Annotated in this window: 422 protein-coding genes and 14 pseudogenes (2 of these 436 only partly in view); 212 read left to right on the top strand and 224 right to left on the bottom strand. The window is 65.7% G+C overall.

Annotated elements, in window-relative coordinates; genetic code table 11:
* Window positions 1–332, bottom strand: the 5' portion of a protein-coding gene (locus ACQPZ2_RS28220; RefSeq protein WP_433521228.1) for an LmeA family phospholipid-binding protein. The gene continues 319 nt to the left of window position 1, outside the view; 332 of the gene's 651 nt are visible here — the first part of the coding sequence; it begins with the start codon at window positions 330–332; its stop codon lies off the left edge, out of view.
* Window positions 333–615: 283 nt separating this feature from the next.
* Here ACQPZ2_RS28220 and ACQPZ2_RS28215 point away from each other — a divergent pair, with 283 nt between their 5' ends.
* The 7 genes from ACQPZ2_RS28215 to ACQPZ2_RS28185 all read left to right on the top strand — a co-directional run bounded on the left by ACQPZ2_RS28215 (window position 616) and on the right by ACQPZ2_RS28185 (window position 5,553).
* Window positions 616–2,151, top strand: a complete 1,536-nt coding sequence (locus ACQPZ2_RS28215) for an MFS transporter (RefSeq protein WP_433521227.1) — start codon at window positions 616–618, stop codon at window positions 2,149–2,151.
* Between the two features lie 28 nt (window positions 2,152–2,179).
* Complete coding sequence (locus ACQPZ2_RS28210; RefSeq protein ID WP_433521226.1) at window positions 2,180–3,136, top strand: hypothetical protein; 957 nt, start codon at window positions 2,180–2,182, stop codon at window positions 3,134–3,136.
* Between the two features lie 14 nt (window positions 3,137–3,150).
* Window positions 3,151–3,354 carry a hypothetical protein gene (locus tag ACQPZ2_RS28205; protein ID WP_433521225.1) on the top strand — a complete coding sequence of 68 codons (204 nt, stop codon included), beginning with the start codon at window positions 3,151–3,153 and terminating at the stop codon, window positions 3,352–3,354.
* A 62-nt stretch (window positions 3,355–3,416) separates the two neighbouring features.
* Complete coding sequence (locus ACQPZ2_RS28200; RefSeq protein ID WP_433521224.1) at window positions 3,417–4,607, top strand: anion permease; 1,191 nt, start codon at window positions 3,417–3,419, stop codon at window positions 4,605–4,607.
* Between the two features lie 13 nt (window positions 4,608–4,620).
* Window positions 4,621–4,911 (top strand): hypothetical protein, encoded by a 291-nt coding sequence (locus ACQPZ2_RS28195; RefSeq protein ID WP_433521223.1) that lies wholly within the window; start codon window positions 4,621–4,623, stop codon window positions 4,909–4,911.
* Window positions 4,912–4,915: 4 nt separating this feature from the next.
* Window positions 4,916–5,224, top strand: coding sequence for a DUF3349 domain-containing protein (locus ACQPZ2_RS28190; protein ID WP_040700866.1), 309 nt, complete (start codon window positions 4,916–4,918; stop codon window positions 5,222–5,224).
* Window positions 5,225–5,232: 8 nt separating this feature from the next.
* On the top strand, window positions 5,233–5,553 hold the full coding sequence (locus ACQPZ2_RS28185; RefSeq protein WP_433521222.1) for a DUF3349 domain-containing protein: 321 nt from the start codon (window positions 5,233–5,235) through the stop codon (window positions 5,551–5,553).
* Between the two features lie 25 nt (window positions 5,554–5,578).
* Here ACQPZ2_RS28185 and ACQPZ2_RS28180 read toward each other — a convergent pair whose 3' ends face one another.
* On the bottom strand, window positions 5,579–7,219 hold the full coding sequence (locus ACQPZ2_RS28180) for a GMC oxidoreductase (RefSeq protein WP_433521221.1): 1,641 nt from the start codon (window positions 7,217–7,219) through the stop codon (window positions 5,579–5,581).
* Window positions 7,220–7,449: 230 nt separating this feature from the next.
* On the bottom strand, window positions 7,450–7,926 hold the full coding sequence (locus ACQPZ2_RS28175) for an N-acetyltransferase family protein (protein ID WP_433521220.1): 477 nt from the start codon (window positions 7,924–7,926) through the stop codon (window positions 7,450–7,452).
* A gap of 274 nt (window positions 7,927–8,200) precedes the next feature.
* Here ACQPZ2_RS28175 and ACQPZ2_RS28170 point away from each other — a divergent pair, with 274 nt between their 5' ends.
* Together ACQPZ2_RS28170 and ACQPZ2_RS28165 are read left to right on the top strand one after the other, a co-directional pair.
* Window positions 8,201–9,583: a lipase family protein gene (locus tag ACQPZ2_RS28170; protein WP_433521219.1), complete on the top strand. Its 1,383-nt coding sequence runs from the start codon at window positions 8,201–8,203 to the stop codon at window positions 9,581–9,583.
* Between the two features lie 94 nt (window positions 9,584–9,677).
* Window positions 9,678–11,216 carry an FAD-dependent monooxygenase gene (locus ACQPZ2_RS28165; protein WP_433521218.1) on the top strand — a complete coding sequence of 513 codons (1,539 nt, stop codon included), beginning with the start codon at window positions 9,678–9,680 and terminating at the stop codon, window positions 11,214–11,216.
* Between the two features lie 27 nt (window positions 11,217–11,243).
* On the opposite strand, the gene ACQPZ2_RS28160 is transcribed toward ACQPZ2_RS28165, so the two are convergent.
* Window positions 11,244–12,386, bottom strand: a complete 1,143-nt coding sequence (locus tag ACQPZ2_RS28160; protein WP_433521217.1) for an LLM class flavin-dependent oxidoreductase — start codon at window positions 12,384–12,386, stop codon at window positions 11,244–11,246.
* A gap of 179 nt (window positions 12,387–12,565) precedes the next feature.
* Here ACQPZ2_RS28160 and ACQPZ2_RS28155 point away from each other — a divergent pair, with 179 nt between their 5' ends.
* Together ACQPZ2_RS28155 and ACQPZ2_RS28150 are read left to right on the top strand one after the other, a co-directional pair.
* Entirely contained in the window at window positions 12,566–13,789 is a 1,224-nt protein-coding gene (locus tag ACQPZ2_RS28155; RefSeq protein WP_433521216.1) for an acyl-CoA dehydrogenase family protein, read from the top strand.
* Entirely contained in the window at window positions 13,786–15,216 is a 1,431-nt protein-coding gene (locus ACQPZ2_RS28150; protein ID WP_433521215.1) for an LLM class flavin-dependent oxidoreductase, read from the top strand. The genes ACQPZ2_RS28155 and ACQPZ2_RS28150 overlap by 4 nt, the downstream gene beginning before the upstream one ends.
* On the opposite strand, the gene ACQPZ2_RS28145 is transcribed toward ACQPZ2_RS28150, so the two are convergent.
* Entirely contained in the window at window positions 15,213–15,698 is a 486-nt protein-coding gene (locus ACQPZ2_RS28145; RefSeq protein WP_433521214.1) for a GAF domain-containing protein, read from the bottom strand. The two genes, ACQPZ2_RS28150 and ACQPZ2_RS28145, sit on opposite strands and share 4 nt — an antisense overlap.
* 124 nt (window positions 15,699–15,822) lie before the next feature.
* On the opposite strand from ACQPZ2_RS28145, the pseudogene ACQPZ2_RS28140 reads away from it, so the two are divergent.
* From ACQPZ2_RS28140 to ACQPZ2_RS28120, 5 genes and pseudogenes are all read left to right on the top strand, one after another.
* Window positions 15,823–17,195, top strand: a pseudogene (locus ACQPZ2_RS28140) (styrene monooxygenase/indole monooxygenase family protein).
* A gap of 128 nt (window positions 17,196–17,323) precedes the next feature.
* Window positions 17,324–18,439, top strand: a complete 1,116-nt coding sequence (sfnG, locus tag ACQPZ2_RS28135; protein WP_433521213.1) for a dimethylsulfone monooxygenase SfnG — start codon at window positions 17,324–17,326, stop codon at window positions 18,437–18,439.
* A complete protein-coding gene (locus tag ACQPZ2_RS28130) occupies window positions 18,439–19,647 on the top strand; it encodes an SfnB family sulfur acquisition oxidoreductase (RefSeq protein ID WP_433521212.1) in 1,209 nt (402 codons plus the stop codon). Before sfnG ends, ACQPZ2_RS28130 begins: the two co-directional genes overlap by 1 nt.
* A gap of 23 nt (window positions 19,648–19,670) precedes the next feature.
* Window positions 19,671–20,180 (top strand): NADPH-dependent FMN reductase, encoded by a 510-nt coding sequence (locus ACQPZ2_RS28125; RefSeq protein ID WP_433521211.1) that lies wholly within the window; start codon window positions 19,671–19,673, stop codon window positions 20,178–20,180.
* A complete protein-coding gene (locus tag ACQPZ2_RS28120) occupies window positions 20,173–20,694 on the top strand; it encodes a flavin reductase family protein (RefSeq protein WP_433521210.1) in 522 nt (173 codons plus the stop codon). The genes ACQPZ2_RS28125 and ACQPZ2_RS28120 overlap by 8 nt, the downstream gene beginning before the upstream one ends.
* A gap of 18 nt (window positions 20,695–20,712) precedes the next feature.
* Here the strand turns inward: ACQPZ2_RS28120 and ACQPZ2_RS28115 are convergent, their stop codons facing one another.
* The 3 genes from ACQPZ2_RS28115 to ACQPZ2_RS28105 all read right to left on the bottom strand — a co-directional run bounded on the left by ACQPZ2_RS28115 (window position 20,713) and on the right by ACQPZ2_RS28105 (window position 24,537).
* A complete protein-coding gene (locus ACQPZ2_RS28115; protein ID WP_433521209.1) occupies window positions 20,713–22,893 on the bottom strand; it encodes a hypothetical protein in 2,181 nt (726 codons plus the stop codon).
* 132 nt (window positions 22,894–23,025) lie between these two features.
* On the bottom strand, window positions 23,026–23,913 hold the full coding sequence (locus ACQPZ2_RS28110; protein WP_433521208.1) for an aromatic prenyltransferase: 888 nt from the start codon (window positions 23,911–23,913) through the stop codon (window positions 23,026–23,028).
* Between the two features lie 63 nt (window positions 23,914–23,976).
* Window positions 23,977–24,537: a hypothetical protein gene (locus ACQPZ2_RS28105; protein WP_433521207.1), complete on the bottom strand. Its 561-nt coding sequence runs from the start codon at window positions 24,535–24,537 to the stop codon at window positions 23,977–23,979.
* A gap of 618 nt (window positions 24,538–25,155) precedes the next feature.
* On the opposite strand from ACQPZ2_RS28105, the gene ACQPZ2_RS28100 reads away from it, so the two are divergent.
* The gene (locus tag ACQPZ2_RS28100; protein WP_433521206.1) at window positions 25,156–25,509 is read left to right on the top strand and encodes a DUF4870 domain-containing protein; all 354 of its coding nucleotides are present in this window, start codon (window positions 25,156–25,158) and stop codon (window positions 25,507–25,509) included.
* 228 nt (window positions 25,510–25,737) lie between these two features.
* On the opposite strand, the pseudogene ACQPZ2_RS28095 reads toward ACQPZ2_RS28100, so the two are convergent.
* A pseudogene (locus tag ACQPZ2_RS28095) lies at window positions 25,738–26,284 on the bottom strand (hypothetical protein).
* 577 nt (window positions 26,285–26,861) lie between these two features.
* Window positions 26,862–27,290 carry an organic hydroperoxide resistance protein gene (locus ACQPZ2_RS28090; RefSeq protein WP_433527541.1) on the bottom strand — a complete coding sequence of 143 codons (429 nt, stop codon included), beginning with the start codon at window positions 27,288–27,290 and terminating at the stop codon, window positions 26,862–26,864.
* Window positions 27,291–27,394: 104 nt separating this feature from the next.
* Here ACQPZ2_RS28090 and ACQPZ2_RS28085 point away from each other — a divergent pair, with 104 nt between their 5' ends.
* Window positions 27,395–28,090, top strand: a complete 696-nt coding sequence (locus tag ACQPZ2_RS28085; RefSeq protein WP_433521205.1) for a winged helix-turn-helix transcriptional regulator — start codon at window positions 27,395–27,397, stop codon at window positions 28,088–28,090.
* A gap of 118 nt (window positions 28,091–28,208) precedes the next feature.
* On the opposite strand, the gene ACQPZ2_RS28080 is transcribed toward ACQPZ2_RS28085, so the two are convergent.
* From ACQPZ2_RS28080 to ACQPZ2_RS28065, 4 genes are read right to left on the bottom strand one after another with little or no spacing between them, the layout of a single operon-like run.
* Complete coding sequence (locus ACQPZ2_RS28080; protein ID WP_433521204.1) at window positions 28,209–28,466, bottom strand: HPr family phosphocarrier protein; 258 nt, start codon at window positions 28,464–28,466, stop codon at window positions 28,209–28,211.
* A gap of 30 nt (window positions 28,467–28,496) precedes the next feature.
* Window positions 28,497–30,848, bottom strand: coding sequence for a fructose-specific PTS transporter subunit EIIC (locus tag ACQPZ2_RS28075; RefSeq protein WP_433521203.1), 2,352 nt, complete (start codon window positions 30,846–30,848; stop codon window positions 28,497–28,499).
* Window positions 30,849–30,859: 11 nt separating this feature from the next.
* A complete protein-coding gene (locus ACQPZ2_RS28070) occupies window positions 30,860–31,810 on the bottom strand; it encodes a 1-phosphofructokinase family hexose kinase (protein ID WP_433521202.1) in 951 nt (316 codons plus the stop codon).
* Window positions 31,807–32,574 carry a DeoR/GlpR family DNA-binding transcription regulator gene (locus ACQPZ2_RS28065; RefSeq protein WP_433521201.1) on the bottom strand — a complete coding sequence of 256 codons (768 nt, stop codon included), beginning with the start codon at window positions 32,572–32,574 and terminating at the stop codon, window positions 31,807–31,809. Before ACQPZ2_RS28065 ends, ACQPZ2_RS28070 begins: the two co-directional genes overlap by 4 nt.
* Before the next feature lie 146 nt (window positions 32,575–32,720).
* On the opposite strand from ACQPZ2_RS28065, the gene ACQPZ2_RS28060 reads away from it, so the two are divergent.
* Both ACQPZ2_RS28060 and ACQPZ2_RS28055 read left to right on the top strand, forming a co-directional pair.
* Window positions 32,721–34,433 carry a putative PEP-binding protein gene (locus ACQPZ2_RS28060; protein ID WP_433521200.1) on the top strand — a complete coding sequence of 571 codons (1,713 nt, stop codon included), beginning with the start codon at window positions 32,721–32,723 and terminating at the stop codon, window positions 34,431–34,433.
* An 11-nt stretch (window positions 34,434–34,444) separates the two neighbouring features.
* Complete coding sequence (locus ACQPZ2_RS28055; RefSeq protein WP_433521199.1) at window positions 34,445–34,729, top strand: hypothetical protein; 285 nt, start codon at window positions 34,445–34,447, stop codon at window positions 34,727–34,729.
* A gap of 34 nt (window positions 34,730–34,763) precedes the next feature.
* On the opposite strand, the gene ACQPZ2_RS28050 is transcribed toward ACQPZ2_RS28055, so the two are convergent.
* The 3 genes from ACQPZ2_RS28050 to ACQPZ2_RS28040 form a co-directional block, all read right to left on the bottom strand.
* A complete protein-coding gene (locus tag ACQPZ2_RS28050) occupies window positions 34,764–35,306 on the bottom strand; it encodes a DUF779 domain-containing protein (RefSeq protein WP_433521198.1) in 543 nt (180 codons plus the stop codon).
* On the bottom strand, window positions 35,306–36,829 hold the full coding sequence (adh, locus tag ACQPZ2_RS28045; protein ID WP_433521197.1) for an aldehyde dehydrogenase: 1,524 nt from the start codon (window positions 36,827–36,829) through the stop codon (window positions 35,306–35,308). Before adh ends, ACQPZ2_RS28050 begins: the two co-directional genes overlap by 1 nt.
* 90 nt (window positions 36,830–36,919) lie before the next feature.
* Window positions 36,920–38,212, bottom strand: a complete 1,293-nt coding sequence (locus ACQPZ2_RS28040; protein ID WP_433521196.1) for a transcriptional regulator — start codon at window positions 38,210–38,212, stop codon at window positions 36,920–36,922.
* Between the two features lie 190 nt (window positions 38,213–38,402).
* On the opposite strand from ACQPZ2_RS28040, the gene ACQPZ2_RS28035 reads away from it, so the two are divergent.
* A complete protein-coding gene (locus ACQPZ2_RS28035; protein ID WP_433521195.1) occupies window positions 38,403–39,662 on the top strand; it encodes a cytochrome P450 in 1,260 nt (419 codons plus the stop codon).
* 204 nt (window positions 39,663–39,866) lie between these two features.
* Complete coding sequence (locus ACQPZ2_RS28030; RefSeq protein WP_433521194.1) at window positions 39,867–41,288, top strand: amidase; 1,422 nt, start codon at window positions 39,867–39,869, stop codon at window positions 41,286–41,288.
* Window positions 41,289–41,297: 9 nt separating this feature from the next.
* On the opposite strand, the gene ACQPZ2_RS28025 is transcribed toward ACQPZ2_RS28030, so the two are convergent.
* Window positions 41,298–42,362 carry a cobalamin-independent methionine synthase II family protein gene (locus ACQPZ2_RS28025; RefSeq protein WP_433521193.1) on the bottom strand — a complete coding sequence of 355 codons (1,065 nt, stop codon included), beginning with the start codon at window positions 42,360–42,362 and terminating at the stop codon, window positions 41,298–41,300.
* Between the two features lie 110 nt (window positions 42,363–42,472).
* On the opposite strand from ACQPZ2_RS28025, the gene ACQPZ2_RS28020 reads away from it, so the two are divergent.
* Both ACQPZ2_RS28020 and ACQPZ2_RS28015 read left to right on the top strand, forming a co-directional pair.
* Window positions 42,473–42,925 (top strand): SRPBCC family protein, encoded by a 453-nt coding sequence (locus ACQPZ2_RS28020; RefSeq protein ID WP_433521192.1) that lies wholly within the window; start codon window positions 42,473–42,475, stop codon window positions 42,923–42,925.
* Window positions 42,926–43,271: 346 nt separating this feature from the next.
* Entirely contained in the window at window positions 43,272–46,742 is a 3,471-nt protein-coding gene (locus ACQPZ2_RS28015) for a protein kinase domain-containing protein (protein WP_433521191.1), read from the top strand.
* A gap of 5 nt (window positions 46,743–46,747) precedes the next feature.
* On the opposite strand, the gene ACQPZ2_RS28010 is transcribed toward ACQPZ2_RS28015, so the two are convergent.
* Window positions 46,748–48,388, bottom strand: a complete 1,641-nt coding sequence (locus ACQPZ2_RS28010; RefSeq protein ID WP_433521190.1) for a putative bifunctional diguanylate cyclase/phosphodiesterase — start codon at window positions 48,386–48,388, stop codon at window positions 46,748–46,750.
* Window positions 48,389–48,685: 297 nt separating this feature from the next.
* Between ACQPZ2_RS28010 and ACQPZ2_RS28005 the strand changes: the two genes are divergently transcribed.
* Window positions 48,686–49,492, top strand: a complete 807-nt coding sequence (locus ACQPZ2_RS28005) for an SAM-dependent methyltransferase (RefSeq protein WP_433521189.1) — start codon at window positions 48,686–48,688, stop codon at window positions 49,490–49,492.
* A gap of 48 nt (window positions 49,493–49,540) precedes the next feature.
* Here the strand turns inward: ACQPZ2_RS28005 and ACQPZ2_RS28000 are convergent, their stop codons facing one another.
* Window positions 49,541–50,299: an alpha/beta hydrolase family protein gene (locus ACQPZ2_RS28000; RefSeq protein WP_433521188.1), complete on the bottom strand. Its 759-nt coding sequence runs from the start codon at window positions 50,297–50,299 to the stop codon at window positions 49,541–49,543.
* A 2-nt stretch (window positions 50,300–50,301) separates the two neighbouring features.
* Window positions 50,302–50,583 (bottom strand): YggT family protein, encoded by a 282-nt coding sequence (locus ACQPZ2_RS27995; RefSeq protein ID WP_433521187.1) that lies wholly within the window; start codon window positions 50,581–50,583, stop codon window positions 50,302–50,304.
* 106 nt (window positions 50,584–50,689) lie between these two features.
* Between ACQPZ2_RS27995 and ACQPZ2_RS27990 the strand changes: the two genes are divergently transcribed.
* Complete coding sequence (locus tag ACQPZ2_RS27990; RefSeq protein WP_433521186.1) at window positions 50,690–51,472, top strand: transporter substrate-binding domain-containing protein; 783 nt, start codon at window positions 50,690–50,692, stop codon at window positions 51,470–51,472.
* 6 nt (window positions 51,473–51,478) lie between these two features.
* Window positions 51,479–52,186, top strand: a complete 708-nt coding sequence (locus ACQPZ2_RS27985) for a 2'-5' RNA ligase family protein (RefSeq protein WP_433521185.1) — start codon at window positions 51,479–51,481, stop codon at window positions 52,184–52,186.
* Here ACQPZ2_RS27985 and ACQPZ2_RS27980 read toward each other — a convergent pair.
* Window positions 52,183–53,424: a hypothetical protein gene (locus ACQPZ2_RS27980; protein ID WP_433521184.1), complete on the bottom strand. Its 1,242-nt coding sequence runs from the start codon at window positions 53,422–53,424 to the stop codon at window positions 52,183–52,185. The genes ACQPZ2_RS27985 and ACQPZ2_RS27980 overlap by 4 nt on opposite strands.
* Window positions 53,425–54,117: 693 nt before the next feature.
* Here ACQPZ2_RS27980 and ACQPZ2_RS27975 point away from each other — a divergent pair.
* On the top strand, window positions 54,118–54,429 hold the full coding sequence (locus ACQPZ2_RS27975) for a hypothetical protein (protein ID WP_433521183.1): 312 nt from the start codon (window positions 54,118–54,120) through the stop codon (window positions 54,427–54,429).
* Between the two features lie 10 nt (window positions 54,430–54,439).
* A complete protein-coding gene (locus ACQPZ2_RS27970) occupies window positions 54,440–54,742 on the top strand; it encodes a hypothetical protein (RefSeq protein ID WP_433521182.1) in 303 nt (100 codons plus the stop codon).
* A gap of 42 nt (window positions 54,743–54,784) precedes the next feature.
* Here ACQPZ2_RS27970 and ACQPZ2_RS27965 read toward each other — a convergent pair whose 3' ends face one another.
* The 7 genes and pseudogenes from ACQPZ2_RS27965 to ACQPZ2_RS27935 all read right to left on the bottom strand — a co-directional run.
* Window positions 54,785–55,219, bottom strand: a complete 435-nt coding sequence (locus ACQPZ2_RS27965) for a GlcG/HbpS family heme-binding protein (RefSeq protein ID WP_433521181.1) — start codon at window positions 55,217–55,219, stop codon at window positions 54,785–54,787.
* 98 nt (window positions 55,220–55,317) lie between these two features.
* Window positions 55,318–56,103, bottom strand: a complete 786-nt coding sequence (locus ACQPZ2_RS27960; RefSeq protein WP_433521180.1) for an alpha/beta fold hydrolase — start codon at window positions 56,101–56,103, stop codon at window positions 55,318–55,320.
* A gap of 320 nt (window positions 56,104–56,423) precedes the next feature.
* Window positions 56,424–56,792 (bottom strand): hypothetical protein, encoded by a 369-nt coding sequence (locus ACQPZ2_RS27955; protein ID WP_433521179.1) that lies wholly within the window; start codon window positions 56,790–56,792, stop codon window positions 56,424–56,426.
* A gap of 26 nt (window positions 56,793–56,818) precedes the next feature.
* The gene (locus tag ACQPZ2_RS27950; protein ID WP_433521178.1) at window positions 56,819–58,102 is read right to left on the bottom strand and encodes a hypothetical protein; all 1,284 of its coding nucleotides are present in this window, start codon (window positions 58,100–58,102) and stop codon (window positions 56,819–56,821) included.
* A 6-nt stretch (window positions 58,103–58,108) separates the two neighbouring features.
* A complete protein-coding gene (locus ACQPZ2_RS27945) occupies window positions 58,109–58,414 on the bottom strand; it encodes a WXG100 family type VII secretion target (RefSeq protein ID WP_433521177.1) in 306 nt (101 codons plus the stop codon).
* Window positions 58,414–58,758: a WXG100 family type VII secretion target gene (locus ACQPZ2_RS27940; protein WP_433521176.1), complete on the bottom strand. Its 345-nt coding sequence runs from the start codon at window positions 58,756–58,758 to the stop codon at window positions 58,414–58,416. The genes ACQPZ2_RS27945 and ACQPZ2_RS27940 overlap by 1 nt, the downstream gene beginning before the upstream one ends.
* Window positions 58,759–58,947: 189 nt before the next feature.
* A pseudogene (locus ACQPZ2_RS27935) lies at window positions 58,948–59,073 on the bottom strand (DUF3556 domain-containing protein); the annotation flags it as partial.
* A 232-nt stretch (window positions 59,074–59,305) separates the two neighbouring features.
* Between ACQPZ2_RS27935 and ACQPZ2_RS27930 the strand changes: the two are divergent.
* Window positions 59,306–60,514, top strand: coding sequence for an RNA-guided endonuclease InsQ/TnpB family protein (locus ACQPZ2_RS27930; protein ID WP_433521175.1), 1,209 nt, complete (start codon window positions 59,306–59,308; stop codon window positions 60,512–60,514).
* Between the two features lie 37 nt (window positions 60,515–60,551).
* Here ACQPZ2_RS27930 and ACQPZ2_RS27925 read toward each other — a convergent pair.
* A pseudogene (locus ACQPZ2_RS27925) lies at window positions 60,552–60,773 on the bottom strand (DUF3556 domain-containing protein); the annotation flags it as partial.
* A 237-nt stretch (window positions 60,774–61,010) separates the two neighbouring features.
* The gene (locus ACQPZ2_RS27920) at window positions 61,011–61,358 is read right to left on the bottom strand and encodes a hypothetical protein (RefSeq protein ID WP_433521174.1); all 348 of its coding nucleotides are present in this window, start codon (window positions 61,356–61,358) and stop codon (window positions 61,011–61,013) included.
* A 51-nt stretch (window positions 61,359–61,409) separates the two neighbouring features.
* Here ACQPZ2_RS27920 and ACQPZ2_RS27915 point away from each other — a divergent pair, with 51 nt between their 5' ends.
* Window positions 61,410–62,030: a DUF6636 domain-containing protein gene (locus ACQPZ2_RS27915; RefSeq protein ID WP_433521173.1), complete on the top strand. Its 621-nt coding sequence runs from the start codon at window positions 61,410–61,412 to the stop codon at window positions 62,028–62,030.
* A gap of 74 nt (window positions 62,031–62,104) precedes the next feature.
* On the opposite strand, the gene ACQPZ2_RS27910 is transcribed toward ACQPZ2_RS27915, so the two are convergent.
* Window positions 62,105–62,608 (bottom strand): MarR family winged helix-turn-helix transcriptional regulator, encoded by a 504-nt coding sequence (locus ACQPZ2_RS27910; RefSeq protein ID WP_433521172.1) that lies wholly within the window; start codon window positions 62,606–62,608, stop codon window positions 62,105–62,107.
* Window positions 62,609–62,779: 171 nt separating this feature from the next.
* On the opposite strand from ACQPZ2_RS27910, the gene ACQPZ2_RS27905 reads away from it, so the two are divergent.
* Both ACQPZ2_RS27905 and ACQPZ2_RS27900 read left to right on the top strand, forming a co-directional pair.
* Window positions 62,780–63,337, top strand: a complete 558-nt coding sequence (locus tag ACQPZ2_RS27905) for a hypothetical protein (protein WP_433521171.1) — start codon at window positions 62,780–62,782, stop codon at window positions 63,335–63,337.
* 82 nt (window positions 63,338–63,419) lie between these two features.
* Window positions 63,420–63,845, top strand: a complete 426-nt coding sequence (locus tag ACQPZ2_RS27900; RefSeq protein ID WP_433521170.1) for a hypothetical protein — start codon at window positions 63,420–63,422, stop codon at window positions 63,843–63,845.
* Here ACQPZ2_RS27900 and ACQPZ2_RS27895 read toward each other — a convergent pair whose 3' ends face one another.
* The 3 genes from ACQPZ2_RS27895 to msrB are packed head-to-tail and all read right to left on the bottom strand — an operon-like array spanning window position 63,846 to window position 64,971.
* Window positions 63,846–64,001: a hypothetical protein gene (locus ACQPZ2_RS27895; RefSeq protein ID WP_433521169.1), complete on the bottom strand. Its 156-nt coding sequence runs from the start codon at window positions 63,999–64,001 to the stop codon at window positions 63,846–63,848.
* Window positions 64,002–64,006: 5 nt separating this feature from the next.
* Complete coding sequence (gene msrA / locus ACQPZ2_RS27890; protein WP_433521168.1) at window positions 64,007–64,519, bottom strand: peptide-methionine (S)-S-oxide reductase MsrA; 513 nt, start codon at window positions 64,517–64,519, stop codon at window positions 64,007–64,009.
* The gene (gene msrB, locus ACQPZ2_RS27885) at window positions 64,516–64,971 is read right to left on the bottom strand and encodes a peptide-methionine (R)-S-oxide reductase MsrB (protein WP_433521167.1); all 456 of its coding nucleotides are present in this window, start codon (window positions 64,969–64,971) and stop codon (window positions 64,516–64,518) included. The genes msrA and msrB overlap by 4 nt, the downstream gene beginning before the upstream one ends.
* 227 nt (window positions 64,972–65,198) lie before the next feature.
* Here msrB and ACQPZ2_RS27880 point away from each other — a divergent pair, with 227 nt between their 5' ends.
* Complete coding sequence (locus ACQPZ2_RS27880) at window positions 65,199–66,386, top strand: RNA-guided endonuclease InsQ/TnpB family protein (RefSeq protein WP_433521166.1); 1,188 nt, start codon at window positions 65,199–65,201, stop codon at window positions 66,384–66,386.
* Window positions 66,387–66,538: 152 nt separating this feature from the next.
* Here ACQPZ2_RS27880 and ACQPZ2_RS27875 read toward each other — a convergent pair whose 3' ends face one another.
* Window positions 66,539–68,104: a bifunctional phosphatase PAP2/diacylglycerol kinase family protein gene (locus ACQPZ2_RS27875; RefSeq protein ID WP_433521165.1), complete on the bottom strand. Its 1,566-nt coding sequence runs from the start codon at window positions 68,102–68,104 to the stop codon at window positions 66,539–66,541.
* A 117-nt stretch (window positions 68,105–68,221) separates the two neighbouring features.
* On the opposite strand from ACQPZ2_RS27875, the gene ACQPZ2_RS27870 reads away from it, so the two are divergent.
* Window positions 68,222–70,246, top strand: a complete 2,025-nt coding sequence (locus tag ACQPZ2_RS27870) for a M3 family metallopeptidase (RefSeq protein ID WP_433521164.1) — start codon at window positions 68,222–68,224, stop codon at window positions 70,244–70,246.
* A 50-nt stretch (window positions 70,247–70,296) separates the two neighbouring features.
* On the opposite strand, the gene ACQPZ2_RS27865 is transcribed toward ACQPZ2_RS27870, so the two are convergent.
* Entirely contained in the window at window positions 70,297–71,628 is a 1,332-nt protein-coding gene (locus ACQPZ2_RS27865; RefSeq protein WP_433527540.1) for an AIM24 family protein, read from the bottom strand.
* Window positions 71,629–71,724: 96 nt separating this feature from the next.
* A complete protein-coding gene (locus ACQPZ2_RS27860; protein ID WP_063038075.1) occupies window positions 71,725–72,051 on the bottom strand; it encodes a hypothetical protein in 327 nt (108 codons plus the stop codon).
* Between the two features lie 137 nt (window positions 72,052–72,188).
* Here ACQPZ2_RS27860 and ACQPZ2_RS27855 point away from each other — a divergent pair, with 137 nt between their 5' ends.
* A complete protein-coding gene (locus ACQPZ2_RS27855; RefSeq protein ID WP_433521163.1) occupies window positions 72,189–73,673 on the top strand; it encodes an alpha/beta fold hydrolase in 1,485 nt (494 codons plus the stop codon).
* A gap of 3 nt (window positions 73,674–73,676) precedes the next feature.
* On the opposite strand, the gene ACQPZ2_RS27850 is transcribed toward ACQPZ2_RS27855, so the two are convergent.
* Entirely contained in the window at window positions 73,677–75,191 is a 1,515-nt protein-coding gene (locus ACQPZ2_RS27850) for a putative glycoside hydrolase (RefSeq protein WP_433521162.1), read from the bottom strand.
* Window positions 75,192–75,510: 319 nt separating this feature from the next.
* Between ACQPZ2_RS27850 and ACQPZ2_RS27845 the strand changes: the two genes are divergently transcribed.
* The 3 genes from ACQPZ2_RS27845 (at window position 75,511) to ACQPZ2_RS27835 (ending at window position 81,997) form a co-directional block, all read left to right on the top strand.
* On the top strand, window positions 75,511–76,395 hold the full coding sequence (locus ACQPZ2_RS27845; RefSeq protein ID WP_433521161.1) for a polysaccharide deacetylase family protein: 885 nt from the start codon (window positions 75,511–75,513) through the stop codon (window positions 76,393–76,395).
* A 101-nt stretch (window positions 76,396–76,496) separates the two neighbouring features.
* Complete coding sequence (locus ACQPZ2_RS27840; RefSeq protein WP_433521160.1) at window positions 76,497–79,244, top strand: hypothetical protein; 2,748 nt, start codon at window positions 76,497–76,499, stop codon at window positions 79,242–79,244.
* Window positions 79,245–79,444: 200 nt separating this feature from the next.
* Window positions 79,445–81,997 (top strand): DHA2 family efflux MFS transporter permease subunit, encoded by a 2,553-nt coding sequence (locus tag ACQPZ2_RS27835; RefSeq protein ID WP_433521159.1) that lies wholly within the window; start codon window positions 79,445–79,447, stop codon window positions 81,995–81,997.
* A gap of 63 nt (window positions 81,998–82,060) precedes the next feature.
* On the opposite strand, the gene ACQPZ2_RS27830 is transcribed toward ACQPZ2_RS27835, so the two are convergent.
* The gene (locus ACQPZ2_RS27830; protein WP_433521158.1) at window positions 82,061–82,534 is read right to left on the bottom strand and encodes a DM13 domain-containing protein; all 474 of its coding nucleotides are present in this window, start codon (window positions 82,532–82,534) and stop codon (window positions 82,061–82,063) included.
* Between the two features lie 84 nt (window positions 82,535–82,618).
* Window positions 82,619–83,539, bottom strand: coding sequence for an LLM class flavin-dependent oxidoreductase (locus tag ACQPZ2_RS27825; protein ID WP_433521157.1), 921 nt, complete (start codon window positions 83,537–83,539; stop codon window positions 82,619–82,621).
* Between the two features lie 158 nt (window positions 83,540–83,697).
* Between ACQPZ2_RS27825 and ACQPZ2_RS27820 the strand changes: the two genes are divergently transcribed.
* Window positions 83,698–84,171: a hypothetical protein gene (locus tag ACQPZ2_RS27820; RefSeq protein ID WP_433521156.1), complete on the top strand. Its 474-nt coding sequence runs from the start codon at window positions 83,698–83,700 to the stop codon at window positions 84,169–84,171.
* 67 nt (window positions 84,172–84,238) lie between these two features.
* Here ACQPZ2_RS27820 and ACQPZ2_RS27815 read toward each other — a convergent pair whose 3' ends face one another.
* The 5 genes from ACQPZ2_RS27815 to ACQPZ2_RS27795 all read right to left on the bottom strand — a co-directional run bounded on the left by ACQPZ2_RS27815 (window position 84,239) and on the right by ACQPZ2_RS27795 (window position 88,561).
* Window positions 84,239–84,463 carry a hypothetical protein gene (locus tag ACQPZ2_RS27815; protein WP_063038062.1) on the bottom strand — a complete coding sequence of 75 codons (225 nt, stop codon included), beginning with the start codon at window positions 84,461–84,463 and terminating at the stop codon, window positions 84,239–84,241.
* A 46-nt stretch (window positions 84,464–84,509) separates the two neighbouring features.
* Window positions 84,510–85,736, bottom strand: coding sequence for a cytochrome P450 (locus tag ACQPZ2_RS27810; RefSeq protein ID WP_433521155.1), 1,227 nt, complete (start codon window positions 85,734–85,736; stop codon window positions 84,510–84,512).
* Window positions 85,737–85,811: 75 nt separating this feature from the next.
* A complete protein-coding gene (locus ACQPZ2_RS27805) occupies window positions 85,812–86,231 on the bottom strand; it encodes a MarR family winged helix-turn-helix transcriptional regulator (RefSeq protein ID WP_063038061.1) in 420 nt (139 codons plus the stop codon).
* Window positions 86,221–87,597, bottom strand: coding sequence for an MFS transporter (locus tag ACQPZ2_RS27800; protein WP_433521154.1), 1,377 nt, complete (start codon window positions 87,595–87,597; stop codon window positions 86,221–86,223). The genes ACQPZ2_RS27805 and ACQPZ2_RS27800 overlap by 11 nt, the downstream gene beginning before the upstream one ends.
* A 79-nt stretch (window positions 87,598–87,676) precedes the next feature.
* Complete coding sequence (locus ACQPZ2_RS27795) at window positions 87,677–88,561, bottom strand: LysR family transcriptional regulator (protein WP_433521153.1); 885 nt, start codon at window positions 88,559–88,561, stop codon at window positions 87,677–87,679.
* An 80-nt stretch (window positions 88,562–88,641) separates the two neighbouring features.
* Here ACQPZ2_RS27795 and ACQPZ2_RS27790 point away from each other — a divergent pair, with 80 nt between their 5' ends.
* The gene (locus ACQPZ2_RS27790) at window positions 88,642–89,553 is read left to right on the top strand and encodes an EamA family transporter (RefSeq protein WP_433521152.1); all 912 of its coding nucleotides are present in this window, start codon (window positions 88,642–88,644) and stop codon (window positions 89,551–89,553) included.
* Between the two features lie 150 nt (window positions 89,554–89,703).
* Here the strand turns inward: ACQPZ2_RS27790 and ACQPZ2_RS27785 are convergent, their stop codons facing one another.
* The gene (locus ACQPZ2_RS27785; RefSeq protein WP_433521151.1) at window positions 89,704–89,997 is read right to left on the bottom strand and encodes a hypothetical protein; all 294 of its coding nucleotides are present in this window, start codon (window positions 89,995–89,997) and stop codon (window positions 89,704–89,706) included.
* 166 nt (window positions 89,998–90,163) lie between these two features.
* On the opposite strand from ACQPZ2_RS27785, the gene ACQPZ2_RS27780 reads away from it, so the two are divergent.
* Complete coding sequence (locus ACQPZ2_RS27780; protein ID WP_433521150.1) at window positions 90,164–90,658, top strand: hypothetical protein; 495 nt, start codon at window positions 90,164–90,166, stop codon at window positions 90,656–90,658.
* Window positions 90,659–90,732: 74 nt separating this feature from the next.
* Here ACQPZ2_RS27780 and ACQPZ2_RS27775 read toward each other — a convergent pair whose 3' ends face one another.
* From ACQPZ2_RS27775 to ACQPZ2_RS27765, 3 genes are all read right to left on the bottom strand, one after another.
* Entirely contained in the window at window positions 90,733–91,488 is a 756-nt protein-coding gene (locus ACQPZ2_RS27775; RefSeq protein ID WP_433521149.1) for an alpha/beta hydrolase, read from the bottom strand.
* Window positions 91,489–91,753: 265 nt separating this feature from the next.
* Window positions 91,754–92,701, bottom strand: coding sequence for an alpha/beta fold hydrolase (locus ACQPZ2_RS27770; RefSeq protein ID WP_433521148.1), 948 nt, complete (start codon window positions 92,699–92,701; stop codon window positions 91,754–91,756).
* Window positions 92,702–92,819: 118 nt separating this feature from the next.
* Complete coding sequence (locus ACQPZ2_RS27765) at window positions 92,820–94,190, bottom strand: ABC1 kinase family protein (RefSeq protein WP_433527539.1); 1,371 nt, start codon at window positions 94,188–94,190, stop codon at window positions 92,820–92,822.
* A gap of 146 nt (window positions 94,191–94,336) precedes the next feature.
* Between ACQPZ2_RS27765 and ACQPZ2_RS27760 the strand changes: the two genes are divergently transcribed.
* Together ACQPZ2_RS27760 and ACQPZ2_RS27755 are read left to right on the top strand one after the other, a co-directional pair.
* Window positions 94,337–94,966, top strand: a complete 630-nt coding sequence (locus ACQPZ2_RS27760; protein ID WP_433521147.1) for a TetR/AcrR family transcriptional regulator — start codon at window positions 94,337–94,339, stop codon at window positions 94,964–94,966.
* 196 nt (window positions 94,967–95,162) lie between these two features.
* A complete protein-coding gene (locus ACQPZ2_RS27755; RefSeq protein WP_433521146.1) occupies window positions 95,163–96,410 on the top strand; it encodes a PucR family transcriptional regulator in 1,248 nt (415 codons plus the stop codon).
* Window positions 96,411–96,554: 144 nt separating this feature from the next.
* On the opposite strand, the gene ACQPZ2_RS27750 is transcribed toward ACQPZ2_RS27755, so the two are convergent.
* Complete coding sequence (locus ACQPZ2_RS27750) at window positions 96,555–98,114, bottom strand: MFS transporter (protein WP_433521145.1); 1,560 nt, start codon at window positions 98,112–98,114, stop codon at window positions 96,555–96,557.
* 75 nt (window positions 98,115–98,189) lie between these two features.
* Here ACQPZ2_RS27750 and ACQPZ2_RS27745 point away from each other — a divergent pair, with 75 nt between their 5' ends.
* The 3 genes from ACQPZ2_RS27745 (at window position 98,190) to ACQPZ2_RS27735 (ending at window position 100,700) form a co-directional block, all read left to right on the top strand.
* The gene (locus ACQPZ2_RS27745) at window positions 98,190–99,110 is read left to right on the top strand and encodes a LysR family transcriptional regulator (RefSeq protein WP_433521144.1); all 921 of its coding nucleotides are present in this window, start codon (window positions 98,190–98,192) and stop codon (window positions 99,108–99,110) included.
* Between the two features lie 82 nt (window positions 99,111–99,192).
* Entirely contained in the window at window positions 99,193–99,669 is a 477-nt protein-coding gene (locus ACQPZ2_RS27740) for an iron chaperone (RefSeq protein ID WP_433521143.1), read from the top strand.
* Window positions 99,670–99,728: 59 nt separating this feature from the next.
* The gene (locus tag ACQPZ2_RS27735; protein ID WP_433521142.1) at window positions 99,729–100,700 is read left to right on the top strand and encodes an alpha/beta hydrolase; all 972 of its coding nucleotides are present in this window, start codon (window positions 99,729–99,731) and stop codon (window positions 100,698–100,700) included.
* A gap of 3 nt (window positions 100,701–100,703) precedes the next feature.
* Here ACQPZ2_RS27735 and ACQPZ2_RS27730 read toward each other — a convergent pair whose 3' ends face one another.
* The 3 genes from ACQPZ2_RS27730 to ACQPZ2_RS27720 form a co-directional block, all read right to left on the bottom strand.
* On the bottom strand, window positions 100,704–101,165 hold the full coding sequence (locus tag ACQPZ2_RS27730) for a hypothetical protein (RefSeq protein WP_433521141.1): 462 nt from the start codon (window positions 101,163–101,165) through the stop codon (window positions 100,704–100,706).
* A gap of 175 nt (window positions 101,166–101,340) precedes the next feature.
* Window positions 101,341–102,009: a hypothetical protein gene (locus ACQPZ2_RS27725; RefSeq protein WP_433521140.1), complete on the bottom strand. Its 669-nt coding sequence runs from the start codon at window positions 102,007–102,009 to the stop codon at window positions 101,341–101,343.
* Window positions 101,978–102,646: a hypothetical protein gene (locus tag ACQPZ2_RS27720; RefSeq protein ID WP_433521139.1), complete on the bottom strand. Its 669-nt coding sequence runs from the start codon at window positions 102,644–102,646 to the stop codon at window positions 101,978–101,980. Before ACQPZ2_RS27720 ends, ACQPZ2_RS27725 begins: the two co-directional genes overlap by 32 nt.
* 378 nt (window positions 102,647–103,024) lie before the next feature.
* Between ACQPZ2_RS27720 and ACQPZ2_RS27715 the strand changes: the two genes are divergently transcribed.
* Window positions 103,025–103,630, top strand: a complete 606-nt coding sequence (locus tag ACQPZ2_RS27715; RefSeq protein ID WP_433521138.1) for a chloramphenicol phosphotransferase CPT family protein — start codon at window positions 103,025–103,027, stop codon at window positions 103,628–103,630.
* Between the two features lie 162 nt (window positions 103,631–103,792).
* Here the strand turns inward: ACQPZ2_RS27715 and ACQPZ2_RS27710 are convergent, their stop codons facing one another.
* Window positions 103,793–104,434, bottom strand: coding sequence for a LysE family translocator (locus ACQPZ2_RS27710; protein ID WP_433521137.1), 642 nt, complete (start codon window positions 104,432–104,434; stop codon window positions 103,793–103,795).
* A 110-nt stretch (window positions 104,435–104,544) separates the two neighbouring features.
* Between ACQPZ2_RS27710 and ACQPZ2_RS27705 the strand changes: the two genes are divergently transcribed.
* Window positions 104,545–104,997 (top strand): Lrp/AsnC family transcriptional regulator, encoded by a 453-nt coding sequence (locus ACQPZ2_RS27705; RefSeq protein WP_433521136.1) that lies wholly within the window; start codon window positions 104,545–104,547, stop codon window positions 104,995–104,997.
* Window positions 104,998–105,000: 3 nt separating this feature from the next.
* On the opposite strand, the gene ACQPZ2_RS27700 is transcribed toward ACQPZ2_RS27705, so the two are convergent.
* Window positions 105,001–105,585 (bottom strand): YdcF family protein, encoded by a 585-nt coding sequence (locus ACQPZ2_RS27700; RefSeq protein WP_433521135.1) that lies wholly within the window; start codon window positions 105,583–105,585, stop codon window positions 105,001–105,003.
* Window positions 105,586–106,130: 545 nt separating this feature from the next.
* Window positions 106,131–106,532 carry a peptidase inhibitor family I36 protein gene (locus ACQPZ2_RS27695; protein WP_433521134.1) on the bottom strand — a complete coding sequence of 134 codons (402 nt, stop codon included), beginning with the start codon at window positions 106,530–106,532 and terminating at the stop codon, window positions 106,131–106,133.
* Window positions 106,533–106,813: 281 nt separating this feature from the next.
* Here ACQPZ2_RS27695 and ACQPZ2_RS27690 point away from each other — a divergent pair, with 281 nt between their 5' ends.
* The gene (locus ACQPZ2_RS27690) at window positions 106,814–107,632 is read left to right on the top strand and encodes a patatin-like phospholipase family protein (protein WP_433521133.1); all 819 of its coding nucleotides are present in this window, start codon (window positions 106,814–106,816) and stop codon (window positions 107,630–107,632) included.
* Window positions 107,633–107,715: 83 nt separating this feature from the next.
* Here ACQPZ2_RS27690 and ACQPZ2_RS27685 read toward each other — a convergent pair whose 3' ends face one another.
* Window positions 107,716–108,189: a nuclear transport factor 2 family protein gene (locus tag ACQPZ2_RS27685; RefSeq protein WP_433521132.1), complete on the bottom strand. Its 474-nt coding sequence runs from the start codon at window positions 108,187–108,189 to the stop codon at window positions 107,716–107,718.
* Between the two features lie 121 nt (window positions 108,190–108,310).
* Between ACQPZ2_RS27685 and ACQPZ2_RS27680 the strand changes: the two genes are divergently transcribed.
* Together ACQPZ2_RS27680 and helR are read left to right on the top strand one after the other, a co-directional pair.
* Window positions 108,311–108,877, top strand: a complete 567-nt coding sequence (locus ACQPZ2_RS27680) for a hypothetical protein (RefSeq protein WP_433521131.1) — start codon at window positions 108,311–108,313, stop codon at window positions 108,875–108,877.
* Window positions 108,878–109,175: 298 nt separating this feature from the next.
* The gene (gene helR / locus ACQPZ2_RS27675; RefSeq protein ID WP_433521130.1) at window positions 109,176–111,386 is read left to right on the top strand and encodes an RNA polymerase recycling motor ATPase HelR; all 2,211 of its coding nucleotides are present in this window, start codon (window positions 109,176–109,178) and stop codon (window positions 111,384–111,386) included.
* Window positions 111,387–111,420: 34 nt separating this feature from the next.
* On the opposite strand, the pseudogene ACQPZ2_RS27670 reads toward helR, so the two are convergent.
* Window positions 111,421–111,519 (bottom strand): annotated as a pseudogene (locus ACQPZ2_RS27670) (TetR family transcriptional regulator); the annotation flags it as partial.
* A 34-nt stretch (window positions 111,520–111,553) separates the two neighbouring features.
* Window positions 111,554–112,084 (bottom strand): anthrone oxygenase family protein, encoded by a 531-nt coding sequence (locus ACQPZ2_RS27665; RefSeq protein WP_433521129.1) that lies wholly within the window; start codon window positions 112,082–112,084, stop codon window positions 111,554–111,556.
* 85 nt (window positions 112,085–112,169) lie between these two features.
* Between ACQPZ2_RS27665 and ACQPZ2_RS27660 the strand changes: the two genes are divergently transcribed.
* Window positions 112,170–112,739, top strand: a complete 570-nt coding sequence (locus tag ACQPZ2_RS27660) for a TetR/AcrR family transcriptional regulator (RefSeq protein ID WP_433521128.1) — start codon at window positions 112,170–112,172, stop codon at window positions 112,737–112,739.
* 22 nt (window positions 112,740–112,761) lie between these two features.
* Here the strand turns inward: ACQPZ2_RS27660 and ACQPZ2_RS27655 are convergent, their stop codons facing one another.
* Entirely contained in the window at window positions 112,762–113,244 is a 483-nt protein-coding gene (locus ACQPZ2_RS27655) for a hypothetical protein (protein WP_433521127.1), read from the bottom strand.
* 51 nt (window positions 113,245–113,295) lie between these two features.
* Window positions 113,296–113,853 carry a hypothetical protein gene (locus tag ACQPZ2_RS27650; protein ID WP_433521126.1) on the bottom strand — a complete coding sequence of 186 codons (558 nt, stop codon included), beginning with the start codon at window positions 113,851–113,853 and terminating at the stop codon, window positions 113,296–113,298.
* 222 nt (window positions 113,854–114,075) lie between these two features.
* On the opposite strand from ACQPZ2_RS27650, the gene ACQPZ2_RS27645 reads away from it, so the two are divergent.
* Window positions 114,076–114,924 carry a helix-turn-helix domain-containing protein gene (locus tag ACQPZ2_RS27645; RefSeq protein ID WP_433521125.1) on the top strand — a complete coding sequence of 283 codons (849 nt, stop codon included), beginning with the start codon at window positions 114,076–114,078 and terminating at the stop codon, window positions 114,922–114,924.
* Between the two features lie 265 nt (window positions 114,925–115,189).
* On the opposite strand, the gene ACQPZ2_RS27640 is transcribed toward ACQPZ2_RS27645, so the two are convergent.
* Window positions 115,190–115,906 carry an MBL fold metallo-hydrolase gene (locus ACQPZ2_RS27640; RefSeq protein WP_433521124.1) on the bottom strand — a complete coding sequence of 239 codons (717 nt, stop codon included), beginning with the start codon at window positions 115,904–115,906 and terminating at the stop codon, window positions 115,190–115,192.
* A 348-nt stretch (window positions 115,907–116,254) separates the two neighbouring features.
* Here ACQPZ2_RS27640 and ACQPZ2_RS27635 point away from each other — a divergent pair, with 348 nt between their 5' ends.
* From ACQPZ2_RS27635 to ACQPZ2_RS27620, 4 genes are all read left to right on the top strand, one after another.
* On the top strand, window positions 116,255–116,737 hold the full coding sequence (locus ACQPZ2_RS27635) for a GNAT family N-acetyltransferase (protein ID WP_433521123.1): 483 nt from the start codon (window positions 116,255–116,257) through the stop codon (window positions 116,735–116,737).
* A 323-nt stretch (window positions 116,738–117,060) separates the two neighbouring features.
* Complete coding sequence (locus tag ACQPZ2_RS27630; protein WP_433527538.1) at window positions 117,061–117,561, top strand: GtrA family protein; 501 nt, start codon at window positions 117,061–117,063, stop codon at window positions 117,559–117,561.
* 142 nt (window positions 117,562–117,703) lie between these two features.
* A complete protein-coding gene (locus ACQPZ2_RS27625; RefSeq protein WP_433521122.1) occupies window positions 117,704–118,534 on the top strand; it encodes an alpha/beta fold hydrolase in 831 nt (276 codons plus the stop codon).
* Window positions 118,535–118,564: 30 nt separating this feature from the next.
* Complete coding sequence (locus tag ACQPZ2_RS27620; protein WP_433521121.1) at window positions 118,565–119,302, top strand: MerR family transcriptional regulator; 738 nt, start codon at window positions 118,565–118,567, stop codon at window positions 119,300–119,302.
* Window positions 119,303–119,322: 20 nt separating this feature from the next.
* Here ACQPZ2_RS27620 and ACQPZ2_RS27615 read toward each other — a convergent pair whose 3' ends face one another.
* Window positions 119,323–119,931, bottom strand: coding sequence for a TetR/AcrR family transcriptional regulator (locus ACQPZ2_RS27615; RefSeq protein ID WP_433521120.1), 609 nt, complete (start codon window positions 119,929–119,931; stop codon window positions 119,323–119,325).
* A gap of 70 nt (window positions 119,932–120,001) precedes the next feature.
* Here ACQPZ2_RS27615 and ACQPZ2_RS27610 point away from each other — a divergent pair, with 70 nt between their 5' ends.
* Complete coding sequence (locus ACQPZ2_RS27610) at window positions 120,002–120,583, top strand: TIGR03086 family metal-binding protein (protein ID WP_433521119.1); 582 nt, start codon at window positions 120,002–120,004, stop codon at window positions 120,581–120,583.
* A 243-nt stretch (window positions 120,584–120,826) separates the two neighbouring features.
* Complete coding sequence (locus tag ACQPZ2_RS27605) at window positions 120,827–122,029, top strand: glycoside hydrolase family 76 protein (RefSeq protein ID WP_433521118.1); 1,203 nt, start codon at window positions 120,827–120,829, stop codon at window positions 122,027–122,029.
* Between the two features lie 347 nt (window positions 122,030–122,376).
* Here ACQPZ2_RS27605 and ACQPZ2_RS27600 read toward each other — a convergent pair whose 3' ends face one another.
* Window positions 122,377–123,000 carry a TetR/AcrR family transcriptional regulator gene (locus ACQPZ2_RS27600; protein ID WP_433521117.1) on the bottom strand — a complete coding sequence of 208 codons (624 nt, stop codon included), beginning with the start codon at window positions 122,998–123,000 and terminating at the stop codon, window positions 122,377–122,379.
* A gap of 66 nt (window positions 123,001–123,066) precedes the next feature.
* On the opposite strand from ACQPZ2_RS27600, the gene ACQPZ2_RS27595 reads away from it, so the two are divergent.
* Entirely contained in the window at window positions 123,067–123,474 is a 408-nt protein-coding gene (locus tag ACQPZ2_RS27595; RefSeq protein WP_433521116.1) for a PaaI family thioesterase, read from the top strand.
* Window positions 123,475–123,507: 33 nt separating this feature from the next.
* Here ACQPZ2_RS27595 and ACQPZ2_RS27590 read toward each other — a convergent pair whose 3' ends face one another.
* Entirely contained in the window at window positions 123,508–124,122 is a 615-nt protein-coding gene (locus tag ACQPZ2_RS27590; protein ID WP_433521115.1) for a class I SAM-dependent methyltransferase, read from the bottom strand.
* A 370-nt stretch (window positions 124,123–124,492) separates the two neighbouring features.
* Here ACQPZ2_RS27590 and ACQPZ2_RS27585 point away from each other — a divergent pair, with 370 nt between their 5' ends.
* The 6 genes from ACQPZ2_RS27585 (at window position 124,493) to ACQPZ2_RS27560 (ending at window position 130,263) form a co-directional block, all read left to right on the top strand.
* Window positions 124,493–125,557: a fatty acid desaturase family protein gene (locus ACQPZ2_RS27585; protein WP_433521114.1), complete on the top strand. Its 1,065-nt coding sequence runs from the start codon at window positions 124,493–124,495 to the stop codon at window positions 125,555–125,557.
* A 214-nt stretch (window positions 125,558–125,771) separates the two neighbouring features.
* Window positions 125,772–126,437, top strand: coding sequence for an epimerase (locus ACQPZ2_RS27580; RefSeq protein ID WP_433521113.1), 666 nt, complete (start codon window positions 125,772–125,774; stop codon window positions 126,435–126,437).
* 226 nt (window positions 126,438–126,663) lie between these two features.
* Window positions 126,664–127,137 carry an inositol monophosphatase family protein gene (locus ACQPZ2_RS27575; RefSeq protein ID WP_433521112.1) on the top strand — a complete coding sequence of 158 codons (474 nt, stop codon included), beginning with the start codon at window positions 126,664–126,666 and terminating at the stop codon, window positions 127,135–127,137.
* A 10-nt stretch (window positions 127,138–127,147) separates the two neighbouring features.
* Complete coding sequence (locus ACQPZ2_RS27570) at window positions 127,148–127,477, top strand: inositol monophosphatase family protein (RefSeq protein ID WP_433521111.1); 330 nt, start codon at window positions 127,148–127,150, stop codon at window positions 127,475–127,477.
* A 219-nt stretch (window positions 127,478–127,696) separates the two neighbouring features.
* The gene (locus ACQPZ2_RS27565; RefSeq protein WP_433521110.1) at window positions 127,697–129,169 is read left to right on the top strand and encodes a serine hydrolase domain-containing protein; all 1,473 of its coding nucleotides are present in this window, start codon (window positions 127,697–127,699) and stop codon (window positions 129,167–129,169) included.
* A gap of 143 nt (window positions 129,170–129,312) precedes the next feature.
* Window positions 129,313–130,263 carry a squalene/phytoene synthase family protein gene (locus ACQPZ2_RS27560; RefSeq protein WP_433521109.1) on the top strand — a complete coding sequence of 317 codons (951 nt, stop codon included), beginning with the start codon at window positions 129,313–129,315 and terminating at the stop codon, window positions 130,261–130,263.
* Window positions 130,264–130,719: 456 nt separating this feature from the next.
* On the opposite strand, the gene ACQPZ2_RS27555 is transcribed toward ACQPZ2_RS27560, so the two are convergent.
* The 3 genes from ACQPZ2_RS27555 to ACQPZ2_RS27545 form a co-directional block, all read right to left on the bottom strand.
* Entirely contained in the window at window positions 130,720–130,935 is a 216-nt protein-coding gene (locus ACQPZ2_RS27555) for an NUDIX domain-containing protein (RefSeq protein ID WP_433521108.1), read from the bottom strand.
* Window positions 130,936–130,983: 48 nt separating this feature from the next.
* Window positions 130,984–131,571, bottom strand: a complete 588-nt coding sequence (locus ACQPZ2_RS27550) for a GNAT family N-acetyltransferase (protein ID WP_433521107.1) — start codon at window positions 131,569–131,571, stop codon at window positions 130,984–130,986.
* Between the two features lie 144 nt (window positions 131,572–131,715).
* Window positions 131,716–132,216: an N-acetyltransferase family protein gene (locus ACQPZ2_RS27545; protein ID WP_433521106.1), complete on the bottom strand. Its 501-nt coding sequence runs from the start codon at window positions 132,214–132,216 to the stop codon at window positions 131,716–131,718.
* A 60-nt stretch (window positions 132,217–132,276) separates the two neighbouring features.
* On the opposite strand from ACQPZ2_RS27545, the gene ACQPZ2_RS27540 reads away from it, so the two are divergent.
* A complete protein-coding gene (locus ACQPZ2_RS27540; protein ID WP_433521105.1) occupies window positions 132,277–133,005 on the top strand; it encodes a class I SAM-dependent methyltransferase in 729 nt (242 codons plus the stop codon).
* Window positions 133,002–133,394 (top strand): hemophore-related protein, encoded by a 393-nt coding sequence (locus ACQPZ2_RS27535; RefSeq protein ID WP_051182880.1) that lies wholly within the window; start codon window positions 133,002–133,004, stop codon window positions 133,392–133,394. The genes ACQPZ2_RS27540 and ACQPZ2_RS27535 overlap by 4 nt, the downstream gene beginning before the upstream one ends.
* Window positions 133,395–133,411: 17 nt before the next feature.
* Here ACQPZ2_RS27535 and ACQPZ2_RS27530 read toward each other — a convergent pair whose 3' ends face one another.
* The 5 genes and pseudogenes from ACQPZ2_RS27530 to ACQPZ2_RS27510 form a co-directional block, all read right to left on the bottom strand.
* Window positions 133,412–134,596 carry a sensor histidine kinase gene (locus tag ACQPZ2_RS27530; protein WP_433521104.1) on the bottom strand — a complete coding sequence of 395 codons (1,185 nt, stop codon included), beginning with the start codon at window positions 134,594–134,596 and terminating at the stop codon, window positions 133,412–133,414.
* Window positions 134,593–135,249, bottom strand: a complete 657-nt coding sequence (locus ACQPZ2_RS27525; protein ID WP_387287789.1) for a response regulator transcription factor — start codon at window positions 135,247–135,249, stop codon at window positions 134,593–134,595. Before ACQPZ2_RS27525 ends, ACQPZ2_RS27530 begins: the two co-directional genes overlap by 4 nt.
* A 94-nt stretch (window positions 135,250–135,343) precedes the next feature.
* Entirely contained in the window at window positions 135,344–135,637 is a 294-nt protein-coding gene (locus tag ACQPZ2_RS27520) for a zinc ribbon domain-containing protein (RefSeq protein WP_433527537.1), read from the bottom strand.
* Window positions 135,606–136,163 (bottom strand): RNA-guided endonuclease InsQ/TnpB family protein, encoded by a 558-nt coding sequence (locus tag ACQPZ2_RS27515; protein ID WP_433527536.1) that lies wholly within the window; start codon window positions 136,161–136,163, stop codon window positions 135,606–135,608. Before ACQPZ2_RS27515 ends, ACQPZ2_RS27520 begins: the two co-directional genes overlap by 32 nt.
* Window positions 136,164–136,372: 209 nt before the next feature.
* A pseudogene (locus tag ACQPZ2_RS27510) lies at window positions 136,373–136,492 on the bottom strand (helix-turn-helix domain-containing protein); the annotation flags it as partial.
* 186 nt (window positions 136,493–136,678) lie between these two features.
* Here ACQPZ2_RS27510 and cqsA point away from each other — a divergent pair.
* Window positions 136,679–137,911 carry an alpha-hydroxyketone-type quorum-sensing autoinducer synthase gene (cqsA, locus tag ACQPZ2_RS27505; RefSeq protein ID WP_433521103.1) on the top strand — a complete coding sequence of 411 codons (1,233 nt, stop codon included), beginning with the start codon at window positions 136,679–136,681 and terminating at the stop codon, window positions 137,909–137,911.
* A gap of 4 nt (window positions 137,912–137,915) precedes the next feature.
* On the opposite strand, the gene ACQPZ2_RS27500 is transcribed toward cqsA, so the two are convergent.
* The 6 genes from ACQPZ2_RS27500 to ACQPZ2_RS27475 all read right to left on the bottom strand — a co-directional run bounded on the left by ACQPZ2_RS27500 (window position 137,916) and on the right by ACQPZ2_RS27475 (window position 143,975).
* On the bottom strand, window positions 137,916–139,409 hold the full coding sequence (locus ACQPZ2_RS27500) for a sensor histidine kinase (protein WP_433521102.1): 1,494 nt from the start codon (window positions 139,407–139,409) through the stop codon (window positions 137,916–137,918).
* Window positions 139,406–140,122, bottom strand: coding sequence for a response regulator transcription factor (locus ACQPZ2_RS27495; RefSeq protein ID WP_063037967.1), 717 nt, complete (start codon window positions 140,120–140,122; stop codon window positions 139,406–139,408). Before ACQPZ2_RS27495 ends, ACQPZ2_RS27500 begins: the two co-directional genes overlap by 4 nt.
* A gap of 70 nt (window positions 140,123–140,192) precedes the next feature.
* Window positions 140,193–141,821: an NTF2-like N-terminal transpeptidase domain-containing protein gene (locus tag ACQPZ2_RS27490; RefSeq protein WP_433521101.1), complete on the bottom strand. Its 1,629-nt coding sequence runs from the start codon at window positions 141,819–141,821 to the stop codon at window positions 140,193–140,195.
* A 225-nt stretch (window positions 141,822–142,046) separates the two neighbouring features.
* Window positions 142,047–142,424 (bottom strand): VOC family protein, encoded by a 378-nt coding sequence (locus ACQPZ2_RS27485; RefSeq protein ID WP_433521100.1) that lies wholly within the window; start codon window positions 142,422–142,424, stop codon window positions 142,047–142,049.
* 97 nt (window positions 142,425–142,521) lie between these two features.
* The gene (locus tag ACQPZ2_RS27480; RefSeq protein ID WP_433521099.1) at window positions 142,522–143,220 is read right to left on the bottom strand and encodes a helix-turn-helix transcriptional regulator; all 699 of its coding nucleotides are present in this window, start codon (window positions 143,218–143,220) and stop codon (window positions 142,522–142,524) included.
* Between the two features lie 149 nt (window positions 143,221–143,369).
* On the bottom strand, window positions 143,370–143,975 hold the full coding sequence (locus tag ACQPZ2_RS27475) for a hypothetical protein (RefSeq protein WP_433521098.1): 606 nt from the start codon (window positions 143,973–143,975) through the stop codon (window positions 143,370–143,372).
* Between the two features lie 289 nt (window positions 143,976–144,264).
* Here ACQPZ2_RS27475 and ACQPZ2_RS27470 point away from each other — a divergent pair, with 289 nt between their 5' ends.
* The 3 genes and pseudogenes from ACQPZ2_RS27470 (at window position 144,265) to ACQPZ2_RS27460 (ending at window position 146,862) form a co-directional block, all read left to right on the top strand.
* The gene (locus ACQPZ2_RS27470; protein WP_433521097.1) at window positions 144,265–144,843 is read left to right on the top strand and encodes a TetR family transcriptional regulator; all 579 of its coding nucleotides are present in this window, start codon (window positions 144,265–144,267) and stop codon (window positions 144,841–144,843) included.
* The gene (locus ACQPZ2_RS27465; protein ID WP_433521096.1) at window positions 144,840–146,060 is read left to right on the top strand and encodes an NADH:flavin oxidoreductase; all 1,221 of its coding nucleotides are present in this window, start codon (window positions 144,840–144,842) and stop codon (window positions 146,058–146,060) included. The genes ACQPZ2_RS27470 and ACQPZ2_RS27465 overlap by 4 nt, the downstream gene beginning before the upstream one ends.
* Window positions 146,061–146,113: 53 nt before the next feature.
* Window positions 146,114–146,862, top strand: a pseudogene (locus ACQPZ2_RS27460) (SDR family oxidoreductase).
* 40 nt (window positions 146,863–146,902) lie between these two features.
* Here the strand turns inward: ACQPZ2_RS27460 and ACQPZ2_RS27455 are convergent.
* Window positions 146,903–147,727 (bottom strand): alpha/beta fold hydrolase, encoded by an 825-nt coding sequence (locus tag ACQPZ2_RS27455; RefSeq protein ID WP_433521095.1) that lies wholly within the window; start codon window positions 147,725–147,727, stop codon window positions 146,903–146,905.
* Window positions 147,728–147,735: 8 nt separating this feature from the next.
* On the bottom strand, window positions 147,736–149,205 hold the full coding sequence (locus ACQPZ2_RS27450) for a PucR family transcriptional regulator (protein ID WP_433521094.1): 1,470 nt from the start codon (window positions 149,203–149,205) through the stop codon (window positions 147,736–147,738).
* 194 nt (window positions 149,206–149,399) lie between these two features.
* On the opposite strand from ACQPZ2_RS27450, the gene uraD reads away from it, so the two are divergent.
* The 18 genes from uraD to ACQPZ2_RS27360 all read left to right on the top strand — a co-directional run bounded on the left by uraD (window position 149,400) and on the right by ACQPZ2_RS27360 (window position 168,917).
* Window positions 149,400–149,912, top strand: a complete 513-nt coding sequence (gene uraD / locus ACQPZ2_RS27445) for a 2-oxo-4-hydroxy-4-carboxy-5-ureidoimidazoline decarboxylase (RefSeq protein ID WP_433521093.1) — start codon at window positions 149,400–149,402, stop codon at window positions 149,910–149,912.
* Window positions 149,909–150,208: a hydroxyisourate hydrolase gene (gene uraH / locus ACQPZ2_RS27440; RefSeq protein ID WP_063037951.1), complete on the top strand. Its 300-nt coding sequence runs from the start codon at window positions 149,909–149,911 to the stop codon at window positions 150,206–150,208. Before uraD ends, uraH begins: the two co-directional genes overlap by 4 nt.
* 3 nt (window positions 150,209–150,211) lie before the next feature.
* Complete coding sequence (gene pucL, locus ACQPZ2_RS27435; RefSeq protein ID WP_433521092.1) at window positions 150,212–151,087, top strand: factor-independent urate hydroxylase; 876 nt, start codon at window positions 150,212–150,214, stop codon at window positions 151,085–151,087.
* A 2-nt stretch (window positions 151,088–151,089) separates the two neighbouring features.
* Window positions 151,090–151,965 carry an FAD binding domain-containing protein gene (locus tag ACQPZ2_RS27430; protein WP_433521091.1) on the top strand — a complete coding sequence of 292 codons (876 nt, stop codon included), beginning with the start codon at window positions 151,090–151,092 and terminating at the stop codon, window positions 151,963–151,965.
* Complete coding sequence (locus tag ACQPZ2_RS27425; protein WP_433521090.1) at window positions 151,965–152,435, top strand: (2Fe-2S)-binding protein; 471 nt, start codon at window positions 151,965–151,967, stop codon at window positions 152,433–152,435. Before ACQPZ2_RS27430 ends, ACQPZ2_RS27425 begins: the two co-directional genes overlap by 1 nt.
* A 95-nt stretch (window positions 152,436–152,530) precedes the next feature.
* Window positions 152,531–153,886 carry an 8-oxoguanine deaminase gene (locus ACQPZ2_RS27420; RefSeq protein ID WP_433521089.1) on the top strand — a complete coding sequence of 452 codons (1,356 nt, stop codon included), beginning with the start codon at window positions 152,531–152,533 and terminating at the stop codon, window positions 153,884–153,886.
* Window positions 153,883–156,216 (top strand): xanthine dehydrogenase family protein molybdopterin-binding subunit, encoded by a 2,334-nt coding sequence (locus ACQPZ2_RS27415; protein WP_433521088.1) that lies wholly within the window; start codon window positions 153,883–153,885, stop codon window positions 156,214–156,216. Before ACQPZ2_RS27420 ends, ACQPZ2_RS27415 begins: the two co-directional genes overlap by 4 nt.
* A 132-nt stretch (window positions 156,217–156,348) precedes the next feature.
* The gene (locus ACQPZ2_RS27410) at window positions 156,349–157,791 is read left to right on the top strand and encodes an NCS2 family permease (protein ID WP_433521087.1); all 1,443 of its coding nucleotides are present in this window, start codon (window positions 156,349–156,351) and stop codon (window positions 157,789–157,791) included.
* A 4-nt stretch (window positions 157,792–157,795) separates the two neighbouring features.
* The gene (locus ACQPZ2_RS27405; RefSeq protein WP_433521086.1) at window positions 157,796–158,863 is read left to right on the top strand and encodes an XdhC family protein; all 1,068 of its coding nucleotides are present in this window, start codon (window positions 157,796–157,798) and stop codon (window positions 158,861–158,863) included.
* Between the two features lie 188 nt (window positions 158,864–159,051).
* The gene (locus ACQPZ2_RS27400) at window positions 159,052–159,432 is read left to right on the top strand and encodes an allophanate hydrolase-related protein (RefSeq protein WP_040699294.1); all 381 of its coding nucleotides are present in this window, start codon (window positions 159,052–159,054) and stop codon (window positions 159,430–159,432) included.
* Window positions 159,429–160,247 carry a hydroxypyruvate isomerase family protein gene (locus ACQPZ2_RS27395; RefSeq protein WP_433521085.1) on the top strand — a complete coding sequence of 273 codons (819 nt, stop codon included), beginning with the start codon at window positions 159,429–159,431 and terminating at the stop codon, window positions 160,245–160,247. Before ACQPZ2_RS27400 ends, ACQPZ2_RS27395 begins: the two co-directional genes overlap by 4 nt.
* Window positions 160,228–161,154 carry an NAD(P)-dependent oxidoreductase gene (locus ACQPZ2_RS27390; RefSeq protein ID WP_433521084.1) on the top strand — a complete coding sequence of 309 codons (927 nt, stop codon included), beginning with the start codon at window positions 160,228–160,230 and terminating at the stop codon, window positions 161,152–161,154. Before ACQPZ2_RS27395 ends, ACQPZ2_RS27390 begins: the two co-directional genes overlap by 20 nt.
* Before the next feature lie 2 nt (window positions 161,155–161,156).
* Window positions 161,157–162,932: a glyoxylate carboligase gene (gcl, locus tag ACQPZ2_RS27385; RefSeq protein WP_433521083.1), complete on the top strand. Its 1,776-nt coding sequence runs from the start codon at window positions 161,157–161,159 to the stop codon at window positions 162,930–162,932.
* Window positions 162,933–162,938: 6 nt separating this feature from the next.
* Complete coding sequence (locus tag ACQPZ2_RS27380; RefSeq protein WP_433521082.1) at window positions 162,939–164,501, top strand: glycerate kinase; 1,563 nt, start codon at window positions 162,939–162,941, stop codon at window positions 164,499–164,501.
* A gap of 19 nt (window positions 164,502–164,520) precedes the next feature.
* Window positions 164,521–165,900 carry an allantoinase AllB gene (allB, locus tag ACQPZ2_RS27375; protein ID WP_433521081.1) on the top strand — a complete coding sequence of 460 codons (1,380 nt, stop codon included), beginning with the start codon at window positions 164,521–164,523 and terminating at the stop codon, window positions 165,898–165,900.
* A complete protein-coding gene (gene alc / locus ACQPZ2_RS27370) occupies window positions 165,897–167,063 on the top strand; it encodes an allantoicase (RefSeq protein WP_433521080.1) in 1,167 nt (388 codons plus the stop codon). The genes allB and alc overlap by 4 nt, the downstream gene beginning before the upstream one ends.
* 108 nt (window positions 167,064–167,171) lie before the next feature.
* Complete coding sequence (locus ACQPZ2_RS27365; RefSeq protein ID WP_433521079.1) at window positions 167,172–168,098, top strand: DMT family transporter; 927 nt, start codon at window positions 167,172–167,174, stop codon at window positions 168,096–168,098.
* A gap of 216 nt (window positions 168,099–168,314) precedes the next feature.
* Window positions 168,315–168,917, top strand: coding sequence for a TIGR03086 family metal-binding protein (locus ACQPZ2_RS27360; protein ID WP_433521078.1), 603 nt, complete (start codon window positions 168,315–168,317; stop codon window positions 168,915–168,917).
* A gap of 128 nt (window positions 168,918–169,045) precedes the next feature.
* Here ACQPZ2_RS27360 and ACQPZ2_RS27355 read toward each other — a convergent pair whose 3' ends face one another.
* Complete coding sequence (locus ACQPZ2_RS27355; RefSeq protein WP_433521077.1) at window positions 169,046–170,218, bottom strand: cytochrome P450; 1,173 nt, start codon at window positions 170,216–170,218, stop codon at window positions 169,046–169,048.
* Between the two features lie 98 nt (window positions 170,219–170,316).
* Here ACQPZ2_RS27355 and ACQPZ2_RS27350 point away from each other — a divergent pair, with 98 nt between their 5' ends.
* Complete coding sequence (locus ACQPZ2_RS27350; protein WP_433521076.1) at window positions 170,317–171,852, top strand: DHA2 family efflux MFS transporter permease subunit; 1,536 nt, start codon at window positions 170,317–170,319, stop codon at window positions 171,850–171,852.
* Between the two features lie 41 nt (window positions 171,853–171,893).
* On the opposite strand, the gene ACQPZ2_RS27345 is transcribed toward ACQPZ2_RS27350, so the two are convergent.
* Both ACQPZ2_RS27345 and ACQPZ2_RS27340 read right to left on the bottom strand, forming a co-directional pair.
* A complete protein-coding gene (locus tag ACQPZ2_RS27345) occupies window positions 171,894–172,676 on the bottom strand; it encodes an alpha/beta fold hydrolase (protein ID WP_433521075.1) in 783 nt (260 codons plus the stop codon).
* A gap of 13 nt (window positions 172,677–172,689) precedes the next feature.
* A complete protein-coding gene (locus ACQPZ2_RS27340; RefSeq protein WP_433521074.1) occupies window positions 172,690–173,121 on the bottom strand; it encodes a type II toxin-antitoxin system Rv0910 family toxin in 432 nt (143 codons plus the stop codon).
* A gap of 355 nt (window positions 173,122–173,476) precedes the next feature.
* Between ACQPZ2_RS27340 and ACQPZ2_RS27335 the strand changes: the two genes are divergently transcribed.
* The 6 genes from ACQPZ2_RS27335 to ACQPZ2_RS27310 are packed head-to-tail and all read left to right on the top strand — an operon-like array spanning window position 173,477 to window position 178,746.
* Entirely contained in the window at window positions 173,477–174,907 is a 1,431-nt protein-coding gene (locus tag ACQPZ2_RS27335; protein WP_433521073.1) for an ATP-binding protein, read from the top strand.
* Window positions 174,907–175,335 (top strand): roadblock/LC7 domain-containing protein, encoded by a 429-nt coding sequence (locus ACQPZ2_RS27330; RefSeq protein ID WP_063037919.1) that lies wholly within the window; start codon window positions 174,907–174,909, stop codon window positions 175,333–175,335. Before ACQPZ2_RS27335 ends, ACQPZ2_RS27330 begins: the two co-directional genes overlap by 1 nt.
* Window positions 175,332–175,682, top strand: coding sequence for a DUF742 domain-containing protein (locus ACQPZ2_RS27325; RefSeq protein WP_063037917.1), 351 nt, complete (start codon window positions 175,332–175,334; stop codon window positions 175,680–175,682). The genes ACQPZ2_RS27330 and ACQPZ2_RS27325 overlap by 4 nt, the downstream gene beginning before the upstream one ends.
* On the top strand, window positions 175,657–176,262 hold the full coding sequence (locus tag ACQPZ2_RS27320; protein WP_327097921.1) for a GTP-binding protein: 606 nt from the start codon (window positions 175,657–175,659) through the stop codon (window positions 176,260–176,262). Before ACQPZ2_RS27325 ends, ACQPZ2_RS27320 begins: the two co-directional genes overlap by 26 nt.
* Window positions 176,263–176,306: 44 nt before the next feature.
* Entirely contained in the window at window positions 176,307–177,515 is a 1,209-nt protein-coding gene (locus ACQPZ2_RS27315; protein ID WP_433521072.1) for a cytochrome P450, read from the top strand.
* Between the two features lie 13 nt (window positions 177,516–177,528).
* The gene (locus ACQPZ2_RS27310; RefSeq protein ID WP_433521071.1) at window positions 177,529–178,746 is read left to right on the top strand and encodes a cytochrome P450 family protein; all 1,218 of its coding nucleotides are present in this window, start codon (window positions 177,529–177,531) and stop codon (window positions 178,744–178,746) included.
* A gap of 62 nt (window positions 178,747–178,808) precedes the next feature.
* Here the strand turns inward: ACQPZ2_RS27310 and ACQPZ2_RS27305 are convergent, their stop codons facing one another.
* Window positions 178,809–179,753 (bottom strand): hypothetical protein, encoded by a 945-nt coding sequence (locus ACQPZ2_RS27305; protein WP_433521070.1) that lies wholly within the window; start codon window positions 179,751–179,753, stop codon window positions 178,809–178,811.
* A 157-nt stretch (window positions 179,754–179,910) separates the two neighbouring features.
* Here ACQPZ2_RS27305 and ACQPZ2_RS27300 point away from each other — a divergent pair, with 157 nt between their 5' ends.
* Window positions 179,911–180,150, top strand: a complete 240-nt coding sequence (locus ACQPZ2_RS27300) for a hypothetical protein (RefSeq protein WP_433521069.1) — start codon at window positions 179,911–179,913, stop codon at window positions 180,148–180,150.
* An 11-nt stretch (window positions 180,151–180,161) separates the two neighbouring features.
* On the opposite strand, the gene ACQPZ2_RS27295 is transcribed toward ACQPZ2_RS27300, so the two are convergent.
* Together ACQPZ2_RS27295 and ACQPZ2_RS27290 are read right to left on the bottom strand one after the other, a co-directional pair.
* A complete protein-coding gene (locus ACQPZ2_RS27295) occupies window positions 180,162–180,767 on the bottom strand; it encodes a hypothetical protein (RefSeq protein WP_433521068.1) in 606 nt (201 codons plus the stop codon).
* Window positions 180,768–180,840: 73 nt separating this feature from the next.
* The gene (locus ACQPZ2_RS27290; protein ID WP_433521067.1) at window positions 180,841–181,443 is read right to left on the bottom strand and encodes a TetR/AcrR family transcriptional regulator; all 603 of its coding nucleotides are present in this window, start codon (window positions 181,441–181,443) and stop codon (window positions 180,841–180,843) included.
* A 122-nt stretch (window positions 181,444–181,565) separates the two neighbouring features.
* Here ACQPZ2_RS27290 and ACQPZ2_RS27285 point away from each other — a divergent pair, with 122 nt between their 5' ends.
* A complete protein-coding gene (locus tag ACQPZ2_RS27285) occupies window positions 181,566–182,381 on the top strand; it encodes a class I SAM-dependent methyltransferase (protein ID WP_433521066.1) in 816 nt (271 codons plus the stop codon).
* A 15-nt stretch (window positions 182,382–182,396) separates the two neighbouring features.
* On the opposite strand, the gene ACQPZ2_RS27280 is transcribed toward ACQPZ2_RS27285, so the two are convergent.
* Window positions 182,397–182,729, bottom strand: a complete 333-nt coding sequence (locus ACQPZ2_RS27280; RefSeq protein WP_433521065.1) for an ArsR/SmtB family transcription factor — start codon at window positions 182,727–182,729, stop codon at window positions 182,397–182,399.
* 96 nt (window positions 182,730–182,825) lie between these two features.
* Between ACQPZ2_RS27280 and ACQPZ2_RS27275 the strand changes: the two genes are divergently transcribed.
* Window positions 182,826–183,554 (top strand): SDR family oxidoreductase, encoded by a 729-nt coding sequence (locus ACQPZ2_RS27275; protein WP_433521064.1) that lies wholly within the window; start codon window positions 182,826–182,828, stop codon window positions 183,552–183,554.
* 185 nt (window positions 183,555–183,739) lie between these two features.
* Here ACQPZ2_RS27275 and ACQPZ2_RS27270 read toward each other — a convergent pair whose 3' ends face one another.
* On the bottom strand, window positions 183,740–184,492 hold the full coding sequence (locus ACQPZ2_RS27270) for a TetR family transcriptional regulator (protein WP_433521063.1): 753 nt from the start codon (window positions 184,490–184,492) through the stop codon (window positions 183,740–183,742).
* A gap of 95 nt (window positions 184,493–184,587) precedes the next feature.
* Here ACQPZ2_RS27270 and ACQPZ2_RS27265 point away from each other — a divergent pair, with 95 nt between their 5' ends.
* A complete protein-coding gene (locus tag ACQPZ2_RS27265; RefSeq protein ID WP_433521062.1) occupies window positions 184,588–185,799 on the top strand; it encodes an FAD-dependent monooxygenase in 1,212 nt (403 codons plus the stop codon).
* Window positions 185,800–185,809: 10 nt separating this feature from the next.
* Window positions 185,810–186,220, top strand: coding sequence for a VOC family protein (locus tag ACQPZ2_RS27260; protein ID WP_433521061.1), 411 nt, complete (start codon window positions 185,810–185,812; stop codon window positions 186,218–186,220).
* A gap of 2 nt (window positions 186,221–186,222) precedes the next feature.
* Here ACQPZ2_RS27260 and ACQPZ2_RS27255 read toward each other — a convergent pair whose 3' ends face one another.
* Entirely contained in the window at window positions 186,223–187,074 is an 852-nt protein-coding gene (locus ACQPZ2_RS27255; RefSeq protein WP_433521060.1) for an alpha/beta fold hydrolase, read from the bottom strand.
* Between the two features lie 174 nt (window positions 187,075–187,248).
* Here ACQPZ2_RS27255 and ACQPZ2_RS27250 point away from each other — a divergent pair, with 174 nt between their 5' ends.
* Window positions 187,249–187,647, top strand: a complete 399-nt coding sequence (locus ACQPZ2_RS27250; protein ID WP_433521059.1) for a hypothetical protein — start codon at window positions 187,249–187,251, stop codon at window positions 187,645–187,647.
* Between the two features lie 2 nt (window positions 187,648–187,649).
* On the opposite strand, the gene ACQPZ2_RS27245 is transcribed toward ACQPZ2_RS27250, so the two are convergent.
* Genes ACQPZ2_RS27245 through ACQPZ2_RS27235 form a run of 3 tightly spaced genes read right to left on the bottom strand, consistent with a single transcriptional unit; the run spans window position 187,650 to window position 190,678 of the window.
* Entirely contained in the window at window positions 187,650–188,864 is a 1,215-nt protein-coding gene (locus ACQPZ2_RS27245) for a sugar ABC transporter permease (RefSeq protein ID WP_433521058.1), read from the bottom strand.
* A 6-nt stretch (window positions 188,865–188,870) separates the two neighbouring features.
* Window positions 188,871–189,605, bottom strand: coding sequence for an ATP-binding cassette domain-containing protein (locus ACQPZ2_RS27240; RefSeq protein ID WP_433521057.1), 735 nt, complete (start codon window positions 189,603–189,605; stop codon window positions 188,871–188,873).
* Complete coding sequence (locus ACQPZ2_RS27235) at window positions 189,602–190,678, bottom strand: sugar ABC transporter substrate-binding protein (RefSeq protein WP_433521056.1); 1,077 nt, start codon at window positions 190,676–190,678, stop codon at window positions 189,602–189,604. Before ACQPZ2_RS27235 ends, ACQPZ2_RS27240 begins: the two co-directional genes overlap by 4 nt.
* A gap of 108 nt (window positions 190,679–190,786) precedes the next feature.
* Here ACQPZ2_RS27235 and ACQPZ2_RS27230 point away from each other — a divergent pair, with 108 nt between their 5' ends.
* Complete coding sequence (locus tag ACQPZ2_RS27230) at window positions 190,787–191,950, top strand: ROK family transcriptional regulator (protein WP_433521055.1); 1,164 nt, start codon at window positions 190,787–190,789, stop codon at window positions 191,948–191,950.
* A 26-nt stretch (window positions 191,951–191,976) separates the two neighbouring features.
* Here the strand turns inward: ACQPZ2_RS27230 and ACQPZ2_RS27225 are convergent, their stop codons facing one another.
* Window positions 191,977–192,168, bottom strand: a complete 192-nt coding sequence (locus ACQPZ2_RS27225) for a hypothetical protein (RefSeq protein WP_433521054.1) — start codon at window positions 192,166–192,168, stop codon at window positions 191,977–191,979.
* A gap of 81 nt (window positions 192,169–192,249) precedes the next feature.
* The gene (locus ACQPZ2_RS27220) at window positions 192,250–193,074 is read right to left on the bottom strand and encodes a class I SAM-dependent methyltransferase (RefSeq protein WP_433521053.1); all 825 of its coding nucleotides are present in this window, start codon (window positions 193,072–193,074) and stop codon (window positions 192,250–192,252) included.
* A 168-nt stretch (window positions 193,075–193,242) separates the two neighbouring features.
* Here ACQPZ2_RS27220 and ACQPZ2_RS27215 point away from each other — a divergent pair, with 168 nt between their 5' ends.
* Complete coding sequence (locus tag ACQPZ2_RS27215) at window positions 193,243–193,983, top strand: PP2C family protein-serine/threonine phosphatase (protein ID WP_433521052.1); 741 nt, start codon at window positions 193,243–193,245, stop codon at window positions 193,981–193,983.
* Between the two features lie 53 nt (window positions 193,984–194,036).
* The gene (locus ACQPZ2_RS27210; protein WP_433521051.1) at window positions 194,037–195,014 is read left to right on the top strand and encodes a quinone oxidoreductase family protein; all 978 of its coding nucleotides are present in this window, start codon (window positions 194,037–194,039) and stop codon (window positions 195,012–195,014) included.
* Between the two features lie 2 nt (window positions 195,015–195,016).
* Here the strand turns inward: ACQPZ2_RS27210 and ACQPZ2_RS27205 are convergent.
* Window positions 195,017–195,850 (bottom strand): annotated as a pseudogene (locus tag ACQPZ2_RS27205) (carotenoid oxygenase family protein); the annotation flags it as partial.
* Window positions 195,851–196,078: 228 nt separating this feature from the next.
* Here ACQPZ2_RS27205 and ACQPZ2_RS27200 point away from each other — a divergent pair.
* Together ACQPZ2_RS27200 and ald are read left to right on the top strand one after the other, a co-directional pair.
* Window positions 196,079–197,362: an RNA-guided endonuclease InsQ/TnpB family protein gene (locus ACQPZ2_RS27200; RefSeq protein WP_433521050.1), complete on the top strand. Its 1,284-nt coding sequence runs from the start codon at window positions 196,079–196,081 to the stop codon at window positions 197,360–197,362.
* Between the two features lie 337 nt (window positions 197,363–197,699).
* The gene (gene ald, locus ACQPZ2_RS27195; protein WP_433521049.1) at window positions 197,700–198,806 is read left to right on the top strand and encodes an alanine dehydrogenase; all 1,107 of its coding nucleotides are present in this window, start codon (window positions 197,700–197,702) and stop codon (window positions 198,804–198,806) included.
* Between the two features lie 28 nt (window positions 198,807–198,834).
* Here ald and ACQPZ2_RS27190 read toward each other — a convergent pair whose 3' ends face one another.
* The gene (locus tag ACQPZ2_RS27190; RefSeq protein WP_063038211.1) at window positions 198,835–199,338 is read right to left on the bottom strand and encodes an Lrp/AsnC family transcriptional regulator; all 504 of its coding nucleotides are present in this window, start codon (window positions 199,336–199,338) and stop codon (window positions 198,835–198,837) included.
* A gap of 239 nt (window positions 199,339–199,577) precedes the next feature.
* Here ACQPZ2_RS27190 and ACQPZ2_RS27185 point away from each other — a divergent pair, with 239 nt between their 5' ends.
* Window positions 199,578–200,498: an EamA family transporter gene (locus ACQPZ2_RS27185; RefSeq protein ID WP_433521048.1), complete on the top strand. Its 921-nt coding sequence runs from the start codon at window positions 199,578–199,580 to the stop codon at window positions 200,496–200,498.
* An 18-nt stretch (window positions 200,499–200,516) separates the two neighbouring features.
* Here ACQPZ2_RS27185 and ACQPZ2_RS27180 read toward each other — a convergent pair whose 3' ends face one another.
* From ACQPZ2_RS27180 to ACQPZ2_RS27145, 8 genes are all read right to left on the bottom strand, one after another.
* Window positions 200,517–200,969, bottom strand: coding sequence for an SRPBCC family protein (locus ACQPZ2_RS27180; RefSeq protein ID WP_433521047.1), 453 nt, complete (start codon window positions 200,967–200,969; stop codon window positions 200,517–200,519).
* A gap of 64 nt (window positions 200,970–201,033) precedes the next feature.
* Window positions 201,034–201,603 (bottom strand): DJ-1/PfpI family protein, encoded by a 570-nt coding sequence (locus tag ACQPZ2_RS27175; RefSeq protein ID WP_433521046.1) that lies wholly within the window; start codon window positions 201,601–201,603, stop codon window positions 201,034–201,036.
* A 60-nt stretch (window positions 201,604–201,663) separates the two neighbouring features.
* Window positions 201,664–203,052 (bottom strand): amidase, encoded by a 1,389-nt coding sequence (locus ACQPZ2_RS27170; RefSeq protein WP_433521045.1) that lies wholly within the window; start codon window positions 203,050–203,052, stop codon window positions 201,664–201,666.
* A gap of 188 nt (window positions 203,053–203,240) precedes the next feature.
* On the bottom strand, window positions 203,241–203,630 hold the full coding sequence (gene rbsD, locus ACQPZ2_RS27165) for a D-ribose pyranase (protein WP_433521044.1): 390 nt from the start codon (window positions 203,628–203,630) through the stop codon (window positions 203,241–203,243).
* A 24-nt stretch (window positions 203,631–203,654) separates the two neighbouring features.
* Complete coding sequence (locus ACQPZ2_RS27160) at window positions 203,655–204,599, bottom strand: ribokinase (protein ID WP_433521043.1); 945 nt, start codon at window positions 204,597–204,599, stop codon at window positions 203,655–203,657.
* Complete coding sequence (locus ACQPZ2_RS27155; RefSeq protein WP_433521042.1) at window positions 204,596–205,366, bottom strand: ATP-binding cassette domain-containing protein; 771 nt, start codon at window positions 205,364–205,366, stop codon at window positions 204,596–204,598. The genes ACQPZ2_RS27160 and ACQPZ2_RS27155 overlap by 4 nt, the downstream gene beginning before the upstream one ends.
* Window positions 205,367–205,375: 9 nt before the next feature.
* Window positions 205,376–206,344, bottom strand: a complete 969-nt coding sequence (locus tag ACQPZ2_RS27150; RefSeq protein ID WP_040689581.1) for an ABC transporter permease — start codon at window positions 206,342–206,344, stop codon at window positions 205,376–205,378.
* Window positions 206,341–207,336 (bottom strand): sugar ABC transporter substrate-binding protein, encoded by a 996-nt coding sequence (locus ACQPZ2_RS27145; RefSeq protein WP_245720800.1) that lies wholly within the window; start codon window positions 207,334–207,336, stop codon window positions 206,341–206,343. The genes ACQPZ2_RS27150 and ACQPZ2_RS27145 overlap by 4 nt, the downstream gene beginning before the upstream one ends.
* 165 nt (window positions 207,337–207,501) lie before the next feature.
* Here ACQPZ2_RS27145 and ACQPZ2_RS27140 point away from each other — a divergent pair, with 165 nt between their 5' ends.
* Window positions 207,502–208,506: a LacI family DNA-binding transcriptional regulator gene (locus ACQPZ2_RS27140; protein ID WP_433521041.1), complete on the top strand. Its 1,005-nt coding sequence runs from the start codon at window positions 207,502–207,504 to the stop codon at window positions 208,504–208,506.
* Window positions 208,507–208,709: 203 nt separating this feature from the next.
* On the top strand, window positions 208,710–208,988 hold the full coding sequence (locus tag ACQPZ2_RS27135; protein ID WP_433521040.1) for a hypothetical protein: 279 nt from the start codon (window positions 208,710–208,712) through the stop codon (window positions 208,986–208,988).
* 49 nt (window positions 208,989–209,037) lie between these two features.
* On the opposite strand, the gene ACQPZ2_RS27130 is transcribed toward ACQPZ2_RS27135, so the two are convergent.
* The gene (locus tag ACQPZ2_RS27130) at window positions 209,038–209,853 is read right to left on the bottom strand and encodes a COG4705 family protein (protein ID WP_433521039.1); all 816 of its coding nucleotides are present in this window, start codon (window positions 209,851–209,853) and stop codon (window positions 209,038–209,040) included.
* A 123-nt stretch (window positions 209,854–209,976) separates the two neighbouring features.
* Between ACQPZ2_RS27130 and ACQPZ2_RS27125 the strand changes: the two genes are divergently transcribed.
* Window positions 209,977–211,395: a HAMP domain-containing sensor histidine kinase gene (locus tag ACQPZ2_RS27125; RefSeq protein ID WP_433521038.1), complete on the top strand. Its 1,419-nt coding sequence runs from the start codon at window positions 209,977–209,979 to the stop codon at window positions 211,393–211,395.
* On the opposite strand, the gene ACQPZ2_RS27120 is transcribed toward ACQPZ2_RS27125, so the two are convergent.
* The gene (locus ACQPZ2_RS27120; RefSeq protein ID WP_433527535.1) at window positions 211,318–212,031 is read right to left on the bottom strand and encodes a response regulator transcription factor; all 714 of its coding nucleotides are present in this window, start codon (window positions 212,029–212,031) and stop codon (window positions 211,318–211,320) included. The two genes, ACQPZ2_RS27125 and ACQPZ2_RS27120, sit on opposite strands and share 78 nt — an antisense overlap.
* A 90-nt stretch (window positions 212,032–212,121) precedes the next feature.
* On the opposite strand from ACQPZ2_RS27120, the gene ACQPZ2_RS27115 reads away from it, so the two are divergent.
* On the top strand, window positions 212,122–212,853 hold the full coding sequence (locus tag ACQPZ2_RS27115; RefSeq protein WP_433521037.1) for a phosphatase PAP2 family protein: 732 nt from the start codon (window positions 212,122–212,124) through the stop codon (window positions 212,851–212,853).
* A 62-nt stretch (window positions 212,854–212,915) separates the two neighbouring features.
* Here the strand turns inward: ACQPZ2_RS27115 and ACQPZ2_RS27110 are convergent, their stop codons facing one another.
* From ACQPZ2_RS27110 to ACQPZ2_RS27075, 8 genes are read right to left on the bottom strand one after another with little or no spacing between them, the layout of a single operon-like run.
* On the bottom strand, window positions 212,916–213,587 hold the full coding sequence (locus tag ACQPZ2_RS27110; RefSeq protein WP_433521036.1) for a 4-carboxy-4-hydroxy-2-oxoadipate aldolase/oxaloacetate decarboxylase: 672 nt from the start codon (window positions 213,585–213,587) through the stop codon (window positions 212,916–212,918).
* A 29-nt stretch (window positions 213,588–213,616) separates the two neighbouring features.
* On the bottom strand, window positions 213,617–214,825 hold the full coding sequence (locus ACQPZ2_RS27105) for an aspartate transaminase (RefSeq protein ID WP_433521035.1): 1,209 nt from the start codon (window positions 214,823–214,825) through the stop codon (window positions 213,617–213,619).
* 26 nt (window positions 214,826–214,851) lie between these two features.
* Complete coding sequence (locus tag ACQPZ2_RS27100) at window positions 214,852–215,898, bottom strand: L-idonate 5-dehydrogenase (RefSeq protein ID WP_433521034.1); 1,047 nt, start codon at window positions 215,896–215,898, stop codon at window positions 214,852–214,854.
* A gap of 8 nt (window positions 215,899–215,906) precedes the next feature.
* Window positions 215,907–216,662 carry an SDR family oxidoreductase gene (locus ACQPZ2_RS27095; protein ID WP_433521033.1) on the bottom strand — a complete coding sequence of 252 codons (756 nt, stop codon included), beginning with the start codon at window positions 216,660–216,662 and terminating at the stop codon, window positions 215,907–215,909.
* Between the two features lie 38 nt (window positions 216,663–216,700).
* Window positions 216,701–218,059 carry an MFS transporter gene (locus ACQPZ2_RS27090; protein WP_433521032.1) on the bottom strand — a complete coding sequence of 453 codons (1,359 nt, stop codon included), beginning with the start codon at window positions 218,057–218,059 and terminating at the stop codon, window positions 216,701–216,703.
* Window positions 218,056–219,066: a biotin-dependent carboxyltransferase family protein gene (locus ACQPZ2_RS27085; RefSeq protein WP_433521031.1), complete on the bottom strand. Its 1,011-nt coding sequence runs from the start codon at window positions 219,064–219,066 to the stop codon at window positions 218,056–218,058. The genes ACQPZ2_RS27090 and ACQPZ2_RS27085 overlap by 4 nt, the downstream gene beginning before the upstream one ends.
* Window positions 219,059–219,769, bottom strand: coding sequence for a 5-oxoprolinase subunit B family protein (locus tag ACQPZ2_RS27080; protein WP_433521030.1), 711 nt, complete (start codon window positions 219,767–219,769; stop codon window positions 219,059–219,061). The genes ACQPZ2_RS27085 and ACQPZ2_RS27080 overlap by 8 nt, the downstream gene beginning before the upstream one ends.
* On the bottom strand, window positions 219,757–220,563 hold the full coding sequence (locus tag ACQPZ2_RS27075; protein ID WP_433521029.1) for a LamB/YcsF family protein: 807 nt from the start codon (window positions 220,561–220,563) through the stop codon (window positions 219,757–219,759). Before ACQPZ2_RS27075 ends, ACQPZ2_RS27080 begins: the two co-directional genes overlap by 13 nt.
* A 275-nt stretch (window positions 220,564–220,838) precedes the next feature.
* Between ACQPZ2_RS27075 and nac the strand changes: the two genes are divergently transcribed.
* Window positions 220,839–221,750, top strand: coding sequence for a nitrogen assimilation transcriptional regulator NAC (gene nac / locus ACQPZ2_RS27070; protein WP_433527534.1), 912 nt, complete (start codon window positions 220,839–220,841; stop codon window positions 221,748–221,750).
* On the opposite strand, the gene ACQPZ2_RS27065 is transcribed toward nac, so the two are convergent.
* Genes ACQPZ2_RS27065 through ACQPZ2_RS27055 form a run of 3 tightly spaced genes read right to left on the bottom strand, consistent with a single transcriptional unit; the run spans window position 221,744 to window position 223,948 of the window.
* Window positions 221,744–222,670 (bottom strand): D-isomer specific 2-hydroxyacid dehydrogenase family protein, encoded by a 927-nt coding sequence (locus ACQPZ2_RS27065; RefSeq protein ID WP_433521028.1) that lies wholly within the window; start codon window positions 222,668–222,670, stop codon window positions 221,744–221,746. The two genes, nac and ACQPZ2_RS27065, sit on opposite strands and share 7 nt — an antisense overlap.
* Window positions 222,671–222,695: 25 nt before the next feature.
* Window positions 222,696–223,469: an SDR family oxidoreductase gene (locus ACQPZ2_RS27060; protein ID WP_433521027.1), complete on the bottom strand. Its 774-nt coding sequence runs from the start codon at window positions 223,467–223,469 to the stop codon at window positions 222,696–222,698.
* The gene (locus ACQPZ2_RS27055; protein WP_433521026.1) at window positions 223,466–223,948 is read right to left on the bottom strand and encodes a gluconokinase; all 483 of its coding nucleotides are present in this window, start codon (window positions 223,946–223,948) and stop codon (window positions 223,466–223,468) included. Before ACQPZ2_RS27055 ends, ACQPZ2_RS27060 begins: the two co-directional genes overlap by 4 nt.
* Window positions 223,949–224,098: 150 nt before the next feature.
* On the opposite strand from ACQPZ2_RS27055, the gene ACQPZ2_RS27050 reads away from it, so the two are divergent.
* Window positions 224,099–224,548 (top strand): NUDIX hydrolase, encoded by a 450-nt coding sequence (locus tag ACQPZ2_RS27050; protein WP_433521025.1) that lies wholly within the window; start codon window positions 224,099–224,101, stop codon window positions 224,546–224,548.
* Window positions 224,549–224,640: 92 nt separating this feature from the next.
* Here ACQPZ2_RS27050 and ACQPZ2_RS27045 read toward each other — a convergent pair whose 3' ends face one another.
* From ACQPZ2_RS27045 to ACQPZ2_RS27030, 4 genes are all read right to left on the bottom strand, one after another.
* Entirely contained in the window at window positions 224,641–224,982 is a 342-nt protein-coding gene (locus ACQPZ2_RS27045) for a helix-turn-helix domain-containing protein (RefSeq protein ID WP_387287686.1), read from the bottom strand.
* Window positions 224,979–225,281, bottom strand: a complete 303-nt coding sequence (locus tag ACQPZ2_RS27040; RefSeq protein ID WP_433527533.1) for a type II toxin-antitoxin system RelE/ParE family toxin — start codon at window positions 225,279–225,281, stop codon at window positions 224,979–224,981. Before ACQPZ2_RS27040 ends, ACQPZ2_RS27045 begins: the two co-directional genes overlap by 4 nt.
* Before the next feature lie 215 nt (window positions 225,282–225,496).
* Entirely contained in the window at window positions 225,497–225,901 is a 405-nt protein-coding gene (locus ACQPZ2_RS27035) for a hypothetical protein (RefSeq protein ID WP_433521024.1), read from the bottom strand.
* A gap of 210 nt (window positions 225,902–226,111) precedes the next feature.
* Window positions 226,112–227,557 (bottom strand): MFS transporter, encoded by a 1,446-nt coding sequence (locus ACQPZ2_RS27030; protein WP_433521023.1) that lies wholly within the window; start codon window positions 227,555–227,557, stop codon window positions 226,112–226,114.
* Between the two features lie 187 nt (window positions 227,558–227,744).
* Between ACQPZ2_RS27030 and ACQPZ2_RS27025 the strand changes: the two genes are divergently transcribed.
* A complete protein-coding gene (locus tag ACQPZ2_RS27025; RefSeq protein WP_063038203.1) occupies window positions 227,745–228,191 on the top strand; it encodes a winged helix-turn-helix transcriptional regulator in 447 nt (148 codons plus the stop codon).
* 3 nt (window positions 228,192–228,194) lie between these two features.
* Here the strand turns inward: ACQPZ2_RS27025 and ACQPZ2_RS27020 are convergent, their stop codons facing one another.
* Complete coding sequence (locus ACQPZ2_RS27020) at window positions 228,195–229,790, bottom strand: GMC oxidoreductase (protein WP_433521022.1); 1,596 nt, start codon at window positions 229,788–229,790, stop codon at window positions 228,195–228,197.
* Between the two features lie 92 nt (window positions 229,791–229,882).
* On the opposite strand from ACQPZ2_RS27020, the gene ACQPZ2_RS27015 reads away from it, so the two are divergent.
* A complete protein-coding gene (locus ACQPZ2_RS27015) occupies window positions 229,883–230,440 on the top strand; it encodes a TetR family transcriptional regulator (protein WP_433521021.1) in 558 nt (185 codons plus the stop codon).
* 21 nt (window positions 230,441–230,461) lie between these two features.
* Window positions 230,462–231,130: a cyclase family protein gene (locus ACQPZ2_RS27010; RefSeq protein WP_433521020.1), complete on the top strand. Its 669-nt coding sequence runs from the start codon at window positions 230,462–230,464 to the stop codon at window positions 231,128–231,130.
* Here the strand turns inward: ACQPZ2_RS27010 and ACQPZ2_RS27005 are convergent.
* The 10 genes from ACQPZ2_RS27005 to pruA form a co-directional block, all read right to left on the bottom strand.
* Window positions 231,116–232,393 (bottom strand): glucarate dehydratase family protein, encoded by a 1,278-nt coding sequence (locus ACQPZ2_RS27005; protein ID WP_433521019.1) that lies wholly within the window; start codon window positions 232,391–232,393, stop codon window positions 231,116–231,118. The genes ACQPZ2_RS27010 and ACQPZ2_RS27005 overlap by 15 nt on opposite strands.
* 1 nt (window position 232,394) lies before the next feature.
* Complete coding sequence (locus tag ACQPZ2_RS27000) at window positions 232,395–233,837, bottom strand: aldehyde dehydrogenase (NADP(+)) (RefSeq protein ID WP_433521018.1); 1,443 nt, start codon at window positions 233,835–233,837, stop codon at window positions 232,395–232,397.
* Between the two features lie 26 nt (window positions 233,838–233,863).
* A complete protein-coding gene (kdgD, locus tag ACQPZ2_RS26995) occupies window positions 233,864–234,778 on the bottom strand; it encodes a 5-dehydro-4-deoxyglucarate dehydratase (protein WP_433521017.1) in 915 nt (304 codons plus the stop codon).
* 10 nt (window positions 234,779–234,788) lie between these two features.
* Window positions 234,789–235,679: a LysR family transcriptional regulator gene (locus tag ACQPZ2_RS26990; RefSeq protein ID WP_433521016.1), complete on the bottom strand. Its 891-nt coding sequence runs from the start codon at window positions 235,677–235,679 to the stop codon at window positions 234,789–234,791.
* A gap of 124 nt (window positions 235,680–235,803) precedes the next feature.
* Window positions 235,804–236,808 carry a lactonase family protein gene (locus ACQPZ2_RS26985; protein ID WP_433521015.1) on the bottom strand — a complete coding sequence of 335 codons (1,005 nt, stop codon included), beginning with the start codon at window positions 236,806–236,808 and terminating at the stop codon, window positions 235,804–235,806.
* On the bottom strand, window positions 236,805–238,181 hold the full coding sequence (locus ACQPZ2_RS26980) for a sugar porter family MFS transporter (RefSeq protein WP_433521014.1): 1,377 nt from the start codon (window positions 238,179–238,181) through the stop codon (window positions 236,805–236,807). The genes ACQPZ2_RS26985 and ACQPZ2_RS26980 overlap by 4 nt, the downstream gene beginning before the upstream one ends.
* Window positions 238,182–238,312: 131 nt before the next feature.
* On the bottom strand, window positions 238,313–239,113 hold the full coding sequence (locus ACQPZ2_RS26975) for an NAD-dependent epimerase/dehydratase family protein (RefSeq protein ID WP_433521013.1): 801 nt from the start codon (window positions 239,111–239,113) through the stop codon (window positions 238,313–238,315).
* A 238-nt stretch (window positions 239,114–239,351) separates the two neighbouring features.
* The gene (locus ACQPZ2_RS26970) at window positions 239,352–240,785 is read right to left on the bottom strand and encodes an amino acid permease (protein WP_433521012.1); all 1,434 of its coding nucleotides are present in this window, start codon (window positions 240,783–240,785) and stop codon (window positions 239,352–239,354) included.
* 165 nt (window positions 240,786–240,950) lie between these two features.
* Window positions 240,951–241,910: a proline dehydrogenase family protein gene (locus ACQPZ2_RS26965; protein ID WP_433521011.1), complete on the bottom strand. Its 960-nt coding sequence runs from the start codon at window positions 241,908–241,910 to the stop codon at window positions 240,951–240,953.
* On the bottom strand, window positions 241,910–243,556 hold the full coding sequence (gene pruA / locus ACQPZ2_RS26960; protein WP_433521010.1) for an L-glutamate gamma-semialdehyde dehydrogenase: 1,647 nt from the start codon (window positions 243,554–243,556) through the stop codon (window positions 241,910–241,912). Before pruA ends, ACQPZ2_RS26965 begins: the two co-directional genes overlap by 1 nt.
* A gap of 180 nt (window positions 243,557–243,736) precedes the next feature.
* Here pruA and ACQPZ2_RS26955 point away from each other — a divergent pair.
* Window positions 243,737–244,933 (top strand): annotated as a pseudogene (locus ACQPZ2_RS26955) (PucR family transcriptional regulator); the annotation flags it as partial.
* An 83-nt stretch (window positions 244,934–245,016) separates the two neighbouring features.
* Window positions 245,017–245,631 carry a dihydrofolate reductase family protein gene (locus ACQPZ2_RS26950; RefSeq protein WP_433521009.1) on the top strand — a complete coding sequence of 205 codons (615 nt, stop codon included), beginning with the start codon at window positions 245,017–245,019 and terminating at the stop codon, window positions 245,629–245,631.
* An 81-nt stretch (window positions 245,632–245,712) separates the two neighbouring features.
* Here the strand turns inward: ACQPZ2_RS26950 and ACQPZ2_RS26945 are convergent, their stop codons facing one another.
* The 3 genes from ACQPZ2_RS26945 to ACQPZ2_RS26935 form a co-directional block, all read right to left on the bottom strand.
* The gene (locus tag ACQPZ2_RS26945) at window positions 245,713–246,873 is read right to left on the bottom strand and encodes a glycoside hydrolase family 19 protein (RefSeq protein WP_433521008.1); all 1,161 of its coding nucleotides are present in this window, start codon (window positions 246,871–246,873) and stop codon (window positions 245,713–245,715) included.
* An 85-nt stretch (window positions 246,874–246,958) separates the two neighbouring features.
* Complete coding sequence (locus ACQPZ2_RS26940; RefSeq protein WP_433521007.1) at window positions 246,959–249,343, bottom strand: response regulator; 2,385 nt, start codon at window positions 249,341–249,343, stop codon at window positions 246,959–246,961.
* Window positions 249,344–249,386: 43 nt separating this feature from the next.
* Complete coding sequence (locus tag ACQPZ2_RS26935; RefSeq protein WP_433521006.1) at window positions 249,387–250,937, bottom strand: amino acid permease; 1,551 nt, start codon at window positions 250,935–250,937, stop codon at window positions 249,387–249,389.
* A 171-nt stretch (window positions 250,938–251,108) separates the two neighbouring features.
* Between ACQPZ2_RS26935 and ACQPZ2_RS26930 the strand changes: the two genes are divergently transcribed.
* From ACQPZ2_RS26930 to ACQPZ2_RS26910, 5 genes are all read left to right on the top strand, one after another.
* Window positions 251,109–252,638 carry a phytoene desaturase family protein gene (locus tag ACQPZ2_RS26930; protein WP_433521005.1) on the top strand — a complete coding sequence of 510 codons (1,530 nt, stop codon included), beginning with the start codon at window positions 251,109–251,111 and terminating at the stop codon, window positions 252,636–252,638.
* 359 nt (window positions 252,639–252,997) lie between these two features.
* On the top strand, window positions 252,998–253,702 hold the full coding sequence (locus ACQPZ2_RS26925) for a hypothetical protein (RefSeq protein ID WP_433521004.1): 705 nt from the start codon (window positions 252,998–253,000) through the stop codon (window positions 253,700–253,702).
* 116 nt (window positions 253,703–253,818) lie between these two features.
* Window positions 253,819–254,712: a LysR substrate-binding domain-containing protein gene (locus ACQPZ2_RS26920; protein ID WP_433521003.1), complete on the top strand. Its 894-nt coding sequence runs from the start codon at window positions 253,819–253,821 to the stop codon at window positions 254,710–254,712.
* A gap of 138 nt (window positions 254,713–254,850) precedes the next feature.
* Complete coding sequence (gene dmpI, locus ACQPZ2_RS26915; protein WP_040689632.1) at window positions 254,851–255,036, top strand: 4-oxalocrotonate tautomerase DmpI; 186 nt, start codon at window positions 254,851–254,853, stop codon at window positions 255,034–255,036.
* A 42-nt stretch (window positions 255,037–255,078) separates the two neighbouring features.
* The gene (locus tag ACQPZ2_RS26910; RefSeq protein ID WP_433521002.1) at window positions 255,079–255,750 is read left to right on the top strand and encodes a DUF1275 family protein; all 672 of its coding nucleotides are present in this window, start codon (window positions 255,079–255,081) and stop codon (window positions 255,748–255,750) included.
* A 106-nt stretch (window positions 255,751–255,856) separates the two neighbouring features.
* Here ACQPZ2_RS26910 and ACQPZ2_RS26905 read toward each other — a convergent pair whose 3' ends face one another.
* Window positions 255,857–257,179, bottom strand: coding sequence for a family 1 glycosylhydrolase (locus ACQPZ2_RS26905; RefSeq protein WP_433521001.1), 1,323 nt, complete (start codon window positions 257,177–257,179; stop codon window positions 255,857–255,859).
* A gap of 175 nt (window positions 257,180–257,354) precedes the next feature.
* Window positions 257,355–258,137: an IclR family transcriptional regulator gene (locus ACQPZ2_RS26900; protein ID WP_433521000.1), complete on the bottom strand. Its 783-nt coding sequence runs from the start codon at window positions 258,135–258,137 to the stop codon at window positions 257,355–257,357.
* A gap of 86 nt (window positions 258,138–258,223) precedes the next feature.
* Between ACQPZ2_RS26900 and hutH the strand changes: the two genes are divergently transcribed.
* The 5 genes from hutH to hutI all read left to right on the top strand — a co-directional run bounded on the left by hutH (window position 258,224) and on the right by hutI (window position 265,361).
* Complete coding sequence (gene hutH / locus ACQPZ2_RS26895) at window positions 258,224–259,780, top strand: histidine ammonia-lyase (RefSeq protein WP_433520999.1); 1,557 nt, start codon at window positions 258,224–258,226, stop codon at window positions 259,778–259,780.
* Window positions 259,781–259,920: 140 nt separating this feature from the next.
* Entirely contained in the window at window positions 259,921–261,573 is a 1,653-nt protein-coding gene (gene hutU / locus ACQPZ2_RS26890; protein ID WP_433520998.1) for a urocanate hydratase, read from the top strand.
* Window positions 261,570–262,769: an allantoate amidohydrolase gene (locus ACQPZ2_RS26885; protein WP_433520997.1), complete on the top strand. Its 1,200-nt coding sequence runs from the start codon at window positions 261,570–261,572 to the stop codon at window positions 262,767–262,769. Before hutU ends, ACQPZ2_RS26885 begins: the two co-directional genes overlap by 4 nt.
* A 73-nt stretch (window positions 262,770–262,842) precedes the next feature.
* Complete coding sequence (locus ACQPZ2_RS26880) at window positions 262,843–264,147, top strand: formimidoylglutamate deiminase (RefSeq protein ID WP_433520996.1); 1,305 nt, start codon at window positions 262,843–262,845, stop codon at window positions 264,145–264,147.
* 44 nt (window positions 264,148–264,191) lie between these two features.
* The gene (hutI, locus tag ACQPZ2_RS26875) at window positions 264,192–265,361 is read left to right on the top strand and encodes an imidazolonepropionase (protein WP_433520995.1); all 1,170 of its coding nucleotides are present in this window, start codon (window positions 264,192–264,194) and stop codon (window positions 265,359–265,361) included.
* Window positions 265,362–265,372: 11 nt separating this feature from the next.
* On the opposite strand, the gene ACQPZ2_RS26870 is transcribed toward hutI, so the two are convergent.
* On the bottom strand, window positions 265,373–266,023 hold the full coding sequence (locus ACQPZ2_RS26870; RefSeq protein ID WP_433520994.1) for a TetR/AcrR family transcriptional regulator: 651 nt from the start codon (window positions 266,021–266,023) through the stop codon (window positions 265,373–265,375).
* Window positions 266,024–266,169: 146 nt separating this feature from the next.
* Between ACQPZ2_RS26870 and ACQPZ2_RS26865 the strand changes: the two genes are divergently transcribed.
* Window positions 266,170–266,859 (top strand): hemerythrin domain-containing protein, encoded by a 690-nt coding sequence (locus ACQPZ2_RS26865; RefSeq protein ID WP_433520993.1) that lies wholly within the window; start codon window positions 266,170–266,172, stop codon window positions 266,857–266,859.
* 6 nt (window positions 266,860–266,865) lie between these two features.
* On the opposite strand, the gene ACQPZ2_RS26860 is transcribed toward ACQPZ2_RS26865, so the two are convergent.
* Entirely contained in the window at window positions 266,866–267,948 is a 1,083-nt protein-coding gene (locus tag ACQPZ2_RS26860; protein WP_433520992.1) for a PQQ-dependent sugar dehydrogenase, read from the bottom strand.
* Between the two features lie 127 nt (window positions 267,949–268,075).
* Between ACQPZ2_RS26860 and ACQPZ2_RS26855 the strand changes: the two genes are divergently transcribed.
* The gene (locus ACQPZ2_RS26855; protein WP_433520991.1) at window positions 268,076–268,831 is read left to right on the top strand and encodes a DJ-1/PfpI family protein; all 756 of its coding nucleotides are present in this window, start codon (window positions 268,076–268,078) and stop codon (window positions 268,829–268,831) included.
* Here ACQPZ2_RS26855 and ACQPZ2_RS26850 read toward each other — a convergent pair.
* The 3 genes from ACQPZ2_RS26850 to ACQPZ2_RS26840 form a co-directional block, all read right to left on the bottom strand.
* Complete coding sequence (locus tag ACQPZ2_RS26850; RefSeq protein WP_433520990.1) at window positions 268,828–269,196, bottom strand: DUF1304 domain-containing protein; 369 nt, start codon at window positions 269,194–269,196, stop codon at window positions 268,828–268,830. The two genes, ACQPZ2_RS26855 and ACQPZ2_RS26850, sit on opposite strands and share 4 nt — an antisense overlap.
* 99 nt (window positions 269,197–269,295) lie before the next feature.
* Window positions 269,296–271,017 carry a serine/threonine-protein kinase gene (locus ACQPZ2_RS26845; RefSeq protein WP_433520989.1) on the bottom strand — a complete coding sequence of 574 codons (1,722 nt, stop codon included), beginning with the start codon at window positions 271,015–271,017 and terminating at the stop codon, window positions 269,296–269,298.
* Window positions 271,018–271,083: 66 nt separating this feature from the next.
* On the bottom strand, window positions 271,084–271,974 hold the full coding sequence (locus ACQPZ2_RS26840; RefSeq protein WP_433520988.1) for a bile acid:sodium symporter family protein: 891 nt from the start codon (window positions 271,972–271,974) through the stop codon (window positions 271,084–271,086).
* 555 nt (window positions 271,975–272,529) lie between these two features.
* On the opposite strand from ACQPZ2_RS26840, the gene ACQPZ2_RS26835 reads away from it, so the two are divergent.
* Window positions 272,530–273,750 (top strand): RNA-guided endonuclease InsQ/TnpB family protein, encoded by a 1,221-nt coding sequence (locus tag ACQPZ2_RS26835; protein WP_433520987.1) that lies wholly within the window; start codon window positions 272,530–272,532, stop codon window positions 273,748–273,750.
* A gap of 38 nt (window positions 273,751–273,788) precedes the next feature.
* Window positions 273,789–274,337: an LppP/LprE family lipoprotein gene (locus tag ACQPZ2_RS26830; RefSeq protein WP_433520986.1), complete on the top strand. Its 549-nt coding sequence runs from the start codon at window positions 273,789–273,791 to the stop codon at window positions 274,335–274,337.
* Between the two features lie 2 nt (window positions 274,338–274,339).
* Here ACQPZ2_RS26830 and ACQPZ2_RS26825 read toward each other — a convergent pair whose 3' ends face one another.
* On the bottom strand, window positions 274,340–275,848 hold the full coding sequence (locus tag ACQPZ2_RS26825) for an FAD-dependent monooxygenase (RefSeq protein WP_433520985.1): 1,509 nt from the start codon (window positions 275,846–275,848) through the stop codon (window positions 274,340–274,342).
* Window positions 275,849–275,894: 46 nt separating this feature from the next.
* On the opposite strand from ACQPZ2_RS26825, the gene ACQPZ2_RS26820 reads away from it, so the two are divergent.
* From ACQPZ2_RS26820 to ACQPZ2_RS26810, 3 genes are all read left to right on the top strand, one after another.
* Window positions 275,895–276,626 (top strand): TetR/AcrR family transcriptional regulator, encoded by a 732-nt coding sequence (locus ACQPZ2_RS26820; protein WP_433520984.1) that lies wholly within the window; start codon window positions 275,895–275,897, stop codon window positions 276,624–276,626.
* A 281-nt stretch (window positions 276,627–276,907) separates the two neighbouring features.
* A complete protein-coding gene (locus ACQPZ2_RS26815; RefSeq protein ID WP_433520983.1) occupies window positions 276,908–278,932 on the top strand; it encodes a CocE/NonD family hydrolase in 2,025 nt (674 codons plus the stop codon).
* Window positions 278,933–279,249: 317 nt separating this feature from the next.
* Window positions 279,250–282,696: a DNA-directed RNA polymerase subunit beta gene (locus tag ACQPZ2_RS26810; RefSeq protein WP_433520982.1), complete on the top strand. Its 3,447-nt coding sequence runs from the start codon at window positions 279,250–279,252 to the stop codon at window positions 282,694–282,696.
* Here ACQPZ2_RS26810 and ACQPZ2_RS26805 read toward each other — a convergent pair.
* A complete protein-coding gene (locus ACQPZ2_RS26805; RefSeq protein ID WP_433520981.1) occupies window positions 282,685–283,605 on the bottom strand; it encodes an LLM class F420-dependent oxidoreductase in 921 nt (306 codons plus the stop codon). The two genes, ACQPZ2_RS26810 and ACQPZ2_RS26805, sit on opposite strands and share 12 nt — an antisense overlap.
* Before the next feature lie 146 nt (window positions 283,606–283,751).
* Between ACQPZ2_RS26805 and ACQPZ2_RS26800 the strand changes: the two are divergent.
* Together ACQPZ2_RS26800 and ACQPZ2_RS26795 are read left to right on the top strand one after the other, a co-directional pair.
* Window positions 283,752–284,114: pseudogene (locus ACQPZ2_RS26800) on the top strand (RDD family protein); the annotation flags it as partial.
* Window positions 284,115–284,234: 120 nt separating this feature from the next.
* Window positions 284,235–284,738: a gluconokinase gene (locus tag ACQPZ2_RS26795; protein ID WP_433527532.1), complete on the top strand. Its 504-nt coding sequence runs from the start codon at window positions 284,235–284,237 to the stop codon at window positions 284,736–284,738.
* 1 nt (window position 284,739) lies between these two features.
* Here the strand turns inward: ACQPZ2_RS26795 and ACQPZ2_RS26790 are convergent, their stop codons facing one another.
* The gene (locus ACQPZ2_RS26790) at window positions 284,740–284,961 is read right to left on the bottom strand and encodes a hypothetical protein (RefSeq protein ID WP_433520980.1); all 222 of its coding nucleotides are present in this window, start codon (window positions 284,959–284,961) and stop codon (window positions 284,740–284,742) included.
* 142 nt (window positions 284,962–285,103) lie between these two features.
* Between ACQPZ2_RS26790 and ACQPZ2_RS26785 the strand changes: the two are divergent.
* Window positions 285,104–285,643: pseudogene (locus tag ACQPZ2_RS26785) on the top strand (phosphatase PAP2 family protein); the annotation flags it as partial.
* Window positions 285,644–285,666: 23 nt separating this feature from the next.
* Here the strand turns inward: ACQPZ2_RS26785 and ACQPZ2_RS26780 are convergent.
* From ACQPZ2_RS26780 to ACQPZ2_RS26770, 3 genes are all read right to left on the bottom strand, one after another.
* The gene (locus tag ACQPZ2_RS26780; RefSeq protein WP_433520979.1) at window positions 285,667–286,467 is read right to left on the bottom strand and encodes a M50 family metallopeptidase; all 801 of its coding nucleotides are present in this window, start codon (window positions 286,465–286,467) and stop codon (window positions 285,667–285,669) included.
* Window positions 286,468–286,518: 51 nt separating this feature from the next.
* On the bottom strand, window positions 286,519–287,565 hold the full coding sequence (locus ACQPZ2_RS26775) for a Gfo/Idh/MocA family oxidoreductase (RefSeq protein ID WP_433520978.1): 1,047 nt from the start codon (window positions 287,563–287,565) through the stop codon (window positions 286,519–286,521).
* A 93-nt stretch (window positions 287,566–287,658) separates the two neighbouring features.
* Window positions 287,659–288,243 (bottom strand): hypothetical protein, encoded by a 585-nt coding sequence (locus ACQPZ2_RS26770; protein ID WP_433520977.1) that lies wholly within the window; start codon window positions 288,241–288,243, stop codon window positions 287,659–287,661.
* 222 nt (window positions 288,244–288,465) lie between these two features.
* Between ACQPZ2_RS26770 and ACQPZ2_RS26765 the strand changes: the two genes are divergently transcribed.
* Window positions 288,466–288,900, top strand: a complete 435-nt coding sequence (locus ACQPZ2_RS26765) for an SRPBCC family protein (protein WP_433520976.1) — start codon at window positions 288,466–288,468, stop codon at window positions 288,898–288,900.
* Window positions 288,893–289,330, top strand: a complete 438-nt coding sequence (locus ACQPZ2_RS26760; protein WP_433520975.1) for a MarR family winged helix-turn-helix transcriptional regulator — start codon at window positions 288,893–288,895, stop codon at window positions 289,328–289,330. The genes ACQPZ2_RS26765 and ACQPZ2_RS26760 overlap by 8 nt, the downstream gene beginning before the upstream one ends.
* Window positions 289,331–289,488: 158 nt before the next feature.
* Here the strand turns inward: ACQPZ2_RS26760 and ACQPZ2_RS26755 are convergent.
* A pseudogene (locus tag ACQPZ2_RS26755) lies at window positions 289,489–289,756 on the bottom strand (hypothetical protein); the annotation flags it as partial.
* Window positions 289,757–289,927: 171 nt separating this feature from the next.
* On the opposite strand from ACQPZ2_RS26755, the gene ACQPZ2_RS26750 reads away from it, so the two are divergent.
* Entirely contained in the window at window positions 289,928–290,869 is a 942-nt protein-coding gene (locus ACQPZ2_RS26750) for a tellurite resistance/C4-dicarboxylate transporter family protein (RefSeq protein WP_433520974.1), read from the top strand.
* 6 nt (window positions 290,870–290,875) lie between these two features.
* Here the strand turns inward: ACQPZ2_RS26750 and ACQPZ2_RS26745 are convergent, their stop codons facing one another.
* Both ACQPZ2_RS26745 and ACQPZ2_RS26740 read right to left on the bottom strand, forming a co-directional pair.
* Window positions 290,876–291,586, bottom strand: coding sequence for a class I SAM-dependent methyltransferase (locus ACQPZ2_RS26745; protein ID WP_433520973.1), 711 nt, complete (start codon window positions 291,584–291,586; stop codon window positions 290,876–290,878).
* A gap of 161 nt (window positions 291,587–291,747) precedes the next feature.
* The gene (locus ACQPZ2_RS26740) at window positions 291,748–292,518 is read right to left on the bottom strand and encodes a phosphotransferase (RefSeq protein WP_433520972.1); all 771 of its coding nucleotides are present in this window, start codon (window positions 292,516–292,518) and stop codon (window positions 291,748–291,750) included.
* Between the two features lie 447 nt (window positions 292,519–292,965).
* On the opposite strand from ACQPZ2_RS26740, the gene ACQPZ2_RS26735 reads away from it, so the two are divergent.
* Entirely contained in the window at window positions 292,966–293,601 is a 636-nt protein-coding gene (locus ACQPZ2_RS26735) for a LysE family translocator (RefSeq protein ID WP_433520971.1), read from the top strand.
* Window positions 293,602–293,604: 3 nt separating this feature from the next.
* Here ACQPZ2_RS26735 and ACQPZ2_RS26730 read toward each other — a convergent pair whose 3' ends face one another.
* The 3 genes from ACQPZ2_RS26730 to ACQPZ2_RS26720 form a co-directional block, all read right to left on the bottom strand.
* Window positions 293,605–294,144, bottom strand: coding sequence for a hypothetical protein (locus ACQPZ2_RS26730; protein ID WP_433520970.1), 540 nt, complete (start codon window positions 294,142–294,144; stop codon window positions 293,605–293,607).
* Window positions 294,145–294,268: 124 nt separating this feature from the next.
* Window positions 294,269–294,943 (bottom strand): response regulator, encoded by a 675-nt coding sequence (locus ACQPZ2_RS26725; protein WP_433520969.1) that lies wholly within the window; start codon window positions 294,941–294,943, stop codon window positions 294,269–294,271.
* A complete protein-coding gene (locus tag ACQPZ2_RS26720; RefSeq protein ID WP_433520968.1) occupies window positions 294,925–296,625 on the bottom strand; it encodes an ATP-binding protein in 1,701 nt (566 codons plus the stop codon). Before ACQPZ2_RS26720 ends, ACQPZ2_RS26725 begins: the two co-directional genes overlap by 19 nt.
* Before the next feature lie 146 nt (window positions 296,626–296,771).
* On the opposite strand from ACQPZ2_RS26720, the gene ACQPZ2_RS26715 reads away from it, so the two are divergent.
* From ACQPZ2_RS26715 to ACQPZ2_RS26705, 3 genes are read left to right on the top strand one after another with little or no spacing between them, the layout of a single operon-like run.
* Window positions 296,772–297,578: an ABC transporter ATP-binding protein gene (locus ACQPZ2_RS26715; RefSeq protein ID WP_433520967.1), complete on the top strand. Its 807-nt coding sequence runs from the start codon at window positions 296,772–296,774 to the stop codon at window positions 297,576–297,578.
* A complete protein-coding gene (locus ACQPZ2_RS26710) occupies window positions 297,568–298,455 on the top strand; it encodes an ABC transporter permease (RefSeq protein ID WP_433520966.1) in 888 nt (295 codons plus the stop codon). The genes ACQPZ2_RS26715 and ACQPZ2_RS26710 overlap by 11 nt, the downstream gene beginning before the upstream one ends.
* Window positions 298,416–299,510: an ABC transporter substrate-binding protein gene (locus ACQPZ2_RS26705; RefSeq protein ID WP_433520965.1), complete on the top strand. Its 1,095-nt coding sequence runs from the start codon at window positions 298,416–298,418 to the stop codon at window positions 299,508–299,510. Before ACQPZ2_RS26710 ends, ACQPZ2_RS26705 begins: the two co-directional genes overlap by 40 nt.
* Before the next feature lie 60 nt (window positions 299,511–299,570).
* Here the strand turns inward: ACQPZ2_RS26705 and ACQPZ2_RS26700 are convergent, their stop codons facing one another.
* Entirely contained in the window at window positions 299,571–300,335 is a 765-nt protein-coding gene (locus ACQPZ2_RS26700) for a siderophore-interacting protein (protein WP_433520964.1), read from the bottom strand.
* 111 nt (window positions 300,336–300,446) lie between these two features.
* On the opposite strand from ACQPZ2_RS26700, the gene ACQPZ2_RS26695 reads away from it, so the two are divergent.
* The 4 genes from ACQPZ2_RS26695 to ACQPZ2_RS26680 all read left to right on the top strand — a co-directional run bounded on the left by ACQPZ2_RS26695 (window position 300,447) and on the right by ACQPZ2_RS26680 (window position 304,565).
* Window positions 300,447–301,274, top strand: coding sequence for an NADPH-dependent oxidoreductase (locus tag ACQPZ2_RS26695; RefSeq protein WP_433520963.1), 828 nt, complete (start codon window positions 300,447–300,449; stop codon window positions 301,272–301,274).
* Between the two features lie 97 nt (window positions 301,275–301,371).
* Window positions 301,372–302,802, top strand: a complete 1,431-nt coding sequence (locus ACQPZ2_RS26690) for an amino acid permease (protein WP_433520962.1) — start codon at window positions 301,372–301,374, stop codon at window positions 302,800–302,802.
* A gap of 55 nt (window positions 302,803–302,857) precedes the next feature.
* Window positions 302,858–303,880: an FAD-dependent oxidoreductase gene (locus ACQPZ2_RS26685; protein ID WP_433520961.1), complete on the top strand. Its 1,023-nt coding sequence runs from the start codon at window positions 302,858–302,860 to the stop codon at window positions 303,878–303,880.
* 25 nt (window positions 303,881–303,905) lie between these two features.
* On the top strand, window positions 303,906–304,565 hold the full coding sequence (locus ACQPZ2_RS26680; RefSeq protein ID WP_433520960.1) for a class I SAM-dependent methyltransferase: 660 nt from the start codon (window positions 303,906–303,908) through the stop codon (window positions 304,563–304,565).
* Window positions 304,566–304,579: 14 nt separating this feature from the next.
* On the opposite strand, the gene ACQPZ2_RS26675 is transcribed toward ACQPZ2_RS26680, so the two are convergent.
* On the bottom strand, window positions 304,580–305,965 hold the full coding sequence (locus ACQPZ2_RS26675) for a flavin monoamine oxidase family protein (RefSeq protein WP_433520959.1): 1,386 nt from the start codon (window positions 305,963–305,965) through the stop codon (window positions 304,580–304,582).
* A gap of 162 nt (window positions 305,966–306,127) precedes the next feature.
* Between ACQPZ2_RS26675 and ACQPZ2_RS26670 the strand changes: the two genes are divergently transcribed.
* Both ACQPZ2_RS26670 and ACQPZ2_RS26665 read left to right on the top strand, forming a co-directional pair.
* Window positions 306,128–306,337 carry a hypothetical protein gene (locus ACQPZ2_RS26670; RefSeq protein WP_433520958.1) on the top strand — a complete coding sequence of 70 codons (210 nt, stop codon included), beginning with the start codon at window positions 306,128–306,130 and terminating at the stop codon, window positions 306,335–306,337.
* Window positions 306,334–307,092: a hypothetical protein gene (locus ACQPZ2_RS26665; RefSeq protein ID WP_433520957.1), complete on the top strand. Its 759-nt coding sequence runs from the start codon at window positions 306,334–306,336 to the stop codon at window positions 307,090–307,092. Before ACQPZ2_RS26670 ends, ACQPZ2_RS26665 begins: the two co-directional genes overlap by 4 nt.
* On the opposite strand, the gene ACQPZ2_RS26660 is transcribed toward ACQPZ2_RS26665, so the two are convergent.
* On the bottom strand, window positions 307,089–308,501 hold the full coding sequence (locus ACQPZ2_RS26660; protein WP_433520956.1) for an MDR family MFS transporter: 1,413 nt from the start codon (window positions 308,499–308,501) through the stop codon (window positions 307,089–307,091). The genes ACQPZ2_RS26665 and ACQPZ2_RS26660 overlap by 4 nt on opposite strands.
* A gap of 323 nt (window positions 308,502–308,824) precedes the next feature.
* Here ACQPZ2_RS26660 and ACQPZ2_RS26655 point away from each other — a divergent pair, with 323 nt between their 5' ends.
* The 3 genes from ACQPZ2_RS26655 to ACQPZ2_RS26645 all read left to right on the top strand — a co-directional run bounded on the left by ACQPZ2_RS26655 (window position 308,825) and on the right by ACQPZ2_RS26645 (window position 310,796).
* The gene (locus tag ACQPZ2_RS26655) at window positions 308,825–309,220 is read left to right on the top strand and encodes a hypothetical protein (protein WP_433520955.1); all 396 of its coding nucleotides are present in this window, start codon (window positions 308,825–308,827) and stop codon (window positions 309,218–309,220) included.
* The gene (locus ACQPZ2_RS26650) at window positions 309,220–309,738 is read left to right on the top strand and encodes a hypothetical protein (RefSeq protein ID WP_433520954.1); all 519 of its coding nucleotides are present in this window, start codon (window positions 309,220–309,222) and stop codon (window positions 309,736–309,738) included. The genes ACQPZ2_RS26655 and ACQPZ2_RS26650 overlap by 1 nt, the downstream gene beginning before the upstream one ends.
* Before the next feature lie 176 nt (window positions 309,739–309,914).
* A complete protein-coding gene (locus ACQPZ2_RS26645) occupies window positions 309,915–310,796 on the top strand; it encodes an SDR family oxidoreductase (RefSeq protein ID WP_433520953.1) in 882 nt (293 codons plus the stop codon).
* Window positions 310,797–310,808: 12 nt separating this feature from the next.
* Here the strand turns inward: ACQPZ2_RS26645 and ACQPZ2_RS26640 are convergent, their stop codons facing one another.
* Window positions 310,809–311,558 carry an LGFP repeat-containing protein gene (locus tag ACQPZ2_RS26640; RefSeq protein WP_433520952.1) on the bottom strand — a complete coding sequence of 250 codons (750 nt, stop codon included), beginning with the start codon at window positions 311,556–311,558 and terminating at the stop codon, window positions 310,809–310,811.
* A gap of 158 nt (window positions 311,559–311,716) precedes the next feature.
* On the opposite strand from ACQPZ2_RS26640, the gene ACQPZ2_RS26635 reads away from it, so the two are divergent.
* Entirely contained in the window at window positions 311,717–312,733 is a 1,017-nt protein-coding gene (locus ACQPZ2_RS26635) for an NADP-dependent oxidoreductase (RefSeq protein ID WP_433520951.1), read from the top strand.
* Between the two features lie 15 nt (window positions 312,734–312,748).
* Here ACQPZ2_RS26635 and ACQPZ2_RS26630 read toward each other — a convergent pair whose 3' ends face one another.
* From ACQPZ2_RS26630 to ACQPZ2_RS26610, 5 genes are all read right to left on the bottom strand, one after another.
* Entirely contained in the window at window positions 312,749–313,735 is a 987-nt protein-coding gene (locus ACQPZ2_RS26630; RefSeq protein WP_433520950.1) for a zinc-binding dehydrogenase, read from the bottom strand.
* A gap of 15 nt (window positions 313,736–313,750) precedes the next feature.
* On the bottom strand, window positions 313,751–314,173 hold the full coding sequence (locus ACQPZ2_RS26625) for an organic hydroperoxide resistance protein (RefSeq protein ID WP_433520949.1): 423 nt from the start codon (window positions 314,171–314,173) through the stop codon (window positions 313,751–313,753).
* Between the two features lie 17 nt (window positions 314,174–314,190).
* Window positions 314,191–314,625, bottom strand: a complete 435-nt coding sequence (locus ACQPZ2_RS26620; protein ID WP_433520948.1) for a MarR family winged helix-turn-helix transcriptional regulator — start codon at window positions 314,623–314,625, stop codon at window positions 314,191–314,193.
* A gap of 81 nt (window positions 314,626–314,706) precedes the next feature.
* Window positions 314,707–315,066: a hypothetical protein gene (locus ACQPZ2_RS26615; RefSeq protein ID WP_433520947.1), complete on the bottom strand. Its 360-nt coding sequence runs from the start codon at window positions 315,064–315,066 to the stop codon at window positions 314,707–314,709.
* Window positions 315,067–315,114: 48 nt separating this feature from the next.
* Entirely contained in the window at window positions 315,115–315,963 is an 849-nt protein-coding gene (locus tag ACQPZ2_RS26610; protein ID WP_433520946.1) for an SAM-dependent methyltransferase, read from the bottom strand.
* A gap of 280 nt (window positions 315,964–316,243) precedes the next feature.
* Here ACQPZ2_RS26610 and ACQPZ2_RS26605 point away from each other — a divergent pair, with 280 nt between their 5' ends.
* The 4 genes from ACQPZ2_RS26605 to ACQPZ2_RS26590 all read left to right on the top strand — a co-directional run bounded on the left by ACQPZ2_RS26605 (window position 316,244) and on the right by ACQPZ2_RS26590 (window position 319,300).
* Complete coding sequence (locus tag ACQPZ2_RS26605; RefSeq protein WP_040696032.1) at window positions 316,244–316,519, top strand: hypothetical protein; 276 nt, start codon at window positions 316,244–316,246, stop codon at window positions 316,517–316,519.
* A gap of 85 nt (window positions 316,520–316,604) precedes the next feature.
* Window positions 316,605–317,600 carry a pyridoxal phosphate-dependent aminotransferase gene (locus ACQPZ2_RS26600; RefSeq protein ID WP_433520945.1) on the top strand — a complete coding sequence of 332 codons (996 nt, stop codon included), beginning with the start codon at window positions 316,605–316,607 and terminating at the stop codon, window positions 317,598–317,600.
* Window positions 317,601–318,125: 525 nt separating this feature from the next.
* Complete coding sequence (locus tag ACQPZ2_RS26595; protein WP_433520944.1) at window positions 318,126–318,590, top strand: hypothetical protein; 465 nt, start codon at window positions 318,126–318,128, stop codon at window positions 318,588–318,590.
* Between the two features lie 368 nt (window positions 318,591–318,958).
* A complete protein-coding gene (locus ACQPZ2_RS26590) occupies window positions 318,959–319,300 on the top strand; it encodes a hypothetical protein (protein WP_433520943.1) in 342 nt (113 codons plus the stop codon).
* A 45-nt stretch (window positions 319,301–319,345) separates the two neighbouring features.
* Here ACQPZ2_RS26590 and ACQPZ2_RS26585 read toward each other — a convergent pair whose 3' ends face one another.
* Window positions 319,346–319,675, bottom strand: coding sequence for a helix-turn-helix transcriptional regulator (locus ACQPZ2_RS26585; RefSeq protein WP_433520942.1), 330 nt, complete (start codon window positions 319,673–319,675; stop codon window positions 319,346–319,348).
* Between the two features lie 21 nt (window positions 319,676–319,696).
* Here ACQPZ2_RS26585 and ACQPZ2_RS26580 point away from each other — a divergent pair.
* The 3 genes and pseudogenes from ACQPZ2_RS26580 to ACQPZ2_RS26570 all read left to right on the top strand — a co-directional run.
* A pseudogene (locus tag ACQPZ2_RS26580) lies at window positions 319,697–319,852 on the top strand (AMP-binding enzyme); the annotation flags it as partial.
* A gap of 48 nt (window positions 319,853–319,900) precedes the next feature.
* Window positions 319,901–320,437, top strand: a pseudogene (locus ACQPZ2_RS26575) (flavin-containing monooxygenase); the annotation flags it as partial.
* Between the two features lie 2 nt (window positions 320,438–320,439).
* On the top strand, window positions 320,440–320,643 hold the full coding sequence (locus tag ACQPZ2_RS26570; protein WP_433520941.1) for a hypothetical protein: 204 nt from the start codon (window positions 320,440–320,442) through the stop codon (window positions 320,641–320,643).
* A gap of 79 nt (window positions 320,644–320,722) precedes the next feature.
* Here ACQPZ2_RS26570 and ACQPZ2_RS26565 read toward each other — a convergent pair whose 3' ends face one another.
* Genes ACQPZ2_RS26565 through ACQPZ2_RS26530 form a run of 8 tightly spaced genes read right to left on the bottom strand, consistent with a single transcriptional unit; the run spans window position 320,723 to window position 329,770 of the window.
* Window positions 320,723–321,214 carry an SRPBCC family protein gene (locus ACQPZ2_RS26565; protein WP_433520940.1) on the bottom strand — a complete coding sequence of 164 codons (492 nt, stop codon included), beginning with the start codon at window positions 321,212–321,214 and terminating at the stop codon, window positions 320,723–320,725.
* Entirely contained in the window at window positions 321,211–323,022 is a 1,812-nt protein-coding gene (fadD11, locus tag ACQPZ2_RS26560; RefSeq protein WP_433520939.1) for a fatty acid--CoA ligase FadD11, read from the bottom strand. Before fadD11 ends, ACQPZ2_RS26565 begins: the two co-directional genes overlap by 4 nt.
* 13 nt (window positions 323,023–323,035) lie before the next feature.
* A complete protein-coding gene (locus tag ACQPZ2_RS26555) occupies window positions 323,036–324,010 on the bottom strand; it encodes an alpha/beta hydrolase (RefSeq protein WP_433520938.1) in 975 nt (324 codons plus the stop codon).
* Complete coding sequence (locus ACQPZ2_RS26550) at window positions 324,007–324,870, bottom strand: short-chain dehydrogenase/reductase (protein ID WP_433520937.1); 864 nt, start codon at window positions 324,868–324,870, stop codon at window positions 324,007–324,009. Before ACQPZ2_RS26550 ends, ACQPZ2_RS26555 begins: the two co-directional genes overlap by 4 nt.
* Window positions 324,867–326,324 (bottom strand): flavin-containing monooxygenase, encoded by a 1,458-nt coding sequence (locus ACQPZ2_RS26545; protein WP_433520936.1) that lies wholly within the window; start codon window positions 326,322–326,324, stop codon window positions 324,867–324,869. The genes ACQPZ2_RS26550 and ACQPZ2_RS26545 overlap by 4 nt, the downstream gene beginning before the upstream one ends.
* Window positions 326,325–327,818 (bottom strand): aldehyde dehydrogenase family protein, encoded by a 1,494-nt coding sequence (locus ACQPZ2_RS26540; RefSeq protein WP_433520935.1) that lies wholly within the window; start codon window positions 327,816–327,818, stop codon window positions 326,325–326,327.
* Window positions 327,819–327,836: 18 nt separating this feature from the next.
* Window positions 327,837–328,877, bottom strand: a complete 1,041-nt coding sequence (locus ACQPZ2_RS26535; RefSeq protein WP_433520934.1) for a PDR/VanB family oxidoreductase — start codon at window positions 328,875–328,877, stop codon at window positions 327,837–327,839.
* A complete protein-coding gene (locus ACQPZ2_RS26530) occupies window positions 328,877–329,770 on the bottom strand; it encodes a metal-dependent hydrolase (RefSeq protein WP_433520933.1) in 894 nt (297 codons plus the stop codon). The genes ACQPZ2_RS26535 and ACQPZ2_RS26530 overlap by 1 nt, the downstream gene beginning before the upstream one ends.
* 99 nt (window positions 329,771–329,869) lie before the next feature.
* On the opposite strand from ACQPZ2_RS26530, the gene ACQPZ2_RS26525 reads away from it, so the two are divergent.
* On the top strand, window positions 329,870–330,481 hold the full coding sequence (locus ACQPZ2_RS26525) for a TetR/AcrR family transcriptional regulator (RefSeq protein ID WP_433520932.1): 612 nt from the start codon (window positions 329,870–329,872) through the stop codon (window positions 330,479–330,481).
* A gap of 175 nt (window positions 330,482–330,656) precedes the next feature.
* On the opposite strand, the gene ACQPZ2_RS26520 is transcribed toward ACQPZ2_RS26525, so the two are convergent.
* A complete protein-coding gene (locus ACQPZ2_RS26520; RefSeq protein ID WP_433520931.1) occupies window positions 330,657–331,259 on the bottom strand; it encodes a DUF3558 family protein in 603 nt (200 codons plus the stop codon).
* A 280-nt stretch (window positions 331,260–331,539) separates the two neighbouring features.
* A complete protein-coding gene (locus ACQPZ2_RS26515) occupies window positions 331,540–332,124 on the bottom strand; it encodes a TetR/AcrR family transcriptional regulator (protein WP_433520930.1) in 585 nt (194 codons plus the stop codon).
* Between the two features lie 96 nt (window positions 332,125–332,220).
* Here ACQPZ2_RS26515 and ACQPZ2_RS26510 point away from each other — a divergent pair, with 96 nt between their 5' ends.
* The 10 genes from ACQPZ2_RS26510 (at window position 332,221) to ACQPZ2_RS26465 (ending at window position 367,060) form a co-directional block, all read left to right on the top strand.
* Entirely contained in the window at window positions 332,221–333,360 is a 1,140-nt protein-coding gene (locus tag ACQPZ2_RS26510; RefSeq protein ID WP_433520929.1) for an acyl-CoA dehydrogenase family protein, read from the top strand.
* A 373-nt stretch (window positions 333,361–333,733) separates the two neighbouring features.
* Window positions 333,734–335,005, top strand: coding sequence for a glycosyltransferase family 87 protein (locus tag ACQPZ2_RS26505; protein WP_433520928.1), 1,272 nt, complete (start codon window positions 333,734–333,736; stop codon window positions 335,003–335,005).
* 261 nt (window positions 335,006–335,266) lie between these two features.
* Complete coding sequence (locus ACQPZ2_RS26500) at window positions 335,267–335,599, top strand: hypothetical protein (protein WP_433520927.1); 333 nt, start codon at window positions 335,267–335,269, stop codon at window positions 335,597–335,599.
* A gap of 66 nt (window positions 335,600–335,665) precedes the next feature.
* On the top strand, window positions 335,666–336,601 hold the full coding sequence (gene ppk2, locus ACQPZ2_RS26495) for a polyphosphate kinase 2 (RefSeq protein WP_433520926.1): 936 nt from the start codon (window positions 335,666–335,668) through the stop codon (window positions 336,599–336,601).
* Between the two features lie 181 nt (window positions 336,602–336,782).
* Entirely contained in the window at window positions 336,783–337,436 is a 654-nt protein-coding gene (locus tag ACQPZ2_RS26490) for a hypothetical protein (RefSeq protein WP_433520925.1), read from the top strand.
* Window positions 337,437–337,440: 4 nt separating this feature from the next.
* Window positions 337,441–337,842 (top strand): hypothetical protein, encoded by a 402-nt coding sequence (locus ACQPZ2_RS26485; protein ID WP_433520924.1) that lies wholly within the window; start codon window positions 337,441–337,443, stop codon window positions 337,840–337,842.
* 126 nt (window positions 337,843–337,968) lie between these two features.
* The gene (locus tag ACQPZ2_RS26480) at window positions 337,969–338,508 is read left to right on the top strand and encodes a MarR family winged helix-turn-helix transcriptional regulator (RefSeq protein WP_433520923.1); all 540 of its coding nucleotides are present in this window, start codon (window positions 337,969–337,971) and stop codon (window positions 338,506–338,508) included.
* Between the two features lie 242 nt (window positions 338,509–338,750).
* Window positions 338,751–340,160 (top strand): hypothetical protein, encoded by a 1,410-nt coding sequence (locus ACQPZ2_RS26475; protein ID WP_433520922.1) that lies wholly within the window; start codon window positions 338,751–338,753, stop codon window positions 340,158–340,160.
* A complete protein-coding gene (locus ACQPZ2_RS26470; RefSeq protein WP_433520921.1) occupies window positions 340,157–341,713 on the top strand; it encodes a hypothetical protein in 1,557 nt (518 codons plus the stop codon). The genes ACQPZ2_RS26475 and ACQPZ2_RS26470 overlap by 4 nt, the downstream gene beginning before the upstream one ends.
* 9 nt (window positions 341,714–341,722) lie before the next feature.
* Window positions 341,723–367,060, top strand: a complete 25,338-nt coding sequence (locus ACQPZ2_RS26465; protein ID WP_433520920.1) for a helix-turn-helix domain-containing protein — start codon at window positions 341,723–341,725, stop codon at window positions 367,058–367,060.
* Between the two features lie 104 nt (window positions 367,061–367,164).
* On the opposite strand, the gene ACQPZ2_RS26460 is transcribed toward ACQPZ2_RS26465, so the two are convergent.
* Window positions 367,165–367,659, bottom strand: coding sequence for a phosphoribosyltransferase (locus ACQPZ2_RS26460; protein WP_433520919.1), 495 nt, complete (start codon window positions 367,657–367,659; stop codon window positions 367,165–367,167).
* Between the two features lie 97 nt (window positions 367,660–367,756).
* Between ACQPZ2_RS26460 and ACQPZ2_RS26455 the strand changes: the two genes are divergently transcribed.
* From ACQPZ2_RS26455 to ACQPZ2_RS26445, 3 genes are all read left to right on the top strand, one after another.
* Window positions 367,757–368,341, top strand: a complete 585-nt coding sequence (locus ACQPZ2_RS26455) for an NAD-dependent epimerase/dehydratase family protein (RefSeq protein ID WP_433520918.1) — start codon at window positions 367,757–367,759, stop codon at window positions 368,339–368,341.
* A 115-nt stretch (window positions 368,342–368,456) separates the two neighbouring features.
* The gene (locus ACQPZ2_RS26450) at window positions 368,457–368,822 is read left to right on the top strand and encodes a hypothetical protein (RefSeq protein WP_433520917.1); all 366 of its coding nucleotides are present in this window, start codon (window positions 368,457–368,459) and stop codon (window positions 368,820–368,822) included.
* Between the two features lie 132 nt (window positions 368,823–368,954).
* On the top strand, window positions 368,955–369,482 hold the full coding sequence (locus ACQPZ2_RS26445) for a DUF6924 domain-containing protein (RefSeq protein WP_433520916.1): 528 nt from the start codon (window positions 368,955–368,957) through the stop codon (window positions 369,480–369,482).
* A 21-nt stretch (window positions 369,483–369,503) separates the two neighbouring features.
* On the opposite strand, the gene ACQPZ2_RS26440 is transcribed toward ACQPZ2_RS26445, so the two are convergent.
* Genes ACQPZ2_RS26440 through ACQPZ2_RS26415 form a run of 6 tightly spaced genes read right to left on the bottom strand, consistent with a single transcriptional unit; the run spans window position 369,504 to window position 376,271 of the window.
* Window positions 369,504–372,185: a fumarate reductase/succinate dehydrogenase flavoprotein subunit gene (locus tag ACQPZ2_RS26440; protein ID WP_433520915.1), complete on the bottom strand. Its 2,682-nt coding sequence runs from the start codon at window positions 372,183–372,185 to the stop codon at window positions 369,504–369,506.
* Complete coding sequence (locus tag ACQPZ2_RS26435) at window positions 372,182–372,928, bottom strand: ABC transporter ATP-binding protein (RefSeq protein WP_433520914.1); 747 nt, start codon at window positions 372,926–372,928, stop codon at window positions 372,182–372,184. The genes ACQPZ2_RS26440 and ACQPZ2_RS26435 overlap by 4 nt, the downstream gene beginning before the upstream one ends.
* Window positions 372,925–373,818, bottom strand: coding sequence for an ABC transporter permease (locus ACQPZ2_RS26430; protein WP_433520913.1), 894 nt, complete (start codon window positions 373,816–373,818; stop codon window positions 372,925–372,927). The genes ACQPZ2_RS26435 and ACQPZ2_RS26430 overlap by 4 nt, the downstream gene beginning before the upstream one ends.
* A complete protein-coding gene (locus tag ACQPZ2_RS26425) occupies window positions 373,815–375,242 on the bottom strand; it encodes an ABC transporter substrate-binding protein (RefSeq protein ID WP_433520912.1) in 1,428 nt (475 codons plus the stop codon). Before ACQPZ2_RS26425 ends, ACQPZ2_RS26430 begins: the two co-directional genes overlap by 4 nt.
* Before the next feature lie 16 nt (window positions 375,243–375,258).
* Window positions 375,259–375,486: a 4Fe-4S dicluster domain-containing protein gene (locus ACQPZ2_RS26420; protein WP_040689749.1), complete on the bottom strand. Its 228-nt coding sequence runs from the start codon at window positions 375,484–375,486 to the stop codon at window positions 375,259–375,261.
* On the bottom strand, window positions 375,486–376,271 hold the full coding sequence (locus tag ACQPZ2_RS26415; protein ID WP_433520911.1) for a GntR family transcriptional regulator: 786 nt from the start codon (window positions 376,269–376,271) through the stop codon (window positions 375,486–375,488). The genes ACQPZ2_RS26420 and ACQPZ2_RS26415 overlap by 1 nt, the downstream gene beginning before the upstream one ends.
* Before the next feature lie 402 nt (window positions 376,272–376,673).
* Between ACQPZ2_RS26415 and ACQPZ2_RS26410 the strand changes: the two genes are divergently transcribed.
* The 4 genes from ACQPZ2_RS26410 to ACQPZ2_RS26395 are packed head-to-tail and all read left to right on the top strand — an operon-like array spanning window position 376,674 to window position 380,371.
* Complete coding sequence (locus ACQPZ2_RS26410; RefSeq protein ID WP_433520910.1) at window positions 376,674–378,266, top strand: hypothetical protein; 1,593 nt, start codon at window positions 376,674–376,676, stop codon at window positions 378,264–378,266.
* Entirely contained in the window at window positions 378,263–378,676 is a 414-nt protein-coding gene (locus ACQPZ2_RS26405) for a FixH family protein (RefSeq protein ID WP_433520909.1), read from the top strand. Before ACQPZ2_RS26410 ends, ACQPZ2_RS26405 begins: the two co-directional genes overlap by 4 nt.
* 31 nt (window positions 378,677–378,707) lie before the next feature.
* The gene (locus tag ACQPZ2_RS26400; RefSeq protein WP_433520908.1) at window positions 378,708–379,826 is read left to right on the top strand and encodes a hypothetical protein; all 1,119 of its coding nucleotides are present in this window, start codon (window positions 378,708–378,710) and stop codon (window positions 379,824–379,826) included.
* Window positions 379,826–380,371: a hypothetical protein gene (locus ACQPZ2_RS26395; protein ID WP_433520907.1), complete on the top strand. Its 546-nt coding sequence runs from the start codon at window positions 379,826–379,828 to the stop codon at window positions 380,369–380,371. The genes ACQPZ2_RS26400 and ACQPZ2_RS26395 overlap by 1 nt, the downstream gene beginning before the upstream one ends.
* 4 nt (window positions 380,372–380,375) lie before the next feature.
* Here ACQPZ2_RS26395 and ACQPZ2_RS26390 read toward each other — a convergent pair whose 3' ends face one another.
* Window positions 380,376–382,172, bottom strand: a complete 1,797-nt coding sequence (locus ACQPZ2_RS26390) for an acyl-CoA dehydrogenase (protein WP_433520906.1) — start codon at window positions 382,170–382,172, stop codon at window positions 380,376–380,378.
* Window positions 382,173–382,282: 110 nt separating this feature from the next.
* Here ACQPZ2_RS26390 and ACQPZ2_RS26385 point away from each other — a divergent pair, with 110 nt between their 5' ends.
* The gene (locus ACQPZ2_RS26385) at window positions 382,283–382,891 is read left to right on the top strand and encodes a QsdR family transcriptional regulator (RefSeq protein WP_433520905.1); all 609 of its coding nucleotides are present in this window, start codon (window positions 382,283–382,285) and stop codon (window positions 382,889–382,891) included.
* Here the strand turns inward: ACQPZ2_RS26385 and ACQPZ2_RS26380 are convergent.
* The 3 genes from ACQPZ2_RS26380 to ACQPZ2_RS26370 are packed head-to-tail and all read right to left on the bottom strand — an operon-like array spanning window position 382,876 to window position 386,043.
* Window positions 382,876–383,868 carry a 1-aminocyclopropane-1-carboxylate deaminase/D-cysteine desulfhydrase gene (locus ACQPZ2_RS26380; RefSeq protein WP_433520904.1) on the bottom strand — a complete coding sequence of 331 codons (993 nt, stop codon included), beginning with the start codon at window positions 383,866–383,868 and terminating at the stop codon, window positions 382,876–382,878. The two genes, ACQPZ2_RS26385 and ACQPZ2_RS26380, sit on opposite strands and share 16 nt — an antisense overlap.
* Window positions 383,869–383,888: 20 nt before the next feature.
* Entirely contained in the window at window positions 383,889–384,923 is a 1,035-nt protein-coding gene (locus tag ACQPZ2_RS26375) for a phosphotransferase family protein (RefSeq protein ID WP_433520903.1), read from the bottom strand.
* A gap of 4 nt (window positions 384,924–384,927) precedes the next feature.
* Complete coding sequence (locus tag ACQPZ2_RS26370) at window positions 384,928–386,043, bottom strand: hypothetical protein (RefSeq protein WP_433520902.1); 1,116 nt, start codon at window positions 386,041–386,043, stop codon at window positions 384,928–384,930.
* A gap of 92 nt (window positions 386,044–386,135) precedes the next feature.
* Here ACQPZ2_RS26370 and ACQPZ2_RS26365 point away from each other — a divergent pair, with 92 nt between their 5' ends.
* Complete coding sequence (locus tag ACQPZ2_RS26365) at window positions 386,136–386,735, top strand: TetR/AcrR family transcriptional regulator (RefSeq protein ID WP_433520901.1); 600 nt, start codon at window positions 386,136–386,138, stop codon at window positions 386,733–386,735.
* Window positions 386,736–386,742: 7 nt separating this feature from the next.
* Here ACQPZ2_RS26365 and ACQPZ2_RS26360 read toward each other — a convergent pair whose 3' ends face one another.
* Window positions 386,743–389,547 carry an ATP-binding protein gene (locus tag ACQPZ2_RS26360; RefSeq protein ID WP_433520900.1) on the bottom strand — a complete coding sequence of 935 codons (2,805 nt, stop codon included), beginning with the start codon at window positions 389,545–389,547 and terminating at the stop codon, window positions 386,743–386,745.
* A 112-nt stretch (window positions 389,548–389,659) separates the two neighbouring features.
* On the opposite strand from ACQPZ2_RS26360, the gene ACQPZ2_RS26355 reads away from it, so the two are divergent.
* Together ACQPZ2_RS26355 and ACQPZ2_RS26350 are read left to right on the top strand one after the other, a co-directional pair.
* Window positions 389,660–390,817: an epoxide hydrolase family protein gene (locus tag ACQPZ2_RS26355; RefSeq protein WP_433520899.1), complete on the top strand. Its 1,158-nt coding sequence runs from the start codon at window positions 389,660–389,662 to the stop codon at window positions 390,815–390,817.
* Between the two features lie 68 nt (window positions 390,818–390,885).
* Window positions 390,886–391,830 (top strand): MerR family transcriptional regulator, encoded by a 945-nt coding sequence (locus ACQPZ2_RS26350; protein WP_433520898.1) that lies wholly within the window; start codon window positions 390,886–390,888, stop codon window positions 391,828–391,830.
* A gap of 74 nt (window positions 391,831–391,904) precedes the next feature.
* On the opposite strand, the gene cysC is transcribed toward ACQPZ2_RS26350, so the two are convergent.
* From cysC to ACQPZ2_RS26335, 3 genes are read right to left on the bottom strand one after another with little or no spacing between them, the layout of a single operon-like run.
* A complete protein-coding gene (cysC, locus tag ACQPZ2_RS26345; protein WP_433520897.1) occupies window positions 391,905–393,743 on the bottom strand; it encodes an adenylyl-sulfate kinase in 1,839 nt (612 codons plus the stop codon).
* A complete protein-coding gene (gene cysD / locus ACQPZ2_RS26340; RefSeq protein WP_433520896.1) occupies window positions 393,743–394,675 on the bottom strand; it encodes a sulfate adenylyltransferase subunit CysD in 933 nt (310 codons plus the stop codon). The genes cysC and cysD overlap by 1 nt, the downstream gene beginning before the upstream one ends.
* A 32-nt stretch (window positions 394,676–394,707) precedes the next feature.
* Entirely contained in the window at window positions 394,708–395,595 is an 888-nt protein-coding gene (locus ACQPZ2_RS26335) for a helix-turn-helix domain-containing protein (protein WP_433520895.1), read from the bottom strand.
* 89 nt (window positions 395,596–395,684) lie between these two features.
* Between ACQPZ2_RS26335 and ACQPZ2_RS26330 the strand changes: the two genes are divergently transcribed.
* Genes ACQPZ2_RS26330 through ACQPZ2_RS26320 form a run of 3 tightly spaced genes read left to right on the top strand, consistent with a single transcriptional unit; the run spans window position 395,685 to window position 398,797 of the window.
* Window positions 395,685–396,848: a hypothetical protein gene (locus ACQPZ2_RS26330; protein ID WP_433520894.1), complete on the top strand. Its 1,164-nt coding sequence runs from the start codon at window positions 395,685–395,687 to the stop codon at window positions 396,846–396,848.
* Window positions 396,848–397,624, top strand: a complete 777-nt coding sequence (locus ACQPZ2_RS26325) for an SDR family oxidoreductase (protein ID WP_433520893.1) — start codon at window positions 396,848–396,850, stop codon at window positions 397,622–397,624. Before ACQPZ2_RS26330 ends, ACQPZ2_RS26325 begins: the two co-directional genes overlap by 1 nt.
* A 9-nt stretch (window positions 397,625–397,633) precedes the next feature.
* Window positions 397,634–398,797: a sulfotransferase family protein gene (locus ACQPZ2_RS26320; protein ID WP_433520892.1), complete on the top strand. Its 1,164-nt coding sequence runs from the start codon at window positions 397,634–397,636 to the stop codon at window positions 398,795–398,797.
* A gap of 38 nt (window positions 398,798–398,835) precedes the next feature.
* Here the strand turns inward: ACQPZ2_RS26320 and ACQPZ2_RS26315 are convergent, their stop codons facing one another.
* Window positions 398,836–399,507: a PaaI family thioesterase gene (locus ACQPZ2_RS26315; RefSeq protein ID WP_433520891.1), complete on the bottom strand. Its 672-nt coding sequence runs from the start codon at window positions 399,505–399,507 to the stop codon at window positions 398,836–398,838.
* Between the two features lie 244 nt (window positions 399,508–399,751).
* Between ACQPZ2_RS26315 and ACQPZ2_RS26310 the strand changes: the two genes are divergently transcribed.
* Complete coding sequence (locus ACQPZ2_RS26310; protein ID WP_433520890.1) at window positions 399,752–400,405, top strand: HAD family hydrolase; 654 nt, start codon at window positions 399,752–399,754, stop codon at window positions 400,403–400,405.
* Window positions 400,406–400,435: 30 nt separating this feature from the next.
* On the opposite strand, the gene ACQPZ2_RS26305 is transcribed toward ACQPZ2_RS26310, so the two are convergent.
* Window positions 400,436–401,029, bottom strand: a complete 594-nt coding sequence (locus ACQPZ2_RS26305; RefSeq protein WP_433520889.1) for a TetR/AcrR family transcriptional regulator — start codon at window positions 401,027–401,029, stop codon at window positions 400,436–400,438.
* A gap of 21 nt (window positions 401,030–401,050) precedes the next feature.
* Here ACQPZ2_RS26305 and ACQPZ2_RS26300 point away from each other — a divergent pair, with 21 nt between their 5' ends.
* A complete protein-coding gene (locus ACQPZ2_RS26300) occupies window positions 401,051–401,419 on the top strand; it encodes a hypothetical protein (protein ID WP_433520888.1) in 369 nt (122 codons plus the stop codon).
* Window positions 401,416–401,904, top strand: a complete 489-nt coding sequence (locus tag ACQPZ2_RS26295; protein WP_433520887.1) for a hypothetical protein — start codon at window positions 401,416–401,418, stop codon at window positions 401,902–401,904. The genes ACQPZ2_RS26300 and ACQPZ2_RS26295 overlap by 4 nt, the downstream gene beginning before the upstream one ends.
* Before the next feature lie 60 nt (window positions 401,905–401,964).
* On the opposite strand, the gene ACQPZ2_RS26290 is transcribed toward ACQPZ2_RS26295, so the two are convergent.
* The 4 genes from ACQPZ2_RS26290 to ACQPZ2_RS26275 all read right to left on the bottom strand — a co-directional run bounded on the left by ACQPZ2_RS26290 (window position 401,965) and on the right by ACQPZ2_RS26275 (window position 405,184).
* Complete coding sequence (locus ACQPZ2_RS26290; protein WP_433520886.1) at window positions 401,965–403,221, bottom strand: RNA polymerase sigma factor; 1,257 nt, start codon at window positions 403,219–403,221, stop codon at window positions 401,965–401,967.
* An 8-nt stretch (window positions 403,222–403,229) separates the two neighbouring features.
* Entirely contained in the window at window positions 403,230–403,577 is a 348-nt protein-coding gene (locus tag ACQPZ2_RS26285) for a YciI family protein (protein ID WP_063037711.1), read from the bottom strand.
* A 111-nt stretch (window positions 403,578–403,688) separates the two neighbouring features.
* Window positions 403,689–404,513 (bottom strand): ABC transporter ATP-binding protein, encoded by an 825-nt coding sequence (locus ACQPZ2_RS26280; protein ID WP_433520885.1) that lies wholly within the window; start codon window positions 404,511–404,513, stop codon window positions 403,689–403,691.
* Window positions 404,513–405,184 carry a FadR/GntR family transcriptional regulator gene (locus ACQPZ2_RS26275; protein WP_433520884.1) on the bottom strand — a complete coding sequence of 224 codons (672 nt, stop codon included), beginning with the start codon at window positions 405,182–405,184 and terminating at the stop codon, window positions 404,513–404,515. The genes ACQPZ2_RS26280 and ACQPZ2_RS26275 overlap by 1 nt, the downstream gene beginning before the upstream one ends.
* Before the next feature lie 241 nt (window positions 405,185–405,425).
* Between ACQPZ2_RS26275 and ACQPZ2_RS26270 the strand changes: the two genes are divergently transcribed.
* Together ACQPZ2_RS26270 and ACQPZ2_RS26265 are read left to right on the top strand one after the other, a co-directional pair.
* Window positions 405,426–407,093, top strand: coding sequence for a 2-isopropylmalate synthase (locus ACQPZ2_RS26270; protein ID WP_433527531.1), 1,668 nt, complete (start codon window positions 405,426–405,428; stop codon window positions 407,091–407,093).
* A gap of 79 nt (window positions 407,094–407,172) precedes the next feature.
* Entirely contained in the window at window positions 407,173–409,446 is a 2,274-nt protein-coding gene (locus tag ACQPZ2_RS26265; protein ID WP_433520883.1) for a LuxR C-terminal-related transcriptional regulator, read from the top strand.
* A 4-nt stretch (window positions 409,447–409,450) separates the two neighbouring features.
* On the opposite strand, the gene ACQPZ2_RS26260 is transcribed toward ACQPZ2_RS26265, so the two are convergent.
* From ACQPZ2_RS26260 to ACQPZ2_RS26245, 4 genes are all read right to left on the bottom strand, one after another.
* Window positions 409,451–409,966, bottom strand: a complete 516-nt coding sequence (locus ACQPZ2_RS26260) for a DinB family protein (protein ID WP_433520882.1) — start codon at window positions 409,964–409,966, stop codon at window positions 409,451–409,453.
* A gap of 94 nt (window positions 409,967–410,060) precedes the next feature.
* Window positions 410,061–410,909, bottom strand: coding sequence for an alpha/beta fold hydrolase (locus ACQPZ2_RS26255; protein WP_433520881.1), 849 nt, complete (start codon window positions 410,907–410,909; stop codon window positions 410,061–410,063).
* Window positions 410,909–412,075 carry a 3-hydroxy-9,10-secoandrosta-1,3,5(10)-triene-9,17-dione monooxygenase oxygenase subunit gene (hsaA, locus tag ACQPZ2_RS26250; protein WP_433520880.1) on the bottom strand — a complete coding sequence of 389 codons (1,167 nt, stop codon included), beginning with the start codon at window positions 412,073–412,075 and terminating at the stop codon, window positions 410,909–410,911. The genes ACQPZ2_RS26255 and hsaA overlap by 1 nt, the downstream gene beginning before the upstream one ends.
* 123 nt (window positions 412,076–412,198) lie before the next feature.
* Window positions 412,199–412,903 carry a response regulator transcription factor gene (locus tag ACQPZ2_RS26245; protein WP_433520879.1) on the bottom strand — a complete coding sequence of 235 codons (705 nt, stop codon included), beginning with the start codon at window positions 412,901–412,903 and terminating at the stop codon, window positions 412,199–412,201.
* A gap of 283 nt (window positions 412,904–413,186) precedes the next feature.
* Between ACQPZ2_RS26245 and ACQPZ2_RS26240 the strand changes: the two genes are divergently transcribed.
* Window positions 413,187–413,828, top strand: a complete 642-nt coding sequence (locus ACQPZ2_RS26240) for a maleylpyruvate isomerase family mycothiol-dependent enzyme (protein ID WP_433520878.1) — start codon at window positions 413,187–413,189, stop codon at window positions 413,826–413,828.
* A 19-nt stretch (window positions 413,829–413,847) separates the two neighbouring features.
* Here the strand turns inward: ACQPZ2_RS26240 and ACQPZ2_RS26235 are convergent, their stop codons facing one another.
* Entirely contained in the window at window positions 413,848–414,780 is a 933-nt protein-coding gene (locus ACQPZ2_RS26235; RefSeq protein WP_433520877.1) for a tyrosine-protein phosphatase, read from the bottom strand.
* 48 nt (window positions 414,781–414,828) lie between these two features.
* Window positions 414,829–417,246 (bottom strand): PEP-utilizing enzyme, encoded by a 2,418-nt coding sequence (locus ACQPZ2_RS26230; RefSeq protein ID WP_433520876.1) that lies wholly within the window; start codon window positions 417,244–417,246, stop codon window positions 414,829–414,831.
* A gap of 169 nt (window positions 417,247–417,415) precedes the next feature.
* On the opposite strand from ACQPZ2_RS26230, the gene ACQPZ2_RS26225 reads away from it, so the two are divergent.
* A complete protein-coding gene (locus ACQPZ2_RS26225; protein ID WP_433527530.1) occupies window positions 417,416–418,891 on the top strand; it encodes an FAD-dependent oxidoreductase in 1,476 nt (491 codons plus the stop codon).
* 132 nt (window positions 418,892–419,023) lie between these two features.
* Entirely contained in the window at window positions 419,024–419,422 is a 399-nt protein-coding gene (locus ACQPZ2_RS26220) for a hypothetical protein (RefSeq protein WP_433520875.1), read from the top strand.
* Window position 419,423: 1 nt separating this feature from the next.
* On the opposite strand, the gene ACQPZ2_RS26215 is transcribed toward ACQPZ2_RS26220, so the two are convergent.
* From ACQPZ2_RS26215 to ACQPZ2_RS26200, 4 genes are all read right to left on the bottom strand, one after another.
* Window positions 419,424–421,151, bottom strand: a complete 1,728-nt coding sequence (locus tag ACQPZ2_RS26215; protein WP_433527529.1) for an N-acyl-D-amino-acid deacylase family protein — start codon at window positions 421,149–421,151, stop codon at window positions 419,424–419,426.
* An 89-nt stretch (window positions 421,152–421,240) separates the two neighbouring features.
* Entirely contained in the window at window positions 421,241–422,875 is a 1,635-nt protein-coding gene (locus ACQPZ2_RS26210) for a hypothetical protein (RefSeq protein ID WP_433520874.1), read from the bottom strand.
* A 72-nt stretch (window positions 422,876–422,947) separates the two neighbouring features.
* Entirely contained in the window at window positions 422,948–424,357 is a 1,410-nt protein-coding gene (gene xylB / locus ACQPZ2_RS26205; RefSeq protein WP_433520873.1) for a xylulokinase, read from the bottom strand.
* Window positions 424,357–425,355, bottom strand: coding sequence for a zinc-dependent alcohol dehydrogenase family protein (locus tag ACQPZ2_RS26200; protein WP_433520872.1), 999 nt, complete (start codon window positions 425,353–425,355; stop codon window positions 424,357–424,359). Before ACQPZ2_RS26200 ends, xylB begins: the two co-directional genes overlap by 1 nt.
* A gap of 68 nt (window positions 425,356–425,423) precedes the next feature.
* On the opposite strand from ACQPZ2_RS26200, the gene ACQPZ2_RS26195 reads away from it, so the two are divergent.
* A complete protein-coding gene (locus tag ACQPZ2_RS26195) occupies window positions 425,424–425,939 on the top strand; it encodes a hypothetical protein (RefSeq protein WP_433520871.1) in 516 nt (171 codons plus the stop codon).
* On the opposite strand, the gene ACQPZ2_RS26190 is transcribed toward ACQPZ2_RS26195, so the two are convergent.
* From ACQPZ2_RS26190 to ACQPZ2_RS26170, 5 genes are all read right to left on the bottom strand, one after another.
* The gene (locus ACQPZ2_RS26190) at window positions 425,925–426,944 is read right to left on the bottom strand and encodes a glycoside hydrolase family 172 protein (RefSeq protein ID WP_433520870.1); all 1,020 of its coding nucleotides are present in this window, start codon (window positions 426,942–426,944) and stop codon (window positions 425,925–425,927) included. The genes ACQPZ2_RS26195 and ACQPZ2_RS26190 overlap by 15 nt on opposite strands.
* Window positions 426,941–427,396 carry a thioredoxin family protein gene (locus ACQPZ2_RS26185; protein WP_433520869.1) on the bottom strand — a complete coding sequence of 152 codons (456 nt, stop codon included), beginning with the start codon at window positions 427,394–427,396 and terminating at the stop codon, window positions 426,941–426,943. The genes ACQPZ2_RS26190 and ACQPZ2_RS26185 overlap by 4 nt, the downstream gene beginning before the upstream one ends.
* Window positions 427,397–427,464: 68 nt before the next feature.
* Window positions 427,465–428,949, bottom strand: coding sequence for an FGGY-family carbohydrate kinase (locus tag ACQPZ2_RS26180; protein WP_433520868.1), 1,485 nt, complete (start codon window positions 428,947–428,949; stop codon window positions 427,465–427,467).
* Entirely contained in the window at window positions 428,946–430,358 is a 1,413-nt protein-coding gene (locus tag ACQPZ2_RS26175) for an L-fucose/L-arabinose isomerase family protein (protein WP_433520867.1), read from the bottom strand. Before ACQPZ2_RS26175 ends, ACQPZ2_RS26180 begins: the two co-directional genes overlap by 4 nt.
* A gap of 94 nt (window positions 430,359–430,452) precedes the next feature.
* Window positions 430,453–431,295 (bottom strand): SDR family NAD(P)-dependent oxidoreductase, encoded by an 843-nt coding sequence (locus tag ACQPZ2_RS26170; protein ID WP_433520866.1) that lies wholly within the window; start codon window positions 431,293–431,295, stop codon window positions 430,453–430,455.
* Window positions 431,296–431,402: 107 nt separating this feature from the next.
* On the opposite strand from ACQPZ2_RS26170, the gene ACQPZ2_RS26165 reads away from it, so the two are divergent.
* Complete coding sequence (locus ACQPZ2_RS26165) at window positions 431,403–431,993, top strand: TetR family transcriptional regulator (protein ID WP_433520865.1); 591 nt, start codon at window positions 431,403–431,405, stop codon at window positions 431,991–431,993.
* Here the strand turns inward: ACQPZ2_RS26165 and ACQPZ2_RS26160 are convergent.
* The 5 genes from ACQPZ2_RS26160 to ACQPZ2_RS26140 all read right to left on the bottom strand — a co-directional run bounded on the left by ACQPZ2_RS26160 (window position 431,971) and on the right by ACQPZ2_RS26140 (window position 438,174).
* Entirely contained in the window at window positions 431,971–432,852 is an 882-nt protein-coding gene (locus ACQPZ2_RS26160) for a glycosyl hydrolase family 32 (RefSeq protein WP_433520864.1), read from the bottom strand. The two genes, ACQPZ2_RS26165 and ACQPZ2_RS26160, sit on opposite strands and share 23 nt — an antisense overlap.
* 332 nt (window positions 432,853–433,184) lie before the next feature.
* The gene (locus tag ACQPZ2_RS26155; protein ID WP_433520863.1) at window positions 433,185–433,940 is read right to left on the bottom strand and encodes a hypothetical protein; all 756 of its coding nucleotides are present in this window, start codon (window positions 433,938–433,940) and stop codon (window positions 433,185–433,187) included.
* Window positions 433,941–434,000: 60 nt separating this feature from the next.
* On the bottom strand, window positions 434,001–434,771 hold the full coding sequence (locus tag ACQPZ2_RS26150; protein ID WP_433520862.1) for a tyrosine-protein phosphatase: 771 nt from the start codon (window positions 434,769–434,771) through the stop codon (window positions 434,001–434,003).
* A 4-nt stretch (window positions 434,772–434,775) separates the two neighbouring features.
* On the bottom strand, window positions 434,776–436,980 hold the full coding sequence (locus tag ACQPZ2_RS26145; protein WP_433520861.1) for a pyruvate, phosphate dikinase: 2,205 nt from the start codon (window positions 436,978–436,980) through the stop codon (window positions 434,776–434,778).
* Between the two features lie 216 nt (window positions 436,981–437,196).
* Complete coding sequence (locus ACQPZ2_RS26140; protein WP_433520860.1) at window positions 437,197–438,174, bottom strand: zinc-binding dehydrogenase; 978 nt, start codon at window positions 438,172–438,174, stop codon at window positions 437,197–437,199.
* 216 nt (window positions 438,175–438,390) lie between these two features.
* Between ACQPZ2_RS26140 and ACQPZ2_RS26135 the strand changes: the two genes are divergently transcribed.
* The 3 genes from ACQPZ2_RS26135 to ACQPZ2_RS26125 all read left to right on the top strand — a co-directional run bounded on the left by ACQPZ2_RS26135 (window position 438,391) and on the right by ACQPZ2_RS26125 (window position 440,388).
* Window positions 438,391–439,089: an AraC family transcriptional regulator gene (locus ACQPZ2_RS26135; protein WP_433520859.1), complete on the top strand. Its 699-nt coding sequence runs from the start codon at window positions 438,391–438,393 to the stop codon at window positions 439,087–439,089.
* Between the two features lie 108 nt (window positions 439,090–439,197).
* Entirely contained in the window at window positions 439,198–439,914 is a 717-nt protein-coding gene (locus ACQPZ2_RS26130; protein WP_433520858.1) for a maleylpyruvate isomerase family mycothiol-dependent enzyme, read from the top strand.
* Window positions 439,915–440,046: 132 nt separating this feature from the next.
* A complete protein-coding gene (locus ACQPZ2_RS26125) occupies window positions 440,047–440,388 on the top strand; it encodes a WYL domain-containing protein (protein ID WP_433527528.1) in 342 nt (113 codons plus the stop codon).
* Window positions 440,389–440,412: 24 nt separating this feature from the next.
* Here ACQPZ2_RS26125 and ACQPZ2_RS26120 read toward each other — a convergent pair whose 3' ends face one another.
* The 5 genes from ACQPZ2_RS26120 to ACQPZ2_RS26100 all read right to left on the bottom strand — a co-directional run bounded on the left by ACQPZ2_RS26120 (window position 440,413) and on the right by ACQPZ2_RS26100 (window position 444,830).
* A complete protein-coding gene (locus ACQPZ2_RS26120; protein ID WP_433520857.1) occupies window positions 440,413–440,571 on the bottom strand; it encodes a hypothetical protein in 159 nt (52 codons plus the stop codon).
* 275 nt (window positions 440,572–440,846) lie between these two features.
* On the bottom strand, window positions 440,847–441,662 hold the full coding sequence (locus tag ACQPZ2_RS26115; RefSeq protein WP_433520856.1) for an SDR family NAD(P)-dependent oxidoreductase: 816 nt from the start codon (window positions 441,660–441,662) through the stop codon (window positions 440,847–440,849).
* A gap of 15 nt (window positions 441,663–441,677) precedes the next feature.
* Complete coding sequence (locus tag ACQPZ2_RS26110) at window positions 441,678–442,409, bottom strand: glucose 1-dehydrogenase (protein WP_433520855.1); 732 nt, start codon at window positions 442,407–442,409, stop codon at window positions 441,678–441,680.
* Between the two features lies 1 nt (window position 442,410).
* On the bottom strand, window positions 442,411–444,078 hold the full coding sequence (gene kstD / locus ACQPZ2_RS26105) for a 3-oxosteroid 1-dehydrogenase (protein ID WP_433520854.1): 1,668 nt from the start codon (window positions 444,076–444,078) through the stop codon (window positions 442,411–442,413).
* A 14-nt stretch (window positions 444,079–444,092) separates the two neighbouring features.
* Window positions 444,093–444,830, bottom strand: a complete 738-nt coding sequence (locus ACQPZ2_RS26100) for a glucose 1-dehydrogenase (protein ID WP_433520853.1) — start codon at window positions 444,828–444,830, stop codon at window positions 444,093–444,095.
* Between the two features lie 171 nt (window positions 444,831–445,001).
* On the opposite strand from ACQPZ2_RS26100, the gene ACQPZ2_RS26095 reads away from it, so the two are divergent.
* The 6 genes from ACQPZ2_RS26095 to ACQPZ2_RS26070 all read left to right on the top strand — a co-directional run bounded on the left by ACQPZ2_RS26095 (window position 445,002) and on the right by ACQPZ2_RS26070 (window position 449,388).
* Entirely contained in the window at window positions 445,002–446,198 is a 1,197-nt protein-coding gene (locus ACQPZ2_RS26095) for an LLM class flavin-dependent oxidoreductase (RefSeq protein ID WP_433520852.1), read from the top strand.
* A gap of 1 nt (window position 446,199) precedes the next feature.
* Window positions 446,200–446,985: a glucose 1-dehydrogenase gene (locus ACQPZ2_RS26090; RefSeq protein ID WP_433520851.1), complete on the top strand. Its 786-nt coding sequence runs from the start codon at window positions 446,200–446,202 to the stop codon at window positions 446,983–446,985.
* Window positions 446,986–446,987: 2 nt separating this feature from the next.
* Window positions 446,988–447,935 carry an alpha/beta hydrolase gene (locus tag ACQPZ2_RS26085; protein ID WP_433520850.1) on the top strand — a complete coding sequence of 316 codons (948 nt, stop codon included), beginning with the start codon at window positions 446,988–446,990 and terminating at the stop codon, window positions 447,933–447,935.
* The gene (locus tag ACQPZ2_RS26080; protein WP_433520849.1) at window positions 447,932–448,279 is read left to right on the top strand and encodes a hypothetical protein; all 348 of its coding nucleotides are present in this window, start codon (window positions 447,932–447,934) and stop codon (window positions 448,277–448,279) included. Before ACQPZ2_RS26085 ends, ACQPZ2_RS26080 begins: the two co-directional genes overlap by 4 nt.
* A 93-nt stretch (window positions 448,280–448,372) precedes the next feature.
* Window positions 448,373–448,891 (top strand): hypothetical protein, encoded by a 519-nt coding sequence (locus ACQPZ2_RS26075; protein ID WP_433520848.1) that lies wholly within the window; start codon window positions 448,373–448,375, stop codon window positions 448,889–448,891.
* An 80-nt stretch (window positions 448,892–448,971) separates the two neighbouring features.
* Window positions 448,972–449,388, top strand: a complete 417-nt coding sequence (locus tag ACQPZ2_RS26070; RefSeq protein ID WP_433520847.1) for a nuclear transport factor 2 family protein — start codon at window positions 448,972–448,974, stop codon at window positions 449,386–449,388.
* Here the strand turns inward: ACQPZ2_RS26070 and ACQPZ2_RS26065 are convergent.
* Window positions 449,385–449,708, bottom strand: coding sequence for a helix-turn-helix domain-containing protein (locus ACQPZ2_RS26065; protein ID WP_433520846.1), 324 nt, complete (start codon window positions 449,706–449,708; stop codon window positions 449,385–449,387). The two genes, ACQPZ2_RS26070 and ACQPZ2_RS26065, sit on opposite strands and share 4 nt — an antisense overlap.
* A gap of 136 nt (window positions 449,709–449,844) precedes the next feature.
* Between ACQPZ2_RS26065 and ACQPZ2_RS26060 the strand changes: the two genes are divergently transcribed.
* Together ACQPZ2_RS26060 and ACQPZ2_RS26055 are read left to right on the top strand one after the other, a co-directional pair.
* On the top strand, window positions 449,845–451,908 hold the full coding sequence (locus ACQPZ2_RS26060) for a TRAP transporter permease (protein WP_433520845.1): 2,064 nt from the start codon (window positions 449,845–449,847) through the stop codon (window positions 451,906–451,908).
* A complete protein-coding gene (locus ACQPZ2_RS26055; protein ID WP_063037557.1) occupies window positions 451,905–452,900 on the top strand; it encodes a TAXI family TRAP transporter solute-binding subunit in 996 nt (331 codons plus the stop codon). Before ACQPZ2_RS26060 ends, ACQPZ2_RS26055 begins: the two co-directional genes overlap by 4 nt.
* Window position 452,901: 1 nt before the next feature.
* Here the strand turns inward: ACQPZ2_RS26055 and ACQPZ2_RS26050 are convergent, their stop codons facing one another.
* Complete coding sequence (locus ACQPZ2_RS26050) at window positions 452,902–453,768, bottom strand: helix-turn-helix domain-containing protein (protein WP_433520844.1); 867 nt, start codon at window positions 453,766–453,768, stop codon at window positions 452,902–452,904.
* A gap of 90 nt (window positions 453,769–453,858) precedes the next feature.
* On the opposite strand from ACQPZ2_RS26050, the gene ACQPZ2_RS26045 reads away from it, so the two are divergent.
* Window positions 453,859–454,439 carry the 5' portion of an SDR family oxidoreductase gene (locus tag ACQPZ2_RS26045; RefSeq protein ID WP_433520843.1) on the top strand. It continues 214 nt past the right edge of the window, so 581 of the gene's 795 nt are visible here — the first part of the coding sequence; the start codon lies at window positions 453,859–453,861; its stop codon lies beyond the right edge, outside the window.

Raw genomic sequence — 454,439 nt, 5'->3', positions numbered from 1 at the left:
ATGCCGTCGTTGCTCCAGGTGGCATCGGCGGTGCTGTTGCCGACGGTGGCGCTGCGGGCGCCGTCGCTGAGTTCGATGTCGTTCAGTCGTGCGTGCACCCGCATGTCGACGGCGGGGCCGAAGCGGGCGTCGTCGCTGTCGACGATGACGTAGCGGATCCGGTTGTCTAAACGGGTGATCAGCAGTGGTTTCGGACCGAAATGCACGGTGCCGTCGGAGCCCAGGTCGTTTTCCACCTGTGCGGCGACGCAGCGTTGCGTTTCGTGCCGGTAGTAGATCTCGGCCGGCCCGACGCCTGCCGCGGTGAGCGCGGTGACGACGCCGAGGCTCACGAGGACGGTTCGTAGCTTCCGCGAGCGTGGCGCGGTCGGCCGATCGGATTCGGTGATTTCTGTCGATCGTCGACGGAACATTCGGGACTCCAGTGTGGTGACGGTCATTGATGACGTTTTCGTCATCAACCTTGACTGATAGTGTGCTCATGACTGACGATATCGTCAATAGACGTGGTGCGGCACACCTTAAAGCGGTAACCGCGGCACTGCGCCAACGCGGAGTCAAAGCTTCGACCGACCTCGATTACCGGCCCGAAAGGTCGGTTTACCAGGAGTAACGATGAGTGGATCAGCATTGGACAGCGAATCGGCCGCCGTCGCGGCCGGGCGCGCCGGAACCGGTGGGATTCTCGTGGCGATGTGCACGTGCCTGGTGCTCGTGGTCGCGTCGGTCTCGGCGGTCAACCTGGCGATGCCGGATTTGGCGGTGGACCTGTCGGCCTCGACGACCGCGCTGACGTGGATCGCCGACGCCTACACCGTCGCGCTGGCCGCGTTGGTGCTGCCGATCGGTGCGCTCGGCGATCGGCTCGGCCGCCGCAATGTCCTGATCGCAGGCGCCGTTGTCTTCGCCCTCGGCTCGGCTGCCGCGGCATTCACCGATACGACCAGCACGCTCATCGCCTGGCGCATCGTCATGGGCATAGGCGCGGCGATGATCATGCCCGGCACGCTGTCGACGATCACCGCGGCTTTTCCGCCCACCCAGCGCGACCGTGGGGTTGCGGTGTGGTCCGGTTTCGCCGCCGCCGGTGCCATTATCGGGCTCCTCGCGGCCGGTGGACTGCTCGAAATATGGAGTTGGCGTTCGATTTTCGTCGCCAGCGCTGCTGTCGCGGTGATCGGCGGTCTGCTGGCAATCGCGTTGGCGCCGAACACGCGTGACGAAGAACGCCGCCCACTCGACCATCCGGGTGCGTGGACCAGTGCGGTCGCGATCGGCGCGCTGGTATACGGGATCATCGAGGGCAGCGAGGCCGGTTGGACCAGCGGCAAGGTGATCGGCAGCTTCGTCGTTTCCGCCGTCGCCTTGGCCATCTACGCATTCCTCGGATTCCGCAACCACCATGCGCTGCTGGACCCGCGACTGTTCGGTATCCGCGGCTTCCGTGCCGGTGCGGTCACCATCCTGGTCCAGTTCATGGCGGTCTTCGGGTTCTTCTTCGTCGGCTTGCAATACCTGCAGTTGATCCTCGGTTACAACGCTCTGAAGAGTGCGGTGGCGCTGATCCCGATCGCCGTTGTGGTCATGCCGGTCAGTGCTCTCACGCCGCGGCTGACCAAGAGCGTCGGCGTCAAGGCCGTGCTGAGCGTCGGGCTCTTGCTGCTCGCGGGCGGGCTTTTCGCACTGTCGTTCCTGCACACCGACTCCGGGTACTTGCCCTTCCTCGGCGGCCTCGTCGTCGCGGGTTTGGGCATCGGTTCGACGAGTGCGGCGGGCACCGCGGTCATCGTCGGGTCGTTGCGCGCGGACCAGCAGGGAGTCGCCTCGGCGATGAACGACGCCACGCGCGAAGTCGGTGCAGCGGTCGGGATCGCCTTGATGGGTTCGGTGTTCAGCAGCCACTACAAATCGTCGCTGCCACCGCTCGACCAGGTTCCGCCCGAGGCCGCGCATGCGGTCGAATCGTCCGCGGCCGCGGGGTTGCAGGTGGCGACCCGTCTCGGTCCGCAGGGGGAGGCGCTGGCGGGGGCGGTTCGGTCGGCGTTCATCGACGGTCTGTCCGCCTCGCTGATCGCGGTCGCGGTCATCGTTGCCGTCGCTGCCCTCGGCGCCTTACTGCACGCGCCACACAACCGGACACCCGCGCAGTAACCCCACCACACAAAGGAGCCGTATCCCTATGCAACCGTTCAGTATTCGCCGTGCATTCGCGATTCCCGCATCTGTCGCCCTGATCGCCACCGGCGCATTTCTGGTCGCCGGATGTGACAGCGGATCCGGGGATGACAACGCATCGCCGGTGTCGACGCAGCCGTCCGTTGGCGGTGCCGCGGGGATGACCGTCGCCGCTGACCAGGCGGGGCACCCATGGGCGTCGGCCACGTCGGCCGCGATCAAGCCCGGGGTGCAGACCTACACGCAGGGCTCCGGGCAGTGCACCGCGAACTACGTATTCGTCGACGATTCCGGCAATGTCTATCTCGGCCAGGCCGCGCATTGCGCGAGTACCCGGGAAAGCAACGAGACAAACGGCTGCAGCGCCGCCAGCCTGCCGCTGGGCACACCGGTGACCATCAACCGTGCCGGGACACCGATGTCCAAGGGGGAGGTGATCGCCACCGGTGAACTCGTCTACAGCAGTTGGCTGACGATGCGGGCGGAAGGCGAAAAGGACCGAAATACCTGCGCCTACAACGACTTCGCGTTGGTGAAGCTCGCTCCCGGGGATGTGGCCGAGGTCAACCCGAGCCTGCCGTACTGGGGTGGCCCCGTCGATATCAACACCACCGGCGCGAACACCGGGGACCGCGTCTACAGCTACGGCAACTCGAGCCTGCGTGGCGGACTGGCCGGACTGTCCCCGCAGACCGGCATCAGCCGGGCCGCCGATCCGGCCGACGGTGGCTGGAGCCACGCACTGAATTCCCCGACTCCCGGGATTCCCGGCGACAGCGGCAGTGCCTTCCTCGATCGTGCGGGCCGCGCCCTCGGCACCCTGTCGACGCTGGGCTTCGCGTTGCCCATCGTCAACAACATCGGCGATATCAACCACGAACTCACTTACGCCCGAACACATTCCGGCATTGCCGGACTCGTGCTCGTGCTCGGTACCGAACCATTCGACCCGAACCGCTGAGGGAGCTCGTAGTCATGATCAAGACACACCTGTGGTGCACGGTCGCCCACCGCTGCCAGCAGATGACCCTGACCAGCTCGGTGGTGGGCAAACAGCTCACCAACACCACGGTGACCATCGAAACCCTGCCGCTGCCAGGTGGACCCGTCGTCGTGATCGCGCACCCGCCGACGGCCCGATCGGTGGTGGCACCTGTCCGGCTTCTTGTGGTCGGCTAAATAATGGGTGAACAGATCGCCCCGCTGTAGCAGACGGGCTGCGCGCGCATGAAAATGGCTGGGTGAGCGCTGAACTGATCGTGCTTCTGATCGTGATAGTGACCGCGTTGGCCTTCGATTTCACCAACGGGTTTCACGATACCGCCAATGCTATGGCGACTTCGATCGCTACCGGTGCGCTCAGCCCGCGGGTAGCGGTTGGTATGTCGGCCGTACTCAACCTGGTCGGAGCCTTCCTGTCGGTCGAGGTTGCCAAGACGGTGTCGGGTGGGCTGCTGAATATCGGCAATGTGCACCACATGGAGTTGCTGCACATTGTGTTCGCCGGCCTCGTCGGTGGGATTCTCTGGAATCTGTTCACCTGGCTGTTCGGTATTCCGTCGAGTTCCTCGCATGCGCTGTTCGGCGGTCTCATCGGTGCGGCGGTGGCTGCACTCGGCACCAGCGGCGTGATCTGGACCGGGAATGAGAAGACGGGTCTGATCAGCAAGATCCTGGTGCCCGCGCTGTTGGCGCCGTTCGTTGCCGCACTCGTGGCCGGGCTCGGCACATTCCTGGTCTATCGGCTGACGCGTCGATCGGTCGAGAAGAAGGTCGACGACGGGTTCCGTTGGGGGCAGATCGGATCCGCCGCGCTCGTCTCGCTCGCGCACGGTACGAATGATGCGCAGAAGACGATGGGGGTCATCTTCATGGCGCTCGTCGCGCACGGCACGTTCACCAATAGCGACTCGATTCCACTGTGGGTCAAGATCTGTTGTGCGGTGGCGATCGCCGCGGGCACCTACCTCGGCGGCTGGCGCATTATCCGCACCCTCGGCAAGGGGTTGGTCGAGCTGGATCCGCCGCAGGGGTTCGCGGCCGAATCATCCTCGGCCGCAATTATTCTCACGTCCGCGCAGTTCGGACTCCCGCTCTCGACGACGCAGACCGCGACCGGTTCGATCCTCGGCACCGGGCTCGGCAAGCCGGGCGCGGAGGTGCGCTGGGGTGTAATGGGCCGGATGGTTGTCGCGTGGCTGTTCACGCTCCCGCTCGCGGGCCTGGTCGGCGCGGTGTGCTGGTGGATCGCCGATCTGGTCGGCGGCCTGGGCGGTGTGCTCATCGACTTCGCGATTCTGATCGCGATGTCGGCCTATATGTACCTGCGGTCGCGGCGCGATCCGGTCGACACCAGCAATGTCAATGACGAATGGGAAGGTGGGCTCACGCCTGCGTCCAACGTCGAGACCAAGGCCGGCGCGTCGGTCTGAGGAGGTTGGATTCATGGATACGTTCACCGCTATCGCCAAGTCGCTGGGCGAGGTGACTCTGATCGCCGTTCTGCTGGGGACCGGATTGCCGGTGATCTTCGCGACCGGGATTCGGCTCTGGTCGATGGAGCCCGCCACCGCTGGTGGCGCCGGTGCGCGCAACCAAGTCGCGCAAGTCGTCGCGTATCTCTGCTTCGCGATTGTCATCGTCGCGGTGGTCCTCGGAATCCTGTATATCGCACGGGATTTCATCAGCCACACCTTCGACATCCAGCTGTTCGGCGCCAAACCTCCCAAGAAATGAACTCATGACATCCAAAGCATCCATCCTCGGATCGGTTCTGAACTGGCTGCGTGCCGGGTATCCGCACGGTGTCCCACCCGAGGACTACGTCGCATTGTTCGCCGTGCTGCACCGCAAGCTGACCGAGGACGAGGTCGGTGAGGTTGTCGAACAGTTGATCGCGGCGGATACCGATGGCGTGATCGACCGCGGGCAGGTCCAGGACGCCATCGGCAAACTCGCGCACGAGAAGCCGGGCGAGGATGATGTGAATCGGGTCGCGGCCCGGCTCGCCGCCGTGGGGTGGCCGCTGGCACACCCCTCCGACGCCTGATACCTCCTATGGCTCTCTCCGATCTCCTCACCAGAATCGTCGCGTGGCTGCGTGCCGGATATCCGCACGGCGTACCGGATCCGGACTATGTGCCGTTGCTGGCCCTGCTCTCGCGGCGACTGCCCGAAGCGGATGTGCGGCAGGTCGCGGACGCGCTGATCGAGCAGGGCGCCATACCGGCCGATCGGGTCGATGTCGGCGTGCTCATCACCAAACTGACCAATGAGATGCCACTCGAATCCGATATCGCCCGCGTCCGAGCGCATTTGCAGGCCGCGGGCTGGCCCATCGATGACGCATGGCCCGATCCGCACGGGGAAGAAGGCTGACGACCCCGCACGAACCGGTCGAGTGTCATGCCAGGTCGGTGGCGATGATCTTTTCGATATTGCGTTCCGCGAGGCCGGTAATCGTCAGGAAGGGATTGACGCCGGTGTTGCCCGGAATCAGCGATCCGTCGATGACGTAGAGCCCGGAGTATCCGTTCAGGCGGCCGTAGTTGTCGGTGGCCTGTCCCAGCACGCAGCCGCCGAGGGGGTGGTAGACGAAGTCGTCGCCCCAGACCTTGTAGACGCCGAACAGATCGGTCCGGTAAATCGTGCCCGCCTTGGAATTGATGGCATCGAAGACGCGTTTCGCCGCATCGATCGAGGGTTGGGTGTACGACGCCTGCCAGGATAGATCCACCCCGCCGGTGGACGAGTTGTAGGTGAACTCGGCGCGGTTGGGGTTCTTGGTGATCGCCAGATAGAGGTTCACGCCGTTCTCGGTACTCGTTGGGAACGGGGCGATTTCGGCGAATACCGGACCATTCGCATCGGCCCAGTTGTCGATGCCCATGCAGGGAATCGCGGATTGGAGCGCGCCGGTCAAATCCAGTCCGGCCCGGCCGACCATCACATTGCCGTTATTGCCCCAGCCCGCACCGACCGAATCGGCCAGGTTGGGCAGCTTGCCCAGCGCCTTCATGGTGACGAGCAGCTTGCTCGTGCCGACGCTGCCCGCCGCGAAGAAGACCTTGTCCGCGGTAACCGTCTTGGTCGCCACCGTATTGCCGAGCACGTCGATCTGCGTGATGACCACCGTGTAGCCGCTCGCGGCCGGTGTCACGCTGGTGACCTTGTGCAGTGGCGAGATGCTCAGGTTGCCGGTTGCGGCGGCCACCGCCAGATAGGTCTTGTCGAGTGAGCGCTTTCCGTAGTTGTTGCCATAGATCACCTCACCGCCCAACGCCGAGCGAGTGACGGTATTCGCCTGCTCCTTCTGCATATAGCTGAAGTCGTAGACATTGGGCACGAATGTCGTTGTGTAGCCTGCGTTATTGGCCGTTGTGCGACTGACCCGCGCGTATTTGTAGCATTCCGCGGATTCGAACCAGGCCGAGTCGACATTGTTGACCCCGAGCGCGGCCTGCGCCCTGGGAAAGTAGGTGGAGTACATCGTCGTCGCGTCGACCGATGGCAGAATCTGTTGGAAGTAGTCCTGTTTCGGCAGTGGAGCCATACCGCCGTTGACCAGCGAGCCGCCGCCCACCCCGCGGCCCTGGTACACCCGCGTCGCCGCGAAATGCTCCGAATCGAGCACGCCGGCGTCGCTCGGGCTGATGTCTCGGTTGATATCCGCTCCGACGAAATGGTTGACCGGCTGCTCGGTCCTGGTCCGGAACCAATACGAGCGCTCGTCCGGATCGAGCATGGTGCAGAAGACTTTTCCGTCCGAACCGGGTGTGGTCCAGTTCTGGCCCATCTCGATCATCGCGACCTGCTTGCCCGCCTGACACAAGCGCAGCGCGGCGACCGCGCCGCCGTAGCCGCTGCCGATGATCAGATTCGGCACGTGATCCCCGTTGCCGATGGGTGCGGCCGACGCCTTGGCGGTCCACGCGGCCGGGCTGAGCGCCATCGCCCCGGCCGCAATTGCAGTGCCCGCCAAGAATTTCCGGCGATTCATCCCTTGGCGAACGCCGGTGTTGGCCGAGGGGCGTCGGTCGTACATGAGCGAAAACCTTCCGATGTGAGGCGTAGGAGAGTGCCTCGAGTCGGCAGACTGTAACAGGTTCTAGTTGAGATTTGAGCAAATTCCGATGTTGATGTGTCAAACCTGGACGGAGTGCTTCCGCCGAAGTATTGATGGCTCAATGGCATTGGGGTGCAATGAAGTTCGAGCACGGCATCGATGGCATCGGAAGTGCCGCCGAACAATGGCTCGACAGCTGATTCCGCGGCTCAGGAGTCCAGGTGTCGGCTCCGCAATCGGTACTCGAATATGCCTCGTGGTTCACCCGGCCCGAAATACTGGTCGTCATGTTCGACGAATTCGAACCCGGCCTGCTTGAACAAGGCCGCTGCGGGCTGGTTGTCGGGGCGTACCGTCAGATAGACCACGTCGGCCCCATCCGCCCGGCACTGCTGCAGCATGTGGTCGAGCAGGGCGCGACCGTAGCCTTTGCCCTGGTGTTGCCGGAGCACCGCGAACGTGAACAGGAGGGCCCGGCCCGCTTTGTGCAGTGTCAGCGCGTAGCCGATCACCCTGCCGTCCAGCTCGGCGACCAGCCAGTCGGATCCGTGCAGGTCGTACAGCTGTCGCAGCATCAGATACAGATATGGCTCGGCGAATACCTCGGCCTCGATGGCCGCGATATCTTCGATATCGGCGAAGCGTGCCTGCCGGTATTGCGGCTGCGGCGCTCTTACGATGTCCATGAGCTTCCTAGTGCCGGGGCATAGGTCATCGCGGACCACTGCACCAAGAACGATACGCGGCTGACCCGCGTCTGTGAGAACGGCCGGGGCCGGATGCGGCGGCACGGCCGTTGTTCGTTCGAGGTTGCTTGTGCACCAATGATTTTCGGAAATTTGGGTGTCGCCAGCGTGTCGGGCGGGCGCAGTCGTGACAAGTCCGAACAGATCCGAGGTGTTGTTCCGCCGCGACATAGTCTGGCCTTCGTCTGGCGGTGTCGAATTCGGGAGGTGGCAGATGTCGAGTCTCCGAGCTGTCGTCATCGCCAGCATGGTGGGTTGCTCGCTGCTCATGGGGCCGGTGCCCGCGCATGCCGATCCGACCGAAACCCCGGTCGCGCCGGTGTCGCCCGGCCCGTCCGACCTGCAGCGGTGGATCGATGCCCATATCCCCGCGCCATCGTTCCCGCCCGCCGCGTCACCGCCGTCGGGTGTGCTGCCCGCGGACTTGGCGGCGCTGTGGCAAGCGGTACGGTCCGCGCCGTCGGGGGATCGGATGTTCGACGAGTGGCCGGATGGGCTCGATCGTCTCGCTCCCGGCGATATCGTCGAGGCGCGAGATGTGACTGCGACCTCTGCGCTGCTGGCGATCGTGCCGATTCAGCGTGCGATCCTGCTGAAGTTCCGCACCACGGACGCCTCCGGCGTGCCATCCTTCGGCACCGCGACCTTGGTGATTCCCGCCGCCGCATGGACGGGTCCGGGGGATCGGCCGGTGTTGGTGAACGCGGTGCCGATCAATTCGCTCGGGCTCAGCTGCACGCCGAGCTACGCGATGGCGCACGGATTGCACAGCAAGTTCAATGCGGGGGATCTGTTTCCGCCGAACACAGCCTGGGGCCTCAGCCGCGGCTATGCGGTGCTGATTCCCGATCACGAGGGGCCATGGATGGCCTACGCCGAACCGAAGGTCGCCGGGCACCTGGTGCTGGATTCCATTCGCGCGGTGCGCAATGTGGTGCCGACAGAGTTCACGGGCAGCCGTTTCGCGATCACCGGGTATTCCGGTGGCGCGATCGCATCGTATGGGGCCGCGATGCTGCTCGACGAGTACGCCCCGGAACTGTCCGGTGCGGTGGTCGGGGCGGCCATGGGTGGACTCGTGACCGACTATCGCATGGTCGCCGGCCGCTTCAACGGCAACTCCGCATCCGGCATTCTGCTGATAGTCGCGCTGGCGATGGGCCGGGAGCATCCGGCGATTCTCGGCTATATGAATCATCTGGCGCAGTGGTTGGCGACCTCACCCATCAAGGACACCTGCGGCGACAGCAATGGCCCGCTCGGCGTGGTCGGCGTTCCCATCGATGCCGCTGCCAATATCAGCAATCCGCTGACCAGCGATATCGCTGATCGGATCTTCGGGCGGCTCAGCCTGTCCGACCGTAGGTCGGGCGCGCCGCTCTACATCTATCACGCCGCCGCCGACATCTGGATCCCGCAGCAAAACGGCGACGATCTCTACCGCGCCCAATGCGCGCGCGGCGTCCCGGCGGTGCACCGCACCGAACCCGGCGAGCACGTCATCGCCCTGGTCACCGGCTTTCCCGGGGAGATCGGCTGGATCGATGGACGTTTGCGCGGCGAGCCCGCCCCGAGCGAATGCCCTGCGCGCCGGTGAGTTCGGATCAGTGCTGAGACGCCGCTGAAATTCCGGTGAGATGACCATCTCGCAGACTTGTGCGGAGAATCCAGCCCCACAGGAGGAACTCGATATGTCCGCAGCAGACGTCGAGGTGGAGGTATTGATCGTCGGAGGTGGGCCGGTCGGACTCACCGCGCGGGCGCTACTGGACCGCTGGGGCGTACGGGTCATGGTGGTCGAGAAGTACGGCGAGCTGTCACCGTTTCCGCGTTCTCGGCTGGTCAATGTGCGCTCGATGGAGATCTTTCGTCAGCTCGGGCTTGCCGACACGATCACCGCTCGCGCGTTCGCGGCCGACTACGGTCGCATCCGCTTCCGCGACACCCTGCAGGATCGCGACTTCGCCACCGCGGCGATGATCGGAATCAATGCGCCGATACCCGAAAGTCCCGCCATCGGCGCGATCACCTCGCAGGATCGGTTGGAACCCACGCTGCTGGCCGCGTCGGACGCGCCGGTTCGGTTCGGAGTAGAGCTGATCGACTTGGTCGAGGAGCCCGAAAGCGTCGTGGCAGTACTCGTCGACCACGGTGTCGAGACCCGCGTCCGCGCCCGCTATGTGCTCGCCGCCGACGGCGCGAACTCCACCGTCCGGCGGCGGCTGGGCATCGACACCGCCGGGCCCGGCGCATTGGGTGCTGTCACCACGGTCGTATTCGATGCCGACCTCGACCGCTGGTGCGCCGACCAGCCCGCCGGGGTCTACTTCACCGCACACGGATCATTCGTCCCGCTCTATCCAGAGGGTGGCTGGGCCTGGTTCGGGCCGACACCCGAAGACCCCGAGCGCACCGACTGGTCCGACCTCGTTTCGCGCACAATCGGCTCCGACCGCGCCGTGCCCACCGAGGTCTTGCGCGTTCAGCACTGGGTGATGAACGCATTCGTTGCCGAACGCTTCGGCCGCGGCCGGATCCTGCTGGCCGGTGACGCCGTGCACGCGATCCCCATCCTCGGCGGACTCGGCATGAATACGGGCATCGCGGACGTGCACAACCTGTGCTGGAAACTCGCGGGTGTGCTCCGCGGGTGGGCAGCCGCGAACCTGCTGGAAACCTATGAGGCGGAACGACTTCCGGTCGCTCAGCTGACTCTCCAGCAAGCGGTGACCAACGCCCGAATCGCGGGGCAGGCCCAGAACCGACGCCGTTCGCAGCGCCGAAACGGCGCACCCGAGTCCGATGTGGACCTGCCCTGGTCGGACCAATTCTTCGCCCAACTGGGCCTCGTCCTGGGCGTTGCCTACCGCTCCGCCGCGGTAATCACCGACGGCAGCACGCCACCGAACACCGGCACGGATTACGTCCCTGTCCCGAAAGCGGGACACCGGCTCCCGCACCTCTGGCTGACCCCCACCCGCTCCACCCTCGACACTCTCGGCGAATGGTTCACCCTCCTCACGCCCGACCCAGCCTCCTGGGCACAACCCGTCCCATGGCCCGTCCACGTCGAACCTCTTCCCGGCGACCAGCTCTACGACCTCGGCCCGAACGGAGCCCTACTCGTACGCCCCGACGGCTACATCGCCGCCCACTGGTCCGACCGCCCACGCAACGCGGCCCTGCAAGAAGCCCTCACCACAATTACCCGCGCGACCTTTCCCGAATAGTCCAGGGACGCATCGCGAAATGGGAGACTAGTGCGTCGCGGTCGCGAAAGGCGTTGCTACTGGGGCGGATTCGGTGCGGTGGGGGTGCGTCCACCGGCCGCGACGTTCCAGGATGGGCAGGACACCCTCGCCGAACCAGTAGGCCTCTTCGATATGTGGGTAGCCGGAGAGGATGAAATGGGTGATGCCGAGGTCGGCGTACTCGATCAGGCGGTCGGCGACCTCTTCGTGTGAGCCGACCAGTGCGGTGCCCGCCCCGCCGCGGACCAGACCGACGCCCGCCCACAGGTTCGGCGCAATCTCCAGACGATCGGTGCGGCCGCCGTGCAGATCCAGCATTCGGCGCTGGCCTTCGGATTCGCTGCGCGCGAGACTGGTTTGCACGCGGGCGATTTCGGCCGGGTCGAGGCCGGACAGCAGTCGATCGGCGACGGACCAGGCCTCTTCGGAGGTGTCTCGGCTGATGACATGAATGCGCAGGCCGTAGCTGAGTTCTCGGCCTTCGGCGGCGGCGAGTGCGCGGATCCAGTCGAGTTTCTTGCCCACCGCGGCGGGTGGTTCGCCCCAGGTGAGGTAGGTGTCGGCATAGCGGGCCGCGACCGGTCCGGCTGGTCCGGAGGAGCCGCCGAAGAAGATCGGTGGGATCGGGTCCGGATGGTTGTTGAGCAGAGCATCGCGGATCTGAATGTGGGTGCCCTCGAAGCTGATCGGCTCGCGGGACTCCCACAGTGCGCGCACCACGTGCAGGAATTCGGCGGTGCGGGCGTAGCGCTGTTCCTTATCGAGGAAATCGCCGTAGGCCTGTTGTTCGTGCGGTTCGCCGCCGGTCACCACATTCAGCAGCAGGCGGCCGCGGGAGTGACGCTGGTAGGTCCCGGCCATCTGCGCGGCCAGCGTCGGGCTGACCAATCCGGGGCGAAACGCCACCAGGAACTTCAGCGTTTCGGTGGTTTCGACGAGCATGGCGGTGGTCAGCCAGGCATCCTCGCACCACGCGCCGGTCGGGGTGAGGACCGCCTCGAAACCGTTGTCCTCGGCTGCCGCGCCGATTTGGTTGAGGTAGCGCAGCGAGGCCGGCCGGTCACCGGACATCGAAGTGCCGTGACCACCGGCGATCAGGCCACGCGAATCGCCGTAGGTGGGCAGAAACCAATGGAACGACAGTGACATCGACAACTGCTCCTCGCCGGTTCGGATGCCGTTTTCAGGTACGGACAACCGCGATGCTGCCAGCGTCGCCGAGTGGAGTCACCGGTTGAAATCTGCGTGGTTCTTACCCCTACCAGCGTGTTTCGATCGCAGTGCGGATAACTGGTGAGCTGACATCGGGTCCGCGCGATCGTGGGGTGATGACATCCATCGACGCGAAATCCACCACAGACTCCGACCTGGATGCGATCTTCGGACCGATCTTCGACCGCATCGCGCAGGGCGCGGTCGAGCGCGAGATCGATCGTCGGCTGCCCTTCGAGGAGGTGGGCTGGCTGCGCGAGGCCAAATTCGGTGCGCTGCGGGTCCCGGTCGAATTCGGCGGCTACGGCGTCACGGTGCGACAGCTGTTCCGGTTGCTCATCGAATTGGCCGCCGCCGAATCGAATCTGCCGCAGGCGTTGCGGGTGCACTTCTCCTTCGTCGAGGACCAGTTGCTCGCCGAACCGGGGGAGCACCGTGCGCATTGGCTGCGCGCCGCGGCCGGGGGCACGCTCGTCGGCAATGCGATCACCGAACCGGGCGTCGGCGCGGTCGACCACTACCGCACGCGGCTGACCAAGGACGGTGATCGGTGGCTGCTCAACGGCACCAAGTACTACAGCACCGGCTCGCTCTACGCGGACTACATCCTCGCGGCGGCCGATCGTGACGGTGAGCGGGTCGGCATACTCGTCGACGCGAATGCCGACGGCGTCCGCCAGCACGACGACTGGGACGGCTTCGGCCAGCGGCTGACCGCAAGCGGTACAACGGAATTCGCTGATGTCGCGGTCGATCCGGAGCGCATTCTCGGACCCGGCTACGGCGCGCCGGGACCGACTTACGCGACCTCTTACCTACAGCTGGTCCAGCTGTCGGTGCTTGCCGGAATCGCGAAGCGAGCCGAGCGCGATGCCCGCGAATGGGTGGCGGCACGCACCCGCGGCTACACCCATTCGGCCGCCGATCTGCCACGCCAGGATCCATTGGTGCAGCAGGTGATCGGACGACTCTCCGCCGCCGCATTTGCCGCCGAAGCCAACGTGCTCGCCGTCGCCGATGTGCTCGACAAGGTGCTCGCGGGCGGTGCGCAGGACGAAGAGTCCATCGTGGCAGCGGAACTCGCCGCCGCACAGGCACAGCTAGCTGTCATCGATCTCGTATTGCCTGCCACCACACTGCTGTTCGAGGTAGGTGGCGCATCGGTCGTCTCCGAGCAGCTACGCCTGGACCGGCACTGGCGCAATGCCCGCACCATCTCGGTGCACAATCCGGCCATCCAAAAGGCGAGGGCGATCGGCGATTATCTGCTGAACGGCACCCAGCTGCCGTTCGCGTGGAGCGCGGGTGAGCGCAAACCCGCGACGGGAGAGCAGCAGTGACGCGCCGCATTCGCTTCAACGCATTCGATATGAACTGCGTCGCCCACCAATCACCCGGTCTGTGGCGACATCCCGACGATCAATCGCATCGGTACAAGGAACTGAGCTACTGGACCGAGTTGGCAAAGCTGTTGGAGCAGGGGCGTTTCGACGGCATCTTCATCGCCGACGTGCTCGGCACCTATGACGTATACGGCGGCAACGATATTGCCGCGCTGCGTCAGGGCGCCCAGATTCCGGTGGGCGATCCGCTGCTGCTGGTCTCGGCAATGGCGGCGGTGACCGAACATCTCGGGTTCGGTATCACCACCGGAACCGGCTTCGAGCACCCCTATCCGTTCGCGCGTCGGCTCTCCACCCTCGATCACCTCACCGACGGGCGCATCGGCTGGAATGTGGTGACCGGCTATTTGCCGTCGGCCGCACGAAATTTCGGGGCCGACGACCAGCTGGACCACGATGAGCGCTACAACCAGGCCGACGAATACCTGGAGGTCCTGTACAAGCTGTGGGAGGGCTCCTGGGAGGACGACGCGGTGGTTCGCGATGCCGCGCAAGGCATCTACGTCGACCCGGCGAAGGTGCATCACATCGGCCATCGGGGTACGCACTATCAGGTGCCGGGCATCCATCTCTCGGAGCCGTCGCCGCAGCGGACGCCGGTGATCTACCAGGCCGGCGCATCACCGCGCGGTGTGCGCTTCGCCGCCGAGAACGCGGAGGCGATATTCGTCGCGGGGCCTTCGAAACGGATTCTGGCACAGACTGTTTCCCGCATTCGTGATGCACTCGAGGCGGCGGGCCGGGATCGGTATTCGGCCCGCATCTACGCACTGGCCACGATCATCACCGACACCACCGACGAGGCGGCGCACGCCAAACGCGAGGAATACCTGTCCTACGCCAGCGTCGAGGGCGGGCTGGTCTTCATGTCCGGCTGGATGGGCATCGATCTGTCGAGCTACGAGCTGGACGATCCCATCGGCCAAGTGCAGAGCAATGCCATTCAGTCCGCTGTGGCCGCCTTCCAGGAATTCGACGACGACGGCCGGGAATGGACCGTCCGCGATATCGGCCGCTGGGCCGGGATCGGCGGTATGGGACCGGTTTTCGTCGGCTCGGGTGTCACGGTTGCCGACCAACTGCAGGACTGGGTCGCCGGAACCGACCTGGACGGCTTCAACCTGGCCTACGCCATCACCCCGGGCAGTTTCGAAGATATTGTGCACCATGTGGTTCCGGTGCTCACCGAACGCGGCGCCTACGCCGCGGAATACACACCGGGCACTCTGCGAAACGCCTTGTTCGACAGAGGAGATCGGTTGCCGCAAGAGCACCGCGGTGCGCGGTATCGCGTCGGCGGGTCATTGTCGACCGCGCTGCCCGATGCTGTATCGCGGCCGGGTGCCACCGTCACGGTCACTTAATCGAGCGAATTCAGGAAGGCCTGGGCGATGGATTCCAGGCCTTTCCTGTCTGTATCGTCGAAGCGGTTGAGTTGCGGACTGTCGAGATCGAAGACGCCGACGAGGATATCGTCACGCACCAGCGGAACCACGATTTCCGAGCGGGTGTCGGCATCGCAGGCGATATGGCCTGGGAATGCGTGCACGTCGGGCACCAGTTGCGTTTCCCGGGTCTCGGCGGCGGTACCGCAGACACCCTTGCCGATGGCGATGCGCACGCAGGCCGGTTTGCCCTGGAACGGTCCCACGACCAATTCCTGTCCGTCGTAGAAATAGAATCCGACCCAATTCACCCCGGTGAGCGCATGGAAGACGAGCGCGGCGAGATTCGCGGCATTCGCGATCCGGTCGGTCTCGCCCGCGACCAGCGCCTCGGCCTGCGCCTCGAGTTGACGGTACTGTTCGGACCGGTCACCGGACAGTTCGGAAACAGTGAACGACATGGCTGAATCCTAGAACGGCCACGACTGGTGGCGCGCACCGCGATCGCGAATTCCAGGTCACCCCATTGATTCTCGATGATCGCAACACTGCAATCTACGCGGCCCTGGACGGACCATGATTGGCATGACATCGCAGAATTCCCGCTCCACACGTTCGGCCGCGGTAATCGGTGCCGGTCAAACCGGCGTCACTGCGGCACTAGGATTACTCGACGCCGGATTCGACGTCACGCTCTACAGCGACCGCGATCAGCGTTCGTTGCGCGACGATGTACCGGCCACCGGTACCGCACTCGAATTCGGGGAGACCAACAAGCCGAATCCGCACTCGGTCTGGATACCTACACCGGCCGCGCACCCCGGCATACCGGGCTCAGTGTCCGCATCGCCGGACCCGAGCGCGAGGAATTGATCCAATTCGACGGTCATTTCGACGGATACGTCGGGGTTGCGGTCGATACCCGTTTGAAGGCCGACGAACGGCTGACCGCATTCCTGGAACGCGGCGGACGTTTCGTCGTCGAGCAGGTAACCCCGGACAAACTCGACGCCATTGCCGCGATCGCCGATCTCACGCTGGTCGCCACCGGACGCGGCGGCCTGTCCGACCTTTTCGCGATCGACCAGACACGCACACCGTACGACGCACCGCAACGGTCGCTGCTCACCGTCACCGTGACCGGAATCGGCCACGACGAAAGCGTTTTCGCGCACCGCAGCCGAGCCGGTGGCGCGCACAGCGGCTTCTCCATCTTCGCCGAGCAAGGCGAGGGCTGGTGGGGGCCGTATCTACACAAGGACGTGGGCCCGAGTTGGGCGTTCCTCGGCTGGGCGCGGCCGGGCAGCGAATGGGAAAGTCGGTTCGCCGCAGCGGATTCAGCCGAATCGGCGCATCGGATCGTGCAGGAACTGTACCGCGATTTCATCGATTGGGATCTGCCCGAGGTGCTCGAAACCCGGGTGATCACAGAGGATCCGCATTCCTGGCTCAAAGGTGCGGTCCGGCCGGTGGTCCGGTCCGGAGTCGGGCGCACTGCCGGTGGCCATGTGGTGGCCTCGCTCGGCGACACCTCGGCTGCCTACGACCCGATCGCGGGGCAGGGTGCGCAGAGCGGGCTGATCCAGGCGCAGCGACTGGCCGCGGCGGCCGCCGTGCACGAGGGTCCGTTCGACGAGGACTGGATCAGCGCGCAATACGCGGCATTCCTGGCCGCGCGCGGAGATGCGGCGAATAAGGTCACCCGATTATTCCTCGGCGATCCGGTATTGGCGGATATCGGCAATCAGCTCTTCGCCGCGGCCGCGGTCGAACCGCGCTTCGCGAGTGCGCTCGTCGGGCTGCTGCACCGCCCGCAGCCGTTGCTCGGTGTCGATTCGCTCGACGCGGCCGCCGAATTCATCACTCGGGTCACCGGCGAGGATGCGGCCGCACTGCTCGGACGGTTCACTCCGGCCGGTCAGTTCAGTCGATCCGGATACAGCCTCGCCAACGCCTGATCGCTACACCCATCCGATCGCACAGATTCAAACCCTCCTGCCGGTGGGCTTGCGGTGCTGGAGTGGAAGGGGCGCATGGTGCGCCCCTTCCTGGCGATAGACGGTTCCCCGACACCAATGGAGTAAGCATGACCACAGAGCACATCGCCGATCAGATCCGGTTCGCCTACTGGGTGCCGAATGTCAGCGGGGGGCTGGTCACCAGCGATATCGAACAGCGCACCAGCTGGGACTTCGAATACAACAAGAAGTTGGCGCAAACCGCGGAGCACAACGGTTTCGATTACGCGCTGTCCCAGGTCCGCTACACCGCCTCCTACGGTGCGGAATACCAGCACGAATCGACTTCGTTCAGCCTCGCGCTGCTCGGTGCCACCGAGCGGCTGAAGGTCATCGCCGCGATCCATCCCGGACTCTGGCATCCGGCCGTGCTGGCCAAATTCGGCGCCACCGCCGATCACCTCTCCAATGGCCGCTTCGCCATCAACGTCGTATCCGGTTGGTTCGCAGGGGAATTCACCGCACTCGGCGAGCCGTGGCTCGAGCACGACGAACGGTACCGGCGCAGCGCCGAATTCCTCGAGGTGATCCGCAAGATCTGGACAGAGGATGATGTCAACTACGGCGGCGATTTCTACCGCATCCGCGATTTCACGCTGAAGCCGAAGCCGCTGAACACCCCCGAACGTCCGAACCCCGAACTGTTCCAGGGTGGGAACTCGACAGCGGCGCGCCGCAATGGTGGTCGCCACGCCGACTGGTACTTCTCCAACGGCAAGGATTTCGACGGTGTCACCGAACAATTGGATGAACTGCGCACCATCGCCCGAGCGAACCAGCGCGAGGTGAAATTCGGTCTGAACGGCTTCATCATCGCCCGCGACACCGAGAAGGAAGCGCGCGATACCCTGCGCGAAATCATCGAGAAGGCGAACAAGCCCGCGGTGGAAGGCTTCCGGGACGCGGTGCAGCAGGCCGGTGCGTCCACGAAGGACCGCAAGGGGATGTGGGCGGATTCGACGTTCGAAGATCTCGTGCAGTACAACGACGGATTCCGCACGAAGCTGATCGGCACGCCCGAACAGGTCGCCGAGCGCATCGTCGCCTACAAGGAACTCGGTGTCGACCTGGTTCTGGCCGGTTTCCTGCACTTCCAGGAGGAGGTCGAGTACTTCGGCGCGAAGGTGCTCCCGCTGGTCCGTGAACTGGAGGCCGCACGCACACCCGCCGCTGTGGGGCACTGATGACCGCCGTCGCCGCCGACCGGATCGAGTCCGCAGCACACGCGTATTCGGTTGCGGCACAGCTTGCTTCGGAGTTCGCCGTCGGCGCGGCGGCCCGTGATCTCGGCCGCGAGCTGCCCTTCGCCGAGGTGGATCGACTCGCGGCGAGTGGGTTGCTCGCGATCACCGTGCCCGCGGACTTCGGGGGCGCGGATCTGGCGCCGAGTGCGGTGGCGGAGGTGGTGCGGATTCTGGCGGCCGCCGATCCGAATATCGCGCAGATTCCACACAGCCACTTCGTATACCTGAATTTGTTGCGGCTGGCGGGTGCCGCTGATCAGCAGACGCGCTACTTCGGGCGGGTGCTGGCGGGTGCTCGGATTGCCAATGCGCAGTCCGAACGTGGCACCGCGACTGTCGCCGATATCGCGACGACGGTGCGGCCGGAGGGCGATCGATTCCGCATCGATGGCGTCAAGTTCTACTGTACGGGTTCACTTTTCGCGGATCTGCTCGCGGTGCTCACCCGGTTGGACGATCCGCAGGGGCACAGCGGACTGCCTGCGGGGGAGTACATCGCGTATCTACCGGCTGATACTCCGGGCGTGCGAATCATCGACGACTGGAACGGCATCGGCCAGCGCACCACCGGCAGCGGGACTATCGAATTCGCTGAGGCGCTCGTCGAACGAGATCAATTGATCGCTCGCTCGGCGGCGGTGCACGTGCCCACCGGATACGGTGCCTATGCCCAACTGCTGCATGCCGCGATCGACACCGGCATCGCCCGTGGTGCACTCGGTGCCGCAACGGAATTCGTGCGCACCTCGAGTCGGCCGTGGTTCGAATCCGGTGCCGAAAGGGCTATCGATGACCCGCTGCTGATCCAGCGTTTCGGTGAGCTGTCGGTAGCCGTGACTTCCGCCGAGGCCACGCTCACCGCTGCCGGTGTGGCCGTCGACGCCGCGATTCGTGACGTCGAATCCGTCGCTCCCGCATCGCTTGCCGTGGCAACGGCCAAGGTGGCCGCCGATCGCGCGGCCAACGAGGTATCGGCGGCCTTGTTCGAGGTCGGTGGAACGCGCAGTGCCGCAGCTGATCTGAACCTGCATCACTTCTGGCGCAATGCCCGAACCCACACGTTGCACGACCCGGTCCGGTGGAAATATCAGCACATCGGCCGGGCGTTACTGCACGACACCGCGCCACCGTTGCACGGCGTGATCTGATCGAGCGAGAAGAGGATACGGAAGTGACAGTGACGGTCGTCGTCGGGAATCCGAAGCCCGCCTCTCGTACTCTGACCGCGGCGACGCTGGTCGCCGCGGGGTTACGTCCGGACGTAGAACCGGAGGTGATCGATCTGGTCTCCTTCGGTGCGAGCCTGCTGTCCTGGGGTGATCCCGAGGTCGCGGCCGCCGTTCGCACAGTGGCTGATTCGGAGCTGGTGGTCTTCGCAAGTCCCACCTTCAAGGCCACCTACACCGGTCTGTTGAAGCTGTTCCTCGAACAGTTCGACGGCGGCACCGGACTGGCCGATGTAGTGGCGGTCCCGCTCATGCTCGGCGCGGGCCCGGCGCACGCACTCGCCCCGGATCTGCTGCTCAAGCCGGTGCTGGTCGAACTCGGCGCGACGGCGGCGCTGCCCGGCCTCTACCTGTCGGACAGCACATTTTCCGAAGACGGCGCCATCGAGCGCTACACCGAACGCTGGCGCCCGGTCGCGGCGGCTCTCGCCTCGAAAGTGGCCGATCATGCATGATCTCTTCGAATTTCCGTCCGACGGCTCCGGCCTACGTCGTGTCTTCGCCAGCTTTCCCAGCGGTGTCGTCGCGGTATGCGCCGAAATCGAAGGTACGCCATACGGTTTGGCGGTGAGCACCTTCGTTCCGGTCTCGCTGGACCCGCCGCTGGTGTCGTTCTGTGTGCAGAACAGCTCGGCGACCTGGCCGAAGCTGGATACCGCCACGCACCTCGGCCTGAGCCTGCTCGGCACCGACCAGGAGCACGCGGCTCGGGCACTGAGCAACCGCAACGGCAACCGCTTCCACAATGTGGATGTGCACCGCGGCGCGGCTGATGCGATCTTCATCGACGGTGCGACGGCGTGGATCGAGGGCGCAGTCGAAGCCCGCATCCCCGCGGGTGACCATATGGTGGTCATCCTGCGGATCAACCGCCTCGCCGCCCGCGCCGACGCCGAACCACTGATCTTCCACGGCAGCAAGTTCCGCAGCCTGCACCCGCACCGGGAGATCACCGAGATCGCGAGTTGAGGGCTGCGACCGACAACCTCACACGCTGGCCGTGACCAGTTGCCGGTCTTCCGCTGCGGACCGGTCGGTCGTGGTGATCGCGTCGCGGCGGCGCAGGCGCTGATGGGTCAACTGGAGCAGACCGATTCCGGCGAGGCCGCCCGCCGTGGTCGCGGTGCTGATTTCCCAACCCGGCGGGCGCCAGCTGACGGTGAGGTCGGCGGCTATGGTGCCCGCTGGGATGTCGGCGGCAAGGAAGCTGCCCGCGACCTCGCGCGTCGGTATTTCGCTGCCGTTCAGCGTGATTCGATAACCGGGCCAGGCGAGGCGGGCGAAGACGACTCGGCCGCCCGCGACCGAGGTGACCCGGATATGGTTTGTCAGATCGTCGCTCGTTGCGGACGAGGCGAACACGCCCCTGGCGTCGGCGACCACGCCGTTGCGCGTGGACAGCAGACCGTTTTCCCGCTCGAGCACCCAGATGAAGCGTTCGTGGCCCGGGTAGTCGACCCACTTCCAGCCGGGCGGTGCGGGCCGGTCGCGCTCGTCGGGATACTGAGCGCGTTGCAGCACAACCCGATCCACCTTCATCAGGTCGACAATCGTTCTGCCCGTTGACGGTTCGGTGGCGAAGGCGCGTCGGTAGGCGTCCGGGCAGGTGCTGCCGTCCCAGGCGAGGCACAGCAGCGCGCTGAACGCGGCGTGGCCGATGGGGGTGTAGCCGGTGACGTAGTCGAGGCCGACATTCTTGGCGTAGCTGCCGATGGCCAGCGATCCGTACGCGCCGGACAGACTCCGGTCATCCGGGTGCACCAGCACCCGATCGGCGAGTTGCAGTGTGACGCCATCGAAGTCGGGGAAGGCGGCGGCCATCGCCGAACGCCGCTCCGGGAATTCGTAGGACATGGGAGTCGGAGGGGCGCCACGCACCTGGGCGTAAGCGATCGGGAACATCGCCGCGATGGACAGCCCGCAGGCGAGCGCGGTGCGCCTGGTGTAGGCGAGCCACACCACCACCGCGCCGATCGCGGCGACTACTACGACGGCGAGCAGATGGCGCACCACCAGCGCGGGCGCGGCCGAGACGGACCGCGCGAACAGCAGCCCGAGCAAGACGGCGGCGGCGGTGCCGCGGCGCTGCCATGACGCGAAACTGCCATAGCGACTGAGCAATACACAGACCAGTACGAGCAGCGCGATGGCGAGCATCGGCAGCACTCTGGCGGGCCAGCGCAGCGGGCCGATCGCGCCGGGTCCCGCGGTCCACATCAGCACCGCGGTCGCGAACAACGCGACGCCGCTGAGTTCGCGTGCCGCCTGCGCGGCCGCCTTCCAGTCGATGAAGGCCAGCGCCGGGATCAGGAACCATGCGATGTAAACCATCGGCAACGGCTGGACGTGTCCCCACCACGCGGTGAATGCCGGTGTGGTGCTTGGCAGGCTGGCGTTCAACGACTCCGACCACGGGACCGTCAGGAACGGATCATTGTGGATGTGTGCGCTGCCACGCCAGGTCGCCTGCGAGGACAGAATTCCGGGCAGGTTGGCCGCCGCGGCGGCGAGCACGGCACAACCGGCCGCCAGTGCGAGTCGCGCCGAGGGCGCCCAGCGTCGTTGATAGATGATCTCGCCGATCGCGACCATCGCGATCATCAATCCGGATTCGACTGCGGGAAAGGCATATTGGATGGTGAGTGCCAGGTACAGGAAAACGAACACCGGTATCGGTCCGCTGCGGCCGCGCGCGTAGTGCACTGCCGATGCCCACGCGTGCACCAGCCATGCGGTGCCGGTGTGCGAGGTCATCCAGCTGGCTTGGTCGAAGAACAGGAACCAACCGCTCAATGGAAACGCGACACCGGCGACCGCCGCCCACTGCGACCGCGCGCCGTAGGCCCGACAGATCCGGAATACGCCGAGGGCCGCGATTATCGAGAAGACCAGCTTGACCGCCGTTGCGTACACCGCGAGGTTGTCCATCGATGGGGCGAGCAGATAGATCAGCAACTGGGGCGGGTTGTACAGCCCGGCCTCTTCGAGGGAGTAGTTGCCCGACATCCATTCCGTCGGCACGAGCGCGGGAAAACGTCCCTCCCGCAGCCGCGTGCCGAGCTCGACCCACATGGGCGCGTACTGCGCTTCGGTGTCGTCGGTGTAGTAATGCCTGGCGTTCGCCAGCAATACCGCCAGATATCCGGCGATCACCCCGATCGCGGTCACCGCCCCCCAAATAAATCTGTCTCTTCGTGAATCGGTTACCGCGCTTGCTCCCACGAGCGCGGGACCGTAGCGGAATCGGGTTAACAGAGCAAGACGGGCTGCCGTCCGACCGGTCCGCCCGCCTCGGATTCGTCAGGTCGGGTGGGGTGCGGTTCCGCCTGGGAAGGTGGCGACGCGGACGCCCGCGTATTCGGCCTGGACTTTGTAGTAGCGGTTGGTGGGGCCGTAGGCGGCGTAGAAGACGAAGCCGCGGGTTTCGGGGTCGGCGAAGGGTGCTTCGGCGACGAAACGGGCCAGGACCGGGTCGAGATGGGTTGGGAAGCTCGATGGTTCGCAGCGCACCGGGAAGCAGATGCGCTCCATGTGCGATGAGGTCCAGGAGAAGGTGCGGTAGAGGTTGAAGGTGCGGGCGAGTAGGGCGAGTTCGGTGTCGGTCGGTGCGGTGAAGTCGAGTTCGGCCAGGATCCCGGTGATATCCGCGGGCGCGAGATGGCCGGGCTCGAAGACGTTCGAGTAGAGGTTCATCGTGCGGGCGTCGAAATCTACTGCGAGAATCCCGATTCGGCCGCCATATCGGGACAGGTGGTCGGCGTGCGCAGGTGCCGACTCCGGAATTCCGGCGAAGCCGAGAACCCGCTCCACGCTGAGCAATTCGGGAAAGACCAACCAGATCTTCTGCACCCCACCGGCCAGGGCTAGATCGACACCCGAATGGACCGGCACCTCGGCCGCGATCTCGGCGAGCAACTGCTCCATCGGATGTCCGGTATAGGTGAGAAGTCCTGCGGCACAGAGCTTCTCGATGATCTCGGTCGGCCCGCCCCGGTGCATCACCCGGGCGTTGACCTCGCGCTCACGCACCGGATGCGTGGTGGTGCGCACGCCGACGACGGAGCTGGTCCACAGCTCAGCGAGGGTTTCCAGCACCGGATCCGCGGTCGCGGGGTCGTAGCGAACCTCGGCCAGGCGCGCATACTCTCGCAGATCCTTCCGGAGTCGATCGAGTGTCCTTGCGCTCATGACGTTCATCGTCCCGGAAACGCCCGCCCGACCGCAGCACTTCGCATGATCTCGCGGCCGGATTCATGGAGTGGACAGCCTGTCCCATTGCATGCGCGGGTCTTCATTGGGGAAGTCGTTGCGGATGGTGACATAGGACGTGCCTGCGGCATAGGGAACGCTCAGTTTACGGTCATCGAACTGTGCCTTGTAGATCTCGGTGCCGGTGTGGTCCGGAAAGAGGACGTATTCGACGGTGAAGTTTTGTTTGTAGTTCTGTTGATCGCAGATACCGAGGAAGGCTAAACCCCAACCACCCGAGGCATTTTCGATGCACCGATGTTGGCCTCTCGAGTTCACCTCGTAGGTGCTGAAGGCGACCGTGTCCGACCCGGTGGTCGCGCGCAGCCACCACTGGCGCCGATCATTGGCGTCGCAGGGGGCGAACCGGGCGGTGCCGGTGATTCCGTTGGCGGGGTCGTCCTGGGTCGTCGCGCACATGCCGGTGCCCCGGTTGTACATCAGCCAGTAGGCGAACTCCGCGTGCGCGGTCCCAGCGGCGCCGACCAGGCTGGTGACTGCCGATGCGGCCAAGGCCACTGCGGCCATCCTGACCGCGGAAACCGTTGTGCTGGAACGTTTCATCTGTGTCTCCTGATCTATGCGTTACCGGCGGCGGCAGAGAGAATCCTTTCCCTCGGGCGTTTCACGACGATTTCAATGGCGTCTCACCGGAGCTTGGCGGTCACGCGACCCTGATGCGCGCCCTCTGCTGCGGTAGGTCCGCCTGTGGCTTTGAACTGGAAACTGGTAATCGACACCACAAACGGCCCCGCTCTCGCCGACTTCGGGCCGCAGCCCTGGACTACGAGGTGGAAGACCCGAGCACCCTCGTCGAGCGACTACTGGCCGCCGAGCAACTCCCCGCGGGCGCGGTCGTCGAGCATCCTGGCCGCAAAACCTGCCGCGGCTGCGCCGCCATCGGCCACCTCGACGACCCTTCGACCCGACCAGCGGAGTCGGCCAAGGTCGCAGACTCTGCGGCTTTTTCGGTGTTCGATTGTGTAATGAGTCATCACCCAGTTGTTTCGGGGTCGTTGGCAGTTATCTCGTCGAGAGGACCACGTCCGGGATTCCGGTCGTCGGCTGGCCCGCAATCTGTGGGTTCGTTCTGAAACCTGGGATCGGTAGGTGGCGGGCGCGGCGTCTACTTACCCCATGACATCTTCTCAATCTCCCGCGAACCAACCGCAGCCTGCTGGCTTGGACAAAAAGACCAGCGCGATCCTGTCCTACGCACTGGGGTGGCTCACCGGGATCATCTTCCTCTTCGTGGGAAAGAATGATCCCGATGTGAAATTCCATGCCTCGCAATCGATCGTCTTCTTCGGGGCGGTCTCGGTGGTCAATATTGTGCTGAGCATCGTCGGGGCGTTCCTGGGAGTCCTGGGGGTCATCTTCAGCCTCGCCGGACTCGCAGTCGCGGTCTTCGCGGTCGTCGTCTGGATCATGGCCATGGTCCAGGCGAACAACACCGGCGGTGTCCGCGCAGAGCTTCCCCTTGTCGGAAAATTCACTGCACCGTATGCCGATCAGTTGGCCAACTCGGTCAAGTAGCGGCATAGTCGAAGTCCTCAACCAGATTTCGTCATCGCCGATGCTGTCGGCACACCTACCGGCGGGCAGCTGCGACAGTCCGAAGATCAACGGCCCGAGGCTATCTCGGGCCGTTGGCGTCCGCGCGGAACGTCCTGCGCCGATGAGCGTGCTCACCTTGCCCAGTGGAAGATGTGACGCGGCAGCGGTATCGGCGGCCCGCCGAATCGGCCGCCGATACCAGTCGAGTCAGGCCGGTGATGTGACGGCGGGGCCGAGGTGGCGGGCAAGGAAACGGGCCGAGGTCGCGCCCACGAACTCGGGTACTTGGTTATCGCGACCCGGATGGACCTGCAAGGTTTTTTCCTTTGAGGCGCAGGCGTCGAACAAGTCGAGACCGGGTTGACGGTCGATTCCCTCATCGTCCCGCGGAAGCAGGAAGTTCACCGGAATGGTGATTTGTTCGGCTGCCTCGACCAGGGCGTCGTACACGAAAACCCCTCCGAAGGAGGCGGCGGCGATCCGGGGCTCGACCGCCGCCAACATCAGCCCGATCGCCACGCCTAATGTCGAACCGCCGTAGCCGATCGGCGCGTCGGTGCCGATTTGTCACGAGGTGGAGTGCATTGGCCACCAACCCCGGTGCTTTCTTGTGCAGGCCGCCAGTGTGACCACTCGAGACCAGGGGTGCGCCATCGGAGCCGGATGCGGGCGACCAGAGCACGCCGGTGACCTTATCCAGAGTGAAGCTGCGTTCGACGACACCGCTCGAAGATGTTTCGGAAGTGAAGCGCATGATGTTGCCTTTCGGAATTGCCTTGATACTCAGGCGCTCCCGGCGACACCTATGTCAATCGCCGACCATGACGAGCCGAGGGAGCACCCACAGAGATACAGCGTTCATGGGTCTCACCTCCTCGCATGGTGTCACGGTCGCGAGCGAAGATAGCAGTCTCACCATCCTTCCGCCAGTCGCTACCTACGACCGACCGGGCGACCGCCAATGCACTCTGCTAGCCGCATATCGCGCGTCCGGGATTGGTCGACGCGGATCATGTAGGTAGCCGCCAAGAAGACCTGGCAACACCCGCCGACTACACCTGGGAACGGACGGAAATAGGCTCCTCAGCCCTCTCGCCGCCGCCATCTTCGAGCAATGCCTGCACGGACAGCGCGATTTCATTCCGATGGGGCGGAACTACCTCGTGCATAACCTATGGCCCCATTGGGTTCGGCAGATCCTTCACATCGCAACTGATCTCGGCGCTTCAAGCCTCCTCATGGTTGGTGCGCCCGATGCCGGGGACTCGATACCCCCGGGACCGGGACGACTCGATTCGAATGGGCTGATCGGCTCATTCACGGACCGCAGTTCACAGCCGAGTGCCGTTGACCACTAGGGCGACATCGATGTTGCTGCGGGTGGCGTTGGAGTATGGGCAAACCTGGTGTGCCGTCTCGGCAAGTTCGATTGCCTGATCGCCGGTGAGCGACGGCAGCGAGATCCGCAGTTCGACGCCGAGCTTGAAGCGGCCGCCGTCGATCGGGATCAGGGAGACCGACGAGTCGATCTCCGCGTCGTTGGCCTCGAGGTTTCCGCGCCGTCCGAGCAGGGCGAGCGTCGTGCCGAAGCAGGCGGCGTAGCCGATTGCGAAGAGTTGTTCGGGGTTGGTTCCCTCGCCGTTCCCGCCCAGCTCTTTGGGCTGTCGCAGGTCTAGATCCAGCCGTCCGTCGGAGGTCCTTCCTCGGCCGTTTCTTCCCCCGGTGACGTGCGCCTCCGCCGTGTAGAGCGCCTCGGTCATCATGAACTCCCTTCATTGGCTACCGGTATATGAACTTGGCACTTTCAAAATAGGAAGTCAATGGGCAGTTCAAAATCGGGAAGTGCGGAGTCTAGAGTGAGGAAGTGGACCAGCGAAGTTACAACCAGTACTGCGCGACCGCGCGCACCCTCGACCTTGTCGGCGAGCGCTGGACGCTGCTGTTGATCCGCGAACTACTGACCGGGCCCAAACGGTTCGGCGACCTCCAGGCCAGTCTGCGCGGCCTCGGCACCGGTCTGCTGGCTGCTCGTCTGAAGCACCTGGAACGGGAGGGTCTCGCGCACAAGGTCATGCTCCCGCCGCCCGCCCGTACCCCCGCGTACGCCCTCACCGAGGCCGGTGCGGAACTCGGAGTGCCGATTCTGGGACTGGCCCGATGGGGTCTGAAGTGGGCGATGGGCGAACGGCGTGAGTCCGAGTCGTTTCATCCGGGGTGGGCGGTGCTCGGCCTACGGGCCTGCTTCGATGCCGAGGTCGCCGCCGGTCTGCGCGCGGTGTACGAGTTCCGGATCGATGACGAGGTCTTACACGCCCGGATCGACGACGGGACGATCGAGGCAATGCACGGACCTGCCCAGCACCCTGACGCGACCATCACGATCAGCGAGGAAGCGTTCCTCGACGTGACCAGTCATGGGTTGACCTTCGCCGATGCGATCGAGACCGGTGCCGCGTCGGCGTCGGGCGACAGCGAGGCCTTGCGCAGGCTGAAGGGGCTCTTCCGATTGCCGCCCCCGCGTTCCCGCGAGGTGGACCCGCCCCGTCCCGATCACGCGTAGTTGCACTGCTGGAGCTGTCGCATATCCGATGACCTCGCTTTCGGCTGCGTCGCGGTGGATGCGGAGGTTCGCTGAGCAGCATTGGGACAAGGGAATCGGCATGAACAGGTTGGACCGATCAGGCGTCCAGGTCGGTGGCGACGAGTTTCGCGACGAGTTCGAGGGCGTTGGGGTCGTCGCTGGTGACGATGACATCGGTGCCGTAGGCGGCGCCGAGGGTCATGATCATGAGGGCTGAGCCTGCGTCGACCGGCTCGCCACCGACCAGGGCCAGAGTGACTTCGGCGCCGGAGTCGGTGACGGTTTCGGCGATGATGTTGGCGGGGCGGGCGTGCAGGCCGATGGTGGAGGCGACGGTGACGGTGGTGCTGGCCATGGGGTGATTCTCCTTGGGTGAGAGGGTATTTCAGGCAATGGCGAGGGCGGGGGTGCGTGGCTTGATGAATTCCTTGGCGGCGGTGACGCAGAGGGCGGCGACCGCGGTGCCCGCGACGAGGGCGGCGAGGAACCAGACGATGTGACCGACGGCGAAGAAGACGAAGATGCCGCCGTGCGGAGCGCTGAGGGTGGTTCCGGTGGCCATGATCAGCGCACCGGTGACCACGCCACCGGCCATCATCGACGGGATCACACGCAGCGGGTCGGCGGCGGCGAAGGGGATCGCGCCTTCGGAGATGAAGGATGCGCCGAGAAGCCATGCGGCCTTACCATTTTCGCGTTCGGCCGTGGTGAACAGGCGGGGGCGAAGGGCAGTGGTCAATGCCATGGCCAGCGGCGGGACCATGCCCGCGGCCATGACGGCGGCCATGATGCGCAGCGAGGCCGGATCGGTGACCGAAAGTCCGGCTACAGCAAAGGAATACGCGGCCTTGTTGACCGGGCCGCCGAGGTCGAAGCACATCATCAGGCCGAGGATGGCGCCGAGGGCGAGTGCGGAGGTGCCGGTGAGGCTGTTGAGCCAGTTGGTGAGTCCGCTGGTGATCGCGGCGAGTGGTTTGCCGAGGAAGATGAACATCAACGCGCCGACTATCAGTGACGCGAACAGCGGGATGACCACGACTGGCATGAGTCCGCGCGCCCACTGCGGGGCAGGCAGTTTCGTCACCCACAGGGCCGCGAATCCGGCGATCAGACCACCGACGAGGCCGCCGAGGAATCCCGCGCCGACGAACACCGCCACCGCACCGGCGGTGAATCCTGGTGCGAGACCCGGCCGGTCGGCAATGGCGAAGGCGATATATCCGGCGAGGGCCGGTACCAGGAAGCTGAATGCGAGCGAACCCAGTTGGAACAGCACCGCGCCGAGATAGGTCGGCAGGCCGCCGTCGGGCAGTGCGGTCAGCGAGTTGTCGAGCACGATCTTCTTGGCATGGTCGGCGATTTCGTAGCCGCCGAACAGGAATCCGAGCGCGATGAGCAGGCCACCCGCGGCGACGAACGGGATCATGTAGCTGACGCCGGTGAGCAGGATCTGGCGCAGCCGGGTACCCCAGCCGAGTGCTGCCGGTGCCGAAGCACCTTCCGGGCGTGCGGATCCAGCGACCGTTGCGGCATTGGGGGCGAGGGCGGCGCGCAGTGCGTCGGCGACCATGGTGTCGGGCTCGTTGATCGCGCGCTTGACCCCGGACTCGACAACCGGCTTGCCCGCGAACCGTTCCCGGCCGCGCACCCCGACATCGGTGGCGAAGATGACCGCGCTCGCGGCCGCGATGGTTTCGGCGCTCAGCGGGGTGCTGCCGCTGGATCCCTGGGTCTCGACGTGCACCGTGACGCCCGCGCGGTCACCGGCGGCGACGAGCGAGTCGGCGGCCATATACGTGTGGGCGATGCCGGTCGGGCAAGCCGTGACGGCGACGATCGTTTGCCCGGCAACCTCGGTTGTCTCGTCAGCCGAAACGCTATCGGTCGTGCTCTGCGATGCGCTGACTCCGGCCGGAGTGGTTGCGCCGATCGAAGCGGCCGCTGCGGCGGAAGTGGCGTTCGAAGCCCGGGATCCTGATACGCCTCCGGTCGCAGCGGGTGCGGCTGCACCGTTCGACGCTGCCTGCGCCGCAGCTACGCCTCCGGCCGCAGCTGAAGCCGCTCGGGTCGTGGGTACGTCGCCGCGAGCAGTCACAGTTGTACCGTTCGAAGCCGCAGATACGCCTCCGGGCGCAGCGGCACCGTTCGAAGCCGCCTGGGACGCGGGTGTGCCGCCGGACGCGGTCGCAGTTGTACCGCTCGAGGCAGCTCGAGAAGGAGCCGAGTCACTCGAAACAGACTCGGCCGCAGCCTTTTCAGGCGTCATCGCAGGCTTTTGCGCAAGCACATCTGTCACCAGCGCAACTACCTCATCTGCGTTTGCGGCCTCCCGCAACGACCGCACGAACTCCGGCCGAACGAGCGCCCGAGCCAGACTCGACAGCAACTTCATATGCTCCGCACCGGCACCTTCCGGCGCGGCAATGAGGAATACCAGATCCGCTGGCCCGTCAGCAGCACCGAAATCCACCGCGGGCGCCAACCGAGCGAACCCGAGCGACGCATTGGTCACCGCCGCATTCCGGCAGTGCGGGATCGCAATGCCACCGGGAAGCCCTGTCGCGGACTGTGATTCGCGCGCGAGCGTCGCATCACGTAGCGCCTCGGCGGAGGTAGCCCGCCCATGGTCGGTGAGCCGCTGGGCGAGTGTCGCGATCACCGTCTCCTTGGCGGTGCCGAGGTCGGTATCGAGGCTGATCAGCTCGGTGGTGATGATCGAATCAGGGGAGTGGGCCATCGCAGTGTCCTTCAGCGACTGTGCAGGGATTCCAACGTCGTGACGGCCACGGCGCGGGGGTCGGTGTGGTGTGGTCCGGGCAGCCCGGTCCCCGGCAGCGCGGCGGCGGCGCTGCCGTAGGCGACGGCGCGGCGCAGCCGATCCGGTGCGTCCAGCCCGTCGAGATCGGCGAGCAGGTATCCGGCCAGCGCGGAATCGCCTGCCCCCACGGTGCTGCGCGGGGTAATGGCGGGTGCGGCGGCATGCCACGCACCGTCCGCGGTGACGAGTACGGCTCCGGACGCGCCGAGCGTCGCGAGGACGGCACCGACGCCGCGAGCGACCAGTGTGCTCGCCGCGCGCGCGGCGGCGACCGGATCCTCCAACTCGGCGGGGTCGCCGTGGGTGAGCTGGGCGAGCTCCTCGGCATTCGGCTTGAGTAGTCGCGGCGCAGCCGATTCCAGTTCGGCGGCCAGTGCGAGCAGGGGAGCGTCGGAGGTATCGACCGCGATCCGGACGCCGCGCAGCCGGTGCAGCAGATACGCGTACCAGTCCGTGGGAACGGCGGGTGGGAGGGATCCGGACAGCACGACCCAGCTCGCCGTATCCGCGAGTGCATCGAGCTGATTCGCCAGTGCGGCAAGGCATTCGGCGGACAGCGATGATCCGGGTTCATTGATCTTCGTGGTGGTCCCGTCGCGTTCGGCGACGGTGAGATTGGTGCGCGCCGGGGTGGCGCACGGCACCGCGCGATGGTCGATATCGGCATCGGTGAGCATGCGCAGCAACGGATCGCCGGCATTGCCGGGCAGCACTGCAACGGTCTCGCACCCGGCGGCGGCGATCACCCGGGATACGTTGACCCCCTTACCGCCGGGCTGCGACAGCGCGGTCTCGGCCCGGAGTACGGCACCGCGCCGCAATGGTTCCCGCAGGTTGACGGTGCGGTCGATGCTGGGGTTCGCGGTGAGCGTGACGATCATGCGGTGACCACCTCGATGCCGTACTCGGTGAGTTCGTTGTGCACCGAAGGCAGCAGCCCGGTATCGGTGACCAGCACATCGAATTCCTCGACCGAACCGAAGCTCAGCAGATCCTCGCGCCCGACCTTCGTCGCATCGGCGACCACTACTACTCGGTGGGCGCTGGCGATCATGGCGCGCTTCACCGCCGCCTCGTCGGGATCGGGGGTGGACAGTCCGTGGCCGATGGTCAGGGCATTGGTGCCGATGAACGCCACATCGACCCGCAACTCGCCGAGCACTCGCAAGGCCTCCGCGCCGACCGCGGCCTGCGTGACACCCCGCACTCGGCCGCCGATCAGATGCAGCCGCACTCCGGCGAATCCACTGAGCCGAGCCGCGATGGGCACCGAGTTCGTCACGGCGACGAGCTCCCGATCGGCGGGCAGGGCGGCGGCCACCCGCGCGGTGGTGGTCCCGGCATCGAACAGCACGCTGCCGCCGGTCGGTGGCAGATAATCCAACGCCGCCTTGGCGATTCGGTCCTTCTCGGCGGCGTGGGAGTGTTCGCGCTCGGTGGTGCCGAGTTCGATCGCGGTGAGCGCCGCAGCGGGCACCGCACCCCCGTGCACCCTGCGGATCAGCCCCATCCGATCGAGGACCGCCAGATCTCGGCGCACGGTTTCGGTGGTGACCCCGTACTGCTCGGACAGCTCGGCGACCGATACGCGCCCGCGTTGCCCGACCAGGGCGGCGATGGCCTGCTGGCGCTCCTCTGCGTACATCCGGTCCTCCGATTGGCAATGTGTGTTTATGTTGTTTTATGCCCGTCTGTGTTGCTTTGTCAAGAGATTTGAGTAGTCTGGATCACAACGAGCCGAGCTGAGTAATCGGTCGCACTCACTCGACATCGGCGTGGAGGAGGAATCTAATGTCCGGATCACCGCAGGCCACAGGCGCCGTGAAGGTTGCGCGCAGCGCCATGACATTGCGCGGCACCCCGGCGGTGCCCGGAATCGCCGCCGCGCCGACCGTGCGTCCGGCGCCGCGGATTCGCGTGGACCTTCGTGCCGAACCGGTCGCCGAGTCCGATCGGGCATCACAACACGAAGCCTTCCTTGCCGCGACATCGGTGGTTGCGCGGCGCTTGCGCGAGCGCGCCAACCATGCGAGCGGCGCGGCCGCGGAGGTGCTCGTCGCGAATGCCGCGATGGCGGCCGATCGTGGCTGGCTCGCTGCCGCCGAGAAACTCATCGCCGCGGGCAGTCCCGCCGCCGTCGCGGCCACCGCGGCCACCGATCAGTTCGCCGAGGTGTTCACCAAACTCGGTGGGCTGATGGCCGAACGCGTCACCGATCTTCGCGATGTCTGCGACCGGGTGGTCGCCGAGCTGGCCGGTGTGCCAGAGCCGGGCATTCCCACGCCCGCCCGGCCATCGATCCTGCTCGCCGACGACCTGGCTCCGGCCGATACCGCCGGACTGGATCCGAATCTCATTGTCGGCCTTGCGACTTCGCGCGGCGGTCCGACCAGCCACACCGCGATCATCGCCCGCCAGCTCGGCATCCCATGCGTGGTCGCGATCGCCGGACTCGACGATGTGCCCGCCGGAATCCACGTGCTGATCGATGGGGCGGCCGGACAGGTCGCCATCGGCCCGGACCCGGAAACCGCCGCCCGCGCCGTGGCCGAATACCGCGCGCAGGAATCGCGCACGGCGGCCTGGACCGGTCCGGGCGCGACCGCGGACGGGCATCGCGTCGAGATTCTCGCCAACGTCCAAGACGCGGCCGGAGCCCGCGCGACACTCTTACAACCGGCCGAGGGCATCGGCTTGTTCCGCACCGAATTATGTTTCCTGGATCGCGAATCCGAGCCCGGCATCGCTGAACAGGCGGACATCTATCGCGAGGTCTTCGACGCCTATGTCGGGTCGAAGGTGGTGATCCGCACTCTCGACGCCGGTTCGGATAAGCCACTGCGTTTCGCCGACCATGCCGACGAGGCGAACCCCGCTCTCGGTGTGCGCGGCATCCGCATCGCTGCCCGCGACAGCGGAATCCTGGACCGCCAGCTCGACGCGATCGCTCAGGCCGCCACCGACCGCACCCCCACACCGTGGGTCATGGCGCCGATGATTTCCACTGCGGCCGAAGCGAAATCGTTCGCCGCCAAGGTGCGAGCGCGCGGACTGGTCCCCGGTGTCATGATCGAGGTCCCCGCGGCCGCCCTCCTGGCCGAGGCCATTCTGGAACACGTCGACTTCCTCTCGATCGGCACCAACGACCTCGCTCAATACACCATGGCCGCCGACCGCATGTCCGCCGACCTCGCCGCACTCACCGACCCCTGGCAACCCGCCGTCCTGGCGCTGGTCGCCCGCACCGCGGCCGCGGGTGCGACCGCGCACAAACCTGTCGGTGTCTGCGGTGAAGCCGCCGCCGACCCCCTGTTGGCCTGTGTCCTAACCGGATTCGGCATCAGTTCCCTCTCTGCCGCCGGTGTCGCGGTAGCCGCCGTCGGAGCCGCGCTCTCCGCGGTCACCCTCGACGACTGCCACCGCGCCGCGGCAGCCGTCCTGTCGACCTCCGACCCGGACAGCGCCCGCACCGCTGCTCGGGACGCCCTCCGGTCCGCCGGATGATCGGTGATTGCGTGACGATTGCCAGTGGTGCCACGTGGTGTCCCAGCAAACTCGAGCGAAACGGTGGGGGGTGTTGCGGCGATCTGGTGAATATGGCCACCGACACCATGAATCTCGCCGAGCGACGTCAAGCGATCCGACGACTCGTTGCGGTCTGCCACGTAGTCAACAAGCTGGTAGAGCTAGCCGAGACGGAATCATCCGAACCGTTGATCGCGCAGGCGCACACCACGCGCCGGGTGCTCCAGGACCTGGTGCTCGACCTGGTCGCGATCGAGCCGCGAACCGGAGTCTGAGCTGGAATCAGCAGGGCCCCAGTAAAGTTAGCTGTCAAGGCGACGGCCGTGTTCCGCTACCGGGGACCGGGCAGGCATCGGCTGCCGCGGCGACAACCTGTGGTTCGCTCGAGATCGCAGGGCGTTCCCCTCGCTCCCAGCCCGCGCCCGTCACCGGTTCGGCCGCAGCCAGAACAGCGAGCTCACTGTCATCGAAAACCCTTCCGCGACTGAGGAATCGAAACCCTTCGGGCGACTCCAGACTGAATCCCGACCCGCGACCCGGCACGACATCGAGGACGAGCTGGGTGTGCTGCCAGGCAGCGAACTGCGGCCCCGAGATCCACACCGGCGCGATATCGTCGGGCTCCGGCGCAGTAACCGGCAACTCGTCGACCCGCAAACGCAGATCGAGCAATCCGAGCAGCACATCGTGGTCGCCGACTATGAATTCGCCTGCGGGGTAACACATCGGGGCCGATCCGTCGCAGCAACCACCGGACTGGTGCAGCATCAGCGGGCCGTGCAGCCCGCGGAGGCGACGGAGCAGGTCCATCGCCGCCGCGGTGGCGCGCACGCGCCGGGGGACTGCGGCCATCAGAAGAAGCCTTGCGCCTTCGACGCGTAGCCGACCAGCAGGTTCTTCGTCTGCTGATAGTGGTCGAGCATCATGCGGTGGTTCTCGCGGCCGATGCCGGACTGCTTGTAGCCGCCGAAGGCCGCATGTGCCGGGTACTGGTGGTAAGTGTTGGTCCACACCCGTCCGGCCTGGATATCGCGTCCGGCCCGGTAGGCCACCGCACCGTCGCGCGACCATACGCCCGCACCGAGTCCGTAGAGGGTGTCGTTGGCGATCTTGATGGCTTCGTCGTAGTCCGCGAACGAGGTCACCGAGACGACGGGGCCGAAGATCTCCTCCTGGAAGATCCGCATCGAATTGCTGCCCGCGAAAACCGTTGGCTGCACGTAGTATCCGCCGGACAGATCGCCGCCGAGGTCGGCGCGCTCGCCGCCGGTCAGCAGCGTCGCGCCCTCGCCCTTGCCGATTTCGAGGTAGGACAGGATCTTTTCGAGCTGATCGTTGCTGGCCTGCGCGCCGATCATGGTCTCGGTATCGAGCGGATCGCCCTGCCGCACCGCCTTGGTGCGCACCACGGCCGCGGCCAGGAATTCGTCGTAGATATCGGCCTGGATGAGCGCGCGCGACGGGCAGGTGCAGACCTCACCCTGGTTCAGCGCGAACATGGTGAAGCCCTCGAGCGCCTTGTCCTGGAAGTCGTCATTGGCGGCGAGGACATCGCTGAAGAAGATATTCGGGCTCTTACCACCGAGTTCCAGCGTGACCGGGATCAGGTTCTGCGACGCGTACTGCATGATCAGGCGGCCGGTGGTGGTCTCACCGGTGAAGGCGATCTTCTTGATCCGCGGGCTGGAGGCCAGCGGCTTGCCCGCCTCGACACCGAAACCGTTGACGATGTTGACCACACCGGGCGGCAGCAGATCACCGATGAGACCGATCAGGAACATGATCGAGGCCGGGGTCTGCTCGGCGGGCTTGAGCACGACCGCATTACCGGCGGCGAGCGCGGGCGCGAGCTTCCAGGTGGCCATCAGGATCGGGAAGTTCCACGGAATGATCTGGCCGACCACACCGAGCGGCTCGTGGAAGTGGTAGGCGACGGTGTCGGCGTCGATCTGCGACAGCGAACCCTCTTGTGCGCGAACGGCTCCGGCGAAGTAGCGGAAGTGGTCGATGGCGAGCGGGATATCGGCGGCCAGCGTTTCCCGGATCGGTTTGCCGTTGTCCCAGGCCTCCGCGAGGGCGAGCGCGTCCAGGTTCTCCTCGATGCGGTCGGCGATCCTGTTGAGGATGAGGGCGCGCTCGGCGACCGAGGTCTTGCCCCAGGCGGGTGCGGCGGCGTGCGCGGCATCGAGGGCGAGTTCGATGTCTTCGGCGGTGCCGCGCGCGACCTCGCAGAACGGCTGACCCGTTACGGGAGTTGGGTTTTCGAAGTACTGCCCCTTGACGGGCGCGACCCATTCGCCGCCGATCCAGTTGTCATATCGGGTCTGGAACGACATGGCGGCGCCGGGTGTGCCTGGGCGGGCGAAGACGGTCATCGAATGCTCCTCGATCTGCTGACTTTTCACGTCAGGTGTGATCCGGAACACTAGAAGCGCCCATGTTGCACGACAGTTGCAAGAGACTGGTCAGATGCCCAATTTGCGGTCGAGCAGTCGTAATTGTGTCTTCACCTGGGCATACAGCGAGGACTGACGGTCCAGCGAGGAGAGGTAGGCGGTCCACGCCGCAACGTCCTCGCGCCCGTCGGCCGAACCGGTCCAGCGGGCGAGCAGGCGGCGATCACCGGCCGTCAACAGGGCCGCGCGCAGGCGTCCGCGCAATTCGACGCGCAACTCAGCGATACCCGGTGCGAGCGAGCGGGGCAGGATCGGGCCGGGATAGGCGCGCAACGCCGCCGACGTATCGCCGCGCGCGAGCGCACGCCGAACCTCGTCGACATCGGTATCCAGATCCATCAGCAGTCGATAGGGGCGGGAGCCGAGACCATTGGCGCCCAACATCTTTCGCACCCGCGACATCTCCGCGCGTACCGTGACCGGATCCAGCTCGGATTCGTCGAGCAGCATGGCCAGATGGTCGGCGCTCAGTCCCTCCTGGTAATTGGCCAGCAGCAACAGGATTTCGGCATGGCGCTGCGATAGACGGATGCGCTCACCGTCGCGGATCAGCGTCGGCCGGGCCGGGCCGAGCGCCTCGAGGCGTGCCGTCGTCGACGCGAGCGGTTTCGGCGCGTCCAGCATGAGCAGCCGCAGTTCGGATTCCGCGGCCGATACCGTCGCGCGGATCAGTGACAACACCTCCGGCGCCGCCACGCGGGGGCCGCCGGTGATATCGATGGCGCCGATGATCCGGCCGCTGCGCGGATCATGTACGGGCGCCGCCGAACAACTCCATTCGTGCACCACGCGACTGAAGTGTTCGGCCCCGAAGATCTGCACATGGTGATCGAGGGCGAGTGCGGTGCCGGGTGCGTTGGTGCCGACCCGGTCCTCACTCCAGTCCGCGCCCTCGACGAAATTCATGGCCAGCGCCCGGTCCTTGACCTTCGAATCGCCCTCCACCCACAGCAACCGGCCCTCGGCATCACTGATCGCGACGAGCAAGCCTGCCTCGGCGGCATCCTCGACGAGCAGTTTGCGCACGACCGGTCGGATCAGCGCGGTCGGATGCGTGGCCCGATACCGTTGCAGTTCAAGGCCATCGAGGTCGAGGCCAGCGCCGAAACGGTCCGGATCGACGCCGTTGCTGCGGCTGCGCCGCCAGGAATCCAGGACCACCGGGCGCACCGGATCGATCGGCAGCCGCTCGTCGCCTTCGATGAAGCAGCGATGTGCACAGGACACCTGGCGCGCCAATTGCGCGAGGTCGTCCTCCGGTCGAACGGCCACCCAGGGGTTGCCGTGCGCTGCTGTGCTCAATCGCCGTCCTTCGTGTCGTCCCTACCTACTGTAATGCCGGTCACATGTTGTATAGCCAACGGTGGGGCGCTCGGTACGCGCGGACCGGGCCGTCGACGTAGGCTGACTCTGCTCTGCGCAGGCGACACGGATGCGCCTGCGGTCGCGCACCATGCTCATCGCTTCTGCACAACGACTGGAGTCACGTCTCTTGACCACGCCAGAGTCGGCAACCACCACCCGCCCGTTCCCGGTCGCGCACGGATCGCCGATCGATACCGACGGCCCCCGAATCTCGTTATTCACAGCGGAATTCGCCGCGAATCCGCACGACGCGTACCGCGAAATGCGCGAGAGATACGGTTCGCTGGTGCCGGTGGAGTTGGCTGCCGGAGTACCCGCGACCCTGGTGATCGGCTACCACACCGCGCTGCAGATCCTCAACGATCCCGACCATTTTCCGCACGATTCACGAACTTGGCAGCGGGGCGTGCCCGAGGACTGCCCGGTACGGCCGATGCTCGAATGGCGCCCGGCGGCGGTTCGCTCCGCCGGCGCCGAGCACACCCGCTACCGGGAGGCGACCGTCGCCGGCCTCGGTGTCGTCGACCTGTTCGCTTTGCATTCCACAGTGGAGCAGATCGCCATTCCGCTGATCAACACCTTCTGTCAGGACGGTGCGGCGGATCTGGTCGGGCAGTACGCATTGCCGCTGGCCTTCGCGGTGATCAACGCGATTCTCGGTTGTCCGCAGGAGATCAGCCAGCGTGCCGCAGCCGGTCTGGCCCGCATGATGGAGGGTGCGGATGCAGCCGTCGAGGGCGGCAAGATTCTCGCCGATGCCATGTTCGAACTGGTCTGCCTCAGGCGTGACCAACCGGCCGACGATGTCGTGTCAGTGCTGCTCGCCCATCCGGCGAATTTCGATGACGCCGAGATGATCCAGCAGGTTCTGCTCCTGTACGGCGCCGGTATGGAACCGACGCAGAATCTGATCGTCAATACGCTGCGACTGATGCTGACCGACAATCGGTTCGGTGGCGGCATTCTCGGCGGCACGCTATCCACGCGCGATGCGTTGGACGAGGTGCTGTTCACTGATCCGCCGCTATCGAACTACTGCATCACCTTCCCGAAGCAGCCGGTTTTGATCGAGGGCTCGTGGCTGCCCGCGCACCAACCGGTCGTCATCAGCATGACCGGCTGTAATAACGATCCCGCGATCACCACCGGCGCGTACACCGACAACAGCTCCCATCTGGCGTGGAGTATCGGCCCGCACGCCTGCCCCGCCCGCTCGATCGCGACCCTGATCGCACAGGACGCGATTGATCAACTGCTGGACGCCCTACCGGAAATGAAAATGGCCATCCCCGTCGAAGAACTGGAATGGCGACCGGGGCCGTTCCACCGTGCCGTGGTCGCCCTCCCCGTCACATTCCCCAAATCCCCTCCGCTGCAAGTCTTCTGACGCACCCTCGGGTGTCGTAGCTGCGTGGTGGAGCGGGAAACCGCCGATGCAGCCGCAACGGAATAGCATCCGTGCGCGGAGACGAAGAGGTCGATACTCCCGATTCGCCGAGGCCGGGCGCGTACAATTTCCCTAGCTGGACGAACGTCTACTACACAGGGTTCGACGCGCCCGGACCCGTGATTCGCAGCTGTGGGCAGTGTTATGGCCGATCGAATACATGCATTCGCCGATGACGTCCTGGCCGACCACGATGCCGTCGCCTTGGCGGCCATGGTTCGGTCGGGGGCGGTGAGTCCGAAGGAACTGGCCCGAGCGGCGATCGACCGCGCGGCGCTGGTGGAGCCGCAGCTCAATGCCATCGCGTACGCGAGTGTCGAGCAGCCGCGATACGCGTCGGGGCGTGCCGGTGCCTGGTATGGCGTTCCGACGTTCGTCAAGGACAATGCCGATGTCGCGGGCATGCCGACCAACCAGGGCAGCGCCGCGTTCGTGGCCCGTCCGGCCGCTCGCGATGACGCCTACACCGCGCAGTTTCTGAGCACCGGGGTGACGGTGCTCGGCAAATCGCGGATGCCGGAATTCGGTCTGAACCCGACGACCGAATTCCAAGCCGCCGAGCCGACCAGGAATCCGTGGAATCCGGAGTATTCGGTCGGGGGATCCTCCGGCGGTTCGGCCGCCATGGTCGCGGCCGGTGTCGTGCCGGTCGCCCATGGCAATGACGGCGGAGGGTCGTTGCGGATCCCGGCCGCATGCGCGGGACTGGTCGCACTGAAGCCGAGTCGGTATCGGCACCTGGACAACGTTCTCGACAAGCATCTGCCGATAAGGCTCATCTCCGAGGGCGTGTTGACCAGGACGGTGCGCGATACCGCCGCGTATACCGCTGCCGCCGAACGGTATTGGCGAAATCCCGAGCTCGTGCCGATCGGCGAAGTGCACGGCCCGGCCGACCGCCGCCTGCGCATCGGATTGCTGACCACCGCCGGAACCGGCGCCGAACCCGATGCCGAAACACGCGGCGCGGTCGAATTCGCGGCCAAGCTGCTCGAACGCTTCGGCCATCAGGTCGAGCCGATGGCGGTCCCCTTCCCGCCGCACCTCGCCGACGACTTCCTGCTGTACTGGGCATTCCTTGCCGATATATCGGCCATCGGTGGCAAGGTCCTGCACGGCAGGTCATTCGATCGCCATGCGCTCGACGATCTCACGCGCGGTCTGGGCCGCTATCACCGCGAGCGCATCCTCCGCACACCGGCCGCGCTCCACCGGCTACGCCGGGCGTACCGGATCTATGCCGAGGTATTCACGCGGTACGAGCTCGTACTTTCGCCGGTGGTCACCCATGTGGTGCCGCCGCTGGGTTATCTCGATCCGAAGGTGCCGTCCGAAGAGCTGATCGAGCGGCTGCGGCAGTATGTGGGCTACACCCCGATCGCTAATGTGACCGGGGCGCCTTCCCTATCGATGCCGACGCGCATCGGGTCCAGCGGTGTCCCGATCGGCGTCATGTGCAGCGCGGCCTACGGCGACGAGCGCACCTTGCTGGAGATCGGGTACCTGCTGGAAGCGGAGAACCCCTTCCCTCGGATCGACGCGGAGCCCACTACGCCGCAGGTCTGATTCCGGCGATCAGACGCCCAGTTCCGCGGCCGCCAGAGTGGTCCCTTCGATGCGGGCACGGACCTTGGCGAAGGCGATCTCGCGGGAGGTGGAGGTGTCGTCGGCGAACGGCGAAAAACCGCAGTCGTCGCAGGTGCCGAGGCGGTCGACAGGCAGGTAGCGGGCAGCGTCGAGGACGCGGTCACGGACCTGCTCCGGAGTTTCGACCTGCGGGTCGATGGGGTCGGTGACGCCGATGAAGATGCGGGCGTCGGCGGGCAGGAGTTCGGCGATGACGGCCAGGATCTTGTCGGGATCCGGCTCGCTCGCCAACTGTACGTAGAACGCACCGACCCTGAGCTGCAACAGTTTCGGCAGCAGTGCGGTGTACTCGACATCGAGACTGTGCGTGGAGTCCTGATCGCCGCCGGGGCAGGTGTGTACGCCGATTCGTGCGCGTTCGGCATCCGAAAAGCGTTCCAGCACCGAGTTGTTCAGTTCGATGAAACTGTCGAGAACGCCGCCGCTCGGATCCAGCTCGAGCGAGAGCCGGCCCTCGGTGAAATCCAACTGGACCGAGTGTGCGCCCGCGTCGAGGCAGCCGCGGATATCTTTTTCGGCTTCGTCGGCCAGGTCGGCCAGGAATGTTTCGCGGTCGTAGCCCTCGATGCCGTCGGCCGGATAGAGCAGACTCAGCGCGGACGGCGCGATCACCGCCTGCTTCACGGGAAGCCGCGAATGTTGTTGCGCCGCACGCAGATACTGTTCCGCAAAGGTCTGGTAGCGGAACGGCCCCGCGGTGAGCCTCGGCAACTGTCGCTGATGTCCGTCGGCGAAGGGGATCACCGCGCCGTCGGGTGCCAGTCCGGCCAATCCGGTGATGGGATAGGTGGCGAAACTCGGTTTGGCCTGCTCACCGTCGGTGACGACCGGTGAGCCGAGGGCAGCCAGTTCGTCGATGGTTTCGGCGACCGCGCGGGCCTGAAGCTCGGCGAGCGCGGGCGCGTCGAGTTCGCCGGAGTCGTGGGCCGCCATGGCGGCCAGCAGGTCGGAGGAACGAGGAATGCTGCCGATCGGCTCGGTGGGGATGCTCACGGCGCGAGTGTAGGTGGATCTGCGGTTTGAAAGACCCGAATTGATTGCCCCGGTTGGAAATCGCAACACGAGACCTGGCGGGAGTCGGGCTCGGATGCTTCGATCAGGGTATGACCGACGACGAGGTGCCACGCATTGTTTCCGCGAGCCGGGAGATCGCGGCCGGTGCGGACGAAATCTTCGAATTGATCGCCGATCCCGCCCAACAGCCGCGGTGGGACGGCAACGACAACCTGGCCGAAGCCCCGGCGGGCCAACGTGTCAAGGAAGTCGGCGAGGTCTTCGCCATGACCACCACCAAGGGCCATATCCGCGAGAACCACATCGTGGAATTCGAAGAGGGGCGCCGGATCGCCTGGCTGCCTGCGGAACCGGCGAGCGAACCGCCGGGCCACCTGTGGCGCTGGGAGCTCGAGCCGGTGGACGCGGCGCACACTCGGGTCACACATACCTACGACTGGTCGCGATTGACAGACGAGAACCGGCTCCCGCGCGCCCGTGCCACCACCTCCGACAAACTCCGAGCGTCCATCGACCGACTCGCGGCCATCGCCGAAGAGTAGGCGTTTGCTGAACTTCGCTCGGCTGTGTGCCGAAATCCCAGGGCAGACTCGCACGCTCGCATCGCTCGTCGAGAGCGCCGATCCGACGCTGCCAGCGCCGGACTGCCCAGGATGAATCTCGCACAGCTGCTGCGCCACGTCGGCGGCTACCAAGAGGCGTGACACAGTTCGCCAACCGGTAGCCTTCCGGTGTGCGGACCGGGAATAGTTTCGGTGGCCGGACACTCGCCGATCAGGATCGCCTGCACCGCAGGCAATTGCGGCGGCATCCTACCGAGCGCGCGCGGAATCGTCGCGACGGGAATATGCTCGAAGTAGCTAGCTGGTAGTTGTAATCGGGGTCGTCGTGTCGCATATCGATCCGCTTTCCACGCAACGCGACCTCACCTCAGGGTTCGCGGCAGAGCTGGCCGCCGCCGGGTTCACCGATGCCGCCGAGATCGGACGTGGCGGATTCGGTGTTGTCTATCGGTGTGCCCAGCCCGCCCTCGAGCGCATGGTGGCGATCAAGGTGCTCACCGCCGATCTGGAATCGGAGAATCTCGAACGTTTTGTCCGTGAACAGCTCGCCATGGGCAAGCTGTCGGGTCATCCGAATATCGTCAGCGTTTTCGAGGTGGGCTCCACCGCGACCGGACGGCCCTACATCGTGATGCCGTACCACCCGCACGGCTCACTGGACACCCGCATTCAGGAGCACGGTCCGATCGGCTGGCAGGACGCCCTGCATATCGGGGTGAAAATCGCGGGCGCGCTGGAGACCGCGCACCGACGCGGCCTGCTGCACCGCGATGTGAAACCCGGCAATATCCTGCTCACCGAATACGGTGAACCGCAGCTGGCCGATTTCGGCATCGCCCGGCTGGTCGGCGGCTTCGAGACGACCGCGGGCACGATCACCGGTTCACCCGCCTTCACCGCACCCGAGGTGCTGCAGGGCCATGTTCCGGACGTGACCTCCGATATCTACAGCCTGGCCTCGACTCTGTTCTGCGCCAGCACCGGTCACGCGGTCTTCGAGCGACGCAACGGCGAGCAGTTGGTCGCCCAGTTCCTGCGCATCACCAAACAGCCGATACCCGATCTCGGTGAGGCGGGCCTGCCCCCGGACGTGACCGCCGCGATCGAAGGCGCGATGTCCCGCGAGCGCGCGGAACGACCTTCCAGCGCAGCCGAATTCGGTGCACAACTGCGCGAGATCCAGGAGCGGCACGGCCTGCCGCCCGACGATATGCCGGTCCCGCTGCCCGCCGCCGAACCCGCGGGACACCGGCCGTCGCCGACACCGACCTCCGGCCGCCGCCGCACCTCGGCGACGTCATCGACCATCACCCCACCCGTACCCGCCACCCGCTTGCGGCCGCCGGTGGCCAACCGTCCGCTGGTCGATCGCCAGCGCCTGATCGCACTGCTGCGCCACGGACGCAATCGCAGGCTCGCGGTTATCCACGGCCCCACCGGATTCGGCAAAACCACCCTCGCTGCCCAATGGTGCGAGGCACTGACCGCTGATGGCGTTGCGGTGGCCTGGCTGACCGTCGATCACGACGACAACAATGTCGTCTGGTTCCTCTCGCATCTGATCGAAGCCATTCGCGCCGCTAGGCCCTCGCTGGCCCGCGAACTCGGCGAACTGCTCGAGGAGCACGGCGACGAATCCGAACGCTATGTGCTGACCTCGCTGATCAACGATATCGACCGGCGCGGTGAGGAACTCGTGGTCGTCATCGACGACTGGCACTGCGCCACCGATCCAGCCACCACCCGCGCACTGCGGTACCTGCTCGAAGGCTGCAGTCCCGCACTGCATCTGGTGGTCACCAGCCGCAGTCAGACCGGGCTGCCGATGAGTTCGATGCGGGCCCGCGACGAACTGGTCGAAATCGGTCCCACCGCATTGCGTTTCGACATCGCGGAGGCGTATACGTTCCTGGTCGAGCTGGGCGGACTGGATCTGGATCGCGCCGATATCGAGGATCTCACCGAATCCACCGAAGGCTGGGTCGCGGCACTGCAACTGGCGGCACTGTCATTGCGCGGCAGCGACGACCCCGGCGAGCTGATCAGCCATCTGACCGGTCGCCACCACGCCATCAGCGAGTTCCTGGTCGAGAACGTCCTGGATACCCTCGAACCCGGAACGCTCGACTTCATGGTGGCGACCTCGATCACGCCGCGGATCTGCGGTGAACTCGCCTCCGCGCTCACCGGCGTACCGGACGGGCAGGCGATGCTGGAGCAGATCGAACTGCAGGATCTGTTCCTGCGCAAGCTCGATGACGGCAATTGGTTCCGCTATCACCACCTGTTCCAGGATTTCCTGCAGCAGCGGCTGGAACGCGATCGGCCCGAACGGATCACCGAATTGCACCGGGTGGCTTCCCGGTGGCTGGCCGAGCATCGGCATGTGAGCGAGGCGGTCGATCACGCACTGTTGGCGGGGGATGGGCAGCGGGCCATCGAGATCGTCGAGCGGGACGGGATGTCGTTGCTGGAATACGGGCAGTTCGCCAGTCTCATCGGTCTGGTCAACAAGTTGCCCGCGACCATCATCGAAACGCATCCACGGCTGCAACTGGATCTGGCCTGGGCGAATATCCTGCTGCACCGGGCCGGACCGGCCGAACGCGCACTGCGCCTTGCGGAATCGACGCTGGATCACGGTGGACTCGACGAAGGCGGCACCGCGCGACTGCGGGCCGAAGCCGGTGTGGTGCGTGCGGTGGTCGCGGTGCGCGCGGATGCGCTGGCCGGAGTCGACGACATGCTCGCGCCCTGCTTCTTCCGGGCCGAGGAACTGTCACCGTATGTGGTGGCGATCGGTGCGAATGTCGCCACCTTCACCGCGGGTTATCGCTACGACTTCGACGAGGCGCTGCGCATCCAGGAGTGGTCCGCACCGTACATGCGCCAGAACAAGGGCTTCTACAACAACATTCACGGCCTGTGCTTTCTCGGGCTGGCGGCGAGCCTGCAACTCGATATCGCCAGTGCCGAGCAGTATTTCCGCAAGGCGATGAAGGTGGCCAAGCAGTCCGGTGGCAGCCATTCCTACGGCGCGCGGCTGGCCGGATCCCTGCTCGGCGAATTGCTTTACGAGCGTGGGGAAGTCGCGGATGCGGAGCGACTGCTCGACGAGGGCTACAAGCTGGGGCCCGAGGCGGGTGTCGTCGATTTCAAATTGGCGCGCTATGTCGTCGGGGCCCGTGTCAAAGCCTTGCGCGGCGATCGAGCGGCCGCTATTCGCCGATTGAACGAGGGTGCGCGCGTCGCGCGTTCGATGTCATTGCCGCGGCTGAGCGCCGAGGTCGAGAACGAGCGGCTGCGATTGGGATTGCCGCCGCATCCGGAATTCGGTCCGCTGCCCGTTGTCGACTACGGAAACCGCCGCGAGCCGATCGACGCGATCGATGAATTCACCGTTCTGTACGAGGAATTCACCGCGATCCGGCTGCTGCTCGCCGCGGAAGTACCGGAGAAGACCGAACTCGCCTGCGTATGGGCCCAGGAATGGGTGGATCTGCTCGAATCCGTCGAGCGCCCTAGGGAATTGCTCAAAGCACGCCGAATGTTGATCGCCTGCCTCGCCGCCGCGGGCCGCACCGATGCGGCAAAGACTCTGCTGGCCACGGTAACCGCCCAGTGCGCCGAACTCGGTTCGGTTCGCTATCTGCTGGACGGGGGACCACACGTCGTCGCCACCCTCGCGGCCGTGCACGAAGATCAGCTCGCCGGACGCTGGCGTCCCGAATGGCCCGACGTGCCAACGGAATTCCTGCTCACATTGGTCAATGCTCATGCGACACAAAGAATCTGATGCCATCACCTGGCGAGTAGTTCGGTGATCTGCTCGACGGGCATGGGCCGGTGGAAAAGCCAGCCCTGCGCGCTGTCGCAGCCGAGCGATTCCAGTCGATCGGCCTGATATTGCGTTTCGACGCATTCGGCGGTGAGGGTGAAGCCGAGGGCATGGGTGAGTTCGATAATGGATTCGAGCACCAGCAGATCGGTGGCACCGGGGGATTCCGGGGTGCGGATGCAGCGGATGAACGGTCCCGCGAGTTTGACGACATCGAGCGGCAACTGGCCCAGGTAGGCGAGATTGGAGTATCCGGTGCCGAAATCGTCGATGGCGATGTGGACCCCCGCCGCGGACAACGTGCGCAAGGCCTGGAGCGGGCGACCGGTGGTGTGCATGAAGGCCCGCTCGGTCAGTTCGAGTTGTAGCCGGTCCGGTGGGATGCCGGTCTCGGCGATGACGTCCTGAACCCGATCCAGCCAGGTCGGGTCGGCGACCTCGGCGGCGGAAACATTGACGCTCACGATCGGCGTCCGGCCCGGAAATTGGTCGTGCCAGTCCCGGCTGTCGCGACACGCCCGTTCGAGCACCTGCGCGCCCAATGCGCCGATATGGCCGTTGTCCTCCGCGAGATCCACGAATTGCGCCGGGGCGAGTACGCCGAGGTGCGGATGCCGCCAGCGCACGAGCGCCTCCACCGCGACGATCCGCTGGTCGGTGAGAGCGACGATGGGCTGGTAGTCCAGGAACAGTTCGTCGCGGAGCAGGGCGGCGGGCATGGCCGCCGAGAGTTCGGCGCGGGTGTGTTCGCGGCGACCGCGATCGGCGTCGAAGACCGCGTAGCGGCCGCGACCCGCGGCCTTGGCCCAGTACATGGTGGTGTCGGCGGCCTGCAGGAGTTCATCGGCGGTGGTGTGTTCGGTGCGTCCCTCCATGACGCCGATGCTCGCGGTGACGGTGAGGTGGTGGCCGTCGATGTCGAAGGGTGTGGTGAACGCGTCGAGCATTTGCTTCGCGGCCGCGGCCGCGGTTTCCCGGGATTGCGGGACCAGGACGACGAATTCGTCGCCGCCCATGCGCGCCACCAATTGGCCGGGTCGGGCGCAGGCGCGCAGTCGGGTGGCGGCCTGGATGAGCAGTTGGTCGCCGAATGCGTGCCCGAAGGTGTCGTTGACGAGTTTGAAATGGTCGAGGTCGATATAGCAGAGGCCGAAGTCGGCGCTCGGATCGGCGAAGGCGGCGGCGAGCGTGTCGATGAATTTCGTCCGATTCGGCAGGCCGGTCAGATGATCGTGGTGGGCGCGGTATCGCAGCCGCGCCTCACTCGCGCGCAACTGTTCGGCGACGGCGCGGCGGGCGGCGATTTCCGCGGCGCGGACACTCTCCTGCTCGGCCAGCAGCCACGCCCGGAATGCGCGGATATACCCGTTTGTGAAGGCGGCCAGCAATTCGGGCAGCCGATCCGCCGCGATGGTGCCCGCTTCGGTGAAATGCGCGCTGAGCGCCGCGATGCTGCGTCCGAGCACCTCGTCGCCGACGAAATGCGACCGCGCCAGCTCCGCACCCAACTCGGCCACCCGATCGGCGGATTCGGTTGTCTGCGTTGCTGTTTCGAACTCCATAGCCAGCCGCGTCAGCAGCATGCGCGCCTCATTCGCACTCATCGGTACCACATGATCACGCGCCCCACCTGTCAGCGCGGCAGTCCAGCGTCCGGTCAGGTCGCCGCGCGAGCCGTCTCCTGAACCGGGCCCGGCTTCCCAACCCATGAGACCTGATCTTACAGCGCTCTCCCGACCGATGACGTTGGGAGACACCGCCGTTCCCGGAGTTCTGACCCAGGGGTGCGGCGGCAGATCCGGTACCTTCGGCGGCGCGCGTGGTGGGGACGTCCGGTATACGATGGCGGCGGTTTCGCCGGTGTGGGGGCGATCGAAATATGCGCGGTACGAGAGGTTTTCATGACCAGACCGAGTTGGGCTCCCGAGGGTATCGATCTGGACCGGCCGAGTGCGTCCAGGGTGTACGACTATTTCGTCGGCGGCATGCACAATTTCGAGATCGATCGGCAGTTGGCGCGACAGATCGAGGCGTTCACGCCGAATATCGCCGAGACCATGCGGGCGAATCGGGATCTGTTGCGGCGGTGCGTGCGTTTCCTCGTGGATGCGGGGGTGAATCAGTTCCTCGATATCGGGTCCGGGATTCCGACGGTCGGCAATGTGCACGAGGTCGCTCAGGGGCGTGATCCGTCGGCGCGGGTGGTCTATGTCGATATCGATCCGGTCGCGGTCGCACACAGTCGCGCCATCCTCGACGACGATCCGCGCACGGCGGTCGTCCAAGCCGATATCAGCCAACCGGATGTGATTCTGGCGGACCCTCAGGTCGCGAAGCTGATCGATATGGACCAGCCGGTCGCGGTGCTGCTGCTCGGGGTGCTGCATTTCGTCGCCGACGCTGCCGATCCGATCGGATGCGTTGCCGCCCTGCGAGATTCGGTTGGTCGCGGCAGTTTCCTCGCGATCACCCATGCCACCTCCGATGGGCAGCCGACCGAAGTGCTGGAGGCGCAGAAGCTATCCGGCCGCACCTCGACCGAGATCATGCTGCGGTCCAAGGACGAGATCGCCACATACTTCGACGGGTGGTCGCTGGTCGAACCCGGACTGGTGCATCTGCCGCTGTGGCGGCCCGACAATCCGGACGATATCGGTACCGTGCCCGAGGAATCCGGTGCTTACGGCGGTGTGGCCCGCAAGATCTGACCTCTACTGCCGCGCACTACCCGGGCACGCTTGACGGCGCGCACCTTGTCAGTGCAGGCACCGATGCAGCGCCTGCACGACGAAAGGCCATGCGGTGGAATCGGGATCGATGAGTTCGAAATGTCCGATGCCCGGCAGTTCGACGAGTTCGGCGCCGGATTTCGCGCAGTACTCGCGCGCCATTTCGATCGGCAGGCGTTGGTCCCGATCGCCGTGTACGACAACGATGGGGATGTCGGCGGTGCCGAGCACCGATGGGTCGGTGGTGGCGTAGCGCTCGGGAAAGTCTGGTGGCCCGCCGCCGAGCAATTCGGCGACCGCGCCCTGGCCATTGCCGCGGTGATAGGCATCGGCCAGATTCGCCGCCGGCGCCAAGGCCACGACACCGGCCACTCGCGGTGCAACCGCAGTGCGCCAAGCACTTTCGCTCGGCAGCCGATGCCGTAGTGCCGCCCACAACGCCAGATGTCCGCCTGCGGAATGTCCGATGTAGAGGATGCGGTTCCGGTCGATGCGGTCCGGCCGTGCATCTTCGATCAATCCGGGCAGAACATCGAGTGCTCGCGCGACATCGTCGAAGGTTGTTGGCCAACCGCCGCCGTCACCGACCCGGCGATACTCGAGGTTCGCAACCGCATAGCCCAGGGCGGCCAAGGCCTGCGCCTCCGGCCGGGCATGCTCGCGATCGAATTGCGCTCGCCAGAATCCGCCGTGCAGCACCACGACGAGCGGTGCCGGACCGTCCGCTGCGGGCAGGTACAGGTCGGCCACCTGGTCGCGGTGCGGGCCGTAGGCGACGGATTCCATCGCTACAGGCTGAAGAAGATCGAACGCAGGACCAAGGCGACGATGAACACGACGGTGAACGCCAGGTCGATGGAGAGGCCGCCCAGTCGAACCGGCTGCAGGTATCGACGCACCGGGGCGATCACCGGTTCGGTCGCGCTGTGGCTCAGGTCGCGGGCGCGATTCACCCACTGGGGATGCCTGCCATCGGCAAGCACGCCCACCCAATCGAGTACCAGCCGCGCGAGTAGCAGCAGGATGAATACCGTCAGGGCTAACCCGAGCAAGGTGCCGATAAGGGTCATGTCGCACTCCTTCGTGGTGTCTACCAGTATCAACGGTCGGCACCGGCTGGGAAGTGTCCCATTCGCCGGGTTCTCAGCCGACTATCAGGTCGGTTAGCCTGTCCCGATGCGCCGATATCTGCCGCTGGCCGTCCTGTCGACCCTGACCTGGCTGCTCGCCACCGGGCCGGTCGCGACCGCCCAGGAGGCATCGCACCTGATCACCGTGCAGCAGTCGGGTGTGCTGCGCGTCTGCACCACCGGCGACTACCCGCCCTACACCCTGCGCGAAGACGACGGCACCTACCGCGGCGTCGACATCACCCTCGCCACCGACCTCGCCGCGACCTTGCATGTTGTCCCGCAATGGATTCCGACCACCTGGTCCACCCTGACCGACGACTTCCTCGCACGCTGCGATATCGCCGTCGGCGGCATCTCCGACACCCCCGCCCGCCGTGTCGTCGCCGATTTCTCCATCCCCACCTCCATCGACGGCAAGACCCCCGTCGTTCGCCGCACCGACGCCGCCGACTACGCCACCGTCGACCAGATCAACCGCCCCGAGGTCCGCGTAATCGTCAACCGCGGCGGCACCAACGAAGCCTTCGCCCGCACCAACTTCCCCGAAGCCCAACTCACCATCTGGCCCGATAACCTCACCATCTACGACCAGCTCGAACAACACAACGCCGATGTCTTCGTCACCGACTCGGTCGAGGGCCGCTACCGCCAACGCACCCACCCCACCCTCCAGGTCCTCCACCCCGACACCCCCTTCGACTCCGCCCCCAAGGCCTACCTCCTGCCCAAGGGCGACACCCTCTTCAACACCGTCGTCAACACCTGGCTCGAATCCGAAATCCGCACCGGCAGAAGTAGTCAGCTGCTTGCCGACTGGATCGGCTGACATGCCATGACCAGCACGTCGAAACTCCCGTTTCCCCCGTTACGTCCGACGTCGATATCAGAGCCCGGCGTCATCCGGAGCAACGACTGGACGGCGTTCCGTCAGCTGACCGAACTCCATGACCACTGGACGTTGAAAGGGTGGGCACCTGGCCGATCCGGCTTCTACTGGTACCTGACGTTCAGTGATCCGACACTGGCCGAGCTGGCCTCGAAGTGCCAGGTTCAACTCGGAACCGACACCCTCGACCACGTGCCCCTGGACAGCTTGCACGTCACCGTGCTGAGCATCGGCAACACCGATCAGGTATCCGATACCGAGCTCACGCGATTGACCGAACTCGCTCGTCAGCGGCTTGCCGGGGTCGACTCATTCGACCTGACCGTCGGGCCTCTCGCCGGATCTCGCAGTGCCATCAGGTTTTCGGCTGCACCATGGGATCCTTTGCTCGAGCTCCACCAGTCGCTCAGGGAATGCACCGCCGCGGTTCGTCCGAGCAGTCAATTGACTGAAACATCAGAATTCCGACCACATCTCGGAATCGCTTACATCAACGAACAACAGGCGGCCAACGGTCTCGTCGACGCAGTCGAACAGTTGCGGGACCTCGCACCGGTGACGGTCCGGGTCGAGGATGTGCACCTTGTCGAACTGCGACGCGAAGGCAGACAGTACGTCTGGCGCGACCACGCGATCATCCCGTTCGCGCGCTAGCCACCCGCTGGCGCCGCGAAAGATCGCGCCGACGACGACCAATCGTGCAGGGCTCGCAAGTAGTCCCGCGACGCCGAAGTCGATATCGCCCCGATTACGTCGCCCAATTCGTGCGCACGCTGCCACACCGACCGGATCGGCCGGTCAGTCGATGCAGCCAGCGCTTCCAGCCCTAACCGCACAGCCTGCTCGACCTCTACAGACTGTCGCTGAATGAGCGCCGTCGCAAGATCCAGACGGACCAGTGACCGACTCCAGACCGAGTCGGATTCGTCGACGCGATCTTCGACATATTGACCGAACTGCAACGCCTGCTCGTAGTCGCCAGCCGACAGATAGGCAGTCGCCGCGTTGGCCATGAGTCGAGCCTCGCCGTATGGGGCAAACGTCAGGGCTGGTGTCAGCCCCAGCCCGGTTTTGTGCCGGGTCGCTATCTCGGTCGCGCGGTCGATCGCCTCCGCGACTCCAGCCGCGTCACCCAGCTTGCCGAGCGCACGGGCAAGACCATTCGAGAACAGACGAATTGATTGAGGACTCTGGCCCGACAGGCGGATCCCTTCGCGCGCAAGCGCAACCGAGTCCATGAAGCGTCCTTCGTAATAGGCGCAGAAGCTCTCGGTGCCCAGCACCCAAGCTTGCAGATCGCGGTCCTCCGTACGTGTCGCGATGGCAGATGCCTCCCGGCAATACATCTTGGCGCGGCCGAACATCCCTCGGTTGACCGCCATATATCCGAGGACACCGGACAACTGTCCCGCAAGCCGGTAGAGGTGCGCGATCTGCGCCGGATGGCGCCGCTGCTGCAGCAACTCCTCAACTCGGCGGCGCGCCGCGACCGCCTCCGGCGCGAGAACACGCGGGCCTTCGAGCTCGTAACGGTCGACCAGATCATCGACGGTGAGCGCCAAAACCGCAGCTATGTCGTCATCGGCGTGGAGGTCCCCGAGTCGCTGTATTCGTGCGGCAATCTCGAGGCCGGTCTCGAAGCCGTCGGCGTCGACTGATCGAAGTGGGGTTGGGAGAGCCACCGGCTTTCCGGGGATATCCGTCATGCTCGCCTCGAACCGCTGACGCTGGTGTTCATCGAGGCGCCCCAAGAGCGTATCCATCGCTGCCGCATACTCTCCGGCCAGAGTTGCGGTGGCACCCCGGCTTTCCCATTTGCGTATGACCGCTTCGGTGCACCCGATTTTCTCGGCGAACTCCTTTTGCGTCATACGCAGGGCCGCCAGGCGCATGACTTTAACCTCGACCCCTGTCCATCTGGTCACGATCATCGCGATTCGCTCACCCGTAATCGTCCGGTCCGTAGTCGCAGCGTAGAGGTTCCGTAGCGGTCGTGTGGCTTCAATCTCCCGGGAACTGGAGAGATGGTTTGTATGCATCCCGACACCGGGTGTCTCGGCCACACCACGACGGGCGAAACCATGACCAATTCGAAAATGCCGCAACGTGATCCGTTCGTCGGACCGCCAGCAGGCTACACCGGAGCCCCGGCCGATGTGATCGGACGGTTCGCATGTGCGGTCCGCGAATGGGCGGACCAGCCCTGCAGTCGTCCCGGTGCCGGGGTGTCGCGTCCCCCGGCATCGGGCGCACCAACTACGAGAGAGAATGATGCGTCGAGATAGGTTGCGTACCACGCGAACCCAGGACAACCGCAAGACTGCGGTGTGGCAATTGGCGGATCGTGCTCCGCGCATCCTGCGCGCACAATTCAGCTCCGAATCGTTCACCGCATATCGCCTGCCCTTACACACGCTAGTTCCGGAAGCACAACCCGGAACGATCGTGTTCGAGCCGTATCCGGATCTGGTTACTGCTCGCGAGTTACTTCCTCAGCACGAAGACCTGTGGGACGCCCTTCGCGATGACTACTGGTCTGCGCTTCTTTGTACAGCCGACATTCCAAATCCTTTGGAGGCGTAGCGATGTTGTCCGATCTCGTTCTGTCCTGTCCGCAAGAAATCGCGCCATCTGTACGGGCGCTTCTCGCCGCCTTCAACGCAGACACCCAAGACAAACTCGACCTTGCTCCGACCGATAGCGCACCGATCTACGAGGGCGCAGACGGTTCCCTGAGCCGAGTTGTCGACGGCTGGGTATCGGACTCGGACGTCGAACTCGACAAAGCCGACGCAATCACGATTCAGCCGACCAGCGTTCGCGATAAAGGGATTAATGATAGAGGTGAAAATCCATGTAACACAACGCGGGTCGTCACAGCCGCCGAATGCGGATAGAAGGGGAGACATGGGATTGCCGATTGGACAACGTTACGCCGACTACATCGGCCCGGTCAGCATGCGCGACCGGCTGACCGGCGTAGTGCATGCCGTGGCGCTGGCACTGCCGCATCGGCGGAGGCTGCATCCGCAGGACACCGGTGGCGGGTACCAGGGCGTGCGCCGCGAGTTCGGTCGCTGGGTGGTGCGGCCGATGACCGGCCCCGGCTCGCGCCGCTGGGTCAGCAAGCCGCATTACGCCACTCGAGCCATTCCGGGCAACGATCTCAAAGCGGCCGAGGACTGGATGCTGGCAACTCTGGGAATCTGAAGCAATCAGCTGCTACCGACTGGATCGGCTGACACCTTCCGGCTATTCAGCGGAACGGTTGTCCTGCCACCGCTGCACCGCTGTTTGCACGGCTGCTTCGTCTTCGAGGGCGTGGGCTCCGGATGCGCCTGCGGCGCCGAGGATCAAGTCACCGTCGGTGATCAGAACACCGCCTGCCCACGGGACGAAGTCGCCGCCGTAGAGGTGTTGGATGCTGTCTACGATCCCGCCGGGCAGTTCGATCTGGCCGGAGGGCCGCAGTGCAAGCAGCGCGGTGCGCGCCTTGGCCACCGCGATTCGGCTGGTCATGGGCATACCGCCGTCGCCGCGCCGCAGCGCGAACACCTCACCCGCGAGGTCGACAACTGCTACCGCCAGCGGCGGGAACCCTCGTTCCGCACCGACCGCAAGCGCGGTTTGCACCAACCAATCCGCATCGGCCGACCTCAGTCCCGGAAAGCGCGGGGTATCAGACACGACACAAAACTAACGACGATAGCCTCGGCCGTCAACGGCGGGCGCCTCGGCCGTGCCGATTCTGATTGCGGGCGTAGGCGATTCGTGCGGCGCCCGAGTCAGGAAGTTTCCGAGGATGGATTCTCACCGGTTGCGGTGCAGGTCAGGATCGTGCGCAAGACCAGCTCGGGGTCGTCGATCATCGGAACGTGCCCGACGCCGGGCAGAACCTCGAACGTGACACCGGGCAGGCGCTGCTGGGCGATCGTGCCATTGACCGCCACCGGAAAGATGCGGTCGGCCTGCGACCAAGCCACGGTGATCGGACAAGGTAGTTGCTCGAAATCCGCGATCGCATCTCGGGTGTTCAGTAGATCATCGGTGACCGTACAGCCGAGCAGATCGGCGACGATGCCCGCGGCCGCCGACGCTTCGAGGCGATCGCCGTGTTCGGCGATGACCCGCAAGGCCGAGCGTCGCACCAGCGATGACCGCAGCGTCAGCGGTGCGAGCGGCCGGGTCAGGCGCGCGAAGGCGACGTTGCGCGCGATGGTCGCGGAGGAATCGGCGTGCCCGGTGCCGCCCGCATCCCAGAATCCGGCCGGTGATAGCGCACAGACCGTGCGTGCACGACCCCGGCGCGCCAACTCGACGGCAGTCCACCCGCCGAGTGAGTTGCCGACCAGATGCGCTGTTGCCCAACCTTTTTCGTCGAGCAGCCGTTCTACCTCGTCGACAAAATCGGCAATCCGCGCGGGCCGCCGCGACACCGCCGCTCCGCCCCGATGCCCCAGCGCCGTCGGCGCGAGCACCTGGTACTGGGCAGACAGCTGCGGAATCAACGGATCCCACACCCGCGCCGACATCGCCACACCATGCAACAGCACAAGCGGCTCACCGCTCATCGGACGCGTCCCGCATTGACGTTCATGGCCTGTCTCCTCGTCGATGTCGCTTCGGTACAGGTCTACCTCAACGGGCCTGCGTGCGCCGAACTGCTCTGCAGAATTCCCTTTGCGAGCGAAATCCGCCAAGCTGTTCCAGCAGTTGTGGACCGCGCAGGACACCCTGGGACCTGGGCGGGGCCTTTCTCAACACGGAGCCTGTCGAAACTGTGTAATGTGCTGCGCGCCGACACAATTGCTGACATCAGTCGTGAAACCTGCGCCAGATTCCCTACCTTGCATGACGCGGCAACTAGGTTCTGCCCGAATTGAGGACAGCTCTACAGAACCTCGATCCGAGCAGGCTCGGGCAGCGCTCGTGGGCGCACATCCGTATACCAGGCGTACTCGATTCCGCTGAGCCTGCCGTTCTCGACCCACAGGATGACCTCACCGACAGGTGCCCCGTTCCGGTCCGTGACCGCTCCGCTGGCAAAGATCCCGTCCGTCGATCCGGACGCCTGCGCCGCACCGGGCAGCACCGCTAGGTCAACGCTCGGCGAACCGACACCCCAGGTCGCGACGACCTGCGCGAACGGGATCTGCGACAGGAACTCGCCCGCACCGGCGGCACCGGACGACAGCAGCTTGGTCACGACGCCGGACTCGAGCTCATTGAGCGCCCGCGGCTGAATCGGTGTGATACTCATCGGCTCTCCTCGGTTCTCGCGCTACATCACGGAATGTACGCGGTGCCGATTTTGAAGACGCCATCGATCATGGCCCCGCGAATATGGACAGTCTGGCCGTTGATCGTGCGCACCAGAGGATTCGACCCGTTGTACACACCGTCCGGCACACCCTGAACGCTCTCGATGATCTTCTTCATAGTCGCCTCCTCGCCGCCCAGCGACTGCACCAGCGCGTCCAGTTTGTGTTTCGGCACGAAGACGTGCCCCATCGCCTCTTTGTCGAGCGCGTAATCCAGCGAACTCTTCAACTTGTCGCGCGCGATCCTGGCGATATCGGCGGTGCGCTGCGCCATGAGGTCGGCGATGCGCTGGAGCGCCGCCCGTCTCGCGGCGAGATCCTCGCCGGTTTCGGTGACCTTGTCGACGAATTTCGCTAGACGTTTGGCGGCAAGCACCCGGTCGACATACTTCTTCATCTTCAGCGCGAGCTTGCCCGCTTTGGCGGCGGCGATCGCCGCCGCACCGAACCCGGCCGTCAATGCACCCGCTACCACACTGAGGACGACCGTCTCGGCGACCTCCTGCGCGAGATCCTTGGCGAGATCGACCAGCAGCTGGCCCAATTGCGTCCGGAACTCCAGAATCGCGGAGCGATGGTCGCGGCAGGATTTGGCGAGGTCCTTGTAGAGGGTGAGCACACCCTCGCTGGAGGCCTTCAGCTCCCGAATATCCTCATCGACATGGGAGGCATCGGGAGCGGTTTCGCTCTCGAATGTCTTCGCCAGCTGGTCCAGCAGCGTCGGCAGGTTGCCCACCCCCGATTCGGAGGAGGCGAGTTTGTCCCAGGCATCGGCGGCGGTCTGCAAGTGGTGGGGTTCCCCGTCGGGCATCGACACGCCGAAATCCTCGAGCGCCGACACCGCGAACCCGACATCGTCGAACAGGCCACTACCGGGCCCGCCCGCCGAAGGCGGCGGCGTCACGCATACCGACCATGCCGGCAACAAATCCGCTGGTTTCGTCGGTTCCGGTCGGCCGGTTCCCGCAACATAATCCGCGAGAGCGTGGTTGTAGCCGAGCTGGTTCAGTATCCCGGCGTAGTTGCCCATCGCGGTGACGAGTAGCTCGGTCATACTCCTCGCCGTGGTGACAGTCGCATCGTAGGACGTGGCCCAGGCTTTGGATTCGCCCACATTGCCGCCCATATTGGCGGTTTCGCTCAGCGCGCCGATCTGTGTGGAGAAGATCCGCTGGCACGCGGTGGCATACGAATACAGCGTCTTGCCAGCCGAGGAATACACCGCGGGATCGACTACCAACGTCGTCATCGGGTCCTACGACCTGCCCAGCATCGCAAGATTCGCGGCGATGGCGGCCGTGTACCGATCGTGCGCATCCCGTACGGCTTGGCGCATCGTGTCGATACCCTCGGAAACATCGGTCGCCCCGGTGTGCCACTCGCGAAAAGCCTCGGCCTGCGCATCCGCGGCGGCACCGTTCCAGTTCTGCTGCACCGTCGAGATGCGCTGGTGCAACCCGTCGAGACTGTCGTTGAGGAAACCGATGAATCCCGAGACCCGGGCTACCATTTGCTCGAGCTCGTCGAGATCGACACGGAAAGGCTGTGCGTTCTCGACCATCACAACTCCGGAAGGTCCAGCGACCCGGTGAACGCGAGAGTGGTATCTGCCCGTGCCCTGTCCTGATCGTCCAGGGTCCGGCTCACGACACCGAGCAGTTCGGCCATATCGGCCAACGCGTCGAGGATGGTGTCGGCGCCCTGCTTGGTTTCTGTCCACCCCGCGCTGAACGAATCCGCGGAGGTGCCGCGCCAATTGGACAGCAGTGCTGTGATGTCCGCATCGATCGAGTTCAGGCCGTTGACGAGCGATTCGGCGACCTGCTGTACGTACCGCCCGGCGTCGGCGACTTCGTCGGGGACCAGCACGAAATCGTTAGGGGTCGAGCCGGATTGGCCTGTCATGCAACCTCCTCGAACGTTAGTGCACAGGTTAGACGCGAGGGGGTGTTGGTCGGTTCCGTAGTTGGGATGTGGCTTCAGTCACCAACATCCAGTTACCCCACCAACATTCCTGGATGAGGTACTACGGGTGAGGGCGTGCGCCCGTTCAACGAGCTCGAGTGACGATCCGCAGGCGCTGCGACCATCCGATCATTCGCGGTTGGAGTGGGTGACGTGGACGGGGACGTCGTCGGCCCAGGGTTGCCGGGTCACCATGTCGGCGACATTTACTGTGCCGCGTTCGAATTCGCCGGTGGCGGCGTCGACCAGGCAGTAGCGTATTCCGGAGGGCAACGAAATCTTATACGGGCAACAGTTTCCGGCGATCACGGATGCGACGAACGATACGAGCACACCGAAAATCGTCCAATGTCCGTAGCGCGAAGACGTCTGACTTCAGCTGCGATGAGGAAGTGGGTCGAGTTCATGCCCGGCGTGTCCGGTGCCGAAAATAATTCTGACGCAGATGATTTCACTACTTAACAACCCAACTGTTAATATGTAAGGCATGGGGGAGACGTTGGTGAAGCGGGCGTATAAGTACCGTTTCTATCCGACCGGGCAGCAGGAGCGGGAGCTTGTGCGTACGTTCGGATGTGTCCGCTTCGTCTACAACAAGGCACTGGAGGCCAGGACAACCGCGTGGTCCACCGAGCAGCGGCGCATCAACTACAACGAAACCTCCGCGATGCTCACCGCGTGGAAGAAAACCGATGACCTGAAGTTCTTGGGTGAGGTGTCGTGCGTGCCGTTGCAGCAGGCGTTGCGGCATTTGCAGGGCGCGTTCGCCAGCTTCTTCGACATGCGGGCGCGCTACCCACGCTTCAAGTCGAGGAGGAAGTCTCGCTCGTCGGCGGAGTACACGCGGTCGGCGTTCACATTCCGTGACGGGGAACTCACCCTCGCGAAGATGGCCGATCCGCTGAATATCGTGTGGTCTCGGCCGTTGCCTGAAGGTGCGCAACCGTCCACGGTCACCGTGTCGTGTGACAGCGCGGGCCGCTGGTTCGTGTCGCTGCTCACCGAGACCGTGGTAACTCACCACTCGCCGACCGAGAGCGTTGTTGGTGTGGATGCCGGGATCACTTCGCTGTTGGCGTTGTCGACCGGTGAGAAGGTCACCAATCCCAGGCATCAGCGGCGGGAGCAGGCGCGGCTGGTGAAAGCTCAACGCGCCCTTGCTCGCAAGACCAAGGGGTCGGTCAACCGGGATAAGGCTCGCCGGAAGGTGGCGCGTCTCCACGCTCGTATCACCGACCGCCGCACAGACCATCTGCACAAACTGAGTACTCGGCTCGTTCGTGAGAACCAAACGATCGTGATCGAGGACCTACACGTGGCCGGGATGCTTCGCAATCACCGTCTGGCGCGTGCGATCTCCGATGCCTCGTGGTCGCAGTTGCGTTCCATGTTGGAATACAAGGCCGCCTGGTACGGGCGTGAGGTGATCGCCGTGGACCGATGGTTCCCGTCGAGCAAGACCTGCTCGGCGTGTGGGTCGGTGAACGATGATATGGCGTTGGATGTGCGGGAATGGGTGTGCCGTTGCGGTGTGACCCATGATCGTGACGTCAACGCTGCGAGGAATATTTTGGCCGCCGGGCTGGCGGTGTCTGCCTGTGGAGGCGGTGTAAGACCACCCCGACAGTCGTCGGTGCGGCAGTCGCCGGTGAAGCAGGAAACACGACCTGTGAAGGTGGGAATCCCCCACCTCTAGTCGCGGGGAGAAAGCCAAGAAGACGTTCCATTCCATCGACATTCGCGAATCCATCGATCCCCTTGGTGGCCAACGCGATCAGCCAGCCACCGAGAATATAAAGACAGACCTTGCCGACATAGAACAAATGCAGTGCGACCGGCGTCCCGAATCCCACCTCGGCCCAGTGCCGCGCCATCGGCCGGATCCGCTCACTGCGAGTGCCCTTGCTCCACTCCGCCATATCGACCACAGGCAGGTCGGGTTCGAGAAACCCCATCAAGCACTCTCCGATTCGCCGACACCGGAGCACCAAGCCGAGTCACGGACCCCGATGTGCTCCGATACGTTGACAGCTCGACCATTAGCTGTCAATCACCAGTCCCGACGAACGAGACCGCCGACACCGGCCGAGACACCGATGTAGCGGCCCGGCTCCGGCATATCGGCAGTCCTCGGCGAAGCAAAAGGTCAGCCAGCTATGACTGCTGGCCCCGACGCCTGATGTACGCGTCCTTCAGCCCCGCACCCATGCGGTCGGCCATCCGCCGCGCCTGCTGTCCCGGCTCTGACGCGATGGCCTGCGAGCGGCATCCACAGTCCGACGTCCGGCATCGTTGCCCAACTCGCGCAGTTGTTTGACCTGCTCCGATTCGCGCAACTGTCGAATGCGATCATTCTCGGCGAGCCTTGCCACTTCCTGTTCGGCCGTCCGCGTTACCGCTTGTGCCTTGTGGAATCCAGTCTGCGCACCCTGGATTCCGCGCTCGATGAGCGCACCATCCTTGGCGGCTTCCCATGACCGTCGATACAGCCCAGCTCGCACCGCAGTTGTCCCGGTGATCCGGTCGAGGGGGAAACCCATGCGAATAGCCGGATGGGGCGACCGCGCTTTTGAGCCCCGTACGGCTCTGGCGTGTCGGCGACCTCGATGGGCCAGGGCGGTGCGGTGGGGCACCAGCTGAGCTGGGCAACCCCGCTGCCAGCGGAACTGGTGGCATGCGCCACCGATGCGCTTCTCGGTCGATCCGCGAACTTCTCTGTGTGGTCCGGTGTCGATCGGCGGGCGTGGCCTGCCGCATCGGATCCTGAATTGGGGGTAGTTCGGATGATGAATCGGGTGGGTATTGCGGCATTGGCGGCGGTGTCCGGGTCGATGTTGGCTTTCGGGGTGGCGGGGGCGCAGCAGCCGGATCTGTCGAACGGGTTTCGGTCGCCGTCCGGAAATATGACCTGCGTGGTTGCCGACAAGGGCGCGGTCTGCGAGATCGGCGACCATTCGTATGCGGCGCCGGCCAAGCCGAGCAACTGCTATCAGGCGTATGGCGACCGCATCGTGCTGTTCCAGGGGGATCCGGCGCGGTTCACCTGCCACGGTGACACGATCCGGGACAGCAGTCTGCCGATCCTCGACTACGGTCGGTCGTTTCGGTCCGGCGAAGTGTTCTGCGAGAGTGAGACTTCCGGTATGAAGTGTGCGAATACCCGTACCGGCCACTGGTTCTCGCTCGCGCGGGAAGGCTATCAGCTGGGCTGATCGGGGTGTTGACGGGACCGGATCGCGCATCCGGTCCCGTTCCATATCTGGCGATGGTTCAGAGCCTTGTATCGCTAAGCCTCGTCCGGCAGCGCTGCGTCACTATCGGTGGCAGGGCCGGTGAATCGTGTCGCACTTGCAGGGCCGGAATTGATTGGGCGCAGATTCGCGATAGCGCGTGTGAGCACATCACCAACATGCTGAATATCGGATTCGGCGATGCCGGTGAACATCTCGTCGGCGGCATATCCGAAAGTCGGGACAAGCTGGGGAGTCAGCCGCCGCCCTGCCTCGGTGAACTCGACGACGATCGCCCGGCGGTCGGTGTCGCTGCGGCGACGGTGAACAAGCTGCTTGATTTCAAGTCGGTCGAGCAGCCTGGTCATGCCCGCGGTATCGGTTCCCAGCGCGGTCGCCAGGCGGTTGGGGCTCGTCTCGCCGGCGGCCAGGTTGACCAGCAGTGCTGCTTGCTGCGTTGTGACGTCGTATTGGGCCAGATGGCGATCCAGCAAAGTCGTCAGCTCGCGAGCGGAGTCGTGTAGCAGGGAAGCGGTCCGCAGAACGGTAAGAAGTTCCATGCCACCAATCTAATTGCTTAGACAGTAATTGTCGCGACAGTCATCTGCTGTCAGTGGTACATGTGCCTGGGGCCGGACAACTCTGATGGCTGACTCTGGCGCGCCGCGCCCTCACACCCGCGGCCGAGCGGTGAAACTGTCGATGGTCAGAACGCGAGACAGGGAGGCGCCATGCACTGGGATCAGATGTCCGCAACGCCCGATGACCTCCGCGAGCGGGTGATGCGGGGGCGTCGAAGTGCCGGGCAACTCGGGGTGCTCGGGTCGATCATCGATGTGGCGGAGGGGCCGTGGCTCGGTGCGATGGATACCGATGGCCGGGGTGCTGCGGAGTTGCGGATGCATCTCGCCGGGCGCTTCCGCCTCACCGCGGTGGTGACGAGTGCCGGAAAGTTCGACCTCGTGCAGTTGACGGGACCGAGCGCGGATCGGGTGCTGTCCTCGAAGCCGTCGGTGCGGCGCGGGTGGGATGCGGATCAGCGCATGCCCAAACAGCCGGAGTGGCTGGATTACGTGGTGGGCTGGGTGATGTATGCCAGCGCGGAGATCGACCGCCGCGCGGTCGTCGAGTGGCGGCTGGCCGGCGCCGACCGGAAATTGGCGGCGATGAACGACACGGTGGACAACCTGCGCGCCGGTCTCCGGGAACGCGAACAGCTGCGAGACGAGCTGGCCGCCGAGGTCGCGGAGTTGCGCAATGAACTCGAATCCCTCACCGGGAGTTCATGATCGTTCCCACCGGTGGCAGATGGTCGCTCGTCCAGACATACTCGACGCTTGACATGACAACGTCGGTGAAAGGTGTCCGGGCATGATCATCGGCACGCTGACCGCACTGGTATTGCTGGCTGCCGGCCTGCTCTTCCTGGCGGCCCTCGGCCTCGGGGTGTGGAAATGGACAGCGATGGTCGGCGCACCCGATGGACGGGCGCACCCGTACGTCGATATCGCCCACCGCTCGGCCCTGCTCTATTCGTTCGCGACCGCGATGATCGCGATCTTCGTCGAACTGTCCGGCTGGCCCACCGCGGTCAACGCGACTGCCGCAACCGTGCTGGTCCTGATGTTCGTCATCACTATCGCCAACTACATCAACCACGGCATCCGCCGCGACACCGACAACCAGATGCACAACCCGCCGCCCGCCATGCGCTGGGTGCTGGTCGCGCTGATCGTCGGTGAAATCGGTGGATTCTGCGTCCTGCTGACAGGATTCGCCGCCGCGCAATTCTTCTAGTCACGCGACCTGATCCAACTCCGAGTGGAGTTCTTCGAGCTGATCGAAGAAACGCTGATGGCTGTCGGTCATTTCGCCGGTCGTCCGCCGGGCACCCCATGGTGTCAAGGGGTGCCCGGCGCGTCGAATACGTTGTGCCGCAATCAATTGCGGCACGCAACCTACTGTGCGGTCTGCCGCTTCGGCAGCTTCCAGCCCGGTCGCGGGAAGTGGCAGGTGTAGCCGTCCGGGTAGCGCAGCAGGTAGTCCTGGTGCTCGGGCTCGGCGTCCCAGAACGCACTCGCCGCGGTCACCTCGGTGACCACCTTGCCCGGCCACAGGCCCGAGTCATCGACATCGACGATGGTTTCCTGCGCGACGCGCTTCTGCTCGTCGTCGAAATAGAAGATCGCCGAACGGTAGCTGGAGCCGATGTCGTTGCCCTGGCGGTCCTTCGTCGTCGGATCGTGGATCTGAAAGAAGAACTCCAGCAGCGCCCGGTAGTCGGTCTGCGCCGGGTCGTAGATGATCTCGACGGCCTCGGCATGGCCCGGGTGATTGCGGTAGGTGGGGTGATCGTTTTGCCCGCCGGAGTAGCCGACTCGCGTCGAAATCACCCCCGGCTGCTTACGAATCAAGTCCTGCATGCCCCAGAAGCATCCACCGGCCAGAATCGCCTTTCGCGTGTCGCTCACGCGTCCTCCTTCGTAAAGAGTGTCCTATACCGACCGTAGCCTTCCGCCTCGAGCTCATCGAGGTGGATGAACCGCAGGGCCGCCGAGTTGATGCAATACCGCAGGCCGCCGGCCGCGCGCGGTCCGTCGGTGAACACATGCCCGAGATGGCTGTCACCGTGCGTGGATCGCACCTCGGTGCGGATCATCAGATGACTGAAATCCCGCTTCTCGACGACGTTCTCGCTATCGATCGGTTTGGTGAAACTCGGCCATCCCGAACCGCTGTCGAATTTGTCGACCGAGGCGAACAACGGTTCACCGGAGACCACATCCACGTAGATACCCGGCTCGTGATTGTCCCAGTACTCGCCCGTGAACGCCCGCTCGGTCCCGTTCTGCTGGGTGACGTGGTACTGCTCGGGCGACAGCGCGTCCACCGCGGCGGGGTTCCGGTTGTATTCCTGTGCCACCTGACCTCCTCATATCGGCCTCACGTACAACCCGCGGTCCGATCCGGAAAGTCCCCGCCGGGCAGCGCGTCACCGTGTGGAAACGCGTTGATTACCTGCCCGGAGCAGCCGCGGCGGTGAACACCGAACGCCGGTACTTCGTCACGAAGACAAAATACATCGCGTACAACGTGCCGACCTGCGCAGAAACTGCTCATGGTCTACATATAACATGTAGTATCGAACATATGAGCGAAGGGGCGGCTGCCGTGCGGTACACCTACCGGCTGCGGCTGTCCGCTACCGCGCGGCGTGCGTTGCTGGCCGAGTGGGATCGGTGCCGGTGGGTGTGGAACCAATGCGTCGCCGAATCTCGGCAAGCCAACGCCGATGGCGAGAAGATCGGCCCGGCTGCCCTCGACAAGAAACTGACCGGATGGCGCAGCGAGCATGATTGGCTCTCGGTCGGGGCGTCGGTGCCGCAACAGCAGATCATCCGTGACTTCGGCCGTTCCCGCGCGAAGGCGTTGAAGGACATCAAAGACCGTGTGCCGCAAGGGCGTCGTGCTGGGATGCCACGCTTCAAGAAGAAAGAACTCGCCAACCCGACTCTGAACTACACACTGCGTGGATTCCGGTTGAAGGATGGCCGCCTGCATCTGGCGGGTGGGGTGGTGGCAGGGGTGGTGTGGTCGCGAGAGTTGCCAACGGCGCCGTCGAGTGTCCGGGTCTTCTGCGACAGCATCGGTCACTGGTATGCCTCGTTCGTGGTCGCAGTCATCGAACAGACGCTCCCAGCGACGGGCCGGGGGATCGGGATCGACTGGGGTGTTAAGGAGATCGCGACGACCACCAGCGACGCCCACGACCTGCCACACCCCGATCATGGGAAGAAGGCGGCGGCGAAACTGGCCCGCTATCAGCGGATGATGGCCCGCCGCAAACCGCAACGCGGACAGCCGCGTTCCACCAGCTATCGGTCTGTGAAACAACGGGCCGCGAAGCTGCACAAGAAGGTCGCCAGGCAGCGGCAGGATACCGCCCGCAAATGGGCCAAAGCGGTCGTGACCGATTTCGACCAACTAGCGGTCGAGGACTTCAAACCGAGGTTCCTGGCCAATTCCACGATGGCACGCAAGGCAGCCGACGCCGCTATCGGCGCGACGAAGACGGCGCTGATCGAGATGGGCCGCAAGCACGGCCGGGAGGTACGGCTTGTACATCCCGCGTACTCGACGATGGATTGCAGGATGTGTGGTGTCAGAGCCAAACACCGCCTTCTGCTGTCCGAACGCACCTACCGGTGCGAGGACTGTGGACACGCGTCCCCCAGGGACAAGAACTCCGCACATGTGATGTTGAACAGGGCTGGTTTCGCCCCTGCTGGTGTTGATTGCGCAAGACCCGAGCGCTCGCCGAGCGATCAGGCAGCATGAGCCAGGAATCCCACCCTTCACTTCAGGGGGAGGAGGTATCAAGACCCGGGTCGGTGCGGCAGCGGCCCGCGCACGTCGTACACGATGTCGGCTCCGGCGGTTTCCAGCGTGTGTGTCGTCATACCGGTATCGACGTCGCTGCCGTCGAAAATTCATCGGTTCGTGCGGAAGGCATCGCGGAGCCAGGGGGCCCGGCGGTGGTGCGGGCGGAACCGGTCGGCCCAGCGGGGGTTCGATTCGTCGCGGCGGTAGGCAGCGAGCTGGCCCGCCATCGCGAAGTGCAGGCGGGTGGCCTTGCCGATCACCTCGCCATCGGTGGCCAGCGCCTCCGGCTTGGGCAATTGCACGTACAGTTCGGGTAGGCGGCGCTCGCCGTAGACCTTGCTGTGGCCGATCGCGGCCAGCAGCAGAGCCACCAATGCGCGAGTGCGCGACCAGCGCAGATCGGCGCGCAGCCAGCGGACGTCGAGCAGTCCGGCGTCGAGCCGGTCGCGGAATGCGGGTACGGCGCCGTGCGGGTGGTAGGGGCCGTTGCCGATGAAGAGGAACCACACTCGCTGCCAGCGATCGTCGAGATAGATCTCGATCGGTTCGGCCCGGCGCAGGGTGACCACCAGCGCGGCCGCGAAGGCGGGCCACTTGCCCCAGCGCGCTTGCCACTGCTCGCGCAGCCGCACCAGGTCCGGATAGGCGCCGATGCTGGCGGTATTGATCAAATGCCTGGTGCGCGAACCGGTTTCGTCACCGTATTCGACGCGCGCGATATCGACCGCGACCGCCTCGCCGGTACCGGTCGCATCGATGACCTCGCGCAAATCGTAGACGCCGAGATCACGCGCGAAATGGTTGAGCGTGCCGGTGGGGATGACGGCCAGCGGCAACTCGTGCCGCAGCGCCACCGCGGCCGCGGCCGCCACGGTGCCGTCGCCACCGGCGATGCCCAACGCCAGCACCGGCTCGGCGTTTTCGGCGAGCGCCCGCTCGAATTGTTCGGCGGCATCCAGGTCGGGTTCGGTGCGCAGAACGGTGGCGGCGGGCAGGGCCGCGATGACATCGGCGGTGGGATCGTAGTTCGGATCGCCGGAAACCGGATTGACCAGCACCAGCAGCCCTTCGCCCGCCACCAGTGCGGGCGCTTCGCGGACCAGTCTGGCCTGTGCCTCGTCCGATTCCCGCACCGGCCACCAGCGCCGGGTGGCCAGAGCGATACCGGAACCGACCGCGGCCCCGACGAGCACATCGGAGCTCCAGTGCACGCCGGTGTGTACCCGCGAGTAGGCGACTCCGGCGGCCAGCGGGGCGACAACCAGTGCGGTGCGCGGACTTTCGAGTGCGACCGCGGTGGCGAATGCCGCCGCGCAGGCGCTGTGTCCGGACGGGAAGGAGGACGATCTCGGGGCCGGTGACAGCCGCCGGTATGCGGGCAATAGTTCGGCGGCCGGTCGGCGCCGCGCAACGAGGGTCTTGAGACCGGCATTGACGGCCAGGCTCGCGCTTCCGACCGATACGACACCGCGCAGCGCGGCCCGCCGCGATGTTCCCGCGCGGGTGGCGAGCAGCGCCGCAACGACCAGCCACAGCGCGCTGAAGTCGGCACTCTGGGTGAGCCGCAGCATGCCGGTGTCGACCATGGAGGCCGGTAACTCGGCGACCGCGCTGCCGACCGCCCGATCGAATCGCCCGACTCTGTGGAACTTTCGCCGCACCCAGCTACTCACCCGCTCGACATTACCGATCGCGGTGGACGGCGTGTTACCGCCGTCGTCAGCGCTGTGGATCTTGCTCGCCAACGATTTCGCTGCCAGGGGAGCGCGATCGGAGCATAGGGTTCACCTATGACGAGCAACCCGTTCTTCGAGCCAAGTGCGCTGCCGTATGAGCTTCCTCCGTTCGCCGAGATCGGTACGGAGCACTATTTGCCCGCGTTCGAGCGAGGGATGGCGGAGCAACTGGCAGAGGTTGCCGCCATCACGTCGAGCGGGTCGGAGCCGAGTTTCGCGAATACCATTGCGGCGTTGGAGCGTTCGGGAGCGATGCTGACTCGGGTCGCGAAGGTGTTCTTCAATATCACGAGCTCCGATTCCAGCGAGACCACCGATGCGATCGAAGCCGAAGTATCGCCGAAGCTGGCTGTGCATCGGGACGCGATTTATTTGGATCCCCAGCTATTCGCGCGAGTCGAGGCGCTCTACGGCCGCCGGGAGGAATTGGGATCGGATCCCGAGCAAGCGCGGCTGTTGGAGCGATATCACATTCGGTTCGTGCGGGCGGGGGCCCGGCTGGACGCGGCCGGGCAGGCGCGGTTGCGTGAGTTGAATGCCGAACTCGCCGCGGCGGCAACGGAATTCGGGCAGAACATTTTGGCGGCGACCAATGGTGCGACCGTGGTCGTCGAGTCGGCGGCGGAATTGGCGGGGCTGGGGCACGCCGCCGTGGCAGCCGCCGCGGAGAACGCTCGCGAGTTGGGGCGCGAGGGCGCATGGGCGCTTCGGCTGCAGAACGTTTCGAACCAGCCCGTGCTGGCGGAACTGGCCGACCGAGACGTGCGGCAGCGCGTGATGACGGCTTCACTGGGGCGCGGGTTGGGTGACAACGGCGTGCTCGCCGTGCGTATCGCAGCATTGCGAGCGGAACGTGCCTCGCTGCTCGGCTATTCGGATCATGCGGCGTATGTGGTCGAGGATCAGACCGCGAAAACCCCTGCGGCGGTGGAGGAAATGCTGGGGCGTTTGGTTGCGCCCGCGGTGGCCAATGCGGAGCGCGAGGCGGCCGAGTTGGCACAGGCCATGGGTGGTCAGGAGCTGCGCTCGTGGGATTGGCAGTTCTGGTCGGAAAAGGTTCGAGCCGAACGGTTTTCGCTGGATGCGGAGGCGTTGCGTCCCTATTTCGAGCTCGAACGGGTGTTGCGCGACGGCGTGTTCTTCGCCGCCGAGCAGGTGTACGGGATCACCTTCCAGGAGCGCAAGGATCTGGTCGGATATCACCCGGAGGTGCGGATCTTCGAAGTCTTCGATGCGGACGGCAGTGCGCTCGGACTGTTCCTCGGTGACTTCTTCGCGCGACCGTCGAAGCGTGGCGGGGCGTGGATGAACGCATTGGTCAGCCAGTCACGGCTTTTGGGGAAGCGGCCGGTGGTGGTGAACAACCTCAATATCGTGAAGCCGTCCGTCGGCGAACCCGCCCTGCTCACCTGGGACAATGTGCGCACGCTCTTCCACGAGTTCGGGCACGCACTGCACGGACTGTTCTCGGATGTGATGTACCCCTTCTTCTCCGGCACCGAAGTACCGCGAGATTTCGTCGAATTCCCGTCCCAGGTGAACGAGATGTGGATGTCGCGACCGGAGGTACTCGCCAACTACGCAAGGCATTTCGAGACCGGTGAGCCGATGCCCACCGAACTGGTCGAGCGGATGGCCGAATCCGCACGTTTCGGTACGGGCTTCAAAACCGTCGAATACCTCGGCGCGACACTGCTGGACTGGGCGTGGCATCGCGTGCCAGCACCCGAGGCGCTGGCCGGCACCGATGCGGAGGCGTTCGAGGAGGAAGCGTTGCGCAAGGCGGGTCTGGCCATCGACGCGATTCCGCCGCGCTACCGGACCGGCTACTTCGCCCATATCTTCTCGGGCGGCTACGCGGCGGGCTACTACTCCTACATCTGGAGCGAGGTGCTGGACGCCGACACCGTCGAGTGGTTCGACGAGGGCGACGCCTCCATCCGGGAAAAGGGCGAGGCCTTCCGCCGCGAACTGCTCTCCCGCGGTGGCTCGGTCGACCCGCTCGAGGCCTTCGAATCCTTCCGCGGCCGCGCCCCGGAAATCGAACCGCTCCTGGTTCGGCGCGGTCTGCTGAACTGATCGATAGCGCTGGAACCGGCTGTGGCGCAGCCGGTTCCAGCACAGGACGGTTATCCGAACAAGCCGCCGAGCACGCCGCCGCTTTGTCCGGCCTCCTGACCACCACCGGTGCCGCCGATGAAACCGCCCGGCGGCAGTTCCGACGGCTGCACGATGACGAAGCCGCGCCCGGAGAACGACAGCGTCAGCCCCTCGCCGGTGCTGCGGCCGATGAGGCGGCCGAGGCCGAAGGAGTCGTTGCGCTTGATGCCGGTGGACAGGCTCGACGACCAGGCCACCGCGGCCTGTGGGTCGGCGTAGGTGGGCTGATCGACATTGAGGACGACGGGCGAGCCGTGGGTGGTGATGGCGATGCGACCGCGTCCGGTGAACACGCAGTTGAAGAAGCCCGCGTTGCTGGCGAAACCGGCTGCGCCCTGGACCCTTTGGATGTTGTAGGACAGCGAGGTATCGAAGGCCAGCACATTCGAGCCGTTGATGGTGAGCCCATCGGTGCCGTCGAGATCGACGGTGTGCACATCGGCGGCGGCATCGGCGAGGAACAGATCGCCGCGACCGGACACCTGCATCAGCGGCACCCCCTCGCCGGTGAGCCGCTGCTGGATCGCACGGCCGATACCGCCCGAACCGAGCGCCTTGAAGTGCAGATCACCCTGGTAGGCGACCATCGAGCCGGCCCGCGCCATGGTCTCGCCATTGACGGCGACCTTGATCATCTTGCCGCCCTGCTTCTGGATGCCCATGCCGTTGACCTCGGCATGGCTCGGATTGAACAGTTCGCTCTGCATCGGCAGCGCTCCTTGCTGGGGTGCAATCGGTGGGGGCGGTGGTACGGCGCCGGACGGGGGATAGGCGGGCGGCACCGGAGGCGGCGGCTGGTACTGCGGTTGGGCTGGGTGCTGCTGTGCGGCGGATGCGGGCGCCGCTTCGGGTTCGTCGTCGATATTCACACCGAACGCCGTCGCGATTCCGGCCAGCCCGTTGTCATAGCCCTGCCCGACCGCGCGCACCTTCCACGCACCGCCGCGCCGGTAGATCTCCACGCACACCACGGCGGTCTCGGTGCTCAGCCCGGTCATCGGGAAGGTCAGCGTTCCGGCATCGGATCCGATCGTCGCGGTCAGCGAACTCGCGCCCGCGAAGGTCGGCGGCCCGCTGCCGTCGAGGCTGGCGGTGACCACGACCTTGTCGACATCGGCGGGCAGTGCGGAGGTCTGTACATCGACCATATCGCCGGCGCCGCGGCCGTGCCGATAGGTGACACCGGGGCCGACCGGCTGATTGAAGAAGACGAAGTCGGCGTCGGAGCGGACCCGCCCGTCGGCGCCGAGTAGCAGCGCCGACACATCGACCGGCGCTGCGCAGGTGACGGTCACGATCATCCGGTCGCCGGGCGCGGGGCGATTTTCCCCGCGTGCGAGTGCGGTCACGGCGGACCGCCCCGGTCGATATGTCCGAGTGGCATGCGATTCACGGGATCAAGTGTGTCGTGAGTCCCGTCCGATTGCCACCACCCGCGATAGATCCGGCCACGGCGGCCTGCGCAGCACCGCGAGCGTGGCGATGACCGCGGCCAGCAGACCGATCAATTCACCCATCAGCGCGATCCGGGTCGCATCGACCGCGGGCGTCCAGCTGACCTCGCCGTTGTGGACCACGAAGGCACCCACCGGACGAGCGGTGCGCAGCAGCCCGCCCGTCCTGGTGACGGTGATGATCGTGGTGCCGTCGGCAGTTTCGTACGGCTGTCCATAGGCGAGCGAATCCTCCACTGTCCGTAGTGAATTCAATTGATTTCGAAGCATTGATTCCTCCCCTCGATGCGGCACCGGCGGTGGCGCGGTCCCCTTGGAGTATCGGCGGCACCACCAAATGTGGCAAGGGTGCCCTGCGGCGAGGTGTGGTACGAAGTTGCGGGATTTGGCGGTGAGAGGCGAGTGGGTTGTCGGCGAGGCTTTTGCGGTGGTTGGTGCTGGTAGCGGCCGGGGCGGCGCTGATAACCGTGCCCGGGGCGCAGGTCGATCCGGCATACCGGTTCTATCACCAGCGGCTGCACTGGCATGCCTGCGGTATCGAGGATTTGGACAAGGCCGGGGCCGAATGCGCGGATGTGCTGGTGCCGCTCGACTATCTGCGGCCCTACGATCGCAAGCTGAAGATCGCGATATCCCGGGTCCGGGCCACCGATCCGGATCAACGCCATGGTGTCCTGCTGGCCAATCCCGGTGGTCCCGGCGCATCGGGTCTGGACACCGTGGATCTGCTCGGTGACGTGCTCACCCCACAGGTGCGGGCCCGTTTCGATCTGATCGGTATGGACCCGCGTGGTGTCGGCGACTCCGGGCGCACACCGCGCTGCGGATGGCCGGTCGGCGAAATGATCCATTCCGCGGGTCTGGATTCGCAGGGTTTCGCGCGAGAAACCGCGCTGTCGGCGGCTATGGCCGAGGGGTGTCTCGCCGATGATCCGGTGAAGGTGCGGCAGCTCACCACCCGCAACACCGCTCGCGATATGGATGTCATCCGAGTCGCGCTGGGCGAGCCGAAGCTCAGCTATTACGGCGTTTCCTACGGCACCTACCTCGGTGCGGTATTCACCCAGATGTTTCCGGAACGCAGCGACCGGATGGTGTTCGACAGCGCCATCGATCCGGATCGGTATTGGACGGGTCTCGTCCAGGATTGGGGGCCGTCGGACGAACGGGCGATCGACGAATGGTCGAATTGGGCTGCGGGACAGGATGATACGTATCACTTCGGTTCGACCCCGGCCGAAGTGCGTGCATCGCTGACCGAGCTGCTCGCCGCAGCGGCACGGCAACCGATCGTGATCGACGACTTCCCGATCGACGACCACTGGCTGCCATTTCTATTGCACAACATGGTGACCGATTTCCGGCGCAACCAAGCGCTGGCCGAAACGTTGCGTGAGATCGCCGACGCTGCGGGTGGCCCACCCGTGGCGGCGCGGGCACCACGCCTGCAAATCGTCTTGCAGGCCTTGCGATCCGAGGAGAACTCCGTCCTGGCGCAGATCGCCTGCGGTGATGCCGCCGCACCGGCAGATCCGGCGTGGTACGCGAGCAATATCGAAGCCAGCCGTGCCACGCAGCCGATATTCGGCCCGCTGGCCAACAATATCCAGCCGTGCGCATTCTGGCCCCGGCCTGTCGAACCCTCGACCACCGTGCGGAATTCGGTTCCCGCCCTCATCCTGCAGGCGACCGGTGACGCTCGAACCCCGTATACCCACGGTGTCCGGCTACATCAGCACCTGTCCGAATCCCGCATGGTCACATTGCAGGACGTCCGTATCCACATGACCTTCCGCCCCGACCTGAGCGCCTGCGTCAACAAGGCGATCAATACCTACTACGCCGACGGCGCCCTGCCCGCCGCCGACGTCACCTGCCACGCGGACCAGTAGGAATCAACCGGGCACGACGGCCCACGAGTGGTACCGCGACGCCGCATTCCACAGAATGAAGCTGTTCGTCCCCGCGGCCGCCGCGGCATCGATCTGCGCCTTGACTTCGGCATCCCCGTAGTTCACCCCGAGGCTGAAATCCTGTAGCCACGGAATGACTTTCGCGCCGGTACCTTTGGTCTGCTCGAAGAAGTCGGCCAGCGATCGGAAAATAATGTCGTACGGCTGGGCATTGGGGTTCGCGACACCGTATTCACCGGCATTCCAATGCGACGGGTAGAGCATCGGAGCCACATAGTCGACATTCCGAGCGATCGCCGGAATGTCCTGTGCGATCTCATCCGGGCGCGTCGCCGCGATGCCGAACACGGCGGCACCGAGATTCGCGCCTTTGTCGCGTACCGGATCCCGGCTCTCGTGCAGGAACTCGGCGACGGATTCACTGGGCGTGACGGTCAGCCCCGGAAACTGCATCTGCGACAGCGCACCGTCCGGCCGCCGGACATAGTCGTACATTATTCCGTCGAAGCCGAGTTCGGCCGCCTCGGTCGCGAGATCGATGTTGTACTTGCGGACTTCGGGATTTGCGAAGTTGGTGAAAGCGATGGCACCGTACTTGCTGGCATACGGCTGACCGGAGGGATTCTGGATGACCCAGTCCGGATGTCCTGCGTGCCACGCCCATTCGGCCATGGTCGGATCGCGAAATGCCACGATCCGCCCGACCACCCGCAGATTCATCTCGTGTAATTGCCGCAGTGCGGCGCGCACATCGTAGATATTGGTGGCCGCACCCGCCTGCCGTGCCAGCGGTACCTGCGAGTCGTAGCCGATAACCCCGTCCTCATCCTTGATATCGAGCTGAACGGTGTCGATGCGCCCCTCACGGGCCATATCCAGAATGGGCTCGCGTAAACCCTCGTATGCCCATCCGTACGCCGTGATATGCACGGCCTTGACCCGGGGCATATCGACCGAGGTCGTAATCGCCTGCGTCGCCTTGTTTCCCGCCACATCGACCGCGGTCACCGTACCGCCGACCGGTGCGCGCGGCAGGGTGATCTCGAAGGTGCCGTCCGCGGCGGGTGTGACCGACTGGGTGCCGACGGAGACCTGCACCGCACCGGATTCCTTGCCGCGCAACGTGATCGGCTGACGATACGATCCGGCTCTGCCCGGCTGGATTACCTCGAGTTTCGGCGCCTCGGTATCCACGGTGAAGGTCGCGGTAACCCCCGGACCGGCGCTGAACAGGCCGAGTATGCCCCCGCGCGGAAACTCGGCGGTGAACTTGTGGTCACCATCGGTGAGCGGTCCGGGCCGGTACACCACCGAATCGCCTTCGACCGTGCCGTTCACCGCCGTGCCGTCGAGTTCGAGCCGCATATCGTTCGCGTCGTGGCCGTGGGCGTCCACACGCAATACCAGACCGGCCAGCGTGCCCGCACCGACGACTCCGTCCGGTAATCCGGTCAGCGCCAAACCTGCGGGCTCGGACCGATTGGCGCCGATGATCACGGATGCGATGAGGATTGATAAAACTCCGATAACCGCTATTGCCGCGAGCCGCCATCGCCCGGTGATCGGGACCAATTTGTCCAACGCGCACACCAACTTTCATCCGTCGCTATTGCCTAACTATCTACCTCGGACAGCTCCGTCGGGCGTGGTTATGCCGATTCGCAACCGAGATTCCGTGCGACCGCGTACCGTTCGATCGGTGGTGCGGTGCTCGGCTATCGGAACTCGGGTTGTCCTGTCGGCCTTGATATTCGCAACGGCCACCGCATGTGGTGCAGTGCCTGCTCCGGTACCGGCGGCCATCGAAAAGGTTCCGGTGGCCACATCGACGCCCGATCCGGTTGCGGTGGGAGCCAACGAACTCGGACTCGTCCCCATCCTGATGTACCACCAGGTGACACCGACTCCGGTCGGCGAATACGACCAGACTCCGGAGAAGTTCCGCGCCGAACTCGAGCGGTTGTACCGCGAGAACTATCGACCGGTGACCGTCGCCGATTACATCTCCGGCCATATCGACATCCCGGCGAGCACCCACCCGGTGGTGCTCACCTTCGACGACTCCACCATCACCCAACTTCGGTTCACCGAGGACTCGAAGGTGGCCCCGGACACCGCGATCGGGATTCTCGAGGAGTTCGGCGCGCGCAATCCGGACTTCCGGCCCACCGCGACGTTCTACGTCAACAACGAGCCGTTCGCCGGTGACGCGCGCGCATTGCCTTGGCTGGCCGCTCACGGATACGAAATCGGCGCGCACACCGCGAGCCACGCCAATCTAGGTCGCCTGGACAGCACCGGAGTGCAGCGCGAGTTGGTCGAGAACCTGCGCGCGATCACAGCCGCTGCCCCCGGCCATCGTGTGCGCACGATGGCCTTGCCGCTCGGCATTTTCCCGGTCGATCGCGCACTCGCCACCGCGGGAAGTTGGGACGGCACGCACTACGCGTTCGAGGCCGTGCTGCTGGTCGGCGCCGAACCCGCACCCTCTCCATTCGGCCAGATCGATCCCGCTGGGGTGCCACGCATCCGGTCGGGGAAGGCCGAGGTCGACTTCGCTTCCGCCTACTGGCTCGACCGCCTCGACCAGCATCCGGACCAGCGATACACCTCCGACGGCAATCCGAACAAGATCTCGGCCCCCAGACTTCTTGCCGACGAACTGAATCCGCGCTGGCGCGACCGTTTCAACGCCTATTGAAATACATATAGATTCAAGTATGCCAAGAGTTTGCGGGACCGGTCCCGGAGCGCAGTGGTTGACTCACGGCCACTGATTGCCGACGAGACCGGGGAGCCCGCATGTCACACGATCCGGCCGCGAGCTTTCCGGCCGCGGGTGCGTTCGAAGATCTGTTGCCGTGGTTGGTGCGTCGTGAGCGACGTGCCGATCGAATGTTGCCGATAGTCGGGCTATCCGGTGCCGCCGCCGAGGTCGTCGCGACCTTGACGATGTTCGGCGGTGCGCTCGCCGATGCCGTGTATGTGACGGCCGATGCCGCGGATCCGGCCGAACTCCCGGCCGGTAGCTCGCTCGCCGAGGACACCACACCGGGCCTGACGGAGCTGCGGCGTTTGCTGTACACACTCTGCCGGGGGCTGTCGGCGGATCGCTTCGGGCGGATGCGGCCACTGACGTTCCGGCACTACCGGCTCGTCGAATGGCTGATGGCCAAGAAGCTGACCTCCGACAATGAGCTGCGCGAACTGGAAACCCTGCTGCGCAAGGACTTCGGACGTTGGGGGGAGGAACTACTCGCGCCTGTGGAGTCCATGGTGGGTCCGTTGCAGCGGCTGCTGCTCGGTGTGGTGCGGTTGGTGTTACCGAAAGCGGTATTCCGGGCACGCACGGGTGGCCGGATTCCTGGAGTCGGCCGTGAGTTCCGCTGGCTCATGAACCAGCGCTATCTGGCGCCCGAACAGTCCAGCCAATTCGTCGGATTCGCACATCGCCTCACCGAAAACGCGCGTCGACAGGAGAACTGGCAACAACTCGACAAGCTACTGCTGCATGCCTTCCTGGAGGACCTGCGGGTCGCCTACGGTCGTCGAATATGGCGCATCCGCGCCGCCCGGCGGACAACCTATCCGGTTGTCGTATTGCAGCACGGTGGCACCGAAGTCGGCCGTCGACTGCTGGGGCTGGTCGACGAAATCCGTAACGAAACCGGCATCGATGACCCGCTGCTGCTGGTGTCCGACGTGCGCCCGGTGCCCGACGGCGTCGTGGTCCGGTCGCCGCACCGGGCGATGCGGGCATACCGGAAATGGGAAGAAGAGCTGCCGATCGCTCGGCAGCGGCAGCGACCGCGCGCGTGGTTCCTGGTTTTCGCCGTACCCACGAGCGCCGAACATGACGGCAATGCCGATGGCTTCCAGCGGATCCCGGTACCGCGTCCGCCGTGGTGGGCGAGGCGTGCCCTGCCGGTTTGCGCCGTCGTCATATTGTCGATCGCCGCGACCGGCGCGGCGGTCTGGCAGCCGTGGCGGGCCCCCGCTCAGGCGTGTGGCTCCGGCGCACCGAGCAAGTGGGTGCAGGTGGCGAAGGGTGATGGAGCCGAGTGCCTCGGATACAGCGCCTATGACCCCGATGATCCCGAAAGCAGTGGTCGCGGTTACCTTTTCGCCAAGAATGAGCCCAATGCGCAACGGTTGGTAGAGGTACAGAAGCGCCTGTATCGGCAGAATCGCATCACGGAGCGGCTGGCCGCCCAGCAACCGACTCGGCCGTTCTTCACCCTGGTCTATGTCGGTCAGCTCACCGGGTTGCCGACCGATTACCCCGCGCAGAGTGAGGATCTCGAAGGGCTGGCGCTGGCCCAGTACCACGCCATCAAGTCTGTGGGACCGATCGAACCGGTAACCTCCGACACGGTTCCGCTCGTCCGCTTCGTCCTGGCCAATAGCGGTCCGCTCACCGCTCAGAGCAAGCGGACTGTCGAGATGCTCGCCCCACTGGTCCGTTCCGAGCCGACCATCGTCGGGGTGATCGGATTCGATCAGAGCCGGACCGCCACCGTCGGCATCGTCAATGCGTTGACGGGATTGGGTTTACCGATGGTCGCGCCCAGCTTGTCGGCGGATGAGATGGTGCGTTCATCGCCTTTGTATTTTCAGATTTCTGCTTCGAACCAGATGGTCGCCGATATGGTCCGGCAATACGTGCGGTCGGTACCCAGCCTCGCGGGGCGCGGTCTGCGGATCTACCACCGGCCCGACAGTTCCGATCTCTACACCGAGAATATGGCCGCGGATCTGCATGTTCTCGGTGCGGACGGACATCCCGTCTGGGATGGGTCCTGGGATCGCCAGGATGCCTTTAGCCGGACCGATGGTGTGGACGCCTGCGATGAGGTGATGTTCTTCGCCGGTCGGGATTGGGAATTTCCGGACTTTCTGCAGAGCCTGAACAAGTCCTGTGGTGACCAACGGGTCGTGCTGATCGCCGACGATTCCGCGAACCGATTCATGGCCAGCGCCGAGCGCCGGAAGGCGGCCAACAGTGCTCGGCCGCTGATCTACGTTGCCAAGTCCGGCCTCGTGACCTGCGCGAACAAAGGCCAGGGCATCCGCAGCCGCGTCGAGTTCTACAATTTGGCTGTCACCAAGGACCCTGACATTCCGAGTTGGGACGCTTGTGCCGAGTCCGGCGAACCCGCGGCCGAGCGCCGCCAGCTGCATCCATTGGGTGAACAGGTCATCCTGGGTTACGACGCGGTCGGTCTGTTCGCGCGGGCGGTGCAGTCGCTGATTCCGGCGGTCGCCGGCATTTGGACAGAACAGATTCCGATCAGTGCGGCTGCCGTGTGGGCTGCGCTGCGTGACCTGCCGAGGCAGCCGGTGATCGAGTCGAGCAGCGGCGTACTCGACTTCTCGGTCAGCCTCGGCGCGCGGTCCGGCCGGGTGACCGTCGACAAGTGGGTCGGTCTGCTCAGCGTCGACCAGATCTGGGATCCGTCGAATCACGCCGAGCCGGTCATGATTTTCGGCTGCGGCCGAGCCGTAGCCAGCGATCCGGTGCAGTGCCGCCCGGATCCGCTCGGCCGCTGAGGCATTGGATGTAGGGATGATCCGACCAGGCCGTTTCGCCCTGAGCGGCCGTATGTATATTAGCGAGCGCAACTAGTTACGGGTGATCGGCGTGTGGGGGCAGATCGCTTGTGGCGCAGTGTGCCAACTGCTCGACCGGCTCGACTCAGGTTTCGAGACACTTCCACCACGGATAGCCGATCAGAACTAGGGCTCAAATTATGACGAATTCGACCACCCAGGCCCCGGCAAAGACGCCGGACCTGGATGTCGGTGAGGGTACGTCACTGTCGCACCGGCAGATCCTGACCATCCTGTCGGGACTGCTGCTCGGCATGTTCCTCGCCGCGCTGGATCAGAACATCGTGAGCGTCGCGATCGTGCGGATCGCCAACAGCCTGGACGGATTCGACGAACAGGCCTGGGCGACCACGGCATATCTGATCACCGCGACGATCACCACCCCGCTGTACGGCAAACTGGCCGACATCTACGGTCGAAAGCCGTTCTACCTCACCGCGATCGGACTGTTCGTCATCGGTTCGGTGGCCTGCACCTTCGCCACCTCGATGTACGAACTCGCCGGATTCCGCGCCTTCCAGGGGCTGGGTGCGGGTGGGTTGATGTCGTTGGCGTTCACGATCATCGGCGATATCGTTCCCGCCCGGGAGCGGGTGCGCTACCAGGGCTATTTCATGATGGTCTTCGGTACGGCGACCGTGCTCGGGCCGGTGCTCGGCGGTTTCTTCTCGAACTACGACCAGCTCTGGGGTCTCGAGGGTTGGCGCTGGGTGTTCCTGGTCAACGTGCCGATCGGTGTGCTCGCGCTCGGCGTGGTCGCCAAGGTGCTCAATACTCCGCATCAGCGCCAGGATCACCGCATCGACTGGTTCGGCGCGGTCGCGTTGACGACCTGCGTGGTGCCGCTGCTGATCGTCGCCGAACAGGGCCGGGATTGGGGCTGGAGTTCGCAGCGGTCGCTGATCTGCTACGGGATCGGTGCGGGCGGGCTGCTGCTGTTCGTGCTCGTCGAATTCCTGATGAAGGATGCGGCGCTGATTCCCCTGCGGCTGTTCAAGAATTCGACCTTCAGCGTGACCATCGCGGGCGGCTTCATTGTCGGTATCGCGATGTTCGGCGCGATCGTCATGGTGCCGCAGTACTTCCAAGTGGTGCGCGGATATTCGCCGACCAAATCAGGTCTGCTGATGCTCCCGCTGGTGCTCGGGATCATGTTCGGCTCGCAGCTGGCCGGATTGACCACCAAACTGACCGGGCGCTACAAGATCCTGCCGGTGATCGGGACATTCATCATCGCGGTCGGCGCGGCGCTCTACGGCCGCGTGCATTACGACAGTCCGCTATGGCAGCCGCTGGTCTACGGCGGCGTCATCGGATTCGGGCTCGGTTGCTGCATGCAGACCCTGATCATCGCGGCGCAGAATGCCGGTCCGCGTTCGGATATGGGTGTTTCGACCGCTTCGGCGACCTTCTTCCGGCAGATGGGCGGCACCCTCGGTGTCGCGGTATTCCTGACCATCCTGTTCAACCTGTTGCCGCACCGGATCATCGACGCATTCGGTGGTGCGCTGCCCCCCGGCTTCGATGCCGCGCAGTTGAGCACCATGCAGAGCAATACCAGTGGAATCGCCGCGCTGCCCGACGAGCTGAGAGTGCCGATTCTGATCGGGTTCACCGATGCTATGCATGGTGTCTTCTATGCCGCGGCGGGGGTGGCGCTGCTGGCGTGCCTGGTGCTGATGTTCATGAAAGAGATTCCGCTGCAGGACAACCCGGCCCCCGCTGTGGAGCAGGTGACTCTGGAGGCCGAATCCAGCTGGGACGAGGCGCAGGTTTGGGAGGGTGCCGCCGAGGTGCTCTCCGAACCGGAACCGGTGCTGGCGGGTGCGGTCAGCCGAGTCTCGGTGGAGCACGACGGCAATGGTGTCTATGTGGCCGCCGTTGTGCCGCAGTCGCATTCGAGCCTCGAATACGAAGGTTCATCGATCGGCGGCCGGATCGGACGCGAGGACGGCAGACCGGTGCCCGGCACCGTGCTGACCCTGATCGACCAACGGGGACACCAGGTTTCGCGCGCGACCGGGGATGCCGACGGCCGCTACCGGATCGAGGCTCCGACCGCGGGCAACTACGTGTTGATCGCATCGGCGACCGGACATCGGCCGGAGGCGGTCAGCGTGGCCATCGGACAGCGCGCACAGCTGCTCGACCTGACCCTCACCGGCTCCGGCGAATTGTCCGGCGTGGTCCGTTCGGCCGGTCGCGGTACCCCGCTGCCGGGCGCCACCGTGACACTGACCGATATCCACGGTGAGGTGGTCGGGGCGGCGATCACCGCGGGCGACGGCGCGTATGTCTGTCATGGCGTCGTCTCGGGCACCTACACCTTGGTAGCAGTCGCCGAACATATGCGCCCCAGCGCCACCACCCTCACCATCCCCGACAGCGGTCTCCTGCATCACGACATAGATATGGCATCGATGGCAGTGCTGGCCGGATCCGCCTGGGCCGACGGCGACCGAGCCGTCTCGGACATCCAGATCACCGTCCTGGACGCATCCGGCGACCTCACCGCCACCGCCCGCACCGACGCCAACGGCCGCTACCTGGTAACCGACCTCCCCGAAGGCCACTACACCGTAATAGCCCGCGGCTACCCACCCGTCACCACCCGGGTAACAGTCTCCGGCGGCGAAGTAACCCACGACGTCCGCCTCGGCTACGAGCCCGCCGAAGCCCCCGACCCGCGCTGACACAGCTCAGAATTTCGCGCCACCCGTGGACGGCCTCGAAATGTTCGCCCGGATACCCACGGTCTACTCGAGTCGCATGGATGCGTAGGCGAAGGCGTCGGGGGAGTCGTTGTCGCGGATGTCTACGCCGTTGAAGCGGTCGAAGTGGGTGTCGGCGGGGATGGGGTAGTTCTGGTTGCCCTTGTCGGACTTCAGGGTTCCGAGATCTGCGTAGTAGGGCTTGTCGAGTTCGGGCCAGGGGTGGAGTTGTTCGGTGAGCCAGACGTGCAGGTTCGGGGCTTTGGTGAGGTCGAGGTTTTCCAGGCGGAGGAGTTTTGTGCCGTCGAATAGCTCGAGGAGAACGGCTGTTCCGCTCGTGACATGTTGCTGCGGGGCGAAGGCGCCTTTTGCGAGGGTTCGCACCACGTTGGTCGGTGTCGGGTCGTTCAGCGTGCTCTGGTCGTCACCTTTGGCGTCGACGGACCGCTGGCACGACACCAGCGCGACTCCGATGGCGATCAGTGCTGCCACCGCCATCCGCGTCATCGATGTGGACATGACCCTCCTCCCCGGAACCCGCGTCGCGTGACCGGCCCCCTTGCTCTGTTCATTGCCAGGGGTCGCTCTGGCGTTACGGCACCCTCAGTCGACGTGCGGCAACACTTCCGCGGCAATGCGCTCCATTTGAGCGACCTCGTCGAACAGCGGGTTGATCAGGATCATTTCGGCCCCCGCGTCGGCCACCTCGCGTAGGCCCTGGATGCAGTCCTTGGGTGTGCCGTGTACTGCGACCGGCAGCAGGGTTTTTCCGAATTCGCCGTAGAAGTCGGCCAGGGCGGTGGCCATGCGCTGTTCGGCCCGTGCCGGGTTGTCGTCGACCGCGATGTAGACGCGTTTGGCGATGTGGAAATCCGATGGGGCGCCGGAGTTTTCGGCCAGCGTCTCGCGCACGTACCGGACCTGTTCGGCGAATTCGGCCGTCGTGCTCGATCCGGCGCCGAAGAATCCGTTGCCGTGCCGGACCGCCCGTCGCAGTGCCGCGGGTGTGCTGCCGCCGAACCACAGTGGCGGATAAGGCTTCTGGAACGGTTTCGGCTCCATGGTGGCGCCGGTCAGCTGCCAGAACTCGCCGTCGATATCGATACGCGGCTGGGTCCAGAGTGCCTTCATGACGCGCAGGCCCTCGTTGAAGCGGGTCACCAGATTGTCGGCGGGGTCGACGTCGAAGGCGGAGAACATCCGGTTGCGTCCGCCGATCCCGACGCCGATCTCGAGCCGGCCGCGGGTGAGCTGGTCCAGCGTGCTGATGCGTTTGGCGAGGTGCACCGGATTGTGCAGCGGCGTCACGAACACCGCGCATCCGAAGCGCAACCGCTCATTGCATGCGGCGGCGAAGGTCAACAGCTCGATCGGACTCAGATTGGGCGCGGATCCGAGCAGCTGCTCGGTCGTCCATGCGCTCTCGAAGCCGAGCGCCTCGGCTCGATCCAGGTAGGCCCGCAGATTTTCCGGTTGGAATGATCCGTCGGGAATGAGCTGCGGAACCGAAATGGCGTATCGCATCAGCCGAGCCTATCCGGCGCATCGGAGCAGCGGTCCGGAGTCAGCTCGAGCCAGACCTGAACATGCCGGTAACTCGACTGTAACCACCCGCCGAGCCATCGCGATGCGCGCAGGCTAGATTATCCGAAAGCCGTTATCCCAGAGAGGAAATCACCCCCGTGGGGCAGTTCTGCAGAGCCGTTTTCCTGGACGCCGATCACAAGCTGATCGGGTATCTGGAACCCAAGATCCGATTCCTGAAACGCGCCTGGATCGGCGACGACTTCGTCCAGGGTGTGGAGCGCCTCCTGACGGTGCCGACGCGGGTGGTGTGGGCCGGACCTCAGGTGGGCAAGCAGACCAGCCTCTACGACAAGGCCGCCTCCGTCGCCCCGCTGGTCGCGCCGCAGAACGGCTTCATCGGCCGCTACATCCTCAATCATGACAAACGCACCTACGTGGACAAGGCGACGGTCCGGCGCGGTGCGGACCGCCACCGCATCCACCCGCTGCCGATGCTCACCGCGGAAGGCGCGGATTGCGCCGGCGGCGCTGCCGCACTGGTCGGTGCCTGGTCCGGGGATCGCATCTCGATGAGCGCCACCGTGCCCACCGGCTTCGCGCTGCTGAAGTACGACATGGTGGCGAACTAGGTCACGATTTCCGGGCGCTTTCGCGGCACGCGGATGTGTGTGCCGCACTGCGAGACTCGGACGCGTTTCAGAGCCGTGGATCGAAGACCAGCCGAAAACCGGTCAGCTCGTGCTCGTCACCGGAGGCCCAGAACTCCCGTCCCGGTAATTCGTTCTGTGGCAGCCCGGCCTGTTCGGCGATATCGGCGGCCGGTATCCACATGGGCGAGTGTGCCGGATGCCATGGTGTCTGCACCTGCGCCCGATCGCCGAACAACAGGATCACCCGCACCCGCACTGGTTCAGGTTCCATAGTTACATGATGCGCGCTCGCAACGGCTTTGCCGAGGTCGCGTGTATCAATCGAAACGTACTTCCCACCGTTTGATGCCATTGAGCCATCCCGAGCGCAGGTGCTCGGGTTCGGCGATCTGACTCAAATTGGGCATGGCGTCGGCGATGGCATTGAACATCAGATCGATCTCGAGCCGGGCCAGGTTGGCGCCGAGGCAGTAGTGCGTGCCCGCGCCGCCGAATCCGACGTGTGGATTGGGGTCGCGCAGGATATCGAACCTGAACGGATCCTGGAAGGCGTCCTCGTCGAAATTGGCCGAGCTGTAGAACAATCCGACGCGCTGGCCCTTGCGGATCAACTGCCCGCCGAGCTCTACATCGCGCGTCGCGGTGCGCTGGAATACCGAGACGGGGGTGGCCCAGCGCACGATCTCATCCGGCGCGGTGCGCGGCCGCTGCTCCTTGTAGAGCTGCCATTGGTCCGGGTTGTCGACGAGGGCCTTCATGCCGTGGGTGATCGAATTGCGGGTGGTCTCATTGCCCGCCACCGACAGCAGGATCATGAAGGACGCGAACTCGTCCGAACCCAGATGTTCACCGTCGATATCGGCATTGACCAGCTGCGTCACGATATCGTCCGCCGGGCAGGCGCGCCGCTGCTCGGCCATGGTCCAGGCATAGCCGGTCAATTCCAGCTGTGCGGTCGGCGCATCGGTGGCGTACTCCGGATCGTCGGCGCCGATCATCTGATTGGACCAGTGGAACAGCTTCTTGCGATCCTGCTGCGGCACCCCGAGCAGTTCGGCAATGGCCTGCAGCGGCAATTCGCAGGCGACCTGCTCCACGAAATCACCGCTGCCGGACTTCTTGGCGTCGTGCACTATTCGGGCGGCGCGTTCGGTGAGTGCCGCCCGCAGGCCCTCCACCGCGCGCGGGGTGAAGCCCTTGGACACGATGCGCCGATTCTTGGTGTGGGCGGGCGGGTCCATATTGAGCAGAATCAGCCGCTGCATATCGATCTGTTCGCGGGTGATGGTGGACTGGTATCGGATGATCGCGCTGTTCGCGGTGGAGGAGAAGATCTCCGGATGTTTCGAGATCTCTTTGATGTGTTCGAGTTTTGTGACCGCCCAGTAGCCGCCGTCATCGAAGCCGCTGGAGCGGTCGGGCTGGGCGCACCACCAGACCGGTGCGGTTCGGCGCAGCTCCGCGAATTCCGCGGTGGGTCTGCGTTTCGCCCACAGGTCCGGGTCGGTGAAATCGAATCCGGCGGGAATCGACGGCGTGGCCATGGCCACCTCCCAGAGCTGGAACACGTTCTACACACGATTGAAGCACAGTGTGCCGCGCCGAAGTGGTGAAATGCGTCAGTGCTCGAGCTTGCGTAAGAGCTGATTCAGCGAGCGCAGGTCGTCGGGGGAGAGGGCGGCGACGGCGGCCGGAGCGGGGTCGGGGGTGGCCATGGCCTGTGCGAGTACGGCGCGACCGGCGTAGGTGATGGAGACCTGTTTGCGGCGGCGGTTGGTCGGGTCGATCTCGCGCACGACGAGGCCGAGTTCGTCGAGATTATTGACCGCGACCGTGGTCGCGGGCGCATCCATGCCGGTCGCCTGCGCGATCTGGTTGAGCGTGAGCGGGCCGGGACGCAGGCGGCGCAGAATGCGAATTCGACTGAACGGCAAGCCGGTTCGCTCGGTGACCGCCCGCTTCCACGAGTCACGGGTATCCATCACCAGGTTGGTGAGCTGGGCCCACACCTCGTCGGCGGTGGGTACGTCATCCGGCATGTGCGGGGACCTTCTCTTCTAATATCGGGGCGACGCGATCGCGGGACCGCGCGGCCCAGCGGGTGTTCGCGACTATGCCGAGTATGGCGATTCCGGCGGTGAAAACCGCAATCAGCCACCACAGACCGGCGCCGGTCAGCGCGCCGCACAGCGCCACACCCATGCTCACGCCCACTTGCCTGCTGGTCGAGGCGACCGCCGCCGCGGCGCCCGCGCGATCCAGTGGCATCCCGCTGACCGCCGCCGTCGTGATCGGTGCATTGACCATGCCGAATCCGATTCCGAAGATCGCGAAGACGAGGAGCAGGTGCCAGACCGGAGTTGCCACATCGAGTCGAGTGAGCAGCACGGCGGCGATGGTCATCGCGACACCCGCCGCGAGCAGTGAGGGTTTGGTTCCGTAGCGCCCGACCAGACGCCCGGACAGCGGCGAGAAGATGAGCGTCGCGACCGCCATGGCCAGATATAGCGCCCCGGTGTGCACCGCCGAATAACCGCGCAGCTCTTGCAGATACAGCGAGCAGGTGAACAGGAATGCGCCGAGCGCCGCGAAGGCGAAGATCGCGGTGACCGTCGCCGACGCGAACGGCACACTGCGGAAGAAGCGCAGATCGATGAACGGATCCGAGCGCCGCGATTCCTGCCACAGGAAGGCCGCGAGGGCGACGGCCGACACCACGAAGACCACCGGCAACCGCTCGATCAAACCGAATACCACCGTGAACAGAAACGCGATCGCCAGCAATTGTCCGATCGGATCGAGTCCGCGCACCGTGGCCGACTTCGATTCCGGCACAAATAGAGTCGTCAAGACCAGCGTGAGCGCGCAGATCGGCAGATTGATCCAGAACACCGACTGCCACCCCAGCGCATCGATCAGCACGCCGCCGACCATCGGCCCCAGGGCCATCGAAATGCCGACGACCGCACCCCAAATGCCAACCGCGCGAGCACGTTCCACCTTCCCGGTGAAGACCTGCGTAATGATCGACATCGCAACCGGATTCAGCATCGACCCGCCGATGGCCTGCAAAAACCTTGCCCCGATGAGGGTTTCGATATTCGGCGCGAGGCTGCAGGCCAGCGACCCGAGTGCGAAGACCGTCAACCCGATCCGGAACACCCGCCGCCGCCCGAACCGATCCGCAGTCGCACCGGCGAGCATCAGCAGACTCGCGAGCGTGAGCGTGTAGATATCGATGATCCACTGCAGCCGACCCAGCGGCGCATCCAGATCCGCTCGAATCGCAGGCACTGCGACATTCACGATCGTCGAATCCATCGACACGATCAGCAGACTCAGGCAACACGTCGCCAACACCACCAACTTGCGGCGCGGCGTCAGCTCTTCAACAGTTGTATTCACACAATGATTGTGTAATCACAACTGTTCCGAATGCAAGGGCAGTCCCAGGATGTGAGCTGTGCAACATACGGCTGATGTTTCAGTCGCCGGTGTGCGCCGGGATGCCGAGAACGGTGAGGAAGGCGGTCGACGCGGGCGTGCGGCCTGCACGGCTCCAGATGACGTACTCGACACGGGCCGGTGCGTCGGTGACCTGGACGGTGACAACGCCCGTGAGCTGGGGCGCGTAGGCGGCGGGGAGCATGGCCACGGCTAAGCCCGGCCCGACGAGTCGGGCGATGTAGTCGGCGCTGGTCACTTCGAAGGCGACGTCACGGTCGAGACCGGCGGCCGCGAAAGCCTGGTCGGATTGGATTCGCCCGGCTGTCCCGGCTGGGAGGTCCACGAAAACCTCGGATGAAAGTCTGCGCAGGTCGACCAGTGTTTCGGCGGCGAGGGGATGATCCGGGGCGACCACGGCGACGAGTCGATCACGGGCGAGTTCGTGAACGGCGACGCCCTGGGGTCGCGCCGTGGTCGGCAGGCCGAGGAAGGCTACGTCGATGGCGCCCTCCCTGACCTGTTCGATGAGATCATCGCTCGCGCCCACCCGCAGGTCGATGCGCACCTGCGGGTACTGCCGACGGAAATCGCACAGCGCACCCGGGATATCGACCGCGGCGACGGTCGGGATCAGGCCGACGGCGAGCCGCCCCCGTATCTCACCGATTGCCGCGGCGACCTCGGCGGCTGCACGCTCGGCCGCGTCGAGACACTGACGGGCGCCGGGGAGGAACGCCGCACCGGCCGGTGTCAGCCGCACCCGGCGGCTGGTGCGCTCGAAAAGTCGCGCGCCGAGTTCGCGTTCCAGGCGCGCGATCTGGTGACTGAGAGCGGACTGGACTACCAGACATCGTTCGGCGGCCCTGGTGAAGCTATTCGTCTCGGCGACCGCGACGACGTAGCGCATCTGCTGGAGCTCCATGGGATCAATCTTGAATCGAGATTGATCCAGTGACAAACATGTGTTGGACTCATTGATCGCGGCCGGGTGAGACTGCGAGTGTGAAAAGTTCAGTAGCACAGCGGGTTTCCGGTGCTTCGAAGGGAAACCTGCCTCGCGCCGCACTGACGGCGCTCGCGCCTTTGGCGTGGGGCACGACCTATGTCGTCACCACCGAACTTCTCCCGCAGGGACATCCACTCTTCGCAGGACTCTTCCGTGCGCTGCCCGCCGGTCTGATCGCGTTGGCGGTCACCCGGACGGTGCCGCGCGTGACCTGGTGGGGGAAGGCAGCGGTACTCGGTGTACTGAATATCGGGCTGTTCTTTCCGCTGCTGTTCGTCGCGGCCGAACGCCTGCCCGGCGGCGTTGCCGCGACTTTGGCCGCAGCTCAGCCGCTCATCGTGGCGATCCTGGCCGTGACAGTTCTACACGAGCGCCCATCGTCATGGCGGATCGGCTGGGGTGCGATAGGGGTGGTCGGCGTCGGCCTGGTGGTGATCGGGCCGAATGCGGCACTCGACGGCATCGGGATCGTCGCGGGTCTGGCCTGCGCGGCCACGATGGCGCTCGGCGTGACGCTCACCAAACGCTGGGGACGGCCCGCCGAGGTGAGTCCCACCGCATTCGCCGGTTGGCAACTCACCGCGGGTGGTCTGTTCCTGGTGCCCGTCACCTTCGTCTTCGAGGGCGGACCTCCCGCGATCGACTCGCACGCCGCCATCGGCTACCTCTGGCTGGGTCTGATCGGCGGCCTGATCGCCTATGTCCTGTGGTTCCGCGGCATCACCACATTGCCCGTCAACTCCGTCTCGATTCTCTCCTTGCTCTCGCCGCTGGTGGCCGCCGTGCTCGGTGCCATTCTGCTCGGCCAGACACTCGGCCCGATCCAACTCGTGGGGTTCGGGCTCTCGCTCGCCGCCATAGTCGCGGCACAACTTCCCGTTCCGACCCTGGAAAGGACAGCTCGGTGAAGATTGCCATCGTCGGAGCCGCAGGCATGGTCGGTTCGCGCGTCGTAGACGAAGCCGCGAGCCGATGCCGATGGCGCCTCCCGAATCTCGGCCGAAGACCTCGCCGTGCAATCCTCGACGAACTCGAAATCCCATGCGATGACCAACATTTCACCGTCGGTTACTGAGATGAGCCGAATCCTCGGTCTCGCCGCCACGCTCGCCTGCCTCGGTGTCGCCGCGCTGCTGCCCGCGGATCGGGCGGCGGCGGATGGTGCATTCCGCACTGCGATCGACCTGCCCGCCGGATTCCGGCCGGAGGGTATTGCGATCGGGGCGCTGCCGGTGGCCTACCTCGGCTCGCAGGCAGACGGCTCCATCTACCGCATCGGTCTGATGACCGGGGAGGGCGCCATCCTGAGCCCTGGCCCGGGTACACCGTCGCTCGGGCTCCAGCTCGACCACCGCGGTCGGCTGTTCGTCGCCGGTGGCAATGCCGGGGATGCGCGTGTCGTGGACACCCGGACCGGTGCCGTGTCGGCGAGCTACCGGCTCGGCACGCCGCCGGACACATTCGTCAACGATGTGGTGCTCACCTCCACGGGCGCATGGTTCACCGATTCGCGCGCCGGTGCTGTATCACCTGCCGGTCGGGCGCGACGGTGCGTTGCCACCGCCCGAAGCAGTGGTGCGTCTCCCGCTGACCGGCGACATCGCTTATGTGCCAGGAGCTTTCAACGCCAACGGAATCGTGCGCACCCCCGACGGCACCGGGCTGATCATCGTGCAGTCGGTGACCGGCCGACTGTTCCGTGTCGACCCGGCGACGGGCACGACGCGCAGGATCGACATCGGCACCGAGACTGTGCCCGACAGTGACGGTCTGCTCTTGCACGCCAGCACCCTGTTCGTAGTCCAGAACCGGCGCAACATGATCGCCGTGATCGCGCTCGACGCGGCGGGCGCGACCGGCACGGTCGAGCGGCGCCTGACCGATCCGCGCTTCGACACACCGACAACCATCGCCGCGTTCGGTAATCGCCTGTACCTGCCGAACGCTCGCCTCACCACACCACGGTCACCGACCACGCCATACAACGTCGTCGCGGTCGACCGACCTCTTTAGTGCCCCCACCCGGTACGACGAAATCTGCGACGGGTATCGGCGACCGGCACCGCCGGTCGCCGATACCCGTCACGTCAGGCCGGTGATATGCCGTCCGGGTCGAGATGCCGGGCGAAGAAACGGACCGCACTGTCGACTTCGAACCGGGGTACCCCGGCGTGTCCGCCCGCATTGGCGTGCAATGTCTTTTCCTTCGAACCGAAGGCGTCGAACAGAGTGAGCCCGGATCGGCGATCGACGAGTTCGTCGTCCCACTGGAGCAGGAATTCGATCGGGACGGTGATCCGCCCCGCCGCCTCGGTCAGGGTTTCGTGCCCGAGGCAACCGAAGACCGCGGCGCTGATCCTGGGTTCGACCGCCGTCAACGGCACGCCGATCCCGGTGCCCTGCATGATGCCCCAGAAGCCGATCGGCGCTTCGGTGCCGATGTCCGGCAGTTTCTGGAGAGCGTCGATGGTCGCCTGCCATTCCGGTACGGCACGTGTCGCCAGGTCGAGGTGGATCCCGACGACGATCGGGCCGATGGGTTCGCCCGCCGCCTGCGCCTGCCGTAAAGCTGCTACCTGCCGTTCGTCGGTCGCCGTACGGGGCCGGTCGCCGTGTCCAGGGGCGTCGAGGGCGGCGACATGGAAACCGCAGGCGGTCACGAAGCGGTGGGCACGGCCCAGGACTCCGGGTGCTCTCTTGTGCTGGCCGCCGCCGTGCGCCATCAGGATCAAGGGTGCACCCGCCGCCCCGGACTCGGGTGACCAGAGCACGCCGCGGACCTCACCGAGAATGAAGTCGCGTTCGATGACACCGTTCGACGATGTCTGCGAGGTGAAATGCATTGGTTGTTGCCTTTCGGGATTGCCTTATGGCGGCACTCCCGGCGACACCTACCTCAATCGCCCGACCGTGAACCCGAAGGGGAGCACCCACATGGATACAGCGTTCATGGGTCTCACCTCCTCGCGCGATGTCACGGCCTCCGGCACGCTACCAGCCGGATGCCGTCGCGCCCAACCATTTTCCCATCGGTGACTCGGACCGATCAGGAATCGCGAAGCAGCAGGCCGGAGCGTGCATCGATCTCGGCTCGCGGCCCTGAGCGGACTACGCGACGAGGGCGAGACGCGCTCCCGCGACCCCTCCGGCGCGCGTCATCAGACGGCCGATGGCCTCGGCGACCTTCTTCGGCTGCTCCAGGATCACCGAGTGCCCGGCGCCGTCGACCAGGACGAAATCCGAGTACTCGACGGCGGCGGCCATCGCGACGGAATGCGACGGCGGCGTCATCAGGTCGGCACTACCGCACAGCACCAACGTCGGGACCTTCGACAGGACCGCGAGGGCGTCGGTCTGGTCGAAGACCATGAAGGCGCTCAGGAAGCTCGCCATCGTCACGATCGGTGTCTCGTTGTGCATCGCGTTGGCGAGGGCTAGCACCCGCGAGCTCACCCTGCGATTGCCGAATTCGGCGGTGTGGATGATCGGGGCGAAGACCTTGCACGCCACGAGCTTCGCGTGGTGCATCAGGCCCGGAGCGCGTCGGACGGCCGCCTGGAACGCGGATACGGCCGGGTTGCGCAGTAGACGGCCGAAACCGGCGTCGGCGATGCCACTCGCGGCGGTCGCGATGAGGGCGACGCCGGTGATGCGCGTGCCGATCTCGTGTGGATTCTGGCTGACGTAGCTGAGCACCGTCATGCCGCCCATCGAGTGACCGACCAGGACGACCGGCCCGGTGGGGGCGACGGCGTCGATCACGTCGCGCAGGTCGTTGCCGAGTTGCTCGAGGTGGTAGGTCCGCCGGGAGGCCGCGGCGGAATCGCCGTGGCCGCGGTGGTCGTAGCAGACGATCCGGGCGCCGGGGTACTGGCGCACCAGCGCGTGGCGGACGTAGGTCCACGACGCGGTGCGCAGGCAGTGTCCGTGCAGCAGGACGACGGTGAGGTCGGCGTCTCGTGGGCCGTATTCACGAACCGCGAGTTCGACGCCGTCCGCGGTCGAGACCGTGGCACGACGTTCCGCCGAGGTGGCGATGGTGCTGGTGATCGACATCGGGGGCTCCGGTTCGGTTGCGGTGACTTGATTAACTGTCCGCCGCATCGCCTGCCGATATCAGGTCCCCGAGTGCTGAGCTCGCGCCCCCAAGGTGGACCGGATCACCACCAAGGTGTCACCGGTCGGCGCGCCACCGCGCTGTCGCCCGTCCGATCTCGGTTGCCGGAGGCTCGTGGTAGAGCCATTCCCTGGCGATGCGGTGCCAGTTGTTGGTGGTCTCCAATTGGCCCAATACAGCTAAGGTGAACAGCTCCGCGCGCCGTGAGAAGACATGTTCCGGTGGAAGCCGCTGCCGATGCATACCGCGGAACTCGGCGGCTCTCGGATCGACCGCGAGAATCACTGCGCCGGTGGCGAGTTCGGGTGTGACCGTGATTTCCTCATCGGTCAGATGCCAGCCCGACGCGGCCCACACATATTCCAGGCATTCCGCCGCCGTGACGTCCGATTCCGGGTCGATGATGCCACGGCCGACCCACGCGTCGTGCAGGTCCTGGGCCCGATTTTCGCCCGCGGCTCGCAGGCACGCGCGCTCGAATTCGACATCCACCGGAGCCATATTGTTGTAGAGCCCGAAATCCACGAAGCCGACGCGACCATCCGCGGCGAGCAGGATATTGCCCGGGTGCGGGCCACCACTGAATTCGAAATCAGAAAACAGGGAGCTGACATAAAAGCGATAGATCAGCTCGCCGATCTCGTCGCGTTCGGCCGCAGGCAGGTTCTTGATCTGCGGAAACGGCTTCCCATCGACGAACTCCGTCACCAGAACGTGGTGTCCGCAGAGTTCCTCGACGCTGTCGGGGACCGTGATGAACGGATGGTCCCGGTAGCGAGCGGCGACTCGATGCTGTGTCTGTGCCTCGCGCAGGTAATCGAGTTCGCTGCCGATATTGCGGGCGATTTCGTCGAGCACATCGGTATCCGCGGCACTCGGCAGAATGGATTTCCAGAGTCTGCTGATCATCGCCAGATTGCGCATGTCCGCTTCGACGGCCTCGTCCACACCCGGATATTTGACCTTCACCGCGACGGTGCGTCCATCGTGCAATTTCGCGCGGTATACCTGGCCGATCGAGGCCGCGGCGATCGCGGACTCGTCGAAGTCGGCGAAGGCCCGCGCCAATGGCCCGAGCTCGTCCTCGATCACCTGCCGCATTGCCGGAAACGGAAACGCGGGCGCTTGATCGCGGAGCTCGGCGAGTTTGTCGCGGAACATCTCGCGATGCGATTCCGGCAGCAGATCGACATCGAGCACCGACAGCATCTGCCCGAGTTTCATGGCCGCGCCCTTCATGGCGCCCAGCACGGTGACCAGTTGCTGTGCGGTGCGCAGCGTGGACCGTTCGGCCAGCAGCCGCCGGGCCTGTTCCGTGCGCCCGATCATCGACAGGCGGGTGCCGACTTCACGGATGGCCTGTCCCGCAACCAATCGGCCCACCTCGCCGCCCCGCGCGAGACGACTCCTCGGTACCCGACCGACCACCATCGCACCTCCATCGGCCTTGTCGCTCCACCACATTCCACCTCATCGCGGTGTCATCGGATCGGGAATTGTGGCATGAAAACTGTTGCCGCCATTAAACTGAGCGACGCTCATCTTCTCAGGACAAGTTTGGCAGGAGAGGTGCGATGCCGCCGAAAGCCGTTGGGCAGCGCCGTCGCCCGACGCAGGAACGCGCCAGGGCGACCCGAGAACACATACTCGACACCGCCGCAGAGCTTTTCGGGGAGCGCGGTATCGCCGACACCTCGACGAACCGGATCGCGGCTGAGGCCGGGGTGAGCATCGGCACCGTCTATCGGTACTTCGCCGACCGCTCGGTCATCGTCGAAGAACTGCTCAGACGGCTGCTCGAAAACGTCGAAAGGCGCTTTACCGAGCGGGTATTCGGGCTGTCGGACAAGCCGATGCTGGAAATGATCACCGGCATCCTGGAAGTCATCACCGACGAACTGGTGGCCAACGCCCGGTTGGTGCGCGCGCTGGTGGGCGGAGTGCAGTTCTACAGCAGCGGTATTCCCGAATTCGAGCCCCGGCTGCGGCTGCTGGTCAAGCTGCTGCTGATCCAGTTGCTCGGCCCCGGTGACGATCACGAGTACGACGTGATGACCTTCGTGCTGATCAACACCGGTTTTGCCGTGGTGCTCCGCGCATCGGCGCTCGACGTCGACAGCCGGGAGCGCAAAGAGGCGATCGAGATGACCGCGCGGATGATCACGGCGATGGCCGAGGCCGAAATCAAGGCCAGGACGGCCTGAGGTCGCGGCTTCAAAAGTGAGCACCTCCCCATCTATAGGTAGGTGACCGCTCCGCAGCGTCGCTCGGAAATCAGCATTATGCCTGGTAGTCGACTGTGTTTGCGGCCGTTGCGGCTTGTTCAAAGAGGAGTAGAAGGTGAGCTACCGCTCGGTTTAACGTCTTCTGACACAGCAGACAGCCGGTAGGAGGTCATACGTGACGATCGAGAGTCTCGTCCGGCCCGAACGCAATGGGCTGGATCGGCCGATTACGCCGTCCGCGCGCGATATCGACAGGTTGACCCGCGAGGTGATGGCACATCTCGCGGCGTCGGATGAACAGTGCGGCGCTCTGCCGGGACAGACGCTGGTTCGCGATGTGAATGCCGTGGTCCGGATCTGCCTGGGATGGCTGATCCAGTGCGTGAACGGTCATGCGCTGCCGACGAGCACCGACCGGCTCGCGATCGCGGCCGTCGGATGTACCCGCGAAGGGATCCCTGTCGATACCGTTCTGCATGCGGTTCACGAGGGCTTCAAAGTGGGAATGGATCTGATATTCGCTCGTTCGGGTCCGGCGGATATCCTCGGCGTCGTCAGGGGCATCGCCACGGTGCTGGAGCTGTCGAAACTGATCACCACCACCGTCAGCAAGGCTTACGTGCTCGAGCACAAGGCCGTTGCCGCCGAGCATCAGACCGCGGCGCACAGCCTGACCTCGGCGTTGCTCGCCGGTCATCTCGATTCCGCGGCGGTGCGGGAAAGCGGTTTACCGATCGCCGACGAGTACTCGGTGCTCGCCGTAGCGATTCCGGCACATCCGGATGAGAGCCATCCGCAACTCGACGGGCAAGTCGTCGCGCGCCGTAAGCTCCGCCGCCTCCAAGCCGCACTCGCGACCATATTCGGAGGAACGGCGCTGTCGCTGTTATCCGTCGACGGCGGAACGATTCTCGTCCCGTCCACCGTGCGGACCGATCCCGAACTCGACGAACTGGTGCAACGGATGTCCTCGGCCACGCAGGTGCCGCTCACCGTCGCCGTTGTCACCGCCCGCCCCGACGAGGTGCCCACCGCCGCGCGCCATGCCCACGAACTCCTCGACACCGTGCAACAGCTCGAATTGGAGCCCGGCGCATACAGATTCACCGAACTGGCGCTGCAATACCAACTGACCCGTCCCGGGCTGGGCCGCGACGCCCTCGTCGACCGGCTCACCCCACTGCGCGAACACCCGGACCTGTTGGAAACCCTCCAGACCTACATCGATACCGGCCTGAGTCGAACACGCGCCGCTCGCAAACTGTGCGTCCACCCGAACACCGTCGACTACCGACTCCGCCGAATAGCCCAGCTCACCGGCTTCGACCCCACCGAACCCAGCGGACTGTGGTACCTCCGCTCCGCCCTCATCGCCCGCAAGGGCCGCACCGCATACGGCCCGACACCCCCCACCGCCTGTTAGCCTTCGGCCTATGAAGGTGGGGCGATTTCAGTCATGTCCGTGATATCGCCTTCACGGACTTCCGGCCGGTGCGCTCTCCGGTGATGATGTCGCATGTGTGGCAAGAAGTTTCCGCGCCGGAGGGCGATCGGCGGTCTCGGGGAATCATGCCGTGTGATCCGCAGGGGAGAGGGACGGCTTCGTAGCGTTCGCCGTCGAGACGTGCGCTTGTCGAGCGGATCCACGTCGGGACAGTAGCGATTGCAGCACGACGAGCCCACCCGCGACGAGCACGAGCAGGCCGATCACCCGGAATCCGCTGTCTGCACCCGAAATGAACGCTGCGACAACGTCATCGGTGCGGTCGGAGATGGCGAGTGCCTGGGCTACGGTGTGCGGATCGTGGTCGGCGCGGATCTCCGACGGTAGTGCGGCGACGAATCGTGCGGTGAGCACCGTGCCGATCACCGCGACGCCGAGGGCGCTGCCGAATTCGCGTGTGGTGGATTGCAATCCGGCCGCGACCCCGGCCTGCTCCGGCGGCAGCGCTCCGGCGATCGCACCGGACAATGTCGGAAGGGCCAGCGCCACACCGATTCCCATTACGACGAGCCACGCGGCGTATTCGACATAGGGGGTCTGCACGCCGCTCGTGGACAGTCCGAGCAGTCCGCCGCCGACGAATACGAATGCGAGCGCGGTGGTGGCGTCGAGCCCGATCCGCTGTGACAGTCGTCCGACATGCTTCGCGCCGAGGATGATCGGGACGGTGAGCGGGATGATCCCGAGACCGGTTTGCAGTACACCGAATCCCTTGCCGTACTGAAGGAACGACGCGTTGACGTAGAACAGCGCGAACATGCCGAAGAAGACCGCCGTCATGCCGAGGCAGGCACTGCGCAGGGCCGGGAGGCGGAACAACCGCGGATCCAACAGCGGGTGTTCGACTTTCAGCTCGACAATCGTCCATGCGGTGAACAACACTGCGGCACAGGTGAATCCGGACATGACGATCGCACTGTCCCAGCCCGCCTCTGGCCCTTGGACTATGCCGAGCAGCAGAGCGACCGACGCACCGACGAGCAATATCGCGCCGAGCGGGTCGAGCCGTCGGTCATGGCGCGGCGACACCGGCGCGATCCGCCCCACCAGAGCAGCGAGCATCGGCGCGATCGGCACGACACCGGCGAACAGCCAACGCCACGAACCCCCCGAAAGGATCGCCCCGCCACCGACATTGCCGACGACTCCACCGATACCCGTCATCGATGCCCAAACCGCGATAGTCGCGCTCTTGCGCTCAGCGGGAACAGCGTGCAGCAGGACGGCGAGCGTATTGGGCAGTACAGCAGCGGCGCCGACTCCGGTGACCGCCCGACCGGCGAGCAGGAACGCCACGTTCGGTGCCGCTGCCGACATCAGCGCGCCTACCGCGAACAGCCCCAGCCCGAATAGCAGAATCCCCTTGCGCCCGAGGCGATCTCCCGCCGCCCCGCCGGGGATCACCAGACAGGCGAAGACGATCACATAGGTGTCGACGATCCAGACCAGGGCCGATGCGGATGGACGCAGTGCGCTGGCGGCGAGCAACGGGACGGCGAGATTGATCGCGGCGACCATGCCGACGACGAGCACGACGCAGGCACAGATGACCGCGAGCAGGCCGCGCTGCGAGGCCGGACGGGTCGGCACATCCGGAGCGTGATTCAGGAGATTGAATTGCATGGTCACGACGTTATGGACGTGGGTAGTCTCCGTGCCACGCAACTTCCATAACTAACTATTGCGTACAATGCAATTGTGCCAGAGCAGCTCGATCTGAACCTCCTGCGCGTATTCGATGCCCTGCTCCAGGACGGCAGCGTCACGGCGGCGTCCGAGCGCCTGCATCTGTCCATCCCGGCCACCAGCCGCGCCTTGGGCCGGTTACGGCGGGCGATGGGCGATCCGATCCTGGTGCGTGCCGGTCGTGGGATGGCTCCGACACCGTTCGCGCTGCGCACCGCACCGCGGGTACGGTCCCTGCTGGACGAAGCGTCGGCACTGATCAGCGCCGATCGCGCGGTCACGGTCGCAGAATTGCAGCGCACCTTCACAATTCGCATCAACGACGGTGTGGCCTCGACCCTGGCGGCGGTGGCGGTCGATGCCACGGCCGCGGTCGCTCCCGGCGTGACGCTGCGCTTCGTCGCGGAAGGCAGCGAGAGCATCGAGGCTCTGCGCGACGGCTCGGTCGATCTGGATATCGGCGCGGGCGACGTCGTCGCTCCCGATATGCGGTCAGCTGTGCTGTACCGCGAACGAATAGTGGGCATCGTCCGGGCCGACAGCCCGCTGGGCCGCCGCCCGACATTGCGGCAACTGTGCCGATATCCCCACGTCTCGGCCTCCCGGCGCGGTCGTGCTCGCGGGCCACTCGACGACGCACTCGATGCCGCGGGCTTACAACGCCACGTCGCGGCCGTCGTGCCTACTTCCGCCGTCGCCGCACTCCTGGTCGCGTCGAGTCAGTACGTCGGGCTCGTCCCGCAGCGGCTCGCCGAACAGTACGGCCCGTCCCTCGGTCTTCGCTGGTTTCCGATCCCCGCACACCTCCCGGAAGTCGAAGTGCGATTGCTCTGGCACGCCCGCCTGGACGCCGACCCGGCGCAGCGCTGGCTCCGTGACACCATCCGCGACGCACTCCGTCCACCGCGCGAATCTTCGGATCGCGTCGATTGATCAGTTTCGAAGAAGCCCGGCGTGGGGTCGGCTCCATAGCATTGGAAACGTCCCCAGCGAGACGATCACGGAGGAAAAGACAATGAACCAAGCACAGAAGTCCACCAAGGCAACCACCGCGAAGAGTCGGGCCTCCGTCGGTTTCTCCGAAGAAGAGCGGGCCGCGATGAAGGAGCACGCCCAGGAGTTGAAGACCGCCGCGCGCCGCGGCTCGCGGGCGACCAAGGCGGATGGGGAAGCCGACGTGGTCGCCAAGATCGCCGAGATGGCAGAACCGGATCGCATCATGGCCGAACGGATCCATGCCATCGTCAAGGCCAACGCACCAGCTCTTACGCCGAAACTCTGGTACGGTATGCCCGCGTATGCCATGGGCGGCAAGGTCGTCTGCTTCTTCCAAACCGCCGAGAAATTCAAGTCGCGGTACGCGACGTTCGGCTTCAACGACATCGCGACCCTTGATGAAGGCACCATGTGGCCGACCGCCTTCGCGCTGACGAAGTTGACGGCCGCCGATGAGGAACGGCTCGGCGCGCTCGTGCAGAAGGCGGTCAGCTGAGGCGAGAGCGATTGTCGCGCAAACTATGATGATCTTTCCGATCGGTAGGAGGTGTGCGGGTGGGTACAGCACGGTCTGGAAATCATTGGGGTTGGCTGCGCAAGGCCGGCGCTGTGCTGGCCGCAGCTGTTGTGCTGTCGTCGATCGCAGCGGCGGTTGCCACCGCCACACCGAGATTGCGCACCCCCGCGGGGGGTTACCAGGACCTGTTCGTGCCGTCGAGCATGGGCGCGATCAAGGTCCAGGTGCAGTGGGCGGCCCGGGGCGGGAACGCGGCCCTCTATGTGCTCGACGGTCTCCGCGCGCCCGCCGATCACAGTCAATGGGTCAGCGATACCGACGCGCTGCGCCAATTCGCAGGCGACAACGTCACTTTGGTGTTCCCGGTCGGTGGTCGCTCGAGCTTCTACACCGACTGGTACCGACCCAGTAGTACCAATGGTCAGCAGTCGACGTACAAATGGGAAACCTTCCTCACCGAGGAGTTGCCCGCATACCTGGCGCGGTTCGGCGTTTCGCCGACCAACAACGCGATCGTCGGTGCCTCTATGGGCGGCAATGCCGCACTGACGCTGGCCGGCCACCATCGCGACCAATTCAAGTTCGCCGGATCATTCTCCGGCTTCGTGCACCCGACTTTTCCGCTCTGGAACGAAGCGATGCGCGCTGCCATGTGGGACGAGGGCAACTTCAACGTGGACGATATGTGGGGTCCGGCCGGTGACCCCGCCTGGAGCCGCAACGATGCCACCAACCAGGCGGAATTGCTGCGCGGGCTGCCGGTCTACGTCTCCACCGGCAATGGCCAGCCCGGACCGCTCGACCTGCCGTACGGACTCGGCAACACGGTGAATGCGATGGCCCTCGAAGCGATGACGTTGACGTCGGCCCAGATGCTGCGTGATCGAATGTCGGAACTCGGCATCCCCGCGCGTTTCGACATCATCAACGGAACGCACACCTGGCCCTATTGGCAGCAAGCGCTCGCGGCGGCGCGTCCGATGATCCTCGATGTGCTCGGCGCGCACTGAGTTTCAGGATTGGAAGATCGCCGATGTGACGGGCACATCGGCGATGCTGTAGTACCAGCCGTTCCACGTTTCGGCGACAATCATCTGGATCGCATGACCACGCGCCGGACCGTCGGTGATCAACCACAAGCCATTGCCGTACCCGGTCGCCGGGCTGGTGCTGCCATCCGACCATGTTAACTGCGCCGAGCTGGGCGTACCGGGTGCGTTCCACGGAATGGTCACATCGAACTGTCCGGAGCCGATACCCGGAAGCAACGAGCTGACGCACTCCCGCAGTGTGGCCGTACGCCGGATATTCTGCCCCGCGCTACCTGTGCCGGGCACCAACCGGCCGGTCATCAGACCGCCCTGGCGGCAACCGCCGCTGCCCTCACTCGGCGGGTAGGCCTGCACCTGCGGCGCACCCAGCACCGGCAGGGCACACAGCACCGTCGCTATCAGCACGCTTCGACGAACAGACACCGCACTACCTCCCAACGACGGGACAGCAATCCACGCGGCCGGTCGAGCTGGACGCCGATGAACACGCAACGCGAACCACTGCCGACTCGATCAGCAGTTTAGCGGTCTCCGGCGCATGCTCGATCAGCTTCGAGAGCGGGAATTCGCAGGTCGTCCGGGCTGGTGGCACGGCCCGTTAGTCCAGGACGTAGGGAATCGCCGCGCGCGGATCGTCGCGTTGCGCGAAGAATTCGCCGTAACTGCCGAACCAGTCACGGAATACGTTCTCGAAGGTGAGCTGCGGTAGGTCCTGCTCGTCCACGTACCCGGCCGAGGCCAGTTCCGGAACCATTTCGCCGCTGTCGACGCGCAAGGCGAGGTTCAGTCCGTGCGCCACGAACAGCAGCCATGCTGCGAGGTTCTCGGCAACCCAGGTGATGCTGTGATCCTCCCAGTAGTAGAAGATCCGCCCCCACGCTCCGGTTTCGGGATCGACTTCGGCGCAATAGGTTTCGGCCGCGGAATTCGTATGCAGGATCCGGTAACGCTGCGGAGCCTGCGCGGGGCGAGGCTCGGGATGGGCATTGCGTGGGTGGTCGAATTCGATGGCGTCGTAGTCGTCGAACCAGATCGTCCCGATCTCCTTGGCAATCAGCCGAACATCCGGGGGCACCGGCAGCTGCCAACTGTCCATCACCTTGTCCGCGATGCCGGGGCCCAGCCTGACCCGCCCATCGGATTCCGCAGCCACCGCCTGTAGCCGCGTGACCGCAGCCTGCGCCTGCTCCATTAGGTCGATCAAGTAATCCGCCCCCCACAGTTGGTGAATGGCTTCATTGAACCAGGACGGCTCTGTTTCGCGCATACGCGATGACATCTTCGGCGTAGGCCGATGCATCTCGTTCCGCGAAATGCTTTCGGAGCTGGTCGAATGCGTCGTCGAGTTGTGGTCCCGGTCCGCGATCGGCGAGCAGGACGACGATCGCCTCCCAGGTGCCGCTGTGCGGATCGGGATGGGTGAGCAGTTCGTCCAGGTAGCGGTCCGGTTCCACCAGTCGTAATGCGCGGCGCGCGTAGGCGTGTACGCGCCGGGGCAGTTCGGTGCGGATGGTGTCGATGTCGGTTTGCAGTACGTGCTGGCCGGATTGTTCCGGGTCGAGCCGTAAAGACCACAAGGCGGTCAGTTCGTCGGGCAGGGTTCGGGTATTGATCAGGTCGGGGCCGGTGGCCTCGTCCAGTGGTGTGGTCGGTAATCCCAGCTGTGTGTTGCGCCAGTTGCGGAATTCCCACCAGGCCGTCGGGGTGGCGCTCAACTCCAGGCCGAATCCGAGCACCTGCTGTCCGCTGGTCCACGTGCGGGAAACTCGGGTGCGACCGACGGAGGCGACGCCGCCCGGCTCGACCCGTATCCACCTGGGGTCGGAGCCGTCAAACCCATACGGTTGCAACAGTTTTCCTGTTTCACGCAGCAGGCGGCGCAGTGCCGACTCGGGTCTGACCATGTCCGCAGGTTAACGATGGGCCCCGACAGGTTTGTCGGCAAGGGGCAAAAGGCCGACTTCCACGAGGCGGTTCGGCAGCGTCTGCCCGTGTCGGCCGATCTCCTGAACGGACAGCCACCAAGTCGATGTGAGTAACGTGGCGGCTGAAGACCGCACCATCGGGACGACGCACTACCCGGCGGCGACGGGCGACCGGCAGGGAGGCAGGGGCGATGCGGCACTTCACAATTCATCACCAGGCGCAGTATCCGAGCCGTCGGCCGATTAGATCGCGAGCGGCGTCGCCGTTGCCACCACGGTCCGAATGAGGAAGGCCCGATGCCAGGTCTCTGTTCGCGGAGCCCGGCGCGACATCCACGAGTAAATGCAAGGAGTGGTATGCGCAGCGTTGAACTTCCCAGCCGAGTCATCTTCCTCAACGGAACATCGAGCGCGGGCAAGACCACCTTGGCCCGGGCCGTCCAAGACGAGAGCGACATCCCGTTCGTCTACTGGGGAATCGACACACTGTTCGGCTTGGTGCCGCCGAATTGGGGCGGTGGACGCGGAGGCCCGCTCAGCCGTGACGGATTCTGGTACGACCGCACCGGCTGCGCCACGGATGACCACCCGTTGGTGGTCATCCGTTATGGCCATGTCGGACTGCGGATGCTGCGGTCCGCATGCGCCGCAGCTGCCGAGTTCGCCCATGGCGGTGATCATCTGGTCATCGACGAGATGCTGCTGACCCCGGATCTGCTGCCGATGTGGATGGATGCGCTGGCCGGACTGGACGTCCAGCTGGTCTGCGTCACCTGTCCGCTGGCCGTAGCGGAACAGCGAGAACTGGCTCGCGGCAACGAAATCGGGTTGGCGCGGGGCCACCTCCGCACGGTCCACGACCACGGCTTCGCCTATGACACGATTGTCGACACGACCACGGGAACGCCCGCCCAACTGGCCAGAGCCGTACTGCGACAGCAGAGTACGCAAAATTGCCCCTGACCCGGGGGCGCCCACACGCTGGCTGGCCGCGTCGTGGACAAACCCGGCGCGCACCTGTCGCAGTGGCGAGCACGGCCGAGTAGATCGACTGTGCTGCAACCGGTTTCCTGCCATCCGGTGATCGTGGCTTCGGTCGACGGATCGGCGCGCAGACTTCCGATCTCAGCTCGACCATGCTGGCAAACCATTCCTGAACTCTTCGACCACGAGCACCACGCCGAGAACTACCATCGCCCCTCCGGACAATCTGGTGACGGCTCGCGCCGCGGCCGGGCGGGTCCGGAGCACAGTGCGTGCGCCCGTGCTCACCAGTGTGTAGACGACCGCGCAACTCGCGACGTGAACCAGTCCGAGGACAACGATCTGAGCGGCCAAGGGCCAGGTCGCATCCGAGTCGATGAACTGCGGGAGCAATGCCAGGAACAGCAGCATCAACTTGGGATTCAGCCCACTGATGCCAAGTCCGCTTGCGGCCTGCCGCACCCACGACGCACCGATATCCGCCTCGGCGGCTTCGGGGGTCGGTGCGGGGCCGGTCAGCATGCCGATCCCCAGCCAGAGCAGATACACCGCGCCCGCCGCTGTGAGCACTGTGAGAACGATCGGCGAGCGGGCCACCACCCCGGCCACCCCAGCCGCCACCACCGCGGTCGCCACCAGGTGCCCAGCCAGCAAACCACCCACCGCAGGCGCCACCGTCCGATGACGCAACCCGGCCGCGATCGCGTAGGCCCAGTCCGCCCCCGGTGTGATGACGAACAGGAACGACACCGCCCAGAACGCCGCAGCCGTACCGACCTGCATGTGCTGAATCCTCCGAAGTTCGAGTGCCTAGAGGGAGGCTATGCGCGATCAGCCGAAATGTGCTTCCAAGTTTTGCCTCGAAGACGCCTGTTCGAGGGAGAATTGTCCTCATGGATGGCCTTGACCGAAAGATTCTTGCCGCAGTCCAGGAAGATGGGCGGCTGACCGTCACCGAGCTCGCCAACCGGGTCGGGCTGAGCCTCTCGCCGTGCCATCGCCGTTTGCGCGCTCTGGAACAATCCGGCGCGATCAGCGGCTACCGCGCGCAACTCGACGCCAACGCCCTCGGCTTGACATTCGAGGCGCTCGTATTCGTCACCATGCGCAGCGCCGACCGCGAGACCGTAGCCGCCTTCGAGAACGCCGTCGCAGACATCGCACATGTGCTGCGGGCCCAACGGCTCTTCGGAGACCCCGACTACCTCCTCCACGTCGTCGCCCGCGATCTACCCGCCTTCCAGCAGATCTACGACGACCGACTTGCGACCCTGCCCGGCGTGCAACGCCTCAACTCCACCCTCGTCATGAAGAATGTGGTCGAATACAAGCCACTGCCGTTGTGAGAGTCAGCCGCGAGCCTCTTTCCACAGGCCGTAGAGGGCCAGTACCGGCTTTGCCGCCATCCACTCACCGAACCGATAATCCGCTCCCCGCACCAGACGCGACGCCAGCTCCGGGCGTTGCTGGGCGAGGTATTGTCGCCCCTTCTCGGCGTGCAGGGGAATCGAGACGATCTTGATCCGGTCGCTGTCCTTCAGATATGGGATCGCGAAACTGATGTTTTCCCAGGTGGTCCGGCTCTGATCCTCCAGGACGAGCTCGCCGCTGTATCCGCACGTCTCCGTGGCGTAGCGGGCCATCAGGGCTGCCTCGGATTGCGGACCCGCGCAAGCCCCTCCACAGAGCACGAGGCGACTGCTGACCATGGTCGGGTCGATGGACCGCAGACCGGCTCGCACGCGCCACCGGTTCATGACGTTCGCGCGTGTGCCCGCGTTGCGGTAGCCGAGGACCACGATGGCCTCGGAGGCGCCCGTGACCGATCCCACGAGCCGGTGCGAAGCGCGCCAGTTCTCCCACTCGCCCCACAGCAGCACGAGCACGAGACCGGTAACCGAAAGCCAAGTCCGTTTCCGCACGAATTCAGCCAAGCACAAGCTCCTCGAAAAGCCGGTTCGCGACATGGCTTTTCACCGGTATCTCTTGCTGCATCCCCGAGGCAGGTCGCCGACGATCAACGTCGCAATTCACCGGCGTAGCGACCAGGACAGGTTGCCGGGAACCTGCGGTGCAGCCGGTCGATGAATCGCTGTATGGCACGCAGTTCAACCACTAATTCTTCGCGGGATGCCGGGCGCAGGCGGTGGGTGTGTCCGAGTTCACGGGTCAGCGTCTCGGCCCGATTCGTCAGTATTTCCAAGAAGACCTGTGCTTGGGCAAGGTCGGGATCTTCGTGCATCTATGAGGCCGTCCTGTGGGCGTCGCATGGTTCCAGGTGCGTCCCGGCGGTCGCGGCCCTCGACAGCGTGGGAATCGGACTGATGCTATCCCGCTACAACACACTCCGTGATGACTTCGTACCCGTTGATCGTGAGTCTTTATCCAGCCGATGGGAATTCGTGAGGATGCCACCTGTGAAATGGGTATGTGAGTGCGACGTTCCCGGGGGCACTTCGCACTCACATACAGGCGAGGTTCAGCGGCACATCTCCACGGCGTCGGCCTTGTTGTCCGCGCTGGATGGCAGGGTGCCCCGAGCGTTGTCCGCGACGGAGGCGAGCAGCTGCCAGCGCTCGCCCGTCCAGTTGTACACCGCCACGGTTACGCCGGTGCGGTTCCAGTACGAGGTCAAACGGTCGCCGACACCGCCGTTGCCGATGTCGTGCAGAAAACAGCCCGCGTCGTACTGAAAGAGCATGCTGCCCGTGCCATTGGCGCCGTCCCAGCCGCAGAACATTCCGCCCGGGCAGTCGTAGCTCGGTGACGCGGATGCCGGGGCGGCCGAGATCATCGTGCCACCCGCGACTGTGCCGAGTGTCAGCACGGCCGCGGCGATCGGGACCAGACGGCGAACGGCGTTGGCGCGGTTGCTTTTCATGGTGATGTCCTTCGTGAGAATCGGTGTCGGCCTTCCGACGGCTTGACACCAACTCTGTGCGGACTCACCAACGACCCACCAACGGCCGACTAATCGAGCAGCTCAGCCCCCGAGCGCGAGGCCGATAAGGCGGGACAATTCCGTTGCTGTGCCGAGCGAGAGTTTGTTCGGCGGGTAGCTGTGCGGCACCTGCTCTGCTGACTGCGAAACACCTTGGCCTGCATAATTTCTCAGGAAGATCACCGCTCGTGGTGTGATCGTTCGACTTATAGGGTGGTCGCATGCGAACTGAGGAGAGCAGGGCTGTCGTGCTGGGGCCGGGTGGTGTGGTCGGCACCGCTTGGCTGATCGGGTTCCTTCACGGTCTGCGCCGAGCAGGCGTCGATCTCGCCGAGGCCGACACGATTGTCGGTACCTCAGCCGGTGCCATCGCGGCGGTCGTGCTGACCTCCGGACGGGATCTCGCCGTTCTTGCTACCCGTGCGGCGCAGCCGGAATCCGGACCGTCCGTGGGCGATCCGGAGGTGGTCGGCAAGGCGTTGGCGTTGGCGCGGGCGGCGGGTAATGATCCGGAGGAAACGCGCCGGGACGAAGTGCGCAGGCAGATCGGCCGTCTTGCGATTGCCGCCGCTGCTGGTCCGGCATCGGTGCACGTCGACCGGATGCGTGACCTGGTCGGTGCGAGTTCTTGGTCGCATGGCGGGCTGCGCATTCCCGTCATCGATGTCGAGACAGGTCAGCTGGTGGTCTTCACCTCGGCCGACGGGGTGGCACCGTATCTGGCTGCGGCGGCGAGTTCGGCCGTGCCTGGCCTTACCGCTCCTGTCGAGATCAATGGCAGGCACTATCTGGACGGGGGATTCCGTAACGGCATCAACGCCGACCTCGTCACCGGTGCCGACACGCTGGTAGTCATCGAGCCCCTCGGTCATCTTTTCCCGACCAGCGTGGCGAATGCCAAGGCGCACATCGTGCCCGATGAGGCCAGCAGCGCAGCCTTGGGCACCGACTTCGCCGACCGTACCCGGTGGGCGGCCTGTTTCGAGACCGGCTCGGCCCAGGCCACTCGGGTGGCCACAGCGATCCTCGATGTCTGGTAGGCGTGCTTATGGTGGCGAAATGTTCTCGGTGCGTTGACCTTCGGGCGTTTGTGTGGCCGCTTCGGGCAGAGCGGTGCGCGGAACTATGGTGCGTTCGAGCCGCTTCGATCGTGCTCGGGTAGCTGTGTGTCGAATGCCTGGGCGACGGCGAGGCTGTCCTCGTAGACGTGATGGCGGGTGACGAGGCCGTCTTCGATGGTGAGGTGCAGCGCGAAACGGGAGCGATAGGGGCGTCCGGTGGGGCGGGCAGTCTGGCGAATTTCGCCGAGCACCACCGCATCCGGGCCGTCGACCAGGATGCGTTCGATCACGGTGCCGACGTGCTCGGGCACGTGGTGGCGAGCGATCTCGCGAAAATGCTCGGCCGCGTCGGCGCGTGTGGCGCGGTGCCGGATCCATGGGGTGGCAGGTCGGTTGTGCTCGTTCTCCGGCCAATTCAGCTTCCAGTCGCTGATCGGGGCGTAGAGCGCGGCGGTGGCGTCCGGATCGCCCGCACCGATTCGGCGCAGCAACTCCTCGACGACGGTGCGGGTGGTGATCGTCCCGAGATCGTTCATACCTGCCACCATGCCCGCACCGATGTGCCCCGTCGATTACCTCCGACGTAATACCGTTGGCCTGTTGTGCCGCACAGGCTCTCGTGTATCGACAGCGCGGAGGCACTTCTACAATCCGTGCGTGACGCTTACCCTCGCCGACCTGGTCGGCTACACCGATCGCGACTTCGACACCGACGTGGCGCGTTGGTTCCCCGCTACCGAAGCCGTCCAGCTTCCCGAGCGGATCCGACCGGTGGAACCGTTTCTCACGCGCCTGGCCCCTACGGACGCGGCGGCGCTGGCCGCGTTCGACCGCCGGGTCCGGTCAGGCGTGCTGCCGCAGTTCTTGGACATCTTCGACTGGTCCTACGGGTTCGATTTCGCCGGAAACGACTGCGGCATCATCGATTCGGACTATACGACCGCGCTGACCGACGACGATGTCTACTCGATCGGTGCGGACGGCGGCGGCAATCTGTATGTCGTACTCACCAACGGCCAAGTGGCCGTGTGGTTCCACGAGGAGGAGGTGCTCGAGGGCGGCACCCGCTTCGACAACCTCGACGTCTTCCTCTGGTCGTTCGTGCGCTACCGCGCGGTGCGCGCTGGGAAACTCGACCGCTCGGCCGTAGAAGCAGACTTCTTTGCGCTCGGCCAGGACGGCGCACTCGAACCGAACCTCGGCCTGCTGAGGCTCATGAAGTAGGGCGCCCTCGCAGCGCTCGATTATTGCTTTGGCAGGAGTGATGCTGGAACCACGACCGCGGTGGTGTCGTCGCCGACGTGTGTACGTTGCCGAGGATTTTGTCCGTCACAGCGGATCGAAGAACGAAGGGGACTCCCTTCCGTATTCAATCTATAGCGCACCCGGGGGCTTGCGGCAAGACCCCGGTCGTACCGCACAATCACTGGCCGAAGCCAGAACCTGCGGAAATGGGAGTCGCGAATTGCGTGTGCTGTCGACGTATGGGTCGAGCCCGTCGAGCCGAGAAGGGGAGGGACATATGACGACTCAGGGGTACGAGGACGAATTGCGGTCCGAGCGAGGCTACGTGGCCGGGCTCTACACGCGGCTCGACGCCGAACGCGCGCGAGTGAAGGAAAAGTACACCGCGGCGTTGCGAGGAACCGGTGCGACACCCATGGAACGGGATGTCGAGGTGCGCACGCTGGCCAGGGCGGCGAAGCGGCTGGACGTGGCTGACAACGGGCTGTGTTTCGGCAGGTTGGACACCGTTTCGGGCGAACATTCCTACATCGGCCGGATCGGTATCTTCGACGAGGAGAACGAGTACGAGCCGCTGTTGCTCGATTGGCGGGCGCCCGCGTCGCGGGCGTTCTATGTCGCCACTGCCGCGACCCCCGAGAACATGCGTCGACGCCGCCAGTTCCACACGCACGGGCGTCGGGTTGTCGATTTCACCGACGAGGTGCTCGGCCGCCCGAGTGATGGCGAGCGTGGGGACGCGGCCCTGCTCGCGGCGGTCAATGCGCCGCGCGGTGCGGGGATGCGCGACATCGTGGCGACGATCCAGGCCGAACAAGACCGGATCATCCGGCTCGATCACCCGGGTGTGCTGGTGATCGAGGGCGGCCCGGGCACCGGGAAAACCGTGGTGGCGCTGCACCGCGTCGCGTACCTGCTCTATACCCAGCGGGAGCGGATGGAACGCAACGGTGTGCTCGTGGTCGGGCCGAATCCGGCGTTCCTCAACCATATCGGCCGCGTGCTGCCGTCGCTGGGCGAGACGAATGTCGTGTTCATGACGACTGGCGATCTGCTGCCCGGTTTGCGCGTCACCGCCGAGGACACCCCGGATGCCGCGCGGTTCAAGGGCTCGCTGCAGATCCTGGACGTGCTCGCGGCGGCCATCGCCGATCGTCAGCGGGTGCCGGAGCATCCGGTGCCGATCGAACTGCAAGACGTCACGGTGCGGATCGACACCGAGACCGCGGAGTGGGCGAGGGAGGAGGCACGCGCGAGCGGACTGCCGCACAACGAGGCCCGCGCGGTGTTCGGCGAGATCGTCACCTACGTGCTCACCGAACGGGCGATCGGCCGGATCGGTCGTGGCTGGCTGACCAGGAAGGACCGCGAGGCATGGGAGAACCTGCGGACCGACCTGCTCGCCGAACTCGCCGACAACGACCAGTTCACCGCCGCGCTCGACGAACTCTGGCCGATAATGACGCCGGAAATATTTCTGGCACAGCTGTATTCGTCCGCTGACCGCCTGCGTGCGGCTGGTGCCGACAAGTCCCTGTGGCGCGCCGACGGCGAAGCCTGGACGGTGTCGGACGTGCCACTGCTCGACGAACTGGTCGATCTGCTCGGCCGCGACAAGGCGGCCGACGAGGCCGCCGCGCGCGTCGTCGAGCGGGAACGCAAAGCCGAGGCCGAGTACGCCGCGGGCGTGTTCGACACTCTCATCGAGCGCGAGGACCTGAACGACGACATCGGCCTGCTCGCCCAGGACATGCTCTACGCCGAGGACCTCGCCGAGCGCTTCCTCGAGCGTGATACCCGTGAACTCGTCGAACGCGCTGCCGCGGACCGGGATTGGACCTATCGACACGTGGTGGTCGACGAAGCCCAGGAGCTGTCCGAAATGGACTGGCGGGTCCTGATGCGGCGCTGCCCGGGCCGATCCTTCACGGTGGTAGGCGATCTCGCGCAACGCAGGTCGGTGGCCGGAGCGACATCGTGGGACACGATGTTCGAACCGTACGTGCCCAGCCGCTGGGTTTATCGGTCGCTATCGGTGAATTACCGCACCCCAGCGGAGATCATGAGCGTCGCCGCCGCGGTGCTCGCCGAGTTCGCGCCGGGAGTCCAGCCACCGGAGTCGGTCCGCGCGTGCGGCGTCCAGCCCTGGTCCAAGCAGGTGTCGGAGGACGAATTGCCCAATGCCATAGCGGAATTCGTCCGCGACGAAGCCGGTCGCGAAGGCACCAGCATCGTGATCGGGCCTCCGGGCGTGCCGGGCGCGGTGCCTGCCTCGGAGACGAAGGGCCTCGAATTCGACGCCGTCCTGGTCGTGGAGCCGGAACGAATCCTCGCCGAGGGGCCACGTGGCGCAGCCGAACTCTACGTCGCCCTGACCCGCGCCACCCAGCGCCTCGGTGTCCTGCATCAGGGCCCGCTGCCGCAGGCCCTGACCGGACTCGCCGAAATCGGTGGTCTCGCCGAGGCCGGTGATCGAGGGTTGGCCTAACGATCCGTGTGCGGCCCCGGACGCGATGCCGGGCCAGAATCCGGTCGGCGACCGCGCCGAGCAGCGCCTGCTTATTGGGGAAGTGCCAGTACAACGCACCGGGCTGGACCTGGAGTGAACCGGCGAGCCTGCGCGGGCCGCCGTCGACGGTGGTCCGGCCTGTGTCGTCACCGGGTCGCTGCGGCGACCTCGGCCGGAGGTTCGTCGGCGGCGGAGCGGGGCGGCGTGGCGTCGTCGCGGGTCGGGGTGGATCCGACGACGACGGTGATCACGAGGATGAATGCGAGCAGTGCGCAGCCGGTTCGGGTGAAATGGAACAGTTCCCAACGTCGCAGGATGTCGGCGTAGTCGCTGGGGGGCGTGCCTACCGCCCAGCGTTTGATCTGCTGGTTGATCGGCACGTTCCCCAAGCGGGTCACCAGGAATGAGATGAACGTCAGCGCCGAGGCGCCCGCCGCGACCCACCGCGACGATGACTTCGCCCGCACCGCCAGGATCAATGTGCTCAGGACGGCGAGACCCATCAGTGACTGCATCACCGGGCCGTTGACGCGCATGAGCGCGGTATGAAAAGTGAACCGAACATCAAGGGGCACTTCGCGAAACGCGTACAGCACGTTCACCGCGCCGTAGCCGAACGCACCGGCGAGCAGGCCGGGGAACAGCAGCGCCGCGGCCCGGACGGATTTCGACAACATCGGAACTCCCATCTCATATCGCAACATCAAGTTGCGATATCGTCAGCATGCCTGCCGTAAGCCGATATCGCAACAAGGAGTTGCAATGACCGCACCGCTAGGACGCGGACCCAAGATTCGCGCCGCCGTGCTGGCCGCGACCGTCGACGAGTTGAGTGAGCACGGCTACGCCGCATTCACCGTCGAGAACGTCGCCCAGCGCGTCGGTGTGCACAAGACCACCGTCTACCGGCGCTGGGCCGACCGGGACGAACTGATCGCCGATGCACTGGCCGACAGCGTCGAAGCGGAAATCCCCATCCCCGACACGGGTTCGGTCGAGGACGACCTGCGCGCGCTGGCGCGCAGTCTGGTCGCGTGGATCAGCAGCCCGTCCGGCCGGGCGGTCCTCGCTGTCATGCTGTCCAATGCCGCGCCGCCCGATCCGACCCGCCATGCTTTCCGTGACCGCATCCGCAAGGCGCTGCCGGTCGTGACGCGCGCCGTCGAACGCGGTGAACTCCCCGCTGGCACAAACCCCGTCGAGCTGATCAAAACTCTTGTGGCGCCGATCTATTTCCGCGTGCTGATCACCCGTGAGCCGGTGGACGACAGCACCGCCGACGCGGCCGCGGCAGTGGCTTCGACCGCGGCGCGCGCCGGTCTGTTCGGCTGAGCTCGGCAAGACAATCGGTAGGTCACTCTCGCTCGGCTCCGTCCGGCCAAACGATCTCCACCGGCACGTCACGGGCTCGCGCCAGCGCGACCACCGTGCCGGTCCCGCCTTTGCCGCCGACCTCGCCATCCCATACCGCGACGAGCCGATCGCAGGATGACAGCACGGCTTCGTTGGCGGCCTCGTAGGCTTCCCGCCCGGCGTCGTCGAAGTCCATGACGCGCACGGTATCGGCGCGTGCGATCAGCTCGTCGAACAGCTCCGCGTGGTCGGGTTTCACCTTCCGCTGTCGATAATTCGCGGACGGCAGTACTACTTCCAGCCGCCCACCGGCATCGAGCACCGCCCGGGCGAATACCGAGTCAGCGCCGCGAGCAATGCAGCTGACACCCACCAGATCGTCGGGGTCTCCCTGTCTGGCAAGGACTTTCCTGATCCCGTCGTACACGAACGGGACCGTATCGGCCGTGATGTTCATATGTCCGGTGACGCCGATGCGAGCCATGGGAACTTTCTATACCGCCGATCGCCGCCGGATGGCCGGAATCTTCTCGGGTCAGTAGTGCGGCGCGTAGCCTTCGACGCGGATGAGCACATAACCTGCGCTGTACGCGGAGTCGATGGTGGTCTGATCGACTGCGATGACGTTGTCCTGGCGCGCTTCGCTCCAGAACTGGTACAGCGGGCTTGTGCCGGGCTCCTGGCTGGTGTTGATATATCCCTGAATGCCGATGTAGGTATATCCGGCACTGTAGGCGGAATCGATGCCTACCTGCGTCGCTGTGCTGAAGTTGTCCTGGCGGCTGTTGCTCCAGAACAGGTGCAGCGGTACGGTTCCCGGCTGCTGGGTCTCGTAGACGAAGGCTTCCTTGCGGATGGGCAGGTAGGCGGCGGCGGTGGCGCTGTTTTCGTCGTTGCGGTTGCCGGTGGTGAAGTTGTCGCCGCGTTCCGGATTCCACCATGTGTAAAGCGGGTACAGCGACGGTATGTCCGCGTGCGCGGTGGGTGCGGCATCGAGAGTGGTCCCGGCGATTCCGGCAGCGGCCAATAGGGTTGCCGCCGAGATCATGAGGCGCTGACGACGGGGACGTGCATTTTCGCGCGCCGCCGACACCGACCCCATCGATACCATGATCCGTCGCATCATTTCTGTCCCCTGTTCGTGTCTTCCGACACCACTACTGCCGAGCGCGTTGACTCGAAAGTGTTGTCGGCCAACTGATTACGTGCACTTCAACGGTAGTTTCCATGTTGCGCCAGTGGCCATACGCAGACTTGCGTATGGCGGTCCGGCCTTTCGGCTGATATGCGAGATCCGTTGGTGCACAATGCAGGAGTGACCGATCGGCCGGGTGGGGACGCCAAGAAGATCCACGATCTAGCGCTGGAGATCATCACCGAGAAGCAGCCGGTGCGGGTCTGGCCGCTATTGATGCAGAGGTTGACCGCTGACCTACCGTGTGACCTGGCTGTCCTGGTCGACCTGGACTGGGACGCAGGCACCGGTCACGCGCTCACCGGTGCCCCGGACTGGTTGTACGAGGCCCCGCTGGACGCACTCATCCACGCGCACATGCGATCTCATCCCTTGCTGCGGCACTACGCACACACTCGGGACATGACACCACTGAGCATGGACGAGGTCGCCGACGACCGCTGGTGGAAAGGGGAGGGGTATCGAGCGGGTAAGGACGCGATCGGCATCGACCGCCAGCTCGCTTTGCCGCTGTCCGCGGGGCCGGGCAGAATCCGCAGTGTCATCATGAGCCGTAGCGGCCTCGGATTCAGCGATCGCGACCTCGAATACGCCGCGCTCGCCAGATCATTGCTCGACACCGTCGAAGCCCACGAGGCAGCGGTCATCACCGGCACAGGACCGGGGGACCCCGCCGAACACAAGATCACTCCACGTGAGCTCGCGGTCCTGACTCTGCTCTGCGATGGGCTGACCGCGCGCGCCATCGGCACCAGACTCACGATCACCCCATCGACCGTGTCCAAGCACACCGAGAACATCTACCGCAAACTCGGTGTGCGCGACCGCATCTCGGCACTGCGCAAAGCGCACAGTCTCGGCCTCGTCCGTCCGGATCAGCCCGCGGCCCGCACCGCGGCGGTGCTGAGATCGTCGACGTTGGCGCAAGCGTCGGAGGGAAGCGGTGGCCAACTGCCGTCGGTCGGGTGATCGGGATCGCCGTACTGGGCGAGCGGGACCGCGCTCCAATCAATCGCAAGGCTGATGAGGTGACCGTTCAGTCCTGTCCGAGTGCTCCCCAGCGTGTCAGTTCTGGGGGTATCGGGCCGCAAGCCCCACATTGGCAGGCGTAGCCCTGCGGCCACAACCCTACAACTTGTTATCCGACAACGGACTCGCCCAGTGTCCGCCCAACGGCATTTTCCGGATGCGCCGAGCCGCACGGAAACATCTGCGGCCGTGAGCTTCCGGGCGATCAGGAGTCCAAGCGGTCCTGGTAGACCGTGGCGAGATTGCGCAGCGCGGTGGCCCCGTCTCCGACGAAGCTGGAACCGTGCATGATCGCCAGCGTGGTGGGTGCCAGCTCCGCGAGCCGATTCAGAGTGGCGGGCACGGCGGGCCCCAACGAGGTGGCGTGGAACACGTCCTCCGCGACGGCCGCCTGCTCGACCAGGTCGGAATCGGTCAGTGCCGGGCCACTACCCAGCTGGGTCATCAGGTCACCGCAGAACAGCACGCCGGTGGTCTCCTCGTACAGCACGCGCGCCTCCCAGTTGTGCGGTGCGTGCGGAGTATCCAGATGCCGTACTCGACGGTCACCGAGATCGATGACCTCACCGTCGGCCAACCTGCGCGGCGGCCGATCCGCCATATCGTCGATCGAGACGAGGCAGCCGAGCTCACCGTGCGCCACCTGCGCATGCGGTGCGGCAGCGAGGAAGAGGTTCATCGCTCCGCATTCGTCGGCTTCGACATGACCGAAGGTGATCCAGCGCAACCGTTCCACCGGCATGATCCGCGCGATTTCCGCGGACACCAGCGGAAACAACGCACGCATACCAGCGTGGAACAGCAACGGTTCCTCGGCATCGACGAGGAACTGGTTGAAGGTGAAGCCCGTCGGCCCTACCTCGGGAATGAAGGTAGAGATGCGGTAGATATCTTCGGCGATCTCGTCGGTACGGGTTTCCATGAAACCTCCCTACTTGTGCCGTCCCCGCCATTTTGCTCGCCGACGCGCTCCCGCGCACCGAATTCGCAGGCTCCTGCCGATCTTGTCGGATCGGATGACGTGGCGTATTCATCGGGTATCGGACAACGACGTCATAGGTCAGTCGGGTCGCCGTCGAGGTCGGGGTCACGCTGCGTTGCGCCAGCATGCGCGGCACGCCGCCGGTGAGCAGCGGTGTCCCGGCGCCCAGCGCGACGGGAGCGAGGTGCAGCGACAGCGGCGAGCCCGGCGGCGAGTGCCGAGCCGATGGTGATGCCGCGGCAGACCCGCGGCATTTGGCGGCAGCACAAGCGGACACGAGGGGGTGACGTGATAGACGTGCAGGTACTCGGACCCGACGACTGGCCGATATGGCGTCGGCTCCGCCGACAGGCTCTGCGGGACGCACCGGAGGCGTTCGGCTCGACACTCGCCGACTGGACTGGTCCCGGCGACAACGAAGCGCGGTGGCGTGCGCGGTTAGCCGACGTTGCGTTCAATGTCATCATCCGGTGGCGCGGCGTTGCGGCGGGCATGGTCAGTGCCGGCACGGTGGACACCGGCACGGTGGAACTCATGTCGATGTGGGTCGCGCCGTTCGCCCGCGGCCGAGGTGTCGGCGACGCAGCGATCCGTGCAGTGCTGCACTGGGCAAACGGCCGAGAGGTCGGCCTGTCGGTCAAAGTTGACAACCAGGCCGCAATCCGCCTTTATCGGCGTCACGGATTCGCCGATGTGGGTTGTGCACCTGGCGACACCGCCAGCGGGCGCATGCTGAAGTCGGCAAGTTCGAACCCGCCCGATACGTGGTGATGGGTCCACTCCTCGCCGGAAACGAGTGCGCGTTGATGGTCGCAGTCGAACTCCGTCAACGATTTCCGTGACGGAAGCCAGCGGTGCGGATGTGGCATTCACTGCCGTTGGCTTCTCGGGCGGCGACCTCGCGTTGCCGGAATGCAGCGAGGAATTCCTCGTGGCTCCGCTTTTCGTCAGGGCGCGTATCAGTGGTCGTGTCAGGTTGGCGTCAGGTCGGCATCAGCCGGGCTGGCGACAGTGTTCACGTGAACAGCACAGCAATTGCGGCTTCCGGGTTGTGGAAGGCATACGGGGACAAGACGATCCTCGATGGCATCGATCTGACTATCGATGCTGGCCACTATCCGATACTGCGTACGGAATGGCTGGACCGACTCGCCCGCGTGATGCGGTATCTGGGCGGTGATCACGCCTTCGCCCAGCTGATCCGCTTCGCCCTGGTCGGCGGGTCCAGCAACGTTGCCTACATCCTGCTGTTCATGGCCATGAACGGGATCGGCCCGCTGGTCGCCAATATCGTCGGCTCGATCGTCAGCACGGTGATCGCGAACGAACTGCACCGGCAGCTCACCTTCCACGCGGCCGGACGGGTCGGCTGGTTCACCGCACAGTGGGAAGGCGGCGGGCTGGCGCTGATCGGCCTGTTGATCAGCACCGCGGCGCTGGCCGGTCTCGAATTCTGGGCACCCGGCCTCGGTGACATCGCACAGATCTGCGCCGTGATCGCCATCCTGGCGGCGATCGGCGTTATGCGCTTTCTGGCACTGCGCGGCTTCGTCTTCGAGCACAGGCCATCCGATCTGTCGCAGGCGGCGCGTTGATCAGCACGTTTCGGATACTGCGGCGGAAGGTTCGACCCTGACCCTGCGTCAGGGTTGGAGTCTTGTCGCATGACGAATGACATCACTTCCGCGACTCGGCTCGCTCCGCCGATCGGCGGGTTTCAGGAAATCGACGGCCGCCGTGTTTTCGTGCATCGGTCGGGCAGCGGCGGACCGGCCGTCGTGTTTCTGCCCGGCGCGAGCGCGGGTCGGTCTGGACTACTTCGGTGTCCAGCAACAGGTTTCGCAATTCACCACCGCTGTGGTCTACGACCGTGGCGGCACGGGCTACAGCGATTCCCTGGCCCTGCCGCGCACTGCCGCCACGGTCGCCACGGAACTGCGCGAGCTGCTGCGCGCCCAGAACGTCACCGCTCCCTACGTTCTCGCGGCACACTCCCTCGGCGGCTGCTACGCGCATCGGTTCGCGCAGTTGTACCCGCAGGACGTGGCGGGACTGGTCTGCTTGGACGTCCTGCACCGCGACTGGGACGAATTCATGCCTCCCGCAGCGAGTCTGGCCGCCATCGAGCAGATGGGACCTGATCCGGAGCAGCTCCGAAAGATGCGCCCGGCCCTGCGCGAGATACACGCCGAGTTGCTCGCGGACTACCCCGAGCACATACGGCAACCACTGATCGATGCCAAGGTGAGCGACGAATGGATGCGGGTCGGCATCGCCGAGCGTGCCACCTTGACCGACCTCGCCAGCGAACTGCGAGCAGGGCCGAGCATCCCGGACGTCCCGGTGGTCGCACTCACCGTCGTGGGCAGCGACCCTACCCAGCAGGCGCTGACCTCGCCGGAGATGAACGACGCCAAGACGAGAATGGACGCGGCCCTGGTGAGCGGGGTCTCGCACGGGGAACAACGCATCCTCTCCGACACCCTCCACCACCGGCTCTGCTTCGACCGCCCCGACGCCGTGGTCCAGGCGATCCGCGACGTCGTAAACCGGGTGGCGCCCCTCTAGACTCGGCACAACCATGACGACAGGGAAACGGTGCTGACCATCGGCCGGCTGGCGGCGACCGCAGGTGTGACCGTGCGCGCCGTTCGCCACTACCACCACGTCGGCCTGTTGCCCGAGCCCGAGCGCGATGCCTCCGGCTACCGCCGCTACAGCGCGCAAGCCGCGGTCGACCTCATCCGGATCAGGACCCTCGCCGACGCCGGTGTCCCGCTGGCCCATATCGATGCACTGCTCCATGCGCAGCCGACCGAATTCGCCGCGGCCATCGCGGACATCGACGTCGAATTGCAGCGCAAGATCGACCAGCTCACCGAATACCGCAGCCGCATCGCCGATTTGGCAAGCGGTGAAAGCCTTGTTCTGCCCCCCGACGTGGTCGCCATCCTGAACCGGATGCGTAGTCTCGGCGTCAGCGAACAGAGGGTACGACTCGAGCGCGACTCGTGGATCCTGCTGCAGGCGCTGGACCCGCAGGCCATGCCGCAGCGGATACGGGACAAGACCGCGGGCCTCGACGACCCCGAGACCACGCGCCTGTATCTCGCCTGCGATCGAGCAGTCGACTGGGATCCGCACGATCCACGCCTGGACCGGCTCATCGACGACCTGGACGCATGGGAGATCGAACACGAACGAGACAGCGGCCGACCAGAGAGCCTGCAACTGATCTCTTCCCGGATCTCCGAGGCGTCACCGGCATGGCAACGCATCATCGATGCGCTCGCTCACCGCGCCGAGCGGCGCCGAACCGCCCGGCGCCACAGCTGAAGTCGGCATTGTGGTCGAAGCTATGGTGACGGAGGCAGCCCGGCCGCGGTGCGCATGGCCGCGCGGCCACGTTGGGCGGCGGATTCGTCGTCGAGCAGTTGGATTTCCTGATTGACCGCCATGGAGATGCCGATGAGCACGGTGGCGATCTCGTCGGGGCGGCGATGCGAAGCGGTCGTTTCGTCTTGTGCCGCAGCGATTTCGGCGGTGAGAAAGGTGCGCCAGTCGGCAACGACGCCACGCAGCCGATCCCGCAACATTCCGGGCCGCCCATCGAGTTCGGTCGACGCCGCGGTGACGAAACACCCTCCGGGAAAAGGGCATTCGGCCAGGTAATCGATCCAGGCGTCGATCAGTCGTTCCAGGCGGGCCGCGCCGGGAGGCAGCGCCGTCGAAGGGGTGAGTACCGCTGTCCGAAAGATTTGGCCGGCCTGTTCGAGTGCGGCGTTCTGCAGGTTTTCGCGAGATCCGAAGGGGCCGATGACACCTGCCTTGCTCATGGCGAGCCGGTCGGCGAGTGACCCGATCGTGAGACCTTCCAAACCGATGCACGACGCCTCCTCGACCGCGGTCCGCACGATTCGATCCCGGGTGCGGGCCGCTTCGGCGAATGAGCTGCGTGGCGACATCAATCCATCATAGCGTCCGATCGTTCGCTATGCTTATAGCGAACGATCGAATGCTAATGAGAGTGTGCTGATGAGTGATCTGCTACGACTCGACGCGACGGCCCTGGCGCTGATCGCACACGATGTGGCCACTGTTTCCGATGCGGACCTGGACGCGCCGACACCGTGTGCGGGCTGGACCGTCGCGGACCTTGTGAGTCACATGAACGAACGCCACGAGGCTGTCATCGCGTCCATCTTCGCGCCGATCGACGACCACGCCGACAATCCCCGCGACGATTTCGCGCGCACAGCCGCACGGTGGGTGGTCGCGATGGAACAGACCGGCGATGTCGTGAACCTGCCGCAGCGCGGCCCGATGGCAACGGACACAGTGCTGTCGGTCCATTTCGTCGACATGCTCGTGCACCGTTGGGACCTGTCCCGTGCGCTGTGCCGCCCCTGCCCGGTCCCCGACCGTCTCACCGCGCTCGCATTGCCGATTGCTCAGTCGATCACCGCGCCGGGCAGTTCGCTCAACGGCCCGGATGGCGTCTATCGGCCCCCGGTGGAGCCAGACCGACCGCTGCCCGTACTGGACGTCATCGCAGCCCTTCTCGGCCGCGATCCCCACTGGCAGCCCCATCGGAACGCTGCCGACGGCCGGGAATAGCGCGCTCCACCGAAGCGGTTCGGAGATCGGAGATTTCAGGGTCGCCGATGATGACGGCCTCGACGAGGCCAACGGCGAAACGGTGTTCGTCGATCTCGCAACGGCGGCGGCCACACTCGGCGGTTGATACCCGCACCGGCGGGCGCCGGTCGGCGGCGCGCGGTGGTGGTCGTTGCGAGATAGGGTGTAGCTGCGCGGTTTCCGGCTGCGGGGAACGTTGTTCAGTAAAGGGAGTCCGAGCGGATGGATCGCCGGAACAAGGTGATCAGCCGACGCGGTGTGTTGTTGGCGGGCGGAGCCTCGATCGCGCTCACCGCAATGGCGCAGCCGACGCAGGCGGGGATCACGCGGAAGGTGTCAGCCGGCCCCGAGGCGCCCGGGAAGCGGGCTGAGCTCGCGGAACAGGCGATTGTGCAACGGCACGTGCGCACGCTCTGGGGGCAGTCGGGAATGCGGTTGGGTGCGCTCGTCTGGCCGTCGTCCTTGCTGGACCAGTCGTTCGTGCGATGGTGTTACTGGTGGCAAGCCCACCTCCTCGACTGTGCGGTGGACGCCGCGTACCGCACCCGCACTCCCGAACGCATCGACCGGGTCGTCACCCTCGCGCGCGGTATTCTGACCCGCAATCTCACCGGCTGGACCAACCGGTACTACGACGATATGTCGTGGCTGGTGCTGGCGCTCGAACGCGCCGACCGGCTGCTCGGTGTCCGGTTCGGCGCCGCCATCGGGGACTTGCGGGCCGCCTTGATCGAGGGCTGGAACCCGATCGTCGGTGCGGTGCCCTGGCGGTCCGGCGACGATTTCTACAACACCCCTGCGATCGGTCCGACCGGTATCGCTATGGCGCGGTTGGGCGAATTGTCCCGCGCCCGGCAACTTGCCGATTTCCTGTACACGCGATTGCGCGACACCGACAGCGGCCTGATCCTCGACGGTGTCCATGAGCCCGGCGCACGAGTGGACCGGACTGTCCATACCTACAGCCAGGGCGTGACCATCGGGCTGGAAACCGAGTTGGCAGTGCGCACCGGCGAATCGAGCCATCGCAGCCGCGTGGCAGCACTCGTTGCCGCGACCGCGGACCGGCTCACGGACGCCGGGGTGATCGCCGCGGCCTCCGGGAACGACTCGGGGCTGTTCATGGGTATCCTCGCCAGATATCTCGCCGAAGCCGCACTGGCCTTGGACGACACCATCGCCGCGAATATCGTGCACGCTTCCGCGCGGGCGGCCTGGGAAAATCGCGCCGAGGTGGACGGGCTACCCCTGTTCGGTCCGGACTGGGCCCGCGCGGTCGCGGTGCCGGAGACTCCGGGAACCCTTCCCCCGCTTACGCATTCGTCCGCCGCTCCGTCGGCGAACCTGAGCCGCGATCTCTCGGTACAGCTGAGCGGGTGGATGCTGCTCGAAGCGGATTACCAGCTCACCGCTGCGGGACGCTGACGCACACCCCCGGCGCATTCGCCTCAGGGGCGGTGGGCGCGGAGACCGTCGACGAGGATCGACAGCAACCGCGGCCCCCGGGCGTCGAGTTCGGCGTCGTCCAGCCGCGACAACCAATGCGCCGAGCCGCCGACAGAACGCACCGCCCGCCTTGTCCGGTGCTGTCCGGCCGTAACTCCAGTTGTTTTCTGCCGGAAGGATATTCACGCCGGTCGTGTCATCAGCTGAGCTGGTTGTTTCGCCTGCGAGGTTCGCAGTCTCACTTCGCCCCGTTCCGGCTGCCGCGGATCGGTCGTCGCCGGGTCGTAGGCGAATAGCAACCGCCGCAGGGCATTCACTCGTCCAGCTTAACCGCGCGTCCCTCGAACGGCGGCTCTGTCTTCTGTGGCAGGCATGCTGTTCAGCAGCGTGCGCACCATGGTGGGTACCTGGACGTCGAGTTCTGTGGGTATCGGCCGGTCGGCTGTGAGATATCGCCGCACCGCGGCGTAGGGCAGGTCGACGATGGTGAGAACGATTGTTGCCGTGGACAATCCGGTTTCGGCGCGCAACGAGTGGACGAGTCCGCGGATGGCGGCATCCCACCGGGCTGTTTCGGCGGCACGCTCCTCACACGCGGTGGCGGGCCAGCTCTGGGGAGCGAATTGGTGGACACCTGCGAGCAGAACCTGCGCGTCGAGCGGGTTGCTCCGGCACCACTGCACGATGTGGCCTGTGATCGCGGCGGCGGCCTCGACCGGATCGTCCTCGCCGAACAGGACGTAGGCGTCCCGGTGCAGGTGCCCGACGGCCCTGTTCCACAGGGCGGCCAGCAGTGATGGCCGATCGGCGAAGCGATGGTAGACCGATCCGCTCGGTGCACCGGATTCCCGGATCACCCCGGACATCGTGACACCGGCGGGACCCTGTGTAGCCAGCAGCCGCGCAGCGGCGTCGAGGATCGCCGCGGTGTCGTGTACGAATCTCACCACGCTGTAGAGAATACTCTCCAGACATCGTTGTAGAGTGAAGTCTCTACAACGATGAGAGGCCCAACCATGACCATCACCGCCGAAGACGTCTACCGACTCGCTCCGTTCGTCCACACTCTCGGAGTGGAGTTCACCGAACTCACACCCTCCGTGGTAACCGCCCGCCTGACCCACACCGTCGAGCTGTCGACAACGGGGGGTGGCCTGCACGGCGGTGCTCTGATGGGGTTGGCCGATGCGGCTGCCGCGGTCTGCGCGGTTCTCAATTCCGCTCCGGGGGCGCTGCCCGCGACGACCGATTCGACGACGCATTTTCTGCGTCCGGTCCGCGGAGCGGCGCATGCGGTCGCCGCGCCGGTGCGCGTCAGCCGCAATGCGGTGGTGGTGGGTGTGCAAATCGCGGACGAGTCCGGCGAGCTGTGCGTTCACGTGATCCAGACTGTGCAGACACGTGTTCCACATGCGGCCGCCTGAATCCGAAAGATCAGCGACCGGAGCAGGGCGGCTTCAATCCGCGCGCGAGAACACCGCGACCAGAAAATCGGAATCGTCGGTAAAAGGACGCAGATCCCACGTCGATAGCCGCAGATCCACCGTGAGTCCGGCGTCCTCGGCATCTGCCAGGAACTGCGGGAACTCGTAACCACGATCGGCGCCGAACCCCACAACCACCCGACCAGCTGGAGCGAGATGGCGGGCGAACCCGGCCAGCACCGCCGCCCGGGTGGCCGGTGCCAGAAATGTCATCACGTTGCCCGCACAGACGATGACATCGAAGTCGCCGCCGATCCCGCGGCCCGGCAAATCCAGTTCGGCGAGATCACCGACAATCCAGGTCGGACCCGGATAGTCCTGCTCCGCCGCGGCGATCAACACCGGATCGACGTCGACGCCGACCACGACGTGACCGACGCGGTGCAAGTAGGCGCCCACACGCCCCGGACCGCACCCCGCATCCAGGACTCGGCTACTGCGGTCGAGCATCGCGTCGACCAGCCGCGCCTCTCCGACGATATCGGTGCCTTCGGCTGCCAATGCGCGGAACCGTTCCACGTACCACGTCGAATGCGCAGGGTCAGCAGCAGTGAGCTCTTCCCACTGGCTGGGGGTACGTCCGCTCATGGTCTGTTCCTCTTCTCTCCGGCCCGCCTCTGGTTCACTGTGCCACCGCCGTGCCGATGGTGAGCGCCCGGCCTGATGGTGCCCGCCGCCTGTGCAGCCCGCCCATCGACAATCCTCGAGCGCCCGGTTCTGCATCCCGGATCCTCGGTCTGCGGTGGACATCCGATATCACACCGCAGTCCGATTCCGGGTCATACCAAGGGATTACATGGGATGAGAATCCGGCCGATAGCTTCGGTGTATCGAAATCGTCACCCCGCTCCGGACGCACCGAGCCGTGGCCGCTGGATCAGATCTCCGATCGACATCGACCGGTCGGCATCGAAGACGGGCGGAGGTGGCATCTCCGACTCAGCTCTCAGGAAGATCTATGACGACACCGGCCTTTGCTGCACAGTCATGTCCACAGCCATCGCGGCGCGGCGGCGGTGATTTCGCCCGTCTGCTGCGCAGGATCACCGACGCGGGACTGATGAACCGGCGTCCCGTCTACTACGCCGTCCGGCTCGGCCTCGTCGCGATTGCGTTCGCGGCCGGCTGGGTGGCGTTCGTCCTCGTGGGCGACTCGTGGTGGACGCTCGTGGTCGCGGCGCTCATGGCCGTGACGTGCGCTCAGGTCGCACTCGTCATGCACGATGTCGCGCACCGCCAAGTCTTCCGGTTGCGGCGGCCGACGGAGGTCGTGGGCCGACTTGTCGGCAACGCCGGCATAGGCCTGGCCTACGGCTGGTGGCAGGACAAGCACACCCGGCATCACGCCAATCCGAACCACGAGGAACTCGACCCCGATGTCGCGCCCGACATCCTGGTCTGGTCACAACGGCAGGCGCGGGCCAGCCGTGGTCTGCCTCGTCTCATCGGCAGGGTGCAGGCCTTCCTGTTCTTCCCCCTACTGATGCTGGAGGGCCTGAATCTCCATGTGGCCGGCGCACGTGCGCTCAGAAATCGATCGATCAAATACCGCGGATTGGAGGGCGCGCTGCTCTTCGGCCACTTCGCCGCCTATCTGGCCGCATTGTTCGCGGTCCTGCCCGCCGACAAAGCCTTCGCGTTCCTCGCTGTCCACCAGGCGCTGTTCGGCCTGTACATGGGCTGCGTCTTCGCCCCGAACCACAAGGGCATGCCAACCCTGACCGGCGACGACCGCACCGACTACTTACGCCGTCAGGTGCTGACCTCCCGCAACGTGCGAGGTGGCGTGCTGACCGACCTCGCCCTCGGCGGGCTCAACTATCAGATCGAGCACCACTTGTTCCCGAGCATGCCGACGCCGAACCTGCGTCACGCCCAGGTGATCGTCCGCGACTACTGCGCCGAAATCGGCGTGCCGTACCACGAGACCGGGCTGATCTCCTCCTACCGCGAGGCGCTGCGGCACATGCACCACGTCGGCGCGCCCCTCCGCACCACCAACCGACATCCGGTCGCCAGATGAACATTTCCCGGCCGGGCCACGGCGACATAGCAGGCCGGGCCCGAGTGGATCGCGCACGACGGCTGCCTGTCTTGCCGTTCTACTCGAACAGGCTGCGGCAAGGTCCATGGCCAGTCGCTGCGTCGGCCGGTCCGAGCAGCACACAAGTGCCGATGTCGGACGACGCTGAGCGGCAGTCAGCACTTCGCCGCCATCGCTGGGGCAAGATCCTGGCATGAAGGTAATCCTCTTCGGCGCGACCGGCATGATAGGGCAGGGGGTTCTCAACGAGTGCCTCCGGGACGAGCGGGTCGAGCAGGTTCTTGCCCTCGGGCGCAGCTCGCTGGGCATCGAGAACCCCAAGCTGCGCGAGCTGGTCCAGCCCGATCCGACCGATCTCTCCGCGATCGCCGGCGAACTGTCGGAGTTCGACGCCTGCTTCTTCTGCCTCGGCGTCTCCTCCGTCGGCATGAAAGAGGAGGACTACCGCCGGATCACCTACGACCTGGCTTTGCAGGTCGGTCGCACACTGGCCGCCGTGAATCCGACACTGACGTTCATCTATGTCTCCGGCCAGGGCACCGACAGCACGGAGAAGGGGCGGTCGATGTGGGCGCGGGTGAAGGGGAAGACCGAGAACGATCTGCTCGCACTTCCCTTCCAGGCGTACATGTTCCGGCCTGGATTCGTACAGCCCATGGACGGCGTGGTCTCCAAGACCCCGCTGTATCGCGCCGCGTATAAAGTGACGGGGCCGTTGATCCCGCTGTTCAAGCGGCTGGCGCCGAACGCGGTCAACGATAATCGGGAGATCGGTCGCGCCATGATCGCGGTCGCGGCCTCCGGGGCGGACACTCGCGTGCTCACGCCACGGGAGATCACCGCGCGAGCTACGTCCTAGCGGGAGTGTCCGCTCGTGCGGTGGCCGCCCGGCGAGGGCATTGGCGGTGACCGACGAGCCGGGGAGCAACCGTGAATCGGGCATGGCTTCGGTCACATGCTGCCGCGGTATGGCCGGTTCGGGCAGCGGCATTTCCGTGCGCTTTCTCGCAGTGCGCCAGGCGATTCATGGGCATAGTCGATCTCACTCGGGCAGTGGAAGGCTTGTCTCCTAAGCTCTGGTACCTGTGACGCTGCTGGATGATCTCGCATTGGTCCACCAATTGGCCGATGCCGCCGACAACATCTCGATGCGGTACTTCTCGGCCGGAAGCATTGCGACGCAATCCAAGTCCGACGGCAGCCCCGTCACGGTCGCCGATTACGCCATCGAGCGGGCCATCCGCGCACGACTCGCACAGGACAGGCCCCAGGATTGTTTGGTAGGAGAAGAGTTCGGTGCCCATGGCAGCGCCGCACGGCGGTGGCTGCTCGACCCGATCGACGGCACAGACAACTTCGCCGCTGGACGATCCGAGTGGAGCACCCTGATCGCAGTCGAGGGCGATCGTGAGGTTCTCACCGCTGGGATCTCGGCGCCGGCAATGCGGCGCCGCTGGTGGGCATCACGCACGGCAGGCGCATGGACCAGTACTTGCGCCGCAGGAGAATTGGGCCCGGCCCACGCACTGGCGGTAACGAGGACCGAAACTCTCGGGTGAGAGCACCGCGGTGATCTGGCCGGTGGCTGCCTGGGTTCCTGCTCGGCGTCTGGCCATAGCCACCGCACTTCTCGCCGAGTGTGCCGGTGGCGGCCCACTGTCGGACTGGGCCGGAGCGTGTCAGGGCGCGATGCTGGTGGCCTCGGGCCGAGTGGATATCTTTCTCCACCTGATCGCCGGTCCTTGGGACATTGCCGCCGCCGTGCCGATCGTGGAGGAGGCAGGCGGTCAATTCAGTGACCTGCGGGGAGGGCGCAGCATATCGTCCGGCGCTGCCGTATTCACCAACGGCCGCGCGCACGAGCAAGTCCTCGAACTGATTGGGCGCGAACCGATCTGAACGACGCAAACGCCGCTGAATTGGTCGAACTCACCGACACACACTCATCGGCAATAGCGGATGTTCTGAGCCGCAACGAATCCCGCGTGCCGTCGAGCTCCGCCGCTCCGCGATCAGCGCTGCTAATCTCGGCAACAGGCACCGGTATTGACCCGGCGGGGAGGGGATTTCGCAATGTCTCGGTCGCATCACCATGTCCTATCGCGACGAATCCGAGCGGTGCTCGCGTTACCTGTGGTCGCCGTGTTGCTCACCACCGGCTGCGGTACCACCGATTCCGATCGGGCACAGGCGTTTCCCGCCGACCTGGCGGGCCAGATCGACCAGATCATGAAATCCCATATCGACGCCGGGCTGATTCCGGGCGCAGCGGTATCGATCATCGACCCCGAACACGGCACCTACAGCCAGGCCTACGGGGTGGCGGACATCGCCACCGGTCGTCGAGCCGACGTGAGCGACCACTACCGGGTCGGCAGCATCACCAAGACGTTCGTCGCGACCGCCGTACTCCGCCTCGCTGATGCACAGAAACTCTCACTCGACGACCCCCTCCGGAAGTACGTCGACGCTATCCCCAATGGCGACACCATCACCGTGCGCGACCTGCTCGGTATGCGAGGTGGCGTCTACGATTTCGCTGCGAATCCCGAGTTTCAACCCCAATTACTCACCGCGACACCGGATCGCGTGTGGTCCACTGGCGACGCCCTGCGCATCATCAGGGACAACCCTGACAAGGCAGGACCACCCAATTCCCGTACCGCGTACTCGAATTCCGAGTACCTCCTACTCGGCCTGATCCTGGAAAAGGTGACAGGGCGCCCGGTGCGCGACGTTGTCAACGACCTCGTCGGCGACTACGGGCTGCACGACACCGGATACCCCTCCGATGCCGCTTTGCCCACACCGGATAGCCGCGGCTACGCCTACGACAAAGACGTCCGCACCGACGTCACAGCACGCACACCACCAACCATGTGGGAAGCCGCGGGCTCGCTGGTGGCCTCGGTGCCCGACCTCGCCACCTACGCCGCCGCACTGGGCGAGGGTCGGTTCCTCGAACCTCGAACCGCGACGGCACGAACAACTTTCACAAACGGTTACGGCCTCGGCCTGATGAGTGGCGGCTCCTGGATCGGCCACTCCGGCGGGGTCCTCGGCTACACCTCGATGACGATGTACCTCCCTGAACGCAAGGTCAGCGTCGCTGTCGCCGTGAACCAGTACACCCCCGCCTACCATTCCCTGCTTCTCATCGACGCGACCTACATCTGGACCGACCTGGTGGCCCAGCTCTATCCCGGCACCATTCCAGGCCTCGACAACCCGCCGACCGCTCATCCGCCGATTCCCGCTCCAGCCGACCTCACCGCCGAACTCGCGCAGGCCTTGAACCCGTCGATCCCCGCCTCCGCCAAGCACTTACGGATCGAGGGTGATGACAAAGACCCGGATCTGGTCACGAAACTGGCCCGGACCTACACCCATTTCGCCTTCGAGGTGACTGTCGATAAGACCACCGACATAGGCCGCAATCGCCTTATCGCCACCACCAGCACCACCTCCCCGGATGGCAACGCCCCCATGCTCATCCCGCTCGTCCCCGTAGACAACGCGTGGCGGCTGGACGATGGCTGGGTGTGCATGCAGATCGTCGCCGATGGACAGCAATCACCGGCCTGCCGCTAGGTTCTGTACCGAAGTCTGTGATGGGTGGCGGTGCCACCCACGCTCATGATCCCCCGATATGCCGGGGCGAGACAGGATACGATCGGATCCGTTGTGTAACAGTCGATCTGGGTGGAGTGCTCATGCAATTATGGCGACGTTGCTTGGACGCGGCAGGGATACGGGACCGCGCGGCGCGCGCCGACTACACGGCTGCAGCACAGCATGTGCGGCGCAGGGATTTCTCCCTCTGGCTACCGACGCGGGTGCTGGCTCCGCCGGAGGGCCTGCCGCACCTGCTCGCGATAACAGCGTTTATGCGCTACACCGATGACCTCAGCGACAGTGGCCCTGTCGAGGGGCGGACGCAGCGGTTCGAGGAGTGGGCAGCCCATGTGGGGACGGCGCTGGACACCGGCAGTTCGGAGTACCGACTGTTACGGCCATATTTGCACTCCGCCGGCCTGCTGAACCTGTCGCGCACATGGCTCGACTCGTACATGGCAGGGACTCGCATCGATCTCGACTTCCCCGGATTCGCCCAGGAATCCGACCACCAACGCTACATCGACACGGTCGTGCTGCCGTCTTTCATGGTCGGCGTGGAAGCTGCGTCCGGTGCAGCCCCGGACCGAAAATTCCTGTCCTTCGCGCGCATGCTCTCCGACGGGGGACAGCGGACAGACTTCCTCACCGACGTGTTCGAGGACCTGCAAGACGGGCGACTGTGCCTGCCGCTGTCCGACCTCGACCGCTACAGCGTGACCAGGGCAGACCTCGAACAGGGACTGGACACTTCAGGTGTCAGGGCGCTGATCTCGGCCACGGCACGTTCCGCGCGTGCCTCACTCATAGAAAGTGAACAGATCGTCGGCGAAACAGCCCCCAACTACCGCCCGATCATAAGATTCATGATCGGCATGTTCCACAAGCGCCTCGACGACGTCGAGACACGTGGCGCCGCCATCCTCCGCCGCCCTTACCACGACGCTAAGGTGATGGCTCTGCCGCTGATCGCCCGTACCCATCGGATGGGCACATCGACACAAGCCCTCCCCTGCCGGGACGTCCAAAAGAACCGTGTCAGCGGCAGCAATCCACCGCTCACTAGTTGATCCTTACTCACCGACCGTCACTCACCCGATGAGATGTTCCTCGACCCCTGATCCAACTCCCTCATCACGCGAGAAAGCTATCCCGCGCCAACGAGGACCAGCGGATTACGTTGTCCGCGTTGGCGTGTGGGTGAGGTCTCCGGTATTTCGGGTTAGCGACCAAACAAACCTGAATAGTGCCGGACCCCTCGTCGGCCAGCGTAGCGGTGGCGGGGCGCGCGGACCTGACCGATGCCCAGCGGGCGCGGTTGGAGCCGTTGCTATCTCGACCGAAGAATGCAGGACGCCGCCGAAGTGTACGAAACGACAGCTCATCGACGCGATCCGCTAGCGTGTGCGGGTCGGATCCCCGTGGCGAAACGTCCTGCGGGCTCATCACCATGCCGCCGGCGCCCGCCACGACAGTGGCGGGCAGGCCGAGCCGCCCGGCGGTGGGGGGCAGCCACAACCGGCTGATCACGGGTTGCGCCGGTCGAGGGATGGCAGGTCCACGAAGCTGCATCTGGCGTGCGAGCAGGGTCGCCGGGCGGTTATCGGCTCATCGGCATCGAGTTTGCCGGACGGCAAATGCCAGCGACCAGCGAAAGCGTCATTGCCTCGGCGTTGGGTCAGCAGCAGCCGGTCACCATCGGTGAGCAGCACGTGCACGTCGATCAGGTGGCGGTCCGCCATCGCAGGCAACTCCTGTCGGTCTTCGCGCGGAAACGTCTCATGCGGCGCTCACACATTCTGGCCTCGGCCGTCTTTGATCCAGAACATCCCGCGGCCAGACTCCGCGGGGGCGCGCACCTCGCGTGGTGCGATCCGGTCGAGCCGGTATCCGAGTCGGCGGGGGACCGCGGCGCTGCGGATATTGGCTTCGTCGCAGTGGATTTCGACGTGGTCGATGCCAGGTAGGGCTAATGCGATTCGAGTCAGCGCGGCGGCGGCGCGGGTGATTATTCCGCGCCCGGTATGCGCGACATGGCACCAGTAGCCGATTTCCAGCGTGCGCGGGCCGACGCGGTCGTGGATTCCGATCGCACCGAGTAGGGTCCCGTCGACGTCGAAGATGCCGTAGTTGCAGCTTCCGTCGGGGCTCGGCCAACTCGCTGCCATCGCGTCGCCGAAGGCACGGTGCTGCTCGAGTGTCATGGGTTCGGCCAGCCAGTCCATCCATGGATGGAGGTGGTCGAAGGAGGCGGTGACCGCGTCGAATCTCGGCATCAGATCCTCGGGCTGCCAACGGCGTAGCAGCAGATCGCCCAGGTTGATCCGCCGAGGCGGTGCGATTCCGGACGCAAGCGCGGCGGGGTGCTCGGTGTCCATCCTCGGATGTTGGCAGCCGATCCGACGTGGAGCAACGCAATAACGGGCTGGTCGAGATTCCCAGGATCGGTAAACGCCGAGAGTTACGCGCGTCGCGACTTGACCGGTGAACCGCAACGCGCCGCGTTCAACGGATAGGCGCGCCTAGTTCTTCGGCGAAAAACCCAGATGCTTGACGTAGCGATGGGCAGGAACCGACACAGGGCCATCCGGTCCAGGTGCTTGGTGGCTGAACAGGCCCTCATCGACCCATCCGTGCCGGGCGTAGAAGGCGCGGGCACGGGTGTTGCCCGCAACCACGGCCAACCAGGCGCGGGAATGACCGCCAGCATGAATGCGCTGCTCGGCGGCACCGAGCAGGGACGCGGCGACTCCGGTGCCGCGGTGGTGCCGGGATAGGTAGACCTGGTCGACTTCGTCATCGAGGGTCATGACGAAACCGGCTACCTGGTCGGCGACCATCGCGACAACAGTGTCGTCGATGCGCTCCGCGGCGCGCGTGCCGAACGATTCCCGAGGGCGGACGGCGACGAGTTCGTCGGGGACATTGCCGAGGTGGGCGTCGCGCCAGCCTTCGTACCAGATGGTCGCGATGGATTCGGCGTCCTCGGGGCGGGCGGGGCGCAGGTGCGGGGAATCGGTCATCAACGCAATGTAGCCCGGTTGGGTTGACATGAACCCTGGTTGAGGTTGAAGGCTGGAGATATGAATCGACCGCCTGAATTCTGGAATGCCGTCTATGACAACGGGTCCGCTCCGTGGGTGATCGGGGAGCCGCAGCCCGCGGTGCTCGAGCTGATCGAGCAGGGGTGGATTCGGGGTGCGGTGCTCGATGTGGGGTGTGGTGCTGGTGAGCACACGATTCGGCTGACCGAGCTCGGCCATGACGTGCTCGGGGTGGATCTCGCGCCGAGTGCGATCGCATATGCCAGGGCCAATGCGCGGGAGCATGGTGTAGCCGCGCGGTTCGAGGTGGCCGATGCGCTGAATCTGGGGGACGAGCCCCGCTACGACACCATTCTCGACAGTGCGCTGTTCCATGTCTTCGCCCACGACAACGGCGATCCGACCGATTATCTGCGCAGCCTGCACCGGGTCCTGAAGCCCGGCGGGTACCTCCACATCCTCGCGCTCTCGGATGCCGAACCCGGCTTCGGTCCGCGCATCAGCCGCTCCGCGATCTCCGACCCGTTCGGCGCGGGCTGGGATTTGGAAGAACTGAAGCCCGCACGGTATCGCGGACGCGTCAGCGAGGCCGTCGTCGAGGCACAAGAACTCGGCCTTACCCCGGGCACATTGTCGACGAGGCTGCTTGGATTGCCCGCGTGCGCCGTTCCTAGCGCTGTACAAACACCCTGCCTGATGGACTGTGCATCGGGTCGCGGCACTGCCTGCCGTGATCCGATCGCCAATGGAAAGGGTCATTCGTCATGACATACACCCGTACCGGATTCGTGCGAACCGCTGTTGCACTCGGCGGTCTGCTCGCGGCGGGGGCGCTACTGGTTCCTGGAACCGCTTCGGCGCAACCGGGCATCGGCGGCGGACTGATCGAGACGACATGCAGCTTCGCGCAGGTGGATGCGGCCATTCACGCCGAGGCGCCCAAGCTCGCCGAACGCCTGGACAGCCACCCCGATCGCAAGGCGAAGCTGCAGGAATTCCTCGGGCTGCCGGTCGAGCAGCGCAAGCAGCGCGCCCAGCAGTGGATCGACAACCACCCGAATGCGCGGACCAAGATCGAGGAGAAGCGCAATTCGCCCGAGGGCCAGCAGAAGATCGACAAGCTGCGCCAGATCGCGAACACCTGCCACAACTACTGAGTCGAACGCGGGCGGCGCTATCCGGCGTCGCCCGTTCGGTTCTCGATGGTGACCGTGACGGTGAGACCGCCCTCGGGCCGCGCGGTCGCCCGGACCTCGCCACCGTGTGCGTGCGCGACCGATCGCACGATCGACAGACCCAGCCCCGCGCCCCGGCTGTTCGGTGCGTGCGCCGATTCGGCGACCCGTTCGCCGGATGCCAGTCTGCGGAACGGTTCGAAGAGTCCGTCGACCTCGAAGGCAGGCACGACTGGGCCGGTGTTCTCGACAACGAGCTGGGCATTGCCCCCGGTGCTCACCGATCTGATCGAGACCCAACCTTTTTCGCTGACGTTGTAGCGAATCGCGTTGTCCACCAGGTTCTGCGCCAGACGTTCCAGCAATACCGGATCACCCGAGACCGGAGCCGCCTCGATGTCGGTGCGGATCTCGATACCGGCCCGGTCGGCGGCATCACCCGCGACGGCGACCACCCGGCGGACCACCTCGGCCAGATCGACCCGACTGCGCTCGATGAGCCGCTGCTCACTGCTCGCGAGCACCAGCAATCCGTCGATCAACCGCTCGTGCCGACTATTGACCTCCAAAAGCGTTGCCCCGAGCCGACGCGTGGATTCGGGTGCGTCGGGATCGTCCAGCGCCACTTCGATCAACGTGCGATTGATGGTCAACGGTGTGCGCAGTTCATGTGAGGCATTGGCGACGAAGCGCCGCTGACCGTCGAAGGCGCGATCCAACCGTTCCAGCATGGCGTCGAAAGTGTCGGCCAGATCCTTGATTTCGTCATCGGGTCCGGTCAGCGCGATCCGTTCGTGCAGGCTGCGATCGGCCACCCGGCGCGCGGTCGCGGTGATCTGCTGCAGCGGATGCAAGGCCCGCCCGGCCAGCAGCCAACCCAGTCCGCCCGCGACGATCCCGATCGCACCCAGGCAGACCAGCGACCAGACGAGCATCGCCTCCAAGGTGTCGCGGCGCTCCTTGGCGGCCTGCGCGGTGAGCGCCGTGTACAACTCCTCGGTGACGATCGGGCGGTTCCGCTTGGCCAGGTACTCGCGCACGAGGATCTGGGCACCCATCCCGTGTCGCCGATCCAGCGACCGATCGAGGTAGAAATACATCAGCGCAACCAGGATCGCCCCGGCGATGAAGAACGCGCCCGCGTACAGCAGGGTGAGCCGGAGCCGAATGGTGCGGCCCCTCACCGGATGCGGTACCCCACGCCCGCCTCGGTCTCGATCACCGGCGGATCGCCCAATTTCCGGCGCACCATCATGATCGTGTAACGCACCACCCCCGTGAACGGATCGATGTTCTCGTCCCATGCCTTCTCCAATAACTGCTCCGCCGACACCACTCCGCCGTCGGCACGCAATAATTCGGCCAGTACCGCGAACTCCTTGCGTGACAAGGAAACCGGCTCGCCGTCGCGGGTGACCGTCAGCCGATGCGGGTCGAGCCGAATCCCGGCCCGCTCCAGCACCAACGGGGTCGCGGGCCGTGCGCGCCGCCCCAGCGCCTGAATGCGGGCCACCAATTCGGCGAATGCGAACGGTTTGGTCAGATAGTCGTCGGCGCCGAGACCGAGCCCCGCGACTCGCTCGGCCACCGCCGCGGCGGCCGTCAGCATCAGAATCCTGGCGTCGCTGCCTGCCTCGGTGAGCGAGGTGCAGACGATATCCCCGGATACCGTCGGTAGATCGCGATCCAACACGATCACGTCATAGTCGTTCACGCCGACCCGCTCCAGCGCATCCGCGCCGTCATACACCACATCGACCGCCATCGCATGCCGCCGCAGCCCATCGGCTATCGCGTCGGCCAGCAACTGCTCGTCCTCGACCACCAGTACCCGCACCCGACCATCGTGCCTGTTGTCGCTGTTAGGGCGCTGTTAGTGCGACAGACCCCGGGGGGAGCCGCCGATTTCGGCACATGTGGCGAGGAGTGATTTACGACGATCGACTCGGTGTGTGCTCTGTATTGACATCCGCCCCGCCATCAGAGGTGAGGATTCCTACCACAGCCGTGGAGCTGTCTTGGTGGGTTCCTGCTTCAACGGCCGGTGCCAGCCCGGGGGCTGGTTCTACCTGGCCTTCACAGGCGTTTAACCTCTCGGTCTGCCCAGCCGCGAGGATGTTGGTTGCCGCGTTCATGTCCCGGTCGTGGACCGCGCCGCATGGACACCGCCACGTCCGGACCGACAGCGGTTTCTTACCGTCGATCCGGCCACATACCGAACACAACTGGCTGGACGGAAAGAAACCGGTCCACCTTGGCGAAAGTGCGGCCGTGCCTGGCCGCTTTCTCTGCCAGCATGCGGATGAACATGCCCCAACCTGTGTCATGCACGCTCTTGGCGAGCCGCGTGCGAGCGAGACCTTGGACGCACAGGTCCTCGACGTATACGGCTTGGTTGTCGCCGATGATCGCCGTGGAGTGTTTGTGCGCCCAATCTCGCCGGGTATCGGCTACCCGTGCGTGAGCTTTCGCTAACCGGACTCTGGCCTTCGCGCGGTTACGGCTGCCCTTCTGCTTCTTCGACAGATCCTGCTGGGCCTTACGGAGCTTGCGTTCGGCTCGGCGCAGAAACTTCGGGGATTCGATCACCTTCCCGTCCGATAACACCGCGAAGGTGGTGAGTCCCAAGTCGATACCGACCTCGGTGTCCAGTTCGGGCAGTGACTCGTCGGCGACCAACACCACGAAGGACGCGAAATACCGGCCTGCCGCATCCTTGGTGACGGTGACCGATGATGGTTCCGACGGCAGGCCCCTCGACCAGCGAAGCTCGATGTCACCGATCTTTGGCAGTCGCAGTTCGAGGCGAAGAAGTTGCGGTAGGCGGTGTTCAGGTCGGCCAGCGCCTGCTGCAATACCACCGATGACACCTCACCGAGCCACCCTCGCTGCGGTGTCTTCTTCGCCTCGGTGAGCCGCTTCGACAGGTCCGCGTCCGAGAGCGTCAATCCCTCCGCGTATGCATGCCGCCGTGATGAAAGTGCATCGTTGAAGACGACACGAGCGCACCCGAATGCCTTCGCCAACTTCGTCTGCTGACCCGATGTCGGGTAGAGGCGGTAGCTGTATCGAAGCTGCACACTTTCACGATAACATCATGGCGGCGCACCGATTACGATTCTGCGCCAGTACATCGAGCAGCGCTAGTGTCCGGTCCAGGGAACACTCGGTTCTCGGCGCCCTGGCCACGCTCGCATTCACCTCCGCTGTAAGCGACTGTGCACTAACGAACATCCAGGTAGCTGATAGCAGTGAAAGGAGTTCAGATGACAATGTCGGTTGCCGACCGCATATTCTTTCGCGTCAACCGATTCCACAGGGAACGGGTCGCGATCGCATGGGGCGGACGGCATATTCTGCACGGCCGTAAGCCCAGGCCGGGTGACGTCGTGCTGACCAGCAATGACTATCTCGCGCTTGCGCACGAGCCGCATATCGTCGGCGCGATGTGCGCGGCATTGCAGTACGCGAGCGGGGGAGCACTCCCGTCGGGCGTCTTCGTACACGGTTCCGACCATCCGCAGATCGCGCTGGAAACGACGCTTGCCGAACATATGCGGGCGGCCGCCGGAATTCTGTGTCAGTCGGGCTGGGATGCGAACGCCGGATTGATGCAGTCGATCGCCGACCCGCATACGCCGGTCTATGTCGATCACATTGCCCATATGTCGCTGTGGCACGGCGCGAAAACCGCTGGTGCGCCGGTATATTCGTTCCGGCACAATTTTCCGGGCCATCTGCGCGACGAGATCCGCAAGCACGGTCCCGGCATCATCGCGGTGGATTCGATATACAGCGGCAACGGGAGTCGCTGTCCGCTGACCCAGATCTGCGATGTCGCCGACGAAACCCGCAGTGTGCTGGTGGTCGACGAATCGCATTCGCTCGGCACCGACGGGCCGTACGGTGCGGGCATGGTGGTCGCGCTCGGTCTCACCGACCGGGTGCCATTCCGGACCGCCAGCCTCGCAACGGCTTTCGCGGGACGCGCCGGATTCGTCGCCGCGAACAATATCGATTTCGTCGATTACTTCAAGATGGAATCCGATCCTGCGGTCTTCTCCGCGACACTGCTGCCGCACGATATCGCCGGTCTGGCCGCGACGCTCGAAGTGATTCGCATCGACGAGTGGCGGCGGGTCCGGCTGCGCGAGATCTCCGCTGTCGTGCGGCGTGCGCTGATGGCGTTGGAATTCGATCTGGAGGGTTCGGCCAGCCATATCGTCGCGCTGCAGACCGGTTCGGATGAGCGCACCATCGCGATCCGCGACTTCCTGGAGACCCATGGCGTTTTCGGCTCGGTCCTGTGCTGGCCCGCTACCGCGCCCGACCGTGCGCGCATCCGCTTCTCGCTGCATGCGGGGCTCACCGATATGCAGGTGGATCGACTCATCCAGGTGTGCACCGAGGTTCGCAACAACTTCGGCGCGATGGCGCCGGTGCGTTACGAAAGGCCGAGGCCCGCACCGACTCCAGCGCAACTCGTGCCGACCCAGTGAGCTATCAGGCGGCCGTCGTACGCGGCAGGATCACCGTGAAGGTCGCGCCGTTGCCCGGCTCGCTGTCCACGCTCACCCGACCGCCGTGCGCCGCGACAAGGGCCTGCACGATCGACAGCCCCAAACCCGTTCCGCCACTGGCCCGGGTGCGCGAGTCGTCGGTGCGATAGAACCGTTCGAAGACGCGGGCGGCGGCCTCCGGCGTCAGGCCGGGGCCGGTGTCGACGACATCGATGCGCACGTCATCCGTGGACGGAGTGAGCCGCACGGTGACCGCGGCGGTGGCCGGAGTGTGGGCCAGGGCGTTGCCGAGCAGGTTGGCCAGCACCTGCCGCAATCGCGCTTCGTCGCCGGTCACGTCCATGGTGCCGATTCCGGGACGGACCTCCAGGGTGATCGGGCGTCGAGGTTGCTGCCGCGCCGCCATGGCCTGCGCATTGTGCACCGCATCGCCGGCGAGCGTCAGCACATCCACTTGGCGGCGGTCGAGTGGGCGTTTGGCATCCAGCCGCGCGAGCATGAGCAGGTCCTCGACGAGCAGGCCCATGCGCTCGGCCTCGCCCTCGATGCGGCCCACCACCATGGACGCGTCCGTGCTCGCGCCTTGGCGGTAGAGCTCGGCGAAACCGCGAATCGTGGTGAGCGGGGTGCGCAATTCGTGGCTGGCGTCGGCGATGAACTGGCGCATCCGGCGTTCCGAGCGCCGGGCGTCTTCCTCGGAGGCCTCGGTGGCCGCGACGCCGTGCTGGATCTGCGCGAGCATCGCATTCAACGACCGAGCCAACCGGTCGACCTCGGTATCGACACCGCGCACCGGAACGCGCCGGTGCAGATCGCCGCCCGCGATCGCCGCCGCGGTCTTCTCGACATTGCGCAGCGGCCGCAGGCTGCGCCGCACGACGAAGTACCCGACCACACCGAGCGCGATCAGCGCGGCCGCGCCGGTACCGAGTTCGAAGTAGATCAAGCGCGATACCGTCTCCTGGTTATCGGTGAGCGGCAGCGCGATGGTGGTCGAGCCGTACTGGTTGCTGGTGGTCAGGGCGCGCCACTGCACCTCGGATCCGTCGGTCGAGCCGACGGTCGTGGGGACCGATGCCGTATTTCCGTCGATATCCGGCGTGGTGCCGATACTGGCGACCGTGACCGAGGTGCCCGGATAGGTCTGTCCCTCAGGGCCTTTGTGCAACTCGTAGAAGCGGCGGGGTTGATCGGTGAACAGCCGAGGGGTCGGCGCCTGTGGCAGGTCGGCCGGAACCCACACCGTCGCACCATCATTCGTGACGACCTGCTTCATCTCGCGTGGTTCGGCCCACGAGCGAGCGGCGTCGTAGAGCTGCTCATCGGTGCGTGCGGTCAGCGATCGACTCAAGGCAGAGGTCACTGCGAAACCCGTGGAGAGCAGCACCATGGCGGCCAGGAAGACCAGGGCGACAACAAGTCCCACCCGCAGCGGCATGGCCGACACTCGCCGGGCGAGTGATTCGCGCAGTCTCATATCCGGCTCGGCTGCGGTGCGCGCAGCACATAGCCGACGCTGCGCAGCGTGTGGATGAGCTTCGGTTCGGTGGTATCGACCTTGCGCCGCAGATACGACACATACGACTCGACCACACCCGCATCGCCGCCGAAGTCGTAGCGCCACACGTGATCCAGGATCTTCGCCTTGCTGAGCACCTTGCCCGAATTCACCATGAAATACCGCAGCAGCGTGAACTCGGTGGGCGACAATGCTACCGGCACACCGGCTTTCCAGACTTCGTGACTGTCCTCGTCGAGTTCGATATCGCCCACCGCGATGCGGGAGGACAGGTCCGCGACGGCATCCCTGCCCGACCGCCGCAGGATGGCCCGCAGCCGGGCGATCACCTCTTCCAGGCTGAACGGTTTGGTGACGTAGTCGTCCGCGCCGAGGGTCAGTCCGGTGAGTTTGTCATCGACCTCGTCGCGGGCGGACAGGAACAGCACCGGCGCATCGATCCCGTCCGCGCGCAGCCGCCGTAACAGCCCGAACCCGTCCATGCCCGGCATCATCACGTCCACGATCAGCGCGTCCGGCCGGAACCGGCGCACCTTGTCCAGGCCGTCCGTCCCGCTGATCGCGGTGACCACCTCGAACCCCTGAAATCGCAGACTCACCGCAAGGAGCTCGACGATCATCGGCTCATCGTCGATGACGAGAATGCGTGCTTCCGGCTCTGCTCTGCTCATTCCACCAGCGTGACTGACCGAGCAAGGTCGCAGCTCAGGACAAGCTGGGTGTTGGCTGTGAGCCGTGGACCTATCCGAGGTCCGGATGGAAAATGCGTTCGGCCGCGTTCCGCAGGGTGGTGCTGCTGTCCGGATCCTCGACATGGAGTGCGAAGGCCAACTCGCCGGTATTGGCGAGCAGCCAGCCCTGTCCGCCCGCGGTGGTGACATATCCGCCGCCGCCGATCAGGCTCCGGAGTTGGTCGACCACCGCGGCGGGCAGTGGACTAGATTCCGCGGAAGTCGTTGCCGGGCGGCCGATTTCGATCATGGGCGGAGTGACGCGTCCATTGGCAATGGCGGCGGCGAGGATCGCCATACCGTAGGGGCTTGCCTGGATTTCGCTCGCCCGGCCGCCGCGTCGGGCCTCTTCGGTGCCCGGGGCCGGGATTCGCGAACTCACCTTGTTCAGACCCGTCAGCTCGAAATCGACGCCGAGACCGAGTGCGCGGGCGGCCTGGGTGATCTCGTCGAGGGATACGTTTTGCGGCGGTTTGTGCGTGATGGTGGCCGCGGCCGTCCGCAGTAGTTCGGAAGTGCCGCCGATCGGGGCGAGCCCGGCGAAGGCCACTGGTTCGTTCGTGCTGGCCGCATTGTTCTCGGCGGCGGCGACAATGGCTCCGGTCGCGGGACGGATCGCGACGACGGCAGCCGGATTCCCGAGGTAGTTGACCGCATCCTGGGCGGCGCGCTGCCAGTACGGATCCAGGGTCGCGGACACATCCGGCGCCGGTGTGCCCTGCTGTCCGGCGATATTGGCGATCGGAAGCCCGTCGGGTCCCGATAGCTGCACCGCCCAGCCCGCGGTCCGGTCCCGGTTGTCCTGCCACACTGTGCGCAGTGCGTCGAGCATGGGAGATTGGATGCGGCGGTCGGCCGAGATCAGCCGTGGCTGCGGCTGTGCCACCACCCCGGGAATCGGCGTGATGTCCGGTTCGAGGACCGCGAAGTCGTCCTGCCGCAGATTCACCGCGACGACCGGTTGGCCTTTGGCGGCGGCGAGTTGCGCGCGTAAGGACTCGCCGGTGATCAGTGGGGCGACCGGTGCGATGGCCTTCGCCAGCGCGTCGGTGGTGGCGACCGGATCGGTGATGCGGGCGGGATCGAGCCGGACCACAGCGATGATCTGCTCGGTCATCAACGGTTGTCCGAGACTGTCCTTCACCACGGGCGGCGGCGTCGGGTAGGCCTTTACCAGATTGACTTTGCGGGTGTTGTCCAGTTGCGGCAAGGCGATAGTGGGGTCCCAGGAGATTCGCCAGCCGGTCGCCAATTTTCGGATCGTGCCCTGCGCGTCGTACGTCCAGTTTCGATCGTGTCCGAATGCCCACGCGCCCTGCAGGGCGAAGATTCCCTCCTTGGAATCCAATGCGATGAATTGCGACACACGGAAGTCGGGGGCACCAGGGCCCAATCCCTCGAACACCTGTCGCAGCGATGTGGCGGCATTGCTCGGTTGCGTGGTCAATTTCGCGGCGCTATCCGCATCCCGCTTGTTCAGCAGCTCGGTGAACTGTTCGACCGCCACCCTCGCGTCATCCGAATATTCGCCGAACGAACAGGCGCACCCGCTGAGTGCCGCCGCGAGAATCACTGCGCCGAGTGCCGCCGACCAGCGTGTGCGGCTCCTGTGCGGTCCGACGCCCGGGGAATTGCTCATCGGGATCCTCGATTCTCGAGTCCAACCGCGATTGATGGTCGTCAGCATCCGATTGCGCAGCGCAATGGACTTCGAGGCTAGCCCGCGCATTCGGCGGCTATCCATTCGATAAATCGGATAGCTGCCGAATTGCGATGGACTCGAGATGTGGCCTTATGTTGGCTCCCCGCAACAAAGTTCGAGACGACCGGGGGACCCCGGCCGATGGCCGAGGTCCCCGTCGGTTCACGACTGCGGCGGTGGGCTGAAGATGCCGAAGTCGTTTCCGGAGGTGTCGAGGATGTGTGCGAAGACGAGCCCGTCCTTGCCGGTGATCGGTGGGACCGACACCTTTCCGCCCAGCTTTTCGGCGGCGGCGACCGTGGCCGCCACATCCTGGACGAGGACGAAGAAGGTCGCGTGATTGGCCGAGGCATCGGGGGTGCGCGAGATGCCGCCGCTCGGTGCCTCGCTCGCGGGGTAGCTGACCAAGTCATAGGTGTCGGCATTCGGGTCTGAGGCGAAGCTCCAGCCGAACAGGTCACCGTAGAACTTCTCGACCTCCTGCGGCTTATCGCTGCCGACCTGGAACCAGGCAACCGTGTTGAAAGGGGGAGTGCTCACCGTGTCGTCTCCTCGCGATCGGGTATCGGTGTCTTGCCCGATTACGATCACCCGGCGCGGCGACAACCCCCTGTCGGTGTTTCCCGCCGATTTCGTCTCACAGCGCGACGGTTCGGAGTTCGAGGTCCTTCGGAATATCCGAAGGGGTGAGCGGGCGCGGCAAGGTCGGCGTATCTGTCATGGTCACCGCGCGGATGCGGTCCAGCCGGAAGCAGCGCGACTCCGCACGCAACCGGCACCACGCGATGAGATACCAGCCGTGCGCTCCGTTGAGGAAGGCCGTCGGCTCGACCTCCCGTTCGCTGGCCGCGCCGAAGCGATCCGAATAGCCGATTCGCAGCACCCGTCCCGCTTCGATCGACTGCGCGATAACCGACGGAATGGCCTGGACGGGCGGCGCATCCACCGGATCCAGCAACCGAACCCGCGCGGCGAGGTCGCGCGCCGCGGCCGCATTGCGCTCCGACATCACTCCGAGAATTTTGCGCAACGCGCTGCGCCCCGCCTGGTCGAAGGGCGTCGCCTCGCTGCGCGCCAAAGCCACGGCGAGTGCGACCGCTTCCGCCGCCGTGAAGTTGAGCGGCGGCAGCGACATGCTCTTCTCCAACGCGTAGCCGCCGCGCCTGCCGACATCCGCGTAGATCGGAATACTCGCCTGCTGTAGTGCCGCGATATCACGTTCGATCGTCCGAACGCTCACCTCATAACGCTGGGCCAACTCCCGCGCGGTCCGCATCCGCGGCGCCACCGCCCGCAATTCCTCGACTATCGCATACAGCCGATCCGTACGGTTCACGCCGCCACGCTAGCGCCGACCACCGACATCGAATGCCTGCCCGAATTGTCTTGGCGGATCGCGGGTATCAGTTGAAGGTGTCGCATAGCCAGTGAGCGCCTCGTGCGGTCGCCCGCACGCGGGTGTCACTGGGCATGCGACGGCTCGGGTCAGCGGCGGGAGACCAGCATCGGTTCGTGTAGGTCGAAGTATTCGACTTCGCCCATGAGTTCGCCTTCCTCCTCGAACAGGGTGCGCAGATCGTCTGGAATCTCCAGCTTTTCGTGGGCGCGGGCCTCGGCCTCGGAGGTGAAGTAGACGGCCTCGACGTACCCGTCGCTGCCGTATGTCGCCAAGGTACCGCCGAGAATTTCGGGGCGCAGTTCGTGGATGCGCTCGGTGCCTTCGGCGAGCAGTTCGCGCATGCGGCGCGGATCGCGGGTATGTCCCTCCATGACCTGGACGAACCCGGCCTCATCGGAGCCACCGCCCAGCCACTGCGTCACCTCGGGGCAATCCATGAACTGCACCGGCCCGTCGAAGCACTGCTCGGTCTCGGCCCACCACGCGCCTTGCTCCGGACGATTGCTATTGCGCCGCGCCGCTTCTTCGGATTCGAACCTCGCCAATGCGATGAACGTTCCGTCATTGCACAACCCGCTGGTCGTCCCGAGATAGCCGACGGCTCCCGGCTGCAATTCCTCGTTCCACCGATCCATACACCGACGTAGCCGATCGGCGTCGGAAACCTTTCCTTGAATAACTTGGATGAACATCGAGTCCTCCTAGTGCGGAGCGATCACTCCGCTCTATAGCGAGGCTGACGCGTCGCGGTCCACCGAGGGTGCTCGGACCGCACGGCCCGCGAACACGGCCACCGCACAGCTAATCGTTCGCCGCCGGGTGGGCGAGCGCAAGAGTGGCGACTCGCCGTATCCGACAGCCAGATCCTGGCGTGTCTTCCAATGACCAGGCGCCGCGCCGAGCGGAATCAGACCGACCTTACCTGTTCCACTGATTGAATCAATGATTGAAATACCGATGGGGACGTGGTTGGCTACCCCCATGACAGAGAAGCTTTCGTCGGACACGCGGGGCCGTCTGCTCGCCGCGGCCGAGCGGTTGCTGCTGACCGAGCGCTATGACGAGGTTTCCGTGCGGGCGATCTGTGCCGCGGCCGGAGCCAACCCGGCTGCGGTGCACTATCACTTCGGATCCAAGGAGGCGCTGGTCACGGCGCTGCTCGAGGACCGGCTCGGGCCGCTGTGGGCCGACCGGCTGTCGATGGTGACGGATGCGCGCGGTTCGGTGGCCGAGGTGGTGGACGTGGTGCTGGAACCGTTCGTCGCATTGGCCGACGATCCGGTGGGCCGGTTGCATTTACGGCTGCTGGCGCAGTTCGTCCTCGGCGGGCACCCGGTGCTGTGGAATCAGCGGTGGTTCCGCATGGCGTCCTGGGTGGCATTGCTGCCCGAGTTGACCGAGGCCGAAAGCCGTCTGCGCTGGGCTCTGGCCTTCGATCTGATCATCATGCGATTCGGGGGAGCCGGATCGCAGGAGCGGGAGATGTCGCAGGCGGCGATCGCCGCATTGCGGGAGTTCGTGGTGGCCGGTCTGACCGCCCCGTCGAAAGAACAGAAATGACAGACGTATTCACACCGGCCCGGCTCGGGCCGATCACCCTGCGCAATCGCGTGATCAAGGCGGCGACATTCGAGGGACGCACCCCGGATGCGCTGGTAACCGACGAACTGATCGCCTTCCACCGCGAAGTGGCGGCCGGCGGCGTCGGCATGACGACCGTCGCTTATTGCGCGGTGGCGCCCGGCGGTCGTACCGACCGGCATCAGATCTGGATGCGCCAGGAGGCGGTCCCGGGTTTGCGGCGGCTGACCGCTGCGGTACACGCCGAGGGCGCGGCGGTCAACGCGCAGATCGGGCATGCGGGTCCGGTAGCCAACGCGGCCTCCAACGGTTACCCCGCCCTCGCGCCGAGCCGTATGTTCAGCCCGCTGGGCATGAAAATGATGAAGGTGCCCAAAGAGCATGAGATTCGCGAACTGGTCGCGGCTCATGCCACCGCAGCGCGGCTGGCCGAGGAATCGGGGTTCGATGCGGTCGAGATCCACTTCGGGCACAACTATTTGACGAGTTCGTTCCTCAGCCCACTGCTGAACCGGCGCACCGATCGCTACGGTGGTTCGGCCGAGAACCGGGCGCGGCTGGCGCGCGAAATTGCCCTTGCCGTCAAGGAAGCCGTGGGTGACCGGCTGGCGGTGACCGCGAAACTGAATATGGAGGACGGCGTCCGGGGCGGGCTGACGGTCGCGGAGTCGCTGCGGGTGGCGGCCTGGCTGGAAGCCGACGGCGCACTGGACGCTCTCGAATTGACCGCGGGCAGTTCGCTATTGAATCCGATGCTGCTGTTCCACGGTGCCGCGCCGCGCAAGTCGTTCGCGAAAGTGCTTCCGGCACCGGCACGTTGGGGCTTTCGCATGGTCGGCCGCTCATTCCTGAAGGAGTACCCGTATCAGGAGGCCTACCTCTTGGAGCGGGCCCGCCACTTCCGGCGGGAGTTGTCGATGCCGCTGATCCTGTTGGGTGGCATTACGAATCTGGACACCATGCGGCTCGCCAGGACCGAGGGCTTCGAATTCGTCGCCATGGGCCGTGCGCTGCTGCGTGAACCGAATCTGTTGCACCGTATCGAATCCGAGGCCGCCACCCGGTCCGCGTGCATCCACTGCAACGAATGCATGCCGACCATTTACACCGGAACCAAGTGCCTGTACCGACTCGACGGCCCGGTGATCATCGAAACAGTGCCGGTTCTCGGCACCGAGCCGGAGGTGCGGCCATGAGCGTTGTCAGTGGTGATGAGCGCGGCGCACATTCACCATCGCGGAAGCGAATTATGGCGGGACGGTTGGCCGGACGGGTCGCCTTGATCAGTGGCGGGTCCTCGGGGATGGGCGCCTCCCATGCGCGGGCATTCGTCGACGAAGGCGCATCGGTCGTGATCGGCGATATCGCGGACGAGGCCGGTGCGCGGCTGGCCGACGAACTGGGCGAGCAGGCCGCCTACGTCCACCTCGACGTCACCCGGTCCGGCGACTGGGAGGCCGCCGTAGCCGAGGCCGTACGTCGGTTCGGCAAGCTGGACGTGCTGGTGAACAATGCCGGTGTCCTGGACGGCGGACCGCTGGGTACCTACACCGAGAAGCAGTGGCAGCAGGTGCTGGCGATCAATCTCACCGGTCCGTTCCTCGGACTGACGGCGGCGCGTGACGCGCTGGCGCGGCCCGTCCGTCGGCGGTGGTGAACATCTCCTCGGCCGCCGGAATGCAGGGTGTGGCCGGTATGCACGCCTACACCGCATCGAAGTTCGGTCTGCGCGGGCTCACGAAATCGGCTGCGCTGGAACTGGCTCCGCATGGCGTGCGTGTCAACTCGGTCCACCCGGGCGGCATTCTCACCCCGATGATCGGCGCGATGGCGGGTGCGGTGGACGTCGATCGGAACGAGAACACCCTGGCCCGCCTGGGCCTGCCCGAGGAGGTGACGAGTTTGGTTGTCTTCTTGGCCAGTACCGAGTCGAGCTTCTGCAACGGTGCGGAGTACGTCATCGACGGCGGCATGACCGCGGGATCCACCTTCGGCTGAGCCCGCGGCAGCACGCGAGCCCGGCGCGGGCGATCCCGAGTCAGTGCGCTTCGGCGTGGTCGGTCAGGAAGGTTTCGACCAATTGGTTGACGACATCGGGCACTTCGGCGGCGGCGAGGTGCGCGGCATTCTCGATGACCGTGAACTCCGCGCCGGGAATGCTGCGCGCCATGGTCTCCAGTTCGGGCACCGGAAAGGTGCGATCCTCGCGACCGCCGACGACCAGCGTGGGACAGGTGATCGCGGCGAAGCGGTCGCGTTGGTCCGGGCGCTCGATCACCACGGATCGGACGGCATGCGCGACCGATTTCGGATCATTGCGACGTGCCGTGTCGAGGACCCGGCGCACGACATCGGGGCGGGTGGCTTCGGTGGTCGGCCCGAGGAAGGCGCTCACTACGGATCGAGTGAGCGGCGGACGGATGCCGCGCAGGATACCGACGATGACCAGCAGCGCCCTGTACTGCAATTTCTGACCACTCGGGGCTGGTGAGGCCGTGCCGTTCATCAAGATGGCGGATCGCACGCGGTCCGGATATTCGGCGGCCAAGGTGCCGCCGATCATGGCGCCCCAGGAGTTCCCGATGAAGTGGGCCCGCGAGAGTTCGAGGTGGTCGAGGATGTCGACCACACAGCCCGCGCAGTCGTCGAACGTGAAGCCGCGAGTGAGTGGACCGGATTTTCCGTGGCCGGGCGGGTCCACCGCGATGGTCAGATAATTCTCGGCGAAGTGAGCGATCTGAGCGTCCCAGAGCCCGGCATCCATGAGCAGGCTCGGCCACATCACGAGCGGATCGCCGTGCCCGGTTGTGACGACGTGCAGGGTACCGAGCCGAGTCGGGATGTAGAGATCCGTGCTGTCCATGGGTTCCTTCAGCGGAGGGCGAGGGCGAGGAAGAAGTCGACGCGGTCTTCGAGGCGGGACAGGTCGCGGCCGGTCAGTTCCTCGATGCGTTGGATACGGTAGCGCAGGGTATTCACGTGAACGTGAAGTAGCTCAGCGCATTTGGTCCACGAGCCGGACACCTCGAGGAAGGTTTCCAAGGTGTGCACCAAGTCGGCGCGGTTTTCCTGGTCGTAGCTGCTCAACGGGTCGAGCAGGCGCAGGCGGAACATGCGCCGGACCTCGTCGGGGACGCTGGCCAGCAGGAGCATATGGGTGGCGAGTTCGTCGTGGCCGACGACGGTGGTGGGGGTGGGGCGGTCGGCCGCGAGGCGGCGGGCGTAGCGGGCTTCTTCTACCGCGCCGCGCAGACCTTCGCCGTCGACGATGCCGCTGACACCGATCGAGAGGTGAGCACCCTGTAGTCCGGGCTCCAAAGCGGTTACAGCGCGGTGGATTTCGCTGATGACGGAGCCGTCTGCGGGGATGAGGGCGATGGCTTCACCGTCGACCACACCTGCGGCAGGCCTTTTGCCGTAGAGGATTTCGCGCAGTAGGACGCGTAATTCGCCGGGGCGCAAGGCATCTGCGCCAGCCGCGACCGCAATATAGGTTTCGGCGGGACCGAGACCCGTCAGTTCCAGGCGGGAAATGATTTCGGCGGGTTTGGCATCGGAGACGATCAGTTCGATGAGTTCCTGGGCTAGGCGGCCCTCGGCGCTCTGACGGTCGTCGAGCCGGGCGCGTTCGAGCGATACGACCGCGGCGAGCTCGCCGGTCAGGGCGCGACGTTCTTCCGGCCAGTCTTTGAAGTCGCCTTCGAAGACCAGGAACCAGTCGGCGGCGCGGGAGGTGCTGTGCTCGTCGACCGCGAACAGCGAGTAGCGCGCCTTGTCCTGGACCAACACGTGGGGGAGACGGCGGGCGTTCAGGAAGGCGGCGGTGGCTCCGACCGGCGGTGCTGCCGCGGGTCCGGCCACCACGCGTCCGGTGGATGCGACGACCCAGCAGCGCATCCCGAGATCGCGTTCGATCAGTTCGAGCACCGAGCCCAGCCCGGTACCCGAGACGAGCTGGCGGTGGCGGTCGAGAATGGCGGTCAGATCGGCGGCGCGCCCGGTGGACAGATTGCGGGTCAATGTCTCGGTGACCTGGGCGAATGCGACATCCTCACGGACACGGAACAGCGGTATCCGATGTCGTTGACAGGCCTCGACGACGTCGGGCGGAGCGCCGCCGTAGCGGGCGTCACCGGCGGCGAGTCCGGCGACTCCGGCTTGGGCCAGTGCGCGCACGAAGGTCTCGCTGTCCTCCGGCGAAAGCCGCCATTGCAGCCCGGTCAGAACCAGCTCACCGCCGGAGAGATAACGACTCGGATCGAGCATGTCGGTGGTCACTACCCAGCGCACGAAGCGGTCGAGCTCTTCCTCGCCGGTGACGAGCTCGAGACCGAGGTTCATGGTCAGAAGTGATCTAAGTCGCACACTTGCCGAGGCTAACAGCCCGGCTCGCGCCCTCCCGGTGACGCTTTGGATCTTCACACAAACGAGCCCGTGTGAACTGGCGCACACTTCGGATTTCTGGGTCCTGGCAGCGCAGATGAACGACGGGTGTACTTACTCCCAGCACCAGAACAAGCTCGATGGGAGATCGGATGTCCGGTGAGATCGGATGGCTCAACTCGCTGCCTCCGGACCAGGCCGAGGCGGAACTGCTGACCTGCTGCGCCTCACATGTCTGGGCGCAGAAGGTGGCAGCGCACCGGCCCTATGTGGACAGCACGAGCCTGCTGGCCGCCGCTGTCGCCGGGGTGCGGGAGCTGAGTTGGCCCGATATCGCGGAGGCGCTGTCCGCGCATCCGCGCATCGGTGACCGGGCGAAGGCGGGCACGCACCAGCGCGAGGCCAAGTGGTCCGCCGGTGAGCAGTCCGGCACGGCGAGCGCCGACCAGCAGACACTCGATGACATCGCCGCAGGCAACCTGGCCTACGAGCAGCGGTTCGGACACGTCTTCCTGATCCGCGCCGCCGGTCGCTCCGCCGAGCAGATCCGCGCCGAACTGCGCAGGCGCCTGGCGAATACCGCCGAGGGCGAGCGCATCGCGACCCAACGCGAACTCGCCGATATCACCCGGCTGCGAATCCGAAAGCTGTTGGAGGACAGGTGAGTCTGTCCACCCACGTGCTCGACGCGGCATCCGGTCGCCCGGCGGCGGGGCTGCCGGTGCGGCTGGAAAAGGCCGACGGCACCGTGCTCGCCGAGCGCCGCACCGACGACGACGGGCGCGTCAAGGATCTGCCCGCGCCCGAAATCGGTGTCCACCGGCTGATTTTCGAAACCGGTGACCTCAGTCCGTTCTATCCGTCGGTGACCATCGACTTCCGCGTCACCGACCCAGCCGAGCACTACCACGTGCCGCTGCTGCTCAGTCCCTATTCCTACTCGACCTACCGAGGTAGCTGAACCATGTCGATCAAGCTCGGGCCGAATAGATACGGCAAAGCGGAAAACCGGGTCGTCCGGGTGACGAAAACCGGTGGCGTCCACGAGATCCGGGATCTGAACGTCGGTGTGGCGTTATCCGGTGACATGGACGAGGTCCACCTGACCGGTGACAATGCGACGGTCCTGCCGACCGACACCCAGAAGAACACCGTGTTCGCCTTCGCCAAGGAACACGGCATCACCTCCCCGGAAGCGTTCGGTCTTTTGCTGGCACGGCATTTCGTCGATTCCCAGCCGCCCATCCACCACGCGCGGGTCTCCCTGGCGGAGTACGCCTGGGAGCGCATCGTGGTCGGCCCCGGTGACAAGCAGTATTCGTTCGTGCGCTCCGGCCAGGAGACCCGCACCTCGCGGGTGCACTACGACGGCGAAAACGCCTGGGTGGTCTCGGGTTTGACGGGCCTGGTGGTGCTCAACTCCACCGGCTCGGAATTCCACGGCTATATCAAGGACAAGTACACGACGCTGCAGGAGGCCTACGACCGCGTACTGGCCACCGAGGTCAACGCGGAGTGGCGTTTCGCGAGCGAACCGGGCGACTGGGACAAGGCCTACCGCGAGGTCCGCGGTGCGCTGCTCGAGGCATTCGCCGATACCTACAGCTACTCGCTGCAGCAGACCCTCTACGCCATGGGCGACCGGGTGATCGGCGCGGTCCCGGAGGTCTGCGAGGTCCGGCTGTCGCTGCCCAATAAGCACCACTTCGTCGTGGATCTGTCCGGCTTCGGACTGGAGAACGACAACGAGGTGTTCGCCGCCGCCGACCGTCCCTACGGCCTGATCGAGGGCACCGTACTCACCGAGGACGCCCCCGCGCCCGGACCGGCTTGGGAGTGACGATGGATTTCCTACGACCCGATACCTGGGCCGAGGCGCTCGAGCTGAAGGCCGCGAAACCGGAAGCCGAACCCATCCAGGGCGGCACCGATGTCATGGTCGAGATGAACTTCGACCACGGCCGTCCGGCGGCACTGCTCGATCTCAACCGCTGTCGCGACCTGTTCGACTACTCGACCGAGCCCGACGGCCGGATCCGGATCGGTGCGGGCGTCCCGTATGTGCGCATCATCAACCGGCTCAACCACCAGCTGCCCGGTCTGGCGCAGGCCTCGCGCACCGTCGGTTCGCCGCAGATCCGCAATCGCGGCACGGTCGGCGGCAATCTCGGCGGTGCGTCCCCGGCCGGTGACGCCCACCCCGCGCTGCTGGCGGGCAATGCCGTGATCGAGGTGGAGTCGGCCGCACGCGGCACCCGCCTGATCCCGATCGATGACTTCTACGTGTGGGTGAAGAAGAACGCCCTGGAGCCCGACGAGCTGATCCGCGCCATCTGGATCGAGCCCGCCACCGGACCGCAGTACTTCTCCAAGGTCGGCACCCGCAATGCCATGGTGATCGCGGTCTGCGCGTTCTCGATCGCGTTGCACCCCGACACCCGCACGGTCGGCACCGGCATCGGATCCGCCGGTCCGACGCCGCTGCGCGCGACACCGGCCGAGCGGTTCCTCGCCGATGCGCTGGACTGGGATGACCCGGCCCCATTGCCGTTCGATGTCGTCCGCGAATTCGGTGAGCTGGTCTCGGCCGCCGCCAAGCCGATCGATGACGTCCGCGGCACCGCAGAATACCGCAGACATGCCCTGACGGTGCTGGCTCGCCGCACCCTGTCCTGGGCCTGGACGGACTACCTAGCAGAAAGAAGGAGGGCAGCCTGATGCGTGTGACCTTCGACGTGAACGGCTCGCAAGAGACCGTCGACGATGTGTGGGAGGGCGAGAGCCTCCTCTATATGCTGCGTGAGCGCATGGGCCTGCCCGGCTCCAAGAACGCCTGTGAGCAAGGCGAATGCGGTTCGTGCACAGTCTATTTGGATGGCACGCCGGTGTGTTCCTGTCTCGTGGCCGCGGGCCAGGTGCAGGATCGCTCGGTGCGCACCGTCGAGGGGCTGGCCGACGGCGCGAAACTCGATCCGATGCAGGAGACGTTCGTCGAGGCCGGTGCGGTCCAATGCGGCTTCTGCACACCGGGTCTCATCGTGCAGGCGCACGATCTCATCGAACGCAATCCCGATCCCTCCGATGTGGAGATCCGCGAGGCGCTCGCCGGAAACCTCTGCCGCTGCACGGGATACGAGAAGATCCTCGACGCGGTGCGACTGGCTGCGGCACGTAAGGCGGGCAAATGAGGAAAGCATCGCGCAGCGATTCCATGAGGGGTGGCGGTCGGGTGACGGGTGGGCGTACAGCATCGCGAAGCGATTCGGTGCGGGGCGGTGGCCGGGTGACGGGTGGGCGGACCGTCATCGAGAACGCCTATATCGCGCCGGTCGTGGGTGACGAGATCGCGTCCGGATATGTCGTCATCGCCGATGGCCGCATCGAAGCCCTCGGCGCGGGACCGGCACCGATCGTCCCGGGCGCCGAAAAGATCGACGGCACAGGCTGTTTGGTGACCCCCGGCCTGGTCAATACCCACCACCACCTCTATCAGTGGGCGAGCCAGGGCCTGTTCCAGGATTCCACCCTGTTCGAATGGCTGACCGGTCTCTACCGCACCTGGGCACGCATGGACGCCGACGTCGTCTACGGTGCGGCCGCTGCCGGTCTGGGCTGGCTGGCGTTGACCGGCTGCACCACCAGCAGCGACCACCACTACATTTTCCCGAAGGGGCGCGGCGACCTGTTCGAGGCCGAGGTACGCGCGGCGAGCGAGATCGGCCTGCGCTTCCACCCGTGCCGCGGTTCCATGGACCGAGGACAGAAGGACGGCGGTCTGCCGCCGGACGAGGTGGTCGAGAGTCGAGACGAAATCCTCGCCCACACTGCCGAAGTCATCGACAAGTACCACGATCCGTCGTTCGATTCGATGCTGCGGGTCGCGGTCGCGCCTTGCTCGCCGTTCTCGGTGAGTGAGGGTCTGATGATCGATTCCGCGACGCTGGCGCGCGCCAAAGGTGTTCGGCTGCATACCCATCTCGCCGAAACGCTCGACGAGGAAGAGCACTGCATCGAGCAGATGGGCTGCACCCCGGTCGAATACATGGAAAAGCTCGGCTGGCTCGGCGAGGACGTCTGGTTCGCGCACGCGGTGCACCTGCATGATGCCGATATCCGGCGTTTCGCCGAAACCGGCAGCGGCTCGGCACATTGCCCCAGCTCCAACGCCCGGCTCGGTGCGGGTATCGCCCGCGTCAGCGATCTGGTGGCCGCCGGTGCGCCGGTCGGCTTGGGAGTGGACGGCGCGGCGTCGAGTGAACTGACCTCCATGGCGGGCGAAATGCGGCAGGCCATGCTGTTCCAGCGCGCGGTCAACGGACCGACCGCCTTTACCGCGCGCCAGGCGCTCGAGATCGGCACCCTCGGAGGTGCCCGGAATCTAGGCCGCCACAGGGAGATCGGCAGTATCGAACCCGGCAAACTCGCCGACCTCGCCATCTGGCGGGTCGACGGTTTCCGCTCGGCGATCGAGGATCCGGTCTGCTCCTTGGTTTTCGGACCGACACCGCCACTGGCCCGGCTGCTCATCGGCGGGCGCACCGTTGTGGAGAACGACGAATTGCGCACCGTCGCACAGGATGTCGTCGGCCGGGCGGGTGTCGCCGCCCGAAAACGGCTGATGCGACAGGAGGCACGATGACTGTCCCACGGACCACCCGATTCCCTGAAGAGGTTGCCGCGCCGGGTAGGGGCGGCGTCGGTGAGAGCCCGCTGCGACCTGACGGCACGTTGAAGGTCAAAGGCGAGTTCGCCTACGCCTCCGATCTATGGATGGACGGCATGCTCTGGGGCGCGACGCTGCGCAGCCCGCATCCGCGCGCGATCATCCGCGGTATCGACATCGCGCCCGCACTGGCCATGACCGGTGTGCACGCGGTACTCACCCATGAGGATGTGCCCGGTCGCAAGATGTACGGCCTCGACCACACCTGGGATCAGCCGGTCCTGGCCATCGGCGAGGTGCGCCACCACGGTGAGCCCATCGCACTGGTCGCCGCCGACCACCCCGAGATCGCCCGGCGCGCCATCGATGCCATCGAAATCGATTGGGAGGTACTGGAACCCATTACCGACCCGATGGCGGTGCTCTCGGCCCCGAAACGGCTCGCGGTGCAGGAACGCGGCGGTATCGCCCGGCATCAGCCGGTGCGCGTCGGCGATATCACCGTGGGCCGCGCGCTGGCCACCGTGGTGATCACCGAAGAATTCGAGGTCGGCATTCAGGACCAGGCATTCCTCGGCCCCGAATCCGGCCTGGTGATTCCGGCCGAGGACGGCGGGCTCGACTTCTATGTCGCCACGCAGTGGATGCACAATGATCTGTCCCAGATCGGGCCTTGTCTCGGCCTGGCCGACGACCAGATCCGCATGACCATGGCAGGTGTCGGCGGAGCCTTCGGTGGCCGCGAGGACCTGTCCATGCAGATCCACGCGGGCATGCTGGCCATGCACACCGGCAAGCCCGTCAAGATGATGTACAACCGCGAGGAGTCGTTCTTCGGGCACGTGCACCGGCACCCGGCGAAGATGCTCTACGAATACGGTGCCGATGATGCCGGAAAGCTCACCTACGCAAAGGTTCTCATCGTCCTCGACGGTGGCGCGTACACCTCGGCGACGCTGAATGTCACCGGTAACGCGTCCTCGCTCGCGGTGGGGCCGTACGAGATTCCGCATATCGAGATCGACGCATACGGCATCTACACCAATAACCCACCGTGCGGTGCGATGCGCGGATTCGGCGCGGTGCAGGCCTGTTTCGCGCACGAGTCGATGATGGACAAGGTCGCCGAGGCGCTGGAACTGGATCCGGTGCACGTGCGCCAGATCAACGCGGTGTCGCAGGGCTCCAAGCTGGCGACCGGTCAGGTGCTGCACGCGCCGACGCCGATGGCCGAAATGCTCGGGCAGCTGCGGGATATGCCGATGCCACCGGAGCTGGACGCCTCGGATATCCGGAACCTGCCCGGCGGCGCATCGCAGACGACGCACGGCGAGGGCGTGGTGCGTGGTGTCGGCTACGGCGTCGGCATCAAGAACATCTGCTTCTCCGAGGCCTTCGACGACTACTCGACCGCTCGGGTGCGGCTGGAAGTCATTGCGGGAGAACCGGTTGCGCTGGTGCACACCGCGGCCGCCGAGGTCGGTCAGGGACTGGTGACGGTCGAGGCCCAGATCGCGCGGACCGAACTCGGCATCGAACGGGTCACCATTCACCCGGCCGACAACCAGGTCGGCGACTCGGGTTCGTCGTCCGCTTCCCGCCAGACCTATATGACCGGTGGCGCGGTGAAGGCGGCTTGTGAGGCCGTGCGCCAGCGCGTGCTCGCCTCGGCCCGGGCAAAGTTCGGTGCCATGCCGGGACTGCGACTGGTCGGCGGCAAGGTGGTTTCGCGCACGGGGGAGGTGCTCGCGGCGATCGTCGATGTCCTGGATGAGGGGGTTATCGAAGAGACCCGCGAGTACCACCACCGACCGACGACCGGCATGGATCCCGTTACGGGACAGGGGAATAGCCACACCCAGCTGGCTCTCTGCGTACACCGTGCGGTGGTGGACGTGGATACGGACCTCGGCCTGGTCAAGGTCGTCTCCCTGGACGCGGTCCAGGACGTGGGCAAGATCATGAACCGCCTGTCGCTGGAAGGGCAGATCCACGGCGGCTCCGTACAGGGGCTTGGCCTGGCGGTCATGGAGGAAATCCAGGTCGAAAACGGTAAGGTGCGCAACCCGTCCTTCACCGACTACCTGATCCCGACGATTCTCGATACGCCGTCACAGCGGCTGGAGATTCTCGAAAATGCCGATCCGCACGCCCCCTACGGGCTGCGCGGCGCCGGAGAGCCGCCCACGCTCTCTTCGACACCCGCGATCGCTGCGGCGATCCGTGACGCCTGCCGATCACGGGGTGGAAACGTGCACATCAACCGAGTGCCGGTGCGACCGGAAGACATCATCCGGAGCAGTTGATCAACAGGGGCAGCCGGTTCCAGTGGACCGGAGAGACTCCACAACAGCAGTACCCGAACCGTGCGGTCCGGCCCAGTCCACAAGGACAGCCGCCGGACCGTAGGTCGGCTACGCCCCGAGGAGGGCACGCCAATGACCCAGATTCAGACCAAGCCCAGCACGCCAGAGCCGGTAGCAGGAAGGTCTGCGCTCGACCGGTTCTTCCGGCTGAGCGAACGCCGAACCACCGTTTCCCGCGAAATCCGTGGCGGCATCACCACTTTCGTCGCCATGGCCTACGTCATCCTGTTGGTGCCGCTGATTCTCGGCGGCGTCGCGGATGTCAACGGTGACAAGCTGAGCATCGCTCAACTCACCACGGCCACCGCGTTTTCCGCGGGACTCAGCACCATCCTGATGGGCGTGGCGGGCAATGTACCTTTGGCGCTCGCCGCCGGACTCGGTGTGGTTCCGGTGGTCGCCTTCCAGGCGGCGCCGCATATGACCTGGCCGCAGACCATGGGTCTGGTCGTCCTGATGGGCGTGATCATCGTGATCCTGGCCGCGACCGGTCTGCGGACCATGATCATCAACGCCATCCCGCTCGGTCTCAAGAATGCGATCGGCGTCGGGATCGGCATGTTCATCGCGATGATCGGACTGGTCTCGGCCGGGGTGGTCGGACACGGCGCGCAGACCGGTCCGCCGGTCACCCTCGGCGCCGGTGGTCACCTATCCGGTTGGCCCGTAGTGATTTTCGCGGTCGGCCTGCTGGTGATGCTGGCACTGTTCATCCGCAAGGTGCCCGGTGCGATTCTGATCAGTATCGCCATCTCGACGGTGCTGGCCATTGTCGTCAACGCGCTGGCGAAGATCGACCCGCAGGCCTGGGGGCCGGTGGTGCCGGAGAAGCCGAAGGGATTCTTCGCCGCACCCGATTTCGGGCTGGCGCTCAATATCGACCTCGTCGGCGGTTTCGCCGAGGCGGGCGGGCTGGTTGCGGGGGTCGTGCTGTTCACTCTGGTGCTGACCGGGTTCTTCGATGCCATGGGAACGGTTTTCGGCGTCTGCGACGAGGCTGGACTGCTCGATGAGAAGGGCACCATGCCGGGTATCGGCAAGGTGCTGACGATCGACGGTATCTCCCAGGTCATCGGTGGTATCAGCGGCGGCGCCGGAAATACCGTGTACGTCGAATCCGCGACGGGTGTCGGTGAGGGCGCCCGCACCGGACTGACCAGCCTGGTGACCGGTGGATTGTTCTGCCTCGCAGTATTTTTCACCCCGCTCGCGGCCGTGGTGCCGATCCAGGCCGCCGCACCTGCGCTGGTGATCGTCGGTGCGCTGATGATGACCCAGGCCCGCAAGATCGATTGGAACGATCTGGAGGTGGCGGTGCCCGCCTTCCTGACGATCGTGCTGATGCCGTTCACCTACTCCATCACCAACGGTGTCGGTGCGGGCCTGATCGCGTACGTGGTGATCAAGCTGGCGCGCGGCAAATTCCGTGAAATCCATTGGCTGATCGGGGTGGTGAGCCTCGTCTTCGCCGGTTACTTCGGCATCTCGGCCATCGAACTACTCCTAGGCGGATAGCACCATGCGCGACCTCACGGCAGAACTGCGGGAATGGCATGCGGCGGAAAAGGATTACGCCGTGGCCACCGTCATCGGCGTCACCGGAAGTGCCCCTCGGCCGCCCGGTGCGGCGCTGGCGGTCGACGCCGACGGCATTGTCATCGGAAGCATCTCCGGTGGCTGTGTCGAGGGCGCGGTGTACGAACTCTGCCGTGAGGTCCTGCGCACCGGGCAGCCGGTGCGCGAAACCTTCGGATACAGCGACGACGACGCCTTCGCGGTCGGGCTGACCTGCGGCGGCAAGCTCGAGGTATTCGTCCAGCGGATCACCGCGGCCGAGCGGGTCGCCATCGAGGCGATCCTGCGTACCGACGAGGCGGTCGCGCTGGTACGGGATCTGCAGACCGGTGCGGCCATGGCGATCGGGTCCTGGTGGACGGTCGGCGACGCCTTCGACGAGGTGGTCGTGGCCGAGGCCAGGGCAATGCTCGACATCGGCGCGACCGGTGTGCGCGAGATCGGCTGTGGTGCAGGTGAAGTCATGGTATTCGTGGAATCGTATGTACCACCGCCGCGCATGATCGTCTTCGGCGCAATAGATTTCGCGGCCGCCGTCACCAGGATCGGCCGTTTCCTCGGATATCACGTCACCGTCTGCGATGCCCGCCCGGTGTTCGCCACGCGGGCACGTTTTCCGGATGCCGACGAGATCGTCGTGCAGTGGCCGGACCGCTATCTCGCACGCACACAAGTCGATGCGCGCACCGTGCTGTGCGTGCTCACTCATGACGCCAAATTCGATATCCCGCTGCTCGAGGTGGCGCTGCGGCTGCCGGTGGCCTACGTGGGCGCGATGGGTTCCCGTCGCACCCACGAGGACCGCATGGCCGGGCTGCGCGCCGCCGGTGTGACGGAATCGGAACTGGCCCAATTGCATTCACCGATCGGGCTCGATCTCGGCGCGCGGACCGCGGAGGAGACGGCGGTATCCATCGCCGCCGAGATCGTCGCGGTGCGCCGCGGCGGCTCGGCCCAACCGCTGACCGCCACCGGCGGACCGATCCACCGGGACCTGCTCCCGGTCCGGTGAGCCGCGCGCCCCGCCGTGCATCCGTACACCCGGTACGCGGGGCGCGCGGTGTCGGCGCCGCGGCTGCGGCTGGAGCATCCTACGAAATCGACTTCGGGATATCCGATCGGCTTCGGGCTAATAGCGGCTATTCCGACAGTTTGGTCGGGCCACATAATTGACGAAATCACGAACAAAGGATTCACCGAATGCCGTTGATATTTCTGAACGGTTCCGCCATGCGCGGCGAACCGCTCAATCATCTGCTCGACGGCGCGCCTTTCGCGGGCGAAGCGAAAACCGCGCCGCGCTACCGCTTCTATTCGGTCGGCGATCGGTTCCCAGGTCTGGATCCCGTCGCCGATGGCGGCGACTCGATATCCGGTGAACTGTTCGATATCCCCATGGAAGTGCTGCGGCAGCGGCTGCTGCCTGCCGAACCACCCGAACTCGAACTCGGTGCGATCGAACTCGAAGACGGTCGTTCGGTCCTATCGATGCTGCTGCGCCGCGCGCCGACCTCGTATCCGGAGCTGATCGATATCACCGCCATCGGCAGCTGGAAGAAATACCGTCAAGGAGCTGAATGAGTAAGCACGCCGGAGGCGTCGCCTTCCCGAAATTCGATGTCAATTGCTCGATCCTGTTCACCGATCTCCCGCTGCTGGAACGCCCCGCCGCGGCAAAGCAGGCCGGATTCGACGCGGTCGAATTCTGGTGGCCGTTCGGTTTGGATCCGACGCCGGGCGACAAGGAGATCGATGCGTTCGTACGCGCGATCCGCGATGCCGGTGTGGAATTGGCCGGACTGAACTTCATCGACCTGATTCCGGCGGGCGGGCGCGGCCTGGTCTCGGTTCCGAGTGAGGTCACCCGGTTCCGCGACAATATCGATGTCGCCGTCGGTATCGCCGAGGAGACCGGCTGCCGCGCGCTGAATGCCCTCTACGGCAACCGTGTCGAGGGTGAGAGTCCGGACAAGCAGGACGAACTCGCGCTGGAGAACCTGAGTCTTGCCGCACAGGCGGCGGGTGCCATCGGCGCCGTCGTCCTGCTGGAGGCGCTGAATTCCTTCGAGTCGCCGAACTATCCGATCGTGAGCGCCGCGCACGCCGTGCGGGTCATCGAGCAGACCGGTGAATCCAACGTGCGGTTGCTCTGCGACCTGTACCACCTGGCCCGTATGGGTGAGGGCCTGCACTCGGTGATCCGCACGCACGCCGCGCATCTCGGCCACGTCCAGATCGCCGACAGTCCGGGGCGCGGCCGTCCCGGCACCGGCGAACTCGACTTCGCCGCGCTCTTCGAAACCCTGGCCGAGAGCGGCTACGACGGCTGGATCGGCCTCGAATACAAAGACCCCGAGCTGGATTGGAAGTGGACAAATGACTACAGCATCGCGTAGCGATTCCGTGAGGGGTGGCGGCCGGGCGACGGGTGGGCAAAGGATCGGTTTTGTCGGCCTGGGGATCATGGGCAGCCCGATGGCGGGTCACCTCGTCGCCGTCGGGCACGAGGTGACCGGTTACGACATCGGCCCCACCGGTCTGGAGAAGCTGAAGGCCGCGGGTGGTTCGGCCGCGTCCGGTGTCGCGGAAGCGGTGCGGGACAAGGACGTCGTCATCACGATGCTGCCGCAGGACGAGCACGTCGAGGCGGTCTTCGCCGATGTGCTCGTGCACGCCGCGCCCGGCACGCTGTACATCGACTTCTCCACTATCACGCCCAAGACCGCGCGCTCGACCGCCGAGCGGGGCATCGAGAAGGGACTGCGGGTGCTCGACGCCCCGGTCTCCGGTGGCGAGCCGGGCGCGATCAATGCCGCGCTGTCGATCATGGTCGGTGGCAACGAGACCGACTTCGCCGCGGCCACACCGATTTTCGAGGCGGTCGGCAAGACCTTCGCACTGGTTGGACCGAACGGTGCCGGTCAGGTGGTCAAGGCCGCCAATCAGCTCGTCGTCGGCGGCACCTATGCCCTGGTGGCCGAGGCGATTCTGCTGATGGAGAACCTGGGCGCGGACGCCGAGAAGGGCCTCGATGTGCTGGCGGGCGGGCTCGCGGGCAGCAAGATCCTCGAACTCAAGCGCGCATCCATGCTGAAGCGTGACTTCAAGCCCGGCTTCCGAATCGACCTGCACCACAAGGATATGGGCATCATCCTGCAGGCCGCCCGCGACGCCGAGGTGCCGATCCCGATGGGTGCGCTGACCGCGCAGTTGATCGCGGCCGCGCGCGCGATGGGTCACGGTTCACTGGACCATTCGGGTCTGCTGAAGGTGACCGAGGCGCTGTCGGGCCGGGAGCACTGACCATGGCACGCATGCGCACCGTGGATGCCGCGGTTCTGATTCTCGAAAAAGAAGGCGCGACACAGGCATTCGGCTTGCCAGGTGCCGCGATCAACCCCTTCTACAGCGCGATGCGCGCGCACGGCGGTATCAAGCACGTGCTGGCCCGCCACGTCGAGGCCGCCTCGCATATGGCCGAGGGGTATACCCGGGCGGCCGCGGGCAATATCGGCGTCTGCATCGGCACGTCGGGGCCCGCGGGCACCGATATGATCACCGGCCTGTATTCCGCCAGCGCGGATTCGATTCCGATCCTGTGCATCACCGGTCAGGCTCCGGTGGCCAAGCTGCACAAGGAGGATTTCCAGGCCGTCGATATCGCTTCGATCGCCGCACCGGTGAGCAAGTGGGCGGTGACAGTGCTCGAGCCCGCACAGGTTCCGGGCACGTTCCAGAAGGCCTTCCGGTTGATGCGCGAGGGCCGTCCGGGTCCGGTCCTGATCGATCTGCCGATCGATGTGCAGCTCGCCGAAATCGAGTTCGACATCGAGACTTACGAGCCGCTCGAGGTGCACCGCCCGGCCGCGACCCGGGCGCAGGCGGTCAAGGCCATCGAGATGTTGAATGCGGCACAGCGGCCGCTGATCGTCGCGGGTGGCGGCATCGTGAATGCCGATGCCGCGGCGCTGCTTGTCGAATTCGCCGAAGTCACCGGTGTGCCGGTGGTGCCGACGCTCATGGGCTGGGGCACGATCCCCGACGATCACGCGCTGCACGCGGGCATGGTCGGACTGCAGACCTCACATCGGTACGGCAATGCCACCCTACTCGAATCCGATTTCGTGCTCGGCATCGGAAACCGCTGGGCCAACCGGCATACCGGCGGTGTGGACACCTACACCAAGGACCGCACCTTCGTACACATCGATATCGAGCCGACCCAGATCGGTCGGGTGTTCGCGCCGGATTACGGCATCACCTCCGACGCGGGTGCCGCGCTGCGGGTGTTCGTCGAGGTCGCGCGCGAACTGTATGCGGCCGGACAACTGCCCGATCGCAGCGTGTGGGCCGAGCAGTGCCGCAACCGGAAACAAGTCGGGCTGCGCAAGACGCACTTCGACGATATGCCGATCAAGCCGCAGCGCGTCTACGAGGAGATGAACAAGGCATTCGGGCCCGAGGTGCGCTACGTCAGCACCATCGGTCTGTCACAGATCCAGGCGGCGCAGTTGCTGCACGTCTACCGGCCGCGGCACTGGTTCAACGCGGGCCAGGCCGGGCCGCTGGGCTGGACCGTACCCGCGGCCATCGGTGTCGCGACGGCAGATCCCGATGCCACCGTGGTTGCGCTCTCGGGTGACTACGACTTCCAGTTCCTCATCGAGGAATTGGCCGTCGGCGCGCAGTTCAATATCCCGTACATCCATGTCGTGGTGAACAATTCGTATCTGGGCCTGATCCGTCAGGCACAGCGCGCGTTCGACATGGACTATTACGTGCAGCTCGCCTTCGACAACATCAACAGCCCAGAGCTCGCCGGGTACGGCGTCGACCACGTCAAGGTCGCGGAAGGCCTGGGCTGCAAGGCGATCCGGGTATTCGATCCGGCGTGGATCGGTTCGGCGCTCGATGAGGCGAAGAAGCTGGTGACCGAATTCCGGGTGCCGGTGATCGTCGAGGTCATCCTCGAACGGGTGACGAATGTGTCGATGGGACTCGAGATCGACAATATCGTCGAATTCGAAGAACTGGCGCAGTCCGCAGCCGACGTGCCGACCGCGACCGCGCAGCTGGACTGAGCCGCGATGACTCGAGTCCTGATCGCGTCCGACAAGTTCAAGGGGTCGTTGACTGCTGCGCAGGTCGGTGCCGCTGTCCGGGTCGGCATCCACCGCGTCCGGCCCGGTGCCGAGGTGTCGGTGGTGCCGATCGCGGACGGCGGGGACGGCACCGTCGCCGCCGCATCGGCCGCGGGTTTCGATGCGGTGCTGGTGACCGCGTCCGGACCGACCGGCGAACCGGTGTGCACGGCGTATGCCCGGCGCGACGATATCGCCGTCGTGGAACTGGCGGACGTATCCGGGCTCGTACGGCTACCGGGTGGGAAGTTCGCACCGATGACGGCCACCAGCCGGGGCACCGGCGAGGTCATCGCCGCGGCGATCGATGCGGGTTGCCGTCGGGTGGTGCTCGGCATCGGGGGCAGTGCGGGTACCGATGGCGGTGCCGGGCTGCTCGTGGCTCTCGGCGCGCGACTGCTCGATGTCGACGGGGCCGAAATAGGTGACGGCGGTGCGGCATTGGCGCGGCTGCACACGATCGACCTTGCGCCGGTGCGGGAACGGCTGGCCGGGGTCGAGGTCACCGTCGCGTGCGATGTCGACAATCCGCTCACCGGTCCGCGCGGTGCGGCCGCTATCTATGGTCCGCAAAAGGGTGCGGATGGCGACCAAGTGGAAGTGCTCGACGCGGCGCTCACCCATTGGGCGGCTTGTGTCGCGGTCGCCACCGGGAACGATATGCGTGATCGTGCGGGTGCCGGTGCGGCGGGCGGGGTCGGGTTCGCGGCCGTCGCGGTGCTCGGTGCTCGGCTGCGTCCCGGGATCGAATTGGTTTTGGAGCTGGTCGGTTTCGCGGAACAGGTCGCCGGTGCGGATCTGGTGGTGACCGGGGAGGGTATGCTCGACGAGCAGACCCTGTACGGCAAGGCACCGGCCGGTGTCGCTACTGCCGCCGGGTTTGCGGGCGTGCCGGTCATCGCTGTTTGTGGCCGGAATACGCTGCCCCTCCAGCGATTGCATGAGGCGGGGTTCTCGGCCGCATACGCCCTGACCGATATCGAACCCGATATCGCGCGCTGCTTCGCGGAGGGGGAGCTGCTGCTCGAGCGGCTGGGTGCGCAGATTGCCGCGGAACACCTGCCGTTGGATCCCACGACGGAACGGCCATCTGCGGAGCACCAGTCGCCGGAGGCCGCTGCGGATCATGTCTCTGCTGGCCATGTCCCCGGGGCGGTCACGGCGGAGCGGTCGTCTGTCGGGCACCAGCTGCCGGAGGCTGCCACGGGGCAGGTGCCTGCAAACCACGCCGTTGGGGCGGCCACGGCGGAGCGGCGATCTGCGGAGCACCAGTCGCCGGAGGCCGCTGCGGGCCAAGGATCCGCAGATCACCCTGCCGGTGCGGCCACGGCGGTCCGGTCACCTGCTGGACACCAGCTGCCGATCGTTGCCAGGGACCAGATATCCGCAGGCCACCCTGCCGGTGCGGCCACTCCACAGCGCAGCGTGGCAGACCTGGCCGATGACATCGTCGCTGCCGCCTCCCGAAACGACAGCGGCGCAAGGACATTCGACGGGAGATTCCGATGATTTCCGATGGAGCTGTGTGATGCGGAAGAACTCCGAGATCCAGACGATCTCACCGGTCCCCGCACACCTGGACCTGGTGATCCGTGCGGAGCGGATCATCGGGACGGCGGGGGAGACCGGTGGCTCGGTCGGCGTGCGCGACGGCCGGATCGTGGCGATCGAGCCGCTGGACTCCATCCTGACCGCGAAAACGGTCGTCGAGCTGGCCGCCGACGAGGTGCTGCTGCCCGGCGTTGTGGATGCGCACGTGCACGTCAACGATCCAGGCCGCACCGAATGGGAGGGCTTCCCGAGTGCGACGAAGGCGGCCGCGGCGGGCGGTGTCACCACCATTATCGATATGCCGCTCAACAGCATTCCGCCGACCTGTGATCTCGCGGCACTCGAAGTGAAGCGCAAGACCGCGCAGGACCGCGTGCATGTGGACGTCGGATTCTGGGGCGGAGCGATCCCCGGAAATCTGGCGGATCTGCCGCAGCTGCAAGACGCGGGGGTATTCGGCTTCAAATGCTTTCTGCTGCACTCCGGTGTCGACGAATTCCCGGCACTGGACGCTACTCAGCTGGAGCTGGCCATGCGGGAGATCCGCTTGTTCGACGGTCTGCTCATCGTGCACGCCGAGGACGCGCACGCCATCGAACACGCACCGATTCCGCAGGGGGACAAGTACTCCGGCTTTCTGCGTTCGCGCCCGCGCGGTGCGGAGAACCTGGCCGTCGCGCAGGTGATCGAACTGGCCAGGTGGACCGGCTGTCGCGTGCACATTCTGCACGTGTCGAGTTCGGATGCGCTGCCGATGATCGCCTCGGCCCGCCGCGACGGCGTCCGGATCACCGCCGAAACCTGTCCGCACTACCTGGCGTTCGCCGCCGAGGAAATTCCGGACGGCGCAACGCAATTCAAATGCTGTCCGCCGATCCGTGAGAGCGGCAATCGCGAATTGCTCTGGGCAGGGTTGCGCGATGGCACCATCGATATGGTGGTCTCGGACCACTCGCCCTCGACCGCCGACCTGAAGTGCTTCGACACCGGCGACTTCGCCCGTGCCTGGGGTGGCATTTCCTCACTGCAACTGGGACTTTCGGCTGTCTGGACCGAAGCGCGACAGCGCGGTTTCAGCCTGGTGGATGTCGCGCGCTGGATGAGCCGCGCGCCCGCCGAACACGCGGGCCTGCGGCGCAAGGGCGCCATCGAGGTCGGCTATGACGCGGATTTCTGTGTCTTCGCACCCGATGACGCCTTCGTCGTCGACGTGCATCGCCTGCACCACAAGAATGCCGTCACACCGTACGCGGCCCGCCCGCTCGCGGGTGCGGTCCGCGGTACCTGGCTGCGCGGCAACCGAATCGATATCGACAACGAGCCGCAGGGGCGGCTCCTGGCCCGAGGAGAAGTATGACCGATCAATCCGCCCCCGCCTTCACCCGACTGCCCGATCTCGCCTCACGCGCGCTCGCGGGCAGTGTGGTCTACGCCAATGACGAGTTGTTCGCCGAGCGGGAGAATCTGATCCGGCCCGGCCGTGCGGTTTTCAGCACCGAGGACTTCGGCCACAAGGGCAAGACCTACGACGGCTGGGAAACGCGGCGCCGTCGCGAAACCGGCAATGACTATGCGGTTGTCCGGCTGGGTGTGCCGGGGCGGGTGCACGGTGTCGTCGTCGACACCTCATGGTTCATCGGCAATTACCCGCCCTTCGCCTCGGTCGAGGCGACGAGTGTGGAGGGCCAGCCCTCGCCTGCCGAACTCCAGCGGGCCGAATGGGTGACACTGGTCGCGAAGTCGGAGATCGCGGGCGATACCGACAACTTCTTCGAAGTCACCGATGAGCGCCGCTTTACCCACATCCGGCTCTCGATCTACCCGGACGGTGGCGTCGCCCGCTTCCGCGTCCATGGGACACCGCTGCCGGATCCCCGTTTCCTCAGTGGCACAGTCGATCTCGCCGCTCTGGAACACGGCGGCGATGTGGTCGACTGCTCAAACATGTTCTTCTCCGCGCCGACCAATATCCTGCTACCCGGCCGGTCGCGGCAGATGGACGAAGGCTGGGAGGGCGCGCGTCGCCGCGATGCGGGCAATGATCACGTCACGGTGCGGCTGGGTGCGCGCGGGGCGATTCGGCGCGTGGAAATCGACACCTCGAATTATGTCGGCAATGCGCCGGGTTGGGCGGTGCTGCGTGGTGCCGATGCCGATTCCGATGCGGACCTGGATGATCCGTCGACATGGACCGAATTGCTGCCGCGCACGCGGCTGCAGCCGGATGCCCGTCACTTCTTCCGGATCGGAGCCGATGCGCCGGTCACCCATGTCCGGCTCGATGTGTACCCCGACGGCGGCGTGGCCCGGTTGCGGGTCCACGGCGAGATCGATCCGGAGACCTTGGTCGGCAATACCGTCGCTTGGCTCGGAGCCCTGCCCGAAACGCACGCGCTGCAGGTGCTCACGGCCGATGGCGGGTTGTCCCGCGACGAAGCACGGAAGTTGCTCGCGGAACGGCCCTTCGCGAGCCCCGACGCGGTGCCGTCGGCCGTGATCGACGCGCTGCTCGCGTTGTAGTCGCTGGTCGGCCGGGCGATCGGAGCCCAACCGATCGTCCGGCCGACCGGCCCGGCCCGCGTCCGAAAACCGCTGGCACTTGTCGACCGGCTGATCTACGTTCGGCCCATGATGCGTACGGATGGGCCGGTCGAGCGGCAAGCCATTGTCGCCGCCGCCGTGACGGTGGTCTTGTGGGCTTCGGCCTTCGTCTTCATCCGCAGTGCGGGACACGACTTTTCGCCGGGTGCGCTGGCACTCGGGCGATTGCTCGCCGCATCGATCACGCTGGTGACGGTGCTGGTCATCCGTGGTGAGGGCCTGCCGCCGCGGGCCGCGTGGCCGGGCATCGTCATCTCCGGGGTGCTGTGGTTCGGCGTCTACATGGTGGCGTTGAACTGGGGTGAGCGGAATGTCGACGCCGGGACCGCGGCGATGGTCGTCGGCATCGGTCCGGTGCTGATCGCGGTGCTCGGCGGATTGGTCCTGCGGGAAGGGTTTCCGGCCCGGCTGATGGTCGGGCTGGTCGTGTCGTTCGCCGGAACCGTCGTTGTCGGACTGTCGACCTCCGATGGCGGCGGCGCGGCGCTGCTCGGTGTCGTGCTGTGCCTGCTCGCGGCCATCGTCTGGGCGGCATCGACCATCGCGCAGAAACCGGCGCTGGCGAGCGCATCCGCATTGCAGGTGGTCACCTTCGGCTCGGTCATCGGAACCGTCGCGTGTCTGCCGTTCTCCTGGCAACTGGTCACCGAGGCGGCCGACGCGCCGCTGTCGTCGACGCTGAGTCTGGTGTACCTGGGCGTCTTTCCCACAGCTTTGGCTTTCACCACATGGGCCTACGCACTAGCCCGCACGACGGCCGGGAAGATGGGCGTGACAACCTACGCGGTCCCGGCGCTCGTCGTGTTGATGGCGTGGATCGCACTGGATGAGGTGCCCGGCGCGCTGACCATCCTCGGCGGTGTCTTGTGCCTGGCCGGTGTCGCCATCACGAGGTCCCGGCCGCGCGTCACCGCATCCGTTGAGCCGGAGGTTGCCGAACCAACCCCACGCTGATCTCGGTGCTGGCCGCGCGTCGTCAGCGGCGGCCATCCGCACCGAGCGAATGGGCACATCAGTTGTCCCGGAGCCCGGCTTCGATTGATCCTGGAGCGCGCGTTCGTTCGCAGGGCAATACGCGTCGGATGCGGAAACGATGGCCCACCGCGGTTGGACAGTCGAGTTGGGCGTTCGGCGGTCCGCAGCGGCGGACGCGAGGCAGAATCGACAGGCGTGGATACCGTTGACCCCACCGTTGACCTCGTGGACCGCGCATTGACCCAGATGGGCGAGGTCATCGCGGCGATTCGGCCGGAACAGGCGACCCTGCCGACACCCTGTGCCGGTTGGGATGTGCAGGCGCTCGTGCGACATGTCATCGGGCAGAGCCTGCGGAATTTCCTGGATTCGGCGCGTGGCGAGATGGCCGATTGGGCGGCGCCGCCCGCCGAGCTGAGTCCGAACTGGGCGGCGGAGTACCGCGCGGCCGCCGCACCTGTCCTGGACGTCTGGCACCATGCCGACCTGGAACGCCCGGTTCCGGTACCCGGCGGCGCACAAGCGCCGCTGCGCAGCCGAGCCGACCAGCAGATCACCGAATTGGCGATGCACACCTGGGATCTCGCCCGCGCGACCGACCAGCCCATCGACTTCGACCCGGACATCGCGGAGTACGGACTGGCTTGGTCGCACAAGATGCTGCGCCCGGAATTCCGCGGACCGGAGAAGGCTTTCGACCTCGAGGTGCCCGTGCCCGCCGACGCTCCCGCATACGATCGCCTCGCGGGGTGGTTCGGCCGCGATCCTTCCTGGAAGTCGCCGGGGCCGCAGAACTGAACTGTCCCAATCGGTGCCCGCCCTGAAGGTTCCGGGGCCGCCGGTGTGCGCGGCACGACAGTTGGCACTCGGATCGGCGCGCAGGAAGTCGGATTCCGTGCATCCCGGCACCGAGAAGCACCGCAGAGCTACCGCGCCAATACGACAGGCAACTCGAGCGGTCCGCGATGCCGAAAACCGGAGCGCCACTGAATTTCTCGTGGATCGCAGACGAGCGTCGGAGTCCGGCCGTCCAGCAGCAAGGTCTCCAGCACAGCCCCGGCGATGGTCCGGACCAACGCGGTGCCGAGGCATGCATGGCCGCCGTGCCCGAGACCCAAGTGCGGATTATTCGCGCGTGCGAGATCGAGCTCGGCCGGATTCTCGAAGATCTCCGAATCATGGTTTGCCGATGCCAGACAGAGCAGCACGGTGTCACCGGAATGGATGGTGTGCCGCGCGATTTCGAGTTCGGTGGTTGCGAATCTGGGCCCCGAAACCACCTGCGGCGACAGATAGCGCAGCAGTTCGTCTACCGCCGGCCGGGTATCGGCCATGGTGCGCAGCACCGCCAGCTGATCCGGATGGGTGAGCAGTGCCAACGCGGATCCGGCGATCAGGTCGACGAGCACTTCGTACCAGACGAACAGCAGATAGAAGATCATCGAGGCCAGCTCGTGCGCACTCGGCGAGCCGGTCTCGTCACTCGAACGCGCCAGCCGCCCGAGCACAGTGTCGTCCCGCGCCCCCTCGATCGTCGCGATCACGATGGCGCGCATGGTGGTGAGCGTGTCGCGGGCACGCGGGGGAGTGGCGCTCGGCAGCAATGTCGAACGCGCCCAATGCAACAGCGCCTCGCGCTCCGGTGCCGCCAACCCGAGCAATTCGCCGAGCACGGCCGCGGGCAGGACAACGACGAACCGCTCGATGAGATCGATCGTGCCGCCGCTGTCCACCTCCGACAGACACGCCGACACTAATTCCGGTGCCGTGCGCGCCCATTCGGCGAGCCGTCGCGGCGACAACTCGGCGGTGACGGCCCGGCGCAGCCGAACGTGGTCCTGCGGTTCGCTCTCCAGGAATCCGAGGTCCAAGGGTGACGGCACCACGAACCCGCGATAGTCCGTCTCCCCGGCATAGCGCGGTTGGGTGGAGAGCCGAGTGTCGAGCAGTCCGGCCCGGACATCGGCGAACCGGGTTACCAACCAGGCGGGTGGGCCGTCCGGTGTCCTGACCCGATGCACCCCACCGTCCTCGCGCAATCGCCGCAGCGTGGGCCATGGATTCGCGGCGAACTCGGCATCGAAGATCTGCAATGTCACGCCGCCATCATCCGGCGCGCGATACCGGCGGACCCGAGGTGTGGCGAAGGTCGCAGAATTTGCTGGTCATTTGGTCGGCGAGGTGCGAGGCTTAAGCGGTGACACATCCTCCGGATACCACGTCGGTCGCAGCGGACCCCGCGACCGACAAGCTAGACATCGCGGTCTTCAAGGTGGCAGGGGTGGTCGTGCTCGGCGCGATCATGTCGATCCTGGACATCACCGTCGTAACCGTCGCGATCCCGAAATTCCAGAACGAGTTCCACACCACCACCGCGATCGCGGCCTGGTCGATGACCGGCTACACCCTTGCGCTGGCCAGCGTCATCCCGCTGACCGGATGGGCGGCGGACAGGTTCGGCACCAAACGGCTGTACATGCTCGCGCTGACGCTGTTCGTGCTCGGATCGGTGCTGTGCAGCCAGGCCTGGAGCATGGAAACGCTGATCGCCTTCCGCGTTGTCCAGGGTCTCGGCGGCGGCATGCTGATGCCGCTCGGCATGACGATCATGACCCACGCGGCCGGTCCGCAACGCGTCGGGCGGGTGATGGCGGTGCTCGGGGTGCCGATGCTGCTCGGCCCGATCTGCGGCCCGATCCTGGGCGGTTGGCTGATCGACAGTTACGGCTGGAAGTGGATCTTCCTGATCAATGCTCCGGTCGGGGTGATCGCGCTCGTTCTCGCCTTCGTCGTGTTCCCCGCGGACAACCCGGAGCCGTCGGAATCCTTCGACTTCCTCGGCATGCTGCTGGCCTCGCCGGGTCTGGCGCTGTTCCTGTTCGGCGTCTCCTCGATTCCGGGTGAGGGCACGGTCATGGCGGCCAAGGTGCTCATACCCGCCGCCATCGGTCTGGTGCTCATCGTGCTGTTCGTCTTCCACGCGCTGCGCACCGAACATCCGCTGATCGATCTGCATCTGTTCCGCAACCGATCGCTGACCTTCGCGGTGCTGACCATGGTGCTGTTCGCGACCGCCTTCTTCGGAGCGGGCCTGCTGCTGCCGACCTATTTGCAGCAGGTGCGCGGCGAAACAGCCATGGCGGCCGGTCTGCTGATGGTGCCGCAGGGTCTGGGGGCGATGTTGACGATGCCGATCGCGGGCCGACTCGTCGACAAGATCGGTCCGGGCAAGATCGTGTTGACCGGTATTTCGCTGATCTCACTCGGCACGGTGTTCTTCGTGCAGCTGAAGTCCGATACGTCGTATCCGTTCATGTTGGGCGCGCTGTTCGTGATGGGCCTCGGTATGGGCTGCACCATGATGCCGACCATGACCGCGGCGATCCAGACGCTGACCCACCAGCAGGTCGCGCGCGGAACGACGCTGATGAACATCATCAACCAGTCCGCAGGCTCCATCGGCACCGCGACGATGTCGGTGGTGCTCAGCAGCCTGCTGAACCGGCATCCGTTCGCCAAGCCCGCGATCGCGTCGAACTACGATCCCTCGATCGCGGCGCAGCTGCCGCCCGGTGCGGTCGAGACCGGATTGAGCCAGGCCGCGACGGCATTCAGCCACACCTACATCGTGGCGCTGGTGCTCATGGTGCTGACCTTGGTACCCGCGGCGTTCCTGCCGCGCACCAAGCCGCAGACGCCCGCGGTCGCCGACGCGCCGGCCCTGGTGCATTAGCCGAAGGGCCCGAGTTCGCCTGTGCACCAGGCGAACTCGGGCTACCGGCGGGCGTCCAGAAATTCCAGGACGAGCGGGCTTGCGGTGTTTCGAAATTCGTCGAAATAAGCGTGCCGAGCCCCCGGGATCCACGCCAGCCGCGCACCGGGAATCCGTTCGGCGAGCAACGGTGCGTTCGCCGCGGGATTGAACCGGTCCTCGCTCCCGTGCACGATCAGCGTCGGAACCGCGATATCCGCGAGCGCATCCCATGCGTCGTGTTTATTGCTCGCGTAGAGATGTCTGCGCTTCGCGTAGGCGGGCATGCTCGGATCGCCGAGGGTGTCGAACGGTCCGGACGTGCTCGCCAGATACCCCGGGGTGTACATCAGTTCCAGCAGCGCCAGCCGTGCCGCCATCGGATCGGGCTGGGCCAGCGACTTCCGTACCTCGGCGTCGCGCTCGACAGCGTGGCGACCACCCGGTGACGTGCAGCCGAGCACCAGCGCATGCACCCGGTCCGGAAACCGCGCGGCCAGCCACTGCGCGACCCGGCCACCCATAGACGTGCCGTACACCGCGGTCTTCTCGATGCCGAGTTCATCGAGCACCGCAATGGCGTCCTCGGCGAATCCGAGGGTGCTGTACGGGATATCCGGCTTATCGCTGTCACCGGTCCCGCGATAGTCCAGTGAGACGGTGCGATACGCGGTCTCGAAGTCGGCGCGGACTCCATCCCACCAGTGGTGGTTATTGGCCTGTCCGGTGAGCAGCAGCAGCGGCGGACCGTCACCGCCGGTCTGATACGCGATCCGGGCACCGTCCGCGGCTTCGGCATACGGCACGTTCGGACTCCCCTCAGCTGTAGAGGGCGACGAAACGCTCCAACGAGCGCTCGATATCGCCCTTCAGCGCCCGCGCGACCCCGGAACCGATCGGACCGAACAGGGGCGCGCCGCCCAGATCGATATCGACGGTGACCTCCGAGCCCGCACCCTTCGCGGCGACGAGCAGTTCGAGCTTGAATTTGGTACCGCCCTTGCCCATGCCGCTCAACGCCAGGCGTCGCGGCGGTTCAGCGGCCTTGACCGTCCAGGTGACCCGATTGCGCAATCCCTTGACCGATGCGACACCGACCAGTTGGGTGCCGACGGTCAGCTCGGCGGGCACCTCGTTGCGCCACGCCTCGTGCATGAGGAGCCATTTGTCGAGTTCGGTGAGGTTGGAGGTATGCGACCAGGCCTCCTGCGGGGGAATCGGCACGTCGACGGACACCTTCAGCTTTGCCATTCGCGCATAGTATCCGGTACCCGCGGTTCGCTATTTATGGCATTCGGTCATACCGATCGGGCGGTACGCGAAATGCAATGGGGGCGCTGGCGGTTCGAGGAATCGGAATGTGGTCCTCGGATCGAGAGAGACTTCCCGGCGATGCTGCTACTGTGGGCGGGTCGTCGGGTGCCGAGCTACTAATCGGCTCGATCCGCCCGGTTGGTGATTCGTCGAATCGCTTGCCGTGCGGGCACTCTGGGGTTGGTGCCGGTGTCGATATGGCCGCATTCGACGAATGTTGATCCTGGTCGGCGTCGCGAGGAAGGCGAGACAACGCGCAGTGACTCCGGCTGTCGCAACGACGAGAGAGCTGATGAATCAAGATATCGCCGTGGTGCTTTCATGGATCCTCGCCCCCGCTCTCATTATTGCCGTGGCGGCGGCGTTGTATGTAGCGCAATACGCGAAACAACAGAAGATCCGCGCCGACGCCCTCAATAGAGCGAATCGGGCGCAGGAGGAAACCCTCGAGCACTTCGCCGGCCAGACATTGCCGGCGATGACCGAGGCGGTGCGCCGCTTCGAGGCACCGGTTTCGGCCATCGAGGTGCCGACGGGGCAGGAGACCTCCCGGTTCACCCAGTGCCTGCAATGGATTTCCGAGCGGTATGCCGACGACCTGCGCATGGTGCAGTCGGAGGCGCTCGAGCAGGCCGTGCGTGAGTCCGAGGAAAAGGCGCAGCAGGCGATCAAGGCGACCGAGGAGGGCACTCGGGCCGAGATCGAATCCGCTTCGCGGGCCGCGACCAGTGCGGCGGTGCGTTCTTTCGGCACCTCCGTGGTCAGCCTCGGCGCGGATGTCAGTCAGGTGGTGAGCTCCGCGCTGCGCGAGCACCGCGACGACGAGGTCTACGCCACCCTCACCCGCATCGACCACACCGTGCAGCAGATGCTGCGGCAGGCCCAGTCGTATGTGATCGTCTGTGGTGGTCTGCCGGGTCGGCGCTGGCCCGCGCAGTCGCTCACCGATGTGGTCGGCGGCGCGATCGGGCGTGTGCGTGACTACCTGCGGGTGCGGGCCAACCAGCTCGACCGCATCGTCATCAGCCGCGCGGTGGAACCGCTCGTGCACACCCTGGCCACGCTGCTCGACAACGCGCTGCGCTACTCCCCGCCGACGTCTTATGTGGATGTGACCTTCCAGGAGGGCCACCACGGCGTCACCGTCATCATCGATGATGCCGGTGTGCGGATGAACGCGGAGCAGATGGAGGAGGCCAGGCAGGTGCTCGCCAACGAGCGCCCGATCGACATCCACCAGCTCGGCCCGTCCCCGCGCGTCGGTTTCCCGGGCATCGCGGCACTGGCCCGACGCTATGGCTTCACCGTCTACATCGATGGCCCGAACGTCTACGGCGGTATGCGGGCGATGGTCTACATCCCCGAGGCGCTGCTCGTCACCGCGGTGGCCAACGCCGAACCGGCCGTTCCCGCCGTCACCCCGGCCCCGGAACCCGTGCCGACCGCTGCCACCGAGGATAAGCCCTTCGAATTATCCCCGGTTCCGGTCTTGGCCGGGGTGGGCGAACAACCCGCCGAGAACGAGGAGTTCGCTGTGCACGAGATCACCAGTGGCGGCCTACCCAAGCGACGTCGTCGGGCGGTGTCTTCGGTGCCCGCGCAGACCGGCACCGAATCCGAAGCGGGACAGGCGCGTCCCGAGATCGCCTCCGCCTGGCAGACGGGTTCCAAGAGCGGCCGTGAGGCCGCTGCCTCCGATAACACGGAAGGGATGTCATCCTGATGAGCACACCGGTGACCGACAGCAGCAATAGGCTGGGTTGGCTACTCGAGGATCTCAGCAACGTTCCCGGCGTCCGGTTCGCGGTGCTGCTGTCCGACGACGGACTGCGGATCGCGCACTCCGACGGTGTCAATAAGGATGATGCCGAGCGTTTCTCCGCGGCCGCCTCGGGTCTGCGTTCACTAGGTAAAGCGCTCGGCGAATTCTGTGGTGGCCTCGACAATGGTGTGCGCCAGAACATGACCGAATACGACCAGGGCATGATCCTCATCACCGCGGCGGGCGAGGGTGCGCTGCTCGGTGTTTCGACGACGCCCGAGACCGATATCGGGCTGGTCGCGCACCGCATGAACGAACTCGCCGGGCGGGTCGGGCACGAGTTAGGCGCCCAGCCGCGCGGGAGGGTTGAGGGCGGCTTGACGTCATGACGAGGTCCCGGCGAGACCCCGACTTGGTCCGGGCCTACGTGCGCACCGGGGGGCGAATCCGTCCCAGTCGTGAGTTGGACCTGGTCACCCTGGTCGTCGCCGCAAAAGATCCGGCACCTGGTGCGACACCGGATGCGCGCCAGGTGCTGAACCTGTGCAGCCGTCGCAGTGCCCTGTCCATCGCCGAGATCGCCGCCTATCTCGACCTGCCGCCGTCTGTAGTGAAGATCGTCGTAGCCGATCTGCTGGACAGCGAACATCTGGCCACTCCGACCCCGGCCGAAGTCATGCCGGAGATCACCCTGCTCGAGGAGGTACTCAATGGGCTCCGCGCTCTCCCGGCCTGAGCGCACTGTCGACTATGTGCCGGAGACCGTGACCCGGTCGGTAAAGCTCTTGGTGGCAGGCAATTTCGGTGTCGGCAAAACGACATTCGTGAACAGCGTTTCGGAGATCCGGCCGCTGCGCACGGAGGAGACGATCACCGAGGCCAGTGTCGGCGTCGACGATATGGCCGGGCTACCGGGCAAATCGCAGACGACCGTGGCGATGGATTTCGGCCGTATCACGCTGAATCCCACACTCGCCCTCTATCTTTTCGGGACGCCGGGACAGCGGCGTTTCGTCCCGCTGTGGGAGGAGTTGGCGCGCGGTGCGCTCGGCGCCCTGGTCCTGGTGGACACCAGGCGCATCGAGAAGGCCGACGAGGTGCTGTCCGTGCTCGAGGAGCGCGGGGTGCAGTATTCGGTCGCGGTCAACCAGTTCGAAGGCGCCCAGCGCTATCCGCTCGAAGAGATCCGGGACGCACTGGATCTCGCTCCGGATACTCCGCTGACCTCGCTCGACGCGCGTCAGCGCAGCACCTGTCTGCGGTCGCTGATCACGCTCGTGGAATTCCTATTCCTTCGTCAGGAGTCCCGGAAGTAACCGACGCATTGCACACAGATTCAACAAAGCCCGGCCCTGTCGCGTTGGGGTCGCCGATCGATACCGACGGCCCGCGCGTACCGCTCTACTCAGAGGAGTTCGCAGCAGATCCGCACCGCGCGTACCGCGATATGCGCCGCCAGTTCGGATCTCTGGTACCGGTCGACCTATCGCCCGGTGTACCAGCCACTTTGGTGATCGGCTATCACACCGCCGTACGAATCCTCAACGATCCCGACCACTTTCCGGCGGATCCGCGCACCTGGCAGCAAAAGATTCCTGGTGAATGCCCGGTCCTGCCGATGCTGGAATGGCGGCCGAATGCCTTGCGCAGCGCCGGAAACGAGCATTTGCGCTATCGACAGGCGAATGCGGCAAGCCTGGCCGAAGTCGATCTGCACGCACTGCACGCCGTCGTCGAAGATGCCGCCATTCCACTGATCAATGCCTTCTGCGGTGACGGTGCGGCCGATCTGATCAGCCAGTACGCGTTTCCGCTCACCTTCCAGGTGTTGAACCAGATGCTCGGCTGTCCGGCGGAGATCGGCCAGCAGGTCGCCACCGGGATGGCGGCCATCTTCGAAGGCGTGAACGCCGACAAGGGCAATGCGATGCTCACCGACGCGCTGTTCGAGCTCGTCACGCTGAAGCGCAGCGTTCCCGGCGACGACATCACCTCGCGGCTGATCGCGCATCCGGCCGTGCTGTCGGACGAGGAGATGATCCACCAGCTCGTCACCGTTTACGGTGCGGGCATCGAACCACAGCAGAACCTGATCACCAACACACTGCTGCTGATGATGACCGACGACCGGTTCGCGGGCAGCGTGCACGGCGGAAGTCTTTCCACCCGTGACGCACTCGACGAAGTGCTGTTCACCGACCCGCCGATGGCGAACTACTGCGTCTCCTATCCGAGACAGCCGATCCTCATCGACGGTGTTTGGCTGCCCGCTCACCAACCGGTCGTCATCAGCATGTCCGGATGTAATAACGATCCCGCCGTCGGCGTGAGCGAATTCGGGCCCAACCGTTCGCATCTGGCATGGAGTGTGGGCCCACATTCGTGTCCGGCGCGGTCGGTCGCCTATCTCATTGTCCAGGACGCCATCGACCAACTGCTCGACGCAATTCCCGAAATGCGTTTGGGGACGGCGCCCGAACAACTCGCCTGGCGGCCGGGGCCGTTCCATCGGGCGCTGGTATCCCTCCCGGTCACTTTTCCCAAATCCCCTCCGCTAGCCATGCTGTAAGGAGATTTCTGTAGTGCAACAACCTATTACCCTGGATCTCACGGGAACCGATATCCAGGGCGAGTCCGCACGCCTGCGCGAGCGTGGGCCGGTGGCGCTGGTGGAATTGCCCGGCGGTGTGCGGGCCTGGTCGGTAACCGATGCCGGGCTGCTCAAGAAGTTGCTCGTCGACGCGCGGGTGTCCAAGGATGCGAGCCAGCACTGGCCCGCGTTCATCAACGGCGAGATCCCGCAGGACTGGCCGCTTTTCCTGTGGGTCGCGGTGAACAATATGTTCACCGCCTACGGTGCGGACCACAAGCGGCTGCGCAAGTTGGTCGCGCCCGCGTTCACGCATCGGCGCACCGAGGCGATGCGCGGGCAGATCGAGCGGATCACCGAGGCACTGCTCGCCGAACTCGCGCAGACGCCCGCAGGTGAATCGGTCGATCTGCGTGAGGGTTTCGCGTATCCGCTGCCGATTCAGGTCATCTCCGAATTGATGGGTGTGCCCGAGAAACTCAATCCGGGCTTGCGCACATGCGTCGACGGTATTTTCGACACCTCGCTCGGTCCGGAGGAGTCGCAGGCGAACTACATGGAGTTGTATCGGATCCTCGGTGAATTGGTGGCGTATCGGCGCGACCATCCCGGCGACGATATGACCAGTCTGCTGATCTCACACCGCGATGAGGACGACGGGTCCCAGCTCACCGAGCAGGAATTGATCGATACGCTGCTGCTTGTCATCAGCGCCGGGCACGAGACCACGGTCAATCTGCTCGACCAGGCGATCTTCGCGCTGCTGACCAATCCGGAGCAGCGCGCCGCACTGGTCGCGGAGCGGGCGACGTGGGCCGAGTTGGTCGAGGAGGCATTGCGGTTCGAGGCGCCGGTCGCACATCTGCCGCTGCGGTTCGCGGTCGACGATATCGAGATCGACGGGGTGCATATCGCCAAGGGCGAGCCGATTCTTGCCTCGTACGCGGCCGCCAACCGTGATCCGAATGTTCACGGCGACACCGCCGATCAATTCGATCTGGCCCGAGACAGTAAGGACCACTTGGCTTTCGGCTACGGGGTGCACCATTGCCTTGGGGCGCCGTTGGCTCGGCTCGAGGCGCTGGTGTCGTTGCCGGCGATCTTCGCGCGCTTTCCGAATATGCGGTTGGCGGCGGATCCGTCCGAGTTGGGGACGGTGGTCAGTTTCATCTCGAATGGGCATGCCAGGCTGCCGGTTACCCTGGAGTAGTCCACCTGAAAAGCCGGGCCCCCTTCCGATTTCGATCGGGAGGGGGTTCGTGTCTTCCGGGGTCAGCTCGAGGCGTCGATGCGGCCCTGCTTTCGGGCTTGGGCCAGTCCGCGGCGGGCCATCAATCCGTTGGCCAGCAGCAGCAGTGTCTTGTTCGGGGGTGCGATGAAACCGGACTCGGTGTGGGGTGCGTAGGTCGCATCGGTGCCGTCGATTTCGATCCAGCCGGTGTGCTGACGGCATTCGAGGCCGACGAGCTGTGGGCGGTAGGTGTGGGCGAGCAGGCCCGCACGGCGGCCGCCCTGGGCGATTTCCGCTGGGACCGTGAGGTTTACCCCCGCCTCGCTCGAGCCGATGACCTGCGCGGGGACCACCGCCGGATAGCCGTCGGACTGGCGGTAGGCGAGCAGACAGTGCGGCAGTTTCGTGGCGCGCGCGGCGGCCTTGGCGCTGTCCACCCGGGGGCCGGTGCCCCTGGCGGGCGGCTTCTGGGAATCCGCGGTGGCGGGCAGCGGTTCGCCGAACACCTTCGGTTCGCCGGTCGCATCCAGATTCGGCCAGGCGATGATCCGGGTGACCGCGACCGTCACCAGCACCCGATCGGTGTAATACGCGCTGAGCCAGCGATCCCAGAAGAGGCCGCGCCGTGGTGCGCCGAGATAGGGCGTCGCCTGCTCGCCGACGCGGTCGAGGGTGTCGGGGTCGGGCTCGGCGTCGAAGGTGGCGATGCCCTGTACCAGTACGAAGCTCTGATTGTGCTGGTCGCCGAGACCGTGCTCACGCGCGTGATATGCGAGCGCGACCTTCGGCTCGCGTTTGATCCGCTCCAGCTTGCGACCGAAGCCGAGCGAGGTCGTGAACCCGACCGTTCCCAGCTCCCGATCCCGCAACCCGATCGGCGATACCGCCGTCACCACCGCCCCACCGGCCGGAGTGATATAGGCCAATCCGACGGTGAGATCACCGTGCAAGACATTGTCGATTTCGTCCGGCCAGGTAACTGCCATGCGCCGCAGGTTAGTCCTGTTGCCCGAGTCTTTTGTCGGTTATGCGCAATCGGCGGCGATTCGGTTGCTCCGGAGCGCGATTCGTGCGGCCGAGGTCGCTCGGCCGCGCAGGGCGGTTCAGCTATCCTGCGCAAGATTGATCTATGGCGAGGGGTGGATGATGGCGATATACGCCGAGGTTCGCAAGCTGGACGAAACAGCCGAGCAGGTTCGCTACGGGTACAGCAATGGTGTCGGAGGACCCGAGGAGATCATCATCCTCGACAAGGCGACGCAGGCTCTGGAACCCGGAAGCGGGCAGGCAAGGTCCATTTTGTTCGGTGCGGTCGCCCGCAAGATCGCAGCAAATCGGGGCCAGACGGGAGTCCTGCCCGATCGCCTGGTTGTCGCGCACTAGGTCACTGGACCTCAACGCGGATAGCCGATTTGGTCGATGTCTTCGTCCAGGTCGTCGAGTTCGACATCCGGGTTGATTTCGGCCACGACGGTGGCGGTCAGTGGGTGCAGTGCGTATACGTGCTGCACCGCAGACAGGCTGATGTCGGTCTCGTAATAGTCTGCGGCGAAGTGCTGGTACGCCTCGGGTGTGCCGTCGACAAGTAGGTCGAACAGGCCCGCGTCCGATTGGGAGGCGGCCGAGACTCCCCAGGCGGCGTCGTCGGGTGTGCGCCAGAAGCAAGCGGTGGCCATCGGAGTTCCGTTGTGATCGGCGAAGGCCGGTTCGCGGATGTAGGAATCGAAGACTACCGGTACGGCCGCGAGCACCTCCGGCGCTTTCGGCGCCTCATGGTCGAAGGCTCGGCCGTAGACACCGGTCGGGGAGAAGACGATGAACCAGTCGTCACCGGAGCCGTTGCGCATCGAGGCCATTTCCTCGTCCTCGGCCCAGTCGCTATTGAAAGAGTAGTAGCGGTCGGCCCATTCGGGACTCACAATGGCGTCGAGCATGGCCAGCGCGCGACAGCGGTCGCGAAGGACCGAGATGTCGGGGAGGCGGTGCGACATTTCGTTCACGGCACCATTCAACCTTGCCGATTCTGGTTGAGGCCCGTGGCCTTCCAGCGGCTATGCCGTGTGTGCGCATCCGCTAGGTGTCCGGCTGCTGATCGAGCAGGCCCCGGGCGATGAGGTCGTGCACCCGCCCGACCGCGAACTCGATGGCGGCCGGGTCGGTGGGCAGGGGTCCGTCGATCAGCAGGCAGGCCAGGCCGTGGACCGTCGACCAGGCGGCAATCTCTGCGCCGGGCCTGCGTTCGGGGTCCAGTAATCCGGCCGACTGCGCCTGATCGAGCACGTGGCCGAGGATCTCGTAGGGGTTCGTGCTGCCGGTGTACGGTTCGGATTCGGCGGTGACGGCGTGTACACCGAATGCGGTGCGAAACAGCCCGGGTTGGTTCAGTGCGAAATCGATGTACGCGGTGCCGACGGCTTGTAGCTGTCGGCGTGGATCCCGGGTGTGGGCGATGCGGCGGCTCATCTCGGCGGCGAGCTCGCCGCGGGCATGGCCCGCCACCTCGGCGAGCAGTGCCTCCCGGTCGGCGAAATGGCGGTAGGCGGCCGAATGCGAAACCCCGGCCGTGCGGGCAACTTCACGCAGGATCACGCGGTCGGGTCCGCCGTCGCGTGCCAATGCCACGCCCGCCTCGATGAGAGCCGAGCGCAACGCGCCGTGGTGGTAGGGCTTGCTCATGCCGACAGGATCGCACATCGGCCGACATGTTGACGATGGTCACATATAGCCGCATACTCGATTATGTGACCAGTGGTTACTTTTCTGGCCGCTTCCTTCTCGTATACCGAAAAGTGCTGAAAATGAACGATATTTCGATCGAAATCCCCTACGCGACCGGGATCTCCCGGCTCGGCATCGAACGCGCCCTCATCGCCGCGGGCCGGGATCTCGGCAGTCTGCGGCTCGCAGATCTCACCCTCGTCGAGGACTTTCACACCATGGGGCGCATCGCCACGTATCAACTGGCGGAGCTGACCGGCCTGACGCGGCACAGCCGGGTGCTCGACGCCGGTAGCGGGATCGGCGGTACCGCCCGTTTCATCGCGGACCGATGCGGTTGCCCGGTAACCGCTGTCGATCTGACCGCCGACTATTGCGATACGGCCGAGTGGCTCAATGAGCTTGTCGGACTGGAGGATCGGATTGCCGTGCACCGAGCCGACGTCACGGAGCTACCATTCGCCGACGGCAGTTTCGACGTCGCCTTCAGCCAGCACGTGCAGATGAACATCGCCGACAAGGACCTGCTCTACCGAGAAGCCCGCCGGGTCCTGGTCCTGGGCGGCCTACTCGCGATCTGGGATATCACCGCGGGTTCGGGCGACGACCCCGACTACCCCTTGCCCTGGGCCGAGCAACCGGCCCAGAGCCATCTGGTGACCCCCGATGCGTTGCGCGAGACAATCGAGACAGCGGGTTTCGTAATCGAGCAGTGGAACGATCTCACCGAACAAGCAGCCGCGACCATGCGGACGGTGCTGGCCGCGCCCCCCGATCCCGTTGGGCTGCACGCCTTCGTCCCGAATTTCGCCCAGAAGGCCGAGAACCTGACCCGCGGCCTGGCTGACGGCAGCCTACGGGCCATCCAGGTGATCGCCTCGGTAATCGCACCGTAATTGCCGACTCGTCGATCACAACATCTCGGGTGCGGTGCCGAGGATGACATCCAGTAGTCCGGGGAAGTGGGTGTCGAGATCGCCGCGGCGCAGACTGAGCATCCGGCGGGCCCCGCGCACCTGTGCCTGCAACACCCCGGCGTCTCGCAGCACCCGCTGGTGGTAGGAAAACGTCGAGCGGCTGATGGTCAGGCCGGCGCGCTGCTGTAGCTCGGTGCACGCCACCTCCTCGGAGGCTGCCAGTGCCCGGACAGCCGCCAGGCGTGCTGGGTCCGAGAGCGCCGCCAGCAGAGTCGACAGCCGAAGTTCTGCCACGGCCGGATGTGATTCGTCGATGACCCCGCTCATGCCCGCAGCGTAGTCGCATCTCAGCATCATGTCGATGAACGTAGTACTGTTCGAAATTTATCGACGTAATCGACAAATTTCGAAATGAGGCCGAACATGAGCGAGCGTCGTGTAGCCCTGGTCACCGGAGGTTCGCGAGGTATCGGAGCTGGTATCGCCCGCCGTCTCGCGGCTGATGGACTGCGGGTCGCGGTGACCTACACGAGTACGCCCGAGCGCGCCGAGGCGGTCGTCACCGAATTCGGTCCCGACATCGTTGTCGCGATCCGCGCCGATAGCAGTGACCCCGACGCTGTCGACGCCGCGGTCGAGCAGACAGTCGCGTCGTTCGGGCGCCTGGATGTGGTGGTCGCCAACGCCGGGGTCGCTGCCGTCGGCCGATTCGATGAGCTCGGATCCGATGACATCGATCGGATGCTGCGGGTGAACGTACACGGGGTGCTGCACACTCTGCGTGCGGCGCTGCGCCATCTGCCCGACGATGGCCGCATTGTCACCATCGGCAGCGTCAATGCCGACCGCACGCCGTTTCCCGGAGGCGCGGTGTATGCCATGACCAAGGCCGCGCTGCAGGGACTGGTCCGCGGACTGGCTCGCGACCTCGGCCCGCGCGGTATCACGGTGAACAACATCCAGCCTGGCCCCACCGCCAACGACCGCATGCCTGCCGACAGTCCAGCAGCCATTCGCCTCACCGAGCATATGGCCTTGCAGCGCTTGGGTACCCCAGATGAAATCGGTGCGATGGTCTGTTACCTCGCCGGTCCCGACTCCGGCTTCATCACCGGCACCAGCATCACCATCGACGGCGGATTCACGGCATGACCGAGGTGGCGCCATGCGCGGATGCGCCACCACTCTGGACGACGAACTCGGTCTGTTTCATCTGGCGCTGGATGCAGTCAGCGGGCGACAGCCCAGGCGGCGCGCCGGAGTGCTCCGGTGGAAAACCTGCCCGCTACGGCAATGTCTGACATTCCGTCTCGAAAATAGTCTCATAATTCGCTCGGCTATTTGCTCAAGTTCCGATACAACGTCGCGCGTGAGATGTCGAACTCGGCGGCGATCTCGTCGATGGGGCGGCCGGAATCTCGCATGTGGCGGGCGGATTCGATCATCTCCGAGGTCATTGCGCCGGGGCGGCCGCGGCGGTTCGGGCGGGTGGTGGGCATCTCGGCGGTCGGTAGCGGGACGGGGTCGCTTCGGACAGCCGAAGGCTGTGGATCGGCGGCGGTGCCGAGTAACCGCCGGGCACCATCCAGAACGGCCTCGCGTAACTCGTCGGCGGGCCGGTCGGCGAAGATGACCACCGGATCGCTCAGTGCCGCATAGGCCTGCGCGGCACGCACTCGGGTGGTGAAATCGGCGCGGGGCCCGGCGATCAGGTCCTGGGCTGACAGTGCGATGGTGCGCAATCGCGCGAAGGTCGCCTCGTCGGCGGATAACGCCTGGTCCTGCATTTGCATCCGCAATAGCTGACCGTGCGCAAGCCACACCTCGAGCAACCCGGCCACCACTGACCAGCAGCGCGCCTGCACGTCCCGCCCGCGCGCCGCCGCCTCGAGCACCGCTTCGCTGTCGACCAGCAGCGGCTCCACTAGGGCGGCGACGATATCGCTCTTGCTCGGGAAGTGGTAGAGCACAGCGGTTTTCGTCAGCCCGACCCGTTCGGCGATCTCGCGCACGGAAACCGTGTGGTATCCGCGCTCGGCGAACAGGTCGAGCGCGGTCTGCAGGATGCGGGCACGCGAATCATCGGCCATGGTGACCGATCCTACCGCTTGACTGACCGTTGGTCAGCGTCATACAGTGATCTGACTGACCAATGGTCAGATGGTTTCGAGACAAGGAGCGGGCAATGCGGATTCTGATCTCCGGTGCGAGCATCGCCGGACAGACCCTGGCGTATTGGCTTGTGCGGCACGGCTTCCAGCCGACCATCGTCGAGCGTGCGGCCGGTCCGCGAGTCGGCGGCCAAGGGGTGGACGTGCGGGATCAGGCGATCGAGGTCGCCGAGCGCATGGGCATCATGTCGCAGATCCGGTCGGCGGCCGCCGATGTCGCCGGGATGCGGTTCGTGAACACCACCGGCGACTCCATCGCCCAGGTGGATATGCAGAAGATCAAGGACAAGTACGCCAGCGCCGAGGTGGAGATCATGCGCGGCGATCTCGTCCGGATTCTGCACGACAGCAACAGCGATGTGGAATACCTGTTCGGCGATTCGATCCGGGCACTCGACGAGGATGACGACGGCGTCACCGTCACCTTCGAACGCGCTCCGCAGCAGCGGTTCGACCTGGTCATCGGCGCGGACGGGCTGCACTCCACCGTGCGGCGCCTGGCCTTCGGTCCGGAATCGAATTTCGTCCGGCACCTGGACCACTACTTCGCCTTCGGCGACGCCGATGCGGCGCTCGGGCCCGACCGCTGGGTCAGCGTCTACAACACCCCGGGCGCGATGGCGGGCATCTACCGTTCCGGCAATCACGCACAGGCCAAGGCCTACTTCATATTCCGCAGCCCACTCCTCGACCTCGATCCGCGCGACAGCGCCGCGGCCCGCGCGCTGCTGACCGAACGGTTCGGCACCGAATCCGCATGGCACGTGGCACAACTGCTCGACGGCGCACTCGCCGATCCGGACTTGTACTTCGACTCCCTCGGCCAGGTCCACATGGATTCCTGGTCGACCGGCCGCATCGCCCTCGTCGGCGACGCCGCCTACTGCGCCTCACCCGCATCCGGGGCCGGTGCCGAACTCGCCCTCGTCGGCGCCTACCGGCTCGCCGGTGCACTCGCCGCCGCGAACGGCGATTACCGCACCGGTTTTCGCCGCCACGAGCAGAGCCACCGCGCACTGGTCGACCGCAAACAGCAGATCGGACCGAACCTGCGGCTGATGGTGCCGAAAACTCGCTCGGGCATGGCAATTCGGAATATCGTCACGCGGCTCCCCGTGCTGGAGTCCATGGCAGGTATGGAACGCATCATGGCGCCGAAGACGAACGAATCCTTGCCGGAATATCCGGAGATTCCGGTCACTGCCAAGGCATGCCGTCCGGCGTAGGGTGCCGATCATGGGGTTCACAGTCGATCGGTTCGACCACATCGTCATCAATTGCGTCGATATCGAGGCGACCGCCGCATGGTACGAAAAGGTCCTCGGCATGCGGGTGCAGACGTTCGGACCGAAGGGCCGCACCGCATTGTGCTTCGGCAATCAGAAGATCAACCTGCGGCCGATCGGTGCCCGCAGGGTCGACCCGGACTGGGAGACAGCGCGTACCGAGGCCGCAGGCTCGGAGGATCTGTGCTTCGTCACCCACGCATCGCCCCGGGAAGTGCGAGATCACTTGGTGGCCTGTGGCATCGAGATCACCAATGGCCCGGTCACCAAGTCCGGCGCGCTCGGCGACATGATCTCGCACTACTGCCGCGACCTGGATGGCAATCTGGTGGAGATCGCGGTCTATCCGGACCAGGCCTGAACTCAGCGGCGCAGGAATTCCAGGGTGGCGCGTTCGAAGGCCGCCTTGGCCTCGATCATGACCCAGTGCCCGCTGTTCGGGAACACGTGCAGTTCCGCATTGGGAATCTGCCGCATCGGGACGAGCGCCATATCGGGCGGGCTGACCCGGTCGTCCAGACCCCAGGTGAGCAGGGTCGGGCAGTGCACTTTGTGCAGCATCGACCAATAGGGCGGTGTATTCGAATTCGCCAGGAATTTCTGCTGCATGGCCCAGGCGGCCGAGCCGTACATCATGGCGGCGGTCTGCTGGGTATCCGGATGCTGCGCGGCCGCCCAGCGTTCCTCGATGATCTCATCGGTGATCACCGCGGGGTCGTAGACCATGGCCCGCAACCAGCGCAGCAACTTGTCCCGATCGGGTTTGTCGGCGAATTCCTGCAGCAGCCGAATCCCTTCGCTCGGACTGGAACTGAAGATATTCGGACCGATCCCGCCGATGGTGACCAGCTTGCGCACCCGCTGCGGATGCTGGATCGCCAGATTCGCCGCGACCACACCACCCATCGAATTGCCGACCATGGCAGCGGATTCGATGCCGAGCCCGTCCATGAATCGCAGCACCGCCGCGCCCGCGGTCAGCACGGGGTGTCCGTCCACCGGGTCGCTCACGCCGAATCCGGGGAATTCGAGGATGTAGCAGTGGAAGTGCTCGGCGAAGACCGCGAGATTCCCGCGATAGTTACGCCACCCGTTCACGCCGATCCCGGAGCCGTGCAGCAGTAACAGCGGCGGCCCGTCGCCCGCCTCGTGATAGCGCAGCACGCCCTGATCGGTGGCGAGCTCCCGTTTCGTGCCTTCGTATGTCACGTCCATACCCGACACGTTAGAACACGTTCTAGCTCGGGCCGTTATGGCCGCTCATATCGACCCGAAAAACGAACCGCCGGGTACATAATGGCGCAACGCTGGGCGATTCGTGATGTAACGCCCGGCGAGTATCTATGATCTCCGCTTGGCAACTCGGCACCGCACGAAGAGGACCGAATCATGAGCTACCGAACGATCACGACCGCGACCGTGCTCGGCACCGCGATCGCCGCACTGGCCTGCACCGCGCCGACGGCGAATGCCGCGGTGACCCGGGTGGGTGTGATGCCGGATTCGAACTACGGCATGGCGACCAACTACGGCACCGACTGCCCGGCCACCGCCGAGGCCCATGTCGACAATGCCGCCGAACTGGTCTCCTTCTACGACAACGGCGTCCTGTTCGGAGTGGTCCGACCGCTGGGCGGTATCGCCCTGCTGACCTGGATCCCGAAGACCACCGGCCCGCACACGCTCAGCGCCGTACAGGCCCCGGATGTGACGCCCATCGGAACGGTGGACGTCCGGGTCGGCACAGGTGTGCACGTCGGCTTCGCCTGCGTCGTCTTCGGCAGCTGACCTCAGCGAGCTCCTTCGGCGCCGCGCCTGGCCACCGAATCGATGGCAACCGATACCGCGAGCACCGTGCCGGTGACCATGAACCGCACCGATGAATCGACGTTCAACAGCAGCATGCCATTCGTAATCGATTGGATGACAAGGATTCCTAGTAGCGCCGCATAGGCACGCCCACGTCCGCCGAACAAGCTGGTGCCGCCGATAACGGCAGCGGCGATGGCATTGAGCAGAATGTCGCTGCCACCGGAACTCTGGTTGACCGCGACCAGTCGAGACGCCGCGAGTATCCCGCCGACGGTCGCGAGCGCGGAACATCCGATGAACGCGGCGATGCGCACCCACGTGACATTGATACCGGCCCGCCGCGCGGCCTCGGCATTGCCGCCCACGGCGTAGATGCGTCGCCCGAAGACGGTGCGCCGCAACATCAGATCGACGGCAAGGACGAGTCCGCCGAAGATCACCAGAGTCGCCGGCACCCCGCGATCGGAGTTCAGCACCAGCACCGTGGCGGCCAGCAGCAGCGCGAGCCCGCCGGAACGCACCGCGATCCATCCCGGAGCCGACACCGCCAGTTCGGCGCGAACCCGCTGCCGCCGAGTCAGCAGACTGGTGATCAGATGCCCACCGGCCAGCACCGCAACCAGCAGCCACGCCAGCCACGGCAGCAGCCAGGTATCGCTGACCTTGGCGATACCGCGGTCGAAGGGCAGATTGACCGTCCCTTCCTTGCCGAGCAGATACAGCATCAATCCCTGCCAGCCGATCAACCCTGCCAGTGTTACCACGAACGACGGCATACTCAGCTTCGTTCGCATCGCCCCGTGCAGCAGCCCGATCGCCGCGCCGACGGCGAGCGCGGCGAGCACCGCGAACACCGGATTCCAGCCATGGTGCACATACAGTTGCGTCATCACCACGGCCGTCAGCCCGCTGACCGATCCGGCTGACAGGTCGATCTCACCGAGCAGCAGCACCAGCACGATGCCGAGTGCGATGGTCCCGGTCGCGGCCATCTGCAGGGCCAGATTGGTGAGATTCTCCGCGGATAGAAAATGCTCGTTGAGTCGATCGAAGACCACCGCGATGACGACCAGCCCGACCACCACCGGCATGGCGCCGACATCGCCGCGGCGCACTCGGTCCGCCACCGCATCGGTCCGCCCACGCAGCGGATTTCCTTGCAGTGCAGGTTGTTTCATAACGAGATCACTCATGACTAATCACACGGCTCCCGTGATCGCGGCGACAATGGCCTCCTGACCGGTGTGCGCGGTCTCGAATTCGCCGGCATTGCGCCCGAGGCGCAGGACCACTACGCGATCGCTGACCGTCCGCACATCGACCAGGTTGTGCGAGATCAACAGCACCGCGAGACCGTGCTCGCGCAGGCGACCGATCAGCGCGAGTACCTGAGCGGTCTGTTCGACACCGAGCGCGGCGGTCGGTTCGTCGAGGATCACCATCTTCGGCTGCCCCAGCAGCGCCCGGGCGATCGCGACCGACTGCCGCTGTCCACCCGAAAGCGAGGAAACCGGCGCCCGCACATCCTTGATCTTCACATCGAGCGACCGCAGCAGATCCCGTGCGCTGCGCTCCATCGCGATCTCGGATAGCACGCTCATTTTCCTTGTCTCCGTGCCGAGATGGAGATTGGCGACGACATCGAGGTTGTCGCACAGTGCGAGATCCTGGAATACCGTGGTTATTCCGAGCGCCTGCGCGTCCTGTGGACGGCCGATCCGCGCCGGCGTCCCGGCGAAGGTGATCTCCCCCTCATCGGCGCCGATTACCCCGGAGATCACCTTCACCAGCGTCGATTTGCCCGCGCCGTTATCGCCGACGAGCGCGACCACTTCACCGGCCCGCACCTCGAGATCGGCGTCGGCCAGTGCCTGGACCGCACCGTAACGCTTGGTGATGCCGCGGGCGGAGAGTACCGCCGTCGCGGTACTCATTCGAGTCCCGCGGTCCGACATGCCGCCACGACATCCGGCGTGCAGATTTCGGCGGCGGTGTAGAGGCCGTCTTTGACGATCGTGTCCTTCAGGTTGTCCCTGTTCACCGGGATCGCATCGAGCAGGAACGACGGGATTTTCGCCGATCCGTTGTCGGTTGTCGCAGGGGCAGGGGGCTTTTCGCCCTTGCCGAGCGCGACGGCGAGTTCGGCTGCCTGCTCGGCCTGGGCTCGATAATTCAGGTAGATGGTCATGGTCTGCTCGCCGGTGAGAATTCGTTGTACGGCAGTGAGCTCGCCGTCCTGTCCGGTCAGCGGCGGCAGGCTGGCATAGCCCGCTCGCTTCAGGGCCGCGATGATTCCGCTGGCCATACCGTCGTTGGCCGAGTAGACGCCGACGATCGAATCCTTGCCGAGTGCGGTGATCGACTGCTCCATCTCCTGCTGCGCCTTGTCCGGCGACCAGTCGGGGGTGTCGAATTCCCTGGCGACCTTGACCTTTCCGTCCAGCGCCTGGTGCGCGCCGGTCTTGTAATCCCCGGCACTCGGATCGGTCGGCGCGCCGTTGATCATCACCACCTGTCCCTTGTCGACGGTGCCGCGCTTGGTGAGCTCAGCCAGCAGCGCCTCGCCCTGCACCTTGCCGACCTTCACATTGTCGAAGGAGACGTAGTACTCGTAGCCGATACCGGATATCAGCCGGTCATAGGCGATCACCGGGATCTTCTTCTGCTTGGCCTGATTGATCTGCGGCGCAACGGCATCGGCATTGACCGCGTCGAGCACGATGACATCGGCGCCTTGGGTGAGCGCGGACTCGAATTGGCTCTGCTGTTTGGCTGCATCCTGATCGGCATTGAAGTAGAGCACCCGGCAATTCGCGCACAGCTGCTTGGTCTTCGCTTCGAACAGTGGCCGGTCGAATGCCTCGTAGCGGGTGGTCTTGGACTCCGGCAGCAGTAGCGCGATCGTCGGGTTGTCATCACCCGATTTCGGTTCGCCGGAACCTGAGCTACAGCCTGCCGCCAGGACGAATGCGGCTGCCGCCGCGGTGATGAGCAGAATTCGACGCATGAGAATCACCGTGCCGAGAGGGATTTGAGAGGTGCGCCCGGTTGAGCGTTGATAAGAAAGGTAGTTTACTAACAGCGGGGTGTCCAGTGGTTACGTGGAGGAGGATCAGTGAGTAGGGTCGGCAATCCCCAACTGCTGCGGACGATGAACGAGCGGTTGCTGCTCGACCGGCTCCGGGTGCACGGTCCGTCCTCGCGGGGGGAGTTGGCCAAGGCCAGCGGCCTGTCCAAGCCGACGGTCTCGGCGGCGCTTGCGGGTCTGGAGGAGGCCGGATTGGTGCAGCTCGTCGGTTCGCTGAGCGGGCGGCCCGGACCGACGACGGCGATCTACGACGTGAATGTGCGCGCCGGTGTGGTGGCCGGAGTCGATATCGGGAGGCACTGGGTCCGGCTCGCGATCGCCGATCTGCGCGGTGAATTCATCGCCCGTCGGGATATCCGCAATTCGGCCCGGTCGGCCGTCGACCTGGTGCGCCGGGTCCGCACGCTGGCGCACCAGGTCGCGTTCGATGCCGAAATGAATTGGACGGAGGTGCATTACGCGGTAATTGGCAGTCCCGGTGTGCTCAATCCGGCCACTGGTCGGCTCGACTACGCCCCCAATCTGCCCGGTTGGGGTCGCGCCGGACTCGTCGGGCAGTTGCGTGATGCGCTGGAGGTCGAGTCTGCGATCGAGAACGACATCAATCTGGCCGCCGTCGGGGAACTCACTTTCGGCGCGGGCGTCGGCATGCGCAACTTCGTGCTGGTCTCGATCGGCACCGGCGTCGGCATGGGCATTGTGATCAACGGTGAACTCTACGTCGGCAGCAGCGGTGCGGCGGGTGAGGTTTCGTTCCTACCCGCCACCGAGGTCGATGCGGCACCCGATGACGCCCGCCAGCGCGGCATGACCGAGACCGTTGCCGCGGCGGGCGGAGTAACCCGCAGCGCGCGGCAAGTTGGGCTGAGTCCGGCATCGGCGAAGGACATCTTCGCCGCGGCCGCGGCCGGTGATGCGCGAGCGCGCTCGGTCGTCGAGGCCGAGGGCCGTCGCATCGGCGCCCTCGTCGCCGCGGTGACGGCAATTCTGGATCCGGAACTCGTAGTCCTGGGCGGGGGCATCGGCCACAATGTCGACCTGCTCGGCGATTCCATTGCCCGGCGCATGGCCGAACTCGGGCCGCTGCGTCCGCGCATCGTCGCCAGCACACTCGGCGACGACGGAGTGCTCAGCGGTGCGGTATCGCGCGCACTCGAGGTAGCGCGCGATCGGCTCTTCGATCGGCGCTGACCGAGTGCGTGGGGTGGGCTTCGGCCTCAAAGCACTCCGATGGCCTTGAGTAGTAGCAGGGTCAGCCCGGCGGTGCCCGCGAAGGCGACGCCGCCGTCACGGATCACGATGGCCGCGGGCGAGCCGCTGACCTTGGAGAGAATTCCGGATATCACCGCGACGATGATGCCGACGAGCACGGCGACGACAACGAACAAGACCTGAACGGTAGTGGACACTCGACGCTCCCTCGATGTGGATTGTCGCAGTGTAAGGAGTGCGGTGGCTATCGTGTAGCAAAGTTGCGGGATGTGCTGCGGCTAGGCCGGTTTGGTTGCCGCCAATCCGTACAGCAACGGGAGGGTGGGGTCCGTCGGCGGGAGCCGGAACCAGTCGTTGCCGGTGCGGATCATGCGCGACCACCGCGGCCACGGCAACATCTCGGTTTCGGTGAGATCGGAAATGCTCAGGCCCGCGCCGATCAGGGCATTGATCACCTCGCCGAGCCCGTGGCGCCACTCGTACACCGTCGTGTTGCTGGTCAGTGCCGGGCCGTCGGTGTAGGTGTGGTCGCTGTCGCGACGCTGCGCACCACGCCCCTCGAGGTAATCATCGTGCAGGACGAGCGAATCCGGATCGCCATCGGCCGGTGGCGTCGGTCCGAGGGAGTGCAGCAGCGGGTGGAATTCGACGATGTACACGAGGCCGCCCGGGCGCAGCAGTTCGGCGAGCACCGCCGCCCAGCGCGGCAGGTCGGGCAGATAGCAGAGCGCACCCTTGCCGGTGTAGACGATGTCGAATTGCCTGTGCTCCAATGCATTCGGTGCATCGTAGACATCGGCGCACACGTACTCGACGGCATCGGCGGCGAGTTCTCGGGCGTGCCTCATGGAGGCGGGGGAGAAGTCGAGACCGACCGCCGTCGCCCCGCGCTTGGCGAATTCGATTGTCTCGGTACCGAGATGGCACTGCAGATGCAGCACATCGCGGTCGCGCACATCGCCGAGGACATTCCATTCGAAGGGCGCGAACCAATACGACGAATCGCGATCGCGATAGAACTCGCTGGCCGCGTGAATCGGGGCACGGGCATCCCAGTTACCGCGGTTCGCCAGCAGTTGATCGAGGCCGTCGTCGCTGTCCACCGAGCCATCGTATTTCGGCAGTCGGATGCCGATGGCGGGTCCGCCGACGATTCAAAGGATTCTCTCACGTAATTTTGGCACGGTACACGGAAAACCGAGGTTCACTGGAGTTACAGAGTTGTGCGGATCGGCAGTGTTGGGGCAGGTCCAGCCCAAGGAGGTCAGACCTTGCAGACAACCGCTTCGATCGCCATCGTCCGTCCGGATCCGGCAAAGCTCGGCGGTATCACGCCCGGTGTGGTGAGCACCCGTGGGCGGCGCTCGCTCAATGCCGACGCCTTCGCCACCTACACCGACCCCGCCGTCGGGCGTACCGCGTTCGTTGTCGCCGACGGGGTCGGCGACAGCCTGCCCGCGGCCAGGGCAGCGCGGACCGCGGCCTCGGTCGCCGCGCGGATCGGTGCGGGCAACGGCGCGCTGGCCGGAGTGGTCGCGGCCCAGCAGGAGTTGCTGCGTGAATTCCCGGAAGAGCAGGCCGACAGCGTGCTCGTGATCGCGGTGCTACCCGCCGCCGATCAGCCCGACGGGCCCTGCGATATCGCCTGGGTCGGGGACTGTCGCGCCTACCGCTGGAACGGCCGGGTGCTGCACCAGATCACCACCGACCACACCGTCGCGGAGTTCATGCGCGCCAGGGGGGTGCGCCCGGCGAACCGCATGGACCACCTCGTCACCACCTCCACCCGCACCGCGAGTCCGGATGTCATCGGTCGCGCCGCCACCGGATCGAGCCGGGGCCGACTGCTGTTGAGCACCGACGGCGTGCACAAGCGGCTCGATATGATCGAGATCAAGTCGATACTCGTCGCGGGGCAAACCGCGGCCGACACCGCGGAAACCTTGGTGGACAACGCATTACAGGCCGGTAGCACCGATAATGCGACGGCACTCGTCGTGGACTGCCGGTAACCCCGATTCCTGCTAGAACTAATTCGTCGGTGTGTCTAGTGGGAGTGTGGGTTATGCGGGCGATTCAGATCAGTGAACTGGGCGGACCCGAGGTGCTGCAGGAGGTGGAGCTCGATGCTCCGAAGCCGGGTCCAGGTGAGGTCGCGATCGATGTCGAATATGTCGGGGTGAACTTCGCCGACCTGCAGGCGCGTTCGGTGGGGTATCGGGTCCGGGATCTGCCGTTCGTGCCGGGACTCGAACTGTCGGGGCGGGTGCGCTCGATCGGCACCGATGTCGACGGGTTCACGGTCGGCCAGTCGGTGGCGGCGATCACCGATGGCGGCGCCTACGCCGAGGTCGCCGTGGTGACTGCCGCGACGGTATTCGCGGTGCCCGATGGTGTCGATTTGCGGACGGCCGCAACGCTTCCCACGGTCCTGCCGACCGCTTACGCGCTGATCAACACCGTCGGCAAGCTGCAGCCGGGGGAGACCGTGCTGGTGCAGGCCGCGGCGGGCGGGGTGGGCACCGTGGTGGGGCAGGTGGCCAAGCTGGCGGGGGCCGGTGCGGTATACGGCGTGGTCTCCAGCGAAGCCAAGGCGGAATACGCGCGCAAACTCGGTTATGACGACGCCTTCCTCGCCGAGACCTTCGAGACCGATGTCCGGGAGGCGACCGGTGGGCGCGGAGTCGATATCGTGCTCGACCCGGTCGGCGGGCAGACCTTGCGGCGCGGTCTCGAATCGCTGGCGCTGTTCGGTCGGCTGATCTCCTACGGCAATGCCAGTGGTGAGCCGGGCTGGCAGATCGGCCAGCCCGAGCTCTACCCGAGGGGTCTGTCGATCTCCGGATTCTCGATCCTCGGACTCACCGCCGATGCGCCGCAGGTATTGCGCGAGATTGCCGATCGGGCCTTCCGGTTGGTCACCACGGGGCAGGTGGAGTTGCCGATCACCGCGGAGTTCCCGCTGTCGGAGGTCGCCGAGGCGCACCGGTTGATGGCGAGTCGCGCCTCGACCGGCAAGCTGGTGCTTGCGGTCAACGGCTGAAATCATTTGTCGGCCAGCCAGTTTCCGTGGAATCCGTAGGGGACCCGAGCGGGTAGATGGATGGTCGCCACTGGTGGCGCGGCCAACTCGGACGCGTCGACGATGACGAGATCGCTCCGATCGGTGTCGGCGTTGTAGACGTAGGTCATGAGATAGCCGTCGCCGCCGGGGCGGTCGTCCGCGGGTGCGAAGGCGGCCTCGGCCGGAATACGGCCCGGACCGAATTCGTGTGCCGTGCTGGTGCCGGTGTGCAGGTCGTAGCGCAGTAGTGCGCCGCTGTCCCCGGCGACGGTGGCGTGGCCGAAGCGGGAATCCAGACCGGCGAGCCGGTCGTCGATGCGCGGGAATTCGGCGTCGCGATCGTCGAGCTGTTCTTCGGCGACGGTGCCGGTGGCCAGATCGATGGTCCAGCGCCAGAGTGAGGCGTGCTCCGGAAGGTGCGCATCCTGCCGCCACAGACTCGGATAGCGGATCACGTGCAGCACGATCCGGCCGGGCTCATCGTGGGCATTGAGGGTGTGGAAGACGTAGCACGGATCGATCGGGAACCACCGGATCGCGCCGTGCGGGTCGTCACGACGCAGCACCCCGAGCCGGGCCTGGTAATCGTCGCGCCACCGGAACGGCATGCCGCCACCAGATTTCGCGGTCTCGAGATCGAAAACCACTGGCAGATCCATGAATACGACATGGGTGGCGGTGAGGTTGAAGTCGTGGTGCATGGTCGCGGCGGGCACCTGGATCGGGCGACTGACCAGTAGATTGCCTGTGGCGTCCGCGCGGTGGTAGGTCAGATAGGGGGCGGTGAAGTCGTAACCGAAGAAGTGCAGTTCGCCGGTGGTGGGGCATTGTTACCGGTTGGCGCGGTTCTGGGTTGAATACATCGAGGTTGCGTTGTTGTCGGGGTAGGGCCGTAGTGTGCGAGGTGGTGGACGACGGTGAGATCACTGATGATCCAGTGCACGACATGACCGACGTGCTGGATTCGTTCTGCATGTCTCTACGGTTGGCATGCGGTACGGGAACCGGGCGCGTAAGGATTTAGCGGTGGCGGGGGAGGATGTGTGAGTCATAAGCAGGGATACCGTGTCGAACTCGCGCCCGATGCGGAGCAGGTGGCCGCGATGGGTAGTCATTGCGGCCTGTCGCGAGTGGTGGAGAACTTCTGTCTCGAGATCGTGCTGAAAAAGTGGGCGCAGCGTAAGGCGGAGGAATCGTACGGGCTCACCGGCGATGAATTGACCGAAGTGCCGTGGACGGCACCGGCGTTGGAGCGGGAATGGCGGGCCGCTCACCCGGAGCGGTATCGGTGGTTCACCGAAAACAAGATGTCCTCGCGGGTGCCCAAGGAAGCCTGCCGGGTCCGTGCCGCCGGATTCGCCAACTACCTGAAGTCTAAGAAGGGACAGCGCAAGGGCGCCCGCGTGGGGTTTCCATCCTGGCGGAAACGTAAGCACGGCAGCCGCTTCCGCTATGACGCCGACCGTGCCGAGCCTGTTGATCCCCGGACTGTGCGGCTGCCGGGCATCGGTCATGTGGCAACCCGTGAGGACATGTCCTGGCTCACCGGCCGGTTGACGGCAGGAGCAGCTCGCATCCTCGGTGCGACCGTTCGGGAACAGGGCGGGCGTTGGTGGATCGCCTTCCAACTCGAGGTGGACCGTGACGAGATAAACACACGCCGCCGCGCGCCCGAGCAGTCACCCCAATGCGGAATCGACCTCGGGCTCACAACCTTTGCCGTCATCATCAACGACGACGGCACTACCGAGGAGATCCACGCACCCAAGCCGTTGAAAGCCGCACAGCGTGCCCTGTCGCGCACCAACCGAAAACTGTCTCGCTGTCTGGAGGATTCGAAGAACCGTGGCAAGGCGCGCGAGCGCGTCGCGCGACTGCATCTGCGGGTCGCGCACCGGCGCCGCGATTTTCTGCACAAGACCACCACGCGGCTGGCGAGAACCAAGTCGGCCATCGCGGTGGAGACATTGAATGTCAAAGGGATGATCCGTAATCGGCGGCTGGCGCGCGCGGTGACTGACGCCGGGTTCGGTGAGTTCGTTCGTCAGCTCTCCTACAAGGCCGACTGGTACGGGACCATGCTGTGGAAGGCCGACCGCTGGTTCCCGTCGTCGAAGACTTGCGGGGCTTGCAGTCGGATCAACCGCAATCTGGTCCTGGCTGACCGCACGTGGGTTTGTCCCAGCTGTGGCGTCATGCACGAGCGCGACTGTAACGCGGCATCGAACCTACTTACCGCGATGCTTGCCGCCCTCAGTACCGAGATTGAAAGACCCCTCGCCGGGAAGTTCCCCGGAGAGGTGAAACGCCTCGCGGAGACCGTGTAAGACCTCGTCTCCCTCGTGGAGCGGGCTGTGGTCGATGAAGCAGGAAGAATCTCAGTGAGCTAATCGCTGCGATTCACGCAACGGCAAGCGGTTCCACGCGATGAGCCAAGAGTGGGCCGAGTGGGCCATCGGTCAGATCCCGGAGCGCTAGGCCGAATATGTTTCGAATCGGGACTCCGGCCGGTCCTCGAATATGAATATCAGGATGGCCTGCCCGTTAGACAGAGAACTATCTTCACCAATATAGACCTGATCTTGAATGATCTTCATACTCACACTGAAGTGATCGAACGGATCACATGTCGCCAATCCGCCGGATCGACGTACAGGAGTATTGATGAAGATCGGAATTCCCCGCGAGGTCAAAAACCACGAGTACCGGGTCGCGTGCACACCCGCCGGTGCGCACGAGCTGGTTTCGCGCGGACACGAGGTGTACATCGAGGCCGGTGCCGGTCAGGGGTCGGCTTTCGAGGATATGGCGTACGCGGCCGTCGGGGCGCGGGTGCTGAACACTGCCGATGAGGTCTGGGGCGCCGCGGAAATGGTGCTCAAGGTGAAAGAGCCGGTGGCCGAGGAGTATTCGCGCATGCGCGAGGGGCAGCTGCTGTTCACCTACCTGCATCTGGCGGCATCCAAGGAGTGTACCGACGCACTGCTCGACTCGGGAATCACCTCGATCGCCTATGAGACCGTCACCGGTACGGACGGATCGCTGCCGTTGCTCGCGCCGATGAGCGAGGTCGCGGGACGGCTCGCGCCGCAGGCCGGTGCGTATCACCTGATGCGCAGCGGCGGCGGTCGCGGCGTGCTGATGGGCGGTGTGCCGGGTGCGCGTCCGGCGAACGTGGTCGTGCTGGGCGGCGGTGTCTCGGGGAGCAATGCGATCGCCGTCGCGGTCGGCATGCACGCGGACGTGACCGTGCTGGATCTGAATATCGCGCGACTGCGTGCGCTGGACGAGCAGTATCGCGGTCAGGTGCGGACCATCATCTCCAACTCCTTCGAGGTGGAGAGTCTGGTCCGGGAGGCGGATCTGGTGATCGGTGCGGTGCTGGTGCCCGGTGCGAAGGCGCCGACGCTGGTGTCCAATGACCTTGTCGCACAGATGAAGCCGGGTTCGGTGCTGGTCGATATCGCCATCGATCAGGGTGGTTGCTTCGCGGATTCGCGACCGACCACCCATGCCGAGCCGACCCATCAGGTGCACAATTCGGTCTTCTACTGCGTCGCCAATATGCCCGGCGCGGTGCCGTACACCTCGACCGTCGCACTCACCAATGCCACACTGCCGTACGCGATTTCGCTCGCCGAGCGCGGCTGGCGCGATGCGTGCGCCGCGGATCCGGGCCTGGCCGCCGGTCTGAGCACGCACCGCGGCCACCTGCTGTCCGAATCCGTTGCGGCGGCACACGATTACGCCGCCGAGAGGCTGGCCGCCTAGGGGATGGCCGCCGGGCGGGGCGGGTGAGCTAAGTCATCGGACTGGTTCGTGGGCGCACGTGCTCGAAGATGAGGATCGTCTCGGTGGAGGCGACCGCGGGATGTGCGCTCAGATGTTCCAGTACGAAGACCCGGAGTCCCTCGCTGTCGGCCGTGGCGACATGGATCAGATAGTCGTCGGCACCCGCGATGAAGTACACGTTCAGCACTTCGTCGAGTACGGCCAATTGCTCCCCGAACTCGGCGAGGTGCGGACGTGCGTTGGCATGCACGCGGACCGCGATCATGGCCTGTAGATTCCGGCCGAGCGCCGCCGGATCGATATCGGCGTGGAATCCGCGAATCACGCCGCGCTCCACCAGCGACCGCACCCGCCCCAGGCAGGTCGACGGTGCGATCCCCGCGACATCGGCGAGCGCGCTGTTGGTCATGCGCCCGTCGCGTGCGAGCTGATCGAGCAGTATCCGGTCGATATCGTCCAACTGCACCGCCGGACGAGGCGTGGTCCGCACTGCACCGACCGCAGGCCCGATCGGTGAATCAATCTTCCTCACCAGGCCAACTGTATCGAAGATCATTCGATCCAGGGCCGGTCATTGCGTTAGGATCGTCGCGTGGATATCTATTGGCATGCTGTTACGCCGCCGCCGTGCGCCTGATCGGGCGCACCTGCTGAATTTCTGATTCGCGGTCCGGGCTGTTCCAGAGGGCAGTCTCGAGGTGATGTCGTGCGCCCGTTTCGAATCCCTGTCGAATTCGATGACGGAAGTGCATGGCCTTGTCTGATATCAAATCTTTTGTTGCGGTTGAACATTCGGGTGTCGGGGCGTTAAGTGGTCCGGTTCCCATCCTGACCGCGGCGGTGCTGTGGGGGACCACCGGAACCACCAGTTCACTGGCTCCCGCGGGTGCGCCCGCGGCGGCGATCGGATCTGCCGGGTTGGTGCTCGGTGGGCTGTTGTTGTTCTTGTCCACCGGTACGCGGTTGCGGTGCACGCGCGGCGAGTGGTGGTTGGTTGTCGTCGGGGCGTTGGCCGTGGCGGGGTATCCAGTGACCTTCTATCCGGCCGTGGCGCGGACGGGCGTTGCCGTCGCCACCGTGATAGCCCTCGGTAGTGCGCCGGTTTTCGCCGGGTTACTGGCCTGGGTTGCCGGGCAGGGCAAACCGACCCGGCGGTGGGCCGGTGCCACCGCGGCGGCGGTAGCCGGCTGTGCTGTCCTCGTGCTCGGGCCCGAAATGACCGGCGGGACAGCACCGGTCGATCTGTTCGGCATCGTGCTCGCCGCATTCGGCGGACTCACCTACGCCGTCTATTCACTGATCGGCGGCAGGCTCATCGCGCACGGCCATTCGTCGAATGCGGTGATGGGCACGATGTTCGGCATCAGCGGATTGCTGGTGCTGCCGGTTGTGTTGTGCACCAACACATCCTGGCTGCGCACCGGTCGCGGCATCGCGGTGGCGCTGCATCTGGCGGTGTTCACCACCTTCGTCGCCTACCGCCTGTTCGGTTACGGTCTGCGGCATACGACCGCGCAGGTGGCGACGACATTGACGCTCGCCGAACCCGCCGTGGCTGCGGTACTCGGTGTGGTCGTGGTCGGTGAGCGGTTGCCGATCGCGTCGTGGTGCGGGCTTGCGGTGCTGGCACTCGGGCTCGCGTTTCTGACGCTCGGCGCGCGCGACCGCTGACGGCGGGGTCCTCGACGCCTACCGATTCGCTTGGGCCAGTGCGGATTCGGCGGCGTCGAGCACCTGGCCGAAGGAGTAGAGGATCACCGGTTCGGCAAGTACACGGGTGAACCATGCGGCGGCGAAGGGCAGGCGCGCTTCGGCGGTGGTGGTCCAACTGACCCGCGTGCCGCCGTCGACCTCGGTGAAGGTCAGTCGGCCGCCCTCGTGGCGCGACGCCGGAATACTGCGCTCGACGAGGTAGCTGAATTCGTGCGGTGCGTCGTAGCCGGTGATGCGTTCGCGGAACCAGCCGATGCCCCAGGTCAGGATTCGGACGGCGCCGAGCCCGTACGGCGCCGTCTCACCCTGCTGGATCAGGCGCTCGCGCAGCACAATTCGTGCCTTGGTGTAGTTGCTCGCGTCGGTCAGCCAGTCGAAGACATCGTCGATCGGCGCCGCAATGACGCGCTCGATTGTCATGGTTTCCATGAATGCCCCTCCCGCTCGTCTACTACATGTGATAGTAGTACGCCGTGGGGCGGGATGCCAGGCCTTACTGACCCGGGGCGGGCGCTTTGGCGCGCAACACCTCCAAGAATGCGCGCATCCACTGCGGATGGTCCGGCCAGGCGCGACCCGTCACGATATTGCCGTCGACATGGGCCGGACTGTCTTCCCATTGTGCGCCAACGGCATTCAGGTCCGGCGCCAATGCCGGATAGGCGCTCGACGAGCGACCGTTCAGCGCGCCGACGGCAAGGAGAATCAGCGGACCATGGCACAGCGCCGCGATCGGTTTGTCCTCGGCCACGAAATGTTCGACGACCCTGCGGCACTCCGCATCGCCGCGCAAATACTCCGGCGCTCGTCCGCCGGGCAGTACCAGCGCCGCGTACCGACTCGGATCGACATCGGCCAGCGCGATATCGGCGGGCCAGGTGTGTCCGGGTTTCTCGGTATAGGTATCGAAACCGTCGACGAAGTCGTGCACGACGAACTGCAGCTTCTTGGCGGTGGGGGCGGCAACCTGGACCTCGTACCCCTCCTCGAGCAGCCGCTGGTAGGGGTACATGACCTCCAGGTCTTCGGCCGCGTCTCCGGTGATCAGCAATACGCTTGTCACGGCACATCACCTCCGGTGCGAATTTTATCGACAATGGCAGCGGAGGCAGGGGCTTTCGAGTTATGCGAGACGGGGGTGCGGGCGGATCTGTTCGAGTTGGGCGGCAACGGACAGGATGGTGGTCTCACCATTCGCCGGTCCCACCAGTTGGACCGCCAGCGGGAGCCCATCGCTGGCCATGCCCGCGGGAAGTGAGGCGGCGGGATGCCCGGTCACATTCCAGAATCCGGTGAAGGCGACCATGGGGACCGAGGCGAGTTGTGCGCGGACCGGGTTCGCATTGTCGAGGACGCCGACCCGCGGCGGACGGTGCGCAATGCTGGGGGTCAGCAGCAGGTCGCACCTGTCGAAAATGCGATCGGCCTTGTGCGCCAAGGCTTCACCGCGACGTATGGCCCATTCGACGACCGGTCGGCGAGCCCAGGAACCGAGCATCAGGTTTTGGCGAGTGCGGCGTTCGAGCCGTTCCGGATGATCGACGAGCGGGATCTCGGCGTGCACGCCCCCGTAGAACTGCGGATAGAAGGCGGACGTGAAATCGGGATAGTCCGGATCGACCTCGGTGACCGTATGACCGAGTTGGGCGAGGAGTTCGGCGGTGTCGTGCACCGCGCGCACATGTTCGGGAACTGCCTTCGCGAGCATCGTCTGTGATTTCGTGGTGTAGCCGATGCGCAGTTTGGTCGGTGTACGCCGGGCGGCCTCCTCGAACGACAGCTCCGGATCGGGGGCGCGGAAACGGTCGGCCGGTGTGGCGCCGCGGATGACGTCGTAGACGATCGCCGAATCCAGCACGCTTCGGGTGAGCGGGCCGAGGACGCCCAATGCCCACCACAAATGTTCGTTCGGTGCGGTCGGCACCCGTCCGCGCTGGGCTTTCAGGCCGAAGAGTCCACAGCAGGCGGCGGGAATCCGGATCGAGCCGCCGCCGTCACCGCCGAGCGCGGCGGGCACCAGCCCCGCCGCGACCGCCGCGGCGGAACCACCGCTGGAGCCGCCGGCCGAGCGGGTCATGTCCCACGGATTGCGGGTCAGCCCGTAGGTGGTGGATTCGGTGTAGGGCCACTGTCCGAACTCCGGCATGGTGGTCTTGCCGACGATGACCGCACCCGCCGCACGCAACCGCCGCACCACCTCGGCGTCGGTGACCGCCGGGGTGAGGTTGGCGCGGGTGCCGAAGGTGGTCGGGACGCCCGCCACGTCGATCTCGTCCTTCACCGCGATCGGGACGCCGTGCAGCGGTCCGCGCTCAGCGACGTCCAGTCGATCCCGTTCGACGGCTTCGGCGACGGCCTGCTCATGTTGGACGCTGGTGAAGGCATTGAGCTCGCCCGCCTGGTCGATCCCGTCGAGGGTCGCCTCGATCAGTTCACGGGCTGTCAACACCCCTTGATCCAGCAGCTGTCGCTGCTCCCACACACCCGCGGACACGACCTCGCGAAGATCCATCTCTACCGCTCCCTCCGACCCACACGTCGTGTCGATGCGAGCTGCGAGCACTCGCCGAGCTGGCGTGACCTGTGGAATCAGTCATTGATCCGAGCACCCGACAGTAGATAGTCAACTGACCATTCCGCAATCGATACGGGCCGCACGAGCGCTGGGTTCAATGTTGCAAGTAACAATATTTCTGAACGCTACAACCAGGGCACCCCGGCTCGCAGCAACACATTGGCGTACGGCCGGGCCTCACCGGTGCGCACCACGAACCGACAGGCCCCGATGCGCTCTTTGAAGTCGTCGTGGTCGAGCAGCTCCGCGTTCAGGCGGCCGCTGAGCAAGGCCGCGGCTTTCGGATTCTGGTCCGCGACGTCACGGCTACCCCAAGCGGCTTCGACGGTGACCTCGTCGAGGATAAGGTCGAGGATCGGCTCGAACCGGGGGAATCCGTAGCTGATGCCCAGGTCGATGACGGGGACGCCGACGGGGGTCGGCAGACCGGAGTCGCTGACGGCGAAGAGGTCGGTATGGCGCAGCGCCGTGAGCGCGGCGAGCAATTCGGCGTGAATGAGTCCGCTGGTGCGCAAGGTTCGGTTCCTTCTCGAAGAGGGTCAGACAAGTGACCGGGCCACGGGGATGGCCGCGAGCGCCGTGACGATCTGGTCCCCGGTGGGGTAGGAGGCGTGGGTTCCCGGCGTCTGGACGGCGAGCGCGCCGGCCGCGGTGGCGTAGGCCACTGCGCCGCCCAGCGGCATGCCATCGGCGAGCGCGGTGGCCAGTGCACCGACGAAAGCATCGCCCGCGCCCGTGGAATCCACCGAATTCACCTGTGGCGCAGCCTGATATCCACCCGCGACCGGTGCCGGAACATCGCAGCGGTGCGCCCAGACCGACCCGGCGGCGCCCAAGGTGGCGACGACGGATTCGACCCCGCGCAGGCATAGAGAACGGGCCAGGTGGAATGCCTGTTCGGGTGTCCGCGCGGTGGTTCCGGTCAGTGCCGACAGTTCGGATTCGTTGACGATCAGCGGGTGGCAGCGGCGCAGCAGTTCATCCGGCAGCGCCGTCGCCGGCGCGGCATTGAGGACGAACCGGCGCGCCCGCCGCGCGGCCCATTCGACCACGTTCGGCGGCACTTCCAACTGTGCGACAACGACTTCGGCCGACCGCAGCAAGTCGGCCTCGGCCATGGTGTCGAGTTCGGGTTCGGGTTCCCAGCGGAAGTTGGCGCCGGGATCGACCACGATCTGGTTCTCGCCGTCGGCGACGGTGATATAGGCCGTGCCGGTTCGCGCATCCCGTACCTCACGCAGCGCGGTGAGCTCGACACCGTATTCGCGCAACGATTTCCGCAATCCGGGATCGGCGTCACGACCGATTCTGCCGATGAATTCGACCCGTCCGCCCGCTCGTGCCGCCGCGACGGCCTGATTGGAACCCTTGCCGCCCAGATTGGTTCGCGAGCGCAGTGCCAGCACGGTTTCGCCGGGCTGTGGCAGCTGCTCCACCTCACAGACGATGTCCTGGTTGACCGAGCCGAGGACGACAACCGTCACGACTCGGCTCCGTTCGCGGTGGCCTCCATATTGCCGGGTGCGGCACCGGTGATCAGTGCGACCAGCCGGTCACCGTCCACCTCGTCGATCCGATGTGCCGCAACGGATCTGCCGCGCCGCAGCACCACCACGTTGTCACAGATCCGCATGACCTGCGCCAGATCGTGGCTGATGATCAAGACGGTGATCCCGCGCTCGCGCAGGCCGCGCACCAACTTCTCGACCGCCGCGGTCTCCCGCACGCCGAGTGCGGCGGTCGGCTCGTCCATGATCACCATGGATTTGCCCCAGGCCACCGCGCGGGCGATGGCGATGCTCTGACGTTGACCGCCGCTCATCCGGCGCACGGTGGTGCGCACCGAGGGCACATCGACATCCAGATCGCGCATGATCTCACCGCTGCGGGCGATCATCGCCCTGCGGTTGACGATGCCGAGCGGATATACCAACTCGCGGTTGAGAAACAGGTTCTGCCACACGGCCAGATCATCGATGAGGGCGAGATCCTGATACACGGTCTCGATGCCCATCTTGCGCGCGTCCTCCGGCGAGCGCAGGCGCACCGGTTCTCCTTTGAACAGGATCTGCCCGGTATCCGGTGTCTGCACGCCGGTCAGGCAGCGCACCAATGTCGACTTGCCCGCGCCGTTATCGCCGACCAGCGCGGTGACCTCGCCCTCGGGGATCGTGAGCGAGACCCCGGCCAGCGCCCGCACCGAGTCGAAGGACTTGGTGAGCTCGCGCGCTTCTAGCAATGGAATCGTCATGTCGTGGTTCTACTTTCGGAAGCGGGCGATCCCGGCGGCCAGCAGCAGCACCGCGCCGACGGCGACCGGCTGGTAGTACTGCGAGATGCCGAGAATGGTGAACCCGTTGATCAGCGAGGTGAACAGCACCGCACCGCAGACGGTGCCGAGCACCGACGCCTTGCCGCCGGACAGTGACGAACCGCCGAGCACCACCGCGGCGATCGAGCTCAGCAGGTAGGTGGTCTGCAGCGACGGATCCGCGCCGCCGTTGCGGGCGACCAGCATGACACCGGCAATGCCGCACAGCAATCCGGACATGGCATAGGCGAACAGCCGGATGCGGTTCACCGAGATACCGGTGTCGCGCGCGGCCTCGAGTCGTCCGCCGGTGGCGAGCAGGTGGGTGCCGATCCGGGTGCGGAAGATAATGCCCGCTACGACCAGTGCGGCGAGCAGTGCCAGCAGCCAGAACCAGCGCACCGGTCCGATGCCGTCGAGTGCGAGCCGTTGCAGGAAGCGGGAACTCACGGCCTCGGTATTGCCGTGCGTCAGCAGCAGGGTGATGCCGTTGAGCACGCTCAGCATGCCGAGTGTGACGACGAAATCGGTCATGTGCAGTCGACCGACCAGCACACCGTTGACGACGCCGACCGCCAGTCCACTGAGGATCGCGGCCCCGATGGCGACCGCCATCGGGTAGCCGTGGCTGGCCAGATAGCCGAGAACGGCTGCCGCCCATGGCAAGTTGGCGCCGACCGACAGATCGATGCCGCCGACGGTGATCGCGAACTGCTGACCGAGCGCGAGCACGGTGAGGATGGTCGAGGCGACCAGCAGATCGCCGATATTGTCCGCCGTCAGGAAGTTCGGGGTGGCGATGAAGAACGCCACCCACAAAACGACCAGGGCGAGCGGTGCCGCGAATTCGGCGACCTTGGCGAGGATCTCCGTGCGCCCCTCACGCGCGCGGAGTTCTTCGGTTGCCTCTGCGGTCACTTGTTCAGCAGCCCTTCCACCGGGTTGTCGAAGGCGACGATCGGACGCGGGAACGCCGCGATCTGCTGCTCGACATTGTCCTTGCCGATGAAGGCGATGGGGGAGACCACGCGCTCGGGCAGCTTCTTGCCCTGGTGCTGGGCCAGGCAGCTCTGCACCGCGAGTTGTCCTTCGGCATACGGGTATTGGGTCACCGTGCCGGTCAGGGTGCCCGCCTTGACGGCGTCGAGGGCGGCCTGGATGCCGTCGACGGAGATCACCTTGATCTGACCGGTCCGGCCCGCGTTCTTGATCGCCTGCGCGGCGCCGAGGCCCATGGTGTCGTTGGCGGCGAAGATGCCGGTGATATCCGGATGCGCCTTCAGGATCGCCTCGGTGACCTGCAGCCCCTTGTCCTGTTCGTAGTCGGCGGGCGCCTTCTGGACGATCTCCAGCTTGCCCGTGATCGCTTCGGTGAAGCCCTGATCACGGTTGATGCCGTTCTGCTCGCCCGCGATGCCCTGCAGGATCGCGACCTTTCCGGTGCCGCCGAGCGCCTCGAGCATCTTCTGCCCGGCGATCCGGCCCGCATCGAGATTGTCCGAACCGATGAAGCTCGCATACGACACACCAGCCTGCGCGGAGGCCTTCGCGTCGATCTGGGTGTCGAGATCGAGGATCGGAATGTTCTTGCGCGCCACCGGCGTCAGCGGGGTGATCACATTCGTGGCATTGACCGGCACCACGCCGAAGCAGTCGTAACCCTGCGCGGCCAGGGTGGAGATCTGGGCGTTCTCACCGTCGGCGTCCGTCTCGGACTGCCCGGCCTGCACCGTGACCTTCACCCCGAGCTTCTGTCCCTCCGCGAGGGCACCGTCGCGCAACGCAGCCCAGTAGGGGTTGGTGAAGTTCCGGGTGACGATCGCGATCTTGAAGTCGCCGTCGCTCCCGTCCTGTCCACCGCGACCGCAGGCAGCGGCAGCAAGCGCGCCGATGAGGACAAGCGGCGCCATTGCACGCCTGAATCGAGCATTCATCGTGAGTTCGACCTATCCATCTCAGGTATCAACTCGTGTTGATCAACGCGAGTTGATGAGTAGTGTGTGACCCGAGTCACCGGCTGTCAAGTACTTGTGCGGAGTGCTTGGATGGACGGTCGGAGCAAGGAGAGATTTCGGATGGCAGTCACACGAGCCGACGTGGCGCGGCTGGCCGGCACGTCACCGGCGCTGGTGAGCTATGTGCTCAATGGCGGACCGCGGCAGGTCGCGCCCGCGACCAAGGCCCGCATCGAGGCCGCCATCGCCGAACTCGGCTACCGGCCCAATATGTCCGCGCGCAGCCTGCGCATGAACCGCGGACATGCGCTGGGCATGGTGATTCCGGACGGCGCGAACCCGTTCTTCGCCGAACTCTCGGCGGTCATCGAGGCGGCCGCCTTCGCGCGGGGGTACCCGCTGTTCGTCGGCAATGCCGCCGGTGACCCCGAACGCGAACGCGCTTATGTGCGCACCTTCATCGATCGCAGAGTCGAAGGGCTGCTTGCGATTTCGTCGTCCTGGGAGACCGGCGTCGCCGACGCCTGCGAGGAGGCGGGCATGGTGCTGGTGGCGCTGGACCGCGTCATCGATCCGGCGCGTTGCGCGCACGTCATGTGCGATTCGGTCGCGGGCGCGGAACAGGCCGTCGCCCATCTCATCGGCCACGGCCACCGCGAAATCGCCTGCCTGAGCGGCCCGCACGTATCCACGGCCGAAGACCGCGTACAGGGTTACCGAAATGCATTGGCGGCCGCCGGACTTGCCGAAAGACGCATCGTGCGAACGGATTTCGGCGGCGCCGCAGGCTACCGGGCACTGACCGACCTCATGGCCGACTCGCCCCGCCCCACAGCGATTTTCGTCACCAGCGACCTGCAGGCAATGGGTATGCTCCGCGCCGCCTACGATGCCGGGCTACAGGTACCCGATGATCTCGCGGTGGTCGCCTTCGACGGAATCGAATACTCCCGCTACACCCGCCCAGGCCTGACCACCATGGTCCAGCCCACCCGTCTCATGGGCGAGACTGCCATCGACCTGCTGCTACAACAACTCGACGACCACACCGCTCGTCCCGGAGTGGTGAATCTCGAAGCGGTACTACACACCAGAGGTTCGTGCGGCTGCCCCGACGAGTTCTGAAGGCATGGAACCCGTAACCCATCTACTGCCTGAGCATCTGCGCGAAGATGCGGTGACGGCTGGGATGTCTCGGCGCACTGCGCGCTGGCGCCGGACGCACCGATCACCGCAGCGGTGACCAAGCCAGCTGCCCCCGACCAATGGCAGTCGAGTTGCGTGTTTCCATGCCGCCCGGGTTGGCGTTGGGGCTACCCTCCAGCAGCATGGACGAGATCGAACTGCGACCGCCGGTAGTCTCTTCCCGCCGCCATACCGGCCTCATCCTCGATGTCGACGCGTTGAGCGTCGATGACCCCACAGCGCCGGTCTACATCCGCTGCACCGACGGGGCCCGGTTCCGGGTTCCGGATCCGCTTTATGAGTGGGCGACAACCCTGATCGATGCCAACCACCAACACCGCAGCGCGGGCAATCGCTCGATGTTTCCGACCCAGATCGAGTTCGGCACCCACGAGGGCGGCATGTACGCCGAACTGCTGTAGCCAGATCTCCCGCGCCGTCACTGTTTCATCGTCGCGTTGGCCGTCTGATTCAGGCGTTGTCGAGGACGGGATCGCGTCGGTCGTCGGTGATGGTGGTTCGAGTTCGGTTGTGGCTGTAGACGATTCCGGCGACGAGCACGGCGAGCAGGACCGCGGAGGTGCCCCACGTGCCGAAACCGAGACCGCCGCTGTTGTGTGATTTGGACAGCAAGTCACCGACAGTGGCGCCGAGCGGACGGGTGAGGATGAACGCCGACCAGAACAGCAGCACCCCGGACATCCCGGTCAGGTAGTGCGCGATCAGGATGGCAGCCATGATCGCGGCGATCAGGGCGGCGCTGCCCCAGTAGCCGAGACCGGAGCTGTCGGACAGGTAGTCACCGAGTGAGGTGCCGAGAGTGTTGGACAGCAGGATCGCCGCCCAGTACAGCACCTCGGCCCGCGCGGAGGTGATGTCGGTGACGTCGTAACTTTGGCCGGTGAGTTTCCAGATCACGAACACGATTGCCAGTCCGCTGACGAGCAGGGCGGCACCGGTTCCGTAGCCGAGTCCGCCGTCGGTGGAGGTGTCCGAGCCGGGGCCGCGGTTGAGGAGATCGGAGATCGTGGTGCCCGCGGTGCTGGTGGCGGCGATGACCGTCCAGTACAGGGCGGGATGAAAGCGGCGGGCCCGCAGCTGGGTGAGCAGGCTCACCACGAAGATCACCAGGAACAGCGCCGAGGCGGCGGCGTAGCCGAGGTGCAGGGTGTGCGCGAGCAGATCGCCGCCGGTTTCCCCGAGGGTGGTGGCGGCGATTTTCAGGATCCAGAACAGGGCGGTGATCTGCGGAAGCTTGTAGCCGGCGTGGGTGGTGGCCGAACTCATGCGCAATATCCCTTTCTCGGTGGCGGCGCCTGGGTGATCGGTTAGGGAGTGTGCCGGGTCGTCGCTGAGAGCATGCTGAGACCGTTGCGGGGCGATGGCGTGTATGGGGATCGGCGATGTGGGATGGTCGATGATGGGGGTGTGGATCGGTTCGCGAGGTGGATGGCGCCGTCGAGGTGGGGGCTGCGGATCCGTTCGGCGATCGCGGCGGCGTTGATGGTGGGCCTGGTGCTGGGGGTGGCGGCCGCGGTGATGGCGTGGTTGTTGCATCGTTCGCTGGTCGGTGACCTCGATACCGCCGCGGCGACTCGTGTCGGTGAGGTGTCCGCGGAGCTGATGCGGATGCCGGTGGGCGAACTGCCGGATGCGTTGTTCGACACCGACGGCCGGGTGGCCGGGGTGCAGGTGATCGATCCGCATGGGCGGGTGGTGCGGGCCTCGTCGGGGAAGCTGGCGACACCGTTGACCGAGCTGCCCGTTGCCGATACGCGCGCGGCTGGGCTGCGAGCCGCACGCCGCTACGACGAGGATCTGCGGGTGGCGGCGGGCACTGTCTCGATCGGCGCCGGAACCTACACGGTGCTGGTGGCCGCCGACACCGAATCGGTGGAGCGGACCGTGGCCGTGCTGGCGGTGTTACTGGCGGTGGGCGGGCCCGTGGTGGTAGCCGCAGCTGCGGCCGCGACGTATCTGCTGGTGGGCCGCTCGCTGCGGTCGGTGGACGAGATCCGGGCCCGGGTGGCCGGTATCGAGTCCACGGATCTGTCACGGCGGGTGCCGGTACCGGTAGCGCGCGACGAAATCGCGCAGCTGGCCGAGACCATGAACGACATGCTGGCCCGCGTCGAGGCCGGGCATCTGGCGCAGAAACGGTTCGTCGGCGACGCCTCGCACGAACTGCGCAGCCCACTGGCCACGGTGACCGCGGCGCTGGAACTGGCCCGGGACCGGCCCGAGGTGCTCGACCGCGAGCTCATCACCGTAACGCTGTTACCGGAGGCCGGGCGGATGCTGCACCTGATCGAGGACCTGCTCACCCTCGCCGCAGCCGACGAACACGGACTCGAATTGCGTACCAGCGATGTCGATCTCGACGATCTCGCCGCCGAACTGTCGGCAACGCTGCGATTGCGCGGCACGCTTACCGTCAGCACCCGGATCCATGCGGTGCGGGTCGTCGGCGACCGGGCGCGGTTGCAGCGGGCACTGCGCAACATCGTCGACAACGCCGCCGCACACGCACGGTCGCGGATCGCGATCTGCACCGAGGAACGCGACGGTCGCGCCGTCGTCGTTGTCGACGACGACGGTCCCGGGATCCCGGCCGCCGACCGCGACCGGGTGTTCGGGCGTTTCGTGCGGCTCGACGCCGACCGGGCGCGGTGCACTGGCGGGTCCGGTCTCGGGCTGGCTATTGTCGCCGAAATTGTTGCCGCCCACGGTGGTTCGGTGACCGTCAGCGAATCAGTTTGGGGCGGAGCTCGATTCGTCGTCGACCTGCCCCGAGGCGGGATCGATGAGCCGATACCCGACTCCGCGTAGGGTTTCGATGCTGGTGCGTTCGAACGGTGCGTCGATCTTGCGGCGCAGATAGCCGATGTAGACCTCGACAACGTTCTCCGGGCCCTCGTAGTGGGCGTCCCAGACGTTGCGCAGGATATCGGTCTTGGTGAGCACGGTTCCCTTGTGCCGCAACAGGAATTCCAGCAGCCCGAACTCCCGCGGAGTCAACGCCACGGGGGTGTCGCCGCGACGCACGGCGCGGCGCGCGGGATCGAGCAGCAGATCCCCGGCCGACAGCACCGCGGGCTGCTGGGGTGCACGACGCCGTAGCAGCGCCCGCAGCCGGGCGAAGAGCACGACGAAGGAGAACGGTTTGGTCAGATAGTCGTCGGCTCCCAGATCGAGCGCGTCGACCTGGTCGTAGTCCCCATCCTTGGCGGTCAGCATCAGCACCGGAGTCGTGACGTCCTCGGCGCGCAAGCGGCGCAGCACCTCATAGCCACTGAGCCCGGGCAGCATGATATCGAGGACGATCACGTCGAAACCATCCTCGACCGCCGACCACAGGCCATCGGTGCCGGTCTCGGCGACCTGCACCACGAATCCCTCCAACTCGAGACCGCGGCGCAACGTCTGCGCCAGCAGCGGCTCATCCTCGATCACCAGCACCCGCACCTGTCTCAGCATGCCGCACCCGACCACGCCCGGCGGTAGCGGCGCCGGGCTCTCAACGTTCTCTCAGCAGGGGTGCGCCATCGTCGTGGCATGCCCCCCGAGTCCGTGACCACCCCTCGATCAGCGTCCTACCGGCGATCACCGCTGCCGATCCTCGTCACGGCTGTCGCGCTGGCGACAACGGCGATCGGCCTCACGATCATCGTCGTCCAACAGGGCGGCCCGACCGGCGTGGACGCCACCTGGTTGCACTGGATCGTCGGCCACCGCAACGGCACACTCACCGCGGTGGCTGTGGCGGTCAGCGATTTCGGCGACACCGCCTCCATGGCGGGAATCGCCATCCTCACCTGCGCTGTGCTGGCCTGGTGGCGGCAGTGGCAGAACCTGTTGCTGGTCGCGGGTTCCTCGGCGGGTGCGGCCGTGCTGGTCATCGTCGGCAAGCAACTGGTCGGGCGGGCGCGTCCACCGGCGGTCGATCACCTCGTGGTGGAGACCAACCAGTCCTATCCCTCCGGCCACAGCCTCGGCTCGGCCGTCGTTCTCGGTGTCCTGCTCGTCATCGTCCTGCCACACCTGCATCGGCCCGCGCGCCTCGCGGCGGTCAGTGCCGTGAGCTGCGTCGTCGTCGCCATCGGCTTGTCACGGCTGTACCTAGGCGTGCACTGGCCCACCGACATCGCCGCCGGGTGGGTCTTCGGCGGCTGCTGGCTGCGCGTCTGCCTCGTGCCCTACCACACCCTTATCCGGCGATCCGGCGACCGCCACAGCCAAACGGCTCAGCATGCTCTCGCGGATGCCCAGGCAGGGGCACAGTCATGACACCGATCGCCGAAGAACTCCTGTGGAGGGTTCGTGCTGTTGCCCAGACAAATTCGGGAGGCTTACTGATCGACGGTGAGGCCTTTGGCTTCCAGGATCGCGGCCAGGTTCGAGACCTGGATGGGGGTCTCTCCCGTTTTGTAGCGTTCGATGTAGGTGGCCTCGGCGGAGTCACGCTCGCGGGAGGCGGCGATTGCGGATCGGATTTCTTCGCGTCGGATGACGACGACGCCGTCGCAGTCGCCCTTGACGATATCGCCGGGATAGATGACTTGGCCGCCGAAGACGAGGGGCTGGTTGACGGGGCCGAGGGTTTCCTTGACGGTGCCCTCGATGCAGACGTGTTTGGCGAAGACCGGGAATCCGAGTTCGCGGATTTCTCGGGTATCGCGTACGCCGCCGTCGGTGACGAGGGCGGAAATGCCGCGGGCGGCACACGCATTGGCGAGGACGTCGCCGAATTGCCCGGCGGGCTGGTCGCCGGATGCCACGACGAGCACGTCGCCGGGCTGGGCGTAGCTGATCGCGACCTGCAGCATGATGTTGTCGCGGGGATGACAGACGACGGTGAATGCGGATCCGCAGAAGGACATGTCGCGGTCGATGGGTTTGATATCGGAGTCGAGTGCACCCTTGCGGCCTTGGGCCTCATGGATGGTAGCCGCCGAGAAGGCGCCGAGTTCGTCGATGAGTGCGCGGTCGGCGCGGTCGATCTTGGTGGTGACGTGAACCATGGTTTCTCCGTGATGGGGTCGGGATGTGGTCAGCTCAGTGCGGCAACGGCTTTCGCGATTTCGGCGGCGGCGGTGCGCAGTACGTCCTCCGAGGTGGCGAAGGAGATGCGCAGGTATGACGGCGCGCCGTAGGCGGAGCCCTGGATCGTCGCGACCGACGCGGCCTCGAGCAGATACAGCACGATGTCCTGGTCGTCGTGCAGCATTCGTCCGTCCGGTGTCCGCTTGCCGAGGAGTCCGGCGCATCCGATGAACAGGTAGAACGCTCCCTGCGGCCGCACCGGTGCGAGTCCGTCCACGTCGGCGAGCAGGTCGAACATGAGGTCGCGCCGCGCGCGGTAGCTCACGATCGACTCGGCGACGAAGCTCTGGTCGCCGGAAATCGCTTCGGCCGCGGCCGCCTGGCTGATCGAGGACGGGCAGGACGAGCTCTGCGACTGCAATTTGTTGATCGCCGCGATGAGCTGTGGGTGCCCTACTCCGTACCCGACTCGCCAGCCGGTCATCGCATAGGACTTGGACACTCCGTTGACGACGAAGATCTGATCGCGCAGTTGCGGCGCCACGGACAGCAGGCTCGGGGTGCGCTGATCGGTGAAGACGATCTCGTCGTAGATCTCGTCGCACAAGACGCTCACGTGCGGGTGCCGCTCCAGCACAGTGGCGAGTGCCGAGAGTTCCTCCGCGCTGTACACCGCGCCGGTCGGATTGGACGGCCCGTTGAGGATCACCCATTTCGTCGCGGGCGTGATCGCCGCCGCCAATCCTGCTGCGGTGAGCAGGAATCGGTCCGATTCGGGGCAGTCCACGACAACGGGCGTGCCACCGTGCAGGGTGACCATATCCGGATAGGACACCCAGTACGGCGATGGCACGATGACTTGGTCGCCTTCTTCGACCGTCGCCATCAGTGCCATGAAGATGACCTGCTTGGCCCCGCCGCCGACGGTGATCTCGCTGTCGCCGATCGTGATTCCGGTCCGGTCCAGTATCCGCGCCGCGATCGCCTGCCGCAGCTCCGGAATGCCGTTCACCGCGGTGTATTTGGTGAGCCCGGAGTCCATGGCCGTGATCGCCGCGGCTTTCACATGATCGGGGGTGTCGAAATCAGGTTCGCCGACGGTCAGGTCGAGGATCACCCGACCCGACGCGCGTAGCTCGCGAACCCGTTGCGCGGCAGCGGAACTCGGTGATTCCCGCATTCTCTGGGCGCGGACGGCGAGGGCGACAGGGGACATGCTTCCTCCTGGGATCGGCATAGGGTTCAGAACGCCAGCAGCACTTTGGCGGAGGCCGCGGCATCCTTGGCGACGGCGAAGGCCGCCAGCGCATCTCGAACGGGGAACTCGTGGCTGATGACCGGCTCGACGACCAGGCTCCCGTCGGCGAGGGCGTCGAGCACCGCATCGATCTCGTCGTTGAACCGGAACGATCCGACGACCTCGAGTTCGCGCGTGATGACCAGCGACAGCGGTGCGGGCTGAAGTCCGGTGGGCAGTAGCCCGAGCAGCACCACCCGGCCACCTCGGGTGGCGCCGCGAATGGCGGATTCGAGTCCGAAGCGGTTGCCGGAGCATTCGATGACGATGTCGGCGTCCACCGCGGCGATCGTGTCGGTGTCGTCGGCCTTCGTTGTCGTGGTCGCGCCGAGTTCGCGAGCGATGGCCAATGGATAATCGTGGATGTCGACCGCCGTGATGGTGGCAGCACCGGCCCGGCGCAGCACCGATACCACCAGCGCGCCGATCGGGCCGCAACCGATCACCAGTGCGGTCTTTCCCGCCACGTCCCCTGCGCGCGAAACTGCATGCCAGGCAACCGAAGCCGGTTCCGCGACGGCGGCCGTTCGCAGTGAAACACCATCGGGCAGCGGTCGGAGCATCCGGGACGGTATCACTGCGGAACGCGTGAATGCGCCCTGCGTATGGGGGAATTGGGCCGCGCTGCCGAGATAGGTGCACCCGGGTGACAGGTTCGGGCGATCGGCGGGATAGCGCGGGCTGTCACCGCCAGGTGTCGCCGGATGCACCGCCACCCGGGTGCCCGCCCCGGGCCCGCTACCATCCGCAGCCTGCTGGACCACCGTGCCGGCCACCTCGTGTCCGAGCAGCATCGGCGCCTTCAGGATGGATTCACCTGCGGCTCCGTGAGTCCAGTAGTGCAGGTCGGATCCGCAGATGCCGCCGTACGCGATTTCGACGACCGTATCGGATGGACCCGGCGGTGCCAGAGCGATGGCTTCGACGCGGAGATCGCCTGCGGCATACGCCACGACTCCCATTGTGCGAGAAGGTAATTCGGTTGACGACATCGGCGTTCTCAATCCTGTCGCCGGACGAATTCGAGCCCGCCAGGTACCTGGAAGGTGGGTGTGATCTCGATCAGGCCCAGGTTCACATGCCCCGGTGCGTCGATCGCGAATTCGATGGTTTCGGCGATGTCCTTCGTCGTAATGGATTCGTAGCCTTCGTAATAGGTCTCCCAGGCCGCCCGCATAGCCTCGGGTGTGCCGCCGAGATTGCGTCCGAAGATTTCGGTCTCCACCCGGCCGGGGCAGATCTCGGTGACCCGGATGCGCTTTCCGATGACATCGTTGCGGAGCTGGCGCGAGATCTGGTGGATCGCGGCCTTCGTCGCGTGATAGGCCGTGTGGCCGTAGAAGTTGTACAGACCCGCGATGGAGCTGATATTGACGACATGGCCGAGGTCTCGTTCGACCATGCCCGGCATCAGCAGCCGACACAGATGCAGTACGGCACGGAGATTGACATCGACCATGGCATCGACCGATTCCGGTGCTGCGTCGAGGATATTCCCGGTGGCCGATACCCCGGCATTGTTGACCAGGATATCGATTTCGAGGTGGCCGACCGCACTGGTGAGTGCGGCGGTGTCGGTGATATCGACGGCCAGGGGGATCATTCCGGTCCGTGCGGCCACTTCGTCGAGCCGTGCGGCGTCGCGGGCGACGCCGTAGACGGTGAGGCCACGCTTGGTGAGCGTCTCGGTGATCGCGGCACCCATGCCGGTATTGGCTCCGGTGACGAGGGCGGTTCGGTAGTCGTCGAAAGGCATGACACTCCTTGTCTCGGGTGAGGCCGGTCTGCTTCTGGTCAGAGCGTGTCGCGCAGGGGCAGGTGCGCACGGTCGGTGACGGTGCTGACCGCCGCGAGTGTGCCGAGTGCGGTGGCGACGGCATAGACGGCAGGGACATAGATGCCGAAATGCGGGATGAGCCAGGTCATCAGCAGCGGCGCGGTACCGCCGAACAGCGCCGAGGAGATGTTGTAGCCGAGCCCGTATGCGGAGTACCGGACCCGGGTCGGGAACAGTTCGACGATGAGGATGTGGATGACCGCGGTGTGCCCGGCGAAGATGACGGCCATGATGCAGGCGCCGAGCACCGCGAGTGCGAAGCTGCCGGTCGCGATGAGGGCATAGCAGGGGATGGCGCCGACGGCCATCGCGATTGCGGCACTGGCGATCACCTTTTTGCGGCCCAGCTTGTCCGACAGTGCGCCCATGAACGGAATCGCGATGCTGATCGCGACCAGACTGGCGGCGGTGACGATAAGTGCTGTGCCGGTGGAGAATCCGATCTTGTCGCCCTTGAGGAAGGTCGGCATGTAGGAGAACAGCACGTAGTAGCCGGAGCCGTTCATCAGCGGGATGAACAGGGCGAGCAGCATGGCCCTACGGTGTTCGGACGTCGCGAACGCTTCCTTCAGCGGATTGCGTGACAGGCCACCGGATTCTTTCAGCTTGCCGAAATTCGGGGTGTCGCTGATGGCACGGCGGATGTACCAGCCGATCAGACCCATCGGGATCGCGATGAGGAATGGAATCCGCCAGGCCCAGCTGCCGAATCCGCCGCCGTGGATGGCACTCGCGTTCAGCCACGGGGACATCGTGTAGGCGACGAGGGTGCCGGTGAGCAGGGCGAGGAAGGAGGCGATCTGGGCGTAGCTGGTGATCAGTCCGCGCTTGCCCTCGGGCGAATGTTCGGCGAGGAAGGTCATCGCACCGGCGGCCTCACCGCCGACCGAGAATCCCTGTGCCAACCGCAAGGCGACCAACAACACCGGTGCCGCGACGCCGATCGCCGCGTAGGTCGGCAAGATGCCGATTCCCGCCGTCGCGACGCTGATCAGCATGATGACGAAGACGAGCATCTTCTGGCGGCCGATCTTGTCGCCGAGGATGCCGCAGATCACCGCGCCCAGCGGACGCACGAAGAAAGAAATCGCGTATCCGGCGAAGACCAGCAGCAATGCGTCACTCGACTTGGAGACATCGAAGAACACGATGGCAAGGGCGGTTGCCATGAAGGCGAAGATGCCGTTGTCGTAGAGTTCGACGAAGATGCCGACGCAGCCGGCCAGTACGACCTTGCGGATCGAGCCGGACGGCGCCGCATGTGTTTGGTCGGTGGGCACGGACCCGGCCGGGGCCGGAGAGATCGTGTCGGTCATGGGTACTCCAGGTGACAAGTGTTGGTGTGGACGGGAATTCGGAGGCTGTCGTAGGCGTTCGCCACACGGGTGCGCAGTCGATCGATCGCGGTCTGTTGCGCGCGGTAGCGGCGCACCGCGTCGGGAATGCCGATGTGCCGGAATCGGACTCGCTGACCGGGCCGGGCTTGGCCCAATCGCGACAAGCCGGTTGCGGTGACGACCGCGAGCACCGGATAGCCCGCTGTCACGCCCCGGCCGCGGTGCAGGACGAGCAGTTCGTTTCCGGCGGGCACTTCGACGGCCCCGATCGGTACGCCCCGGGATAAGACCTCGGTCCGGCTCACTCGTTGTGGGACGGCCCCATCGGGACTCAGCCGGAGTCCGATGTGATTGCTGTTGTCGCCGACGACGAACGAGGTCTCGAACAGTCGCGTGGCGGTGCTGCCGAATTCGGCGATATCGGGTCCATCGGTTACGTCGACAGTCCAACTTCCGGTGCACGCGGGCCGCGCAATATCGAAGTGGAACAACGGAATTCGGAAATATGGGTGGTCGAGTAGCGGCCCGTCGACCTCGATGTCGACATTCGCACCCGCTGTCAGTTGTCGACCGAAACCGAGAACCGGATCCGGAGCGCAGCTGTCGAGCAGGTAGTTCGCGGAAATCGTCCCGTGCACCGCGATGTAGACCCGGAGACCGTCGCGGATGTCGCGAACGGTGAGTTCGGTGCCTGCCGCCCACATGAACGGTTCCCACTGGGCGCGGGTGACACCGTCGACGCATACGTCGGCGGGTGCACCGGTGATCGCGACGAGCAGATCGGTACTCGCGACCGCACCGAAGTCCAGCGCGACCAGCTCGAGCAGCGGCGCCGTGCGCGCACTGCCTACCAGAGCGTTGGCGACCTCGGCGCTGTACTGGTCGAGGGCGCCGCCGGTCAGCTGGCCGATCCGGGCGGCTCGGCGGCGACCCAGATCCTGGACGGTGGTGATCCCAGGGGTCGTCACGGTGATGGTCTCAGCCATGCAGCACCCCCTCGAACCGGGACCATTCGTGGGCCGCGATGGCATGGAACCGAAACGTATCGCCGGGCCGGAAGGCGGACAGCGGTTCGGTTGTCGGGTCGACCATGGTGCGCGGGGTTCGACCTATGACAGGCCATCCGCCGGGCGCGGGCCGTGCCGATACCACCGCCTGTCGACCGGCTACCGCCACGGCTCCGGCGGGTACAAGCGGGCGCGGGACGGCGCGCCGGGATACCGGACGGGGAAAGGCGGGACCGTCGAGCATCGGCGCGCCGCCCGGAGATCCGAAGCAGCGCATGGTGAGTGGTGCGGATCCGTGCACGCGGATCACCTCGGCCGGGAACAGCCCCAACTGGTCGGCAACATCGTCGAGATCCGGACCGTACTCGCCGCCGTAGACCACGGGGATATCGAAATGCCGGGCCGGGCGTTGTTCCGGCGCCACCGATTCCCGTACGAGATTCGCGAGCAGCAGTCGAATATCGTCGTGAGTGCTTGCCGCGCAGTCGAATTCGATGAGTACGGCGTCGTAGGTCGCAATGATGCCGGTAATCGCGAAGCGGTCCGCATCGGTGTCCAGGGCGGCCGCGACCGCGTGCACAGCTCGCCAGCATTCTTCTCGGTCGGCGCCCTGCGCGGTGACGCGCACGGCGGAATCACCGCAGTCCGCGACCTGGAATGCGGCCCCCGCTATGCCGGACATGGTTCGTTCTCCTGACCGGCACGAGCCGCGAGGATCTCGGGCAGCGGGACGATCCGCACACCTGCGGCAGTGAGCGCGGTCCGGATCGCCCGTGCATTGCGCACCGCGTCTCCGTTGTCGCCGTGCAAAAGCAGCGTGTGCGGCTGGACGGAAAGCATTGTGCCGTCGACGGATTCGATGAACTCCTCGGTCACCATGCGCACCGCGCGCCGGGCGAGGGCCGCAGGGTCGTGAATGACCGCACCCGGCTCGGATCGCGGAACGAGGGTGCCGTCGGCGCGATAAGCGCGGTCCACGATGCCGACGATGCCGACCCGAATCCCCTGTGCGCGAGCGTGGTCGGCGAGTTCGCCGTCTTGGGCGAGCACGATCAGGTTCTGATCGAACGACACGACGGCATCGACCACGGCCGCGGCGTAGTCGGCGCGGGTCGCCACCAGGTTGCCCAGTCGGCCGTGTGGTGCCACATGCGACACCGTGGTGCCGTGCGCGACGGCGAAGGCGTGCAGCGCGCCGAGTTGGTACAGGACATCGGTGCGCACCTCGTCGGCCGAGAGGTCCATGGCCCGGCGGCCGAAGCCGACAAGATCCGGGAAGCTGGGGTGCGCGCCGATACCGATGCCGCGGGCAACGCAGTGACGGACCGTGCGGTCCATGGTCTGCGGATCGCCCGCGTGGAAGCCGCAGGCGATATTGGCGGAGGTGAGGACGTCGAGCAGTGCGTCGTCATCGCCCATCGTCCACGCTCCGAAACTCTCACCGATATCGGCGACGAGATCGATCTGCCATGCCATGGATGCCTCCGCTGGGTGGGAAACTGCGAACACCGTATGAGTGAACGTGCGGTGTAAAAGGACGCTACGCAGGTTCGCCCTCGCGCGGGTAATACCGGTTTCGGGTGAGGCAATAACGAACCTCTATGGTGTCTGAACAGCGACTATGCGGCGGGCTCACAATAGCGGCCGGGAATTCGGTACCGCCGCGTTTCCGTAGGAGAACAATACGGAAATCATCGCGTGCGACGACGTTGCCGCGAGAAAGGTGGATCGACGACGTGGATACCCGACGCTTGTTTTCGTTCGTGCGCATCGTGGATGCCGGCAGCATCACCCGTGCGGCGGATATCCTGCACATCGCGCAGCCCGCGCTGAGCCAGCAGATGACTGCCCTGGAGGCGCAGTTCGGTCAGCAACTGCTGATCCGGCACAAACAAGGCGTCGAACCCACCGATGCGGGCCGGGCCCTGTACCGGCACGCGCAGATCATCCTGCGTCAGGTGCAGAGCGCACAGGCCGAGGTGAGTGTGGTCGGCCGTGAACTGGCGGGCGGTGTTTCCGTCGGGCTGGCGCCCTACAGCACGGTCAACGCGATTGCCCTGCCATTGCTGACCGCGGTGCGCGAGCGGTATCCGAGCATCCTGCTGCATATCAACGAGAACTTCGGCGGTGTACTCAGCGAGGCGATGATGACCGGCCGGATGGATATGGCGCTGCTGTACGACACCGGACCGATCAAGGGGGTGACCTTCGAGCCGCTACTCACCGAGGAACTGATGGTCGTCGCTCCGGCGGGGACCGGGCTGCCCGGTACGACCGGTTCCGCGGTCTCGATCGCGCAGCTGAAGGGTCTGCCGCTGCTGCTGCCCGGCCCGATGCACACGATCCGGAAGGTGGTGGAGCAGGCCTACGATCACGCGCTGGAACACGCGCATGTCGTCGGGGAGGTGGAGTCGGTCGCGCTGATGGCACAGGCCGTGCGAAATGGCTTGGGCGCCACCGTTTTACCGTTGTCGGTGGCCCGCCGGATCATGACCGTCGAAAACTTGGAACTGCGCCGCATCGAACCGGCGATCACGGTCCAGGTCTCGTTGGGCACCCCGACCAATCAACCGCTGTCCAAACCGGCGGAAGCCGTGCGCGAGATATTGCGTGCCGTCGTAGCCGACTACATCAGGAGCAGTGCGGGGCGCACGGCTCAATAGCCCCGTCGGATATCGATGGTCGCGAGCAGCGGCTGTCCGGCGGTGAACCGTTCGACATTCGTCGCGACGTGATCGGCGAGCACCGCGGTGAGGCCCGTCGCGGGATTGGCGACATGCGGGGTGACGATGGCATTGGGCAGTGCCCAGAGTGGATGGCCCGCCGGAAGTGGTTCGGGCTCGGTCACATCCAGGGCGGCGCCGCCGATCGATCCGTCCTCGAGTGCGCGTACCAGCGCATCGGTGTCGATGAGCGAGCCACGGGCTACGTTCACGATCCAAGCGGTCGATTTCATTCTCGCGAGAGCGTCCGCATCCACGAGGTGTGCGGTGTCCGGTGTCGCCGGTGCGGCGAGTACGAAATGATCTGCCCGCGACCAGATTTCGGTCGTCCGGTCCGCGGCGACCGTCTCGGCGGCGCCGGGCACCGCAGCGCCCGACCGGGTAACCGCCAATACCTGTGCACCGAATGCGCTGAGCAAGGGGATCATGGCGCGGCCGATGCCGCCACAGCCGACGATGGCCACGGTTGTGCCGTACAGCGTCCCGACCCGCGGGTCGAAATCCGTCTTGCGCCAGGATGTCGCGCGTACCTGTTCGGGAAGGACCCGTACACCGGCGAGCAGGAGCAGGACGCCGTGCTCGGCGACGTTGCGCGCGTACGCACCGGCTGCCGAGGTCCAGACGCGAGTCTCATCGATGATCCCGGCGGAGATCCAGGGTTCGACGCCGGCGGAGGGCAACTGCACCCAGCGCACTGCGTCGGGCAGCCGGTCGGGGAAGGCGGCCGGGCCCTGCGTCCACACCACCGCGTCCGCGTCGGCGAGTGGAACGAGAATGCCGCCGCCTCGCTCGATCGCCCTGGCGAGGGCGGGATCGGACTCGGGACCGAGGTGGATTCGGGGACGGCTGATATTCGGCACGGTTGCCTTTCGAGCTGGAAGTGGATCAGACGACGGCGGTCAAACCGCCGTCGACATACAGGATCTGGCCGTTGACGAAATCCGACGCGGGTGAGGCGAGGAACAGCAGCGCCCCGACCAATTCCTCGGTACGTCCCCAGCGCCCGGCCGGTGTGCGCCTGGTGAGCCAGGCGCTGAAATCGGCGTCGTTCACCAGCGCGGACGTCAACTCGGTATCGAAGTAGCCGGGCGCTATCGCATTGACCTGCAGTCCCAGTGGAGCCCAATCCGCGCACATGCCGCGGGTGAGCATTTTCAGCCCGCCCTTGCTCGCCGCATACGGTGCGATACCCGCCCGGCCCAATTCGCTTTGCACCGAACAGATATTGACGATCTTGCCGCGTCCGCGTTCGACCATCGCGCGGGCGAATTCGCGCCCCACACAGAAGGCGCTGAACAGATTGGTATCGAGCACGCGACGGAAATCGGCGTCGGAGAATTCGAGCAGCGGGCTGCGATGCTGGACTCCGGTGTTGTTCACGACGATATCGACCGGGCCGAGCTCGTTTTCGACCTGTCGCGCCGCGGCGGTCACCTGCGCGGAGTCCGTCGCATCGAACGCACAGATGTGGACCAGTGCGCCGGTCTTGTCTGCGATCTCGTCCCGGCTGCGGGCGAGTGCCGCGGCGTCACGGCCGTTGAGGACTACCGTCGCTCCCGCCTCGGCGAGCCCGGTTGCCAGTGCATATCCGATACCGCGGCTCGAGCCGGTGACGAGGGCGATCTTGCCCTCGATATCGAAACTCCGATGCGCGCTCACCGCGCCACCGCCCGGTCCCGCGCGAAATCGACCACCGACCGCGCGATCTCCTCCGGCCCCGCCCCGGCATCCAGTACGAGCCCGAACTCATCCGGCTCCAGCGCCTCCAGCAATGCGAGTTGCGAATCGAGCAGGACGGGCCGCATGAAATGCCCGCGCCGTGCCACCATCCGCGACCGAATCGTGGCGGGCGCACCGTCGAGGTGCACGAAAGCGACTGGCGCAGAGATACTTCGGAGCACATCCCGATACCGTCGTCGCAGCGCGGAACACGCGACCACACCGGCACTTCGCGTGCTCATCCAGTCGCGCACGGCCTCGAGCCATGGTGCCCGGTCCACGTCCGTCAGCGGGATACCCGCGGCCATCTTCGCGACATTCGACGGAGAATGCAGATCATCGGCATCCAGGAACTCACTGCCCACCATCCCGGCAACCTGCCGCCCGATCGTCGACTTCCCGCAACCCGTCACGCCCATCACCACAATGTGGGGTCGCCGATCGCCCATGAATATTCCCGTCCGCCGTTGTCCAGATACACAGATCGACCATGCCCGAACCCACCGCATCAGGGCAATGATCAGGCGATACCGGTTCCGGAGGACGTCATAACGAAAGGCGAGGGCTGAATGCAAACTCACGACTCGGATACCCAGCGACACAAAGTCACTGGCGATGTTCACCTCGTGCTGCGCTGCGGCAAGGAGGTCCTCTTCGGCCAACGCCAGAACACCGGCTTCGAGGACGGAGCCTGGCACCTGCCATCCGGTCATCTAGAAGCCGACGAATCGGTGGTGACTGCCGTCATCCGTGAGGCAAAGGAAGAAATCGGGATCACTCTCGAGCCGGAAGATGTCCAGTTTGCCCACATCATGCACAACTCGTCATCCGGTGGCCGGATGGCCTTCTTCTTCACCGTGGCGGATTGGCAGGGTGAGCCGGTCAACCTGGAGCTCCAGAAGTGCAGCGCACTGGAGTGGTTCACGCTGGATGCCTTGCCGGACCGCATGATCGACTACTGCCGCGTGGCCATAAAGCACATAGCGGACGGTTCGGCCTTTTCGGTCTACGGCTGGTAGCGAGTGGGTTTCAGAAAGAGCGAGTCTGCACCGCCATTTGGTCTACCATGCGGTAGCTGGCCGGTGGACGCTCGAAAGCGGCTGGATCCTTTTCAGGCTGCGTCAGTGTGGTGGCTGGTGAAATTCACTCGGGTGTCGTCGGCGTCGAGAGCGATGTTCAGTGTGGCGTCGAGGGCGTCGGCGAGTTTGGCGAGTAGAGGGAGGGTCGGCACGGTGTCAGAGCCTTCGATCCGCGAGATTTTAGCTTGGGTGAGGCCAGCACGTTCGGCGAGGTCGGCCTGGGTGAGTCCGAGTTCGGTCCGGCGGTCGTAGACGGCTTGGGCCAGTGCCATGGAGAGCCGGATTTCGCGGCGTGCATCGGTGACGTCGTCGGGTTCGGAGTCGCCCTCAGCGAGTTTGCGTTCCCGGAGGGTCTTCCAGCGTGCGTGGCTCATCGGTCCAGTTCTCCCTTCTCGATCATGCGGACGAATTCTTCGTGGGCGGGTTCGTGTTCGGCCTGGCAGGTCTGTTGCGCGAGCTTCGCACGTTTAACCTCGGCGTCTTCGCGCATCTTGGTTTTGCGGAACACTGTCAGTAGGACTGCGCGCCGTCCCGGTGCCAGCCAGTAGGTGATGCGAATCGCGGCACTGTCCAACGTTGGGCGCAACTCGCGAACTCCATCGCCGAGATATCGAGCGAATGGCTCTCCCAGAGTCTCTGCGCGCTCGGCGAGTAGGCCGACATACTCCTCGATTTTGAGGAAGTGCTTAGCTGGCAGCGACTGGGGAGCCAGGCTCGCACCTCTGGCTCGATCTCAATGGTGAACAGTTCACCCACGGCGACAACTGTATATGTCGTTGACGACATGCGGCAAGCGATCGTCGGGCTGGCGGGGACATCCGATAGTTTTTGGAGAAGACTTTCCCGTTCGCACCGACGGCCGTGAGGCCGTCGGTGGATCGAGGCTCGTTATCCGCAGTGGACTCCGAATTCTTCCCAGAGGTCGTCCTTGATGCGGCCGCCCCAGTCGATGCACTTGCCTTCGGCTTCGACCTTCGCGTACGCGTAGTCGGTGAAGGTGCGGTCGTCGTTTATGACCACCTGGGAGTGGTCCTTCGACTGCCGCACGGCTGCGCCCATCGAGATCGGCTCGCCCGGCTTGTCCCGCACGGTGACCACACAGTTGGTCCTACCGTTGTAGGTGAGAAAGACTGTGCCGCCCTTCAATTCGTGCGAGTCGATCACCTTGAAGCCTTCACCGCACTGGCCGTCATAGGTTGCTGCGGAGGCAGTGGCCGGGAGGAATACCGCCATCCCGGTAGTGATCCCGATTGCGGCCGCACACACGGCGATAGGCTTCTTGGCGTTGATCAAGGTTGAACCCTTTCCTCTTTCACGTGGCTAGCGTTCGACTTGTTACCCCGCACGTTCGGCGCCCAAACTCGAACACGATCGCTGCGGTCACGCGGAACCTACAGCGGCAGTTGATAACCGGGTATTTGCGGCCTTGCGGATCTGGGGCACCTTGCACCGCATCGGGACCCGATCGCGCCGAGATTCGATCGGGCCGTGCGGACCGGGAAGTCACACCCTGACTGCGACAGGTTCCGCGGTGATGGTGGGCTCGGAGAAGTCCGGGGTCCGGCGGGTCGGGATGGTTGCGGAGATCGCGGCACCGAGTACGGCGACACCGCAGCCGATCAGCAGAGCGACCCGGAATCCGTTTTCGGTCGGAATGGCGTGCCCGCCCATCGAGACGGTCATCTGGGCGAGTACCGCGCCGATCACGGCGGCCGCGGCCGAGGTGCCGACCGAGCGCATCAGGGTGTTGAAGCTGTTGGCGGCGGCGGTTTCCGATACCGGGACCGCGCCCATGATGAGGGCGGGCATGGCGCCGTAGGCGAAACCGGTTCCCGCACTGATGATCACGGTCACGGCCAGCATGCCCCAGGTGGAACCCATCAGTGCCACGGAGGCGGCATAGCCGAACGCGATGATCAGGCATCCGGTGACCAGGGTGAACTTGGGACCGCGGGCGGCGGAGAGCTTGGCGCCCACCGGCGAGATCAGCATCATGACGACACCCGCAGGCGCCATCCACAGACCCATCGCCATCATCGACTGGCCGAGGCCGTAACCGGTGGCGGTGGGCAGTTGCAGCAGTTGCGGCATGACCAGCGACTGGGAGTACATGGCGATGCCGACGACAACCGAGGCGGCATTGGTCAGCAGCACTTGCGGCCGTGCGGTCACGCGCAGATCGACCAGCGGCGCATCATTGCGCAGCTCCCACCAACCCCAGACCAACAGCAAGACCACGGCGGCGACGAACAAGCCGAGGATTCCGGCACTGGTCCAGCCCCATGCGGCGCCCTTCGAGATGGCGAGCAGCAGCGATACGAGTGCGCCGCCGAGGCCGATCGCCCCGAGTGCGTCGAAACGTCCGGCGGCGCCGCTGTTCGGGGTATCCGGGATGATCGCGAAGATCAGCACACCGACCAGCGCGGCAAGCGCGGCCGAGCCCCAGAACAGCACCCGCCAGTTGCTGTATTCGACAACGGCCGCGGACAGCGGCAGGCCCATGGCGGCGCCGATACCCAGCGACGAACTGATCAGTGCGATGGCCGCGCCCAACCGCTCCGGCGGCAGCAGATCACGCAGCGCGCTGATGCCCAGCGGAATAATACCGACACCGGCGCCCTGCAGGCCGCGGCCGATGATCATCGGCACGATCGAGGTCGCGACGGCGCAGACGAGTGAACCGGCGACCAGCGGCACGATCGAGGCGAGCAGGATCTTCCGCTTGCCGTAGAGGTCGCCGAGTCGTCCGGCGACCGGAGTGATCACGGCGCCGACGAGCAGGGTGATGGTGACCACCCAGGTGGCGTTGGACGAGGTGGTGTGCAGCAGCTGCGGCAGCTCACCGAGCAGCGGCATAACGAGTGTCGCCATCAACGAGGCGACGATGCCTGCGGTGGCCAGCACAGCGAGGACGCCGCCTGGCCGGGTAGCGGGGGCTGGAGTATTCACGCGCGTCTCCGAATCGGTCGAAATCAGGGGAAGTATGTTGAGCGCATGATATGTGCGCTATGCATACGATATGTCATATACATGCAATGTGCTAGGTGCACATGATGTGTGTGACGCACATCGCGTGGTATACCTGGTGCTACGGAATCCAGGCGCAGGTCGGCGCGGATCGGCAGAAGGACCCGAAATGGACAAAACCCTCGACAAGATCGAGTTCGAGACCATGCTGTTCGGCCGGTACAGCCTTGCCTCCCGGCAACTCGGCGGGCGTCGGCTCGATCGCAACACGTATACGTTGCTCAATCGGCTGCGGGTGGCAGGCCCGATGACGCTCGGGCAGCTGAGCGAGGCGGTGGGTCAGGATGTGTCGACGTTGAACCGGCGGACCGCGGCCATGGTGCGCGACGATGTAGTGGAACGCATCCCGGATCCGGATGGCGGCATGGCCCGCAAATTCCGCATTACCGCCGAAGGCGAACGGCAACTCGACCGCGAACGTGACGAATCGCTGCAAACCTTGGCGACGATCCTCGCGGACTGGTCACCGCAGGACGCGGCCGCCTTCGCCGATTACCTCCAGCGTTTCAATATCGATATCGAGCGCTATCTCGGCCGTCCCTGGCCGCGCCCGTAGTCGTCAGATCGCGGTGCCGATGTCCCGGGTGACCAGGTGGTCGAGGGCTCGCTCCGCGACGGCGGCGATCGTCATCGACGGATTGCAGGCCGCGGCATTACCCGGCAGGAGCGCGCCGTCGACCACATAGAGACCGCGCTGTCCGAGGACCCGGCCGTCGAGATCGCAGACCGATCCCATGCTCGCGCCACCGAGGGCATGCCAGGTGGACGGGAACAGCGCGTTGGTGTCCACCAAAATGCTTGTCGGACCGGCGATTCGGCGCACGGTCGGATCGATGTGATTGTTCTGGATGCTCGCGTCGCCGTTCTTCGGCCACTGCAGGATCGCGTCGTCGGTCGCCGAATCGTAAACGAACCGGCCGCGGTCCGCGCTGACGCCGTATCCGACCAGCATGGTGCTCTTCGGGTCCATCTGCATCGGCGGGATGGAGGCCTGGATGACGGTGAACGCGGCCTGCGGGTCGTCCCAGTTCTTACTCCCGTAGACGACGGGACCGCCCTGTGCCGCACCGAAATCGGAGATGGGGTCGGTCCATACGTAGATCCGGTCGGCATTGGTGCCCCACTGCTGGCCCAGCCCATCGGGCAGGTCCGGAATCTTCCCCTTCGCCCCGGCGCGCACCAGCAGCTTGGTGGTGTTCAGGCTGCCCGCCGACAGCACCAGGGCATTGGCGGTGATGATCTTGTTTTCCAGGACATTGCCGGAGGTGTCGAGCCGCTCGACGTACACGACCCAGCGGCCGTCGGGGCCGCGTTCGACGTCGGTGACCTGGTGCAGCGTCTGCACCTCTACCCGTCCGGTCGCCTCGGCCGCGGCGATGTAGGTGACATCGACCGAATGCTTACCGCCGTTGTTCACGCCCATCGCGCCGTCGCCGTTGGTGTACGACGGCTTCATTTCACCGCGCAGCTCGGCTAGTGCGTAGTTCCAGTCGATGGGCATCGGAATCTTCGACAGCGGCAGTCCGGCCTGGCGCACATGATCACCGAATACGCGTGCGGCCGTGTAGTTCCGGTCCGCGATCAACTCGTCGGGTGCCACCGCGAGCCCGAGCATGCGCGCCACCCTCGGGTAATGAACCCGATCCATGGTCGTCCAGTCGAGTTCCTCGGGCAGATTCGCGTCGAAGACCGGCTGGGTGGGCTGTAGCGACATGCCCTGGTAGATCAGCGAGCCGCCGCCGAGGCCCGCGGCGCACAGGGCGGTCATATTCGTTCCGGGCACCGCCTCGACCAGGCCGGTATACGGTTCGAAAACCAGTGGTGCACCGAATAGTGTCGGGCTGGACCGGTACCAGAGCACCCGCTTGTCCAGGGCCGATGCGCGCGGGAAGGTCTCCGCATTCGGCCCGGTCGGCCAGCGCATCCCGCGTTCGAGCAGCAGCACCGGCACGCCCGCCTGGGCCAAGCGCAGCGCGGTCACGCCGCCGCCGAATCCGGATCCGACCACCACGACCCGGCGTTCCTCGCGGGTGAGCGGGACGCTGTTGACCCGTGCGGCGATGCCTTGCGTCGGGCTGGTGGTTCGTGAGCCGAGTATGGCGACGCCAGCCGCCGCGGTTGCGGTCAACAGGGTCCGGCGGGTGATCACCGACATGCACGTCCTCACTCACATCCGGACTGTGTTGTCCGGTTTGCTCGACAGTTTGCTGGAGACTGTCGGTCGAGTCAAGCGGTAGCGTTGGGTGGATGACAGCGTCGCGCCGACCGAACCCGGGACCCAAAGCAGCGGCTGGAAACCGGGCGGCTCTGATTCGCGCGGCTCGAACTGTATTCGCGGAGAACGGTTTCGACGCACCGCTGAGTTTGATCGCGCGCGCCGCAGGTGTCGGACAGGGTGTGCTGTACCGGCATTTTCCGACCAGGGAGAGCATGGCGCTGGCGGTATTCGAGGAGAATATCGTCGAGTTGGAAGTGCTTGCCGCCGACCCCGCGACCACGGTCGGGGACGTGCTGGCCCTCATCGTCGATCAGCTGAACGCGTCCGCGGCCTTTATCGCCATGATCTATCCGTCGAACACCGAGGACGAGCAGTTGCTCGGCGCAGCATGGCGGCTCCTCGGCCTCATCGCCCAGAAACTCGACGACCCGCGTCAACGCGGCGATATTCGCGCCGATGTCACGGCAATGGACGTCGTATTAGCGGTGGCGATGCTGGCCGCCGTGCTGGCGAAGACGGACCCGAAATCCAGGCAGGCCACCTCCCGGCAGGCGTGGGCGATATTGGAGCGTGGGCTGCGCGCGTGATCTGCGGGTACGGTCTCTAGCATGAGCAAGGCGATAGTTGAGCTGTCTCATCCGATCTCGGACGGCATGCTCACCTATCCCGGTCTACCTGGACCGCGAGTCACCACACACATCGCACGTGACCGGTCGGCGCTGATCGATATGACCTACGAAATCGCGCGCGTGGATACCGTCGGCAATGCGGGGACATATATCGACGCGCCCTCGCACTTCCATGCCGACGGCGCAGATATCGCCGAGCTGCCGCTGGAACGGCTGTTCAACGTGCCGATCGTAATGATCCGCGCGATGGGAATCCGCGTAGTCGGGCCGGATGTGCTCGGCGACCCGGCCCGGCTGTGGGGCAAGGCGGTGCTCGTGCACACCGGATGGTCGGCGCGATGGGGTTCATCCGAATATCGAGGCCCCGGTCATCCGTTCCTGGTCGGCGAGGTCGCCGATGCACTGGTCGCCGCCAATGTGGCACTGGTCGGCATCGACTCGCTCGACATCGACGACACGTCCCTGCCGACGCGGCCGTGCCACCACACGCTGCTCGGGGCGGGAATCCCGATCATCGAGCAGCTGACGAACCTGGACGCGGTCCCCGGCACCGGTGCCAGGCTGGTCGCACTCCCGGCGCCGGTGCGTGGGATGGGCTCGTTTCCGCTGCGCGCGGTCGCCTGGACCGATTCGTCAGTATTTGGGTGAGGTCGGCGGCCGGTACGCCGGATCGACCAAGCGCATGCCCGCGATGTCATCGCGATTGTGCCACTGCGGCAAGGCTTTCCAGCGATGATGGAGGCGCTCGAGTGCGTCGATATCGAGTTGGACGCCGAGGCCGGGTGCGTCGGGGACGGTGACGGCGCCCTCTTCGAAGCCGATCGGTTCGGCGATCACATCCTCGGGCTGCCATGGGTAATGGGTGTCGCAGGCGTAGGTCAACTCGGGGACGGTGGCGGCCACGTGGGTCATTGCCGCGAGGCTGATTCCGAGGTGGGTATTGGAGTGCATCGAGACGCCCTTGCCGTACGCGTGGCAGACGGCGGCCAGGTCGCGGGTGGCGAACAGTCCACCCCAGAAGTGATGGTCGGACAGCACGATCTGGACGGCATCGAGATCGAAAGCGGGACGGACTTCTTCGATCGAGGTGACGATCATATTGGTGGCCAACGGCATTCCGGTGCGGCGGTGCACTTCGGCCATATCCTCGCGGCGGGCGGTCGGGTCTTCCAGGTATTCGACGACACCCGAAAGTTGTTCGGCGACAGTCGTTGCGCTGCTCAGCGACCAACCGCCGTTGGGATCCAGCCGCAGCGGATGATCCGGAAATGCCTTGGCCAATGCCTCGATCGCGGCGACTTCCTCCTCGGGCGGGAATACGCCGCCCTTGAGTTTGAACGAGCGGAATCCGCCATGGGCGGCGAACTTCTCGGCCAAACGGACGACACCGTCGGGATCGATGACCTCGCCCCAGTCGTCGGTCGGCGCGCCGGGGAACGGATGGTCGGCCCACTTGTAGAACAGGTAGCCGGAATAGTCGACCCGGTCGCGGACCTTGCCGCCGAGCAAGGCGTGTACAGGTAGGCCGAGTTCGCGACCGTGGGCGTCGAGTGCGGCGGATTCGAAGGCCGATATCACGCTGAGCCGGACCTTGTCGGTGGTGAGGATGCCGCGCAGTCCGCCCGCGATCGGGTTGTCGATCAGCACCTCCCCGGTGGTGTTCGCGCCGAGCAGGCGGATGGCGTTGACCGCGGCGACGGGCATGCCGATCAGCTGTGGGGCGAGATCGGCCGCGCGATCGAGGTAGACGCGGTCGCCATAGGTTTCGCCGAGACCGCAAGCGCCGCTGTCGGTTTCGATCTCGACGATCAGGCGCGGCGTATACGGCTGGTGCACGCCACCGACATTGAGCAAGGGAGCGTCGGCGATGAGGATCGGGGTCAGTCGGACATCGGTGATAACGGGGGACATATCAGTCTCGCTTTCCGTCGACGCGGCGCGGCAGCCGCCACGGGTTGGCCTCGCGCAGGGCGGGTGGGAGCAGTTCGTCCGGGAAGCCCTGCCAGGCGATCGGCCGCAGGAAGCGGGCGATGGCGGCGGTTCCCACCGACGTGGTTGTCGGGGCAGTGGTGGCCGGATATGGGCCGCCGTGCTGTTGGGCCCAGCTGACGGTGACGCCGGTGGGCCAGTCGTTCCACAGCAGTCGGCCCGCGAGAGCGGTGAGGGCGGGCAGGAGGTGGCGCACGTCGTCGATCTCGGAGTCCTCCGCAACGATCGTCGCGGTGAGTCCGGGTTCGAGTTCGCGCAGAACCTGTTGCAACTCGATGAGATTCGCATATTCGACGACAAGCGCCGCCGGGCCGAAGCATTCCGCCTGCAGGGCCGCACCGCCTGACCGGAAATCGGTGGCGCGCACGCTCAGCAAGGTCGGCGCGAGCAGATCGTCGGGCGCCGAAAGGGCAGTGACTGCGGAATTTTCGCGCAGGGTGGTGACGCGCGATCGGAAGCCGTTGGCGATGTGCTCGTTGAGTAGCGGCCTTTGTGGCACAGCCGCTACCGCGGTGGTCAGCGCGTCGGTGAGTCCGTGCTCCGATGGCAACAGCAGCACACCGGGTTTGGTGCAGAACTGTCCGGCACCGAGGGTGAACGATCCGACGAAACCCTCGACGATCTGTTGTCCGCGCGCGCGGATCGCGCCGGGCAGTACCACTACCGGATTGACGCTGCCGAGTTCGCCGTAGAACGGGATCGGGCGCGGTCGTGACGATGCGATATCGAACAATGCGCGGCCACCCGCCAGGGAACCGGTGAACGATGCGGCGGCGATATCCGGATGGCGCAGAGCGGTAGTGCCCGCTTCGACGCCGTGGATGACCGCGAAGGTGCCTTCCGGTGCCCCGGCCGCTGTCAGCGCTTCGTGGACGATCGCGCCGGTCCGTTCGGACAGCCGTGGGTGGCCGGGATGTGCTTTGAGGACAACGGGACAGCCCGCGGCCAGTGCCGAGGCGGTATCGCCGCCCGCGACGCTGAACGCGAACGGGAAGTTGCTCGCGGCGAAAACGAGTGTCGGGCCGATCGGCACGAGGCTGCGCCGGATATCGGGTCGCGGTCCCATCGGCCAGCTCGGATCGGCATGATCCACGGTGGCGGCGAGGAATTCGCCATCGCCGAGCACTTCGGCGAACAGTCGCAGCTGAAAGGTGGTGCGGGTCAATTCGCCACGCAGGCGCGGCGTTTCGGGCAGATGGGTCTCGGCCGCGGCGAGCGGTACGAGTTCATCGGCGGGGGCATCGACGGCGTCGGCGATCCGGGTGAGCCACCGCGCGCGTTCGGTGGGTGTGGTGTCGGCGAGGCGGCCTGCGGCATCGGTCGCGGCGGCAATGATCCGCTCGAGTTCGTCGAGGTCGGTGTCCATGAAATCCTCCCGAAGGTTGTGGCTGTTCATGCGATCGTGGCGACCAGTGCGGTCAGTTCGGCGAGCTCGGGCGCGGTGAGATCGGTCAGGGGCGGCCGCACCGGCCCGGCCGGGTGACCGATTGCGGTCAGTCCGGCCTTGACGATCGACACCGCATAACCGGGAGCGCGGTCACGGATATCGAGATAGGGGATGACGAAGTCGCGCAACCGCCGGTAGACCTCGTCGTGGTCACGGGCCCGCACGGCGCGGTAGAAGTCGAGCGCGAACTCCGGCACGAAGTTGAAGATCGCGGAAGAGTATGTGGTGACACCCATTTCGGAATAGGGCAGGGCGAAGGTCTCCGCGGTCGGCAGCCCGCCGATGTAGGTGAGCCGGTCGCCGAGCCTGGCATAGATGCGCGTCATAGTCTCGATGTTGCCGACACCGTCCTTGAACCCGATCAGGTTCGGGCAGCGCTCGGCCATCCTGGCCAAGGTCACGTCATTGCATGTGGCGTTGGCGCGGCTGTAGAAGATGACGCCGAGCGAGGTGGCGGCGCAGATGGCCGCGACATGTTCGACAAGCCCGTCCGGTCCGGCCTCGGTGAGATACGGCGGCATGAGCAGAATGCCTTCGGCCCCAGCGGCTTCGGCGGAGCGGGCCTGTTCGATCGCCGCGGCAGTGCCCGCGGTGGCCGGTGCGACAACTGGGATCCGTCCGCCGGTTTCGGCGACCGCGGCGCGCACCACCTGATCGATTTCGGGTGGCGTCAGCGAGAAACCCTCACCCGTACCGCCCGCGGCGAACAGGCCCGCCACCTCGTATTGGGCGAGCCAGGCAATGTGCTTTCGATAGGCGGCCTCGTCGAAGACCAACTCGGCATCGAAATGCGTGACGGGGAAGGACAGTAGCCCGCGGCCCAGTGCCGGGCCCAACTCGTCGGCGGACAGATGGGACATATGGATCCTTTCAAGGAGCGGGCGGCAGCGAATCGAGCAGTTCGATGACTCGGTGCAGCGCCGGATTGGCGCAGTCACGTCGCCAGATCGCGTGCAGGACAACGGGATCCTCGACGCCGATGAGCGGGCGGAACCGCACGCCGTCGGGATGCAGATGGGTGGAGGTTTCCGGTACGAGGGCCAGGCCGCGTCCGGCGGCCACCAGCGCGAGCATGGTGTGCACCTGGGTGAGTTCATGGGTGGCGGTGTATGGCACGGCGGCGAGGATGCCGGAGACCAGATCGGCGAAATAGCGAGCCGGGCCCGGCGCATACACCAGCAGTGTTTCGCCGCCCAGTTCCTCGATCGCCATCGGACCGTTCCCGGCCAGTTTGTGCTGTTCCGGCACGGCCAGCATCAAACCTTCGGAATGCACCAGCCGCGAATCGAATTCGGTGCGGTCGAACGGCGGGCGGGCCAGCGCCAGATCGAGGCTGCCGCTGCGCAGGTTCTCGAACTGGTCGGAACTCACCATCTCGCGCAGCACGATATCGACCTGGTCGAGTCCGGCCTCGATGTGATTGAGGAACCGCCCGAGGAACCCGAAACCCGACGCCGCGGTGAACCCGATCCGCACCGTGCCCGCTCCGCCCGCGGCGACGAGCCGGGCGGTGCCCGGCGCGGCACCGGCCAGTGCCAGCAGACGGCGCGCCTCGGTCAGGAAGACCTCCCCGGCCGGGGTCAGTTGGACTTGCCGCTGGGTGCGGTCGAACAGTTCCACGCCGATATCGCGTTCGAGCTTCTGGATCTGGCGGCTGAGCGGCGGCTGCGTCATCCGCAGACGTTCGGCCGCCCGCCGGAAATTACCCTCCTCGGCCACCGTGACGAAGCCGCGGACCTGCTCCAGCGACAGCATCGACATCGTTCTCCTCCTGCGTTGTGGCGTGCATTCCGCCTCGCCCGCAGATTGCGCTCTCCGCAGGCTATGACTCGTTACTGATACTCGTCCAACGCCAATTCGGCATCAACCGATACCTTGAAGGTATTTATTGGAGGGCGATGATCTCGACCCAGTTGGGATCGCGGCCGACCTCGAGCCGCTGTCGTGGGGTGAGCGAGCCGGTCGCGGGATCGATGGCGTAGCTGGTGACGGCATCAGATTTCTGCCCCGCGACCACGAGGAACTGCCCGCTCGGATCGATGGCGAATCCGCGCGGCTGGGTCTCGGTGGGGGTGTGTCCGACCGGATCGAGCAGCCCGGTTGCCGGGTCGATGCGAAATCCGGTGATTGTGCTCGAAGTCCGTTCGGCCACATACAGATAGCGGCCGTCGGGTGTGCCGCGCAGCTCCGAAGTCCAGGGCGGCCCTCCGGACTCCGGCGGCCGCACCGCCACCGACGCGATGAGAGTCGATGTGCCCGTGCAGGATTCGAAGCGGTAACTGTTCACGGTGCCGTCCAGCTCATTCGTCACGAAGGCGAACGCGCCGGACGGATGGAACACGAGGTGACGTGGACCAGCGCCGGGGGCTGTCTCGACCTGGGGCGGCTCATTCGGCGTGAGCCGCCCGGTTTCGGCATCGAAGCGATACTGCAGAATCACATCACCGCCGAGCGCTGCCGCGAGCAGAAAGCGGTTCGACGGATCGGTGAGTATCGAATGCGCATGCGGCGGTGTCGATTCCACCGCGATCGGCGGTCCGACGCCGCCATCGGATGCGATCGGATTGACGGCGATCTTGTCACCCGAATACGAAGCGCTCAGCAGATAACGTCCGCTTCGATCCGTCGCGAGATAGGCCATATTGTCCGGCAACGGCGCAGACGACAGTGGTGTCAACCGCCCCGTTGCCGGATGTCTGGCGAATACCGTCACCGCGAACGGCGCCGAGCGCAGTGATGCGTAGAGGTACCGGTGGTCCGGGCTCATCGCCAAAGGCATCACCTTACCGTCCACCGCCTGCGACTCGACGAGCGTCAGCGCACCGTCGTCGTCGAGTCGCAGCACCGAGATTTCGCGACTGTCGGCATTCGAGACATAGACCACGCTCATGCGGTTTTACCGCTGACCCGGGCCCGCAGCTCCAACTCGATCTGCTCCAGACTGCGACCATTGGTCTCCGGCACGAACCGCTGCACCAGCATGAACATCACCACGCTGACCGCGGCGAAGATCCAGGCCGAATAGCCCAGTCCGAGATGATCGTTCATCACCGGGAACAGGAAGGTGATGGCGAAGGTCGAACTCCACAGCACCACACTGCCGACGCCCATGCCGACACCGCGCACCCGCAGCGGGAAGATCTCCGCCATCATCACCCACACCACCGCGCCCCATCCCAATTCGTAACCCGCGAGATAGACATTGAGCAGAATCAGCGTGGTGAGGCCGGTAATGGTGTGATTGTGCACGCCGAGCACGATGGCGCCGAGCAAGAACAGGGACGAGGCCATACACACATTGCCGAGCAGCAGCAAAGGCTTTCGGCCCCAACGGTCCACGACGAAGATCACCCAGGCCGTGAATGCGACCTTGATCGCACCGAGCACAATGGACGCCAGCAGTGATGTCGAATTTCCGAAGCCGAGGTCCTTGAACATGGTCGGCGCGTACACATTCACGGCATTGACGCCCGAGAACTGTTGTCCGACAGCCAGAATGAGCGCCACCACCAAAGCGGGCCGCGCCCACGGTGCCAACAGATCGCGCAGCCGCCCCTTCTGCTGCTCATCCGATCGGATGACCGAACGAATGCTGCTGATCTCGGATTCGATCTCATCGGCGCGATGGGTACCCGCCAGCACAGCGCGCGCTTCCTCCTCACGTCCGGCATGGACAAGCCAGCGCGGCGTCTCCGGCAGCACCGACATGCCCGCCAGCAGTGCCACAGCGGGAATCGCCGCGACCGCGAACATCATGCGCCAGTTACCGCTGCCGGACAGTGCCCAGTCCACGATGTAGGCGATCAGGATGCCCGAGACGATCATCAGCTGGTTCAACGTCGACAATGCGCCGCGTGCCCTGGTCGGGGCCAGTTCGGACAGGTAGGTGGGCACCGTCGCCGACGAACACCCGACCGCGATACCGGTAATGAAACGGGCGATCACCAGCGCCGTCACATTGGGCGCGAGCGCGCAGCCAAGTGCGCCGACCGCGAAAACCGCGGCCGCCAACATGATGGTTCGCCGCCGTCCCAGCCGATCGGTGATCCGTCCGGCAATGGCCGCGCCGATCACCGCACCGGCGGCCAGACAGCCACCGATCACACCCTGCGTCACCGATGACAGATGCCAGGACTTCTTGATGAACAACAGCACACCGGAGATGACCCCGAGGTCGTAACCGAAGAGAATGCCGCCGAGAGCGCCGAAGAAATAGAGAAATTTGACATTGGACGCGAGCGCCGATTTCGGTGCCGTCGTCATTGTTTTGAATTGCATTGTGCTGCACTTCTTTCGCGGTGGAGCAAAGTGCCATCAGCGTCACATGCCGATGGTGCGAAGTTCGGAGAAAGACGATTCCGTCTGGGTATCGGGTGATGCGTTTTCGGCGGCGGTCAGAGCGGATTCGGTTTGCCGAGTGGCGTTTCCACGAACGGACCACCGATAAGCCACGGGCCGGGATCGCCGACAGCCGCAATATCGGCGGCGAACTGTTCGGCATCATCCAGGCTGTGGTAGCCGAGTTCTGCGGCCTCGGCTAGAGATACGACCGCGCGGGTATTGCCGGAGACGCCCCAGATCACCCGGTAGCCGGGACGCTCGGCGGCGAGGCAGGCCTCGAAGAGTCGCGCGCAATCATCGGGGGACAACCACATCGACAGCCCGCGCGCATCATGGGGGCGCTCGAAACACGAGCCGATCCGGATGCAGATCACATCCATGCCGAAGCGGGAGTGGTAGAGACTGCCGAGCGCCTCGACGGCCACTTTGCTGACACCGTAATAGGTATCGGGCCGGGGTGAGGCGTCACCGGGAATCGGGTCATCGTCCACGGCGCGGAATCCCACGGCATGATTGCTCGAGGCGAGCACGACCCGAGACACACCGGCCTGCCGCGCCGCCTCCAAAACCGTATGCGTGCCATCGATATTGACGGCGAGCACGTTGTCCCAGCTGTCTTCCCGGCTGATCCCGCCGAGATGGATGATCGCATCCACATCCCGGCAGGCCGCGGCCATGGTGGCCGGATCGGTGAGCGATCCGGTGACGAGTTCGACCCGTTCACCTGGGAAAGGCGCGGGGAGCCCGGCCAGATCCAATAGCCGCAGAACGCGATCGGGACGCCGTAGGCGGGGCCGTATGAGCGTGCCGATACCGCCACCCGCGCCGGTAATGAGAATTCGGTGATCATTCATGCGGCATCGGTCTCGCTGTATGGACCCACCCCGCCGGCTTCGCCGGCTGCCATCCCCCTGGTACAGCCGAAAATGCCGACAGAAATGCTGGTTTCGCACATTTGTCCTCCTGTGTGCGAGCGGAAGTGTGGGGTAGGTCACTTCCGCTCGAACGTGTCAGAAGGGTATTGCGCTGGATTGATGCCTGTCCAAGACCATTTCTGTATCGACCGATGCCGTAGTGGCATCGGTCGATCGCCTACTTCGCCAGCGCGACGTCCCCGTCGCGCTCCAGCTTGGAATGCATCCGCGAGTACCCGAAGTACACCGCGAGGCCGATCACCAGCCACACCGCGAAGCGCAGCCACGTCTCCCACGGCAGCGACCAGATCAGGTAGATCGAGAAGCCGATGCCGACCAGCGGCACCACCGGCATGAGCGGCAACTTGAACGCGCGCGGCTGATCGGGTCGGGTGCGGCGCAGCACCATGACCGCGACGGAGACCACGATGAAGGCCATCAGAATGCCGATATTCGTCAGCTCGGCGACCACGGTGATATCGAGCAGTCCGGCCATGGTCGCGGATCCGATGCCGACGATCCAGGTCACTCGGGTCGGCACCTTGCGGACCGGATGCGTCTTGGCGAACCACTCCGGCAGCAGCCCGTCGCGGCTCATCGCGAACCACACTCGGGTCACCCCGAGCATGAAGGTGAGTACGACGGTGACAATGCCGACGATGGCGCCGATCGCGATGATATTCGCGACGCCCGGCATGCCGACCGATTCGAAAGCGGTGGAGAAACCGCTGGTCGGGCTGATTTCGGTGTATTTCTGCATCCCGGTCAGCACGAGCGTTGCCAGCACGTACAGCACCATCGCGATGGCCAGCGAGTAGATGATCGCCTTGGGCAGATGCTTCTTGCCGTCGACGGATTCCTCGGCGGCGGTACTCATCGCGTCGTAGCCGAAGACGGCGAAGAAGACCGTTGCCGCACCGGTCCACACCGCGCCAACACCGAACGGGAAGTACGGGGTGTAGTTGGAGCTGTCGATGTGGAAGACACCGAGCACGATGATCAGTACGACCAGGGCGACCTTGATGCCGACGGCAACCGTCTCGAAGCGGCCGACGCTCTTGATGCCGCGCGAGAGCAACCACGCGGTGCCCAGACAGAACAGCACCGCGAAGACGTCGATCACGTGGCCCTCGCCGGTGCCGTGCGCGCCCATCATCCAATCGGGCAGCGTGATATCGACTTGTCCCAGTAGGAATTTGAAGTATCCGGAGACGCCGATCGCGACCACCGCCGCCACCGCGATGTACTCCAGCAGCAGATCCCAGCCGATGAACCAGCCCGCGATCTCGCCGAGGGAGACATAGCCGTAGGTGTAGGCGGATCCGGCCTTCGGCACCATCCCGGCGAATTCCGCATAGCACAGTGCCGCGCAGGCGCTGGCGACACCGGCGATCAGGAACGAGATGAGCACCGCCGGGCCCGTGACGGAATGCGCGACCGAACCGGCCAGGGCGAAAATGCCCGCGCCGATAATGCCGCCGACGCCGATCGCCGTGAGCTGCCACAGTCCGAGCGAGCGCTTCAGTTGCTCGTCCGCGAGCCCGGTCTCCTCCTCGATCTGCTCGAGGGGTTTGCGGCGCAACATTTGGCTGCGCAACTCCGCGAGGGGCATGGGTCTTCCTTTCGTCCTCTGCGATACCCGGCAGTGCAGTAACGCAGATCACATTCTGAGCAGCACTCAGCTAATCGGACCACAAACGCGCTGTGATCGGCGAGTTGGATAAATAAACTTCGGCGGCCTTGTCCGACTGCACAGACAAGGCCGCCGAGCTGGGGATCAGCGCTGGCTGCCCGGTCGCAGCGAGCGCAGGAAGAACGCCACATTGGCCGGGCGTTCGGCGAGTCGGCGCATGAAGTAGCCGTACCACTGATCGCCGTAGGGCACATAGACCCGAACGTGCCGCTCTTCGCGGACGAGTCGGCGCTGTTCGGCGTCGCGGATGCCGTAGAGCATCTGGAACTCGAAATCGTCGGAGCCGCGGCGGGTTGCTGTGGCGAACACCTCGGCGGCCTCGATGAGTGCCGGGTCATGGGTGGCGACCATCGGATAGCCGTTACCGTTCATCAGCACCCGCAGACAGTCCAGATAGGACTGGTCGACCTCGGCCCGGCTCTGATACGCCACCGACGCCGGTTCGCGATATGCGCCCTTGCACAGGCGAATTCGCGAGCTGGGACCGGAAAAGTCTCGGCAGTCGGCCTCGGTGCGCCGCAGATAGGCCTGCAGGACGGTGCCGAGCGACGGGAAGTCGGCGCGCAACTCCCGCACGATCGACAGAGTCGAATCGGTGGTCGTGTGATCCTCGGCGTCGATGGTGACCAGCACGCCCGCATCCGCTGCGGCAGTGCATATCTGGTGCGCGTGCTCGTGAGCGATCGCGTGACCGTCCGCGGGCAGGGATTGGCCCAGCGCTGAGAGCTTGAGCGAAACCTCCAGCGGCCCAACGCCTCCGGAATCGCGGAGCAACGTGAGTAACGACAGCAACGACAGATAGTGCGTCACTGTATTGCGCGCCTGCTCGATATCGGTGGTGTCCTCGCCGAGATAGTCGACGGTGATATAGCGACCCGAACTCAGCAGATTCTCCACGGCCGCAACCGCATTCGGCTCGGATTCACCGGCGACGAAGCGATCCACCAGCTTCTTGGTGGTCGTCATGCGGGTGACGGTGCGCTCCATGCGCGGCGAGCGCGAGGCGGCCAGCATGGCGGGGCGAAGCAGACCGGAAATGGCCATCAGATCTCCTCGGGTGCCTGGTGCGGATAGGTGTGCTCGGTCGGCGGGACGAAGGTCTCCTTGATGGTGCGGGCGGAGGTCCAGCGCAACAGATTCTGCGGCGAGCCTGCCTTGTCATTGGTGCCCGACGCGCGAGATCCGCCGAAGGGCTGTTGACCGACGACCGCGCCGGTGGGCTTGTCGTTGATGTAGAAGTTGCCAGCGGTGAATCGCAGACTCTCGGTCGCCTCGGCCACGGCATTGCGGTCGTCGGCGATGATCGCGCCGGTCAGGCCGTAGGCCGAACCGCCGTCGACCAGTTCGAGTGCCGCCTCGAAGGATCCGGCGACCGAATCGTCGTAGACGTGGATCGCGAGAATCGGGCCGAAGTATTCGGTACTGAATGCCTCGTCGGTGGGGTCGTCGCCGAGCAGGATGGTCGGGTCGACGAAATATCCGACGGTGTCGTCGGTATGTCCGCCCGCCGCGATGGTCAAACCCGAGGTGGCCTTGGCGCGGGCGATGGCATCGGCATTGCGATCGAAGGCACGCTGGTCGATGACCGCGCCGCCGAAGTTCGCGAAATCGGTGACATCGCCGTAGCTCAGCGCACCGACCTTATCGATGAGATCGCGGCCCATCTTTGCCCACACCGACTTCGGGACGAACGCGCGCGAGGCGGCCGAGCACTTCTGGCCCTGATAGTCGAAGGCGCCGCGGATCAGCGCGGTGGTCAGTACATCCGGATCCGCCGAACTGTGCGCCAGCACGAAATCCTTACCGCCGGTTTCACCGACCAGCCGCGGATAGGTGTTGTAGTCGGTGATATTCATCGCCACCGAACGCCACAGATGCTGGAAAGTCGCGGTCGAACCGGTGAAGTGGATGCCCGCCAGCCGTCGATCGGTCAGCGCGACATCGGAGATCTTCGGACCCGCGCCGTGCACCATATTGATGACACCGGGCGGTAGACCCGCGGCCTCCAGCAGTTTCATCGTCCAATACGCGGCCACCGCCTGGGTGGGCGACGGCTTCCACAGGACCGTATTGCCCATCAGGGCGGGCGCGGTCGGCAGATTGCCCGCGATCGCGGTGAAGTTGAACGGGGTGATCGCGTAGACGAAGCCTTCGAGTGGGCGGTACTCGACCTTGTTCCATACACCCGGGGTCGAGATCGGCTGGTCGGCCAGGATCTGCCGGGCGAAATGGACATTGAAGCGCCAGAAGTCGACCAGTTCGCACGGTGCGTCGATCTCGGCCTGGTAGGCGGTCTTGGATTGCCCCAACATGGTTGCGGCGGCAATGGTTTCGCGCCACGGACCGGACAGCAGATCGGCGGCGCGCAGGAAGATCGCGGCGCGATCCTCGAAGGACAGCGCCCGCCAGCCGGGTGCGGCGGCGGAGGCGGCGGCGATCGCATCCGCGACATCGCCGGGCTCGGCGGTGGTGAGGGTGCCGAGTACGGCGGCATGATTGTGCGGCTGCACGACGTCGATGCTCTTACCCGAGGTGCGCCGGTGCTCGCCGCCGATGACATGGTGGATCTCGGTCGGCGTCGCGGCGAGTTCGGTCAGTTTCGCCCGCAGTCGTGCGCGTTCGGCGCTGCCCGGTGCGAAGGTGCCGACCGGCTCGTTGGCCGGGCGCGGCGTGGACACGATGGCGTCCATGAGTCCTCCTGTGTTGTTTCGAGCGATCTGCAAGCAATCGCTAGCGGCGCTGGTATATGACGGTGAGCCGAAGTCAACACGGCAAAACAGCCCGCAGAATCGGACAAGCGGACAAAGATGGGATGACCGGATTGGCGAGTCGTATGAAAGTGGGCAGTGGTCGTGGCTAGCGAGGGTGAGTTGGTGGCCGCGGACCTGGACCTGTTCGGATTGGCGCAGATGGTCGCCCAGAATGCGGGCGGGATGGTTTCCATCGAGGACCCGCAATCGCATGTGCTCGCGTATTCGGCCTCGGATCAGGCGGCCGACCAGCTGCGGGTGCTTTCGATCCTCGGCCGGGAGGGCCCACGCGATTATCTGCAGGTGCTGCGCAAATGGGGAGTGTTCGATCGGCTGCGCGGTACCGACGATGTCATCGACATACCGGCGCACGAGGAGCTGGACATCAAGCGCCGCCTCGTGGTGAGCATTCGCGAGCAGGCCGAGGGGAGTGCGCCGCGGGTGCTCGGCTCGATCTGGTTGCAGCAGGGCGACCGGCCGTTCAAACCGGATGCCGCGGAAATCCTGCGCGGTGCGTCGGCCATTGCCGCCCGGCTGATTTCGCGCAGTCTGGACGCGCCGTCCACCGAGGCGCTGCTGATTCAGCGGCTGTTCGGAACGGGTGGTGGCACCGCCGATGTGCCCGCCGTGGCGAGTGCGTTGAATCTGTCGCTGACCGGTCCGGCCGCGGTGGTCGGCTTCGCGGTCGCACCCGGTGTGAAGTCGCCCGCCGCCTTCGGCAATATGCTTCGCCTGCGCGCCAGCTCATTTCGCGGGGATTCGGTGACGACCATCCTCGGTGATCGGGTGTATGTGCTACTGCCGCAATACCGTTCGGCGCAAGCCGTGACGGCGTGGACCCGTCAGCTGGTCGAACAGCTCGATGCCGAATTCGAATTGCGCGCCGCCATCGCCTGTCCCATACCGGATCTGGCCCATGTCGCGGGCGCGCGCTCCGAGGTGGACCGGGTCCTCGACAGCACGGCCGCGACCTATCCGCGCAGCCGGGTGACCACGCTGGCCGAATCGCGCACCGCGGTACTGCTCGGCGAAATCCTCGACCTCGTCGGCACACGGCCGGAACTGCACGATCCGCGCCTGCGCAAGTTGCTGGACTACGACCGCAAGCATTCCGCGAATCTGTGCGAGAGCGTCGAGACCTATCTGCGTGAACACGGCGATGTGCGCAATGCCGCGACGGCGCTGCAGGTGCATCCGAATACCCTGCGTTACCGGATCCGCCGGGTCGAGGACATCCTCGGGATGGACCTGACCGATCCCGCCGATCGCCTGCTGCTCGAACTCCAACTCGCCCTGCATCGCCGAGCGCCCGAATAGGTGAGCGCGCGAGCGATGATTATTCCGGCTTCCGTCCGTCTGATCTGGTGACACGGCATCAATAACCGACCAAGGAGATACCGATGCGGAAAATCACCGCCGGACTGTTCATCGCACTCGACGGTGTCGTCGAGAACCCCCAGGATTGGCACTTCCCGTACTTCAACGAGGAGATGGCCACGGCCGTCGACAGTCAGCTCGGCGCGGCCGATACGCTGCTGCTGGGCCGCAAGACCTACGAGGGTTTCGCCGGGGCATGGCCGGAGCGGGAGGCCGCGGGCGATGTCGACGCCGAGATGGCCAAGAAGCTCGGCGACGCGCGCAAGATCGTGGTCACGCATCAGGATCTCACCTTCACCTGGCGCAATTCCGAAGTGCTGAAAGGTGATCTGGCGGAGGCCGTCACAGCGCTGAAGCATGAGCCCGGCGACGCACCCATCGGCATCAGCGGATCGGTATCGGTTGTCCGCCAACTGCTCGAGGTCGGGCTCTTGGACGAACTGCACCTGCTGGTGCACCCGATCGCGGTGCGCAAGGGCCTGCGATTGTTCGAGGAGACCGACGCTGCGCTTCCGCTGCAACTGCTTTCGTCCAATACTTTCGAAACCGGTGTCGTCCATCTGGTGTACGCCAAGGCGGCGGCCGAAGGTACCGAAGGGTACGAGTACGCGAAACAGTTCCTGCCCCAAGAGGATTAGAAAGACGTCGAGTGGCATATTGGTCCTGTGGCCATATGCCACTCGGGCGTCGCAACTGCGGAACTATGGTCTTCGCTTCGTTCATTCCGCGTCGAGGACCTTGCGCGCGCGGCTGTAATTCTCGGTGCGCTCGGCGCTTCCGTTGCTTCCGCCGTTGATTGTATGCGTGATCGCGTCGATGTCCGATTTATCCGCATCTTCGTTCAAATCTTTGGAATCCCAATACCATCCAGCAGTAGCGAAGGCGTACTTCGGGTCTTCGGCCAGGTCGGGGTTTTTGACGAAATCGACCTCGAGGGCGTCGCTTGCCTTCCGGTAGTTGGCACGCCCGGTCAGTTGCAGCGCGCCGCGGCCGTGAAAGTTGGCGCCGTCACCCGACTGCTCGTTTCCGAGGTCTTTGCGTGTCCCGTAGTTCCTCTCGAAGTAGGCCTTGTCACCGTATTCTTCGAGGGTTTTCAGATTGTCGGTCTCCACTCCGACCTGCGCAAGGAAAGCGGCCGCACGTTTGGGCGTATCGATCCCGTAGTCACGCATCGCCTGATCGAGGTAGGGGAGGTACTTTTCCAGCGTGGACTCGGGGGTGTGGGGGAAGATCTTTTCGAGTTGTGCCAAGGTCACGGGGCTCATCTGCCCGGCCCGCTCCGAGTTGGTTCCGATGATGTCGACGAAGTCCTTCTCCACATGCAGGACTCTCGTGACAATGTCGGTCAACAGCGACTTTTCCTCACTCGCTGTCAACCTGCCCGATCGTGCGGAGACCGCCAGCGAGGCCGCTTGCAGTACCAGCCCCAGCATTTGCGCCTCGTCGCGGATCTCCTTGGCCATCTTCGCGTTATCGCCCGCGACATCCCCAACTTTGCCGGAGAGCTTGGTATCCCGCTTTTTCAAACCCGCGGTCAGCTCTGACAATTCTGCAGATTTCGTGTTGTAATGCTCGGTCACCACGGATTTGTTGGCGACGTCGTAGAGGTTCGCCGCATCGAGCAACGCCGTCAGATCGGGAATATCGGAGGGGTTTCCGGTGCCGAGCTGATCGGCCATCAATCGAAATGCGGTTCGAGCGAATTCGACTGCGCGTCGGACAGTCTCCGAAACACCCGGCGGCGCGGCGAGCTTGTCGATCTGCGCGCGTGCGTCCGCCACCACCGGCGATACGGTCGGCTTCTGTCCTTTCGGCGGTAGCAGTCCGTATTGCGCTCCCGCCCAAGGATCACCGGAGATGGGGTCGTACGGGGAGCCCATCCGCGGGATTCTCGCACAGTCGGTTCGGCGCTTTTGCGCCTCGACTCCCCAGCGGTGGGCGTTGCACGCTGATCGCGCTACTCGGTCAGCACCTGCCGGTGCGCGGGATAGTCAGGGACCAAGCGGTTTCGGTGGGTATGGGCGTAGTGACTGTCAGGTCTGCGCCATAGCCGACAAGGGTGTCCGACAATGGTTCGGGCACATGCTCCGTTATCGCGAGATCGGTTGGTGTCCAAGTGATTTCGTGCATGATGATGGCGAATTGGCGGTCGTCGAGGATGACGTTTACCCGGATATCCTCGGCGACCGCACGCTGGCGCATTGTCTGCAGTACCCGTTCCACGACTTCGAGCGCTGCTGATGTGAGAGCGGGATCGAGGTCGTTGACCGGTCCGGCGAAGCCGACTTGGGACTGTGCGCCGAGCGCCTCGGCGGCCTCGCTGGCGAGTTCCATGATCTCCGTGCGGAATGGAATCTCGTTTTCGACGTCCGAGGCGAGTTCCGCGACGGTGTCGCGGATGTGATCGATGACGGCGTCGAGTTCTTGGACCGCGTCGTCGATGCGGTCGGCGACGGCCGGCACATGGGCCAGGGGACGGATCCCGCTCAATCGCATCCCGATGCCGAACAGTTGATCGATCACCGTGCGGTGCAGTTCGTGGGCGATGCGATCGCGTTCGTGGATGATCCGTAAGGCCCGCAATCGTTTCTCGGCCAGCCGGAGGTCGATCAGATTGTCCACCCGTGCTCGGAGTTCGGCGATCTCGAAAGGTTTCCGCAGGTAGTCGTTGGCCCCGGCACGCAGCAGATCCAGCCGCGACTGTTCGTCGGCGCGTGCGCTGACGATGAGTACCGGGGTGTTGCGCAGCTCGTGGTCGGCGCGGATCTCGTGCAGAAGTTCGTCGCCGCTCATGCCCGGCATCATGAGATCGCACACGATCAGATCCGGCTTGTGTGCTCGGGCCAGCCGCAGTCCCGTGCCACCGTTGTCGGCGGCGGCGACCCGATAGGACTCGGCGAGCGCCTCCCGAATCAGGGCGTTGAGGTCGGCATTGTCCTCGACGACAATGACCGACGGTTTCGGTTCCGACTCATCCGATCCGGTATCCGCGTGTGTGGTGTGTTCGCGGCTCTCGGGCGTCAGCTCGGCAATCAGTGCGTCGGCGGCGTAACCTGCGCGAATCGGTGTGGGCTCGGTGGCCGAGCGGCGGACCGGGGTGCCCGGTGGGGCGGCTCGCGGCAACTCGATCACGATCATCGCGCCGCCCTCAGGTGCGTCGGCGATAGTGATGTCACCACGCTGCAGGCGCACCAGGTCACGGACGATGCTGAGGCCCAAACCCGTGCCGCCCACCGCGCGGGTCGCCGCGCCATCGACCTGACGGAACCGCTCTAAGACCGCGGTGCGATACGACGCCGGTATGCCTGGGCCGCTATCGGCGATCTCGATGATCACATCGTCATCGGCAGGGCGTACGGTGCAGCGGATAATGCCGCCTTCGGGGACGAATTTGAAGGCGTTGGACAGCAGATTCAGCAGAATGCGCTGCAGGTGTTCGGGATCGAGTGCGGCGGGGACGGGCTGCGGCGCGTCGACGGCCAGGCGGATGCCGCGGTCGACCGCCATGGACTCGAAGAAGGCCGAACCGAGCCGCACCTGCTCGGTGACATCGATCCAGGCATAATCGGGTCGTATGGCGCCCGACTCCAGCTTCGAGGCGTCGAGCAGATCGTCGATCTGACGCTGCAGTATGCGCGCATTGCGCAGTATCAGCTCGAGGTCGTCGCGGTCGGCGGGCGCGCACCGGTCGAGCAACTTCTGGGTCGGCGCGAGGATCAACATGAGCGGGGTTCGCAGCTCGTGGCTGATATTGGCGACGAACTGGCTCTTCAGTTCGTCAAGTTCCTTCGCGCGAGCGTACAACTGAGTCAGCTCGACATTGGCCTCCTTGAGCTGCCTACTGGTTTCGGCGACCTCACGGGCTCGGGCGAACACCTCCTGTTCCATTTCCTGGCTCGAAGCCCGCAGCGCGGCCGTTTCCTCTCGTTTCGCCGCGTCGGATGCTTCGAGCCGGACGAAATCGGTGACATCCTCGACGCGGTGGATGACATAGCGCAGCTCGCCGTCGGCACCGAGGACCGGGGAGTTGGTCGGACTCCAGAATCGCGGTTCGAAGGCGCCGTCGGGCTTGCGGATGTCGTAGCGCTGGACCGGCATCGCATCGGTGACCCGATCACGCAGCACCCGTTCCAGCGATACCCGCAGGTTACGGACACCTTCTGCCGACGAATCATCCGGATTGTCCGGAAATGCCTTGAAGATGTGCTTGCCGAGGAGGTTCTGTCGTTCGGTCATCGTCGCGGCGGCATATGCGTCGGTCACGGCGACGATGCACAGGTCGGCATCGAGTACCAGGTACAGACCTGGTGCGGACTCGAAAACGGCGCGGAAATCGATCTCCACGGACACACGTCGACTCTATCTCCACCGTGCGGCCACCGATATGAGCAGGTCAGGCCTGTACCGGCGCCTCGGGCTCGCCGGTCTCGACGACCGTTCGCCTGGGGCCGGTGAACCAGTGTCTGGCCGATGCGAGCCACCAGATGCCGATCGCGCCCACCACGCCGACCAGGGTGATCGGTGCGTAGTTGACGGTGTTCCAAGTGAATTCGCTGTTCCACGGATAGCCGCGGTCATCGGTCGGCAGGATGAACAGCAGGCTGATCAGCACGATCCAGATCAGGGCGATGATGCCGACAGGCCGATACCAGGGGCCGAGTTGCCAAGGGCCGGTGTGGAATCGGCCGCCGTGCAGTTGGCGCAACAGGATCGGAATGCCGTAGGCGATGTATAGACCGATGGTGGCGACGGAGGTCGCCGCCGCGTATGCGGTCGGCGCGTTCTCCGCGGGCACCAGCATCGACGGGATCAGCAGCACGAACGAGAAGAACGAGATGAACAGCACCGCGTGCACCGGCACCTTGCGGGCCGATAGTCGGGACCAGTAGGCCGATCCCGGCACCGCGCCGTCGCGGGAGAAGGCGAACAGCATGCGTGAGGCCGAGGTGACCGAGGCGTAGCCGCAGAACAGCTGTGCGATCGCGGCGATGATCAGCAGCAGCCCGGACCAGAACGAATTCAGCGAGTTCTCCAGGATGTAGATCACGGGGTAGCCGCTGTTCTTCGTCGGATCGAGCGCATCGTCGAGATTCGGAATCGCGAAGGTCACCGCCATGATGAGCAGATAACCGGCGACGGCCGAGACGACAATGGTATTGATGATGCCCTTGGCCGCCGTGCGCGCGGCATCGTGGGTCTCCTCCGACATGTGTGCCGATGCGTCGTAGCCGGTGAATGTGTACTGCGCGTGCAGCAACCCGAGTAGAAAGCTGAACGCCACCCCGCCGAAGCCGACCGCGCTGTTGTCGACGGTTTCGGTGAAGACGAAGCCGACGCTCTGATGGTGGCTCGCGCCGAACCCGAGTACCACGACGAAGATCGCTACACCGCCGACATGCCACCAGGCGGAGATGTTGTTGATGACCGCGGACAGATGCGGGCCGATCGCATTCAGTACGGCGTGCAGGATCAGGATCGCGGTGAAGACCAAAAAGATTGCGGTGCGGTCGGTTCCGATGTCGATGCCGATCACATTGAGCACCGCGGTGGTGAAGATGGCCGCGCCGTAGTCGATGGCGGCGGTCACCGCGATCTGGCCGATCAGGTTGAACCATCCGGTGAACCAGCCCCAGACCGGGCCGCCCAACTCGGACGCCCACCAGTACAGACCGCCGGAAGTCGGGTAGGCCGAGGCCAATTCGGCCATCGCCAGGCCCACGAACAACACCATGACCGAGACCAGCGGCCAGCCCCACGCCATGGTGATCGGGCCGCCGTTGGCCAGACCGATGCCATAACTGGCCAGTCCGCCGGTCAGGATGGACACGATGGTGAAGCTGATGGCGAAGTTGGAGAACCCGGACCAGGATCTCGCCAATTCCTGTTTGTAGCCGAGTTCGGCCAGGCGCCGTTCGTCATCGGATGGTGTGGTGGCTTCGGTCATGATCGCTCCCGGGTGAAAACGCCGCCCTCATACAGCGTTTGCCAGAAGCTAAGTGTGAAGTGAGTGCTGGTCAATCGCAGGGAAATATGGAAACCGGGCCGTAATCTCTCGGCAATCGCACATTCGGAGATTGATCCGCGGAATCCGTGGTAGGCAGGACGGATGCGACCGATGCGCTCCTCCTATGACGTGGTGGTGGTCGGTGGTGGTCACAATGGGCTGGTGGCCGCCGCATACCTGGCGCGAGCCGGGCGTTCGGTGCTGGTGCTGGAGCGGCAGGAGCACACCGGCGGGGCCGCGGTCTCGGCGCGGGTGTTCCCGGGCGTCGATGCGCGATTGTCGCGGTATTCGTATCTGGTCAGCCTGCTGCCGCGGCAGATCGTCGAGGAACTCGGGCTGCGGTTCGCGACGCGGCGTCGGCGGATCTCGTCGTATACGCCGGTCGGGGACGGTGGACTGCTGGTCGATACCGGTTCCGAGGCCAGGACCAGGGACAGCTTCGTGCGGCTCACCGGATCGGACCGGGATTTCCGGGCGTGGCAGGAGTTCTACGGCGCGACCGGGCGGCTCGCGCAGCGGGTGTTTCCGACGCTGACGCAACCGTTGCCGACGCGGTCGGAGCTCGAGCGGGTTGTCGACGATCCCGCCATCTGGTCGGCGCTGTTCGAGCGGCCGCTGGGGGAGACGGTCGAGTCCACCTTTGCCGACGACACCGTGCGCGGGGTCGTGCTCACCGACGCGCTCATCGGGACATTCACCCATGCGCACGATCCTGAACTGCGGCAGAACCGGTGCTTCCTCTACCACGTGATCGGTGGCGGCACCGGCGACTGGGATGTGCCGATCGGCGGTATGGGCGCGTTCACCGACGCACTCGCCGACGCGGTTCGCGCCGCCGGTGCCGAGCTGATCACCGGCTGTGCTGTGACCGAGGTCGAATCCGACGATTTCACGGCCGAAGTGCGCTACGCGGACGGTGTGATCAGCGCGCGGCATGTGCTCGTCAATGCGGCACCGCATGAGCTCGCGCAGCTGCTCGGCATACCGGGGGAGCCGAAACCCGAAGGCGCCCAATTGAAAGTGAATATGGTGCTGCGGCGGTTACCTCGGCTGCGCGACGTTTCGACAGATCCGCGCGAGGCATTCGCCGGGACATTTCATATCGCCGAATCGTATTCGCGACTGGAGCAGGCATATCGCGAGGCGTCCGGCGGACGGATCCCGTCGGCCCCGCCGTCGGAGATCTACTGTCACACCCTGACCGATCCCTCGATTCTCGCGCCCGGCTCCGATCTGCACACTCTCACGTTATTCGGATTACACACTCCGGCAAGGCTTTTCGAGTCAGATCCAGAGGCGTCCAAGACGATGGCCGTGAAAGCCGCACTGGCCCAACTGGATGCGGTACTCGCCGAACCGCTTATCGGTTGCCTCGCACTCGACGAAGATGGTGCACCCTGTATCGAGGCCAAGTCGCCGGTAGACCTGGAACGTGAGGTGGCCCTCCCCGGCGGGCATATCTTCCACCGAGACCTGGCCTTCCCCTATCGCTCCGGCGAAGCCGATACTCCGGCGGCTCGCTGGGGTGTGGCTACGGACGTGCCCAACGTCTTCATCTGCGGTGCGGGCGCGATTCGCGGCGGCGGTGTCAGCGGTATCCCCGGCCACAATGCCGCCATGGCGGTTCTCGAAACGCGCTGATCACGAGTGGGTCACCGATGTGAGCAGCATCACAATGGAAATTGTGTCATGTAGATTTTACATTACTGTCTTGCGCGGGATGGCTCGACGCTGATGGGTCATGACAGTTTTCGCTCGGGGATTTCTGTTTTGCTCATGGTGGAATTCGATTGTGGCGTTCGAGTTTCCCGCGCAGGTTTCCATCGGATGGCGGCGAAATAAATGAATCCAGCCGGTGTGATGCAAGTCACATCATGATCAACTTCGGCATGACCAGACGGCAATCAATGAGCAAATATTAACGATTTGGTCACGAATAGCTTGCATGCAGCGGTTTTAATGGGTCTGCTTCCGCAGTCCACCCCGTTAGGAACCAAAGCATGTTGATGAGGAAATTCGCCGCGACCTCGGCGCTGGTGATCGCGGCGATCGGTGTCACGGCCGGGACCGTGAACGCCGCGCCCGAAACCGACAACGGCGCCGTGAACTACACGGCCACCACGACTCCGTCCTCGACCATCATCAAGACCGATGCCGGTTCGCTTGTCGACGAAGACGGTGTCTTCAAGATCAAAGCCGTCGACGGTACCACCCTCGCGGGCACCGAATTGTCCTTCCGGGTGGACGATTTCGTCTTCCCGATCGCGGCGGATATCCAGGATCACACCGCGACGCTGACTCCGCAGTTCGATATGGCCCACGCCGCGTACAAGCCGGTTGCGCTGCCGTTCGAGGACAAGGCCCCATGGAAGTCCGACTACGACCGTGAGCAGGCCGCCTGGAACCGCCTGACCAGCACCATCAGCATGGGCGCCACCATCGGCACCCTGGTCGGCGGTCTCGGCGGCGGCGCCCTCGGCTGTGTTCTCGGCGGTATCGCGGGCGCGACTGTCGCTGCGGCGACCATCGTCGGCCTGTTCGGTCCCTTCATCCCCGCCGCTGCGGTCGGCTGCATCGGCGGCATCATCGCCGTCGGCGCGCTCGGCACCCTGGCCGGACAGATCCTCGTGACCGCGCCGGTCGCGATCGGTGCGGCGATCCAGTACTTCACCACGATCAACCAGTCCTTCACGGCACCGAAGTAGACCCGGCACACCGATCGGCGGGCGCTCGCACCGAGCGCCCGCCGATTTTTTCTATCGGTTCCGAAGTTGCTGGTTTCATGGATCGACAACAACCGCTACCTCGAGGAGCCCGCGCCATGGAGCTGCGCCAATTGCGCTATTTCGTCACCGTGGCCGAGGAACTGCACTTCGGGCGCGCGGCCGAGCGACTGCATATCGCGCAACCAGCGGTGAGTCAGCAGGTGCGGCGGCTCGAGCGGGAATTGAAGATTCAGCTGCTGGATCGGTCGCCGCGGCGGGTGCGGCTGACGGAGGCCGGGCAGCGGTTTCTGCCCGCGGCACGCGGTGTGCTGATCGCGGCCGATCAGGCGCGGGCATCGGTGGCCGATCTGGCGGGTGCGCGGGCCGAGGTCTTCCGGCTCGGCACGGTCACCGGTCTCGGCGCGCGGCTGGATGCCATCCTGGATGCCTTTGCCGAGCGTCTTCCGCAGATGCGGATCGAGTTGGTCACGCTGCCGGTGCGCGAGCGGTTGGCGCAGGTGGCCGACGGACGATTGGACGCGGCCTTCGTGCGTGCGCCCGCCGCCGACGACACTCCAGAGCTGGAGTATCTGCGCGCCTGGGACGACCCGCTGGTCGCGGTGCTCCCGGCCCGGCATCCGCTGGCCGCGCACGAGACGGTGCGATTGGCCGATCTGGCCTCGGTGCCACTGCGGATGACCGAGCGGCGCAATCATCCGGCACTGGTGGATCTGGTGCTGATGTCTTGTCAGCGTGCGGGTTTCGAGCCTGTTCCGGCCCCGACCGCCACCACGTTGCAGGACAATTTGGCCGCGATCGGCACCGCTGCCGCGATGTGGACGGTGATCTACGCGGCCAATGCCGACCAGGTGCACAATCCGCGAGTGGCCTTCCGTCCGTTCGCCGATGGCGGCCTGAGCCTGCCGATTGCCGTGGCCCTGCGAGCCGGGACCGATTCGCCGAGCTCGACGCTGTTGCGCGACCTTCTGGCGAGTAACCGCGAACAATAAGCATTCGTTATCGCTGTGCGAACGAACTGGCCCTTGGTCGATGCTGTTCGTTCGGGTGAACTGACAACAGGCCGCCGAACAAGCCGGAATCCCCCCGGATATGGCCTGTCCCAACCCTTTTCATTCAGGAGATCAGTGATGCCCATCGTCACCGTCCAGCAGGGCCCGCGCACCGTCGAACTCAAGCGGGATCTGGTCCGCCGGATCACCGACGCCTTCGTCGACGCCTACCAGATCCCGGCCGAAACCGTACAGGTGTGGATCCACGAGACCCCCGCCGACAGCTGGGGCGCGGCCGGACAGCTGACCGCCGACAAGAAGTAGCCGACCGCAGGATGCCGAAGCCCGACCGATACCGTCGCGGTCATGCCGATCACGCATGACTTGCGCTGGCTACCGGTCGGGCCGGTGGTCCTGGTGTTGCTATCCGCGGGTGCGGGCGCAACCGACGCGCTGGTCTTCACCGAACTCGGCAAGGTATTCGCCAGCATCCTGACCGGCAATCTGGTGCTGCTGGGCACCGCCGTCGGGTTATCCGGCATCGAACTGACACCGCCGCTCACTGTGCTCGTTGCCTATCTCATCGGTGTGGCGGTGGCCGCGCGCTGGTGTCGCGCAATATCACCGGGGATACAGCGCACCGCACGCGTCCGCCACTGCCTCGCGGGTGAGGCGGCGTTGGTGGTCGTCGTTGCCGTTGTTGCTGTATTCGCCGATGCGCTCGGTGCCATCCGTATCGTCCTGCTGGCCGTGGCGGCACTGGCCATGGGCGTCCAGTCCGCCGCAGTTCTCGTTATTGATCGCGGATCGCCGACCACCTACATGACAAGCACGTTCACCGGCCTGGTCAGCGACCTCGCCGTGAACCGCCGGGTCGACCCGTTGGCCATTGCCCGAATCGCCGCCGTCATTCTCGGCGCCGCCGCCGCTGTCGCACTCTATTCCATAAGTGTCCATTGGGGTTTCGTCATCCCCGCCGCCCTGATCGCATCGGCGGCGAGTCTCGCGTACACCCGCTCGTGGCATGATGACGCTTAACCGATGCTGGACGAATAGCCATCTGTCGCGTCGACGGCGGAATTCGGCGACGGCAGGCTGATCAGTCGTTCGAATCCGGCTCAGGCGAACCCCTATCCGATGTCGTCTAGGGAACGGCGACGGTTTCGTCGCAGCTGCCGGGTGGGTCGACCAAACCGCATTCGGCCGGTGGCCGGGTCGGGCGGTAGCTGGTGGGGACGCCGCCGGATTGGATGATGCCGCGGTAGGCGTCGACTGCGTCGGTGGGTTTGCGGGTCAGGGTGGGGTCGGTGCGGACGTCGACGGTGTAGAGGCCGAAACGCGGTGTGTAGCTGCCCCATTCGTAGTTATCGGTCAGGCTCCAGTAGTTGTAGCCGACGACATTCATGCCGTCGGACTTGGCGCGCTGGAGCCAGTAGACGGTGTCGCGGAGGTGGTCGGAGCGGGTGTAGCCGTCGGCGCGCGGTTCACCGTCCTCGGTGGGCATGCCGTTCTCCACGACATACAGTGGGCGGTCGGGAAACAACTGCGCGTAATGGCGCAGCGCGTAGTAGATGCCCTCGGTGTGAATCGGGAGTTCCCAGATCGCCGGACCCTCGTTCGAGCCGCCCTGGACCGCTTTGTTCGTTTCCGGCACGGGCGCGAAATAATAGTCGACGCCGATGAAATCGAGCTTATCGGCGATCCGGTCCACAAGCGGCTGATTCACCTCGGTCTCGGCGCCTGCGACATAGCCGAGATTGCTGGTGACCTGTGCGTCGGGCAGGTTCTGATGGATGGTGTCGTAGATTGCGTTGTGCGCTTGGGCGATTCGGTCCAGCATCGCGGGCGCCTCGTCCGGTGTGATCGCGCCTATGCGTAGTTCGGTGCCGATGTAGGCGGCGGGCTCGTTGAAGGTGACCCACAGTGGGTTGCGAGAGGCATAGCGCTTCACCACCTTTCGCGTATTTGCCAGCCAATCCTCGACCATGCCCGGATTGCGCCAGCCGCCGCGATCGGCGGCCCAGCCGGGATACACCCAATGATCCAGGGTGAGCATCGGCCGCATACCGGCGGCGAGGATGCGCGCGATCACGTTGTCGTAGAAGCCGAATGCCACCTCGTCCCAGGTATCCGGTTGCGGCTGTATCCGCGCCCATTCGATGCCGATCCGATACACCCGGACCCCGAGATGTGCGGCGAGGTTGATATCGGAGATGTAGCGCTTGTAGAAGTCGACCGAATTCTCGTAGTCGTCCCCGGCCTCGCCGGTTTCGATATAGCGGGTCCAATTGCTGTCCGGCGCACGGCCTTCGGATTGGAAGCCCGATGATGCGACGCCCCAGAGGAATTCCCGGCCGAACGGTGCGATGGTGGCCTGCGCGGTCGGCATGGCGAGGCTCGGCAGCAGTAGCGTGCTCGCGATGATCGCGAGCCCGACCAGGGCGCGGCGGCGCATCGGTGTTCGCATCGTGCTCCTGTCCCCATCCGGCACTGTTGGTCGTGCGTCACCCGGTGGGGCAATGCCCGGTAGGTGATCCGTCAGCGTAACTGTCTGATTGCTGAAATCTGAGCAGCTCGTCGGCGTGTCGCGAGTGCGATCGGAATACCTGGGAGTTCGTCGAGATTGCTGTCTATTCGCTTCGTCAGCTCACCCGTCCGCCGATGCGGCGAGTGAGATCGTCAGCGGTGGACCGCACCTGGGCGGCGAGACCGGACCAATCGGCGGCACAGGGGATCTGCTCGCAGTGGTGCCGCAGCGTCACGCTGATCGCCGCGATCGGCCGATGGTCGTGATCGAACGCCGGATAGGCGACCGAGGCGAATCCGGCGGTGACATGTCCGTCCTCGCTCGCCCAGCCGCGCCGACGCTCGGCGGCCAGGACGGTGCGCAGCGCCGCGAGGCTGGTCGGCCCGCGATCGGTGCGGCGTACGAAGGCTGCCGCCGACGGGAACAGCGCACGCACATGGGCAGCGGGTAGGTGCGCCAGGATTGCCCGCCCCGATGCGGTCAGTTGTGCGGGCAGGCGGACGCCGACATCGGTCACCAGCGTTTCAGGGCGTGCCGGGCGTTCTTTGATCAGATACAGCAGTTCATTGCCGTGCAGGACCCCGAGGTGCGCGTTGTGCCCGACCCGTCCGGCCAACTCGCGCAGCAACGGTCCGGCCACCCGCTCGAGTGGATCGTGACGCAGATAGGCCGAGCCGAGTTCGAAGGCGGCGATACCGAGGCCGTAGCGCCGTTCGGCGGGCAGCCGGGTGACGAAGCGGGCCTGCTCCAACTCCGCCAGCAGGTGATAGGTGGTCGAGCGGGGGATGTCGAGCTCACGCGCGATCGTGGATGCGGAGACCGGTCCGGCCCGGGTCGCCATCAGCTGCAGCACGGCCAGGCCGCGCCGCAGCGCCGGGATGTCGCTGCTCGTTCCCATGCCACTTCCTCGGATTGTCTCGGATACCAGACAGAACCTGGCCCAGCCTCATTCTCCACCCGCCCCCGTGGCGGTGGAATGGGGCTATGCCGGAAACCACGCAGTTGCCGCCCGTGGAGCTGGACGGGCCGCTGACCGTCGAACGCATCGTCGCCGTTGCCCGCGACGGCGCGGAAGTTCGATTCAGCGAGGCCGCCGAGAAGCGGCTGACCTACGCGCGCCAGCATGTCGACGCGCTGGCGGCGGGCACGGTCCCGACCTACGGCGTCTCCACCGGCTTCGGTGCACTGGCCACCCGGCACATTCCGCCGGAGAGCCGGGCGGCGCTGCAGCGGTCGCTGATCCGCTCGCATGCCGCGGGAGCGGGTGCCGCGGTCGAGACCGAGGTGGTGCGCGCCATGATGCTGCTGCGGCTGCGCACGCTGGCCACCGGACATACCGGTGTGCGACCGGAGACAGCGCTCACCTTGGCTGCCTTGATCAATGCGGGCATTACGCCGGTGGTGCACGAGTTCGGATCGCTCGGCTGCTCCGGCGATCTCGCGCCATTGGCCGCGGTCGCGTTGGCGCTGATGGGGGAGGGCGAGGTCACGGACTCCGCTGGAAACGTGGTCATGGCGGCAGAAGCCCTGCACGCCAAGGGAATCAAGCCGGTGACCCTTGCCGAGAAGGAAGGGCTCGCGCTCACCAACGGCACCGACGGCATGCTCGGCATGCTCGCGCTCGCGATCAGTGACCTGCGCCAACTGCTAGACGTCGCCGATATCACCGCCGCCATGAGCGTGGAGGCATTGCTCGGCACCGACCGGGTCTTCGCCGATGATCTACAGGCGCTGCGCCCGCATCCGGGCCAAGCCCTCTCGGCGCGGCGCATGGCGGCCGCGCTCGCGGGATCGGAAATCGTTGCCAGCCACCGGGGTCCGGACTGCAACCGGGTGCAGGACGCGTATTCGTTGCGTTGCGCACCGCAGGTGCACGGAGCCGCCCGCGACACCCTCGCGCACGCCGAACTGGTCGCCGAGCGCGAAATGGCCTCGGCGATCGACAATCCCGTCGTGCTCGCCGATGGCAGGCTGGAATCCAACGGCAACTTCCATGGTGCTCCGGTGGCGTATGTCCTGGACTTCCTTGCCATTCCGGTCGCCGATGTCGCGAGCATGGCCGAGCGGCGCACCGACCGGATGCTGGATGTCGCACGCTCGCACGGTCTTCCGGCCTTCCTCGCGGCAGATCCGGGGGTCGATTCCGGTCACATGATCGCGCAGTACACCCAGGCTGGAGTCGTCAGTGAGCTGAAGCGCCTCGCGATGCCCGCGTCGGTGGATTCGATTCCGAGCAGCGCGATGCAGGAAGACCATGTGTCGATGGGCTGGTCGGCCGCGCGCAAACTGCGCAGGGCGGTCGACGGTCTGGCTACCGTGCTCGCCATCGAATATCTCACGGCCGCAAGGGCATTGGACTTGCGAGCACCGCTGCGTCCGGGCCCGGCAACCGCGGCGGCCCTCGCGCTGCTTCGCACGAAGGTCGACGGCCCGGGACCGGACCGGCACCTCGCCCCGGAAATCGCAGCCGCAATGGAACTTATCCGCTCCGGCGAACTGCTGGGCGCGGTCACACCCCACCTCGGCACCTCAGGAAAGTGAGCTCCCTTGACAACACCCGAAGCAACCCTGTTCCCGCATAGCGGATCAGGCTCGCGCACACGGTCATACGAGGTCACCAGCAGCTATGCGACACCGACCCGCGGGGTGGACGGGAAATTCGTCGATATGGAGGCAATCCGATGACACGGACAGTGCGCGCGGCACGTGGCACGCAACTGACGGCCAAGAACTGGCAGACCGAGGGCGCACTCCGGATGCTGCAGAACAATCTCGATCCCGAGGTTGCGGAGCGCCCCCAGGACCTGGTCGTGTACGGCGGTACCGGTAAGGCGGCGCGGAACTGGGCAAGCTTCGATGCGATCACCCGCACGCTGACCACACTCGAGGCGGATGAGACCCTGCTGGTGCAGTCGGGTAAGCCCGTCGGCGTATTCCGGACGCACGAATGGGCGCCGCGGGTGCTGATCGCCAATTCGAATCTGGTGGGGGACTGGGCGACCTGGCCCGAGTTCCGCAGACTGGAATCGCTCGGCCTCACCATGTACGGGCAGATGACCGCGGGTTCGTGGATCTATATCGGCACCCAAGGCATTCTGCAGGGCACTTACGAGACCTTCGCCGCCGTGGCGGATAAGCGTTTCGGCGGCACACTTGCCGGAACCCTCACGCTCACAGCGGGTTTGGGTGGCATGGGCGGCGCGCAGCCGCTGGCCGTCACCATGAACGGCGGTGTCGCCCTGGTCGTCGAATGCGATCCGGCGCGTGCCGAGCGGCGGGTGCACGACCGCTATCTCGACGAGATCGCCACCGATTTCGATGATGCGGTGCGGCGGGTGTCGAAGGCGCGCAAGGAGCGAAAGGCATTGTCGGTCGGGCTGATCGGCAACGCGTCCGAGGTGCTGCCGAGGCTGCTGGCGGCGGGTGTCGAGATCGATATCGTCACCGACCAGACCTCGGCGCACGACCCGCTCGCGTACCTGCCGCGTGGTGTCGCACTCGAGGACTGGGCCGATTACGCCGCGAAGAAGCCCGACGAATTCACCGATCGCTCCCGCGAATCCATGGCCGAACACGTCGATGCGATGCTCGGCTTTCTCGACCGCGGTGCCGAGGTCTTCGACTACGGCAATTCACTGCGCGGCGAGGCGAAGCTCGGTGGTTGCGAACGGGCCTTCGACTTCCCGGGATTCGTGCCCGCCTACATCCGGCCGCTGTTCTGTGAGGGCAAGGGGCCGTTCCGTTGGGCCGCGCTCTCCGGTGATCCGGCGGATATCGCCGCGACCGATCGCGCCATGCTGGAACTGTTCCCGGAGCACGAATCTCTGCGCCGGTGGATCACCATGGCTGGGGAACGCGTTGCCTACCAGGGACTTCCGTCCCGCATCTGCTGGCTCGGCTACGGTGAACGGCACCTGGCCGGACTCCGCTTCAACGAGATGGTCGCCAACGGCGAGTTGCGGGCCCCGGTGGTGATCGGCCGTGACCACCTCGACTCCGGCAGTGTCGCCTCGCCGTATCGCGAAACCGAGGCCATGGCCGATGGATCCGATGCCATTGCCGACTGGCCGCTGCTCAACGCACTGGTCAACACTGCTTCGGGCGCGAGCTGGGTGTCGATCCATCACGGTGGTGGCGTCGGCATGGGCCGGTCCATCCATGCCGGACAGGTATGTGTCGCCGACGGAACGGCGCTGGCCGGGCAGAAGATCGAGCGCGTGCTCACCAATGACCCCGGTATGGGCGTCATCCGGCATGTGGATGCCGGGTACGAGCGGGCGGGCGCGGTTGCCGAGGAGCGTGGCGTGCGAATCCCGATGCAGGAGAACAAGTGACAGCGAACGGACTGCTCGCCGAAATCGCCGATGTGGGCCGGGATACGCGGCGCGGCGGATACTCCCGACACGCCTTCGACCGTGCCGAACTGGAATTGCGTGACTGGTTCATCGAGCAGGCGGCCCGGCGCGGTCTGGATGTGACGACCGACCGCAACGGGAACATCTGGGCGTGGTGGGGCAGGCCCGGTTCCGGTGCGGTGGTCACTGGGAGTCATCTGGACTCGGTGCCCGGCGGCGGCGCGTTCGACGGCCCGCTCGGGGTGACGAGCGCACTCGCCGCGGTGGATATCTTGCGCGCCGAGGGTTTCACTCCCGCGAAACCGCTTGCGCTATTGGTGTTCGCGGAGGAGGAGGGCGGACGTTTCGGGGTGCCGTGTCTGGGATCCAGACTGCTCACCGGTGCCATCGACGCCGACCGCGCTCGCGGACTGCGGGACGCCGCCGGGATCACCTTCGCCGAGGCCGCGGCCAAAGCGGGGCAGGACCCGGAGCGCTTCGGCGCTGATCCCGAAGCGCTCGCCAGTATCGGCTGTTTCGTCGAATTGCATGTCGAACAGGGACGCGGGCTGATCGACCTGGACAGCGCGGTCGCCACCGGCAGCAGCATCATCGCGCACGGCCGCTACCGGTTCTCCTTCACCGGACAGGGCAACCACGCGGGCGCGACCCGCATGCCCGACCGCCACGATCCGATGCTGCCCGCGGCCGCCGTGATCGCGGCTGCCCGCCGGGTAGCCGCGGCCACCGACGATGCCAGAGCCACCGTCGGCAAGCTGATACCCACACCGGGCGGCACGAATGTCATTGCCTCGACGGTGGATCTGTGGCTGGATGCGCGCGTCGCCGGACACGGACGCACCGCCGCATTGGTGGAGGATATCGCCGGATTCGCACGCGAGGCGGCGGCCACCGAAGGCTGCGAGGTCAGCGTGGCCGAGGAATCCTATTCGGACGACGTCGTTTTCGACGAGACTTTGCGGGGCCGAATGGACGCGGTACTGGGCGGTGTGCCCGCCCTACCGACCGGCGCGGGGCACGATGCGGGCATTCTGGCCGCGCACGTGCCGTCCGGCATGCTCTATGTCCGCAATCCGACCGGTATCAGCCATGCACCGCAGGAATATTCGGAACCCGCGGATGTGGATTTCGGTGCGGAGAGCCTGGCTCGCGTGCTCGAGGACTTGGCGAAATGAGCGCGCAGCACTCGGTGCAGGTTCAGATGCCGGATCGGCGTGACCGGTATCCGATGTGCGAAAGTTCGGCTCAATGAGCGTCTATTGGGCCGAATATGCCTGGCTACCAGACGGATTGGCCGAGCGGGTCACGATCGATGTCGCCGGATCGACGATCGGCTCGGTGGCACGGGGAACCGCGCCGAACGGAAGCGTATTGCGCGGCTTGACCATTCCTGGTTTCGCGAACGCGCACTCACATGCCTTCCATCGCGCCTTGCGTGGACGCACCCACCGTGGCCGGGGCTCGTTCTGGACGTGGCGCGAACAGATGTACGCGGTCGCAAATCGACTGGATCCCGACTCCTATTACCGTCTCGCGCGCGGGGTGTACGCGGAGATGGTGCTCGCCGGATATACCAGCGTCGGTGAATTCCACTACCTGCATCACGCACCCGGCGGCGTGGCCTACGCCGATCCGAATGCGATGAGCGCGGCTCTGGCCGCGGCGGCACAGGACGCTGGAATACGGCTCACTCTGCTCGATACCTGTTACCTCAGTGGCGGATTCGGTCAGCAGCCCGACGAACACCAGCGTCGCTTCAGCGACGGTGATGCGGCTGCCTGGGCCGAGCGCGCGGCCGCGTTCAAACCGGAGTCGGAACTGGTGCGCACCGGTGTGGCCGCACATTCGGTGCGCGCGGTGCCCCCGCGAGCACTGGCCGTGGTCGCCCAGCAGGCCGATGGTCGGCCGGTGCACGTCCACCTGTCCGAACAACCTGCCGAGAATCATGATTGCCTTGCCGCACACGGGCTTACGCCGACCGCGCTGTTGGCGGACAACGGGTTGCTCGGGCCGGAAACGGTGGCCGTGCATGCCACACATATGAGCACCGCCGATATTCAGATGCTGGCCGCGGCAAGGTCGCGGGCGTGCTTCTGCCCGACCACCGAACGCGATCTCGGCGACGGCATCGGTCCCGCCCGCGAACTTCTCGACGCCGGAGTCCGGCTGTGCCTCGGCACCGACAGTCACGCGGTCGTGGACGGCTTCGAGGAGTGGCGTGCGCTGGAGTTGAACGAACGTCTCGCCTCCCACACGCGTGGACGATTCGAGATTGCTGAGTTGTTCGGTGCGGCAACAGATCACGCATCCATCGGCTGGCCGGAAGTGGGTCGCATCGAAGCGGGTGCGGCGGCCGATCTGGTCACCGTCGAGCTCGACTCGATCCGGACCGCGGGCACCGAACCCGCGGCCGCACTCTTCGCCGCTTCGGCCACCGATATCCGCGAGGTGCTGATCGCCGGTCGGCAGGTGGTCTCCGAAGGCCGTCACGTAGTGGTGGAAAGTCCCGAAATTATTCTCCGAGAAGAGATTCGGTCCTTGTACCCACCGTGATCGCCTGCCGCGACGACCATATCCGCACCCACAGAAGGGGCACCGTGTCGACTCTGATCACAGGAATCGGTGAGCTGACGACCAACGCACCGGACGGCCCGCTGCACGATTCCGCAGTGGTGCTCGAGGATAAGCGCTTCGCCTGGATCGGCCCGGCGAGGTCCGCACCCGCCGCCGATGATCGGGTCGATATCGGTGGCCGCGCGGCGTTGCCCGGATGGGTCGACAGCCACACCCACCTGGTCTTCGCCGGTGACCGCACCGCCGAATTCGAGGCCAGAATGGCCGGTCAGCCCTACCGTGCCGGTGGTATCGCGACAACGGTCGCCGCCACCAGAAGCGCTTCGGACGAAGAGCTTTCGACCAACCTGCGTCGCCACGTCACCGAGGCCTACCGCCAAGGCACGACATGCCTGGAGACCAAAACCGGATACGGTCTCAGCGTGCCCGACGAGGCACGCTCTGCGCGCATCGCCGCCGCCATCGCCGACGAGGTGACCTACCTCGGCGCACACCTGGTGCCGCCCGGTGCCGATGCCGAAACCTACGTGGACCTGGTCTGCGGCGATATGCTCGACGCTGTCGCACCGCACGTGCGCTGGGCCGATGTCTTCTGCGAGACAGGCGCTTTCGACGAGGATCAGTCCGATCGCGTCCTGCGCGCCGCCGCCGCGCGCGGCCTCGGTCTACGCGTACACGGCAACCAATTGGGCCCCGGCCCCGGCGTGCAACTGGCCGTCCGCCACGGCGCGGCCAGCGTGGATCACTGCACCTACCTCACCGATGTCGATATCGAGGCCCTCGCCGCCTCGGACACCGTCGCCACCGTCCTGCCCGCCTGTGACCTGTCCACCCGCCAACCCCTCGCTCCCGCCCGTGTACTGCTCGACGCGGGCGCGACCGTCGCCCTGGCCACCAATGCCAATCCGGGAAGTTCATACACCACATCGATGGCCTATTGCGTCGCAACGGCCGTACTCCAGATGGGCCTCTCGATCGCCGAAGCGGTGTACGCGGCCACTGCGGCGGGCGCGAAAGCATTGCGCCGCAACGACGTCGGGGTCATCGAGGTCGGTGCCCGAGCCGATCTTCAGGTGCTCGACGCCCCCTCGGTCACCCATATTGCCTACCGGCCGGGCGTCCCACTGACGCTGGCCGTCTGGCGTTCGGGCCAACGCATACCGATGGCCGAATGGCGGGGTGCCGCAGGATGACCCGGTGCGGCCTATGAGTTTTCGAGCGAGCGTAGCGCGGCATCCACGAGAGTCGTTGCGGTGCTGGCGCATACCTCGACGGCCGCATCGGGCTCGAGCCCGCGCACATCGATCAGCACGATGAACGCCTCCCAGCCCGCCACGAGCGCGATACTCGACACGAGATCGTCGAACGGCCGCTGGGACATGCGGTCACGCAATGGTTCGAGCGCCCATTCGATCCAACGCACCCGGCGATGCCCACGTCGTGGTGCGTCCTCCGCGGGCGGGTCGACAGTGAGCTTCACCAACCGCCGTCCCATCGGCAGCAGCTCGGTGATCTCCGCGCCCATCGCACGCACGAGTTCGGTGATACGCACGCGCGGGTCCGCGGAATGGATATTCGTCAGCGCCTCATCGGTATTCGCGCTGAGCAGGCCGATGGTGGCATCGAGCATCAACTGGTCGAGAGTGGGGAAATGCAGGTAGACGGTGCGTCTGGACACGTCCGCAGCGGCGGCGATGTCGTTGACCGAGGGCTCGACGCCGCGGTTCAGCAGCGTCATGGAGGCGTCGACGATGGCTTTGCGGGTGCGTCGGCGCTGGGCGACGCGTCCCGAAGTGAGCTGGGCGGTTTCCTCGACCTGGGTGGTCTCGCTGACCCGGGCGCGGTGCTCGGTCATTCGCTGCGTGCCCTCCGAGTGACATCTTGACAGTGTTACCTCGGCCAAAACTATACTAAGTTGCACTTATTGCACAGGAGTGCATTTAGTATCGGGAGGAACTAAATGACTATCGGGGATCTTCTGTCTGCGCTGGAGCAGGTGTTATGAGCCGCCGGGCGGCCGAGTCGCCGGGATGTGATACCCACGACATGGTGCTGGTGCACCGGGTGTTTCGGCGCGAATTCGGTTTGCTGGCAGACATTGTCGAGGCGACCTCGCCCATGGATGCCGAACAGGTAGCGCGGGTGAGCGCACATGCGCGCGAGATGCTCGCCGCCCTGCATCATCATCACAGCAATGAGGACGAGCTGGTTTGGCCGAAACTGCGGTGGGCGGAGCTGGATTCGACGCTGATCGATCTCATGCGGACCCAGCACGAAGAGGTCGATGCGCTCATGCGCCGCGTCGATTCCGAACTGTCCGAGTGGGAACATCAGGGCGGTGCGGAAACGGCGGATCTGCTGGTCGAGGGGCTGCGTCGACTACATGAGGCGCTCACCGAACATCTTCGCCTGGAGGAAGATTCGGTCCTGCCGATGGTGGCCGAGACCTTGACCGAGTCGGAGTGGGCCGAACTCGGCAAGCGCGGTATGGCGTCGTTTTCGAAGGGGCGGGCCCTGGTATTCCTCGGTCATATCGCCGAGGAGGCCGATGAGCGCGAGTGGTCGGAATTCACCGGGCGCATCCCGGCTCCCGTCCGGCTGTTGTATCGGGTGTTCGGTCGCCGTGGCTACGCGAGGGAGACCGCACTGCTGCGCCGCGATCTGCGCTCAGTCGGAAAGGTTGTCAAATAAGGGAACTCAGCGCGCCGGGAAGCGGATGATCCGATCGTCACCGGCACGGACGTCACCGCGGCCGTCCGTGTTGGAGGTGGTCAGCCACAGTGCGCCGTCCGAGGCTATCTCCACCGTGCGCAGGCGGCCCAGGTCGGTCACCTGGTCCTGCGGCGTGCCCAGTGTGCCGTCGTGCAGCGGAACCGTCCACAATCGCTCGCCGCGCAGCGCCGCCGCGTAGAGGGTGTCGCCGGAGATGGCGATGCCGGACGGCGATGCCTCCGAAGGTTTCCAAATGACTTGGGGGTCGGTGAATCCCCGATCGGCGCCGCCTTTGCCTTCGACGATCGGCCAGCCGTAGTTGCGACCGGGCTCGATCAGATTGATCTCGTCGAAGGCGTTCTGGCCGAACTCGGCCGCGAAGAGTCTGCCTGCCCGATCCCAAGCCAGACCTTGCACATTGCGGTGCCCCAGGCTGTAAACCGGCGAACCGGACATCGGATTGCCCGGTGCCGGAGCGCCATCGGGTGTCAGCCGGAGGATCTTGCCGTTGGGGCTCGCCGGATCCTGAGAACTGGCGCCCTGCCCCGCATCTCCGGTTCCGACATACAGCATGCCGTCGGGCCCGAACGCGATCCGGCCGCCATTGTGGTTCCCCGCCTTGGCAATACCGGCGAAGATGACCTCCGGTTGCCCATCGAGCCGGAACCGCACGATCCGATTGTCGTCGGCAGCGGTGAAATACGCATAGACATACTGTGTATCGGCATAATCCGCCGCGACCGCGAGCCCGAGCAGACCACCCTCGCCGCGCGCGACCACACCCGGAACCTCGTACACCTGCTCGGGCTCGGGTCCAGGCGCCACCCGCATGATTCGGCCGGTATCCCGCTCCGCGACCAGGGCACCACCATCAGGTAGGAAGACCAGTCCCCACGGCACATTGATACCGTGCACGATTTCCTCCCCGGCAGCCAGATCCGGCACACCCGATGGCGTGCTGGGGGCAGTCCTCGTGACAATGTCCGGCCCGGCGCCGGAATTGCTGCCGCACCCGGCCACCGTGCCGATCATCAGCACGGCGATCGCGATCCCGATGAACCTCCGCATGCGTATCCCTCCGATTGATCATTCGGCGGTGCTGTCTCGATCGTGCCCGCTCTTGCGTCGGCCCGCCATCCGCCACTACGTCACGGGCTACTGTCGAGGGCGGGATCCACCATGGGAGGGAAGATCAATGCAGATCGCCATCGTCGTCTATCCGGGTATGACCGCGCTCGATGTGATCGGGCCGTACGAGGTGCTGCGGATGCTGCCGGGTGCACGGCTGCGTTTCGTCTGGCACGAGCCGGGACCGATCACCACCGACAGCGGTGTGCTGTTACTCGGCGCGACGCACTCACTCGACGAGACGCCATCTCCCGATATTGTGCTCATCGGCGGCTCGGGGCCCGCGACCGCGGCCACGGCGGCCGACGAAAAGCTGCTCGCCTGGCTGCGTCAGGTGCACGAGACCTCGACCTGGACTACCTCGGTGTGCACCGGATCGGTGATCCTCGCCGCCGCCGGGATTCTGCAGGGCAAGCCCGCGACATCGCATTGGGCCGGTCTGCCGATGCTGAAGGCGCTCGGTGCCGAACCACGCGCCGAGGAGCGCGTCGTGCGCGACGGCAAGATCGTGACCGCCGCGGGCGTGTCCGCTGGAATCGATCTCGGCCTGTGGCTGGCCGGTGAGATCGCGGGCAAGGACCAGGCCGAGGCGATCCAGCTGATGATCGAATACGATCCCCAGCCGCCTTTCGACAGCGGCCATATGAGCAAGGCGAGTTCGGCGACGCGGCGCAAGGTGACCGGGCTCGTCGGTCGGGAGGGTGTCGATCTGCTCACCGCCGATCCGCGAACCGTGGTGCGGGAGGCGAGCGCCATCGCGAAGTTGTCCTGGGCGGCGGCCATCGAGCGAGCCCGCGCGCGTCGACGGTTCGGCAAGCGTTAGTTGCTGCCCGCGATCAGCACCGCGACAAGGGCGATCGCTCCGGGCAGCGCTTGGACGAACAGGATCCGACGGTTCGCGGTGGCCGCACCGTAGATCCCGGCGACGACAACGCATGCGGTGAAGAAGATCATCGCGGCGAATCCGACCGGGTCCGAGGCGATGATTCCCCAGATCAGACCGGCCGCCAGGAAGCCGTTGTAGAGGCCCTGGTTGGCGGCCAGAACCTTGGTCTGCTCGGCGAATTCGGCGGTGCTGCCGAAGGACGCGCGCACTCGCGGCGTGGTCCACAGGAACATCTCCATGACCAGGATGTAGATGTGCAGCAACGCCACCAGGCCGACCAGCACCTCGGCTACTATGCGCATTCGATTGATCCCTCCACGCGGATACGGCTCGTTGTCGGTCCACAGGATGGACGATCGGTATCGGAAGCGTCGGAAGGCGCGCCCGACGAAGCACTCCCATTAGTTCTTGTGCAGATTGCCGGTGACATCGCCGAGCACACCGCTGAAACCCCCGCTGAAGCTGTAGGTGATCGAACCGTCCGGTTGCAGGATGACCTTCGAGGTCGACCCTTCGTCCATACACCCGCTCGCACCGCCGCTGAGCCGTGCCACGAAGGTGAGCTGGGTGTCGGTGGCATTGGTCAGGCGTTCGGCGCGTTCGCACCGGCTGCGCGACGCCTGGCCGGTATTGGCCGAGGTGGCGATCTCCTCGCCGACTTTCCCGTCGTGAATGGTCAACTCGATATCGAAGGTGGCGAGCGCATCCCGTGCGGTGCCGGTCCACTTGCCGACGAGCGCTTCGGGTACCGCCGAGTCCGTGGCCGCTGCCGAAGTGCTCGTCGCGGCGGCCCGCGCCGTCGCGGAGGTCGTGGGAGCGACGGAGGTGACCACCGCCGAAGTGCTAGCCGTCGCGACGGAATCGGAGGACTTGTCGGTCAGCTGCGTCCCGATGAGGAATGCGCCGCCCGCGACGATGAGACCGGCCACCACGGCCGCGACGATCCATGCGGTCCGACGTGAACGACTTTTCGGCGCGGGCGGCGGGTAATAGTAGGCGGGTTGTTGCTTCGACTGGTCCTGCGCGGGCGGATACGGCGCGTACACACGGCTCGAATTGGCTTGCGGCCCAGGGGGTCCGGATTGCCATGCGGTATTTCCGGATTGCCAAGCCACCGTATCGGCCGCAGGCCGGGACAGCGTATGGGGTGGTGTGTGCGGCCCTGAATTCGCATGCGGCAACGGCCGTGAAATCGTCGCCGCCGAACGCGCCGGATCCGATCCGACGGCCTCGACCGGCCCGGATTCCAGATCGAGCAGCGCAACCGCCCGCCTGCTCACCTCTTCGAGCACCGGCGCGGGCAGCCAGCCGCCGCGTTCCGGAACCCCGAGTTCGGCAAGCTGATCGAGCAACTGCTGCGGTGTCGGGCGCGCCGCCACATCCTTGTTCAGGCACGCCGCGATGAGCGGCCGCAGCCGGTCCGGCACGGCCGTCAGCCGCGGCTCCTCGTACACCACCCGATACAGCATCTGCACGGTCTCACCGGCGCCGAACGGCCCCTGCCCGGTCGCCGCGTAGACGAGCACGCCGCCGAGTGCGAATACATCACCTTCGGGTCCCATGGTCGGTCCGACCACCTGCTCCGGACACATGAATCCCGGTGAGCCGATGACATTTCCGGTGGTCGTCAATGCGCTGTCCTCGGCGCCGCGCGCGATGCCGAAGTCGATCACCTTCGGACCGTCCACGGCCAGCAGCACATTGGACGGTTTCAGATCGCGATGCACGATCCCGGCACCGTGCACGGCGATCAATGCCTCGGCCAGACCGTGCGCGAGCACCAGCAGCGTGTTCTCGCTGAATGTGCCGAACTGCTCGACCGCATCGGTCAACGAGAATCCGGCCACATAGCCGGTCGCCAGCCACGGCGGCGTCGAATCCACATCCGCGTCTAGCACCGGCGCGGTGAACTTCCCGCCGACCCGCCGCGCCGCGGTGACCTCGCGGCGGAACCGCTCCCGAAACTCGTTGCCGATCAGATCCGGCCGGATCACCTTCACCGCGACGGTGCGGCCACCCGCGCTGCGCCCGAGGTAGACCCGGCCCATACCGCCCGCACCAAGCAGGCCGAGTAGCCGGTAGTCCCCGATCCGCGTGGGATCGTCTGTGCCGAGCGGTCGCATCGCGAACTGGGGTCCTCTCACCTGACGTCGAACACGCAAAGGCTACCCAGGCCGCGCTCGGTTGCCCTAGCCGGTGGCGGCCGGAATCGGTGTGGGAGCCGCGCGGCGCAGCTGCCGCGCCAACAAGTATGCGGCGATGGCGGCGGGAACATTCATCAGCACCCCGTAGACCGCGGGCGGCACCGCCATCTGCGAATTGTGCAGCACACTGGAGGCGACCGCGATGGCCAACGCGCCGTTGTGGATGCCGATCTCCATCGCCGAGGCGATCGCCTGATCGGTGTGCACCCGGAACAAGCGCGGCACGGTGTACCCGATGACGAAGCTCAGCGTCGACAACAGCAGGCTGAGGGTGGCGAGCTTGCCGATGTTCTCTGTCAGCGTGTCGAACTCGCGCCCCACCGCCGCCACCACGACCAGCAACAGCACCACCGCCGAGACGATCTTGACGTTCTTGCGCATCCGCTCGGCCCAATCGGTGAACCGGCGATGCACCCACATCCCCACCGCTACCGGGACCAGCACGATCGCGAACACCTGGGCGAACTTATCCGGCCGCAGCCCGATCGCGGCGTCGTCGTCCATGAACAGCGTGAATGACAGCGTGACCACCAGCGGCAGGGTGAAGACGGCGAGAATCGAATTGATCGCCGTCAGCGTGATATTCAGGGCCACATTGCCACCGGCGATATGGCTGAACAGATTCGCCGACGGGCCGCCCGGCGAGGCGACGAGCAACATCACCCCGACGGCCAGCGCACCCTCGAGCCGGAACAGGTAGACCAGACCCAGGCAGATCGCGGGCAGCACGATCATCTGGCACACCAGCGCGACCACCGCCGCCTTGGGATACCGCAGCACCCGGGCGAAATCGTCGACGGTCAAGGTCAACCCGAGCCCGAACATCACCAGCGCCAGGGCCAGCGGTAGGAACACGGCGAAAATCGTTGAACCCATTCAGATCTCCTCATCAGGACTCGGACGGATGTCGACGTTATCGACTCACCGTCCGGGCGGCGACCCCACCCGTGGGAGCCCGATCCGGCGATCGCCCGACGCGGCGATGCTCGGCCTGATGCCCGGAGCGCGATCAGGAGATAGCTGTGCGGTGGGGCCCGGTTTCAGCTGTGGGACTGAGCATGTCGAATTCGAGTTGTTGACCGCTGAGACACGGACGGGGTGGTTGTTCCGATGTTCGGCAACCTGTGGTTGTCTTCTGTTGTCGGTGGTGGGTGCTACGTTTCTGAAGAACTCAGATGACGCGTTTCATTGTGCGTTCCAACCCGATGTCCGAAGTGTCAGCGGAAGCCGATCGGGGGTTCCGGGCAGCAGGCGGCTCGAGCCGGTGATCGCCGAGGCGGTCGAGAAGAAGGGGGCGTGGCTGGTGGAGCTGACATCGCTGCTGCCGTCACCGTGGGCAAACTCGTATCACGTCGCGACCGTATTGTGCGAGGGCTTCGTTGTCGGTGATCAAGCACGATATCGAGCAGCAGGAATAGCGGTGATCGTGTCGTGTTGACCGGTCGCAGGTATCGCCTCAACCTGAGCGACGAACAGGCCGCTCGGTGTGAGGAGTTCGGGCGGGTGTGTCGAGCAGTTTGGAACACCGGACTCGAGCAGCGGCGCGCCTACCGACGTCGGGGTGCGTGGGTCAATTACCGGCAGCAAGCTGCGGAACTTGCGGAGTCGAAATCCGAGCATGAGTGGCTGAATGCTGCACCTGGGCATTGCCTGCAGCAGACCCTGGTGGACCTGGACAAAGTATGCCGTACCCATGGGACTTGGAAGGTCAGGTGGCGGTCTGCACGGCGCTGGGAGCCGTCGTTCCGGCTCCCAGAAGGCAACAAGATGCTCATCGAGCGGCTGAACCGCCGATGGGGTCGGGTGCGGTTGCCGAAACTCGGGTGGGTCACCTTCCGGATATCGCATCCGCTCGGCGGTGTCGTGCGGAGTGCGACGGTCTCGCGCGACGGCAATCACTGGTACGTGTCGTTTGTCGTCGACGACGGGAAGACCACCCCCAAGGAGCATGCGTGGCCCGATTCCGGTGTGGGTGTGGACAGGGGTGTCGTAGTTGCAGTGGCATGTTCGGACGGTTGGATGCGTGACCGCAGGTTCACCACCCGCGGTGAGATCAAGCGCTACCGGCGACTGCAGCAGAAACTCGCTCGCCAGAAGAAGGGCTCGGCCAGCCGTCGTCAAACGCTGGCAGCGATGCGCAGTATCAGTGGCAGAGAGCGAGACCGGCGCGCGGACTTCTGCGCTTGGACCGCGCACCGGCTCACGGAGCGGAATGCGCTGGTGGTGCTCGAGGATCTGCGCACCCGAAACATGACACGCAGCGCGAAAGGCACGGTGGAGCAGCCCGGCTCGAATGTGAAAGCCAAAGCCGGGTTGAACCGGAGCATCCTGGGTAAGGGGTGGCGGCAGCTCGCGACCGCCTTGAAGGGCCGTGCCCGTTATTCGGGGACAACAGTTGTTGAAGTGCCAGCCTGGTTCACGTCGCAGACGTGTTCGGCGTGCGCGGCGGTGGACCCGGGATCGCGTGAGAGCCAAGCGCGGTTTCGGTGCACCCACTGTGGCCACACAATGAACGCGGACGTGAATGCGGCACGAAACATCCTGGCCGCAGGGCTTGCGGTCACAGCCTGTGGAGACCTCGACGCTGGTCGGTCCGTGAAGCAGGAACCAGCAGGAAACCGCGAGGAATTACTGCTCCAACCCACGTACTAGCAGTTGGAATCCCCGGATCAATCCGTGGAGAGGACGTCATGCAGATCTATCGGCTCGTTTTGCTCACCTTCGGTATCGGACTCACCTGTGTGACCGGATGCGGCTCGGGCGATAACAGCGGCCGGATAACCGATTACGGACCGACCACTACGGCGGCGATTACGCCGAGTGCCGCGCCTACTGCGAAATGCGGCGTCGACCTGACCGCGCCGGTGATCGGTGCCACCATCGCCACGCTGCCCGTCGATCCGATCACCAAGGTGCCGTGGTCCACTGATCCGGCCGGATTCGAGGGCACCTTCGATCCGTGCGTCACGCTGTCGGCCGTGATCATTACGGTCGAGGGCGCGACCGGTAGTTCGCCGAATCAAGTGCTGCTGTTCCACAAGGGCGAATTCGTCGGTACCGGCACGCGGGAGAGTCTCGGGTTCACTTCGCTGGATCCGGGGCACACGACCGATGACACCGTCGGTGTGGTCTACAAGACGCCCGGCAGCTGCAATGCCTGCCCGGACGGAACGCCGACGCCGGTCCAATTCCATTGGGATGGAAAGCAAGTCCAGACGATCGGGACTCCGCCGAGATAACGTCATCGCATTATGCGATCCAGGGCGGCGTGCAGCTCGGCGGCCGGATCGCTCGGCAGGCTCGGCATGCGCCAGGCAATGATCTGATCGGGGCGCACGAGCAGTGCGCCGGTGGGGGAGAGGCCGACGGTGTCGGGCCAATCCTGGTCCAGCTCATGGATTTCCAGCGGTAGCCGGTTCTTCCATGCGGTGCCCGCCGGGCCGACCAGGAGAGCACAGGACGTTCCGATGAGGTCGAGTGTGGAGCGACCGTCGGGCAGGCGGTGATGCGGCAGTCGAGTGCCGGGTTGGCCGGTGAGATCGAGATGCGCCATGGTGTGCGTGCTGCCGTCGTCGATGAGCGCACCCACGTGGTAGCGATTGCCCAGGATCAGGGCGATCGGATCGGCGAGTGGTGTGGCGTCGGTGGCTTCGCGATTCATGGTGCGCAGGTCTGCGGTTCGGATGCTCGACTGGTCGGCGATGTACCAGCCTGCCGGTCGGCGTTCGGTGTGATAGGTGTCCAGCAATGCCGGATCGGCCTCCTCACGCAGGACGGCCGCCAACTTCCAGGCGAGGTTGTGTACGTCCTCGATGCCGGTATTCGCGCCCGCGGCGGCAAAGGGCGGCATGACATGAGCGGCGTCACCGGCCAGGAAGACGCGGCCCGCACGGTATTGCTCGGCGACGAACATCCCTGGCTCCCAAGGCAATACACTGAGCAGCTGGATGGGAATTTCGGGAACACCAATGGCCGTTCGCAATACGCTCGGCCATTCGTCAAGGGGTCGGTCGACACCTTCGGTGGTGGTGAATATCCAACGTTGTGAGCCGTCGATCGAGGCGAAAGCTCCCGGCGCATCGGCATTCTCGATCTGGCAGAGGTTGAATTCGCGGCCGCGCACCAGCTCGGCCAGCTCGGCGCGGAAGTAGACATTGACGGCTCGGCCGAGCGTGCCACGACCATCGCGCGGAATACCGAGCCGCTCGCGGATCGGACTCGAGGCGCCGTCGGCGGCAATCAGATAGTCCGCGCACAACCGCTCGACCGTGCCGTCGGCGGCACGACTCGTGGCGGTGACGCCCTGGGGCTCGTCGACGAAGTCCGTGAGCTCGACGCCGAACCGCACATCGCAGCCGCGTGCCATGGCGATGCGCCGCAGCACCGGCTCCAGCAGATCCTGGGCACACAGGCAGGCGGTGGCCGGGGTGACGGTCGACCAGTCCGGCACCCCACCGGGCAGCGTGAAGGGAATCCGTTCGGCCTGCGCGAGCGTCGGACCGGCCGCGAAGTGCTGGTGCGCCGCGAGGTCGCGAGCCGCATCCAGCACCTCCTCGGCAATGCCGATCTGGCCGAACAGTTCCATGGTCCGGATATTGATGCGCCGGGCCTTGGGCTGCGGCGAGGTGGTCGGCCTGCGTTCGACCAGCACCGTTGCCACGCCCTGGCGGTGCAGGAACAGCGCGGCCGACAGTCCGACCAATCCGCCGCCGACGATGAGAACACGAGGTTCGTGTACGTTGTACATCATGTGTACTTTGTACACGAATGGTTGAATGCCCGGCAAGGAGGTGGAAATGAGTGAGAATCCGTCGCCGCCCGGACCGTTGATCTGGTCGCTACCCGAACCGCCGGGCCGACCGACTACGACGCTGAGCCGGGCGAGCATCCTGCGTGCTGCGCTGACCGTGGCCGATGCCGAGGGCGCGCGGGCGCTGACCATGCGGCGGATCGCCACGGCGGTCGGTGCGTCCACGCCGATGTCGCTGTATCGCTATGTCGGCAGCAAGGACGGGCTGGTCGACCTGATGATCGACGCCGTTTACGGCGAGATTCCGCTACCCACAACACCTTCGGGCCATTGGCGCGCCGCGCTCGAAGAGCTTTCGCTGGCTACCTGGTCAGTGATCCAGCGCCACCTCTGGTTCGGTGAACTCGTGCACACGCGCCCGCCCCTCGGACCGAATGCGCTGCGCTACTTCGACTTCCGCTTCGCTCTCATGGAGTCCCTCGATATCGCCGCCGACGATATGACGTTGATCACCGCCGCCGTCGACGGTCATCTCATCGGCGCCGCACTGCAACTCGCAGAGGAGAACCGCATGCGGGCCCGTTCCGGACTGCGCACCGACGACGAGTTGGCCGCCGCCGCGCAACCGATGCTGGCGCCGATCCTCGCCGACGGTCGCTATCCGGCCTTCGCCCGCTGGCTCGCCGCGCGCACCACCACTGGCGGCGTAGACCCCGTCGAGTGGACGCTGACCAGCCTGCTCGACGGCATCACGGATCGCCTCGAACTGCCGAAATAGATGACCTTGCCGCCCGGGCGTTCGAAGTGGTGGCGTGTCCTCGTGGGGCTGAGCGCGGATCGGTCGTTCGACGTAGATCGGTCACGGTTCGGTCACACAGTGTCGTGGGTCCAGCGAGTCTGCGGGGAAATTCGACGAACCGAACGCACCGTACCTAGCGGAATATTCGCCAATAGGTTGCTATGGTCGTCGCGCGTCGAATCGGGCGATCTTATCTGCATGCTGCGTACCAGTCGAGAGGGGATCACGAGTTGTCGGGGCATGGAGTGGCACCTGCGCTTATGCGTTTGATTCGACTGGCGGCCGTGGTCGCGGCCGTGGTGGCACTGGCTTCGAGTGGCGGCGGCTCCGCGACTGCCGAGCAAAGCATCGACAACACCCTCGGCGAGCGATGGACCGCTATGCACGACGGCCCGCAGCAGTATCCCGATGTCCATATCGACTGGGACGTCCCGATTCGCATGAGCGACGGGGTCGTACTCAAGGCCAATGTGTATCGGCCCGTCGATGCGGCGAACAAGGTGGTCGGCCAGCCGTTGCCGACGATCGTGAATCTCACGCCGTACACCAAACTCATGAGCAATCTGGTCGATTCGGCGTTCGCCGCGCCCGGACTGCGGCCGTTCACCATGGATATGGTCCGGCGGCTCAACCTGTCCGGCACACCGATCAGCGGATTCGGCGACCTGATGCAAGCATTGGACGGCGGCATGATCCAGACCGTGCTCGGCATCGACCGCAATCTCATCCGCAGCGGGTACACGCTGGTCGTCACGGACGTCCGCGGCACCGGCTTCTCCCAGGGCAACTGGAACACGCTCGGCAAGCGTGAACAATTGGACACCCGCGAGGTGATCGATTGGGCGGCGAAGCAGCCGTGGTCCAACGGCACCGTCGGTATGAGCGGCGGCTCCTATGCGGGCATCAATCAACTGCGTGCGGCCGAAAACGCCCCTGCCGCACTGAAAGCCATCTTCCCGGTGGAGGCGGGTAGCGATCTGATGCGCGATGTCGTCGCGCCGGGCGGCGGTATCGGCACGACCTTCCTGCCACTGTGGTTGAACAATGTGAACCAGACGAAGTTGATTCCCGACGTGCAGTCCATGCTCAACGGCACCTTCGACTGGAAATGGCTCCAGGCCAGGATGGCCGATCCGGCAACCAATTCCGACCTGCTGGCCCAGGCGCTGCTGACCCCGTCGCTGGACCGGGTACCGACGACACTGGCCGCCGCACTCGACGACGACAGTGAATTCCGGCAGGGGATTCTCGGACATCCCGACCGAATCACGGTGCCCACCTTCATGTATGGCGGCTGGCACGACATCTTCGCCAATAGCGCGGCCAAGCTCTACAACGTGATCCCACTGCCGCAGGCGAAGAAGCAGTTGCTGATCGGCGATACCTATCATGCGAATCCGGGTGCCGGTACCGGTGCGGCCGGCGCGCCGCCGCGGCTGGATGTGCTGCAGCGGGTGTGGTTCGACAAGTGGCTCAAGGGCATCGATAACGGCATCGGCGACTTCGGGCCGATCACGCTGTGGGAGCAGGGCTCGGGCTGGAAGACCTTGGGGCAGTTCCCGGAATCCGGTGTCACGCATCGCCGTGTCTACCTGTCCTCGGTGTCGAGCGATACCGCCGAGCATTCGGTACACGACGGCTCGCTGTCCTCGACGAAGCCGAAGGAGCGCATCGCGCTGCAGGTGTCACCGGGGGTGACCATGGCGTGCTCACGCGATGCCGCGCAGGGCTCCGCCGGTCTAGCCGCGCCATTCGATATCTGCGCCAAGGACTCTCGCGTCGCCGAGGGCAACGGGCTGACCTTCACCAGTGCGGAGATACGTGAGCCGACGGTGATCTCCGGACCGATCAATGTGCACCTCAATGCGGTTCACGATGCGACGGACGGCTATTGGGACGTCACCGTCAACGATGTCTCGCCCGACGGCACGTCGACCGTGTTGACCACCGGCCAGCTCACCGCGTCACTGCGCGCGGTGGACGAGGCACGGAGTATGCGCTCGGCGAGCGGCGATTACACCGCGCCATACAACCCGATCACCCTGGAGAGCATGCTGCCCGTCGTGCCAGGAAAGCCGATGACGCTGGATATCGCGGTCATCCCGACGCAGGCCGTCTTGTTGCCCGGCCACCGGCTGCGGGTGGATGTGTTCGCCGGAAACGTGCCGAAGGCCTTGGCTTTTCGGCCGATGCTCAACGCCACTGAACTCAAGACGCAATACCTGCAGCTCGATCCGGATGCACCCAGCTTCGTCAATCTGCCAACGGACCGGCCCATCGCCTGAAATGTGTCGAAAAGCTTGACGTAGGCGGGTTGCGCAAGTTATTCTATAAACGGGAAGCAATTCAGCGTGGGTTTGACGTGGCCCAAAAACATTGACTTCTATTCTGATTCCGCACTCGACATTCAGTGAGTGCGAGTGTAATTTTGGACGTTGCGCTGGTTGCCTCCTGTCCACCTCACGAACCAATCGTTGTAAACATCATCCGCTGTGGTGATGTTTCCTTCGTGGTGCGCGAGTTTCGTTCGGGTGCGTGGCCGGGGCGGAATTCGTCAGTAGACAAGCGATGTTCGCGCATTGCGTGAGGGGAAGGACGCACCTTGTCAGAATCGAGCCGGACGGTCGGTGCACCGAAGCGGATTTCCTTCGCCAGGATACGGGAGCCACTGGAGGTCCCCGGCCTGCTCGACGTGCAGACCGATTCGTTCGCCTGGCTGATCGGCGGCCCGGAGTGGGAAGCCCGCGCCGCCGAGCTCGGCGTGGGTAGTTCGACAGGCGGACTGCAGGAGGTGCTCGAGGAGCTTTCGCCGATCGAGGACTTCTCCGGGTCGATGTCCCTTTCTTTCTCTGATCCTCGTTTCGAGGAGGTCAAGGCCTCCATCGACGAGTGCAAAGACAAGGACATGACCTACGCGGCGCCGTTGTTCGTGACCGCCGAGTTCATCAACAACAACACCGGTGAGATCAAGAGCCAGACGGTCTTCATGGGTGATTTCCCGATGATGACCGATAAGGGCACGTTCATCATCAACGGCACCGAGCGCGTGGTTGTTTCGCAGCTGGTGCGTTCGCCGGGTGTTTATTTCGATCACAGCGTCGACAAGGGTACGGAGAAGGATCTGCACGGGGTGCGGGTCATTCCGTCGCGTGGCGCTTGGCTGGAGTTGGATGTCGACAAGCGCGACACCGTCGGTGTGCGCATCGACCGCAAGCGCCGCCAACCCGTGACGGTCTTCCTCAAGGCGCTCGGCTGGAGTTCCGAGCAGATCACGCAGCGTTTCGGCTTTTCCGAGGTCATGATGTCGACCCTGGAGAAGGACCATACGGTCGGCACCGACGACGCCTTGCTCGATATCTATCGCAAGCTGCGTCCGGGTGAGCCGCCGACCAAGGAGTCCGCGCAAGCGCTCCTGGAGAACCTGTTCTTCAAGGAGAAGCGCTACGACCTGGCGCGCGTGGGTCGCTACAAAATGAACAAGAAGCTCGGCATCAGCACCACCACGGACCAGGTGCTGAACGAGGAGGATCTCATCGCGATCATCGAATACCTGGTCCGGCTGCACGCGGGCGAACGGACTATGACGGCGCCCGGTGGCGTCGAGGTTCGGGTCGAGGTCGATGACATCGACCATTTCGGCAACCGTCGCCTGCGCAGGGTCGGCGAGCTGATCCAGAACCAGATCCGGGTCGGCATGTCGCGGATGGAGCGGGTGGTCCGCGAGCGGATGACCACCCAGGACGTCGAAGCCATCACCCCGCAGACGCTGATCAATATCCGTCCGGTCACCGCGTCGATCAGGGAGTTCTTCGGGACTTCGCAGCTGTCGGTGTTCATGGACCAGAACAACCCGCTGTCGGGTCTGACCAATAAGCGCCGGCTCTCGGCGCTGGGCCCGGGTGGTCTGTCCCGGGAACGCGCCAGCCTCGAACTGCGCGATGTGCACCACAGTCACTATGGCCGGATGTGCCCGATCGAGACCCCGGAAGGCCCGAATATCGGCCTGATCGGCTACCTGTCGGTGTACGCGCGGGTCAATCCGTTCGGCTTCATCGAGACGCCGTACCGCAAGGTGGTCGACGGCAGGGTGACCGATGACGTCGAATACCTCACCGCGGACGAAGAGGAACGGTATGTGCGTGCGCAGGCCAATTCGCTGACCGACGCGGACGGATACCTGGTGGAGGACAAGATCCTGGCCCGGCGCCTCGGCGAGGAGGTCGAATCGGTTCCCGCCGACGAGGTCGACTACATGGATGTCTCACCGCGCCAGATGGTTTCGGTCGCGACCGCGATGATTCCGTTCCTCGAGCACGACGATGCCAACCGTGCCCTCATGGGTGCGAACATGCAGCGCCAGGCCGTGCCGCTGATCCGTTCCGAATCCCCGATTGTCGGTACCGGTATGGAGTTTCGTGCCGCACTCGATTCGGGCGATGTGGTCGTCAACACGAAAGCCGGTGTGGTGGAGGAGGTTTCGGGCGACTTCATCACCGTGATGGCCGACGACGGCACCCGCAAGAGCTACCGGTTACGCAAGTTCGCCCGCTCGAACCAAGGCAATTGCGTCAATCAGCGCCCGATCGTGGACGAGGGCCAGCGCGTCGAGTCCGGTCAGGTGCTCGCCGATGGCCCGTGCACCGAGAACGGTGAGATGGCGCTCGGCAAGAACCTGCTGGTGGCGATCATGCCGTGGGAAGGCCACAACTACGAGGACGCGATCATCCTGTCGCAGCGCATCGTCGAACAGGACGTGCTCACCTCGATCCACATCGAGGAGCACGAAGTCGATGCCCGCGACACCAAGCTCGGTGCCGAGGAGATCACCCGCGATATCCCGAACGTCTCCGACGAAGTGCTCGCCGATCTCGACGAACGCGGCATCATCCGTGTCGGTGCGGAGGTGCGTCACGGTGACATCCTGGTCGGCAAGGTCACTCCAAAGGGTGAGACCGAGCTGACCCCGGAGGAACGATTGCTGCGCGCGATCTTCGGTGAGAAGGCGCGCGAAGTGCGCGACACCTCGATGAAGGTGCCGCATGGTCAATCGGGCAAAGTTATCGGTATTCGGGTGTTTTCGCGCGAGGACGACGACGATCTGCCGCCCGGTGTCAATGAACTGGTGCGCGTCTATGTCGCGCAGCAGCGCAAGATCCAGGACGGCGACAAGCTGGCCGGACGTCACGGCAACAAGGGTGTCATCGGCAAGATCCTCCCTACCGAGGACATGCCGTTCCTGCCTGATGGCACTCCGGTGGACATCATCCTGAACAGTCACGGTGTGCCGCGTCGTATGAACATCGGCCAGATCTTGGAGACCCACCTCGGGTGGATCGGCAAGGCGGGCTGGGAGATTCAGGGCACACCCGACTGGGCGATTTCGCTGCCCGAGGACATGCGGGCCGCGCCTGCCGACAGCAATCTCGCCACGCCGGTCTTCGACGGGGCACGTGAGGAAGAGCTCAGCGGGCTGCTCGGCTGCACACTGCCCAACCGCGACGGTGAGGTGATGGTCGGTGCGGATGGTAAAGCGACATTGTTCGACGGACGTTCCGGTGAGCCGTTCCCGTATCCGGTCGCGGTCGGCTACATGTACATCCTGAAGCTGCACCACCTGGTCGACGACAAGATCCACGCCCGTTCGACCGGTCCGTACTCGATGATCACCCAGCAGCCGCTCGGAGGTAAGGCGCAGTTCGGTGGTCAGCGCTTCGGTGAGATGGAGTGCTGGGCCATGCAGGCCTACGGCGCCGCTTACACGCTGCAGGAGTTGCTCACCATCAAATCCGACGATATCGCGGGCCGGGTCAAGGTGTACGAGGCGATCGTCAAGGGCGACAACATTCCGGAGCCGGGCATTCCGGAGTCGTTCAAGGTGCTCCTGAAGGAGCTCCAGTCGCTGTGCCTCAACGTCGAGGTGCTGTCCTCCGACGGCGCCGCCATCGAAATGGGCGGCACCGACGAGGACGATATCGATCGGACGGCGGCGAATCTGGGAATCAACCTGTCCCGCAATGAATCCGCCACCGTGGACGATCTACAGCTGTGACATCACCTGGGCCGCAATGAGTTCCAGGTGTGCCAGATCGTCGAGGTCGAGGATCTGGAGATAGAGACGGGTAGCGCCGATTTCGGCGTAGCGGGCGATCTTGTCGACAACCTCGGCGGGGGAGCCCGCGAGCCCGTTGGTCTTCAGTTCCTCGACCTCACGGCCGATGGCGGCCGCCCGGCGCGTCACCTCGGCATCGGAGGCCCCGACACAAGCCACCAGGGCATTGGAGTAGACCAGATCGTCGGGGCGGCGGCCGCGAGCCTCGGCGGCGGCGCGCACGCGGTCGAACTGACGGGCGCTGTCCTCGGGCGAGGCGAAGGGCATATTGAATTCGGCGGCGTAGGTGGCGGCCAGGCGTGGGGTGCGTGTCGCACCGTGCCCGCCGATCAGCAGCGGCACCGGATCCTGCACCGGCTTCGGCAGGGCAGGGGAATCTGTGATCGCGTAATGCGCACCTTCGAAGGTGAACTTATCGCCGACCTTGGTCGCCCACAGGCCGGTGATGATCGCAAGCTGCTCCTCGAACCTGGTGAACTTGTCCGGCGGGAAAGGGATGCCGTAGGCGGCATGTTCCTCGGCGAACCATCCGCTGCCGAGTCCGAATTCGACTCGGCCGCCGGACATTTGATCCACCTGGGCGACCTGGATGGCCAGCGGTCCGGGTAGCCGGAAGGTGGCGGCCGTCACCAGGGTGCCGAGCCGGATGCGCTTGGTCTCCCTGGCCAGCCCCGCCAGAGTGATCCAGGCGTCGGTCGGGCCGGGCCGGCCGTCGATGCCACCCATGGCCAGATAGTGGTCGGAGCGGAAGAACGCGTCGAAACCCAGATCCTCGCTGGCTTTTGCGACGGTGAGCAGTGTGTCGTAGCTGGCGCCCTGCTGCGGTTCGGTGAAGATGCGTAGATCCATGCCGACCATGGTGCCCGAGATTGATCTTGTCGGTCGGGTCTGATTCGCCGCCGCTTATCATTGGCCAGTCACACACGGAGGGGATCTCGAGTACGTCGAGTACCGCCTACCTCACAATCCCCTCTGGTCGGTATCGGCTCGCGGCCATGGGGACCCGGCTGGGCGCGCGGCTCATCGATATCGTGATCATCGGCATACCGATCGGTATTGTTGCCGCGGCCGTGGTCGCGAGCACGAACTCGTCGAACGAATTCCCCGCCGAGACCGATTCCGGATTCGCCATGGGGACCGCGCTGCTGGTCGCTGCACTCGGCTTGCTCGCAAGCATCGCTTATGACGTCGGCTTGACCGCGACCCAGGGCGCGACCTTCGGGAAGAAGGCATTCGGCATTCGCGTCGTGCGGATCGACACGGCCGACGCGCCGGGCGAGGGTATCGGCTTTGCGGCGGCCTTGATCCGCTGGGCGACTCTCGTGCTTCCGAGCGGCCTATGTGTTATCTGGGGTGTGCTCTGTGCGGTGTCGCCGTATTTCGATCATGCGCCCGGGAGGGTTGGCATGACAAAGTTGCCGGAACTTTCGTGCTCGCGTACCGGGGCTACCGATAGGGTCGGCGTGGTGAGTGCAGGCATGACATATCGGCCGGTTGTCGTCGTGATGGGAGTATCCGGATGCGGAAAGTCCACGGTCGGTGCACTGCTTGCCGAGACACTGCAGGTCGAATATGCCGAGGGTGACGATTTCCATCCGGCTTCGAATATCGAGAAGATGGCGGCCGGTGTGCCGCTGACGGATGCGGATCGCGCGCCGTGGCTCGATATCGTGGCGGCGTGGCTGGGGGAGCGGCGTGAGCGCGGCGGGGTGGTCAGCTGCTCGGCGCTCAAGCGCGGCTATCGCGATCGATTGCGTGCGGCCGCACCCGAGGCGTTCTTCGTCCATCTGTCCGCATCGCGCGCGGAACTGGCCCGCCGAATGGAGACGCGCCGTGGCCATTTCATGCCCGCGACGTTGCTCGACTCACAGCTCGCCGCCTTGCAGCCATTGGCCCCGGATGAATTCGGCATCACCGTGGACGCGACCGCGGATCCCGTCGAACTGGTTCGCGAGGCGGTAACCGCCTGGGAGTCGAGCTGACTCAGGTGTTCGTGCGTCGCCGCACGACCCGGGTCGCCAGCCAGGCCACGCCGAGTACGAGCAGTGGGGTGAGCAGCAGCAGCGGGACCGTCGCGGCACCCGCGAGCGGATGCAGCCAGCCCGCGACGGTATCGCATATCGCGTCGATCAGGGCGCGAGCCAACTCTGCCACTGGCGAGTGCTCGTCCGGTCCGGTGCTGGCGTGGTCCGGCCATCGATTCACGGCCAATACCCTACGACATCGGATCGGTAGATCCGGTAGATCCACGGCCGGACACTCAGCAACCTCACAGCTGCGAATCTGGCATCGTGGAGGTGTGACAAATCGCCCGCTACCGGTTCGGAGCATCGCGGTGCTGACCGCGATGGTCTTCGCCATTACCGGCAGCGTGCTCGGGCGCGACGGCATCACCGCGATAGATCAGCCGGGGACCGATTGGGTGATCCAGCGCCGTGCCGGGCTGGTCACGCCGGTTGCGATCGGGGTCAGCGACCTGGGCGGCACACTGGCGATGACGGCACTGGCGGTGGTCCTGTGTCTAGTGCTGGTTTGGCGTCGGCGGTGGCCGGAGGCGGTGCTGGCCGGTGTCGCGACCGCGGGCGCGGGCGTGCTCGTCGTGGTCGGCAAACATCTGGTCGGCCGTAGTCGCCCGCCCGAGGCGGATCGTCTGGTCACCGAGACCAATCAGGCATTTCCGTCCGGACACAGTCTCGGATCGATTGTGGTGATCGGACTCCTTGCCGCAGTGGTGCTTTCGCGCCTGCACCGCCCGGCCGCTCGCCGCATCGCGGTGACCGTCGCGGCCGTATTCGTTGTGGCCGTTGGTCTTTCCCGCTGGTATCTGGGCGTGCACTGGCCGACCGATGTGCTCGGCGGCTGGTGTATCGGCGCGCTGTGGCTCGCGCAGTGTCTGGCGGCGTACCGGGCCTATCTGGTCGGCAGGGCCGGTGTGGTGCACTCTGCGCCGGAGACATTGGGAATACAGACACCCGCGGCCTCGGACAGCAGCAGCGCCCCGCCGACCAGCGCGGCCACCGCGATCGCACCGAAGACGAACACCCACAGCAGCGCGGGAATGTGAGTGAGCCGCGCGAGCTGATCGGCATCGGAATCCGCGCCCTGCGGCATATTCCAGCGGCGGACCCGTCCGCGCTGCAATTCGATCACCGGCCGGGTGCCCGCGAGCAGTAGGAACCACGCGCCGAGATATGCGAAACCGGCCTGGACCGTATCCGTTCCGAACCAGGACACCGCGAAGATGATGGCGCCCAAACCGAATACCGTCAGCAATCCGTAGACGTTGCGGACCTTGATCAGGACGGCGGCGAGCAACGCGATCGCGGTCCAGAGCATGAGGGTGATCCGGTTGGCGCCGAGCAGTGCGGCGAAGCCGAGACCGAGCAGCGGTGGCGAGGGATAGCCCGCCATCGCGGTCATGATCATGCCGAAGCCGTAGGGCTTTCCGCTCGATACGGTCAGGCCGGAGGTGTCGGAGTGCAGTGTGATGCTGTTGAGCCTGCGGCCGGTGAGCAGTGCGGTGAGTGCATGGCCGCCCTCGTGCGCGATGGTGACCACATTGCGGGTGATCCGCCACAGCGGGCTGTATCCGACCAGAATCAGGGCCGCGACTGCTGTCGCGATGACCAGCCACCACGGTGGCGCGGCCTGGGTTGTGGTGAGCCGGTCCGCGATGGAGGCGCCGCGCTCGACGAATTCCGCTGTTTGCACCGCCGCACCTTATCCGGCCGCGGCGAGCTTCGCTGAGTCGTCGCGAGCCGGTCAGGTGGTGACGAACTCGCCGAGATCCGCCGACCTGCGGGCGGCGTCGAGCAATCGCAAGGTGGTGACGGCGTCGCGTGGGTCGACCGGAACGGGTGCGCCGTCGAGGAGTGCGGCGGCCATGGCCTCGTAGAACGCGGGGTAGTCACCCGCCAGCGTGGGGACGGTTTCGACGTCGGGTTCCGCGCCCACGGTGCCCCACCCCCCGGGTTCGACTGTGCCCCAAGGACCGTTACCGGGGCGATGGCCCGACCGCAATGCGTTCTCCTGCGGATCCAATCCGTAAGTGAGGTAACCGGCCTCGGAACCGAGCACCCTGAATCGGGGTCCCAGCTGCGGAGTTACCGCGCTCATCCAGAGGTGCGATCGCACACCCGAGGTGTGGGTGAGTGCGACGAAGGCGTCGTCATCGGTCTGGATATTCGGGCGTCGCCGATCCAGTTCGCCGTACACCGAGCGCACCGGACCGAACAGTGTCACCGCCTGATCGATCAGATGACTGCCGAGGTCGAACAGCAGTCCGGCGCCGTCGTCGGCGGAACCGACTTCGCGCCAGCCGCCTTTCGGCACCGGACGCCACCGCTCGAACCGGGACTCGAAACGGCGTACTTCGCCGAGCCGCCCGTCCTCGATCAGCTGCCGCACCGTCAGGAAGTCGCCGTCCCAGCGCCGGTTCTGGAATATCGATAGCGCCAGACCGGCTTGCTCGGCCCGCGCGATCAGATCCTCGCCCTCGGCCACGTTCACCGCGAACGGCTTGTCGACGACCACCGGCAGCCCGGCGTCCAGCGCCTGCCGAGCCAGCGGCGCATGCGTTCGATTCGGCGTCGCGATAACCACCAGATCGATGCCCCCGGCATCGGCGAACAGTTCATCCGCGCTCGCCAACACCCGCACCCCGGGATGCTCGCGTCGCGCCTGCCCAGCGCGCTCGGATGACCCCGTAACCACCGCCGCCACCCGCATCCGCGGCTGCGCGGCGATCAGCGGCGCATGGAACACCGACCCGGCCAATCCGTACCCGACGATGGCGACCTGCAGGCTCATCGTTCCGACGCTACCGTGACTCTCTCTGGCCGCGCCGGTCCGGCTGAAAGCACCATCAGCGGCTGAGATCGCTCTGGGACTACGATCGCACGCTTACGGATGTTCCTGGGTGTCACGGTAGCCGCGACGACCGAACTGTCGACGACGCATGCCCTCGAGCATTTCGAGGCGTTCGTCGAGATCGACATCCGACGGTGGCTGGATGCCGAGATCCTCTCGAAGGGCGCGGCGCAGCAGGCGGACGGCAAATCCTAGTGTGTCGTCAAGATAATGATCGAGTGCCGCAACTTGTTCCGTTTCGTTCGTTTCGATGTCGAGGGCAGCCTGGTGGCCCTCCTCGATGCACCGATTGACTTCGGACGCGATATCCAGGGCGCGATCCGACAGCACCATCTGCGCGCGTGCATAGCTGTCGCGCAAGGCTTCCCACGCTGTCGCGAACTTCTCCGGCGCTGCGTTCGCGCTGTCCTTCTCGGCAAGGTAGCGGCGGGCGGTGGTGCGGAAGTAGTGGGCCGAGGCGTTGAGCGCCGCGTAGGCCGCGCGCTTCTCGTCGATGGTCTCCTTGTGTGCGAGCGCCAGACGCTCCTCCGCGCGATGGTCGCGCTGCAGCTGGGCATCGATTCGTTTGCCGCGGATTGCATAGAACTGCGTCACGATGCCACCGCCGAGTGTTCCCACGACGGATATCGCCGCAACCGACACATTGGTCCAATCCAGGCTCACGCCAAGGATTTTGCCCCATCGAACAACCATAGTCGCATCTACAGTCCGTCGACCGCCGTCACACTTCCTGTGCACCGGGGTTCCGGCTGCCGTGGCACTTTCGAATCCTTGACTTGTTGTTGCGACAACAGATACTGTTGTCGCAACAACAAGTAATGTGAACCTGGGAGTGTTCCGATGTACGTGATCCATGAAGAAGCCGTTATTTCCGGAGAGATCGAGGAGATCTGGCGGGCCGCTACCGACGTGGCCAACTGGTCGTCCTGGGATCCGCACGAGGAGAAGGCGCGGATCGATGGGCCGTTCGCGCCGGGAACCACGGGCTGGGTGAAACCCAAAGGCGCACCGGCTGGTCCGTTCACCATCACCGCCGTTGATTCCGGACGTTCGTGGACAAGTGAGGCCGGGATTCCGTTCGGCAAGATCCGCGGTCACTACACCTACGAACCGCTCGACGACGGAACCGTGCGCGTAGCGAAGCGAATGGAGGTGCACGGCCCGTTCCGGCCGATCTTCCGGCTGATCTGGGAGCGCGGCATTCGCACCGATATGCAGCTGACCATCGCGGCGCTGGAACTCGAGGCGCGACGACTCGGGGGCGAACATGGCTGAACCACAAGGCCCACTGATGAGTCCGGGCTTCTGGCTGCATCACGCCGCCCTGGAATGGCGTGCCACCGTCGAACGTAACCTGCGCCCCCTCGGCCTCACCCTCACCCAATTCAACCTGCTCGCCTCGGCCGGTTGGCTCGGCAGGCAGGGTGAACCGCCGACCCAACAGCAGGTAGTCGACATGGCAGGCGCCGACCGCATGATGGGCTCCCGCGTAATCCGCGTCCTGGAAGACCGCACTCTCCTCACCCGCCGCCCCGACCCCGACGATGCCCGAATCCTCCGCATCGCAGTCACCTCGGAAGGCCGCACCCTGGCCCGCCGCGCCATCCGCATAGTCGTAGACACCGATGAACAATTCTTCGGCCCTGACAGCGAAACCCTCCGCGATCGCCTCAAATCGATTGCCGCGCAACGTATTGGGATATGACGACAGCCAGCCGTCGACTCTGTATTGTTCGGCCGATTCCGAGGGCGGCATGGCCTTGGCGCGGTCGAGAAACGGGTGCGGTTCGTGGGCGCAGCCGACCGGCAACGAAATTCGCTCCTGGAACTCGGCATCGGATAGTCCAGGCAGTCCTGCTCTCGATTCGCCCGCACCAGACCGCCTTTGCCCTTGGATTGCTGATACTCCCGGCGCAGTGTGGGATCGGCCCGGATTTCCGCCCATTCGGTGACCGAATCGCCGGTGCGATGCTTGGCTTCCCGATACATTCGCAGCAGCACGCCGCGGGTAGGGATAGCGGACTCGGATCGGCGAATAGGAGTAGCAGGGGAAAGCGGCACCGCGCGGGCAACCGTGTGGCTCGTATTCGGGCCGGTCCGCGCCGACCGAGGGATGATCGATCGCCTGGGTCAACGACAGCGCATCCGGTTCGGTCATAGATCCCGCCACCCGCCTTCGGACGGTGTGCACGACTATCCGGCTCCCTCGAAACCCAATCGCGCCGATTCCGCAGTCGCCTCGCCGAAATCGCTTGCTATCGAGTTGCTTGACCAAGATCGTATTTCGAGATGTGATATCCGGGTGGCACAGCGATGGTGGCAGGATCTACCGCCGGTGGCGGGGTCATTCGTCATGGCGACCGGAATCGTGTCCGTGGGATTGCATCTCACCGGATTCGAAGTCGTGTCGTGGCTGATATTCGCACTCGCGGCGGCGGTCTGGCTGCTGCTCGCGATAGATTTCGGCACGCGACTGCTGTGGCATCGTTCGCAATGGGAGGCCGAGGCGGATACCCCGCCCGCATTGACCGGGGTCGCGGCGACAACGGTACTCGGGACGCGATTAGCACTGTCGGGCTGGCAGATTGTGGCTTGCGCATTATTGGTGCTGGCCGCGGCGATCTGGCCCGGACTATTGGTCGCGGTGCTGCGGCATTGGAATCGGCGGATGGCGGGCAGGGCATTCCTGGTGTGTGTTTCTACCCAGGGCCTCGCGGTGCTGGCGGGGACATTGGCGCGGGCCGATGTCGGTGATTGGCTCGCCTGGGTGGCGTTGGCGTTGTTCTGTATCGGTGTGCTGCTATATCTCGCGGCCTTCGCTCATTTCGATATTCGGCAGGTGTGGATCGGTGCGGGCGATCAATGGGTCGCCACCGGTGCGCTGGCGATTTCGACGCTGGCTGCCGCCGAACTCGTTGGCGCACACCAGTGGACCGGCGCCGCGCATCGGCTGCTCGAGGTGGTCGTGCTGATCGTCCTGGGCCTCAACCTGGTCGGCTACACGATCCTGATGGTCGCCGAGGTGATCCGCCCGCGACCCGAGTACGACATCCGGCGCTGGGCCACGGTTTTCCCGCTCGGTATGACCGCGGTCGCGACGCTGACCACCAGTACGGCCACCGACCTGCCTGCACTACGCGCGCTCGGCGACCTGCTGCTTCTGGTTGCGGTGGGCGCATGGGCGCTCACCTTCGCCGTATTGCTCGCGGACCGAACGACATTCGAATCCGATCGGTCCGCGTAATCGGCGTCAGATTCGCTGGGCCTCCAGCACCCATATCGGCAGCAGGAGCGCTCCGGTCTCATCGGTTTCGAGCTCGACGCCTCGCTCGGCCAACATCTCGCGCACCTGTTGCGGCGGCATGATCGTCACCATCCGGTCGATGCGCAACGTATTCAGCGACCAATCCGGAGCCGCGAACGCGGCGCGCAACTCTTCCTCGCCGATCTGAAACGGCGCATACGCTTCGCTGTGTCCCCTATCGGCAAAACAGAATTGGATCAGCCGACCACCCGGACGCATAACCCGATGCAGTGCGGCGACATGAGCACGACGCTGCTCCGCGGCGAGACAATGGAACAGCGCACTGCTGACCACCGTGTCGAACCGATCGTCATAGCCGTCGAGTTCGGTGGCGTCGGCAACCGAGAAGGCCACCGCCACGCCGCGCGCGGCCGCGCGGGTGCGCGCCTCCCCGATCGCGGTGGGTGCGGCATCCAATCCGGACACCTGATAGCCCAGACTCGCTAGATAGATGGCGTTATCGCCCGGCCCGCAGCCGATGTCCAGCACCTGCCCGGTGATGCGTCGCGCATGTTCGAATTCGACCAATACTGGCTGCGGTCTACCGATATCCCACGGCAACCGCCCCATAGGGATGCCCGCGACGACCGTTTTGTCCCGATAGGCCTGTTCGAAATCAATTTCCGCCGGGTCGAACTGCGATACCGCATCACTCATGACTCGCCCCTTGCTTCGATAGATGAACTGCAGGGATCTCGGCGAAGGCAATTCTAGCCGAAAACGGAGGTGAAATCTCCGTTTAGTCGAATCTGGCCGAGCTTGCCGCACCGATGTCCCAGGCTCGGACGCCCGGCGGCTGACGCCTGGCAAGGCGCGCCTCATCCAGCGGAGAGTTTCAGCCGTTCGAGCACACCTGCCAAACCGCTTTGCAGAACGGCAGCGTCACCAATGTCCAAGCCGTGGGTCACCTCATGCCACGGCCCGAGTTGATGCCAAACCAGTGCGCGTCGGCGGAGGTCACCGGTGATGCCATACGCGGCGGCAACAGTGTCTGCAAAATCTGTCGGTGCACCGTGCAAAGGCCAAGCCAGATCGTTCGCGGCATCGCCGAGATGAACGTCGCCGAAGTCGATCACCCCGGCAATGCGACCTTTCGCTACCAACACATGCTCAGGTCCGAGGTCGCCATGGACGACCGTATCTGCTGGGAATTCCCGCGCGGCGTCGAGGACCGCGGACGCCGAATCTCGTTGGGAGAATGGGAGCAACGGCATGACGTCGGCCCGGAAACGGCTGATCATCATTTCCCGGCTGTCCCTGGTTTCCGCCGCCGACGGCAAACCGTGTCCGACCGCCTCGGTCGCGGGACTGCCGTGAAGTGCGAGGAGAAACTTTCCAATCGCGACACCGTGCTCGATATCAGGCGACACGATCGCCCGACCGGGCACGAGAGCGTGACGCACGACGAGCGGCGTTTCCCGCACCACCCAGGGGATCGGCACCTGCAGCGGCAGTTGCGGCGCCAGCCAAGGCATCAGCTGGGTTTCGCGTCGGAGTTGGCCGGCAACCTCTGGACGGCGCGGTCGGCGCTCGACCCAGCAACCATCGACCAAAGCTGCGAAGCTATCCCACCCTTCAGAGAACTCCACGACTCCGACGTTAGAGCAACGTCGGCGGCGACCCCGGTGGGTTCCTCGTCGGAGGACATTTTCTGCGTCGTCATCAAATTCTTGAAGGGAGGCTGGGCGGGTCGTGCCGCCGACTGCTCATTCTGACGAGCCCAGCCGGATCGGCAATCCACCGATCGGACTTTCGACTTGGTGATCGCCGCACCCGATCGCACGATCGACGATCACACCGGCCGCAGACGACAGCATGTTCGCCGTGCGCAATATTCGCGTCCAGACCGATGTGGGTGATCCCTGGGCCGACGCGAATCGGGCGGGCGCCCGACTGTGCAGATCGCTGCGAACCCGGCGTGCGCGTGTGCCGTCGTTGAGCGCGCGCGCCGACGTCGAGCCTGCTTCCGGCGCGGCGACTGGTCGGGTTCGGCGACTCTGCACTCGGCCGTGCCGCAGAGCGGTAGGCTCCGACGGATGGTGCCCGCCTCTCACTTGGCCGCTTTCGCCGTCGCCGCACTGATCATCATCGTAATTCCCGGCCCGAATGTGCTTTTCGCGATCGGACGGGCCTTGGCGCACGGTCGGCGCACGGCATTGCTTTCGGTGCTGGGGGCGACGGTCGGATCGGCGGTTCCGCTGATTGCCGTTGCACTGGGGTTGGGTGTGGTGCTCGCGGCGTCGGCCATCCTGCTGACGATCGTCAAGGTGGTGGGCGCGGGTTATCTGATCTACCTGGGCGTCATGGCGATCCGGGAGCGGAAGAGTCTCGCGGGTGCGCTGCAGCCGCACGCACCGGATGCGAATCCGCGGCGGATGTTCCGGCAAGGTGTGATCGTCGGCGCGACGAATCCGAAGACCATCGTGTTCTTCGCCGCCGTCCTACCGCAGTTCGCCGACCCGGCCACGGGCGCATTGCCCTTGCAGTTGCTGACACTCGGTTCGGTCGGGCTCGGCATCCAGATACTCTCCGATGGAACGTGGGCGATGATCGCGGGTGCCGCGCGATCATGGTTCGTCCGCTCACCGCGCCGCCTCGAATCCGTCGGCGCCACCGGCGGATTGATGATCATCGGCGTCGGTGCGAGCGTAGCGCTGAGCGGTACCAACTGAGGATTATGCGTGGTTGGTGGTGTTCCAGAAACCGATCCACAGCGCACCCCACCAGCATGCCTGGGAGATGAGCAGGGTTAGTGCGCCACGGGCGATCAGTGGTCGATCGAGGATCCCGCCGCGGGCCGCGACCCGGTCGGTGAAGGCGGATGCTTGTAGGCCGTTCAGCGTAAGGGCGACGACCAGCACCATTTTGGTCTGGGTGGTGTGGTTGGCGATATCCGGTTCCAGGAGTGCGCCGCTGGCGACCAGACCGATGACGCCCAGCCAGATGGGCAGTTGGAGGCGGTCGGCGACTGTCAGCATTTCGCGCAGGGATGTGCGGCGCAGGACCCAGGCCACGGCGAAATAGTCCACCGCCAGCACCGCGCCGAAGCCGAGGACGAGCGATGCCAGATGGATGAGCAACGCCGCATGGTGCAGCGCTGGCGTGCAATGCAATTGGGTCGACAGCCAGATCGCCGTCGCGAGCGCGGCGCAGGTGGCAACCGTCCGGATTGCGAATCCGCGCCCGGTATGTATCCCGCCCACCAGCGCCGTCATCGGCGCCGCTCCAAGTCGCGGCCCTGCATTCTCGATCCTCACTCACACAACTCACCCAACCTGGTTAAGGTTAGGCACGCCTAATGCTAGTGTCTCCGATTTCGGTCGAGATCGACAGGGGTATTCAGCGGCGGCGTGGTACGGCGGTGTATTCCTGTTCGGGGCGGCCGGTAGTGCCGTAGCGCAGTCTCATCTGGACCGTGCCCGCGGCGACCAGGGTGGCGAGATAGCGCTGGGCGGTGGCGCGGGAGATGCCGATGGCGGTGGCCACCTCGGCGGCGGACAGCGGTACGGTGGCCTCGAGGATGGTGTGCAGGACGAGGTCTTTGGTGGGGGAGGCGATGACGGTGGTCGCGGTGGGCGCCGAGGTCGGGCGCAGCGCTTGGAGTGCGGCTTCGATGCTCGCGTTATCGATCTGAGGTGCGGCGAGGTTGCGGCGGTAGCGGGCGTATCCGGCCAGGCGGGCCGCGAGCATGGTGTGCGGAAAGGGTTTCACCAAGTATGCGAGTGCGCCCGCGGTGAATGCGGCTCGCACGGTGGCGCTTTCGGTGGCGGCGGTCAATATCATGGCGTCGCAGTGCAATTCGCGCACCAGGTCGATGCCCGAACCGTCGGGCAGGTACACATCGACCAGCGCCAAATCGATCGCATTGGCGGCGTCGAGTTCTCGCGCGGCGGCCAGGGTGTGGGCGGTGCCCGCGACGGTGAAACCCGCGATGGATTCGACTATCCCGGCGTGCAGATTGGCAACGCGGAAGTCGTCGTCCACCACCAGCACGGTCAGATCTGTTGCGGCCATGGCATCTCGCTGTCTACCAGTACTCCGGGGATTCGGGCGATGAATTCGGCGCCGGTGAGCGGCGGCGCACCACCGCGCGCACTGGCGAGCCGGACATCGCCACCGTGCGCGCGGGCGATCTGGCGGATCAGGGCGAGGCCGACGCCGCGCCCGCCCGGCACACCGTGATCCTCGCGGGTCGAGGTGCCCTCGGTGAACAGAGTGTCGATCATTTCGGGTGCGACACCGTCACCACTGTCCGCGACCGCGATGTGCAGCGTCGAATCCTCCTGCACCAGTTCGACTTCCACCTGTTTGATCGGATTGTCGGCGACGCGTGCCGCCTCGATCGCATTGTCGAGCAGATTGCCGAGCACGGTCGTGACATCGACGGGTTCGGCGAGATTGCCGTCCACCCAGGTATTCGGGCCGAGTACGAGTTCGACGCCGCTCTCGCGCGAATGCGCGGCCTTGGCCGCGAGGAAGGCCTGCAGATAGGCGTCGTGGATCGCGTCGATGCCCGGCGTCGCCGCGCCGAGCGGGCCCGCGCCGATCAACTCATCGATGACATGTGACGCCTCCTCGGTGCGCCCGCCGTGCAGCAGTCCGCTGAGCAGGTGCATCTTGTTGGAGAACTCGTGGCGCTGGGCGCGCAGCACCGTGCTCATCGATTGCACCGCATCGAGTTGGCGGGTCAGTGCCTCGACATCGGTGCGATCGCGCACCGTGAGCACGGCACCGAGATCGCGTCCGTCGCGGGTGACCGGCCGGGCCGCGACAACCACGATATGCGAGCCGATGGTGGCGGGTGTCGGCTGTTCGTCGAGTGCACGGAAAACCTCCAGCACCCGTGGCGTCAAACCGATCTCGTCGACCGGACTGCCGATCTCGGCGCTGATCCCGAGCAACCGCCGTGCCTCGTCATTGACAAACGTTGTGCGCCAAGCGGAATCGACGGCGAGCACACCACGGCCGATGCCGTGCAGTACCGCCGCCTGACCTTGGACGAGTTCGGCGAGTTCGGCGGGTTCGAGTCCGAGGGTCAATCCGCGCCATCGCCACGCCAGTAAAGCCGAACCCGCGACGCCGATCAGTAGCGCCGCGGCGATGAACAGCGCCGCGGTGCGCAGATCGGAGAGCAACTGCCCGCGAATCGCGGTGGTCGAGATACCGACGCTCACCGCACCGACAATGCGATTCGAATCAGCCTCCACCACAGGCACTTTCGCACGCACGGAAGGTCCGAGCGTACCGCGCTCCTTGACGATCACCTCCCGGCCCGCCAGCGCCTCCGATGGATCCGTGCTCACATGTTCGGTCAGTCGCGCCTGGTCCGGATGCGCCAGCCGGATTCCGGCATCGTCGGTGATCACCACGAACAGCGCGCCCGTGCGCTGCGTCGTATCGATGGCTATCCGCTCCAGCGGTCCCGCGGTGAGTTGCGTCCGCAACTCGGGCGTCACCGTGCCCGGCGCGTATCGGGCGACCTCTTCGCGCACCACCGGTTCGGCCGCGATGCTGCGCGCGATGGCCAGCGCACGCTGCCCGTACTGATCGTTGAGCCGTTGGCTGCTGACGTAGCCGAATACCGCGAAGGCGGCGGCGAGGGTCACCGAGACGATCACGATCTGCAGCAGCAGCACCTGGGTGCGCAACCGGAAGTGTCCGGTCGCGCGCCGCGGTGCTCCGCCGTCGTTGGCCATTTCCGCAGCATAAACCACGCGGACGGGCGTGAGCAGAATGCGCACAACCTTCGAATCGGTCGTTTGCGCCGGTTGTGCGCACAAGCCTCGAAGTGTGACCCGGCCCACGTAGGTTCGCTCTACCTGATCCGCTAGGAGCAAGAAAAATGACCGAACCACTCATCGAGCTGCGGAGCGCGACGAAGCGCTTCCCCGGCACCGGCGGCGGAATCCACACTGCCGTCCGCAATCTCGATCTCGCGGTACAACCCGGCGAATTCGTCGCCGTGGTCGGCCCGACGGGCTGCGGAAAGTCGACGACGCTGTCGTTGGTCTCCGGGCTGGAGCCGGCCTCGGCCGGGCGGACGCTGGTACGCGGCGAGGATGTCCACGGCATCCCGGACGGCATCGGCTACATGTTCCAGCAGGACGCGGTGCTGCCGTGGAAGAGCGTGATCGATAACGTCGCCCTCGGCCCGCGCCTGCGCGGCAAGTCCAAGGCCGAAGCACGCGAACAGGCACGCGCCTGGGTGCGCAAGGTCGGTCTCGCCGGATTCGAGAGCTACTACCCGCATCAGCTCTCCGGCGGTATGCGCAAGCGCGTCGCGCTGGCGCAGACACTGGTCAACGATCCCGAGATTCTGCTGATGGACGAGCCGTTCAGCGCGCTGGACGTGCAGACCAGGCAGCTGATGCAGGACGAACTGCTGCGCGTGTGGGCGGGCACCGGCGCGGCCGTCATCTTCGTGACCCACGATCTGGAAGAGGCGATCGTGCTGGCCGACCGGGTCGTCGTCATGACCGCCAGCCCGGCGACGGTCTGCGGCAACTTCCCGGTCTCGCTGGAACGTCCGCGCGATGTCGAGGAGGTCAGGCTCACCAACGAATTCCGGGATATCTACAAGGAAATTTGGGAAACGCTGCGCGATCAGGTCGAGGCAGCCCGAGGCAAGGGAGCCTCCCGTGTCGCATAACGTGCTCGACGATGTGGCGAAGTCCGCGCCCGAGGTCGAAGTCGAAACCGAGGAGCAGATTCTCGCACGCGTGCGGACCAACCTCCGGCGCAACCGGCTGCGGACCTGGGGCTTGCGGATCGCCCTGATCGCGGTGTGGCTGGGCGCATGGGAGCTCACCGCCACGCTGTGGATCGACCCGTTCTTCTACTCCAAGCCTTCGCTGATCTGGGACCGGCTGGTCGAATGGTTCACCGAAGGAACGCAATTCGGATCGATCTGGCTGCAGATGTACACCACCGTGCAGGAAGCGGTGCTCGGCTTCGTCATCGGCGCGGTGGCCGGTGTCGTACTCGGCACGCTGCTCGGTCGCAGCCGGTACTGGGCCGAGGTGCTCGCGCCGTTCATCAAGGCGCTCAACGCCGTTCCGCGTATCGTGCTGGCGTCGCTGTTCATCATCTGGTTCGGTCTCGGGCTCAGCTCGAAGGTCGCGACGGTCGTGGTGCTCGTGTTCTTCGCCGTATTCTTCAACGCCTTCACCGGTGCGCGTGAGGTCGACGGCAATGTCATCAATAATGCCCGCATCCTCGGTGCGAGCAAGCGTCAGGTGCTGAGCTCGATTGTGCTGCCCAGCGCCACCACCTGGATCCTGTCCAGCCTGCATACCGCCTTCGGTTTCGCGTTGATCGGTGCGGTCGTCGGTGAATACGCCGGTGCCAGTAAGGGTTTGGGTCTGCTGATCAGCAACGCCCAGGGCACCTTCGATTCGGCCGGTATCTACGCGGGCATGATCATCATCACCGTCATCGCGCTGCTGGCCGAATGGGCGATCAGTGCGGCGGAGGGTCGATTGCTGAAATGGCGTCCGTCGCAGGCGACTTCGAGCCACGGGATCTGATCATGCGGTACGTCAAACATCTGACGATCATTGTCGGAGTCATCGCGGCACTGCTGCTGGCGACCGGTTGCCGGGATTCCCGAACCATTCCGATGGCCAACGGCCGACCCCAGATCACCATTATGGTCGGCGGTCTGGAGAAGGTGATCTACCTGCCCGCCATGCTCACCGAGAAGCTCGGCTACTTCGAGAAGAACGATATCGACGTCAAACTGCTCGGCGAGCAGTCCGGCGCGAGTGCCGAAACCGCGCTGCTGACCGGCGATGTGCAGGCCGTGGTCGGCTTCTACGACCACACCATCGATTTGCAGGCCAAGGAACAGTGCCTGACCTCGGTGGTCCAATTCGCCGACGTGCCAGGCGAAGTGGAACTCGTATCCAAGGCGGATGCTGCCGGTATCAATTCGCTGGCGGATCTGCGCGGTAAGAACCTCGGTGTGACCTCGCTCGGCTCCTCGACCGACTTCCTCACCCAGGCGCTCACCGGGCAGTCGGGTATGACCACCGCCGACTACACGCGGGTGAAAGTCGGTGCGGGACAGACCTTTATCGCAGGCATGAATCACAATGGCATCGATGCGGGCATGACAACAGACCCGACGGTCGCCACCATGGTGAACTCCGGTGACGCGAAGATCCTGGTGGATATGCGGACCGAGGAAGGCACCCGAGCGGCATTGGGCGGGCTGTATCCGGCATCGTCGCTCTACATGCGCTGCGACACCGTCGACGCGCATCCGGATATCGTGCAGAAGATCGCGACCGCGTTCGTGCAGACGCTGCAGTGGATAAAGACGCACACCGCCGAGGAGATCGCCGCCAAGATGCCCTCGCAATACGCGAGCGCGGGCCGGGACCTCTACGTCCAGTCCATCCGCGACTCGATCGGCATGTTCAACGGCACCGGCCTGATGAAATCCGAAGGCGCCGAGAATGTGCTGAACGTGCTCGGTAAATACTCGAAGAATGTGGCGCCCGTCAAGGACCGCATCGATCTGTCGAAGACCTACACGACCCAGTTCGTGCAGGAGGCGCTGCGCGCGAATCAGCGGTAGCGACACCACGAAATCCCATGGCGACCGGCGAACATCCGGTCGTCATGGGATTTCGGCCGTTCACCTGTTCGGCGCATCCGCGGTGTCCTGGGCCTTGAATTCGGCCTTCCATTCGCGGAAGCTCTCCTCGGTGCGGCCGCGCCGCCAGTAGCCGGAGATCGAGTTCGCCCATTCGGCGGAGACGCCGCGTTCACGACGGACGTAGCGGCGCAGGTCCTGCATGACGGCGCGGGCCTCGCCGTGGATGAAGACCTGCACCTGGCCCGCGCGCCATGTCGCCGCGCGCACGGCTTCGGCCAGCACATCGCCCGGCTCGCGCGAGCCGCGATGCAGCCAGGTCAGTTCGATGCCGGTGGGCTTGTCCAGTTTCAGTTCGTCATCGGGTCCGGCGACTTCGACGAAGGCCTGCCCGACCGCATCGGCGGACATCCCCTCCAGCGCGGCCGCGATCGCGGGCAGTGCCGCCTCGTCGCCCGCCAGCAGGTGCCAGTCGGCATCGGCACGCGGCGCATAGGCTCCGCCCGGTCCGAAGCAGTCGATGGTGTCGCCCGGCCGCACCGAAGCGGCCCACGGACCGGCAATGCCCTCGTCGCCGTGGTATACGAAGTCCACGGCCAGCTCACCGGCATCCGGATCGACCGAGCGCACGGTGTAGGTGCGCAGCACGTCGATACCGTCGCGCGGGTAGATGAACTTCACATACGAGTCGGTGAACTCGCTCGGTCGAAACGCGGCGAATCCGGGGCCACCGAAATACACCCGGATCAGATGCGGGGTCAGCCGCTCGGTGCGCTGCACCGTCAGGGTGGTGCGGGGTCGTGCCAAGGTAACCTCCACTAATTGCTAATTAGGCTTGCCTTACCAACCGTACCCGGTTCGGTTCATGCTGAGGGTTACCGCAGACGGGCGCGCCGTAGATGTCACAGGATGATCGGCATGACGCAGACCGTGCCGAGCCCCGCCCACGCCGTACAGCAACGCTATCGGGATCCGAATCCGACCGCGCCCGCCGAGTGGAATCCGGTGCTGCAGGTGCTGCACGAGCACCGCTCGGTGCGCCGCTACCTCGGCGATCCGGTTTCCGACGACACTCTGCGCTTGCTCATCTCGGCGGCCCAGTCCGCCCCGACCTCCTCCAATCTGCAGGTGTGGAGCGTCATCGCCGTGCGCGATCCGGCGCGCAAGGCCCGCTTGGCCGCGCTGGCCGGCGGGCAGGCACATATCGAACAGGCGCCGGTGCTGCTGGTCTTCACGGCCGATTTCGCCCGGCTGCGCCAACTGGCCGACGACCGCGAAGCGCCCCTGGTTGGAGCCGACTACCTCGAATCGAGCTACGTCGGTTTCATCGATGCCGCCCTGGCCGCGCAGAACGCGGTCGTCGCCGCGGAATCCCTCGGCCTCGGCACCGTGTACATCGGCGCGATCCGCAACAACCCGGAACAGGTTGCGGCGGAACTGAATCTGCCCGAGCAGGTCTTCGCGGTCTTCGGACTCGTTGTCGGACGCGCGGATCCGAGTGAGGACGCCCGGGTCAAACCGCGTCTTCCGCAACCGGCGGTCCTCCACCACGAAACCTACGACCTGCCCAACCAACGTCCACATGTGGCGGCATACGAAGACCGCATCGCCGAGTTCTACGCCGAACAGCAGCTTTCGCACTCCTGGACCGAGCGTGTCCTGGCCCGCCTGGCCTCCGCCGCCAGCCTCAACGGCCGCCACCGGCTCCGCGAGTCGCTGGCGAATCACGGCTTCCGCCTGCACTGATCGCGGTGTGGTTCGGGTCGCGCGGCGGTCCGGTGGTGCGGCCGGTAGCGTGACGGGCTGATCGATCTCGAGCTCCAGGGGAAGGACCGCAGGATCCATGACAGCCTCCGACCGCCAGCTACAAGCTGAATCGGCGCCCACCGACCCGGCCGTATCCGGTGAAGAGGGGTACTCCCGGGGGCTGAGCCCGCGGACCATTCAGATGATCGCGATCGGTGGTGCGATCGGCACGGGTCTTTTCTATGGTGCGGGCGGTGCGATCGAGCAGGCGGGGCCTGGGCTGATCCTGGCCTACCTCGCGGCGGGTCTGGTGATCTTCGTGATCATGCGGGCGCTGGGGGAGTTGCTGACCTATCGGCCGATCTCGGGCAGCTTCGCCGAGTACGCGCACGAATTCCTCGGGCGCTTCGCGGGATTCGTCACCGGGTGGTCGTACTGGGCGGTGTGGGTGGCGACCTGTATGGCCGAGATCACCGTCGCGGGGAAGTATGTGCAGTACTGGTTCGATATCGCGCCGTGGCTGACCGCGCTGGTGGTGTTGGCGGTCATGTTCTGCGCCAACCTGATCTCGGTGCGGCTGTTCGGTGAGGGCGAATTCTGGTTCTCCGCCATCAAGGTCACCGCGATCGTCGCGATGATCCTCATCGGCATCGGGGTGCTGACGATCGGCTTCGGCCATGCCGCCAACCCGACGGTCACGAATCTGTGGGCCGATGGCGGAGTGTTCCCGAACGGGTTCGGACAGTCGCTGCTGGTGCTGCAGATCGTGCTGTTCGCCTACGTCGGTGTCGAGCTGGTCGGTGTGACCGCGGGCGAGGCGCGGGATCCGCGCACGACGCTGCGCAAGGCGATCAACACCCTGCCGTTCCGCATCGGCCTGTTCTATGTGGGCGCGCTCCTGGTGATCATGTCGGTGGCCAGTTGGCGTAACTTCCACGCGGGTAAGAGCCCGTTCGTCGAGGTGTTCCAGCAGATCGGCATTCCAGGCGCCGCGGGCATCATCAATTTCGTGCTGCTCACCGCGGCGCTGTCGTCGTGCAATTCGGGCATCTACTCCACCGGCCGCATGTTGCGCACCCTGTCGCTGCACGGGGAAGCGCCCGCGGGGCTGAAGAAGCTCAGTTCGCGCGCGGTTCCGTATGTCGGCATCACCGCTTCGGCGGCCGCGATGGTGATCGGGGTGATCGTCAATGTGATCTCGCCGGACAAGGCGTTCAACTACATCACCTCGGTCAGCACCGTCGGCATCATCTTCGTTTGGGGCGTAATCTTGGTGTGCCACTTGATCTATCGCGCCAAGGTCGGCCGTGGTGAACTGCCCGCCAGCGATTACCGCCTGCCCGGCGCACCGATCACCACCTGGCTGGCACTGGCCTTCCTGGGGTTGGTCGTCGTCCTGCTGTTCTGGACCGAGAGCGGGCGCACCGCGATTGTCGTCGGAGCGGTCTGGGGTCTGCTGGTCTGCGGCGGCTATCTGGCGATGACCAAGCTCGGCAAGGGCGGCGCGGTAACCGAACCGGTGGCATAGGGACGGTACCCGGCGGGTGGTAGGCACAGCCGTCCGCACCGGCCTGAGGAGGCACATGGTTACGATCATCGGCGGCGGTATCGCGGGCACTGTGCTCGCCGGAGCCCTTGCGCGCGAGGGACTTCCGGCCACCGTGTACGAGCGGCGGTCCACGGTCGACGCCGGTGCGTTCCTCGCCCTCGACAGCCGGGCGCATGCGGTGCTGGGCGAACTCGGGATTGATCGCGACGACCTATACGCCGCATCGTGTGAGGTGCGCGCGCTCGGTTTGCATGACCGCACCGGGTATCGCGCCCAGCCCGGGGACGGTCGGCGGCTCTACCTCCGCCCGGATCTGCTACGAGTGCTCACCACCTTCGCCCATGCCACGGCCGCGGAGTTCCACTACGACCGTCCGGTGACCGATCTGGACATCGAGAGCGGAACCCTGAGGCTCGCAAGCGAATCAGTGACCTCAGACGGTCCGGTGATCGCCGCGGACGGTATCGACTCGCTCGTGCGCGCCCGCCTGGAACCCGATCGGCCCGCGGTCTACGCGGGTCAGGTCGTCGTCTACGGGGTCACCACGACCCCGATCACCCTGCCCACCGAAGAATCGGTACTGCACTTCCATCGCACCGGCAACGCACGGCCCACCGATGTCTTCGGGCACCTGTGGAACGACGAGACGGCGGTATGGTTCGCCAGAATCCGTCGCCAGCCGATCCCGCTGGCGGACAACGGTTTCCATCCCGTCGAGGCGTGGGCGGAGCAGATCCGCGCGGCACTGCCCGCCATACGGGGACTGATCGACTCGCTACTCTCGATCACCGAGACGGTGCACGTCAGCAATACCCGCAATGTTCCGCTGACCCATCCCCGCCCACCCCGAGACGACGTAATCCTTTGTGGCGACGCCGATCACGCCATCAGCCCCGCCGCGGGTGTCGGTGCCCGTGACGCGATCGAAGACGCCGCGGCTCTGTACCGGGCCCTGGTCGCGAAGACTTCGATAGCCGAGACCATGGCGAACCGTCGCCGCCAGATCCTCGTCGAGCGCGCCGAGGTCGCCGAAGCCTTCCGGCGCGGCCGCTTCTGATATCGGCTCGTGCGAGACTGGCTGGATGGCCTTGAATCGAGATGCCGATGCCAGCAGGTTGGCCGCGGAGTCGCTCGCACAGGACGATCCGACCGGGTGGTTCGAGCGACTGTACGCGGAGGCGGCCGCCGGGGCGGCGATTGTGCCGTGGGATCGCGATCAGCCCAATCCGATGGTGGTCGAGTGGGCCGAGCGGCGCGCGGCGGACGGTGCCGGGCGTCGGGCATTGGTGATCGGCTGCGGGTACGGACAGGATGCGGAATACATCGCGCGGCTCGGCTTCGCGACTACTGCCTTCGATATCTCGCCGACCGCTATTGCCGAAGTGCGCCAACGGTTTCCGAAGTCGGCCGTGGAGTATGTGGTGGCCGATCTGCTGGATCTGCCCGCCGCGTGGCGGGATGCGTTCGATCTCGTCGTCGAGTCGATTACGGTGCAGTCGATGCCGGTGTCGGTGCGCGGAACCGCGATCGCCAATATCCGGCGGGCCGTGGCACCCGGTGGTCAGTTGATCGTGATCGCCGGAATCCGGGCGGAGCGTGCGGAGGTCAGTGGACCACCGTGGCCGCTGACCCGGTCGGAGATCGATTCGTTTGCGGCCGAGGGACTTCGGGCAATGGATATCGAGGCGAATCACGAGACGCAACGCTGGCGGGCCGAATTCACCCGATCGGCTGGGGGATGAGCCGCACCCGAGGGTCAAATGACCGTTGTGGGCTTCCGGTCCCCACCGACCAACGCGGTGATCTCGGCGGCGGCACGTTCACCTGAGCGGATCGCCCCGTCCATGTAGCCCATCCACACTGTCGCGGTTTCGGCTCCGGCCCAATGGATTCGGCCGATCGGTGCGCGTAGGGCCGGGCCGTATTCGGTCCAGGTATTGGGCGGCATGAAGGCTCCGTAGCAGCCGCGGGTCCACTCGTCGGCGGACCAGTCCTTCTCGATGTAATCGGTGGGGGCGGCCGCTGCCGGGCCGAAAAACCTTGTGAGGCTGGAGATCACGATATCGCGCCGTTCCTCGACGGGATAGCGGCCGAGTCGCCGGGCATCGCCGCCTTCCAGGAAGGCGAGCAGCACACCGGGGTTCCCGTCCGGCGGGGAGTTGTCGAAGGTGACCTTTACCGGCCCGGTCGCGGCGGTGACCTGTCCGGACAGCCCGTCGGCACGCCAGAAGGGGGTGTCGTATACGGCCATGGTCTTGATGACCGAGCCGTTCGGCATGCGCTGAGTGAGCTGGTCACGATCGGCGGGCAGCGCAGGGGAGTACACCAGCCGACCTGCCAGGGCGGGGCTCATCGCCACGATCACGCGGCGGGCCAGAATCCGGGTGTCATCGCCGTGCACGACGACGGAACCCTGTGTCTGCTGGATCTTGCGCACCGGTGTATTCAGCAGCACGTGCTCGCCCAACTGCTCCGCCAGCGCCATCGAGATTCGTTGTGAACCACCCACGATGCGGGTTTGCTGTGCGCCACCGTCGGTTTCGATCATCGAATCCACACCGCCACCGGCATTGAGATAGGCCAGCAGGTGCAGCAGTGACACGTCGGCCGGATCGGCGGCCCATACCGCCTTGCAGACCATCGTGATGGCCCGGCGCGCGATCTCCGAATGCAGATTGCGTCGCATCCACGACGCGACGGTCTCGGTATCCCACTGCCCCGCCCGTGCCGCCGACCACGGTGCGTCCGCTGGCACAACGCGCGACATCCGATCCAACCGCTGCAGACCGATATAGGCATCCAGCAAGGCCGCGGAGGCGATCAACGGAATCCGACCGCGATAGCGCCGCAGCTTCCCGCGATGTTCGAACAGATGCCGACCGGTGGTGTAGGTGGGAAACGTCTCCAGCCCCAATTCGTCGATCAGAGCCAGTACCCGGTCCTGACCGGGACCGACCCACTGCCCACCGACCTCGACGATCTTGCCGTCCCCGATCGGATGGTTCAGTGTGCGACCACCGACTCGATCCCGCGCCTCGACGACCAGCGCATCGAATCCGGCGCGACGCAACTGGCGGGCCGCCGTCAATCCGGCAAGTCCACCGCCGATCACCGCGATATCCACCGTGCGCTCGACACCCATGGCGACCACCGATCCACCCGTGACCGATCGGACGACTCGGTCGTATGCTCCGACGTTAGGGCACACGACCCCGTCATCGACCCCGAACAGCACCGTTTCCTTGCATCCAGCCGCAAATCGCCCCACGTGATCATGAACCCGATGCGCCCGACGGAGGCAACCATGACAGAGCACACCCTGGCGGAACTGATAACCGATGACCTACCCCCTGGCATTGCCGCGCTGAGCCCGGAGCGGCAAGCCGACCTCGCGCAGGCGATCGTCGATGCTCGATGGCGGGAGGCGGACGAGCTGAAGGCCGCGGCCTTCGGCATGCTCGACTTTCTGCCGCGGTTCCTGCGTGGCCCGGTCAAGAAGGCGGCCGGACTGTGACGGCGCAGTTGCTGAAACTCGCACGGACACTAGGGGTTCCGGTCGAGCAGCTGGCTTATCTCGCCGATGTACCCGATGCGGATCTGCGTGAATTCCGCCGCCAGGTCACCGATCTGTTCGTGGCCGGACAGGCGGCCGGACTGCGGCGGGTCGCCCAGGCGTCCAAAGTGATTCCGACGCCGATTACCGCGAAAATGGTGGCGCGTAGCCGCGGTGCACTGCTCGCGGCCCGGATGTCGGGCGTGCTCGATCCATCGCATGCGGTGGATGTCGCCAAACGGCTGCCGGTCGACTTCCTCGCCGAAATCGCCGCACGACTCGATCCACGCCATTCCGCGGCCATTATCGGTGGTCTGCCCGAGGCGACCATTGTCGCCGTCGGCAAAGAGCTTGCGGCACGCGAAGATTGGATCACACTCGGCGAGTTGGTCGCGTCGATCCCCGATACCGCGGCCCGCGCCACCGAATCCGCACTCGATGGCATCGCGCTCGTCCGCTCGGCCTACCTCGTCGAGGATGCCGCACAACTGGAACGCTTCGTCAACCTCGCGTCCCCCGGCAAACTCACGGAAATGCTCTGTGCCACCGCCGAAAACGACCTCTGGTCGGAATATCGCGGCACGCTGAACGCCCTCTCCGAATCCGCGGTCGACGCCGTCCGCGCCGCCGCCGAACAACTACCCGCCGAACAGCGTGCCCGTGCGCTGGCCGAGATCGCCGAGCGGTCTGCGTCACAACGTTCGCGACAGCGCTAGGCGACGTTCGCGCCCCGGCGTGGCATCATCGCGGATGCGGTCACCATGACCAAGGCCATCGCGGCGACCGCGAGGAAAACCAGATGCACCGCCGAGGACAACAGTGCCGGAGCCGGATGGTCGGTGTCGCCGACGCGCGAGTTCACGATCGCGCCGAATATCGCGACACCGACCGCACTTCCCAGCGATCTGGCGAACATATTCGCCGAGGTGACCACGCCGCGCTCGGACCACTCCGCCGTCGTCTGCGCCGCGATCAGGGTGGGGGTGGCGACCAGGCCCATGCCGGTGCCGATCACGAAACACGAAGCGGCGACCTGGATCAGCGTGGAATTCTCATCGATCAACAGGGTGGTGGCGGCACCGAGCGTGGCCAGGGTGCTGCCGATCAGCGCGGTCGCGCGAAAACCGATGCGCAGGTAAACCTTTCCGGCCTGGGAGGCGGCCAGCGGCCAGCCGAGGGTGAGCGCACCGACGGTGAGACCGGCGATCAGCGCCCCGGTGCCGAGCACACCCTGGGTGAAAGTCGGTACATACGAGGTCATGCCGAGCAGGATCGCGCCGACCAGCACCGAGACCAGACTGCTGGCGATAATGACCCGTCGCGTGAAAACCCACAGCGGCAGAATCGGATTCGCGGTCCGCCGCTCCACCAGAGCGAACACCACGAGCACGATTGCGCTGCCCACGAAGATGCCGATACCGGTGGGCGACGACCAGGCCCAGGCCTGTCCACCCTCGAGCAAGCCGAGAATCAGCGCACCTGCGCCGATGGTAAGCAGTGCCGCACCGAGATAGTCGACGCGCTGTTCGCGCCGCACCGTGCTCTCCTGGAAGCTGCGGATCAGCATCCACGCGGCGAGTGCGGACAGCGGGATATTGATCAGAAAGATCCAGCGCCAGCTGACGTATTCGGCGAACAATCCGCCCAGCAGTGGCCCGACCACCGCCGAGATGGCCCACACACTGGCCAGATAGCCCTGTACCTTGGCGCGTTCGGTCAGGGTGTAGAGATCACCGGCGATTGTCATGGTCATCGGCATGATGGCGCCCGCACCGATACCCTGCACCGCGCGGAAAATGATCAGCGCGAGCATGCTCGTCGCCAGACCGCACAGCAGTGAGCCGAGCGCGAAAACCGCGATGCCGAACAGGATCACCGGCTTGCGTCCGACGGTATCGGCAACCTTGCCGTACACCGGAACCGTAACCGCTTGTGTCAGTAGATAAATCGAGAACAACCACGGGAATTGCGAGAACCCGCCGAGGCTGTCGGTGATGGTCAGCACCGCGGTGGCGATAATGGTGGAATCCAGCGCGACCAGCCCTGTCGCGAGCATCAGCGAAGCAAGGATCGCACCTCGATCGGATCGCAGACCGACGGACGATTCCATTGCCTCGGTTGCCACCGACCGGCCCCTCTCATTCGATTCACCAACCACCCCGAAGCAACGTAACGCGGCCGCAGCTATTCCCGCACGGAATTATTTCGGCACCGGGTCGGTCGCGATCTTCTGCGCCATCACCTTGTCGGGGGTGCCCCGTCTACTGGCCGGGCGCCCATGCATAGGGTGTCTGGTTCGTTGTGTGCCGCATCGAGGTCTACTGATCAAGTACGTGCTAGCCGACGCAATTATGCTGAAAGTTCCTGCTAGATGCGGTGCTGAAACTTCTCAGGTTCTTCATCTACTATCTATCTCAGTAGTTGGAGCACCGAGGCAAAGGGGCCATGATGCATCGAACAACAACCACGACCGAGCGCGGTGCGGTACGAGGCAGAGCCCTCGTACTGCTCGTCGGCGCGATCACCCTGGGCACGGTGGTCGGCGCGGGCGAGGCGCTCGCGAATCCGGGTGCGCGCTCGGATCATTCGAACAATCGCGGCAGTACCAGCGGTCGCGATACCACCGGCTGGCATCACATCGATCCGTTCGGCTACCACCACACCCCGCAGAATTCCTTGCGGCGCAACGAACAACAGAACAATCTGCGTGAATATCGCAGCCAGAACGAGTCCGGCGCGGATTCCTCCGGCAACCGCACCGGCGGCACGACGACATGGACCCGCGTACCGCGTCCGGACGGCGACGGCTGGACCGTATGCCGCGCCGCCGCGAGGACGTGCTGATGATCACGACTGTACGAAAGGCCAAGCCATTCACCCTGCTGGCGGCCGCCGCGGTCACCGGGGGCGCCCTGGAATTCGGTGTCGGGACCGCATCGGCGAGTACCGGATCCGGTGTCACCTGTCTCTGGGCGGGCACTGCGCACGCTCAGGGAGCGACCGTTGTCGCGGGTGGCCGTGACTTCCGTTGCGAAACCGACAGCCGCGGTGCGGCGCACTGGTCGAAGGGCGGAGCGACGAACCGGCCGAGTACCGTGCCGAATCCGGGTGCGTACGCGCACCCGGCCCGGCTGTTCAGCGCGGGTGCGCACCAGCCTGGCACCGAGTACACCGACTACTGCGTGGGCAGCCAGCTCGTCGACGGCGCGGACGATGTGTACCGGGTGGTCGCGGACGGCAGCGGCGGGCTCTATTGGAAGGCCGCAGGGCCGATTTCGAATTGGACCTTCGATTCCGATTCCCCGCGCCCGGGACCGTCGTCGCGGACCGCGAGTCTGTGTTACGAAGGAAACCTGACCTGATCGGGTATTCAGTGAAATGCGGTGGGACGCAAGGCAAGCGTCCCACCGTTTTGTTGGCTGACCGAGCCTCGGGGGCGCAGTAGTCAGATACGGCCGACCCGGTGCCGGGTCGCGAACCCATGACGATGTTGCGATGTGGATGCTGCCAGGTAGCGGACGGTTTAGAATTCAGGACCATGACCGCCTTCACCGGCAAGGTCGTACTCATTACCGGCGGCGCGAGCGGCATCGGCGCAGAGGTCGCCCGGCGGCTGCGTGCGCAAGGCGCGCGCCTCGTGCTCATCGATATCGACTCGCCCCCGCTGCGAGAACTCGCGGCCGAACTCGGCGGCGACGCGCATGTCGTGGCAGTTTCTGCGGACGTGCGCGACTTCACCGCGATGCAGACCGCGGTCGCGCAGGGGATCGAGAGGTTCGGCGGCATCGACATCGTCGTCGCGAACGCGGGAATCGCCAGCTATGGGTCGGTCCTGACGGTGGACCCCGCCGCGTTCCGGCGGGTCATCGAGGTCAACCTTGTCGGTTGTTTCCACACCGTCCGCGCCGCCCTGCCATCGGTCATCGAGCGGCGCGGGTACGTGCTGATCGTCTCCTCCCTCGCGGCCTATCTGGCGATGCCGGGCATGACGGCCTACGACGCCTCCAAGGCCGGGGTCGAGCACTTCGCGAACGCGTTGCGGCTCGAGGTCGCGCACCGCGGTGTCGATGTCGGGTCCGCGCACATGTCGTGGATCGATACTCCGCTCGTGCGGGAAAGTTTCGCCGACTTGCCCGCGGTCGGGCGAGCGCTCGCCGCACTGCCGAGGCCGATCCGCAAGACGACCTCGGTGCAGAAGTGCGCCGCCAGATTCGAGCGGGGAATCGGGCGGCGCGCCAGACGGATCAACGTGCCCGCCTGGGTCGGCGCGCTGCGTTGGCTGAGGCCGCTGCTGCAGACGCCGACCGCCGAGCGGGCGGGCAGCAAGACCACCCCGGAGTGGCTGCCGGATATGGACGCCGAGGTGGCCGGGCTGGGCCGTTCGCTCAGCGCCCGGACGCAGGCGCTCGGCGAGGACTAGGGTCTGTCTTCATCAGGGCTGCCAGGTGATCCGGCCGCCTTGGAAGTCCTGCGCCTTCCCGCCCTCGTAGTCGTATTCCTCGCCCGTGGGGAACCCGTACCGCCCGGATTCCGCGCCATTGGAAACCCACAGATCGCGGATCGCACCCCAGACGACATGCGCACTGGTGCGCGGGGACCAATAAATCGCGCCACCCGGGAACAGGTTGTAGCGCCCGTTGTCCGCGCGCGCGGCCGCCTCGTCGGTCAGCGGGAACCCGAGCGCACCGCTCTCCCAGCCGTAGGCCCCCCACTTATCGCGGATCGCGCCGCCGATCTGGTGCGCGGCGGTGCCGAGTGACCAATAGATGGACCCGCCCTGAAAAATGTTGTAGGCGCCCGATCCCGACGGTGTGGATTGCTGACGGGTGACGGGGTAGCGCAGCACGCCCGCCTCCAAGCCGAGGTCACGCCATTTGTCGCGGATCGCGCCGCCGACCGCATTGGCGCCGGTATCGGGATGCCAATAGATCGCGGCATTGCGTTCGAAGGTCTGATAGCGGCCGCCGTTGGCGGCATCGGCTTCCGGCGCGGTCGGGTCGCCGAGCGCGCCGGGGCCGCCCACCTGGTCGTATTCGACCTCGATGGCGCCGCCGACGTCGAACGGACCGACGGGGCGAGCGGTTGCGGTGCCGAGGCCGACGCTCAGCAGCAAGGCCAGTGCGGCGGTGGTCGATGAGAGTGCTGTCCGCGCGGGGCGTTGGGTGCGAAATTGCGGCGCCAATTGAACTCCTGAGCAGGTCGTAGTCGAATACGAACGTCGGTGAAGCCGCGAACTGTCGTCAGGGGAGTCGACAGTCCTCTATCGGTGGCAGCGCGATATCCATTAGCCAACCTAGCGATTCCGTGCTTCGCTGAGTGGCCAGCGATAGGGTAAGCCATATGGTGGAGTCGACGAGGATTGTGCTGGCATCCCGGCCGGAGGGCGCACCCACTCCGGCGAATTTCCGCATCGAGACCGCGGCGCTTCCGGAGCCCGGCGAGGGCGAGGTGCTGCTGCGCACCCTGTATTTATCGCTCGATCCGTATATGCGCGGGCGGATGAGTGCTGCCAAGTCGTATGCGGCGCCGGTAGAGGTCGGCGATGTGATGGTCGGCGGCACCGTCGCCGAGGTGCTGGAATCCCGGGCTCCGTCGATCGCGAAAGGTGATGTGGTGCAGGCCTATTCGGGCTGGCAGACGCATCAGGTCGCGTCTGCGACGGGGCTGCGCAAGCTGGATCCGGACAAAGCGCCGATATCGACCGCGCTGGGTGTGCTCGGTATGCCGGGGTTCACGGCGTATTCCGGGCTGTTGAAAATCGGGCAGCCGAAGGCGGGGGAGACCCTGGTGGTCGCCGCGGCCAGTGGCCCGGTCGGTTCCGCCGTCGGCCAGATCGCCCGAATCAAGGGTGTGCGGGCGATCGGTATTGCGGGCGGCCCGGAGAAATGCGCCTATGTGCGTGAAGAATTGGGCTTCGAAGCCGCAATCGACCATCGCGCACCGGATTTCGCCGATCAACTGCGCGCCGCGGTGCCCGACGGCATCGATATCTATTTCGAAAATGTCGGTGGCGCGGTGGCGGACGCGGTGTATCCGCTGCTGAATACCTATGCGCGCGTACCTGTTTGCGGACTCGTCGCGAATTACAACGCGACCGGCGCACCCGAGGGACCGGATCGCCTGCCCGGCTTCTACGGTCGCATTCTGACCAAGAGCCTCACGGTGCGCGGATTCATCCAGACCGAATTCGTCCGGGAGATGTACAAGGACTTCCTGCACGAGATGTCCGGCTGGATCGCCGAGGACCGGGTCCGCTACCGCGAGGACATTGTCGACGGCCTCGAGCACGCACCCGAGGCGTTCATCGGCATGCTCGAGGGCCATAACTTCGGCAAACTCGTGGTGCGGGTCGGATAGCGGACCCGGATCGGATTACACCGGCTGCGGCGACAGCACGATCTTGGCCGACCGCCCCGGTGTTTCGCTCGCGGCGGCGGCATCGGCGGCGGACTCCAGCGGATATACGGCCTCGACATCGAGGCGCAGTGCACCCGTCGCCGCCATCCCCACAAGTTCACCGATCAGGCGCCGCATCTCCTCGCTGCTGGTCTGCTCGGCCCGCTTGGAACCCCAGAAGCCCTTGACCACAGCCTGTTTGAAGATCAGCGGACCGGGATTGATGGACAGCGGCTGACCGGACAGCGCACCGAAGGAGATCAGCTCACCGTCCTGGCCGAGCAGCGAAAGCAGCGCATCCGCAGCTCGCCCACCGACCTGGTCGACGGCGCGCACGATCGGCGCACCCGCAGTGGCCGCGACGGCTCGATCGAGCCAGCCATCGGATTCGGTATCGAAGACCGGTTCGAAACCCAATTCCTGCAACGCCTTGACGGAAGCTTGGCCGCGAACCAGGTTGAGCACATTGAGACCGCGTTGCCGCGCAAGCACATTCACCAGGCGACCGACCGCGCCATTGGCGGCATTGATCGCAATCCAGTCGCCCGGCGAAACCCGCAGATCCTCCAGCAGCATCAGGGAGCTGAGCGGCATCGCGAGCAACTGGGCCGCCGTCTCATCGGAAATGCTGTCCGGCAGCGGAACCACCTGCGTCGCCTTGGCCAGGAAATACTCGGCCCACACATTGTGGATGCCGGAAACGCTCACGCGCTGACCGACTTGCAGGCCGCTCACATCCGATCCCAGTGCATCGATCCGGCCTACGGCCTCGGTTCCCGGAATCGCGGGCAGCGACGGCTTGTAGCCATAGACCCCGCGAATGGTCGCCAGGTCGTGGTTGTGAATGGGCGCGAGGATCAGCTCGATCCGCACTTGTCCGGCACCGGGTTCGGGCGTCGGCTGCTGTGCGGTGGTGAGCACATCCTTCGGCTCGCCGAAACTTTCGATGACTACGGCACGCATGGTGAATTCCTTTCCTCAGTCGTCGGCGAGGGTGACCTGGACGTCGATATTGCCGCGGGTCGCGTTGGAGTACGGGCACACCTGGTGGGCCTTGTCGGCGATGGTCTGCGCCTCGGCGGGGGACAGATGCGGCAGTGAGATCTCGAGGGTGACGGTCAGCTCGAAGCCGCCCTCGTCGTTCGGGCCGATGCCCACCTTCGCGCCGACCGCGGAATCGTCGACATTCGCGCCTTCGCGCTTGCCGACCAGGCGCAGCGCGCTGTGGAAGCAGGCCGCGTAGCCCGCCGCGAACAGCTGCTCCGGGTTGGTGCCCACGCCGCTACCGCCCATCTCCTTGGGGATGTCCAGTGCGACGTCGATCTTACCGTCGGAGGTGCGGGCGTGGCCGTTGCGTCCGTCGCCGGTCGCGAGGGCTTCGGCGGTGTACAGGACGGTCATGTCTGACTCTCTTTCGATCAGGGGTGGGACATCAGCGAATCGGCAAGTCGCCGAAGGGTTTCGCGCAGGGCGACGAATTCGTCGTGGGTCAGGCCGCTGGCCTCGCCCATTTCCGTTGGTAGACAACGGGCTTCGGACCGCATTTCGCGGCCGCGTTCGGTGAGTTGGACATCGACGCGACGTTCGTCGGCCGCTGCCCGGCGCCGTTCGACCAGGCCTGCCGCCTCCAGCCGCTTGAGCAGTGGTGACAGCGTTCCGGAGTCGAGTAGCAGTGCTTCGCAGAGGTCGCCGACGCTGCGACCGTCACGTTCCCACAATGCCAACATCACCAGGTACTGCGGATAGGTGAGCCCGAGGCGCTCGAGCTTCGGGCGATAGACCGCCGTCATCGCCCGCGACGCGGCATACAGCCGGAAGCACAACTGCTCGTCGAGGGTGAGGTGATCGGTCATGTCCATAACGGTAGTGGGCAATTAAATTGTGCACAACCAAATTGGCTGTGCTTCACGTCACGCCTGATCGTCGTCTGCGGCTCAGCTTGCGACGCTGCCGCCGCCGATGCCCAGGTAGACGATCATCATGGTGAACAGGAACCAGCCCGCGCCCTGCCAGATCGGCCAACTCCGGCCGCGCCGCCACACGCGATAGGTCTGCACAAAGGCGCAGATGCCGCCGAGCATCAGCACCACGGTCGGTCCGGTCAGGATCGCCGTTTTCGCCGCGGTGTCACAGAGCATCGTCTCCGCGGCCGCGCAGGCCGTCCGCTCGGCCGCCCATATCGCGGTGATCACGAAGACGAGCGCGGCCACCGCGAGCACCGTCGCCACATAGATCGCTACCCGGCGGAAGGTCCGCTCGTCCGCCGTCCACCGCTTCTCCAGACCGTTGACCATGATCGATCACCTCATGGGTGGAGTTGCCGACGGGCGCAGACCCAAACGTCAGGCCTTGCGTCCCACGCCCGCCCAGTACCACGCGGACTCCGGATCGGCCGGAATGGCTTGCATTCGACCCGAAAGGTCGCCGATCAACTCCGGATGCCAGGTGACGACGGGGACGACGCCCGGTTCGACGATTTCGGTTCCGGCGAACAAAGTTTCGGTTTCGGCGCGGTTGCGCGGATTGAAGGTGATGCCTGCGGATTCGGCCGAGGCCACCACCCTGGCCATGGCGCGGGCGTCGAAATCGGCGGTGGGATGGGTGATCACGATAAAGCTGCCGGAGGGAACCGATTCCAGCAAGTTCTCGATGATGGTGTGCGGATCGTCGCTGTCGCGGAAATACATCATGATCGCGACCAGCATGATGGCGACCGGACGGTTCAGGTCCAGGGTCGCGGTAAGGGACGGATCGCGCAGTATCGAGGCCGGATCGTGCAGATCCGCATGAATGAAGGCTGTTTTGCCCTCACGGGTGCTGGACATGAGTGCCCGCGCGTGCGCGAGAACGATGGGGTCGTTGTCCACATAGACCACGCGCGCATCCGAGGCGATGCCCTGGGCGATTTCGTGGGTATTTCCCGCGGTGGGGATACCGGTCCCGATATCGAGGAACTGAGTGACGCCCGCATCGACGACGTAGCGCACCGCGCGACCGAGGAAGACCCGGTTGGCGCGGGCCATACTGCGGATTGCCGGAATATGGGTGGCTATCGCATCGCCGAGTGCTCGGTCGGCCGGGTAGTTGTCCTTTCCGCCGAGCCAATAATCGTAAACACGAGCTTCATGAGCCACGCTCGTGTCGATTTTGGTCGGCAATCCGGTGGTGGTTTCGGCCCAGCTTTCCGGCATGGCGATTCCCTCCTGTGGCGGGGCGGGCCGTCGGGTGCCCGCGACCGCCGAGCCGCCCACGGTCGGCGGCCCGTTCCGTCGAATTTTCCTCGCTCAGGATAGGGGCGGCGAACATCCGGCAGGCCGGGATTCGGACTGCATTAGGGGATCGATTTCGGTGTGTCGGCTGCATCACGTGATCTTGATGAGGTTGAATCATGAGGTCAACGCGCTGCAGCGGTCCATTGCGAAGTCTGTTCTTCTCCCAGCATCGGCATGCGACAAGGAGCATGAAGTGAGCATGATTCTCGCCGCGTTACACGACACTGTGCTAGCCGAGGTCAGTAATCCGGAACCGGAGGCGCCGCCGATGGCGGACAAGCTGATGCAAATGGGCCGGTATTTCACCTGGCTGATTCAGTTGTCCGGGGTTACCGCTATTACCTACGGCGGCGGACGGTTCGCCTGGGAGAAATGGTCCGGAGGCGGGCTGCAGTCGCCGAAGATGATTGCCAGTGCGATGGCCGGTGGCGCGGTGGCCACCAGTGCGGGCACGATCATGAATGCCGTGCTCTAGCGACCGCGCAGTATCCGTTCGAATCGAGCGCCCGCACGAATAGTCGTGCGGGCGCATTCATCGACGCTGAGCGAGGGGATTCGATATGTCGCCGACCTCGGAATTGGAGCATCGGCTCGCGCTCCATGAAAACCCCTATGGCCCTCTACCATCCGTGCGTGCCGCGCTGCGTGGCGCACGGATGGCGGCGAACCGGTATCCGGAATACCTGCCGCGCAGGCTGCCCGGGATGATCGCCGAGCGGCTCGGCGTGCCGCCCGACCAAGTGGTAGTCGGAGCGGGTGCCACCGGGGTCATCACCTATGTCCTGCGGGAGTTCGTCGCCCCCGGCGACGGCGTCGTGATGGCGACGCCGACCTTCGACGGATTTCCTTTGCTGACCGAGACCATCGGCGGTCGCGCGGTGCAGATTCCGCTCACAGCGGACGGTCATCAGGATCTCGACGCCATGGGTGATGCCGTCGATGCGCGCACCCGGGTGGTTGTGCTGTGCAGTCCGCACAATCCGACCGGCACCTGTATAGCGCAGGCCGAACTCGAAGCCTTTCTCGATCGGGTTGATCCGTCGGTCACGGTCGTGCTCGACGAGGCGTACATCGACTTCGTCGCCGTGGCGGATCGGGTGGACACGGTCGGTCTGTTGGCGCGGCATCCGAATCTGGTTGTGACGCGGACCTTCTCGAAGGCGCACGGGTTGGCGGCGCCGCGGGTCGGGTATGCGATCGGGGCGGTCCCGATGATCGCGCGAATTCGACGGTGGCAGTTGCCGTTCGGGGTGACCGCGCTGGCCGAGACCGGTGTGCGGGCATGTTATGACGCCGAGGCGGAATTGGCGGTGCGCACCGCCGCGATCACCAGCGAATGCGGTCGGCTCACCGAGGGGTTGCGCGCGCTCGGCTTCTCGGTGCCGACAAGTGCGGCGAACTTCGTGTACCTCGGTCGCTGCCGTGCCGCCGAAATCGACCGGCTCCGTGCGGCTTTCGCGCGGGACCGCATCGCGGTCAAGCATTGCGGCACGGGTATCAGGATTACGGTGGGCGATACCGCGGCGACCGACGCGGTGCTTGCCGCGTCACGCTGAGTCCGGTGGCCGGGGAGTGTGGCCCGAGGTCACCCGAGCTAGGGGCTTTCGGCCCATCACGGACTTGCGGTGCCGGACGACAGTGGCACTCGTAAATTTCGATTCCACCGTGCAAGGGAGGTAGCTGCGGCGTCCCGCCGCTATTCGGATCCGTGCCTCCGATACAGCTTCGATGCCTCGGCCCCGATCCGCGGAGTGCGTGCCGCGTGAGGCGATGCGACAACTGCCGACCGCTGACCGGCACCACGGGCCGACCGGCCCCTGACGGTGGCATCGTCGCATCCTGGGCTCGATGCCCTCGCGGACGGCCTTGCGCCAGCATGTGCCGAAGCTCATGCTTCATGAATAGGAACACCGCGCACGTTGAGGGCGATCATTCGCCGAGTCGACTCCGGCGGACGGTGCTAGTGGCTTGTGCCAGCGTGCTCCACGGCGTGCGCGAATACCCCGAGGAGGACCTCGCTCAGATAGTTCTCACCTCCTGATCGAACCGCGACCCGTCACCCCCAAAGCAAAGGAGCAACGATGTCTACCCTCCACTTCAAAGAGACCACGACCTCGACACCGGAGCAGTTCGTGGCGGCGCTGACCGATTTCGGGCCGGGCCGCTCGCAGGTGTTCGGCAACAGCGCCGACGCGTATCTCGAGGTGCACGACCGGGGCCGACGTGATGCCGACGTCACGGAGGGCTCGCGCGGCATCTGGGAACGCCTGCACTACGACTGGTCGAACCCCGACCGCGTCGTCATGACCACCACCGACTCGAACGTATGGGGCGGCCACTCGGGTCACACCTATACCTTCACGCGCCGGACCGACGGGAAGACCGATGTGGATGTGGTCGTGGTGCGCGAGGGCAAGAACCTCAAGGGCCGGGTCCTCGGAGTCGTGGTCGGGACCGTCGGCAAACGCGTCCTGAAACAGGCCCTCGACAAGACCGTCAAGGCTATCGAAACCCGCGACAACGACGAGGGAAAGGCACAACGCTAGTGCCCCCTTGGAGTTTCACCGGGCCGAGCGGGACTGTTGCGGCACACCGGTGTGCCCCTCGCTGAAATCCTCGACGCCATTTATCTACCCGACCTACCGATGTCATCGGCATACCTATACGGCGACGCTGGTACTGAGCGGCTCGAGGCCGATCGGTACATGTCCGTCTGTGTCAGCGGGGGACGGTTTCGACCCGGCTGCGCGAATCGGAGGGGATGAATTGATGACCAAGCGGGGCTCGCGAAGGTGCTGACGTATGTCGGTGTGATCGCGCTGTTGATGGCCGCATGGCTCGGAGTCGACTGACAATGCCTGGAAGCGTCCACGCAGCGTTGTGGGTCACCAATATCTTTGCCGTTATCGGAGGGATGGGCACCGTAGTCCTTGTCGTCTTCGAAGACGCTGAGACCGCAGGCGTCAACACGGTGGGCTACTTCTTCTTCTGGGTCCTGGCCATCGTCGCTTCCTTCTTCCGGCGCGGCGGCAACGGTGTTCGTATCGCAGCAATTTTTCTGGCGATCCTGGAAGCGTTCGTGGCCCTCGGCTCCATGGGGGCCAATTCCAATGTCACCGACGACGACAGTCCCGGCTTCCGTATCGTGCGATTTTCTCCAGGGCCTTTCGGTTTGTGTGCCGCACTTGTCATCGTTGTACTACTGTGCCAGGGCTCCGCAGGTCGGTGGTTCAGCAGGCTGCGCGCCCAGCGCTGACGCTCCGGAAAGCGCATGCTCACGATCGCGGTGGGCGGGACTCGGTCAATGGCGGGCTCGGGCGAAGCGGCCCGGGGTGGTTCCGGTCCAGCGGGTGAAGGCGTGCGTGAAGCTGGAGGCGTCGGCATAGCCGAGGCGCTGGGCGATGTCTTCGACGGTGGTACCGATGGTGAGCAGTTCCTCGGCCAATAGTTGGCGCGTCTCGGTGGTGAGTTCGCGGAAAGAGGTGTCCTCGGCGTCCAGGCGGCGACGCAGGGTGCGCACGCTCAGGCGCAATTGGGCGGCGATCTGGTCCTGGCTCGCGGTGACGCCTTGGGTGAGCAGGGCGGCGCGGACCCGGGCGGCGATGCCCTGCCGATCGCGGCGGCGCTGCATGATCTCGCTGGCTTGCCGCTCGGAGCCGAACTGGACGCGCAACTGGTGAAAGACCACGTCAAGGAGAACCTGGCCCGCTACAAAGTGCCGCGCGATGTGGTCTTCATCGACGAACTACCGCGCAACGCCACCGGCAAGGTGCTGCGCCGCGAACTGGAGCAACTGGACTTCGCATGAGCAGCGACGAGAACTCGTCCGTATCCGTCGCGATTCGGTGCGGGATTCGGCGGCCTGGCCGCAGCCATCGAACTGGAGTGCAACAATATTCGCGACTACATCGTCTTCGAGAAGGGCGACGGCGTCGGCGGCGTGTGGCGGGCCAACTACTATCCAGGCGCGGCCTGCGACGTGCCTTCGCCGACCTACTCCTACTCGTTCGAACTGGAGACCGAATGGTCCCAGCGCTTCGGCACCCAGGCCGAGATCCGCGCCTACTTGGAACGCACCGCCGTCAAATATGGTGTGGCGCCGAAGGTTCGGACCAATACCGAGATTATTGCCGCGACCTTCGACGAGGACAGCGGACGCTGGCAGGTGGAGCTGGCCGATGGTGAGAAGCAGTGGTTCGACGGGCTGACCTGCGCAACCGGGCAACTGTCGCGGCCGAAGATTCCGGCTCTGGATGGGCTGGAAACCTTCGCGGGCAAGCACTTCCACCTGCGCACCCTCCCGGCTTGGCCCGTGCCCAGCACAATCTGGAATGGCTGTGGTACGAGTCGCGGGTTCCCATTATCTTCAACGGATTCGATCCGCTGCGGGTAGGCATGCACGCCTGGCTGCGCTGGAAGATCCGTCGTGAGATCGGAGATCCGGAGCTGCGCAATACCGGTTCGCTCACCAACACGATCATCTTCCTGCTCGAGAAACAGGCTCGCTACGCCCGCCTCGCCCTCGAACACAGCGGCCGCACCGGTGCCTGGCTCGATGTCCTACCAAACCGGTTCCCGCACAAAGTGATCGGCCGCTGACTGTTCAGTTCGGGACCGAGTCCTGTCCCGGCGCGGCACGATTTGCCGCGCGGGATCGAGGACTTCGCCGTCTCCGGGGCTAGCGCTTCACCTGTTCGATGATTCCTTCGGTCCAGGACCGTGTCACCCGGTTGATGATCGGTCGGACCGGGAAAAGCAGTGCGGCGAACCAGGGTTCGGCCTCGGCGGCGAAGGTCCAGGTCAGGTTGGTGCCGTCGGGGTGGGGTTCGAGGGTGATGTCTTCGGCGAAGCGGCGGAAGCCGGGCCGGTTGGCGGCCTCGACGGTGAAGGTCAGCTGTTTGTTCTCGTCCCAGCGGTAGAAGCGTTCCCGCAGTGCGGCCGCACCGTGGCCGACGGTGACCTGGCGACGGGTACCGACTCCGAAGGGGCGCGGGGTGATCCAGTCGACGCCGGTGATGCCGCGAGCCCAGGAGACCAGTGCGTCGTCGGCGGTGAGGAGTTGCCAGACGCGTTCGGGTTCGGCGGGCACGATCACGCTGTGGCGGAAACGGATCGGGCTGTTCTCGATGAGGGTGTCGTCGCTGTCGGCGAGGGGGAACCAGCGGGTCATCGGGAGACGGTCTCCTTCATGGCGGGGGTATGGACGTCGGCGGGCTGCGGGTCGGCATAGAGCAGGCCGATGTCGGCGGCGTACATCTCGGTGATGGGCTTGCGCCGCAGCTTCATGGTGAGGGTGAGTTCGATCCCGCCGGGTTCCCAGAAGGTCGGCAGCAGCCGGAAGCGTTTTACCTGCTCGACGCGGGACAGGACCTGGTTGGCGGAATCGATCGCGGCGCGGACCCGTTCGATGATGTCCGGATGCTCCACGAGTGTGGTGGCGCTGACCGGTAATCCGTGCTCGGCGGCGAAACTGGCAGCGGTGTCAGGATCCAGCGTCAGCAGGGCGGTGACGTAGGGGCGGTCGTCGCCGACGGCGACGACGGTGCCGATCAGACCGGAGGCCGCGCGTACCGCGTTCTCGATATTGGCGGGAGACATATTCTTCCCCGACGCATTGATGATGAGTTCCTTCTTGCGGTCCACGACGCGCAAACAGCCGTTGTCGTCGCGGGTCATCACATCGCCGGTCGCGAGCCAGCCGTCGGCGTCGATGGCTTCGGCCGTCTTCTCCGGTTCGCCGCGGTACCCCTTCATGACCAGCGGGCCGCGCACGAACAGCTCACCGTCGTCCGCGAGCCGCATCTGCATACCTGGTACGAGACGCCCGACGGTGCCGAGTTCGGTTGGGGCGTACGGGGATACGCTGGCGATGCAGGTGAGTTCGGACATGCCCCAGATTTCGGAGATGGGTAGTCCGAGTGCGGCGAAGAAGGCGAGGGTGTCGGCGGGAATCGGCGCCGCGCCGGAGACCGCCCATTTCAGTTCGTCGAAACCGAGTTTCGCGCGCAGAGCCGACAGCACAGCGGCATCGGCCTTCTCGAATTCGGCGGCCAGGTCGGGCGGAACGGGGTCTCCGGCGCGCAGCAGGTCCATGCGCTTGCGCGCGGTGTCGAGAGCCCAGCGCATGGCCGCGGCACGCATGGGAGCGGGTTCGTTGGCGACGCCGAGTTCTATTGCGGCCTTCAGCTTCTCCCACACCCGCGGTACCGCACCCCAGATGGTCGGGCGGCAGTCCGGCAGCGCGGCCGCGATGAGTGCGGGTTCGGCCACCACCGTCACCTGCGTGCCGAACACTATCTGCAAGTAGAGCGCGGTCAACCGGTCGGCGATATGGGCCGAGGGCATGAACGAGGTGATCCGGTCGCCGAATTCGATCGGCAGCACCTGGGCCAGCGCATAGGCCTCGAACAGCAGATTGGCGTGCGTGGTTTCGACACCCTTGGGGTTGCCGGTGGTGCCGGAGGTGTAGATGAGGGTGGCAACGTCGTCGGGTTTCGTGTCTTTCCAGGACTTCTCGAAATCGAAGTCGCTGGTGCCGAGCGTCTGCAGCTCCTGCAGGGTCATTGTGCCCTCCGCCGGGTCGCCGTCCAGTACGACGATGTGCGCGGGGGCCGCGCCGGAGCGTCTGATGCGGTCGAGGTATTGCGCCTCACACACCACCGCCGACGCACCCGCATTGCTCAGCACATGGGCGATCCCCTCCGGCGGCAGAGTGTTGTAGACCGAGAAGGACGTGGCCCCGGCGTGCAGTGCGCCGACATCGATCGGGTAGAACTCCACCCGGTTGCCCATCATCAGGGCCACGGTGTCACCGCGGCCGATGCCGAGCGCCGCGAAACCGGCCGCGATGCGGCGCACTTGGGCGGCGTATTCACCCCAGGTGAGTTCCTGGGTGCCGCCCACGGTGCGCACCGCGACAGCATCGGGATCGATGGCGGCGGTGTGCTGGAAGGCGGCGCAGAGGGTATCAGAGCTCATGACGGTACTTCTTTCAGATTGCCTGTGCGGCAGGGGATGCGAGTGCCTCGATGACGAACCGGCCGGACGCGCGGTATGCCATTCGAGATTCGGGCACCAGCGCCGCGAGGGTGTGGAAGACGTGCATTTGCCGGGCCCACAAGCGCAGATCGCAGCGTGCGCCCGCGGCGCTCAAGTGGTCGGCGAGTGCGATCGCGTCGGCGGCGAAGAGTTCATCTCGGCTGGCGTGAATCAGGGTGGGCGGCAATGGTGTTCCCGAACGGGGACGCAGTTGTTGCGGCGCGTCGGCGAGGTGGGCGACGGCGGCGCGCGCGGTGGCCAGGTCGAGCAGGGCATCGCGGCGACCACCTCGGCGCGCGAGGTCCAGTGCGAGGTCGGCCATGGGCGAGAACAACAGCAGGGCAGCCGCGCACCTACGACCGCGATCGGCGCTGCCGATCACGAAATCGGTGGCCAGGTAGCCGCCCGCGGAGTCGCCCGCGATAACTATCCGGTCCGGGGCGAATCCCTGTTCGCGCAGTAGGCGATAGGCCGCCGAGACATCGGATGCCGCTGCGATGTAGGGGTTTTCGGGAGCGAGCCGGTAGTCCACCGTGAGGACCGGCAGCCGGGTCGCGGTCGAAAGCCGTGAGGTGACACCCCGATACGAGCGTGCGGATCCGGTGATGAAACCGCCGCCGTGCACATACAGGATGGCGGCGTCGTCGCGGGTCGCGCGCGGACCGCGCACCCACTCGGCGCGGACCGGACCGTCCTCGACGGCCTCGATCGCCGTGCCGTTCAGCACCGGCGCGACCGCACGCATGACCTGGTCGACGACCATCCGCGCCGCCGGTAGCGTGTGCGCGTTGACCGGCAGGGCGGCCAGCACCGGACGCAGAGTGTGACTCGAGATCTGCCGTAGAGCGCGAGCCCGGCGGGACGCGGTTTCGGCGCTCATGACCCCTGTGGCGGCTGCGTCGATGGTTCGCCCGTTGCGCTCGCTCATATCCGAACCCGCGCTTCCACCGCGCGAACCAGGTCGTGCACTCGCGCGTCGCGGGTGAGGCGGGTGTCGAGCACCGCGTTCACCGCTCCACGCAGCAGCGCGTACGCGCCCCAGCCGGTCGCGGGTGCGATGGTGCGCGGGGCACGTCGTTCGATACCGTCGGCCACCGACCGCGCGGCCTCGGCCGCGGTGATCCGTCGGTTGAGTGGCCACGGAAGCAGATCGTCGAGGGCACGACCGAGATCGTCACCGTCGAGGGTGTCATGGGTCATGGCCGTTTCGACAATGCCGAAATAGGCGATACCTGCGGTCGCGCCGAATGGTGAAAGTTCCACGCGCAGTGCGCGTCCCAGTTGCTCCACGCCCGCCTTGCTGATCATGTACGGCGCACCCGCCATCCCCGGCGCGAAGGCTGCGCAGGAGGACACCACCACGACATGGCCGCGGGCAGCGACAATGTGATCGAGTGCCGGGCGCACAGTGTTGAACACGCCGGTCAGGTTGATATCGATGACGCGGTCGAAGTCCCGCCCTTCGAGGGTGCGCAGGGTAGCGGGGCGCGGCACCACACCGGCATTGGCGACGACCACGTTCAGAGAGCCGAAGTAGTCGACCGCGTCGGTGATCACCTGGCGCATGGCTTCTCGATTCGCGACATCGGCAGCGACCGGCAGGGCGCGCGGGCCGAGGGCAGCCGCGGCCGCGGCGACGCCCGCGCCGTCGATGTCGACCAGCACGACCGAAGCGCCGCGGGCGTGGAGAACATCCGCCAGTTCACGGCCGATCCCCTGTGCGGCCCCCGTGATCAACGCGACTTTGCCGTCCACGTCGAGGCGGCCCGGCGTTGCTCCGATCGTCATGTGGTCACCTCGTAAGAGTCGGCGTCGAAAGCGCGGGTGCGACGGCGGTATTCGAAACTCCAGTTCGGGTACAGTCCGGCATTGAGACCGTCGGGTGTTGTGTAGTAGCTCGTGCAGCCGCCGGTGAGCCAGACACTGGTCGAGCTGCGCTGCGCCATCTCGGCGAGAAATTGCTCCTGGGCTTCCGGCCGCACCTCGACGCGGCGAACTCCGTTGCGGCGCACCGATTTCAGAGCATCGACAATGTAGGCGATCTGCGATTCGATCATGTATATGGCCGACTGGTTTCCGGCCGCGCCGAAGGGACCCAGCGTGCAGAAGAAATTGGGAAATCCCGCGACTGCCGCACCGAGGTAGCTCTGCGGTTGCTTGTGGTAGAGCTCGGCGAGCGAGATCCCGTCCCGGCCGATGAGCCGTTCGTAGGCGGTGGGAATCGAGGTGAACCCGGTGCCGTGGATTATGGTGTCGACTTCGTGTTCGGTGCCGTCGCGCAGCACGATCGAATGCGGACGCACCTCGGCGATACCCTGCGTGACGACCTCGACATTGGGCTGGTCGAGCGCGGGCAAATACGCGTCGGAGAAGATCGCGCGCTTGCAGCCGATCACATAGTCTGGCGTCAAGATCTTGCGCAACAGCGGGTTTCGCACTTGCCGCAACAGCTGCAGCCGTGCCAGCCCCTCGTAGGGATGCCGGAAGCGTTGGTCCACAAGTGAGATCAGTCCGAAAGCCTCGATGGCCGAGTACCACAGACCGCGAACGGCCTTCTGTGCCAAAGGAACACTGCGCAGCAGATACCGCTCGGCGGGCAGTGTTCTGCGATCCATGCGCGGCACGATCCATGGCGCGGACCGCTGGAACAACAGCAGTTTGCCGACCCGGGGCTGGATTTCGGGAACGAACTGCACAGCGGAGGCTCCGGTGCCGATGACCGCGACGCGCTCGCCGGTGAGATCGTGGTCGTGGTCCCAGTGCAGTGAATGAAAGCTGGCGCCTGCGAAGGTCTCCAGCCCCGGTAGGTCGGGATACTTCGCCTCGGCGAAGATACCCGTCGCCGACACGAGAAAGTTCGCGGTACGCGAACCCCGCGTGGTCTCGATGCGCCACAGCGATGCGGTCTCGTCCCAGCGGGCGTCGAGGACCTCCGCGCCGAAGCGAATGGAGCGGACCACATCGTGGTCGACGGCCACCGAACGGAGGTAATCGAGGATCTCGGTCTGCTTCCCGTAGGTGCGCGACCAGTCCGGATTAGGTGCGAACGAGTAGCTGTACAGCTGCGAGGGAACGTCGCAGGCGCAACCCGGATAGGTATTGGCGCGCCAGGTTCCGCCCAGATCGTCGGCGCGTTCCAGGATGACGAAGTCCTCGAATCCGGCCTCCCGCAGTTTCACCGCGAGTCCGATGCCGCCGAATCCCGCGCCGACGACGGCAATATGGGTGTGTTCCGCGTTCATCTATCGGCTCCTTGCATGCAGCAGCGCCACCAGCCGGTCGGCCACCGCGTCTACCCGGGTGGTGCGCCGGAAGGTGGTCAGTGGCAGCGGCGATGGAAACAGCTGCCTGGTGGTCGCTTTGGCGTAGGTGAATTCCTTCAGCCCATCGGGTCCGTGTACCCGGCCGAACCCGGAGTCGCCGACTCCGCCGAGCGGTAGCGTCGGGATGGTGGCATGGGTGACGAACGAGTTGATCGAAACGCCGCCTGCGCGAATGCGGTCCGCGATGGCGCGGCCGTTGCGCCGCGAGAACACGGTGCCGCCCAAGGCGTAGGCGCCCGCGTTCACCTTCTCGATCGCTTCGTCCATATCGCGCACGCGGGTGACCGTGAGTGTCGGGCCGAAGGTCTCCTCGGTAATGGCCGCGGCGTCGTCGGGCACATCGGCCAGGATCGTAGGCTGTACGAATTGGCCTGGTACGGTGTCGATTCCGCCGAGCAGGAGGCGCGCTCCGCGAGTGATCGCGTCCTCGAGATGGTGTCGGATGACGTCGAGCTGCTTGGGCATGGTGATCGGTCCGATCTTGGATTCGGGCCGACCGGCGTCGATCGTGCTCGCGAGCGCCACCAGTTCGGCGACGAAAGCGTCGTATACCTCGGCGTGCACGTAGACGCGCTCCACAGCGAGGCAGGTCTGGCCCGCATTGGACAACCCGCCCCATACCGCGGCCTCGGCGGCCGCGTCGAGATCGGCATCGGCATCGACGACGAGCGCGTCCTTGCCGCCGCATTCCATCAGCACCGGGGTCAGATTCTCGGCACAGGCCGCCATGACCTTCTTGCCGGTGGCCGTGGAACCGGTGAACCCGATCTTGCCGATCCTGCTGCGGCACAGCGCGTTTCCGGTCTCACCGAGACCGGTGACCACCTGCAGCACCGGTCGCTCCGTAGTGGCGCGGGCGAATGCATCGGCGAGCCACACACCCACACCGGGGGTGTACTCGCTCGGTTTGAACACCACGGCGTTCCCGGCGGCCAGTGCGAACGACACCGAGCCGAGCGGTGTGAAGACCGGGTAGTTCCACGGGCCGATAACCCCGACCACGCCGAAGGGCCGGTACTCGACCTCCGCGGCATGGTTGAGCGTGAGCAGGCTCGACCGCACGCCGCGGCGGCCGAGTACACGCTCGGCGTTGTGCGCGGCCCATCGCAGATGTTCGAGCGCCATGGCGATCTCGAGATTCGCGTCCGAGACCGGCTTGCCCATCTCCTCGTGGACGATCCGGGCCAATTCGTCACGGCCCTTGGCGATTTCGGCACGCCAGGCGTCGAGTCGTCGACCGCGCTCGGTGAATCCGAGTGCTGCCCACCAGACTCCCGCTTGGTGCGCCGTGGCGACAGCGTGGTCGACCTCGGTCTGCCGGTGGATGGGATAGCGGCCTACCGTCGTACCGGTGGCCGGATTGCGCACCTCGAAGGTTGTCACTGCTCCAGGGGTTTTCATCGATGTAGCCATCAGTTGGTCTCCGGCCGTTCAGAGGTCGAGTACGAGCGCGTCGCCGACGGCGCGCGATACGCAGGCCAGCATGTGATCGGCTCGTTCGGATTCGGTGAGCAGGCGGTCGCGGTGCTCGACCGATCCGGCGGCGACGCCGACCTTGCAGGTGCCGCAGAAGCCCTGCTGGCATGAGTAGGCGATATCCGGGAGCCGGCGGCGCAGCGCGGTCAGCGCGGTCTCGTCCGCCGCGACGCGAACGGTGCCGCCGGTGCGAGCGAGGGAGATATCGAATGCGCGGCCATCGGTGACCGGTAGCGCCGAGAATCGCTCGGTGTGCAGCGACCCGGTCGGATTCAGCTCGAACATGCAGCGCTGCGCCGCCGCCAGCATGGGCGGCGGTCCGCAGACGTATACGGCCGCACCGGGTTCGGCGCGAGCAATGAGTTCGGCGATGTCGGTGACACCGAATTCGTCGTCGGGACGGATATCCGCGCCGGGCAGCTCGTGCAGGAACGGCATGGTGTCGCGCGAGCGGCCGAGGTACACCAGCCGACCACGGGATCCAGCCGCCTTGACCATCGGCAGGATCGGTGTGATGCCGATGCCACCGGCCAGGAACAAATACGACGGGGCGTCGACGAAGGTGAATGCGTTGCGGGGGCCGCGAATTCGCAGCCGGTCATCGGTGCGCAGCGTCTGGTGCACCTCTCGGGAGCCCCCGTCGCCGTCCGGGATGAGGCGCACCGCGATCCGGTAGCGGAAGCGATCCGACGGGTCCCCGCACAGCGAATATTGCCGCTGCCGTCCGGAGGGCAGAAATACATCCACATGAGAACCCGGCCGCCACGTCGGCAGCGGGCCACCCGCGGTCGTGCGCAGCGTCAGACTCACCACATCGTCTGTCTGGCGTTCGATGCTCTCGACGCGCACGTCCAGCTCGAATCCCGTGCGCCGCACCGGCTTCGGTCGTGACAGCAACGGCGCGGCGCCGCCTTTCGCGAAGACGCTCTTGTAGGCGTCCATGATCCCGCCGAGCATCCGCAGACTCACCGGCGTGGGATCGGTCGGCTCGCCCATCAGTGACCTGCCGCCCGCGCGGCGGGCGAGTGCCCGAGATACCGCAGTGCTTTGTCCATCGGTCCCAGCTGTGCGGGATGGAAACCCGGCCGCAGATAGCGCGGGATCTCGGTCAGGAACACCGTCCAACTGGGGATCACGCCGCGGCGGGTGGCACTGGCGAACTGCCGCAACCAGAATTTGCCCTTATCGGCCTCCGGGTCCTTGCGGTACATGTACGCGGTCGACACGATGAACAGGGGCAGCAGGGTCAGGCTCGCCAGGATCGCGGTCCGCGCCCGGCGTGCGTAGCTGCCGTCGACGTACATGAACGCGTCGTAGACCACGCTGCGGTGCTCGACCTCCTCCGCACCGTGCCAGCGGACCAGATCCAGCATGGCCGGATGCATGCCCTTCTCCTCGAGAATGTCCGCGTTGAGCAGCCATTCGCCGAGCACGGCGGTGTAGTGCTCCATCCCCGCGAACAGTCCGAGGCGTTCCTTGAGCCACTCGTCCTTCGCTCGCCCGGTCAGGCCGTGATCACCGAGAATGCGGTCGACCAGCCACGCCACCTTGCGGACATAAGAGTCCACGTCCAGGCCGATGGACTGCAGATGTATGCGCGCGGCCTCATGGCTGTTGGCATGCATGGTCTCCTGTCCGACGAACCCGATCACTTCCTCCCGCAGCCGCTCGTCGTGGATATGCGGCAGTGCCTCGGACAGCGCCTGCGCCATGGCTCGCTCACCCTCGGGCAGCACCAGATGCATGACGTTGACGATGTGGGTGGCCAGCACCTCGCCGGGGATGTAGTGCATCGGCACGGAATCGAACTGGAAATGGACGTCGCGCGCATTGATCGCATGCACGTCGTCGCCGTAGGTGCGCTTCGTCGCGCCAGCCGTGTCAGCCATACCCCGACCGTACAGCGCCACAAATTTCATTGCAATGTTGCGAGCCACATTTTTGCTTGGATTGTTGCACGGCGCGTGTTGTCTGCTAGCGTCGAACAGGTGAAGACGGCGTCGAAAGCAGCCCTGAGCCGCGATGATGCGGACGATCTCGAGACACGGATCCTCGACGCCGCCCTCGTGCAGTTCGCGAAGGTCGGCGTCAAGAAGACGACGATCGAGGACGTTGCCCGGCAGGCCGGGGTGGATCGAGTCACGGTCTACCGGCGGGTGGGCTCACGCGATGATCTCGTACAGGCTGTGATCAGCCGCGAGGTCGCGACGCTGCTGACGGAACTCGCCGCAATGCCCGAACGGCACGACAGCATCGACGATCTCGTCGCCGACATATTCGTCACGGTCGTCACGCGATGGCGCACGCATCCCATGGTCGAGCGAATGCTGGCGATCGAACCCGAGCGAGTGATCATGAAACTCACGGTCGACGGTGCCACCACCTTCGCCATGTGCGTCACCGCAACCGCCACCACGCTCGAACGCGCGGTCCAGTGCGGACTACTCGCCGACTCCGACGACCTGATGACCCGCGCCGAAATCGTCTGCCGCGTGGTCCATTCACTCATCCTCGCCCCGCACGGCACAACGCCGCTACGGTCCGACGCCGAGCTCGCCGAGTTCGCGCGCAGGTATCTGGTGCCCGTCGTTCGCGGCTGACGCACTCGTGCTGCGGCTGATGCACACTCGGAGAAAGCCTTCGAGCGCCATCCAGCTCGTTACCGAGGTTCGCCTCCACTGCTGATGATGCCGGATCCGGTTGCCGGGGAACGGGATTCGGATCGGGCCGTGGATTTGGCGGCGGCAGGTCGCCCACAGGGCGATACGGCGCGGGTCAGCGCAGGCGTGCCGCAATGGTGGTGGCGATGTCGGTGGTTTTGGCGCAGACGTCCCAGTCGACTCCGGTGGCAATGCCCGGGGCGGCGATACCCAGGTAAAACGATCCGCCGGACGGGACCGATACGTAGACCGAGCAACTGCCATTGCGGCCGTCGGGACGAAGTTCAGGCTGCACGACGGCGCGCTGACCTCCGATGGTGGCCGTCCGCTCGAGTGGATTACGAACTTGGCGCTGCTCGAGATCGCTGAGGTCGCTGCTGTGTGGGGCGAACGAGACGGTGAAACTTCCGGCGATCGCGGTTTGGATGGAGGACCAGGAGCAGCGGGACAGCTCCCGTGGCGGCGTCGCGGCGCTGCCATCGGATGCGAGCAGGTAGTGGGCGATATCGTCCGAAGTCAGCACGCTGCACGGATGGTAGGTCAGATCGGCCGGAGTCCATGGCGGCGGCGCGACGGGCGAGGTGGTGACGCTGCCCGACGACCGTGCTGGTGACGGGACCGGGTCGTTACTTGTGCATCCGGCCGCCGTCACGATAGCAACGAGACCGCCGAGTGCCGCGATCATCTGCCGACGGCGATCACATGCTGAACTGGGCATCACGCATCCCTCCCGGCACCGATCACACCAGATTCCGTGCCCGGCCGCCACATCGCAGCGGAGGCGGGCTCCGGGCCGGGTGCGAGATCGTGCTTCATCATTGAGCCCCGACGCGGTCGTCGATGCCGACGGCCGTACCTGCGACGGCGGTCACCTCGTCGAGCGCGGCAAACAGTTCGGGTCGTAGTCGCACAGATCCACATCCCTTGTGCGCCGTCGCTATTCGAGTACCGCGCCGGTGGTGGTGTCGGTGGAGCGGCTGTGGCGGCCCTGGGTGAGGCTAGGTGCTGATGCCCGCGGTGAGGATGGCGGCCAACTCGCGGTAGGCATCGGCATCGTCGAGTCCGGTGTGCTCGCGCACCCCACCCTGCTGGATGCGGACCATCATGGTCGCGGCCATATCGGCGGCGAAGGCGGCGTGGACGTCACGGAATTCGCCCGCCGCGACGCCTTCGTCGATGAGTTCGCGGACCCGTCGGGCGGCGATCCTGGTGTTCTTCTCGTAGATCTCCTGCGCGGGCGCGAAGCCGCTCAAGTCGGCCATGAATCGATCGGAGGCGGCGGCCAGAGCGGTGCCGACCGCGGACAGGTAGGCGGTGATGCGCTCGCGGGCGTCGGTGATCGGCGCGATGCCGGTCTCCACATCGTTGGTGGCACGGCGGAAGAAGTGCACGGTCGCGGCCCGGACCAGCTGTTCCTTACTGCCCGCGAGGGTGTAGAGGGTCGATTTGGAGCAGCGCAGCCGCGCGGCGATCTCGTCGAGGGTCAGGTGTGCGAATCCCTCGGTCAGGAACAGCTCGACCAGCGCATCGAAGAGTTCGGTACGCCGCCGGGTGGCGAATCCTGCGCGCGTGAGCTGCTCCATATCAGCGAATAGTACTGGTGAGGCTCTTGCAGTACTGAGGTCCACACAGTACTGTGATCGGTAATTCAGTACTGTTATTCGTAGGCGAGGAGTCTTGTGGCCGTCGAACGTCTGCTGCCCACCACCGAAGCCCGGGAACTGATCCAGCTCACCCGAGACATCGCCGATAAAGTCCTCACGCCGATCGTCGATGAACACGAACGGGCCGAGACCTATCCCGGCGGTGTGTTCGCCACACTGGGAGAGGCCGGGTTGCTGAGCCTGCCGTACCCGGTCGAATGGGGCGGCGGTGGCCAGCCGTACGAGGTGTATCTGCAGGTCCTCGAGGAGATCGCCGCGCGGTGGGCGGCGATCGCGGTGGCGGTCAGCGTGCACAGCCTGGCCTGTCATCCGCTACTGGCCTTCGGCACCGAGGAGCAGAAGCAGCGCTGGCTGCCGGAGATGCTGGGCGGCAATACGATCGGCGCGTACAGCCTGTCCGAGCCGCAGGCCGGATCGGATGCCGCCGCGGTGGCATGCAAGGCCGCTCCCGTCGACGGCGGGTATCTCGTCAACGGCACCAAGGCCTGGATCACCCATGGCGGCATTGCCGACTTCTACAACGTTTTCGCGCGCACGGGCGAGGGGTCGCGCGGCATCTCCTGCTTTCTGGTGCCGCGTGAGACCAAGGGCCTGACTTTCGGCAAGCCCGAGCAGAAGATGGGGCTGCACGCGGTGCCTACCACGACCGCGCACTACGACGACGCGTTCCTGCCCGTCGAGCGACGGATCGGTACGGAGGGGCAGGGCCTCCAGATCGCTTTGAGCGCACTGGATTCCGGCCGACTCGGCATCGCCGCGGTCGCGACGGGACTGGCCCAGGCCGCGCTCGACGAAGCCGTCGCCTATGCCAAGGAGCGCACGGCATTCGGCAGGCCGATCATCGACCATCAGGGTTTGGGGTTCCTATTGGCCGATATGGCTGCCGCGGTCGATTCGGCCCGCGCCACCTACCTCGATGCCGCGCGGCGACGCGACGCGGGGCTGGCGTACTCACGCCAGGCGAGTGTGGCCAAACTGATCGCCACCGACGCGGCCATGAAGGTCACCACCGACGCTGTTCAGGTATTCGGCGGCTACGGCTACACCCGTGACTTCCGGGTCGAGCGGTATATGCGCGAAGCCAAGATCACGCAAATCTTCGAGGGCACCAACCAGATTCAGCGACTGGTCATCGCACGCAGCCTCGCACAGTAACCCGTCGGATTCCGCGCTGCCGCCCACTGCTGGGACTGCCGATACACACCGACCGCCCGACTCGGCAGAGCCCGAAACGTGGGCGGGTGGATAGCCAGGACGAGTCGGGGCGGCGATGCGACCCAGGCGAACACCTCGGTGAGACATTCGGCTCCTCCTCGTCTTCGGATGACTGTTGTGATTCCGGTTGTGCGCCTGACGGTTTCGATCGAACGGCACGCGTGCGATCAAGTGCTCGTCATGCGCGCAGCAGCGTATCGGCGGTAGCGCCGGACCGGTCCCGGCGCAGTGCTTGTGCGTGACGATGTTCGCGCCCGGTGCCCGATGAGGGTCGCGATGGTTAGGCTGCGGCTTTGTGCGCAGGCTGTCGTCGGTGTCGAAATTGTGGTTGGTGTGGGTGGTTACGCGGACGCTGATGGTGGTGTTGACCGGGGTGACGTTGCTGCCACACAGCGTCTGGGATGCCTCGGCCGCGGACTTGACGCTGTATCGCGGATGGGCCGAGCAGATCATGTACCAGAACATTTTCCCGCTGGCGGACGAGCGCTGGCAGTATCCGCCCGGAGCCGGCGCACTGCTGGTGGTGCCCCAGCTGCTCGGCGGCGGGGCAGGCTACAACTGGTTGTTTTTCGCGCTGGTCGCCGCCGCGGATGCGAGTGTGCTCGGCTTGTTGATCCGGGCCGCCCGGCGCGACGGCTGGGAGACAGCGCAGACCGGGCCGTGGGTGTGGGCGGTGGGCGTGGCGCTGTTGGGCAGGGTCTGCTACGGCCGATTCGATTTGATCGTGGCCGCGACCGTGGTCGCGGCACTGCTGTGGGCGACGCGCCGCCCGGCGGCGGCGGGCGCGGCCGCTGCCGCGGGCGTGCTGTTGAAAGTCTGGCCGGTGCTGGTTGTGCTGGGCTTGCGCTGGCGAACGCTGCGACGGATGAGTGCGGGCGCGGCCGGTGTCGGTATCGCCGCGATCGCGGGATTGGCGGCGCTGGGTCCGGGGGCGTGGTCGTTCCTGGAGTTCCAGTCGAAGCGTGGATTGCAGATCGAATCCGTGGCCGCCACTCCGCTGTTGATCGCTCGACTGCTGAACGGCCGCTGGACCATCGTGCATCGTTATGGGGCCGACGAGTTATCCGGGCCAGTTGTGTCCGCGGTGGCGTCGGCGTGCGTGGCGGCCACGCTCGCGGGCGGCGCGGTGTTGCTGATCATCTGGTGGCGTGCGCGGCCTCCAGCGGCGGATCTGGTATTGGCCGCAGTGCTGCTCGCCCTGGCGACCAGCCGGGTACTCAGCCCGCAGTACCTGGTGTGGGCGGTGGCGGTCGCGTCGGTCTGCGCGCTCGACTCGCGCAGTACACAGCGGCCTGTACTGCTGCTGGTGCTGGCGACCGCGTTGATGAGCCAGGTGGAATTCCCCTTCGTCTACGACCGGGTAGCCACCGGGAGCTGGTCGGGTGTGGTGGTGCTGACGGTCCGCAACGGCATGCTGCTCTGCGCGACTATGTGGTCGATCGTTCGGCTGTGCCACGACGGTCTCGATCATCCGAGATGGCCGCTCGGCCAACTCGCTAGTGGATATCGGTTCGGTAACGCCGGTAAGCCTGCGTGCTCTCCCGGGCAGGTCCGAATCCCGCCAGTTGGGCAGTTGTTTCCCTAGTTCAGGGCCATATCCGCGCGCTAGGTCACGATTCGGTCTCGCGTGAACGCGCGAAGTTGTGTGAGCAGCCGGTCTTTTTTCGACGTTCAATTACTGTCACGCTGTCGCTGGCTAATAGTTAGCCTTCATAAATGTCGGGGAGCGGCAACCGCGCCGCATGACAGGACGGATCGGTCGCCGATCACGGTGATCACCCGTGTTGCGCCATTTCCATATCGAATCGCTACCTTGGTCGATCGCAGTGTCGGCCCGGAGAACGCTATGGCTAATCCAGCGTCCATACCCAACCCCTTCGAGACACGCCGTACCGGAAGTCCCGCCGCCTCCCAGCCGGGCCCGAGGTCCGCCGCAGGTTCGGCGCGGCCCGCCCGCGTTCTCCTCGATGAGCAGCTAGCGCCACTGCGGATCCCGGCACTGGTGCTGGGTGCCTTGCTGATCTGCCTCGGTGTGGCGGCGCTGCTGCCATTACGAGGATGGCTGCACGACTACGGCGCCGAGCTTGTCATCGCCGCCTACCTGCAATACATGGCGATCGCGACAACCCTCGAGGTATGGGGTCTGCGCATGACCAGGAAAGGCCCACGCCGCAGGTGATGCGCGCACGATGAGGTGCTTCGGCTGTTCACCTTTCGGTCAGAATCCGTCGATAGTGTCCCGGAAATGACCGACTTCGCGACACGGCAGCCATTGCCCGACTTCAGTGCGATCGGGGACCTCCGGTCAGTGGTCGACCTTTCCGACACTGCCGGTTTCATCGTCGACGATTTCGACGATGACGACCCGGTCCTGATCACCGCCCAGGGCGGTTTCGCCGTCGACACCTGGCGTGAGGGCTACCCCTACGAGCAGCGTCTGGCCCGCGACAGCTACGAGGCCGACAAGCGCCTGCTGCAGATCGAGCTGCTCAAATTGCAGAATTGGGTCAAGGCCGAGGGGCGCAGGCTGGTGATCGTGTTCGAGGGCCGCGACGCCGCGGGCAAGGGCGGAACCATCAAGCGGTTCATGGAGCACCTCAACCCCCGCGGCGCACGCGTGGTGGCGCTGGAGAAGCCGACCACCCGCGAGTCGACGCAGTGGTACTTCCAGCGCTATGTCGAACACCTACCCGCGGGCGGGGAGATCGTATTGTTCGACCGCTCTTGGTACAACCGTGCGGGAGTCGAACGGGTCATGGGGTTTTGCACACCCGAACAACATCGGCGATTCCTTGCCCAGGTTCCGCTTTTCGAGCGCATGCTCGTCGACGACGGCATCGACCTCGTCAAATTCTGGTTCTCGGTATCCCCGCTGGAGCAGCGCACCCGCTTCGCCATCCGCCAGGTCGACCCGGTCCGCCAATGGAAGCTGTCCCCGATGGACCTGGCCTCGCTCGACAAATGGGACGACTACACCGCCGCCAAAGAACAGAACTTCGAGCACACCGATACCGACTACGCCCCCTGGATCGTGGTCAAGAGCAACGACAAGAAACGCGCCCGCCTCAACGCGATGCGCCATGTCCTCGGCCTGTTCGATTACGACAACAAGGACCCCGAGATCGTCACCCCGGCCGACCCGCTTCTCGTAGGGCGCGCTTGCGACGTCATCGGCTCCTGACTCCGCGACGGACGCCGCTCGCCCAGCCGTCGGGCCGTCGAATTCCCATGCACGGCAACCACATCCAGAGTGCATGAGCACTTGTCGCTGTGACGTGAGAGCCCGCCTCCTGCTTTGGCCCGATTCTCTGAACGAACGAGACCGACGTGGCATTCGACCAGTGAACGTTTAGCATTCCGGTATGCGCCGTCGGAGGTGGCTACGGGCCGCACTGTGTCTGGTCGTACTGAGCGCCGGTGGCTGTTTCGGGGCGGTCGAGCGCGGCGACTTCGAACAGGGTTTGCGGGCGCGGGGCGGGGGACTGGTGAACGGGTTGACGGATTCAGCGGTCGCCGCGGTGCGAGAGCGCTTGGGAACCACCGATTTTCAGGCGAATGTCATTCTGCTGACCGCTCCGGATTCCATGCGGTTCCGCCTGGTGCTGTTCGATCAGCCGGACCAGGTGACTCGATTCTTCTCCGCGTGGCCGGATCCAACCGCACGGCAGGCGGCCGTGCGACTGCGGGTGCGCGATCCGGCCGGTGCCCGCAGGCTCGACGACTACTCGTTCACGCTCGGTGCGCTGAGTGCGCCACAGCCGGTGCGGGTTTCGGCATTCGACGACATCGACAGCGAGGGCTTCATGGTCAGTGAGGTGCCGGGACTCGCGCATATCGAGGACATCGTCGATACCACCCTGGCTCGCAGTGAACTCGCCGACGGCCAGGTGACCGGGATCGTTGTGAGCCGGTTCGGCCGCGAGATCCGGATCGTCGCGAACGTGAGCTCCCCGCGGACGGATATGGTCGCCGAGTTCGACCGTGCCGGCGCTTTTCTTCGAATCCGGCAGGTGTGAGGCCATGGCGAGACTGCTCACCACCGCATTGTCGACCGGTGTCGGCGTCGGCATGTTCAGCACCGTGGTGCCGGTATCGATCTGGCCTGGTGAAGCGAAACTCACCGCGCCACTGTTCTGTTCGGACCCCTATCGCGAGCCCGTGGTGGTATCCGACACCTTCCACGACTCCGAGGGCACGTCGGTCGACTACACCCTCTACTGTGTGACCGACCGAGGCGCGGTCACCGACGAGGGATTCGTCCTCCCCTTCCTCGTCTTGATGGCGGCGCACATCGCGATCATCACCACTGTGGCATTCCTTGCCGGACTGTGGATCCGTCGCCGCACCCCGCCTCCGACCGATCCGCAGGCCACGGCATTCGAGCCACTCGTTTACGGACCACACGAGCCCGAACCCATCTGAATACTGCGTGGTGCTCCGAGTTCGCGTATGCCGACATTCGACGGTGACCGCGAGCCGTTGGAGCAGTAGCAGGGCGGTCTGGATATCTGCGCGAGTACCGCAAATACGCTGGGATACAGTGTCCTGATGCCCGAAGAAGCGCATCCCACACCAGTGGTGCGTGTCGGAGCGGCCGCGGGGTCCGATGGTGCTGCCGCAACCGTCGGGGGAACCGATGCCGACCTGCTCTCGCTCGCATCACAGCTGTGTTTTGCCCTGTACTCCACATCTCGATCGATGACTGCGGCATACCGGCCGTTTCTCGAGGGGATGGGTGTTACCTATCCGCAGTATCTGGCCCTGCTGGTGTTGTGGGGGCGGCCTGCGATGACCATGAAGGAACTCGGCGAACAACTGCAGCTGGACTACGGCACGGTCTCACCGCTCGTCCAGCGACTCCAGGCACATGGTCTGGTCGAGAGCGTCCGGAGTGCCAGCGACCGCCGTGCCGTCGAACTGCGCGCGACCGAAGCCGGTCGCGCCCTGCAGCCACAGGCCCGGCAGATGATCGAGGCGGTCATGGCGGAGGTCGGCTATCCGATCGAGCATCTCATCCGGCTGCGTGACCAGGTCAACGCGCTCGGCGCCCGCCTCGACGCCGCCGTTGCCGAACGTTCCGGCCGGTAAGCACCGCTCGCCGCAGCCGGGACAGATCGTGTGGCTCGGGCGTCGAGCACTCGGTGCGACGCCAGACGTATTGCCTTGCCATGGCTGGTAAATACCGGCATTGCGCCGGGACGCGAAGTGCGAAATCTTAGCCCTGACGAACCGATCCAGGCGATTTGTGGGAACTGCTCGCGGTCGAGGTCACGCATCGGCGCCTCTCAGGGCTTCGGCGCGTTTGCCGTTCCCGGAACTCGGAGTGTGCCGTGACGCAGGCGGGGGATGAGGGTGTTGCCGGATTGGCCGATCGGATCGCGGATGGGCTGCGTGAGACGGCTCCGCCCGGATGGCAGCGGCTGGAGGCGTGGTTCGCGATGACCGTGGTCGCCGAATCGGCGCTGCTGGTGGTCGACGACGGTATCCGGTCTTTTCGATGCCCGGTATCGGATGCGGTGTGGGTTGCGGTGCGTCGGCATCGGCAGGTATCGGCAGGGGACGAGGGCGGGCCGTGGTGGCGGTTGCTGGTCCGCATCGATGCGGACGGTGTCGAGGCCGATGCCGATCACGGTGCGGCGCCGTTCCCTGGCGAGCAATTGTTTGCACCGGAGGCATATCTCGCCGACTTGGAACGCTATCCGCGGGACCGGCTGCCGGTGTGGCTGGCGGCCTACCTCGGGCGCGGAGAACATCGGACACGGACGCCGCGCGCGGCTGCCACCGCGATGCGGGCGGACCAGCGTGCGGGTTTGCGGGCGGCGGCCGTGGATAACGAACTGCCGCAACTGGCCGTGTTGTGGGCCCGGTGGGCGGTGCTGGCGGCAGCCTTCGTGGCGGTCGGCTCGAGGCAGGGGCCGCGGATCGGTCCGTCCGTGGGCATCTTCGAAGGCGCGGGACGCAGCGGTTCGACGCTGACGCTACTGCCCGGTGACCGGGCCGTGCTGTCGGGTGGCGTGTGGGATGCGCCGATCCTGGACGCCATGTACAACGCGGGTGCGGCGATGCCGGAATTGTTTGCGGGAGCACCGGATTGGGTGGCCGACCCGGTGCTCAATCCGCGGGCGGCAACCGGTTTGCTGTCGTTTTGTTACTGGTGGCAGGCCGGTCGGTGGTACCGGGGTGAGTCCGTGCCGATACGGGAGTGCGCGCCCGCGCTGCCCGCTGTGTGGACGGTCGGCACTGCGGCGGGTGTCGTGGGCAGTCTGCTGGACGACCGGTCGGGTGGTACGCCGGACGCGGCCGAGTTGTTGGTGTCGGCTGCGCAGGCCGGTGCGGTGACTCGCGAGGCGATCGTGCAGGTCTTCGGCCGCGGCGCCGACATCGATGGTGCGATGTTCCAGTTCGTGCTTGCGGATCTGGACGCGAACCACGCCGAGGGGATCGGCGAGGCGGATGCGCTCGATCTCGTCCGGGATCACATCCGACGACAGGGGTATGACACAACGGGATACCCGTTGTCGACGTTGCGGGCCGATCGCATCAGCGTGGGCTGGTTGGTGCGTTCGCCGGTGCCGGACGGCGAAATGGCGTTGGACCGTGCGGTTTTCTATGTCGCCGACGATGGCGTCGTCGAGCGCTCTACCTCTTCGGTGCCGCTGTCGGTGTTCGTCACCGAATTCGAGCGACGGTTCCGCCTGCGCGGCAACGGCCGAGCCCGACCGGAGGGGGGCGCGACGTGAATGGTGAAGTCCGGTTGGATCCGGACAACCTGCGAAATCAGGGAGCGCGGCTGGCTGAACTCGGTGACCGCGTGGGGCAAACCTATGCGGGACTGCGCGAATCCCTGGCGCACACCGAAGGCAGTTGGGGCGATGACGATCTGGGTGTCGCCTTCGCCAGGGAGTTCAAGCCGCACGCCGACAAATTGCTGGCCAATCTGCGGGCAATGGAGGAGAGCCTGCACAGCACGGCCGCCGGAATCGTGGACGCCGCAGGGCAATTCGAACTGCAGGACAGGTACGGGGCCAGCCTGGTCGGCACTACTGCCGACGACCCGGATCCGATCGGCGAACCGGCGCCCTCGCCCGCGGGCGCACAGCCACTCGTGACGTCCGATCCCGCGGCGACCTTTCCGGCAGCGGTCGCCCCGGCGTATCCCACGAACGCGGAAAATCCCACGGACCGGGCCAACCCGACCGGACGACCCATCCCCGGCGGGTCGCGGACACCGGACGCGCATGCGGGAAGCTCCACGCCGGAGGGCGGTCCGCAGCGGGATCCTTCGGATCGGGCAGCGGTCCGAGAGGCGCCCGGTGAAGTAGGCGGACCGGGCAGCGGCAACTCCGGCAAGCCTGCCGGAGACCCAGGTCGCCGGTCACCGGCCTCTGCGGTGTTCCCCCCGGCGGCCATTCGCGATTCGCCCCGTGCCTCAGCCGGGCGGCAAGCCGGGGTCAGCCCACCAGGCGGTGCGGGACGGCGAGACACCCCGTGGTCCGGGCAGCCGCCGAGAACGGCCGGACCACCCGCCGGTGCCCAGCCGAGACCGGCTAGCCCTCGGTACGGTTCCCCGCCGCGATCGAACAAGCCCACCGATGAACCGCGGCGCGGGCGTGATCGGCGCGGTTCCGGCGGGCGACCGGTTTCCGATCCCGTGGTCGGATGGCTGGCGCGGACATTGGCCGAACACCACGACGTGCGGGTGGCCGGATTCGATACCCCCGGCTTGCAGCTGCAAGTCGTGCGGGAATTCGTGGCCGCGGTAGACCGGGTGCTCACCGACTACCCGATGATCGACCTCGATGTCGTCGCGGTAGCGGAGCTCGATGCCGAATCGGAACCGGTGCGGTGGCGTCTCGAACCACGCGATTCCCAGGGCACGGGCGCCGGTCGGTCGATCACCCTCGACCAGCGGACCGCGCAGGAGCCGAGGCGAGCGACCGGAACGGCGGAGTCCGCCGCCGAGTCGGGGGAGCTGGAAATCTATGTGGCGACGCTCCGCGAATTCGGCCGGGCACTCGACTTCGCCGGTGGTGGTCTCGCACGCAGGCAGGCCCAGCGCGTCCTGATCGCGGAGTACCTGCGTCTGGAGGCAGGACGGAACAGCACCCTCGCCGAGGTGGTAAGCGGCTATCGGCGCTGGCGCGCCGAATTGGCCGGGGACGCGGGCGAGTTCGACGTGAGCCGGGCTCTCGGCGCCGCGTTCGCCGATGTCGTGGTGCGCGGTGACGAGGCGAGCGTCCAGGCACGAGTGCTGCATGCGGTGCTGGTCGACGCGACGTCGCGGCGGAGCTAGGCGGCGCGGGTGGACGGTTCTTGGTCGCTCAATCCGGTCGTGGAGCTGCGTAAATTGTTCGAGGGTTTGCCCACCGTGGTGCGGCGCCCGATCGAACTGGTGGTCTTCGGGGGAGACCTGCCGCGCGCCGACGTGTCCGGGATGCGGTGGATGGCCGCGGAGCTGCGGGCCAAGGCCGCCGCCATGAACGCTCACGCGGAGGACGCGGAAAAACTACTGGCGCAAGAGGATTCGCTCGGCGCGCTGGGTGACCGAGTGCGCGAGATATTGCGTCAGCACCACGAGGGCGCGGCCAGGCTGCGGGAGGAAGCGCTGACCTTGGCCGATCAAGCGCACGCGGCCGCCAACGATGCGGAGAAGACGCTGTGCGTGATGTTCGCGTTCGGCGTCGAGCTGGCCGCGCGCATTATCAGGACGCTGTCAGCGGCCGCCGCGGCCGGTCCGGCCGGAGAGGTTGCGGCGGCTCCCGTGGTGGAGTCGATGCTGGTCGAGGGCCGAGGCAAAGTCGCGCTGATGCGCGCGGGCCTGGAGCAGGCCTACAAGGTGGGCGCAGCGAAGACGGCGACCCGGCTGTCGGCGTTGGGGCCGCTCCGGTTGGCTCTCACGGTCGGCAAGGCGGCCGCGGTGCCCATGGGGGTGGATCTCGGGGCACAGCTGATGCAAGCCGGATCCGGTGATCGGAACCTGACCGTCAAGGGCCCGAACGGGGAGAACCCGACCGGCATCGATCTGACGTCGATCGAAGCCGCAGGAGTGTCGGGCGCCGGGGGTGCGTTGGGTGGCATGGCCGCGGGCATCTTGGCGCCGAAGGTCGTTCCCCGGCTGGGGATCAACCGCTCGGCGCTCGGGCTGATGCAAGGGGGCGCGGGCGCGATGTCCGGTCTGGGTGCGGCGGCATTGATCACGGGCTGGCCGGAAAACTCCGAAGACGTCCTGGCGTCGCTGCTCAACGGCGGATTCGGCGGAGTCGTCGATGTCCACGGTGGCACCCACCCGGATCTCGGTTCCCCGATGCGAGAAGTGGTCGACGGCAGCGGGGGCTACGCCCCTCCGGATCCTTCTACGGTAAGTCTCAGCAAGGATGCCGTGATGCGGCTGGCGGGGGCTCCCCCGGGTACGGAATCGCTGATGCCTGCTCTGGTGGACAGCAACGGCGGCACCACCCCGCTGCCCGCAGACTGGCCCGGCCACGTTACGGGCGTCGAAGCATCGCAGCCGGTCGGGAACCTGGTTCTGTCGGGTCCGCCCGGAGCGATGGGCGGGCCGGAACAGTCGGGGGACCTGGCGCGGCGCCTCACTGATTCGGGATCGGGTGAGCGGGCTCCGGCCCCGTACGAACACCCGGACGGTCAGGCGGGGGCGGGCGGGCGATCGGGGGACCCCAATTCGCTTGCGCGGCAAGGCGACCGGGCATCTGCAGACCGTCCCGGCGATCGGGTGCCCGCAGACCTCACCGCCGGTGGGGGTGCGCAGGCCGGTGGGGGTGCGCAGGGCGGTGGGGGTACGCAGGGCGGTAGTGGCGCTGCGCACGCCGGTGGTGATGCGCGAGATAGCGCTGGTGCGCATGGTGGTGGTGCGCGGGCTGGCGGCGATGCGCGAACCGGGGACGGCGGGCAGGCCTGGGGTGGCGGCGGTGCGCAAGCTGACAATGGGCTGGCCGACGGCGGCGCGCACGGTGCAGGCGGCGGTGGCAATGCGCAGGCCGGTGGTGTGCTGGGTGCTGGGGGTGGTGCGCAGGCTGGCAGTGGTGTGGCTTCCGGTGCGGTCCTGTCGGGCGCGGGCGGCGACCGACCCGGGTCGGAACCGCTGCAGTCGGCAGATCGTAGCGAGGACGACGCGCATGCGGTGGGCGTCGGCCGGGTCACCCGGGGGCATCCGGTCATCGACGTCGCGGCCGGGCAGGAGCCCACCGCAGCGCGGTCGGGGGCGGGGTCGGCCAGGGTCGAACCACCGGGGGTGGTGGGCGATGCGTCCGGCCGCCACGGTGCGGGTGTCGAGCGTCCGGCCCGGGTGACGGTACCTGAGCAGGCGGACGTGCGGCCGGCGCACGAGCCGCCGTCTGGGGCGCATTCCGGGGATGCGGTACCGGCTGACGCCAGCCCGTCCATGCACGACGGACCCGACCGTCCGGCGCAGGAGCTGGCGCAGCAGCTGTTGGGCTTGCCGTCGACGGATCCGGTGTCGAAGAAGGACCTCACGGCCGAGCAGCAGGCGCAGTTCAAGGCCGCGGCGAAGAAGGCGCTGGCGCTGTATCGGCTGCGGCACGAGGAGTTGGCGGGCGAGTCGTGGGATCAGCGCAGGCACGCGATGGAGCACGGGGATCGGGTGGAGTCGATGCTGCGGTTCATCGACGCGATGCGCGAGGGGACGGGGAAGACGCCACGGTGGAACCAGATCAAGGCGTTCCTGCTCGGTGAGCACGGGTTCATGCGTCAGATGGGCACGGGGCAGGGCAAGTCCATGGTCGGTGCGCTGGATACGTTGCGGCAGCTGTCGCGGGGGGAGCCGGTGGAGCTGGCGAGTGGGGAATCGGTACGGGTCCATCATGTGATCACCACGACCGAGGTTCTGGCCAACGAGGGGGTCCGGGAATTCGCGCCCATGCTGCGCAGTCTCGGGTACGAGGTCGCGCGCTGGGATCCGCACAATCCGCCGGGCGAGCCGGAACACCCGACCGTCTACTACATGACCTACGACGAGCGCGCGACGGCCGAGTTGTTCGACCGGCCGCCGCCGGGTAAGACTGCGACGATCGATGAGGCGGACGCGGTGCTGGTGCACAACCAGACGGTGCACTACCAGTCCGACGGTCAGCGTGAGCTCGCGTCGGCCACCGAGGCCGCCGAGGTGTACCGGGTGCGGGACTTCTTGAAAGCCGTCTTGCACAGCAGAATCACGGCCGCGAAAGATCTGTCGGTGCGTCTCGAGCAGGCACTTCACGATGGTCCGTTGACGGTCGAGCAGGCCGAGGCGGTACCGACGCTGACAGCGACGGAGATCGGAGCGGCACGGACGCTGACGGCCCGGTTGCTGCGCGAACAACCCGAACAGTGCCTCGACACGGTGACCAGGTTGTGGGAACGGTATGCCGGGCGGAAGTTCACCGCCGAGGAAACCGAGATGGCCCGTGCGTTCCTGGATGTGAAAGCGGGCCGGTTGAAACTGAACCGGGACTTCCAGATCTTCGGAGAGCAGTCCGACAAGAAGGTCCAGATCCTCGACGAGTACGGGAAACCGCGGAGTGACCCGAAGATCGGCACCGAGAGCCGCTGGTTCGGCGGCCGCCACAAAATGGTGGAGGCGATGTTCGGCGCCCCGGTGTATTCCGACGGGACGGGGTCGAAACAGGTCACCGTGGAGGACGTGCTCGGCGGATACGAACGCCTGCATCTGATGTCGGGCACGCTGGAGCGGACCGCGGCGGAGATCAAGGAGAATTTCCCGGTCGAGGGCGGTTTGGCGAAGGTGGAGGACTTCGGCCGGTCGAAATTGGTGGGGGAGCAGGATCGGATATACCTCACCGAGCCGGAGAAATTGCGGGACGCGGTGGGCCGGGTGCGGCAGCTGCAGGCCGAGGGGCGGCCGGTGCTGGTGATCTGTCCGTTCAACGATCTGGCCCGGAAATTCTCGCTGATGTTGACCAAGGCGGGTGTGGAACACAATGCGATCGACGCCCGGTGGTTCGCCGAGCACAGGGACAACAATGCCGCCGAGGAACACCTGTTGTCGGTCAAGGACACCGCGGGTGTCCGGGGTGCGGTGACGGTCGGCACGGGCATGCTGGGCCGTGGGTTCGATGTGTCGATCAGCGACGAGGTCGATCAGCTGGGCGGGGTGCACGCGCACATGCTGGGGCGTTCTGCCGCAAATCCGGATGAGGACCATCAGTGGGCGGCACGCGCGGGCCGCAATGGCCGAAACGGCAGCTTCTGTTTCAACGTCGCCGCATCCGACCGTCTCTACAGTGCGGCGCAGCATCACGGTGCGCAGGTCTCGGTCACCCACTATCGGACCGCCGTGGCCAAGCACGCCGAGGCAACCGCCGAATACACCGAAGCCGCCCGTCAGGCGGGCGATACGGAGGCGGCGCAACCGAGGGAGGCGGTGCGGAAAGCGCAGACGAAGCTCGACGCCGCTGCCGCCGATGTCGCCGCTGCCGAGCGGGAGATGCGCAGCCTGACCTCGCCACTGCAGAACGACGCCGCCGACCGCGCGTATCTGGAACGTGCGATGCGCCGCGCCAATCCAGCCCACGCGCCGCCGACCGCAGGAGATCCCGCTGCCACCTCGGCGCAGACCACCATCGCTGCGGGCCTTCTCGACACTGGGCTCGGCACCGTCCATGCTGCGGTGGGTGTCGGCCAGGCCGGGGCAGCCACTGACCACGCCGGGGCAGATATCGATCGTGCCGCGATGGAGGCCGTGCGCGCCGAGCCTGACGTCGTCCAATCGCACCTGCGGGGGGACCGGTTCGTCCGGCTGGCGGGGTGGCTGGGGATTCCCGCATCGGTCCAGGCGGCCGCGGCCATGTTCGATACCGGCGATGACGACGATCCGTTGAGCCGACTGCTGGAACGAGCAGGCGTCTCCTCCGCTGCCGTGGAAGCGCTGAACCAGCACCTCGACCACGCCCCGCCTGCGGCGGTGATGCGGGCGGACGCCCTCACCGACGAGCAAGTGCTGAATCAATTGACGCCGCAGCGCAACCGGCTGGCCGCCGAACTCGGCTGGGAACCCGCCGAAGTCGCCGGCGCGGAGGGCGTGCGCCAGGTCGGCGCCGCCGTCGACACAGCCCGCAAAGAGCTGGCGGACCTGCTGGACGTTCCGGCCACCGAGGTGAACGCCGCCACCGCCCGCGACGGTCTCGCCGACGCGGTCGCCCGCCTGCTCGCCACCGCCGAGACTGCCGACGACCCGGCCACCGAACTTCTCGTTTTCGCCGCCTCCACCTACCTGGCCGTCACCGCCCTGCTCGATCTCACCGTCGCGATCCACCAGCGCAGCCCGAAGAGTTGCGTCAATAACGGCGTCACGATGATGCGGGTGCTGTACCCCGATAACGAGCACGCCTACGACATGCCAAAAGACATGCCACTGCGAGGCCACGACGCTGACGACACGGAGCGGGCCTTCGGCGGTGCCTTCCGGACATTCAGGTCGCTGGACGCGGCCGCCGAATCGCTGAATGGGTGGCCCGGGGGTAGCCAGGCGCTGGTCTATAAGTGGAAGAACAAGGGGGAAGTCGAAAGCCATCTGGTGCTGGTAGTCAACGACAGTGACCGGGCAGATGCTCCGAACCTGGTCGTCCTGGACATCGCGGCCGCCCCCGGAGCGGCTCCGATCGCCCCCACCGATCTGGCCGAATCCCGCGCGCTGCTGAACAAAGCTGTCCCGTTCCGGCAGTGGCAGCGCGAACAGCAGCCGTTCATCGACCAGCTCGACGAGGAGGACCGGGACGTCTTCGCAATCGAATTCGACAGTACGGGCGAACCCCTCGCCCGCTTGTCCACCACGCAGCGTCCGGTCGTCTCCGCCCATGGCCCTGGTTTGTCCCCGCCATCGCTGTGGTCGAGCCGTGCCCCACCACTGCGACGGGAGCAGTTCGCACTGGCAGGCCAACGTCCGTCCGGCGACGACATGCCATCGGAACGGCCCGGCCGGTCCGCTTCGGCACTCCAGCAGGCCCTCGATATCGTCGAGAGTGTCGACTGTGATCCGGCCATCGCAGGTGACGCCAGACGTTTCGTCATGCAGTGCTACGAGGAGTACGAGCGACGAAACACCGGCGGCGCGAATCCCGCCAGAAGCACCCGCCAGCTCATCGTCAATATGCAGCGTCGCGCCAAACAGGACAAGGCGAGCCTTCCCGACCGGCTCGCCGACCTCTATCAAGCAGGAGCGACCGCGGCGACGTGGAAGGAGGTGTGGGTTCGCACCAGACGCACCACACCCCGCAGCACTTCCTCCCCCGAAAGGAGCGCCGGATCGGCCGGATCCCGCAAAGGCGCGCCGGGCAGCGAGCGGGCTCTACACGATCGACGCGCCGGATCGGGCGGACCCGATGGTTCCTACGGCAGTCGGCCATCCTCGGATCCGGGGAACGCCAATGGCGGCGCCGCTGATAGCGGCAGGGCCGGCCTTGGGCAACAGCACTCGAGGCAGGACGGACTCGATGGTCCGATCGGTAGCCGTCCACCGGAAGACACTCCTGATTCGCGTTCCGGCAAAGCGGAGCCGGCGGCGCTGACCGAACCCGTGATACCGGATCCAATCCATGCCACGCGAGAAGAGCTCGCCCACTGGGCATCTCGGCTGTCGGATCGCGGTCTGCGGATCTTCCTTGCCGAAACCCGGACCGAAACTTCGGCGCACCTTGCAGCCGTGCATCACGGACAACCGCCTGCGCTCGAGGAAGCCATTGGAGCGGCGCGAGTGCAAACCGCGTTAGCGGCCGAACAATGGCGCCGGATCAGCGACGCCGGTGCCCGGCGGTCGACCATCGAGGCAGATGCGGTGGCCGATGCCGCCACCGTTGTGTTCGAGATCATCGGAGCGCTGCACGGGGCCGGGATGCGGTCGGCGCCCTATGCCGACGATCTCGATGTATTGACCCGATTCCCGGAGCGACTGGTCGCAACCATCGAACTCGGCGCAGCGCCCTTCGTCGATGGCTCTGGCTGGGCAAGGCTCGCCGACGACTACCTCGTCGCGGGGCGCGACAGCGACTGGGATCAAGAGTTGGTCCACTCGCTGCGCTCGCTACCGGCGCAAGCAGCCGAATTCGCCGGCGCCCTCGTCGGCTCGGATCGGACCTTCGGCGCGGTGGCGCGGCGATATATCCCGAACGCCTACCAGGCGGCGCTGTACTTCCTTACCCGCACCCACGACACCGACCGAGCGATCGACCGGCTTCGCGAGCTGGACCACGCGGTCGCGGCCGCAGTCGACCGACTCGGTCATACTCGTCCCGCCGAAGCCGTAGGTTTATCGCTGTTTCAGCTGCGCATCGATATCCACGAGGCGATCGCAACTGCCAGCGGTGCGAGCGCATCCGAAATGCGGTCCAGCACTCTGCGCGGCCTGGAGAAAATCCCCCTTCTGCCGCAGATGCTTTCGCGCATCGTAGGCGACCTCGACGACCTCGCTCACCACGGCTCCGAAACGCCGAGACCCATCCGGCCGTCCTACACTGCTCACTCCATTGCGTCCGAGGAGCCATTCACCGACGACGACTATCGAGAAGCCATTCCCGCGCGCTTCCGCCCTCGGGTGCTCGGAGTGCACGGCGGACAGTTCGTCGCGCCGAACGCAACGTCCCTCGACCCGATCGGCGCAGAACCACGCGGGATTTCCTTCGTCATCGATCAGTGGGGGCGAATGCTCGGTGAGAGCGAACACGCCGACATAATCCATGTGCTGTCGGCTATGGGAGATGCGGTGGCCGGCTGGGGCGTCGTGTACCCCGATGAGAACGGGCGGTCGGCCGGGCAGGTGTACCCCTACGCGCTGGGCGGCCTTGCCGACGCGATGGGTACCGCTCAACTGCGCGATGTGCTAGCCCGAGGCGGACTCGATCTCACCGACGCCGGCTTCAACAACGAACGCCGAGCGGGCCCCTTGCAGGGCGACTTGTTGCCGGTGTCAGAGCTGTTCACGATGCAAAAATTCGGCCTCCAGGACAGCATCGAGGCAATATTTTCGGTGTACGACGATCGCTTCTGGGTAGCTCCCGTTCGCGAGAATATGACGCGCGACGCCGACGAGGTACGAGTACCGCTGACCCTCGGCCCGCTCCGTCGCGAACCGGGGCATGTCGAGGTTGTCGTGTACCGGGAGGGCGAGCGCACCATCGTCCGGTATCACGATCCCGACCCGGGAGTCGAACCCGATCAGGTCGCTCCCGTGTTCGACGAGTTGCACCAGCGGATGACCCGGTGGGTGGCCGACTCCGATGGAGTCGAATGGCACCCGAACACCGCCGAGGTGGTCCACATATTCGAGCAGCACCTCGATCGACCGAACCCGGCACCGGACCAGACCGACGATCACATCGGTAGCCGCCCAACGGATTCCATACCCGAGCCGGGCGATCCGGCTCGTCATTCGTCGACGGTGATTCCCCCGGGCACCTCCGGACAGCAGGTTCGTGCGGCAGTCGCCGGGCTGCTCGACACTGATTCCGTCGGCGCGACTCAGTCTCCAGAATTGCTGAATGTCGCCGCGCAACTGGTGGATTACGGCCTGGGCGCATCGGCCGGCGACAGCGTTCTGCTTCGGTTGTCACGGACACCAGGTGATGGTGGATTCGTAGTCAGTGGATCGCTGGAGGGACTGACTGTGGTGCAGTCCCGGGAAATTCTGTCGGACGCCTGGGGCGGCACGGTTTTCGGATCGTTCGAGTGGCAGGGCCGGGCGGGCGGCGCGAATTCATCTTGGGCGGTGCGGTTTTGGGTAGATCGTAAACGTGTCGGTCAAGTGGATGTCGCGCAATTGGCCGAGCTTGCAGAAGGTTTCGATGCGAGCCAGGTGAATTCGATACTGGCCGAGGCGATCGGGCTGGCGGGGCGGCGCTGGGGTGGCTTGCGACGGGGTGGCGCGCTGACCGTCGAGACGCGCGATGGGGAACTGCGGGTGCGTGTGCTGGCGAGCGTGCTACCTGATTACGCGCTTCGCGACAGCGACGTACTGTTCGATCGCACCATCAGTGCGGCCGGGCCTAACCGGCCCGGTTTCATCGGCAGCAGGCCACACGAGTCCGGCGCCGCGGACGAGCGGACCGCTCAGATGATGCGCAACCGCGCGGACATCGTCGAGGAACTGCAGGTGGTCGCGGCTCGGCGCGGCGAAGATCCGCCGGCTCGCGGCGCGGAGGCGGTGGCCCTGAACGCCTGGCGCCGGGCCCAGGCCGAAGCCGTCACCACCATTTCAACGTTGACCGGTGCCGACCCGATTCTGGCGACAACCCATCTGAACGATGTGCTCAACCTGCTGCACAGGCGGCTGAAAGTACTCACCCGATCACAATGGGCCCAGCTGCTCGACAGCGCTGGGCAGGAGCGGTTGACCGGGCTCGGCTCCTGGATCGGCCGCGGCCTGATACTGGAAGACGATCTCCAACAGGCCACCACACTGGCCATCGAGGGAACACCGGACACCGCGTTCAACACATCGAATACCGACAGAGGTGCCCAGCGCAGGCAAGAGCTCGACGACATGTTCGGTCGCTCTACTGTCGCACCGGGAGCGGCCGTCGAGATCGGCACCCAAGGCCGACTGAGCGCGCTCGATCGCCTCGCCGCCGCATCGGATGCCGCCACCCCCACCGGCCGGCTCTTGGCCGCTCTCGTGGACCACCAGCAATCGGCCCGACTGATACAGCTGACCACCATGCGGGTCGATCTGGACCGAGCCATATCCGAGCATGTCGGCCGAGGCGAAAACGGTGCACACGATCGTCCCGCCGGAAACGTCGGCACTCCGTGGTCACGGCAGCCGCAAAGCCCGTCCCCGGAACGGACGCAACCTATCGAGTGGCCGGACCCGGCCGAGGTAAAGCCGTTCGGTCGATGGCTAGAGGCCGCCCGCAAATCCCAGGGCATATCTCGCAGCGAACTGGCCGCCCGCATGGGTGTGCCCGGTTCGGCCACGTATATCGGTTCATTCGAGCGCGGTGTCAAGGCGACCCGCGACATGGTTGTGCGTATCCTCGATGCCTTGGATACGCCCGCCGAGGTAGCCGAGGCGGTGCTCCAGGCGATAACCACAGCGGAAATCGAAAACCTGCCCGATCCAGCAGATGCGAAATTCCCGCATCCCAACGCTTGGATCGTGGCCGCGCGCACGCGTAGCAAAATGTCACAAAGGGAGATGGCCGCTCACGTCGGCCTGAGTGTGACCCAGTGGGCATCGAGAGAACGTGCCTCGAACCCCAGGACCAGGGCGCATCAGGTCACTCGCGAGCAGGCGCAGCGCGCGCTCGAAGCACTGGCGGCCACCGAGGAAGTCACCGCCGCGTTCATGCAGCGGTTCTATCCGGGTGACGCCTCGGAGACCGCGCCGCCGGACAGCGGTCGCGGTAATCCTCCCGATCGCATCGGCAGCCGTCCGCCGGACGGCGAATCTCCGCTTCTGGCTGGGCAACTGAACGGTGGAGACCGGCCGCTCGGTCGGCCGTCGACGATCCCTGCGGACCAGCCTGAGCAGCCCGAGCGTCCCTTCCGGATCCTCGATGACCCCGGGATGTCCGGTGACCGTGAAGTCGAGCCCGGGTACTGGGGTCATTACGGGGCGGCGGGTGTGCTGGTCCGGCACGTGAACGAGGTCGGCGAGGATCTGTTCCTGGTTTGCAGCTCGAAAGCCGGGTTCTCCCAGGGGAATTGGCAGCTTCCCGGAGGCGCGCTGTGTTCGCGGGAAACACCGCCCCAGGGCGCGGCCCGCGAGATGCGTGAGGAACTCGGCGCGAGCGCGGAATATCTGGCCCGCATGATTCATGTGGGGACACATGTGATCCATGGGCCACGCGGGTGGAAATACTACCTCCTCGTCGCCGATGTGCCGCAGCGGCTCGATCCGGTGGTGGACGACAAAGAAATCGGGGAGGCCCGCTGGGTGAGCCGCAACGAGCTGATCGCGATGGCCCGCAGGGGCGAGTTGCACTCGGCACTGGCCAGGAACCTGCCCGGAGCGCTCGGTCTGTTCGAGCCGGACACGGACGACCAGGGCGGTCCAGCCGCACCGCCGGCCTCCGACTCGACGTCGACGATGCCTGCCGAACCGGAGCGCGCTGGGTTGCGACTGGCCTTCCGCGCCCCGGAGCGGGCGATGCTCGACGACTACACACAGCTGTACGAATTCGGGCGCGCGTCTGTCGATGACCCGTCACGCACGGCCGAGGTAGCACGACGCAACGAGGAGTTCTTCGCCCGATATCCACAGGCACGCGAGCCGGCCGTATACGGCCACCTGGTCCAACACCACGCCCTGCGTCAGCAGATCGGTGACCTGGCAGAGGACCTCGGCCTGAGTGTCACCGAACTCCGTGCGCAGATGACGCGCGAACTCGGCGATCTGGTCGAGGGCAAGTCGCTGGCACTGCGGATGAGACAAGAGGCCCTGTTCGGGCTGCTCGACGACGGCCGGTTCAAGACACAGTTCGAGGACACGCTGGGCGGTGGTCACCGGAGCGATGTGGCGAAGATGGAGAACCGGTGGTTCGCCAACCCCGAAGACATGGATCCGCGGCTGCGCCCGGTCTACGGGCACGTGCTCATCGATGGCGAGCGCCAGGCCGGGCTGTCCGACGCCAGCGTCTCGGCCGGGCTGTCCGACCTCGACATCAGGCTGCACACCGAAAAGCTGGCGATGTACGGCCGAATCGACGTGGTGTTGAAAGACGATGCCCGCGAACGGGCCACGTTCTGCGTCGGCGATTCGCTCGTCTACTCCGGCTCAGTGTGGGGTGGTAAACCGGCGCGGACCGTACCCTCGCCGCTGCTCGACCCGCAGCCGGAATCTTTCGGCATTGCCCCGTTGTCGGCGAAGGGCACCGAGGAAGATCAGCCCCTGCGCGGAACGAATCGCGACTACTCCGGCCAACTCTTCCGCCAGCATCAGTTCGTCGAATGCCAAATCCACGGCGGAATCACCCTCGCCGACATCGATCACATCAACCTTCCCGAACCACCCGGCCCTGAGCTGCGCGCCGCGCTCGAAAACGCAGGCGTACCGTGGCGCGTCCTCGACAGCCACGCCATCGCACGCAGCGGTTACCCCGAAGCAATCGCGAGAGAAAGGCGGCGACTCGAGGAAGACCTTGCCATGGTTGAGGCCAGGATCGCCGGCTTCCGCGGAGAGCTCGACGCTTCCGAACGACCGGATGCCCCGCGCCAGGTACGGGAACTGTCCGAACGCGTGCGAGTCGAGCTGCGCAACACCGAGGCGATGCGGACCCGGATCATCGAAATGCTCGCCCCCCTCGACGGGGGGCGCATCGGCAGCAGGCCTGATACCGAACAGGACGGACCGGTCGGCCCGCAGGGCTTCATCGGCAACCGTCCCGATGGTGTCGAGCCGGAAAGCCTTGCTTCGGACGGGGATTCCTCGGAAGGCCGCGTCGGTAACCGGCCGTCGGATCCGGCCGATCGGTCCAGCGAGGATGTCGGTGGGATTGTCGGGCAGCGCTACCCCGGTGTTCGGTCGCCGGAAGCCCGTGTGCTGGCGAGGCATGTCGATGCGGTCGGTGTCGAGCGGTTCTTGGTCGTCAAGGATCTGGCCGACGACGACCGTCCGGGCGTGTGGCGCCTTCCGTCCGCGCGTGAGGCGGCGCGGTTGGATGTGCAAGCCACGAGTGTGTCGAACAGCACCGACAGCAGCGTTGCGGTGATCGAGGTGTCCGAGCGGACGGAGCACAGTACTGGCGGGAGTGAATTCACCGAGGCCCAGTGGCTGACCCGTGGCGAGTTGGATGTCCGAATGATCAACCGTCAGGCGGACAGCGGGTTGGCGCAGAGCTTTTCCCTCGCTTCGGCGGCGTGGGATCAGGTGCCCGCGCCGGCGGACACCGTTGCCGAAGTCGCGCGGTTCGGATCCCGCCTCTCGTTGCCTTTCGATGACGTCGAACAGCTCACTCTACGGTTGGCCGGCCGGCCAACCGAGGACCAGGAGAAAGTCGTCGGCTATTTTCGCGACCTTGTCCAGGATTTCGAAACGTACAACATGCTGGCCGAGGTCTATGCCAACGACGGGCACACTGACCGGCTCAACGCTTGTCTGGAAAAGCAGCAGATTCAGCTCGCGCTCGCCGCTCATCCCGATATCGTGGACGTAATTTTGGCTCCGATGTCGGAAGACCTGTTGTTCGAAATGGCACACAGTGGCCACTGGAGTGTGAGCACCATTGTCTTAGCCTTCGAATTCCTGGCCAGGCCCGATGCCACGGATGCGCTACGCAAGATATATCAAAATAATTCGCACTTCGCGCCATATGTCGCGAGGAGAATATCGAAACTGAATTCGACAGATTTCGACCGCGTCGGTTGGGAGCTGCGCCGTATTGCGGAGATCCCGGTCGGCGCAGTGGATTCACAGTTGCTCGTTGGGTTCGCCCGATATGTGGCACCGTTCCAAGCCGCTGACATCGGCCGTCGCATTTCGGGCGGCGCGTTCGATGGTGATTGGATCACCGCTGAAGACCGCGCCTGGGAATTCATGCTCGCTCTTGATGATTACGCCCGCGATCGGGTCCGGCAGCGCTTCGCGGACGTGTTCCTCGAGGCGGGTCAAATCGCGAATATCGCGGAACAAATGAGTTCGGAGGTGACCTTCACCGCGCAGCGGTTGCGTGAGGTGGAGGACATCTACCTCAACGGTCCGCGCGGTGATGATTTCACCCGGTACTTAGAGAAGGTCGGTGAGCTGCCGTCCAGCCAGCGTCCGCCGACGATACGCGTCGCGATGGAGCTCGTCCGCGATGTGACGCCGGAGTTCGCCCGATGCGTTCGTGGCCTGCTGGCAGATGGTGCTGATGGTGCCGAGCGGCAGGTGCTCGGCTTGCGACAGACCGGCGACGCGGGCGTCCTGGAATTGAAGGCGATTGCGCACTCCTTCGTTACCGATGTGAAAAGCGCGGCCATCTCGACGGCGGGCTTCGCGAGCGTGCTGTCTTCGGAATTCCTCGCACGGTTGCTGATCGACGTCACTCACTATGACACCTCGCGGTGGGGGAGACACGGCGTCGCGTCCCTGCGCAGGGCTATCGACAATCACGCCCGGACGGCGGCCGAAAAGCGCACCATCCCTATGCCGAAGGAGTATCGGCCCAGTGCTGTGCTCGAGGTCGCGAAACTGCGGACTCGTGATGCCTCGTCCGGTCCGCAATGGACCGAAGATCTACTGACACGCTTCGCGAACCTGTCGAATAATCTGCAGGCCGCGCGCGCGGCGCTCACGGGCGGACCGCAGCCGTTCGACTATCTGCTCGGCAAGCTCGGCCGTGGCATCGCCGAGCAATTCACGGCGTTGGAGCGTTCGATCCGCTCGGGGACACTTGGTGACGGTTCGCCCATGAGCGATATCGCGCGCCGAAATATGGAGGTCCAGGCGCAGGAGTTGAAGACACTTATCGCACGTGAGACGACAGGCGCGCCACAATTTGCGGCGCTGCGTTTCCCGGAAGATTTCGAACAGTATTTTCAGCGCCTGGCACGCTTCGGTGAGTTGCATGACGACCTGCGGACCATCTGCTTCGCCTGGGCGATGCGCAAACATCCGGAATGGGTGGACAGACTGAAAGACCTTCGGTCCAACGAACCTACGCTGGAGGACATCAGTCTCGTCCGGGATTTCGTGGAGCACATCACCAACCAGGAGGTGTTCGCGCAGTACTTCTCGAACCGGAAGGACGCAAAAACTTTCCGACGAATGACCAGTGTCGCGGCGCTCGACAAAGCAATATTTCGCACCCAGGGCATCGGAGTTTCGAGCGATACCACTCGGCTACAGTTCGTTCCGACGCGGGGTCCGCTGCTCGAACTTTCCGGACATATCGCCGGGGTCTGTTGGGCAAGCAAATATGATTCCATTGCCGCGGCCATGCCGAATACGACAGCCGTCATCATGGTCCGGAATCCCGACGACCCTGACCGCACTGCGCTGGCCGGGGCGGGCCTGCTCATCGAGACCACCAGCGCATCCGGCGAGCCCATTCTCCTCATGCGTGGTCTCAACCCGTCGGAGAACTACATCAACCACGTTTCCGTCGCAGATTTCTACCGCAAGTTCACCACCTGGGCGCAGGGAATCGCCGCGGCGCGTGGTCGTCGCCTAGCCATCGTCATCGACCACTCCGGCGGTGCCGGGACGACTCGCCCCATGTTATTCGGGCTCCTGAAAGAGGAGCGCCGGAAATTGACTCCGATACAGGTCGATTCGAGCGATACCACATTCAACGGAGCCGATGTCAGTCGACACGCCTACCTCGTCGAGCCGGCTAGCGTCCCGGTCGAGCAGGAACAGCGCGCCCGACCGCGCGGACCCGGCGGTCTCATCGGCAGCCGGCCCTCGTCGTCCGAATCCACGCCGGACATGTCTGGACAGCAGGCACCCGCAGCGGATGTGGCTACTGATTGGCTACCGTCGGCAGAGGTGCCGCGTACGGTCGTGTCGTTGATCCGTGGGTTGTCCCGGGAGGGCATGACGGAAGTGCTTGCGGATCCAGCGCGGGCGCGGGCGATCATCGACGAGATCGGCCAGCGGTTCGCGGATACGGACCTGCCGTTGAAGGTCGGTGGCTCGACCCGGCTGATGGCGGAGTTGTTCCCACCGGATCAGCTTGCCTATCTGCGGTATTCGCTGGAGCGGTCGATCGCATCGGGATGTCTGCAGTACAAGCTGACCGAGACGGCGCTGCAGCAGATGATGAGTCATCCGGAGCAGGTGAACGCGGCGCTGCGGTCGAGCTATTCGGAAGTCGTACCTGGTTACTTCGCGTCCTGGCTGGACGACGACTACGTCATGCACGGCCAGGATGGATACCGCCGCGACAGTGGCCAACACGCGTTCATGCAGGCCGCGGTCGAGCATCTGACGGCGGTCTGGGACCTCGTGGACGGGCCCGTATGGCACGAGCTCGCGAATATCAAGGACGAACGCTCCCGCGACCGGGCGCCGATCCTGGATGCGATCCCGCCGCACCTGCGAGCCGAGTTGGACCTACCCGCCTATCCCGTCGACGAATTCCCGGTACCAGGAAACAAGACGGTGCTCAGCGCCGCAACCAACATGGGCAGCATCCAGATCGTGTTGCGCGGACTTCTCGAGAGCCTCGCCGAGCACGCGGACGTCATCGCGGGCTGGTCGTGGGCGAGCATCCAACACGGGGTCCTGGAATTCGCCAGCCGCCTGAGCGTGATGGCCGGTGTCACCTTCACCACGCTGGGTGACTTCACCGAACCTCGCAACCCACCACGCTTCGCTATCGAATTCGACACCGCGAACCAGAAGATCACGTCGATCGCGATCACCGGAGAATCGAAACAAGCACGCATCCGCGACCGTGGGGGAGTGTGTCCGGGTTTCGTCAATTTCGCACCGGTCGGAGCGTCCCAGGCATCCGCTGAACAACTCCGGCAGTCGCTGGGGGGATTCGACGTCGAACCGCATCGCGGGAGTTCGGGCTCCAACATCGCCATGATGGTCGGCGGTCTCCTGCTCCCACTACTCGGACGCGATTTTCCGCAACTTCGACTCACCGACCTTGTGCTCACCGAGGTTGAACACACATCAACACTGCGGTCACCTTCGTCCCCAGTCCAGCCGGGTGGTACACCCGACCAGCAGAAACAGCGCGACCGACCGCGCGGACCCGGCGGTCTCATCGGCAGCCGGCCTTCGTCGGATCCAGCAGGCCGCGCCGAACGAGAAACGGCGAAGGCCGGGATACCGGGAGTGGCCAGGCCGATCGACGTCGGTGAGCTCGGTGGGGTGCTGGCCGAGCACGGCGTTGTGGTGGGACCCGGTGGCCCGTCGCGGGGTGAATCGGCCGTGTTCGCACCGGCCCCGGAGGGGGCGGGCGACGCCGACCTCACCTGGCCGTCTGGTGATCCCGATCCCGGCGCGGTGCCATTCGGATCGGAGGCCGTTGTCCCGGCCATCGGCCCCGGCCACAGGCCGCCCGGTTTCCTGCAAGCACAGCGGGGGCTACAGCGGCAGAACGAGGCGGCGGTTGTCCTCGCTCGCGCGGGCTTCCGGGTCGAACAGCACCCTGTCGAATCTGGTGCGCGTCTGCCCGACTTTTGTATCGAAGGCCGGATCTTCGACTGCTACTCACCGGCGACCGGCAGGGTCAGCAATATCTGCTACGAAATCCGCCGCAAGGTGTACGTCAAACGCCAGGCCGAGCGGGTGGTGGTGAACCTGGCCGACTCGGCCGCGGACCCGGTTGAATTGAGTCTGGCGTTGCGTCGGCACCCTATCCCGAACCTGCGGGAAGTACTCGCCATCGACCGGCACGGCACTGTGCTGCGGCTCGCGCCGGGACCCGTAGCCGTCGTCGGGAGCCTGCCAGACACGGGCAACTACGGATTCATCGGCAGCAGACCGCGGGAGCGGGCCGTTGAATCGGATGCTGCGGGTCGCGCGGACGCGCGTAGGGTGACAGGCGAGGGGGACCGTACGGCCGGATTCATCGGCAGCCGTCCCGAAGAGCAGTCCGAATCGTTGGACGCCTCGCGGGGCGCCGCCGAGCGGCTGGGGCTGCCCACCGCTGCCGCGGCAGCGGTTCGCGCCGAGGCGATCGTTCGACTGCGCCGTGCGTTCGACCGTCGTGAACCGTCCGATGTCACCGCAAGCGAGCAGAACCGGCCGACGCCGTGGAGCACAGCGAGGGCGGAGCCGGATCAGCCGCCGATTCCACCGGTTTCGCGCGGCGATTCCGCGCCGGGCGAGGGCACGACCGGGCAGGGCGGATTCATCGGGAGCAGACCACTCGAACCGGGTGAGTCCGCAGGCAGGCCATCATCGGAGCAGAGGCCGGGGACGACGCCGTGGGCGCGGCTCTCGGCCAGCAGTGATGCACACGATGACGTCGGTGGCCAGGGCGAAGCGGCCGAGATGGTCCCGGCCGATGCGGCCTTGGCTGCCCAGCAGAGATCGGCGCTGCGGGCCGAGCCGCTGGCATTGCCGCCGCCGGTGAACCAGGGCGAGGATCCCGAGCGGTCGCGGGTCGAGGAGTTCGCCGTTGATCCGTCCGACGGGTCGGCTTCGTCGGCAGCAGCGTGGCCGACCGGGGATGGCACTCGACCGTTCTGGGAGTGGTTGAAGGCTGCGCGCCTGGTTCGCGGATTGACGCAGGCCCGGTTGGCGGCGCGCATGGGTGTGCCGAATTCGGCGACGTATATCGGTTCGCTGGAGCGTGGTGTGACGATCACGCGGGATATGGCGGTACGTCTGCTGGCAGGTCTGGGGGCTCCCGACGAGGTTGCCGAGGCAGTTCTCCGGGAGTACTTCCCGGACGAAGACGGCGAGTTACCCGATCCCCGGTCCGACCGGTTCCGTCATCCCAAGGACTGGATCATCGCCGCTCGCACCGGTAAGGGACTGTCACGCAAGGAGCTCGCCGCGTGCGCGGGTGTCGGCCTGACAGGTTTGAGTCAGAAAGAGCGCGCGGAGAATCCCCGGGGCGAATTCGGCATCAGCCCGGATTACGCGTTGCGCCTCCTCGTTGGACTGGATGCCCCGCGCGATATCGCCACGGCGTTCATGAGTCGCTTCTATCCCGGTTGGGAAGCCGAAACGCGGGCTGACGAGCGACCGAGCACCGGGCCTGATGGATTGATCGGCAGTCGGCCCGGGGATGACACGTCGGCGGAGCGTGCCGGAGCGGATACCTCCGTCGATCTCATCGGGCCGGTCGACGCGCGTGCCGGGCTGCCCACCTACACCCCGCCCGATGCCGAGATGCGCATGCGGGCCGATCGGGTATTGCGCGAGCACTGGGGTGCCGGGTCGAACCCGGATGATCTGGTGTACCGGTGGCGGCGATCTACCGCGAAACGCGCGGTCGCCGCTGAGGAATGCGCGGAGCACGCGGCCCGGAACGCACGTCGGATGCGGAATCTGAGCGTGGACGAGCTGCGCGCGCTGGCGCGGGTGTGGCCCGAATTCGTCGGCAAGGCAGGCGGATTCCCGAGCGGTGTGCGCGACCAGGCCAATCGCTGGGCTTTCGCGAAGGCGCGGGCCGCACTCGAGATCGCGGCGGCGGCGACCCGGCTGAGCGGCCGGGAGCGGGCGCTGCGGGAGTATCTGCTGAATGTCGAGGACCTGTTGATCCGGGCGAGCCAGCGGGCCGCGACGGTCGTGACACCTGGAGTGCCGGTGCCGACCGTGCTGCTCGAGCGGTTCGATGCCGACGAGCCGGGTGCCGGCTCGATCATGATCTCGTTCGGCAGCGGAAATCCCGTCGCGGAGGCATGGCACGTGGACGGCACCGACCGCGATCTGCGCCGCCTCGATCAGCGAATGCAGTTGGCGTGCAACCACTATGAGGTCGCGGTGCGGGAGAACCCGGAGCGCCCGGTCAGGGTCGTGGTGTGGTCCGGGACCGACGGTCACCGCCTGGCCGGCGATATGGCAGCGCTGTCTGCTGACATGGACACCGGCTCAGCGCCGCATCCGGCGGTCCGGCCGGAACGCCAGCTGGTTGTACACGGCAACGGCGGTCGACCCGCGAAGAAGGCGCTGGCGCATGAGTGGGCCACCCGCACCGTCGACACGGTCGTGGTCTGTGGCGAACCGAATCTGAGGACGATGAGTGATGCACTGGCGGGCATCGCATCGTCCACCGATATGTATTACGGAGTCGTATCCCGGGCGAGTGCCCCCGGAAAAGTTGAGGATTTGCCAGGCGTGCAATTCGCGTGCCGGTTTCCTACCGGCCATGCGGGACGTACGAATGCGATGCTGAAGGATATCCGCGATAAGGCGCAGAGATACGAGAAGGAGCCGTTCGAGGCGGGTAAGCCGATCGACGACGAATTCCTTCTATATGTCGACGATCGCACCAAAGCGCCGACTGAATCGCTGGAGAATATCGGCCGCATGCTGGCCGGTTGCCCGGATCGGGTCGCGCGCCATGATCCCGCGCAGGATGGAAGGATCCGCTTCGCCGAATGCATCGGACGCGCGGTCGATGAGCAGACCGAGTCCGTCGATTCCGGCATCCTGCCGCGTGACCCGCACAGTGGCACGCCTACATTGAGCGAGACCAGCGGCGACGCCGCTCTCGCCCGGAGCGCGATCGAGAAGCGCGGCGGCCTCGGCGCAGGGCCCGAAGTCCTGCTGCATCGAGGTCTGCCCGACGACTTCACGAGGGCCGGTCGGCTCGCTGCCGACAACAGGCGGTGGTGGAATTCGCTGCACCGCGACGAGCAGCGGGCGATCGTGGCGTGCCACCCCGAGATCGTGGGCAACGCCCCCGGACTTCCTACCGAGGTAGCGAACTACGCGAACGATTATTGGCGATATGCCACCGCCTCCGCTATCCATGCGAAGGGCAGCAAGAACGCGAGTCGGACCGAGCGTCAGGTTTTCAGAAACCTGTACGCCGTTGGCGAGGCACTTATCCGCTCGGTCACTGTGCACCGCGACATCCCTCCGCCCGTCGTCGCCACGGTGGCGTTGGACCCGGAGGCGTTCGGCGGCAACGGATCCGGCACGTTCGTCATCGGAAACTGCCGGCTCGAGGACGCCGAACACGTGATCTGGTATGTGGACGGCGTCAACACGAGGTTGCAGTCGGCGCCGACCCGCCTGGCGAGTGCGCGGAATCTGTACGAGGAGTTGGTGCGGGCAGATCGTTCCGCCAAGGTCGCCGTGGTGTGCTGGATCGGCTACGAAGCGCCCGCCAACAACAAAGAAGCGTGGGCCTCCAGGCCCGAACTGGCAGAGGCCGGTGGCAGGCTCTTCGCACGCGACGTGCTGGCGTTGCGTGCGGTGACCAGCGCGAGATTCTCGAAGCTCGGTTACAGCTATGGGACCCCGGTCGTTGCCGAAGGCGGCGTCGGCGGCCGATTGGACGGCATCTTCGAACACGGCGTGGTCATGGGCTCGCCCGGGCGCGGTAGGCGGTTCGACGGTGCCGCGGACGCCAGCTGCCGCTACGCCTGGGTGCTCGCCCAGTCCGACGACCCGGTCACCGGTTTCGGCGGGGATGCGCCCGATACGCGTGGCCGTTTGCTCGGTGACGGGCCGTTCGGGCTGGGCACCGATCCGGCCACCGACACCAATGCGACGCGATTGCGTGCCGAACGTGGTTTCCCCTATTCGCTGGCTCCCTTCGATGGGCACGGCGAGTATCTGGAGTATTCGTTGGTCGGTGCCGCACAGCCCACGGAGTCGTTGCGGCACGCGGCGTGGTGCCTCGCCGGGCGGGGTGATGAGGTGCCGACGGAGCAGCACCGGCCTACCGTCGACAATCCGACGGCGATGCACCGCATCCGGGCGGCGGTGGTCGACGCGGCCCGTGATCGCCGTGCGCCGCAATTGGACTCGGCACTCGCCGCACCCGGCGATCACCCGTCCCGCCGCGACCTGCCGGGACCTGCGGCCACCGATGGGGCCGGCGAGCCGCCGTCGGGTCCGATCGAGGCAGCCGAAGCGGCAGCGGGTCCGTCCGACGTAGCGCGGGTGGGACCGAGGCTCGCAGTGCAACTCGGGAAAGCCGGGCTCGCGGATGCCGGGCGGGCGTGTGCCGACGCGCTGACGATCGGGGTGGATGCGATCGTCGTGGAGGTGGGCCGGGCTGCCGGGGACATGGCTGCCCTCGACGCGATGTGCCGGTCGGCGGCCTTCGGGGATGCAGCGCTGTCGGTGGAGGTGCCCGCGGGCCCAGCCTGGTCCGAGTCGGACGTCCGGACGAACGTGGCGGAGATCGCAGCCACGCTGGAGCGGCACGGCATGCGCGGGGAGCTGCACGCGTTCGACCTCCGGGTATTGACGGCAGCCGCGGAGCTGGCACCGGACTGGCAGCGCGTATTGATGGTCAACACGCTGACGGTAGCCACCAAGCGGATGCGTGTCGCCCCCGGTTGGATGGCTCGCGCGCTGCGGCCGGGGGGCGACAAGATCGAAGCCATCATCGAGGATGCGCGCCGCGCGGGGGCGACCGGTGTCGCGATCCCGTACCCGCTGCTGTCCGAGGATTTCATGCAGCAGACCGGCGAGGCGGGAATGCGTCTCGCGGTCTGGGGCGTATCCGGTTCCGTCCGGATGCGCGAAATGCTCAGGATGGACGTCGGCGAGATATGGACGGGAAGGACGGAAGTTCTCGCGCTCCTGCGCGCGGAGGTGGCCGAAAGCGGATTACCGATACCCACGGCGTCCTTACCCTCGACGCCGACCGCCCACTCCGCACCCACCGCGCAAAACCGGCCGGACGGTCATATCGGCAGCCGCCCACCGGATTTCACACCCGAACCAGGTGACCAGCAACCCGCCGAAGATTCCACCACGCGCGACGAACCCACCGGGCCCGATCCGATCCACACGACGCGAGAAGAACTCGCCGAGTGGGCAACTCAGCTGTTCGACCACGGCCTGCGAACTTTCCTCACCCGCGCCCAGACCGAAACTTCGGCGCATATCGCAGACCTGCACCGCGGACAATCGCCCGCACTGGAAGCAGCCATCGCCGCGGCGCGAGTGCAGACCGCATTGGTGGTCGAACAGTTGCACCGAAGCGCCGCCGGTGGTTCCGGATCGTTGCTCGCCGCGGCCGATGCGGCCACGAATGTATTCGAGGTAATCGGAGCGCTCCACCCGGCCGACACGCGGTCGGTGTCCTACACCCACGATCTCGATGTACTGACCCGATTCCCGGAGCAATTGCGCGCAGTCGCCGAACTCGGCGCGGCGCGCTTCGTCGACGGCTCCGACTGGGCAAGACTTGCCGACGAATACCTCGTCGCGGGACGCGACAACGACTGGGATCAAGAGTTGATCCAGTCGCTGGGTGCGCTGCCTGCGCAAGCAGCCCAATTCGCTGCGGCGTTCACCGCCTCGGACCGGACCTTCGGCGACGCCGCCGGTCGGTACATTCCGAACGCCTACCGGGCCGCGATGTACTACCTGACCCGCACCCACGACACCGACCAGGCGATCGACCGGCTTCGCGAGCTGGACCACGCCGTCGCGGCCGCGGTAGATCGCCTGGGGTCGACCCGGACAGCCACCGAGGCAGGACTTTCGCTGCTTCAACTGCGCCTGGACATCCACGCGGCGATCGCGACCGCCGACGGGGCGATCGCTCCCGCTATGCGATCCAGCGCCATACAGGGGCTCAACCACAATCCGCTGCTACCGCAGACGATCGAGCGAATCGTGCTCGACCTCGGTGCTCTCGCCCGGAACGGCTCCGAAACACCGAGACCGATCCGGCCGACCTACACCGCGCACCCCATTGCGTCCGAGGATTTGGTCGGGCCCTACGACGAGGACTTTTTCCCCGTTCTCGAAGCTCTGGCTTTCGCTGTGCAGGAGGGGAATTTCATCAAATCGACCGGACCCTCATCAGAGCTACTGCGGACCGGATCGAATGGTGTTTCCTTCGTGATGGATCAGTGGGGCCGATTCCTGGCCGCGATCGACCACAACTCCCTGCTTCACCTGATATTGGCTATGGGAGACGAGCTGGCCGGCTGGGGCACATTGTTCACCGACCAGGACGGACGGCTGGACGATTCGGTACGTCCCTACCGGGTGGACGAAATCTTCGATCCCATGGGCACCGCCCAACTGCGTGACGCGCTGACACGTGGCGGGCTCCGTCTCGATGACACCAACTTCGACAACGCAAGCCAGGGCAAACTGTGGCGCCGCGATTCGACGCCGGTGTCGGCGCTGTTCACCATGGAGCCGCTCGGCTTCCTCGGAAGCATCGAGTCGATGTTCGCTGTCTACGACGACGGTTTCTGGATAAGGCCGGTTCGAGGCGGAACAACACGCAGCGCCGACGAAGTGCGAGTACCGCTGATCCTCGGCCCTCTTCGCCACGAACCCGGCAATATCGAGGTTGCCGTATACCGGCAGGACGACCGCACGATCGTCCGATATCGTGACCTCGACCCAGGTCCCGAACCCGATCGAGTCGCCCCCGTATTCGCCGAGTTCCATCAGCGCATGAACCGATGGGTGGCCGAATCCGACGGTGCCGAATGGCACCCCGACACCGCCCAGGTAGTTCAAACCTTCGAACAACACCTCGAACGATCAGCTTCCGAGCAAGACCGTCTCGATGGCTACATCGGCAGTCGCCCAACGGATTCCGCCGATTCGAACGGTCCGATCCGGCGTTCGTCCGTGGTGTTCGCACCGGATACACCCGTGTCGCAGGTACGTGCTTCTCTTGCGGGGCCGTTGACTTCTCTCGGATCGGTCACCGCCCCGGTCGAGCTCCCCGCCGGGCTGCTCGATGTCGCTGCGTGCCTGGTGAACTACGGTATGGCAGCCGCGGGTGGCGACAGCGTCGAAGTTTCTATGTCGAGCAGAGACAACGGCAACGGCTTCACGGTCTTCGGAGCGCTGTCCGGATCGACCGTGGTTCGTGCCCGTAGAGCTCTGGAGTCGGAGTTGTTGGGTAAGGGGTTCGGCACGTTCGAGTGGCGGGGTCGGGCAGGTGAAACGGATTCTTGGTCGGTTCGACTGTGGGTGGATCGAAAAAGCATCGTCCACGTAGACTCCGCGCAGTTGGCCGGGCTGGCAATGGATTTCGATGCGGATCGGGTGAGTTCGGCGGTATCGGCTGCGGTCGGGCGGGCATCACGACGCTGGGGTGGTCTGAAGCACACCGGCGCGCTGGCGGTCGAGGTGCACGATGGGCAGCTGCGGGTGCGAATGCTGGGGGCCCGTCCCCTCGAGGGTCTCGCTTACGAGCCACCCACGCTGTTCGACGAGACCATCACGCCGCCCGGCCCGGACCGGCCCGGCGGGTTCATCGGCAGTCGGCCTCCCGAGTCCGCCGACGCGGATGGGCTTTTCGCTGATTTGGCGCGCAACCGCGCGGACGCCGCAGCGGAGTTACGCGCGGCGGTCCGGCAATTCGGCCAACAGCCACCCGTACGCGGTGCGGAGGCCGCGGCCATCGATGCGTGGCGGCACGCGCAGAAGGTTTCGGCCGCGACCATTGCCACGCTGACAGGGACGAACCTCAGTGTGGTGACGACACAGATAGGCGAAGTGCTCAACCTGCTGCACAGGCGGTTGGCCGCGCTTACCCAGCCGGAATGGGACCGACTGCTCAGCAGTGCCGGGCAGTTGTCGACAGCGCTCGGTCCGTGGATCGGTCGCAGCCTCCGGCTGGAAGACGATCTCCAACGTGCCACGACACTGGCACTCGAAGGAACACCGGACAACGCACTCAACAACTCGAATGCCGAAAGACGCACACAGCGCACACGAGATCTCGACGACATGTTCGGTCGCTCTGCCACCAGCGTCGGCGTAGCGGCGAATGCGGATCTGGATCTACCGCAGGCACTCGAACGCCTCGCCGCCTCGACGGCAGAAACCCCCACTGGTCGCCTCCTGAACGCGCTGCTCGATCATCTGCGGTTCGCCCGGCTGATCCAACTGACCACCACGTGGATGGAACTCGACGGATACATCACCAAGAACTTCGGCCGATTCGAGACGCCGGAACAGTCAGGCGACTCGGCTCCAGAGGAAGGCGATCGCCCATCCGGGCCCATCGGGAACCGCCCCCCGGGTCAGTCGACGCCGTGGTCACGCTCGAGCAATCGGACCGGAGCGTCCGACCCGGCTGATTCCACCCGGAATCGGCCGGGCGCGGGCCAATAATGCCTACCTCATCAAGGGAGCGGACGATGCGACGCTGAAAGCTCGAATCTACGAGCACTTTGCGGGCGGATAACGCGCCGAAAGCCGCCGCCGAGTCGGGTGGCTCAGGCGTCGAGCACTCGGGTCTGGCGGTCGACGACGGGTGGTTCGGTGGACCAGGGGAAGTTGATCCAGCGGTCGGTGCGGCGCCAGACGTATTCGCAATCGACCTCGGAATGCGGTTTCTGGTAGACGACCGCGCAGCGCACCTCGGCGACGTGGTCGATGCAGAAGTCGCGCACGAGTTTGAGGGTGGCGCCGGTATCGGCCACATCGTCGGCGATCAGGACTGTCGCACCGGCCAGGTCGACCGCCTGCGGGACCGGCGGCAGCATGACGGGTAGGTCGAGGCGCTGATCGATACCGGTATAGAACTCGACATTCATCACATGCAGGTTCTTCACGTCCAGCGCGTAACCGAGCGCCCCCGCGACGAATAGGCCGCCGCGTGCGATCGAGAGGATCAGATCCGGTTCGAACCCGTCCTTGGCGATTTCGGTGGCGAGCTCGCGGCTCGCCGTCCCGAATAGTTCCCAGGTCAGCACTTCCCGATCCGCCATGGATCCTCCATCTCCCTCGATGCCGCTGGGCATAGAGCATACGACCAGCTACGCGGCGGCGTTCCCCGCTGTCTGTCCGGGAATTAGGCTGGGTCGGGTGCGGATCTATCTGGCCGGTGCGACCGGCGTTATCGGAACCCGGTTGTTGCCCTTGCTGATCGAGGCCGGACACGAGGTTGCGGGGATGACCCGGTCCGCGGCCAAGGTCGACCAGGTGCGGTCCGCCGGTGCGGAACCGGTGGTCTGCGATGTGTACGACCTCGACGCGCTGACCGCGGCGGTCGTCGCCTTCCGGCCCGATCTGGTGATGCATCAGCTCACCGATCTCCCCGACGATGCCGCGCTGCTCCCGGAACTCGCCGGTGCGAATGCGCGCATCCGTTCCGAGGGCACTCGCAATCTGATCGCCGCCACGCAGGCCGCGGGAGCGAAACGCTTTGTCGCCCAGAGCATTGCGTGGGATCCGCCAGCCGGGCGCGGTGCCGTCATCCAGGAACATGAGGCCGCGGTGCTCGATATCGGCGGCGTGGTCGTGAAGTACGGCCAATTCTATGGTCCGGGTACGTACTACGAATCCGAGCTGCCCGATCACCCGCGCGTGCACGTGGATGATGCCGCCGCGCGGACGGTTTCGCTGGTCGATGCGCCGAGCGGTGTGGTGGTTATCGCGGATCCCGCCTGATTTCTCGGCGCGATGGACGACTGGCGGCCTCGGGTCGTGGCCGTGCCGGTCGGTTTGGAATACGGTGGCAGGGGCGATCGCCCGGATCAGCTCACATCCACCGAAGGAGACCCGCTTGCGCAACACGCTGCTCGTCGCATCCGTACTCGGTGCCGCACTGGTGGCGATGCTGCCCGCCGGCGCGGCCGGTGCGCAGCCACCGGGCGATGGTCCGCTGAAGGTGCAGGCGACCACGGGCACAGATCAACTGCCGGTGACGGGTGTCGGAGTCGGCATTACGACGTGCGCCGCCGGTCCGGTACTGGCCACCCTGACGACCGGGGGCGATGGAACCGTGGCGCAGACGTTCCCGAACGGCTGCTACCAGGCGCAGGTCACCTCCGTTCCGTCCGGCTGCGAGCTGGCGAGCATCGCCTACGTTCAGGTCGACGTGGCACCCGGCGCGACACCGGTGGCGGGCTTCCAATTCCGCTGCGCATAACTCGGTTTCGACTCGAGGCGGGGTCGCACCAGGCCCGAACTCGGTCGGGTGGGGCTGATTGTGCCGGTGAACTCCGACCCGTGGTCGATTGCACGCATGGCCTGGGTCTGGAGGCGGGTAGGCTTCCCGCTCGTGAAGTTCGGTCCGTCGGGGTTGGTTGCGCTGGCCGCGATCGTGGTGGCCATGTGTTCGGGTGATATGAGACCGACCTCGGCGCGAGAGGAAAACGTGATGGTGCTGCCGGATGGCGAATCCTTGTTCATCAGAACCGATTTCGCCGACAACGCCGCGTGGGCCGAAACTCTGGATGCGGCGCTGCAGCCGTGGGATCTGGGTGACGGGATACGCGCGTATGCGGGTATCACGCCGGTCGACGACCTCCGCTTCGAAGCCTTGACGGTGGCGAAGTTGGAGAGCCTGCTCCCCGCGCCGCCGCCCTATTATCTGTTCCTGGTGGACAAGCGAACCCTCACCGATCCCGAACATCCGATTCTCGTTGTGGATACGAGCCGGGAGAACGAAGACGTGGTGGGCTTTCCGACCTTTCGCGTAGTGCCGAGCGAAATGCCTGCCGTAGAGAACAACCTGTCGCTGGCGAATATGGACTTCGAGGACTTCGCAGACAGTGTCGATGCGGATGGAGTGTTTCGCGGCTTCTGATGCGGATCGCCGAACGTACGGCTATGAATGCACGCTGTCCAACGCGCGGCGCGCATACGCGCGCACATCCGCATCGCTGTCATCGATCGCCAGCTTCAGTGCATCGTGCGCCGCCCCGCTGTGCGGCCAGGTGGCCAGCGACAATACCGCCGCTTTGCGCACATCGAGGTGTGGATCGTGCAGGGCGTCGGAAAGCGGGGTGACCCCGAGTTCGGGGTTCGCGCCTGCGAGACCCCGCGCGGCACCCACTCGGACCTGCCACGCAGAGTGTGCGAGCGCCCCGCTGAGCAGAGCGGTGTCATCTTGTGTGACACCCAGATTCGCGAAGGCGGCCAAGGCGGCGGCACGCACGAGCGGATCCGCATCCTCGGCTAGGGTGCGCGCGGTCTCGGACCCCTGCCCGCCGATCGCCGACAACCCGTGCGCGACGGCAATGCGCACCTCGCGGTTGTCATCGGTGGCCGCCGACGAGACGGCCTGCCAGTTGTCGAGCGATACCAGAGCCCGTACCGCTTCGATGCGCACCCGGTGGTCCGAATCGGCCAGTGCTGCAACGAATTGCGCCGCTGATCCGGCCCGCAGTGCGCGCAGCAGATCCACGACGGTCGCCCGGACGACCGGGTCGGGGGAGTGCAGTCGATCGGCGAGGCCGGTCGAATCGGGAAGCACCTCTACGAGTTCGCGCAAACTCGCAGCGGCCGCCGCACGAACGGATGCCGCGTCATCGGCGAGCGCGTCGATCAATACCGATGTGAATCCTTCGGGGGTGTTCTCGGTCAGCACCGACAGCGCCGCCACTCGAACACCGGCATCGGCATCGGACAGATAGGTCGAAAGGTCCTGCACCGTAGGCGAATCCAGGGCAAGCAGGCTGACCAGTCGTGGTGACGGCGGGGTCGTCGATGTGCGGACGGTGCGCGGTGCATCGGCGGGTGCGCGCCCACCGACGAGTTCCGGCTGCGCGACCGGGATCACAGTGGAGTCGGTTGACGGCAGGTCATCCAGACCGGGCACGGGTACCAGATACGGCGCGACCGGCCGCTTCAGGAATTCCATCGCACCATCGGGATTCTTGCGCAGGTTCAGGTGATAGCGCCACTCGTTGTCGTCGCGCTGCGGCAGATCGGCGCGTTCGTGATAGAGCCCCCACCGTGATTCGGTGCGGGTCAGTGAACTGCGCGCCGCCATTTCGGCGCAGTCGCGGATGAAGGAGACCTCGACCGCGCGCATGAGCTCATGTGGTGTGCGGGCGCCGATTTCGGCGATTTCGCCGCGCATCCGCTCGAAGGTCTCGACCGCGATCGACAGTTTCGCGGCCGTCTTCGGCGGCGCCACATAGTCGTTCACGAATCGGCGCAGCTTGTACTCGACCTGCGGCTGCGGCGGGCCGTCCGGCTGCCGCAGCGGCCGGTAGATCAGTTCATGTGCCTCGGTCAGCTGGTCTTCCGGAAGTTCGACGGGCGCAGCGACTTCGGGCAGTGTCGATGCGGCGTGACCTCCAGCCAGATCGCCGAAGACGAAAGCGCCGATCATGTAGTTGTGCGGCACGCACGCGAGATCACCGGCCGCGTAGAGTCCGGGCACGGTCGTGCGGGCGTGTTCGTCGACCCATACGCCGGATGCGGAATGCCCACCGCACAAGCCGATTTCGGAGATATGCATCTCGATATCGTGGGTGCGATAGTCATGGCCGCGATTAGCGTGGAAGGTGCCACGGGTCGGGCGTTCGGTGGTGTGCAGAATGCCTTCGAGCGTCGTGAGGGTCTCATCGGGCAGATGTGACACCTTGAGATAGATGGGCCCGCGCGCGGATTCGATCTCGCGCTTGACCTCCGACATCATCTGCCCGGACCAGTAATCGGAGTCGACGAAGCGTTCGCCCCTGGCGTTCACCTGGTACCCACCGAACGGATTGGCCACATAGGCGCAGGCCGGACCGTTGTAATCTTTGATGAGCGGATTGATCTGGAAGCATTCGATACCGCTGAGCTCCGCGCCGGCGTGATAGGCCATCGAATACCCGTCGCCAGCATTGGTCGGATTCTCGTAAGTGCCATACAGATAACCGGATGCCGGCAGCCCCAAGCGGCCGGACGGACCGGTTGCCAGGACTACCGCCTTGGCACCCACCGCCACGAATTCGCCGGTGCGCGTATTCAATGCGGCGGCACCCACCGCGCGCCCCGCATCGGTAAGTACCCGCACCGGCATGAGCCGGTTCTCGATGCGGATCTTCTCGCGCATCTTGCGTTGGCGCAGTATGCGATACAGCGCCTTCTTGACGTCCTTGCCCTCGGGCATGGGCAGGACATACGACCCGGACCGGTGCACGCGGCGTACCGCGTACTCGCCGTGCTCGTCTTTCTCGAACTTCACGCCGTAGCGTTCGAGTCGCTGCACCATGGCGAAGCCGCGGGTTGCGGTTTGATAGACGGTGCGCTGGTTGACGATTCCGTCATTGGCCCTGGTGATTTCGGCGACGTAGTCCTCGGGTTCGGCCTTGCCGGGAATCACCGCATTGTTGACCCCGTCCATGCCCATGGCCAAGGCGCCGGAGTGCCGCACATGCGCCTTCTCCAGCAACAGCACATCGGCGCCTGCCTCGGCGGCGGTCAGTGCGGCCATGGTCCCCGCGGTGCCGCCGCCGATGACGAGCACATCGCAGTCGAGCCGGATCCGATCGGATAGCTCGGGAATATTCACAACTTCTCCAGGATTTCGGCCTTCACCGACCGGCGATCCGCCGGTGTGCGGGGCTCGGGCACATCGACCAGGGTGTGCAGCACGCCGCCGCCCAGCACCGCGATGCGGTCGCCGAGCAGCAGCGCCTCGTCCAGGTCATGGGTGACGAATACGACGGTGGTGGGGTGCGCGCGCCAGGTGTCGATCAGCAAGCGCTGCATGGTTGTCCGGGTCTGGGTGTCGAGTGCGCCGAATGGTTCGTCCATCAGCACCGCGCGCGGGGATCCGGCGAGACTGCGCGCCAACTGGACTCGCTGCCGCATGCCGCCGGAGAGATCGCGCGGCAGATAATCGGCGTAGCCGGTGAGTCCGACCTCCTGCACCCAATGCCGGGCGCTCGCTTTGCGTTCGGCCCGTGACACTTTGCGCAATTGCAGTGCGAGCTCGATGTTCTGGCGCACGGTGCGCCACGGCAGCAGCGCATCGTCCTGGAAGACCAGGGCGCGGTCGGCGGATGGTCCGGTCACCGCAATGCCGTCGGCGCGGATCACGCCCTGGTCCGGCTTGCGCAGTCCGGCGATCGCCCGTAACAGCGTCGACTTGCCGCAGCCGGATTTGCCGACCACGACCAGGATTTCGCCGGGCGTGATGGCCAGATCCAGGTTCTCGAGCACCGTTTTGCCGCCATAGGCGATGCGAATTCCGTCCAGGCTCAACCGCATTCCGGTTGTGGTCGGGGTGGCGGTTGCGGTTGTCGTGGTCATTCGGCGACCTCCCTCGGCAGCCAGCGGGTGATCCGACGTCCGGCCAATTCCACGATTCCGGAGGTGCCGAAGCCGAGGATGCCGATGGTGATCATGCCGACGAATACCGCCGGGTAATCGACGATGGTGTAGGCCTGCCAGGTCCGGTAGCCGATGCCGAGCCGCCCGGAGATCATCTCGGCCGAGATGAGGCAGATCCATGCCACACCCATGCCCACCGACAGACCGCTGAACACGCCGGGCAGGATGCCCGGAAATACCACTCGCACAAGGACATCGGCGCGCGATGCGCCAAGGGTGCGCAGCGCGTCCTCCCAGATGGTCGGCAGCGCGCGTACCGCGTGCCGGGTGCTGACCAGCACCGGGAACAGCGATGCCATGAAGGTGATGAAGACGATGCCCGATTCGTCGCTCGGGAACAGCAGGATCGCCACCGGCACCAGCGCGATGGCCGGAATCGGCCGCGCCAACTCGGTGAGCGGTCCGAGCACCGCGGCGAAGAGCCCGGAGCGGCCGAGACCGATACCAGCGACCACCCCGACCACGGCCGCGAGCCCGAATCCGGTGAGAATACGGATCAGCGATTGCGCGACATCGACATAGAACTGGTCCGATTGCAGCTGCTTGCCGAATTCATGGATGATCTCGGTGACCGTCGGAAGCGTGTCGAAGCGCAGCCACCACCGCACATTATTGGCGGTGAGCAGCTGCCACAGTCCGATCGCGGTCGCGACCGACGCCACCTGGAGCAGTCGGGTGCGCCATGCCGAACTCCCACGTACTTCGGCGGTTTCATCGCCGTCGGCCGCGGTCGGGCCGACCGGGGGCGCGGTGGGCTCGCCCGTCGCTCGGCCATCCTGCAACAACGAAGCGCTCTGTGATGCTGTCATGGTCGGACTTCCGTGACGGCCTGGTCGTAGGAGATCGCGGCGGCGCCCGGGTGCGCCTGCCGATAGCGCTGCGCGGCCGCGGGTGTCGTGAACGGCAGGAAGCTGTCGCCCTCGCGCAACCACACTGCCTTATCGGCGAACCAGCGCGTACCGAGTTCGGCATCGGGCACATACGCGGCGCGGATCACCTTGCCCTGTGCTTTGGCCGCCTGAACAGCGCGCAACAGGCAGGTCGGATCGGCGGCGGGCTGCGGTCGATCCGTGCCGTCGAGCCACAGCTCACCGCCCTGCGCGGCAGTGCTCACGGGACGCGCGCAGACCGGGTCGGTGCCGGTGACACGGCTGGGGTTGACGGTGGCCGCCACCGCCTGGCCGTAGTCGCCCACGCCGTTGTCGGCGAAGGCCTTGCGCAGCGGGGCGGGATCGACGAACTCATCGATATCGAGTTCGGCGAAGTCGCCGATCGACTTCAGGTACTGCACATCGCCTTTGAACGCGTCGATCAGTCCGGGCTCGAGCGTGGTATCGAAAGACGTTCCGCCGGGCCCGTTGTAGAGGTACACGACCTCCTGCGGCAATCCGGAACCGTCGGCGACGATCTTGGCGGCTTCGAAGGGCTTCTCGTTCAGAAACTTCGTGGCATCGAGCTGGGCCGCGAGGAAGGCCTGCAGCACCTCGGGATGATCGGCGGTATAGGAGCGTCGCGCGACCACGCCGTGGAAGGTGGGCACACCCAATTCCGCACCGTCGTAGAGCAATTTCGCCTTGTTCTGGAAGACCAGCAGTCCGGGCCAGGCCACGAACTGCGCGAGCGCGCCGACCTGATGCGATTCCAATGCGGTTGCCCCGACCTGCGGCTGCTGGTTGAGCACCTCGACGCCCTTGGCCGGATCGACGCCCGCCCGCGAGAGCGCCTGCACCAGGGTGCCGTGCCCGGCCGAGCCGACGCTGGCCGAAATCTTCTGCCCGGCCAGGTCACCGATCCCGGTCACCGTCGAATCCTGGGGCACCACAACCATATTGAGCGCACCCTTGGGGTTGTAGCCGGTCACCGATACCAGCGCCGTCTTCGCTCGCTCGTTGGACTGGGTGCGAGATCCGTTGATCAGCAACGGATAGTCGCCCATCGACCCGATATCGATCTTCTCGGCGAGCATCTGCGCGGTGATCGGCGCGCCGGTGTCATAGTCCTGCCACTCCACCTGGTACTTGGCGCCGCCGCTGTCGGTGATCTTCTGTAGCCGCTGCTCCAGATAGCCCTGGGCGCGCAGCAGGGTGCCCGCGGTGACGGTATTGATGGTCTTGGACTGGTAGCCGACGACGACCTTGACGGTGCCTTCGGGGGTGTTGTCCGAACTCTGCAGGGAGCAGCCCGCCGCGGCGAGTGCGATGGCGAGGAGCAGGGGAGCGAGGCGTTTCTTCATGGGACTTCCGGATCGTTCAGCGCAACAGATAGGGCATATTGACGGTGACGGCGCCCGTGGGACACCGGGCGGCGCAGGGGCCGCAGTACCAGCACTCGTCGACGTGCATGAAGGCCTTGCCGTTTTCCGGATTGATGGCCAGCGAGTCGAGCGGGCAGATCTCCACGCACAGCGTGCAACCCTGGATGCATAGTGATTCGTCGATGGTCACCGGAATATCGGTGCGTTGGTTCGCAAGTGCCATCAGATGACCTTCCATTCGGATGTGCTGCGGATCAGGCTGCCGCGCATGGTGATTCGGTCTCCGCGCATCCGGATGTACTCCAGATCAACCGGTCGGCCGTCATCGAGGCGGGTCAGCCGTTCGAGCATCAGCAGCGCCGCGCCCTCGGGTGCTTCCAGGGTGGCGGCGGTGTGCGCGTCGGCGGTAATCGCTTCCAGCGCGAGGTCGGCCGAGCCGAGCGGTCCGCCGCTGATCTGTTCGATGAGTACGAAGATGTCGTTGGTCTCGAGATCGTGGCCGAGGACCTCGGTGCCGATATCGGGTGCGAGATAGGTCAGATCCAGGCTCAACGGTAGGTCGGCGAGATAGCGCAGTCGTTCGATATAGACCACGTGCTCACCGGGATTCAGCCCGAGCTTGCGTGCGACGGCGGGTGGTGCGGTGATATGCATTGCCGCGCGTACCTCGTTGCGCACCGTGCCGTGGCCCTTGAGGGTTTCCTGCAGCCCGAGCAGCGCGTCGAGCCCGTGATCGTATTTGCGCCGGGCGACCCGGGTGCCCACCTTCGGCACCCGATCGATCAGCCCTTCTTCCTTGAGAAGCGCGAGTGCGTCGCGCACGGTATTGCGCGACGCGTCGTATTCCGCGACCAATTCCTGCTCGCTCGGCAGCACGTCGTCGAACGCGCCCGCATGTATCTGATGGCGAAGCACGTCGGCTATCCGGCGCGCCTGGTCGGCCCGCAACCGTCGCACGGGCGTCGCCTCGGCTCCCACCTCCGCCACCTTTCTCTCGCTGACCTGCATGGACAGCGACGATAGTTGCCGCGGAGACGCTCGAATGCCCGCGAGCGAGCGCCAGAAATCAGCGGATGTTATTGCGCCGCCCCTTACCGGCTCTGACCTGGGCGGATTGGTCTCGGAGTGGCCATTGCGCCACCCTGTTCACGGCCGATCAGTTTCGATCACACAGATTCGAATGCCGGGCGGGTGGGTGGTTCGGAACAATGTCGCACTCCGCCGGGCCCGCAAGACCAGGTCCCGCGCGGTGATCCGGCCACGACGGTTGCGCTGACCGAGCGAGCTCACGCTGCCGTGAGCTGGGGGATAATCCGGAGGCCCGTCCGGGGCGGCATCACTCCCGCGGGGGAGGCGAAATCCCCACTGGGGGTGATGTTCTGGCAGGCCTGCATCCCTACCATGGCGGGCGTGGCTGTTGTCGCCGGTGTCGGTCGCGCTCTGCTGGTCGCAGGGGTGTGTGCGTTGTTGGTGTCGATCGGGGTGGGTTCCGTATCGGCGGATTCGGCTTCCTCCGGTTCGGATATTTCGGTCGCGCAGTCGCTCGGTGATCGGGAGCTCACGATCATCTTGCGCCGGGTGACCAGCGTGCCGGGGCCGTTGCGGGTGGATGTGGTCACCCATGCCGGTACCGCGCCCGGGCAACTCACGCTCGCGGCGACGCCGACAGGGGTGTCGACGACGTCGATGCGGCCCGGACCGGGCGCGCCCACCGCCGAGGCGGTTGTCGAACTCGGCGCCACTGCGGGGATGTACTCGGCGACGGTCCGAATGGACCGTGCCGGGCCATGGGAACTGGCGGTCGGCGACGGTACGCGGGTGGCGCGGATTCCGTTCATCGTGCCCGCGCAGGTGACCTCGCCGCCCGAGCGCCTGGTCTACGGCGGTTTCTTGGTGGCGGGCGTACTGTTGCCCGTCGCGGTGGTGATCGCGATTCGTGCTCGACGCAGCGTATGGGCGCTGGTTCCGGCCGCCGGGATGGTGGCCGGGGTGGCGGTATCGGTGACCGCCGCACTGCTTTCGGCATCGTTGCCGCTGCCGCCGCAACCCGGTGGTCAGCTCGATCCCACGCTCGACAATGTCACCGATCCCTATGCTGTGCATCAGCCGTTGATTTCGGACTTTTCGCGGCCGCCGGTACTGCTCACGGTCGCGGGTGGGCCCGTGAACGCCGGTCAGCCAGGCGATCTCGACCTCGTTCTGATCGATGCCGCCACCGGTGCACCCGTCGACGATCTGGTCGTGCACGACAGCGCGTTCATGCATTTGCTGATCGTGGGCCCGACCGGCCGCCTGTCGCATCTGCATCCGATCCGGATCGGGCCCGGTCGGTTTCAGGTTCATCTGGCCGCGCCCGAGGCCGGGCGGTATGCGCTGTCCGCGGAGTTGGCGCGGCGCGGTGGTGGTGTGCAAATGGTACGCGCGCCGAGCGGTTTCACGGTCACCGGTGCTGCCGCAGCGGAATCCTCCAGCACCACAGTGCATCTCGGGGGTACGGATAAGGCCGCGTCGACTGTCATCGACGGTAACCCGGTCACCGTCAGGACGACTACTCCGGTAGCAGGGGCACCGACCACCATCACCGCGGAATTCGGCGATGCCGCCGATCTGCAACCATGGCTCGGCATGGTCGGCCACCTGATCATGGCGGGTCCACTGCCGAGCGACCCGGATATCGCTGCGGCCGTGCAGAACTCACCCATCTGGGGTCACGGCCATTCGATGGGTGTGACGTCGATGCAGGGGATGTCCGATATGCCGGGGATGGATATGCCCGGCATGGATATGACCGAGCCCGCCGCGAGCCGCGGCACCATGCTCATGCCACCCGCCAACGGCGAAAGCGCTCCTGACGAGACGGTCGCCGCATACGGACCCGACGTGCCGTTCACCTACACCTTCCCGCTCGCGGGCCGATATCGCCTCTGGATCCAGGTCGAACGGCGCTACACCGTGCTCACTGTCCCGGTCGTTCTCGATGTCGCGGCGGGAGCGCGGCCATGAGCGCACGCCGGAAAAGCGTTCTGCTCGCCGGGGGAGCAGTGATCGTCATCGTCGCCCTCGCCTGGTTCGTCCGGCCGCGCCCATCCGAGCCCCTCGTACTGCAAACCGGCACCGCGCAGCACCTGGTAACGGTCTCCATCGACAGCCTCCGAATCGGCACCGCCGCTATCGATATCACCGTGACCGATCGTGCGGGCGCGACGAAAGACCATGCGGCAGTGCGTATTCAGGCCAACCTGCCGCTGATGGGCCACGCGGGACAGCCCATCACGGCGACGGCCACCGGACCGGGCCACTTCCATGCCGCATCGGTACCACTGATGATGACCGGACAGTGGGAACTCCGACTATCGATCGACGAACACGACGGCCTCGACGAACTCGCGGTGCCGATCTGGGTCGGCGGTTGAAAACATGCACAGATCAGGAGGAATGATCACCATGACCACGACAGCACCGGTCGAGGCCGACACCGGACCCGGGATCTCCGATGACACCATCGCGGCCCGCGTCGGCGCCTGGGGCGTATTGCTCGGCACCGCGGTGACATTGGTCGGCCTGAGCTGGGATATCCAGTGGCACAACGAAGTCGGTCCGGACACCTTCTTCACCCTGCCGCATCTGTTCCTGTACTCCGGCAGCGCGATATCCGGATTCGCCAGCCTGGCCATGGTTCTCATCGCGACCTCCGCCCAACGGGCTGGCAGGCCCGTGCCCCGCCTCGGCGGCACCCCCATTCGAGTCTTCGGCAGCAACCTGACCGCACCGCTCGGCTATATGATCGCTGGAGCCGGTGCTGCGCTCTTCCTGCTCTACGGCCTGCTCGATCTGGAGTGGCATTCGATCTACGGCTTCGACGCGGTGCTCAATACCCCGTCGCATGTAGCGCTGTTCCTGTCCAACGCGCTCACCATGATCGGCAGCATCATCGTTTTCGCCGCCCACCGCGATCACCGCTGGGGCCGGATCGGCATCGCCGTCGCGATTCCGATCCTGATCACCTTCGCCCCGATTCCCACCAATGCGTTGAACAACCTGCATCTGCCCGTGGACCCGACCATCCTGGGTATCGTCGTGTTCGGGCCGATGCTGCTCATCCTCGGCGCCGCACTGTTGGCTCGTGCGGGCGCGGCCATTGCCATCGCGGTTTCGCTCGGTGCGATGCAGGCGTTCCTCTGGTGGTTCTCGCCCTGGGCCGCGGAAATCTATGCGTCGGCGATCGGGCTGCCGTTGCGTGACGGTCTCACCGGACGGCCGCCGGATCTGCCCGTCATGATGCCGATGTTCCTGATTGTCGCGGCGATCGCGGTCGAGGGGTTGTTCTGGCTGTCCCGTACCCGTGGTCTCGATGCGCGCAAGATCGTGTTGGTGGCCGGTGCCGTAACCGGCGTCATCATCGGCGTGACGTTCCCGCTGCAATTGAACCTCGTCCGCGCCACCTCGCATATCGCGGTCGGCGACATCGTGACGATCACGCTGCTCGGCATTCCGCTCGGCCTGCTCGCCGGATTCCTCGGCGGCCGGTTCACCACCATGCTGCCCGCAACGAAGGATGCGTGATGTCCGTACTCCGCAGGCTCGCCGTGACCGTGCTGGCCGTGATCACCCTGTCGCTCGTCGCCGTCGCCCCTGCCTCCGCCTATGCGCCGGTCGAAATCGTGCACACCGAGCGCGTCCAGGTGGGGCCGTACGGCGTGACCGTCGGCTTCTCCACCTGGCCCATCCGCGCGATGAAATCGCTGGACTTCACCTTCATGCCCGATGGCGGCATCGCCGACAAATCCGGGACGCTGCGCTTGACCGGACCAGCCATCAGGCCCGGTCGCCGCGCCACGCCCCTGGTCCGCCATCCCCGCAAACGCGACTCCTGGGGCTTGGACGTCAGGGCCTTCGACGCACCCGGCACCTACACCTTCACCTTCGCGATCGACGGCCCGCTCGGACACGGCGAAGGGACCCTCGGCGATGTCACCGTGCTCGACCAGCCCGGACCGCCGTTGCCGCTGAGCTGGACGATCGGCACGCTGCCGCTGATCGGCCTGCTGGTCTTCCTCGCGGTGGCCTGGCGCCGCACCCGCCCGGGGCGGCGACCACTGGTCGTCTGACGGGTCAGAACCAGGCGTCGCGCATTTCCAGCGTGGTGCGGTCCATCAGCTCCAGCAGATCCAATTGCGGTGTGGTCTTGGGCAATTCGTAGCGGAAGAAATAACGGGCCGCCGCGCGCTTGCCGTCGTAGAAGTCGCCTTCCTTGCCGTGCGCGGCGAGAGCCTGCTCCAGCCAGATCCACGCGACCACGACGTGCCCGAAGGCCTCCAGATAGACGCTGGAATTGGCCATGGCGGCGGCGATATCGCCGGAGGCGAACATCCAGCCGGTGACGGTGAGCAGCCGCTGCCAGACCGCGTCGAGCTGGCCACCGAACTCGGTCCACTCGCCGCCCGCCTCGGTGGCCGCGAGTACGGTCCGCTCGATCTGTGCGGCCAGTAGCCGCAGGCTCGCGCCGTCGTGCTGGATCACCTTGCGGCCCAACAGGTCCAGACCCTGGATGCCGTGCGTGCCTTCGTGGATGGGGTTGAGGCGGTTGTCCCGGTAGTGCTGTTCGACGTCGTATTCGCGGGTGTAGCCGTAGCCGCCGTGCACCTGGATGGCGAGGCTGTTGGCCTCCAGACACCATTGCGACGGCCAGCTCTTCGCGACGCCGGTGAGGATTTCCAGCAGCAGGGTGTGCTCGCGTTCGGCCGCCGGATCCGTGGCGGTGCGTTCCAGATCGACCAGGCGGTTGCAGTAGAGCAGCAGAGCGAGCGCGCCCTCGACATAAGCCTTCTGCGCCAACAGCATTCGCCGCACATCGGCATGCTCGATGATCGGCGCCTGCGGTGCGGACGGATCCTTGGCGGTGACCGCGCGTCCCTGGCGGCGCTCCCGGGCGTAGTCGAGCGATTTCAGATATCCGGTGTAGCCCAACGCCGTCGCGCCCAGACCGACGCCGAGGCGCGCCTCGTTCATCATGTGGAACATGTAGGACAGGCCGCGATGCGGTTCGCCGACGAGGTAACCGACCGCGCCGGGCGCGCCGTCCGGATTGTGCTTGCCCTCGCCGAAATTCAGCACCGTATTCGTGGTGCCCCGATATCCCATCTTGTGGTTCAACCCGGCCAGCACCACATCGTTGCGCGCGCCGAGCGAACCGTCCTCGGCCACCAGGAATTTCGGTACGACGAACAGCGAGATGCCCTTGGTTCCGGCTGGTCCGCCCGGAATCTTGGCCAGCACGAGGTGCACGATATTGTCGGTCAGCTCGTGATCACCGCCGGAGATCCACATTTTCGAGCCGAACAGCCGGTAGGTGCCATCGGCCTGCGGTTCGGCGCGGGTGACGATATCGGCCAGCGATGAGCCCGCCTGCGGTTCGGACAGGCACATCGTGCCGGTGAATCGGCCCTCGACCATGGGCTTGACGAAGCGGTCGATCTGCTCCGGGGTGCCGTGCGCGGCGAGGAGATTGGCATTGCCGACGGTCAGGAAGAGATAGCCGGTGGTGCCGACATTGGCGGCCTGGAACCAGCAGAATCCGGCGGCCTCCACGGTGGCGGGCAGCTGCAGCCCGCCGATCTCCTCGTCCATCGCGGCGCCGATGAGATTGGCCTTGGTGAAGGCCTCGATCGCGGCCTTCACCTCCGGGATGATGGTGACCTTCTCGCCGTCGAAGGTCGGCTCATTGCTGTCGTTGCGCTTGTTGTGGGGCGCGAAGTGCCGGGTGGCCAGATCCTCGCAGAGATCGAGAAAGCCGTCGAAGGTATCCCGGGAGTGTTCGGTGAACCGGGGCAGCGCCGTGAGCTCCTCGACCCGCAGCCATTCGTAGAGCAGGAAGTCCAGGTCCCTACGGGAGATCAGGGTCGAGCGCACGGGCACATCCTCTCGCGGTGACGGAGCACTGGCCCAGACGGGCGCGGTACTCGCTCGGGTCGATTTGGTACGTTACTACGCATGTGTCGCGAATCGATCCCAGGGCTGGGATGACCACTACCTCCGGTGCCGCCCGTCCCGTCGGCCGTCCTGCCGCCGCCTCCCAGGACCAGGTGCTCGCCGCGGCCAGCGCCCAGTTCCTGGCCTGCGAGCGGGTCGATGTGCAGGCGATCGCGGCGGAACTCGGATTGTCGCGCGCGACCATCTACCGCTGGTTCGGTTCGCGCGACGGTCTGCTCGGCGCGGTCATGGTGTCGGAATTCGAGCGGATGGTCGTCGCGGCGCAGACGCGCGACGACGGCACCGGCGCGCTGCGGGTACTCGCCCTGCTGGACCGGGTGGCGCAGTGGATGACGCGCAGTGAGGCCTACCGCTATTTCATCGCGACCGAACAGGCCACCGCGGGCCGCATCATCACCACCAGCGATGGGCCGGTCCAGCCGAAGGTGGTCGGGGTGGTCGCCGAGATTCTGGATACCGCGATGGTGGAGGGTTACCAGAACCGGGTCGATACCCAGACCTTCGCCTATGCGCTGGTCCGGCTCATCGAGGCCTTCCTCTATCAGGATGCGGTGACCGGCCTGCGCGGCGATGTGGAGCGGTTGCGCGCGGTGCTGGCGGTAATCCTGGGGCTGGATCCGGATCAGCGCGGCCCGTAGGTATCGAGGAAAAGAACGGGTCCGTCGCCGAAGTCGCCGCGGGTATCCATCTCCAGGAGTCCGGCCAAAGCCTTTGCGGTGTAGACGGTTTCCAATTCCAGCCCGTTGGTCGCGGAGAGCTTCTTCGCGGCAATGGCGGCCGGGGTTTCATGGCCGTAACCGGGGCCGAGCCAGTCGCGCACCATCGTCACGTCGTCCGGGCGCAGCTCGGGAGCGGTGAATTCCGCGCCGCGTGCGCGCAGCACCATCGCGGCGCGGCTCGCCAGCCCGACAATGTGTCGCGCGTCGAGGGGGAGCGAGTCGTTGACGACGACACCGACGACACGGGTGCGTAGTCCGGCAAGCCGTAGGCCGAGGGCCAAACCCGCTGCCGTGCCACCGGATCCGACGGCGGTCACCAGATGTGTCGGTTGCGGTAGTTCGCCCGCCGCGATCTGCGCCGCCAGTTCCAATGCGACCTCGACATAGCCGAGCGCGCCGATCGGCGATGATCCGCCGACCGGCAGCAGATACGGTGGGGTGCGTCCGTGCATATGCCGCAGCAGAAGCCACGGTGCGGTCAGGACGGTGCGCAACTTGCTGTGCGTGAAATGTAGGGTGGCGCCGGAATTTTCCAGTCGTCGCAGCTGCGCGCGGACGTGGTCGTCCACCGGTTGGTCGACCAGCGCCAGCGCGGTGTCGATACCGAATTCCCGGGCGTAGAGCGCCGTGGCCAGACCCCAGTTGGTTCCGGTGCCGCCAAAGGTGAGAATGGTGCGGGCACCGCGCCGTCGGGCCTCGGGCAATAGCCACTCCAGCTTGCGGATCTTATTGCCACCCCAGCCGCCGGAGCCGTATCCGCTTTCGTCCTTGCACCACACCGTGCTGTTGGTGCCGAGGTCCAGCGGGCGGACCGGCGTCGGCGCGATACCGAGCCGGGCGAACGGCAGTGTGCTGGCCAGTTCGGGGAAGCGCTGGTGGAGCAGGGATTCGGTCATAGTCCGACCATTATCGGGGTTCAGCTCCCTTCGGTGAGCAGTTGGTCCAGGCGGGCCGCGCAGACTTGGGAGAGATCACCCATGCCGAGGTGGCTGGACATGCGCAGCAGCGGGACGGAGAGCAGGATCGCGCAGAGGATTTCGTTGAAGCGCAGGTTGCGGACCGGCCAGCCGGTGCGGGCTGCGTATCCGGCGATCGTTTCCTCGCGTGTCGGTGTGCCGGGTAGTCGCACTCGGCCCTGGAAGTCGCTGCACAACCAGTCGGTCAGCAGGAGCCAGGCCAGGTCGGCCTCGTGATCGCCGAGATAGGCGATCTCCCAATCGAGGACGCCGAGCACGGAAAGATCGTCGGCGTAGAGGACATTCGACAGGCGGCTGTCGCCCCAGCACAGCGTGACGTGCTCGGGTCGGTAGCGATGCCCACGCAGCCAGTCCAGTGACCGCTCGAAGATGGGTTCGGGGGTCGGATTCGCCCAGTGCACGGCCCAGTCCAGATAATTCACCGCCTGTTCGAGCGGTTCGGCGCCGAGACGAGGCATGCCCAGGAAGTCCATGCGCAGCGCGGTCGGATCCAGCCGGTGGACCTGAACCATGGTGTCCACACAGGACCACCAGATCCGCGCCCGCTCCTCGGGCGTCGCCTCGAAATACATCCCGGCCTCGTGATAGGTCGGGATATCGCTGGGTGTGCGGCCGCCGTCGATGCGGTCCATGACGTAGTACGGGGTGCCCAGCGGATTCGGCCCGATATCGATCCAACGCACCGTCGGAACCGGAATATCGGTTCCGGCAAGGCGTTTCATGACCAGGAACTGCCTGCGCAGGTCGTAGTCGGGGAACAGGGCGATCTCGGGCGGTCGCCGGAATACGAAACCGGCGTGTCCGTGTGCCGCATTCAGCCCTTCGACATCGAAAAGGTAGGTGTCGGAGGCGAATCCCTGGTCGGCACGCTTCCAGTTCGCGACAGTGGCTCGCTCGGCATTCGGAAGATGCTGGCGCACAAGGGGTTCTACGTGGGCGGGTAGGTCGTCCTGGGCGAGTCGGGTGGCGTTCATATTGTCACCAGCCGGTGTAGCCGTAGCGCGGGTAGCTGCCCATGCACACCATCTCCAGCAGGCCGTGCCCGATCTTGTCGCCCATTCGCACTTCGCACAGCGTCTCGCTGAGCAGGCTGATCGGCCGGACCTGATCGAGATCGGTGATATCGACGGTGAAGCCATCGCTGAACGCCGTCCCGCGCCACATGCCCGACGCATAGCCGCGGTATTCGTTGTATCCGGCGAATCCGGGCCAGAAGCGGCAGTTCGGGCGCACCTCGAGCACCGATGTGGTGTGGTCGCCGCGGTGCACGGTGAAGGTGCCGCCGGTGGCGACGCGCAGGTCCGGTTCGAAGGTCAGCTCGTGTTCGACATCGATGATCGGCGTCGAATCACGGCCGGTGGCGATCGGGTACAGCACCTCGCCTTCGAATTGCCAGCGTGCGCCGGTGCTGGTCTCGCGCTGCGCGAAATGCACCAGCTCGTCATCGAATTGGAAGATGCCCATGTAGTAGAGGACACCGTCGGGCACCTCGGTGGGCTGGAGGCCAGGACCCTCGTCGAGGCTGCCGCCGCCGGGGCCGTGCCGCACGCCCCACGAGTGATCGCGACCGAACCACCACTGGTCGGGGTCGATATCGATGCGCCTGCCATCGATCTCGATCCAGCCGGTGACCGTGCCGTTCTGGTAGTAGCGGCGCGCGTCCTCGCGTATCCGGCCGCGGGAACGGTGGAAGGCCGGTGTCTGTTCGTAGGCGGGGAAGGTGCCGTGGAAGTCGAGTTGCAGGCGCAGGCCGTGCTCGTTGTCCGCCAGCGTGGCCCGGGTGCCGAGCAGCGGCTCGGTCACCTCGTAGGTGTACGGGCCGACGTTCCATGCGCCGAGCGTCGTCGCGCGGTGGCTGTATTCGGTCGACAGCCGCACCACCTTCGCGTGCTTGCCGCCGACGGTCACCATGGCGTACGCGTCCATGACATTGCGGTTGGGGTAGCGGGCGAGACCGGTCATCACGCTGATCTCGCCGGATTTGTCGAAGCCGTACATCACCACGCGTTCGGTCCAGCGCAGATCACTCTGGCCGACGTGATCGAACGTCGTCGCGAGTTGGTGGGACAGCATTTCGTCTTCGGGTACAAGCATCCGGGCTCCTTCGCAGGTACACCGGCGAATATATTACGTTGCACACCGCAACGTAATAGTTTCGGTGAAATCGCCCGGGTACGCTCCGCGATATGACGTCGACCGATTCCGCGAACCCGAGGTCGGCCGGTCGGCCGCGTGACGCGCAGATCGATCGGGCCGTACTCGATGCGACCCGTGCATTGCTCGCCGAGGTCGGATACCAGGACACCTCGATCGCCGCGGTGGCCCGCCGCGCCAATGTCGGGACCGCGCCCATCTACCGGCGCTGGCCAGGTAAAGAGGCGCTGATCGAGGACGCGGTCTTCGGCTCGGAAAATCTCTGGCTGCCCGCCGAAACCGAGGATCTACACACCGACCTGATCGAGTGGGTGCGCGTCTTCCTGGCCCGCATCGCGGAACCGTCCGCACGCGCCGCGATTCCGGGCCTCATCTCGGCCTACCACCGCGAACCTGACCGCTACCGAGCCCTGCACGAGCGCGCCGACATCCCCGCCCGTCAGGCATTCACGGCTCGAATCCGTTCGGCCATACCGGCCGACGGCGACGGAACCGCAACGGCCGACCTGGTTTTCGAGATTTTGATCGCAAGAACGTTGATGCGCGGACTCACCTTCGGTATGGACGATGCCGAAACCTTCTGCGCTCGAACGGCGGACGCGTTGCTGAGCCTGATCCGCACGGCCACCTGAAATCGCTTCAGACGAGGCCGTGTTCGCGGGCCACGGCGGCGGCTTCGGTCCGCGTCGCGGCACCGAGTTTGGTGAGGATGCGCGATACGTGCACGCCCGCGGTATTGCCGCTGATGAACAGCTCGGCGGCGATCCGGCGATTGCTCAAACCCTGTGCGACCAGGTGTAATACGTCGATCTCGCGTGGCGTCAGACCGAAGGTGCGCGGCGGTTCGTTCGCCGGTTCCGGCCGCGCCGCCCGGAGTGCCACCCCGGCGCGCTCGGCCATCTGCTCGACCGCATCGGCCAATGGTGTCGCACCCGAATCCGCGGCGAGTTCGGCGGCTTCGAGCAGGGGTTCTCGGGCGGCGGCGCGATTGCCGGCCGCCAGTTCGGCTTCGGCGGCGCTGAGCAGGCTGCGAGCCAGGTCGTAGCGTTGATCGATGGCGCGCCACGCGGCTACCGCCCTGTGCCAGGCGGCCGGATCGCCGTCCCTGGTGGCGGTGAAGACGGCGCGGTAGGCGGTGTCGACCGCGGTGGTCACCGGTAATCGGTCGGCGATGGACGCGAGATCAGCGATCCGGGCGGCGGTCGCGACCAATGGCCACACCTCATGGTGGTGCGTGGTGAGGTCATCGGCCGCGAGCGTCTCGGCGACGAGCTCGCGCGCACGCCGGGACTGTCCGTCCGCGATCGCGATATCGGTTCGCACCGTACGCAATTGGAGCTGGTACTGGCGCGCCCACGGCCCGTCGCGCAATAGTTCCGCAGCGGCATCGGCACTGCTCGTCGCCGCGGCCGAAGAGCCCTGTGCCAGTGCGATTCTCGCGTGACAGAGCAGCAGTGCGGCCTTGCTCAGCGGCGGCAGCTGTTCGGTGAGCGATTCGTCGATGAGGCCGAGCGCCTCCGGCCAGCGTCCGAGCGCGGCCAATGCCTGGGCCCATTTCACCAACAGGATGGGTCCGGCATCGGCGAAACGGAAGGTTTCGTGGGCGGCCCGCAATCCCTGTTGGATGGCCTCGATGGCCGCTTGGTATTCGCCCGCCGCGACCAGCGCCGCCGACTCCCACAGCACCACGGTCAACAATGTCCGCGGATCGTTCGCCGCGGCATGCGCCTGTTCGAAATATGCGACGGCGGAACCGTTTCCGGCGACCGCCGCCAGCCCCTGATAGGCGTAGCCGCGCGCGGCGAGCGCTGGTGCGCCGGTCTGCCCGGCGACTTCCACCGCGGCGCGGGCGTCGCGCGCGGCCCCGTCGGCGTCGCCGTTGAAGACACGGGATGCGGCCAGTGCTGCGAGCACCTCGCCACGCAGCACGCTCGGCGGCTCTGCGGGCAATAACTCCAGGGCACGGGTGAGATCATCGATGGATCCGGCGCTGCTCTGGTTCTCCAGACCTGCCCGGTAATAGTGCAGGCGTGCGGCCCGCTCCGGCGCGGCCGACGCATCCAGCAATTCCAGCGCCTCGTCGGCCGCCGTGACACCGCGCTCGACGATGCCGCCGTGAAAGCATGCCTCGATAATGCGTTCCAGCACGGTGAGCCGATCGGCCTCGAGCAGCGCCGCCGCGTCGGGCACTCGACCCCACAGTTCCAGCACGCGATCCAGCTGCCGTACGCGTTCGCTCTGTGCCCCTTCGGATTCCGTGGCGGCACCCCAGGAAGCCACGAGTGCGCGGGATAGATCGCCTGCGGCGTATGCGTGGTAGGCCAGCTCGCCCATCCGCTCACCGGCCTGCAGCGCGTCCTCGGCGAGCAGCACCTGAGAAAGCCTGGTGTGCAAGCGTTTGCGCTCGATCGGCAGCATATCGTCGTACACGGCATCGCGAATCAGGCTGTGCCGGAACTCGTAGCCGGTGTCGGTGGCGAGCAGCAACCGCTGGTCGGTCAGCTGACGCAGCGCGAGGTGCAGCGCATCATCGGGCAGGTCCGTCGCGGATTCCAGTAACCTGGCCCGCACCGGCGAACCCGCGGTGGCCGCGAGTCGCAGTAGCGCCCTGGCATCCTCGGGCAGTCCGGCCTGATAGCCGAGCAGCAGCTCGGACAGGTCCGCGGGTACGCGGTCGGGATCCTCCTGCACCGCTCGCCCCAGCGCCTCGACAAAAAGTGGAATCCCCTTGCTGCGCTGGAAGACCCGGGTGGCCAACCCGGGCTCGGGTTCGCGATTGAGCACCGCGGCGAGTTGACGCCCGACCTCGTGTTTGGTCAGCGGCTCGGGATTCAGCACGCGCACACCGGGATCGCGTCGCAGCCCGGTGACGAGTCGACGCAGCGGCTCCGAATCGGTGGGCCGGTAGGTGCCGATCAGCAGCAGATCGCGCTGGGTGAGATTCGCGATGAGGAAGGCCATCAGGTCGCGGCTCGAATCATCGGCCCAGTGCAGGTCCTCGAGGACGAGCACCAGCGGATGCGAGATCGCCAATTGTTCGAATACCGTGAGGATCTCGCCGAACAACCGGATCCGATCCGATTCGGGCTCGGCCGCGCCGGTGCGCATCGCCAGCTCGGGCAGCCAGCGTGAGAGAGCGGGGCGTGCGACCGGAAGTAGTGCGGTCAGCGCGTCGACGCCGATCCGCCGCACCAGAGCGCGCATGATCGTGACGAACGGCGCGAACGGCACCCCGCTCGCCCCGAACTCGGGACACCGACCGGTCAGTACCAGCACATCCGAGCCGAGCCGCGAGGTGAACTCGCCGACGAGCCGAGATTTCCCGATGCCTGGTTCACCGGCGATCAGCACCGTATGCACCGACTCGTCCTGATACGCACGCTCCAGTGCGGAGACCTCGGCTGCTCGCCCGACAAAGGCACCGTGCCCGGGAACGATCGACACCACGCGATCATGCCCTGGATCAGGGGTTCGATGCCAGCTAAAGAGCGTCGGCCCCGAAGATAACGAATTCTCGTGATTCGTCGGCACCCCTGTTACCAGCAGAGTCGATCCCATGACGAACACCGACATCCGCCCCTTCCGCATCGAGATCCCCCAGGCCGATATCGACGACCTGCGCGCGCGGCTGACCCGCACCCGCTGGATCGACGACCTGCCCGGCACCGGCTGGGAGCGCGGCGTGCCCACCGCCTACCTGCGCGCGCTCGCCGGTTACTGGGCCGAGAAGTTCGACTGGCGCGCCGTCGAGGCGGAGCTCAACGAATTCCCACAGTTCAGCACCACCATCGACGGGCAGAATATGCACTTCCTGCACGTGCGGTCCGCCGAAGCCGATGCCACCCCGCTGCTGTTGCTGCACGGCTGGCCCAGCTCGGTGATCGACTTCCTGGATCTGATCGGCCCGCTGACCGATCCGAAGGCGCACGGTCAAGCCGACGTGCCCGCCTTCCATCTGGTCATTCCGTCGCTGCCGGGCCACGGCTTCTCCGGTCCGATCATCGAGGCGGGTTGGCACGACGGCCGGGTCGGTGCGGTGCTGGCGGAGCTGATGGCTCGCCTCGGCTACGACCGGTACGGGGTGCACGGCGGTGACCACGGCGCGTTCCTGGCCCCGCGGCTGGCCCGGCTCGATGGCGCGCATGTGCTCGGCGTGCACGTCAATGCGCTGGTCACCTTCCCGACCGGTGACCCGGCCGATATGGCCGCGCTCACCGAGGCCGAGCAGCAGCGGCTGGCACGCATGCAGAACTTCCAGAAGGACGGCTCGGCCTATATGAACCTCAACGGCTCACGCCCGAACACCATCGCGCAGTTGCTGGCCGATTCCCCGGCCGGTCAGCTCGGCTGGATCGTCGAGAAGTACAAGGAGTGGATCGACCAATCGCACGACCTGCCGGAACAGGGCATCGACCGGGATCGGATGCTGGCGAATGTGAGCATCTATTGGTTCACCGACACCGCCCGCAGCGTGGCCAACTTCTACTACGAGCGCTTCCACGATGCCGCGATGTTCGCGCCCGCGCCGAAGGGCACCGTGCCCACCGGGGTCGCGGTCTTCAAGGACGGGGACTACGCGATCCGCCGCTTCGCGGAAAAGGCGCACAACATCATGCACTGGTCGGAGTTCTACTCCGGCGGCCATTTCCCGGCGCTCGAGGTTCCCGACCTGCTCATCGGCGATATCCGCGAGTTCTTCCGCACCATCGGCTGAGCCCGCCGGACCCGTAGCATCGCGCGGGGATTTGCGTCTCCACCAAGGGGAGACAGGAGGGTAGGGGTATGGACGGCGACACGCTCTATCCGATCGGCATGATGGCCGAACGGACCGGTCTCTCGGTCAAGACCATCCGGTTCTACGCCGATACCGGTGTCGTGCCGCCGACCACCCACAGCCCCGCCGGTTACCGGCTCTACGACGACGATGCGCTCGCCCGCCTGCAACTGGTGCGCACCCTGCGCGAACTCGGCATCGATCTGCCCGCCATCCGACAGGTGCTCGACCGCACACTGACGGTGCCCGAGGTCGCGGCCGCACATGCCGATGCGCTGGAGTTCCAGATCGGCACACTGCGGGTGCGGCGCACGGTGTTACGAGCGATAGCCGAGCGGGGCTCGACCCCCGAGGAGATGGAACTCATGCACAAACTCGTCGAACTCTCCGACGCCGAAAAGCGCCGCCTCATCACCGAATTCGTCGAAGACACCTTCGGTAGGGCCGATGCGAACCCGGACTTCGTTGATCTCATCCGTTCGGCAATGCCGGAACTGCCCGACGACCCCGAACCAGCCCAGGTGCAGGCCTGGGTGGAACTCGCCGAACTCACCCGAGATCCGGATTTCCGCGCATCGGTGCGTCGCATGGCCGAATACCAGGCCGCGCAGCGCGCCGAAGGCGATACCACCGGCCTGCACCACGAGCTGACCGAACTCGTGCGCGAACGAGTCGGCCAGGCGCTCGCAGCCGGAACGGCACCGTTGTCGGCCGCGGCCCAACCAATCGTCGACGAGCTCACCGCCGCATATGCGACGACATTCGGCCGACCCGATGACGCCGAGCTACGGAACTGGCTGCTGATCCGCCTCGACGTCGCGGGAGATCCACGCGCCGAACGCTATTGGCAACTTCTTTCGATCATCAACGGCTGGCCTGCCCCGCCGACGCTGGGACCGGTGTTCGACTGGTTGGGCGCCGCGTTGCGGGCCAATTCCTCCGCCTCGAATTGATCCCAGGCATCCGACACCGCGACCTCGAGTGCCTCAACGGTCGCGCTGCCGGACTGGCTCCCTGACCGGTCGTCTCAGTCCATATCCGCCAGCTTGGCGAGGATGGCGGCGGCCATGGCCGCCGGATCGCCATCCTCGGGCCGCAGCACAAGTTCGGCTCGGGTGGGTGCCTCGTAGGGATCGTCGATGCCGGTGAAACCGCGGATCTCACCGGCGCGGGCCTTGGCGTACATTCCCTTGGGGTCGCGGGCTTCACAGATCTCGAGTGGCGTATCCACGAAGACTTCGACGAAGGGGATGCCTGCGGCCTCGTGCACGGCGCGGACCTTATTGCGATCGGCGGCGTAGGGACTGATCAGGGAAACCACCGCGACCACACCGGCTTCGGCGAACAGCCGCGCGACTTCGCCCACGCGGCGGATATTCTCGACGCGGTCGGCGGCGCCGAACCCGAGGTCGGCATTGAGGCCGTGGCGCAGATTGTCACCATCGAGCAGGAAGGCCGGGCGGTCCACCGCGACCAGACGGCGCTCCAGTTCCACTGCGACAGAAGACTTTCCGGAGCCGGACAGCCCGGTCAGCCAGACGGTCATGCCTGCGGTCGGGCGCTCGTCGCGGCCGACCGCGGTCGAATGCCAGACGACACGAGAGGAGGGCAGGGTCGGTCCGGTGATCATGCCCGCGGCGACGGTGTTGTTGGTGGTGTCGTCGACGAGGATGAAGCTGCCGGTGGTGCGGTTGCGGCGGTACGGATCGAACAGCAGGGGCTGGCGGGTGTGCAGCTGGATGCGTCCGATCTCGTTGAGCGACAACGAATTCGCGCTCTCGTCGCGGTGCAGGGTATTCACGTCGAGCCGGTAGTCCAGGGTGCGCACCTCGGCGGTCGCGGTGCGGGTGGTGTGCCGGATGGTATAGGTGGCGCCGGGGGTGAGTTCGGAATCCTCGGCGAACCAGCACACCATCGCGTCCAGATCGCGTCCGACATGCGGCCGGTTCGCGGGGCGGCAGATCAGATCGCCACGGGAAACGTCGAGTTGGTCGGCGAGCTGGATGGTAACGGCCTGCGGCGGAAAGGCTTCCGCGATCGGCGTCCCGCCCGGACCCCAGATCGCCTCGACCGTGGTGGTGAATCCCGAAGGCAGCACGGCGACTTCGTCGCCCGGTTTGAAGACACCACCGGAGATGGTTCCCGCATACCCACGGAAATCCTCTGCGTGCCTGCGAGTCACATACTGCACTGGGAATCGCGCATCGATGAGATTGCGGTCGGAGGCGATATGCACCTCCTCGAGGTGATGCAGCAGGGGCGAGCCCTCGTACCACGGCATGCTGGCACCACGGTGCACGATATTGTCACCGTGCAGCGCCGACATCGGGATGAAGGACAGATCGGCGACATCGAGTTTCGTGGCGAAGCCGACGAATTCCTCCCGGATCTCCTCGAACCGGTCCTGCGACCATCCGGCCAGATCCATCTTGTTCACACACAGCACCAGGTGCGGGATGCCGAGCAGGCTGGCCAGGAAGGCATGCCGCCGCGTCTGTTCCACGATGCCCTTGCGTGCGTCCACCAGGATCAGCGCGAGATCGGCGGTGGAGGCGCCGGTGACCATATTGCGGGTGTACTGGATATGGCCCGGGGTGTCGGCGATGATGAATTTGCGCCGGGGGGTAGCGAAGTAACGGTGCGCCACATCGATGGTGATGCCCTGTTCGCGTTCGGCGCGCAAGCCGTCGGTGAGCAGTGCCAGATCCGGATAATCGTCACCGCGCGCCTTGCTGGTCCGCTCTACCGCGGCGAGCTGATCGGTGAAGATCGTCTTGGAGTCGAACAGCAGACGGCCGATCAGCGTCGACTTACCGTCGTCGACGCTGCCCGCGGTGGCCAGGCGCAACAGGGTGGTGGTCGTCATCAGAAGTAGCCTTCCCGCTTGCGGTCTTCCATGCCTGCCTCGGAAATACGGTCGTCGGCGCGGGTGGCGCCGCGCTCGGTGATGCGGGTGGCGGCGACTTCGGCGACCACGTCCGCGGGGGTCGCCGCGGTCGATTCGACGCATCCTGTGCAGGTCGCGTCGCCCACCGTCCGGAATCGCACCGTACTGTCATAAGGCTGCTCGCCGTCGAGCAGGGTGAGAAACCGCGTGTGCGCCAACAACATTCCGTCGCGCTGCACCACCTTCCTGCGGTGCGCGTAGTACAGCGGCGGCAGTTCGATGTCCTCGGCGGCGATGTAATGCCAGATATCGAGCTCGGTCCAATTGGACAGCGGGAACACCCGGATGTGTTCGCCCTTGCTGTGCCTGCCGTTGTAGAGATTCCACAGCTCCGGTCGCTGATTGCGCGGATCCCACTGCCCGTATTCGTCCCGGAAGCTGAATACGCGCTCCTTGGCGCGCGCCTTCTCCTCGTCGCGGCGCGCGCCGCCGAATACCGCGTCATATCCGCCCTCGCGGATCGAACGCAGCAAAGTGGCTGTCTGCAAACGGTTTCGGGAGGCGCGTGGTCCGCTCTCCTCCTTCACCCGGCCCGCGTCGATGTCGTCCTGCACGCTGCCGACCACCAGTCGCAGTCCGAGCCGCTCGACCGTGCGGTCGCGGTATTCGATGACCTCGTCGAAATTGTGTCCGGTATCGATATGCAGCACCGGGAACGGCAGCGGTGCCGGCCAGAAGGCCTTGGCCGCGAGGTGCAGCATGACCACCGAATCCTTGCCGCCGGAGAACAGCAGCACCGGCCGTTCGAAGGTGGCGGCGACTTCCCGGAATATATGTGCCGACTCGGCCTCGAGCGCGTCCAGATGAGGCAGCTCGTAGGTGCTCGCCGTCGACTTCACGTACTGGCTCACGCCCCAAAACTAGAACACGTTTCGGTCATTGGTCAATGGTTCGAATCCGGCTTGTGACCCCCGGATTCGGCGGTCACCCGATCCGCGGCCGCCACGAGTGCGGTTCCGCGACGGTCGATCTCGGCGCCGGTGATGGAGGTTCCGACGTACATGGTCAGCACCATGTTCTGCCTGCCGTCGCCGCCGTAGGTGGGCGCCGCGAGCAGGCTGACCGGATGTTCCTTGCGCGGGCGCAGATCGGTGCCGAGATAGACCCGCTCCCCGAGGCTGGTCACCAGTTCGCCGACGAGTTCGCGCACCTCATTGGGCAGGTCGCTGGCCGCGACCCCGGCCAGCAAAGCGTACAGCCGCCGCCCGGCCGCGGTCAGGCTTTCGACCAGGTAGCCGCGCTCGCGGCACTCCGCGACGATCCGGCGCAGCCGGGCCTCGTCCTGGCGCAGCGGCACCGTCGGCGGCTTGCGCAACCAGGCGTCGAAGGCCGCGTCGGTATCCCAGAGCACGTACATCAGACCCACCGGCGGTGCGAAATGGTAGGCCGCACCCACCTTGACCAGGCCCGGACCGGTGCTCTCCAGCACCATGATCTGCTCGCCGACCACGGCCGATGCGGTACAGGTCGTGCGGTACAGCGCGGTGAGTTTCTCCAGCTCGGCGCGCGCGATGGAGGCGATGGCGAAGCTGTCCTGAGCCACCCGGCCCGCAGCGATCAGCGCAGGTCCGAGACCGTAGGTGCGGGTGTTCGGATCGCGCATGAGATAGCCGCCCGCGGTCAGTTCGGTGAGGATGCCCAGGCAGGTCGGTTTGGCCAGGTCGAGCTCGCGGGCCAGTTCGGAGAGTCCGAAGCGTTTGCCGCGCCGCTCGACGAAGAAATCCAGCACTTGGACAACCCGTGCGGTCGGGGCGGATCTGCGGGCAACCATGGACAACTCCTAGAACAGGTTCTAATCTTGCTTGTATCGAAATGTACCAGAGCGGTACATATTTGGAACAGCTACTTCGGAGAAGCCTCTTGCTGACACAGCCGTTCGCGGAAGCCATCGCCGCCGCCGAGGAAATCATCACCGGCGCACCGCATATTCGAACCGAACAGGACCTCGTCGAGGGCTACGACTACCTCGCGGGCAGTATTCGCGCCTCCATCCAGATGGCGTGGGCCTTCGAGCGGGACTTTCCGTTCTTCGTCATGTCCACCGGCCCGTATACGAAGATGGGTCTGGACAACCCGGACACCCTCTACTTCCATTCGTATCTGCGCCCCGACGCCGAGTATGTGGTGACCGGAACCCGCGGTACCACTCGTGACCTCAGCTTCCAGGTGCTCAACGGCAACTACTCGCCGGTGGATGTGCCCGACAGCGAGACCGCCTTCGACGCTCGCGCCCTCGATATCGCGGCCGACGGGTCCTACGAGCTCCGTCTCGGACCCGGCGAGGCGCGCCGCGGCTATGTTCATCTCGCGCCCGACTCCGCCATGCTCGTGGTGCGTGAGGTGCACAGCGACTGGGCCACCGAGAAGTCCGGCACGATCCGTATCCAGCGGGTGGACCGGATCGGCGACGCACCGCCGCCGCCGACCAGGGACCTGATGAGCAAGCGGTACGACATCGCCGGGAAAATGCTGGTCTCGCGGCTGAATACCTTCCTGGCGTTCCCGAAGTGGTTCTATCTCAACCTGCCGGTCAACACGATGACCGAACCGCGCTCCACTCCGGGCGGGCTCACCACCCAGTTCTCCTCCGTCGGCCATTACGAACTCGACGACGATCAAGCGATGATCCTCACCGTGCCGAAATCGGATGCGCCGTACCAGGGTTTCCAACTCGGCAGCATGTGGTACCTGTCGCTGGACTACATCAACCACCAGACCAGCCTTACCGCCGATCAGGCGCGCGTGGATCCGGACGGGATGATCCGGCTGGTCATCAGCGAGCGCGACCCCGGACTGACCAACTGGATCGAGCGCACCGGGCATGCGCGCGGGTACCTGCAGTTCCGCTGGCAACAGCTGTCGCGGGATCTGAAGCCCGAGGACGGGCCGAGGGTGGAGGTGGTATCGGTCGCCGAATTGCCCGAGCGGCTGCCGTACTACCAGGAAGCTCGGGTCACGCCCGAGGAATGGCGGGAGCGGATCGCGGCGCGTCAGGTTGCCGTGGCGGAAAGGATGCTCGGCTGATGTTGTTGCAGGACAAGGTGGTTGTCGTCTCCGGAGTCGGTCCGGGGCTCGGCCGGGCCATCGCGGTGCAGAGTGCGTGCGCGGGCGCCGATGTGGTGCTGGCCTCGCGGACCGAATCGCGGCTGACCGAGGTGGCCAAGGAGATCGCCGAACTCGGCAGGCGCGCGGTGGTAGTGCCGACCGATATCAATGATGAAGCGGCCGTGACGAATCTGGTCGAGACGGCACAGAGCGCCTTCGGCCATGTCGACACCCTGGTGAACAATGCCTTCGCGATTCCGCCGATCACCGATCTGGCCGATGTCGATCTCGATGATGTGCGCGCCGGGTTCGAGACGAATGTGCTTGCCGCACTGCGGTTGACGCGCCTGTTCGTGCCCGCGTTGACCGAGTCCAAGGGCTCGGTGGTCATGATCAATTCGGCGGTGCTGCGACACTCGCGGCGCACCTTCGGGCCGTACAAGATGGCCAAGGCGAGCCTGCTGGCGCTGGCACAAAGTCTGGCCACCGAACTCGGACCCAAGGGCATCCGGGTGAATACCATTGCGCCCGGCTATATCTGGGCCGACAACCTGAAGTGGTACTTCAACTATCAGGCCAAGCAGCGCGGGATCACCCCCGAAGAGGTGTACGCCGAAACGGCCGAGACCATCGATCTGCGCAAGCTGCCCGAACCCGATGAGATCGCCGACGCCGTGGTCTTCTTCGCCTCGCATCTGGCGCGGGCGATCACCGGCGCGTGCCTGGATGTCAACGGCGGCGAATACCACCACTAGGAGATGACTGTGATCGGCAGAGACGACGTCGGCACGATCGACGATCTGCACGCCTCGGCGACCAAGGTCGTCGGATTGACCGATTTCGGCGACGACGGCTACCGCGAGGGGCTGGCAGTGCTGCTCGAGTCCTATGCCGAGGAAGCCGAGCTGACGCCCTTCGGCAATAAGGTCAATCGGGCCTTCCTGCGCGGTGCGCTGATCGCCCGGTTGCTGAGTGAGGCTGCGTGGCAACGCTTTCCGGAACATGCCGAGGTCGCGATCGAGCGCCCGATCTTCGTGACCGGGCTACCACGTTCGGGCACCACGGCGGTGCACCGGCTGCTCAATGCGGATCCGGCGCATCAGGGCCTGGAAATGTGGCTCACCGAGATGCCGCAGCCCCGGCCGCCGCACGAGACCTGGGCGGACAATCCGGTGTATCAGCGGATCGAGGCGGCATTCGAGCAGCATCATGTGGAGCATCCGGAATTCATGGGCGTGCACCATATTTCGGCGGACCAGGTGGAGGAGTGCTGGCAGCTGCTGCGGCAGTCGCTGATGTCGGTGTCCTACGAATGCCTCGGCTATCTGCCCGGCTATTCCGAGTGGTTGCGCGAACAGGATTGGACCGATGCCTATCGCAGGCATCGGCGCAACCTGCAGTTGATCGGTATGCCCGATGCCGACCGGCGGTGGGTATTGAAGAACCCGAGCCATCTGTTCGCGCTGGATGCGATCTTCGAGGTGTACCCGGATGCGCTGGTGATCCAGATGCACCGGGATCCGCGCACCATCATCGCCTCGGTGTGCAGTCTGAACGAGCAGGCCTCGGCGGGGTGGTCGGAGAAGTTCCGCGGCCCGGTCGTCGGTGCCGCGCAGTTGGATCTGTGGGCCAGGGGAGCGGATAAGTTCCTCGCGGATCGCAAGCGGCACAATGCCGCTCAGTTCTGCGATGTGTATTACGACGATTTCGTCGCCGACCCGATCGGCACCGTCGGATCGATCTATCGGCACTTCGATATCGAGCTGAGCTCAGCGGCCGAAGCGGCGATGGCGGCACTGCATGCGGACAGCACCTCGGGCGCGGCCCGTCCCGTGCATCGCTACACGCTCGAGGACTTCGGCCTCACTGCGGATCAGGTCGACGACCGCTTCGCCGAATACCGCAACAAACACTTCCCGACGAGCTAGGTGCACCCGAGATCAGGTGTCATCACCTGATCTCGGTCTCACTGCTGACCTGGTTTGAGCACGATGAACAGCCCCTGTGCTTCGGCGCAGAGGCGTTCGCCGTCATGCAGGGTGGCCCGGACGTAGACCTTGCGGCCCTCCTGCCGTTCGGTCCAGGCGTGCACCCGCAGTTCGGTATCGAGCGGGGTGATGGAGCGGTAGTCGACGGTCAGGGATGCGGTGCGGGTCACCTCGCCCGCGTGCATTGCCGCGGCCATGCCGAGCAGATCGTCGAAAGCGACCGCGACCTGTCCGCCGTGGGCGGCCTTATTGCCGCCGAGGTGGAAGGTGCGGAAGGTGATGCGGGCTTCGACGCCGTCCCGGCTCGCCTTGTCGACGACGAACGGTGGGAGGGTGATATTGCCACGGGCCGGCAGGTCGGCCCGGGTCCAGGCGGGGGCGGACCATTCGTCGACGATCGCGGCGTCCAGCTTGTCGTTGAGCTGTTTGAGGACGCCGATCGTCTCCAGCGCGAGTTCATCGGTCGGACATGCCAGCCGGGCCCGATCCATCAGGCTGCGCACCTGTTCGATGAATGCGCCGTAGTGCGGGCCACCGCGCGAAATATCGAGGTCGTCCAGCTGGGCGGCGATCAGCTCCGACATCGGCCGGAACCCGCCCTCGTGGTGCTCCTCGCTCGGCAGCGAGTTGCCGACCTGCTCTTCGTTCATAAGAACACGTTATCGGTTGCCGGTCGAATGCTCGTTCGGAGGGCCGCGCGATGCGCTGGAATCAGGCGAAGCCGCCGAATGGGGCGGCGATATGGTGGTGGGATGCGAGGGCAGGGTCGGCTCGCCTAGTGTGGGTACTCGTTCCTCATCAGGTCTTCCGAAACCCCGCACCGCGGGGCGGGTCGATGGGTCGGCCATCGGGTCGTCGCCGAATGGTGTTGCCCGGCGAAAGGCTTTGTCTCATATGCACATTGCTGCTGTTGTCTTCGATATGGACGGCGTTCTGATCGACTCGGAGCCGGTGTGGGAGCAGGTGCGCCGCGCGTATGTGGCGGAGCGGGGCGGGCGCTGGCTACCTGATACGCAGCAGCGGCTGATGGGGATGAGTACGGGGGAGTGGTCGGACTATCTCAGCGGTGAACTCGGAGTCGGTGCGCCGCCGGATACCGTGGCCAACGATGTGATCGATCGCATGGCGCAGCAGTACGAGCAATCGGTGCCACTGCTACCGGGGGCGGTCGAGGCGGTGCAGCGCATCAGTGAACACTGGCCGCTCGCGGTGGCCAGTTCGTCGCCGCGAAGCCTGATCGACGTGGTGCTCGGCCGCACCGGGCTGATCGAATTCTTCGGTGTCACCTTCTCGACCGAGGAGGTCGATCGGGGCAAGCCCGCACCCGATGTGTACGTGGCGACGGCCGCCTTCATGCGGCACAAGTCCACCGAATGCGCTGCCGTCGAGGATTCGAGCAACGGACTGCGGGCGGCACATGCCGCGGGTATGCGCGTTATCGCCGCACCGCGCCCGGAATATCCACCCGCCCCGGACGCCCTCGCCCTGGCCGCCGAGGTGATCGACACCCTCGACAAACTCACCCCCGAACTCGTCGCCGGGGAGTGACCCGTAGCGGCTTTGCCAAGAGGCGTGATGTCACGGGTGGTAGGACTCGAGCAGGGCGCGGGCAGCAGCGGTGAGGTCGGCTTCGAGCCAGGTGGGGAGGGCAGAGGCCTGGGCGTGGCGGCGTAGGGCGGCGTAGGGGAGGTCGACTACGGCGCGGCTGACGGCGTCGATTTCGCGATCGCCGTCGCGGCCGAAGCGGGCGGCGGCGATGCGGCGCAGGTGGTCGATGAGCGGTGCGTTCATCCGATCGAGGCGGGCACGGAATTCCGCGTCCGGTCCGCCGTCGAGCAGATCGCTGGGGCGCAGGTTCAGCAAAAGCTTTGCGTCGTCTGGCAATTCGCGAGCGAAGTGAATGCTCGCCACGGCCATCGCGACACCGGCCTCGACCGGGTCCGGCGCGTCGGCGGCGGCCTTGACCCGGTCCTGGAAGCGTTCGAGTGCTCGCAGCCAGGCCGCGGTCAGCACACCGTTGCGGTTGCCGAAGCGGTGATAGAGCGTGCCGACGGGTGCGCCACTGGCCGCCGCGATCGCCGCGACGCTGGCGGCGCGCGGACCGTCGGTGAGCACGAGGGTGCGCGCTGCGTCGAGGATCACGTCGGTGTCGTGCTTGCGGGGAGGCGCCATGTACTAGTACGTTCCTTCTATATGGAGCGATTGCCCTACATAGATGAGCATGCCAGATCGGTGGACGCGAATCGCGATCGGGCGTGGAAAGCCTTGCTGAAAGTTGTCTGCAAGGATCCGAACGACCCGTCGAAGGCGCCGACGGGGTTCGTGCTCGACACCGCCGAGGAGCCCGCTCGGCTGGCGCTGCGGGGGCGGCACTGGTTCTCGCGTTATGCGCTGGTCTTCGAACTCGACGAGCAAGGGCCGAGCCGGACATTGGTCCGAGCGCGGAGCTGGGCCGAATTCCCCGGTCTGCACGGAAAGATCTACCGCGCGTTGGTCATCGGCACCGGCTGCCACAAGATCGTGGTGCGCGATATGCTTCGCCGAATCGCGGCCGCGGCATGATTCCGGGGTTGGTCTGGGGTGCCACCGAAGCCGAATGCGAGCTCCCCCTGCCCTGTGACGAGATGCAACCCGGTGGGGTGCAGGCGGATCGGGCCATCAGCATCGACGCGCCGACCAGTGTGGTGTACGGCTGGCTGTGCCAACTGCGGGTCGCGCCGTACAGCTACGACCTGCTCGACAACTTCGGCAGGCGCAGCCCGCGCCACCGCGATCCGGCTCTCACCGAACTCGAAGTGGGACAGCGGTTCATGTCCGCGTTCACCCTCGTCTCCTTCGTGCTGTGCCGCCATATCACCCTGACCTCCGGCAAGATCTGCGTCACCTACGCGGTACGACCCGAAGGACGCGGCACCCGTCTGACGGTCCGAGTGCATTGCGGCGCGCCATGGCTCATCGCCCGCGTGCTGGCGCTCGGCGATGTGCTCATGATGCGCAAACAGTTGCTGACGCTGAAGGAACTGGCCGAGGCCGAGGTATCCCGATAGCCGGGCCAGGCGCAGATGCCATCCGCCGCGCGTGAACGCCGGCTCGAGGCGATTACGCGGTTATTCACATCCGGCCATGCGGTCCAGTAGTAGCGCCTGTTCGGCATTGTTCCCGGTCAGCTCCGCCGCACGGGCGAATTCGGCACGCGCTTCCTCGGGTCGACCGAGCCGGTCGAGCAGGTCGCCGCGGACAGCCGGAAGCAGGTGATAGTTGTCCAATGTGCCGGTGGCGACGAGCGCGTCGACGAGTTCGAGACCCGCGGCGGGTCCGTGCACCATGCTGACCGCGACGGCTCGATTCAATTCGACGATCGGGGACGGAAAGCGTTCGGCGAGAACCGCATACAGGCCCGCGATGCGCCGCCAGTCGGTCTCCTCGGTGCTCGGCGCCATGGCATGCAGTGTGGCGATCGCGGCTTGCAGCGCATAGCGGCCCGGCCGTATCCCACGATTGCGGCTGGCCGCATGGGAGCGGCCGAGTGCGGCGAAACCACGTCGGATCAGCAGCTGATCCCACCGGGAACGCTCCTGATCCGCCAGTAGGACAACGGTTTTCGTGGGGCTCATCCGTGCGGCCGAGCGCGATGCCTGCAATTCCAGCAATGCGGCGAGCCCGTGTGTTTCCGGTTCGTCGGGCAGCAGATTCGCCAGCATCCGCGCCAAGCGCAGGGCGTCCTCGCACAATTCGACCCGGATCCAATCATCGCCCGCCGTCGCCGAATAGCCTTCGTTGAAGATCAGGTAGACGACCTCCAGTACCGAATCCAGCCGCCTGGCCAGCTCGTCGCCGTGCGGCACCGCATAGGGCACGCGCCTGGCGGCAATGGTGCGTTTGGCTCGCACAATGCGTTGAGCGACAGTCGATTCCGGTACGACGAAGGCCCGGGCGATCTCCTCGGTAGTCAATCCGCCGAGCAACCGCAGCGTCAATGCCACCCGGGCCGGTTGCGACAGCACCGGATGACAGGCCGTGAAGATCATGCGCAGCAGATCGTCTTCGATAGCCTCGGCCGCCTCGGGCTCCGGACCGGTCCGGAGTTCATGACCGACCAGTGTCAGCTTCCGCGCGAGGTTCTGATTGCGGCGCACCCGATCGATCGCTCGATGTTTCGCGGTGAGCATGAGCCAGCCGCCCGGATTCGGTGGCACACCGTCGTGCGGCCACTGCTCCAACGCGGCGACCAGCGCGTCCTGGGCGAGTTCCTCGGCGGCATCGATATCGCCGACGATCCGGGTCAGCCCGGCTATCAGGCGCGGCCACTCCATTCGCCACACGGTTTCGACGGCATCGCGGATCTGCTCGGGCGACCGGCTCATGTATCGGGTCAGCCCTCGACGACCTGGCGAATCTCGATCTCGATATCCCACTCCGGCCCGTGCACGCCCAGGAAGCGCGAGGTCCATTCGACCGCCTCCTGCTTCGTCTTCGTCTGCAGCAGGCAGTACCCGCCGACGACCTCCTTCGACTCGGTGAACGGACCATCGAGCACGGTCTGTTTGCCGCCGGTCTGGGTGATCTTCGTGGCCTCGGTGATCGAATGCAGACCGGCGGTATCCAACAGCACCCCAGCCTTGGTCATCTCCTCGATCACCTTGTTGACCTGCTCGATCAGCGCCTCGTCGGGAACCGGCGCATTCGTCGGATCGACTCGGATCAGCATCATGTGTCGCATCTGGCCATCCTCGGTTCGGTGGTCGGCTTGTCCGACCCTCACTCAACGCATCGAACGGCATCGGCTCGAATCGACATTCTCCCGGAAGATTCTTCCGGAAACCCGGATTTGTTACGCGGGCCAGGCCCGGACGGCGGCCCGCGCGGTCCAGCGCCCGTCGTCGTAGCGGACCGTCACCGGATGGTCGAAGGCCGCGCTCACGGTATCCGTCGTGACCGTTTCGGCGGCGGGACCAGCGGCAACGGTCCGGCCGTCGGCGATGAGCAGTGCGTGGGTCGTGGTGCTCGGCAGCTCCTCCAGATGATGGGTGACCAGGATCGAGGCGACCTCGGGATGAGTTTCGCCGAGTGCGTCGATGGTCTCGAGGAGTTGTTCGCGGGCCGCCACATCGAGTCCGGTCGACGGCTCGTCGAACAGCAGCAGGCGCGGCTCGGCGATGAGGGCACGTGCGATCAGGGTGCGGCCACGTTCGCCCTGCGACAGCGTCGGCCAGATCTCCTCGGCCTTGCCTTTGAGGCCGACGGTGTCGATCATGGCGTCCGCTCGGCGCAGATCTTCCGGTGTAGGCGTCCAGCGCATCGGGGTGTCGATGGTGGCGGTGATGCCGGTGAGCACGACCTCGCGGATGGTCAGCGGATACCGCAGTGGATGGCGCGGATTCACATGTCCGATCGAGTGGCGCAGTGGTGCCAGATCGACCCGGCCCATCCGTCGGCCGAGGATATCGACGGTGCCCGTGGTCGGGAAGGTGACCGCGGCGCAGAAGCCGAGCAGGGTGCTCTTGCCCGCGCCGTTGGGTCCAAGCAGCGCCCAGTGTTCGCCCGCGTGGACGGTCAGCGAGATGCCATCGATGATCTGTTTGCCTTCGCGGCGGAAGGTGACCTCGCTCAGTTGCAGCACCGGGGTTTCGGGCACGGAAGATCTCCATTCGGTCATCACGTGAATGCGTCTTTCAGAGCGGTCAGCTGCATTCGGCTGAATTCCGCTGCGGCACTGGGATTTCGATGTGCGATCGCATCGGTGAGTCGAATATGCGCGTCGTGGTCGGCGGGCTCGGAGGGGACCGGGCGGATCTCGAGCATATCGATCATGGCCACCCGTAGCCGGGGTAGAAAGCTGTCGAAGAGCTGGGTGAGCACGTCGTTGTGGGCGGCGACGATGACGGCGCGGTGGAATGCCATATCCGCATCGACATGGTCGGCGGTCGGTTCGCCGTGCGCCTCCCGCGCGGCCAGCGCGCGGCGGATCGCGCGCAGGTCGGCCGGGGTGCGGCGCTGCGCGGCCAGAGCGGCGGCCTCGGCCTCGATCGCGATGCGGGCCTCGATGACCGCGGCGACGGTGGCGCGGCGCAGCACCACATCCCAGTCCTCGGTGACATCCAGTGCGGTCACGAAGACACCCGCGCCCTGACGGCTGTCGAGCACGCCCTTACCCGCCAATTCGCGGATCGCCTCGCGCACCGTCGAGCGGCCGACGCCGAGCTGCGCGGCCAGGGTCGTTTCACCCGGAAGGCGATGTCCCAGCGGCCATTCCCCGTTGCGGATGCGGGTGAGCAGCAGTTCTGCCGCCTGCGCCGCGAGGGGATGCCGCCGTACCTGCGAGACCATCCGAACCTCTCTACTTGTCTGAGGAGTTGTGTGTAGTCTAGCAATCATGCGCACCATGCTTCTGCTTAGCCGCCACGGCGGGGCCTGACGACCGGCCGCCCGCCGTGGGGCTTCGTCGTGGCCGGTCACCGTTCTCTGTGACGGCCGCGCAGGCCAGGAAGCAGCAATCATGACCATGTTCCCCACCATTGCCACGCCCGCCGGTGCCGTCTCGGCGTGGAACAGGCAGCGGCATTCGCAGATGCCGTCGCATCGCTATCGCAGTGTCTACGATCGCGTGGAAGTACCACTCGCCGAACGCAGTTGGCCGAATGCCCGGCTCACCCACGCGCCGCTGTGGGTGCCGGTCGATCTGCGCGATGGCAACCAGGCGCTGGCCGAACCCATGGATCCGATGCGCAAGCAGCGGTTCTTCGAACTGCTGGTTGCCATGGGCTACAAGGAGATCGAGGTCGGCTACCCGTCCGCATCGCAGACCGATTTCGATTTCGTCCGGACGATCGCGCGGACAGATATTGCGCCGGAGGATGTCACGATCGTGGTATTCACCCCGGCCCGGCGCGATCTCATCGAGCGCACGGTGGAATCGGTGCGCGGTATCCGCAACGAGGTCGTCATCCACATGTACACCGCGACCGCTCCGGTATGGCGAAATGTGGTGCTGGGCAAGGACGCGGACGAACTGCGCGAGCTGATCATGTCAGGTGGCCGCGACGTCCTCGAATTCGCCGGTGAGCTGCCGAATGTGCGGTTCGAATTCTCGCCCGAGGTGTTCAACCTGACCGAACCGGATTTCGTACTCGATATCTGCGACCGCATGACGACCCTGTGGGACGCCACCACGCAGCGGCCGGTGATCCTGAATCTGCCTGCCACGGTGGAGGTTGCGACACCGAATGTGTACGCCGACCAGATCGAATACATGCACAAGAACCTGGCCCGCCGCGACAGCGTCATCCTGTCCGTGCACCCGCACAATGACCGGGGTACCGGTATCGCATGCGCGGAACTGGCCGTACTCGCCGGAGCGCAACGCGTGGAGGGCTGCGTCTTCGGCAATGGCGAACGCACCGGCAATGTCGATATCGCGACCCTGGCGCTGAACCTGCACGCACAGGGCATCGATCCGATGATCGACTTCTCCGATATCGACGAGATCCGCAGGACCGTCGAATACTGCACGCGCATGCCGGTCCACGAAAGGCATCCGTATGTAGGCGATCTCGTGCACACCGCGTTCTCCGGCACACATCAGGACGCGATCAAGAAGGGGATGGCCGAACATCGATACCGGGCGGCCGCGACCGGTATCGATGAACGCGAACTCGATTGGCATGTCCCGTATCTGCCGATCGATCCGGCCGATATCGGGCGCAGCTATGACGCGGTCATCCGGGTGAATTCCCAGTCCGGCAAGGGCGGGATCGCGTACCTGCTGGAGTCCGAATTCGGCCTGGAACTGCCGCGCCGACTGCAGATCGATTTCGCGCGACACGTGCAGGCGCGTACCGATGATACCGGTCTGGAGATCACCGCCGCCGAACTGCACGAGCTGTTCGAGGCGACATATCTGCACACCGAGACGGCGTCGGTCGAGTTGGCCGAATGGCGGACGACCGACGGATACACCGAAGTCACGCTGAACATCGGTGGTGTCGCCGAGCGCAGCGAATATCGCGACATCGGTACCATCGAGGCGCTCACCGCGGCACTGGCCCGGGTGGGTCATCCGGTCGAGGTGCTCGGATCGACCCAGCAATCGCTCGGGGCGGGCGATGACGGGAGCGCGATCACCTATCTCGAATATCGCATCGGTGCGCGGACCGGATGGGCCTGCGGACGCGGCGATTCGGCCCTGACCGCATCGCTGGCCGCGGTCATCCGAGCCGCGAACGCGATAGTCTCCTGAGGGGTACCGATACGACATCTCGGTCAAAATGCCCGGGACGGCGGCCGCGCATGAAAAGGTATGCAGCGTGGTGCGGCACGTGACAGGGAACCTCCCCGCTGAGGTGACGAGCTTCGTAGGTCGTGACGCCGAGGTCGCCACGGCGCGCAAGCTGCTGTCCAACACGCGGCTGCTCACCCTGACCGGGCCGGGCGGCGTCGGGAAGACCCGGCTCAGCCGCCGGGTGGGGGAGACGGTGCGTCGCGCCTTTCCCGACGGTGTCTGGCTGGTCGAGATCGCGCATGTGCACGACGGGGATCTGGTGGCGTTGAGCGTCGCGCAGGCGCTCGGTCTGCGCGACGACACCTCCTCACCCGTCGTCGGCCTGACCGAATTCCTGGCCGACAAGACCCTCCTGTTGATCCTGGACAACTGCGAGCACTTGATCGGCGCATGTGCCGAACTCGTGAACCGGCTGATTCCGACGACCACCGACCTGCGAATTCTCGCGACCAGCCGCGAGTCGCTCGGAGTCTCCGGGGAACAGGTCATGCCGGTGCTGCCGCTCACGGTGCCGGAAGTGGACGAGGACGAGGCACGTCCAGCGCACGTCGACAGCGATGCGCTGCGGCTGCTGATCGATCGCGCCGTCGCCGCGAACCCCGATTTCCAGGTCACCGATGCCAATCGCGGGGTGCTCGCGGCGATCTGTCGTCGCCTGGACGGTATACCGCTGGCACTCGAGCTGGCGGCATTGCGGTTGCGGATGTTCACACCGAATCAGGTGCTCGCACGCCTGGACGATGCGATACGGCTGCTCACCGCCGGGTTGCGCACCGCGCCGGAGCGGCAGCAGACCCTGGAGGCCGCGATCCGATGGAGCTACGACCTGTGCACGCCGGATGAACAGCACCTGTGGGAGCAGCTGTCGGTCTTCGCGGGTGGTTTCGATCTGGAGGCCGCGGAGGCGGTCTGCGTGGTCCCCGACGTGCTGCTGGACGCGTTGACCGGGTTGGTGGACAAGTCGGTGCTCGGCTATCGGCAGAACAGCGACGGTACCGGGCGCTACACCATGCTCGAACCGTTGCGTCAGTTCGCATTGGCGGGATTGGTCGCCCGCGGTGGTGAGCGGGCGGTGCGGCTGCGTCATCGCGATTACTACCACGGGATCGCAGCGCAGGGCCGCACCGCGTACTGGGGTAGCGAAGATGTCACCTGGTTCCGTGACGTGACCCGCGAACATCCGAATATGCGTGCGGCACTGCAGTTCTCCCTCGCCGATCCGGAAAGCGCCCATCGCGCACTGGAAATCGCGACGGAATTGCGACCGTTCTGGGAGCACTACCGCTTCCTGCTCGAGGGCTATCGCTGGCTCTTGGAGGCGCTGGAGAAGGATCTCGACCACACGAAGGATCGAGCCCGCGCACTGGCCGCCGCTTCGGTGATCGCCGCCATGCTCTCCGATCCGCAGACCGCCACCCGCTTCGCGGACGAATGTCTTTACATTGCGACGGAACTCGAAGCCGAAGACGTGCTCGTCGAACATGCGCTGCTCGCCGCGCTGCTGGCATTCGCCAACGACGAGCCGAGACAGGCACTCGATATCGCCGAGGCCGCCTCGGACCGTGCGCGTGCCTGCGCCCACCACGGCGTCGAGATGGAGAGTCTGGCCTTCGCGTATGTGTGTGCGCTGGTGTTGGACGACGACCGGGCAGGCGCGATCGCGGATCGCTTCCTCGCAAAGACCAGGGACTACGGCTCGCACCTGTTGGGCGGGCTGGGGCATTGGGCGGTGGGCACCGACCGCTGGCGTAACGGCGAGCAGGACGCGGCGATTGCGGAGCTACGCAAGGCGGTCGAGCTGTTCAGTCTGTTCGACCGGTGCGTGTGGACGGCGTCCGGTTTCGACGGACTCGCATGGGTGGCGACGGCCGACGGCGATCTGAACCGTGCGGCGCGACTGATGGGGGCGGCGTCGACGGTGCGGCGCGGCAGTACCCAGCGGCTCGCCCATGAGATGACCGAATTCGTCGGGGACAAGGTGCGCCTGCAGGTGCGCGACGCGATGGGCGAGAAGGAGTTTCAAACAGCGTTCGATGCGGGCGCGGCCTTGGGGTTGGCGGAGGCGGTCGCTTTCGCGCTCGGCACCCCGCTGCCTGCTACGCCGGTGAAAACCGTTGCGGCGGATGTGCTTACCCGCCGCGAACGTGAAGTCGCGCGGTTGATCGGGGCGGGTTACAGCAATAAGAGCGTCGCGAGTGAGTTGGTGATTTCGATTCGGACCGTCGAGAGCCACGTCGACCACATTCTCACCAAATTGGGCTTCACCTCGCGGACGCAGATCGCCGCGTGGGTGAGCCGGAATCAGATCTGACGCGTCAGTCGCCGGTCGCGCCGTCGATGCGTTCGCGTAGGAAGTCCGCGTGGCCGTTGTGTCGCGCGTATTCCTCGATCATGTGCACATAGACCCAGCGCAGGCTGAATTCGATACTGCGGTGAGTGAAGACGTGGTCCAGGGTTAGGTCCGCGACGGCGGCGTCGGCCGACTTGATCTCCGCGTGCAGCGTCGCCAGATCCGCGGCGGCGTCGGCATTGGCGATATCGTCGAAATCGCCGTTCGGGTTGTCTTCGCTGCAGTACAGGTAATCCAGCGGTTCGCCGCAGGTGGCGATGCGGAACCAGCCGCGCTCGCATTCGGCGAGATGGCGGACCAGGCCGAGCAGCGACAGCGTCGAGGGTGCGACGCAGCGCCGCTTCAGCTGCTCGGCCTCGAGCCCGGCGCATTTCCACAGCAGGGTGCGGCGGTGCAGGTCGAGCCAGGTCTGCAGCATGGTCCGCTCGTCGGCGACCAGCGGCGGCTTGGTTCTGGTGATGTCGGGTGCGGTCCACGTCACCGGCCGACTGTAACTCCGAACCCGCGCCAGGATCTCGTGAATTAATGCGACATCGGCCGGACATAGTGATGCCTATGTCGTCTCGGCATCGGCGCTACAGGCCGGAGTTCAGGAAGTCGACGACCGCGCGCTCGAAGGCGTCCCTGCGCTCGATCTGCACCCAGTGCCCGCAGCGCCCGAACAGCCGCAGATCGGCATTCGGCAGCTGACGTGACGGCAGCAGCGCACCCTCGGCCGGAGTGACCCGATCATCGCGGCCCCACAGCAGCAGCACCTCGTTGCGCAGCGCGCGCAGCCGCGCCCACAGCGGAATCGGTTCCGCGAACGCGGGATTCGCGAAGGTCGCGTAGGCGTCGCGGATCGCCGCGATGGCGGTCGGATCCGCTGCGGCGGCCCATCGGTTCTCGATGAGCTCGTCGGTGAGTACCGCCTCGTCGAACACCATGGTCCGCAGCCAGGCGAGTACCCGCTCCCGGGTCGGCTCGCCGGTGAAGTCGAGCAGCCGCCGAATCCCTTCGGACGGTTCGGGTCCCAGCACATTGACGCCGACACCGCCCGGCGCCATGAGCACGAGCCGATCGATGCGCCGGGCGTGTTCGAGCGCGACGAGCGTCGCCACCGCACCACCCATGGAGTTGCCGAGCAGGTGCACCGTCGGCAGTTCGAGTCGATCCAGCAGTCCGAGCACAGCGTCGGCGGCGATGCGCAGATAGTTGCGCTGGTACACCTCGGGGCGTTCACTCGCGCCGAAGCCCGGCTGATCCAGGATCAGGCAGCGGAAGTGTTCGGCGAGTACCGGCAGGTTCGCGCCGAAATTGGCCCAGCCGGACACCCCAGGGCCGGAACCGTGCAGCAACACCAGCGGCGGACCCGAACCCGCCTCGTGGTAGCGAAGTTTCAGCCCGTCGACGGTGATGTGGCGACTGGTATCCGCTGCGTCCATCAGACCATCCGATCTTCGACCGGCAGCCCGAATTCACCGCGGCCGAACATGGCGAGGGCGCGCTCGACGTCATTGATGACGTGCACACTGCCCGCGTGTGCGTCGCGCCAATGTCGTTCGATCGGATTGGGTTTGCGGATCGAGTGGCCACCGGAATTGTCGAACAGCAGCTCGATCGCCTGGATCGCGCGCTCGGTGCCGCGCACCTGATCGCGGCGGGTGCGCAGCCGGGTTTCGTACGGAATCTCCTCGCCCGCTTCGGCGTAACGCAGTTGCTCGGAAATGTTGTGTTCCATCTGCAGGATGGCCGCGTCGATTTCGGAGCCCGCGCGGGCGACCCGCACATGGGCGAATGCGTCCTCGGCCACCTTCTGCCCGCCGTAGGACAGCCGGACCCGCTCGCGCATCCGCTCGATATGCGCCTCGTACGCGCCCTGTGCGGCACCGATGATGGGCGCGGTGATGGTGTTGGAGAAGACGCCGGCGAACGGAATCTTGTACAGCGCAGCGGGATTGGCTTCCTGGCCCGGACCGCGCAGCTGTGATTGCTCGGTGGCGCTGTAGGCGCGGTGGTGCGGTACGAAGGCCTTCTCGATGACGATATCGTTGCTGCCGGTGCCGGACAGGCCGACCACGTGCCAGACGTCATCGATGCGATAGTCGTTGCGCGGCACCAGGATTGTCAGATAGTCCTTGGGATTGCCGTGCTCGTCCGGGGCCAGTGCGCCCAGGAATGCCCACTGGGCATGGTCGCAGCCGGAGGAGAAACTCCACCGTCCGCTGACCTCGTAACCGCCCTCGACCGGCGTGAGCCGACCGGTCGGGGCGTACGAGGAGGAGATGAGCGTGTCGGAATCCTCGCCCCACACCTCTTCCTGTGCCTGCAGTGGGAAAAGTGCCAGCTGCCAGGGGTGCACACCCAGCACCGACGACACCCAGCCGGTGGACGGGCAGGCCGACGCGATCGTGCGAATGACCTCGTAGAACGCCACCGGGGAGGCTTCGTCGCCGCCGAAACGCGATGGCTGCAGCATGCGGAACACCCCCGCCTCGGTCAGTTCCCGGATGCTCGCCACCGGAACCCGCCGCTGCAGATCGGTCTCCGCGGCTCGCTCCCGGATTGCCGGGAGCAGATCCCGAACCCGATCGAGCACCTTATTGGCCATGACGGGAGTCCTCCTATGTTCTCGCGACCGGTGTGCCGGACGACGCCATAGTTGTGACGCTATGGCGGCCGTGGCGGCGCGTCGGGGAGAAGTCCCGGTGATCGGAACGCTCGGAGGTGGTGTCTATACCGCGTGCAGCAAATTCGATGCGGCGGTTGCCTCATACGGGTCCGGACCCCACCGATAGCCGTAGCCGCGGATATTCGTGATCAGCCCGGGGCGGTCCAACTTCGCGCGCAACGAGGCCATATGCACATACAGTTTCCGCGATACCGCCAGCATCGAGTCACCCCAGACGCAGTCCATCAATTGCTCACGGCTGACCGCGATTCCGGGCCGCTCGGCCAGGACCCGCAGCAACTCGAACTCCAGCCGGGTGAGCGGGACCAGTTCCCCGGCCACCTCGACCCGCCGCGCCGCTAGATCTACGCGAACATCTTCGCTGGTCACCGTCTTGCCCCGGGCCGCGCTGGCAACGCCGACCCGGCGCGTGACGGCCTCCAGCCGTGCGGCCAACTCACCGATGCGCGCGGGTTTGACGACATAGTCGTCGGCGCCGCTGTGCAGCCCGAGCACAATCGAACGCTCATCGGCGTGCTCGCCGAGGATCACCACCGGCACCGAGCTGACCTCGCGCAGTTTGCGCAACACCTGCAACCCGTCCATATCCGGCAGCCCCATGTCGAGGATAACGGCGTGATAGCCGTGGTGCGCCAGCAGCAGATCGGCCCCGCGATGCTTGCGCTCCACCTGATGACCGTGCAGTTCGAGCCCCTGCGCCAGGGCGTCGCCACCATCGGCTTCACCATCGATCAAGATCAGCCGCATCCGTCTCACCTTCCCGCACGATCCGCCGAAGAGCAGCGAACTTGCATGGTCGCCGCCGCCGCCCGAGCAAGCAAAGTTATCCCCTTGCCATCCTTGGGAAACACCGCTCCGCGCCCTCGGTTGGACGAGTGATCACGGGGAAACCATGGCGGCGAAACGCCCAAGTAGTCCGCCGCCACCAGTGCCACCTGATCTTGATTGAATTCCGGGGCGAGCGATGAATTCGGGGGGAGCGGGTCGTCGTAGGTTGTGGAGGGGGTGGTTATGGGTTGGAGGAGGTGTGATGACGGAGATCGAGGTGCGGGCGGCGATCGCGGCGGAGCGGGGTGAGTTGGCGGAACTGCTGGCCGGGCTGGCGGGTGAGCGGTGGGATGAGCCGACATTGTGTGCCGGATGGCGGGTGCGGGAGGTGGTTGCCCATATCACCATGCCGTTTCGGATGTCCATGCCGCGGTTCGCACTCGAAATGCTCGAGGCGCGTGGGAATTTCAACAAGATGGCGGATAGGAGCGCGCGATCGGCTGCGGCGGTGCTGACTGCCGAGGATCTGGTCGCCGCGGTGCGCGACAATGTGGATCATCCGTGGAAGCCGCCGGGTGGCGGGTACGCGGGTGCGCTGAGTCACGATGTCATCCACGGTTTGGATATCACCGTCGCACTCGGGCTCGACCGCGTCGTCCCGGCCGAGCGCATGCGAATGGTGCTCGGCGCGCTCTCGCCGAAGAGTGTCAACTTCTTCGGCGTCGACCTGGACGGGATCGAACTGCGGGCCGATGATCTCGATTTCACCTACGGCTCGGGTTCGGTGCTCGCGGGTTCGGCCCAGGATCTGCTGCTGGTGTTGTGCGGCCGGACGCTGCCCGCGGGAAGTGTGCGCGGCGATGCGGCCGAGAGATTCACAGCGCCGGTGCCACCTTCGCGGTGACACCGGCACAAGCTCAGTGCTAGTTCAGCATCTTCGCCTTCAGCGCCGCCAGCGTCGTGCCGTCGATCCCGAGACCGTCGCCGAGGAAGCTGTCGAACGAGCCGTAGGACGCCTGGACCTGGTCGAACGCCGCGTCCAGGAACTCGTGCTGCACACCGAGGATCGGCTCCCAGAGCGCACGATCGGTCACCAAGCCCTGGGCGACGAGCCCGTCCAGCAGCGCCTTGTTCCCGGCCGCCAAGTTGTCGTTGGAGTCCAGGAAGTCGCTGTAGATCTGCCCCTTCGGAACATCCAGCGCGCTCATCAGGATCGCGGTCATCCAGCCGGTGCGGTCCTTACCCGCCGTGCAGTGGTACAGCACCGCACCTTGCGCGGTCGCGATGTCCTTGAATGCCTGGGCGAACTGGGCGCGCGCGGTGGGGTTCGAAACGAACCACGCGTAGTAGTCGCGCATGATCTTGGCGGCCTTGCCGTCGCCGAGCGCCTCCTGCTGGGCGGCCGGTCCGGCCTGGATCAGTCGCGCCACCATGAGGTAGAAGTCGTTGGCCGGATCGTAGACCGGCTGTTCGGTGCGGCGGATCGATGCCGGGAGCTTATCGGGATCGCGACCGGTTTCGGTGGGGCTGCGGAAGTCGATGACCTGAGTAATGTTGAGCGACACCAGCTTCTGCTGTTCGCTCGCATCGAGTTTGGCCAGCGCGTCGGAGCGGTACACGACACCGGTCGCGAGCTTGCTGCCGCCCTTGGCCGGATAGCCGCCGATGTCGCGGGCATTCGGCGCATGTGCCAAACCCACCGGCCGATCGGCCTGGCCCGGGGACCGCAGCACCGGCACGACCGGCCCCGAGAGCGCCGGACCCGCCGATGCCGGTCCGGCCAGCGCCGGGAGAGCGCCGACCAGCACAGCGGCCGCGGCCGCGATCGTGCCGCGGAAAGCGCGCGAATTCTTCACGAGGGGTGTTCCTTTCATCAAAGTCTGCGACCCGAGTTCGGGCCGCGCTCAGTCGGCCAGCAGCGTGACGGTCCCGGCCGCGCCGTCCACGCGCACGCGCTGGCCGTCGGCCAGGCTGGTGGTCGCGGTCTTGGTGTCGACGACACAGGGAATGCCGAATTCGCGGGCGACGATCGCGGCATGGGATGCGGATCCGCCGATATCGGTGATCACGGCGGCGGCGTAGGCGAACATGGCGGTGTGGCCGGTGTCGGTCACCGCGGCGACCAGGATGTCGCCGGGCTCGATATCGTCATCCAGCGACAGCACCAGCTTCACCCGGCCCTCCACCACACCGGCGCAGACGCCGATGCCGGTCAGGCTTTCGTCGGCAGTAAGCGCCGCCGCGTCGGGGACCGGTTCCCATTGTCCGGCAATGACATCGGGCATCCTGATGGTCTGCAGTCGAGTGCGTTCCGCGCGCCTGCGGGCCACCTTGCCGGCCGCATCCGCAGGGAGACAGAAGATTTCGTCCAGCGTGAGATAGCAGGCGTCGTCGATCTCGCGCAATCGACCGGCTCGAACGAGCCGATCGGCGCGCTCGCGCACGGCGAGTCGCAGGCAGTGGGTGATCCGGACGACGCCGTCGCGTGCGCGTTCCCGCGCAACGGTAGCTCCGGCGGCCATCCGAGCCGTGCGACTCGGCGACGAATCCACGGCTGCACGCTTGGGCGCCGGCATCTGCGCGGCGCGTGCGGCGGCGCTCACCAAGAGAGCGGGGCGGTCGCCGAATGTCGGGTTGATCAGTTCGCATTCACCGGGACCTCGGTGCCCGACCTTCGCCAGCTCCTCGTCGAGCGCGGCGGCGAAAGCAGGTGATTTCGCCCGCGTCGCATCGATATCACCGGCGCGCGCCAACTCGGCGAGATCGGTGTCGGCGCGACAGAATTCGGCCAGGCGCTCCACCGCGAGCATGGGTTTCGCCGATTCCAACCGGGTCAGGTCGATCGGAACCTCGCCGGCATCCTTGCCACGTGCGTGGATGGCGGTGGCGGCGCCGGTCATCATCACACCGATCGCCGCGGCCTGCCACGCCTGGAGCAGACGATCGCGCCAGAGCAGGGCGCGGACGTGCAACTGCTCATCGGAAAGTTCACGAATCTCGTTCGCGCTCAACGCTTCCGCATGAGATGCGGCATTGATCAGCTCGGCTGTCGCGACAAAACGGCGGGCGGTGGCGATGACGCGGGAGGTCGCGCGCCCCGTCGCCAGCGTGCTGGCGAGCCCGGTCGGCATCGGCGGCTTGCCATGCGGCTGCAGGGCGATTTCGGCCGGGATATTGCCATAGGCGTCGCGGCGGATGCTCTCCTCATCCCAGCCCGGCATATTCTCGGCCGCGAGTACGCCGATCGAGGCATTGATGTAGATGTGGTGGCCGAGCACCGTGGTGACCCGACTCGTCCAGTGTTCCAAGGCGATTCCGTCGAGGGCGATCATCTCGCCCATGGCCTCGTTGCTGAGGCGAATGGCACCGGCCTGCAGGTCGATGGTCAGCGGTGTCATGGGGCCGGGCAGCGCCTCGGAAGTATTGGTCGCGGTGTGCACCGGGTAGCGCTCGTCGACCCGATCGTCGAATTCGCCCTCGAGACCTTCCGGGGCGACATCGGTGAGCGGATGGTTGTCCGATGTGGCGGCGCGGGATGGAATCACGTGTGACGGCAACGGGATTGCGCCCTTGCGCGTGCGGAAGCCACCGTTGCCGGGCTTGCGGCCGATCATCCCGCGCACCAGATCGGCGATGACCTCGCCTGCCGTCCAGCCGCAGCGGAAGCCCCACTTCTCCTGTGCGACCGTGACATCCAGGAGAGCGTGGCGGTCGGACCGGCCGGGCACCCGGGCCGAGTACCGTACACCCGCTTCGCGCATCATGCTGCGCACCTCGTCGGTGGTCACCACGCCGGAAGCCGCGAGTTCGACGATCTCGAGCCCATTTTCGCGATGACCGGATGGCAGCGCGGTGGCGGCCAGTACCAGGAAGCGGTCGAAATCGTCGCTGTGCAGCAGCTGGAATCCGGCGTCGGACTTCGAGCCGAGAATCGGTCCGAGTGCCCGGCGGGTTTCGTGCCCGACGCGGCGCCCGGCAATCGGCGCGGCGCGCACCAGCACGCTGTCCGCGCCCGACGCGCGCAGCACCGCCAGCGCCTTGTCGTCGGAAAGCCCTGGCGAGCTGGGACCGACTGGAACCACCACCCGGGCACCGGCTTCGCGTGCGGCGGCGGCAATTTCGGCGAGCCCGCTCGCCGCCAGATGTACGACGCTCGCGCAGCCGTCGACAGCGTCGGTGTGGTCGGTCGTGCGCCGCACCCGTGGATCGATGTAGCGATGCCGCCGCTGGTCCAGCCCGACCACTTCGTGCCCGGCGGCCAACAACATGCGCGCCACCGTGCGACCGCTCGGCTCGGTGATTCCGGTGACCAGGACCCGCATCGATTTCCTCTCCTCACTGGCGCCGGGATACGCGAACGTGACGCCGTTCACACACCATCGCGAGTGCGGGCCGCCGCGATCGGTGCAAGTCCCACTGACCGGGAGTACCCGGCTCGACCACCGAGATGATCGATTCCGTCATCCGGTGGACGCGCGCAGCCTCGATGCCATGACGGTCCGCAGATCGGTCGCGCCGCGTGCCGCCGCCGAGGTGAAGTCCTATGACATCGAGACCGACGTGCTGGTCGTCGGCTACGGCAGTGCGGGGGCTTGCGCCGCATTCGAGGCCGCGACGGCCGGTGCCGAGGTTGTGGTGCTGGATCGGGCCGGTGGGCCGGGTGGTGCGTCGGCTTTGTCAGGCGGCGAGCTCTACCTGGGCGGCGGTACGCCGATCCAGCGGGCGTGCGGGTTCGACGACAGTCCCGAGCAAATGGCGGCATTCCTGGTGGCGGCGCTCGGGCCGGGCGCGGATGTGGCGAAGATCGTGCACTACAGCGAGCGCAGCGTGGCGCATTTCCACTGGCTCGTCGATCGCGGTGTGCCGTTCAAACCCAGCCTCTGGGATGCGCCCGCCTGGGTGCCGCCGACCGATGACGGGCTGATGTGGCTCGGCGAAAACAGTTGGCCGTTCACCGAAATCGCTATTCCCGCCCCGCGCGGGCACCGTCCTACCGCGAACGACTTCGGCGGAACGCTGCTGCTGGACTGCCTGGTTTCGGCAGCCGAATCTGCCGGTGTGACAGCGCGATACGACACCTACGCGACGAATCTGATCCTGGGCGAAGATGGCTCGGTGGTCGGCGTGGTAGCTCGACACTTCGGCAAGGAGCTCACAATTCGGGTTCGACGCGGATGTGTGCTCACCACTGGAGGTTTCGTCGACAACGACGATATGCTCACCGCCCACGCGCCGCGTCTGCTCGGCCACACCAAGGTGAGCGCGGGCACCGACGACGGCAGCGGCATCCGCATCGCACAGGCCGTCGGCGCCGCCGTGCGGCATATGTCGGCCGGTCAGGTCGGTGCCTCGCTGATTCCGGGCTTCGCCGCACGCGGCATGATCGTCAACCGTCGCGGCCAGCGCTTCGTCAACGAGGACACCTATCCGGGCCGCATCGGCCAGGCCGCGCTCTTCGGTCACGATATGAACGTTTGGGTGGTGCTCGACGAGCGAGGCTACGAGGAGGTGCCCGAACGCGAACGCTGGGGTGTGCGCCCGACCCACGTCGCCGAATCCATCGACGAACTCGACGAACTACTCGCCCTGCCGCCCGGCGCACTCACCGCCACGATCAGCCGCTACAACGAATTCGCCTCGCGCGGAACCGATCCCGACTTCCACAAGGCACCGCGCTGGCTGCGCCCACTGACACCCCCGCTGGCCGCCATCGACGTGAGAGCAGGCGTCCGCCCACCCTCGGAATCCGGCGACCGCCGCGGCACCGGCGCCTCCGTTTTCACTCTCGGCGGCCTGCACACCACCCTCGACGGCCAAGTCCTCGACCTCGACGGCCTCCCCATCCCCGGCCTGTTCGCAGCCGGCCGCGCCAGCTCCGGCCTCCACGGCGAGGGCTACATCAGCGGCACCTCCCTAGGTGACGCAACCTTCTTCGGCCGCAAAGCCGGCGCCACCGCCGCGCGGTAACCCATCCACTGACACAATCAAGATCAGGTGGCACTGGTGGTGGGGGCTACTCGCGATTTGCCGCCGTAGTCTCCACGTGATCGTTTGTCCAGTTTTGGTGTGTTGGGGGTGCGGGTGGGGGTGGAGACCGAGATGATGAGGGCTGTGGATCCAGGTTTGGTGGGTGTGGTTGCGGGGTTGCACTGGGATTTGGCCGAGTGGATGGGGGTGGACGCGCCGCCGAAGGTTTTCGATCGGTTCGCCAATGCGCTGGATGAGCGGTTCTCGGCGGTGACCACGGTCGGGCAGGTTGTCGATCGCGATACGTTGTTGGCTGGGGTGTGGTCGGCTCGGAATACTCAGCCGGGGTTGGTGATCGAGGTTTCCGATATCGAGGAGCTGGCTCGCGGCGGGACGGTTGTCAGCGTGCGTTTCACGGCGGAGAACCAGATGGGCGAGCTACGGACCCGCCGCCTGGTGACCGCGATCTTGATCATTGCCGACCACGGCTATCTTTGGCGTTCGGTGCACGAGACTCCCGCCGCCGAGTAGGTCACCTCGCTTCGAGGAAGGTGCCCGCCTGGATCGTGGTGCCGAAACCCGGTGCGAAGTCGCCATATTCGTACAGCAGGTGACCACCGACGATGGTCGCGGCGACGGCGCGGTCGTTGCGGTTGACCATGCGGTCCAGGCCATCGATACCGGGGACGGGGGCTTCGGCGTAGGCGGCGCTGGAGCCGTCGAATCCGGCGGGGTCGATGACCGCGATATCGGCGCGGGAGCCTTCGGTCAGACGGCCCGCGTCCAGGCCGTACCAGTCGGCGAGTTCGCCGGTCAGGCGGTGGATCGCGGTCTCGAGCGGCATGAAGGCGCGCCGGTGGACGCGCTCCAGCATGCGCAGGCCGAAGTTGTAGAAGGCCATATTGCGTAGGTGGGCACCGGAATCGGCGAAGCCGACCTGGACGACAGGGGAGCACTGGAGCTGGTCCATCACCTCGTCGCGATCATTGGCGATGACTGTGCGCCAACGCAATTGGGCACCGTGCTCGACGGTGAGGTCGAGCAGGGCATCGGCCGGGTGGATGCCGCGCTCGTCGGCCACCTCGCCGAAGGACTTGCCGATGACCCCGGGATCCGGGCAGGCGACGATCTGGGCGTCGTAGAGGTCGCGATGCCATACGCGGGGACCGTATTTCTTGCCGAGGTCCTTGCGGAACTGCCGACGGTAGGACTCGTCGGCAAGCAGTTCACCGCGCTTCATCACATCGCGGATATTGAGCGCAGCGACGCCGGAGCCGAATTCCTCGAACACCACCAGATCGACGCCATCGGCGTACACCTCGAACGGCACCGGCAGATGCTGCCAACGGAATTGCGCTCCGCCGACGGTATTCGCGATCCAGGCGGCGGTCGTGGCGGCCCGCGCGACGGTGCGGTCCGCCTTGACGTCCATCCCCGCGATCAGGGTGGTCTTCAGCGGCTTGCGGAACGGGCGTCCCGCGCTCTCGGCGAAGTAGCGCGCCAGCTCGACGCGGGCCGTCAGGTTGGGTGTGCTCTGATGGATCCGATCGCGCTGCCGCAGAATGTCGTTCAGCGCTCGATATTCGCGCCAAGTGGCATACGTCGACGGCAGCTGTCGGGTCGGGAAGCGCACGCCCTCCAATTTGGAGAACGAACTGCGGATGGTGGACAGTCCGAGGAAACCGGCATCGAGTGCGTCGGACAGCATCTCACGCATGCGGTCCAGTTCCGCCTCGGTCGGCCGCACCGCCGCGTCCACGGCCCGAGCCAGCCCCATCACCGCGACCCGCATATCCGAATGTCCCAGTAGCGCAGCCACATTCGCACCGAGCGGGCGTGCGGCGAGGGCGCGCGCGTAGGCATGCGGACCGTCCCAGTCCTTGTGCTCCTTGACCGCGGCATGCACCGCATCCCACGGCAGTGCCTCCACCCGGGCGAACATATCGGCACAGTCCTCGGCCTCGGAATACACCGTCGACAGCGAACAGTTCCCGAACACCACGGTGGTGACGCCGTGCCGTACGGACTCACCGAGACCAGGGTTGCCGAGCACCTCCGCGTCGTAATGCGTATGCACGTCGAGCATTCCGGGCATCACCCATTTGCCCGCCGCATCCACGTTCCGCGCGCCGTCGGGCAATGCCGAGGCGCTGATCACGGTGACCCGGCCGTCGGCGATCCCGATATTGGCGACGCGCGGCGGTGTGCCGAGCCCGTCGAATACCGATCCGCCGCGAATCACCACATCGCACCGAGCCATCTCAGCCCTCACATCCATGTAGGAGATACCGGTACTACCGGTATCTCCTACATCGTCGCACGGGTCGGCGTCGGCCTCTCGAAAAAAAGTCAGGCAACCTCGAGCGCCAGGTAGGTCGCCACCAGCATTCCGGCCATGATGCCGAGGCCGACCAGCGGGCCGAGCATGGCGACCGAGAGCCAGCCGAGGCCGATCAGCGCCCCACCCGCCAACCAGGTCGCGACCGGCGCGAAACGCGACATCAGCTCGAAGAACTTGCCCGGGGTGGCATGGTCGGCTTCGCAGGGCGCCTCACCGTCGTGGACATAGCCGACGACACCGGGTAGCCGCTTGGCAACGAGGGCCGCGCCGTGCCCGCCCTTGATGTAGCGCACCTGGAGCGTGCCTGGCGGAACCGAATCGAATCCGGTGAAACCGCCGACCCCGACATCGCGCATGCCGAGTCCGCGCAATGCGCTGCACAACCAGGCGACCGGCTTATCGGCGCTGGCGCACACATTCACCAGCGAGCCGACCTGCCCGCTGTCGGCGCATTCCACCCAGTCGAATTCGCGGGGCAGCACACTGCCCGCCAGGAAGACGTTCTGGAATGCCAGGGCCGGTATCTGCTTGAGCGATTGCCCGAACAGGTAGGTGCCATTGCTGTGCCCGACGAAGTGGAAAGGAATGCCGGGATGCCGGGCCAGGTGGTAGCTGTACTGATCGGCGAACCAGCGCAGATTGCGGCGTCGGGTGAACGGCAGCGCGAAGTTGTAGGCCGACAGCCGCCCGTAGGACGGTGTCACCACCAGCACGTCCGATTCGAGCTCGTGCAGTTTCCGCTCGAGTTCGTTCGGCCATTCGCCATTGCCCGATCGAATGCCGTGCAGGGCGAAGACCACCGATTTGATGGTCGCCTCGTGCTCGGGTAGCGGGCTCGGGTTGGTGGATTCGATGTCCTCGGTAATGGCCCAGCGCAGAATGTCGTAGCGCTGTCCGGTGTAATCCTCGCGGACCTTGCGTCTGGTGCAGGCGATATCGGCGTGTGTCGCATTGGGCATGAGCTTCTGCACGCCGGTCGGCAGGGTTTCCAGATCGCGGCTGTCTTCGCTGTTCACCGCCCAGTCGTTGCGTGCGCGCACCTGTACGACAGTCGGTGCCTTATCGCCGAGATCGGCGATTTCGCGCAGCCATTGGATGCGCAAATTGGTGATGAACGGTGAACCGCAGAGCATCTCCAAGACCGTGAACGTCTGCAGCAGCGGCACCAGTACCTTGGCCAGCATCCGGAACGGCCAGGGCGCGCGGTCCAGATCGACGCCGCGATTCGGCGCGGCGAGCAGCACGATGCGGGAGACGGCGTCGGCCCAGGCCAATTGCGGACCGTCGAGACCGCGCAGTGCCTGCAGGAAGGCGTAGCGGAGCATGACGCCGCCGATGCTGTGTCCGATGAGGACGATCTCTTCGGTCTGGCGCGGTCCGGTCCAGTAGGCGTCGACGCGATCGGCGAGATCGCGGCAGCGCGCGGTCAGGCTCCCTCGGCTCAGCCGGGTGACCGGCTCCGGGAATTGCCAGTAGACGGCCTCGTCCGGCCCGTATCCGGGCTCGTGGCGCAATTTGTCGAATAGATCCTTCGCCGCATGCGGCGGTTCGGAAAGACCGGCGACATAGACGACCAGTCGACGGCGCTGTGCGTGCGCGGATTCCATGATGATCCCCCGGGGTGCGGCGCCATCGGTCCTCATTCGATGGCCTGCGGTGGTACTTCTACTACAACATCGCGAATACGTCCAACGGTGTTTCCCGCTGCACCGTATTCATCGAGCGTAGAGGGCCTGTCGTGCGTTCTCGTACGTCGTCCGGATCCGCCTGCCGATCCCGTCGTCGCTGGGCGAGCGGACCTCGGCAAGGGTATGTGCGGGCCAACTCGGCGGCTGTGCGTCGCCACCCAGAGCCCACGCGGCCTGTCGGGCGGCTCCGAGGGCGACGTATTCGTTCGGCTTCGGAACCGTGACCGTGAGTCCGAAGATCTGGGCGGCGAGTTCGGCGACCAGGGCGGAGCGGGCCGCACCGCCGATCAGTAAGACGCGCTGCATCGGGATTCCAGCGGTGCGTAGGTGGTCGAGCGCGTCCGCCACATTACAGAGCATGCCCTCGACAGCGGCGCGCGCAATATGGCTGGGGCGCAATGTTTCCGGTCGCAGACCATGCAGACTGCCGGTGGCATTCGGCAGATTCGGGGTGCGTTCGCCGGAGAGGTAGGGGAGCATGACGACCCCTTCTGATCCCGGCGGTGCCTGGCGCGCAAGGGTTTCCAGGCCTGCGAGGTCGACGCCGAGCAGCTCGGCCGTGGCGTCCAATACGCGGGCGGCATTGAGTGTGCAAACCAGCGGCAGGAATGCGCCGGTCGCGTCGGCGAATCCGGCAATGGCCCCGGTGGCGTCGGCGCTGGGTGCGGCGGCGCGGGTGTAGGCGGTCCCGCTGGTGCCGAGTGAGATGACGACGTCACCGTCCGCGATGCCCAAACCCAGTGCGGCACCAGCATTGTCGCCGGTGCCCGCCGCGACGATCGCGCCCGCAGGAGTGCGTCCGACCACTTCGGCGGGACCGGCGACACGGGGGAGTTCGGGTGTTCGATCCCGGAAGGCATGGGCAAGCAAGTCTCTGCGGTACAGACCGGTCGCGGGCGACCAATAGCCGGTACCAGAGGCGTCGCCGCGATCAGTGGTCGGTTCGACGGTGGGATCGGACGGCCCACCGCGCAAACGCCAGGTCAAATAGTCATGCGGAAGCAACACCCGGTGTGTGCGGTCGGCATGTTCGGGTTCATGATCGGCCAGCCACCGCAGCTTGGCGACGGTAAATGCCGCCAGCGGCACACTGCCGACGGCATCGGCCCACATTTGCGGGCCGCCGAGTTCGGTGATCAACTCTTCGGCCGCGTCGGCGGATCGGATATCGTTCCACAGCAACGCATCCCGGACCGGATGGCCGTCGGCGTCCAGTGCGACCAACCCGTGCTGCTGGCCCGCGATCGCCACCGCATCGGCCCGGTCCAGCAACCCGTCGCCCGCCGAACACAGTGCCTGCCACCAGGATTCGGCGGGTACCGCGGTGCCGTCCGGGTGCGGGGCGCGGGCTTCGTCCAGAATCTCGCCCGTGTCGGCATCGCACAGCACGACCTTGCAGGACTGGGTGGAGCTGTCCACCCCCGCGACGGTGGCCATCAGGCATCCGGCCTGAGCTGGATCTTGCGGCCGGTGCCGCCTCGGAAAGTCTGTAGCGCATCGGGGAATTCGGCCAATCCGAAGCCGTGGGTGATCATGGTGTTCGCATCGATCACACCCTTGCCCATGAGTTCCACCGCGCGGCCGAAACTGTGCAGTACGGCCATCGAGCCGACAATGGTGATCTCGTCGTTGTAGATCCGGAACGGTGAGATCGCCGCGGTCGCCGCGCCCGGCGCCACTCCGAACTGCTGGAACACCCCGCCCCGGCGTACCCGGCCGAGTCCGTTCTCGATGGCGGCGATCGCGCCCGTACAGTCGATGACCACCTCCCAACCCTGCGGGCGGTCGAATTCGTCGGCGGTTGTGGCGGTGGCGTCCGCGCCGAGGTCGACGGCCACCGCGAGTCGCGCGGCATTGATATCGACCACCGACACCGACGCGGCCCCCGCGACCCGCGCCAGCTGCAACATCAGCAGTCCCATGGTGCCCGCGCCGTACAGCAGATAGTGCGCGCCCAGCGGACGCGGCAGCACGTCGAACGCATGTACCGCACACGACAGCGGCTCGACGAGCGCACCGTGCGCGGTCGACAGCGTCTCGGGCAGCCGATAGCAGTTCGCGGCAGGCACCGCGACGTATTCGGCCATCGCGCCGTCGACGGTATCGCCTATCGCGCCCCACCGTTCGCACAGATTCCCGCGCCCGATCGCGCAGTAATGACACGCCCCGCAGAACAACGACGGATCCACCGCGACGGAGTCGCCGATCCGCACACCACCGACGCCCGAGCCCAGCGCCACCACCGCACCGGCGAACTCGTGACCCGGCACGATCGGATACGGTGTGGGCGGGAATTCGCCATCGGCGATATGCACATCGGTGCCGCAGATCCCCACCGCATCCACCCGCACGACGACCTCGCCGGGCTTCGGTGTCGGATCCGGCACGTTCTGCACGGCGATTTTCCCAGGCGTCTCGATCACGACCGCGCGCATAGCACTACCTTGCACCCGACCCCCGCCGCTGCGTCGCATTTCGCTCCGCTCGCATGGCGGATTTTCGGATGAGGCAGACTGTCGCGGTGAACGACGACCCGGACCAGCACGCCGACGTGCACGTCCGCACGGGCGACGGAACCACACTGCCCGCCCTGACGGATCCGCTGCTCGACGATCTGCTGCGCGAACCACCCGATCCGGAATATCCGGCGATCGTGGTCGAACGCGGCGAGCACGCCTACATCCAGGCACGCCTGCTGCCCGACGGCGTGTACGAACTCGAGCACCGTGCGGCCGCATCGGACGAGTGTTTCCAGATGTACACCCCTGACGCCAGATTCGTGCGCGACGTCATGTGGGCGTGGATCGACGAAAACGCTTGGTGGCGTGAGAGTGTCGGATGGTATCGCCTCGATCCGGCGGTTGCGGAGTTGGAAGCCGCCCGACGCGAGTTGTCCGGTCTGCTGGACGGACTTTCGGTCATGGACGGCATCGAATCGGCGATGGACGATGCGTTGAGCCGCGCGGACGAGCTGCTCGCCATGGAAGTTCCGGATGATGACGAGCTAGACCGAGGTTAGGCGGCTCTGGTACCACAGCGCCGTTGTCGAGATATCGGCTTCCGTCAGCGGCAGATAGGTGCCGTCGTCGTGCCAGCCGAGCGCCTGAATCGTCACGCGCAACTCCTGCCGGAAGCAGATCGGATCGCGAATATGCCAGCGGTACATGCCGAATCGCTGATGCGGCTGGTAGATCTCATCGGACGGCAGGACCTGGTGCAGGCCGAGATAGGGCGTCGAATACGTGTGGTAGGCGCCGTCGAGATCGAAATTCCACGCGCCGCCGAAGTAATCCTCGGTGCCGGTGCCGCAGAGGGTCGGATGGGTGGTGTCGCCGTCGAGGTAGAACTTCAGCTCGCCCTCACCCCACCAGCCCGGTGCGCCGGGCCGAATCGCGAGGTAGGTACCGACATATCGGCCGGGACCCGGTGTCGCGTCGAGAATCGTGTGCACGGCGGGCGAGCCGAGTGGCGTGCTGTGGCGGTGCAGCGCGTGCAGATGTCCGGCGGAGTCGGGGACATCTTCCTCGGTATAGGTGAATTGGTAGTAGACCGGCACCGCACGGTCACTGCCGTTGTGCAGGGTGATCCTGGCATGCTCACGAAAAGGCATGGGCCAGAAGCTGTTCAGACCACCGGCGGGCGCAACCACCACCATCTCGGATTGCACAAGTGCCAGTTCGTCCCAGCCGTTGCAGAAGAAATCGCCGAGTGGCAGGTCGATCGCTGGCTCGGGTTCGTCGTCCCAGTACATGCGCAGGGTGAGTTGCCGCAGCACCGTGCGGTCGGTAGTGAGCCAGCAGTGGCGCAGCACGCCGGAGCCGGAAATATCTGCGAGCGTTATGGTTTCGCCAGCATCGAGGTGAATGGAGGGGGAGATTTTCCAGCCGGGTCCGAGTAGCCGTGCCGCATGTGCTCCGGTGCCCTCGGTCGCGCGTCCCCCGGCGCCGGGGGAGCCGGTCGGATTCTCCGCACTGATCGAGCGGGTCCGTGCGGCGTCGAGCCGCCAGAGCTCCGATGCCGTCACAGCCCCGGCCAGCCGTATCGATCGGTGACCGCGGCGTGGCCCGCGCGCTTCTGGTAGGCGATGGTGGTCGGCGGCTGTTCGGGTTCGCCGACCGAGACGCTCGCCGAGAGCTGCGCCAGCTCGCGCCGGAATTGGTCCATATCCAGCCAGAGGATCTGCTGCACCAACTCCTCCATCGTTTCCGCGGGCAGGGCACCAGCCTCCGAATAGACCAGCAGGCCCTCGCGGAAAGCCATGAGCGTCGGGTAGGCCGAGATACCGGCAATTTCGGTCAGTTGTTTCTCGGCATCGATATCGACTGTGCCGTAGACGATTTCGGGATGCAGATCCGCGGATGCCGCGAAGACCTCGGCGAATCGGCGCGACGGCGCACACCACTGCGCACCCCAATCGATCAGCACGATATGGCTGTTCGCGACGGTCGCGTCGAAATTGTTTCGGGTCACGGTCATTGTCGGCATCGAGGTCCTCGCGATAGCTGTCCTGTATGCAACGCTGCATCTTCGCATGGGTGGCGGCTTTACGGGAGGTGAGCGGATCGGTGTTGCTCCGCCGCCAGAAAATGCGCTATATCCGCGGTGGCTTCGTACAACTCGCGGTAGCGGCCGTAGTACGACCCATAGGTCGCGCCACTATCCGCATCGGGCTCCACCATGCCGATGATCGGATTCCAGCCCGCGGTATCGACGCCGACGGCCTCGGCCGCGAGCAGTGCGTCACCGAGGCAGGCGCCCACGGTATCGGCCGGTAGTTGCTGCGGCAGGCCGGTCACATCGCTGACGATCCGGGTCCACAGCCCGCCCTTGGTCCCGCCGCCGACCGCGACCAGTCGCGGGGCCTGGCCGCCCGCCATGGCTTCGAGGTTGTGCCGCACGCCGTAGGCGATACCCTCGAGCACCGCCCGATACAGCTCGGCACGTCCGTGTCCGAGGGTGAGGCCAGCGATAATGCCCCGTGCATCCGGGTCGAACAGCGGTGTGCGCTCGCCCGCGAAGTACGGGAGCGCGAGCAGGCCGCGACTGCCCGCCGGAACCTCGGCGGCCTCGGCCACCAGGTCGGCGAAGTCGCCGCCGACGAGTTTGCGCAGCCAATCGGTGACCGCGCCGGAGGTCGCCATGCCCGCCGCCGAGGTGTAGGTGCCGGGCCAGGCGCCGCAGGTGAGCCAGAGGCCGGGATGCGGGCGGGGATCGGTGAGCACCTGCACGAGGAACATGGTGGTGCCGTACATGATCATGGCGTCGCCGGGTGCCCGGACACCGACACTGGCGGCCTCGGCCCAGGCGTCGATGGTTCCGGTGGTGACGGGCAGCCCGGCGGGGAGCCCGGTCGCCGATGCGGCCGCCGCACTCACCTTGCCGATAATCTCAGTGGGCCAGGCCAATTCGGGCAGATTCAGACCGGGTGCAACCGTTGCTGCCCAGTCGTACGCCCAATATCGCTGGCGCAGGTCGTACATCGGGGCGCATTGGCTGGCCGATTGATGATCGAGCACATAGCGTCCGGTAAGCCGGTGCACCAGAAATGAACTCGCCATCAACAGCATCTCGGTACGCGCCGCGACCTGCGGCTCGTGCCGGGCCAGCCAGCGCAACTTGGGGCCGACGGCCTGGCTGGTCAACGGTGAACCGCCGCGCTCGAGTACCGCCGCGGCACCGAATTCCCAGTTCATTTGGGCGATTTCGGCTGTTGCCCTGGTGTCGACGCCGTAGAGGATGGCCGGGCGCAGGGGGTGTCCGGCGGCGTCGGCGGGCAGCAGGCACGGTCCGATGCCGGAGACGGCGAGGGCGTCGAGCGCCGTGCCGTCGGCCGCGTCGAGGAGTTCGCGGGTGATCGCGCGGAACTCCGCCCACCAGATGTGTTCGGCATCGTGTTCGACCCAACCCGGACGCGGTGTCGAAACGCCGTGCGTTCGTTCGGCTCTGGCGATAACGGTGCCGTCCGGCCGGACCAGGACGCCCTTGGAACTGGAGGTCCCGATATCGACGCCGAGGAATGCGCCCGTCATCGGGTGAACTCGTCGAGGGTGATATCGAGGAGATCGCAGGCGGCCCGGACGGTGGCCCGATGGTCGCCGGGGACGGCGTGAATATGGTTGGCGCCGAAGCGGGACAGGAAATCATCGGCCTGCGCGTCCAACCGGGCGAAGGCATGCGGCCATTCCCAGGTGGACTGTTTCATCAGTGATTCATTGGTCGCCTGGTCATAGGATTCGAAATCGCCCAGCATCAACTGCATTCGGTAGTCGCCGTCCTTGCGGGTCAGGCGGGCCAGAGTCATTTGCCCGGGCGCGGCCAGATGGTGCACCGACGCACCGCCCGCCGGGAAGAAGAAGACTTCCGGATAGAGATGTACGTTGGCGAGATTCTCGGTCGGCTCGTCGCTGCGGGCGGCGAACCAGGTGGCGTGCTGACCCGAATTGCACAGATCCCAGATATCGCGGTCGGCGTGATAATGCCGGACATCGGCGAAAAGCACCGGGGTGTGCGTGATCTGCTGCAGCAGCCGCATCGTGAGTGCGCCGTCCATATCCGCTTCGGTCGCACACACGTGGGGTTGTTTGGGACCGTTCCAATCGTAGGGGTCGTTGAGGAACGCCTCGGTGATATCCATGGTGGCGAAGTACTGGGTGAGCTCCGGTTGGCCTTTGATACCGGAGAAGTCCAGCCGCCACTCGTCGATCAGCTCACGCACGGCCAGATACGAGCGAATCTGGCGTTCCAGCAACTCCGGAGTGAGCTTCACGCCGTCGTAGTGCACACCGGCGGTATTGTGCTCCAACCACTCTCGCGCCCCTTTCGCCTCACCGGCATCGGCCTGCTCGGCGCGACGGACGATCTCCCACTGGTCGATCTCCTCGACATCGATGCCGAACAGGCGCTGCCACTGATCGGTATTGGCGACGGCGGTATTCATCCCCATCGGCCGGCCGCCGAAGCGGCCGAAAGTGCTGCCGCGCAAGCTCGACACGGCGGCTGCCGCGCTCGCCCGGCTGCCGATCGCCTCGATCAGCTCGGTATCGGCCGGATCGCCCCACAACCGGGTGTGCGCGCGGCCGATCTGATCCAGCGCACCGCCCGCGGCCAGCATGCCCACCATGCCCGGCTGCACCGGATCGATATTGGACAGCAATAGCAGCGGACCCGGTGTCGCACCCGCGGCCAGCATGGTGAAGTGCGGGAACGCCCAGACCGCATAGTGCAGCACCGTGAGATCCACACCGGCGGCGGCCACCTCGCGTGCCACCGAGCCGGCCAGTGCGTTCGTACTGATCTGGGCCGCACCCCGGATCACTTCGTGCCCGGCCGCCTGCAACCCGGCGACCAGCCGATCCTCGGCCGACTCGATGAACTCCGCGATCCCGGCGTGCACGTAATCACGCCCGTCGGACACGCTCATAACCCCGATCCGCGCCATCCCGACCGCCTCCCAACGCGCAGGCCCCCTTCCAGGATTATCTATCCGAAGAGGGCCGCCGGTGGTCGGCTTCGGGCGAGCGGGTTCGATGTCGTTATCCGCCGGTGACCCGGCTCTCGACCAAATCGGCCGTGATCGTATCGAGCCGCCGGGCGCGCTCCGGATCGAAATCCTTGCCCGCCAAGGCGAGTCGCGTGCGGCGTCGGAATGCGGCGAGTGGTTCGGTCGGCGGATGGTCGATCAGTTCGGCGATGGGGACGATGGCCTTGCGCACCGGTTGACCGGCGAGCAGCAGCCACGTCTTGGTGAGGATGCGGTGCGCCCTCGGCAGCGGGTCGGCCATGGCGGTGCGCACCATCAGCGGGTTGTAGAGCACATATCGCGTGCGGGCTCCCGGATGACGTTGCGCGAATGCGACGCCGAGCAGGTCGATGCAGCGCGAGGACTGCATGGCCGCGCGCATGCCGCGAAATCCGGTCCGAAGCTGCAGATCGTCCCATTCGATGGTGCCCGGCAGTCCGCCCGGGCCCGCGATATTCATGATGACCGGGGCTTCGGCGCGTTCCAATGCGTCGAAGAGTCCGTGCCCGATGACATAGCGGCTCAGGTAGACCAGGGCGAAGGTGTATTCGAAGCCGTCGGCGGTCTCCTGGCGTTCGGACCGGAAGTTCTGTGCGCCGAAGACGACGCCGTCGACGATATCGGTGACCGCCGCGACTTCCGCGATGACCTTGTGCATTCCCGCGAGCGTGCTGAGGTCGGCCTGGATGAAGCTCGCCCGGTCGGCGGCGTCGAGTTCGGCCGCCTCGCGCAGGAATCGGTGGCCCTTGGCCGCGCCGCTGGCCGCCGCGAGCACCCGGTCGCCGCGGCCGAGGAAGGCGCGGCCGAGCCCCCTGCCCATGCCGTCTGTGCCGCCGGTTATCACGTAGGTGCGCATCGAATCGCTTCTCCTCGAATCGTTTTCGGATGAGTCATCGGCCGATGACATCGAGGCTAGGAAGGCCACCGGACGCAAGTCAACAATCGGTGACTTATGGTGACTAAATGACCGAAAACGCAGCGCCGAGCCGTCGGCGCGACCGTGCCGCCACCCGATCCGCTCTCTTGGACGCCGCCCGGATCCGTTTCGCCACGACCGGATTCGACCGGACCGGCGTCCGCGATATCGCTGGTGATGTCGGCGTCGACCCGGCGCTGGTGTTCCGGTACTTCGGTTCCAAGGAACAGCTCTATGCCGAGGCGATGCATATCGAGATACCGAAAAACGTTGCGGCCGATCGACATCGCCCGGTCGTATCGATCGCTGATGCGCTGCTGCGCGATGTCGTCTTCGCGGACTGGCCCGAATTCGGCGGTGAGCATCCACTGGTGGCCGGACTACGATCTGCCGGTCATGATGTCGTGCGTGACCAGTTGCGCGCGCAACTCTGCGATGGCTATCTGGGCGAGATGGCCGCACGCCTGGGCGGTGCGGACGGCGCCTTGCGTGCGGAACTGATCGGCGCGCTGCTGCTCGGTTTGGGGGTCCTGCGCACGGTGGTCGGCGCACCGGCGGTCTCCGAAGCGTCATTCGAGCAGATCAGGGTGCTCGTGGCGGGCATGGTTCGATCGCTCAGCGGGGAACGGCCGCGGTAACGGGGCGCGGGGTGGGGAAGGTGAGTGGTGCGAGATGGACACCACCCTGGGCCCAGCCCGCGCTGGTGATCCACCAACGACTGTCGTCGGGCACGAGTTCGGCTGCGTGCGCGGCGATATGGCCGACCTTGTCGCCGATGCGGAACCGGAAGGGGTTATCGCTGCGGAATACGTCGGTGCCGACGTAGTGCGGGCGCGGACCGATGAACAGGTACCACCAGCCGCTGTGGTGCACGACGAACGGGGATTCGGTATTGCCCGCTTCGGTGCCGATCGTGGGGTCGGTGTACGCGATATGGCGGTCGCCCCAGTGCACGAGATCGCCGCTGGTGCGGTAGGCGACGACGTGGTGTCCGCCGCGCGGTGCACTGGTGGCGCAGTAGTACATGACCCATTTCTCGCCGATGCGCACGACCATCGGATCCCTGGCGTCGTAGCCGTCGAGGAACAGTGGTCCGGCACGGCTTCTTGTCCAGCGGAACAGGTCGGTGGAGGTGGCGAGGTTGACGGCGGCGGTGGTGCGGTCGGTGCCGCCGCCCGCGTAGAACATGTAGTAGCGGCCGTCGACGCCGATGACATGCGGTGCCCAGAGATGTGTTTCGCCGTAGCCGGGATCGACGGTCAGGGCGGATGGCCGCTTGGTCCACGGTCCGTGGAGTTGGCGTGCGGTGGCGTGGGCGAATTCTGTTTCGTGGAACGGGTCGGCGGGCTCGGGGTGGGTGATGCCGAACAGGTGCCAGCGGCCGGATTCCTCGCGGACGATGGTGTGGTCGTTGATGTACCAGGGCTGTGACTCGCCGTCGCCGGGGTTGTAGATCCTCGTGAACGCGCCCGCTCTCACCACCTCGCGCGTTGCCATACAGCCCATGATGACGTGCGCGGACCTCGCCGAGGTCAGGTCTGAAACATTGAGATGTCGCGGGTCAGGTGGTTGGTGCGTGCTGCGAGGCGTTTCGTCGGAGGAGTCGGATGATGGTGGCGTCGATCGCGGGGCTTCAGCTGCTCGAGGATGCCCTGCCCCGGCTCGAAGGCTGTGCTGTGTAGGCCGGTGTCGTTAGCTCGGGGCCCTGTGACCCGGCGCTTGATCGGCTCCAGTGTTGTTGGCTCGGGCGCCGTTGGCCCCGGTAGCGCTGTCTGGGCGCGCTGGTCTGGGCGTCGTCGGCTCAGGCGCGGCTCAACCCCGCCCGTTGGCTAGGGCGATGTCGGGTCGGACGCGGGTGTCGTTGGCTCGGGCGGTGTGGTCTGCGGTGTCGATGACTCCGGCGCTGTGGATTCCGGCGTCGCGGGCTCCGTAGCTGCTGTCTCGGGCGTTGCTGGTCCGGCAGTTGTCGGCGCGGATGTCGTTGGCTCGGGGCGGGGCGCCTCGGGCTGGTCCGTTGACGGCCCGGGAGCACTGGATTGAGCTGCTGGCGGGGCCAGCGGTTGCGAAGCTTGCGGTTGTGGCGCCGTCGGTTGTGGCGCCGTCGGTTGTGGCGTTGTCGTCGCAGGTGCGGCCTGGGCGGACCGCTGCTGGTTACGCCGCAATACCGCCTGGCTGAAGCTGGTACTGCTGAAATGCGTTCCGTAGACCCCGAGCGCGACCACCCCGGCAGCGATCACCGCGACGCCCGCGCTCCAGTCGATATGCCAGAACGCCGCGACGACGCCGACGAGCGAGCTGAGCAGGGCGATGGCCTTGGCCGCATCGTCGGTCATGCTCGGGCTCGGCGCCTGTTCGCCGGACTGCCATTCGTCCAGCATCAGCAGCACCGCGAGCAATGGCAGCGAGATCGCGAAGGCGATCATGGAGATCCGCCCGGAGACGCCCAGCGGCGAGGCCGTGAGGAAACCCTGCAGGATGACGACGCCGATGGCGATCAGCCCGCCGTACATCAAGCTGTTCTGCTTGGCGTACTTCTTCTTCTCGGCGGGGGTGGCCAGCTTCGTGTAGTCGACGTCGTCGTGCACGCTGGTGACCATACTGGACCTTCGGCGGTAATTCCGGATGAACAGTCGCCACGGCGGGGACTACGCGGCGTCCACCAGCACCGCGCGGAGTTGGGCGAGTTCTGCGCCGGATAGTCCGTTGCTGCGCAGCCATTCGGCCGCCCCGCCTTGGGCGGTGTGCAATTCCTCGAGGAACCGGATGATCACATCCGGATCGACCGCGAGGATGCCGGTCCGGACCGGTGGCAGCCCGTGATAGGACGGAAGCGCGTCCAGGCGTTCGCGGATGCGTTCCAGGCGTTCGCCGGTCAGTGCGTAATCGGCGGCGATGGCGTCGGCCGGGACGCCCACCGCATCCAGCACCACGGCCGCGAGGATGCCGGTGCGGTCTTTGCCTGCGGCGCAATGGAAGACGACCGAGTGACGTTCGGCATCGGCGATGAGCCGGGCCGCCGCCACGATGGATTCGCCACTGCCGGTGAGGAGTTCGCGGTAGAGCGCGACCAGGTCGTACTGGCTACCGTCCGGAACCAACTCGGCGGGGGTGGCGACGACGTTTGTCGCCTTGCGCACCGGGAGATTGACCATGCGCACCGCCGCGCTGCCGGTCAGTCGGCCGTAGCCCTCGCGCAGCACCTCGTCCGGGTTGCGTAGGTCGATCAGCGTGCGCAGGCCGACCGGCCCGGTCAGGACGGCCAGATCGTCCTCGGTGAGGTGCTGGGGTGTGCTGGAGCGGTAGACGACGCCGAATCTGGTTGTGCCGCCGCCGATCACCGGGAGTCCGCCGAGGTCGCGGACGTTATCGATTTGGGCGAACTCTACCCATCGCCGCTGGGCGCTGTCGGTGAACATCGCGCTAGTGGGCTCGGCCCGCGGCGGCCTCGTCGGCGCGGCTCAGGCCGCACAGACCGATGAGGTCTTCGTGCAATTCGAACCACACCGTGTGGTAGCTGTCCATGATCGGCCGAGCCACCCAGTTGTGGTCGCCGCCGTTCATCCGCTCGACGGCACGGGCCAAGCGATCGGTGTACGGCACGAGGCGGGGCGCGATGGTGCCGATGCGTTCGACGAGGGGCGCGACGCCGTGGTGCAGAGTGGTCAAGCGCGCCAAAACCGCTGCGTCGTAGGTGTTGTCGGAATGATCGTTCACTGTGCTCGCGTCCTTCATCTGCCAGGCCGTGATGACTGCTTTCAGCTCGGCATTGAACTCGCAGAATTCATCGTAGGCCGCGGCGAGGTCGCTGCGGTCGAGATCGGCGCGCTCGTGTTCGAGAAGTCGGCCCAGTTGTTCGCGTCCCTGCGGGGTCAAACGGATGCCAACGGGTGTGCTGGCGCATAGCCCGCGCGTCACGAAATCAGCAGTGCGCGTGGCTGCTTCGGCCTCGGCGATCGTGAGGCTGGTGGCGATGGCGTCCGGTTGTACTCGGCCCTTGATGCCGATCAGGCGCAGTACGGCGAGTTCGGAGACTTCGATGCCGTTGATTTCTCGGGGGACCGGCGAATTCGCCGCATCGGAATCAGTTGTCGCTGAGCGATCTTCGTTCGGTTTCGACAGGAACTCGGGCAGCTCGGCCGAGTCGACCTGCGCCCATTGTGCGAGTCGTTCGACATCCTCGATTACCGAGGCATCCACCGCCTTTCCGCTCACTTGTCCCGGCCACACGGTGCCCGCCCCGCCATCGACGGTGACGACGTGACCGGCCAATGCCTCGACAACCCCGGCGCCGCAGCCGACTACGCACGGACGGCCCAGCTCCCGGCTGACCAGCGCGGCATGCGAGGTAGCGCCGCCGAGTTCGGTGACGATGGCCCGCGCCGCGATCATCCCGTGCAGATCGTCCGGGCTGGTGGTGGGGCGCACCAAGATCACGTGCTCGCCTGCGGCGGAACGGGTTTCGGCCTCATCGGGATCGGTGACCACAATGCCGGTAGCGAGTCCCGGACACGCGGATTCGCCCTGGGCAAGGGGCCGCAGCCCGGTGTCGTCGCCCGATGCGGGTAGCAGGACGGTGCGCACCTGGTCGGCCCCGACGCGGCGCAATGCCTCATCGGCATCGATGAGCCCCTCGTCGACCATGGCGACGGCGGCGCGAACCGCCGCGCGCGCAGAGCGTTTCGCCGGTCGAGACTGCAACAGCCACAGGCGACCGGATTCGACGGTGAACTCGATGTCCTGGATATCGTGACCGTCACGCTCGAGCAGCTCGGCGGCGGCGAGCAATTGGCGGTGCACCTCCGGCAGCGTCACCGCGAGCTCGTCGAGCGGGCGCGGAGTGGTGCGTCCCGAGACGACATCCTCACCCTGCCCGCCGACCAGCCACTCGCCGAAGACCGCACGCGCACCGGTATTCGGATTCCGGCTGAACAGCACACCGGTCCCCGAGACCGCGTCGAGATTTCCGAACACCATGGCCTGCACCGTGACCGCGGTACCGAGCGAGTCGGAAACACCCCGGGTGCGCCGATAGGTCTTGGCCCGCGCGGAATCCCACGAACGGAACACCGCGGTGACCGCGCCACGCAACTGCTCCCACGGATCCTCCGGCACCACGCCATTCGGATCACCGAGCACGATCTCCCGATACTGGCTGACGAACCGCCGCCGAGTATCACCGGCGTATCCGGGATTTCGGGTCTCGGCGGTCAGCGCCCGCTCGACCGAGTCGTTCATCCCCAGATTCAGCACGGTATCCATCATCCCCGGCATACTCACCGCGGCCCCGGACCGCACCGACACCAGCAACGGATGCTCGGCGGACCCGAAGCGCCGCCCCGTCCCACGCTCCAACGCGGCGATACCGTTTCGCACCCCCGCCCAGATCTCCGCGCCCAGCACCCCGCCGTTGGCCCCGAATTCTGCCCATGCCTCGGTCGTCAGCACGAATGCGGGCGGCACCGGCAACCCCAATCCCCGCATATGATCAACGCTCCACGCCTTCCCCCCGATCCGCTCCCGCGAATGCCCGCACGCCCCATCGAGTTCCACAACGACCGAACCATCGACACCGGCCCTCCCGAAGGCGGCCCCCGGTCGCTCCACCGGCTCCACTCCGATCGTCATAACACTCCTTTGATCATCGACAGCCACCGCGCACTCAGCGCATGACAAGGGCAGATCACCGGGCCGCCGGCCCGAACGCCCTGGCATCGGCGCAACCCCGCAGCGTGCACCCGCGGGCAGCCCGATTTCAGCCTGCCGCCCCGCTCGGCCCGGGCGTACCGTACGTCCCGGTCAGCAGGATGCGCCGACGGCGACGCTTCCCGGCGATGGCCGTGGCTAAGGCACCACGACAAGCTTTCCGGTGGCTTGGTTGTTCTCCATGTGGCGGTGGGCCGCGACGATGTCGTCCAGGCCGAAGACACGGTCGATGTTGGGTCGATAGACGCCCGCTTCGACCTGGTTGATGACGCGCTGTAACACGGTCGTGCCAGCGCTGCCCTTGAAGTCGTCGCTGTGGAAAGCCGTGAGCTTGGTTCCGGACGGGATCATGGCTATCGGTTCGAAGTCCGGGATCAGCCATCCACTGAGCGAGCCCGCCACACACACCGTCCCGCCTCGACGGACGAGATGCAGCGAGTCCACCGCGGTGCTCGCTCCGACGAGATCGAGCACATAGTCCGGGCCCTCGGGCCATACCGCGTGCACGCTCGCCGTCAGTGATTCACCGGTGTCGAGGAGTACGTGGTCGACACCGGCCGCGGTCAGTGCGCCGATCTTGCCTTGCCGCCGCGTGGTGGCCGCGGTCTCGATGCCGTAGCCGGACGCGATCGACGCGGCAGCCATTCCCACCGAGGAGGTCCCGCCACGGATCAGCAACCGCCCCGCGCCACCCGGCACAACCCCCGACGCATCCAGCGAACCCTGCGCAGTCAGGTACGTCTCGGGTAGCGCGGCCAGGACGTCCCAAGGCAGCGTGGTGGTGACCGGCATCAGCAGCGAGTTCGGCAACAACACGTACTCCGCGTAGCCGCCGTCGAACTCCCGGCCCATCTCACCCATTACCGCCGCAACGGTCGTCCCGTCGGGCAACGTCGGATCGGTCGAGGCGGCCACGGTCCCCACACATTCGATCCCGAGCACACGCGGGAACGTCACGTTCGGGGAATGCCCCTGACGGGTCCTCAGTTCCGACCGGTTCAAGCCCGCGCCCCGCACCCGCACCAGGCTCCAGCCGTCTCGAACCGCTGGTACCGGCAGCTCACGGATCTCCAGTACCTCCGGATCACCGGCCCTGACACAGACCGCCGCTCGCATTGTCGTACTGACACCACCTCGACAGCGTGAGGTCGTAGTGCCCGCCGAGTGAAAATCATCGCGCATGGGTTCACTGTCGCCGGGAGGCTGCGTGGCCGACCACCGATAGAATGCCAACTTATGCCCGTTGGCCGCCAACTCGACCGGATCGGTCAGACGTCCCGTCTCTGGCCATCCGGAGGCGTACATCTGTGGCCGTCGGGGGGAACGAGCACGGTGCATTCCCATCCACGTGGACACCTCGTCTATGCCGCCCACGGCGTCCTATCGGTCCACACCGAACGCGGCACTTCGATCGTTCCGGCCAATCGAGTCGCATGGACCCCAGCCGGATTCACGCACTACCACCGCGCGCACAGCCACACCGATATGCGGATCCTGTTCCTACCGGCATCCCTGGCCCGGCTCGCACCGGACCATCCCGCCGTGTTCACGGTCTCCGACCTCGCCCGCGAAATCCTGCTCACCCTCACGGGCCCACGCGAGCGCGACCGCGCCGCGCTCACGCGGCTCCGTCGAGTCCTCGTCGATGAACTCCACGAAGCACACGAGCAGCCCTTGCAACTGCCGGAACCACACGACGATCGGTTACAAGCCATTGCCCAAGTGCTGTACCAGCAGCCCGCGGACAACAGCTCACTCGCCGACCTAGGGCGGACGATCGGAGCCAGCGCCCGCACTCTCAGCCGACTGTTCCACAACGAACTCGGCATGACGTTCTATCAATGGCGCACCCAACTACGCATCTATCACGCGCTCGTCCTGCTCGCCGACGGCCACGACACGACCCACGTCGCCCACGCCTGCGGATGGGCGAACCCCAGCAGCTTCATCACCGCCTTCACCGACATCATCGGCACGACCCCGGGCCGCTACCGGACCGGTCGACACGGCCGCACCACCCGAATGACCTGAGCAGCAGGTCCTTTCAGCACGGCCCTGTCTGTAGGCACAGCCTTGAGTTGGTCAGTCTATCTGACTATAGTAGTCAGGGAAGCTGACTAAATTGTATCGGAGGCCGATATGGACCGGGATGCGCAGTGGCGGGTCATCGAGCAACAGCGACGCGCCGTCGCCGACGTGCTCGACGACCTCGCGCCGCATGAGTGGGAGCTGCCGTCGCTGTGTGCGGGCTGGCGGATTCGGGATGTGGCCGCGCATATCGCCTTGGCGCCGCAGCCGCCCGGTCCGGTGGACATGGTTCGTGCGGGGCTGCGGGCGCGCGGGCGGTTCCATCGGCTGAATCACGATGTGTCCGTTCGCTATGCCGACGCTGGTCAGGATCTCGTCGCCGAGATCCGGGCGCATGCGGCATCGCGAAAATCGCCGGTGGTCACCAACTATCGCAATATCCTCTACGACATCATGGTGCACGGTCAGGACATCGCCATCCCGACCGGCAGGCAGATCGACCTCCCGATCGAAGCGGCGGCGACGGCGGCAACCCGGGTGTGGACGATGGGTTGGCCGTTCTGGGCGAAGCACCGGCTCACGGGATTTCGGCTCATCGCCACGGACGCCGATTGGGTGGTGGGTACCGGAGACGAGGTGCGCGGCCGCATCGCCGACCTGCTGTTGCTGACTACCGGCCGCTCGGTTGTGCTGCCGCGCTTGTCCGGTGACGGTGTCGGCAAGCTCTGGATGCGGTTGTCGTATCGAAATCTGGTTCGTGGGTGCGCCGGTCGCGTCGATGGGGCGCGGCACGTCATGCGACGCTGCGCCGCAGATAATCGGCTGTGATGGAACGCTGATCGTCGAGCCGGGCCGAAGGTGTTCCGGTGAAGACGATTTCGCCGCCGTGCCGATAGCCGAGGCCCACCTCCTCGATCCGGCGCAACCGGGCGATGGCGGCATCGGCGACCGGAACGGCGGCTGTCCCATCGAGCTCGCCGAGCGCCTCGATGGGGCCGGTACCTCCATGCGGCCGCCTTCGTCACCCGATCCGTGGCCTACTCCCGCCCGCTGCGCCGAGTCGTCTTCCTCGTTCACGCCTCGGCGACGCAGTTGATCGAGACCTTCCGAGTCCGCCCCGAGGAAATCGAGCCCATCGACGACAAAACCTGTCTGCTCCGCACCTCCGCCGACTCGCTGGAATGGACCACCGTGCGAATCGCCCACTCGGGCCTGGAATTCGAGGTCAGAAAACCATCGGAGATGGCGGAAATGCTGGCCGACCTCGGCGCGAAATTACTACGCGCCGCCGGAGCGAGTTGAACGCGGAAATGATGCAGAGTGCGATCAGCGAGATAGCGCGTAAAAGCCGGGCGCGGCAGCGCAATCGGTCGTAGCAACCGTGACAGCGCGTGGTGTTTCGGCCAGTGGACTCGGCGTGCCGTAGAGCATGGCGACGATGACGGCCAGTACGAATAAGCTGCCGAGGGCTAGGGCGATCTGCACCCACGATGGGCAGGTTTGCCGCGTGGATCTGGTCCTGAACTGCGGTGCGTACCCGAACGGCGCGGGCCGCGGTTGGTGCCGGTATTTCACCAGGAGTTCCCTTGAAGTGGTTGAAACACAACTCGATTCGCGGTGGAACGGTGACTTTCTCCGAGTCCGGAGTCGTCGCGTGGGGAATATCCTGACAGCACAGCAGTTTTAGAGCAACCATTTCCGAAAAAATCGGTGAACCGGTCCGTCAAGCCCGGTTCACCGTCGACAACGTGCCGACCGGTCTATACCTCGTTTCGCATCTGGGCGGTAATGATCCGCTGGTATCCGGAGCCGAAGATCCTTGGCAGCAAATCGATTACGCGGGCATCGGTCCCGATGAGGATCTTCGCCTTATCCTTTCGGATCCCGCGCAGGATGGTCTTCGCCGCGGATTCGGGTGTCGTCTTGGCCAGCCTGTCGAAGTTGGCGGCCAGTGCGTCACGGTCGCGGTCACCACCCGCACGAGCCTTCCACGCGATTTCGGTCTTGATCATGCCGGGATGGACGCTGCTGACCCCGACCGGATGGCCCGCGATCTTCATCTCCTGGCGCAGTGCGTCGGTGAAGCCGCGGATGCCGAATTTGGTTGCGTTGTAGGCGGCTTGGCTCGGGCAGGCGGCAAGGCCGAACATGCTGGAGACATTGGCGATATGACCGTCACCGGAGGCGATCACCTGCGGCAGAAAGGCTTTCGTGCCGTACATGACGCCCCAGAAGTTGATATCGACGATCCACTCGAAGTCTTCCCAGGTCAGCTCTTCGATATTGGCGGTGAGCGAGACGCCCGCATTGTTGACCACGACATTGGCCGGGCCGAAGTCGGACCGGACCTCATCGGCATGTGCGTAGACGGCGGCACGGTCGGTGACGTCCAGCTCGTATGCCCGCGCCTTGGCTCCGGCCTGCTCGCACAATGCGGCGGTTTCGGTGACATTGGCCAGATTTCGCCCGGACAACGCCAGCTTCGCGCCGTGGTCCGCGAGCTCGAGCGCGAGCGCGCGGCCGATGCCCGCGCCCGCGCCGGTGATGACGACGACCTTGTCCTCAAAGTTCTTCACAGCAGCTGTCCTTGGTCATTTGGTGGTGTAGCCGCCGTCGGCGACGAATTCGGAGCCCGTGCAGAAACTCGCCTCATCGGAAATGAGGAACAGCACGAGATCGGCCAGCTCACTGGGTGCTGCGGCACGGGGGAGCGGCTGGTCGTGCACCATCGAGTGCGAGCGATCGGAATCGGAGGTCATCTCGGTGGCCACGACGCCGGGATGCACCGAGTTGACCCGGATGCCGTCCGCGCCGAACTCCTGGGCGGCGGCCTTGGTCATCCCGCGCACCGCCCATTTGGAGGCGACGTAGCCGAGGATATTGCTGAATGCGATGATGCCGCCGATCGAGGAGATATTGACGATCGAGCCATCGCCCGCCCGGCGCATCGACGGCACAACGGCTTTCATGCCGAGGAACACCCCGACCTGGTTCACATCGATCACCCGCCGGTAGTCCGCCTCGGCGAGCCGCTCGATCGGGTCGACGTGCACGATGCCCGCGTTATTGACCAGCCCGGAGACCGGTCCGAAGGTGCGCTCCGCCTCGGCGACCACTGCGGTCCAGGCGGATTCGTCGGTGACATCGAGGGGACAGAACACCGCATGGTCGCCGAGTTCGGCGGCCACCGCCTTACCCTCCTCGACGAGCACATCCGCCACGACCACCGAGGCGCCCTCGCCGACCAGTCGACGGGCGAATGCCGCACCCATGCCCCGCGCGCCTCCGGTCACGATGACCGTCTTGCCACTCACTCTGTCCACGTCACGCTCCTGAATCGGCGATGTGCTCGGCCGCGATATAGCCGAAAACCATGGCGGGTCCGATGGTCGCGCCCGCACCCGCGTAGCTGTTGCCCATGACGGCGGCCGAATTGTTGCCCGCCGCATACAGTCCGGCGATAGGCGCGCCGTCTTCACGCAGCACCCGGGAGTGCTCGTCGGTGACCAGGCCGCCCTTGGTGCCCAGATCGCCGGGCACCATCTCGACCGCGTAGAAGGGGCCCTGATCGATAGGTGCCAGGCAGGGGTTCGGTTGCACGGTGGGGTCGCCGTAGTAGCGGTCGTAGGCGGATTCACCGCGATGGAAGTCCTCGTCGCGTCCGGCGCGCGCGAAACCGTTGAACCGCTGCACCGTTGCGATCAAGGAGTCGGCCGGAACACCGATCTTGGTGGCGAGCTCGGCGAGCGTGTCCGCCTTCTTGATGATTCCGGCATCGAAATACTTCTGCGGGATGGCCTGTTTCGGGAAGGTGCCGAGGAACAGGTATCGATCGCGGAAGCGCTGGTCCATGATGAAGTGCGCAGGCACATGGCCCACACCGGTCGCATGCCGCTCGTACATGGTGTGCACCACATCCACATAGCTGGCCGATTCATTGGTGAACCGCTGGCCCGCGTCATTGACCATGATCGCGCCGGGCTGGGAGCGCTCGGCCAGACAGAAGAACGGCGGCCCGTCCGGATTCCGCACCGACGGTCCCCACCAAGCATCGTCCATCAGATCCAAAGCCGCGCCGAGCCTTTCACCCGCCCGGATCCCGTCACCGACATTCTCGGTCGCGCCGACGGTCCAGTCGGTGCTGACCGGCCCGGTGAAGAACTGTTTGCGCATTTCCAGGTTGTGCTCGAAACCACCGGCGGCGAGCACCACGCCCCGCCGCGCACGGATGACGATCGGTGCACCATCGCGCTCGGCGCGCACCCCGACCACCGCTTCGTCGGCGGTGATCAGTTCGGTGATCGGAGTATTCAGCCAGACCGGCACACCCGCGTCGCGCAGCGCCAGCCACAACCGGGCCACCAGCGCCTTACCCAGGCTCAGCGGCTGTCGTCCACGGATCCGGTTCAGCACCGCCTTGGCGCCGACCTTGATCGCGGTGCGCTTCCCCTTCCAGGTCCGTGCGATCATATTCAGATCGTGGAAGTCGCTGACGGTGAACGCGATTCCCTTCGGGCCGGACATGGTCGGCCGGTTGATCAGCTCCAGATCCTTGCCGAGCAGTCGGCCGTCGATAATCGCCGGTTCGATGCTGCGGCCCTGCGCGAGGCCACCGGGCAGTTCCGGATGGTAGTCGGAATAGCCGCGGTCATAGACGAATTGGAGGTGGTCGGTGCGTGCGCCGAGATAGGTCATCATGCGCGGGCCGTTGTCCAGGAAGGCATCCTGCTTGGCCTGCGGAACGCGGTCGCCGACAACGGATTTCAAATAGACCCGAGCCAGATCCGGGCTGTCGGGCACGCCCTCTCGCACCAGCACCGGATTGTTCGGAATCCATACGCCGCCGCCGGAGCGGGCGGTGGAACCGCCGAAGCTGCCGCTCTTCTCGATCAGCACCACCGAAAGCCCGCGATAGGCGGCGGTGAGCGCGGCGGTCATACCCGCCGCACCCGAGCCGACGACCACGACGTCGTAGGTGTGTTCCTCGGACATCTGGCTCCCTTTCCCTAGTAACCGGCGCCGGTGAGCATGCCGCCGTCGATGACGACCTCGGTTCCGGTGCAATAGCTCGCGGCGTCCGAGGCCAGGAAGACGGCCGCCTCGGAGACCTCGCCGGGCTGTCCCCAGCGCGGAATCGGCAATCCGGCGAAGAAGGTATCGCCGTCGACGCCGGAGCCCGCCGCCGCCGTCATCGGCGTCGCGATACCGCCGGGATGGATGGAGTTGACCCGGATTCCGCTGGCGCCGAGTTCGCGCGCGGCCGATTTGGTCAATCCGCGAATGGCGAATTTGCTTGCGCTGTACGCCGATAGGCCCGCCGCGCCGACGAATCCCTCGACCGAGGAGATATTGACGATCGCGCCGCCGCCGGTCATGGCGGGCGCGGCGGATTTGATGCCCAGCCAGGTCCCGGTGACGTTCACCGTCATGATCGTGGTGAAATCGGCCAGGCTCATCTCGGCGATGCGCTGGAACCGCAGCAGGCCGGCATTGTTGACGAGCACATCGAGCTTGCCGAACTCGTCCACCGCGGTCCGCACCGCGGCCGCCCAGTCGGCCTCGCTGGTTACATCGTGGTGCAGATAGCGTGCGCCGGTTTCGGCGGCCAACTGTTCGCCCTGCTCATCGAGCACATCGCCGAACACCACCCGCGCACCCTCGGCAACGAAGCGGCGGACATGTTCGGCGCCCATCCCGCGCGCTGCGCCGGTGATCAGCGCGACCTTGTCATCGAGTCGACCCACGTCAGGTCCGTCCTTTCTCCGGCGTCGGTTCGAACGCCGTATGCGATATCGACGCTATGGGTGCGCGGGCGGCGCGAGCCGGAATAGTCCCATCCACCGAGACATGCACCTGACCTCAACAAGAGCATCGGAAATATTTCTACTAGGCATATTGGGAAATGGAGGCAATGCATGAAGTTCTCGATGATCTTCGAGGCACAGATGACCGACCCGTCGGCCGATCACGAAAAGCAGGTATTGCGCGACTGCGTCGAGCAGGCGGTACTGGCCGAGGAGATGGGGTTCGACACCGTCTGGGCGGTCGAACATCACGGCTTGAAGTGGTACGCGCATATGAGCGCCCCGGAGATCTTCCTGACCTGGGTGGCCGCGCGCACCGAACGGATCCGCATCGGCCACGGCGTGGTGTGCATGCCGTTCAACTTCAATCACCCGGTGCGCGCCGCCGAACGCGCGGCCATGCTCGATGTGCTCTCCAACGGGCGGGTGAACCTCGGCGCGGGCCGCGGCGCGACCCCGCAGGAGACCTCCATGTGCGGTGTCGATCCCGACCGCACCTATCAGGAGGTCGAGGAGTCGCTGCGCATTATCGGCAAGGCCTGGCAGGATCCGGAGGGCGAATTCGAATGGCACGGTGAGCTGCTCGATATCGATCCGCATCCGATGCTCCCGCGTCCGGTGCAGCTGCCGCATCCGCCGCTGTTCATGGCGTGCACCAAGAAGGACACGCTGAAGCTGGCCGCCGACTACGGAATCGGCGCGCTGGTACTGGGTTTCGCGGGTGTGGAGGAGATCGCCGAACTGCGCCGCACCTATGACGCGGCCATTGCCGAGCGGACGGGGGAGAAGTTCGTCTCCACGGTGGTCAACGATCACTTCGCGGCACTGTGCCCGACGATCGTGCTCGACGACCGGGAGAAGGCGCAGCAGATCGGCGCGCGTGGACAGCGGTTCTTCGCGCAGTCCATCAAGCACTGGTACGGCGCGGGTCCGGTGCCGGACGAGGCCGTCGATCCGACTGTGGACGAGGTGGCCAAGATTCGCGAGGCCGCCGATGAGCATGTGGCGTATCTGCACGAGGCGAAGATTCCGGTGAAGACCGGGGCCACTTCGGTTTTCAATGCCGAGCACGCGTACGGCAGCCCGGAGGACGCCATCGCGTACGTCGAGCGGCTGCAGGCGGCCGGTGCCGACGAGATCCTGTGCCTGATCCAGATGGGGACGGTGCCGCAGGAGGCATGCCTGGAGACCATTCGGCATTGGGGCGAGAAGGTTATTCCGCACTTCCGGGGAGCGCAGCGAGCCGGAAACATCGGGCAGAGCCGGGCAGCTGAGCGTGCCGAGACAACCGAATTCCTGGGAGCTTGAGATGACCGATCTCACTGGCAAAGTCGCCCTCATCACCGGCGCCGCTCGTGGCCAGGGCGAGCAGGAAGCTCGCCTGTTCGCCGCCGCGGGCGCACGCGTCGTCCTCACCGACGTACTCGAATCCGAGGGCAGGGCGGTCGCCGAATCCATCGGTGACTCAGCCCGTTTCGTCCGCCACGACGTCAGCAGCGCCACCGAATGGGCTGCCGCCGTCGACACCGCGGTCACCGAATTCGGTAGCATCGATGTGCTGGTGAACAATGCGGCGATCTACACCGCCAAACCGCTCGTCGATACCTCCGCCGCGGAACTCGAACGCATTCTGCGCATCAATCTGATCGGGTCGTTCCTCGGCATCCAGGCCGTCGTGGATCCGATGCGCGCGGCGGGCGGTTCGATCGTGAATATCTCGTCGCAGGCCGGATTGCAGGGGCTGATGGGACATTCCGCTTACGGTGCGTCCAAATGGGCGCTGCGCGGATTGACGAAGACGGCCGCGCTCGAGTTGGGTCCGCTCGGAATCCGGGTCAACTCGGTGCATCCGGGGCCGATCGCGACACCGATGATCGGGCACCTCGGGCTGAGCACCGGTCCCGGCAGCTTTCCCTCGCTGCCGCTCGGTCGTGTCGGATTGCCTTCGGAGGTAGCGGATTTGGTGGCATTCCTCGCCTCCGATGCCGCCGCGTTCATCACCGGTGCGGAATTGGCCGTCGACGGCGGATTGTCAGCGGGACAGTTCATTCCGCCGGACGCGCTGCCGCCGGTCGGAGCCGTGGGCGAGGCCTGAGCATGCCGCTGAAGCCCGAAGCTCAGGTGATCGTCGATGCCGCGTCGGCGGCGTTTCCCGCGCTGGGCACCGAAGTGCTCGATGCCGCCGTGGCGCGCCGGATACTCGCCGCGCGTCCGGCGGTCCGGGTCGATCCGATTCCGGTCGGGCGGGTCGAGCAGCGTTCGGTGCCCGGACCTGTCGGGGCACCTGAGGTTCGGGTTCGCATGTACTGGCCCGTCGAGTGCGATGCCGACCTGCCGGTCATGATGTTCTGCCACGGTGGCGGTTTCGTGATCTGCGACCTGGACAGTCACGATCAGCTGTGCCGTGCGATGAGCAATGCTGTCGGTGCGATCGTGGTGTCGGTCGACTACCGGCAGGCCCCCGAACATCGGTTCCCCGCAGCCGCCGAGGATGCGTACGCGGTCTTGAAATGGATTGCGGCACAGGCGAATTCCTTCGGTGGCGATTCAGCCCGGATCGGGGTGGCCGGTGACAGCGCCGGCGGTAATCTGGCCGCCGTCACGGCGCTGCTGGCCCGGGATCGCAGTGGCCCGGCCATCGCCCATCAATTGCTGGTCTACCCGATGCTCGATCCGGCCCGTGACGCCGTCTCCTATCGGGAGAATGCCTACGGCTACTTCGTCACCGATGACCATTTGCGCTGGTATTGGGAGCAATACCTCGCTTCGGCCGCCGATGCCGACAACCCGTACGCCGCACCTCCGCGCGCGGCCGATCTGTCCGGACTCCCGCCCGCCTACATCATCACCGCCGAATTCGACCCACTTCGCGATGAGGGCGAGGCATACGGTCGCCGGCTGCGGGATGCGGAGGTCGAGGCAGTCACGATTCGCTACGACGGCCAATTCCACGGCTTCTTCAGCATGGCCGACAACCTGCCGGATGCCGAATACGCCACCGACCAAGCCTTTTCGGCCGTTCGCCGAGCACTGGAGAAGTCATGACCATCGAACGTCTCGGCACCGTCTTCCCCGCCGACAACCTCACCGCCGCAATAGATCTGCTCTCCGCGGTGCTCGGCACCACCGCAACGTTCGTCGACGGTGATCGGTGGGCGCAGTTCGATATCGGACCGACCCGGGTCATGCTCGCCGGTGCCGATGAACGCGACATCCCCTCCCTCGCGGTCAAGGTCGGCGACTTGGACGCGGCCCTCGCGCGCTTGCGCGCCGCCGGATTTCCGGCCGACGATCCGGTCACCGGACCGCACGAACGACGCACCTCCGTCCGCCCGTCCCGCGAATCCCCGTGGGCGATAGTCCTGTACGAGCCCGCCTCCGCCGGATAACCGGTCGGTGTGGTTCGGATAACTTCGCGCCCAGCCTTCCATACGCTACCGTATGGAGAGTGTTCCATACGGGACCGAATGGAGGGTTGGGTCATGGTTCGAAATATCCACCAGCGGGAGTACCCGGTACCCGCGGACCAGCTCGGCGCATTGCTCGCCAGGGCCGCCGAGCCGGACAGTCCGGTATGGCCGCTCGGCTGGCCCGCGCTGGTCCTCGACCGGCCACTCGGTGTCGGGGCCGACGGCGGACACGGTGTCATCCGGTATCGGTGTACCGAGTGGGTGCCGGGCCGCCGCGTGGAGTTCACCGTCGCACCCGGATCCTTCCTGGTCGGCACACACAGCCTCGACGTGCTGGACGGCCCGTGGCCGGACAGCAGCATCCTGCGCCACGAGATCGACTGCCGCCTGCGCGGCATCGGCCACCTGCTGTGGCCCCTGGCCATCCGCTGGATCCACGACGCCATGATCGAGGCGCTGCTCGACCGAACCGCGGTCTCCCTCGGCCACCCACCCGTCACCCCGGCCCGCCCATCGCCATGGGTCGACTTCCTGCGCTCGATCATGAAGCGCCGCCCATCGGCACGGACCCCGGATAAAGCAGCGGCGTGAGCCGTCGCTCGTCCGCTACTGTCGCGGATAACCGGACCAGGCCTCATCTTCGGCAGGAGAGTGGGGCGGCAGGAGGCTTCATGACATTGTCGGCGCAGGATCGGTTCGAGATCGCTGACCTGATCGCGCTGCACGGTCATCTGATGGACGCGGGTGAGCTCGACCGGATGGACGAGCTGTTCACCGCGGAAATCACCTACGACCTCAGTGATTTCGGTGCCGGTGAGCTACACGGGATTCCGGCCCTGCGGGAGGCCGCGGTCGCGCTCGGCAATGGGAATCCGGTCGGGCATCACATAACGAATGTGGTCGTCGCCGAGGTGGACGGCGCCGTTCGGGTGCGGTCCAAGGCGATCGGGATCTATGCCGATGGGACCAGCGGCAGCGTCGAATACGACGATACGGTCGTGCGTGTGGCAACCGGTTGGCGCATCTCGTTTCGGCGGGTGATCGCGCACAAGCTGCCGCTGGGTGGGCGGGCGACCAGGTCGGCTTAGGGCGACAAACCGACCGCTTTTCCACTTTTCGCGGCGACATATTTGTTACAGCGTGTCTGAAAACCCTTACGGGTGTTGCAGGCACCGCCCTTCTCGGGCGTCGTCGGTTCACGCCACGAAGGTGCGAACGTCGGTTCCCGCGTGTATCCGGTCCACGGGACCGAATGGTCGGGATCGGTTTTCCTTTGGGTGAGAGCGGTTTTGACGAAGTCCAGGGATTTGTTGAATGCGAACCGGGCGGCTCCGGCGTGGCGTGCGAGCACGGCTTGCTGCTCGACGGTGGGGTCGAGGCAATACCGGAAGGAGGTGTGGCGGCTCATCACCGGTGAGTGTGACACGAGCCACCGACAATAACGGGCGACTCCGGTGAGTGGCGGTGTCACGCGAATCCGATCCCGAGTTCTCAGATACGCTCTTAGCCGCATACGGACGGTCGCGCGTTGATAGTGTCGCGCAATGTCGGATACGCGGGACGCTCATCTCGAAGCCGAGCCTCCCGCCGACCGCCAGGTCGTGCGGCCCGGGGTTGATCCGGAGCGGGCAGTACCGGACAAGGTCGAGGTCGACGACGAGGAGAAGCCCGCGCGGATATTGCGCGGATGGGCCGAGTGGGTGGTGGCGACGGCCGCGTTCGCGGTCGCGTTGCTGGTGCTGTGGCAGGTCTTCCGGCCGTTGGCGCAGGGGAGTCAGTACTACCTGGTGGTCTTCCTGGCCGGGACGTTGCCGGTGGTGTTCCTGGCCTATCGGTCCGGGCTGCGATGGTTCGATCGGCGGGACGGTCCTGGGCCACTCGACTGGTTGTCGGCGGTGGTCGCGCTGGTGGTGTGCCTGTATCCGGTGCTGCCCATGGCGGTCGGGTCCGGTGGGGGCGGGTACAACGCATTCCTGGATCGGCAGGGTTTGTTCGATCCGGTCGATATCGCCATGGGCACGGTGCTGTTGGTATTGGTGCTGGAGGCTTGTCGGCGCACCACGGGCTGGGTATTGCCCGCGGTGTGCCTGGTGTTCATCGCCTACGGCTACTACGGCGGATACCTGCCGCAGCACTGGACCATCGCGCACGCCGGACTCGACTTCGGGCAGATCATCGATGCGCTCTACAACTCCGGCAGCGGGTTCTACGGCACGCCACTGGATGTCGCGGCCAGCTATATCGTGCTGTTCACCCTCTACGGCGCCGTACTCGAATTCTCCGGCGCGGCACAGTTCTTCGTCGATCTGTCGGTCGCGGCCTTCCGCCGCTCGCGCGGCGCGGCCGGACGCACCACCGTCGCATCCGGATTCCTGCTCGGCACCGTCTCCGGATCAGGCACCGCGACCGCGGTCACCGTCGGTGCGGTCACCTGGCCGATCCTGCGTCGCGCCGGATATCCGCCGGAACAGGCGGCGGGTGTGCTCGCGGCCGCGGGTGTCGGCGCGATCCTGTCACCGCCGACGCTGGGTGTGGCCGCGTTCATCGTCGCCGAATATCTCGACGTCTCCTATGTGACGGTGCTCGGGTGGGCGATGATCCCGACGCTGCTGTACTACTTGGGAATTCTGCTCGCGGTCGAGATCGATGCGCGACGGCTCGGCGCGGAGTCGGTCGAGATCAGCACCACCTCGGTGTGGCGACTGCTGGCCCGATTCGGCTACCACTTCCTGTCTTTGATCGCGATCGCGGTGCTGCTGCTGATCGGCGTGAGCGCCGCGCGCGCCGTGGTGTACGCCACCGCACTGGCGTTCGGGCTCGCCTTCCTCGATGCGCGCATCCGCGCTCAGGCCCGCTCACCTCGACGGATCTTCCAGATGCTCGGCAGCGGTGTGCGTTCGGCGCTGCCGGTGGTCGCGGTGTGCACGTCGGCGGGGGTGATCACCGCGATCGCCACCAAGACGGGACTCGGCGCGCAGCTGGCATCGCTGCTGGTGAGTGCGGGAAAGGCGTTGTCGGACAACCACACCGTCGTGTTGGCGTGCACCGTGGTGCTCGCCGCGATCGCACTCGCGCTGCTCGGGCTCGCGGTTCCGGTGACCGCATCGTTCATTATCGGCTGGGCGATCATCGGTCCCGCGCTGCTCGCGCTCGACGTATCCCCGCCAGCCTCGGCAATGTTCGTCTTCTACTACTCGGTGCTGTCCGAGGTGACGCCACCGACCGCACTGGCCGCCGTGGGCGCGGCGGCCATCACCGGTGCGCGTGCGGTGCCGACGATGTGGCAGGCATTGAAGTACGCGCTGCCCGCCTTCCTGGTGCCGATCGTGTTCGTGCTCAGCGGACCCGGCGAATATCTGCTCGGGCACGGGCCGGTGCTCGGTGTGCTGTGGACCACGATCGTGGCCGGTGTCGGCGTTGCGGCACTGGCCGCCGCGACGGGCGGCTGGATCCTCGGCATCGGACCGGCCGGTATCCCGTCCCGGCTGCTCGCCGCCGTGGCCGGACTGGCGCTGCTGTACCTGGAACCCGGCGCGCTCGTCGTCGGTCTGGCCGCGCTGACCGCGGCCGTCGGGGTCACTCTGCTCTCACGAAGGAGGACGACTTGAGAAGAGTTGCCATAGGATTCGCTGTCGCCGTGGTATCGGCCGGATTGTTGACCGGATGCGGGGGCCGCCGCGACACACCGCAGTCCGATACCGGCGGCGAGGTTACCTGCGAAGTGAAAAGCGAGACCCGCGTCGGCATCGCGACGGGCAATTCGACCGGCGTGTACTTCGCGCTCGGCAATGCCTACGCCGACCAGATTTCGCAGGCCACCGGCGGCAAGGTGAAAGCGACCGCGGCCGAAACCGGTGCGTCGGTGCAGAATATCCAGCAATTGGTGGCAGGCACCTATCAGGTCGCGTTCTCTCTCGCCGATACCGCCGCCGACGCGGTGCTCGGCAATGCCGGTTTCGACGGCAAAAAGCAACCGGTGCAGGCGCTTTCGCGGCTCTATCCGAACTACACCCAGGTGATCGTGCGCGCAGGCGCCGATATCGAATCGGTCGCCGATCTGCGCGGTAAGCGGGTCTCCACCGGCTCGCCGAAGTCCGGCACCGAGGTGATCGCCCAGCGGATACTGCAGGCGGCGGGGTTGAACCCGGACAACGATATCGAGGCCCAGCGCCTGGATCTCACCAAAACGGTGGACGGTATGAAGGACGGTTCCATCGACGCCATGTTCTTCTCCGGCGGCCTGCCGACACCCGGTATCACCGATCTGCTGACCTCCGACAAGGGCAAGGTGCGCTTCCTCGACATCTCCGAACTCACCGGGAGTATGCACGCGGTCAACCCCGTCTACGAGGAAGGCACCATTCCGGGCACCGTCTACGGGCTGTCCGCCGATGTGAAGACCATCGTCGTGCCGAACCTGTTGCTGGTGCGCGACGATCTGGACGCGAACCTGGCGTGCATACTCACCAAGACGCTGTTCGACCGCAAAACCCAACTGGAACAGGCCAATTCGGCCGCGAAGGGGATCAGCCGCGATACCGCGACGATTACCGCACCGGTGCCGCTGCACCGCGGTGCGGCGCACGCCTTGACGAAATAGCTCAGGAGGCCAACGCTTCGGTCAATGCCCGAGCGATATCGACTGTGGCGCCGATGAATTCGTCGCGTTCGGACTTGGTGGTCGATGCCCGCAGCGGCCCCGATTGGACTTCATACGCGGCAGTACCTTTCGCATCGAAAACCGGTGCGGCGAGGTAACTCAGCGGGAGTTCGGCATCGGAGTCGAGTTCTGCCTTGGTGAACGGCCGCGAGGTGAGAAACGCGAGGCGACGTAGGGCGCGGGTGCGCAGGTGCGGCTGCACGAGTTCGGTCCCCATCGCGCTGAGTAGGTCGGCGAGGAGTTCGACCGTGCCCGCATCGTCGGTACGTGGGCGGAACAGGGCAACGCCGCGATCACGCACGAGCGCGAGCAGCCCGCTCGCGACGCGTCGATCCGAGTCGGGTGCGGTGGCCAGCCAGGTGTTCTGCTCGGCCGCCGAACGCCACGGCATCACGCTCGCCCCCGCCGGAAATTGCATCGGGATGCGATGGCCGACGGGTATGCCGGGGACGACGCGCTCGGGTCCGTGGCGCACATCGAGCACGGTGAGGTGATCGGGCTCGATACGACTCAGCGTCGCGCCGTAGCCGGTCCGCACGGTGAGTTCGGCGAGGATATCGCCGAGTGTGTGCGGCAGTGCGGGACCGTGCGGATTCGCCAGCGTCGGACCGAGACCGTATCCGCGGCTCGCGTCGCGGCGCACCCAGCCCGCCGATTCCAGTTCGGCCAGAATCGCCGTCGCGGTCGCGCGGGCGATATCGAGCCGGTCCGCGATGCCCGCGACGCTGATCGGCTCCGGCGTCGCGGCGAGCAGCGACACGATGTCGATGACACGGCGGGTCGGCGGGGACGGGGACCGGTCGGACATGTGCAACCTCTTGTGCGGCTCGGTGGGACAGCTCTACGATGACGAATATTACGACAGTATAGCGTCGAATATTCGACAGTGGGAGCTCTCATGATCCTGGACAGATTCCGAATCGACGGCCAGGTCGCCGTCGTCACCGGCGCGGGGCGCGGCCTCGGCGCGGCGATCGCGGTGGCCTTCGCGGAGGCGGGCGCGGATGTCGTCATCGCGTCCCGCACCAAGAGTCAGCTGGACGAGGTCGCCGAGCGGGTAGCGGCGGCGGGGCGTCAGGCCCACGTGGTGCCCGCGGATCTCAGCGATATCGAGGCGACCGCCGGGCTGGCCGCCGCGGCCGTCGAACGCTTCGGGCGGCTGGATATCGTTGTCAACAATGTCGGCGGTGCGCTGCCGTGCCCGCTGCTCGATACGACACCGGATGCGCTGGTCGAGGCCTTCAACTTCAACGTCACCAATGCGCATGCGCTGGTCCGTTCGGCGGTGCCGAAGATCCTCGAAACCGCTGGTGGCGGTTCGATTCTCAATATCACCTCGACCATGGGCCGCCTGCCCGGCCGCGCCTTCGTCTCCTATGGAACGGCGAAAGCGGCGCTGGCGCATTACACCCGGTTGGCGGCAATGGACCTGAATCCGCGTATCCGGGTGAATGCCATTGCGCCCGGGTCGATTCTGAC

Origin of the sequence: Nocardia pseudovaccinii (assembly GCF_050942345.1) — a bacterium.
Taxonomy (GTDB): domain Bacteria; phylum Actinomycetota; class Actinomycetes; order Mycobacteriales; family Mycobacteriaceae; genus Nocardia; species Nocardia pseudovaccinii.
The sequence above is the reverse complement of the archived record's forward strand: the minus strand, read 5'-3'. Positions and strand labels throughout refer to the sequence as shown.

What these genes read in the sequence shown, in the direction of transcription:
- ACQPZ2_RS27155 (WP_433521042.1), bottom strand. Translation starts at nt 205,366, where the DNA reads ATGACGATTCCATTGCTAGAAGCGCGCGAGCTCACCAAGTCCTTCGAC.
- ACQPZ2_RS27690 (WP_433521133.1), top strand. Translation starts at nt 106,814, where the DNA reads ATGCGAACTGAGGAGAGCAGGGCTGTCGTGCTGGGGCCGGGTGGTGTG.
- ACQPZ2_RS27545 (WP_433521106.1), bottom strand. Translation starts at nt 132,216, where the DNA reads ATGACCGATTCCCCGCACCTGCGCCCCGCCCGCCCCGAGGACGCCGAA.
- ACQPZ2_RS27805 (WP_063038061.1), bottom strand. Translation starts at nt 86,231, where the DNA reads ATGCCGGATGACGTACCCACCGCCGACGAGGTGTGGGCCCAGCTCACC.
- alc (WP_433521080.1), top strand. Translation starts at nt 165,897, where the DNA reads ATGACCGATCAATCCGCCCCCGCCTTCACCCGACTGCCCGATCTCGCC.
- ACQPZ2_RS26930 (WP_433521005.1), top strand. Translation starts at nt 251,109, where the DNA reads ATGCGCTCCTCCTATGACGTGGTGGTGGTCGGTGGTGGTCACAATGGG.
- ACQPZ2_RS26405 (WP_433520909.1), top strand. Translation starts at nt 378,263, where the DNA reads ATGAGCGCACGCCGGAAAAGCGTTCTGCTCGCCGGGGGAGCAGTGATC.
- ACQPZ2_RS26215 (WP_433527529.1), bottom strand. Translation starts at nt 421,151, where the DNA reads ATGGCTCGGTGCGATGTGGTGATTCGCGGCGGATCGGTATTCGACGGG.
- ACQPZ2_RS28070 (WP_433521202.1), bottom strand. Translation starts at nt 31,810, where the DNA reads ATGATCGTCACGCTCACCGCGAACCCCAGCATCGACCGCACCGTCAAC.
- ACQPZ2_RS26335 (WP_433520895.1), bottom strand. Translation starts at nt 395,595, where the DNA reads ATGGTTGCCCGCAGATCCGCCCCGACCGCACGGGTTGTCCAAGTGCTG.
- ACQPZ2_RS27960 (WP_433521180.1), bottom strand. Translation starts at nt 56,103, where the DNA reads ATGAGCGGTGAGCCGCTTGTGCTGTTGCATGGTGTGGCGATGTCGGCG.
- ACQPZ2_RS26695 (WP_433520963.1), top strand. Translation starts at nt 300,447, where the DNA reads ATGACGCAGACCGTGCCGAGCCCCGCCCACGCCGTACAGCAACGCTAT.
- ACQPZ2_RS27715 (WP_433521138.1), top strand. Translation starts at nt 103,025, where the DNA reads ATGCGCAGCGTTGAACTTCCCAGCCGAGTCATCTTCCTCAACGGAACA.
- ACQPZ2_RS26630 (WP_433520950.1), bottom strand. Translation starts at nt 313,735, where the DNA reads ATGCGTGCCGTAGTCATCGAAAGTTTCGGCGAGCCGAAGGATGTGCTC.
- ACQPZ2_RS26370 (WP_433520902.1), bottom strand. Translation starts at nt 386,043, where the DNA reads ATGCTTGTACCCGAAGACGAAATGCTGTCCCACCAACTCGCGACGACG.
- ACQPZ2_RS27710 (WP_433521137.1), bottom strand. Translation starts at nt 104,434, where the DNA reads ATGCAGGTCGGTACGGCTGCGGCGTTCTGGGCGGTGTCGTTCCTGTTC.
- ACQPZ2_RS27325 (WP_063037917.1), top strand. Translation starts at nt 175,332, where the DNA reads ATGACGAGGTCCCGGCGAGACCCCGACTTGGTCCGGGCCTACGTGCGC.
- ACQPZ2_RS27100 (WP_433521034.1), bottom strand. Translation starts at nt 215,898, where the DNA reads ATGTCGTCAACCGAATTACCTTCTCGCACAATGGGAGTCGTGGCGTAT.
- ACQPZ2_RS26180 (WP_433520868.1), bottom strand. Translation starts at nt 428,949, where the DNA reads ATGACGGGCGCATTCCTCGGCGTCGATATCGGGACCTCCAGTTCCAAG.
- ACQPZ2_RS27010 (WP_433521020.1), top strand. Translation starts at nt 230,462, where the DNA reads ATGAGCAAGGCGATAGTTGAGCTGTCTCATCCGATCTCGGACGGCATG.
- ACQPZ2_RS26430 (WP_433520913.1), bottom strand. Translation starts at nt 373,818, where the DNA reads ATGACAGCATCACAGAGCGCTTCGTTGTTGCAGGATGGCCGAGCGACG.
- ACQPZ2_RS27905 (WP_433521171.1), top strand. Translation starts at nt 62,780, where the DNA reads ATGCACTGGGATCAGATGTCCGCAACGCCCGATGACCTCCGCGAGCGG.
- ACQPZ2_RS27870 (WP_433521164.1), top strand. Translation starts at nt 68,222, where the DNA reads ATGACGAGCAACCCGTTCTTCGAGCCAAGTGCGCTGCCGTATGAGCTT.
- ACQPZ2_RS28110 (WP_433521208.1), bottom strand. Translation starts at nt 23,913, where the DNA reads ATGAGCGCAAGGACACTCGATCGACTCCGGAAGGATCTGCGAGAGTAT.
- ACQPZ2_RS27255 (WP_433521060.1), bottom strand. Translation starts at nt 187,074, where the DNA reads ATGGACGTGACATACGAAGGCACGAAACGGGAGCTCGCCACCGATCAG.
- ACQPZ2_RS28210 (WP_433521226.1), top strand. Translation starts at nt 2,180, where the DNA reads ATGCAACCGTTCAGTATTCGCCGTGCATTCGCGATTCCCGCATCTGTC.
- ACQPZ2_RS26815 (WP_433520983.1), top strand. Translation starts at nt 276,908, where the DNA reads ATGCGTTTGATTCGACTGGCGGCCGTGGTCGCGGCCGTGGTGGCACTG.
- ACQPZ2_RS27245 (WP_433521058.1), bottom strand. Translation starts at nt 188,864, where the DNA reads ATGAGTGATCTCGTTATGAAACAACCTGCACTGCAAGGAAATCCGCTG.
- ACQPZ2_RS26830 (WP_433520986.1), top strand. Translation starts at nt 273,789, where the DNA reads ATGCAGATCTATCGGCTCGTTTTGCTCACCTTCGGTATCGGACTCACC.
- ACQPZ2_RS26145 (WP_433520861.1), bottom strand. Translation starts at nt 436,980, where the DNA reads ATGACGATCGGAGTGGAGCCGGTGGAGCGACCGGGGGCCGCCTTCGGG.
- sfnG (WP_433521213.1), top strand. Translation starts at nt 17,324, where the DNA reads ATGACCACAGAGCACATCGCCGATCAGATCCGGTTCGCCTACTGGGTG.
- ACQPZ2_RS26230 (WP_433520876.1), bottom strand. Translation starts at nt 417,246, where the DNA reads ATGCGGGTCCTGGTCACCGGAATCACCGAGCCGAGCGGTCGCACGGTG.
- ACQPZ2_RS27340 (WP_433521074.1), bottom strand. Translation starts at nt 173,121, where the DNA reads ATGGCAAAGCTGAAGGTGTCCGTCGACGTGCCGATTCCCCCGCAGGAG.
- ACQPZ2_RS27130 (WP_433521039.1), bottom strand. Translation starts at nt 209,853, where the DNA reads ATGAGTTCGGCCACCACCCACGCCGGCTACAAGCTTCCGCAGATCACC.
- ACQPZ2_RS27140 (WP_433521041.1), top strand. Translation starts at nt 207,502, where the DNA reads ATGGCAGTCACACGAGCCGACGTGGCGCGGCTGGCCGGCACGTCACCG.
- ACQPZ2_RS26275 (WP_433520884.1), bottom strand. Translation starts at nt 405,184, where the DNA reads ATGGTCTCGCAGGTACGGCGGCATCCCCTCGCGGCGCAGGCGGCAGAA.
- ACQPZ2_RS28010 (WP_433521190.1), bottom strand. Translation starts at nt 48,388, where the DNA reads ATGAGTGCGAATGAGGCGCGCATGCTGCTGACGCGGCTGGCTATGGAG.
- ACQPZ2_RS27775 (WP_433521149.1), bottom strand. Translation starts at nt 91,488, where the DNA reads ATGCATTTCACCTCGCAGACATCGTCGAACGGTGTCATCGAACGCGAC.
- ACQPZ2_RS26435 (WP_433520914.1), bottom strand. Translation starts at nt 372,928, where the DNA reads ATGACCACGACAACCGCAACCGCCACCCCGACCACAACCGGAATGCGG.
- ACQPZ2_RS26140 (WP_433520860.1), bottom strand. Translation starts at nt 438,174, where the DNA reads ATGCGAGCGGCGGTCTGTGTCAGGGCCGGTGATCCGGAGGTACTGGAG.
- ACQPZ2_RS27055 (WP_433521026.1), bottom strand. Translation starts at nt 223,948, where the DNA reads ATGGGCGTGACGGGTTGCGGGAAGTCGACGATCGGGCGGCAGGTTGCC.
- ACQPZ2_RS27615 (WP_433521120.1), bottom strand. Translation starts at nt 119,931, where the DNA reads ATGTCGCCACGCAGCTCATTCGCCGAAGCGGCCCGCACCCGGGATCGA.
- ACQPZ2_RS27580 (WP_433521113.1), top strand. Translation starts at nt 125,772, where the DNA reads ATGAAGGTAATCCTCTTCGGCGCGACCGGCATGATAGGGCAGGGGGTT.
- ACQPZ2_RS27590 (WP_433521115.1), bottom strand. Translation starts at nt 124,122, where the DNA reads ATGAGCGGACGTACCCCCAGCCAGTGGGAAGAGCTCACTGCTGCTGAC.
- ACQPZ2_RS26080 (WP_433520849.1), top strand. Translation starts at nt 447,932, where the DNA reads ATGACCATCGAACGTCTCGGCACCGTCTTCCCCGCCGACAACCTCACC.
- ACQPZ2_RS26255 (WP_433520881.1), bottom strand. Translation starts at nt 410,909, where the DNA reads ATGGACGCAGCGGATACCAGTCGCCACATCACCGTCGACGGGCTGAAA.
- ACQPZ2_RS26500 (WP_433520927.1), top strand. Translation starts at nt 335,267, where the DNA reads ATGGCTAATCCAGCGTCCATACCCAACCCCTTCGAGACACGCCGTACC.
- ACQPZ2_RS27075 (WP_433521029.1), bottom strand. Translation starts at nt 220,563, where the DNA reads ATGGCATGGCAGATCGATCTCGTCGCCGATATCGGTGAGAGTTTCGGA.
- ACQPZ2_RS26850 (WP_433520990.1), bottom strand. Translation starts at nt 269,196, where the DNA reads ATGCGCATAGTAGCCGAGGTGCTGGTCGGCCTGGTGGCGTTGCTGCAC.
- ACQPZ2_RS27050 (WP_433521025.1), top strand. Translation starts at nt 224,099, where the DNA reads ATGCAAACTCACGACTCGGATACCCAGCGACACAAAGTCACTGGCGAT.
- ACQPZ2_RS27115 (WP_433521037.1), top strand. Translation starts at nt 212,122, where the DNA reads ATGCCCCCCGAGTCCGTGACCACCCCTCGATCAGCGTCCTACCGGCGA.
- ACQPZ2_RS27880 (WP_433521166.1), top strand. Translation starts at nt 65,199, where the DNA reads ATGAGCGAAGGGGCGGCTGCCGTGCGGTACACCTACCGGCTGCGGCTG.
- ACQPZ2_RS27335 (WP_433521073.1), top strand. Translation starts at nt 173,477, where the DNA reads ATGAATCAAGATATCGCCGTGGTGCTTTCATGGATCCTCGCCCCCGCT.
- ACQPZ2_RS27250 (WP_433521059.1), top strand. Translation starts at nt 187,249, where the DNA reads ATGAGCTACCGAACGATCACGACCGCGACCGTGCTCGGCACCGCGATC.
- pruA (WP_433521010.1), bottom strand. Translation starts at nt 243,556, where the DNA reads ATGGACGCCATCGTGTCCACGCCGCGCCCGGCCAACGAGCCGGTCGGC.
- ACQPZ2_RS27990 (WP_433521186.1), top strand. Translation starts at nt 50,690, where the DNA reads ATGCGCCGATATCTGCCGCTGGCCGTCCTGTCGACCCTGACCTGGCTG.
- ACQPZ2_RS27860 (WP_063038075.1), bottom strand. Translation starts at nt 72,051, where the DNA reads ATGCTTCGAAATCAATTGAATTCACTACGGACAGTGGAGGATTCGCTC.
- ACQPZ2_RS27840 (WP_433521160.1), top strand. Translation starts at nt 76,497, where the DNA reads ATGTCACACGATCCGGCCGCGAGCTTTCCGGCCGCGGGTGCGTTCGAA.
- ACQPZ2_RS26715 (WP_433520967.1), top strand. Translation starts at nt 296,772, where the DNA reads ATGACCGAACCACTCATCGAGCTGCGGAGCGCGACGAAGCGCTTCCCC.
- ACQPZ2_RS28175 (WP_433521220.1), bottom strand. Translation starts at nt 7,926, where the DNA reads ATGGACATCGTAAGAGCGCCGCAGCCGCAATACCGGCAGGCACGCTTC.
- ACQPZ2_RS26775 (WP_433520978.1), bottom strand. Translation starts at nt 287,565, where the DNA reads ATGAGCCTGCAGGTCGCCATCGTCGGGTACGGATTGGCCGGGTCGGTG.
- uraD (WP_433521093.1), top strand. Translation starts at nt 149,400, where the DNA reads ATGTCCGGTGAGATCGGATGGCTCAACTCGCTGCCTCCGGACCAGGCC.
- ACQPZ2_RS27655 (WP_433521127.1), bottom strand. Translation starts at nt 113,244, where the DNA reads ATGGCTCGCATCGGCGTCACCGGACATATGAACATCACGGCCGATACG.
- ACQPZ2_RS26480 (WP_433520923.1), top strand. Translation starts at nt 337,969, where the DNA reads ATGCCCGAAGAAGCGCATCCCACACCAGTGGTGCGTGTCGGAGCGGCC.
- ACQPZ2_RS27080 (WP_433521030.1), bottom strand. Translation starts at nt 219,769, where the DNA reads ATGTCCGGCATAGCGGGGGCCGCATTCCAGGTCGCGGACTGCGGTGAT.
- ACQPZ2_RS26385 (WP_433520905.1), top strand. Translation starts at nt 382,283, where the DNA reads ATGACCACTACCTCCGGTGCCGCCCGTCCCGTCGGCCGTCCTGCCGCC.
- ACQPZ2_RS26610 (WP_433520946.1), bottom strand. Translation starts at nt 315,963, where the DNA reads ATGCCGGAAAGCTGGGCCGAAACCACCACCGGATTGCCGACCAAAATC.
- ACQPZ2_RS27720 (WP_433521139.1), bottom strand. Translation starts at nt 102,646, where the DNA reads ATGGTCAGACCCGAGTCGGCACTGCGCCGCCTGCTGCGTGAAACAGGA.
- ACQPZ2_RS26515 (WP_433520930.1), bottom strand. Translation starts at nt 332,124, where the DNA reads ATGGAGCAGCTCACGCGCGCAGGATTCGCCACCCGGCGGCGTACCGAA.
- helR (WP_433521130.1), top strand. Translation starts at nt 109,176, where the DNA reads ATGACGACTCAGGGGTACGAGGACGAATTGCGGTCCGAGCGAGGCTAC.
- ACQPZ2_RS27540 (WP_433521105.1), top strand. Translation starts at nt 132,277, where the DNA reads ATGAATCGACCGCCTGAATTCTGGAATGCCGTCTATGACAACGGGTCC.
- ACQPZ2_RS27280 (WP_433521065.1), bottom strand. Translation starts at nt 182,729, where the DNA reads ATGAGCGGGGTCATCGACGAATCACATCCGGCCGTGGCAGAACTTCGG.
- ACQPZ2_RS26245 (WP_433520879.1), bottom strand. Translation starts at nt 412,903, where the DNA reads ATGCGGCTGATCTTGATCGATGGTGAAGCCGATGGTGGCGACGCCCTG.
- ACQPZ2_RS26945 (WP_433521008.1), bottom strand. Translation starts at nt 246,873, where the DNA reads ATGGGCTCCCCGTACGACCCCATCTCCGGTGATCCTTGGGCGGGAGCG.
- ACQPZ2_RS26730 (WP_433520970.1), bottom strand. Translation starts at nt 294,144, where the DNA reads ATGACGGCGCTGGTGGGCGGGATACATACCGGGCGCGGATTCGCAATC.
- ACQPZ2_RS26570 (WP_433520941.1), top strand. Translation starts at nt 320,440, where the DNA reads ATGCACGCCTGGCTGCGCTGGAAGATCCGTCGTGAGATCGGAGATCCG.
- ACQPZ2_RS28080 (WP_433521204.1), bottom strand. Translation starts at nt 28,466, where the DNA reads ATGGCCAGCACCACCGTCACCGTCGCCTCCACCATCGGCCTGCACGCC.
- ACQPZ2_RS27470 (WP_433521097.1), top strand. Translation starts at nt 144,265, where the DNA reads ATGACAGAGAAGCTTTCGTCGGACACGCGGGGCCGTCTGCTCGCCGCG.
- ACQPZ2_RS26675 (WP_433520959.1), bottom strand. Translation starts at nt 305,965, where the DNA reads ATGGGTGTCGAGCGCACGGTGGATATCGCGGTGATCGGCGGTGGACTT.
- ACQPZ2_RS27595 (WP_433521116.1), top strand. Translation starts at nt 123,067, where the DNA reads ATGACCATCACCGCCGAAGACGTCTACCGACTCGCTCCGTTCGTCCAC.
- ACQPZ2_RS27930 (WP_433521175.1), top strand. Translation starts at nt 59,306, where the DNA reads ATGGGGGAGACGTTGGTGAAGCGGGCGTATAAGTACCGTTTCTATCCG.
- ACQPZ2_RS27760 (WP_433521147.1), top strand. Translation starts at nt 94,337, where the DNA reads ATGCCGCCGAAAGCCGTTGGGCAGCGCCGTCGCCCGACGCAGGAACGC.
- ACQPZ2_RS27500 (WP_433521102.1), bottom strand. Translation starts at nt 139,409, where the DNA reads ATGAGACTGCGCGAATCACTCGCCCGGCGAGTGTCGGCCATGCCGCTG.
- ACQPZ2_RS27290 (WP_433521067.1), bottom strand. Translation starts at nt 181,443, where the DNA reads ATGAGCAAGCCCTACCACCACGGCGCGTTGCGCTCGGCTCTCATCGAG.
- ACQPZ2_RS26600 (WP_433520945.1), top strand. Translation starts at nt 316,605, where the DNA reads ATGTCGCCGACCTCGGAATTGGAGCATCGGCTCGCGCTCCATGAAAAC.
- ACQPZ2_RS27185 (WP_433521048.1), top strand. Translation starts at nt 199,578, where the DNA reads ATGGCCTTGTCTGATATCAAATCTTTTGTTGCGGTTGAACATTCGGGT.
- ACQPZ2_RS26735 (WP_433520971.1), top strand. Translation starts at nt 292,966, where the DNA reads ATGGTGCCCGCCTCTCACTTGGCCGCTTTCGCCGTCGCCGCACTGATC.
- gcl (WP_433521083.1), top strand. Translation starts at nt 161,157, where the DNA reads ATGGCACGCATGCGCACCGTGGATGCCGCGGTTCTGATTCTCGAAAAA.
- ACQPZ2_RS28005 (WP_433521189.1), top strand. Translation starts at nt 48,686, where the DNA reads ATGACCAGACCGAGTTGGGCTCCCGAGGGTATCGATCTGGACCGGCCG.
- ACQPZ2_RS26175 (WP_433520867.1), bottom strand. Translation starts at nt 430,358, where the DNA reads ATGGCGCGGATCGGGGTTATGAGCGTGTCCGACGGGCGTGATTACGTG.
- ACQPZ2_RS27810 (WP_433521155.1), bottom strand. Translation starts at nt 85,736, where the DNA reads ATGGCCACGCCGTCGATTCCCGCCGGATTCGATTTCACCGACCCGGAC.
- ACQPZ2_RS27640 (WP_433521124.1), bottom strand. Translation starts at nt 115,906, where the DNA reads ATGGAAACCCGTACCGACGAGATCGCCGAAGATATCTACCGCATCTCT.
- hutH (WP_433520999.1), top strand. Translation starts at nt 258,224, where the DNA reads ATGCCGGAAACCACGCAGTTGCCGCCCGTGGAGCTGGACGGGCCGCTG.
- ACQPZ2_RS28060 (WP_433521200.1), top strand. Translation starts at nt 32,721, where the DNA reads ATGTCCGGATCACCGCAGGCCACAGGCGCCGTGAAGGTTGCGCGCAGC.
- ACQPZ2_RS27610 (WP_433521119.1), top strand. Translation starts at nt 120,002, where the DNA reads ATGAGTGATCTGCTACGACTCGACGCGACGGCCCTGGCGCTGATCGCA.
- ACQPZ2_RS28030 (WP_433521194.1), top strand. Translation starts at nt 39,867, where the DNA reads ATGGCCGATCGAATACATGCATTCGCCGATGACGTCCTGGCCGACCAC.
- ACQPZ2_RS28105 (WP_433521207.1), bottom strand. Translation starts at nt 24,537, where the DNA reads ATGAAACGTTCCAGCACAACGGTTTCCGCGGTCAGGATGGCCGCAGTG.
- ACQPZ2_RS27835 (WP_433521159.1), top strand. Translation starts at nt 79,445, where the DNA reads ATGACGAATTCGACCACCCAGGCCCCGGCAAAGACGCCGGACCTGGAT.
- ACQPZ2_RS27000 (WP_433521018.1), bottom strand. Translation starts at nt 233,837, where the DNA reads ATGGACACCGACCTCGACGAACTCGAGCGGATCATTGCCGCCGCGACC.
- ACQPZ2_RS26795 (WP_433527532.1), top strand. Translation starts at nt 284,235, where the DNA reads ATGACATATCGGCCGGTTGTCGTCGTGATGGGAGTATCCGGATGCGGA.
- ACQPZ2_RS26565 (WP_433520940.1), bottom strand. Translation starts at nt 321,214, where the DNA reads ATGACCCGCTGGTTCCCCCTCGCCGACAGCGACGACACCCTCATCGAG.
- ACQPZ2_RS26195 (WP_433520871.1), top strand. Translation starts at nt 425,424, where the DNA reads ATGAGGCAGACTGTCGCGGTGAACGACGACCCGGACCAGCACGCCGAC.
- ACQPZ2_RS26170 (WP_433520866.1), bottom strand. Translation starts at nt 431,295, where the DNA reads ATGCGCACCTACGTGATAACCGGCGGCACAGACGGCATGGGCAGGGGG.
- ACQPZ2_RS28000 (WP_433521188.1), bottom strand. Translation starts at nt 50,299, where the DNA reads ATGGAATCCGTCGCCTACGGCCCGCACCGCGACCAGGTGGCCGACCTG.
- ACQPZ2_RS27090 (WP_433521032.1), bottom strand. Translation starts at nt 218,059, where the DNA reads ATGACCGACACGATCTCTCCGGCCCCGGCCGGGTCCGTGCCCACCGAC.
- ACQPZ2_RS26395 (WP_433520907.1), top strand. Translation starts at nt 379,826, where the DNA reads ATGTCCGTACTCCGCAGGCTCGCCGTGACCGTGCTGGCCGTGATCACC.
- ACQPZ2_RS27750 (WP_433521145.1), bottom strand. Translation starts at nt 98,114, where the DNA reads ATGCAATTCAATCTCCTGAATCACGCTCCGGATGTGCCGACCCGTCCG.
- ACQPZ2_RS27135 (WP_433521040.1), top strand. Translation starts at nt 208,710, where the DNA reads ATGGACGAGATCGAACTGCGACCGCCGGTAGTCTCTTCCCGCCGCCAT.
- dmpI (WP_040689632.1), top strand. Translation starts at nt 254,851, where the DNA reads ATGCCCATCGTCACCGTCCAGCAGGGCCCGCGCACCGTCGAACTCAAG.
- ACQPZ2_RS27270 (WP_433521063.1), bottom strand. Translation starts at nt 184,492, where the DNA reads ATGGCCGATGATTCGCGTGCCCGCATCCTGCAGACCGCGCTCGACCTG.
- ACQPZ2_RS27085 (WP_433521031.1), bottom strand. Translation starts at nt 219,066, where the DNA reads ATGGCTGAGACCATCACCGTGACGACCCCTGGGATCACCACCGTCCAG.
- ACQPZ2_RS27910 (WP_433521172.1), bottom strand. Translation starts at nt 62,608, where the DNA reads ATGGAACTTCTTACCGTTCTGCGGACCGCTTCCCTGCTACACGACTCC.
- ACQPZ2_RS27695 (WP_433521134.1), bottom strand. Translation starts at nt 106,532, where the DNA reads ATGAAAAGCAACCGCGCCAACGCCGTTCGCCGTCTGGTCCCGATCGCC.
- ACQPZ2_RS26185 (WP_433520869.1), bottom strand. Translation starts at nt 427,396, where the DNA reads ATGACCGTGACCCGAAACAATTTCGACGCGACCGTCGCGAACAGCCAT.
- ACQPZ2_RS26130 (WP_433520858.1), top strand. Translation starts at nt 439,198, where the DNA reads ATGGACCGGGATGCGCAGTGGCGGGTCATCGAGCAACAGCGACGCGCC.
- ACQPZ2_RS27405 (WP_433521086.1), top strand. Translation starts at nt 157,796, where the DNA reads ATGCGCGACCTCACGGCAGAACTGCGGGAATGGCATGCGGCGGAAAAG.
- pucL (WP_433521092.1), top strand. Translation starts at nt 150,212, where the DNA reads ATGTCGATCAAGCTCGGGCCGAATAGATACGGCAAAGCGGAAAACCGG.
- ACQPZ2_RS26595 (WP_433520944.1), top strand. Translation starts at nt 318,126, where the DNA reads ATGTCTACCCTCCACTTCAAAGAGACCACGACCTCGACACCGGAGCAG.
- ACQPZ2_RS26485 (WP_433520924.1), top strand. Translation starts at nt 337,441, where the DNA reads ATGGCGAGACTGCTCACCACCGCATTGTCGACCGGTGTCGGCGTCGGC.
- ACQPZ2_RS27980 (WP_433521184.1), bottom strand. Translation starts at nt 53,424, where the DNA reads ATGCGCCTGGCGGCCCTGCGTATGACGCAAAAGGAGTTCGCCGAGAAA.
- ACQPZ2_RS28020 (WP_433521192.1), top strand. Translation starts at nt 42,473, where the DNA reads ATGACCGACGACGAGGTGCCACGCATTGTTTCCGCGAGCCGGGAGATC.
- ACQPZ2_RS26935 (WP_433521006.1), bottom strand. Translation starts at nt 250,937, where the DNA reads ATGACCGAAGCCACCACACCATCCGATGACGAACGGCGCCTGGCCGAA.
- ACQPZ2_RS27395 (WP_433521085.1), top strand. Translation starts at nt 159,429, where the DNA reads ATGAGTAAGCACGCCGGAGGCGTCGCCTTCCCGAAATTCGATGTCAAT.
- ACQPZ2_RS26315 (WP_433520891.1), bottom strand. Translation starts at nt 399,507, where the DNA reads ATGAACGAAGAGCAGGTCGGCAACTCGCTGCCGAGCGAGGAGCACCAC.
- cysC (WP_433520897.1), bottom strand. Translation starts at nt 393,743, where the DNA reads ATGACGACCACCACCCTGTTGCGCCTGGCCACCGCGGGCAGCGTCGAC.
- ACQPZ2_RS28120 (WP_433521210.1), top strand. Translation starts at nt 20,173, where the DNA reads ATGCATGATCTCTTCGAATTTCCGTCCGACGGCTCCGGCCTACGTCGT.
- ACQPZ2_RS26380 (WP_433520904.1), bottom strand. Translation starts at nt 383,868, where the DNA reads ATGACCGAATCCCTGCTCCACCAGCGCTTCCCCGAACTGGCCAGCACA.
- ACQPZ2_RS27495 (WP_063037967.1), bottom strand. Translation starts at nt 140,122, where the DNA reads ATGAGCAGAGCAGAGCCGGAAGCACGCATTCTCGTCATCGACGATGAG.
- ACQPZ2_RS27605 (WP_433521118.1), top strand. Translation starts at nt 120,827, where the DNA reads ATGGATCGCCGGAACAAGGTGATCAGCCGACGCGGTGTGTTGTTGGCG.
- ACQPZ2_RS26865 (WP_433520993.1), top strand. Translation starts at nt 266,170, where the DNA reads ATGAGCCGCCGGGCGGCCGAGTCGCCGGGATGTGATACCCACGACATG.
- ACQPZ2_RS26210 (WP_433520874.1), bottom strand. Translation starts at nt 422,875, where the DNA reads ATGAGGACCGATGGCGCCGCACCCCGGGGGATCATCATGGAATCCGCG.
- ACQPZ2_RS27455 (WP_433521095.1), bottom strand. Translation starts at nt 147,727, where the DNA reads ATGGACAGCACGGATCTCTACATCCCGACTCGGCTCGGTACCCTGCAC.
- ACQPZ2_RS27970 (WP_433521182.1), top strand. Translation starts at nt 54,440, where the DNA reads ATGGGATTGCCGATTGGACAACGTTACGCCGACTACATCGGCCCGGTC.
- ACQPZ2_RS26625 (WP_433520949.1), bottom strand. Translation starts at nt 314,173, where the DNA reads ATGACCGTCCTGTACACCGCCGAAGCCCTCGCGACCGGCGACGGACGC.
- ACQPZ2_RS27955 (WP_433521179.1), bottom strand. Translation starts at nt 56,792, where the DNA reads ATGAGTATCACACCGATTCAGCCGCGGGCGCTCAATGAGCTCGAGTCC.
- ACQPZ2_RS26070 (WP_433520847.1), top strand. Translation starts at nt 448,972, where the DNA reads ATGACATTGTCGGCGCAGGATCGGTTCGAGATCGCTGACCTGATCGCG.
- ACQPZ2_RS27235 (WP_433521056.1), bottom strand. Translation starts at nt 190,678, where the DNA reads ATGCGTCGAATTCTGCTCATCACCGCGGCGGCAGCCGCATTCGTCCTG.
- ACQPZ2_RS27430 (WP_433521091.1), top strand. Translation starts at nt 151,090, where the DNA reads ATGGATTTCCTACGACCCGATACCTGGGCCGAGGCGCTCGAGCTGAAG.
- ACQPZ2_RS28205 (WP_433521225.1), top strand. Translation starts at nt 3,151, where the DNA reads ATGATCAAGACACACCTGTGGTGCACGGTCGCCCACCGCTGCCAGCAG.
- ACQPZ2_RS26095 (WP_433520852.1), top strand. Translation starts at nt 445,002, where the DNA reads ATGAAGTTCTCGATGATCTTCGAGGCACAGATGACCGACCCGTCGGCC.
- cqsA (WP_433521103.1), top strand. Translation starts at nt 136,679, where the DNA reads ATGACAATGTCGGTTGCCGACCGCATATTCTTTCGCGTCAACCGATTC.
- ACQPZ2_RS26965 (WP_433521011.1), bottom strand. Translation starts at nt 241,910, where the DNA reads ATGGCCATTTCCGGTCTGCTTCGCCCCGCCATGCTGGCCGCCTCGCGC.
- ACQPZ2_RS27125 (WP_433521038.1), top strand. Translation starts at nt 209,977, where the DNA reads ATGGTCGATGATGGGGGTGTGGATCGGTTCGCGAGGTGGATGGCGCCG.
- ACQPZ2_RS28065 (WP_433521201.1), bottom strand. Translation starts at nt 32,574, where the DNA reads ATGTACGCAGAGGAGCGCCAGCAGGCCATCGCCGCCCTGGTCGGGCAA.
- ACQPZ2_RS26925 (WP_433521004.1), top strand. Translation starts at nt 252,998, where the DNA reads ATGTTGATGAGGAAATTCGCCGCGACCTCGGCGCTGGTGATCGCGGCG.
- ACQPZ2_RS27330 (WP_063037919.1), top strand. Translation starts at nt 174,907, where the DNA reads ATGAGCACACCGGTGACCGACAGCAGCAATAGGCTGGGTTGGCTACTC.
- ACQPZ2_RS27285 (WP_433521066.1), top strand. Translation starts at nt 181,566, where the DNA reads ATGAACGATATTTCGATCGAAATCCCCTACGCGACCGGGATCTCCCGG.
- ACQPZ2_RS27705 (WP_433521136.1), top strand. Translation starts at nt 104,545, where the DNA reads ATGGATGGCCTTGACCGAAAGATTCTTGCCGCAGTCCAGGAAGATGGG.
- ACQPZ2_RS26310 (WP_433520890.1), top strand. Translation starts at nt 399,752, where the DNA reads ATGCACATTGCTGCTGTTGTCTTCGATATGGACGGCGTTCTGATCGAC.
- ACQPZ2_RS26555 (WP_433520938.1), bottom strand. Translation starts at nt 324,010, where the DNA reads ATGAGCGAGCGCAACGGGCGAACCATCGACGCAGCCGCCACAGGGGTC.
- ACQPZ2_RS28155 (WP_433521216.1), top strand. Translation starts at nt 12,566, where the DNA reads ATGACATCCATCGACGCGAAATCCACCACAGACTCCGACCTGGATGCG.
- ACQPZ2_RS26950 (WP_433521009.1), top strand. Translation starts at nt 245,017, where the DNA reads ATGCGGAAAATCACCGCCGGACTGTTCATCGCACTCGACGGTGTCGTC.
- ACQPZ2_RS26325 (WP_433520893.1), top strand. Translation starts at nt 396,848, where the DNA reads ATGTTGTTGCAGGACAAGGTGGTTGTCGTCTCCGGAGTCGGTCCGGGG.
- ACQPZ2_RS27825 (WP_433521157.1), bottom strand. Translation starts at nt 83,539, where the DNA reads ATGCGATACGCCATTTCGGTTCCGCAGCTCATTCCCGACGGATCATTC.
- ppk2 (WP_433520926.1), top strand. Translation starts at nt 335,666, where the DNA reads ATGACCGACTTCGCGACACGGCAGCCATTGCCCGACTTCAGTGCGATC.
- ACQPZ2_RS26420 (WP_040689749.1), bottom strand. Translation starts at nt 375,486, where the DNA reads ATGGCACTTGCGAACCAACGCACCGATATTCCGGTGACCATCGACGAA.
- ACQPZ2_RS26820 (WP_433520984.1), top strand. Translation starts at nt 275,895, where the DNA reads ATGAGTGAGAATCCGTCGCCGCCCGGACCGTTGATCTGGTCGCTACCC.
- ACQPZ2_RS26680 (WP_433520960.1), top strand. Translation starts at nt 303,906, where the DNA reads ATGGCCTTGAATCGAGATGCCGATGCCAGCAGGTTGGCCGCGGAGTCG.
- ACQPZ2_RS26415 (WP_433520911.1), bottom strand. Translation starts at nt 376,271, where the DNA reads ATGCAGGTCAGCGAGAGAAAGGTGGCGGAGGTGGGAGCCGAGGCGACG.
- ACQPZ2_RS27005 (WP_433521019.1), bottom strand. Translation starts at nt 232,393, where the DNA reads ATGTCCCCCGTTATCACCGATGTCCGACTGACCCCGATCCTCATCGCC.
- ACQPZ2_RS26065 (WP_433520846.1), bottom strand. Translation starts at nt 449,708, where the DNA reads ATGAGCCGCCACACCTCCTTCCGGTATTGCCTCGACCCCACCGTCGAG.
- ACQPZ2_RS27380 (WP_433521082.1), top strand. Translation starts at nt 162,939, where the DNA reads ATGACTCGAGTCCTGATCGCGTCCGACAAGTTCAAGGGGTCGTTGACT.
- ACQPZ2_RS26365 (WP_433520901.1), top strand. Translation starts at nt 386,136, where the DNA reads ATGACGTCGACCGATTCCGCGAACCCGAGGTCGGCCGGTCGGCCGCGT.
- ACQPZ2_RS26355 (WP_433520899.1), top strand. Translation starts at nt 389,660, where the DNA reads ATGACGAACACCGACATCCGCCCCTTCCGCATCGAGATCCCCCAGGCC.
- ACQPZ2_RS28050 (WP_433521198.1), bottom strand. Translation starts at nt 35,306, where the DNA reads ATGGCCGCAGTCCCCCGGCGCGTGCGCGCCACCGCGGCGGCGATGGAC.
- ACQPZ2_RS26880 (WP_433520996.1), top strand. Translation starts at nt 262,843, where the DNA reads ATGAGCGTCTATTGGGCCGAATATGCCTGGCTACCAGACGGATTGGCC.
- ACQPZ2_RS27475 (WP_433521098.1), bottom strand. Translation starts at nt 143,975, where the DNA reads ATGTTCATCCAAGTTATTCAAGGAAAGGTTTCCGACGCCGATCGGCTA.
- ACQPZ2_RS26620 (WP_433520948.1), bottom strand. Translation starts at nt 314,625, where the DNA reads ATGACCGATCACCTCACCCTCGACGAGCAGTTGTGCTTCCGGCTGTAT.
- ACQPZ2_RS27320 (WP_327097921.1), top strand. Translation starts at nt 175,657, where the DNA reads ATGGGCTCCGCGCTCTCCCGGCCTGAGCGCACTGTCGACTATGTGCCG.
- ACQPZ2_RS26645 (WP_433520953.1), top strand. Translation starts at nt 309,915, where the DNA reads ATGACCGCCTTCACCGGCAAGGTCGTACTCATTACCGGCGGCGCGAGC.
- hsaA (WP_433520880.1), bottom strand. Translation starts at nt 412,075, where the DNA reads ATGGCCAATAAGGTGCTCGATCGGGTTCGGGATCTGCTCCCGGCAATC.
- ACQPZ2_RS26870 (WP_433520994.1), bottom strand. Translation starts at nt 266,023, where the DNA reads ATGACCGAGCACCGCGCCCGGGTCAGCGAGACCACCCAGGTCGAGGAA.
- ACQPZ2_RS28075 (WP_433521203.1), bottom strand. Translation starts at nt 30,848, where the DNA reads ATGGCCCACTCCCCTGATTCGATCATCACCACCGAGCTGATCAGCCTC.
- ACQPZ2_RS26655 (WP_433520955.1), top strand. Translation starts at nt 308,825, where the DNA reads ATGCATCGAACAACAACCACGACCGAGCGCGGTGCGGTACGAGGCAGA.
- ACQPZ2_RS27105 (WP_433521035.1), bottom strand. Translation starts at nt 214,825, where the DNA reads ATGTCCCCTGTCGCCCTCGCCGTCCGCGCCCAGAGAATGCGGGAATCA.
- kdgD (WP_433521017.1), bottom strand. Translation starts at nt 234,778, where the DNA reads ATGTCCCATCTGTCCGCCGACGAGTTGGGCCCGGCACTGGGCCGCGGG.
- ACQPZ2_RS26860 (WP_433520992.1), bottom strand. Translation starts at nt 267,948, where the DNA reads ATGCGGAGGTTCATCGGGATCGCGATCGCCGTGCTGATGATCGGCACG.
- ACQPZ2_RS27300 (WP_433521069.1), top strand. Translation starts at nt 179,911, where the DNA reads ATGATGGCGATATACGCCGAGGTTCGCAAGCTGGACGAAACAGCCGAG.
- ACQPZ2_RS26975 (WP_433521013.1), bottom strand. Translation starts at nt 239,113, where the DNA reads ATGAATGATCACCGAATTCTCATTACCGGCGCGGGTGGCGGTATCGGC.
- ACQPZ2_RS26990 (WP_433521016.1), bottom strand. Translation starts at nt 235,679, where the DNA reads ATGTCGATGCTGTCGCTGGAGCAGGTCCGCGGCTTCGTCACGGTGGCC.
- ACQPZ2_RS26635 (WP_433520951.1), top strand. Translation starts at nt 311,717, where the DNA reads ATGGTGGAGTCGACGAGGATTGTGCTGGCATCCCGGCCGGAGGGCGCA.
- ACQPZ2_RS26270 (WP_433527531.1), top strand. Translation starts at nt 405,426, where the DNA reads ATGCCGTCGCATCGCTATCGCAGTGTCTACGATCGCGTGGAAGTACCA.
- ACQPZ2_RS27305 (WP_433521070.1), bottom strand. Translation starts at nt 179,753, where the DNA reads ATGGCAGTTACCTGGCCGGACGAAATCGACAATGTCTTGCACGGTGAT.
- ACQPZ2_RS26970 (WP_433521012.1), bottom strand. Translation starts at nt 240,785, where the DNA reads ATGCCCCTCGCGGAGTTGCGCAGCCAAATGTTGCGCCGCAAACCCCTC.
- ACQPZ2_RS27025 (WP_063038203.1), top strand. Translation starts at nt 227,745, where the DNA reads ATGGACAAAACCCTCGACAAGATCGAGTTCGAGACCATGCTGTTCGGC.
- ACQPZ2_RS26690 (WP_433520962.1), top strand. Translation starts at nt 301,372, where the DNA reads ATGACAGCCTCCGACCGCCAGCTACAAGCTGAATCGGCGCCCACCGAC.
- ACQPZ2_RS28090 (WP_433527541.1), bottom strand. Translation starts at nt 27,290, where the DNA reads ATGACCGAGGCGCTCTACACGGCGGAGGCGCACGTCACCGGGGGAAGA.
- ACQPZ2_RS26520 (WP_433520931.1), bottom strand. Translation starts at nt 331,259, where the DNA reads ATGCCCAGTTCAGCATGTGATCGCCGTCGGCAGATGATCGCGGCACTC.
- ACQPZ2_RS26845 (WP_433520989.1), bottom strand. Translation starts at nt 271,017, where the DNA reads ATGCGACCGCTCGGCACAGACGATCCCACGCGGATCGGGGACTACCGG.
- ACQPZ2_RS26090 (WP_433520851.1), top strand. Translation starts at nt 446,200, where the DNA reads ATGACCGATCTCACTGGCAAAGTCGCCCTCATCACCGGCGCCGCTCGT.
- ACQPZ2_RS26805 (WP_433520981.1), bottom strand. Translation starts at nt 283,605, where the DNA reads ATGGATCTACGCATCTTCACCGAACCGCAGCAGGGCGCCAGCTACGAC.
- ACQPZ2_RS27815 (WP_063038062.1), bottom strand. Translation starts at nt 84,463, where the DNA reads ATGGAACCTGAACCAGTGCGGGTGCGGGTGATCCTGTTGTTCGGCGAT.
- ACQPZ2_RS27400 (WP_040699294.1), top strand. Translation starts at nt 159,052, where the DNA reads ATGCCGTTGATATTTCTGAACGGTTCCGCCATGCGCGGCGAACCGCTC.
- ACQPZ2_RS27555 (WP_433521108.1), bottom strand. Translation starts at nt 130,935, where the DNA reads ATGGCGGACCGCCACCTGATCGACGTGCACGTGCTGCTCACCGATGGT.
- ACQPZ2_RS26900 (WP_433521000.1), bottom strand. Translation starts at nt 258,137, where the DNA reads ATGGGAACGAGCAGCGACATCCCGGCGCTGCGGCGCGGCCTGGCCGTG.
- ACQPZ2_RS26460 (WP_433520919.1), bottom strand. Translation starts at nt 367,659, where the DNA reads ATGGCGGATCGGGAAGTGCTGACCTGGGAACTATTCGGGACGGCGAGC.
- ACQPZ2_RS27660 (WP_433521128.1), top strand. Translation starts at nt 112,170, where the DNA reads ATGACCGCACCGCTAGGACGCGGACCCAAGATTCGCGCCGCCGTGCTG.
- ACQPZ2_RS27465 (WP_433521096.1), top strand. Translation starts at nt 144,840, where the DNA reads ATGACAGACGTATTCACACCGGCCCGGCTCGGGCCGATCACCCTGCGC.
- ACQPZ2_RS26705 (WP_433520965.1), top strand. Translation starts at nt 298,416, where the DNA reads ATGGCGTCCGTCGCAGGCGACTTCGAGCCACGGGATCTGATCATGCGG.
- ACQPZ2_RS27020 (WP_433521022.1), bottom strand. Translation starts at nt 229,790, where the DNA reads ATGTCGGTGATCACCCGCCGGACCCTGTTGACCGCAACCGCGGCGGCT.
- ACQPZ2_RS27795 (WP_433521153.1), bottom strand. Translation starts at nt 88,561, where the DNA reads ATGGAGCTCCAGCAGATGCGCTACGTCGTCGCGGTCGCCGAGACGAAT.
- ACQPZ2_RS26590 (WP_433520943.1), top strand. Translation starts at nt 318,959, where the DNA reads ATGGGCACCGTAGTCCTTGTCGTCTTCGAAGACGCTGAGACCGCAGGC.
- ACQPZ2_RS28185 (WP_433521222.1), top strand. Translation starts at nt 5,233, where the DNA reads ATGGCTCTCTCCGATCTCCTCACCAGAATCGTCGCGTGGCTGCGTGCC.
- ACQPZ2_RS26985 (WP_433521015.1), bottom strand. Translation starts at nt 236,808, where the DNA reads ATGAGCGTGGTCTATGTCTCGAATGCCGACAGTCGCGAAATCTCGGTG.
- ACQPZ2_RS27415 (WP_433521088.1), top strand. Translation starts at nt 153,883, where the DNA reads ATGACTGTCCCACGGACCACCCGATTCCCTGAAGAGGTTGCCGCGCCG.
- ACQPZ2_RS27110 (WP_433521036.1), bottom strand. Translation starts at nt 213,587, where the DNA reads ATGGTTCACGTCACCACCAAGATCGACCGCGCCGACCGCGCACTCATC.
- ACQPZ2_RS26225 (WP_433527530.1), top strand. Translation starts at nt 417,416, where the DNA reads ATGACGGTCCGCAGATCGGTCGCGCCGCGTGCCGCCGCCGAGGTGAAG.
- ACQPZ2_RS26165 (WP_433520865.1), top strand. Translation starts at nt 431,403, where the DNA reads ATGACCGAAAACGCAGCGCCGAGCCGTCGGCGCGACCGTGCCGCCACC.
- ACQPZ2_RS26765 (WP_433520976.1), top strand. Translation starts at nt 288,466, where the DNA reads ATGTACGTGATCCATGAAGAAGCCGTTATTTCCGGAGAGATCGAGGAG.
- ACQPZ2_RS27535 (WP_051182880.1), top strand. Translation starts at nt 133,002, where the DNA reads ATGACATACACCCGTACCGGATTCGTGCGAACCGCTGTTGCACTCGGC.
- ACQPZ2_RS27920 (WP_433521174.1), bottom strand. Translation starts at nt 61,358, where the DNA reads ATGGGTTTCCCCCTCGACCGGATCACCGGGACAACTGCGGTGCGAGCT.
- ACQPZ2_RS27685 (WP_433521132.1), bottom strand. Translation starts at nt 108,189, where the DNA reads ATGAACGATCTCGGGACGATCACCACCCGCACCGTCGTCGAGGAGTTG.
- hutU (WP_433520998.1), top strand. Translation starts at nt 259,921, where the DNA reads ATGACACGGACAGTGCGCGCGGCACGTGGCACGCAACTGACGGCCAAG.
- ACQPZ2_RS27985 (WP_433521185.1), top strand. Translation starts at nt 51,479, where the DNA reads ATGACCAGCACGTCGAAACTCCCGTTTCCCCCGTTACGTCCGACGTCG.
- ACQPZ2_RS26280 (WP_433520885.1), bottom strand. Translation starts at nt 404,513, where the DNA reads ATGACCGAATGGAGATCTTCCGTGCCCGAAACCCCGGTGCTGCAACTG.
- ACQPZ2_RS27410 (WP_433521087.1), top strand. Translation starts at nt 156,349, where the DNA reads ATGACCCAGATTCAGACCAAGCCCAGCACGCCAGAGCCGGTAGCAGGA.
- ACQPZ2_RS27945 (WP_433521177.1), bottom strand. Translation starts at nt 58,414, where the DNA reads ATGGTCGAGAACGCACAGCCTTTCCGTGTCGATCTCGACGAGCTCGAG.
- ACQPZ2_RS28190 (WP_040700866.1), top strand. Translation starts at nt 4,916, where the DNA reads ATGACATCCAAAGCATCCATCCTCGGATCGGTTCTGAACTGGCTGCGT.
- ACQPZ2_RS26350 (WP_433520898.1), top strand. Translation starts at nt 390,886, where the DNA reads ATGGACGGCGACACGCTCTATCCGATCGGCATGATGGCCGAACGGACC.
- ACQPZ2_RS27585 (WP_433521114.1), top strand. Translation starts at nt 124,493, where the DNA reads ATGACGACACCGGCCTTTGCTGCACAGTCATGTCCACAGCCATCGCGG.
- ACQPZ2_RS27180 (WP_433521047.1), bottom strand. Translation starts at nt 200,969, where the DNA reads ATGGAAACCATGACAATCGAGCGCGTCATTGCGGCGCCGATCGACGAT.
- ACQPZ2_RS26160 (WP_433520864.1), bottom strand. Translation starts at nt 432,852, where the DNA reads ATGGCAACGCGCGAGGTGGTGAGAGCGGGCGCGTTCACGAGGATCTAC.
- ACQPZ2_RS27940 (WP_433521176.1), bottom strand. Translation starts at nt 58,758, where the DNA reads ATGACAGGCCAATCCGGCTCGACCCCTAACGATTTCGTGCTGGTCCCC.
- ACQPZ2_RS26980 (WP_433521014.1), bottom strand. Translation starts at nt 238,181, where the DNA reads ATGACGACGGCACCGAAATCGGCGCTCGCGTCCAATGTCAAATTTCTC.
- kstD (WP_433520854.1), bottom strand. Translation starts at nt 444,078, where the DNA reads ATGTCCGAGGAACACACCTACGACGTCGTGGTCGTCGGCTCGGGTGCG.
- ACQPZ2_RS28165 (WP_433521218.1), top strand. Translation starts at nt 9,678, where the DNA reads ATGTCCGCAGCAGACGTCGAGGTGGAGGTATTGATCGTCGGAGGTGGG.
- ACQPZ2_RS27770 (WP_433521148.1), bottom strand. Translation starts at nt 92,701, where the DNA reads ATGTCGATCACCAGCACCATCGCCACCTCGGCGGAACGTCGTGCCACG.
- ACQPZ2_RS27265 (WP_433521062.1), top strand. Translation starts at nt 184,588, where the DNA reads ATGCGGATTCTGATCTCCGGTGCGAGCATCGCCGGACAGACCCTGGCG.
- ACQPZ2_RS26295 (WP_433520887.1), top strand. Translation starts at nt 401,416, where the DNA reads ATGATTCCGGGGTTGGTCTGGGGTGCCACCGAAGCCGAATGCGAGCTC.
- ACQPZ2_RS26550 (WP_433520937.1), bottom strand. Translation starts at nt 324,870, where the DNA reads ATGACGATCGGAGCAACGCCGGGCCGCCTCGACGTGGACGGCAAAGTC.
- ACQPZ2_RS27490 (WP_433521101.1), bottom strand. Translation starts at nt 141,821, where the DNA reads ATGAGCAATTCCCCGGGCGTCGGACCGCACAGGAGCCGCACACGCTGG.
- ACQPZ2_RS27015 (WP_433521021.1), top strand. Translation starts at nt 229,883, where the DNA reads ATGACAGCGTCGCGCCGACCGAACCCGGGACCCAAAGCAGCGGCTGGA.
- ACQPZ2_RS27550 (WP_433521107.1), bottom strand. Translation starts at nt 131,571, where the DNA reads ATGGACACCGAGCACCCCGCCGCGCTTGCGTCCGGAATCGCACCGCCT.
- ACQPZ2_RS26540 (WP_433520935.1), bottom strand. Translation starts at nt 327,818, where the DNA reads ATGGCTACATCGATGAAAACCCCTGGAGCAGTGACAACCTTCGAGGTG.
- ACQPZ2_RS27260 (WP_433521061.1), top strand. Translation starts at nt 185,810, where the DNA reads ATGGGGTTCACAGTCGATCGGTTCGACCACATCGTCATCAATTGCGTC.
- ACQPZ2_RS27095 (WP_433521033.1), bottom strand. Translation starts at nt 216,662, where the DNA reads ATGCCTTTCGACGACTACCGAACCGCCCTCGTCACCGGAGCCAATACC.
- ACQPZ2_RS27275 (WP_433521064.1), top strand. Translation starts at nt 182,826, where the DNA reads ATGAGCGAGCGTCGTGTAGCCCTGGTCACCGGAGGTTCGCGAGGTATC.
- ACQPZ2_RS28215 (WP_433521227.1), top strand. Translation starts at nt 616, where the DNA reads ATGAGTGGATCAGCATTGGACAGCGAATCGGCCGCCGTCGCGGCCGGG.
- ACQPZ2_RS26530 (WP_433520933.1), bottom strand. Translation starts at nt 329,770, where the DNA reads ATGGCTGACACGGCTGGCGCGACGAAGCGCACCTACGGCGACGACGTG.
- ACQPZ2_RS27725 (WP_433521140.1), bottom strand. Translation starts at nt 102,009, where the DNA reads ATGCGCGAAACAGAGCCGTCCTGGTTCAATGAAGCCATTCACCAACTG.
- ACQPZ2_RS27145 (WP_245720800.1), bottom strand. Translation starts at nt 207,336, where the DNA reads ATGGCGCCGCTTGTCCTCATCGGCGCGCTTGCTGCCGCTGCCTGCGGT.
- ACQPZ2_RS26285 (WP_063037711.1), bottom strand. Translation starts at nt 403,577, where the DNA reads ATGCGACACATGATGCTGATCCGAGTCGATCCGACGAATGCGCCGGTT.
- ACQPZ2_RS26910 (WP_433521002.1), top strand. Translation starts at nt 255,079, where the DNA reads ATGCCGATCACGCATGACTTGCGCTGGCTACCGGTCGGGCCGGTGGTC.
- ACQPZ2_RS26585 (WP_433520942.1), bottom strand. Translation starts at nt 319,675, where the DNA reads ATGCAGCGCCGCCGCGATCGGCAGGGCATCGCCGCCCGGGTCCGCGCC.
- ACQPZ2_RS26375 (WP_433520903.1), bottom strand. Translation starts at nt 384,923, where the DNA reads ATGAACGCCACCCGACTCGCCCAGGACGACCTACCCGCCCACGTAGAA.
- adh (WP_433521197.1), bottom strand. Translation starts at nt 36,829, where the DNA reads ATGACCGTCTTCGCCCGCCCAGGCACACCCGGCGCCGCCATGTCGTTC.
- ACQPZ2_RS27450 (WP_433521094.1), bottom strand. Translation starts at nt 149,205, where the DNA reads ATGAACCTCGGTCTCGAGCTCGTCACCGGCGAGGAAGAGCTCGACCGC.
- ACQPZ2_RS26825 (WP_433520985.1), bottom strand. Translation starts at nt 275,848, where the DNA reads ATGATGTACAACGTACACGAACCTCGTGTTCTCATCGTCGGCGGCGGA.
- ACQPZ2_RS26300 (WP_433520888.1), top strand. Translation starts at nt 401,051, where the DNA reads ATGGAGCGATTGCCCTACATAGATGAGCATGCCAGATCGGTGGACGCG.
- ACQPZ2_RS28170 (WP_433521219.1), top strand. Translation starts at nt 8,201, where the DNA reads ATGTCGAGTCTCCGAGCTGTCGTCATCGCCAGCATGGTGGGTTGCTCG.
- ACQPZ2_RS26050 (WP_433520844.1), bottom strand. Translation starts at nt 453,768, where the DNA reads ATGTCCGACCGGTCCCCGTCCCCGCCGACCCGCCGTGTCATCGACATC.
- ACQPZ2_RS26545 (WP_433520936.1), bottom strand. Translation starts at nt 326,324, where the DNA reads ATGAACGCGGAACACACCCATATTGCCGTCGTCGGCGCGGGATTCGGC.
- ACQPZ2_RS27365 (WP_433521079.1), top strand. Translation starts at nt 167,172, where the DNA reads ATGATGCGTACGGATGGGCCGGTCGAGCGGCAAGCCATTGTCGCCGCC.
- ACQPZ2_RS26085 (WP_433520850.1), top strand. Translation starts at nt 446,988, where the DNA reads ATGCCGCTGAAGCCCGAAGCTCAGGTGATCGTCGATGCCGCGTCGGCG.
- ACQPZ2_RS26650 (WP_433520954.1), top strand. Translation starts at nt 309,220, where the DNA reads ATGATCACGACTGTACGAAAGGCCAAGCCATTCACCCTGCTGGCGGCC.
- ACQPZ2_RS26920 (WP_433521003.1), top strand. Translation starts at nt 253,819, where the DNA reads ATGGAGCTGCGCCAATTGCGCTATTTCGTCACCGTGGCCGAGGAACTG.
- ACQPZ2_RS27975 (WP_433521183.1), top strand. Translation starts at nt 54,118, where the DNA reads ATGTTGTCCGATCTCGTTCTGTCCTGTCCGCAAGAAATCGCGCCATCT.
- ald (WP_433521049.1), top strand. Translation starts at nt 197,700, where the DNA reads ATGAAGATCGGAATTCCCCGCGAGGTCAAAAACCACGAGTACCGGGTC.
- ACQPZ2_RS27390 (WP_433521084.1), top strand. Translation starts at nt 160,228, where the DNA reads ATGACTACAGCATCGCGTAGCGATTCCGTGAGGGGTGGCGGCCGGGCG.
- ACQPZ2_RS26240 (WP_433520878.1), top strand. Translation starts at nt 413,187, where the DNA reads ATGACGGAGATCGAGGTGCGGGCGGCGATCGCGGCGGAGCGGGGTGAG.
- ACQPZ2_RS28130 (WP_433521212.1), top strand. Translation starts at nt 18,439, where the DNA reads ATGACCGCCGTCGCCGCCGACCGGATCGAGTCCGCAGCACACGCGTAT.
- ACQPZ2_RS26670 (WP_433520958.1), top strand. Translation starts at nt 306,128, where the DNA reads ATGACAGAGCACACCCTGGCGGAACTGATAACCGATGACCTACCCCCT.
- xylB (WP_433520873.1), bottom strand. Translation starts at nt 424,357, where the DNA reads ATGGCCACCGTCGCGGGGGTGGACAGCTCCACCCAGTCCTGCAAGGTC.
- ACQPZ2_RS27170 (WP_433521045.1), bottom strand. Translation starts at nt 203,052, where the DNA reads ATGGATCTTCGCGAGGTCGTGTCCGCGGGTGTGTGGGAGCAGCGACAG.
- fadD11 (WP_433520939.1), bottom strand. Translation starts at nt 323,022, where the DNA reads ATGAGCTCTGATACCCTCTGCGCCGCCTTCCAGCACACCGCCGCCATC.
- ACQPZ2_RS26425 (WP_433520912.1), bottom strand. Translation starts at nt 375,242, where the DNA reads ATGAAGAAACGCCTCGCTCCCCTGCTCCTCGCCATCGCACTCGCCGCG.
- ACQPZ2_RS26840 (WP_433520988.1), bottom strand. Translation starts at nt 271,974, where the DNA reads ATGGGTTCAACGATTTTCGCCGTGTTCCTACCGCTGGCCCTGGCGCTG.
- ACQPZ2_RS26200 (WP_433520872.1), bottom strand. Translation starts at nt 425,355, where the DNA reads ATGCGCGCGGTCGTGATCGAGACGCCTGGGAAAATCGCCGTGCAGAAC.
- ACQPZ2_RS27865 (WP_433527540.1), bottom strand. Translation starts at nt 71,628, where the DNA reads ATGATCGTGACCGTCACCTGCGCAGCGCCGGTCGATGTGTCGGCGCTG.
- ACQPZ2_RS26605 (WP_040696032.1), top strand. Translation starts at nt 316,244, where the DNA reads ATGATTCTCGCCGCGTTACACGACACTGTGCTAGCCGAGGTCAGTAAT.
- ACQPZ2_RS26075 (WP_433520848.1), top strand. Translation starts at nt 448,373, where the DNA reads ATGGTTCGAAATATCCACCAGCGGGAGTACCCGGTACCCGCGGACCAG.
- ACQPZ2_RS26615 (WP_433520947.1), bottom strand. Translation starts at nt 315,066, where the DNA reads ATGGTCAACGGTCTGGAGAAGCGGTGGACGGCGGACGAGCGGACCTTC.
- ACQPZ2_RS26400 (WP_433520908.1), top strand. Translation starts at nt 378,708, where the DNA reads ATGACCACGACAGCACCGGTCGAGGCCGACACCGGACCCGGGATCTCC.
- ACQPZ2_RS27045 (WP_387287686.1), bottom strand. Translation starts at nt 224,982, where the DNA reads ATGAGCCACGCACGCTGGAAGACCCTCCGGGAACGCAAACTCGCTGAG.
- ACQPZ2_RS28195 (WP_433521223.1), top strand. Translation starts at nt 4,621, where the DNA reads ATGGATACGTTCACCGCTATCGCCAAGTCGCTGGGCGAGGTGACTCTG.
- allB (WP_433521081.1), top strand. Translation starts at nt 164,521, where the DNA reads ATGCGGAAGAACTCCGAGATCCAGACGATCTCACCGGTCCCCGCACAC.
- ACQPZ2_RS27425 (WP_433521090.1), top strand. Translation starts at nt 151,965, where the DNA reads ATGCGTGTGACCTTCGACGTGAACGGCTCGCAAGAGACCGTCGACGAT.
- ACQPZ2_RS26220 (WP_433520875.1), top strand. Translation starts at nt 419,024, where the DNA reads ATGATGAGGGCTGTGGATCCAGGTTTGGTGGGTGTGGTTGCGGGGTTG.
- ACQPZ2_RS26725 (WP_433520969.1), bottom strand. Translation starts at nt 294,943, where the DNA reads ATGGCCGCAACAGATCTGACCGTGCTGGTGGTGGACGACGACTTCCGC.
- ACQPZ2_RS27665 (WP_433521129.1), bottom strand. Translation starts at nt 112,084, where the DNA reads ATGTTGTCGAAATCCGTCCGGGCCGCGGCGCTGCTGTTCCCCGGCCTG.
- ACQPZ2_RS27210 (WP_433521051.1), top strand. Translation starts at nt 194,037, where the DNA reads ATGCGGGCGATTCAGATCAGTGAACTGGGCGGACCCGAGGTGCTGCAG.
- ACQPZ2_RS26535 (WP_433520934.1), bottom strand. Translation starts at nt 328,877, where the DNA reads ATGGGCGAGCCGACCGATCCCACGCCGGTGAGTCTGCGGATGCTCGGC.
- ACQPZ2_RS26060 (WP_433520845.1), top strand. Translation starts at nt 449,845, where the DNA reads ATGTCGGATACGCGGGACGCTCATCTCGAAGCCGAGCCTCCCGCCGAC.
- ACQPZ2_RS28180 (WP_433521221.1), bottom strand. Translation starts at nt 7,219, where the DNA reads ATGTACGACCGACGCCCCTCGGCCAACACCGGCGTTCGCCAAGGGATG.
- ACQPZ2_RS26905 (WP_433521001.1), bottom strand. Translation starts at nt 257,179, where the DNA reads ATGCGAACACCGATGCGCCGCCGCGCCCTGGTCGGGCTCGCGATCATC.
- ACQPZ2_RS27740 (WP_433521143.1), top strand. Translation starts at nt 99,193, where the DNA reads ATGAACCAAGCACAGAAGTCCACCAAGGCAACCACCGCGAAGAGTCGG.
- ACQPZ2_RS26490 (WP_433520925.1), top strand. Translation starts at nt 336,783, where the DNA reads ATGCGCCGTCGGAGGTGGCTACGGGCCGCACTGTGTCTGGTCGTACTG.
- ACQPZ2_RS26305 (WP_433520889.1), bottom strand. Translation starts at nt 401,029, where the DNA reads ATGGCGCCTCCCCGCAAGCACGACACCGACGTGATCCTCGACGCAGCG.
- ACQPZ2_RS26290 (WP_433520886.1), bottom strand. Translation starts at nt 403,221, where the DNA reads ATGAGCCGGTCGCCCGAGCAGATCCGCGATGCCGTCGAAACCGTGTGG.
- ACQPZ2_RS26720 (WP_433520968.1), bottom strand. Translation starts at nt 296,625, where the DNA reads ATGGCCAACGACGGCGGAGCACCGCGGCGCGCGACCGGACACTTCCGG.
- ACQPZ2_RS28160 (WP_433521217.1), bottom strand. Translation starts at nt 12,386, where the DNA reads ATGTCACTGTCGTTCCATTGGTTTCTGCCCACCTACGGCGATTCGCGT.
- ACQPZ2_RS27240 (WP_433521057.1), bottom strand. Translation starts at nt 189,605, where the DNA reads ATGAGTACCGCGACGGCGGTACTCTCCGCCCGCGGCATCACCAAGCGT.
- ACQPZ2_RS27950 (WP_433521178.1), bottom strand. Translation starts at nt 58,102, where the DNA reads ATGACGACGTTGGTAGTCGATCCCGCGGTGTATTCCTCGGCTGGCAAG.
- ACQPZ2_RS26685 (WP_433520961.1), top strand. Translation starts at nt 302,858, where the DNA reads ATGGTTACGATCATCGGCGGCGGTATCGCGGGCACTGTGCTCGCCGGA.
- ACQPZ2_RS27830 (WP_433521158.1), bottom strand. Translation starts at nt 82,534, where the DNA reads ATGTCCACATCGATGACGCGGATGGCGGTGGCAGCACTGATCGCCATC.
- ACQPZ2_RS26745 (WP_433520973.1), bottom strand. Translation starts at nt 291,586, where the DNA reads ATGAGTGATGCGGTATCGCAGTTCGACCCGGCGGAAATTGATTTCGAA.
- ACQPZ2_RS28145 (WP_433521214.1), bottom strand. Translation starts at nt 15,698, where the DNA reads ATGTCGTTCACTGTTTCCGAACTGTCCGGTGACCGGTCCGAACAGTAC.
- ACQPZ2_RS27900 (WP_433521170.1), top strand. Translation starts at nt 63,420, where the DNA reads ATGATCATCGGCACGCTGACCGCACTGGTATTGCTGGCTGCCGGCCTG.
- ACQPZ2_RS26150 (WP_433520862.1), bottom strand. Translation starts at nt 434,771, where the DNA reads ATGTTCACCGACAGCGCCCAGCGGCGATGGGTAGAGTTCGCCCAAATC.
- ACQPZ2_RS26855 (WP_433520991.1), top strand. Translation starts at nt 268,076, where the DNA reads ATGCAGATCGCCATCGTCGTCTATCCGGGTATGACCGCGCTCGATGTG.
- ACQPZ2_RS26760 (WP_433520975.1), top strand. Translation starts at nt 288,893, where the DNA reads ATGGCTGAACCACAAGGCCCACTGATGAGTCCGGGCTTCTGGCTGCAT.
- ACQPZ2_RS27995 (WP_433521187.1), bottom strand. Translation starts at nt 50,583, where the DNA reads ATGACCCTTATCGGCACCTTGCTCGGGTTAGCCCTGACGGTATTCATC.